This is a genomic window from Paenibacillus polymyxa (assembly GCF_015710975.1).
Classification (GTDB): Bacteria; Bacillota; Bacilli; order Paenibacillales; family Paenibacillaceae; genus Paenibacillus; species Paenibacillus polymyxa.
Genome location: NZ_CP049783.1, coordinates 5,395,344 through 5,856,716 on the forward strand (window position 1 = coordinate 5,395,344; position 461,373 = coordinate 5,856,716).

Annotated in this window: 442 protein-coding genes, 4 tRNA genes, 1 other RNA gene, 7 pseudogenes and 2 other annotated features (2 of these 456 running past the window's edge); of the genes and pseudogenes, 94 read left to right on the top strand and 360 right to left on the bottom strand. The window is 45.2% G+C overall.

The features are described from left to right. The 6 genes from G7035_RS24390 to zwf form a co-directional block, all read right to left on the bottom strand. A protein-coding gene (locus G7035_RS24390; RefSeq protein WP_019687052.1) for a lactonase family protein crosses the window boundary here: on the bottom strand, nt 1-937 show its 5' portion. 149 nt of this gene lie to the left of the window's left edge; only the first 937 of its 1,086 coding nucleotides appear in the window; it begins with the start codon at nt 935-937; its stop codon lies off the left edge, out of view. A gap of 69 nt (nt 938-1,006) precedes the next feature. Continuing rightward, entirely contained in the window at nt 1,007-1,453 is a 447-nt protein-coding gene (locus tag G7035_RS24395) for an OsmC family protein (protein WP_019687051.1), read from the bottom strand. 55 nt (nt 1,454-1,508) lie between these two features. Then, nucleotides 1,509-2,717, bottom strand: coding sequence for an MFS transporter (locus tag G7035_RS24400; protein ID WP_016821055.1), 1,209 nt, complete (start codon nt 2,715-2,717; stop codon nt 1,509-1,511). 383 nt (nt 2,718-3,100) lie between these two features. Then, nucleotides 3,101-3,775, bottom strand: coding sequence for an SOS response-associated peptidase (locus G7035_RS24405; protein ID WP_017428335.1), 675 nt, complete (start codon nt 3,773-3,775; stop codon nt 3,101-3,103). Nucleotides 3,776-3,932: 157 nt separating this feature from the next. Continuing rightward, on the bottom strand, nt 3,933-4,826 hold the full coding sequence (gene gnd / locus G7035_RS24410) for a phosphogluconate dehydrogenase (NAD(+)-dependent, decarboxylating) (protein WP_016821053.1): 894 nt from the start codon (nt 4,824-4,826) through the stop codon (nt 3,933-3,935). A gap of 57 nt (nt 4,827-4,883) precedes the next feature. Further along, the gene (gene zwf / locus G7035_RS24415; protein ID WP_016821052.1) at nt 4,884-6,386 is read right to left on the bottom strand and encodes a glucose-6-phosphate dehydrogenase; all 1,503 of its coding nucleotides are present in this window, start codon (nt 6,384-6,386) and stop codon (nt 4,884-4,886) included. A 291-nt stretch (nt 6,387-6,677) separates the two neighbouring features. On the opposite strand from zwf, the gene G7035_RS24420 reads away from it, so the two are divergent. Next, on the top strand, nt 6,678-6,998 hold the full coding sequence (locus tag G7035_RS24420) for a winged helix-turn-helix transcriptional regulator (RefSeq protein WP_014599691.1): 321 nt from the start codon (nt 6,678-6,680) through the stop codon (nt 6,996-6,998). 143 nt (nt 6,999-7,141) lie between these two features. Next, entirely contained in the window at nt 7,142-7,471 is a 330-nt protein-coding gene (locus tag G7035_RS24425; protein WP_019687050.1) for a hypothetical protein, read from the top strand. Nucleotides 7,472-7,481: 10 nt separating this feature from the next. Here G7035_RS24425 and G7035_RS24430 read toward each other — a convergent pair whose 3' ends face one another. The 7 genes from G7035_RS24430 to G7035_RS24460 form a co-directional block, all read right to left on the bottom strand. After that, complete coding sequence (locus tag G7035_RS24430; RefSeq protein WP_019687049.1) at nt 7,482-8,405, bottom strand: NAD(P)/FAD-dependent oxidoreductase; 924 nt, start codon at nt 8,403-8,405, stop codon at nt 7,482-7,484. Nucleotides 8,406-8,621: 216 nt separating this feature from the next. After that, nucleotides 8,622-9,224 carry a nitroreductase family protein gene (locus tag G7035_RS24435; RefSeq protein ID WP_016821049.1) on the bottom strand — a complete coding sequence of 201 codons (603 nt, stop codon included), beginning with the start codon at nt 9,222-9,224 and terminating at the stop codon, nt 8,622-8,624. Between the two features lie 106 nt (nt 9,225-9,330). Next, entirely contained in the window at nt 9,331-9,609 is a 279-nt protein-coding gene (locus G7035_RS24440; protein WP_016821048.1) for a hypothetical protein, read from the bottom strand. A gap of 129 nt (nt 9,610-9,738) precedes the next feature. Continuing rightward, entirely contained in the window at nt 9,739-10,065 is a 327-nt protein-coding gene (locus G7035_RS24445; RefSeq protein ID WP_019687048.1) for a (2Fe-2S) ferredoxin domain-containing protein, read from the bottom strand. A gap of 35 nt (nt 10,066-10,100) precedes the next feature. After that, nucleotides 10,101-10,601 carry a metallophosphoesterase family protein gene (locus G7035_RS24450; protein WP_019687047.1) on the bottom strand — a complete coding sequence of 167 codons (501 nt, stop codon included), beginning with the start codon at nt 10,599-10,601 and terminating at the stop codon, nt 10,101-10,103. Between the two features lie 24 nt (nt 10,602-10,625). After that, complete coding sequence (locus tag G7035_RS24455) at nt 10,626-11,060, bottom strand: Rrf2 family transcriptional regulator (protein ID WP_013310015.1); 435 nt, start codon at nt 11,058-11,060, stop codon at nt 10,626-10,628. Between the two features lie 97 nt (nt 11,061-11,157). After that, the gene (locus tag G7035_RS24460; protein ID WP_016821045.1) at nt 11,158-11,535 is read right to left on the bottom strand and encodes a DivIVA domain-containing protein; all 378 of its coding nucleotides are present in this window, start codon (nt 11,533-11,535) and stop codon (nt 11,158-11,160) included. A 142-nt stretch (nt 11,536-11,677) separates the two neighbouring features. Between G7035_RS24460 and G7035_RS24465 the strand changes: the two genes are divergently transcribed. Continuing rightward, complete coding sequence (locus tag G7035_RS24465) at nt 11,678-12,247, top strand: TraR/DksA C4-type zinc finger protein (protein WP_016821044.1); 570 nt, start codon at nt 11,678-11,680, stop codon at nt 12,245-12,247. A 115-nt stretch (nt 12,248-12,362) separates the two neighbouring features. Here the strand turns inward: G7035_RS24465 and G7035_RS24470 are convergent, their stop codons facing one another. The 5 genes from G7035_RS24470 to hrpB all read right to left on the bottom strand — a co-directional run bounded on the left by G7035_RS24470 (nt 12,363) and on the right by hrpB (nt 18,742). Further along, a complete protein-coding gene (locus G7035_RS24470) occupies nt 12,363-13,367 on the bottom strand; it encodes a Gfo/Idh/MocA family protein (RefSeq protein ID WP_017428326.1) in 1,005 nt (334 codons plus the stop codon). A 19-nt stretch (nt 13,368-13,386) separates the two neighbouring features. Continuing rightward, nucleotides 13,387-13,749 (bottom strand): replication termination protein, encoded by a 363-nt coding sequence (locus tag G7035_RS24475; protein ID WP_013310011.1) that lies wholly within the window; start codon nt 13,747-13,749, stop codon nt 13,387-13,389. A 318-nt stretch (nt 13,750-14,067) separates the two neighbouring features. After that, on the bottom strand, nt 14,068-15,240 hold the full coding sequence (locus tag G7035_RS24480) for an acyltransferase (RefSeq protein ID WP_019687046.1): 1,173 nt from the start codon (nt 15,238-15,240) through the stop codon (nt 14,068-14,070). 269 nt (nt 15,241-15,509) lie between these two features. Next, nucleotides 15,510-16,094 carry a general stress protein gene (locus G7035_RS24485; RefSeq protein WP_019687045.1) on the bottom strand — a complete coding sequence of 195 codons (585 nt, stop codon included), beginning with the start codon at nt 16,092-16,094 and terminating at the stop codon, nt 15,510-15,512. A 119-nt stretch (nt 16,095-16,213) separates the two neighbouring features. Continuing rightward, nucleotides 16,214-18,742 (bottom strand): ATP-dependent helicase HrpB, encoded by a 2,529-nt coding sequence (hrpB, locus tag G7035_RS24490; protein WP_019687044.1) that lies wholly within the window; start codon nt 18,740-18,742, stop codon nt 16,214-16,216. A 342-nt stretch (nt 18,743-19,084) separates the two neighbouring features. Here hrpB and gluQRS point away from each other — a divergent pair, with 342 nt between their 5' ends. Further along, nucleotides 19,085-20,080 carry a tRNA glutamyl-Q(34) synthetase GluQRS gene (gene gluQRS, locus G7035_RS24495; protein WP_080561154.1) on the top strand — a complete coding sequence of 332 codons (996 nt, stop codon included), beginning with the start codon at nt 19,085-19,087 and terminating at the stop codon, nt 20,078-20,080. Nucleotides 20,081-20,144: 64 nt separating this feature from the next. Here the strand turns inward: gluQRS and G7035_RS24500 are convergent, their stop codons facing one another. From G7035_RS24500 to G7035_RS24520, 5 genes and pseudogenes are all read right to left on the bottom strand, one after another. Beyond that, entirely contained in the window at nt 20,145-20,519 is a 375-nt protein-coding gene (locus tag G7035_RS24500; RefSeq protein ID WP_029515002.1) for a DnaJ family domain-containing protein, read from the bottom strand. 115 nt (nt 20,520-20,634) lie between these two features. Further along, the gene (locus tag G7035_RS24505; protein ID WP_019687041.1) at nt 20,635-20,829 is read right to left on the bottom strand and encodes a Rha family transcriptional regulator; all 195 of its coding nucleotides are present in this window, start codon (nt 20,827-20,829) and stop codon (nt 20,635-20,637) included. 85 nt (nt 20,830-20,914) lie between these two features. Further along, complete coding sequence (locus tag G7035_RS24510) at nt 20,915-21,082, bottom strand: aspartyl-phosphate phosphatase Spo0E family protein (RefSeq protein WP_019687040.1); 168 nt, start codon at nt 21,080-21,082, stop codon at nt 20,915-20,917. Between the two features lie 464 nt (nt 21,083-21,546). Further along, nucleotides 21,547-21,765 (bottom strand): hypothetical protein, encoded by a 219-nt coding sequence (locus tag G7035_RS24515; protein WP_019687039.1) that lies wholly within the window; start codon nt 21,763-21,765, stop codon nt 21,547-21,549. A gap of 492 nt (nt 21,766-22,257) precedes the next feature. Then, nucleotides 22,258-22,858 (bottom strand): annotated as a pseudogene (locus G7035_RS24520) (recombinase family protein). 630 nt (nt 22,859-23,488) lie between these two features. Between G7035_RS24520 and G7035_RS24525 the strand changes: the two are divergent. Beyond that, nucleotides 23,489-23,923, top strand: a complete 435-nt coding sequence (locus G7035_RS24525; protein ID WP_019687037.1) for a hypothetical protein — start codon at nt 23,489-23,491, stop codon at nt 23,921-23,923. Nucleotides 23,924-24,062: 139 nt separating this feature from the next. Continuing rightward, nucleotides 24,063-25,407 (top strand): annotated as a pseudogene (locus tag G7035_RS24530) (IS3 family transposase). Nucleotides 25,408-25,627: 220 nt separating this feature from the next. Here the strand turns inward: G7035_RS24530 and G7035_RS24535 are convergent. From G7035_RS24535 to G7035_RS24545, 3 genes are all read right to left on the bottom strand, one after another. Beyond that, nucleotides 25,628-26,026: a hypothetical protein gene (locus G7035_RS24535; RefSeq protein ID WP_019687035.1), complete on the bottom strand. Its 399-nt coding sequence runs from the start codon at nt 26,024-26,026 to the stop codon at nt 25,628-25,630. A 105-nt stretch (nt 26,027-26,131) separates the two neighbouring features. Beyond that, nucleotides 26,132-26,572 carry a hypothetical protein gene (locus tag G7035_RS24540; protein WP_146032338.1) on the bottom strand — a complete coding sequence of 147 codons (441 nt, stop codon included), beginning with the start codon at nt 26,570-26,572 and terminating at the stop codon, nt 26,132-26,134. Between the two features lie 141 nt (nt 26,573-26,713). Next, complete coding sequence (locus G7035_RS24545; protein ID WP_080561207.1) at nt 26,714-27,442, bottom strand: TolB-like translocation protein; 729 nt, start codon at nt 27,440-27,442, stop codon at nt 26,714-26,716. Between the two features lie 188 nt (nt 27,443-27,630). Between G7035_RS24545 and G7035_RS24550 the strand changes: the two genes are divergently transcribed. Further along, the gene (locus G7035_RS24550) at nt 27,631-28,791 is read left to right on the top strand and encodes a peptidase M56 (RefSeq protein WP_230877353.1); all 1,161 of its coding nucleotides are present in this window, start codon (nt 27,631-27,633) and stop codon (nt 28,789-28,791) included. A 506-nt stretch (nt 28,792-29,297) separates the two neighbouring features. On the opposite strand, the gene G7035_RS24555 is transcribed toward G7035_RS24550, so the two are convergent. The 9 genes from G7035_RS24555 to G7035_RS24595 form a co-directional block, all read right to left on the bottom strand. Further along, nucleotides 29,298-30,107, bottom strand: a complete 810-nt coding sequence (locus tag G7035_RS24555; RefSeq protein ID WP_019687031.1) for an SDR family oxidoreductase — start codon at nt 30,105-30,107, stop codon at nt 29,298-29,300. Nucleotides 30,108-30,372: 265 nt separating this feature from the next. Beyond that, entirely contained in the window at nt 30,373-31,209 is an 837-nt protein-coding gene (locus tag G7035_RS24560) for a hypothetical protein (RefSeq protein WP_019687030.1), read from the bottom strand. 12 nt (nt 31,210-31,221) lie between these two features. Beyond that, nucleotides 31,222-31,974, bottom strand: a complete 753-nt coding sequence (locus G7035_RS24565; RefSeq protein WP_013370788.1) for a vWA domain-containing protein — start codon at nt 31,972-31,974, stop codon at nt 31,222-31,224. 85 nt (nt 31,975-32,059) lie between these two features. After that, nucleotides 32,060-34,105, bottom strand: coding sequence for a serine/threonine-protein kinase (locus G7035_RS24570; protein ID WP_019687029.1), 2,046 nt, complete (start codon nt 34,103-34,105; stop codon nt 32,060-32,062). A 202-nt stretch (nt 34,106-34,307) separates the two neighbouring features. Next, on the bottom strand, nt 34,308-34,583 hold the full coding sequence (locus tag G7035_RS24575; protein ID WP_007430133.1) for a WXG100 family type VII secretion target: 276 nt from the start codon (nt 34,581-34,583) through the stop codon (nt 34,308-34,310). Nucleotides 34,584-34,840: 257 nt separating this feature from the next. Further along, nucleotides 34,841-35,377 (bottom strand): WXG100 family type VII secretion target, encoded by a 537-nt coding sequence (locus G7035_RS24580; protein ID WP_013370786.1) that lies wholly within the window; start codon nt 35,375-35,377, stop codon nt 34,841-34,843. A gap of 5 nt (nt 35,378-35,382) precedes the next feature. After that, nucleotides 35,383-36,225 (bottom strand): hypothetical protein, encoded by an 843-nt coding sequence (locus G7035_RS24585; RefSeq protein WP_016821030.1) that lies wholly within the window; start codon nt 36,223-36,225, stop codon nt 35,383-35,385. Nucleotides 36,226-36,241: 16 nt separating this feature from the next. After that, nucleotides 36,242-40,237: a type VII secretion protein EssC gene (gene essC, locus G7035_RS24590; RefSeq protein WP_019687028.1), complete on the bottom strand. Its 3,996-nt coding sequence runs from the start codon at nt 40,235-40,237 to the stop codon at nt 36,242-36,244. Nucleotides 40,238-40,304: 67 nt separating this feature from the next. Then, nucleotides 40,305-40,625: a hypothetical protein gene (locus G7035_RS24595; protein ID WP_013370783.1), complete on the bottom strand. Its 321-nt coding sequence runs from the start codon at nt 40,623-40,625 to the stop codon at nt 40,305-40,307. Between the two features lie 389 nt (nt 40,626-41,014). Here G7035_RS24595 and G7035_RS24600 point away from each other — a divergent pair, with 389 nt between their 5' ends. Further along, complete coding sequence (locus tag G7035_RS24600; RefSeq protein WP_013370782.1) at nt 41,015-41,254, top strand: hypothetical protein; 240 nt, start codon at nt 41,015-41,017, stop codon at nt 41,252-41,254. A gap of 128 nt (nt 41,255-41,382) precedes the next feature. On the opposite strand, the gene G7035_RS24605 is transcribed toward G7035_RS24600, so the two are convergent. Continuing rightward, the gene (locus tag G7035_RS24605) at nt 41,383-41,532 is read right to left on the bottom strand and encodes a hypothetical protein (RefSeq protein ID WP_016821028.1); all 150 of its coding nucleotides are present in this window, start codon (nt 41,530-41,532) and stop codon (nt 41,383-41,385) included. Nucleotides 41,533-41,852: 320 nt separating this feature from the next. Here G7035_RS24605 and G7035_RS24610 point away from each other — a divergent pair, with 320 nt between their 5' ends. Further along, nucleotides 41,853-42,770, top strand: coding sequence for a hypothetical protein (locus G7035_RS24610; RefSeq protein ID WP_019687027.1), 918 nt, complete (start codon nt 41,853-41,855; stop codon nt 42,768-42,770). Nucleotides 42,771-42,801: 31 nt separating this feature from the next. Here G7035_RS24610 and G7035_RS24615 read toward each other — a convergent pair whose 3' ends face one another. The 3 genes from G7035_RS24615 to G7035_RS24625 form a co-directional block, all read right to left on the bottom strand. Next, the gene (locus G7035_RS24615; RefSeq protein ID WP_019687026.1) at nt 42,802-43,140 is read right to left on the bottom strand and encodes a L,D-transpeptidase; all 339 of its coding nucleotides are present in this window, start codon (nt 43,138-43,140) and stop codon (nt 42,802-42,804) included. Between the two features lie 82 nt (nt 43,141-43,222). Next, on the bottom strand, nt 43,223-44,320 hold the full coding sequence (gene rsgA / locus G7035_RS24620) for a ribosome small subunit-dependent GTPase A (RefSeq protein ID WP_019687025.1): 1,098 nt from the start codon (nt 44,318-44,320) through the stop codon (nt 43,223-43,225). A gap of 472 nt (nt 44,321-44,792) precedes the next feature. Then, on the bottom strand, nt 44,793-45,389 hold the full coding sequence (locus tag G7035_RS24625) for a DUF2087 domain-containing protein (protein WP_013370777.1): 597 nt from the start codon (nt 45,387-45,389) through the stop codon (nt 44,793-44,795). A gap of 260 nt (nt 45,390-45,649) precedes the next feature. Between G7035_RS24625 and G7035_RS24630 the strand changes: the two genes are divergently transcribed. From G7035_RS24630 to G7035_RS24640, 3 genes are all read left to right on the top strand, one after another. Further along, nucleotides 45,650-46,621 carry a YpdA family putative bacillithiol disulfide reductase gene (locus G7035_RS24630; protein WP_019687024.1) on the top strand — a complete coding sequence of 324 codons (972 nt, stop codon included), beginning with the start codon at nt 45,650-45,652 and terminating at the stop codon, nt 46,619-46,621. A gap of 22 nt (nt 46,622-46,643) precedes the next feature. After that, entirely contained in the window at nt 46,644-47,087 is a 444-nt protein-coding gene (locus G7035_RS24635) for a DUF441 domain-containing protein (protein WP_013370775.1), read from the top strand. A gap of 139 nt (nt 47,088-47,226) precedes the next feature. Continuing rightward, on the top strand, nt 47,227-47,739 hold the full coding sequence (locus G7035_RS24640) for a hypothetical protein (RefSeq protein WP_013370774.1): 513 nt from the start codon (nt 47,227-47,229) through the stop codon (nt 47,737-47,739). Nucleotides 47,740-47,871: 132 nt separating this feature from the next. On the opposite strand, the gene G7035_RS24645 is transcribed toward G7035_RS24640, so the two are convergent. Beyond that, the gene (locus G7035_RS24645; RefSeq protein WP_016821022.1) at nt 47,872-48,174 is read right to left on the bottom strand and encodes a HesB/YadR/YfhF family protein; all 303 of its coding nucleotides are present in this window, start codon (nt 48,172-48,174) and stop codon (nt 47,872-47,874) included. Between the two features lie 335 nt (nt 48,175-48,509). Then, complete coding sequence (locus tag G7035_RS24650; RefSeq protein ID WP_230877356.1) at nt 48,510-48,710, bottom strand: hypothetical protein; 201 nt, start codon at nt 48,708-48,710, stop codon at nt 48,510-48,512. Nucleotides 48,711-48,760: 50 nt separating this feature from the next. Between G7035_RS24650 and G7035_RS24655 the strand changes: the two genes are divergently transcribed. After that, complete coding sequence (locus G7035_RS24655) at nt 48,761-50,518, top strand: ABC transporter ATP-binding protein (protein WP_019687023.1); 1,758 nt, start codon at nt 48,761-48,763, stop codon at nt 50,516-50,518. Next, the gene (locus G7035_RS24660) at nt 50,518-52,608 is read left to right on the top strand and encodes an ABC transporter ATP-binding protein (RefSeq protein ID WP_019687022.1); all 2,091 of its coding nucleotides are present in this window, start codon (nt 50,518-50,520) and stop codon (nt 52,606-52,608) included. Before G7035_RS24655 ends, G7035_RS24660 begins: the two co-directional genes overlap by 1 nt. A gap of 112 nt (nt 52,609-52,720) precedes the next feature. Here G7035_RS24660 and G7035_RS24665 read toward each other — a convergent pair whose 3' ends face one another. The 3 genes from G7035_RS24665 to G7035_RS24675 form a co-directional block, all read right to left on the bottom strand. Beyond that, nucleotides 52,721-53,689 carry an S-layer homology domain-containing protein gene (locus G7035_RS24665; protein ID WP_019687021.1) on the bottom strand — a complete coding sequence of 323 codons (969 nt, stop codon included), beginning with the start codon at nt 53,687-53,689 and terminating at the stop codon, nt 52,721-52,723. Between the two features lie 276 nt (nt 53,690-53,965). Then, complete coding sequence (gene argS / locus G7035_RS24670; RefSeq protein ID WP_019687020.1) at nt 53,966-55,690, bottom strand: arginine--tRNA ligase; 1,725 nt, start codon at nt 55,688-55,690, stop codon at nt 53,966-53,968. 59 nt (nt 55,691-55,749) lie between these two features. Then, nucleotides 55,750-56,008 (bottom strand) — a binding site (T-box leader). Nucleotides 56,009-56,085: 77 nt separating this feature from the next. Continuing rightward, nucleotides 56,086-56,415 carry a four-helix bundle copper-binding protein gene (locus tag G7035_RS24675; RefSeq protein WP_016821017.1) on the bottom strand — a complete coding sequence of 110 codons (330 nt, stop codon included), beginning with the start codon at nt 56,413-56,415 and terminating at the stop codon, nt 56,086-56,088. A 263-nt stretch (nt 56,416-56,678) separates the two neighbouring features. On the opposite strand from G7035_RS24675, the gene G7035_RS24680 reads away from it, so the two are divergent. Continuing rightward, complete coding sequence (locus G7035_RS24680) at nt 56,679-57,194, top strand: MogA/MoaB family molybdenum cofactor biosynthesis protein (protein WP_019687019.1); 516 nt, start codon at nt 56,679-56,681, stop codon at nt 57,192-57,194. Between the two features lie 66 nt (nt 57,195-57,260). Here G7035_RS24680 and G7035_RS24685 read toward each other — a convergent pair whose 3' ends face one another. The 103 genes from G7035_RS24685 to G7035_RS25195 form a co-directional block, all read right to left on the bottom strand. After that, on the bottom strand, nt 57,261-58,724 hold the full coding sequence (locus G7035_RS24685; RefSeq protein ID WP_019687018.1) for a nicotinate phosphoribosyltransferase: 1,464 nt from the start codon (nt 58,722-58,724) through the stop codon (nt 57,261-57,263). 126 nt (nt 58,725-58,850) lie between these two features. Then, a complete protein-coding gene (locus G7035_RS24690) occupies nt 58,851-59,417 on the bottom strand; it encodes a cysteine hydrolase family protein (protein WP_019687017.1) in 567 nt (188 codons plus the stop codon). 67 nt (nt 59,418-59,484) lie between these two features. Then, nucleotides 59,485-60,273: an NUDIX domain-containing protein gene (locus G7035_RS24695; RefSeq protein ID WP_013370763.1), complete on the bottom strand. Its 789-nt coding sequence runs from the start codon at nt 60,271-60,273 to the stop codon at nt 59,485-59,487. Between the two features lie 65 nt (nt 60,274-60,338). Then, the gene (locus tag G7035_RS24700; RefSeq protein WP_016821013.1) at nt 60,339-60,761 is read right to left on the bottom strand and encodes a PaaI family thioesterase; all 423 of its coding nucleotides are present in this window, start codon (nt 60,759-60,761) and stop codon (nt 60,339-60,341) included. Nucleotides 60,762-60,883: 122 nt separating this feature from the next. Further along, nucleotides 60,884-61,336, bottom strand: coding sequence for a YlbF/YmcA family competence regulator (locus G7035_RS24705; RefSeq protein ID WP_016821012.1), 453 nt, complete (start codon nt 61,334-61,336; stop codon nt 60,884-60,886). Between the two features lie 83 nt (nt 61,337-61,419). Then, the gene (miaB, locus tag G7035_RS24710; protein WP_019687016.1) at nt 61,420-62,973 is read right to left on the bottom strand and encodes a tRNA (N6-isopentenyl adenosine(37)-C2)-methylthiotransferase MiaB; all 1,554 of its coding nucleotides are present in this window, start codon (nt 62,971-62,973) and stop codon (nt 61,420-61,422) included. A gap of 298 nt (nt 62,974-63,271) precedes the next feature. Then, nucleotides 63,272-63,844, bottom strand: a complete 573-nt coding sequence (gene pduL, locus G7035_RS24715; RefSeq protein ID WP_016821010.1) for a phosphate propanoyltransferase — start codon at nt 63,842-63,844, stop codon at nt 63,272-63,274. Between the two features lie 144 nt (nt 63,845-63,988). Next, nucleotides 63,989-65,074 (bottom strand): low temperature requirement protein A, encoded by a 1,086-nt coding sequence (locus G7035_RS24720; RefSeq protein WP_019687015.1) that lies wholly within the window; start codon nt 65,072-65,074, stop codon nt 63,989-63,991. Between the two features lie 187 nt (nt 65,075-65,261). Beyond that, nucleotides 65,262-66,329 carry a dipeptidase gene (locus G7035_RS24725; protein WP_019687014.1) on the bottom strand — a complete coding sequence of 356 codons (1,068 nt, stop codon included), beginning with the start codon at nt 66,327-66,329 and terminating at the stop codon, nt 65,262-65,264. Nucleotides 66,330-66,447: 118 nt separating this feature from the next. Beyond that, nucleotides 66,448-66,708, bottom strand: a complete 261-nt coding sequence (locus G7035_RS24730) for a stage V sporulation protein S (protein ID WP_007430104.1) — start codon at nt 66,706-66,708, stop codon at nt 66,448-66,450. Nucleotides 66,709-66,837: 129 nt separating this feature from the next. Continuing rightward, complete coding sequence (locus G7035_RS24735) at nt 66,838-67,632, bottom strand: TIGR00282 family metallophosphoesterase (protein WP_025364670.1); 795 nt, start codon at nt 67,630-67,632, stop codon at nt 66,838-66,840. A 76-nt stretch (nt 67,633-67,708) separates the two neighbouring features. After that, nucleotides 67,709-69,253, bottom strand: coding sequence for a ribonuclease Y (gene rny, locus G7035_RS24740; protein WP_013309958.1), 1,545 nt, complete (start codon nt 69,251-69,253; stop codon nt 67,709-67,711). A 361-nt stretch (nt 69,254-69,614) separates the two neighbouring features. Continuing rightward, nucleotides 69,615-70,364, bottom strand: coding sequence for a regulatory protein RecX (locus tag G7035_RS24745; RefSeq protein WP_017427955.1), 750 nt, complete (start codon nt 70,362-70,364; stop codon nt 69,615-69,617). 208 nt (nt 70,365-70,572) lie between these two features. Beyond that, nucleotides 70,573-71,634, bottom strand: a complete 1,062-nt coding sequence (gene recA / locus G7035_RS24750; RefSeq protein WP_025364668.1) for a recombinase RecA — start codon at nt 71,632-71,634, stop codon at nt 70,573-70,575. 225 nt (nt 71,635-71,859) lie between these two features. Continuing rightward, on the bottom strand, nt 71,860-73,128 hold the full coding sequence (locus G7035_RS24755; RefSeq protein ID WP_016821004.1) for a competence/damage-inducible protein A: 1,269 nt from the start codon (nt 73,126-73,128) through the stop codon (nt 71,860-71,862). A 95-nt stretch (nt 73,129-73,223) separates the two neighbouring features. Beyond that, nucleotides 73,224-73,811: a CDP-diacylglycerol--glycerol-3-phosphate 3-phosphatidyltransferase gene (gene pgsA / locus G7035_RS24760; protein ID WP_016821003.1), complete on the bottom strand. Its 588-nt coding sequence runs from the start codon at nt 73,809-73,811 to the stop codon at nt 73,224-73,226. A gap of 209 nt (nt 73,812-74,020) precedes the next feature. Further along, nucleotides 74,021-74,512: a YajQ family cyclic di-GMP-binding protein gene (locus G7035_RS24765; RefSeq protein WP_013370750.1), complete on the bottom strand. Its 492-nt coding sequence runs from the start codon at nt 74,510-74,512 to the stop codon at nt 74,021-74,023. A 145-nt stretch (nt 74,513-74,657) separates the two neighbouring features. Beyond that, on the bottom strand, nt 74,658-74,822 hold the full coding sequence (locus tag G7035_RS24770; protein ID WP_013370749.1) for a hypothetical protein: 165 nt from the start codon (nt 74,820-74,822) through the stop codon (nt 74,658-74,660). An 84-nt stretch (nt 74,823-74,906) separates the two neighbouring features. Then, nucleotides 74,907-76,019: a helix-turn-helix domain-containing protein gene (locus G7035_RS24775; protein WP_019687013.1), complete on the bottom strand. Its 1,113-nt coding sequence runs from the start codon at nt 76,017-76,019 to the stop codon at nt 74,907-74,909. A 30-nt stretch (nt 76,020-76,049) separates the two neighbouring features. Continuing rightward, nucleotides 76,050-76,823, bottom strand: a complete 774-nt coding sequence (locus G7035_RS24780; protein ID WP_013370747.1) for a DUF3388 domain-containing protein — start codon at nt 76,821-76,823, stop codon at nt 76,050-76,052. Nucleotides 76,824-77,052: 229 nt separating this feature from the next. Continuing rightward, entirely contained in the window at nt 77,053-77,307 is a 255-nt protein-coding gene (locus G7035_RS24785) for a DUF3243 domain-containing protein (RefSeq protein ID WP_016821001.1), read from the bottom strand. A 102-nt stretch (nt 77,308-77,409) separates the two neighbouring features. Further along, a complete protein-coding gene (gene ymfI, locus G7035_RS24790) occupies nt 77,410-78,177 on the bottom strand; it encodes an elongation factor P 5-aminopentanone reductase (protein WP_019687012.1) in 768 nt (255 codons plus the stop codon). Between the two features lie 20 nt (nt 78,178-78,197). Continuing rightward, nucleotides 78,198-79,478 carry an EF-P 5-aminopentanol modification-associated protein YfmH gene (gene yfmH, locus G7035_RS24795; protein WP_019687011.1) on the bottom strand — a complete coding sequence of 427 codons (1,281 nt, stop codon included), beginning with the start codon at nt 79,476-79,478 and terminating at the stop codon, nt 78,198-78,200. Nucleotides 79,479-79,480: 2 nt separating this feature from the next. Then, the gene (gene yfmF / locus G7035_RS24800) at nt 79,481-80,761 is read right to left on the bottom strand and encodes an EF-P 5-aminopentanol modification-associated protein YfmF (protein ID WP_019687010.1); all 1,281 of its coding nucleotides are present in this window, start codon (nt 80,759-80,761) and stop codon (nt 79,481-79,483) included. A 160-nt stretch (nt 80,762-80,921) separates the two neighbouring features. Then, nucleotides 80,922-81,773 (bottom strand): spore cortex-lytic enzyme, encoded by an 852-nt coding sequence (gene sleB / locus G7035_RS24805; RefSeq protein ID WP_017427950.1) that lies wholly within the window; start codon nt 81,771-81,773, stop codon nt 80,922-80,924. Between the two features lie 225 nt (nt 81,774-81,998). Further along, entirely contained in the window at nt 81,999-84,680 is a 2,682-nt protein-coding gene (locus G7035_RS24810) for an FtsK/SpoIIIE family DNA translocase (RefSeq protein ID WP_019687009.1), read from the bottom strand. Nucleotides 84,681-84,783: 103 nt separating this feature from the next. Continuing rightward, nucleotides 84,784-84,996, bottom strand: coding sequence for a YlzJ-like family protein (locus G7035_RS24815; protein ID WP_019687008.1), 213 nt, complete (start codon nt 84,994-84,996; stop codon nt 84,784-84,786). Next, entirely contained in the window at nt 84,993-85,841 is an 849-nt protein-coding gene (locus G7035_RS24820) for a ClpP family protease (RefSeq protein ID WP_017427948.1), read from the bottom strand. Before G7035_RS24820 ends, G7035_RS24815 begins: the two co-directional genes overlap by 4 nt. 229 nt (nt 85,842-86,070) lie before the next feature. After that, entirely contained in the window at nt 86,071-87,750 is a 1,680-nt protein-coding gene (locus tag G7035_RS24825) for a ribonuclease J (protein ID WP_013370737.1), read from the bottom strand. A 345-nt stretch (nt 87,751-88,095) separates the two neighbouring features. Next, entirely contained in the window at nt 88,096-88,977 is an 882-nt protein-coding gene (gene dapA / locus G7035_RS24830; RefSeq protein ID WP_016820993.1) for a 4-hydroxy-tetrahydrodipicolinate synthase, read from the bottom strand. 41 nt (nt 88,978-89,018) lie between these two features. Continuing rightward, complete coding sequence (gene dapG / locus G7035_RS24835) at nt 89,019-90,236, bottom strand: aspartate kinase (protein WP_016820992.1); 1,218 nt, start codon at nt 90,234-90,236, stop codon at nt 89,019-89,021. Between the two features lie 36 nt (nt 90,237-90,272). Continuing rightward, nucleotides 90,273-91,310: an aspartate-semialdehyde dehydrogenase gene (locus G7035_RS24840; RefSeq protein ID WP_019687007.1), complete on the bottom strand. Its 1,038-nt coding sequence runs from the start codon at nt 91,308-91,310 to the stop codon at nt 90,273-90,275. 134 nt (nt 91,311-91,444) lie between these two features. Further along, nucleotides 91,445-92,038, bottom strand: coding sequence for a dipicolinate synthase subunit B (locus G7035_RS24845; RefSeq protein WP_016820990.1), 594 nt, complete (start codon nt 92,036-92,038; stop codon nt 91,445-91,447). Next, on the bottom strand, nt 92,035-92,934 hold the full coding sequence (gene dpsA / locus G7035_RS24850) for a dipicolinate synthase subunit DpsA (protein WP_016820989.1): 900 nt from the start codon (nt 92,932-92,934) through the stop codon (nt 92,035-92,037). The genes G7035_RS24845 and dpsA overlap by 4 nt, the downstream gene beginning before the upstream one ends. Before the next feature lie 192 nt (nt 92,935-93,126). Continuing rightward, complete coding sequence (gene dut / locus G7035_RS24855) at nt 93,127-93,573, bottom strand: dUTP diphosphatase (RefSeq protein ID WP_019687006.1); 447 nt, start codon at nt 93,571-93,573, stop codon at nt 93,127-93,129. Beyond that, a complete protein-coding gene (locus G7035_RS24860) occupies nt 93,557-94,816 on the bottom strand; it encodes a M16 family metallopeptidase (RefSeq protein WP_019687005.1) in 1,260 nt (419 codons plus the stop codon). The genes dut and G7035_RS24860 overlap by 17 nt, the downstream gene beginning before the upstream one ends. Nucleotides 94,817-94,882: 66 nt before the next feature. Further along, entirely contained in the window at nt 94,883-95,890 is a 1,008-nt protein-coding gene (locus G7035_RS24865; protein WP_019687004.1) for a polysaccharide deacetylase family protein, read from the bottom strand. Nucleotides 95,891-96,114: 224 nt separating this feature from the next. Further along, a complete protein-coding gene (gene pnp, locus G7035_RS24870) occupies nt 96,115-98,217 on the bottom strand; it encodes a polyribonucleotide nucleotidyltransferase (protein ID WP_019687003.1) in 2,103 nt (700 codons plus the stop codon). Between the two features lie 214 nt (nt 98,218-98,431). Then, nucleotides 98,432-98,701, bottom strand: a complete 270-nt coding sequence (rpsO, locus tag G7035_RS24875; protein WP_007430074.1) for a 30S ribosomal protein S15 — start codon at nt 98,699-98,701, stop codon at nt 98,432-98,434. A 132-nt stretch (nt 98,702-98,833) separates the two neighbouring features. Then, nucleotides 98,834-99,772 (bottom strand): bifunctional riboflavin kinase/FAD synthetase, encoded by a 939-nt coding sequence (locus G7035_RS24880; protein ID WP_016820984.1) that lies wholly within the window; start codon nt 99,770-99,772, stop codon nt 98,834-98,836. A 167-nt stretch (nt 99,773-99,939) separates the two neighbouring features. Next, nucleotides 99,940-100,878: a tRNA pseudouridine(55) synthase TruB gene (truB, locus tag G7035_RS24885; RefSeq protein ID WP_016820983.1), complete on the bottom strand. Its 939-nt coding sequence runs from the start codon at nt 100,876-100,878 to the stop codon at nt 99,940-99,942. Beyond that, a complete protein-coding gene (locus G7035_RS24890; protein ID WP_016820982.1) occupies nt 100,875-101,852 on the bottom strand; it encodes a DHH family phosphoesterase in 978 nt (325 codons plus the stop codon). Before G7035_RS24890 ends, truB begins: the two co-directional genes overlap by 4 nt. Before the next feature lie 50 nt (nt 101,853-101,902). After that, a complete protein-coding gene (gene rbfA / locus G7035_RS24895) occupies nt 101,903-102,253 on the bottom strand; it encodes a 30S ribosome-binding factor RbfA (protein WP_013370723.1) in 351 nt (116 codons plus the stop codon). A gap of 20 nt (nt 102,254-102,273) precedes the next feature. Beyond that, on the bottom strand, nt 102,274-104,802 hold the full coding sequence (gene infB / locus G7035_RS24900; RefSeq protein WP_016820981.1) for a translation initiation factor IF-2: 2,529 nt from the start codon (nt 104,800-104,802) through the stop codon (nt 102,274-102,276). Continuing rightward, on the bottom strand, nt 104,795-105,118 hold the full coding sequence (locus G7035_RS24905; RefSeq protein ID WP_007430068.1) for a L7Ae/L30e/S12e/Gadd45 family ribosomal protein: 324 nt from the start codon (nt 105,116-105,118) through the stop codon (nt 104,795-104,797). Before G7035_RS24905 ends, infB begins: the two co-directional genes overlap by 8 nt. After that, entirely contained in the window at nt 105,111-105,419 is a 309-nt protein-coding gene (gene rnpM / locus G7035_RS24910) for an RNase P modulator RnpM (RefSeq protein WP_007430067.1), read from the bottom strand. Before rnpM ends, G7035_RS24905 begins: the two co-directional genes overlap by 8 nt. A 23-nt stretch (nt 105,420-105,442) precedes the next feature. Further along, complete coding sequence (gene nusA / locus G7035_RS24915) at nt 105,443-106,540, bottom strand: transcription termination factor NusA (protein WP_016820980.1); 1,098 nt, start codon at nt 106,538-106,540, stop codon at nt 105,443-105,445. A 101-nt stretch (nt 106,541-106,641) separates the two neighbouring features. Further along, on the bottom strand, nt 106,642-107,103 hold the full coding sequence (gene rimP, locus G7035_RS24920) for a ribosome maturation factor RimP (protein WP_013370719.1): 462 nt from the start codon (nt 107,101-107,103) through the stop codon (nt 106,642-106,644). Nucleotides 107,104-107,417: 314 nt separating this feature from the next. Continuing rightward, nucleotides 107,418-111,734: a PolC-type DNA polymerase III gene (locus G7035_RS24925; protein WP_019687002.1), complete on the bottom strand. Its 4,317-nt coding sequence runs from the start codon at nt 111,732-111,734 to the stop codon at nt 107,418-107,420. A gap of 202 nt (nt 111,735-111,936) precedes the next feature. Continuing rightward, nucleotides 111,937-113,385 carry a proline--tRNA ligase gene (gene proS, locus G7035_RS24930; RefSeq protein ID WP_019687001.1) on the bottom strand — a complete coding sequence of 483 codons (1,449 nt, stop codon included), beginning with the start codon at nt 113,383-113,385 and terminating at the stop codon, nt 111,937-111,939. A 50-nt stretch (nt 113,386-113,435) separates the two neighbouring features. Beyond that, nucleotides 113,436-114,707, bottom strand: coding sequence for an RIP metalloprotease RseP (rseP, locus tag G7035_RS24935; RefSeq protein ID WP_017427940.1), 1,272 nt, complete (start codon nt 114,705-114,707; stop codon nt 113,436-113,438). Nucleotides 114,708-114,815: 108 nt separating this feature from the next. After that, nucleotides 114,816-115,955 carry a 1-deoxy-D-xylulose-5-phosphate reductoisomerase gene (locus G7035_RS24940; RefSeq protein WP_019687000.1) on the bottom strand — a complete coding sequence of 380 codons (1,140 nt, stop codon included), beginning with the start codon at nt 115,953-115,955 and terminating at the stop codon, nt 114,816-114,818. Nucleotides 115,956-116,100: 145 nt separating this feature from the next. Then, nucleotides 116,101-116,892, bottom strand: coding sequence for a phosphatidate cytidylyltransferase (locus tag G7035_RS24945; protein ID WP_019686999.1), 792 nt, complete (start codon nt 116,890-116,892; stop codon nt 116,101-116,103). A 17-nt stretch (nt 116,893-116,909) separates the two neighbouring features. Beyond that, nucleotides 116,910-117,677, bottom strand: a complete 768-nt coding sequence (locus tag G7035_RS24950) for an undecaprenyl pyrophosphate synthase (RefSeq protein WP_016820974.1) — start codon at nt 117,675-117,677, stop codon at nt 116,910-116,912. Between the two features lie 85 nt (nt 117,678-117,762). Further along, nucleotides 117,763-118,317, bottom strand: coding sequence for a ribosome recycling factor (frr, locus tag G7035_RS24955; RefSeq protein WP_014599669.1), 555 nt, complete (start codon nt 118,315-118,317; stop codon nt 117,763-117,765). After that, nucleotides 118,317-119,045: a UMP kinase gene (gene pyrH, locus G7035_RS24960; protein WP_013309918.1), complete on the bottom strand. Its 729-nt coding sequence runs from the start codon at nt 119,043-119,045 to the stop codon at nt 118,317-118,319. The genes frr and pyrH overlap by 1 nt, the downstream gene beginning before the upstream one ends. 120 nt (nt 119,046-119,165) lie before the next feature. Beyond that, a complete protein-coding gene (gene tsf, locus G7035_RS24965) occupies nt 119,166-119,816 on the bottom strand; it encodes a translation elongation factor Ts (RefSeq protein ID WP_013370709.1) in 651 nt (216 codons plus the stop codon). A gap of 132 nt (nt 119,817-119,948) precedes the next feature. Next, on the bottom strand, nt 119,949-120,647 hold the full coding sequence (gene rpsB, locus G7035_RS24970) for a 30S ribosomal protein S2 (RefSeq protein ID WP_013309916.1): 699 nt from the start codon (nt 120,645-120,647) through the stop codon (nt 119,949-119,951). Between the two features lie 1,179 nt (nt 120,648-121,826). Next, nucleotides 121,827-122,351 (bottom strand): endolytic transglycosylase MltG, encoded by a 525-nt coding sequence (locus G7035_RS24975; RefSeq protein WP_230877809.1) that lies wholly within the window; start codon nt 122,349-122,351, stop codon nt 121,827-121,829. 118 nt (nt 122,352-122,469) lie between these two features. Continuing rightward, on the bottom strand, nt 122,470-122,994 hold the full coding sequence (locus G7035_RS24980) for a DUF6115 domain-containing protein (RefSeq protein ID WP_019686997.1): 525 nt from the start codon (nt 122,992-122,994) through the stop codon (nt 122,470-122,472). Between the two features lie 41 nt (nt 122,995-123,035). Then, complete coding sequence (locus G7035_RS24985; protein ID WP_016820970.1) at nt 123,036-123,356, bottom strand: hypothetical protein; 321 nt, start codon at nt 123,354-123,356, stop codon at nt 123,036-123,038. 81 nt (nt 123,357-123,437) lie between these two features. Continuing rightward, entirely contained in the window at nt 123,438-124,847 is a 1,410-nt protein-coding gene (locus G7035_RS24990) for a flagellar assembly protein A (protein ID WP_016820969.1), read from the bottom strand. Nucleotides 124,848-124,891: 44 nt separating this feature from the next. Next, a complete protein-coding gene (locus G7035_RS24995) occupies nt 124,892-125,680 on the bottom strand; it encodes a FliA/WhiG family RNA polymerase sigma factor (RefSeq protein WP_016820968.1) in 789 nt (262 codons plus the stop codon). Between the two features lie 14 nt (nt 125,681-125,694). Further along, on the bottom strand, nt 125,695-126,108 hold the full coding sequence (locus G7035_RS25000) for a hypothetical protein (RefSeq protein ID WP_013370699.1): 414 nt from the start codon (nt 126,106-126,108) through the stop codon (nt 125,695-125,697). Between the two features lie 2 nt (nt 126,109-126,110). Continuing rightward, on the bottom strand, nt 126,111-126,608 hold the full coding sequence (locus tag G7035_RS25005) for a chemotaxis protein CheD (protein WP_010346358.1): 498 nt from the start codon (nt 126,606-126,608) through the stop codon (nt 126,111-126,113). Continuing rightward, on the bottom strand, nt 126,601-127,227 hold the full coding sequence (locus G7035_RS25010; RefSeq protein WP_019686996.1) for a chemotaxis protein CheC: 627 nt from the start codon (nt 127,225-127,227) through the stop codon (nt 126,601-126,603). The genes G7035_RS25005 and G7035_RS25010 overlap by 8 nt, the downstream gene beginning before the upstream one ends. Before the next feature lie 3 nt (nt 127,228-127,230). After that, entirely contained in the window at nt 127,231-127,692 is a 462-nt protein-coding gene (locus G7035_RS25015; RefSeq protein ID WP_013370696.1) for a chemotaxis protein CheW, read from the bottom strand. A 62-nt stretch (nt 127,693-127,754) separates the two neighbouring features. After that, on the bottom strand, nt 127,755-129,851 hold the full coding sequence (locus tag G7035_RS25020) for a chemotaxis protein CheA (RefSeq protein ID WP_019686995.1): 2,097 nt from the start codon (nt 129,849-129,851) through the stop codon (nt 127,755-127,757). Nucleotides 129,852-129,884: 33 nt separating this feature from the next. After that, nucleotides 129,885-131,429, bottom strand: coding sequence for a chemotaxis protein CheB (locus G7035_RS25025; protein WP_019686994.1), 1,545 nt, complete (start codon nt 131,427-131,429; stop codon nt 129,885-129,887). A gap of 31 nt (nt 131,430-131,460) precedes the next feature. Further along, the gene (locus tag G7035_RS25030) at nt 131,461-132,348 is read right to left on the bottom strand and encodes a MinD/ParA family protein (protein WP_017427933.1); all 888 of its coding nucleotides are present in this window, start codon (nt 132,346-132,348) and stop codon (nt 131,461-131,463) included. After that, entirely contained in the window at nt 132,345-133,790 is a 1,446-nt protein-coding gene (gene flhF / locus G7035_RS25035; RefSeq protein ID WP_019686993.1) for a flagellar biosynthesis GTPase FlhF, read from the bottom strand. Before flhF ends, G7035_RS25030 begins: the two co-directional genes overlap by 4 nt. Next, nucleotides 133,787-135,820: a flagellar biosynthesis protein FlhA gene (flhA, locus tag G7035_RS25040; protein ID WP_196478886.1), complete on the bottom strand. Its 2,034-nt coding sequence runs from the start codon at nt 135,818-135,820 to the stop codon at nt 133,787-133,789. Before flhA ends, flhF begins: the two co-directional genes overlap by 4 nt. Before the next feature lie 23 nt (nt 135,821-135,843). After that, nucleotides 135,844-136,956 carry a flagellar biosynthesis protein FlhB gene (gene flhB, locus G7035_RS25045; protein WP_019686992.1) on the bottom strand — a complete coding sequence of 371 codons (1,113 nt, stop codon included), beginning with the start codon at nt 136,954-136,956 and terminating at the stop codon, nt 135,844-135,846. Beyond that, nucleotides 136,956-137,741: a flagellar biosynthetic protein FliR gene (fliR, locus tag G7035_RS25050; protein ID WP_029514992.1), complete on the bottom strand. Its 786-nt coding sequence runs from the start codon at nt 137,739-137,741 to the stop codon at nt 136,956-136,958. Before fliR ends, flhB begins: the two co-directional genes overlap by 1 nt. A 10-nt stretch (nt 137,742-137,751) precedes the next feature. Beyond that, entirely contained in the window at nt 137,752-138,021 is a 270-nt protein-coding gene (gene fliQ, locus G7035_RS25055; RefSeq protein ID WP_007430038.1) for a flagellar biosynthesis protein FliQ, read from the bottom strand. A gap of 37 nt (nt 138,022-138,058) precedes the next feature. Further along, nucleotides 138,059-138,814, bottom strand: coding sequence for a flagellar type III secretion system pore protein FliP (gene fliP, locus G7035_RS25060; protein ID WP_013309901.1), 756 nt, complete (start codon nt 138,812-138,814; stop codon nt 138,059-138,061). Further along, entirely contained in the window at nt 138,811-139,347 is a 537-nt protein-coding gene (locus G7035_RS25065) for a flagellar biosynthetic protein FliO (protein ID WP_017427929.1), read from the bottom strand. Before G7035_RS25065 ends, fliP begins: the two co-directional genes overlap by 4 nt. Nucleotides 139,348-139,359: 12 nt before the next feature. Continuing rightward, nucleotides 139,360-139,725 carry a response regulator gene (locus G7035_RS25070; RefSeq protein ID WP_013370687.1) on the bottom strand — a complete coding sequence of 122 codons (366 nt, stop codon included), beginning with the start codon at nt 139,723-139,725 and terminating at the stop codon, nt 139,360-139,362. A gap of 29 nt (nt 139,726-139,754) precedes the next feature. Then, nucleotides 139,755-141,065 carry a flagellar motor switch phosphatase FliY gene (gene fliY / locus G7035_RS25075; protein WP_016820957.1) on the bottom strand — a complete coding sequence of 437 codons (1,311 nt, stop codon included), beginning with the start codon at nt 141,063-141,065 and terminating at the stop codon, nt 139,755-139,757. Further along, nucleotides 141,055-142,053 (bottom strand): flagellar motor switch protein FliM, encoded by a 999-nt coding sequence (gene fliM / locus G7035_RS25080; RefSeq protein WP_016820956.1) that lies wholly within the window; start codon nt 142,051-142,053, stop codon nt 141,055-141,057. Before fliM ends, fliY begins: the two co-directional genes overlap by 11 nt. A gap of 43 nt (nt 142,054-142,096) precedes the next feature. Continuing rightward, nucleotides 142,097-142,570: a flagellar basal body-associated FliL family protein gene (locus G7035_RS25085; protein WP_013370684.1), complete on the bottom strand. Its 474-nt coding sequence runs from the start codon at nt 142,568-142,570 to the stop codon at nt 142,097-142,099. Next, complete coding sequence (locus G7035_RS25090) at nt 142,567-142,791, bottom strand: flagellar FlbD family protein (protein ID WP_013370683.1); 225 nt, start codon at nt 142,789-142,791, stop codon at nt 142,567-142,569. Before G7035_RS25090 ends, G7035_RS25085 begins: the two co-directional genes overlap by 4 nt. Nucleotides 142,792-142,851: 60 nt before the next feature. Further along, nucleotides 142,852-143,661 (bottom strand): flagellar basal-body rod protein FlgF, encoded by an 810-nt coding sequence (gene flgF / locus G7035_RS25095; RefSeq protein WP_016820955.1) that lies wholly within the window; start codon nt 143,659-143,661, stop codon nt 142,852-142,854. A gap of 93 nt (nt 143,662-143,754) precedes the next feature. After that, nucleotides 143,755-144,135 carry a TIGR02530 family flagellar biosynthesis protein gene (locus G7035_RS25100; RefSeq protein WP_019686990.1) on the bottom strand — a complete coding sequence of 127 codons (381 nt, stop codon included), beginning with the start codon at nt 144,133-144,135 and terminating at the stop codon, nt 143,755-143,757. Further along, nucleotides 144,132-144,665, bottom strand: coding sequence for a flagellar hook capping FlgD N-terminal domain-containing protein (locus G7035_RS25105; protein ID WP_017427927.1), 534 nt, complete (start codon nt 144,663-144,665; stop codon nt 144,132-144,134). Before G7035_RS25105 ends, G7035_RS25100 begins: the two co-directional genes overlap by 4 nt. 19 nt (nt 144,666-144,684) lie before the next feature. Then, a complete protein-coding gene (locus tag G7035_RS25110) occupies nt 144,685-146,139 on the bottom strand; it encodes a flagellar hook-length control protein FliK (protein WP_019686989.1) in 1,455 nt (484 codons plus the stop codon). Nucleotides 146,140-146,167: 28 nt separating this feature from the next. Then, nucleotides 146,168-147,169: a magnesium transporter MgtE N-terminal domain-containing protein gene (locus G7035_RS25115; RefSeq protein ID WP_019686988.1), complete on the bottom strand. Its 1,002-nt coding sequence runs from the start codon at nt 147,167-147,169 to the stop codon at nt 146,168-146,170. Between the two features lie 47 nt (nt 147,170-147,216). Continuing rightward, the gene (gene fliJ / locus G7035_RS25120; RefSeq protein ID WP_013370677.1) at nt 147,217-147,660 is read right to left on the bottom strand and encodes a flagellar export protein FliJ; all 444 of its coding nucleotides are present in this window, start codon (nt 147,658-147,660) and stop codon (nt 147,217-147,219) included. Between the two features lie 10 nt (nt 147,661-147,670). Further along, the gene (gene fliI, locus G7035_RS25125; RefSeq protein ID WP_016820950.1) at nt 147,671-148,990 is read right to left on the bottom strand and encodes a flagellar protein export ATPase FliI; all 1,320 of its coding nucleotides are present in this window, start codon (nt 148,988-148,990) and stop codon (nt 147,671-147,673) included. Further along, nucleotides 148,977-149,813, bottom strand: a complete 837-nt coding sequence (locus tag G7035_RS25130) for a FliH/SctL family protein (protein ID WP_019686987.1) — start codon at nt 149,811-149,813, stop codon at nt 148,977-148,979. The genes fliI and G7035_RS25130 overlap by 14 nt, the downstream gene beginning before the upstream one ends. Next, nucleotides 149,806-150,759 carry a flagellar motor switch protein FliG gene (gene fliG / locus G7035_RS25135; protein ID WP_080683058.1) on the bottom strand — a complete coding sequence of 318 codons (954 nt, stop codon included), beginning with the start codon at nt 150,757-150,759 and terminating at the stop codon, nt 149,806-149,808. Before fliG ends, G7035_RS25130 begins: the two co-directional genes overlap by 8 nt. Before the next feature lie 74 nt (nt 150,760-150,833). Then, nucleotides 150,834-152,417, bottom strand: coding sequence for a flagellar basal-body MS-ring/collar protein FliF (gene fliF / locus G7035_RS25140; RefSeq protein ID WP_016820948.1), 1,584 nt, complete (start codon nt 152,415-152,417; stop codon nt 150,834-150,836). A 37-nt stretch (nt 152,418-152,454) separates the two neighbouring features. Then, entirely contained in the window at nt 152,455-152,769 is a 315-nt protein-coding gene (gene fliE, locus G7035_RS25145; RefSeq protein WP_007430020.1) for a flagellar hook-basal body complex protein FliE, read from the bottom strand. A 39-nt stretch (nt 152,770-152,808) separates the two neighbouring features. After that, entirely contained in the window at nt 152,809-153,261 is a 453-nt protein-coding gene (flgC, locus tag G7035_RS25150) for a flagellar basal body rod protein FlgC (protein ID WP_013370672.1), read from the bottom strand. 6 nt (nt 153,262-153,267) lie between these two features. Further along, nucleotides 153,268-153,675 (bottom strand): flagellar basal body rod protein FlgB, encoded by a 408-nt coding sequence (flgB, locus tag G7035_RS25155; protein ID WP_019686986.1) that lies wholly within the window; start codon nt 153,673-153,675, stop codon nt 153,268-153,270. A gap of 407 nt (nt 153,676-154,082) precedes the next feature. Next, nucleotides 154,083-155,483 carry an ATP-dependent protease ATPase subunit HslU gene (gene hslU, locus G7035_RS25160; protein WP_016820946.1) on the bottom strand — a complete coding sequence of 467 codons (1,401 nt, stop codon included), beginning with the start codon at nt 155,481-155,483 and terminating at the stop codon, nt 154,083-154,085. Between the two features lie 36 nt (nt 155,484-155,519). After that, nucleotides 155,520-156,062: an ATP-dependent protease subunit HslV gene (gene hslV / locus G7035_RS25165; RefSeq protein WP_013370669.1), complete on the bottom strand. Its 543-nt coding sequence runs from the start codon at nt 156,060-156,062 to the stop codon at nt 155,520-155,522. A gap of 26 nt (nt 156,063-156,088) precedes the next feature. Further along, nucleotides 156,089-157,429: an FADH(2)-oxidizing methylenetetrahydrofolate--tRNA-(uracil(54)-C(5))-methyltransferase TrmFO gene (trmFO, locus tag G7035_RS25170; RefSeq protein ID WP_016820945.1), complete on the bottom strand. Its 1,341-nt coding sequence runs from the start codon at nt 157,427-157,429 to the stop codon at nt 156,089-156,091. A gap of 27 nt (nt 157,430-157,456) precedes the next feature. Next, complete coding sequence (gene topA, locus G7035_RS25175; RefSeq protein ID WP_016820944.1) at nt 157,457-159,559, bottom strand: type I DNA topoisomerase; 2,103 nt, start codon at nt 159,557-159,559, stop codon at nt 157,457-157,459. Nucleotides 159,560-159,774: 215 nt separating this feature from the next. Further along, a complete protein-coding gene (gene dprA / locus G7035_RS25180) occupies nt 159,775-160,893 on the bottom strand; it encodes a DNA-processing protein DprA (RefSeq protein ID WP_025364647.1) in 1,119 nt (372 codons plus the stop codon). Between the two features lie 228 nt (nt 160,894-161,121). After that, nucleotides 161,122-162,051 (bottom strand): succinate--CoA ligase subunit alpha, encoded by a 930-nt coding sequence (gene sucD / locus G7035_RS25185; RefSeq protein WP_013370665.1) that lies wholly within the window; start codon nt 162,049-162,051, stop codon nt 161,122-161,124. Between the two features lie 49 nt (nt 162,052-162,100). Continuing rightward, a complete protein-coding gene (gene sucC / locus G7035_RS25190; protein ID WP_016820942.1) occupies nt 162,101-163,261 on the bottom strand; it encodes an ADP-forming succinate--CoA ligase subunit beta in 1,161 nt (386 codons plus the stop codon). A gap of 340 nt (nt 163,262-163,601) precedes the next feature. Next, nucleotides 163,602-164,072, bottom strand: a complete 471-nt coding sequence (locus G7035_RS25195; protein WP_016820941.1) for a MarR family winged helix-turn-helix transcriptional regulator — start codon at nt 164,070-164,072, stop codon at nt 163,602-163,604. Nucleotides 164,073-164,219: 147 nt separating this feature from the next. Between G7035_RS25195 and G7035_RS25200 the strand changes: the two genes are divergently transcribed. Further along, the gene (locus G7035_RS25200; protein ID WP_013309874.1) at nt 164,220-164,648 is read left to right on the top strand and encodes an organic hydroperoxide resistance protein; all 429 of its coding nucleotides are present in this window, start codon (nt 164,220-164,222) and stop codon (nt 164,646-164,648) included. A gap of 277 nt (nt 164,649-164,925) precedes the next feature. Here the strand turns inward: G7035_RS25200 and G7035_RS25205 are convergent, their stop codons facing one another. The 30 genes and pseudogenes from G7035_RS25205 to G7035_RS25350 form a co-directional block, all read right to left on the bottom strand. Continuing rightward, nucleotides 164,926-166,545 carry a YifB family Mg chelatase-like AAA ATPase gene (locus tag G7035_RS25205; RefSeq protein ID WP_019686984.1) on the bottom strand — a complete coding sequence of 540 codons (1,620 nt, stop codon included), beginning with the start codon at nt 166,543-166,545 and terminating at the stop codon, nt 164,926-164,928. Nucleotides 166,546-166,765: 220 nt separating this feature from the next. Further along, nucleotides 166,766-166,928: pseudogene (locus G7035_RS25210) on the bottom strand (EscU/YscU/HrcU family type III secretion system export apparatus switch protein); the annotation flags it as partial. 1,143 nt (nt 166,929-168,071) lie between these two features. Next, nucleotides 168,072-168,610 (bottom strand): annotated as a pseudogene (locus G7035_RS25215) (magnesium chelatase domain-containing protein); the annotation flags it as partial. Nucleotides 168,611-168,775: 165 nt separating this feature from the next. Then, nucleotides 168,776-169,327: a nitroreductase family protein gene (locus G7035_RS25220; RefSeq protein WP_017427918.1), complete on the bottom strand. Its 552-nt coding sequence runs from the start codon at nt 169,325-169,327 to the stop codon at nt 168,776-168,778. Nucleotides 169,328-169,480: 153 nt separating this feature from the next. Next, nucleotides 169,481-169,864, bottom strand: a complete 384-nt coding sequence (locus tag G7035_RS25225; RefSeq protein WP_017427917.1) for a YraN family protein — start codon at nt 169,862-169,864, stop codon at nt 169,481-169,483. Then, entirely contained in the window at nt 169,864-170,163 is a 300-nt protein-coding gene (locus G7035_RS25230) for an EscU/YscU/HrcU family type III secretion system export apparatus switch protein (protein ID WP_017427916.1), read from the bottom strand. Before G7035_RS25230 ends, G7035_RS25225 begins: the two co-directional genes overlap by 1 nt. Next, on the bottom strand, nt 170,160-172,283 hold the full coding sequence (locus G7035_RS25235; RefSeq protein WP_019686982.1) for a DNA ligase 1: 2,124 nt from the start codon (nt 172,281-172,283) through the stop codon (nt 170,160-170,162). The genes G7035_RS25230 and G7035_RS25235 overlap by 4 nt, the downstream gene beginning before the upstream one ends. Nucleotides 172,284-172,373: 90 nt before the next feature. Next, nucleotides 172,374-173,060: a ribonuclease HII gene (locus tag G7035_RS25240; protein ID WP_019686981.1), complete on the bottom strand. Its 687-nt coding sequence runs from the start codon at nt 173,058-173,060 to the stop codon at nt 172,374-172,376. 169 nt (nt 173,061-173,229) lie between these two features. Then, nucleotides 173,230-174,090, bottom strand: a complete 861-nt coding sequence (ylqF, locus tag G7035_RS25245) for a ribosome biogenesis GTPase YlqF (protein WP_026065473.1) — start codon at nt 174,088-174,090, stop codon at nt 173,230-173,232. Between the two features lie 87 nt (nt 174,091-174,177). After that, entirely contained in the window at nt 174,178-174,804 is a 627-nt protein-coding gene (gene lepB / locus G7035_RS25250) for a signal peptidase I (RefSeq protein ID WP_016819281.1), read from the bottom strand. 101 nt (nt 174,805-174,905) lie between these two features. After that, on the bottom strand, nt 174,906-175,250 hold the full coding sequence (rplS, locus tag G7035_RS25255) for a 50S ribosomal protein L19 (RefSeq protein WP_007429998.1): 345 nt from the start codon (nt 175,248-175,250) through the stop codon (nt 174,906-174,908). A gap of 227 nt (nt 175,251-175,477) precedes the next feature. Further along, nucleotides 175,478-176,293 (bottom strand): tRNA (guanosine(37)-N1)-methyltransferase TrmD, encoded by an 816-nt coding sequence (gene trmD, locus G7035_RS25260; protein WP_019686980.1) that lies wholly within the window; start codon nt 176,291-176,293, stop codon nt 175,478-175,480. Next, the gene (gene rimM, locus G7035_RS25265) at nt 176,293-176,808 is read right to left on the bottom strand and encodes a ribosome maturation factor RimM (RefSeq protein ID WP_019686979.1); all 516 of its coding nucleotides are present in this window, start codon (nt 176,806-176,808) and stop codon (nt 176,293-176,295) included. Before rimM ends, trmD begins: the two co-directional genes overlap by 1 nt. Before the next feature lie 97 nt (nt 176,809-176,905). Then, nucleotides 176,906-177,136, bottom strand: a complete 231-nt coding sequence (locus tag G7035_RS25270; RefSeq protein ID WP_013370648.1) for a KH domain-containing protein — start codon at nt 177,134-177,136, stop codon at nt 176,906-176,908. Nucleotides 177,137-177,159: 23 nt separating this feature from the next. Next, complete coding sequence (gene rpsP, locus G7035_RS25275) at nt 177,160-177,432, bottom strand: 30S ribosomal protein S16 (RefSeq protein WP_013370647.1); 273 nt, start codon at nt 177,430-177,432, stop codon at nt 177,160-177,162. Between the two features lie 69 nt (nt 177,433-177,501). Next, nucleotides 177,502-178,878: a signal recognition particle protein gene (ffh, locus tag G7035_RS25280; RefSeq protein ID WP_016819278.1), complete on the bottom strand. Its 1,377-nt coding sequence runs from the start codon at nt 178,876-178,878 to the stop codon at nt 177,502-177,504. A 51-nt stretch (nt 178,879-178,929) separates the two neighbouring features. Further along, entirely contained in the window at nt 178,930-179,298 is a 369-nt protein-coding gene (gene ylxM / locus G7035_RS25285) for a YlxM family DNA-binding protein (RefSeq protein WP_017427911.1), read from the bottom strand. Between the two features lie 166 nt (nt 179,299-179,464). Continuing rightward, nucleotides 179,465-180,115 carry a PAQR family membrane homeostasis protein TrhA gene (gene trhA / locus G7035_RS25290; RefSeq protein WP_017427910.1) on the bottom strand — a complete coding sequence of 217 codons (651 nt, stop codon included), beginning with the start codon at nt 180,113-180,115 and terminating at the stop codon, nt 179,465-179,467. A 153-nt stretch (nt 180,116-180,268) separates the two neighbouring features. Beyond that, nucleotides 180,269-181,285, bottom strand: a complete 1,017-nt coding sequence (gene ftsY, locus G7035_RS25295) for a signal recognition particle-docking protein FtsY (RefSeq protein WP_016819275.1) — start codon at nt 181,283-181,285, stop codon at nt 180,269-180,271. A 38-nt stretch (nt 181,286-181,323) separates the two neighbouring features. Beyond that, nucleotides 181,324-184,893 carry a chromosome segregation protein SMC gene (gene smc / locus G7035_RS25300; RefSeq protein WP_019686978.1) on the bottom strand — a complete coding sequence of 1,190 codons (3,570 nt, stop codon included), beginning with the start codon at nt 184,891-184,893 and terminating at the stop codon, nt 181,324-181,326. 256 nt (nt 184,894-185,149) lie between these two features. Then, entirely contained in the window at nt 185,150-185,848 is a 699-nt protein-coding gene (rnc, locus tag G7035_RS25305) for a ribonuclease III (RefSeq protein ID WP_013309856.1), read from the bottom strand. A gap of 12 nt (nt 185,849-185,860) precedes the next feature. Then, entirely contained in the window at nt 185,861-187,099 is a 1,239-nt protein-coding gene (gene fabF / locus G7035_RS25310; RefSeq protein ID WP_016819273.1) for a beta-ketoacyl-ACP synthase II, read from the bottom strand. A gap of 227 nt (nt 187,100-187,326) precedes the next feature. Then, nucleotides 187,327-187,560 (bottom strand): acyl carrier protein, encoded by a 234-nt coding sequence (locus tag G7035_RS25315; protein WP_007429985.1) that lies wholly within the window; start codon nt 187,558-187,560, stop codon nt 187,327-187,329. A gap of 109 nt (nt 187,561-187,669) precedes the next feature. After that, nucleotides 187,670-188,419, bottom strand: coding sequence for a 3-oxoacyl-[acyl-carrier-protein] reductase (fabG, locus tag G7035_RS25320; protein ID WP_016819272.1), 750 nt, complete (start codon nt 188,417-188,419; stop codon nt 187,670-187,672). Nucleotides 188,420-188,470: 51 nt separating this feature from the next. Further along, nucleotides 188,471-189,412 carry an ACP S-malonyltransferase gene (fabD, locus tag G7035_RS25325; protein WP_016819271.1) on the bottom strand — a complete coding sequence of 314 codons (942 nt, stop codon included), beginning with the start codon at nt 189,410-189,412 and terminating at the stop codon, nt 188,471-188,473. 81 nt (nt 189,413-189,493) lie between these two features. Further along, entirely contained in the window at nt 189,494-190,483 is a 990-nt protein-coding gene (locus tag G7035_RS25330) for a beta-ketoacyl-ACP synthase III (protein WP_016819270.1), read from the bottom strand. Nucleotides 190,484-190,491: 8 nt separating this feature from the next. Beyond that, nucleotides 190,492-191,484: a phosphate acyltransferase PlsX gene (gene plsX / locus G7035_RS25335; RefSeq protein WP_016819269.1), complete on the bottom strand. Its 993-nt coding sequence runs from the start codon at nt 191,482-191,484 to the stop codon at nt 190,492-190,494. Further along, nucleotides 191,468-192,064: a transcription factor FapR gene (gene fapR / locus G7035_RS25340; RefSeq protein WP_019686977.1), complete on the bottom strand. Its 597-nt coding sequence runs from the start codon at nt 192,062-192,064 to the stop codon at nt 191,468-191,470. The genes plsX and fapR overlap by 17 nt, the downstream gene beginning before the upstream one ends. A gap of 282 nt (nt 192,065-192,346) precedes the next feature. Further along, nucleotides 192,347-192,520, bottom strand: a complete 174-nt coding sequence (rpmF, locus tag G7035_RS25345) for a 50S ribosomal protein L32 (protein WP_013370634.1) — start codon at nt 192,518-192,520, stop codon at nt 192,347-192,349. Between the two features lie 190 nt (nt 192,521-192,710). Then, a complete protein-coding gene (locus G7035_RS25350; RefSeq protein ID WP_019686976.1) occupies nt 192,711-193,232 on the bottom strand; it encodes a YceD family protein in 522 nt (173 codons plus the stop codon). A 354-nt stretch (nt 193,233-193,586) separates the two neighbouring features. Here G7035_RS25350 and G7035_RS25355 point away from each other — a divergent pair, with 354 nt between their 5' ends. Beyond that, a complete protein-coding gene (locus tag G7035_RS25355; RefSeq protein ID WP_019686975.1) occupies nt 193,587-194,822 on the top strand; it encodes a nucleotidyltransferase in 1,236 nt (411 codons plus the stop codon). Here the strand turns inward: G7035_RS25355 and G7035_RS25360 are convergent. Then, nucleotides 194,812-195,843: a SepM family pheromone-processing serine protease gene (locus G7035_RS25360; RefSeq protein ID WP_019686974.1), complete on the bottom strand. Its 1,032-nt coding sequence runs from the start codon at nt 195,841-195,843 to the stop codon at nt 194,812-194,814. The two genes, G7035_RS25355 and G7035_RS25360, sit on opposite strands and share 11 nt — an antisense overlap. A gap of 196 nt (nt 195,844-196,039) precedes the next feature. Between G7035_RS25360 and G7035_RS25365 the strand changes: the two genes are divergently transcribed. Then, nucleotides 196,040-197,323: a nucleoside recognition domain-containing protein gene (locus G7035_RS25365; RefSeq protein ID WP_019686973.1), complete on the top strand. Its 1,284-nt coding sequence runs from the start codon at nt 196,040-196,042 to the stop codon at nt 197,321-197,323. On the opposite strand, the gene coaD is transcribed toward G7035_RS25365, so the two are convergent. The 8 genes from coaD to G7035_RS25405 all read right to left on the bottom strand — a co-directional run bounded on the left by coaD (nt 197,286) and on the right by G7035_RS25405 (nt 204,325). Further along, nucleotides 197,286-197,807 (bottom strand): pantetheine-phosphate adenylyltransferase, encoded by a 522-nt coding sequence (coaD, locus tag G7035_RS25370; RefSeq protein ID WP_016819264.1) that lies wholly within the window; start codon nt 197,805-197,807, stop codon nt 197,286-197,288. The two genes, G7035_RS25365 and coaD, sit on opposite strands and share 38 nt — an antisense overlap. Further along, nucleotides 197,800-198,438, bottom strand: coding sequence for a 16S rRNA (guanine(966)-N(2))-methyltransferase RsmD (rsmD, locus tag G7035_RS25375; RefSeq protein WP_019686972.1), 639 nt, complete (start codon nt 198,436-198,438; stop codon nt 197,800-197,802). The genes coaD and rsmD overlap by 8 nt, the downstream gene beginning before the upstream one ends. A 317-nt stretch (nt 198,439-198,755) precedes the next feature. Beyond that, entirely contained in the window at nt 198,756-198,878 is a 123-nt protein-coding gene (locus G7035_RS25380; protein ID WP_013370626.1) for a cyclic lactone autoinducer peptide, read from the bottom strand. Between the two features lie 5 nt (nt 198,879-198,883). Next, complete coding sequence (locus tag G7035_RS25385; RefSeq protein WP_016819262.1) at nt 198,884-199,399, bottom strand: accessory gene regulator ArgB-like protein; 516 nt, start codon at nt 199,397-199,399, stop codon at nt 198,884-198,886. Beyond that, entirely contained in the window at nt 199,392-200,024 is a 633-nt protein-coding gene (locus tag G7035_RS25390; RefSeq protein ID WP_019686971.1) for a hypothetical protein, read from the bottom strand. The genes G7035_RS25385 and G7035_RS25390 overlap by 8 nt, the downstream gene beginning before the upstream one ends. Before the next feature lie 170 nt (nt 200,025-200,194). Next, on the bottom strand, nt 200,195-201,313 hold the full coding sequence (locus G7035_RS25395) for an acyltransferase family protein (protein ID WP_019686970.1): 1,119 nt from the start codon (nt 201,311-201,313) through the stop codon (nt 200,195-200,197). Nucleotides 201,314-201,477: 164 nt separating this feature from the next. Next, entirely contained in the window at nt 201,478-203,295 is a 1,818-nt protein-coding gene (locus tag G7035_RS25400; RefSeq protein WP_013370622.1) for an APC family permease, read from the bottom strand. A 193-nt stretch (nt 203,296-203,488) separates the two neighbouring features. Then, the gene (locus G7035_RS25405) at nt 203,489-204,325 is read right to left on the bottom strand and encodes an AraC family transcriptional regulator (protein WP_019686969.1); all 837 of its coding nucleotides are present in this window, start codon (nt 204,323-204,325) and stop codon (nt 203,489-203,491) included. Nucleotides 204,326-204,462: 137 nt separating this feature from the next. Between G7035_RS25405 and G7035_RS25410 the strand changes: the two genes are divergently transcribed. From G7035_RS25410 to G7035_RS25420, 3 genes are all read left to right on the top strand, one after another. Beyond that, entirely contained in the window at nt 204,463-206,490 is a 2,028-nt protein-coding gene (locus G7035_RS25410) for a beta-galactosidase (RefSeq protein ID WP_019686968.1), read from the top strand. A gap of 68 nt (nt 206,491-206,558) precedes the next feature. Beyond that, nucleotides 206,559-207,785 carry an MFS transporter gene (locus G7035_RS25415; RefSeq protein WP_016819257.1) on the top strand — a complete coding sequence of 409 codons (1,227 nt, stop codon included), beginning with the start codon at nt 206,559-206,561 and terminating at the stop codon, nt 207,783-207,785. Between the two features lie 210 nt (nt 207,786-207,995). After that, the gene (locus G7035_RS25420) at nt 207,996-208,622 is read left to right on the top strand and encodes a BclA C-terminal domain-containing protein (RefSeq protein WP_019686967.1); all 627 of its coding nucleotides are present in this window, start codon (nt 207,996-207,998) and stop codon (nt 208,620-208,622) included. Between the two features lie 74 nt (nt 208,623-208,696). On the opposite strand, the gene G7035_RS25425 is transcribed toward G7035_RS25420, so the two are convergent. Then, nucleotides 208,697-209,527, bottom strand: coding sequence for a DegV family protein (locus tag G7035_RS25425; RefSeq protein WP_019686966.1), 831 nt, complete (start codon nt 209,525-209,527; stop codon nt 208,697-208,699). Between the two features lie 327 nt (nt 209,528-209,854). On the opposite strand from G7035_RS25425, the gene G7035_RS25430 reads away from it, so the two are divergent. Further along, nucleotides 209,855-210,376, top strand: coding sequence for a hypothetical protein (locus G7035_RS25430; protein WP_016819254.1), 522 nt, complete (start codon nt 209,855-209,857; stop codon nt 210,374-210,376). An 88-nt stretch (nt 210,377-210,464) separates the two neighbouring features. On the opposite strand, the gene G7035_RS25435 is transcribed toward G7035_RS25430, so the two are convergent. The 3 genes from G7035_RS25435 to G7035_RS25445 all read right to left on the bottom strand — a co-directional run bounded on the left by G7035_RS25435 (nt 210,465) and on the right by G7035_RS25445 (nt 212,885). Then, complete coding sequence (locus G7035_RS25435; RefSeq protein ID WP_017425763.1) at nt 210,465-211,046, bottom strand: NAD(P)H-dependent oxidoreductase; 582 nt, start codon at nt 211,044-211,046, stop codon at nt 210,465-210,467. A gap of 72 nt (nt 211,047-211,118) precedes the next feature. Further along, a complete protein-coding gene (locus G7035_RS25440; protein WP_016819252.1) occupies nt 211,119-211,541 on the bottom strand; it encodes a MarR family winged helix-turn-helix transcriptional regulator in 423 nt (140 codons plus the stop codon). Nucleotides 211,542-211,733: 192 nt separating this feature from the next. Beyond that, nucleotides 211,734-212,885, bottom strand: a complete 1,152-nt coding sequence (locus G7035_RS25445; RefSeq protein ID WP_017425764.1) for an iron-containing alcohol dehydrogenase — start codon at nt 212,883-212,885, stop codon at nt 211,734-211,736. A 246-nt stretch (nt 212,886-213,131) separates the two neighbouring features. On the opposite strand from G7035_RS25445, the gene G7035_RS25450 reads away from it, so the two are divergent. The 4 genes from G7035_RS25450 to G7035_RS25465 all read left to right on the top strand — a co-directional run bounded on the left by G7035_RS25450 (nt 213,132) and on the right by G7035_RS25465 (nt 216,326). Then, the gene (locus tag G7035_RS25450; RefSeq protein ID WP_017425765.1) at nt 213,132-214,166 is read left to right on the top strand and encodes a stalk domain-containing protein; all 1,035 of its coding nucleotides are present in this window, start codon (nt 213,132-213,134) and stop codon (nt 214,164-214,166) included. Between the two features lie 265 nt (nt 214,167-214,431). Next, complete coding sequence (locus G7035_RS25455; RefSeq protein WP_019686964.1) at nt 214,432-214,956, top strand: GNAT family N-acetyltransferase; 525 nt, start codon at nt 214,432-214,434, stop codon at nt 214,954-214,956. Between the two features lie 33 nt (nt 214,957-214,989). Beyond that, complete coding sequence (locus tag G7035_RS25460; RefSeq protein ID WP_016819247.1) at nt 214,990-215,361, top strand: iron chaperone; 372 nt, start codon at nt 214,990-214,992, stop codon at nt 215,359-215,361. Between the two features lie 287 nt (nt 215,362-215,648). After that, nucleotides 215,649-216,326, top strand: a complete 678-nt coding sequence (locus G7035_RS25465; RefSeq protein ID WP_017425767.1) for a tetratricopeptide repeat protein — start codon at nt 215,649-215,651, stop codon at nt 216,324-216,326. Between the two features lie 108 nt (nt 216,327-216,434). Here G7035_RS25465 and G7035_RS25470 read toward each other — a convergent pair whose 3' ends face one another. The 10 genes from G7035_RS25470 to G7035_RS25515 form a co-directional block, all read right to left on the bottom strand. Further along, nucleotides 216,435-217,073, bottom strand: coding sequence for a GDSL-type esterase/lipase family protein (locus tag G7035_RS25470; RefSeq protein WP_017425768.1), 639 nt, complete (start codon nt 217,071-217,073; stop codon nt 216,435-216,437). Nucleotides 217,074-217,142: 69 nt separating this feature from the next. After that, nucleotides 217,143-217,565 carry a GNAT family N-acetyltransferase gene (locus G7035_RS25475; RefSeq protein ID WP_017425769.1) on the bottom strand — a complete coding sequence of 141 codons (423 nt, stop codon included), beginning with the start codon at nt 217,563-217,565 and terminating at the stop codon, nt 217,143-217,145. Between the two features lie 41 nt (nt 217,566-217,606). Beyond that, on the bottom strand, nt 217,607-218,161 hold the full coding sequence (locus G7035_RS25480; RefSeq protein WP_017425770.1) for a nucleotidyltransferase family protein: 555 nt from the start codon (nt 218,159-218,161) through the stop codon (nt 217,607-217,609). Between the two features lie 21 nt (nt 218,162-218,182). Continuing rightward, nucleotides 218,183-219,436, bottom strand: a complete 1,254-nt coding sequence (locus G7035_RS25485; RefSeq protein WP_017425771.1) for an MDR family MFS transporter — start codon at nt 219,434-219,436, stop codon at nt 218,183-218,185. A gap of 34 nt (nt 219,437-219,470) precedes the next feature. Then, the gene (locus tag G7035_RS25490) at nt 219,471-221,204 is read right to left on the bottom strand and encodes an ATP-binding protein (protein ID WP_017425772.1); all 1,734 of its coding nucleotides are present in this window, start codon (nt 221,202-221,204) and stop codon (nt 219,471-219,473) included. 49 nt (nt 221,205-221,253) lie between these two features. After that, nucleotides 221,254-222,318, bottom strand: coding sequence for a cobalamin B12-binding domain-containing protein (locus tag G7035_RS25495; RefSeq protein ID WP_019686963.1), 1,065 nt, complete (start codon nt 222,316-222,318; stop codon nt 221,254-221,256). Between the two features lie 182 nt (nt 222,319-222,500). After that, complete coding sequence (locus G7035_RS25500) at nt 222,501-222,962, bottom strand: MarR family winged helix-turn-helix transcriptional regulator (protein WP_013309820.1); 462 nt, start codon at nt 222,960-222,962, stop codon at nt 222,501-222,503. A gap of 197 nt (nt 222,963-223,159) precedes the next feature. Continuing rightward, complete coding sequence (locus G7035_RS25505) at nt 223,160-223,609, bottom strand: VanZ family protein (protein WP_016819238.1); 450 nt, start codon at nt 223,607-223,609, stop codon at nt 223,160-223,162. Further along, on the bottom strand, nt 223,609-224,277 hold the full coding sequence (gene rpiA, locus G7035_RS25510) for a ribose-5-phosphate isomerase RpiA (RefSeq protein ID WP_016819237.1): 669 nt from the start codon (nt 224,275-224,277) through the stop codon (nt 223,609-223,611). Before rpiA ends, G7035_RS25505 begins: the two co-directional genes overlap by 1 nt. Before the next feature lie 60 nt (nt 224,278-224,337). Then, nucleotides 224,338-224,808 carry a GNAT family N-acetyltransferase gene (locus G7035_RS25515; protein WP_019686962.1) on the bottom strand — a complete coding sequence of 157 codons (471 nt, stop codon included), beginning with the start codon at nt 224,806-224,808 and terminating at the stop codon, nt 224,338-224,340. Nucleotides 224,809-225,275: 467 nt separating this feature from the next. Between G7035_RS25515 and G7035_RS25520 the strand changes: the two genes are divergently transcribed. The 3 genes from G7035_RS25520 (at nt 225,276) to G7035_RS25530 (ending at nt 232,003) form a co-directional block, all read left to right on the top strand. Beyond that, nucleotides 225,276-227,045, top strand: coding sequence for a methyl-accepting chemotaxis protein (locus G7035_RS25520; protein ID WP_016819213.1), 1,770 nt, complete (start codon nt 225,276-225,278; stop codon nt 227,043-227,045). Between the two features lie 145 nt (nt 227,046-227,190). After that, nucleotides 227,191-230,886 carry a non-ribosomal peptide synthetase family protein gene (locus tag G7035_RS25525; protein ID WP_019686961.1) on the top strand — a complete coding sequence of 1,232 codons (3,696 nt, stop codon included), beginning with the start codon at nt 227,191-227,193 and terminating at the stop codon, nt 230,884-230,886. A 118-nt stretch (nt 230,887-231,004) separates the two neighbouring features. Next, nucleotides 231,005-232,003, top strand: a complete 999-nt coding sequence (locus G7035_RS25530; RefSeq protein WP_016819211.1) for a polysaccharide deacetylase family protein — start codon at nt 231,005-231,007, stop codon at nt 232,001-232,003. Nucleotides 232,004-232,090: 87 nt separating this feature from the next. Here the strand turns inward: G7035_RS25530 and G7035_RS25535 are convergent, their stop codons facing one another. Both G7035_RS25535 and G7035_RS25540 read right to left on the bottom strand, forming a co-directional pair. Next, nucleotides 232,091-232,711, bottom strand: a complete 621-nt coding sequence (locus tag G7035_RS25535; RefSeq protein ID WP_016819210.1) for a TraX family protein — start codon at nt 232,709-232,711, stop codon at nt 232,091-232,093. 22 nt (nt 232,712-232,733) lie between these two features. Further along, on the bottom strand, nt 232,734-233,444 hold the full coding sequence (locus tag G7035_RS25540; protein WP_019686960.1) for a CBS domain-containing protein: 711 nt from the start codon (nt 233,442-233,444) through the stop codon (nt 232,734-232,736). A gap of 184 nt (nt 233,445-233,628) precedes the next feature. Here G7035_RS25540 and fsa point away from each other — a divergent pair, with 184 nt between their 5' ends. The 3 genes from fsa to G7035_RS25555 all read left to right on the top strand — a co-directional run bounded on the left by fsa (nt 233,629) and on the right by G7035_RS25555 (nt 236,166). Beyond that, on the top strand, nt 233,629-234,276 hold the full coding sequence (gene fsa, locus G7035_RS25545) for a fructose-6-phosphate aldolase (RefSeq protein WP_013370592.1): 648 nt from the start codon (nt 233,629-233,631) through the stop codon (nt 234,274-234,276). Between the two features lie 233 nt (nt 234,277-234,509). Continuing rightward, entirely contained in the window at nt 234,510-234,965 is a 456-nt protein-coding gene (locus tag G7035_RS25550; protein ID WP_016819208.1) for a MarR family winged helix-turn-helix transcriptional regulator, read from the top strand. 1 nt (nt 234,966) lies between these two features. Continuing rightward, nucleotides 234,967-236,166, top strand: coding sequence for an MFS transporter (locus tag G7035_RS25555; RefSeq protein ID WP_019686959.1), 1,200 nt, complete (start codon nt 234,967-234,969; stop codon nt 236,164-236,166). A gap of 118 nt (nt 236,167-236,284) precedes the next feature. Here the strand turns inward: G7035_RS25555 and G7035_RS25560 are convergent. Together G7035_RS25560 and G7035_RS25565 are read right to left on the bottom strand one after the other, a co-directional pair. After that, nucleotides 236,285-237,600: pseudogene (locus G7035_RS25560) on the bottom strand (MFS transporter). Nucleotides 237,601-237,690: 90 nt separating this feature from the next. Continuing rightward, entirely contained in the window at nt 237,691-239,409 is a 1,719-nt protein-coding gene (locus G7035_RS25565) for a methyl-accepting chemotaxis protein (RefSeq protein ID WP_019686958.1), read from the bottom strand. Between the two features lie 276 nt (nt 239,410-239,685). Between G7035_RS25565 and G7035_RS25570 the strand changes: the two genes are divergently transcribed. After that, nucleotides 239,686-240,639: a serine hydrolase domain-containing protein gene (locus G7035_RS25570; protein ID WP_019686957.1), complete on the top strand. Its 954-nt coding sequence runs from the start codon at nt 239,686-239,688 to the stop codon at nt 240,637-240,639. 144 nt (nt 240,640-240,783) lie between these two features. On the opposite strand, the gene yicI is transcribed toward G7035_RS25570, so the two are convergent. Beyond that, nucleotides 240,784-243,108, bottom strand: coding sequence for an alpha-xylosidase (gene yicI, locus G7035_RS25575; RefSeq protein WP_019686956.1), 2,325 nt, complete (start codon nt 243,106-243,108; stop codon nt 240,784-240,786). A gap of 181 nt (nt 243,109-243,289) precedes the next feature. Between yicI and G7035_RS25580 the strand changes: the two genes are divergently transcribed. Further along, the gene (locus G7035_RS25580; protein ID WP_016819202.1) at nt 243,290-244,219 is read left to right on the top strand and encodes a helix-turn-helix transcriptional regulator; all 930 of its coding nucleotides are present in this window, start codon (nt 243,290-243,292) and stop codon (nt 244,217-244,219) included. A gap of 118 nt (nt 244,220-244,337) precedes the next feature. On the opposite strand, the gene brnQ is transcribed toward G7035_RS25580, so the two are convergent. Then, nucleotides 244,338-245,690, bottom strand: a complete 1,353-nt coding sequence (gene brnQ / locus G7035_RS25585; protein ID WP_016819201.1) for a branched-chain amino acid transport system II carrier protein — start codon at nt 245,688-245,690, stop codon at nt 244,338-244,340. Nucleotides 245,691-246,248: 558 nt separating this feature from the next. Here brnQ and G7035_RS25590 point away from each other — a divergent pair. Then, entirely contained in the window at nt 246,249-247,523 is a 1,275-nt protein-coding gene (locus G7035_RS25590; protein WP_019686955.1) for an oligosaccharide MFS transporter, read from the top strand. A gap of 63 nt (nt 247,524-247,586) precedes the next feature. On the opposite strand, the gene G7035_RS25595 is transcribed toward G7035_RS25590, so the two are convergent. Beyond that, on the bottom strand, nt 247,587-249,290 hold the full coding sequence (locus G7035_RS25595) for a methyl-accepting chemotaxis protein (RefSeq protein WP_017425785.1): 1,704 nt from the start codon (nt 249,288-249,290) through the stop codon (nt 247,587-247,589). Nucleotides 249,291-249,321: 31 nt separating this feature from the next. Then, complete coding sequence (locus G7035_RS25600) at nt 249,322-250,599, bottom strand: ABC transporter substrate-binding protein (protein WP_019686953.1); 1,278 nt, start codon at nt 250,597-250,599, stop codon at nt 249,322-249,324. A 243-nt stretch (nt 250,600-250,842) separates the two neighbouring features. Here G7035_RS25600 and G7035_RS25605 point away from each other — a divergent pair, with 243 nt between their 5' ends. Then, nucleotides 250,843-251,691 (top strand): copper amine oxidase N-terminal domain-containing protein, encoded by an 849-nt coding sequence (locus G7035_RS25605; protein ID WP_019686952.1) that lies wholly within the window; start codon nt 250,843-250,845, stop codon nt 251,689-251,691. A 130-nt stretch (nt 251,692-251,821) separates the two neighbouring features. Here G7035_RS25605 and G7035_RS25610 read toward each other — a convergent pair whose 3' ends face one another. The 5 genes from G7035_RS25610 to G7035_RS25630 all read right to left on the bottom strand — a co-directional run bounded on the left by G7035_RS25610 (nt 251,822) and on the right by G7035_RS25630 (nt 258,655). Further along, nucleotides 251,822-252,163 (bottom strand): darcynin family protein, encoded by a 342-nt coding sequence (locus G7035_RS25610; RefSeq protein WP_019686951.1) that lies wholly within the window; start codon nt 252,161-252,163, stop codon nt 251,822-251,824. 82 nt (nt 252,164-252,245) lie between these two features. Further along, entirely contained in the window at nt 252,246-252,827 is a 582-nt protein-coding gene (locus G7035_RS25615) for a Crp/Fnr family transcriptional regulator (RefSeq protein WP_019686950.1), read from the bottom strand. Nucleotides 252,828-252,956: 129 nt separating this feature from the next. Further along, nucleotides 252,957-254,798, bottom strand: a complete 1,842-nt coding sequence (locus G7035_RS25620; protein ID WP_019686949.1) for an adenine deaminase — start codon at nt 254,796-254,798, stop codon at nt 252,957-252,959. Nucleotides 254,799-254,902: 104 nt separating this feature from the next. Then, nucleotides 254,903-257,263 carry an RNA polymerase recycling motor HelD gene (gene helD, locus G7035_RS25625; RefSeq protein ID WP_206703914.1) on the bottom strand — a complete coding sequence of 787 codons (2,361 nt, stop codon included), beginning with the start codon at nt 257,261-257,263 and terminating at the stop codon, nt 254,903-254,905. A gap of 360 nt (nt 257,264-257,623) precedes the next feature. Continuing rightward, nucleotides 257,624-258,655: an FUSC family protein gene (locus G7035_RS25630; RefSeq protein WP_031463284.1), complete on the bottom strand. Its 1,032-nt coding sequence runs from the start codon at nt 258,653-258,655 to the stop codon at nt 257,624-257,626. A 355-nt stretch (nt 258,656-259,010) separates the two neighbouring features. On the opposite strand from G7035_RS25630, the gene G7035_RS25635 reads away from it, so the two are divergent. Then, entirely contained in the window at nt 259,011-260,180 is a 1,170-nt protein-coding gene (locus G7035_RS25635; protein ID WP_016819191.1) for a glycosyltransferase family 4 protein, read from the top strand. Between the two features lie 33 nt (nt 260,181-260,213). On the opposite strand, the gene G7035_RS25640 is transcribed toward G7035_RS25635, so the two are convergent. The 5 genes from G7035_RS25640 to G7035_RS25660 all read right to left on the bottom strand — a co-directional run bounded on the left by G7035_RS25640 (nt 260,214) and on the right by G7035_RS25660 (nt 265,931). After that, nucleotides 260,214-260,846, bottom strand: coding sequence for a DUF2238 domain-containing protein (locus tag G7035_RS25640; RefSeq protein WP_019686947.1), 633 nt, complete (start codon nt 260,844-260,846; stop codon nt 260,214-260,216). Nucleotides 260,847-260,872: 26 nt separating this feature from the next. Next, a complete protein-coding gene (locus G7035_RS25645; protein WP_016819189.1) occupies nt 260,873-261,076 on the bottom strand; it encodes a YwbE family protein in 204 nt (67 codons plus the stop codon). A gap of 69 nt (nt 261,077-261,145) precedes the next feature. Beyond that, complete coding sequence (locus G7035_RS25650; RefSeq protein ID WP_019686946.1) at nt 261,146-261,886, bottom strand: DUF1361 domain-containing protein; 741 nt, start codon at nt 261,884-261,886, stop codon at nt 261,146-261,148. Between the two features lie 216 nt (nt 261,887-262,102). After that, nucleotides 262,103-264,655 carry a beta-mannosidase gene (locus G7035_RS25655; RefSeq protein WP_019686945.1) on the bottom strand — a complete coding sequence of 851 codons (2,553 nt, stop codon included), beginning with the start codon at nt 264,653-264,655 and terminating at the stop codon, nt 262,103-262,105. A 208-nt stretch (nt 264,656-264,863) separates the two neighbouring features. Next, complete coding sequence (locus G7035_RS25660) at nt 264,864-265,931, bottom strand: LacI family DNA-binding transcriptional regulator (protein WP_016819186.1); 1,068 nt, start codon at nt 265,929-265,931, stop codon at nt 264,864-264,866. Nucleotides 265,932-266,209: 278 nt separating this feature from the next. Here G7035_RS25660 and G7035_RS25665 point away from each other — a divergent pair, with 278 nt between their 5' ends. Beyond that, on the top strand, nt 266,210-267,901 hold the full coding sequence (locus tag G7035_RS25665) for an ABC transporter substrate-binding protein (protein ID WP_019686944.1): 1,692 nt from the start codon (nt 266,210-266,212) through the stop codon (nt 267,899-267,901). 63 nt (nt 267,902-267,964) lie between these two features. Here G7035_RS25665 and G7035_RS25670 read toward each other — a convergent pair whose 3' ends face one another. From G7035_RS25670 to G7035_RS25680, 3 genes are read right to left on the bottom strand one after another with little or no spacing between them, the layout of a single operon-like run. Continuing rightward, entirely contained in the window at nt 267,965-269,140 is a 1,176-nt protein-coding gene (locus G7035_RS25670; protein WP_206703926.1) for an MFS transporter, read from the bottom strand. A gap of 50 nt (nt 269,141-269,190) precedes the next feature. Next, entirely contained in the window at nt 269,191-269,751 is a 561-nt protein-coding gene (locus G7035_RS25675) for a GNAT family N-acetyltransferase (RefSeq protein WP_019686942.1), read from the bottom strand. A gap of 60 nt (nt 269,752-269,811) precedes the next feature. Beyond that, the gene (locus G7035_RS25680; protein WP_019686941.1) at nt 269,812-270,174 is read right to left on the bottom strand and encodes a DUF2500 domain-containing protein; all 363 of its coding nucleotides are present in this window, start codon (nt 270,172-270,174) and stop codon (nt 269,812-269,814) included. Between the two features lie 407 nt (nt 270,175-270,581). On the opposite strand from G7035_RS25680, the gene nrdI reads away from it, so the two are divergent. From nrdI to nrdF, 3 genes are all read left to right on the top strand, one after another. Further along, on the top strand, nt 270,582-270,941 hold the full coding sequence (nrdI, locus tag G7035_RS25685; RefSeq protein WP_016819181.1) for a class Ib ribonucleoside-diphosphate reductase assembly flavoprotein NrdI: 360 nt from the start codon (nt 270,582-270,584) through the stop codon (nt 270,939-270,941). Beyond that, nucleotides 270,928-273,012, top strand: coding sequence for a class 1b ribonucleoside-diphosphate reductase subunit alpha (gene nrdE / locus G7035_RS25690; protein ID WP_017425799.1), 2,085 nt, complete (start codon nt 270,928-270,930; stop codon nt 273,010-273,012). Before nrdI ends, nrdE begins: the two co-directional genes overlap by 14 nt. Before the next feature lie 217 nt (nt 273,013-273,229). Beyond that, nucleotides 273,230-274,195, top strand: a complete 966-nt coding sequence (nrdF, locus tag G7035_RS25695) for a class 1b ribonucleoside-diphosphate reductase subunit beta (RefSeq protein WP_013370558.1) — start codon at nt 273,230-273,232, stop codon at nt 274,193-274,195. Nucleotides 274,196-274,336: 141 nt separating this feature from the next. Here nrdF and G7035_RS25700 read toward each other — a convergent pair whose 3' ends face one another. The 11 genes from G7035_RS25700 to G7035_RS25750 form a co-directional block, all read right to left on the bottom strand. Then, nucleotides 274,337-275,572 (bottom strand): MFS transporter, encoded by a 1,236-nt coding sequence (locus G7035_RS25700; protein WP_019686940.1) that lies wholly within the window; start codon nt 275,570-275,572, stop codon nt 274,337-274,339. 154 nt (nt 275,573-275,726) lie between these two features. Beyond that, complete coding sequence (locus G7035_RS25705; RefSeq protein WP_017425801.1) at nt 275,727-276,200, bottom strand: MarR family transcriptional regulator; 474 nt, start codon at nt 276,198-276,200, stop codon at nt 275,727-275,729. 224 nt (nt 276,201-276,424) lie between these two features. After that, nucleotides 276,425-276,850: a VOC family protein gene (locus tag G7035_RS25710; protein WP_019686939.1), complete on the bottom strand. Its 426-nt coding sequence runs from the start codon at nt 276,848-276,850 to the stop codon at nt 276,425-276,427. A 92-nt stretch (nt 276,851-276,942) separates the two neighbouring features. Continuing rightward, nucleotides 276,943-277,596 (bottom strand): hypothetical protein, encoded by a 654-nt coding sequence (locus G7035_RS25715; protein WP_230877362.1) that lies wholly within the window; start codon nt 277,594-277,596, stop codon nt 276,943-276,945. Between the two features lie 30 nt (nt 277,597-277,626). Next, complete coding sequence (locus G7035_RS25720; RefSeq protein ID WP_016819175.1) at nt 277,627-278,157, bottom strand: GrpB family protein; 531 nt, start codon at nt 278,155-278,157, stop codon at nt 277,627-277,629. Between the two features lie 87 nt (nt 278,158-278,244). Further along, entirely contained in the window at nt 278,245-280,353 is a 2,109-nt protein-coding gene (locus tag G7035_RS25725) for a class I SAM-dependent methyltransferase (protein ID WP_019686938.1), read from the bottom strand. Between the two features lie 341 nt (nt 280,354-280,694). After that, complete coding sequence (locus G7035_RS25730) at nt 280,695-281,663, bottom strand: glycoside hydrolase family 43 protein (RefSeq protein WP_016819171.1); 969 nt, start codon at nt 281,661-281,663, stop codon at nt 280,695-280,697. Nucleotides 281,664-281,703: 40 nt separating this feature from the next. After that, the gene (locus tag G7035_RS25735; protein WP_019686937.1) at nt 281,704-283,089 is read right to left on the bottom strand and encodes an arabinan endo-1,5-alpha-L-arabinosidase; all 1,386 of its coding nucleotides are present in this window, start codon (nt 283,087-283,089) and stop codon (nt 281,704-281,706) included. A gap of 86 nt (nt 283,090-283,175) precedes the next feature. Beyond that, nucleotides 283,176-284,018 carry a carbohydrate ABC transporter permease gene (locus G7035_RS25740; RefSeq protein ID WP_019686936.1) on the bottom strand — a complete coding sequence of 281 codons (843 nt, stop codon included), beginning with the start codon at nt 284,016-284,018 and terminating at the stop codon, nt 283,176-283,178. A 27-nt stretch (nt 284,019-284,045) separates the two neighbouring features. Then, a complete protein-coding gene (locus tag G7035_RS25745) occupies nt 284,046-284,936 on the bottom strand; it encodes a carbohydrate ABC transporter permease (protein WP_016819168.1) in 891 nt (296 codons plus the stop codon). A gap of 92 nt (nt 284,937-285,028) precedes the next feature. Next, on the bottom strand, nt 285,029-286,372 hold the full coding sequence (locus G7035_RS25750) for an ABC transporter substrate-binding protein (protein WP_019686935.1): 1,344 nt from the start codon (nt 286,370-286,372) through the stop codon (nt 285,029-285,031). Nucleotides 286,373-286,882: 510 nt separating this feature from the next. Between G7035_RS25750 and G7035_RS25755 the strand changes: the two genes are divergently transcribed. Beyond that, nucleotides 286,883-287,812 carry an ArsR/SmtB family transcription factor gene (locus G7035_RS25755; RefSeq protein ID WP_019686934.1) on the top strand — a complete coding sequence of 310 codons (930 nt, stop codon included), beginning with the start codon at nt 286,883-286,885 and terminating at the stop codon, nt 287,810-287,812. Nucleotides 287,813-287,872: 60 nt separating this feature from the next. Here G7035_RS25755 and G7035_RS25760 read toward each other — a convergent pair whose 3' ends face one another. Together G7035_RS25760 and G7035_RS25765 are read right to left on the bottom strand one after the other, a co-directional pair. Continuing rightward, a complete protein-coding gene (locus G7035_RS25760; protein WP_016819165.1) occupies nt 287,873-288,574 on the bottom strand; it encodes a DUF1361 domain-containing protein in 702 nt (233 codons plus the stop codon). Nucleotides 288,575-288,665: 91 nt separating this feature from the next. Continuing rightward, a complete protein-coding gene (locus tag G7035_RS25765; protein WP_016819164.1) occupies nt 288,666-289,274 on the bottom strand; it encodes a DUF1349 domain-containing protein in 609 nt (202 codons plus the stop codon). A gap of 190 nt (nt 289,275-289,464) precedes the next feature. Then, nucleotides 289,465-289,703 (top strand) — a binding site (T-box leader). A 42-nt stretch (nt 289,704-289,745) separates the two neighbouring features. Between G7035_RS25765 and G7035_RS25770 the strand changes: the two genes are divergently transcribed. Next, nucleotides 289,746-290,930, top strand: coding sequence for an aminotransferase class I/II-fold pyridoxal phosphate-dependent enzyme (locus G7035_RS25770; protein WP_016819163.1), 1,185 nt, complete (start codon nt 289,746-289,748; stop codon nt 290,928-290,930). Nucleotides 290,931-290,977: 47 nt separating this feature from the next. On the opposite strand, the gene G7035_RS25775 is transcribed toward G7035_RS25770, so the two are convergent. The 4 genes from G7035_RS25775 to G7035_RS25790 all read right to left on the bottom strand — a co-directional run bounded on the left by G7035_RS25775 (nt 290,978) and on the right by G7035_RS25790 (nt 293,122). Continuing rightward, nucleotides 290,978-291,451 (bottom strand): NUDIX hydrolase, encoded by a 474-nt coding sequence (locus tag G7035_RS25775; RefSeq protein ID WP_016819162.1) that lies wholly within the window; start codon nt 291,449-291,451, stop codon nt 290,978-290,980. 84 nt (nt 291,452-291,535) lie between these two features. After that, the gene (locus tag G7035_RS25780; RefSeq protein ID WP_019686933.1) at nt 291,536-292,087 is read right to left on the bottom strand and encodes an O-acetyl-ADP-ribose deacetylase; all 552 of its coding nucleotides are present in this window, start codon (nt 292,085-292,087) and stop codon (nt 291,536-291,538) included. Between the two features lie 32 nt (nt 292,088-292,119). Continuing rightward, nucleotides 292,120-292,512: a hypothetical protein gene (locus tag G7035_RS25785; RefSeq protein ID WP_016819160.1), complete on the bottom strand. Its 393-nt coding sequence runs from the start codon at nt 292,510-292,512 to the stop codon at nt 292,120-292,122. Between the two features lie 22 nt (nt 292,513-292,534). Continuing rightward, entirely contained in the window at nt 292,535-293,122 is a 588-nt protein-coding gene (locus tag G7035_RS25790; protein WP_019686932.1) for a TetR/AcrR family transcriptional regulator, read from the bottom strand. Between the two features lie 195 nt (nt 293,123-293,317). Here G7035_RS25790 and G7035_RS25795 point away from each other — a divergent pair, with 195 nt between their 5' ends. Then, a complete protein-coding gene (locus G7035_RS25795; protein ID WP_019686931.1) occupies nt 293,318-294,553 on the top strand; it encodes an MFS transporter in 1,236 nt (411 codons plus the stop codon). Between the two features lie 85 nt (nt 294,554-294,638). On the opposite strand, the gene G7035_RS25800 is transcribed toward G7035_RS25795, so the two are convergent. From G7035_RS25800 to fabF (G7035_RS25815), 4 genes are all read right to left on the bottom strand, one after another. After that, complete coding sequence (locus G7035_RS25800; RefSeq protein ID WP_019686930.1) at nt 294,639-295,379, bottom strand: zinc ribbon domain-containing protein; 741 nt, start codon at nt 295,377-295,379, stop codon at nt 294,639-294,641. A gap of 106 nt (nt 295,380-295,485) precedes the next feature. Next, nucleotides 295,486-296,439 carry a helix-turn-helix transcriptional regulator gene (locus tag G7035_RS25805; RefSeq protein ID WP_172494061.1) on the bottom strand — a complete coding sequence of 318 codons (954 nt, stop codon included), beginning with the start codon at nt 296,437-296,439 and terminating at the stop codon, nt 295,486-295,488. Nucleotides 296,440-296,460: 21 nt separating this feature from the next. Continuing rightward, a complete protein-coding gene (locus G7035_RS25810; RefSeq protein WP_019686928.1) occupies nt 296,461-296,997 on the bottom strand; it encodes a GNAT family N-acetyltransferase in 537 nt (178 codons plus the stop codon). Between the two features lie 107 nt (nt 296,998-297,104). After that, nucleotides 297,105-298,343: a beta-ketoacyl-ACP synthase II gene (fabF, locus tag G7035_RS25815; protein ID WP_019686927.1), complete on the bottom strand. Its 1,239-nt coding sequence runs from the start codon at nt 298,341-298,343 to the stop codon at nt 297,105-297,107. A gap of 164 nt (nt 298,344-298,507) precedes the next feature. On the opposite strand from fabF (G7035_RS25815), the gene G7035_RS25820 reads away from it, so the two are divergent. The 4 genes from G7035_RS25820 to G7035_RS25835 all read left to right on the top strand — a co-directional run bounded on the left by G7035_RS25820 (nt 298,508) and on the right by G7035_RS25835 (nt 303,648). Continuing rightward, the gene (locus G7035_RS25820) at nt 298,508-299,347 is read left to right on the top strand and encodes a helix-turn-helix transcriptional regulator (RefSeq protein WP_182096000.1); all 840 of its coding nucleotides are present in this window, start codon (nt 298,508-298,510) and stop codon (nt 299,345-299,347) included. Nucleotides 299,348-299,482: 135 nt separating this feature from the next. Further along, nucleotides 299,483-301,375: a DEAD/DEAH box helicase gene (locus G7035_RS25825; RefSeq protein WP_016819152.1), complete on the top strand. Its 1,893-nt coding sequence runs from the start codon at nt 299,483-299,485 to the stop codon at nt 301,373-301,375. 2 nt (nt 301,376-301,377) lie between these two features. Then, entirely contained in the window at nt 301,378-302,328 is a 951-nt protein-coding gene (locus G7035_RS25830) for a YqhG family protein (protein ID WP_017425822.1), read from the top strand. A gap of 258 nt (nt 302,329-302,586) precedes the next feature. Then, nucleotides 302,587-303,648, top strand: a complete 1,062-nt coding sequence (locus G7035_RS25835; RefSeq protein WP_019686925.1) for a hypothetical protein — start codon at nt 302,587-302,589, stop codon at nt 303,646-303,648. Between the two features lie 102 nt (nt 303,649-303,750). Here G7035_RS25835 and G7035_RS25840 read toward each other — a convergent pair whose 3' ends face one another. Beyond that, nucleotides 303,751-303,942, bottom strand: a complete 192-nt coding sequence (locus tag G7035_RS25840) for a YqzE family protein (protein WP_016819149.1) — start codon at nt 303,940-303,942, stop codon at nt 303,751-303,753. Between the two features lie 286 nt (nt 303,943-304,228). On the opposite strand from G7035_RS25840, the gene G7035_RS25845 reads away from it, so the two are divergent. After that, nucleotides 304,229-304,984: an N-acetylmuramoyl-L-alanine amidase gene (locus G7035_RS25845; RefSeq protein WP_019686924.1), complete on the top strand. Its 756-nt coding sequence runs from the start codon at nt 304,229-304,231 to the stop codon at nt 304,982-304,984. On the opposite strand, the gene G7035_RS25850 is transcribed toward G7035_RS25845, so the two are convergent. The 3 genes from G7035_RS25850 to G7035_RS25860 form a co-directional block, all read right to left on the bottom strand. After that, on the bottom strand, nt 304,959-305,903 hold the full coding sequence (locus G7035_RS25850) for a divergent polysaccharide deacetylase family protein (protein WP_019686923.1): 945 nt from the start codon (nt 305,901-305,903) through the stop codon (nt 304,959-304,961). The genes G7035_RS25845 and G7035_RS25850 overlap by 26 nt on opposite strands. A 128-nt stretch (nt 305,904-306,031) precedes the next feature. Beyond that, a complete protein-coding gene (msrA, locus tag G7035_RS25855) occupies nt 306,032-306,544 on the bottom strand; it encodes a peptide-methionine (S)-S-oxide reductase MsrA (protein ID WP_019686922.1) in 513 nt (170 codons plus the stop codon). 210 nt (nt 306,545-306,754) lie between these two features. Beyond that, nucleotides 306,755-306,839 (bottom strand) — tRNA-Leu (locus tag G7035_RS25860). Between the two features lie 222 nt (nt 306,840-307,061). Between G7035_RS25860 and G7035_RS25865 the strand changes: the two genes are divergently transcribed. Beyond that, nucleotides 307,062-307,598: a YhjD family protein gene (locus tag G7035_RS25865; protein WP_019686921.1), complete on the top strand. Its 537-nt coding sequence runs from the start codon at nt 307,062-307,064 to the stop codon at nt 307,596-307,598. Between the two features lie 135 nt (nt 307,599-307,733). On the opposite strand, the gene G7035_RS25870 is transcribed toward G7035_RS25865, so the two are convergent. From G7035_RS25870 to G7035_RS25890, 5 genes and pseudogenes are all read right to left on the bottom strand, one after another. Continuing rightward, nucleotides 307,734-308,063, bottom strand: a complete 330-nt coding sequence (locus G7035_RS25870; RefSeq protein WP_016819756.1) for a carboxymuconolactone decarboxylase family protein — start codon at nt 308,061-308,063, stop codon at nt 307,734-307,736. A gap of 115 nt (nt 308,064-308,178) precedes the next feature. Continuing rightward, on the bottom strand, nt 308,179-308,400 hold the full coding sequence (locus tag G7035_RS25875) for a hypothetical protein (protein ID WP_016819755.1): 222 nt from the start codon (nt 308,398-308,400) through the stop codon (nt 308,179-308,181). A gap of 139 nt (nt 308,401-308,539) precedes the next feature. After that, nucleotides 308,540-308,884 carry a hypothetical protein gene (locus tag G7035_RS25880; protein WP_013370520.1) on the bottom strand — a complete coding sequence of 115 codons (345 nt, stop codon included), beginning with the start codon at nt 308,882-308,884 and terminating at the stop codon, nt 308,540-308,542. Between the two features lie 101 nt (nt 308,885-308,985). Continuing rightward, nucleotides 308,986-309,558, bottom strand: a pseudogene (locus G7035_RS25885) (xanthine phosphoribosyltransferase). An 85-nt stretch (nt 309,559-309,643) separates the two neighbouring features. Then, on the bottom strand, nt 309,644-310,249 hold the full coding sequence (locus G7035_RS25890) for a DedA family protein (protein ID WP_016819753.1): 606 nt from the start codon (nt 310,247-310,249) through the stop codon (nt 309,644-309,646). 141 nt (nt 310,250-310,390) lie between these two features. Here G7035_RS25890 and G7035_RS25895 point away from each other — a divergent pair, with 141 nt between their 5' ends. Then, complete coding sequence (locus G7035_RS25895; protein WP_019686920.1) at nt 310,391-311,497, top strand: YkvI family membrane protein; 1,107 nt, start codon at nt 310,391-310,393, stop codon at nt 311,495-311,497. Here G7035_RS25895 and G7035_RS25900 read toward each other — a convergent pair. Next, a complete protein-coding gene (locus G7035_RS25900) occupies nt 311,494-312,618 on the bottom strand; it encodes a glycosyltransferase family 4 protein (protein ID WP_019686919.1) in 1,125 nt (374 codons plus the stop codon). The two genes, G7035_RS25895 and G7035_RS25900, sit on opposite strands and share 4 nt — an antisense overlap. Before the next feature lie 205 nt (nt 312,619-312,823). On the opposite strand from G7035_RS25900, the gene G7035_RS25905 reads away from it, so the two are divergent. Then, complete coding sequence (locus G7035_RS25905) at nt 312,824-314,005, top strand: GGDEF domain-containing protein (RefSeq protein WP_019686918.1); 1,182 nt, start codon at nt 312,824-312,826, stop codon at nt 314,003-314,005. A gap of 125 nt (nt 314,006-314,130) precedes the next feature. Here G7035_RS25905 and G7035_RS25910 read toward each other — a convergent pair whose 3' ends face one another. Both G7035_RS25910 and G7035_RS25915 read right to left on the bottom strand, forming a co-directional pair. Beyond that, nucleotides 314,131-314,913 (bottom strand): pseudouridine synthase, encoded by a 783-nt coding sequence (locus G7035_RS25910; protein WP_019686917.1) that lies wholly within the window; start codon nt 314,911-314,913, stop codon nt 314,131-314,133. Further along, the gene (locus tag G7035_RS25915) at nt 314,910-316,577 is read right to left on the bottom strand and encodes an RsmB/NOP family class I SAM-dependent RNA methyltransferase (protein WP_019686916.1); all 1,668 of its coding nucleotides are present in this window, start codon (nt 316,575-316,577) and stop codon (nt 314,910-314,912) included. The genes G7035_RS25910 and G7035_RS25915 overlap by 4 nt, the downstream gene beginning before the upstream one ends. 163 nt (nt 316,578-316,740) lie before the next feature. On the opposite strand from G7035_RS25915, the gene G7035_RS25920 reads away from it, so the two are divergent. Continuing rightward, nucleotides 316,741-317,268: a thioredoxin family protein gene (locus tag G7035_RS25920; RefSeq protein ID WP_016819747.1), complete on the top strand. Its 528-nt coding sequence runs from the start codon at nt 316,741-316,743 to the stop codon at nt 317,266-317,268. Between the two features lie 84 nt (nt 317,269-317,352). On the opposite strand, the gene G7035_RS25925 is transcribed toward G7035_RS25920, so the two are convergent. From G7035_RS25925 to G7035_RS25935, 3 genes are read right to left on the bottom strand one after another with little or no spacing between them, the layout of a single operon-like run. After that, a complete protein-coding gene (locus G7035_RS25925; RefSeq protein WP_019686915.1) occupies nt 317,353-317,922 on the bottom strand; it encodes a DUF309 domain-containing protein in 570 nt (189 codons plus the stop codon). Continuing rightward, complete coding sequence (gene yjbM / locus G7035_RS25930; RefSeq protein WP_013370510.1) at nt 317,923-318,735, bottom strand: GTP diphosphokinase; 813 nt, start codon at nt 318,733-318,735, stop codon at nt 317,923-317,925. Between the two features lie 34 nt (nt 318,736-318,769). Further along, nucleotides 318,770-319,864: a quinone-dependent dihydroorotate dehydrogenase gene (locus G7035_RS25935; RefSeq protein WP_013370509.1), complete on the bottom strand. Its 1,095-nt coding sequence runs from the start codon at nt 319,862-319,864 to the stop codon at nt 318,770-318,772. A gap of 218 nt (nt 319,865-320,082) precedes the next feature. On the opposite strand from G7035_RS25935, the gene G7035_RS25940 reads away from it, so the two are divergent. Continuing rightward, the gene (locus G7035_RS25940) at nt 320,083-320,229 is read left to right on the top strand and encodes a hypothetical protein (RefSeq protein WP_013370508.1); all 147 of its coding nucleotides are present in this window, start codon (nt 320,083-320,085) and stop codon (nt 320,227-320,229) included. Nucleotides 320,230-320,256: 27 nt separating this feature from the next. Here the strand turns inward: G7035_RS25940 and G7035_RS25945 are convergent, their stop codons facing one another. The 3 genes from G7035_RS25945 to G7035_RS25955 all read right to left on the bottom strand — a co-directional run bounded on the left by G7035_RS25945 (nt 320,257) and on the right by G7035_RS25955 (nt 323,533). After that, on the bottom strand, nt 320,257-321,687 hold the full coding sequence (locus G7035_RS25945; RefSeq protein WP_019686914.1) for a L,D-transpeptidase: 1,431 nt from the start codon (nt 321,685-321,687) through the stop codon (nt 320,257-320,259). A gap of 161 nt (nt 321,688-321,848) precedes the next feature. Further along, on the bottom strand, nt 321,849-322,091 hold the full coding sequence (locus G7035_RS25950; RefSeq protein ID WP_013309730.1) for a ferredoxin: 243 nt from the start codon (nt 322,089-322,091) through the stop codon (nt 321,849-321,851). A gap of 161 nt (nt 322,092-322,252) precedes the next feature. Further along, nucleotides 322,253-323,533: a DNA polymerase IV gene (locus tag G7035_RS25955; RefSeq protein ID WP_019686913.1), complete on the bottom strand. Its 1,281-nt coding sequence runs from the start codon at nt 323,531-323,533 to the stop codon at nt 322,253-322,255. Nucleotides 323,534-323,826: 293 nt separating this feature from the next. Between G7035_RS25955 and cimA the strand changes: the two genes are divergently transcribed. Continuing rightward, nucleotides 323,827-325,443 carry a citramalate synthase gene (cimA, locus tag G7035_RS25960; RefSeq protein WP_013370504.1) on the top strand — a complete coding sequence of 539 codons (1,617 nt, stop codon included), beginning with the start codon at nt 323,827-323,829 and terminating at the stop codon, nt 325,441-325,443. A gap of 56 nt (nt 325,444-325,499) precedes the next feature. Here cimA and G7035_RS25965 read toward each other — a convergent pair whose 3' ends face one another. From G7035_RS25965 to G7035_RS25980, 4 genes are all read right to left on the bottom strand, one after another. Then, nucleotides 325,500-326,129: a TlpA family protein disulfide reductase gene (locus G7035_RS25965; protein ID WP_019686912.1), complete on the bottom strand. Its 630-nt coding sequence runs from the start codon at nt 326,127-326,129 to the stop codon at nt 325,500-325,502. 173 nt (nt 326,130-326,302) lie between these two features. Then, nucleotides 326,303-327,040: an exonuclease domain-containing protein gene (locus G7035_RS25970; RefSeq protein ID WP_019686911.1), complete on the bottom strand. Its 738-nt coding sequence runs from the start codon at nt 327,038-327,040 to the stop codon at nt 326,303-326,305. Then, entirely contained in the window at nt 327,037-328,119 is a 1,083-nt protein-coding gene (locus G7035_RS25975; protein WP_019686910.1) for a DUF294 nucleotidyltransferase-like domain-containing protein, read from the bottom strand. The genes G7035_RS25970 and G7035_RS25975 overlap by 4 nt, the downstream gene beginning before the upstream one ends. Nucleotides 328,120-328,167: 48 nt before the next feature. Next, nucleotides 328,168-329,571 carry an ammonium transporter gene (locus G7035_RS25980; RefSeq protein WP_013370500.1) on the bottom strand — a complete coding sequence of 468 codons (1,404 nt, stop codon included), beginning with the start codon at nt 329,569-329,571 and terminating at the stop codon, nt 328,168-328,170. A 293-nt stretch (nt 329,572-329,864) separates the two neighbouring features. Between G7035_RS25980 and G7035_RS25985 the strand changes: the two genes are divergently transcribed. Continuing rightward, the gene (locus tag G7035_RS25985) at nt 329,865-330,296 is read left to right on the top strand and encodes a MerR family transcriptional regulator (protein ID WP_023988024.1); all 432 of its coding nucleotides are present in this window, start codon (nt 329,865-329,867) and stop codon (nt 330,294-330,296) included. Nucleotides 330,297-330,338: 42 nt separating this feature from the next. After that, a complete protein-coding gene (locus G7035_RS25990; RefSeq protein WP_016819733.1) occupies nt 330,339-331,010 on the top strand; it encodes a zinc metallopeptidase in 672 nt (223 codons plus the stop codon). 95 nt (nt 331,011-331,105) lie between these two features. Here the strand turns inward: G7035_RS25990 and gltC are convergent, their stop codons facing one another. Together gltC and G7035_RS26000 are read right to left on the bottom strand one after the other, a co-directional pair. Continuing rightward, the gene (gene gltC, locus G7035_RS25995; RefSeq protein WP_029514983.1) at nt 331,106-332,035 is read right to left on the bottom strand and encodes a glutamate biosynthesis transcriptional regulator GltC; all 930 of its coding nucleotides are present in this window, start codon (nt 332,033-332,035) and stop codon (nt 331,106-331,108) included. A 98-nt stretch (nt 332,036-332,133) separates the two neighbouring features. Then, nucleotides 332,134-332,757, bottom strand: coding sequence for a rhomboid family intramembrane serine protease (locus G7035_RS26000; protein ID WP_016819731.1), 624 nt, complete (start codon nt 332,755-332,757; stop codon nt 332,134-332,136). Between the two features lie 121 nt (nt 332,758-332,878). Here G7035_RS26000 and tpx point away from each other — a divergent pair, with 121 nt between their 5' ends. Continuing rightward, the gene (tpx, locus tag G7035_RS26005) at nt 332,879-333,397 is read left to right on the top strand and encodes a thiol peroxidase (protein WP_013370495.1); all 519 of its coding nucleotides are present in this window, start codon (nt 332,879-332,881) and stop codon (nt 333,395-333,397) included. A 93-nt stretch (nt 333,398-333,490) separates the two neighbouring features. Here tpx and G7035_RS26010 read toward each other — a convergent pair whose 3' ends face one another. The 4 genes from G7035_RS26010 to cshA form a co-directional block, all read right to left on the bottom strand. Continuing rightward, nucleotides 333,491-333,883 carry a DUF1499 domain-containing protein gene (locus G7035_RS26010; protein WP_016819730.1) on the bottom strand — a complete coding sequence of 131 codons (393 nt, stop codon included), beginning with the start codon at nt 333,881-333,883 and terminating at the stop codon, nt 333,491-333,493. A gap of 215 nt (nt 333,884-334,098) precedes the next feature. Beyond that, nucleotides 334,099-334,293: non-coding RNA, 6S RNA (ssrS, locus tag G7035_RS26015), on the bottom strand. A gap of 58 nt (nt 334,294-334,351) precedes the next feature. Further along, nucleotides 334,352-335,113, bottom strand: a complete 762-nt coding sequence (locus G7035_RS26020; protein WP_016819729.1) for a YesL family protein — start codon at nt 335,111-335,113, stop codon at nt 334,352-334,354. Between the two features lie 217 nt (nt 335,114-335,330). Beyond that, nucleotides 335,331-336,908: a degradosome RNA helicase CshA gene (gene cshA / locus G7035_RS26025; protein WP_013370492.1), complete on the bottom strand. Its 1,578-nt coding sequence runs from the start codon at nt 336,906-336,908 to the stop codon at nt 335,331-335,333. 326 nt (nt 336,909-337,234) lie between these two features. Between cshA and G7035_RS26030 the strand changes: the two genes are divergently transcribed. The 4 genes from G7035_RS26030 to G7035_RS26045 all read left to right on the top strand — a co-directional run bounded on the left by G7035_RS26030 (nt 337,235) and on the right by G7035_RS26045 (nt 341,377). Further along, on the top strand, nt 337,235-338,056 hold the full coding sequence (locus G7035_RS26030) for a YitT family protein (RefSeq protein WP_016819728.1): 822 nt from the start codon (nt 337,235-337,237) through the stop codon (nt 338,054-338,056). 172 nt (nt 338,057-338,228) lie between these two features. Then, nucleotides 338,229-338,417, top strand: a complete 189-nt coding sequence (locus G7035_RS26035) for a hypothetical protein (protein WP_014599634.1) — start codon at nt 338,229-338,231, stop codon at nt 338,415-338,417. Nucleotides 338,418-338,634: 217 nt separating this feature from the next. Further along, nucleotides 338,635-339,813, top strand: a complete 1,179-nt coding sequence (locus G7035_RS26040; RefSeq protein ID WP_019686908.1) for a putative glycoside hydrolase — start codon at nt 338,635-338,637, stop codon at nt 339,811-339,813. A 193-nt stretch (nt 339,814-340,006) separates the two neighbouring features. Continuing rightward, nucleotides 340,007-341,377 (top strand): MATE family efflux transporter, encoded by a 1,371-nt coding sequence (locus G7035_RS26045; protein ID WP_019686907.1) that lies wholly within the window; start codon nt 340,007-340,009, stop codon nt 341,375-341,377. On the opposite strand, the gene G7035_RS26050 is transcribed toward G7035_RS26045, so the two are convergent. The 5 genes from G7035_RS26050 to G7035_RS26070 form a co-directional block, all read right to left on the bottom strand. Beyond that, on the bottom strand, nt 341,374-341,583 hold the full coding sequence (locus G7035_RS26050) for a DUF3906 family protein (RefSeq protein WP_017425844.1): 210 nt from the start codon (nt 341,581-341,583) through the stop codon (nt 341,374-341,376). The genes G7035_RS26045 and G7035_RS26050 overlap by 4 nt on opposite strands. Nucleotides 341,584-341,700: 117 nt before the next feature. Further along, complete coding sequence (gene pfkA / locus G7035_RS26055; RefSeq protein WP_016819724.1) at nt 341,701-342,672, bottom strand: 6-phosphofructokinase; 972 nt, start codon at nt 342,670-342,672, stop codon at nt 341,701-341,703. Nucleotides 342,673-342,695: 23 nt separating this feature from the next. Next, nucleotides 342,696-343,775: a tetraprenyl-beta-curcumene synthase family protein gene (locus tag G7035_RS26060; protein ID WP_019686906.1), complete on the bottom strand. Its 1,080-nt coding sequence runs from the start codon at nt 343,773-343,775 to the stop codon at nt 342,696-342,698. 237 nt (nt 343,776-344,012) lie between these two features. Beyond that, entirely contained in the window at nt 344,013-345,428 is a 1,416-nt protein-coding gene (locus G7035_RS26065; protein ID WP_019686905.1) for an MATE family efflux transporter, read from the bottom strand. Nucleotides 345,429-345,636: 208 nt separating this feature from the next. After that, a complete protein-coding gene (locus G7035_RS26070) occupies nt 345,637-345,834 on the bottom strand; it encodes a cold shock domain-containing protein (RefSeq protein WP_016819721.1) in 198 nt (65 codons plus the stop codon). 173 nt (nt 345,835-346,007) lie between these two features. Here G7035_RS26070 and G7035_RS26075 point away from each other — a divergent pair, with 173 nt between their 5' ends. From G7035_RS26075 to G7035_RS26095, 5 genes are all read left to right on the top strand, one after another. Next, nucleotides 346,008-346,241 carry a hypothetical protein gene (locus tag G7035_RS26075; protein ID WP_014599632.1) on the top strand — a complete coding sequence of 78 codons (234 nt, stop codon included), beginning with the start codon at nt 346,008-346,010 and terminating at the stop codon, nt 346,239-346,241. A gap of 7 nt (nt 346,242-346,248) precedes the next feature. Then, entirely contained in the window at nt 346,249-346,437 is a 189-nt protein-coding gene (locus G7035_RS26080) for a hypothetical protein (RefSeq protein WP_016819720.1), read from the top strand. 199 nt (nt 346,438-346,636) lie between these two features. Continuing rightward, complete coding sequence (pepF, locus tag G7035_RS26085) at nt 346,637-348,433, top strand: oligoendopeptidase F (protein WP_019686904.1); 1,797 nt, start codon at nt 346,637-346,639, stop codon at nt 348,431-348,433. 56 nt (nt 348,434-348,489) lie between these two features. Further along, a complete protein-coding gene (locus G7035_RS26090; RefSeq protein WP_016819718.1) occupies nt 348,490-348,912 on the top strand; it encodes a LapA family protein in 423 nt (140 codons plus the stop codon). A 13-nt stretch (nt 348,913-348,925) separates the two neighbouring features. Then, nucleotides 348,926-349,963: a M42 family metallopeptidase gene (locus tag G7035_RS26095; protein WP_019686903.1), complete on the top strand. Its 1,038-nt coding sequence runs from the start codon at nt 348,926-348,928 to the stop codon at nt 349,961-349,963. Between the two features lie 88 nt (nt 349,964-350,051). Here G7035_RS26095 and G7035_RS26100 read toward each other — a convergent pair whose 3' ends face one another. The 9 genes from G7035_RS26100 to hemE form a co-directional block, all read right to left on the bottom strand. Next, entirely contained in the window at nt 350,052-352,001 is a 1,950-nt protein-coding gene (locus tag G7035_RS26100; RefSeq protein ID WP_019686902.1) for an ABC-F family ATP-binding cassette domain-containing protein, read from the bottom strand. A gap of 121 nt (nt 352,002-352,122) precedes the next feature. Further along, nucleotides 352,123-352,701 (bottom strand): TetR/AcrR family transcriptional regulator, encoded by a 579-nt coding sequence (locus tag G7035_RS26105; RefSeq protein WP_017425849.1) that lies wholly within the window; start codon nt 352,699-352,701, stop codon nt 352,123-352,125. A gap of 65 nt (nt 352,702-352,766) precedes the next feature. Further along, the gene (locus G7035_RS26110) at nt 352,767-353,573 is read right to left on the bottom strand and encodes a DUF92 domain-containing protein (RefSeq protein WP_019686901.1); all 807 of its coding nucleotides are present in this window, start codon (nt 353,571-353,573) and stop codon (nt 352,767-352,769) included. 163 nt (nt 353,574-353,736) lie between these two features. After that, the gene (locus tag G7035_RS26115; RefSeq protein ID WP_019686900.1) at nt 353,737-354,360 is read right to left on the bottom strand and encodes a fumarylacetoacetate hydrolase family protein; all 624 of its coding nucleotides are present in this window, start codon (nt 354,358-354,360) and stop codon (nt 353,737-353,739) included. 39 nt (nt 354,361-354,399) lie between these two features. Continuing rightward, nucleotides 354,400-355,170, bottom strand: a complete 771-nt coding sequence (locus G7035_RS26120) for a glycerophosphodiester phosphodiesterase (protein WP_019686899.1) — start codon at nt 355,168-355,170, stop codon at nt 354,400-354,402. An 81-nt stretch (nt 355,171-355,251) separates the two neighbouring features. Beyond that, complete coding sequence (locus G7035_RS26125) at nt 355,252-356,622, bottom strand: CapA family protein (RefSeq protein WP_019686898.1); 1,371 nt, start codon at nt 356,620-356,622, stop codon at nt 355,252-355,254. A gap of 137 nt (nt 356,623-356,759) precedes the next feature. Then, the gene (hemG, locus tag G7035_RS26130; protein ID WP_019686897.1) at nt 356,760-358,205 is read right to left on the bottom strand and encodes a protoporphyrinogen oxidase; all 1,446 of its coding nucleotides are present in this window, start codon (nt 358,203-358,205) and stop codon (nt 356,760-356,762) included. 7 nt (nt 358,206-358,212) lie between these two features. Further along, a complete protein-coding gene (gene hemH / locus G7035_RS26135; RefSeq protein WP_016819709.1) occupies nt 358,213-359,154 on the bottom strand; it encodes a ferrochelatase in 942 nt (313 codons plus the stop codon). Between the two features lie 32 nt (nt 359,155-359,186). Continuing rightward, nucleotides 359,187-360,233 carry a uroporphyrinogen decarboxylase gene (gene hemE / locus G7035_RS26140; protein WP_019686896.1) on the bottom strand — a complete coding sequence of 349 codons (1,047 nt, stop codon included), beginning with the start codon at nt 360,231-360,233 and terminating at the stop codon, nt 359,187-359,189. A 231-nt stretch (nt 360,234-360,464) separates the two neighbouring features. Between hemE and G7035_RS26145 the strand changes: the two genes are divergently transcribed. Further along, nucleotides 360,465-361,685, top strand: a complete 1,221-nt coding sequence (locus G7035_RS26145; RefSeq protein WP_016819707.1) for an MFS transporter — start codon at nt 360,465-360,467, stop codon at nt 361,683-361,685. A gap of 106 nt (nt 361,686-361,791) precedes the next feature. Here the strand turns inward: G7035_RS26145 and G7035_RS26150 are convergent, their stop codons facing one another. Beyond that, a complete protein-coding gene (locus G7035_RS26150; protein WP_019686895.1) occupies nt 361,792-362,436 on the bottom strand; it encodes an O-methyltransferase in 645 nt (214 codons plus the stop codon). Between the two features lie 156 nt (nt 362,437-362,592). On the opposite strand from G7035_RS26150, the gene G7035_RS26155 reads away from it, so the two are divergent. Together G7035_RS26155 and G7035_RS26160 are read left to right on the top strand one after the other, a co-directional pair. Then, entirely contained in the window at nt 362,593-363,753 is a 1,161-nt protein-coding gene (locus G7035_RS26155) for a THUMP domain-containing class I SAM-dependent RNA methyltransferase (RefSeq protein WP_019686894.1), read from the top strand. 186 nt (nt 363,754-363,939) lie between these two features. Next, nucleotides 363,940-365,922, top strand: a complete 1,983-nt coding sequence (locus G7035_RS26160; protein ID WP_019686893.1) for an LTA synthase family protein — start codon at nt 363,940-363,942, stop codon at nt 365,920-365,922. Between the two features lie 92 nt (nt 365,923-366,014). Here the strand turns inward: G7035_RS26160 and G7035_RS26165 are convergent, their stop codons facing one another. From G7035_RS26165 to G7035_RS26230, 14 genes are all read right to left on the bottom strand, one after another. Beyond that, a complete protein-coding gene (locus G7035_RS26165; protein ID WP_017425860.1) occupies nt 366,015-366,284 on the bottom strand; it encodes a hypothetical protein in 270 nt (89 codons plus the stop codon). A gap of 93 nt (nt 366,285-366,377) precedes the next feature. Further along, the gene (locus tag G7035_RS26170) at nt 366,378-366,599 is read right to left on the bottom strand and encodes a YuzB family protein (RefSeq protein ID WP_013370463.1); all 222 of its coding nucleotides are present in this window, start codon (nt 366,597-366,599) and stop codon (nt 366,378-366,380) included. A 23-nt stretch (nt 366,600-366,622) separates the two neighbouring features. After that, the gene (locus G7035_RS26175; RefSeq protein WP_013370462.1) at nt 366,623-366,925 is read right to left on the bottom strand and encodes an iron-sulfur cluster assembly accessory protein; all 303 of its coding nucleotides are present in this window, start codon (nt 366,923-366,925) and stop codon (nt 366,623-366,625) included. A 207-nt stretch (nt 366,926-367,132) separates the two neighbouring features. Next, nucleotides 367,133-367,399 (bottom strand): hypothetical protein, encoded by a 267-nt coding sequence (locus G7035_RS26180; protein ID WP_017425861.1) that lies wholly within the window; start codon nt 367,397-367,399, stop codon nt 367,133-367,135. Between the two features lie 136 nt (nt 367,400-367,535). After that, the gene (locus G7035_RS26185; RefSeq protein WP_019686892.1) at nt 367,536-368,789 is read right to left on the bottom strand and encodes a M14 family metallopeptidase; all 1,254 of its coding nucleotides are present in this window, start codon (nt 368,787-368,789) and stop codon (nt 367,536-367,538) included. A 119-nt stretch (nt 368,790-368,908) separates the two neighbouring features. After that, on the bottom strand, nt 368,909-369,718 hold the full coding sequence (gene racE / locus G7035_RS26190) for a glutamate racemase (RefSeq protein WP_019686891.1): 810 nt from the start codon (nt 369,716-369,718) through the stop codon (nt 368,909-368,911). A gap of 210 nt (nt 369,719-369,928) precedes the next feature. Beyond that, nucleotides 369,929-370,252, bottom strand: coding sequence for a YtxH domain-containing protein (locus tag G7035_RS26195; protein WP_016819698.1), 324 nt, complete (start codon nt 370,250-370,252; stop codon nt 369,929-369,931). Between the two features lie 97 nt (nt 370,253-370,349). Then, nucleotides 370,350-370,997 (bottom strand): helix-turn-helix transcriptional regulator, encoded by a 648-nt coding sequence (locus G7035_RS26200; RefSeq protein ID WP_016819697.1) that lies wholly within the window; start codon nt 370,995-370,997, stop codon nt 370,350-370,352. An 8-nt stretch (nt 370,998-371,005) separates the two neighbouring features. Beyond that, on the bottom strand, nt 371,006-371,446 hold the full coding sequence (locus G7035_RS26205) for a DUF86 domain-containing protein (RefSeq protein ID WP_016819696.1): 441 nt from the start codon (nt 371,444-371,446) through the stop codon (nt 371,006-371,008). 24 nt (nt 371,447-371,470) lie between these two features. Beyond that, a complete protein-coding gene (locus tag G7035_RS26210; RefSeq protein WP_017425864.1) occupies nt 371,471-371,758 on the bottom strand; it encodes a Dabb family protein in 288 nt (95 codons plus the stop codon). Nucleotides 371,759-371,839: 81 nt separating this feature from the next. After that, a complete protein-coding gene (locus G7035_RS26215) occupies nt 371,840-372,265 on the bottom strand; it encodes a phage holin family protein (protein WP_016819695.1) in 426 nt (141 codons plus the stop codon). A gap of 330 nt (nt 372,266-372,595) precedes the next feature. Continuing rightward, nucleotides 372,596-373,732, bottom strand: a complete 1,137-nt coding sequence (locus G7035_RS26220) for a polysaccharide deacetylase family protein (RefSeq protein WP_019686890.1) — start codon at nt 373,730-373,732, stop codon at nt 372,596-372,598. A gap of 511 nt (nt 373,733-374,243) precedes the next feature. Then, entirely contained in the window at nt 374,244-374,765 is a 522-nt protein-coding gene (locus tag G7035_RS26225; RefSeq protein ID WP_226888848.1) for a hypothetical protein, read from the bottom strand. Between the two features lie 818 nt (nt 374,766-375,583). Next, entirely contained in the window at nt 375,584-375,895 is a 312-nt protein-coding gene (locus G7035_RS26230) for a hypothetical protein (RefSeq protein WP_017425868.1), read from the bottom strand. A 983-nt stretch (nt 375,896-376,878) separates the two neighbouring features. On the opposite strand from G7035_RS26230, the gene G7035_RS26235 reads away from it, so the two are divergent. After that, nucleotides 376,879-377,463, top strand: a complete 585-nt coding sequence (locus G7035_RS26235; protein ID WP_013370447.1) for a helix-turn-helix domain-containing protein — start codon at nt 376,879-376,881, stop codon at nt 377,461-377,463. A gap of 199 nt (nt 377,464-377,662) precedes the next feature. On the opposite strand, the gene G7035_RS26240 is transcribed toward G7035_RS26235, so the two are convergent. The 3 genes from G7035_RS26240 to G7035_RS26250 form a co-directional block, all read right to left on the bottom strand. Further along, nucleotides 377,663-377,806 (bottom strand): ribulokinase, encoded by a 144-nt coding sequence (locus G7035_RS26240; RefSeq protein WP_445648553.1) that lies wholly within the window; start codon nt 377,804-377,806, stop codon nt 377,663-377,665. Between the two features lie 296 nt (nt 377,807-378,102). After that, complete coding sequence (locus tag G7035_RS26245; RefSeq protein ID WP_019686887.1) at nt 378,103-379,188, bottom strand: GntR family transcriptional regulator; 1,086 nt, start codon at nt 379,186-379,188, stop codon at nt 378,103-378,105. Nucleotides 379,189-379,375: 187 nt separating this feature from the next. Beyond that, on the bottom strand, nt 379,376-380,527 hold the full coding sequence (locus G7035_RS26250; RefSeq protein ID WP_019686886.1) for a sn-glycerol-1-phosphate dehydrogenase: 1,152 nt from the start codon (nt 380,525-380,527) through the stop codon (nt 379,376-379,378). 167 nt (nt 380,528-380,694) lie between these two features. Between G7035_RS26250 and G7035_RS26255 the strand changes: the two genes are divergently transcribed. Further along, the gene (locus G7035_RS26255; protein ID WP_016819686.1) at nt 380,695-380,898 is read left to right on the top strand and encodes a hypothetical protein; all 204 of its coding nucleotides are present in this window, start codon (nt 380,695-380,697) and stop codon (nt 380,896-380,898) included. A 108-nt stretch (nt 380,899-381,006) separates the two neighbouring features. Here the strand turns inward: G7035_RS26255 and fabV are convergent, their stop codons facing one another. Both fabV and G7035_RS26265 read right to left on the bottom strand, forming a co-directional pair. Next, nucleotides 381,007-382,176, bottom strand: a complete 1,170-nt coding sequence (gene fabV / locus G7035_RS26260) for an enoyl-ACP reductase FabV (protein ID WP_019686885.1) — start codon at nt 382,174-382,176, stop codon at nt 381,007-381,009. Nucleotides 382,177-382,391: 215 nt separating this feature from the next. Then, nucleotides 382,392-382,748 carry a winged helix-turn-helix transcriptional regulator gene (locus tag G7035_RS26265; RefSeq protein WP_017425873.1) on the bottom strand — a complete coding sequence of 119 codons (357 nt, stop codon included), beginning with the start codon at nt 382,746-382,748 and terminating at the stop codon, nt 382,392-382,394. Nucleotides 382,749-382,945: 197 nt separating this feature from the next. Here G7035_RS26265 and G7035_RS26270 point away from each other — a divergent pair, with 197 nt between their 5' ends. Continuing rightward, nucleotides 382,946-383,476, top strand: a complete 531-nt coding sequence (locus G7035_RS26270) for an NAD(P)H-dependent oxidoreductase (RefSeq protein WP_017425874.1) — start codon at nt 382,946-382,948, stop codon at nt 383,474-383,476. Nucleotides 383,477-383,568: 92 nt separating this feature from the next. Here the strand turns inward: G7035_RS26270 and G7035_RS26275 are convergent. After that, nucleotides 383,569-383,652, bottom strand: a tRNA-Leu gene (locus G7035_RS26275). Between the two features lie 431 nt (nt 383,653-384,083). Here G7035_RS26275 and G7035_RS26280 point away from each other — a divergent pair. Both G7035_RS26280 and G7035_RS26285 read left to right on the top strand, forming a co-directional pair. Next, nucleotides 384,084-385,444 (top strand): IS1182 family transposase gene (locus G7035_RS26280; RefSeq protein WP_230877365.1). Its coding sequence is split into 2 segments (ribosomal slippage): nt 384,084-384,651 and nt 384,651-385,444, totalling 1,362 coding nucleotides; the frame shifts between segments, so codons are not numbered across the junction. Between the two features lie 166 nt (nt 385,445-385,610). Next, nucleotides 385,611-386,045 (top strand): N-acetyltransferase, encoded by a 435-nt coding sequence (locus G7035_RS26285; RefSeq protein ID WP_019686884.1) that lies wholly within the window; start codon nt 385,611-385,613, stop codon nt 386,043-386,045. 102 nt (nt 386,046-386,147) lie between these two features. Here the strand turns inward: G7035_RS26285 and G7035_RS26290 are convergent, their stop codons facing one another. Continuing rightward, on the bottom strand, nt 386,148-386,657 hold the full coding sequence (locus tag G7035_RS26290; protein WP_019686883.1) for a GNAT family N-acetyltransferase: 510 nt from the start codon (nt 386,655-386,657) through the stop codon (nt 386,148-386,150). A gap of 71 nt (nt 386,658-386,728) precedes the next feature. Beyond that, a complete protein-coding gene (locus G7035_RS26295) occupies nt 386,729-387,244 on the bottom strand; it encodes a hypothetical protein (protein ID WP_019686882.1) in 516 nt (171 codons plus the stop codon). Nucleotides 387,245-387,540: 296 nt separating this feature from the next. On the opposite strand from G7035_RS26295, the gene G7035_RS26300 reads away from it, so the two are divergent. Then, on the top strand, nt 387,541-388,035 hold the full coding sequence (locus tag G7035_RS26300) for a hypothetical protein (RefSeq protein ID WP_019686881.1): 495 nt from the start codon (nt 387,541-387,543) through the stop codon (nt 388,033-388,035). Nucleotides 388,036-388,366: 331 nt separating this feature from the next. Next, on the top strand, nt 388,367-388,867 hold the full coding sequence (locus G7035_RS26305; protein ID WP_016819678.1) for a hypothetical protein: 501 nt from the start codon (nt 388,367-388,369) through the stop codon (nt 388,865-388,867). Between the two features lie 202 nt (nt 388,868-389,069). Here G7035_RS26305 and nspC read toward each other — a convergent pair whose 3' ends face one another. The 7 genes from nspC to G7035_RS26340 all read right to left on the bottom strand — a co-directional run bounded on the left by nspC (nt 389,070) and on the right by G7035_RS26340 (nt 396,834). Continuing rightward, complete coding sequence (gene nspC, locus G7035_RS26310; protein WP_016819677.1) at nt 389,070-390,209, bottom strand: carboxynorspermidine decarboxylase; 1,140 nt, start codon at nt 390,207-390,209, stop codon at nt 389,070-389,072. Nucleotides 390,210-390,217: 8 nt separating this feature from the next. After that, nucleotides 390,218-391,417: a saccharopine dehydrogenase family protein gene (locus G7035_RS26315; RefSeq protein WP_016819676.1), complete on the bottom strand. Its 1,200-nt coding sequence runs from the start codon at nt 391,415-391,417 to the stop codon at nt 390,218-390,220. A 319-nt stretch (nt 391,418-391,736) separates the two neighbouring features. After that, the gene (locus tag G7035_RS26320) at nt 391,737-391,994 is read right to left on the bottom strand and encodes a bacteriocin immunity protein (RefSeq protein ID WP_019686880.1); all 258 of its coding nucleotides are present in this window, start codon (nt 391,992-391,994) and stop codon (nt 391,737-391,739) included. Nucleotides 391,995-392,149: 155 nt separating this feature from the next. Next, on the bottom strand, nt 392,150-394,030 hold the full coding sequence (gene htpG / locus G7035_RS26325; protein WP_019686879.1) for a molecular chaperone HtpG: 1,881 nt from the start codon (nt 394,028-394,030) through the stop codon (nt 392,150-392,152). A 181-nt stretch (nt 394,031-394,211) separates the two neighbouring features. Then, nucleotides 394,212-394,835 (bottom strand): SMI1/KNR4 family protein, encoded by a 624-nt coding sequence (locus G7035_RS26330; RefSeq protein WP_016819673.1) that lies wholly within the window; start codon nt 394,833-394,835, stop codon nt 394,212-394,214. 156 nt (nt 394,836-394,991) lie between these two features. Next, a complete protein-coding gene (locus G7035_RS26335) occupies nt 394,992-396,305 on the bottom strand; it encodes a PQQ-binding-like beta-propeller repeat protein (RefSeq protein WP_019686878.1) in 1,314 nt (437 codons plus the stop codon). A 55-nt stretch (nt 396,306-396,360) separates the two neighbouring features. Next, the gene (locus G7035_RS26340; RefSeq protein WP_019686877.1) at nt 396,361-396,834 is read right to left on the bottom strand and encodes a DUF7716 domain-containing protein; all 474 of its coding nucleotides are present in this window, start codon (nt 396,832-396,834) and stop codon (nt 396,361-396,363) included. 132 nt (nt 396,835-396,966) lie between these two features. Here G7035_RS26340 and G7035_RS26345 point away from each other — a divergent pair, with 132 nt between their 5' ends. After that, nucleotides 396,967-398,097: a phosphodiester glycosidase family protein gene (locus G7035_RS26345; RefSeq protein WP_019686876.1), complete on the top strand. Its 1,131-nt coding sequence runs from the start codon at nt 396,967-396,969 to the stop codon at nt 398,095-398,097. A 130-nt stretch (nt 398,098-398,227) separates the two neighbouring features. Here the strand turns inward: G7035_RS26345 and G7035_RS26350 are convergent, their stop codons facing one another. From G7035_RS26350 to G7035_RS26355, 3 genes are all read right to left on the bottom strand, one after another. Continuing rightward, a complete protein-coding gene (locus G7035_RS26350) occupies nt 398,228-398,677 on the bottom strand; it encodes a DUF6386 family protein (protein WP_019686875.1) in 450 nt (149 codons plus the stop codon). 223 nt (nt 398,678-398,900) lie between these two features. Continuing rightward, nucleotides 398,901-398,999, bottom strand: a complete 99-nt coding sequence (locus tag G7035_RS27605) for a hypothetical protein (protein ID WP_019686874.1) — start codon at nt 398,997-398,999, stop codon at nt 398,901-398,903. A 101-nt stretch (nt 399,000-399,100) separates the two neighbouring features. Continuing rightward, entirely contained in the window at nt 399,101-399,319 is a 219-nt protein-coding gene (locus G7035_RS26355; protein ID WP_019686873.1) for a hypothetical protein, read from the bottom strand. 277 nt (nt 399,320-399,596) lie between these two features. On the opposite strand from G7035_RS26355, the gene G7035_RS26360 reads away from it, so the two are divergent. The 5 genes from G7035_RS26360 to G7035_RS26380 are packed head-to-tail and all read left to right on the top strand — an operon-like array spanning nt 399,597 to nt 406,944. Beyond that, nucleotides 399,597-401,648, top strand: a complete 2,052-nt coding sequence (locus G7035_RS26360; RefSeq protein ID WP_019686872.1) for a sulfatase-like hydrolase/transferase — start codon at nt 399,597-399,599, stop codon at nt 401,646-401,648. A gap of 47 nt (nt 401,649-401,695) precedes the next feature. After that, on the top strand, nt 401,696-403,294 hold the full coding sequence (aepX, locus tag G7035_RS26365; RefSeq protein ID WP_019686871.1) for a phosphoenolpyruvate mutase: 1,599 nt from the start codon (nt 401,696-401,698) through the stop codon (nt 403,292-403,294). Nucleotides 403,295-403,320: 26 nt separating this feature from the next. Continuing rightward, nucleotides 403,321-404,433 (top strand): phosphonopyruvate decarboxylase, encoded by a 1,113-nt coding sequence (aepY, locus tag G7035_RS26370; RefSeq protein WP_172494060.1) that lies wholly within the window; start codon nt 403,321-403,323, stop codon nt 404,431-404,433. Continuing rightward, the gene (locus G7035_RS26375) at nt 404,426-405,118 is read left to right on the top strand and encodes a class I SAM-dependent methyltransferase (RefSeq protein WP_019686869.1); all 693 of its coding nucleotides are present in this window, start codon (nt 404,426-404,428) and stop codon (nt 405,116-405,118) included. The genes aepY and G7035_RS26375 overlap by 8 nt, the downstream gene beginning before the upstream one ends. After that, nucleotides 405,112-406,944: a 2-aminoethylphosphonate aminotransferase gene (locus tag G7035_RS26380; RefSeq protein WP_019686868.1), complete on the top strand. Its 1,833-nt coding sequence runs from the start codon at nt 405,112-405,114 to the stop codon at nt 406,942-406,944. Before G7035_RS26375 ends, G7035_RS26380 begins: the two co-directional genes overlap by 7 nt. Before the next feature lie 844 nt (nt 406,945-407,788). Here the strand turns inward: G7035_RS26380 and G7035_RS26385 are convergent. The 7 genes from G7035_RS26385 to G7035_RS26415 form a co-directional block, all read right to left on the bottom strand. Next, nucleotides 407,789-408,928 (bottom strand): 5-methyltetrahydropteroyltriglutamate--homocysteine S-methyltransferase, encoded by a 1,140-nt coding sequence (locus G7035_RS26385; protein ID WP_019686866.1) that lies wholly within the window; start codon nt 408,926-408,928, stop codon nt 407,789-407,791. Between the two features lie 124 nt (nt 408,929-409,052). Then, on the bottom strand, nt 409,053-409,955 hold the full coding sequence (locus tag G7035_RS26390; RefSeq protein WP_016819664.1) for a LysR family transcriptional regulator: 903 nt from the start codon (nt 409,953-409,955) through the stop codon (nt 409,053-409,055). A 136-nt stretch (nt 409,956-410,091) separates the two neighbouring features. After that, nucleotides 410,092-411,501: a glycoside hydrolase family 1 protein gene (locus G7035_RS26395; RefSeq protein ID WP_019686865.1), complete on the bottom strand. Its 1,410-nt coding sequence runs from the start codon at nt 411,499-411,501 to the stop codon at nt 410,092-410,094. A gap of 74 nt (nt 411,502-411,575) precedes the next feature. Then, nucleotides 411,576-413,456 carry a beta-glucoside-specific PTS transporter subunit IIABC gene (locus tag G7035_RS26400; protein WP_019686864.1) on the bottom strand — a complete coding sequence of 627 codons (1,881 nt, stop codon included), beginning with the start codon at nt 413,454-413,456 and terminating at the stop codon, nt 411,576-411,578. Between the two features lie 183 nt (nt 413,457-413,639). Further along, complete coding sequence (licT, locus tag G7035_RS26405) at nt 413,640-414,497, bottom strand: BglG family transcription antiterminator LicT (protein WP_019686863.1); 858 nt, start codon at nt 414,495-414,497, stop codon at nt 413,640-413,642. A gap of 242 nt (nt 414,498-414,739) precedes the next feature. Further along, a complete protein-coding gene (locus tag G7035_RS26410) occupies nt 414,740-415,075 on the bottom strand; it encodes a carboxymuconolactone decarboxylase family protein (RefSeq protein ID WP_019686862.1) in 336 nt (111 codons plus the stop codon). Further along, nucleotides 415,072-415,458, bottom strand: coding sequence for a tautomerase family protein (locus tag G7035_RS26415; protein WP_019686861.1), 387 nt, complete (start codon nt 415,456-415,458; stop codon nt 415,072-415,074). Before G7035_RS26415 ends, G7035_RS26410 begins: the two co-directional genes overlap by 4 nt. A gap of 112 nt (nt 415,459-415,570) precedes the next feature. Between G7035_RS26415 and G7035_RS26420 the strand changes: the two genes are divergently transcribed. Next, a complete protein-coding gene (locus G7035_RS26420; protein ID WP_019686860.1) occupies nt 415,571-416,461 on the top strand; it encodes a LysR family transcriptional regulator in 891 nt (296 codons plus the stop codon). A gap of 124 nt (nt 416,462-416,585) precedes the next feature. Here the strand turns inward: G7035_RS26420 and G7035_RS26425 are convergent. From G7035_RS26425 to G7035_RS26445, 5 genes and pseudogenes are all read right to left on the bottom strand, one after another. Continuing rightward, nucleotides 416,586-418,513, bottom strand: a pseudogene (locus tag G7035_RS26425) (PTS fructose transporter subunit IIABC). A 67-nt stretch (nt 418,514-418,580) separates the two neighbouring features. Beyond that, a complete protein-coding gene (gene pfkB / locus G7035_RS26430; protein ID WP_016819656.1) occupies nt 418,581-419,492 on the bottom strand; it encodes a 1-phosphofructokinase in 912 nt (303 codons plus the stop codon). A gap of 2 nt (nt 419,493-419,494) precedes the next feature. Next, nucleotides 419,495-420,241, bottom strand: coding sequence for a DeoR/GlpR family DNA-binding transcription regulator (locus G7035_RS26435; RefSeq protein WP_016819655.1), 747 nt, complete (start codon nt 420,239-420,241; stop codon nt 419,495-419,497). 233 nt (nt 420,242-420,474) lie between these two features. Beyond that, on the bottom strand, nt 420,475-420,675 hold the full coding sequence (locus G7035_RS26440) for a hypothetical protein (RefSeq protein ID WP_019686859.1): 201 nt from the start codon (nt 420,673-420,675) through the stop codon (nt 420,475-420,477). Then, on the bottom strand, nt 420,659-421,741 hold the full coding sequence (locus tag G7035_RS26445; protein ID WP_019686858.1) for an ankyrin repeat domain-containing protein: 1,083 nt from the start codon (nt 421,739-421,741) through the stop codon (nt 420,659-420,661). The genes G7035_RS26440 and G7035_RS26445 overlap by 17 nt, the downstream gene beginning before the upstream one ends. A 197-nt stretch (nt 421,742-421,938) precedes the next feature. On the opposite strand from G7035_RS26445, the gene G7035_RS26450 reads away from it, so the two are divergent. From G7035_RS26450 to G7035_RS26460, 3 genes are all read left to right on the top strand, one after another. Next, the gene (locus G7035_RS26450) at nt 421,939-422,613 is read left to right on the top strand and encodes a Crp/Fnr family transcriptional regulator (protein ID WP_019686857.1); all 675 of its coding nucleotides are present in this window, start codon (nt 421,939-421,941) and stop codon (nt 422,611-422,613) included. 75 nt (nt 422,614-422,688) lie between these two features. Next, entirely contained in the window at nt 422,689-423,501 is an 813-nt protein-coding gene (locus G7035_RS26455; RefSeq protein ID WP_019686856.1) for a DNA alkylation repair protein, read from the top strand. Nucleotides 423,502-423,590: 89 nt separating this feature from the next. Next, nucleotides 423,591-424,001: a DUF4183 domain-containing protein gene (locus tag G7035_RS26460; protein ID WP_019686855.1), complete on the top strand. Its 411-nt coding sequence runs from the start codon at nt 423,591-423,593 to the stop codon at nt 423,999-424,001. A gap of 99 nt (nt 424,002-424,100) precedes the next feature. Here the strand turns inward: G7035_RS26460 and G7035_RS26465 are convergent, their stop codons facing one another. From G7035_RS26465 to G7035_RS26475, 3 genes are all read right to left on the bottom strand, one after another. Then, the gene (locus G7035_RS26465; RefSeq protein WP_019686854.1) at nt 424,101-425,795 is read right to left on the bottom strand and encodes a methyl-accepting chemotaxis protein; all 1,695 of its coding nucleotides are present in this window, start codon (nt 425,793-425,795) and stop codon (nt 424,101-424,103) included. Between the two features lie 343 nt (nt 425,796-426,138). Beyond that, nucleotides 426,139-428,121, bottom strand: coding sequence for an AraC family transcriptional regulator (locus tag G7035_RS26470; RefSeq protein WP_019686853.1), 1,983 nt, complete (start codon nt 428,119-428,121; stop codon nt 426,139-426,141). A 101-nt stretch (nt 428,122-428,222) separates the two neighbouring features. Then, nucleotides 428,223-429,101: a radical SAM/SPASM domain-containing protein gene (locus G7035_RS26475; protein WP_016819646.1), complete on the bottom strand. Its 879-nt coding sequence runs from the start codon at nt 429,099-429,101 to the stop codon at nt 428,223-428,225. A gap of 169 nt (nt 429,102-429,270) precedes the next feature. Between G7035_RS26475 and G7035_RS26480 the strand changes: the two genes are divergently transcribed. The 3 genes from G7035_RS26480 to G7035_RS26490 are packed head-to-tail and all read left to right on the top strand — an operon-like array spanning nt 429,271 to nt 431,697. Next, entirely contained in the window at nt 429,271-430,050 is a 780-nt protein-coding gene (locus tag G7035_RS26480; protein ID WP_025364520.1) for a helix-turn-helix domain-containing protein, read from the top strand. Then, the gene (locus tag G7035_RS26485) at nt 430,047-430,709 is read left to right on the top strand and encodes a GNAT family N-acetyltransferase (RefSeq protein WP_019686852.1); all 663 of its coding nucleotides are present in this window, start codon (nt 430,047-430,049) and stop codon (nt 430,707-430,709) included. The genes G7035_RS26480 and G7035_RS26485 overlap by 4 nt, the downstream gene beginning before the upstream one ends. Then, the gene (locus G7035_RS26490; RefSeq protein WP_019686851.1) at nt 430,693-431,697 is read left to right on the top strand and encodes an alpha/beta hydrolase family protein; all 1,005 of its coding nucleotides are present in this window, start codon (nt 430,693-430,695) and stop codon (nt 431,695-431,697) included. Before G7035_RS26485 ends, G7035_RS26490 begins: the two co-directional genes overlap by 17 nt. Here G7035_RS26490 and G7035_RS26495 read toward each other — a convergent pair. The 5 genes from G7035_RS26495 to nrdR form a co-directional block, all read right to left on the bottom strand. Further along, nucleotides 431,694-432,620, bottom strand: coding sequence for a GNAT family N-acetyltransferase (locus G7035_RS26495; RefSeq protein WP_019686850.1), 927 nt, complete (start codon nt 432,618-432,620; stop codon nt 431,694-431,696). The two genes, G7035_RS26490 and G7035_RS26495, sit on opposite strands and share 4 nt — an antisense overlap. A 151-nt stretch (nt 432,621-432,771) precedes the next feature. Then, the gene (locus G7035_RS26500; RefSeq protein ID WP_019686849.1) at nt 432,772-433,038 is read right to left on the bottom strand and encodes a CD3324 family protein; all 267 of its coding nucleotides are present in this window, start codon (nt 433,036-433,038) and stop codon (nt 432,772-432,774) included. 420 nt (nt 433,039-433,458) lie between these two features. After that, nucleotides 433,459-433,531 (bottom strand) — tRNA-Lys (locus G7035_RS26505). Between the two features lie 11 nt (nt 433,532-433,542). Next, a tRNA-Ala gene (locus G7035_RS26510) sits at nt 433,543-433,618 on the bottom strand. 130 nt (nt 433,619-433,748) lie between these two features. Then, a complete protein-coding gene (nrdR, locus tag G7035_RS26515; protein WP_013370366.1) occupies nt 433,749-434,216 on the bottom strand; it encodes a transcriptional regulator NrdR in 468 nt (155 codons plus the stop codon). A 105-nt stretch (nt 434,217-434,321) separates the two neighbouring features. Between nrdR and G7035_RS26520 the strand changes: the two genes are divergently transcribed. Then, nucleotides 434,322-434,546: an alpha/beta-type small acid-soluble spore protein gene (locus G7035_RS26520; protein ID WP_013309613.1), complete on the top strand. Its 225-nt coding sequence runs from the start codon at nt 434,322-434,324 to the stop codon at nt 434,544-434,546. 119 nt (nt 434,547-434,665) lie between these two features. On the opposite strand, the gene G7035_RS26525 is transcribed toward G7035_RS26520, so the two are convergent. The 12 genes from G7035_RS26525 to G7035_RS26580 all read right to left on the bottom strand — a co-directional run bounded on the left by G7035_RS26525 (nt 434,666) and on the right by G7035_RS26580 (nt 447,630). After that, the gene (locus G7035_RS26525; protein ID WP_019686848.1) at nt 434,666-435,229 is read right to left on the bottom strand and encodes a lytic transglycosylase domain-containing protein; all 564 of its coding nucleotides are present in this window, start codon (nt 435,227-435,229) and stop codon (nt 434,666-434,668) included. After that, entirely contained in the window at nt 435,226-435,822 is a 597-nt protein-coding gene (coaE, locus tag G7035_RS26530; RefSeq protein ID WP_019686847.1) for a dephospho-CoA kinase, read from the bottom strand. The genes G7035_RS26525 and coaE overlap by 4 nt, the downstream gene beginning before the upstream one ends. 10 nt (nt 435,823-435,832) lie before the next feature. Further along, nucleotides 435,833-436,636, bottom strand: coding sequence for an MntP/YtaF family protein (locus G7035_RS26535; protein ID WP_016819639.1), 804 nt, complete (start codon nt 436,634-436,636; stop codon nt 435,833-435,835). A gap of 111 nt (nt 436,637-436,747) precedes the next feature. Further along, nucleotides 436,748-437,578: a DNA-formamidopyrimidine glycosylase gene (gene mutM / locus G7035_RS26540; protein ID WP_016819638.1), complete on the bottom strand. Its 831-nt coding sequence runs from the start codon at nt 437,576-437,578 to the stop codon at nt 436,748-436,750. A gap of 71 nt (nt 437,579-437,649) precedes the next feature. Continuing rightward, nucleotides 437,650-440,304, bottom strand: a complete 2,655-nt coding sequence (gene polA, locus G7035_RS26545) for a DNA polymerase I (RefSeq protein ID WP_016819637.1) — start codon at nt 440,302-440,304, stop codon at nt 437,650-437,652. A gap of 174 nt (nt 440,305-440,478) precedes the next feature. After that, complete coding sequence (phoU, locus tag G7035_RS26550) at nt 440,479-441,138, bottom strand: phosphate signaling complex protein PhoU (protein ID WP_019686846.1); 660 nt, start codon at nt 441,136-441,138, stop codon at nt 440,479-440,481. Nucleotides 441,139-441,177: 39 nt separating this feature from the next. Then, entirely contained in the window at nt 441,178-441,936 is a 759-nt protein-coding gene (pstB, locus tag G7035_RS26555; protein WP_019686845.1) for a phosphate ABC transporter ATP-binding protein PstB, read from the bottom strand. Between the two features lie 127 nt (nt 441,937-442,063). Beyond that, nucleotides 442,064-443,188: a methyl-accepting chemotaxis protein gene (locus G7035_RS26560; RefSeq protein ID WP_019686844.1), complete on the bottom strand. Its 1,125-nt coding sequence runs from the start codon at nt 443,186-443,188 to the stop codon at nt 442,064-442,066. A 157-nt stretch (nt 443,189-443,345) separates the two neighbouring features. Beyond that, nucleotides 443,346-444,077, bottom strand: a complete 732-nt coding sequence (locus G7035_RS26565; protein ID WP_019686843.1) for a response regulator transcription factor — start codon at nt 444,075-444,077, stop codon at nt 443,346-443,348. Between the two features lie 128 nt (nt 444,078-444,205). Further along, a complete protein-coding gene (gene pnpS, locus G7035_RS26570; RefSeq protein ID WP_019686842.1) occupies nt 444,206-446,008 on the bottom strand; it encodes a two-component system histidine kinase PnpS in 1,803 nt (600 codons plus the stop codon). 120 nt (nt 446,009-446,128) lie between these two features. Then, nucleotides 446,129-446,998 (bottom strand): SDR family oxidoreductase, encoded by an 870-nt coding sequence (locus G7035_RS26575; RefSeq protein WP_029514976.1) that lies wholly within the window; start codon nt 446,996-446,998, stop codon nt 446,129-446,131. Between the two features lie 215 nt (nt 446,999-447,213). After that, a complete protein-coding gene (locus G7035_RS26580) occupies nt 447,214-447,630 on the bottom strand; it encodes a hypothetical protein (RefSeq protein ID WP_017425909.1) in 417 nt (138 codons plus the stop codon). Nucleotides 447,631-447,757: 127 nt separating this feature from the next. On the opposite strand from G7035_RS26580, the gene G7035_RS27760 reads away from it, so the two are divergent. Then, nucleotides 447,758-447,883 carry a hypothetical protein gene (locus G7035_RS27760; protein WP_263560150.1) on the top strand — a complete coding sequence of 42 codons (126 nt, stop codon included), beginning with the start codon at nt 447,758-447,760 and terminating at the stop codon, nt 447,881-447,883. A 134-nt stretch (nt 447,884-448,017) separates the two neighbouring features. Here the strand turns inward: G7035_RS27760 and mdh are convergent, their stop codons facing one another. The 3 genes from mdh to citZ form a co-directional block, all read right to left on the bottom strand. Beyond that, on the bottom strand, nt 448,018-448,959 hold the full coding sequence (mdh, locus tag G7035_RS26585; protein WP_016819630.1) for a malate dehydrogenase: 942 nt from the start codon (nt 448,957-448,959) through the stop codon (nt 448,018-448,020). Nucleotides 448,960-448,975: 16 nt separating this feature from the next. After that, nucleotides 448,976-450,271 (bottom strand): NADP-dependent isocitrate dehydrogenase, encoded by a 1,296-nt coding sequence (gene icd / locus G7035_RS26590; protein WP_016819629.1) that lies wholly within the window; start codon nt 450,269-450,271, stop codon nt 448,976-448,978. A 147-nt stretch (nt 450,272-450,418) separates the two neighbouring features. Further along, a complete protein-coding gene (citZ, locus tag G7035_RS26595; protein ID WP_016819628.1) occupies nt 450,419-451,531 on the bottom strand; it encodes a citrate synthase in 1,113 nt (370 codons plus the stop codon). A gap of 344 nt (nt 451,532-451,875) precedes the next feature. Between citZ and ytvI the strand changes: the two genes are divergently transcribed. Then, on the top strand, nt 451,876-452,994 hold the full coding sequence (gene ytvI, locus G7035_RS26600) for a sporulation integral membrane protein YtvI (RefSeq protein ID WP_016819627.1): 1,119 nt from the start codon (nt 451,876-451,878) through the stop codon (nt 452,992-452,994). 29 nt (nt 452,995-453,023) lie between these two features. Here the strand turns inward: ytvI and G7035_RS26605 are convergent, their stop codons facing one another. From G7035_RS26605 to G7035_RS26635, 7 genes are all read right to left on the bottom strand, one after another. Next, the gene (locus tag G7035_RS26605) at nt 453,024-453,422 is read right to left on the bottom strand and encodes an FxsA family protein (RefSeq protein WP_013370347.1); all 399 of its coding nucleotides are present in this window, start codon (nt 453,420-453,422) and stop codon (nt 453,024-453,026) included. Continuing rightward, complete coding sequence (locus G7035_RS26610; RefSeq protein WP_017425912.1) at nt 453,419-453,937, bottom strand: acyl-CoA thioesterase; 519 nt, start codon at nt 453,935-453,937, stop codon at nt 453,419-453,421. Before G7035_RS26610 ends, G7035_RS26605 begins: the two co-directional genes overlap by 4 nt. Nucleotides 453,938-454,072: 135 nt before the next feature. Continuing rightward, entirely contained in the window at nt 454,073-455,281 is a 1,209-nt protein-coding gene (pelA, locus tag G7035_RS26615) for a pectate lyase (protein WP_019686841.1), read from the bottom strand. 206 nt (nt 455,282-455,487) lie between these two features. Beyond that, nucleotides 455,488-456,330 carry a phosphate ABC transporter ATP-binding protein PstB gene (gene pstB, locus G7035_RS26620; protein ID WP_016819624.1) on the bottom strand — a complete coding sequence of 281 codons (843 nt, stop codon included), beginning with the start codon at nt 456,328-456,330 and terminating at the stop codon, nt 455,488-455,490. A gap of 17 nt (nt 456,331-456,347) precedes the next feature. Beyond that, on the bottom strand, nt 456,348-457,244 hold the full coding sequence (gene pstA, locus G7035_RS26625; RefSeq protein WP_013309592.1) for a phosphate ABC transporter permease PstA: 897 nt from the start codon (nt 457,242-457,244) through the stop codon (nt 456,348-456,350). Then, nucleotides 457,244-458,176, bottom strand: a complete 933-nt coding sequence (pstC, locus tag G7035_RS26630) for a phosphate ABC transporter permease subunit PstC (RefSeq protein ID WP_196478887.1) — start codon at nt 458,174-458,176, stop codon at nt 457,244-457,246. The genes pstA and pstC overlap by 1 nt, the downstream gene beginning before the upstream one ends. A gap of 105 nt (nt 458,177-458,281) precedes the next feature. Next, nucleotides 458,282-459,205, bottom strand: a complete 924-nt coding sequence (locus G7035_RS26635; protein ID WP_016819622.1) for a phosphate ABC transporter substrate-binding protein — start codon at nt 459,203-459,205, stop codon at nt 458,282-458,284. A gap of 206 nt (nt 459,206-459,411) precedes the next feature. Here G7035_RS26635 and G7035_RS26640 point away from each other — a divergent pair, with 206 nt between their 5' ends. Beyond that, complete coding sequence (locus tag G7035_RS26640) at nt 459,412-460,299, top strand: LysR family transcriptional regulator (RefSeq protein ID WP_019686840.1); 888 nt, start codon at nt 459,412-459,414, stop codon at nt 460,297-460,299. 93 nt (nt 460,300-460,392) lie between these two features. On the opposite strand, the gene pyk is transcribed toward G7035_RS26640, so the two are convergent. Continuing rightward, nucleotides 460,393-461,373, bottom strand: partial view of a pyruvate kinase gene (gene pyk, locus G7035_RS26645; protein WP_016819620.1) — the 3' portion only. The gene runs 450 nt beyond the window's last position; 981 of the gene's 1,431 nt are visible here — the last part of the coding sequence; its start codon lies off the right edge, out of view; its stop codon occupies nt 460,393-460,395.

Sequence of the window (461,373 nt, forward strand, 5' to 3'; positions counted from 1 at the left end):
TAGGTGTCAAAGCAAAATGACGCGGATGCTCGCCTTCAGCAGATACATGCTCCACTAGACTCAGCTTGCCTGTTGCAGCGTCTACAGCGTACACTACGATGCTATCATGTCCACGGTTGGAACCGTAAAGATAAGCTCCATCCTGTGAGATCGCAATTTCTGCAGTTGTGTTTTCGCCAGTAAAGTCAGACGGCAATGTCGGTACACTCTCCAGCTCAGTAAGCTTACCAGCTTCTGCATCATATGCGAAAGAAGTAATGGAAGAATCCACTTCGTTAATAACAAAAGCAAATTTACTGTTCGGGTGGAACGTCAAGTGACGTGGACCTGCACCTGCATGGGTTTTTGTTTCACCGTGCAGCACCAGTTGCCCTTTGCTGTCATCAATGGTATAAATACGGATCAGATCCAGTCCAAGATCTTGTACGAACAGGAAGCGGCCGTCCGGGCTAAAGAAGCTGGAATGTGGATGTGGACGATCCTGACGCTCAGGATGCGCTCCTTTGCCCTCGTGCTGTTTAACATCCAGCAACTCACCGATACGTCCGTCCTCAGTCAGAGACACCAGCCCTACCATACCTCCGTGGTAGCTGACCACAATCAGGTAACGATCGGATGGATCACGCTGAATGTGGCAAGTTGTGGAGCCTATGTTTTCCGCACGATTTAGCAATGTAAATGTGCCTTTAACCGGGTCAATTTCAAAAGCAGAGGCTTCGCCTACCTTCGCTCCTGCAGCGGAAGTTGTCTCGCCAATGGAATACAGCTTCCGATTTTTAACGTCCACATTTAGGAATGTAGGATTTTTTAAGCCGGAGAACTCATCCTGTAGTGTCAGGGCTCCTGTCTGTTCATTAAAAGTATACGAATAAACTCCGTTACCTTCCAATTCGGCGTAAGAGCCTGCGAATACGAGCAATTTTTGTTGTGCTGTCATGGTTGTGTCCTCCTTGGATTAAAAAAATGATGGGCAATTGGAATGATTGCTCCTGTTACAGATATTGCTTTAAGAGGCGCGCTCCACCACAGGCTCTGTAGACAATGCTACATTTCCTGCTACGGCACGCGAGATCATGCATGAGGTTTCAGCCTGCTCTGCAAGGCGCAATGCTTGTTCGATTTGTGATTCTGCTGCATCGACGGACAATAGAACTCGTGGACGATGCACGATTCGGCGATATGTAAAAATGTTGTTCGTTACATCGACGATCCCTTCCGATTCCAGTGCCAGTGATACCACCGGGAGACTGGCACGCTCCATCATCGCCGCCAAAGTAATCAGATAGCAGGTAGCAGCTGCACCGAGCAGCATTTCATCCGGATTGGTGCCCACACCAGGGCCTCCCATCTCAGCTGGAATCGAAATCGCTGTTCGCAACTGTCCGGCCTCAATACGCCCGTCGCTGTTGCGCCCCCCGTTCCAGTCTGCCTTGAGCAGAAAGGTATGCTCCATTTCAGGTCACTCCTCTCTCTTGTATTATGAATCTTTACACAGGTGAATGTAAAGGTTAGTCAATCTCCTGATTTTTAGTTTCGGTACCCAGCAACCATACAGCAGCTGCTCCGATCAGGATCGCTACGAAGAAAATCGCAAAGATAGATGGTAACGCTATGCCTTGTCCTACGAGTATACCAACCACAAAAGGCCCGATTACGCCCCCAATACGGCCAAATGCAGCTGCCATACCCACACCGGTAGAACGGGCAGACGTTGGGTATAGCTCCGGGGTATAAGCATACATGGCGCCCCATGCACCGAGATTAAAGAAGGACAAGCAGATACCAGCAGCCAGCAACATCCCCGCCGTTTCCGAAGTTCCAAACCAAATAGCGGACACTGCTGTGAGCAACAAGTAGATAATTAGTACAAATTTGCGACCCAGCTTTTCAATCAGATAGGCAGCGGTAAAATAACCTGGTAATTGTGCAAGTGTCATGATTAGGACATACTCAAAGCTTTTAACCAGCTCAAACCCTTTCATAAACATTATGCTTGGCAGCCACAGGAACATGCCATAGTATGAAAATACAACTGTAAACCATAAAATCCACAGCATTAGCGTAGACTTGCGATGGGGTCCGGACCAAATCGCAGCCAAGCGTGCACGTAACGGAAGTTTGACGCTTTGCTGTTTGTATCGCGGTGAATCCTCAATAGCTCTGCGCAAATAAAGAGCGTACAGGGCAGGTACTGCGCCGAGAATAAAGGCAAGCTGCCAACCATATTTCGGAATAACAAAATAGGCAATAAGAGCCGAAAGTATCCAACCTGCCGCCCAGAAGCTTTCCAGCAGCACAACCGCTCTCCCTCGTTCTTTCACAGGCACTGATTCTGACACCAGTGTCGAAGCAACAGGCAATTCTCCACCTAAGCCTGCGCCAGCAATAAAACGCAGCACCAGCAGCATACCGAGACCTGTAGCCAAAGCAGACAAGCCACTGGCAATGGAAAAGATCAACAGGGTCCACACTAATATAGCGCGTCTGCCGTAACGATCTGCCAAAATCCCTGCCAAAGCAGCCCCAAATACCATTCCTATCGAATTCATTGCAGTCAGCAGACCAATCTGCTCTGATCCGAGATGCCACTCCTTAGCTAATGCTGCGACTATAAATGAGAGCAGCCCCACATCCATAGCATCAAACAGCCAGCTAAGTCCTGCGCTAAACAGCAATTTCCTTTTTTTGGCTGGTGGTAATGAAGTTAATTCACTCATGATCCGCTCTCCCTTAAAAATGCATCGTATGTAGACGTATATTCAGGTGTCTTGTCACCTGTAGCCCAGCATCTATTGTACCGCAAGCTTCCTGAATCTGCGAGCTTTATAATACAAAAAAAACGGAAGATTGCCTACGGCAATTCTCCCGCCTTCTGGAACCTGCCACTTACCGGTTTTGGACCAGACCGATGATCGTCACCATGAGCACCAGCAGCTGGATGAGTGTATCGTTACTCATTCCAATCGCCTCCATCCCATATGAGATACTCCTTCGGCAGTTTCCCCTCTCCCCGGATTATGACGCTTGTTCCCCACTACATACCTATGCAGGTGGCGGGAAGCTTATGATCAATATTAGACACAAATCTTCAAACATACATTTAAGGTTTAATCCAGGACCACTGCAAATCCATTTCCTGAATGCATTCACGACTATCATGTTCATCATTGGCCACCAGCGGGGTCACCGGATAGATGCTCATATCACCTTGCTCATACGTGCGCAATAAAGGCAGCAGCTCATCAATGTTCTGAAGCGACGGATCTAGCCATGAATCTATTTGGTCTACTTCCAAAATAGCGGGCATACGGCTGTCAAATTCACGTATATCCGTATTAGCTTGAACCGTCATCATCGTACAGGTGCGTAACGGTTCCTTTCGGCTATCCTGCCATATCTCATATAGCCCCGCGACCGCAAACATTTTCTGTTCCGGCAATACCACTCGGACGGCACACATGCGTTTTCCTAATTTTCGCCAATAATAAAATCCATTGCACGGAATAATACAGCGACGGGTTTCCGCCATCTTGCGATAACTGGGATTTACCCGAACGGTATTCAGGTCTGCATTGACACAATCCTTGCCCCAATAGGGAATAAATCCCCAGCGAAATTCATCAAGCACCCGTTCTCCATCCTGATGCAGCACGATTGGAACATGCTGGGTGGGACTCATGTTATAACGTGTTTTATAATAATACATGACACGTTGTATACCAAAATGATCCCTGACCTCATCCAAATCTGCCGATAACGAAAATCTTTTGCACATATGCAATTCATCCCTCCGCCTTTTTTTACCTATTGTGCGGATATACAAGGAAAAATATGCATAAGGAAGAATTTTACAAAAATCTGATACTCAAAAACATATAGCAATATCCCCGCAGTCATGAAGCTACGGGGATAGATACTAACTTATATCGTTATTACTTCTTCTCTACAGCGTGGCCGCCAAATTCATTGCGCAGTGCAGCAACTACTTTTCCGTTGAATGTATCGGCATCCAGCGAACGGTAGCGCATCAGCAAGGACAAGGCAATGACCGGAGTTGCTGCCTGAAGATCCAGTGCTTCCTCAACTGTCCATTTACCTTCGCCGGAAGAGTGCATAACCCCACGGATTTCGTCCAGGTTTGCATCTTTGGAAAATGCGCGTTCTGTCAAGCCCATCAGCCAAGAGCGGATAACGGAACCGTTGTTCCACACACGCGCTACTTGTTCGTAATCAAAGTCAAAGTTACTTTTCTCCAGCACTTCAAAGCCTTCACCGATGGATGCCATCATGCCGTATTCCACACCATTGTGAACCATTTTCAGAAAATGTCCGCTACCGGATTTACCTGCATACAGATATCCATTTTCCACCGCTGTATCGCGGAAAATAGGCTCAACAACTGCCCAAGCTTCTGGATCGCCACCGATCATATAACAAGCACCGTTGCGCGCGCCTTCCATACCGCCAGAAGTTCCTGCATCCATGAAGCTAATACCATATTCTTTCAGACGGGCATGGCGAGCAATGGACTCTTTGTAATGAGAGTTTCCGCCTTCGATAATGATATCTCCTTTGGACAACATCGGTTGAAGCTGATCCAGTACAGAATCAACAATTTGGTGAGGAACCATAATCCACAGCACTCTAGGGGATTGAGTTGCTTGCACAAGCTCTTCCAAAGTAGAAGCACCCTTAGCTCCATATTCCTTCATTTCTTGGATTGCAGCTGCGTTGACGTCATAAGCCACAACTTCATGCTTATGATCGATCAGGTTTTTTCCAAGATTCAAGCCCATTTTTCCCAAACCAATTAATCCTACTTGCATTATAAAGGCCTCCTGCCGTAGCAAATATATATTTTGTATACACTTTTTTATGTTGGGTTAAGCACGAACGACTGCTTTTTCAGAGCTTTCGGACTTTTCGTCCAACCACCATGTAAAGCCTTGCTCTTCCAACAATTGATCTGAAGCTTCTGGACCGTAAGAGCCTGCCGCATACGTGTGAAGCGGAACTTCACCACGAGCAAAGGCTTCAAGTACAGGTTGAACCCACACCCAAGACAGCTCCACTTCGTTCCAATGAGCAAAAAAGGTGGAATCGCCGCGCAGCGCATCATAGATGAGGCGTTCATAGGCTTCTGGAACATCCTTGGCCTCAGAATGATAATTCATCAGAACCGTCTCCAGCTGGCCATTGTTCAGCGGATCTCTACTGTTCAGACGTAGCGTTACCTTTTCATCCGGGTTAACATGGATGATCAGCAAGTTCGGGTCTGTAGGCTGCCCTTGAGCAGCATAAGGATCTGTGTTGTCCTTTTTAAATTCCACGACGATACGAGTGGATTTTTCTTTCATGCGTTTGCCAGTACGAATATAGAACGGCACACCCGACCATTGTTCATTATCAATCCAAAGACGAGCTGAAATGAACGTATCATTTTGCGAATCAGGTCCGATATCCGGCTCTTCTTTATAGGATGGAACTGCTTTTCCGTTGATTTCACCTTCGGTATATTGTCCTCTAACTACGTTGGATTTAATATCGGAAGGATCGAGGGCACGAAGCGCGTCCATCACCTTACTTTTCTCGTCCCGCACCTGGTCAGCTGTGATATGTCCCGGTTTGTCCATCGCCGTCATCATCAGCACCTGCAGCATGTGATTTTGTACCATATCACGAATAGCACCGGAGTGATCGTAGTATCCTGCTCGCTCCTCTACACCTACAGTCTCAGATGCGGTAATTTGCACATTGGCAATGTACTGGTTGTTCCATATCCCTTGAAGCAATGGATTAGCAAATTTCAAGGCTTCCAGGTTTTGAACCATGGGCTTACCTAAGTAATGGTCAATACGATAAATCTCATCCTCAGCAAAGGTTCTGCTCAGGCGATCATTCAGCTCACGTGCCGATTCCAAATCATGTCCAAATGGTTTTTCAATAATGAGTCGTTTCCAACCCTTTGTTTCAGCTAAACCACTTTCCCGAATATTGTGGGCAATCACATCAAAAAATTCCGGTGCCACCGATAAATAAAACATGCGGTTCCCCGGAATTCCCAAGTCATTTTCACGTTGCTCAGCAAGCTGTAGCAGCTTTTTATAATCTTCCGGGTGGTTAACGTTCAATGCGCTGTAACGGAAAGCACTTAAGAACTGATCCATCTGTGCACGGTCTTCATTCACATGTCTGGAAAAATCCTTAATGGATTGCTCTACATTACTTTGAAATTGCTCGTCTGCCACTTCACGACGCCCCATCCCAATTACAGAAAAGGAAGCCGGAATTTTACCTTCTACAAACAAATTATACAAGGCAGGGTAAATTTTGCGTTTGGCCAAATCCCCTGTCGCTCCAAATAAGACAAATGTCATTGAATCCATGAAATATTCCTTCTTCCCATTATAAAAGATGAGGTTATTAAAAGTTACCTGAGGAATTAACGTAACCCATAATACACCCAAAATAAGGGGCAAGTCAATCAAATTTTAGCGAAATCGTGAACATTCGATATATCCTGTAATGATAACGTTTTCTGTGGTATGATTGACGTTAGGAAAGAGAAAAAACTGTTAAAATTGTCACAGTTGATACAATGCATTATAGTTACTATTGGTATACAGAGTTACTTTTAGTATACTGTTTAAAACAACAATGAAATTGAGGGGATTCAGATGAGCGACGACAGGCAGCCTAAGCTTTTGTGCGGTAAGGTGGAACAGTCCTTTCAGATCATCAGCAAAAAATGGACCGCTCTCATCATTCATACTTTGATGGAACATCCCAAACGATTTAGTGAAATTCAAGTCTCCATACCTGATCTTAGCAAACGCATGCTCAACGAGCGCATCAAGGAACTAGAGCTTTCCGGCCTAATCCTTCGCAATGTCATCACAGAGCGGCCTGTGCGTACCGAATATTCGCTGACACGTAAGGGTAAAGAGCTAGGTGATGCATTGAATGGTGTGGAGAGCTGGGCCGAAAGATGGCTCTGACCGCTAACAGGAGATCGCCAAACACGCTCTCCTGTTATTGTGTTACTCCATGTGGATCATAATACAAGCAATAGGACGAAAATAATGGGACAACCACGCAATAGCTCATGATTTCAGTAATGAGCCAGGAAAGGATGAGACCGATGGCATTTGGCATCACCCGACAGGAACTACTGACCTGGAAAAGAGAGGTCAGCCGTGGCGAGATTGCTTTTCTAACGCATTATTGGCTGGATGACCGCTTTCCAAGCATTACAACTGTCACCAAGGTGGGGTGCTCTGACTTGGATAAGCTACGCTCATGGTGCAAGCTCAACGGATTGGACCCCCAGTATATACATCAGCGTCAGCCCTATCCTCATTTTGATCTCATCGGTAACAAACAGACGGAAATTTTACGCAAGTATGGCATGAGCGATCAACTAAGACGCTTCGAGTCTCATCTTCAACCAAGTACATGCCCATCGTTCTAGACCGCAGCTCTCAGAGTTGCGGTATTTTTGTTTTCATACCAGATAATACCTTGTGTATCCAGATCGCTGACATAGCTCCTTCTCCCATTGCAACCGTCGCTTGCTCGGCATGAGCCCCTAAGTCTCCGGCCACCCAAACATTTTCCACGTTTGTCATTTTGCTGCGGGGATGCGTCTCAATATGCTTGTTATGCAGCAGATGCACACCCAGTTGCTCCGCCAGCTCTGAATGAACATGGTTGCTTCCAAAGGCTAAGAAGCCCCGCTCTGCTCGAACCACTTGTCCATCAGCCAGCCGCACTCCTTCAAAACAGCCCGGTTGTCCCGTGATAATCTCAGAAATGGTTGCTTCCTTATATTCAATCCCTTTTTCCCGCAGCTTCACGAACAGCTCGTCCGGTACTTCTGAACGCTCATGATTGACATAGACAAGGTGATCGGTACGTGCCGACAAAATCAAGGCCATGGAAGCTCCCGCTTTGCCCGCCCCCATGACGACTGTACTGCGATCCTGGACCTCATACCCGTCACAGTCCGGGCACACATATACACTGTTGCCCAAGCAGGCTTGTAGCCCTTCCAGCTTTGGAAAACGGTCCGTCAGCCCTGTGGCCAATAACAGCGTTTTTGACGTATAAACTGACCCTGCCTCCACTTCAATATCAAAAAGCTCATCTCTCTTGGTCGCTTTTATCGCCTTACCATCAACAAATTCAGTGCCTAGCCTCGTGGCTTCACTACGTCCAAGCCGTCGTAGCTCTTCACCAGAAATCCCATCAGGAAAGCCCAAAATATTATGATACTGATGGCACAGCGTAGATCGACCATAGCCCGAATCGATCACCAGCACCCGATGACTGCTGTATCTACCCAATTGAATGGCTGCTTGCAATCCGGCAATTCCCCCACCGACAATAATGCAATCGTAGTTCATGTCCTAATTCCTCCTTCAAATACGCGCAAATGCTAAACATCTGCAAAAAAAGCAATCACACTTATGTAAACTTCTCATCCAATTTCAAACATAATATCACCCACTTACGGATGAATTAACCTATAAAAATTGAAATCACAAACAGCACTGCGGATTATCCACAGTGCTGTTTTCAGGTTTTCATGTCAAACCTGAATCATCATACTAATATGATCATTATTTAAATGTTTTTACGCGTTCCTCAATTGGTTGGAATTCCTTATCACCTGGTTGGAATGTCGGTTTACCAAATGGCATTTCAGCAATCAGTTTCCAATGCTCAGGAATGTTCCATTCATTTTTCACTTTTTCGTCGATCAAAGGATTATAGTGCTGAAGAGATGCGCCCAATCCTTCTTGCTCCAGAGCCGTCCATACAACCAGTTGCAGCATACCGTTAGATTGATTGGCCCAGATTGGGAAATTGTCCGCATACGCTTCAAATTGTTGTTGCAGACCAGCTACCACGTTGTTGTCTTCAAAGAACAAGACCGTTCCGTAACCGCTGCGGAAACCGTTCATTTTCTCAGCAGTAGATTTGAATTGTTCTTCATTGCCTACCACTTCCCGCAAAATATCTTCTGTAATATTCCACAGTTTGTCATGATGCTCTCCGAGCAACACTACAGCGCGTGAAGTTTGGGAATTGAAAGAGGTAGGTGTGTACTTCACAGCTTCCTCTACGATCTCTTGAATCCGTTGGTCAGAAATTACTTGTTCTTTGCTAATGCCATAATAGGAGCGTCTGTCTTTCAGAGCTGTGAAGAAGTCTTTAGTCATTTTGTTACCTCCTGAGAAAAATTAATTACTTTTCGTAACTTAATATACATCGCATATATCTTAAAGTCAAGAGATTTCTTTTTAAATATTACCAGTTAGTCGAAAATTATACGCCGCCATTATATTTTTTCTCACTAGAAGAGGTGTGCTTGGTTACATCCTTGTCTCTCTCCTCTTGTCTTTCCATCTTTAAATCCTCTACGGGAATGGCATCTACCGTCTGCTCGATTTCAAAACGGTCGAACAAGCTTTCCTGATCTGTCGGATACTGCTCTGCATGATCACGATTAATCGGCTGTTCCTGATGTTTAGATTCCGTTGTCTCTTTCCCCGTCCGGCTTTTTTGCTCATTCTCACCGTGTAGCTTATCTTCAAATGGGTTCATCTTTCTTCCCTCCCTATCGGATTGGTATCCACAGTATACTTTTACCTTTCAGGTTGGGGATTAAACGCAAAAAAGAGAAAATCTTCGAAAGATTTTCTCTACTCATGCTCTTATAGATCGTTGACTGGGTTATTCCGAGCTGGATTTACGTGTACACTCATGAAAAAGATGAGGTTCCAGCTTCTCTCCCGCTACGAGCTTCTGCACCAGCTTTGTACCTGAGGCGGGGGTCATTTGACCATACCAGTCCCCTTGCGGATATACGATCACAACCGCAGCATCATGACAGCGCCCATTACAACGAGTTCTGGTCGTGTGAATATAGGCTTCTGCATGCTGTTTACGAATTTCATCCCGAATTGCTTGTGTAACTTCTTCGCCTTCATGTCGCATACATGTGCCTCCATTGCAGATCAACACATGATGCTTCATCGGTTCTAAATCAAAAATAGCCATAGCTTCCCCTTTAATCAACAGTTGTTGGTTTTATATCAATGTTTATCTGGATAAAGAACAAGCCGTGCTTCCATCTGCCCGTCTTCAATCGTCAGCACGATAAATGAGTATTCGTCTTCACCGCGCTTGTCCGTCGGAGACCCCGGATTAAGGACAAGCAGATCATCTATCTTTTTGACCACAGGAATATGCGAATGTCCATAAATCAGGCAATCCAATGTTTCTCCCTTAAATGTATTCAGTGCGATATTCTCTGTCGAGCCGCGCCAGCCGTGACCATGAACCATGCCGATCCGCTTGCCTTGGACTTCAACGATTCGTTGATAGCCTAGACGCTCCACGATGTCGGTTCCATCATTGTTTCCGGCAATGCCCTTCACAGGCGCAAATTCAGCTAGACGTTCATAGACGAACCAATCCGTCCAGTCTCCGGCATGGAGAATGAGGTCACTGCCTTTTAACTCCTGCACAAGCCGACTAGGCAGCGTTTTGCTTCTGTGTGGCATATGAGTGTCTGAAAGTACGATGATTTTCATATCAATTTCTCCTTACCAGCGTCTTCACACGGATGAACTTTGTTGCCCAACCCGCTGCTGGAGCGCCTGCTCCAGATCTCGCAACGTAACGGTCTCGAAAAACGCCTGGATTTTCTGCTCTGCCACGGTGTATAAACCATCCAACAAAGCGTCTATGTTCCTGCCAACCTCGCAATTGTGATTGCTGTCGGTATGAATGGCAAACAACGGACCTTCATCCTTGGTCGCTTCATAGATCATTTTCAGATTAATGTTTGAACTCGACATGCTTAGACGAAAGCCGCGCGCTCCTGGTGACGAATCCACCAGACCCGCTTGCTTAAGTCGGCTCATAATTCTTCTTACAACTACCGGGTTGGTATTGATGCTGGAAGCAATAAGTGACGAAGTCATTCGCTCGGGTGCCCCTTCAGCCAGAAGAAGCAGACAATGGATACTAACGGAAAAATGGGTACTCATGTTAACCACCTTTATATGTGTGCCTCATTAAATGTTTGGTAAAATGCATGTTTCCATCATACCACAATAGAGGCAACGACACAGTGCTAACTATTCCTTACTCCGGAAAATAGTCATTTTCAGGGCGTACTCTCACTTTTAATTGGCGCACACTATATTCCAACTGTTTAATGATATCCTCCAGTTGACGTCGGTCAAGTGCATTAAAGTCGGTGGCAGGCTTGGGTGCACTTTTCAAATCACGTATGGTTGCCTGCTGCTCCTGCCACTTGTCCATCAGGTCGGCTATATTCGCATAAAAGCGTTCATAATCCTTGATTACTTCATCCAGAAAGGCATCTACCTCATCCGGATCATAGCCGCGCATTTTATTTTTGAACTGTTTCTCATGAATGGAGAGCGCGTCCAGCTGAATGCCCAGTTGTTTAAACAACTGCTTTTGCTTATCCAGACGACGCTTCATATGTTCATCCATCGGTTTTCCCTCCTTAACACACTATTCTTTTTATATCACATTCTAGGCTGGGAATAAAAGTCTCTGTGATTGCTAGGCTTTATGAACGGGTATAAAAGAGCATACACGCCACTCATACAGACCATGAAGGGGAGAGATGATCATGAACCATTTGAACGATTCGCAGCTTGCAGAGCTGAAACATATGTTATTGGAGCAGAAAAAGGATTTAGAAAAACATTTTAAACAAAATGGTCAGGAAAATACGAAATTGGGAGAAACACTGACAGATTCCACAGGGGAACTCTCATCCTATGATAACCACCCTGCTGATATAGGGACGGAAACCTTTGAACGATCCCGTGATCTGGCGATTAATGAGTCGCTGGAAAACGAGCTGGAGCAGGTTAATGCAGCCCTGCAACGGATGGAAGATGGGACGTATGGAATATGTGTGGAGAGCGGCGAAGAAATTCCTTTTGAACGGTTACAAGCCATTCCATATACAGCCTATACCGTCGAGCACACGCCAACACGGGAATTATCGAATGACCGTCCAATCGAGGAACAGGTTATGACTCCGCCGCCCAAAGGTGCAGGTGAGGTTCGCCAACGGAATGCTGGACGATTTGACGATGCGGGCGCATGGGACGCAGTAGAAAAATACGGCACATCGAATTCGCCTGCGACAGCCGCCAAGCGTGATGTTACAGATTATGATGAAAATATGTAATGCTCGAATGTGCAAAGACTCATTAAAAATACCTATGTATTGGTTCATCTAAAAAAGCAGCTTGTCCTTGGGACAGGCTGCCTTTTTATGCCTTCTGGGAATACGGTAATCCTGCTTATCCAATCTCTATCCGTTTACGACTGCGAGCTGATTCAATACAGGCGTCGATCACTTTCATATTACTAACCGCATCTTCTGGCTCATATGGCAAAGGAATACCGTCAAGCACGGCTTTGGCAAAAGCATCAGCTTGCAGTTCAAAAGAATTAAAACCCTTTAGACGTTCCTCACGCGTAACCGAACCAACGTGAACGAAAATTTGCGGTACGACAGACGTTCTTTCCCAACCGAACATTTTGGGCATCGCAATCGTACCCTTGCTGCCGAGAATTTCCATGTTGGAACGGTTGGCTGCCCACATGCCACAATCGAAAGTAAGGTTGACTCCACCCGGAAATTCCAGCAGACCGGAGGCCATCATATCAACGTTGTCATGCTCCGGGGAAAATAAAGCATGTACCGTCACTGCCTCCGGCTCCCGATCCAAATACATACGAGCGGCTGATATCGGATATACGCCCACATCATACAACGAGCCACCGCCCATGCTTTTATTAAAGCGCACATTATCTGCCTGATCGGTATTGTTAAATGTAAACGTGCAATGAATGCCGCGAATGTCACCAATTTCCCCACTATTGATGATTTCCTTAATTCTTCGATGTTTGGGATGATAGCGATACATAAAAGCTTCTGCAAAAGTCACTCCTGCACGGCGACATGCTTCAATCATACGGCTTGTCCCGGCCGAGCTAAGAGAAGATGGTTTTTCACACAAAACATGCTTGCCGGCCTCCGCTGCTTTTATGGTCCATTCTTCATGCAGATGGTTCGGCAACGGTATATACACTGCTCCGATTTCGGGATCGGCCAACAGCTCGTCATAGCTTCCATAACTTCTCGGAATATCGAACTCCCGGGCGGCCTCAGTGGCTTTATCCGCATTACGACTAGCAATTCCAAGTACTTCTCCGCGTTCGGATTGCTGAATCGCCGGAATTACAGCGATTTTGGCGATCTCCGCCGTGCCTAAAATTCCCCATTTCAGCTTTCTACCCATCATTCTCATCCTTTCGTCGTCAGGAATAGTTGTCTTGTTCCGCTTTATGCAGCATACCTAAGCAACGGTCCAGGTCGGCTTTGACCTGCTTTTTGTACAGCCGAGCTTTCTCCTCTCCATCGTCTGTGAAATGATAGAGCACAATCTCCTGGAAATCTACACGCGGGTCTGTTCCTTTTAATCGTTTGGTACGGTAAAAAACGCCTTCCTGAACCAGTTCATGCAGTGCCCGGTAGACCTCGCTTTGAGGCGGAACATATCCGAAACCACTAAACTCATCTTTCATCGATTCGAGCATCTGATATCCATATCCGCGATGCCTCTCTACCATTGTGATCAGATAAATTTTGATAAAAGCCCGCTGGGATATCATAAACGCCATTTCACAACCTCCTCTACACCTTATTCAAGTCTCTTATCTTCCATTATAAACCACTCTGCGTCCATAGACTATTTCCTTTCATAAATATGAGAGCTTACGAGAATTCTCCCTCCCTTGTGACTGGTGTTAAGATGACGAGAACTATGGAATGAAGCATTCTAGAGTAGTGTGAGTAGCGCTGAGGGGTGATTTTATGATTTTTTATTGTGAATTTTTCATGCATTGAAATATCATAATACCACTTAAAAAAGTATCCCTTGGCCTTCTTCTGAGGGCTTCGGGATACTTTTTGTGAAATAATGTAACTTGATCGCTAATTCAAGCTTGCTTTTGTATGGCTGGCGGACTTCCTCCCGGACGAGGACGAATCCGAAGCCCCACAATCCATTTACCCAAAGGCAAATGTGCCAGCACCCATGTTCCAGCAATGGAAAAGATCATACAAAGAACGAATGAAGCCAATGTACGAAGAACGTGACTCCAATCGGCAAACAACGCACTATCAAAATAGTAGGTTGCGCGCAACATAAAGGCATGCATCAGATACGCTCCATAGGACAATGTTCCGATGGCCGTTAGCACCCTCGCCGCACGCCCTCCCTTGTGAGCAATCCACGTTGCTATCCGATAAGCTACAAAAATAGACGTGATGCAATATACAGCCATGACCGGACGTAGCAGAGACAAGTAATTAAAGGAAAGAATCGTACCTCGCGGTGTCTGAAACTGACCAATCATCTCATACAGCAAGTACCCTGTAATCACGATAAACAACGGCCAGTATACCAACTGTGCCTTGATGACCCAAGCATTCCAACGCTTGATGTTCATCCCGGCTGCCGCTCCTAATATAAAATAAAAGAAAAAATAGATCACATTCCGGTCAGCATATATGGTAAACCAAGAAGAAATGACGGGAAGCTGGAGCTGATCCATCACTTGATATACGGGTCCAACCGCGAACATAAGCAAAATATAGAGTACGCCGAATCCAGCCAATGCGGTGGGTCGCCATGTTGAAGGCAGTAGCGCAGACAAACGACGTACAGCATAACGAAACACGGGAAATAGCACATAACATTGAATAATCATAACGATATACCACAGATGATAGCTGCTTTTCCCGTTAAACAGCTTCTGGACAAAATCTAACGGGTGAATTAACCCTCCACCTTGCGCAAGCTGATTCCCCAGCTCGTATAAAAGAGACCATATAATATAAGGAACAATGATGTCCATGAATCGTTTACGTAAAAACGTCCCATACTTTAAGGCTCCATCATAATTGTAAAATAGCACAATTCCAGTAATAAACACAAACACAGGCACTGCAAATTTGGCACACAGTAGTAATAGTGTCATCACAACTCCGTCCTGGATACGCGCCCCCTGCGCAACCGCATAGTGTGCGACGGAATGCTGAAGAACAACGGCTGCAAAAGACAGTCCTCTCAGCAAAGCAACTTCGGAAATTCTCTCTTTTTGACTCATGTCACTCTCCTGTTGCATCTAGCAATTTATAATCCAGGATTTTTGTAAAATCCCCAAATCTATTATAACGACAATTCTATAAAAATATATAGGAGGATAAACGTGCCAATGCAAGCCAAGCATCATCTGACTTAAGTGGTTTCAATAAGTAGGTAACACATAAAAGCAGCAGTCTTCCCTCTCGGGGAGACTGCTGCTGTAGAAATAATCTGTATACAAAGGAGATAGAAAAGCCTGTTAAATCACGTCTTCAAGTAGCCGTTCGGTGTTTACAGGTTCCTTCTAGTATCTGTGTACGAACCTGTCCGCGAATCCGCCACCGTATCATCATATGTTCTGTAACGATCCGCATTCAGAGAACGATTGGTGCGGAAAATATCATAAACATCCCTGTGATGATCAGCGGAATCCACCAGCACTAAAATCTTGCCCTGATCGACGTATGTCTCGTATTGACGAGCATCATCTTCTGGAATACCTAGTCCGACCAGCCCACCGACCAAGCCACCTGCTCCCGCTCCGACAGCTGCCCCGGTAAGGGTAGCCGCGATAGGTCCAGCCGCAAGAATAGGTCCGATACCTGGAATCGCCAAGGCACCAATGCCTGCCAGCAATCCAGCGACACCGCCTACAACACCACCAGTAGCCGCTCCTGTAGCCACACCCTCCGGTGCTTTGGTGCCTGTCTCTTCACTAATCGTCCTTAAGTCGTCACGGTCACGTGTGATCACAGAAATTTCACTGCTTGGGATTCCTTTGCTCTGCAATTGTCCAATTGCACGAGATGCTTCCTGCTCGGTATCAAAAACACCAACAATTTTCTTTTCATTATAATCGTTTAAGTTATTAGCCATGATAGTTACCTCCCAATATGTTGTTGTTGAGTGGTTCGTTTTTTTATTACCCCACTATCCTGACGTTTAAACGATTTTACAAAATTCGCGATGATGTCTATTCCAGGTTCGGCTGCCGATTATCGCTTGGGCTTTGCTCTGTTAGTCGCCACAGCTTCTAGTGGATCATCTGGCCAATAATGCTTGGGGTATCTTCCTTTTAGGTCCTTTTTGACTTCAAAATATGCCTCGCTCCAGAAGCTGGACAGGTCGGATGTCACTTGCACAGGTCGCTGGGCTGGTGACAGGAGGTGCAGCACAATCGGAACTCGTCCGCGTCCAATACGGGGCGTATCCTTCATGCCGAACAGTTCTTGTAGTCTCACGGCCAGTGAAGGTGCCTCCGGTTGCGAATAATCGACAGGAATACGAGAACCACTGGGTACACGTATATGCGTCGGTGCTTCCTGTTCGAGCTGCTGTCGCTGTTCCCAATTCAATCTGCCAAGCAGCAATTCACTACCGTCCAGTCGTTGCAGATCAGCTAAATTTTTGGCACCAACTGCAAATGGCAGCAGCCACGATTCCAGTGAATCCAGCAGCGCGGATTCCGAGCTGTCAGGCCAATCCTCGGGCGCAGAGAAGTGCATAAAAATCAGACGCGCCTGCAACTGAAGGGTTTGCCGATTCCAGGACAGCAGTTTGAGACCACGTTCCCGCACACCCTGTATTAAAGCAGTCGCGATTTCCTCAGCCGGAGGTCGCTCATAGGATGTTTCCTTTAAGATGAGCGAGCCCAGCCGAAGTACCTTGCGGGCTCTCACGGCTGAAGCGGAGCTATCCCAGTACACGTTGGCTTCTTCCATCAGCAAATCGCTGCAATGCTGGATCAGCTCTTGCAGTTCAATCGGTGCCGCCAACTGAATGGCGCCATCTGCTCCCTCGTCGTCCACTTCGGCGGCGACGAGATAGGACGAACGCGACATCCACTCCACTTGTCGGAGTCGTGCTCCCCGGCCGCCGCTAAGCAAAAAGCGGCCATCCCCTCGACCCTGCGCGATCCGATCCGGATACGCGAAGGCCAGCAGTAGCCCGCAGGCCGCGGAGCCGTCAGGCTCGTCCTGCAATGCGGCTGTGGTCGGCAGCGTGGCTAGCAGCTGCCGACTCTCCTGCACGATACGACGAATCACCGTATCGTCTGCCGCTCCCAGCAGGCTGTGCGTACTGCGGGCATGAGCCGCCTCGCGCAAGGCATCCAGCCGCGGGCGCAAATCCGTTCCGCCATGAGCACGGAACGGGTCCCGCTCTTGCAGCAGCGCCGCCAGACGGCTGGCGGTTGGGGCCAGGCCGAGAGCTGCTGCGCGCAGCAGCATGTGTCCTAAGCGCGGGTGCGTACCCAAGGCGGATACCTCGCGCCCATGCGCGGTGATGCCGCCTGCTGTACCATCGGCTGCGGCATCTAGGCATCCAAGCTGGCGCAACAGACCTGTGGCCTGGCGGTACGCCGCATCAGGCGGGGCATCCAGCCAGCCCAGCTCGGCGGGCTCGCGCACGCCCCAGGCCGCCAGCTCCAGCGCGAGCGGGGCCAGATCCGCCGCCGCGATTTCCGGGCGGCTGGCATCAGGGAGCGCGGCATGCTCCTGCGCGCTCCACAGCCGGTAGCACACGCCCGGCTGGAGACGGCCCGCCCGCCCGCGCCGCTGATCGGCGGAGGCCTTGGACACCTTAACGGTGGTCAAACGGCTCATGCCGGTTCGCGCGGAAAACACCGATTCGCGTGACAGTCCGCTATCGATCACCACCGTAATCCCCGCGATGGTCAAGCTGGACTCGGCAATCGAGGTGGCTAATACCACTTTACGGCTGTCCGGAGCCGACGGGCGTATTGCCTCATCTTGCTGCTCCAGCTTCATGCTGCCGTACAGCGGAATGATTTTGACGTAGTCTGGTAAATTTCTGGAAGTCAGCTCTCGTTCTGTTCTATGAATTTCTCTAGCCCCTGGTAAAAACACCAGCAGATCGCCTTCATGAGCATGAATCGCCTTCTCTACCGTCTCTGCTGCAAAGGACTCTAATGAGGTTGACGAAGGCTTGGACATATGCAAGGTTTCTACCGGAAATACGGTGCCTGGGCACTCCAGTAAGGGTGCATCCCCTAGCAGTCTGCATACAGGCTCTGCCTCTAGGGTGGCAGACATGATTAATATTTTCAAATCCGGTCGCAGCAGCGCCTGGCTTTGCAGGGCAAGTGCCAAGCCCAAGTCTGCATGCAAGCTGCGTTCGTGAAACTCATCAAAAATAATCAGCCCGACTCCCTCCAAAGCCTGATCATGTTGCAACATCCGGGTCAGTACGCCCTCCGTAACCACTTCAATCCGCGTGCTTGGTCCTACCTTTGTATCCATACGAACGCGGTAACCTACGGTCTTCCCAGTTGACTCGCCTAGCGCCCTTGCCATTTGCGCTGCTGCCGCACGTGCTGCCAAGCGTCGCGGCTCCAGCATAATTATCTTTTGCTCCGCCAGCCACGGCTCATGCAGCAGTTCTAATGGTGTTACTGTTGTTTTCCCCGCTCCCGGCTGTGCAATCAGGACCGCCGCTGAATGGGATAGCAAGGCATGCTTAAGCTCGGGGATGACTTGCGTAATAGGCAATTGTTTATCTGTCAATGAAATCTCTCCAATGATACGCTTGAGGCGTAGAATCTAAGTTTGAATTCTTTTGCTATTGTGAATTTTTCACTACCTGTAATTATTGAAAATCGAATAAAAAATGTTAAACTGGTCCACAGCAAAGGGATTTCATCTCATCTGTCGTGCATGATTCTTCTAAATCTATTATACAGATATTTAAATTTGCCGTCTGGTCCTCGCAGGTATGCACACTTTCCCGTGCCAGTTCCTATACTTGTCGGGATGCACTCGCGGCAAGATCGTTTTATAATATAGTTGATATGGATTGCTAAAGGACGGATTGTAGAAACACGGAATACAGAATCGAGGTAACTTCGTATGGAATTACAAACCCAACCCATTAGAGGACGATTCGCCCCAACACCATCGGGATGGATACACTTAGGAAACGCTCGCACCGCCTTATTATCCTGGCTGCATGTTCGTTCCCTAGGCGGAACCTATATTTTGCGCATAGAAGATATTGATATGACACGAGCTCGCAGCGCATTGGCGCAAGGAATTATGGAGGATTTGCGATGGATCGGGCTGGATTGGGACGAAGGACCCGACATTGGCGGTCCCTATGGTCCTTACAGTCAGAGCCAGCGACTGGAACGCTTCCAATCTGCATTGGAGAAACTCCAGGGGCAAGATTTACTGTATCCTTGTTTTTGCAGTCGGGCAGACATTATGGCTGCCGCCCATGCTCCGCACGGACTGTCGGGTGAAGGACCTGCATATTCAGGGGCATGTCGTAACCTTAGCTCTTCAGAAGCTCTAGCTAAAGCACAGCATAAACTCCCTTCACTTCGTTTTAAAGTACCGCAGCATTCAGATACTGTTATTTCTTTTCATGATCAGGTAGCTGGTCATGTATCCTTCCGTGCGTCGGAGGGGGGCGATTTTATCATCAAACGGGCAGACGGCATGTTTTCCTATCAGCTTGCCGTCGTCATCGATGATGCGGACATGCATATGACCGATGTGCTGCGCGGATATGATCTTCTCGATTCGACTCCCCGTCAGCTATTGTTATACCAAGCACTGGGCTTAGTGCCGCCACGTTTCGCACACGTCCCCCTTGTCCTGGGTCCGGATGGACGTAGACTGGCCAAACGACATGGTGGCGTAGCACTCCGAGCCATGCGTCGGCAAGGAATTACACCGGAAGCCGTCATTGGCTGGCTCGCCTACTTTTCCGGACTGCTGGATTCTCCTGAGCCTGTGAAGGCTATGGATTTAATCGATGGCTTTCATTTGGACAAGCTGCCTCGGGAGCCAGTCATCCTGACCAAGCAATGCCTCACGAAATTATCTGCACTGCAACGGTAATGAGATTAAACACAGAAAGCAAAGTGGATGGACAAGGGCATTCTGCCCTTTGCTCCTCTCGCTGTTATTCCTCCAGTCGCTGACGCACAGCAGACTCATATTCATAAAATACAGACGACATATTCAGCCCTCTTTCCTCCAGCAGCATACGAAGACGAAGTGATTTCTCAGTCAGCCTGCGACTGATGCGCTGTTGCTCTCCTGCCTCATGGCAAGCGTGAAGCAAATCATGTAGCTGAACACATTCCTTTTGCAGCTGTAGCTCTTCCGGTAAAATACCTGCATTTTTCAACAGCTTGTACGACATCCGCAGCTCTTCTGGAACATGTGACAAATCCTCAATCACCAGTGGCTTGCCCTCTCCCGGCAAATGATCAAACTCACCTTTGGCCATCGCCTCGGCAATCTTCCGCTCTGCCATTCTAGAGAACATTCTCATTCACTCCTTGTAATAAGCGTCCTATGTACAATCTATATTAAATAAACCGGGAGTCCTTTGCCACTGTAGCTTACATATAATGAGGTTGTCCTGTATTTCTGTCGGAGAGTGATGGTTATTCTTCGATTCTAAGCAACTGACATACTTGTTTTCTATATTTTTTGGCCTTGCGTGTTCCGTGAATGAGATTGGACAAGCGGCTAGCAGGAATATGATAGGTGTCACAAAAAGTTCTCTGATCCATTTGAATTTCAACTAGCTTTTGTTTGATTTTCCAGCCGAAAGGGGTTACAGGATTTCGTTTATTCAACAGCGTTACCACCTCTTCATAGTATAATTGGAGTTTGGAGATTGGAGTTCGTCTTCCTTTAAAGTGCATCATGCACACACATTAGCTAAGATTTCATTTTGCAGGTTTGGTATTGATTCAATAGTTCATCCAGTTTCATGGATTGTTCAATTACTTTAGGATGCGTTAAAAAGCCGTACTTTTTCTGCACTTGGTACAGTCTTTTTCTGGCCCGTTCGACACGAAGTAAAGTCACACCTGGATTCATCAGCATGATTCCCCCTCTGTGTCATATTCTAATGCAAAACGTAAATTATTGGATTTTTTAAAAATACGCTGCCATCTTTATTTTGACCGTCAGCTCTTACGCTCCGTGGGCAGCGTAAAACGAACGACAGGAACGTAGAGCGCCTTGTCCGGGGTGCTCTTGCCGGCGTAGACGCTCTTGTTATCGGCGTGAGTAGCGCCCAGCGGTGCGTACTGGCTCTTAGTTGGGCGTTCTTCCCTCCTTAGAGCCAGTAAGCATGAGCCTGCTTCCTCTGCTCTTGACCTGCTCGCTCCCTTACTTGCCGATCAGCGAGCCTATTTGCTACCGATACCCCGGCTGGTTAAAACCAGCCTTTAGGATTTCAAGCTCATAAAAAAAGACGCTTCCGGTTTCCCAGAAACGTCTTTAATAATCTTCAACCCACAACGATACGTATATAAATAATACGTAAGCTAAAAGGAAGAACCCAATCACACTAAGAAGGATAATCCAGATAAAACGTTTTTTAATGGAGATAGGATTTTTCCCCATCGTCTTTGGATTTTCTGACGAGTAGGCAATAACTCATATTCCAATTTCATTAAAACATGTTCTGCTTTTTCCTCATCTTTATTTAAAAGTTCACTCCAAATTTGTTCATATTGCACACGAATTGCTTCTTTAGTAGAACTATCTTTTAGCAAAACCATATGTAACCTCCATAGAAAACAAAGTAGCAAGAAGTCCTGAAGAACAAAGCTTCAGATATCCTTGCAGTTAGACGCTCTTCTTGGCTATAAGGGACTTTTTAAATAGTAAAGGAGACAAAATAAGCAAAATCCCTAACAACAAGAAAATGGCCCCGTACAAATATATTCTAGCACTTTCAATCATTTTATAGTAAATAACTATTAAGTGATCATATAATACTATTTTTGTTAAGTTTGAAATTCAGGAAAACTGTTATACATCGTTTAGGATCGTAGTTTATGTCCAGCATTGCTAAGAATAAATCTTAATAAGGGGGAAATTATATGGATTTTTTAATCTTGGTACCACAGTTCTTAATCCAGGTGTTTACCATAGTCGTCGCTTTAGTGATATATACGAAAGATTTTTCAAAAGAAGATAATCAATCAGCAACATAGTAAAATACATAAACACGTAAAAAAGAGCGATTTTTATCGCTCTGTAACATTCATTTACATGTATTCAGTTGCTTCGTATTCCTTTACACGGCGATAAAAGGTGGGTTTTGTTAATCCGGATTGCTGGATAGCCGCCGTTGCCGTTATCTGGCCAGCCTTCCATTCCTTATAAGCTTGAATAAACGTTTCATCAATTTTTTTCTTGGGCCTGCCGAATGTCACTCCAGCTGTTCGTGCAACTTCAATCCCTTCCGCCTGCCGCTGCATGTTCTTTTTCCGCTCCTGCTCAGCCACGTAAGCCAGCATACTCAAAAATTGGTTTTCAAGTAGTTTCCCTAAGTCACCCATCATTTTAAACTTCCTTGAATCAAACAAAGCTTCGTTGTCAAGACATACAATGTCTGCGTTTATTTCACGGGTGATATATTTCCACTCCGCGATAATCCCGGCCAAGCCGATCCAACGCATCCATATAAACAAGGTCGCCTTCACGAATCAGCAATCTAATAGCCTGATACTTAGGACGCTCAAAATCCTTGCCACTCATCTTATCGACAAATATATACCGTTCATCAACGCCCAGCTCTCGAAACTTTACGAGTTGCCGTTCTGGATTTTGATCTTTTGCAGAAACTCGGCCATATGCCAGCTTCAAATGTCCCACCTGGAATTTTAAGTTGCATAAAAATTATTTCCGTAAGAGTCGAGAAAGCATCCCTCCTACCCAACCTTCAGTAGAGGTTGAAACTTTTTAGGGTTTTGATTTAGGGGCTATAACCATTGCGAGCGGTTATAGCCCTTTTTACGTCTTGTCCAGCTCAGATTCAACCGTTTATGTAATTCTCATAGCATTCTGGACAGGGAAAACCGACCTTCGTAGTTTTGCCTTGTTTAGTCAATTCTACAGCTTTTTCATGAGCTTCTGCCTCTGTGAAAAACTCCAATATTTCTGTATCACATCCGACTAAAGGAATTCTAACCGTTGTGTTACTGTCTATGGCACTTGCTGAAGTGATCAGAGGACCTGCAGGATCAGTCAGAGCAGCGGCCAGTACGAATTTAGTTATTGTATTATCCTTATAGAAAGGTGAGCATAAAACAATTTTTCAATTTTTTATGCCCCTTTATCTCAGAAATTGTAATACAACTCCATCTTTCCTCTCTATTAACAAAAAAGTCAATAATATAGTATATAAAGCGTTTACAGGAATATTATTCTATGGTATCCTATTAATCATACATCTAAAGTTTGGATGTTAATCATATTATTGGAGGATGATATATCATGAATCTTAAGTCCGTTTTCAAAGGAGTAGTGTCATCTACTCTTGCAGTTGGTCTAATTACTGGAGTTGGTACTTTACCGACTTTTGCGCAGTCGACTGAAAGTTCGCCGGAAAATTATGTAAATGGAAGTAGAGTAATTACACCTTTTGACATGAATGTTTCAGATGGCTCTTATTCAGGAACAGGATTTTCGACTTCATACAAATTAACAAGTTCTAATGGGAAAAACGTAAATTTTTGGGTTCAAAATACTGGAAAAGTAAGCGTTAAAATTACAATTAATGGAGATCACGAAAAAACTCTCAAGAAAGGTGAGAGTGGCCACATTAGTGCTTCAGTTGGTTACTTCGCTAGCGAATATAAATTTAAAGCAGTAGCAACGCCTAATGGTGGTGATATTAGTATAGACTATAAGATTGCTCAAAGAGACTGAGGAAATCCCTTAAATAGAAGAGCCGATTTCCTGTAAGGTTGAACTGTGACCCGTAAGATGGACACTTTGAAAAAAGTGACCCACTTACGGGTCATTTGTGTTTTAATCAAACCATAAAGAGGATTGTGAGGTAAGATTCATGAGCAATAAGAGAGGTGCTTCCAAAATCTTTAGCGAACAAGAGATTAAACAGCTCGAGGCTAATCCAAATGTGCAAAAAGTGACGGACAAAACCATCACTTACGCCCCAGAGTTTAAGGTGGAAGCGGTAAAAGCTTATGAAGCCGGACAGACGCCGATGGATATTTTTCTTAGGGCGGGTTTTGACATCGACACCATTGGACACGAAAAGCCAAAGAAAAGCTTATATGTTGGCGAAATATCTATGCTGCCCATGGAGAGGCCTCTCTTTTAGAGGAGCAACGAGGGAAAGGAAGTGTGGGCAGACCGCAAACAAACAACTTGTCCACAGAAGAAAAACTGAAGCGTGCCGAAGCGCGCATCAAGTTGCTTGAAGCGGAGAATGACTTCCTAAAAAAGCTCGAAGCGCTCGAAAAGCAGAAGATGCAGAGGAAACGTTGACACCCTCCGAGCGCTATCAGATAATCAACCTCACGATCCGACAACATAGCCTAAAGCGCATGACACGCTACCTGTGCGAACTGTCTCACATCAGTGCAAGCGGCTATTACCGCTGGCTTCATGCCGAGGAGAGACGCCAGTTGCAAGCTCGCGCAGATGAACATGACTTAGCGCTCATCAAGATGCATTTTGATGCCCTACATGGCAAAGCAGGAGCATTGGTGATTAAAATGAGGCTTGAACGGGAAAATGGTGTTACTATGAACCACAAAAAGATCCGACGGATCATGCGAACGTACAAACTTGTCGCCACGATTCGGCAAGCTAATCCATACCGTAAAATGGCCAAGGCGACTCAGGAACACCAGACATGCCCCAACCTGCTAAAACGTCAGCTTGACCAAGGGGAACCAGAAAAAGTATTGCTCACAGATATCACCTATTTGCACTATGGTCACGGGCAGTGTGCCTACTTGTCTTGTGTGAAGGATGGGGCAACCAAGCAGATACTTGCTCACTATCTGTCATCTTCTCTGGAGCTCGTCTTGGTGGAGCGGACGCTGCAGTTGTTAATTGAACGGTTCGATGGCAATGTTCATCCTGAGGCCATCTTGCACTCTGACCAAGGCATGCACTATACCCACCCCAAAATTCGCCTTCTGGTCCGTAAAGCAGGCTTCAGGCAGTCTATGTCTCGGAAGGGAAATTGTTGGGACAATGCCTCTATGGAAACATTCTTCGGTCATATGAAGGATGATCTGGAATACAAATCGTGCGCAACCATTCAAGAATTACGGGCATGCATCGATAACTACATTGCTTACTACAACTCAGGCCGCTACCAATGGGCGTTAAAAAAGATGACTCCTGACGAATTCAGAAGCCATCTATTGGCTGCTTAAGCGGGCTTTATTCAAAGTGTCCTCAATTGGGGTCACAGTTCAGGTTAAGGGAAATCGGCTTTTATTATAGGTATTTATTTTCCCAGCTTTCATCCATTTTGCATAAGGTCCTCAAGTCTAGTACGGCTCTTTTTTTACTCTGTGTCTGCACTGAATTACCAAATTACCATCTCGGATTCAGGAGCCTTATAAAATACTAAAAATATCTTAAGCATCAAATTTAATCTCTTTGAGCAATACCATAGTCTATACTAATATCACCACCATTAGGCGTTGGTACTGCTTTAAATTTATATTCGCTACTTAAGGAACCAACTGGAGCACTAATATGGCCACTCTTACCTGGTGCGAGAGTTCTTTTCTGATCTCCATTAATTTTGATCATTACGCTTACATTCCCAGTATTTTTAATCCAGAAATTCACTTTTACCCCATTACTCTTTTTTAATGGGTATGCAGCCTGAAATTCAGTTCCTGAATAACTGCCACTTTTAACTGCATAATCTTTCGACGAACTTTCAGTCGACTGCGCAAAAGTCGGTAAAGTACCAACTCCAGCAATTAGACAAACTACCAGAGCAGATGATACTACTCCTTTGAATACGGACTTAAGATTCATGATCAAGCACTCCTTATTAAATTTTTTTGTAACTATTCCGCCTTTACTCGACAGTGAAAAGTTCCTGTCGAAAAAATAACCCACTCTAGCGATTTTATGGTCTCCTTAAGATTCCACTCTAGAAAGGATAGCATCGCTGAAAGGGTTACAAGAACCAGTATACCCGATTTCAAAGCGCTCGCCCAGACCTATGCTCCCATATATGAATACCCTTTTATCGGAATTTCGCTCCTGTTTCTCCCGACAAGCCACTTTGTTATTGTGGTCACCGGCCTTATGCTGCGCTCCGACACGCTGGGCGTGACTTCCATTGTTCGTGATCTGGCAATACATCCGCTCTACTATGAAACCCTGATCCACTTCTTTCGATCCTCGGCGTGGTCGTTGGAATCGTTGCGGCTGACCTGGCTTCAAATCATCCGGAAGATGGCTCAGCTCATGATGGCGGGTGACCGGGTCGTCCTCGTGGGGGATGGCATGAAGCAAGCGAAAAAGGCCGGCGCATGCCCGGCGTGAAGAAAATGCATCAGGAATCCGAAAACTCATCCCTGCGGTTGCATCAGACTTACTAACAGTGACCAAAGAGAGTTAATTAAAGTGCTTGAGGCAAACGGAAGCTCCGGTAAAATCACAATAAGCGAAAACTAAAAATTTAAAGGGCGGAATTTACCTCCGCCCTTTTTTGCATTAATTTGTTTTGTATTTATCAAGTTTGAACCATTTTTGAAATTCACTTTGACTAATTTTTTTAATGGTTTTTACTTTTTTGCTTTCCAAAGAGTATCTATATAGTTTTTTTTGGTCAGATGGATACTCACTTATATAGTCTAATGATTTTCCATTTTTATGCCATAAAATCAGACCTGTACTAATGTAATCCGTTTCTCTAGGTAAAAAAGTAAACTCACCTTTTTGGGGATTATATATAGCTATGGAGCTTGTGGAAGTATCCCCATATGAGAAAGCAATTTGGTCTGCTTTTGGTGACCAATTATAGGAATTTATCGTTTCAATATTTTTCTTGCCAGCAGCGCTTAACTGGTCATTTAATACTTGATGTTTTCCATTTTTCATATCGACAAGCAACACCGTCTCCCCTGCGCTACGTCGTGTTTGTATAGCTAGCCAATTACTTGAAGGGCATATTGAAACACTCGATATATCACGCAGCTTATCGTCAAATTTATCTGTATGAATTGTGTAAATCTTTTCTCCTTTTTTGATCGTTATTGATGTAATAAGATTTTTTTCAGTGCTTGGTGCATTTTTCAATTCCGTTTTTTTCGCTGTTAACGTAATATTCTTTTCTTTCCAAATCACTTGGCCTTGGCTCTCGTTCTTTTTAAATTTTGTTATAGACTGATTCCTTATTTTTAACGCTGAATGACTATCGTGGCTAGATTCCCCTTTCTTCACATCCAAATTTCCTTCATCCCTCAAAGAAGCTAATCTATTTTACCATAAATAACCTTTATATGGTATACTTTTCTATAATCATACTATAAAGCACAGAGCTAATTCCTTACTGGCAATTGAGATACTACTTCCTACCGGGGATCCTATCAAATTTTTCTATGGTAACAAAAATGAAAAGGAGACTTACATTGATCTTCAAAAACAAAAGACGCTTGTACAAGCTATTTGCCGTGGTATTTCTCTTGTTGCTCTTCTTGAGTGCTATCCTGCTCACCAATTTGACGCATACAGAAGAGATCGCCGATCCTGATATGAATGCTCGCACAGTCCTTAAAGCAGGAGACACTTCCTCGTTCAAAATTGACAGGCTGAACAGCTCGTTTCAATGGTTTCATAGTCTGGATCGGGCAATCCAATTTAAAAAATTTGATTTTAAAGTTCCTGATCATCTGCCCGAGGGTTATCAGCTTGAAATTGTAGATTTGAGTACGCTCTTTTCTGATGCCAACCAAGCTGATCTTCTTAATATCGTATCCATAATGTTCGTATCGAAATTTGGCAGCAAAAATGAGCAATTTATAGAGATGCTGGCTTCCAAAGGGAAAGAAAATATGTTGGAACATAATTTACTGTGGGGTGCCCCAAACTCACAAAAGTTAGCACAAACTCAGTTTTTCCAACAAAGTGAGGTTACACTGGGAAATGTAAAAGGCGTGTTATTCACGAAAAAGCTAGGCTCTCAGCATAATCGAAAAGCAGCCAACAGCTTTGTCTGGCAGGATAACGGTGTATCGTATGTAATCAATTGGGAGAAGCTCACGCAAAAAGAAATTGAAAAGGTTGTACAATCCTTCACTTTCCCACAGCAAGTCCAACGTGTTCGTTACGACGGAGAAGGGAATTCATTTCCTCTGTACGATGAGACGGATTTACTTGCAGCGAAGAATATTCTAGGCTTTAAAGTGAAATTTCCGGGCAGCTTGCTGAACACTCACCTTACGCTGAATGACTCGATCTTGTTGAGGGCGGAGGATCAGAATACTAGTTACTCGTTTAGACAAACTGCAGATGCTCTGTGGAACACCTATCGTGCACCGTACAATTCCACAATTTATGATGGCCGAATGACGAACTTTTGTTCTATCAAAGTAAAGTGCCGCTTTTTGAAACGACTAAGCTCTCGTTCATTCGTAAGCTGGAGATTAGTGGGGTTGAAATATCGGCTTACGCCGACAACAACCACGTCTACTTTGGACCCCTCTATTCCAGCAACGACAAATCAAAGCTCAAAAGTCAAACCTACTACTTTTGGAAGCAAAATAATGTTTATTATGCTACGGCCTTCCTAGGTCTGGATAAAAACCAGGAAGATAGTTTGAGGACTTTAGTTCTCACTCCTCTTCAATAGGATTGAAGTTGCATAATACGTTATCCTCCCCAGTTATGATTTTGGACTCTAGAGCTCTATAAAGAGCTTTATTGGGTCGAGTGTTGCTTTAATTAGGTGAAAAACTACCATCGTCTGATGACGCGACTACAAACTAGCTTTTTCTTACGTAAAGCAAGGATTCATTTTCTTCGGTTGTGCTATTTGCTTTATCTGTAAAAAATCAGGAATTTAGATGCTGAGCAATCTAACTATTTAGTGCTCATGCACTTAAGTCGTATTCAAAAAAATCCACTGTTCATTGTATATGTTTATTCTACTAACCCTTATTTTTCTATCAAATAAAATAAAGTAAATCCATTCCAGAGATTTATCCAGTATATATATAAGGCAACTGTGTAAATATAGCCCATTGATCAAAAAAATATCAATAGGCTGCAATATAAAAAAACACTATAAGGTTTTGTTCTAAAACAATAACGACTCTGCCCCGTCAATCACAATTTGTGCGCCAGTGATGTGACGTGAATGATCAGATGCCAAGAATGTCACCAAATCAGCAACTTGCTCGGGTTGCCCCGGTCCATCTGCCAACGGCTGATCTCCTTCAGGAAATTGCACAGGGATGGTAATCTGCTTTAACGCTTCTGATTTCTCCGTGGTTTCATCAATATTTGTCGAAATGGCCCCTGGATAAATGACATTGACACGAATACGGAACTTGGCCAGCTCTAGGGCTGCCATTTTTGCAAAACCGGTTTGACCTGCCTTCGATGTGCTATAGGCTGACATCCCAAAGCTGGTAAAGCGCTGATTTCCATTAATCGAGCTGGTAATGATAATGCTGCCGCCACCGTTCTTTTTCAAATGTGGTATTGTATACTTCACCGTCAGGAAGGTGCCATCCAGATTTGTTGACAAGGTTTGCCGCCAATCCTCAATACTCAGCTCCTCGATTGGTCCGACGACCCCGTTAATCCCCGCATTGGCAAAAATGATATGCAGCCCGCCAAACAATTCAACCGCTTCCAACACTGCTTTTTCAACACGCACCGGATCGGCAATGTCCACGTCAAAAGCCCGGGCTGACCCTTCACGTATGGCATTAATTTCTCTTTCCGTCTCCAAAATGCGATCATTACTTACGTCAAAAAGAGCGACATTTGCTCCTTCTCTAGCCATTTGAATGGCCGTTGCCTTGCCAATACCAGAACCTGCACCCGTAATTAGAGCAGTTTTGCCTTCAAAGCGCGCGCCTCCTGCATATGTATAGCTCATACGTATCGCTCCCTTTCAATAATCTGTATAATCACAAGATTACCCAAAAGGGTATACTTTATAATCACCATTTTTGCGCATTTTTTGCTGTTCCTTTACGATATTCAGGAAAAGATCGAATATTTCGTGCATTAGTGCATCTTTTCTTCTTCTCTCTCGTTACATTCCGTAAATATCTTGCCTATTCTCAGTTTTCTATGTATCCATCAAAAAAGGACGTTCTACAACCATCGATATGGATGCATACGTCCTTTGGATTATTCGTTTACCACTGCAGCTCAATAAATGCCGCATCATCATCAAGTCCCCCGGTATGAGACGCATCAAGTAATACCTGTATCTGCTCATCAGGGACAGGCTCGCGAATAGGATCTAAATCGGACAAACCGTCCGTGTATACCTGTAATCTCATTGGCATATCTGCGGGTATGCTTCTTTCGTACCAATGCGGCTTCCCTCCAATCGGTCCACGGCTTGTAGACCAGCGTTCCGCAGTAGAGAAGGTATGATCAAATAGTTCGCTGATTTCTTCCGTACCCTTCCACAATCGCAAACGTGAATCCCCTTGCCAGGCAAGTCGGAGACGACCACGGGTACCTCGTTTCGGCAGTTCGATTTTACCGCAAATATACATGGACTGGCTTCCCTGTCGACGTTTATCTTCCAATACTGAACGCATTAAGCCTGATTCGTGATCCAGAGGCTGCCGATCCAGTTCCTCAGTAGCTGCACCTGCCAGACGCTCAAGATACTCCCTTAATTGATTAGCAGACAGATCCTGTCTCTGTTCCATCCAATCCAGTAAAGAAGAACCCAGATAGCGAGCTGCAAAATCTCCTCGGTAACTGAGCCCGACACCATCACACAAGACAAAACAACAGACAGATTTATGAATACGTACTGCGGCAAAATCCTGTCCGCTTTCTCCCATACTGGCAGATTCAGCAGACCTTCCATAGCCATAACGACACATAAAACGACTGTGATGAGATGATAAAGGCTGATCGCCTGTCTGAGAGCTTATGTAAGCAAATTGCTGAGTCAGCCTTGCATTCAATCCCTTTTTTTTGCTCGTGGGGAGCAGGGACAGCAGTGGATTCATGCTTTTACCTCCTTACCGTACAGGCGTTGCAGCTGACATTTGAAAACCAATGGACACCAGTTCCGCACAGGTTCCAGGCAGCATCATTATGGCTCCTTCACCTAACTGATAATCTGCCTCAAACAGCATTTCCCGATAGCTTTCAGGAAGCACAGAAGACATATTACGTAATTTCACAGCATGTTCATCCTGCAAAGGCGTATTATGCGTCAGACCTTTCCAGCGACGGGGGTCCTGAATAGGCGTTTCCAGCAACCTGTCGGATAAAAATATATTTTCCACCAGTACATTGCCATCTGGTACACTCATGTTCATAATGCGCTTCGCAATCGGTTCCGGATCATCGCCTGTGGAAACACCATCTGTCATATGGCAGACCAAAGGTGCAGGACAATCCTGCATCCCTGGTAATTCCGCCTGCAAAATACGTTCAGCTTGCAAGAAGGCCTTTGCTGAATCTGAGAATCGTTTGGGTGTCAAATCAGGCAACGAACCAATAGCCGCGATTTCATCAATTCCCTTGACACCATTCAGCAGGTCATATACGTCGTCACTATAAGCCAAAATTGCAATCCGATAGCGCGCAGTCAACCGATTTCCCTTGGTCGATCGGAAAACCATCTGTCGGATCGCCAGTGATATAGCTTCGTATACAACGTCAATACGCCGCCGCCCTTCCATCAGCATATTCATCGATGCGCTGATGTCAATCAGGTAAATGATCAGGGCGGGAGTACGTTGTGAAGCCTGTATTGTATAATTCATGGTTTGTACATGCTCCCCTCAGTTACCTTCGATCTGTATCTGTTTCCTAATCTATCATTCCGCCATTATATAAACATATGAAACATCAAATTTTAGGCAGTCTAAAATTCGTATCTCCTAAAAAGTTATAAATAGAGGAAGCCCGATAGCCCACTTCACCTACTGAACGATAATAAGAAGGATTGCTATCATATAATGCTCTAAAACGTTTGGCAAAGCTCTTGGCCTTCGCGGTGCTTCCACCTTCCTGAGAAGCATACGCCTTGTTATAGAGGGAAATAAGCTGGAGAACATTCTCCTTGTTACGTGCCTGTACAGCATCTTTTCGCTTTTGTTCCGACTCAGCTGCTGCTTTACGAGCTGCTTCTTCCTTGGCGGCACGAGCTTCCTGCTCCTTTTTCAAGGCCAGGTATTTTTCATATTTTTCCTGTTGATCATATGCTTTTTGCTTCGCCAACTTGGCAGCAGCCTGCTTGTTTTGTTCCTTTTGGGCCAGATAAGCTTCATATTTAACCTGTTGAGCGATCAGGGCTTGTTGTTTCTTCTGCTCTTCCTGTTGCTTTTGAGCAGCAAGAGCCTGTTGTTTGGCCTGCTGTTCAGCTTCCTGCCGTTGTTTCTCCGTTAGCGATTTTTGAGCGGCCTCCTGCTCAGCAGCCAACTTTTCCTCGGCTGCTTTTGCAGCCTTCAATGCCTCTTCTTGCTTTGCAGCCTCGATTTGTCGCTGATTAGACTGATCCGCAAGAATACTTACAGTTGGGATTCCCGCTGCCAAAAGAACGACTGCGGCCGATGCTGTCACGATAAACATTTTGGAGCGATACCAGGCTTTCGATTTCTCAGGTTGCTCTGGCATCTTGGGGTTCAGCTGCTCCTCCAGTCCTGTGATCGCAGCCGACACTTCTACATGCAGAGGACTGCCATCTTCTACAAAGTGATACAACGAACGATATACTTCCAGCGCTGCAGCAGGTTTGTTCTGCTGCTCTAGTTCACGCGCCTGTCGAAACAGCTTATCCGTTACTCCACGCTCTCCCTGCTCTAGGGCAGCCTGATTTAACATTTCAGCCTGTTCAGCCTTGAGCGGAGCAGGTGTTGCCAACGAGGGTACCGCTTCACTGGAAGTGCCGCTCATAGCAGCCAGATCTCCTGTATCTGTCCCAGCTGGCTCCGTTTCTGTATCCTCCACCAGAATTTCCTGCTCAGTAACGGCATTAAGTACAACCAGCCATTCGCCAAAGGTAGGACAACTGCTTAGATCCTGACTATCCCAAGCACGGCTGAATAGTTCTACCACCTTGCTGCCCCAGCGGGCTTCAAGCGATTTCCGCAAAATAAAATAACGTTCGCAAGGCGTCTGCATTTCATGTTGATCAAAATAACTTTCGCCCCAAGCTTTATCGACCACCACACGGTCAGACCAGCCTAACATTTCTCCAATAATGATAGCCCCTGCAAAACGGTCGGCATACGCGCTCCATAATCCGCTGTGAACAGTACGATGTGCAGCATACCCCGGCGATCCTGCCAATAGTGCATCTGGACGATCCATTTTGGTGCTATACATTTGCTCCACGTCTACCAATTCCACAGCTGACGTGCCTTCAGGCAGTTCCACTTCAGAAAAAAACGGAAGCATAACATTGGGCGCTGATAAATCACAATGCGCCAATCCTTTTTGCTCCATCGCTGAACCGATCCCTGCCAGTGCTCTGGCTAAAGCCAGACTATCGGAAGCCTCAAGCTGACGCTGATCTGTGAGACAATCGAACCATGTCATACCATGAACCCATGGCATCAGCACCGCATACAGCAAATCAGGCTGCTCAGCGATCAGACTTCCGTTTCTTTCTGGAGTGAGCACATCACGCTTGCATACCTGCAAACCGGGAATATCCCCGTATGTTTCCATATGCTCAGATTGATAAACCATAGCCGGGATGCGGAACTTCGGAAAAAACACTTTGAGGGCTTTCGCCTCATGCGGTGCTCCGTTTTTGGCAATCAGCTGGTATACAATTCCCTGCCTCCCTGCTTGTGCATAGGCTAAACCGGGTGCAGCGGGATGTCGTCCAACCACATAAGCTGTGCCGTTTATGATCAATTCGTCTCCCGGATTCGGTTGAAAAGACATGAAACATCCCTCTCCTTATATCATTCAGTATGCTAGTTTTCCTCACCTTATTATATACGTCTATGGATGGCAAGAAAACCGGGTATCCGAAGATCGCCCGGTTTTTCCTATACAATCTGTGCCAAACCGTGAGGAATAGGTTCACATATTGCTTCATTATAGAGTGATATATGATAAGTTAATGCCGATCAGGCACGACAACTTATTTCGCTTGGTCAACCGTACGGAATTTGTTAGCGATAGCTGTCAATTCTTGGCTGATGCTATTCAAAGTCGTTACGAAAGCTTGCATTTGTTTGCTTGCTTCTTGGAACTCTTGGAAAAAGCGTTGCTTAGTCATACCTTCCCATTGACCTTCCATACCGGAGATGGACTGAGTCAAGCTGGAAACGATCTGCTGGCTTTGCTCACCACTTTGTTTAAATTGGTTAGCTACCTGATCAACCTGTTCTGGGGTAATTAAAATGCGTCCTGCCATTTTTTGCGTCCTCCTTGATGATAAAAAATGTTTTTGTTTAGCTGGTTTAAATTGTACTATGGCTATTTAATTCCCTACAAAAGGCAAAGGACCTAATTGCAACAATCCCACTTTTTAACTATAAAACAGCATATAACAGTACAATCTTAATAAAGCAACCACCTAATAAGTCCCATATTAGTCCTATAAAACCGGGAATGGTATAACAAATTCATATGGATTACAGGCCGATCCAGATCATCCCGGAACGATCCGAACTAAGCGACAGGCTGATCTCTTGCTATAGACGGATCAGTAAAATACCAATCCTGCGGACTGCTAGAAGACGCCTGCTTCAGAATATCCTGATGCAAGGTGCCCACATCCGAAGGCTGTACACCTGCAATAGCATGTACGACAGACTGCGGGTTGGAAATTAGACTGCTTCCTTCCGAAGCTTGCCCAGGCAGAATAGACGGTGATTGTTGATTCGACCAATCGAGCATCGTGACGGGTCGTCCCAATGGTTGGCTGGCAAATGGCAGAATCGTTTGATAGTTGTGGTCAACAGACTGAAACTGCTCTGCCTTTCGGTTCAGTTGTGTACCTGATGTATGGAGATAAGCATGAATCTGTTCTGACATCCGCTTGGCTTGCATCCACTGATTCAAGATCGCCTCACGCGCAGATACATCCCAATCCAGCGATTGTAACGCCTGCTCCAAACCTGCTGTTAACTGTTGAATTTGCTCCGCCGCATGCTGTAGCTGCCCGCTAAGCCCCCGAAGCACATCCGGTTCAACTCGAATGCGCATATCCATCACCCTTCTTCTGTCACTTCTTCAGTCACTGCCGACTGTTTCAACCAATTCAATAATAAGTCCACAAACTGATCTCTCGAAGCCATAGCTGCAATTAACCAGTCTCCGTTACCCGCAGAGCTCATCCGAAATATCCAGTTCATTGCAGGACAAAGGACAAAAGCTGCCCGTTGTGACTCCCACTCTCTGCCGTTCCAGACCAGCAATTGCAATTCTCCCTCAGCTACACGGGAACTCAAAGACTGAGCCAGTCTCATTGCTCCCTCTTCATCTCCGCTAGCCTCAGTTAGCTTACTGCTGATTTGAGACAAACTTTCTCCTGCAGATTGCTCGTAAATTTTATTAAAGGCCTGCTTGGAAAACATAAGCGCGGGAGATTCAGGTACAAGCCGATCAACCCAGCCCATTTTATCAATCAATGTTTCGCAAGCCTTTTCCACATTACCCAGATCGTACAAACGATATTCATCGGGTTCGTCAACAGATTTCACAAGCTCCACCACACGCTCATTCGTGCAATGAAGATAGCCTTCAAACTGCTTACCTCCCCTTACATAGCGTATACGGCAAGCCCTGTTGGATAATCCCGCGATAGCAACTCTTGAAAAAACGGTAGGAGGCATAGCCAGCTCTTTACCCTTATCGGCCTGCTTCAGATAACCTTTTTCCAGAAGAGCAGCTTTGACCTGCTCCCACTCTTCCGCCAACTCCTCTGCTAGATAGCCCTTAAACGGATCTTCCACCCCAAGCAGTCTGTCAGAACCCAATACGCCTGCCAGAAAAAACAGTTCCTTTGCCTTGAGGGTTATTAACTTCTGCTTGGAAGCTTGAAACGTTAACATTATGAGCCACCTCCCTTCAAACTACAACATGCCATCGGTCACGAATTTTCGTTATCCAATCCTCACAGCTCATTTGCTCTGAGAAGGGAATCGCCGCTTTTATCCTGGTAAATTTGCGTCGTACGTAGTATCCCTGCCCAGGAGGCAGGACTTTTAGGCCACCAGCAGCGGCATTCGCTTCTGAATAAGGGATACGAAAGAACGATAAATCATTCGAATCCAGTGTTCCAAAAAGCACACCGCTTTGGCTTGCTTTGACATCATTAAACCAGTCCACACCAAAGGTAGGAAAATCAGCTGGCACACCCGATAGCACGACATGCACATTGCGATCACGTCCCAACCGTACAATGGCGGAAAGCTGATCCTTTATCATAAAATCGTTCAGTTGCTTGCTTAACATATCCGCATCATCAATGACCAGGAGCAGTTCGGGATCATTCCCATCCTTGCTCCGTTGTTGAACGATATCATGCACCTGTTGTACCAGAGGTCCCATTTCTTCCTCGCTTTCGGCAGCAGCCTTGACATGAGGAAGATGCCGTAATCGGGATAGTCCCCCACCTCCATAGCGTGTATCGATCGTATAGACTTGCATTTGATCCGGCGAGGTGTAATAAGCGAGCGATATAATCCAACTCATCAGGAAGGAGGTTTTTCCACCCTCCATTGGACTACCTACGATAAAATTAGGCCCTTCTTTTAAATTTAGGAGAAAAGGCTCAAGATCGTCACTCTGTAGGCCTACAGGTACTTCGTAAGGAAGCGCACCTGATGGTCCACTCGTCCGATCCCACTGCTGAAGCAGTTCCAGCAACGGAATCCGCTCAGGCAATGGGAGAATGGCCGGTGCGTGCTTACCCTTCCATCCCTGCGCAATACCAGCGATATTGCGACGTAGTTGTGCTGATCGTTCCGCTTCATCTTCTCCTGGTGAAGGCAGTGCCGTCTGGAACTCCAGCGGAGGAACATGCCCTTTAACCAGAGCCCGGCCCGGAATTAAAGGTCCTGGTGTTTTGGCCGGTCGTCCTACCGCATAATAGTAGTCACTAGGATCAGCCAATTCGAAAGAAACAGCATTAGGTATGTTACTGCGGAACTTCTCAAACACATCGGTAATCCGGTTCGCTGTAATGATGAAGGTGATGCCTAGACTGCCTCCTTCACGCAAGAGTGATTCCAGCAGTTCATTTTCATCCGGATACGCATTACGAAAATTAAGATATCCATCAATAACTACGACAATTTGCGGCACATCTTCAACAGCAGAACGTCGAAAAGAACTTATTGTTTTGACGCCAGCCTCAGAAAGCATTTCCTTGCGTAGGGCCACCATCTTGAACAAATAGCGGAACAACCGTTTAATCCGGTCATCCTCCTCTGCCATCATAACAGCACCGATTTGTGGAAGCTCTCCAAAGTCGCGCATGGTTCGACCCATGTCAATGATATAACCGTTCCAATGATTCACAGCGTAACGCTGTGCCGTGGACATCAGCAACGTATGCAAAAAGGTCGTTTTTCCCATGCCCGGCATGCCATACACAGCCCAATGACCATGATCCAGCGACGCATACATCGGCTCCTGCCGTTGATTCGGCAAATCATCGACCAGCCCAATAAGAGACTTCAGCTCCAACGATGATGATGTACTATCTATTTCGGTACATTGCGGTAGATTAGTTAAATCCAACATTTCTGGCAGCGGCGGAAGCCACGGTCCCTGAAGACGTTCGATTCCTGCCTTAGCTGCTTCTTTTGCAATATAATCAATAAATACTTGAAGCTGTTTAGGAGCTTCTTCTCCTTTTAAGCCTGAGCTTGCCCGTTCTCCGCCCGTCAATAGCGCTTCACGTTTGCCGTTCAGTCTCACTTCATGAACAGGTAAGGCAGAAGAAATGTCTCTGTTGCCTATATACGGCGCACCGCTCCAAGCAAATTGCATTTCTTCAAACACTTCGTCGCTACCCACTTGAAAATATCCTCGTCCCGGCTTCGTTATCCACGCGGCATTCGGTATTTTCAACATATCACGGCTATCACCTTCGCTTTGCACCCGCAAGCAGATGCGGAACCTGGAGTTACTCCAAATCTTATCATCGACAACACCTGCCGGCTTTTGAGTCGCCAAAATCAGATGGACACCTAATGTCCGCCCAATCGCGGCAATGCTGATTAGCTCGTCCATAAACTCTGGCTGATCCCGCTTTAACTGTGCAAATTCATCAATAATAATAACCAGATGAGGCAGCGGTTGTTCCTGCCGCTGCCGGAGTAGTCTGTAATATTCATCAATATGCTGTAAATTGCCTGCATCGTTCAATATCTTTTGTCGACGAACCAGTTCTGCTTTAAGAGATATTTTAGCACGTTCAATCAAATTATTGTCCAGGTTCGTGATTGTACCCACAACATGCGGCAAGTTAACGAACGTGTTGGACATGCCTCCACCCTTGTAATCGATCAGCATAAAAGCAAGATCATGTGGGTGAAACTCAGCAGCGAGCGAGGCTACGATAGACTGGATAACCTCACTTTTCCCTGAACCTGTCGTACCAGCGATCAAGCCATGGGGCCCATGCCCTTGACGCTCTATTTTATCATGCAAGTTAATCATAATCTTTTTGCCGCCTGCCCGCACGCCCATCGGCACAGGTAATGTATCAGGATGGCGGTTACGTCGCCACCGGTCTGCCACATCCAGTTCTTCCACACTTGCTACACTCATCATATCAAAAAGAGGCAGAACAGCGGGAATATCAGAAGCCGAAGAACGCTTCAAGCGAATAGGCGCCATGTACCGCGCCAGTGCATCGGCTTCCTCTTTGGACAAATGATCCGGTTTAAAACTTTGCTGTTCAACCTCCGCCGATTCTGATTTAAGGGCGTATACACCCTGTTCCTTGGAAGCTTCCACGATCAGCTGACACTGCATTGGCAAAGCTTCTTTACGAGAAGCCAGCACAATTGTACACGCATCTATGGCTCGGCCGTCCTCCAGCAACAACGGCAACAAAGGTTCTTCCTCAATCAGTTGGGTGTCAGATAAAACAATCACATAACACGGGGCTTCCATCCCTTTGCCCTGACGTTCATTGCGATTATTTTTTCGACGGTTCAATCTAGCAAACAGAAAGTCAGCTAATTGATGGGCGCTACTACTGCGGTCTGACATCATTCTCTGGATTCGGTCATCATCCCATACATGTGGGAGCCAGCGCATCCAAGTCCATTCACTTTCTTCTCGCTCATCATAGAAGGAGGCGATTTTCACTTCATCTGGCGAATGACGAACCGTTACTTGTGCCAAGATGACTCTTAACGCAGCCAGAGTATGCTCCCGCTCGCCGACCAATCCGATCACTTTGGATTGAAACAGTGGCAATGTAATGGAAGCAGCGTCCACCAAACGAAATTCTTCTTCCAGTTCATCTGCAGCTCCCAACAAAGGATCTCGGTCATAACCGTCAGGTCGTGGGATTTGCAGTTTAATATGAAAGGGAACTTGTCCAGTCCCGATACGTACCTGCAAGAAATCTTCATCCTCCGGTGATCTTTCCCAAAGAGAACTGTTGCGGTTTTTTACGATTTGAGTGCATATTTGCGGGTCACCGTGAATTTCATATAGCGTGCGAACTTGTTCTTCGCGTTTCATTTTGAGTTCTTCACGATGCTTTTGGAGCTGCTCCCGGTACATGCGGTCCCGTTCCTCCAACTTGAGCTTATATTCCTTCTTATTATTTAAATAGACGAAAAAAGGAATCGTATAAGATGTAAGCATCATGACCACCGTGACCATCTGGAACATCAAATAGTTACTGTTGCCCATCTTGCCTGTTCTGCTCATATATACATAAAAGCCTATAGTCACCAACGTCATCATTAACGGAATAAGTATAGATATAATAGAAAAAGACGGCTTGCTCGGCTCAGCCGGAGGCCGTAAAATCTCTAGCTTCTCCTCTCGGAGGGCCGGTCTTAATCTCGGGGATCGCTGGTATAATACATTCAAGACAAAAGTCCCCCTTTTCGCTTACTATTTCATTTTACCAAGGTTTCATATTATTTCATGTGTGTATTTACCCATTTTTTTCAGTTTGAAACAAAGAACGCCTTCCATATACAGGCGCCTCGTCCTGAGTTGTCGAAAAAGCTCGCTGAATGCGCACGGTGCAGCCTTCCCGTAAGCCTGCTCCTGTGAGTAGCTGGTTATCCTCCACTCTGAACCAAAGCCCTTCCGGGAACTTTGCTTCCATAATATATTGCATGCCTTCAGCCGGAGGCTCACCAAAAATACGCACACCCAGCATCAATTTTAAATGTTCTACCGAGTATTCATCTGCCACCTCAATATCAAACCACTCTGTTTCCTGTCGTCCTGAAAGCACGGTCAGGATCATCTGTCATCCCTCCCGATCCTTAATTTATACAGCAATACTCACGCAAAAAGCCTATTTCTACGGAAATATGGCTATCGTAACTGTAGCATCCGCCTATTAGACTGTCAATTTGTTACAAAATGCCCACACTCAAAACAAAACGGTGACTATAGTCATGCTTAAAATTAATAGTAGAGTCATATGAATCAAAAATAGAGATTTACAAATTTCATTTGCGTGCTTACGTCATTTTGTCGATTAGGTAGAACTAAATTCGATTGTTACCCAAATTGTTGTGAACACTTTGTAAATTTTTCAGACCTTTATGTTTTTATAAGGTGTTTTTAAGGTAATTTTAAGAAACGGGCACTACAATAAAGCCATGAAATAACTCAGGTGAGGTGATTTTTGTGAGAACATTAATTACATTTCAAAACAAACGTATTCCCGTATACTTCAATCAAGAAAATAAGCAACCGGTACAAAAAACCTTAAAACTTCTAAGTAATACTTTGGAGAACAAAATCTCCAGTGGCAAGCGTGCCCTTCAAAAATGTCTTAACTCTTTGATCAGTATAGAGATTGTCGGTTGTGAAGCCATCCTGCATAGCGTTAGTGAAAATGATTCATTGGCATTGTCCCTCTATTAAGAGGGACTTTTTTTTGTTTGCATTAGACACAAAAAAGAGAGGGGCATTTCAGCACCCTCTCCATATCAGCGGTTATGAAACATGCTACATGTGACTTACCGCAGCCTATGCATTTGATCAGACTCTATTTATAGTATTCTGCGATAACCTTTTTTACCGCCTCGTTCCTTTTTCTGCGCCTTCTCAATTCGTATTCTAAACAGTTCTAGTAAATTAGCGCGTGTATGTTCTTCCCGGCAGTTGTCCAGCTTTTTTAAGATAAAACGGTCAATGGACATATGACTCAGGCTCCTTTACAGCAAGCTGCCCCTGCTTTTCAAGGGGATGATCCGGCTATCCATTTTTAACCATTCCACCTGTTGTTTAAACACGTACGATTTGATTAGGATAAAGCAGGCGGGATTACATACCCTTTAAATAGGGTAAATACATAAAGTTTCGAAAGTTTTATCAGTTTAGCCTGGAAGCTACGGACAAGGAGCGAGCAAAAACCATGAGTAAGCACATAATGACCAAAATAAGCTGGAACCTTTTATGTATGTTCTTCATCCTAACTATGCTGGCTGCATGCAGCAGGGAGAAAGCCTCAACTCGAAGTATGGCCCAACACGAAGCTGAAGCACGTGCCTATACCGTGACAGGTAATCCGAACCAAGCTGCATCATCCCTTGATGAACGAGCTGCCAACGATGCACCTGTCCACCAGCAAGGCAGCAGCTATGTCGAAATATCAGGTGACGTAAGTATAAATAAAAATACAGTGAAGGTTACAGGGCATTCCAATCTGCCGGCTGGAGCACGGATCAAAGGGAATCTTGCAGTCAAAAACTCTCTGTTAACCGGATATACGGACGAGACAACTATTCAAAAGGACGGAAGTTTTGTACTCCAAGTGCACCGACCTGGTATACAGGGCAGTATGGATCTGACTGTTCTGTTCCGTCCAGATGACCAAGACAAAGAAATACGAAATCTGTATGGTAGTGGTGGCAACAAATTAGAAGGCCCTTATGTATATCAATACGAAGAAAACGAACAACTTTTGCAAGAAATTCGGATAGGTGCTGAGTTTGATCCTGAACAAGACCGCCATGTCCCTCTAATTAAGCCTGTCTGGAACAAACCAAAGGACTACGGTAATCCTCAAGTGTGGATTAAGCCCGATGTGAGGCAAAAAGGAAATTATTATCACGTATATGCGCGCAGCAATTTGCTCGAGGGTTCGGACGTCAAGCTCACAATTGATTTTCCGGGACGATGGCAGTTTGGCTACGATGATCAAACCAAGGTCATGCCTGATGGTTCCTTCAGCATGAGGGTCAAAAAGCCGAGCCTTGCCAACCGCTACACCCTGGTCATAAGTTTCGAGCCGAACGAAGATATGTGGATCAACGCCAAACAGGCTTACGGTACAAAAGGAGAGCGTCTTGCGGGATCATTAGTTAAATCCGCAGACGACAAAAAGGGCTCCAAACGGATTGAAGCCCGTGTCCAAATTCAACCCAAATCGTACTAGGCAGCCAAAGGAATCCTATATCATCTAGCTGTTATGGCTGTATCGTGACCGGCGTCCCTATACTTACCTTCTCTTGAAGCTCCAGTACATCCTTATTATGCATTCGAATGCAGCCATGTGACACCAACTTGCCAATGGACCATGGCTCATTGGTGCCGTGAATGCCATAATGCGGCTTGGACAGCCCCATCCAGAACGCTCCGAAAGGACCGCCCGGATTGGGCTGTTTGTTAATAATCGTAAATTGCCCATGCGGTGTTTGTGTAGCCACCTTCCCAATACCGACTGGATAACTAAGAACGATCTGACTTCCATCTTTTAAATATAGACGACGATCCGATAAATCCACCACAATACTGTAGTTCGGCATATGTTCACCCCTCTACACCATATGCCGACTACCACATAGATTTTCTTAAATTTCTACAAATGATGTTTCATGACAGCTCGCCTTACCACTCCACATCACGTCGCCAACCACCTCGCTGATCCCTGCGGCCCGGAGTTGTACTTGGACGGCTATCTTTTCTACGTCGGTCTGCTTCCTTGCGTGCCTGATATTCCAGTTCCCGCTGCATCTTGCGATAATTGTTCACTCTGGATTCAGATAATTCCCCTCTTTGGATAGCTTCCTCCACCGCACATCCAGCTTCTCCCTTATGCTTGCAATCGGCAAAACGGCATTGCTGAGCTGTTTCCATAATATCAGCAAAGGTATGAGCTACACCCGTGGAATCATCCCATAGATTAAGCTCGCGCATACCGGGTGTATCGAGTAGAACGGCTTGCTTTGCAATGGGAAAAAGCTGTCGGTGTGTGGTTGTATGCCTGCCTCGGCTGTCTTCCTCCCTCACATCCTGTGTCAATTGAACTTCAGCCCCGGATAGCCAGTTCACTATTGTGGATTTGCCACTACCGGAAGAGCCAGTTAAAGCAACCGTACACCCAGGCTCAAGGAACGCCTCCAGCTGCTCTCTGCCTTCGTTCTGCAAAGCAGAAATCACGATAACGGGTACTCCAGGAGCAACTCCTTCCGCTTCTGCAACCCGCTGTTCGACATCTTCACAAAGGTCACTCTTACTCAACACGACAACCGGGTTTACTCCGCTATTCCAGGCCATGATTAAGTACCGTTCTAATCTGCGCATATTAAAATCATGATTCAGCGCATTAACAAGGAAAAGCGTATCTACATTGGTCGCGATCAGTTGCTCCTTCGTCTCAAAGCCTGCGGCCTGTCTAGATATTTGGCTTTTGCGTGGCAAGACAGCATGGATTACTGCATCCGATACTTCGTCCGACGTGGTGATGGCCACCCAATCCCCTACAGCCGGCATTTCCGCCGGGTCAACAATAGCATGTCTTAGCTTACCTGAAGCGGCTCCCCAGCGTTCCCCATCCATCGTAATAAGCTTCACCTTTTGTCCATAATCGGCAATCAAGCGGGCAGGACGTATCTGCGTGCTTCCTGCTCGTTCCTCATAGCTTTGCTTCCATTGGTCCCACAAACCGTTCCAGTAATCAGACCAACTGTATTCATGTATACTCATTATTTTCCTCCTGAGATCATGTTTAATTTTTTTTGGTGTTACTCAATAGGTGTACATTTTTCTCTCCGCAAGCAAACAACGCAAAAAATCCGCAGGGAAACCCCTGCGGAAGGTATACAGCTCAAGCGATGTGATCCGTTCGTTCACTTATGCAAGCAGTCTTACACGGACTACTTTCGAAACCAACAACCGGATAACAAAACACTTGACCATAAAAAAATCCGCAGGGAATCACTCCCTGCGGATTTCGTTGGTTCTACTGTCCAACCAACTGCTGAGCTAAGACTATAGATCTAACAGTCTTTAGCCGTGCATCGTCCGTGCGGGAGACAAGTCATTCTGCTGCTGAACCCATTCACTCATGTTCGTACGCATATAACATCGCCTCCTCCTAAAATTTCCTTTATCATACAAGTCCATCAATTGTCTGTCAAGGCTGATTCTAAACATTTTAAACTATTTCAAGTTTTGTTTAACGTACCTGATCCCATCGTGTCCACATTTCACGCGGGTTCAATTCGTACATTTCTCGCTCCCTGTACATAAACTGATGCATGATCAGTTCACGCCGAATCGTCGCAAAATCCTCATGGTATTGCTTGATCCACTCGTTTAGTTCACGTTCAGGATAGATGCGCCCTGGCTCCAGTTTTTCGGCGAGCATCTGTAGTACGATCAATTTTTTCTTATACTGGGCAGGAATTTGACGCAACTTGCCGTCCTTGGCAAAAAAATTGCGTAAAACCGTTGCTTCCAGCGTTTCATTCAATTCGGACATATCTTCCTCTTCCTCTCCTTTTTCAAAAATAAAACGCACTGTCGCCTCGGCATGCTGCCGAATCAGCTCTGGGTTCAGTGTAAAATACACTGTGTTTTTATCACGGCGTTCCTTAATCAACCCGACCTCTCGGAGTTTGGAAGCATGATGCGTAACCGTAGGCTGTGACAGATTTAGCTTTTTCGCCAAAGCTTGACCATGCATCTCACCACGGGATAAAAGGAGTAATATTCGCATACGCGTTGGGTCCGCAAGTGCTTTATGATAATTGACCATTTTATCTAGTTGCACCGTAACTGCACCTCTTTTCACTACTACAGATTTGCTATGCAAGCAAATTCGCTTAACCTAAATAGATAATTATCTAATTATATGTTTGTCAAATGTTTCTGTCAATTCTCTCTTCCATCATCTCTTTCTGAAAACGGCTGGATATTGTGCACACATTACGGTAGGATTATTATTTGAAAACTTCTCACACACTGAGCTATTTGCATCAATTCTGAGATCCGTTTGACGAAATAAACTAATACAACTGGAGGTTCATCCAAATGCACGACGTAATCATTATCGGTGGCGGACCTTGCGGACTATCCGCTGCAATCGAATGCAGCCGCAGAGGTTTGCGTACGATCATTATTGAAAAAAGCAACATCGTTCACTCCATTTTTCTGTATCCAACAAATATGCAGTTTTTTAGCACCGCTGAACTATTGGAAATCGGTGATGTTCCGTTCAGCACTCCCAATGACAAGCCTTTTCGTCATGAAGCACTTGCGTACTATCGCAAAGTAGCCTCACATTATAACCTGGACATTCAGCATTATGAGGAGGCTCAATCCATTCAGCGGCAGGAAGACGGTACATTTACCGTACATACTCTAAGCAAACGGGAAATAACCAAGAGCTATTCTTCACGCTATGTCGTCGTGGCTACGGGATATTTTGATCATCCGAACTATCTGGGCATTCCCGGGGAACAATTGGATAAAGTCACTCACTATTTCAGCGAAGCCCACCCCTATACAGGAACCCGGGTCGCAGTCATCGGCGGTAGTAACTCTGCGGTAGATGCTGCAATGGAATTGGTGCGGGTCGGGGCTACGATTGATATGGTTTATCGTCGTAATGAGTTGTCTCCATATATCAAACCGTGGGTTCGTCCATTGTTCGACAGTATGGTACAAAAAGGGAAGATCACACTGCACTTAGGCGCACGCATTACTGAAATTCATCCAGACCATGTTATCGTCACTCCGATGAACACAGAAGCATTCCAGCTCGAAAATGATTTTGTACTGGCACTGACTGGATTTCACCCAGAACGAAAACTACTGGAGTCTGTCGGAGTCCACATGGCTGAAGATCTGGACAAACCCGAATTTAATCCTGCCACGATGGAAACTAACATCCCAGGTATATATGTCTCCGGAGTTATCGCTTCAGGCAGCAATGCCAATGAAGTGTTTATCGAAACAGGTCGCTGGCACGGGCGTCAAATCGCCGAACATATCCAAAGTTAAACAATCGAAGGAGAACAACTGAATGGATTACAGCTCACTTATCCTACTGGTACTGGCTGGCCTTGGAATTATCAGTGGCAACTCAACCGTGACGATTGCTATGGTAGTACTACTACTGCTGCGGGTAACCAGCTTTCATACTGCTTTCCCCTGGCTTGAAAAGTATGGCTTGACGATCGGAATTATTATTTTGACGATTGGGGTCATGACCCCGCTAGCCAGCGGTAAAATCAGCATCAATCAGGTGACAGAGTCCTTCCTGCACTGGAAGTCCCTGCTCGCGATTGGTATCGGAATTCTGGTAGCCTACCTTGGCGGCCGCGGAGTAACTTTGATGTCCGGACAGCCTATTATTGTGACAGGTCTACTGATCGGGACCGTCATTGGCGTTGCCTTCTTTAAAGGGGTTCCTGTTGGACCTCTGATTGCTGCCGGGCTGCTCTCCTTATTAATCGGTCGCTCCTAAATTTCTAGACACAGGATTGAAAAGAGCCGTTCAACAAATATACAAATGAATGATGGCAATCTGCATATCTGGCTGAATTCAGTCCCGCTTTGTGTTATACTCAAATCGCATAATTTGGTAAATGCAGGAGGCTTGACCGATGTCTCGACAATTTGTAACGGAAGCTGTAATGGTGGCTATATACGGCCAGCTGCTTACATCTCCCGCCCCTGTGGAATATATAGTGCCTTACACATCACTTCTAGAGCTGTACGAATTCCAGGACAGTACAGAGCCTCTCATGGATAACCCTATGGATGATCAACATGTGAAGCGAAAAGTAAGTGAGCTGATCAGTTATTTTGAAGAACCGTTGAATCAGAAAAAAATTCGGCGTGCCCTTCAGATGCCTTGGGCGAAAAGCTTGCCAATCCTATTCGATGCCAATACATCACTCATTGTCATTAATGCTGTTGATACGGCGCATTACGGAGAATATTTTGATCCGATTGAAACCGAACTGGTGTTGACAGCTCAGCGTGAAGCATTACCCATCCTGACTGATCAACTGGACTGGATCCACCGCATTATCGAAGCTTCCGTACCTGTACATGTGTACGATATTGATGATTTTGATTTTGCAGTCGATGGTCCGATGTTTAACAACCCTTAACATACAACATCCTGCCCTAACCACAATAAAGCGGCGGAGTATCATGTGCAGGTTCATCTCCTGCCACACGATACTCCGCCGCTTTTCATGTCCATAAACCATTACTGGCACGCTATTTTTAACGTGGAGGCATTAAGCTTGTTCATCTTTTTCATAGGTGTAAATAATGTCGTCATGTTCCTCCAAATACTTCACTTCCAGATGATGGCCTTTCAGATACCAGTAATCCTGATCCTCCATATAAAACGTAATGCCAGCCGCTTCATGCTGTAATGCGGGGTGCTGCGGAGGCTCTACGGCAATTCCCAGAGAAAAGCCTGGATGCAACCCACCGCCGGAACTATAGCGAACAAAAAAACGGATGGAATCTCCACGATTCAAACCAAGCTCCTTAATGTACCACTGTGCCGCAGGTTCAGTTACCTGTATGCTCATGCGTTATGCTCATCTCCTTGTACAAATGACGTCTTGCCAACTATATCATAGCATCTTTTGGAATAACGACCAACCGTCTCTCCCCATGCGTCTTCCTGGACAAGTCATATACATTTTTTTGAAAAAGGTTTGACAATTCGCAAAAGAGGGTGTTAAGATTCAACCATACGAGATCCATTTTGAAATTTATTACCAATTTGAACGATAACTCATGTAAGAATGAACCCATTTTGAGGAAGAAAGGAGTGTTTCCGGTGCTAAAATTTATGATTGTATTTCACCCACATCTACAAACACAACAACTTCATACCGGAGCATCTCCCCTGTCGCATCCTTCAGAATTGGGCCATTCCTGTTGTATGGTTTAATACGAGTGGCTGCCTGCGTTTAAGCAGTTTTTCAGTGGCGAGTATGCTGAGAATACCTGCGCGCCATATGATATTGAGATTTAAGGCATATCGTCTGCGGACGGTATGCCTTTTTTGCGCCTGTTGCCGAATCATACTTGTGGCAGCAAGCCGCTGTTGTTTCTTCAAAATGGTACACAACTCTCGAATGAACTTGACATGAAAGGATGGGATTCCTCTTGTTTTCAGTACTCAAAAATTTAGGCTGGTTTTTTAAAAGAGAACGAAGCCGATACTCCATTGGATTGTTTTTGCTGATTGCGGTTGGCGTTTTGGAGCTCGCTCCACCTCGGCTGCTAGGCAGCGCCATTGATGAGATTGTACGTGGTTCGATTTCCTGGTCCTCGCTTTGGCGTTATATTTTGTACATCATAGGGATTCTTGCCGTCATCTACTACATTACGTACATATGGATGCACAAGCTGTTTGGTGGTGCTAATCTGGTGGAGCGCCTATTGCGTACACGTTTTATGAATCATTTGCTGCGGATGACCCCTCCATTTTTTGAACGCAATCGTACAGGTGATCTGATGGCTCGTGCCACGAACGATCTTCGCTCTGTAGCAAGTACAGCAGGCTTCGGTATGTTGACATTAACAGACTCCACTGTCTACCTTACCGTTGTATTGGTTGCCATGGGCACCCTGATTAGCTGGAAGCTAACACTGGCGGCCATTCTGCCCCTTCCTTTTATTGCGCTGGCCATGAGTATTTACGGTAAAGCCGTACATGAGCGTTACACACTGGCACAGGATGCATTTGGCGATATGAACGACCAGGTGCTGGAGTCGGTGGCAGGTATCCGTGTCATTCGAGCTTATGTGCAAGAACGAATGGACGAAAAACGTTTTGCCGATATTACTGAGGATGTGTTTCGTAAAAACTTGGCAGTTGCCCGGATGGATGCTCTCTTTGAACCGACGATCCGTTTATGTGTAGGACTTAGTTACGTTATCGGACTCGGGTATGGTATTTATCTGGTATTTCATAACGATATCACGCTAGGCGAACTGGTATCTTTTAACATGTATCTAGGAATGATGATTTGGCCGATGTTTGCCATTGGCGAACTGATTAACATTATGCAGCGCGGTAGCGCTTCCCTGGACCGGGTCAATGAAACTCTCGATGTCCAGCCAGACGTTCAGGATGTAGCCCAACCTGTTCCAGTGGATCATCCCGAATCCATCACTATGAAAGACGTGACTTTTCGTTATCCTACCTCCACGGTTGACAATCTGTCACATGTGAATCTGGAGCTCAAACGTGGAGAAACACTAGGTGTCGTCGGTCGAACAGGCAGTGGAAAATCCACTTTGCTCAAACAGCTATTGCATGAATATCCGACTGGCAGTGGTGATATTTTAATCTCCGGCACTCGGCTGGAGGACATTGCAGCGGAACAATTACACAGCTGGATTGGCTACGTGCCGCAAGAACAAATTTTGTTCTCCAAATCGGTGCGCGAGAACATTCAGTTCGGAAAGCCTGGTGCCGATGATGTTTACATCATGGAAGCGATTCGTACGGCCGCCTTTGATCAGGATCTGGGAACTCTGTCCGATGGACTGGATACATTGGTCGGAGAAAAAGGCATCGCCCTGTCCGGCGGTCAGAAGCAGCGTGTTTCGCTTGCGCGCGCCTTTATTGGTGATCCGGATATTCTAGTACTCGACGATGCACTATCAGCAGTAGATGCCCGCACGGAAGCACGTATTATTGACAATATCCGTCATAAACGCTCGGGTAAAACAACCTTGATCTCCACCCACCGTCTATCGGCTGTAGAGCATGCAGATCGGATCGTCGTGCTGGAGCAAGGACGTATTATTGAGGAAGGAACCCACAATGAGCTGCTTCAAGCTGACGGATGGTACCGACAACAATATGAACGGCAACAAGTGGAATCTGATCTGACCTCAGGGGAGGTATCCTAATGAAACCCAATATCGGCAAAAGGCTGTTCCAGTATGCACTGACGAGCAAAGCGGGTTTTATTGCCGCTCTCATCGCCCTGGCTATTGGAGTAGCCGCTGAGCTGGCTGGTCCCTTCATCGCCAAAACGATGATTGACGACCACATGCTCGCTATTGAAAAACCATTTTATGAAACGACTAGTGTGGACGGCACTGTAAGTTATGCTGGAACCCATTTTAAACGTGAAGATCGCTTTGAGGCCGGGGAGACCAAAGGGCGCGAAGCGAGGATTTTACAAGTCGGCAGATCTTTTGTATTTGTCGATGGTTCCGTCCAGGTAGCGGATGGTAACCGATCCTTTACGAACGGTACGCTGACCGTGACACGCGGCTCCGACACCTTTCATTATAAAGCTAAGGCTCTAACGGCTGATGAGCTGTATAGCTTTTACAAACCGGAAATGCCCGGCATTTTTCAGCTGATTGGGTGGTATTGCTTCTTTTTAGTCGTTTCGATTTTTGCCGAGTTCGGCAAAACATACTGGCTGCAATCCTCGGCGAACAAAGTCATTCAGAAGCTTCGGCTTGATCTCTATGCACACATTCAGCGCTTGCCAGTTTACTTTTTTGATAACTTACCCGCAGGCAAGGTCGTATCCCGTGTTACGAATGACACGGAGGCAGTCAAAGATTTGTTTGTGGCTGTACTCTCAAACTTCACTTCAGGGATTGTAACGATGGCAGGGGTATATGTGGCACTCTTTCTACTGGATTTCAGACTGGGTCTTATCTCTCTATTTATTGTACCGTTGCTGATCTTATGGATTGTATTGTACCGCAAGGTTGCAACCCGCTATAACACGATCATCCGATCCAGGCTCAGCGAGATTAATGCGATTATTAATGAATCCATTCAGGGGATGTCCATTATTCGTGTATTCAGGCATCAGAAACAAACACAGCAAGAGTTTGAAGAGTTAAATGATGACTATATGAAGCATCAGAATAAAATGCTGAATTTGAACGCTTTTACTTCGCACAATTTGGTCAACGTGTTGAGAAACCTCGCCTTCGCTGTCGTGTTGTGGTATTTTGGATCTGCGGCGCTTGGTACTACAGGTAGTGCGATATCACTAGGGGTATTGTATGCCTTCGTCGATGTGCTGGGTCGATTGTTCCAACCTATAACGGGGATGGTCAACCAGCTCGCCGTACTGGATACTTCCATCGTATCCTCAGGACGCGTATTTGAATTGATGGACGAAACTGGAGAGCCGGTGACAGATGGTACGATGCCGCGTTACAAAGGCCAGGTAGAATTTAATGATGTTTCCTTTGCCTACAAAAAGGATGATGTGCTTAAGCATATTTCCTTTACAGCACAGCCCGGCCAAACGGTTGCTCTTGTCGGGCATACCGGATCAGGTAAGAGCTCGATTATCAACCTGCTATTCCGGTTCTATGATCCGCAAAAAGGAACGATCACCATTGACGGAACGCCTGTCAAAAGTATTCCTAAGCAATGGCTTCGCCATCATATGGGTATTGTTCTTCAAGATCCATATTTGTTCACAGGTACGGTAGCCTCTAATGTCAGTCTCGGAGATAGTAGAATCACGAGAGAGCAGGTGAATAAAGCGCTGCATGACGTTGGCGCCGACAAACTGCTAGCCCATTTGCCCCAAGGATTTGATGAGCCTGTTGTTGAAAAAGGCAGCACCTTATCCGCCGGGCAACGTCAGCTTATTTCTTTCGCTCGCGCGTTAGCCTTTGATCCGGCCATTTTAATTCTGGATGAAGCTACCGCCAATATTGATACCGAAACGGAAGCGCTCATCCAATCTGCTCTTGAAGTGCTCAAAAAGGGACGTACGACCTTTATCATTGCCCACCGTTTGTCCACCATTCGTAGTGCAGACCAAATTTTAGTGCTGCATCGGGGTGAAATTGTTGAACGGGGTAGCCATGACGAGCTTATGGCCCAAGGTGGACGTTACTTCCAAATGTATCAACTTCAGTCAGGAACGGTTGCAGCAGAATCTGCGTCTTCCTCAGCTACACCTTCTGCGCAAAATGACTTGCTTACAGGTAAAGTCGCATTTAAAGCTTAAATAATACTAGAGCCTGGGGCTAACAATTAATATTTAGCATGAAAAAGCCAGCGGTCTCCATTCATATTGGGGACTCGCTGGCTTTATTTTATATATGACATATCTTGTCGTTTTATTTAGCTACAGACGTGCCTGTACCTGTGGGAGGAAGCATTGTTCCATCGGCTGCTTTGAGCGTAACCTTATACTTACTATCTATCAATGTACTGGTGTGGGTATCTGTAATGACTTGAATGTTCATTTCCCCTGGTTTTGGACTCGTCAGCTTGTAGTAAATGACCGCATTCGTATCATCTACGTAGTCGATGTGATCCACTTCAATACCGTAACCTGGATTAGGTGCCTGAAGACGAGTGATGGTTACTTTGTTCTGCTGGTCATTCGCCTTCTCTATGCTCATGCTAATATTGGTTTGTTGATCTGAATCTACAGGCTCAGCTGGATTTTCCGGAGTGGCTTGCACCGGTTTATGATTTTGTACAAACTCGGATGCATGATAGACCATTTCTGCTGCCTCCATCCGCGTTACTTTACGATCCGGGTTAAAGTTATTCTTTTCATCCAATGTTGCAATTTTGGTCAACAAAAGAAATTGAACTGCTTCGTTCGACTCTTGGTCTAATTTTTTGCCATCTGCTACGTTAATAAGCATACGGACCGTTGGATATTCCCCCGTTGCACTCACTGCTTTATACAGAATATTCGCGAATTGCTCCCTAGTCATGCGGGTGCTTGGATCAATATCCGGTGATAGAGGGATTTGGTGCTGGACTGCAATCCGATAGGAATCGGCATACCATGCGGAAGCCGGAATGTTTGCAAAGGAGCCCGTTGTAAAATCAGGCATAACCTGAAGATCCATCGCCCGAACAACCAAGTGTACTCCTTGTGCATACGTGAGCGTTTGATCCGGTGCAAACTTATCCTTGGTTATCCCTTGAATAATTCCTTTGTTCTGAAGTGAACTTACGATCTTCTCCTGCTCAGCTCCCTTTATATCACGAAAGGCAGAAGCCGACGTAGCCACAGCCAATGAACAGACGACAAGCAGCGCAGCTGCCACGCTTTTATTTTTGATCATGAGATACACCTCCATGTTTACTTTGCTTCTATACTTACGGACGCAATAAAACCATCAAATGTTTCAAATATGCACAAATTGGTTGCAAAACAATGGAATACCCTGCGATTAGTGTAACCCGTCTTGCTCTTTTCTGCTCACCATCTCCATGCAAACCCAAAAGTGTCTATGATAGTTTTCCTTTTGCAGCGCCTTTTAGAGAAAAGAGCTGATTCGCAGTAATTTTAGCTAGCAAAAGCAGCAGTGTACCTAACAAAAATACCCACTTGTGGTAGCTTACATCCGGTTAGGGGCTTTCAGTCCAAGAAGTCGCAGTGTACTTGCCAGCATATCTGCAGTCTGTTCCGCCAACTGAATGCGCCACTGTCCACCATCGACAATCCTTTCCTTAGCGTAAAAACGGTTGAACGCCTGTGCTGTATCCAATGCAAATCTAGCAATAACCGAAGGTTCCAGTTGCTGAGCAGCACGTATCAGCTGCCCGTGATAACGATCCAACTGCTTAAGCAAGGCCCAACCTGCGTCACCCAGCATTTCATCCGAAACGATATTCAAATCAGGAGAATGCCCTTCTTGACCAAGGACGTTGTCACTGGAATTAGAATCAACATCAGCGCGTGCGCGAGCTTTCTCCAGAAGGCTGCGTATACGCGCATGGGTATACTGCACATAAGGGCCAGTCTCACCTTCGAAGGTCAATGCCTCCTCCAACGAAAAATCCACTTCATTCAGACGGTTATTTTTTAAATCGCCAAAAATAACCGCGCCGATGCCGACGTCTTCAGCTATTGCCTCTTGTTCCAGCAAATTGGGATTCTTCTCCGTAATAATGGCTTGAGCACGCGCTACAGCTTCATCCAGCACTTCCTCCAGTTTCACCACCTTGCCACGTCTTGTGGACATTTTTTTGCCTGCAAACCGCATTAAACCAAACGGTACATGCTCACATTGCTCTGCCCATGCCTCCCCTGCATGCTTGAGCACCGCAAATACCTGTTGGAAATGTAACTTCTGTTCCCCGCCAACGACATACAACAGCCGATCAGCCTTCATCACTTCATGACGATAAATCGCTGTGGCCAGATCACGGGTGGGATAAATGGTAGTCCCATCCTTCTTCAAAATAAGACACGGCGGTAGCTGCTCGTCTTCCAGACGAACCACAAGTGCTCCATCACTTTCCTCCAGCAATCCTTTTGCTCTTAATTGGGCAACAACTGCCTGCATTTTATCATTGTAAAAGCTTTCCCCCAACACATGGTCAAACGAAATGTTAAGACGTTGGTACATACGATCAAATTCACCCAGACTGACTTCAACAAAAAACTCCCATAGTTGTTGAGCCTCAGTATCCCCGTGCTCCAAACGTCGGAACCACTCGCGGCCTTCATCCTCCAAAGACGGGTCATGCTCAGCCTCCTGATGAAAACGGACATATAACTTCAATGATTCCCCGATCGGATCCTGTTGTAGCTGCTCTTCATTGCCCCATCTTTTATAGGCCGCAATTTGCTTGCCAAATTGTGTCCCCCAATCCCCTAGATGATTCACACTAATCGGTACATATCCGGTTTCACTAAGTATGCGATACAAGGCGGCACCGATAACAGTAGAGCGAAGATGACCGATACCAAATGGTTTGGCAATATTGGGCGAGGACATATCAATTACTACTCGCTGTCCATGCCCAATATTGGGCTTGAGAAACTCAGTCTTGCTCAATTCAGCTAGCATCGGTGGAATATGAACAGATCGATCCAATGTAATATTTACATAGGCACCCGATGCTGTAGCGGTTAGACCCGCTTCATGGCTTACTAGCTCTGCCAATTCCATTGCAATATGCTGTGGAGACTTTCGAAATTTCTTAGCCAGCACAAAACAGGGAAACGCCACATCTCCCCATTCAGGCTGCGGAGGCACCTCGAATAAAGATAAAACTTCTTTCTCCTCCAAGCCCGTATGAGCTAAAATAGCTTGGGTAGCAATCATCAACAACATGTTCCTCTCTCCTTCTTTTTATAGGATCTAACAAAAAAAGCCCTCGTCTCTTGATATAATCAAGAGACGAGAACTTCGATATCCCCGCGGTACCACTCTTCGTAAATCGGTTGTGTAGATAAAGCTAGCTTACACAAATCGCGATTTCACTCCATTGACAAATAACGGTGTCAGCCGGGTTGATCTACTAGAAGTTCTTATCGTTGGATCAACCGTCTCCCGGGTGCGCTTCACATCGGATTTCATACCGGCTTCCACCTCTTCCGGCTCGCTGTAATGATACGGTTCCGTTGCTACTCTCCCGTTCCTTGACGTTAATTCCCACCATTATACAAACCTATTTAGTAGAAAGCAACCTTTTATTCCCTCTTTAGGGACTAGTTCTGTATATGTAATTACACTGCCACCAATTGGCGACAAGCCTCAACACAATGACGGCAGGCCTCTGCACAATGTTTGCAATGATTATGGGAATGCTTGCTACATTCAGCAGCACATACCTCACAGGCTTTGGCGCATAGCTCACAGATTTCCTCGGCAAAATCCGTTCCGCGCTGCAACATTTGAGCAGCAAACCCACATATCTCTGCGCATTCCCTACTCACTCGAATACATTCACGCAGCATAGCTAAATCATATTCCTTCAAACTTGCTACATAGCATACATTGCAAGCGTTCATACATTCCAGGCAAGCATCCACGCATTTTTGGTATGAATGATTCATAATACATTACCTCCCAGTTGTTGATCCTGCTGTACTATTACCCGCTGAGCCTTGAAATTAATCAATTGATGTTCGCGCTTTCAACAAAATAAACCCAGAAAATCCCGACTTATGTAAGGAAGTGTACTATATTCCAAGGTGCAAGCGCAAGGATATTAATCACATAACTTTTTATCCCTCGTTTCTGACTTGCATCCAGTCGGTCATTCCTCTATTGTAAAAAAAGAATATGCTTAACCATGAATCAAGGAGTGAAGATTGTAATGAACATAACATCTGTAGAGGAGCACCGACGGGAGTCTCCGCAGCAGGTTAACTGCATGGTCGTGACCGTCTCTGATACACGAACCATGGAAACCGATACTGGGGGACGACTGCTCAAGGAACTACTAGAAACGAATGGGTATAGGGTTGTTCGATATGTTATCGTCAAAGACGACTATGAGGGTATCCGACAGTTGGTAACCGAAGCTGCAGCACATGAGGACATCGAGGCTGTACTTTTAACAGGTGGTACTGGCATTTCTCCGCGTGATACTACATATGAAGCCATCTCCTCTTTACTGGATAAGGAACTACCTGGCTTTGGTGAAATCTTCCGTTACTTAAGCTTTGCTGAGGACATTGGATCAGCAGCTATATTAAGCCGGGCTGTAGCGGGTACTGTGGGCCAGACAGCTGTGTTTTCTATGCCTGGCTCCCGCGGAGCCGTTCGTTTGGCAATGGAACGCATTATTGTCCCTGAACTGCGACATGTGATGAGAGAAATTTATAAATAAGCTCTTATTCCACACATGCGCCGACACAAAAAGGCACCCCATATATGAATGAGGTGCCTTTTCACATTATTCTTTTTCTTCAACTTCAGGCTGCATGTAGCTATCAATCAGCTTTTGCTTTAGCTCCCACACCTTCTCGCTAAGATTTACGCGATAAATTTCAGGATTTAGCTTCCGCAAATATTCTGGCCAAAACAGTTTCAACTGTGAAGCATGATAGGCACGAATTTCATCCAGTTCGGGAAGCTCGTATACCTTCTGTCCATTTATAAAAATAGGTTCAAGCATCGGTACAGCTTCGTAATTTTCAACATACTTCTTCATATATGGATGCAAAGGGTTAAACAGCTTCAGGCGCTTACCATTGCGCGGACGTTCTTCATCCGGGAAAGAAATGTAATCAGCTACAGCTCTCCCTTTCTTCTTGTCTACAATGCGGTATACATCCTTTTTACCTGGTGTAGATACTTTTTCCGGGTTACCCGAGATCTTAATTGTCGGCAGCATTTCACCGTCTACTTCCCGCTCAACCAGCTTGTACACTCCGCCTAATGAAGGTTGATCTGAAGCCGTAATCAGCTGTGTTCCTACACCCCATACATCAATACGTGCACCTTGGGCTTTTAGATTAAAAATCGTATTTTCATCCAAATCGTTGGAAGCAACAATTTGTACGTAATCCAAACCTTCGGCATCCAGCATTTCCCGGGCCTGAATAGATAGATAAGCCAAATCACCGCTATCCAAACGGATGGCATTCATACGCTTGCCTTGACTCTCCAGCATCTTTGCTGTCCGAATCGCATGAGGAACACCGCTCTCCAGCGTGTCAAAGGTATCTACCAGCAATGTAACCTGATCTGGCAAAACCTTCGCATACACGTCAAACGCCTCTTGCTCCGTCATAAAGGTTTGTACCCATGAATGGGCATGTGTTCCTTTTGTCGGAATCCCAAAATGTTCGCCTGCGAGCATATTAGAAGTCGCATCGAAACCTGCAACATAAGCAGCACGCGCTCCCCAAATGGCTGCATCTGCCTCCTGCGCACGCCGTGTGCCAAATTCGAGCAGTGTATCGTCACTGGCCACCTGCTTGATACGCGATGCTTTTGTCGCAATGAGTGTCTGGTAATTCATAAAATTCAACAACGCCGTCTCGACAAGCTGCGTTTCCATAATTGTTCCTTCAACACGGACCAGAGGCTCATTTGGAAAAACAAGCGCCCCTTCTTTCATCGAATGGACCGTTCCGCCAAACTTAAACTGGCGCAATGCCTCCATGAACATGGGATCGTACTTTTCCTCCTGCTCTGACAGATAGCGAATGTCCTCTTCTGTAAACCGCAAATTTGAGATGTAATTCACAATGCGTTCCAGACCAGCGAACACGGCATATCCATTACCGAAAGGGAGCTTACGAAAATACGCCTCGAACACAGCTTTACGTTGGTGACTTCCGTTCACCCAATGGGCGTACATCATATTAATCTGATATTTATCTGTATGTAATGCGAGGCTCGTTGATTTCATCGTATCATCCTCTCTGACTGTCCCTGGTCCCTGGCTTGGTGACGGCATACCGTCTTATCTGCCCAGATTCAGCAATATCCGACTCCATTTTGTTATCGGACATTGGTGCACAATCATTCAGTTATTTTACTTCTTCTGGCCCAAAAACGTATCTTCAGCCGACCACACCGTGGCTCCAAGACTTCCCTCAAAATGGCCCAAAGCCCAGTCATGTCCCGCCTGATTAAAGCTCGCCACAGCGTCCTTATATACGGTAATAGCAAAACCTTTGTTATAAGCATCCACAGCCGTATGCAGCACACAAATATCTGTACACACACCAATCAGATGTACTTCCAGAATCCCGCGTTCGCGCAACCTGAGTTCCAGATCTGTACCAGCAAAAGCACTGTACCGTGTTTTATCCAACCAGTAGATACGATCACTTTGTTGCTCATATAGGCGATGAAGCTTACCATACAATTGTCGTCCATCGGTTCCACGTATATTATGTGGAGGAAACAGCTTACTCTCCGGGTGATAAGGGTCATTCTCCTCATGTAAATCAACAGCCATGACAACAAAGTCCCCTTGCTCTACATAGGCCTGCGTGATGGCTGTGATCCGTTCATCCAGCTCAATCGCAGGTTGTCCCACAGGCAGACTACCGTCCACAAAATCCTTCGTGTAATCAATAACAATCAGTGCTTTCATCGTACAGTCAGCCCCTTATCATCAAAGTGAGATTGCACGCTCTATGCGTAATCTATACCATTAAACGTTACGTATAGATAGATAAACGTGGTACTCTATCACTAAAGCGATACAACTGGGCCGGTCTTTGTGAATATTGATTGGAACTCAGCGGTTTACCGTTCTCATCCCGAACCTCTTCCAGTATTCCCTGTCTGCTACGAGTCGATGTTATTTTGCGAATAAAATTCGGCTCTTCGAAATCCGGTACGACGCTCTGAATCACCTGATACAATTCACCCAGTGTAAAATGTGGCGGTAAAAACTGCTTGGCTATCGTTGTCTGAAGCATCTGCAACTGAATCTTGCGATAAGCATCGACTATGATATCCCGGTGATCGAACGCCAGCTCCAACTCCTCCAACGCTTCTCTGATCGTAAATAACCCGACCTCAGAAGCATCATCAGCCGCCTGCCGCTGCTCTAGCATCCATTCCTCTACCAACGCAAAAAATGCATGCGATATGATCCACCCGCGCGGATCACGGCCTGGTCCACTATATACGCCCAAATACTCCAGATGCCCGCCGTCTACACCGGTTTCCTCTAACAGTTCCCGCTTGGCCGCTCCATATATGGATTCATCTTCTTGACAAAACCCTCCAGGCAACGCCCAGCGTCCCGCAAACGGCCAACTCCGGCGCTTGATGAGCATCACTTTCAGCTCACGAATCGGCAATGTCTTTGTTACCGTCTTGCGCTCACGCTTCGTTAAAGTAAACATTACGATATCCGCCGGAGCACCATCCGGGGTACGGTATTTCTTAATGTTATAAGACGCCTTCTGCGCCTCTTCGTTTATACGATTGCTATCCATTGGCATCACCATATTATATCGTTTTGATAAATTCATTATGACATAATAAAAATTTTTGTCAAGCGTTAGGCCTTGCCTGAGTCACTTGCTTGTTGACGCAACACTCGGAACGTTGCTGTAGCTGTACAACCGAGTGTACCTTCGCTATCCCTTACTTCTGCCTCGGTGGTTATAGTGCGGCCTCCCTGATGAATAATCCGTGCTTTAACCTCCAGTCGTCCTTGTCCCATGGCTGACAAGAAATGAACATTCAGGTTCGTTGTTACACATGGATCCATATTTCTTGAAGCCATACTGACCATCCCCATCGCCTGATCCATCAATGAAGTGAGCACCCCCCCATGTACAATCCCCATCACATTGGTATGATGTTGTTTGGCCTCCAAAGCGATATGTGCCTCGTTAGCGTCAGCTGTGATCAGCTCACATCCTAAATACTCCCAAAAGGTATTATCTTCACCCTCTAGCATCTTACGCAACTTATCCATTCCCTCTCTTCCATCCCTTCTATGCTGTCGCAATTCTCTTGATGTCCCATGAACATATACGATGACTAATTGCTTCCGAAAAAAAGGCGTGGAAGCTAAGCCTCCACACCACAAATCTTATTCTAGTCACTGCAATTAGAGGAGGAAGTGACCTTCCCCTCTTCTACGTTCACCTTTTCAGCAACCGTATCACGGATGGCCGTGATCACCATTTGCAGTAGCTCATTAATTTCCACCTGGCTCTGCTGAAACTCTGTTACAATTGGAATACCGTCAAGCTCTTCCTGTAGCTCCTGAAGTTCAGCCTCTATTTTAGCAATCATTTTTTGATTCTTTAAAGATTCAAATGCTACAATTTCCTTTTGCTTCTTCTTCATCGTTGCAATCAGTTGCTGGATGCGCTCATGGTCCTGAATCTTTTCTTCTGCTTTCCGGAACACCTGTACTTCCTCACTGCTGCCCAGAATACCCGCCAACTCTTTGGCCTTTGCCAATATCATATCGCGATTGACCAAATGATCATGCTGGCGCGCCGCCGATTGAAGTTCTGTTTGTTGCAACCGCTCCTCTGTCATTGTCCATCGCTCCTTTTCTCACTTAGATGGTCTTGCACGCAGCCTTTTATTCAAACCGCATGCAGCCCGCTAGACTATTCTTTTTATCCGTTAACCGCTACTGGCGTTTGAACCAAGTCACCTTTAATGTAGAAGGTCATAGGTTCTGTAATTTTAACTTGGACAAAGGAACCAATCAGGTCCTTCGATCCTTCAAAATGAACAAGCTTATTGGAACGAGTCCGACCAGCAAGCACGTTGCTGTCATTTTTGCTCTCGCCTTCCACCAGCACTTCCACCACTTCGCCACGCAATCGACTATTAAAGCGAAGGCTGTTTTGATTCACAGCAATGTTCAGACGCCGGAGACGCTCTTTTTTTACCGACATAGGCACATTATCTTCCATCGAAGCCGCTGGTGTGCCTTCACGTGGTGAATAAATAAATGTGTAGGCAAAGTCATAGCCCACTTCACGCACCAAAGATAGAGTATCTTCGAACTGTTCGTCTGTTTCACCCGGGAAACCGACGATAATATCCGTTGTCAGAGAAGCATGCGGAACAGCTGCTTTTATCTTCGCGGCCAGTTCCAGAACACGCTCACGAGTATATTTTCGGTTCATTTTCTTCAATATATCCGTATTACCGGATTGTACAGGCAAATGAATATGCTCCACCAGATTGCCACCCTTACCAAGCACTTCAACCAAATGGTCGTCAAAGTCACGCGGATGAGAGGTCGTAAAACGTACACGCGGAATATTGATTTTGCGCATATCATCCATCAGATCTCCGAATCTGTAATTCATATCCTTCAAATCCTTGCCATAGGCATTGACATTCTGACCCAACAAGGTAATCTCTTTAAATCCTTGACGGGCCAAATCCCGTACCTCAGCAATAACATCCTCTGGTCGGCGACTTCTTTCCTTACCACGTGTGAAGGGAACGATACAATAGGTGCAAAACTTATCACAGCCGTACATGATGTTTACCCAAGCCCGCATACCCTCGCGCTTCTTCGGCAGGTTTTCGATAATGTCGCCCTCCTTGGACCACACTTCGACTACCATTTCTTTGCTAAAGAGTGCTTCCTTAACGAGCTGAGGCAAACGGTGAATATTATGGGTACCAAAGATCATATCGACAAAACCGTGTTTTTGCATAATGCGGTTCACGACATTCTCTTCCTGCGACATGCAGCCACACACACCAAGCAAAAGTCCTGGCTTTTCTGTTTTGAGATGCTTGAGGTGACCCAGCTCACCAAACACTTTATCTTCCGCATTTTCACGGATAGCGCATGTGTTCAGTAAAATGATGTCTGCTTCCTTCCGATCCTCGGTTGCCTGGTAGCCCATTTGCTCCAGCAAACCTTTGATTGTTTCGGAATCATGCTCATTCATCTGGCAACCGAATGTATATACGATATAATGCTTGCCCTCACCGATATGCTTTAGCTCATCCGGGACTGCGTTATCATACAATACCTGTACGTCCTCTTTACCACGCTGCTTTTCTTTTCTATGGTTCGGCTCCGCCATAATGTTGATTTCACGTCCGCGAATACGAATCTTTTTGCTATGCTCATCTTCAGAAATAATCTTCGCATCCGAGAAATCAAAATATTTGGAGTAATCTTTTGTTTCCTTAGCCATTCGCTGGTCACTCCTTACACCATCTATTTCACGAGCTAATTTGTGATTTACTGTATCTTTAGGCAGTTGGTTATTTTATTTTATGCTCCAAAAAAACCTTTGAAAAAGGCATTACACTAAATTATAGCATGATTTATAGGTCATAGCCATAGATCATCCCCGGATACGAATCAGATGCAGTGTGATGCACAAAGTTTTTTATGTATATAGGTGAGCATTGGTGTATTTATAGTATATAAAAAAAGCCCGACTCTTTTGCAAGAATCGGACTTTACAACTTGTGTATTCAATACGTGTATTAGTCTACGATTTCAGCAGTGTCACCGTTTTTCACACCGGCTCCGTTCGCTTCATCCGTGTCAATATGCATATCCAAAGCAAAAGAATCGGACACACGTGCAAGAACATTTTCAAATACAAGGCCACGTTCGCCGCCAACACGTACTTTCAGCAACTGCTTGTCCTTAATGTCCCATTTAGCTGCATCGGATGTATGGAAATGGATATGGCGGGCTGCTACGATAACGCCTTCTTGCAGTTCCACTTCTCCGGCTGGTCCTTTCACTGTAATTCCTGGTGTACCATCAATGCTACCGGATTCGCGTACAGGTGCCTTTACACCAATAGCAAAGGAATCTGTGCGAGAGATTTCCAGTTGGGAAGCTGGACGAGCTGGTCCCAAAATGCGAACCTTATCAAATTGGCCTTTAGGACCAATTACAGCTACCGTTTCATTTGCGGCAAATTGTCCTGGTTGGGACAAAGGTTTAAATTCAGTCAATTGATAGCCTGCTCCGAACAAGATTTCAATATGCTCTTGAGTCAGGTGAATATGACGGGCGGAAACGCCGACAGGTACGATTTTAGTCATCGTGTGGTCACTCCTTTTTCTCTATACAATACTTTACACATCTATGCTATTATACTCCTATTTCGACAAGAAAGAAAAGGATAGCGCATAAAGTTCCCTTTTTCGCCCTAACCAGCCATACATATCGTCCATATAAAACTGGGATCAAACCGTCATTTTTGCAAACAGAAGAAAGAAAAGCATGATCTCAGCTACGATGAGATGAGGAACTACAATAAATATATTCAGAATAAACAGCGCACAGAGGATTCCAGTTAAGAAAAGAATGACTCTGAGACGAGGTTTAAGATGACTCAATCTGTACTGATGGAATACCAGCAAAACTGACAAAAAATAAATAAAAACAGAAGCAAAAGTAAAGCAAAGCACAAAAGTATAGGCTGCTTGCCCTAAAAACAAGAGCTGTATGGAAGCCGCAAGCATGCTAAGAGAAAGATAAATAAACAAATGACCATAGATAATAGTCTGTCCTGCTGTTTGTTTGGATTTGTCTACGCGCTTCTCTATATTCTCAAAATATTGCCACCAGATTGCGATGACCAATACAAATGTCAAAGCAGCAAATACAATGGAAGAGATCGTGAAATGATCGGATTGTAAAACAGAAAGTATACTTATCACTGATTCTCCAAGCAGGATTAAGGTGAACTGTGCAAAACGCTCCAAAAGATGCTCTGTATGGATAGGTGTGATCACCAATTTTTTACGACCGATTAATGGAACGAGGATATCAACCGCAATGCCAATATACAAAATTAAATATCGAACCCACGAGTCGAAGAAAAGGGAGAAGCTAGAGATAACGATCCCAACCCAAAGATAGGTTCCAAAAAAACGAGCTGTTTCCTGTTTATGAGCCGTTTCCTTGGGGGCCAAAAGCAAATATTGAACGACAGTCAAACCTCTTAAGCCAATATAGCCAACAAAAAAAGATACATAATACGCATCAAAATCTATATTAAGACTAGCAGTCATGATTAACACAAAAAATAATTGCAAAATCATAAAAATTCGATGCATTATACTGTCTTGACCAAAACGATTGTTATAGACTGTTTGCCCCACCCATGCCCACCAGATCGGAATAAAAATCAAAATAAACTTCTCTAAATTATGCCAACCAACACTACCATGCTCAACATGTAGTAAAACATGAGTCGCCTTGGAGACAGCTGCTACAAACAATAAATCATAAAAGAGTTCAAGCCAGGTAACCTTTTTTATCAGCATTATGTAACGGAGCTCCCCTCTAGTATGGCGGTATAGCATGGTGCTTTCAGGCTCGCTTCTACGTATGCCCAATTTCGGAAAGCGTTATTTTAGCACCATGCAATCCTCGGATGCTCCAATTATTTCGTAATCGTTCTCGCTTTGTCAAGAAAATGCTCAGCCGAAAACAACTGCGATATTAAGCTATTTAGGACAACATTTTAGATGGCAGATTTGTTATTAAATAGTCCAGTGCATGTTCTCCAAGCCATCCCTTGACCAGCTCCTCAGAGTAATGTTTCAGCAGTAGTTCTGCAAAAGCCGGATATTTCCCCGCGTGCTCCAGTCCTCGCACATGGGCCTCGATACCGTCAAAATCAGAGCCGAACATCAAATGTCTTTCGCCACCCAATGAACAAATGTGCTCAATGTGCGGTAACAGATCCTCAGCGTGTACTGTACCCTGCTCTTTCAGAAACATCGTGACAAAGGTCAACCCAATTCGTCCGTTGCGGGCGATCAGCGCCCGAATCTGTTCGTCCCGCAAGTTACGGGGATGAGCACATCTCGCAAAGGCGTTCGAATGCGAAGCGATGGGCGGTAAGGCCGCCTCCTCCATCACTTCCCAAAAGCCTTGTAAGGACAAATGCGATACATCTAGCAGTAGTCCCAGACTATTACAGCGATTGACCAAATCACGTCCCTTGCGGGTTAGACCCCCACCTCTAAGCTCCATAATACCATCAGCTGCCCAATTTGCATAATTCCACGTCAGCCCGATCAACCGTATTCCCAATGCATAGCACACATCCGCATAAAACGGATTTCCTTCCAGCGCATCTACCCCTTCGAGTGAGAGTAACGCCCAAGGTGACTCTGTATGATTCGTCCCATTACCATCCCAATTCGTTATCTCTCCTGCTTGCTTCTCTATGTCTGTCTGCTTTGCTTGCTCCACTTGACGTATAGCGGACGTATTTTTAAATGCTGCCAAGTCTTCTTTCCACAGCAAAGGTTTTAACCCACCTGAGGTAGAAGTTACATGCTGCCTGAACAGCTCAATTTGACGAACCACATGCTCAAATTTCGGTGTACCCAATACCTGTGAAATATATATAGCGAATGTTTGCAATCTTACATTGCCTTCTAGCAAACGCTCTTTTGTGACATCAAGCGATGAATGACTGAAATCTACCTGCGAATCGAGTTGCATCTTACATAACACGTCGCAGTGAAGGTCAACAACTGGCCAATTCGCTTCAAACTTATCATTCATGCACTATACCCCCATTGGATTAAAGCCCACAAATTTATTTTGAAAACCATAGTAATTAAACCACAAAGCAAAAAAGCCCGTTTACAAAACGTAAACAGGCTCAGGCAACTTCCATTTATTATCTTGGCTCTACAATCAATTTGATCGCAGTCCGATCTTCTCCATCAATAACAATGTCTGTAAAAGCAGGAATACAAATCAAATCCACTCCGCTTGGTGCGACAAATCCCCGGGCAATGGCTACCGCTTTAATGGCTTGGTTTAGTGCACCCGCTCCAATCGCCTGTAATTCTGCATTTCCGCGTTCACGCAGTACTCCTGCGAGTGCGCCTGCAACTGAATTGGGATTGGATTTTGCTGATACTTTTAATACATCCATAGTAAGTACCTCCCCTGGGAATGATGATGGTTTGATTCCACTATTAGATGTTATTCGAGGGTCAGCAAAAAATTCCTGCTTTTTGGTGACAGTTTTCCTTATTCTTTCCTTAAGTAGCTCACAACAAAGTTAATCCATCCGCCATTCGTCTTCTTTAAGCCTGATTTTCTGAATTTTACGGGCTTTCCCATCGTCATCATTGAGCTCTACGCTGATGGCATGAAAGTGCCATTTGCCCATGTCCACTTGAAAGCGTACCGGAAGCTGGGTCTGAAATTTCTGTAATACAGCCTCTTTCTGCATACCAAGCACGCCCTCATAAGGACCTACCATTCCCGCATCTGTCTGATACGCAGTTCCTTGTGGCAAAATCGTATCGTCATTACTTTGTACGTGTGTATGTGTTCCTACCACGATTGATGCACGTCCATCCAGATGCCAGCCCATGGCAATTTTTTCGGAAGTGGCTTCAGCGTGAAAATCTACTAGAATATGTTTATGTTTTTTGCGCAGCTCGTCTACAATTTCATCTGCTGCCCGAAATGGACAGTCAATAGCTGGCAAAAAGGTTCTACCTTGCAGGTTAACAATGGCTAGTTCCTTACCTCCACCTTTTACAACAGTGTAACCCCGACCTGGTGTCCCTGGCGGAAAGTTAGCCGGACGGATGATCCGCGGCTCATCATCTATAAAATCAAATATTTCCTTATTGTCCCATGTATGATTGCCCATCGTAATCCCATGAACGCCCCAATCAAAAAACTCTCTGGCGATGGCTTGAGTAATTCCTCTTCCCGAAGCTGCATTTTCTCCGTTCACAATAATAACATGCGGGTTGTATTTTGATTTTAGCGAAGGGAGATTCTCCCTCAGTGCCTTTCTGCCTACACTGCCGACGATGTCTCCAATAAATAATACGTTGATAGAAAACCCTCCCTAGTCTGCCTTACATAATGAAAAGTGGCCCTACAAGCAGCGGCCACTTTTCATTGAAATGCTTTTATTTTGCGTATTCTACCGCACGGGTCTCGCGAATAACGGTAACCTTAATATGCCCTGGATAATCCAGTTCATTCTCAATCGTTTTCGTAATATCGCGGGCCAATCGGAATGCTTCCGCATCATCAATTTTCTCTGGCTGTACCATGACACGAACTTCGCGTCCGGCTTGAATTGCGTATGATTTCTCAACGCCTTCAAAAGATTCGGAGATGCGTTCGAGCTTCTCTAGACGACGGATGTACGTCTCTAGCGTTTCACGCCGCGCTCCCGGTCTTGCTGCTGACAGAGCATCTGCCGCTCCAACCAGCATGGCGATCACTGAAGTCGCTTCGCAGTCGCCGTGATGTGAAGCAATGCTGTTGATAACGACCGGGTGTTCCTTGTACTTCTTCGCCAGTTCCACGCCAATTTCAACGTGTGATCCTTCCACTTCGTGATCCAGCGCCTTCCCGATGTCATGCAGCAAGCCTGCCCGTCTTGCCAGTACAACGTCCTCGCCCAGTTCCCCGGCCATTAGACCTGTCAAGTATGCAACTTCCATCGAGTGCTTCAATACGTTCTGTCCGTAACTCGTACGGAACTTGAGACGTCCCAAGATCTTGATCAAATCCGGATGCAAGCTATGCACACCCACTTCAAAGGTGGCCTGTTCACCATACTCACGGATTCGTTCGTCCACCTCTTTACGGGATTTTTCCACCATCTCTTCAATACGAGCCGGATGTATCCGTCCGTCCGCTACGAGCTTCTCAAGAGCAGTACGCGCAATCTCTCTACGAATCGGATCAAATCCGGACAATATAACAGCTTCCGGCGTATCATCAATAATGAGGTCGATTCCAGTAAGGGTTTCAAGTGCACGAATGTTACGGCCTTCGCGTCCGATAATCCGGCCTTTCATTTCTTCGTTCGGCAATGTCACAACAGAAACCGTCGTTTCTGCTACATGATCTGCCGCACAGCGTTGGATGGCCAGTGTGATGATTTCACGGGACTTTTTGTCCGCTTCTTCTTTGGCCTGCTGTTCAATTTCCTTAATCATCTGAGCTGTTTCATGACGAACTTCCTGCTCTACGTTGGTCAGAATAATACTTCTTGCATCCTCCATCGTAAGATTAGAAATACGCTCCAACTCAGTTACCTGGCTCTTGTAAATCAAATCAATTTGCTGCTGGGTTTCATCGATTCGTTTCTCTTTGTTGGCCACTTGTTCTTCTTTGCGTTCCAGCGATTCCAATTTTTTATCCAGCGATTCTTCTTTTTGCAGCAATCTTCGTTCCTGTCGTTGAATTTCATTGCGACGTTCACGAGTTTCTTTTTCAGCTTCGGCACGGATGCGATGAATTTCATCTTTCGCTTCCAATACCGTTTCCTTCTTCAGCGCTTCTGCCTCTTTTTTCGCGTTCTCCACGATTTGCGCGGCAGCTTCTTCCGCACTGGAGATCTTAGCTTCTGCAATAGATTTGCGAATAAAATAACCAATCCCGAACCCAAAGAATAACGCGGCTACAGCAACGAGAACGAACCAGATCGCAGTCATCATACTGTTCACCTCCCCGTTGGTTCCTCCAAGGCATTCCTTGGGACTTTTTGAAATTGTCACATTTACTTTGATCGTCAAACTAAGATAACGACTCAAGGTCGCTTCATTTCATATGCACATGCTTTCACACGTACAATTCCGCCTGGCATAGCGGCATCACTTGTTATTTGGCGATGAGAACTTTACCGTGGATTCCGCTTTTTTGGAAGGAAAAAGGGCACTCCACAAATATCGTTTCATATATATTTTATTATTTGACAAATGGCATTGTCAAGGGAATGCAAACATTAGTAGACTACCGTGCAGCTGTCCATATCATAATCAGCTCATCTAGCCAGAAGTTCAGCTACCGTTTTGCAACTTATTCCTCCCAATGCAGTAATTCCTCGTCATCGAAAGCTCCGTCTTGCTCAGCCGCACTGAGATGATTGACCACGCGGCGTGTCATATCCCCCGAATATCCGCGTCTCATAAGAAACGGAAATGTTTTCCTTTTTTTATCCATTATATCACCACGTACCTGATTCCATTTTTTACGTCCAATCGACAATGCACTCTCCCACTCCTCATTGTCAGTGATCTCACCTAATGCTTCCCCGATAGAGGCTTTAGAGATGCCCTTCTGACGAAGTTCTTGTCTGATCCACATCTTACCCTTACGTTGGCTTGTTATACGCTGTCTTGCCCACTGACGGGCGTATAAATCATCATCTACAAGCTTCTCCCGTTGCAATCGCACCAATATCTCATCAATAACAGTCTGATCCACTTCCTTTTGCGCTAAACGCTGGGCAATTTCCTGACGTGTACGAGGCTTTTGCCCCAAATAGCGCAGCGCATGTACATAAGCCTGTTGTTTTTCATCTGCCAGAACGATATCTTCTAGTTCTTTTTTGACGAATGACGTTCCTTTGAACATGTTGTACTTGATCATTACATCTTCCAATACAGACAGTGAATATGGACCAAAATGAATGATGTATCTTCCACGGTTGCGTCTCTGCCCCTGCTCCACTCTAGTAATCATCAATTCCACATGATCTGGAAAAAGAGAAATCCCTTGCTGTTTATCTTCTTCCGAAGTGTATTCATCTTTATCGTCCAACTGCACTAGTTTCCCTCACTTTGAAATTCACGAAAGCAGCCTATGATCACCTGCTACGCAAAAGTTAGATTCTGCTGACAAAGCAGACTTTATTTGATGCAAAAATGCCCTGCACACCTGTGCAGGGCATCAGAATTATGCTATTCAAACGGACTGTACCATAATCCCTGGCTACAGTTCACATGACAGATCAAAAGCGAAGTCTCAGGCAAGCTTATTCAAGCTCCAGCAATTCCTGTTCTTCCTTGGCCTCCTGCGCCAACTCTTCTTCTGTCGGTGGAGCAATTGTTGTAATCAAATTACTGGCCACCCGGATTTTTTGCTCAATCGTACTAGCAATGTTCGGATTTTCCTTCAAAAATTGCTTTGCATTCTCACGTCCCTGACCAAGGCGCTCGCCTTCGTAGGAATACCAAGCTCCGCTCTTGTCGACAATGTCATGCTCCGTACCGATGTCAATCAAGCTTCCTTCTTTGGAAATACCCTCACCGTACATAATATCCACTTCGGCCTGACGGAAAGGAGGCGCAACTTTGTTCTTCACGACTTTAATACGTGTGCGGTTACCCACGATGTCGTTACCCATTTTCAAGCTTTCGATACGACGAACATCCAAACGTACCGTAGAGTAAAACTTCAAAGCACGTCCACCTGGTGTAGTTTCAGGGTTACCGAACATAACACCTACTTTTTCACGGAGCTGGTTGATAAAGATAGCAATGGTTTTCGATTTATTAATGGCTCCAGACAGCTTACGTAATGCCTGTGACATCAAACGCGCTTGAAGACCGACATGGGAATCTCCCATTTCGCCTTCAATCTCTGCCTTCGGTACAAGTGCCGCTACAGAGTCTATGACGATAATATCCACTGCCCCACTACGCACAAGAGCTTCGGCAATCTCCAATGCCTGCTCACCTGTATCTGGTTGCGATAGTAACAACTCATCAATATTGACACCCAGCTTGCTCGCATACGACGGATCAAGCGCATGCTCGGCATCGATAAAGGCGGCTTGTCCGCCTGTTTTTTGCACCTCTGCGATAGCATGAAGAGCTACTGTCGTTTTACCGGATGATTCCGGTCCATATACTTCAATAATCCGGCCTCTTGGAAAGCCGCCCGTTCCTAACGCAATATCCAAAGCAATCGAACCACTGGGGATTGTTTCCACTTGCATGTGAGTAGACTCACCCAACTTCATAATGGAACCTTTACCAAATTGCTTTTCTATTTGACGGAGCGCCATATCCAGCGCAGCACGACGATCTGACAATAAACTCACATCCTTCATTGTTTGTACTTTAATAATACCTTGTTTTGACACGCTTGCCAAGCATTTTTTCGAACATACATTCGTTTTTTTATTTCCCACAACTCTCTTCTATAATTAAACCTTTCTCATAAAACGAAAAAAGAACCGCTGGCAAAAAGCTTTGCAACGGTTCTTCCGATAAGAAGATTATATCATGAATATCTATCTAAAACAACTCATCGATAATTAAGAGAGTTTCTCGTTCTCTACCAATCGACGCCACAATCTGTACAAGATAGCTTTGACGGATCGCAAACGGATGGTCTCACGGTTACCGCTTAAATTTAGCTCATATACCTCCGTTTCCTTGTCACGCTGAGCAATACCAATATACACCAGACCAACTGGCTTCCGCTCGGAATATCCGGGCCCAGCTACACCAGTAACGGAAAGTCCGAAATCACTGTCCATAATCATTCTTGCCTGCTCTGCAAGCACAAGGGCTACTTCCTTACTCACTGCGCCTGGCGCATGGTCGCCTTCCAAATAATCATAGGGCACATTGAGCAATTTCATCTTCATTTCATTGGAATAACACACGATTCCACCTTGAAACATAACAGCACTGCCAGGTATAGAAGTGATGTGTTCCATCAGCATACCGCCTGTACAGCTTTCCGCCGCACTCACAGTGAGTCCGCGTTTGGCCATTAAATCTACAATCACCTTCTCCAGCGTAACATCTTCACTTGCATACATATATTCGGAAAGACGTTGCTGAATTTGTACTTCCGTGGCAGTCAGCTTAATTAAAGCTTCACTCTCACTGGCCGCCTTGGTGGATATACGGATCGTAACTTCCCCTTCCTTGGCATAAGGAGCAATCGTGGGGTCCGTCTGGGATTGGATCAGATCTAGCAAGCGAGTTTCAAGAGCTGACTCACCGATCCCTGCGAATTTTAGCATTTTCGAATAAATCGGCATCTCCTCACCGCTCAATGCCTGCTGAAGCAACCAAGGTTTGGCATGATTTGCAAACATAGGTTTAAGTTCCTTAGGCGGTCCGGGCAAAACAACATAAAATTTACCGTCCTGTGCAATCGCATCCCCTATAGCTAAACCTGTCTCATTTTCAAGCGGAGTGGCTCCTTCAATAGAAAGCGCCTGCCGGCGGTTATTCTCGGTCATTTCGACCCCGCGGTTCCGGAAAAACTGATCAAGCTTGTCCATGGCAAGACGATCTATCTGCAATTTCCGCCCCAATACAGCCGCTATCGCATCTTTTGTCAAATCGTCCTGAGTTGGTCCCAGCCCACCAGAAAACAAAATAATATCCGCACGCTTCTGAGCAAGTCGTACCGCTTCCTGAAGTCGATCCATGTTATCGCCAACTACAGTCTGAAAATATACATCAATGCCGATTGTAGCTAGCTCTTGTGATAAATATTGGGCATTTGTATTTACTATTTGTCCAAGTAATAACTCTGTTCCTACTGCAATAATTTCAGCTTTCATCAATTCGTCCTCCTATGATGCGTATATTGTGGGAATTATGTAAAGAAACAGCAATAAGTTAAGTCCCTATTGCTGTTTCCATAAGATTTATCCTGTTACACTTTAGAGGAGCTCAGCAAATGGATATTCTTTACAAAGTAATCAATACCCGAATAAATGGTGATTAACACAGCTGCCCATATCGCTATTAAATCAAACGGAATACCCAGAAAAACAAACGGGAAATTATTAATGAGCAGTGCTACAATAGCAACGATCTGGATGATCGTCTTTAATTTCCCCCAATTGCTTGCAGCAACCACAGAGCCATCCAATAAAGCGATCTGTCTTAGACCCGTAACCGCAAACTCACGACTGACAATCACAACGACAACCCATGAATCAATTTTTCCCATTTCTACCAAAGAAACCAAAATAGCAGTTACCAACAGCTTATCAGCAAGGGGGTCCAACAGCTTGCCCAAATTGGTGACCATATTATTTTTACGAGCCAAATATCCGTCAAGGCCGTCTGTGCTGGCTGCTACAAGGAAAATAATAGCCGCAATCAGCTGATTATACGGCAGCTTGAAAGCACCGATCTCAATCGGTGGCGGATAAAAATCAAAATCCACCAGCAAAGCCAGCATCATCACCGGGATAAGGCAAATCCGCGTTATTGTAATTCTGTTGGGTAAATTCACAACACACTCTCCCCTGATTATCGTACTTGATTACAAATGGCAGCTTTCGGATTGAAATCAATCCTATGTAAAATCGCTTTCGACGAGCGTTATACACCTTAATGTCTGCATTTTCGTTACAAGTATAATATGGCGCAAAACGCATGTCAAAATAACCTGCTGCACATCAAGCAACGTTTAGTCCTACAAAATCTATGAGAGAAAACGGCTTATTTCATGTTTGTAAATTGAAGCTCCAACGGCAGATCAGCTTTCCGCAGCAATTGAATAATGGCCTGTAGGTCATCCCTATTTTTTCCAGTTACTCGAATTTGATCACCTTGAATCTGACTTTTCACTTTTAGCTTGGAATCCCGAATAAGGATATTAATTTTTTTTGCGTTATCCTGATCAATTCCCTGCTTAAGAGAAAGACGCTGACGCACTGAACCTAAAGAGGCTGGTTCCAATTTTCCAAATTCCACATTTTTAAGGGATAGACCTCGTTTGACCATTTTAGATTGCAAAATATCAATCACCGCATTCAGCTTGTATTCATCTTCCGATGCAATCGTAAGAGCATCTTTCTCAAGCTTGAGGCTACTTTTGCTCCCCTTGAAATCAAATCTCGTTTCAATTTCACGCTCCGTCTGATGAACCGCATTTGTTAACTCCTGCATATCCATTTTGGAGACGATATCAAATGAATTTTCTGAAGCCATCGTTTCACTTTCCTTTCCACAACAAAGTTCAATATCTAATTATAGGCTAGTCATTTACAAAAATCCAATAATCCGTTCACTAAAAAGGCGTTCTTGCCAGTTCCCCGACAAAAACGCCTTTATTTACAATTGCAGTTTAACATTTCTAATAGTGACTTCGTGTTGGATTTCTAAACATATCCAAAATTCCAAGCACAATGTGAGCAAGACCAAAGCCTAATATGCCATAGCCCCATGCATTCGGTGTTAGATAATAGCCCAGTAAACTGACAATAATCCCGAGCCCAGTCACAATCCAGCTGACGGTCATAACGTATACACCTCACTTTGCGGAAAATGAAATGACTGACTTTCCAAGAATTACAGTCATTAGTATTTCCCCGCAACAAGGCGTTTATTCACCATCAGTAGTTGTACTAGAATCTGTCCCACTTTGTGTAGTATCCGTACTACCATTTGTCGTCGTATCCGTTGAACCCGTCACCCCAGTACTCGCTCCAGTGGAAGAAGCTTCCCCTTGCTGTATCAACACCCGGGTCGTCGATTTATTATCGGTTATCGGTTGGCCGGCGACGGAAATATCCGTGGCAGAAGACCGTCCTGATTTGATATATAAGCCTTCAGGACCGATATCGAAAGACATGGCATCTCCACTTTTAGTCATACCATAGCTCAGCTTTTCTCCACGGGAATTTTGTCCCTTGTACACCTCAAGCCAGCTTTCGCCCGTTGCTTTAATATCAACCTTGACCGTGGCCCCCGTTGCACTGGAGACTTTGAAGATCGTCGTCTTGCCTTGCTTACCATCCTGAGCCACAGTTACTCCCTGCGCTGGCGTAGTCGTATCCGGCTGCTGACCAGGATTTGGAGTAGTCGCATCTGTAGTTCCCGTACCACCTGGCTGGGTTTCCCCGGTTTTTCCCGTATCAGGGGTCTGCCCGCCAGCACCATTTGGTGCCGTTGTCTGACCATTATTCGGTGTCGTAGTTGTATTTGGAGTAGACGTGTTTGGTGTCGTACTTGGCGTTGTGTTAGGTGTTGTACTTGGTGTACTTGGTGTACTTGGTGTACTTGGTGTTGTAATCGGCGTTGTATTTTCTGCTGTTTTTGGAGTGGAATGGTTGTTACTCACCCAATAAGCATAAATAACCCCAACAATGAGAACTAGAAAAAGCCACATTAACGCTGTAGGCAACCATTTAAGATTGCCAATCGTCGCGGGACGGCTGGAGCGTTTTTGTGTAACAGGCTCCATGACTGCTTCCGGTTCAGGTTCAGGCACATTGCTTTGGTGCCCTTCCAGAAGCTCATCGGGATTCAACCCAACCGTTTCGGCGTATGTTTTAATAAAAGCTCTGACATAAAAGCTTCCCGGCAGCACTTTGTAATCGCCCGTCTCAATGGCTTCCAGATAACGTTTGCGTATCTTCGTCATTTCCTGAACATCGTCAAGGCTCAATCCTTTTTGCAGCCGGGCCTCCTTTAATTGCTGACCCAGTTCTGACATGTCATCATCTCCTTGTGTAATTACACTTATTTAAAGATCTTCTGTATAACTGGCTGTAAAGGTATCATAAATAATTTCCTCAGCCGGATTATTGCGAAGTTCAATAATGATATTGAAATCGTCAAAGCTGTATCCCGATTCACGCACAAATACATCAGGATGCTCAATCACTTTGGTACTTGGCATGCTCATAATTTCCTGAAGCAGGTGATAATGTCTTTCATTGGATCGAATGGTACTCACAATGCCGTCAATAATAAACACATTGTTGGGATTCATTTCTTCCTCAGAAAGCTGACTGCGTACCGTCTGTCGTAATAACGTCGACGACACAAAAGTCCAACGCTTCATTGCACATACACTACTGGCAATAATGGATTCCGTTTTACCAACACGCGGCATTCCGCGAAGACCGATTACCTGATTGCCATCCCTCTTTAATACTTCACCCAAAAAATCGACCAGCAACCCAAGCTCATCACGTGTAAAACGGAAAGTTTTACGATCATCCGAATCCCGATCGATGTAACGGCCGTGTCTTACTGCCAATATATCGACCAGTCTCGGAGCACGTAAGGCCGTGACTGTAATGTTGCTGGCTTTTTTCAACGTATCTCCGAGAATGCGTATTTTCTCGTCATCGTCTGTTTCGAGAAGCATCCCCCGTCTTTCGCCTTCAACACCGTTAATCGTCAGTATATTAACCCCCAGAATACCAAGCATGGAAGCAATGTCCCCCAGCAGTCCGGGTCGATTTTTATGTATCTTGTATTCCATGTACCACTGTTTTGTCTCTTCCGTCACGTTAGCACCTCATTCACATTCAAACCGTCAACAATGCCAAATCAAAGCCTTATTGTATCATAAGATAGCATCATTCGACAAAACCCAATTATTGAAATTCGATAGGCTACAGTGTGTTGTAAGCCTCAATCACGTTTATGATATATAAATTACAATGGAATTACAAGAACAGCTCTGTAACCATTACAGAAAAGCCCCCCAAAAGGGAGCTTTTCATGTTGGTTCCTACTTATGCGTTGCTCTTAGCTAATTTAACCATTAGCCGGGCGATGGTGTGACGTTCGTCCTCATCGGCAACTCCCCACAGTTCTTTCAGTGCGCGGTTGGAATGGTTAGCTGGATCGACCTTCTCATCCAGAAAATCACCGATTTCGTAAGCAAGCTCCGCAATGGTATCTTGACTGATTCCCAGCTTCTCTGCTTGCTCTACACGCTGACCAAGGAACTTTTTCCAAACATCAAAATTCTGAACAACTGTTGACATACTTAAATCCTCCTTAGATGATTCAGATTTAAAATCAACAGTTGTAATATGCTCTTCACAGACGCTTACTATACTGGTGGATTCCTCCAAGCGCTGTTTTCCTTACGTCACCCATCCTCCGTTAGGACTTATGACCTGGCCATTAATATAACCTGACTCAGGAAGCGCAAGAAAATAAACCAGGGACGATATTTCATCAGGCCGTGCCAATCGTCCAGCAGGGATTTCTTCTTCCAAACTGTTAATTTCGCCTGCATCCAAATGATCCAACATCGACGTGTCTACCGCCCCTGGAGCCACAGCATTCACGGTTACGCCAGAAGGCGCAACCTCTTGAGCCAGTGCTTTAGTGAAAGCGTTAATGCCTCCCTTGGTAGTGGAGTACAATACCTCGCACGAAGCTCCACATATGCCCCACACAGACGAAACATTCACAATACGGCCATAGCGTTGGGAAATCATATGCGGCATAAAAACCTGCGTACACAAAAAAGTTCCCTTAACATTCACGGCCATCACTTCGTCCCATTCCTCTTCCGATACATCTGAAAGCAGCCCATAATGAGATAATCCAGCATTATTCACTAGAATATCTGGCTTCAATCCGTGATTATCCAGCTTTTCCCGCATACGTTCAATCTGCTCCTTACTCCGCAGATCGGCTGAAACAGTCATTACCTTGCCTGAATAAGTCATGCAACGACGAGCAACTTCATTTGCTTTTTCATGGGACTTCATGTAGTGAATGACCACATTCATCCCTACTGCTGCAAAACGCTCGGCAATAGCCGCACCAATTCCACCACTTGCTCCTGTAATCAGCACAGTCGTATCGCCAATAGCCTTTAACTCTCCGCCCTCGGTGGTCATCGGTTCCCTCTCCCTGGACATTACGGACTCACCACCAGCGATATTGCCATTTGATCCCACTTTATATGATCTTTCAGACGACGGTTTACATCCTCAAGCGTGATACTTTCATAAACCGGAAGCAATTGAAAAAAATCACTGCCCCGGAAGCGATGTCTTGTAAACTCATGCGCAATATTTTCGGGAGAATTGAGAGTGCGTAGATAACCGCCGATCTTCTTTTTGCGCGCTCGTTCAAAATGTTCTGCTGCAAACCCCTGCTTCTGAATAGACTCTACCTCTTCTCGTATCCTAGCCAACAGCCGATCAGGGTCTTTGGTATCCCCGCCGATCGCAGAAAATGCATACTGTTGCGTACTATTGTACTCATGGCCAAAACTGTCCGAAATCAGGTCCTCATCGTAGAGCTTCTGATATAGCTGTGTACTGGAACCAAACAAGAGATCAAGCATCAGCTTGGTTTCCAGATCATGACGTAGCAAAGCTTCTCCCGTTAGACCTACTTCAGCCTCCTTGAATCCAAACAGCAACTTTGGCAAAGAAACAGCCAGCTTTACCTCATGACGCGGCTCTGCAACCGTTGTGGGTTCATCATCGAAAATCCGCTCGATCTCCCCCTGCGGCTTATAGTCTTTTTTCGCCTGATTATTACGTACCAATTCGATTACTTCGGCTGGATCCACTCCACCTACTACAAAAAGAATCATATTACTTGGATGGTAAAAAGCTTCATAGCAACTGTACAATGTTTCCTTCGTAATCGTACTGATGGATTGAATAGTACCTGCTATATCAATATGCACCGGATGGACCTTGTACAATGCCTCAATCAGACCAAAGTAACTCCGCCAGTCGGGGTTATCTTCATACATATTGATTTCCTGGCCTATAATGCCTTTTTCCTTCTCCACATTTTCATCTGTAAAGTAAGGATGCTGAACAAAGTTGACTAGTGTGGTCAAATTCTCTTGAATGCGTTCGGTTGCCGAAAACAGATATACGGTCTGATCAAAGCTCGTAAATGCGTTCGCCGATGCTCCATTAGAGGAAAAGGTAGCAAAAATATCGCCTTCGGGCTCTTCAAACATTTTATGCTCCAAAAAATGAGCTATGCCATCCGGCACCTTGACGGACTGTTGACCTTCTACCCGGAAATGATTATCAACCGAGCCATATTTAGTTGCAAATGTGGCATACGTCTTCTGAAAGCCCGGTTTGGGCAACACATAAACGTGCAAGCCATTATCCATTACTTCATAGTACAGCGTCTCCTGCAAGTGCTCATACGATATATGCTCCAACGCTATTCCCCCTTCTGGTCTCTCAAGAAATAAATAGTGTCCAGTCGGAACGTCCGGGCGGCATCCTGAACATCCTGCACCTTGACTGCCTCCACCTGGCTCAGCAGCTCCTCGACCGTCCGCTCTTTGCCGGAAAGCTGTCTGTTAAAATCATAGGCAATCATCTCAAAAGCGGAGTCCTGCATTTCCTTTAGCAAGTTGCGTATCATTGCCTGCGTTTGGGTCATTTCCAGCTCGGTAATTGCTCCATTTTGTGTATCTTCCAGTTGCTTGCGGATAATAGTAACCGCTTTTTCATAATTAGGAATTTCGATACCGGATTGTATTGTGCCAATGCCTTTATGCCCGTCATAGCGTGACGAAGCATAGTACGCCAAACTCTCCTTCTCCCTCACATTGACAAACAGCTTTGAATGCGGATACCCACCCAGAACGCCATTGTACATTAATGCAGAAGCATAACGTTTATCGCCATACGTAATAGGGGTTCGTAGCCCCATGTTGAGCTTGCCTTGGTTTACATCAAGACGCTCTACTATAGTTTGAACATCACGTTCTACCGATTTGGGCTGTTCAGGTACATATCCCGTTTCCGTCGAGCGGTTTAATTGAAAATAGCGATCCACAAACTTTTCAACTTCTTCCAGCGTGGTATCTCCCACGACGTATAAATCCATGCTGGCATTATTCAGCCAGTCTCCATAAGCCTCATACAAATTTTGTGCATTTATGCTGTCCAGATCTGATCGTTGACCAAGAGGATGCAGACGATAAGGCTCATCTTTGCACATCTCCTCCATACAGCGCTCCCCAGCATAACGTATTTTATCGTTAACTATAGATTCCAGCTTCTTACGAACATTTTCTCGTTCCTGCTGTACATATCCCGTTTGAAATGCACCGTTTTCCAATGCAGGCTTCGTCAGAACCTCTCCAAGGAAAGAAAACGAACGATCCAGCAAACTATCCGGACTGCTTACAAAGTTGTCATTAATTGTATCCATGCGAAATTGCACGATCTGATAATCTCCACGTTTATATACATCGAATCCAAAACCCGCACCATACAATTGTTCTAACTGCTCTCTAAATTGTGTAGTCTGCGGATACGATTCTGTACCCCGTCGCAGAACGAAAGGTACCAGCCCCACACGAGTTACAGTTTCCTCACGTAGCGGAGTACCTACATACAACGATATGGCGAACGTCTTAAAGCGCTTGGTGGGCAGTACATGAATCCTTAGTTGTCTGCGTGTGCCACGCTCGAAACCTGTTTTGTTCAAGTCCAAAACTCCTTTGTGACGTCAATTTGCGTCTAGCCTTTGATTAGCAATAGCTACTGTACATCTTTTTCCTGTAAAGAGGTAAAGTGTACCAATCTTTATTCTAACCATGCAAAAGCCAAGAAGCAACCGGAGACAAGCTCCCGGCTGCTTCGGCTTTTTACATGCAGAAAATATGTTCCCCGATGGTTTTCACCTGCGGACGGCTCCAAATCCATTTGGAGGTAGCTGTTTTAGGGTTAAAATAATATAGACATCCTCCGCTTGGGTCCCAGCCGTTCAGGGCTTGACGTACCGCCTTTTGTGCAGTCTCATTCGGCGTGAGCCAGATTTGGCCGTCTGCTACAGCAGTGAAAGCCCCCGGCTGAAAGATTACCCCAGACGGTGTATTCGGAAAACTTGGCGACTTGACCCTGTTCAAAATAACAGCCGCCACGGCAACTTGTCCTTCAAACGGCTCACCGCGGGATTCACCATAGACCGCATTGGCCATGATTTTAAGATCGTTTTCAGACAGTCCCATGGTGTTGGCTGATCCCATCGTTTCCTCATTTTGATCAGATTTATCGTTTTTGTTCGCTGCCTGTCCCTGATCAGAACCTTGATTATTACGATGCATAGGCGTTTCCGTCGGCTTCCAGTGTGGAGTAGCATTCACCAGCTTTAATTTGGTTTTCGCACCAACCACTCCATCGGGTCTGATACCAAACTCCTTTTGAAAACCCTTTACAGCCTTTAGTGTACTGCTGCCAAAATGGCTGTCCACTTTTCCGCCAAAAAAACCCAGCAGCTTCAATCGTGATTGCAGTTCATATACATCCTGGCCATAAGAGCCAAAATCAACCGCTTCTGAACTGAATGTCGGCTGAACAGGCTGCGCCGCTGTTACTTTCTGCTGCGTGCTTGGCGACTCTACTCGCTGCTGTACAGAGTCGTTTTTAAAAAGTCCTGTGTACGTAATAGCCGAGGCTGCGAGGATACCCGTGCAAATCCAGACCATTGTTTTTTTCATATGCTGCGCTCTACCTTTCTTTTGTGGGATTAACAGGATGGCTACGTTTATTATGACAAGCTCCGCTAGAAGCTATTCACCCTTTTAATCTTCTTTGAGCAGGCAGTTCCACACCTCAAAAAAACATCACAAAAAAACGCTATTTGCGTGCATGGAGTTGTCATATTTAACAACTCATCATGCGTACAAACAGCGTTTAAATGGAATGCTGATAAAAGATAATGCTCAGGAGCTAACTTTATTTTGCTGATATTGTTCCATTGAGATAAGTACCTCACGGGGCTTACTTCCCTCGTAAGGACCGATGACACCGCGGGCTTCCATGGAGTCAATCAGTCGGGCAGCACGTGTATAACCGATCCGCATACGGCGCTGAAGGAGCGAAACGGAAGCTTGTTTAGCCTCCAAAATGATGTTGACAGCCTGATCATACAGCTCATCCAGCATTTCATCCGCATCAGTGGATACCTCTTCCACCTCAGGCACAAGCGTTTCATCATACTGAGCTTCACCCTGTTCACGCACATAGTTAACAATGTTTTCCACTTCCTGATCACTCATAAACGCTCCCTGAACGCGGACTGGTTTGGAAGCCCCCATCGGCATGAACAGCATGTCACCACGTCCGAGCAGTTTCTCAGCACCGCCCATATCCAGTATGGTGCGGGAATCCACCTGCGAAGAAACGCCGAAGGCAATACGTGAAGGAATATTGGCTTTAATAACCCCTGTAATTACATCAACCGAAGGTCTTTGTGTTGCAATAATCAGATGGATGCCTGCTGCACGCGCCATTTGGGCAAGACGCGCAATCGCATCCTCCACATCTCCTGCAGCAACCATCATTAAATCTGCCAGCTCGTCCACAATAACGACAATGTAAGGCAGAAATGCATCCGGGTTATCCTTCATCAAATTGTTGTAGCCCTCAATATTACGGGTGCCTGATTTGGAAAACAACTCATACCTTTTTTCCATTTCAACTACGATTTTCTTCAATGCCAGTGAGGCACGCTTGGGATCAGTCACGACCGGAGCCAATAAATGGGGGATTCCGTTGTACACGTTCAACTCCACCATCTTGGGATCAACCATCAGAAATTTTACCTCATCTGGCTTCGCTTTGTACAAAATACTCGTGATAATCCCATTGATACACACCGATTTACCCGAACCCGTAGCTCCAGCTACAAGCAGATGGGGCATCTTAGCTAAATTACCAACAATCGTTTGTCCTGCAATATCACGGCCAAATGCAATCGACAAATTGGAAACTGATTCCTGGAAAACTGTCGTTTCCATTACCTCACGCATGGTTACGATAGAAACTTCATTATTCGGAACTTCTATTCCTATGGCGGACTTGCCGGGAATAGGTGCCTCCATACGGATATCCTTTGCAGCAAGCGCAAGTGCAATGTCATCCGTCAGACTTACAATCCGGCTAACCTTCACGCCAATGTCCGGTTGGATTTCATAGCGTGTGACGGCTGGGCCACGTACAACCTCCAGCACTTTCGCCCGAACACCGAAGCTTTCCAGCGTGGCCTCCAGCTTGCGTGCTGTTTGCATGTAATCCTTTTGTCCCATACCTTTGCCTGCATTTTGCGGTTTGGCAAGCAAACGGAACGATGGAAGCTTGTACGGCTTAGGCGGTGGTGGAGCTGGAATAGCTACATTGTTCCCTTCAGCTTCTTCGCCTGTCAATCCATTAGCAATCGTCTGAGCCAGTTTCTGGGCTTCTTCTGATGTCCCATGGATCGTTGCCGAATCATTTATATTTATATTCGTATTCGCATCGGCATCCATAAAATTACTATCCAGAGGTTCATCAATGGAATCGTTCCGCACTCCACCTGTCAGGGAGTCTTCAAGTTCAGCCTCTGATCTTTTTTCCTCATTTTTCACTTGTTCGAAGAAGTCCCTAATGATTGGCGATCTTTTTACCGGAATTGAGGCTTCCTGCTCAGCGTGTTCGATTACGTCAGACAGCTCTTCTCCCTGATTGCCATTTCTCCACTGAGGCTGCACGTCACCAGCCTCATATAGAAGATCATGTTCATCTTCATCCGCATGTGCAGTTTGCTCTTCCTTGTCCGCCTTATCTGTATTTTTAAGGCCAAACAACTGAAAGAAAATTGGCTGCTTGCGTGCTGGAGGCTGCATTTCATCAAAATCATCATCCATATCCTCTTCATAGGCAGGAATAGGCTCAGATTTGGGTTTTCTATTTCCACTGCCTTTGCTAGATGCAGAAAGCGGAGTGGCTTTACCAGTCCATTTTTTCCGCACGCTTCCCCCGGCTGTCAGTAGCTTGGTCTTTACAATCCGCACTAAATCCACATAAGACAGCTGGGTCATCAGCATAAAACAAATGACGAACATGACAATCATGATCAGCTTAGCTCCTGTGAGACCAAACAGCCACAACAGAACGGTAAGCTGTAATGCGCCAACGTAGCCCCCGCTAATATCCTTATTCAGCATCGAGGTATGGCCTTGCTGATCAGGCGACAGCAACTGCTCACGCATATCTATATGTATCTGGCTCATCACTCCGCCCGGCTGAAGCGCGTTAATCGGTCCCAAACGCTGCTCCATAGATGAAATAGAACTCATAAGTGTAAAGGCAAATACCAACAACAGCAAACCCGTCTTCCGTGAGTTCCACTGGTTCGGCCACTTGCGGTGAATCATCACCATCAGACCATAATAAATGCCAATCAGGGGAATCACAAAATAAAATTTCCCCAGTACAAGCCCAAACATCTTGGATAGCGACCGACCAACTGCCGCTTCACCCGATAACGCAATGACCGCCAATGTAATCAGCACAATGCCGTAAATTTCATATTTTAAAACTCCGCCAAATATGGCTTTCTTTTTTCTTTTTCTTCTTCTGGACATACAAGGTCACCCCCCAGAAGAATATTATACCACGTCACTCGCTATCCGCACATATGTTCTTTTTCAGCAGCAAATGACCTATTTCTGTACTATTCGACAGCTTCTATGACCACTCAATGATCTGACCTGGTCCATAACGAGGATTGAGGTAGGCATCCAATGGACAGTCCAAGAGCCTTACTATGATCCCCCGACGACTTTCAAGCGGCTGTACCTGCATAAGCAGACCATCTACCCGGACCTCTACAAGCTCCTCTGCCTCCTTCCACATACCTTCCCACACCAATTCCATTGGCATTACAGTATATAGTGTCATTGGGGCAGCTCCTTGCTGTGCTCACTTGAAAGGGTTCCTGTAGGGGTGCCTGTGGCATTGGGCGAAAAAGGTGCATAAGGGGGCTGCTGTGGAGTCCCTGTCATGCCGTTCTGCTGACGGCGTGTCTCAATGATGGTATTCAACTGTTTCAGCGCCTCTCCTATACCACCAACCGCATCCATCAAACCGTATTTTACTGCATCAATTCCTCCGACCGCTGTACCAATGTCGCGGTTTAATTCACCAGTTTTGAACATCAGTTCCTTAAACCGCTCTTCTGTAATGCGAGAATGAGAAACGACGAAGCGGACGACACGCTCCTGCATTTTTTCCATATATTCAAAAGTCTGTGGGACTCCGATGACCAGACCGCTCATACGAATTGGATGAATGGTCATCGTCGCACTCTCGGCAATATAAGAATACGTAGAAGATACAGCAATCGGCACACCGATGCTATGTCCACCTCCTATAACAATGGTCACTGTTGGTTTACTCATCGATGCGATCATTTCTGCAATAGCCAGTCCTGCCTCTACATCACCACCAACTGTATTCAGCAAAATCATTAATCCTTCGATACGTGGGTTTTGCTCTGCCGCTACCAACTGCGGAATAATATGCTCATATTTTGTTGTTTTGTTTTGAGGCGGTAAGATGAGGTGTCCTTCAATCTGACCGATAATCGTCATACAAAAAATATTGGACTCGCTTCCGGGCATGGAGGTTTGACCCAGCTGCTGTAAAGCCTCCATAGCAGGTAAAACGGGTCTTTGTCCAACCTCTGGTTGTTCTGGCGCTTCCGTTTCCTCGTTGCCAGAAGATAAATTGCTGTAATGTTCCATATGGGTGATCTTCCTTTCGCTATACGGATCTATGTGCCCCGTCTTCACCCTATAGTATGGGATGGAAATGGAATATTTTATACCCACCTCCATGCCTTTCCTCGACCCTAAAATCAAAAAAAGCCTCTCTTCCCGCGGAAACCGTCCAATATTTCCTGCGGGAAGAGAGGCGACTGTGTGCCTGTGACTTAAGTTTTTAATTCAAGTTTTTGAACATATTTCAATCGAATCACACTTCCATTATAATTGGCAGAATCATCGGTCTGCGACGAGTTTGCTCATACAAGAAGCGACCCAGTGCATCCTTGACATTTGTCTTCAGGGAAGCCCATTCATTTACATTTTCACTCATGAGCTTATGCAGTGTACTTGAAACAATACGATTTGCTTCATCTAGCAAACCTTCTGATTCACGAACATACACGAAACCACGGGAAATGATATCTGGGCCTGACTTAATCGTGCCATCTTGCTTGCTCAGTGTGACAACCACTACCAAAATACCGTCCTGTGACAACAATTTGCGGTCGCGCAACACGATATTTCCTACATCTCCTACACCTAGTCCATCGATCAGTACGTTACCTGCTGTAACTTTACCCGCTCTGCGTGCTCCGCCATTCTGAATTTCAATGACTTCACCGATATCCGTGATAAAGATATTTTCAGGCTCGATACCTACTCCTTCGGCAAGAAGAGCGTGACGACGTTGCATTCTGAACTCACCGTGAATTGGCAAGAAGAATTTTGGCTTCATCAGATTCAGCATCAGCTTGAGTTCTTCCTGGCTGCCGTGTCCAGAAACGTGGATACCAGGATTAGCTGCGCTGTAGTATACATTGGCACCCAGACGGAACAGCTCATCAATAGTGCGTCCAACATATTTTTCATTACCTGGTACCGGAGTAGCTGCGATGATCACTGAGTCCCCTGGAAGAATATCTACCTTACGATGCGTAGAACGAGCCATTCTTGTCAAAGCGGACATCGGTTCACCTTGACTACCTGTGCAGAGAATAACTACGCGATCCGCTGACATTTTGCCCACTTCTTCAGGCTCAATCAGCATTCCATCTGGAATTTCCAAGTAGCCCAAATCAGAAGCAATACCTACGACATTAACCATGCTGCGACCAATCACCGTTACTTTGCGTCCGGTTGCCTCAGCAGCATTAATGACCTGCTGAATGCGATGTACGTTCGAAGCAAAAGTGGCTACGACCACACGCTGTCTCGACTTGCGGAAAATATCTTCCAACACAATGCCAACGCTCTTTTCCGAAGGTGTAAAGCCCGGTTTTTCGGCATTGGTACTGTCTGACAATAAAGCCAATACGCCACGTGTGCCAATCTCAGCCATACGCTGCAAATCTGCATATTGTCCGTTCACCGGAGTATGATCAAATTTGAAGTCTCCTGTATGAACAACAGCGCCTTCAGGAGTATCAATGCAAACACCTACTGAATCAGGAATACTATGGTTGGTTTTGAAGAATGTTACTTTCAATGTGGAGCCCAGTTTGATTTCGGAATCAGCATTGATCAAAATACGTTTGGTTTCACCAAGCAGATTCGCTTCCTTCAGCTTGTTTTCCACCAGTCCCAGCGTCAATTTGGTACCATATACAGGTACATTCAAATGTTTCAGCACGTAAGGCAAACCGCCAATATGGTCCTCGTGACCATGAGTCAGCACAATGCCTCTTACTTTGTCGCGGTTCTCTGTAAGGTAGGAAATATCAGGAATAACGATATCGATGCCAAGCATGTCCTCTTCCGGAAATTTCAGACCGGAATCCACCACGACAATGTCATTGCCGTATTGAACGACATACATATTTTTCCCGATTTCACCGACGCCGCCCAAAGCGAAAATCATCAATTTATCGTTGTTTGTTTTTTTAGACAAATGAATCTAAACCTCCTATGGTAGTTGGACGTCGTACCTTGATTTGTTATTTAATTTTCAAAAAAATACCGCACCCAGTCACTTGACCCCATTATACATGATTAAAATACGAAAAAACAAGTCATCCTGTTCGTTACGCTAGGTTTCCCATTGCCTTCCCAAACCATAAGTAAGTGTCATTTTATCTACATACCTGATTAACAGCATAGCAAAAAGGACGTTCTATAAGAACGCCCTTCATGCCAGAGGACCTTGTCAGACAATAACCGAGTCGGTGTTGCACCTACCGACTGCCCTTAACAAGGGTACTCCTTATATTTGTAAACATCTTACAGCTATTTCTTTTTAGCGGGTAAATAAATTCTTAATAAACTTCGCTTCATCTTCGGTAGGAGGAATAAGCGGCAACCGAACTGAACCTACCTTAATCCCTCGTAATTCTAATGCATACTTTACAGCCACCGGATTAGGTAGAGGATGAGGACAGCCGAACATGCCCTTAAAAATTGGGAACAACTGCTGATGCAGTTTGGCTGCCTCCTGCGCGCGTCCCCCTACAAATGAATCCAACATCCGCTTCATTTCTGCACCTACCACGTGGCTCGCTACGCTGATAATGCCATAAGCACCTACAGCCATGGCTGGCAGTCCGGATGCATCATCCCCGGAATAAACCAGAAAGCCTTCTGGTGCTGACGCTGCAATCTGTGTGACCTGTGCAAGTGATGCACATTCTTTGGTTCCTACAATGTTCGGAATTTGTGCAAGTCGCAGTGTCGTTTCAGCTGTTAGGCTGGCTCCGGTACGGCTTGGAACATTATACAGTATAGCTGGAAGGGATGTGGAGTTTGCAATACTTTTGAAATGCTGATACATCCCTTCCTGATTCGGTTTATTATAATATGGCACTACCAGCAGCACACCGTCTGCTCCCGCCTGCTCCGCAGCACGGGTGAGATGGATGGAATGACGTGTATTATTGCTTCCCGTCCCGGCAATAATTTTACATCGCCCAGCTGCTTTTTCTACAACAAATGCAAACAACTTAATTTTTTCATCATCGCTCAGGGTAGGAGACTCCCCTGTTGTTCCAGATACAACAAGTGACTCTGAATGCTGTTCTTCTATTAAGTAATCAATCAACGAGGACAATGCAGTCCAGTCAATCTCTCCTTGCTGATCAAAAGGTGTCACCATTGCGGTAATCAATCTGCCGAAGTTCACCATGCTGCCTCCTTTTTTTGCAAGTCCGAGCACGGACAATGCGCCTATTGATGGAGTTCAAATTTATTATGCAATGCGCGTACAGCCTGCACCATATCTTCCTTTTTAACAAGTACCCAGATCGTGGTGTTGGAATCTGCCGATTGAAGGATCTGTACGTCTGATTCTGTCAATGCCTCCACAATTGTCGCCATAATACCTGGTACCCCGTTGATACCACCGCCTATGACCGAAACTTTAGCACATCCGGCCAGTATCTTAGGCTCTAGTCCTAAACCGTTAAGTACTTCAACCGCTTTGCTTCCATCATTATCAAATACGGTATAAACCGCCCCTGATGGAGTTACGTTAATAAAATCAACGCTGATTCCATGTTCAGCCATAGATTTGAACACTTGTAATTGCAAGTGCTCCAAACCTGACTTTAATTCAACAGTAATTTGAGTAACATTGCCGACATACGCAATACCGGTCACGAAACGGTCTACGATATCTGCCTGCACGTCTTTAAAGCCTTCTGGGTGGGTAACCAACGTCCCCTCTCCTTCGGAGAAGGTTGAGCGAACCCGTACCGGAATATTCGCCTGCATGGCGATTTCAACAGCACGAGGATGGATCACCTTGGCTCCCTGATGAGCCATATTACAAATTTCTGTATAGCTAACATGTGCAAGCGGCTTCGCATTTTCCACAATACGCGGATCAGCGGTTAATATACCATTCACATCTGTATAAATATCCACCATATCTGCATGTAGAGCAGCCCCCAGCGCCGTAGCTGACGTATCGCTGCCTCCCCGACCAAGGGTAGTCATATCACCATCAGCAGTTTGTCCCTGAAAACCTGTCACAATGACAACTCTGCCTTGGTTCAGCTCTTCCACAATCCGGTCTGGCTTGATATCCAAAATGCGAGCATTGCCATATTGATCATCCGTAATAAAGCCTGCCTGTGCTCCAGTTAGCACCGTAGCAGGAATACCTTCCTTCTCCATCAGGCTGCATAACGTAGCGGCAGAAATGATTTCACCACAGCACAGCAGTAAATCCCGCTCGCGCTTAGGAAGACTGTCACCGTTAGAAGCCGCCCAATCCAGCAGCGTGTCCGTTGCATAGGGCTCTCCTTTTCTCCCCATGGCCGACACAACAACAACCAATCGAAGATTTTGCTCCAGCTCCCGCTTCACATGTGCCAGCACAAGTTGACGCGCTTCAGGTGTGGACAGCGAGGTTCCCCCAAATTTTTGCACCAAAATACCCATTATTTTTCCCCCATATTACTCCCTGCTTTAGGAACGTTACTCCGCCTTTGCAGCAATAATTTCCGCGATTTGCACCGCGTTCCATGCCGCTCCCTTGAGCAGATTGTCGGATACGACCCACAAATTCAATCCACGGCTATTGCCCAAATCACGACGTACACGCCCTACGAATACGTCAGGTTTTCCTGCAGCTTCGGATGCCAACGGATAAAGCTGGGCAGTAGGATCGTCTACCAGCGACACTCCAGGTGCGGAAGCCAGCAGATTACGAACTTCTTCTAGATCATAATCATTTTTAAGCTCTACATAGACAGATTCCGAGTGACCATATACAACAGGAATACGAACGCACGTTGCCGTTACGTCTACAGAATCGTCACCTAGTATTTTTTTCGTTTCGCGTACCATTTTCATTTCTTCCAGTGTATAACCATTATCCTGGAATTTATCAATTTGCGGAATAGCATTGAAAGCAATCTGATGCTTTACTGGCAACGAACCTACCGGCAGCAGATCTGGCTGAACTTCATCACCGTTAAGAATGGCTGCGCTTTGACGATTCAATTCATCAATAGCACGGCTTCCAGCGCCGGAAACGGCCTGGTACGTGGATACTATGATACGAGAAATGCCATACTGATCATATAATGGTTTCAAAGCAGCTACCATCTGAATGGTGGAGCAGTTCGGGTTCGCGATAATTCCCTGATGCTCGGCAATTTTGTCGCTGTTCACCTCAGGTACTACAAGAGGAGCTGTCGGTTCCATTCGGAATGCGTTGGTGTTGTCAATGCAAACTGCCCCATGACGAACAGCATGCGGCGCCAGTTCCTTACTCACGTCTCCGCCTGCACTAAACAAAGCAATGTCGATTCCTTCAAAGCTGTCGGGGGTAGCAATCTCTACTGGAATCTGCTGACCTTTAAAGCTAATTAACGTGCCGGCAGAACGAGGCGAAGAAAGAAATTTGATTTTGTCCACAGGAAAATCGCGTTTTTCCAGCAGATTTACGATCTGTTCCCCTACAGCGCCTGTCGCTCCAACGACAGCTACATTAAACTTTCTATTGCTCATCTGGTGTATCTCCCCTTCTCGACTAAAAAACCATTTTTTATTCTGAAAGCATCCACCGCCAACAAGAAATTAGACCCGATGGATTATCGAATCATCTTCTAGGCGAGGGATGCTCAGCAGTTAATTATAGTACTTCATGGGGTCTTGCGTTCCACAATCATCGGCTGAATCTGCCTGCCCTGCAATGCTTCATAGGCAGCCTCCGGAATCAATTCCATATTGGCTACAAGCGAGTTCGGCTTTTTAACTGGATTATCCTGTCCGAACGGCACAAAAAAGATGTTCTTGGCTACTAGTAACTTGGCGATATTGGCAGCATTTAGACCAAGTCCATCATTAGTAGATATGGCTAAAAGAAGTGGACGGCCGTTGCGTAATTGCGCCTTGGCAGCCATCAAAACCGGACTGTCCGTCATCGCATTTGCTAACTTGCTCATCGAATTCCCCGTCAAAGGTGCAATCACCAGCACATCGAGCATTTGGGAGGGTCCCAGTGGCTCAGCCTCCACAATTGTAGAAATGATATCATTCCCTGTTATATCTTTCAACTGTTTTTGCCAACTTTGCGAAGTACCGAAGCGAGTATCCGTTGTTAGTACGGTATTGGATATAATGGGAACGACCTTCGCACCCTCATCAACAAAGCGCTGTATAACAGGCATTACCTCTTCAAATGTGCAATGTGAGCCTGTAATAGCATAACCTACCGTTTTCCCTTGCCAACTCATTGTGCATCCCCCCGATCAGGATTATCTTCCATTAACAACTGCACCAGCGTATTCGCTATAATGGTACCAGCAGTTTTGGGAGCAACAATACCGGGAAGACCGGGGGCAAGCATAGCCGTAATTCCACGCTTTTCCGCATACCGGAAATCACAACCGCCTGGGGCGGAAGCAAGATCTATAATCACGGTACTCAGTGGCAATTTAGACAGAATTTGCGCTGTGATAATCATAGAGGGTATCGTATTAAAAATCAAGTCAACTCCCTTTGTCTCATTCGCTAAATCCCTTGTCATAAAAGGCTTCCAACCCATCTCCACGGCTCTCGCTGCATCCTCCGCCCGCCGTACTCCAACTTTCACTTTGGCTCCCAACCCCTGTAGTGCCCTTGCCATGGTAAATCCAGTCCGTCCCATGCCTAGAACCATACAATCTGCACCATGGATCGTAAAATCAGTATGCTGAATTGCCATCATCAGTGCGCCTTCAGCCGTAGGTATAGAATTGTATATGGCCACATCATCTCTCTCCAGCAGCTCAACCAGCTTCAATTCATGCCTGGTACAAATTTCTTTTAAGTACGCTCGCGCCATCCCTGTATATACAACGCAATGCGGTGGAAGAGCAGCAGCATGCTCATTCAGAAACTGGAGCTTTTGTGCTCCGAAAAGTGCATTCACGTTGCCTTCCTCATCGCATCCCACCACTGGCAGAATCAGTGCATCTGACGATTCCAGCAGCTTGACAGACAATGGCTCTAATGTGACTCCTTTGAGTGGTACTTCGAGCTTGTCAAAGCCGACCACAGTGACAGTAGCATCCATGTCGACACATTTGCGGATTACCTCAAGCTGCCTCGCATCGCCACCCAAAACAACGATGCGCATTCCTGTTAGCATCCGGATCACTCCTTTCCGAGACACGATATGCTTTTATTCTATGCAGATGCCCGGGAAGGGGTGAAAAAACACAAAAAAAGCCGCCCCTCTACGGAACGACTTTTATGTGTATGCTTACTCTTAAGCGAGTAATATTGAAGCTTCCTACAAAATGGACAATTGTATTACACTGCATGCAAGTGAACCGTAGACTCAGCGTCCTGTATGACCAAAGCCTCCAGCACCGCGTACAGTTTCAGACAAATGGTCTACTTGTTTTAACTTCACCTCAGGCACAACCTGAAATACCATTTGTGCAATTCGCTCATTGCGCGTAATGGTGAACGGTTCCTCGCCTAAATTGATAAGAAGCACCTTAATCTCTCCACGATAATCTGCATCAATCGTTCCAGGCGTGTTAAGACAAGTAATACCATGCTTGAGAGCCAGTCCACTACGCGGACGGATTTGTGCCTCTAATCCTGCTGGCATAGCTATTGCAAATCCAGTTGGAATGAGACAACGTTTGCCAGGTTCCAGAACCAAATCCTCCTGTACTGCTGCATACAAGTCAAATCCCGATGCAAGCTCTGACATTTTGCGGGGGAGCTCAATATCTTCATTGCCCCCGAGTCTGTTAATTTCAACGTAAGTTAACAAAATAGTCCCTCCTCATATCCTTAACCGCTGAATCGCTCGCTCCGACCATTGACAGAGCAAACGGCTCCGAAAACATCCGATCCAGCACTTTGTTCACATCATCAGCCGTCACTTGTTCGATGTGTTCGATCATTTGATCCAGCGTATAATGCTGACCCAACATTAACTCATTTTTTCCAAGACGGTTCATCCGGCTACCCGTACTCTCAAGGCTTAAGATCAGACTTCCTTTTAGCTGCTCCTTGCCTTTACGAAGCTCATTATCGTCCAAACTATAGATAGCCACATCTCGTAACAGCTCCAGCGTCAAATCGAGCACATCCTTTGTTTGCTTAGGAGCGGTACCTGCATAGATTGTGAACATTCCACTATCGGCATGGGAGCTATGATAGGAATAGACCGAATAAGCCAGTCCGCGTTTTTCACGAATTTCCTGAAATAAACGTGAGCTCATGCCCCCGCCGATAGCGTTATTCAGCAAAACCATAGCATACTGGAGATCGTCGCCTATTGCAAATCCAGGCAGAGATAGACAAATATGATTCTGCTCCGTTGCTTTCTCATGGTACAAGAGCTGACCGTTAAACGCAGGTACTGTCAGTGGCGAAACGGTTCCGTGATTATCGAAATGCCCAAAATGTTGCTCCAGCAATTCTACAAGACGATCGTCAACATTACCAGCTACACTGATAACTGTAGTGTCGATTGTATAGTGCTCCTTCATATAATGGCTGAGATGTGAGCTATCCATAGCTAGCAGGTGATCTTCGGTTCCGAGAATCGGATAAGCCAGTGGGTGTTCGCCATAGGCCGCCCGAGATACAAGATCGTGCACCATATCATCCGGTGTGTCCTCGTACATGGAGATTTCCTCCAAAATCACATTTTTCTCTCTTGCGAGCTCTTCCTGATCCAATTTGGAATTAAAGAACATATCAGACAGTACATCGACTGCGATCGGTAGATGCTCATCTAGCACTTTCGCATAATAGCACGTATATTCCTTCGAAGTGAAAGCATTAACATTTCCTCCGATGGCATCGAATTGCTCAGCGATTTCCTTAGCACTAAAACGCTCTGTTCCTTTGAAAAGCATGTGTTCAATAAAATGAGAAATACCGCTATTGTCCGGTGTTTCGTTCCGGGAACCGGTTTTAACCCAGATGCCGAAAGAAACAGAACGCACGGTTGGAATTTTTTCGATGACCACTCTTAGGCCGTTTTTGAGTTGAATTCTTTCCACGCTTGGCCCTCCTAAACTGAATTGCATACTTTGCCATAATGTTCAATCCTAACAGAAAAAAGACGTTCACTCAACCGGAGCTGGTAGCTGCCGATCAGGGGAAAGCGTCTGACTGACAGTTCCAAGCACAAGTCCTTTACTACGAATGGCATGAATCATACCTTTGAGAGCAGCAGCCGAAGAATCTGTTGGGTGCATCAATATCAGGGAGCCTGACTCAACCTTGCTGTTGATTTTATGAACCACCGATTCCGGTGACGGATGTTTCCAATCTACGGTGTCCAATGTCCACAACACAGTTTTGAGTCCATGCTCTGCGGCTATATCCACTGTTTGTTGATTAAAATCCCCCGATGGAGGGGCAAACCAATTATTTTTGACACCCAGAGTTTCTTGAAGAAGCATTTCCGTCTTTTCGATTTCTTGTACGGCTCTGGCTCGGCTCAAACGACTCATATTGGGATGAGAATAAGCATGATTCGAAAGCTCATGCCCTCTTCTTTGAATTTCCTTGGCAAGTTCAGGATTTTTCTTCAGCCAACTTCCATCAAGAAAAAATGTAGCCTTAACCTTCTCCTGATCCAATGTATTCAGTATAGGCACGATAAACTCATTCCCCCATGCTACATTGATCATGAAGGATACCATCGGTTTTTCAGAATTGCCCCTGTAAATTGGGACATTCCCCAGTTGATTTAAATGTATTTTGGGTGCCAATTGGCGATATACATATTGAATAGGCCGATCTGGAGCTGCAATGGCTTTGCGATAGGTAGCATCCAAATCGACCTCCAGTCCGTTATAACCTGGAATAGCCTTCCATACCCTGTCGACCTTGGCATCAACTGGTTCTCTCCGCTGACGTGCTGCTTCTGTCCTTAGTCGCTGCATAAGCGCATTATCAGGCAAAGCTGCCACCGCCATCGTGGGTGTAGCTTCAAGCTCTTCGGCTCCTGTAGCGTTTCCATTGCGTAATTGACTAGCGTAGTCACGAACCCCGCTAAACTGCCCGATTACCAGTGTGACGGCTAAAGTGGCTACCACCCACACCGCTCGTTTCACCCTACTCATCATTCCTTCATCCTCCCGCTCGTTTGTCCACATTGTATGCGGGGAGGACAAGAACTATGACGTAGTAAGCTATAGAAGCCCACTTGGGTGCAGCTTGTGCATATGTATGAAAAAAGAGCCAGAAACGTAGCTCTGCCTCTTTCCAAAAGCTTAATTTATGCTATTCAAATCCCTTATTCTGTACAAACGTATAGACTCCCTATTACAGTAGTTCGCGGTCTCACAACCTAGGGCTTAGCAGGAGCTTCAGCCGTCAGTACTGCCTTACGGGACAAATTGACGCGACCTTGCTGATCGATTTCAGTTACTTTCACCGTAATCGTATCACCAATAGCAATGACATCTTCAACTTTGGCTACACGCTCAGTAGACAGTTGAGAAATATGAACCAGACCATCTTTACCCGGTAAAATTTCAACAAATGCGCCGAATTTTTCAATTCGTTTGACTGTACCGATGTAAATCTCGCCGACCACGACTTCTTTTACGATACCTTCAATAATGGAACGCGCCTTCTCATTCATCTCTTGATTTGTAGAAGCGATGAACACACGACCATCTTGTTCAATATCGATTTTCACGCCGGTTTCTTCGATGATCTTGTTGATGATTTTACCACCAGCTCCAATAACATCACGGATTTTGTCCGGGTTAATGTGCATTGTCATAATTTTTGGAGCGTACGGAGACAATTGCTCACGTGGCTTCTGGATCGCTTCCATCATTTTGCCAAGAATGAACAAACGTCCTTCTCTGGCTTGCTTGAGCGCATCCTGTAAAATATTGCGGTCAATACCGTCAATTTTAATATCCATTTGAATGGCAGTTACGCCTTCCGCTGTACCAGCAACTTTAAAGTCCATATCGCCCAGATGATCTTCCATACCTTGGATATCTGTCAGTACGGAAACATGATCTCCATCCTTAATCAATCCCATGGCCACACCTGCAACTGGAGCTTTAATCGGTACACCTGCATCCATCATAGCCAGTGTGCTTGCACAAATACTAGCTTGTGAGGTCGATCCATTCGATTCCAGTACTTCGGAAACCAGACGGATCGTGTACGGAAATTCAGTTTCGGAAGGAATTACTTTGGAAAGCGCACGCTCACCAAGAGCACCATGTCCGATTTCACGACGACCTGGCGCGCGCAAAGGACGAGCCTCACCTACGCTGAATGGAGGGAAATTGTAATGATGCATGAAGCGTTTGGTTTCTTCCAGATCAATACCGTCTAGAATTTGTACATCCCCTAGAGCACCAAGAGTACAAACGCTAAGCGCCTGCGTTTGCCCGCGTGTAAATAAGCCTGAACCGTGCGTACGCGGCAAAATGCTAGTGTCACTTTCAATTGGACGAATTTCGTCAAGCTTACGACCATCAGGACGCACTTTATCATGCGTAATCAGACGACGGACTTCTTCCTTAACGATATCATAGAGAACTTCGCTCACATCACTCAAAAGCTCAGGTGTCTCTATGTATTGTGCTTCAAAATGGGCAACGGTCTCTTCATTAACGGCATCAATCGCCTCTTGACGGGCATGTTTTTCTGCAATTTTAACAGCTTCCACCAAACGATCAGCTGCATAAGCACGTACTTCACTGTTCACTTTTTCATCAACAGCATGCAGCTTAACCTGCATTTTCTCTTTACCTGCTACTTGCACCAATTGTTCAATAACTGCCACAATGTTCTTAATTTCATCATGTCCGAACATAATAGCTTCGAGCATAACTTCCTCTGGAATCTCATCGCCTTCTGCTTCTACCATCATAATGGCATCTTTTGTTCCAGCTACAACGAGATACAGATCGCTCGCGTTCTGCTGTGCAATATCTGGATTAATTACAAATTGTCCGTTTACACGACCTACAGCAACCCCGCCAATTGGACCGTTAAAAGGAACATCCGAAATACTGAGTGCTGCCGAGGTTCCAATCATGGCTGCAATTTCAGGTTCACAATCCTGATCAACACTCATGACTAGGTTTAACACCTGCACATCATTACGGAAACCTTCAGGGAACAATGGGCGAATTGGACGGTCTGTCAAACGACTGGATAAAATCGCCTTTTGACTCGGGCGTCCTTCACGCTTAATAAATCCGCCAGGAATTTTCCCCACAGCATACAATCTTTCCTCATAGTTCACGGTCAGCGGAAAAAAGTCCAAATCTTTCGGTTCACGGGAAGCGGTCACAGTACACAGCACAACTGTTTCTCCGTAACTCACCTTAACTGCCGCATTGGCTTGTTTTGCAAGACGTCCTGTTTCAAGCACCAGCTTTCTTCCGCCGAGTTGCATTTCTACGCGTTGCTCCATGGTATCCCTCCATTTCATTTCATTGTAAAAGTTCTATACACATCCAGTATTTCCTGCGCAGGTCTTATTCATAAGAAGCTCACAGACAAAATAGGATATGTAATTCAAAAAAAGATTCCTCATTTCAAAAAAGAACCCGGCTGCTGTCCGCCGTCGCCTTAGCAGGGACAAGCGGTGAACAACCAGGCTTCTTTTCTCATTACATGTCTGAAAATTAACGACGCAGTCCGAGACGCTCGATCAACGCACTGTAACGTTTAACATCAGTCTTCTTCAGGTAAGCCAAAAGTTTACGACGCTGACCGACCATTTTCAACAACCCGCGGCGGGAGTGATGGTCTTTCTTGTGCGAACGAAAGTGACTTTGCAAGTTGACGATGTTTTCAGTAAGGATAGCGATTTGTACCTCAGGTGATCCTGTATCGGATTCATGAGTTTTGTACTCCTCGATCAATTGCTGTTTACGCTCTTGAGTCAATGCCATCCTGTTCACCTCCTTCATTATAATCGCCATTAGCCTCGTAACCGCCGGTGAAAGCGGACAACCAAGCTAAGGTTCATCGTTGTTTACACAACATAAGTCAGTATAACACAGCGCCTGTCTTATGTAAATAAATTAGCCCAACAGCTTTTTAGCCGTTTGTGCGTCATTGCCAATTTGGCTGATCAGCTCATCCACTGAAGAGAATTTGCGTTCAGGACGGATGTAATGGTGAAGCTCAACAAGCACAGGCTCCCCATAAATTTGTTGATTAAAATCAAAAAGATGTACCTCAAACGACGGATTCAGCACACCTTCATGAAACGTAGGCTTAACTCCTACATTCATTACACCATTTATCCAATGATCGCCCACGAGCGCCCGTACAGCGTACACACCCTTAACTGGAATGACATATGAATCATCCAGCTTGAGATTAGCTGTCGGAAAACCAATTGTGCGTCCGCGCTTCTCTCCATCCATCACAGTACCCTGGATACGATAAGGGCGTCCCAACCAGCGCGACGCATGTGCTAAATCCCCCGTCTGTAAAGCACGGCGAATGCCGGAGCTGCTTACCTTATCCCCATCCAGTTCGAACGGTGGTACAGTGTAAACAGACATCAGCTCCCCTCCCAGCTTCCGAAGCGTATCCTCATGCCCGGCTCCCCGGTGGCCAAACCTAAAATCAAAACCTACTACCGCCGTTCGAATTTGTAATGGAAGCAGCACGTCTGTTATAAAAGCCTCCGGGCTAACCTTGGAAAACTCTTCGTTAAAACTTAAAATATAAAGTACATCCACACCCATATCGGACAGAATAGTCTGCTTATCCGCAAGCGGTGTTAAATAACCTTCATAATCGCCTTTTTTCATGACTTCCTTCGGATGAGGGTGAAATGTCATGACAGATACTGGCACATTCTGTTCATGAGCGAGCGCGACAGCCTTACGTATTACGCTTGCATGTCCCAGATGAAGGCCGTCGAACTGGCCGATCGCCGTGACTTGTGGACGTCCCCATTGCTGCAATAACTCATCACTCAAAGGATAAGATAACGATACGGTAATCATATTCATTCACCTGCATTTCACATCATTTGACTAACTTCGTCAAAAATTATAGCACAATTCAAGGTGAAAAACGTCTATCAGCATAATTTCACGGAAGCCAGGCCGTGCCTTGGGAAAAATTTCTGGCGTTTATAGAATGGTTCAGCTCCACTGTAATTTTATAAATTCTATAAACTTAAAAAAACTTTAATTGGGGCGATTGCACCTGATTCATCCCGTCCATATATGCCTAAAAACGTTTTATCCTCTTTATATAATCGGAAAGGTTGGTTGTCTGTCACTGGTGGTGTAATCATACTCAGCGACAGGCGTTGGCCTTGCAGAGCTGCAGCTGCCTTAGCTTCAGCCACTGTATGCTCAGGCATATAGTCAATCGCTTTATCGGTTGCGATAAGCCGCTCACCCAGGCTACCATCGGCTACATAGCGCTCAATTTCTTCGAATGTTAAACAATGTTCCGCAGAAATTCCCGCAGACATCGTTCGCTCCAGCTTAACCATTGTTGAAGGATATCCCAATTCACGGCCAATATCAACACATAGTGTACGGATATAAGTACCTTTGGAGCACAAAGCACGAAAAGAAATATCCACATGCGGCCCCATCTTCGCAAATCCTGTCATTTCCAGCTCATAAATGCTCACTTCACGGCTTTTACGCTCCACAGTTTTGCCTTCTCGAGCCAGCTCGTATAGACGTTTTCCATCTATTTTGAGAGCAGAGTACATGGGTGGGACTTGGGAGATCGTACCAACGAAACGTTCCAGAACCGCTTTGGCTTCCATTTCGGTAACCTCAACCGGACGTTCGCTCTCTTCTGTAATTGTCCCAGTCAGGTCTTCGGTATCAGTGGCAATGCCTAAGCGCAGTGTAGCCCGGTATTCCTTGGGCCGCTCTTGCATATACTCCACCACTCGGGTGGCGCGTCCCAGACACAAGGGCAGAACACCAGTTACCTGCGGATCTAGCGTCCCAGTATGTCCGATTCGCTTCATCCCCAATAAACGGCGAGCCTTGGCCACGACATCGTGAGAGGTAAATCCAGCAGGTTTATAGACAGGTAGAACACCTTCCCAAGTTGCCTGTCCCTTCTTTATTGGGTTCATAGCTCAGACTTCACCCGCCCTACAACGGTCTCAATGATATCTTCCAGCTTACCCTCTAGCCGACAGCCAGCCGCACGTACATGACCACCGCCCCCGAACGATTGAGCGAGCGCAGCTACATCAACGTTCCCTGCCGATCTCAAACTTGCCTTGGTCGCTTGATCATTAATAACTTTAAAGAAAATGCCTACTTCAACCCCACGAATATTTCTTGGATAATTCACGATACCTTCCAAGTCCTCATTTACAGCACCGCATTCCGTCATATCATCAGGTGTTACAACGACCCAAGCAACTTTACCATCCTCTGACATCGTGAGCGTTTGCAATGCTTTGGTCAGCACTTTCATTTGGGGAAATGTCATTTCCTCGAGCAATTTCTCGGACAAAAATGGGCCATCAACACCATAAGCAAGTAGTTGCGATACCGTAGACATCACTTTCGGTGAAGTGTTGGAGTAGCGGAAGCCTCCCGTATCCGTTAACAACCCTGTATATACAGCTGTTGCTACTTCTACATCCCAAGTTACTGCAAACTTTTCCAATAAATCAAAAAGAATTTCCGCTGTTGCCGCAGCATCTGACTTAATCACATTAATTGCACCATAAGCGTCGTTCGTTGGATGATGATCAATATTCAGAATAATGGCATCTTCCGTAAAAAACTGCTCTGTCAAACCAACACGACGGTAATCCGCACAATCTACACAAATGATTCGGTTGTATTTCCGTTCTGGCGGTTGTTGACTCATATCCATAATCTCATCGGCATGCCATAAAAAATCCATGCGTTTAGGAATAGGTCCCTCATTCAGCATGGTAAATTTCTTCCCCAGACATGAGAGAAGCCAGCCCACCGTTACGGTGGAGCTGACTGCGTCTCCGTCCGGCTGTACATGCGATACGATCAGGTAATCATCATGCTCCAGAATAAATTCCTTCGCTTGTTGAAGCGCCTGTTCATAGGTATGCATTGCCGTCTCCTTTACATTCAGTTCATGGTTCTTCAGACTAACAAAAATCCCTATTTCTCATCCTTGTCGATATCACTCAACAGCTTTTCAATTCGGCTGCCATAAGCAATAGATTCGTCAATTTTGAAAATCAGCTCAGGAATATGGCGAAGCCGTATCCGTTTGCCAAGTTCAGAACGAAGATAACCGTTCGCTTTGTCCAGCGCCTTTAGAGAAGAAGTTTTTTGTTCTTCATCTCCAAGTACGCTCAAGTATACTTTCGCTTGGGACAAATCGTTTGTGACATCGACACCAGTCACCGTAATAAAACCGATACGTGGGTCTTTTAATTCGGTCTGTATGAGTAGGCTTAGTTCTTTCTTAATCTGTTCGCCAACTCGACCTGTACGTATTTTAGCCATGGGTGCTCACCTCTCTGCCGTTAGCGCTCCACTGTTTCCATGACGAACGCTTCAATAATGTCGGATTCCTTAACATCATTATAACCATCAAGGGTGATACCACATTCGTAACCTTGGGCAACTTCTTTTGCGTCGTCCTTAAAGCGTTTCAGTGAGTCGATTTTACCTTCAAAAATAACGATACCGTCACGGATCAGACGTGCTTCTGCTGAACGAGTAATTTTACCAGACGTTACCATACAACCAGCAATCGTACCGACTTTAGTAACTTTAAACACGTTACGAACTTCAGCGTGACCAATCACATTTTCTTTATATTCAGGGTCCAGCATGCCTTTCATAGCCTGCTCGATTTCTTCAATGACATTGTAAATGACGCGATGTAGACGAATGTCCACTTTTTCAGCTTCTGCTGTAGACTTCGCCTGATTATCAGGACGAACGTTAAAGCCAATAACAATGGCATTGGATGCCGCAGCCAAAATAATATCGGATTCGGTGATTGCACCTGCACCACTGTGAAGGATTTTGACGCGTACACCTTCAACTTCAATCTTGTTCAAGGAGCCTTTCAGCGCTTCGACAGAACCTTGTACGTCACCCTTAATAATGACATTCAGATCCTTCATCTCGCCATCCTTGATGTGTTGGAACAGGTCATCCAGCGTTACGCGGGTATTACTGCCTAGATCGGATTGACGTTGTGTAATCGCACGTTTATCAGCGATAGCACGAGCTTTACGCTCATCCTCGAACACCATGAACGGATCACCTGCAAGTGGAACTTCAGTCAAACCAGTAATTTCAACTGGTGTGGAAGGACCTGCTTCCTTAAGACGACGGCCTTTATCGTTGACCATGGCACGTACACGTCCGAAGCAGTTACCTGCTACGAATGCGTCGCCGACTTTCAGTGTACCGTTTTGAACGAGAATACGGGCTACAGAACCGCGACCTTTATCCAGCTCAGCCTCAATAATAGTACCACGTGCCCGTTTATCAGGGTTCGCTTTGTACTCATTCACTTCAGCTACGAGCAGGATCATTTCGAGCAAGTCTTCCAGACCCATTCTTTGTTTAGCGGAAACGTTGACGAAAATTGTATCGCCGCCCCACTCTTCGGGCACCAATTCATATTCTGTAAGTTCCTGCTTTACTTTGTCCGGGTTGGCATCCGGTTTGTCGATCTTGTTTACAGCAACGATTATTGGTAGACCTGCTGCTTTTGCATGGCTAATGGCTTCAACCGTTTGTGGCATAACACCGTCATCAGCTGCAACCACAATAATCGTCATATCTGTTACTTGAGCACCACGTGCACGCATAGCGGTAAAGGCTTCATGACCCGGTGTATCTAAGAAAGTGATTTTTTTGCTGTTAATTTCAACTTGGTATGCACCAATGTGCTGTGTAATACCACCAGCTTCGCCACCTGTTACATTTGTGGAGCGAATGGCATCCAGCAAAGTTGTTTTACCATGATCGACGTGACCCATAATGGTTACAACCGGTGGACGTGTTCTCAAATCCGCTGGATCATCATTTTCTTCCACAGTTTCAAAACGATCTTCTTCCACTGGGATTTTCACTTCTACCTCGACGCCAAAGTCACCAGCAAGCAAGAGAATGGTATCCATATCCAGTTCTTGGTTGATGGTCGCCATTGTTCCGAGCATAATCAGCTTCTTGATGACTTCTGACGCATCCTTATGAAGAAGCTTGGCTGTTTCACCTACAGTCATCTCACCACGCACAATAATTTTCTTAGGCGTGTTGTCGATTTTCTCGCGACGCTCCTGTTGTTGACCTTTACCACGGTTGTTGAATTTGCCGCCACGATTGTTTCCACCGCGGTTGTTTCCTCCACGGCCACCGTTACCACCCCGTCCTCCGCCTTGACGGTTATCGTCAAAACGTCCTTGACCGAAACGGTTACCGCTGTTGTTGGAGTTACCACCTGTACGGTTGCCACCACTGCGGTTGGAATTGTTGCTTCCTGCGGAAGAAGAAGTTCTTACTGCCGCACCACCCTGGCTGCTTCCCTGAGGACGCGAACCTGTGTTATTGCTACCGGTACGCTGTTGTCCTCCCTGCTGTTGACCATTACTGCGGTTCTGAGTGCCTTGCTGGCCGCTTGGTCTACTAGAACCTTGTTGACTGCGGTTTTGACCGCCCTGCTGACTGCTTTGCGCTTTTGGAGCGCTACTTCGGTTACTGTTTTGGTTGTTGTTTGTCCTATTCATACTTACCTGCTTTTCCTGTTGATTTTTGGTTTGCTCCGTTGAATGATTACTATTCTGGCTTGAACCGGTCTGATTCGAGCTTACTTGCGCCGTGCCTGCTTCGCCTTGCTTGACCGCAGCATTGGATTTAATATTCTTAAAAAAGTTTTCCACTTTACCTACGGCATCATGTTCCATGACGCTCATATGGTTGTTTACGGGAATATCCAGCCGTTTAAGAATGGTGATAATTTCTTTGCTGCTCATGTTCAACGATTTGGCGTATTCGTATACCCGCACTTTGTCTTTGCTTTCTTGTTTACTCAATATACTCCACCTCCGACATTATCCCCGCATGTTTCATGATCAATTTCGCGAATCCTTGATCCGTCACAGCCAGCACGACCCGTTCAGGTTTGCCGATGCTGCTTCCCAAGCTTTCCCGGTCAAATCCTATCAATAAGGGGATTTTGTACGTCCCGCATTTGTCGCGGAATTTCTTTTGAGTATTCATTGAAGCATCTTTCGCAAGAATGACCAGCTTGGCTTCTGAAGACCTGATCGCTTTATAAACGATCTCATCACCTGTTAGCAGCTTGCCAGCTCTCATGGCAAGCCCCAATCCAGACAGCGCCTTATTCATCCTGCACGCTGCCTTGTGCCGCCAGGAATTCTTCCTCGACGGCAGCAAAATCACGACTTAGCTGCTCATAAATATCAGGATGGACCGAGTGCTTCAATGCTCGATCCAGTGCCTTGCTCTTTTGAGCCAGCTTGAAGCAGGCGGCTTTGCCGCACAAGTAAGCGCCGCGTCCCGACTTTTTGCCAGTCAAGTCAATCAACACTTCGTCTTCAGGGGTTTTGACGACACGGATTAACTGTTTCTTTGGCATCATTTCATGACAGGCGACACATTTGCGCAAAGGTATCTTTCTCTGTTTCATGCATTACCCCCCCTACACTCCGCTTAATCTACAGAAACGGAATCCTGATGCATTTCATCGGTGGATGTTCTCGGTCTGCCGAGCTCTTCCTCCGCCTGTGTTTCACTCTTAATATCAATTTTCCAGCCAGTAAGCTTAGCAGCAAGGCGAGCATTTTGCCCTTTGATACCAATAGCTAGAGAAAGTTGATAATCAGGTACTATAACGCGAGCCATTTTCTCTTCTTCAAATACCTGTACTTCAAGCACCTTGGACGGACTCAAAGCATTAGCCACGTATTCATCAACATTATCAGAATAGCGTACAATGTCGATTTTTTCGCCACGCAGCTCGTTTACAATGGTCTGCACCCGCGTTCCTCTTGGTCCCACACAAGAACCTACCGGATCAACCTCGGCGTTACGAGAATGAACTGCGATCTTAGAACGGAAGCCTGCTTCACGCGCTACGGAACGAATCTCTACAACACCGTCAAAAATTTCAGGTACTTCGAGTTCGAACAAACGCTTAAGCAGACCCGGATGTGATCGGGACAGCATAATTTGCGGTCCTTTGGTTGTGTTCTCCACCTTGGTAATATAAGCCTTAATCCGATCCAAATGGTTAAATTTCTCATTAGGCATCAGTTCGCTCAACGGAAGAACTGCTTCCACCTTGCCAAGATCAATATAAATATTACGTGGGTCTTGGCGCTGTACAGTTCCTGTTACAATATCCTCTTCCTTGTCCACAAACTTGTTGTAGATCAATCCCCGTTCCGCTTCGCGAATGCGCTGAGTCACAACCTGCTTCGCTGTTTGTGCAGCAATCCGTCCAAAATCACGTGGTGTGACTTCAATTTCAGCGATATCCTCCAACTGAAAATGTGGGTTGATCTCACGGGCTGCTGGCAACGAAATCTCGGTGCGAGGGTCCAATACCTCCTCAACAATTAGCTTGCGGGCATATACCTTAATGACTCCCGAGTTGCGGTTCATATCAACACGCACGTTTTGTGCGGTATTGAAATTCCGTTTGTAGCTGGAAATCAGGGCTGCTTCAATGGCCTCAAACAGCACGTCCTTACTGATCCCCTTTTCTCTTTCCAACTCGTTCATTGCTTCAATAAAATCCATACTCATGGATTACTGCTCCCCCTTTCAAATGATGGCACCTGCGTACTGGTCGGCACACGAGGCAAAAAACATGTAGTACATGTCAAACAGCAACAATCAAATCTGAATTAAAATATGATCGCGAGCCTTGCACCAGCTACCTTGTCATAAGGTATGGTATGCTTCTTTTGTCCGCTTTGGACGGTAAGTTCCCCATCTTCAAAAGAAAGCAAACGGCCTTCGAATTCCTTCAGACCGTTAATCGGCTCGTATGTAGTAACGAATACGTTTTTGCCTACCGCTTTAGTGACATCCTCCGCTTTTTTCAGCGGTCTTTCGGCGCCTGGTGAAGACACTTCCAGAAAATATGCTGTAGAAACAGGGTCATTTTCATCCAGCTTTTGACCCAAATATTCACTGATCATACTACAGTCGTCCAGATCAATTCCTCCGTCTTTATCTACAAAAACGCGAAGAAACCAATTGCTACCCTCTTTGACATACTCGACATCGACCAGTTCAAAACCATGCTCATCGAGGTAAGGTTGGGCCATTTCTTCTACTACTGATTTGATCTTTGGTGTGCTCAAAGATTATAACCTCCAAAAGTGAACTTTCCTGTGGTGAAAAAGAGATACCCTCTTACTGTGGGCAATGCTTCTCCATCACCGGCATTTTCATTTTCATTTGATGTAATGTTCATTTTGGGCTCACTGCAAATAAACCGGCGTACCGGTTGCCTGCCCAAAAATAACCTTTTTTCACGTTGTACCTGTATATCAAACAGTAAAGAGTGGGTTTCCCCACTCTTTTAGCAACGGTTTTATCTCCATGATTACCAAAAAAATTATAACATAACCGTAGTTATGTGACAAGTGCCAGAGCTTGACTACTGTGGTTCAGATTAAAACAGAGACAGCTGATTACTCTCTGGCAGACCTCGAAAGCAACCCATTTGGGACAGCATTTCGACAATGGTTTTACTAGCCTTCGATTTCTGTTGAAAATCCTCAACGGACAGAAATTCACCCTGTTCACGGGCCGCTGCGATGTTACGTGCTGCATTATCTCCAATCCCCTGAAGAGCTCCGAACGGAGGAATGAGCGAGTCCCCGTCCACTTTGAAACGAGTAGCTTCGGAACGGTACAAATCAATAGATTTAAAACTAAACCCGCGAGCCGTCATTTCCAAAGCCATCTCCAGAATTGGAAGCATCCCTTTTTCTTTAGGTGGAGCCTGAAAACCAAGCTGCTCAATTTCGACAATCTTCCGTGCAATCGCATCATACCCTTGACAGCACAGGTCAATATCAAAATCGGCTGCACGTACTGAGAAGTAAGTTGCATAATACTCGATCGGATGATACAGCTTGAAATACGCTGTACGCACTGCTGAAATAACATAGGCTGCAGCATGCGCCTTCGGAAACATGTACTGGATTTTAAGACAGGAATCAATGTACCACTGCGGCACCTTGCATTTTTTCATTTCTTCAATCCATTCGGCACTAAGCCCTTTACCTTTACGTACGCTCTCCGTAATTTTAAAGGCCAGACCTGCATCCATCCCCGCCTTGTAAATCAAAAACAGCATAATATCATCCCGACAACCAATTACGGTCTTGATGTTACATGTATTATTTTTAATCAACTCTTGTGCGTTCCCCAGCCATACACCCGTACCGTGAGACAAACCGGATATTTGCAGTAAATCGGCAAAAGAACTCGGCTGCGACTCTACCAGCATCTGGCGTACAAATTTGGTCCCCATCTCTGGTACACCATAGGTGGCAACAGGCGTGCGGATTTGCTGCGGTGTTACACCGAGTGCCTCCGTGGAGTTGAACATGCTCATCACCTTGGGGTCATTCATTGGAATGGTCGTAGGGTCAACCCCGGTCAAATCCTGAAGCATTCTCATCATGGTCGGATCATCATGGCCCAGAATATCGAGCTTGAGTAAGTTCGCATCAAAAGCGTGATAATCAAAATGCGTCGTTTTCCATTCCGAGCTCGTATCATCAGCCGGATACTGCACCGGTGTAATGTCCTCGACCTCAATATAATCGGGAACAACAACGATCCCGCCCGGATGCTGTCCGGTACTACGTTTTACACCCGTACAACCAGAAGCCAGCCTGTTCAGCTCGGCTCCACGCCATTTTTTATGATGTGCCTCTTCATATTTTTTGGCAAAACCAAACGCCGTTTTCTCAGCAACTGTACCAATGGTTCCTGCACGGAAAACGCTTTTTTCACCAAACAATACTTTCGTATAATTATGGGCAACAGGTTGATATTCACCAGAGAAGTTCAAGTCAATATCGGGAACTTTATCTCCTTTAAAACCGAGGAACGTTTCAAAAGGTATATCTTGCCCCTCACCCTTGAGCTTGCCACCGCAATTTGGACAGTTTTTATCTGGCAAGTCAAAACCGCTTGGAACACTTCCATCCAAAAACCATTCGCTGTGTTTACAGTCAGAATTACCGCAAATGTAATGGGCGGGCAGCGGATTTACCTCAGAAATACCGAGAAAAGTAGCAACTACAGAAGAACCAACAGACCCCCGTGAACCTACCAAGTATCCATCCTGGTTAGATTTTTTAACCAGACGTTCAGAAATGAGATAGTTAGCGGAGAAACCGTATTTAATAATAGGTTCCAATTCTTTTTCAAGGCGAGCTACAACAACCTCAGGTAAGGATTCACCATAAATGGATCGAGCCGTCTCATAGCATGTATTGCGAATTTCCTCATCTGCTCCGTCCAGTAAGGGCGTAAAAAGCTTGTCAGGGAACAGTTCCAGTTCTTCAAAACGCTCTGCCAGCTCGCTAGTATTTGTCACAACAACTTCATACGCTTTTTCCTCGCCCAAAAACTCGAACTCTGCCAGCATTTCATCCGTTGTTCGTAAATGAGCATCTGGCTTTCGGATATCCTTTAGCGGGCTAAATCCAGTAATGCCGTGAATGGTAATATCACGGTACAGCTTATCGCGAGTTTCCAAATAGTGAACATTGCCTGTAGCAATCACGGGCTTATCAAGACGTTTTCCTATTTCGCATACTTTACGTATGGCCGTTTTTAGTGCATCAGGCCCGCTTACCAGTTGCTTTTCCACCAGATGCATATACATCGTCAAAGGTTGAATCTCCAACACATCATAAAACTGTGCAATCTCCTCGGCTTCTTCCTCGGACTTGTTCAACACGGCCTCGAAGAATTCTCCTTTTTCGCAGCCAGAAATAATAAGCAATCCGTCTCTCATCTCAGACAATTTCGATTTAGGAATACAAGGCACACGCTTGAAATATTCGGTATGAGACATAGAAACCAGCTTGTACAGATTTTTTTTACCAACCGGATTGAGAGCATAAATGCAGCAGTGGAAAGGACGAACAGTCGATAGGTCCTTTCCCACATAATCATTCAAGCGGTCGAGCATTCTAAAACCCTTAATTTGCTCTGCATCGTTTAGTAGTCCGTTTAACACTTCTGCCAACGCAACTGTATCATCAATAGCCCGGTGATGGCTTTCCAACGCGACTTTATATTTAGTAGTCAGTGTGTTCAGACGGTGATTTTTCAACGTAGGAAACAGCAAACGGGCCAGTTCCAGCGTATCCAGCACCGGATTGGTCATTTCGGGCAAACCCATCTTTCGAAGAGTGGCCTGGATAAAGCCGACATCAAACCGCGCATTATGAGCAACCAATACAGCATCACCAGCAAAAGCTACGAACTCCTTCATAACAGGTTCGACATCCGGCGCATCCTTGACCATTTCATCGTTAATGTTGGTCAGTTGCTGAATGTTGTAGGGTATACGTTCATGCGGATTGACAAAGGTTGCATAACGATCAATTTCCTTGCCCTCATGCATTTTAACAGCAGCAATCTCAATGATTTTATTTTGTGTAACTGACAAACCGGTGGTTTCAATATCAAAAACGACATAAGTCGCTGTTTTCAAATTTAAAGGCTGTGCCTGCATTACAACCTCGACAGCATCATTAACTACATTGGCCTCAATGCCGTAGATCATTTTAATGCCGTTCTTCTTTGCAGCCTTAGCAGCATCAGGGTAGCATTGCACACCGCCATGATCTGTGACCGCAATCGCTTTGTGCCCCCATTTGGCGGCTGTTTTGACATATTGATCAATCGAGGCGACAGCATCCATGGCGCTCATCTTTGTGTGTAGATGAAACTCAACCCGTTTTTCCGCTGCATTATCCTTACGTCCGGGTGGGGCCTGTACTTCAACTAGATCGGAAGGAATCATAACCAACTCAGGAATTTGCATAAAACGGTCATATTCAACTCGTCCCCGCACTTTGACCCATTTACCGTTAGCCAACAGACTGAGAATTTTTAGATCTTCTTTAGTTTTAGCAAACATTTTCATTTGCAAGGAATCACTAAAGTCTGTCAAATAATACGTAAACAACGTACTGCCATTGCGCAATTCTTTACTGTCCAAACCGAAGATTGTTCCTTGTAGGGTGACTTTCTTCTCTTCGTCCTGAATCTCTTGCATCGGAATAGCCGGTTCTTTGATGTCATAACCAAATTGAAGCCGCACGTCCCCTTCTTCTTCTTCCAAAGGTGGCATTTCAGCTTCCATACTTTCCATCATCTGCTGAATAACTTCGCGTTCTTCCTGCATTTTCTTTTCCTGAAATTCCTGTAATGCCTCCTGGTTACTTTCACCCACCTGAACTTTAATACGCAAAGAGAGCCCGAAATATTTATCGTAAAACTTAATAATAGCTTGATCTATCTGCTTTTTGCGCGCTAGTTCCAATGACATACTATCGCTCATTGTTAGTAATAATAGACCGTCTTCCCACTCATGCACAGCCCGGTTCATCCAACCGTTAACAGATGGAATTTCACGGTGCACCCACTCTAAAAAAAGCTTCCAGTATTCACCGATAATATCACCAGGTTGAACCTGCTCACTGTACTGAAAGCGGAATGTGATTTTAGCGATATGACTCATTTTTTCCTGTACTTGAATACAGAACGTACGATACACCTGAGCGGGGACCAGTGTCTCCTTGGCAATAGTGATATTCCAATCCTTGTTGGTACGGCTAATCTCAACCTGATCGATCCAACCGTCCAAAAAATAAGGATCCACCACTCCCGCCGGCATTACAACCTGCTTCATTAGCAGCTCCAGCCGCTTTCTCTTTTCTTCAGCTCCGCCCATGGCTCTCCCCCCGATTTCCAATCTACCTTTCTGAAAACATGAAAAGCTTCTGCGTCTAAAACATCTCCGACCGCAAAAGCTTTTCGTAGCCTTCTTCAACCCTCATCACAATAATATAGATAGTAGTCCGGAATATTAATCCGTAACAGCTATTCCTGTTGGCGAAGAGAATGAAGTGAGTATAGGGTATTGCTCTTCTTTATTAGTACGCCCGTGCGAACACTACTGTATGCTTGGCTGGTTTGCCACAGCACAAACATGTTGTCTTTTGCTCGGTTGTTTTAAACGGTATGTTACGGCTTGTAGCGCCTGTCACTTCTTTAACTTTGTCTTCACATTCTTCAGATCCGCACCAACCAGCCAAAGTAAAGCCACGTTTCTCTTCCATGAGAGTCCTCATCTCATCCAATGTATCGACGGAATAGAAGTTTTCTTCCATGAAGTTCTTTGCACGGTCAAACATCTCTTGTTGTACCTGTGCGAGCATCGCGTGTACTTCTTCAAGCAGATTGTCCTGTTGGACAATCTTTTTCTCGCCGCTGATACGGGATACGAGCACACAGACACCGTTTTCCATATCACGAGGGCCGATTTCCAGACGAACCGGTACACCGCGCATTTCATATTCATTAAACTTCCAGCCTGGACTTACATCGCTGCGGTCGTCCATTTTAACACGGACACCCGCTTGTTTCAACTCGGCAAACAATTCATCTGCACGAGCGATAACTGCATCACGTTTCTTAGGTGGTCCAATAGGAACCATAATAACCTGCGTAGGTGCCACCTTAGGAGGCAGTGCAAGACCACGGTCATCTCCATGGACCATAATCAATGCACCGATCAAACGTGTACTTGTTCCCCATGAAGTCGTATGCGCGAATTCCAGGTTGTTTTCGCGACTCAAATATTTAATGTCAAACGCAACGGCAAAGTTAGTTCCCATGTAGTGGGACGTTCCAGCTTGTACCGCTCGTCCATCTTTCATCATCGCTTCCAGTGAAAATGTATCCTTCGCACCTGCAAACTTTTCAGAAGGTGTTTTCTGTCCAGTAATAACCGGAATAGCTAGAACTTCCTCGATGACCTCACGATAAACTTCCAGCATTTTCATCGTTTCTTCACGTGCTTCTTCTTCTGTTTCATGTGCTGTGTGACCTTCTTGCCACAAAAATTCACTTGTGCGCAAGAAAGGCAACGTACGTTTTTCCCAACGCACCACATTAGCCCATTGGTTAATTAGCACAGGCAGGTCACGATAGGATTGAATCCATTTCGAGTACATATGACCGATCATGGTTTCCGAAGTTGGACGGATTGCAAGACGCTCTTCCAGCTTTTCCCCACCAGCCTCAGTCACCCATGGCAATTCAGGATTAAATCCTTCCACATGCTCTTTTTCTTTTTGGAAAAAGCTTTCTGGGATAAACATTGGAAAATAAGCATTGCGATGTCCCGTTTCTCTGAAACGCACATCCATAGCTTCCTTAATGTGCTCCCAAATCTCAAAACCATCGGGACGGAATACAATACACCCGCGAACTGGCGAGTAATCCATCAGTTCTGCTTTTTTAATAACATCAATATACCATCGGGAAAAATCTTCGCTCTGCGGCGTGATTTCCTCGACAAACTGTTTATCGTTCGACATAGAAATGCATGTCCTCCCATACAGACCATTTTTATAATGACCGTCTCTAATTAACCATTAATTAAGCGTAAAATATCGTTATACGTGACCGCAATCATTAGCAGGAATAGCATAGCAAAACCAACGAAATGGACCATTCCCTCCCTGCTCGGATCAACAGGACGTCCTCTTACCGCCTCAACACCAAGGAAAACAAGTCTACTTCCATCCAACGCCGGAATAGGTAGTAGATTGAATATCCCCAGATAAAGACTCATGATCGCAGTCCAATATGTCAACTGCTCAATGCCTTGCTTAGCTATTTGTCCCGTCACTTCAAAAGTACGTACGGGGCCTCCCAGGTCATTGATAGAAAAGCGTTGGATAAGCTGGCTAAATCCTTGAAAAATAATATCTGTCGTTCTGACCATAGATTGTCCCGCAAATTTGAATGTTTCCCCTACACCAGCTTGGCGTTTTGGAAGTTCAGGCACAATGCCCACCTTGCCACCCTTTTGTCCTTCCATTGCACGAGGTGTTATCGTAAGATCAAAGGTTTTATCATCACGGCGAACTGTCCACTTCATCGGCTTGTCTTGAGAATCCGCAATCAGTTTGATCATGTTTTCAACATTCGCACCAATTGCAACTCCGTTCACCGATTCGATGATATCTCCCTTATGCAAATCAGCTTCAGCAGCTGGCATACCTGCTGTAATTTCACTAATTTGGACATACGTCGGGTTGTCCACTTGTATGCCGACCATCTGGATGTGCAAACCAAACAGAATAAAGGCAAGAATAAAATTCATCAGGGGTCCAGCAAATATAGCCATCGCACGCTGTCCTACTGTTTTACTCCCATACTGTCGATCCTTCGGTGCAATTTGAATGGATTGTCCTTTGGTTACCATCATCGCTTGTGGGTGTACAGTGTATTGCTGATCTTCGCCATCCACATCCAATTTTACAGTTAACGCTTGTTCCAGATCAATCTCCAACACTTCACCGCGCACTACATTCTTGCGGTTATCCAGTTGGTCCAAATAGATGGTCTTAACGACGCCATCTGTCACGCGCACAGCAATCGTTTGTCCGGTTTCAATTTCATTGACCTCCGGATCTTCTCCCGCCATACGTGCAAAACCACCGAACGGCAGCAACCGTAGCGTAAATCGTGTCTCGTTTCTTTTATAAGAGAACAGTTTCGGACCGAAACCGATCGCAAACTCCCGTACCAGAATCCCGGCGCGTTTGGCAAAATAATAATGCCCCCATTCATGCACCGTCACTATGACGAAAAACATGAGCACCGTCATCAACACTATTTGAATCGTTTCCAATCGTTTCCGTTCCCCTTTCAATGAGATCGAGTTTGTCTTCCTAGATTATCATTATTCTCCGAACCCGCACAAGAGAATCACAATTCGTTTCTTGACCCCAACATTAACCTACAACTTCGAAGCTATACTACGAGTCTCGCGGTCACAAGTTTCAATCGCAGACAAATCAGGATCAGCCATATTGACATGCTGTTCTAGCACCTGTTCAATAATCGCTTCAATATGCAGAAAAGAAATTTCTCCACGTAAGAAACGAGCAACAGCAATCTCATTAGCAGCATTAAAAGCGGTCGGTGCTGTACCACCCATTTTACCACATTCGAAGGCAAGCCTTAAACAAGGAAAACGATTTAAATCCATTTCCTTAAAGTGGAGTTTGCCCACTTCAGCCAATGACAGAGGCTTTGCCGGAGACTTCATCCGCTCAGGATAAGTTAATGCATATTGAATGGGTACTCTCATGTCAGGGTTCCCAAGTTGAGCAACAATGCTTGTATCTTGAAACTCGACGTAGGAGTGAATAATGCTTTCCGGATGAAGCAGCACATGGATCTGCTCATAGCTAAGCCCGAACAACCAATGTGCCTCGATGACTTCCAGCCCTTTGTTTACCATCGTTGCTGAATCAATTGTAATTTTGGCCCCCATTGACCAATTAGGATGCTTAAGTGCATCTTCCACGGTAACTTCACGCAGCTGTTCTCTTGTCAAATCTCGAAAAGAACCGCCTGATGCTGTGAGGGTAATATGTGCCACATCTTTCATACGCTCACCATTCAAGCATTGGAAAATAGCTGAATGCTCACTGTCAATCGGCAGCAACGGCACTCCTTTCGCCCGAGCCCGCGCTGTGACCAGATGACCAGCCGTAACCAGTGTTTCCTTATTGGCCAAACCGATCTGTTTTCCAGCCTCAATCGCGGCCAGCGTGGAGTGCAATCCGACACTGCCCATTACAGCTGTCACAACCATATCCGCCTCTGTGTTCGCGGCCAGCTCAACGAGTCCTTCATTTCCCCAGTGTAGTTCGATTCCAGAAGGCAGTAAAGGACGAATTTCATCCGCTAACTGCTGAGTACCGACAGACACTTTTTTGGGATGATAGAGACGCGCTTGCTCAGCAAGCAACTTTATATTGGAGCCACCTGCTAAAGCCTCAACAGTGAACTGATCTGGGTGCATGGACACCACATCCAACGTTTGAGTTCCAATAGATCCGGTTGAACCAAGTACCGTAATTCTTTTCATGATGCACCTTCCTATCCTGAAAATCACTTTTATCAGGAGCTCATTGTTTGTTATCCAGGCAACTATGGAGCTGATTCTATCCTTCTAATAGCGCAAGGCTAACAGTATAAAGGTTGATCCTCAGCATAAGTTGTAATCACCAGGCTTATGGAAGCAGCATCAGCATATGTACAAATGGAAAAACGACAATCCAGCTGTCGCAGCGGTCTAGTATACCACCGTGCCCTGGCAGCAGATTACCAGAATCTTTGATGCCGTACACTCGTTTGTATGCAGATTGTACCAAATCGCCCAGTTGTCCCACAACAGCACATGACAAACCGATGCCGAAGGCTTTACCCCAGGGTAACAGTCCACCTGACAAACCAGCGAATACCAGAGCTATAACCAGCGCTAAAACAACTCCGCCAATGGACCCTTCGACCGTTTTATTTGGACTAATCGCAGGCCATAGCTTCGTCTTCCCTGCCATTTTGCCTACAAAATATGCCCCTGCATCACTTGCCCAAATACAAGACAACAACAAAAAAGTCCATAACAGTCCATGTTCCATATGACGTGATTCCGCAATATACGAAAATCCAAATCCTATATATACAGTACCAAGAAATAGTATAGCTACCGTTTGAATCGGGATTTTATTTTTCGTTCCTACTGTGATCATCATAAACACTACCATTACCAACCAGAGCAAACTGGCAAAGGGTAGCGGTGAATGCAAACCCAAAGGTTGATATGGGAATACAAATGCTAATATGCTTACGTAGCCAAGTATTGCTGTACCTCCAAAAGGAGATACCTGCGTCATTCGAGCGAACTCATAAAATCCGATTAGGGCCATCACCAATATAAGCAAATGGTAGGCCAAGCCGCCCCACAGGACCATTGCCAAAAAGAATATGCCTGCCAGAATACCGGTAATTAATCTCTGTCTCAACGGCTTTCATCCTCCATTTACTTCAGTCCGCCATACCGTCGTGATCTTTTTTGATATTCGATCACTGCTTCGTATAAGTGCTCTTTCTTAAACTCGGGCCAATAAATATCAGTAAACCACAGTTCACTATAAGCAAGCTGCCAAAGCATAAAATTACTGAGTCTAAGCTCCCCGCTTGTTCGAATCAATAAATCAGGATCTGGCATACCCGTAGAAAGCAACGTGTTGCCAATTAGCTCAGATGTTATATCTTCCGGCTTCAGCTTTCCATCCTCAATTTGACGGCCCAATGCTTGCATGCATTCTGTGATCTCCAACCGACTGCCATAATTTAATGCAAAATTAAGTACAAGTCCGGTATTATTTTCGGTACGTCGAGTCGCTTCAGTCAGCGCTTCAACGGTATGAGAAGGTAAATGCTCCTTGTTTCCCATCATACGCACTTGCACATTTTTTTCAACTAGCTCATCCAGCTCAATTGCCAAAAATTCTTGAGGCAGTTTCATTAGAAAATCAACTTCGTCCTTTGGACGCGTCCAATTCTCAGTTGAAAAAGCAAATAAAGTTAAATACTTAATACCCAGTTCATCCGCTGCAATTGCTGTGCGTTTCACTGCCTTCATTCCATTTTGATGCCCTACAATCCGCGGCATTCCAATCCGTTTGGCCCATCTGCCGTTCCCATCCATGATGACAGCAACATGCTGCGGAATATTGTCTTTTGAAATGGCCGGTGTTTGCTGTTTTTGTTCCCCGTTCCACCAAGACCGAACCCGTTTGATCATTCCAGTTCCTCCAGCATTCTCTGAAAATGTGCCTCAGGCTTGAAAAGAGACAAACCCCACCGTAAGGGAGGGGCTGCCAATCTTTTTAAACTTCCATAATTTCTTTTTCTTTTGCAGCTAAAACTTTATCTACTTCAGCGATAAACTTGTCAGTCGTCTTCTGGATATCTTCCTGATGCTTACGAGATTCGTCCTCGGAAATATCACTTTTCTCCATTTTTTTGATATCATCATTTGCATCACGACGAATGTTACGAATAGCGATTTTTGCTTCTTCACCGCTCTTTTTCGTCAGCTTCACCAAATCAGTTCTGCGCTCCTCCGTTAAAGCAGGAATACTCAGACGAATGGTGTTACCATCATTCGAAGGCGTCAAACCTAAATCGGATTTTTGGATAGCACGCTCGATATCAGCCAAAGAAGATTTGTCCCAAGGCTGAATCATCAAGGTCCGACTGTCAGGTGTATTGATATTCGCCAGCTGATTGACTGGAGTCATTGCGCCGTAATATTCAACCTGCACACGGTCCAGTAATGCTGGTGTTGCCCGTCCTGCACGCAAAGATGCAAGATCACGTTGCAATGCCTGGATTGCTTTTTGCATGCGCTCTTCAGCGCTCTTTTTCACAGATTGTGGCATTAATTTACACTCCCTTTGACGATCGTACCAATTTTTTCACCCAGTACGACACGTTTAATGTTACCTTGCTCTGTAATAGCAAAGACAATCAACGGAATATTGTTATCCATGCACAGCGAGGAAGCTGTAGAATCCATGACACCGAGATTTTTGTTAAGCACATCCAAATACGTAAGCTGCTCATATTTTTCAGCTGTGCTATCTTTAAACGGATCGGCGGAGTACACACCATCTACTTTATTTTTAGCCATCAGAATCACTTCTGCTTCGATCTCAGCGGCACGTAGAGCAGCTGTAGTATCAGTCGAGAAGAACGGATTACCCGTACCTGCAGCAAAAATTACGACCCGACCTTTTTCCAGATGACGGATAGCTCTACGGCGGATGTAAGGTTCTGCAATCTGTTGCATCGCTATGGATGTTTGTACACGCGTAGGCACTTCAATTTGTTCCAAAGCATCCTGTAAAGCCAGTGAGTTCATCACGGTTGCGAGCATACCCATGTAATCTGCCGTTGCCCGGTCAATCCCATTGGCACTTCCAGCAATACCACGCCAGATATTACCGCCTCCGCACACAATAGCAACTTCTACTCCTAGTTCCACCACGTCCTTGACTTGCTCAGCAATCGACGCAATAGTATCCGCATCAATACCGTAACCGTTAGGACCTGACAGCGACTCCCCACTAACTTTCAGAACAACACGTTTAAACACAGGTTTTTCCAAATGATCACCCTCCAATTTCATATATTCTTTATGTAACAGGATAGGTGTCCTGTTGCAAGAAAAGGAACACTGATGTGTTCCATTTCTGTTTATTCATATGCAATTACCGATCGTTGGTAATTATTGTTTCACTTGAGACATAACTTCTTCGTAGAAGTTGTCTTCTTTTTTCTCCAGACCTTCACCCAGTTCGAAACGAACAAAGCGACGTACGGAGATGTTTTCACCAATCGTGCTGATTTTCTCGTTGATCAGTGTGGAGATTGTTTTGTCTGGATCTTTAATGAAAGATTGCTCCAGCAAGCAGAACTCTTCGTAGAATTTACCGATGCGGCCTTCAACCATTTTTTCAACGATTTTTTCTGGTTTTCCTTCGTTCAAAGCTTGTGCTTTCAGGATTTCTTTTTCTTTTTCAATCTCTTCCTGTGGCACTTCTTCGCGACGAACATAACGAGGGTTCGATGCAGCAATATGCATTGCAATGTCACGAACAAAATCTTTGAACTGGTCAGTTTTCGCCACGAAGTCTGTTTCGCAGTTTACTTCTACCAGTACGCCGATACGGCCGCCAGCATGGATGTAGGATTCAACAACGCCTTCAGTAGCAATACGGCCTGCTTTGTTGGCTGCAGCTGCAAGTCCTTTTTCACGTAGAACTTCAACCGCTTTTGTCAAATCACCATTTGCTTCTTCAAGCGCTTTTTTACAATCCAGCATTCCTGCGCCTGTTTTTTCACGAAGCTCTTTTACTGCGCTAGCATTAACTGCCATATTATTTCCCTCCAAATTTGATTTTCAGTGGTATATGCGAGCTTTATTCCTTAAAAAAAGGGTAGTGAGAGGTTTTCCACCTACCAACCACCCTTTTCATTTAATTCGTATAGGTATTTCCGATTGGAAATATTATGCTGTAGTTTCTTCGCCTTGGTTAGCTTCCATAACTGCATCAGCCATTTTACCTGTCAGCAATTTAACAGCGCGGATCGCGTCGTCATTACCTGGGATAACATAGTCGATTTCGTCTGGATCGCAGTTTGTATCAACGATACCCACGATTGGGATACCCAATTTGCGAGCTTCAGCAACCGCGATACGTTCTTTGCGCGGATCAATGATGAACAGAGCACTTGGAAGGCCCTTCATGTTCTTGATACCGCCCAAGAATTTTTCAAGACGATCTTTTTCTTTGCGAAGAATGATAACTTCTTTTTTAGGAAGAACAGCAAATGTACCATCTTCTTCCCAAGCTTCCAATTGTTTCAAACGATCAATACGTTTTTGAATGGTTTGGAAGTTAGTCAGTGTACCACCCAACCAACGTTGGTTGATGTAGAATTGACCAGCGCGTGCTGCTTCTTCTTTAACAGAATCTTGCGCTTGTTTCTTCGTGCCTACGAACAGAATTGTACCATTCTCAGCTGCAATGCTTTTTACGAAGTTGTAAGCTTCCTCAACCTTTTTCACTGTCTTTTGCAAGTCAATGATGTAAATACCGTTTCTTTCAGTGAAGATATAACGATCCATTTTCGGGTTCCAGCGACGTGTTTGGTGACCAAAGTGAACCCCAGCTTCCAAAAGCTGTTTCATGGAGATTACTGCCATCTTCACGCACCTCCTAAGTTTGGTTTTTTTGTGTGTCCTCCGCCGACATCATTTTTTATAAAGACTTCCTATTGGAAGCACCCTTTATAAAATTAACCGACGTGCGTTTTTAACACCGTCAATTAATATACCATAACACTTGCAGCGTTGCAACCAGCTTTTCGACAATAATTGAAACGGTGTAAAAAGCAACCCGCACACTTCCATCTGCCTGGCTTCTTAGAAAAATGTTTGTGAAAATAAAGTGTTAGACTCTCGCACTACATTGAACGGACAGATCGTTCCAATATGTGCCCTGTTAGCCGCATCTGTTCAAGTCTTTCTTATATAGATGGCGCCATGCTGGGCGTACATTAAAAAGCCATGACTGACTAACGGCCAAGGCTTTTTATACACGATCGAAATCGGTACCAATTCCCGATTAGTGCCCCATCATCGCTGGGTCCTAGCTGTCCCCGCCGACGGTACCTTCTTCTTCCTGCTGCTGCGGTTTACGCAGAAGGAGCGACAGAGCAGGCACGCGGACAGGAAGAACGTATCGCCGTAACCCGCGACGACAGCATTCAACGGATTCGCGTCCGCTCCCGCATTTGCGGTGTGGGAAGCGATTTGCGACGTCAGATAACCCGTCAGGCCTGCGACCGCGAACGAGAGGACAACTTGCTGAGCCGCTGTTGTCAATGGTGTGACTCGGCTCACCAGGCGGCGAGGCGCAGAGTTCAGAACATGCGTGTTGAGCGGCATCATGGAGAAACCCATTCCGAGACCCATGGTGCTGATGCATAGGATAATAACCCAGAACGGAGAATCCACCGATATACGGGACAAGATGAATAGAGAAAATTAGGAATAGAATTGTTTTATTGTTTTTTTATTCATCAATGCCGCTATCGATTATTTCATAGCGTTAATTTGTGTTCAATTTATTTTATATCTCTCTCCGATATATCTGAATATTGATCCAAATTGAGGATAGTTTTAACAATACACCGTGGTGTAATCCGCTAGGAGATGACCTTTGAATCCTTCAGGGGTCTTTTTATGTCCAACTAGCTCTGAATTGCAATAGGCTATGCTGTAAGCTATTGTGGGCGCTTCATACCCACTTTGAACTAAACAATAAAAAATCACTTTTGTTCGCATCGAAAAAAATAAAAAGCCGTCCTCTTCCCGATTAGGTCAGTTGGACGGCTTTTTCGTTATTTTAGTAATAATAGAACTGAAATCCTCACCTTTAGCAAACTGATAGGTGCCTGTACGAATTTTGGTATTGATTTTTTGAGCCTTAGCTGCTGCCTCAAATGCACTAGCATCCGATACGACTCCTGCCCGTTCCAATCCAGATGCCACACTTCTTAAATTGCTCCCTGATGCAATGCTATATTGCACTTGTGGAGTGGCAGGCTGCTTGGGAATATTGGGAGTGGCTGTAGTGCCAGTTCTTTGAGTTTCCGGCTTGTTCGGACTTTGTGGTACCGACGTGCTGGTCGAAGGCTTAGAAGCAGCCGAGGATGTGCTGTTTGCAGGTACCTTAGGTGTTGAAGGCGTTTGAGCTGGTTTAGCCTTTTGAGGTGCAACTGGAGTCTTGTTGCCTTCCTTGATCAGCTTATTCCGCCATTCCTCTTCTGTCATTTTCGGATCAGAACTGTCACTGATCTGAAGATTTAACTCGGCTGCTGCCTCTTCTAGTTGTTCTCGCGTCATGTTTTTCGGGTCTGCCGAAGATTGCTGCGACTGCCCCTGACCAATTATTGCCAGCTGCAGCAGCAATGCCCCATGATAAGACCAGTACCCATGCCTAACATAAATGAGCGGTTTTTGATCATATCACATCCTCCCGTTCCGCGAGTTGTAATATGAGCTGTACTTCGCCCCGCTGGATGCCTGATTGCTTAGCTATATAATCCACCGACTTGCCTTGCTCATGCATCGCGAATAACTCTTGATAACGATCTCGGATGGACTCTTGTTCCTGCTCAGTTTGAGGCTCTTGCAATGCCGTTTGCTCCTCTAAAGTTACAAAAGAAGCTTCTGAATCTGAGATTGGCATAGAGACGGTAGCAAGCATTGCCTGACGCTCAAGCTCCACAATACGATTCCGAAGCTCAGCTACTTGCTCCTGTAATGCTGCCTGCTTAACCGCATGCTCCTGCTTCATACCAGATACGAGTTCAATCAGCTCGTCATTATCGTTTTCAATATCGGCCAGATATTGCTCCAATGTAGCCTCAACCTTTTGAACGACGGCCTCTTCAGTTCCCCGGCTTGGCTGGCGCTTTGGCAGAAGCCAGGCGTAGACAACAGCTGCGGCTCCCAGCAGAACAATATAAATCCATGGTTGATCCACTGCCCATCGTCTCCTTTTATAACGCTTCTCCACCCATTGGATCAGAGCGAAAAATCAATATGATGTCCCTTATACGGATGCTCTGCCGGATGCTCCTTAGGTAGCTCAGTCTCATCTGAGCGAGAGCGGCTCTGCTGGGAAGAATCTCTGCTCTGCTCACCTGTTTGCCTCTCACCGACGAATGTTTCCGCAGACTGATCTATGGCACTGCTTCGCTGACGCATGTTCTCCGTCTCCAGCGCAGTCTTTTGTCCAAGTAATGCCTGGTCATTCATTGGCCGCTGCTGGGACTCACTATGGTATTTGCCTGCTTCACTGGTGCGAGGTACAGCAATTTGCAATTCAACAGCCTTCAAGCTCATGGGACCACACCCTTTCCGATTGGGCATCCGTATCAGACTACCGAGAAATATAATAAATTGAATTATTATCAGTGTAATGAATTACATGTAGGAGGACATGCTGATATCTCCCTCATGATAATAAAACGCCATTCTTTCCACAGAATCTTTAATAAATTTTGTATATCTGCCGATAACTATCTTAGAGCCACCGTAAATCACATTTTTCACTTCTACCCGGGCGCGGCTCGTATCTTCTAATGTTCGTTCTATTTCAAGCATTCTGGACTTAGTTTCCAAAAGTTCCTGTTCATTAGATTTTTTAGTAGATGTCAGCTTGATTCGCATAGCCATTCTGTCAGGTGCAAGCTGTCCAGCAGCCGCTAGCTGATCCAATATTGTGAGAGCTTTGTTCGTTTTATCCTGGCTGTCTGTCTGCTGCTTCAACCGTGCGCGAAGTTCTGTCAGTTCATCACGCAGTTCAGGAAGCACACCCACTTCAATATTAGTAGCTGTGGACATCGTATTACCGACGGTACGAGCCACTACCTTTTTACCAGCTTGTACACTGCCACCTACGATAAGCCCTTTTGTGCCTTCGCAGATTACATTATTACTCGCTTTGATCTGGGAATGCATGATGCTCTGGGATACAAGCACATCGGCTCCCGCGATCACGTTACCATCTTGTATAAACGAGCATTTCACATTTTGTGCAGCTTTCACAAATCCTTTATGGTATCCGATAATACCGCCGCTGATTTCCACTGAACCATCTGCCTCAATTTCAGCGCCTTCCACACCGCCAATGACACGAATGTCACCAGCCGCCCGAACGCGAAAACCGGTCAAGACATTCCCGCGAATGACGACGGTTCCAACAAAATCAATGTTACCGACGCTATAATCGACATCCCCATTCACTTCATACACAGGGAACACATTAAGCTTGCCCTTTTCAGTTGTAGTCACTAAACCATCAATAGCCGCATACATCGCAACGCCTTCCGGATGGATCACTACATTTTTTCCAACTTTAAAGCGTGCCTCTTTACCTGGAAGAAAAGGGATTTCCTCTCCGGTTACAGCAATCCCTGGTACACCTGGCAGAGGATCCACTCGTTCGGCAATCAGTTGTCCACGTTTTACATTTCTTAGACGAGTTAATTCTTTATAATCTACCCGTCCATCCACAGTTTCAAGTGGCTTATGTGCATCTTCACCGGTCACAATATCGGCCAGATTAATTTTTCCGTCTGTACCGTGGATCGGCTGCTTTCCCTGAGCAATCAGTAATTTCCCGAAGAAATGATCTTCCGGATTTGCCGCAAATGTGCGGATTGCATCGGTAATTACACCGTAGGATATTTTTTGGTTGCTTAGAAAACGTTCTAATTCTTCCACAGAACAGGCAAAGCCTTCTTCACGTTTGGCAAACTCCAAGTAGGCGGATTGTTTGTCAGGTGAGACAACCACTTTTAAAAACTGATCCAAAGCATACTGCTTCTCCACATGGGTGCTCCTTCCGTCTAACTGTTACTGTAACCTCCCGTACGTTAATCTTTACGCATTAGCAAATCCCGTTGTTTGTCCAGTGTCGCTCTCAGACGTAATATTGCTTTGGAATGCAACTGAGAAATTCGCGAAGGAGAAAGTGACATGACCTCAGCAATTTCGCTGAGTGACAAATCCTCGTAATACAATAAAGAAACAACGATACGCTCTTTTTCAGTTAATTTATCAATGCCTTGTGCCAAGGCATCACGCAGTGTGAATTCATTGACCTTATGATCTGGATTTTTCGCCTTTTCATCTACCAACAGGGAAAGCCGTGTTTCCGACTCTTCTTCGCGGATTGGGTCCTCCAGTGAGACAATCGACATTACAGCGACCTCTTGGATCATACTTTGAAACTCTTTCTCGGAGACGTCCAAATAATGACTCATCTCTTCGTCGCTTACTGTGCGTAAATACCTTTGTTCTAAATGCTGGTAGGCGTCTTCGATTTTTTTCGCTTTTTCCCTAACTGAACGAGGAACCCAATCTCCTTGACGAAGACCATCCAAAATTGCTCCGCGAACACGCCAAGAAGCATAAGTCTCAAACTGCAAACCACGCTCATAATCAAATTTCTCTAAAGCATCAATCAAACCCATAACACCGTTGCTCGCCAGATCATCCTTGGATACATTTTTAGGTAAGCCTACTGCAAGACGACCCGACACATATTCCACAATATGGAGATACTTTTCAATTAACTGCTTTTTTGCTTCCTTGTCACCGTGTTCTTTCCATTGTTCCCACAGCTCGGAATGGTTCAAATGAGCGGCTTTTCGCTCGTTCATCGGCTTCACCCTCCTTATTTGTCTGTCAGGTGACGAACGGCCTTGGCCAATTCTTCAGGGTCCTTGTTGGAAACCAGCTTGGGTGGGTTTAAAGGTGCAAAACCATTATTCCCCTCGTCCGTCTGCTCTGGTTTCGGTTTCAGCAATTCATTCAGGTTTTCATTTTCGTCTGGTGTCGTCAGGTCCAGATTTCCCCCTACGCCATCTACCTGAGAGCTTGCCCGGTCTTGGGCATTACCCAGATCTGGCCGCGCTACCACACCCAGTGTCCAGCGCAGCACAAATGCAAGTAGGAACCAAAAAACGAAGGCGATTAAGCCACGAATTAAGCTCGTGGTCAGCAGATTGCTGCCAACGGACAACACAAAAGTCAGAATAAATCCGACTACTCCAGACCAAAGATTAATGCGTAAGCTACCAAATAACATGTTTATAATTCCTTTACACCTTTTTGTACGCTTCGAATATTCAAAACGCCAGTTTCAGAGTCCAACTCAATCGTTCGTCCATAATTGCCACCCGTATCTTCCGCAATTAAAGGAATGCCCAGATCTACAAGCATTTCCTTGCACGATTCTACATTGCGCGGGCCAATCCGCATGGTGTCTCCACTACCTGCAAAGGCAAACATCTGCGCTCCTCCTGCCATTTTGGCAATCAGTCTGCGCCGTTCAGCACCCAGTTTCAACATTCGTTCAAATAACTCTGGCAGTGCTGTATCCGCATATTTGGCAATATTCAACTGCCCTTCACGCGCAATATCCGAGGACGGTAACATCACATGTGCCATGCCTGCCAGTTTCAAATGAGGATCATAGAGGGTCAATCCGACGCAGGAGCCAAGCCCTGTCGTGCGAATCGAGTTCGGGTTGCTGGTAACATTTAAATCTGCCATGCCGACTTTAATGATGCTTTTATCCTCAATCATCGTTCATCGGGACTCCTAACGACCTAAAGATTTTCCCGAACGATTCTGGATCAGGAATCAGGAAAAATTGACCCTCAATCTGATTCTGCCCTTCCAGAAACGATGTGTCAATCAATAAAGCAGCATCCCCCATCTGCCCAAACTGCAGCAGTCCGTAGCTGAGAATAGCTCCTGCCATATCCAGTGCCAGCGCAGGGACTGTTGGATACATGGATAAACGTGTGAAATCCGCCAACGAAGAAAGGTAGGAGCCTGCTAAAATGTTACCGATCTCCGACAGAGCTGAATGCTCCATTTCGTTAAAGCAATCCTCGTCATCCGAAGGAATATTCGCCAAACGGGAAAGTAAGCTTTTCGCCGCCTGAGGTTGCAATATGAAGAATAGATTACCAGGGGCTTCCCCTTCGACTCTAAAAAATATTGCAACAACAAGTTGTTCATTTCCGCCGACTTTGTCCGCAATTTCCTCAAAGGGCAGCATTTGCACTTTGGGCACACCCATATCGACTGGTTTATTGAGAAGCCGGGAGAGCGCTGTAGCAGCGTTCCCCGAGCCAATGTTGCCGACTTCTTTCAATACATCCAACTTGAAGTCTTCGAGATTTCCCAGATTCTCCATATATTAATCCTCTAAACCTTCCAGTTGGTTCATTTCGCTACGGTTCAAAACTTCGGACAAGTTCAGCATAATCAACAGACGCTCTTCACCAATTTTAGCAACTCCGCGAAGATATTTAGCCTTAACACCGCCAACCACTTCCGGTGGTGTCTCAATGTTGTCAGTATTCAGGTCAATAACATCATTCGCTGAATCCACGATAAAGCCGACTTGCATCTCGCCCACAGCAACGATAATAATACGTGTTTGATCGGTATATTCAGCTTCTGGTAATCCAAAACGGCCACGAAGATCAATAACCGGAATAACCACGCCTCTCATGTTGAATACACCTTTAACAAAATCGTAAGTTCTCGGAACCCGTGTAATCGGCACCATGCGTTCAATAGATTGGACTTTTTCTACTTCAACACCGTATTCCTCTTCACCAAGCTTAAATACGATAACTTTAATTTCTTCTCCCATGTTTAAAAACCCTCCTTATTGATGTCCGCAATCTCATATTTCTTTCATTTTTAATGAAGACATTATTTAATGAAAACATTCGGGTCAATGATCAAAGCAACCTGACCGTCACCCAGAATCGTGGCACCTGAAATTCCTTGGATGTTTGGAAGATACTTGCCCAGATTTTTAAGGACGATTTCACTTTGTCCCAAAAAGTCCTGTACGGAAAGAGCTGCCAGACGGTCTCCCTTACGGATGACCACGACCTCTGTCTCTTCTTCTTCATCTTCGTTGAAGTCCGGTACCTCAAACAGCTGACTCAAGGAGATAAGCGGGATATGAGAATCGCGGAAAGCAATCATCTTATTGCCATGCACAGAACGGATTTGCTTACGCTTGACGATCGCAGTTTCCACAATGGAAGACAAAGGAATCGCATATTTTTCAGAACCGATCTGTATCATCATGGCTGCAATAATGGATAGAGTCAACGGTAATTGTACAGAGAAATTAGTGCCCTGGCCCAATGTGGAGTGAACCGTAACATTACCACCCAAAGCGGTAATTTTAGATTTAACAACATCCAGACCGACACCGCGTCCTGATACGTCTGAAATGACTGCAGCTGTACTAAAGCCCGGAGCAAACAATACTTGATAAGCTTCCTCGTCGGTCATGGAAGCTGCTTGTTCTGCTGTCAAAATCCCTTTGGAAATAGCACTGTTTAGTACCTTTTCACGGTTAATCCCGTTCCCATCATCCTCAATCTCGATAAATACGTTATTACCGCTATGAAAAGCACGCAGTTGAACGGTTCCAGTTTCTGGTTTACCAGCTGCAATCCGGTCGGCTACCGACTCGATGCCATGATCCACGGAGTTACGTAGCAAATGCACCAGAGGATCACCAATCTCGTCGATAACCGTCCGATCCATTTCAGTCTCTGCTCCAGTAATAACCAATTCCAGTTTTTTATCCAGCGACTTGGCCAGATCGCGAACCATACGCGGGAAACGGTTGAAAACAGTATCTACAGGTACCATCCGCAATTTGAGAACAACATTTTGCAAATCACTGCTCACACGACTCATATGCTCAACCGTTTCCGTCAGTGCTGGATTGGAAGCCTCACTGGCTAACTGTTCTAAGCGCACACGGTCAATGAGCAACTCGCTGAATAAATTCATAAGTACATCCAGACGTTCAATATCTACGCGAATCGTACGGTTGTGCGTAGGAGCAGCCGCCTTGGCTGCTGGCGCTTTACCTGCAGCTGGCTTGGCAACAGAGGCCGCAGCTGGAGACTGCGGCTGAGATGGAGCGGGTGGCTGCACGGCAACAGCTGCTTCCTGTACCGCCGCTGTCTCAGCGAGTCCAGCAGTAACTTCGCTCATTTGTTTAAGCGATTCCTGATCCAGTTGTACCACTGAAACCGTGTCAATTTCAGAGATACCCGTGATTTCCTTTTCCAGCTCCCCAGCTTCTTTCTGCGTTATGTAATATAACGAGAAGCTTTGTTCGAATTTTTCCTGCTCGATATCCTGTACGGACGGATAGGCCTTGACGATTTCACCAGAGTTTTCCAGTGTGTTGAATACCATAAAGGCACGTGCCGCCTTCAGCTGGCTCTCTGAACTGATTGTTACCTGTATATAGTGAACACGATGCCCTTCAGAAATCGATTGCTCCAGTACAGAATACTGGAATTGGTCCAAAACCAATCCAGCACTATCGTTAGTGCCTGCTTTTGTAGAAGGAGACTCTTCAGTGGCAGCATTTGAGCCGGACTTTAGGAAATCCCCGCTCACGATAGATTGCAATGAAGATACAATAGAGGAGACATCCGCTTTTCCATCGCCTCCCTCTGTAATGTGCTGCACCATGGATTCCAGGGCATCCAAACCTTTAAATAAGGTATCGAATATAAATTCATGCATCGCCAGCTTGTTGTTACGTACCAGATCAAGAACGTTTTCCATTTGGTGAGTGAGCGATGCCAGGTCTTCAAACCCCATCGTAGCAGCCATTCCTTTGAGGGTATGGGCAGAACGGAAAATCACCTGAACGATGCCTAGATCGGTTGGGTTGCTTTCCAGTTGAAGCATATTTTCGTTAAGAGATTGCAGATGATCATTCGACTCATCAATAAACATGTTTAAATATTGGTTCATGTCCATTGTGAGACACCTCCTCCATGAGTTACACTCCGATTATTTCACAACTTGTACAAGCTTGGGGGCGATCTCCTGCATTGGCAGAAGGTGGCGCACACATTTTAATTCAACTGCTGAGCGGGGCATTCCGTACACTACACAAGTCTCCTCATTTTCAGCAAATGTGGATTGAACCCCAGCGTCATAAAGCTTTTTCATCATTTTAGCCCCGTCGCTACCCATTCCAGTAAGCAATACTAGATGTCTTTCCAGCGCGGTTAAAGAGAGCAGCGATTCGAACATCGTATCTACAGAAGGACGGTGACCATTGCGAGCCTCCTCCATCTTCAGTGACACCGTGTATTTACCACCGGCTCCAGGCACAATTCTTAGCTGATATCCCCCTGGTGCGATGTAGGCTGTTCCCGTCTCCAGCGTCATCCCCTGCTCAGCCTCCACAACGCGTAGTGGACTCAACGTGTTCAAACGTTGTGCTAGCGAACGAGTAAAGTTTGGTGGCATATGCTGAACGATAACGATTGGAGCTGGAAAATCCCCAGGAATGCGCTCCAACAGGGTCTTAAGAGCCCGTGGTCCGCCAGTAGAACATCCGACCGCCACCAGTTTTCGAAAGCTGGACGTATGCACACCTTTTTTAAGTGACAATCCCTGTGGTGCAGCTGGAGCTGTAGGTGCTGTTACTGGAGGCGTTGCAGCCGCAGGAGCGGAAGAAGCTGATGAAGTTACCGTCTTCCGTGACTCCGGCTTGACAAGCCCTGCTTTATCCTTACTCTGTACTGATTTTCCAGCGGCCGGATCAGAGCTCTTCAGCTGTCCCGACGTTATTCCCATACTCATGGACAAGTCTTCTTTTTTCTGCACATGAGGTGCTTGCACTGGTTTCCTTGGCTGAACAGCTGGCTTGTCTATGCGGCCACCTGTAGCAGATGTTCCAGACAGCTGCTTTTTAGTTTCCTGCTTGGCAGCTGTTGGGACGGACTTCCCAGCATCTTTCTTGGGTTGAGCCGATGCAGCAGGTGGAGGAGCAAGCGGAACAACAGGAGGCTTGTCTGCCGAAGCTTGACTTCCAGCTCGTTTCTCAGCCGCAGCCTGTCCAGGTGGCTTTTCCATTGGCGTTTTTTTCGCTTGTTCCATTGCAGCTTTGCGCTCATTCGCTTCCTTGCGCTCCAAGCGGCTGCGTACTGCTTGCATAGCAGTATGCATCTGTTCGAGCAACGCCTTGCTCACCTGCTCAATATCTTGCGCATGAGCAATGGAAGGCTTTCTTATAAAATCGAAAGCTCCTGCCTCCAGAGCCATGATGGTCTCCTTCATGCCTTGTTCATTAATGCCTGACAACATAATGACAGGTAACGGATGGGCTGCCATAATCAGTGGCAACGCTTCAAGACCATTCATTTCAGGCATTTCGACATCCATGGTGACCAAATCAGGCTGCAATTCTTTCACTTTCTCTACAGCCTCTCTGCCATTGGCGGCTGTACCTACGATGTTGAACGACTCATCCCTTACAATAAGATCTGTAATAATTTTGCGCATAAAGGCCGAATCATCTACAACCAGCACCCGGTAAGCACACATGTTAAACACCCCTGTTTCCTCTCATCAAAAATCAATGCATAGAACGCCGCAACCATTTTTGCATAAATCCTTTGATTCCACTCAATGCACCTGGTTGTGGAACCTGTGGCATTGCTGCAAAACGGTGTGCCAGATTCAGTACATCTTTTGAAGCCGCGCATCCCGGAAAAGCAACCATAAAAGGTACTTGTCTTTTGACTGCCTGCATGACATGAGTATCATCACTGATATGTCCAAGCAGCGGGATTTCGATCTCCAAAAAGCGTTTCGCAACAAGTGCGATCTTATCGGCAACTTGACGGGCCTCATTATCGTTATCGGCACGATTGACTATAATTTTGAATACCGTATCTTTCTGCAACCCGTTGACGACTTTAATTAGTGCATACGCATCTGTTAAAGACGTCGGTTCTGGGGTGGTTACTACCATACATTCGTCAGCTGAAGTGATGAATTTAAGATTTTCTTTGGATAAACCTGCACCTGTATCAAAAAGAATATAATCCATGTCTGCTGCCATTTTTTCTACTTCTTCGGCAAAATAATTCAGATTCTCATCTGATAACGCAAACAGTTCGCTTAAGCCTGAGCCTCCAGCAATATAAGGCAAACCACCTATACCCGTTTGAATAATCTCATCAATTGATCTTTCACGTTTTAACAAGTGAAGAAGATTGTATTGTGAATGGGCCCCCATCAACACATCAATATTAGCCATACCGATGTCAGCATCAAACACAAGTACCTTTCGACCAAGAGATTGCAGGGCCAATGCAAAGTTCAGCGTAAAATTGGATTTGCCCACCCCGCCTTTACCACTGGTGATCGTTATAATTTTTGCGTGACGATTACGTGGGGGTAATCGATACCTATCCAAAGATGAAGCCATTTGTCTAAGTGATTGGGCTTGATCACTCATATGGAATCTCCGTTAACTCCTGACGATACTTTGGCTCCAAGCAGCATATTTGTCACCATTTCTGCATCGGGATGAAGCAGGTCGTCAGGAACATTTTGTCCATTCGTAATATAGGCCAACTGCATCGGAAACTGGTGCAAAAGATTGAACATTCCGCCACAACTGCCCGTCTCATCCATCTTGGTAAATACAACCTTCCCAAGACCAAACTTACTGAAATGTCCAGTTATATTGAGCATATCCCTGCTTTTGGATGTCAGGCTGAGTACCAGATACGTCTCACTTTCATTAATAGGCGAAAGCAGACTTTGCAGTTCTGATACAAGCAGTTCATTACGATAATTTCGCCCTGCAGTATCCATGAGGATCAAGTCACAATGCTCCAGACGTTGAATAGCCCTTTGGACGTCACCGGGAGATTGCACAACTTCAAGCGGTACATTCAAAATCGTAGCGTATGTACGCAGTTGCTCGACGGCTGAAATCCGGTACGTGTCAGAAGTAATAAATCCAACTTTGCGATGATGTTTGAACAACTGTTCCGCTGCCAACTTTGCAATGGTTGTCGTTTTTCCTACTCCGGTAGGTCCTGCAACATACACAATTTTGGTATCTTGGGAGATCCCTTTATCCAGTCTTGTCTGTATAAAACTGGTCACTTCCTCACGAAAGGCTTGTTCCCAATCAAAAGTTTCAGGCGCAAAAGGATGCTCACTTCGACGCACATGTACCTGTTCGATCCAATATTCCAGTAAATCACGTGCCACTTCCTGTTCCAACACATGCTCACAAATCTCTTGTAGCGCCTCAGGCCAAGTACTTTCCATTGAAGAGTTTCTGGAGAACCGAGTCATCATCGCTTTCATTTCCCGCAATTCATTAAGCAATGCCTGATTTTCCTCAGCTCCACTCTTGTCTGGAACACTTGCTTCGATTGGCCGTTTATGCAGCTCACTGGATGATTTCAGGTTCGAAAGCAATACTTCTTGATCAAATGCCTGAGATAGAGTCTCCAGGTTATTAGCAGACCTTGGCGACAAATGCTCCGTTGCTGATGCAACTTGTTCTGTATTAACCGTTAATTCAGCTTGTTCTTCTTTGGAACTACCGGTTATCTGTTGTGAAACCCGTCGATAAGCTTCTGGAGCTGCTTGTCTGGGGACTACAGGTACTGATGGTTTTTCCAGCTTCTCAGGGGTGTTCATTAGAGGCGAAGCAGCCCGGGCAAGCTGGTGTGACGAGCGTTCAGTCCGCCGAGGCTTTTGAGGTTGCTGCTCCTCAACTGCAGCAACCACTTCAATTTTCTTTTTACTGAACATCCCCATAAAACCGCCGACCTTCACTTCCTTGGTACTTAAAATGACGGCATCTGTTCCTAAGTCACCCCTGATTTGCAGCATGGCTTCTGGCATGGTATCCACTAGATATCGTTTCACTCTCATAAGTTCACCACCCCGACACTTTGAATTTCAACGTTCGGCTCCAGCTCACTGTACGACAGCACCGGGACATCTTGCATCGTCCGCTCCATCACTTGCCGCAAATACATACGTATTGTCGGTGACGTTAACACAATAGGCTGCTGTCCCGATTGAATAAGACGGTTGATTTGCTCCATCATCCTTTGATACACCGTTTGCGTTGACACCGGATCAAGAGCCAAATAGCTACCTTGCTCCGACTGCTGCACGCTCTCAGCAATTTTCTTCTCCAATCCTGGTCCCACGGTAATAACACGCAACGTTTCTCCTTGCTGTGCAAATTGCTGCGTAATCTGACGTGATAACGCTTGACGAACATATTCAGTCAGCACGTCTGGATCTTTTGTATAAGTACCATAGTCAGCCAGCGTCTCGAATATAGTCACCATATCGCGAATAGAGATTTTTTCTTTCAACAGCTTGGCCAGCACTTTTTGTACGTCCCCAATCGCAAGCACAGAAGGAATAAGATCGTCCACCAGCACTGGATAATTCTCCTTGAGATTGTCAACCAACGAACGTGTTTCCTGTCTGCCAAGCAACTCATGGGCATGTTTCTTGATCGTTTCTGTTAGATGAGTAGCTACAACTGAAGGTGGATCAACCACCGTATAACCTGACAGTTCAGCAACATCCTTCGTGTTCTCGTCAATCCAGAGCGCAGGCAGTCCGAAGGCCGGTTCTGTCGTTTCAATCCCTGTAATGGAGTCGTCGTCGTATCCCGGACTCATAGCCAGATAATGATTCAACAACAGTTCTCCACCGCCTACCGTATTGCCTTTAATTTTAATTACATATTCGTTAGGCTTGAGCTGAATGTTATCCCGAATACGAATAACCGGCACAACCAACCCCAGCTCCAAGGCGCATTGACGGCGAATCATAATAATCCGATCCAGTAGATCACCGCCTTGCTGTGTATCCGCCAACGGAATCAACCCGTACCCAAACTCAAATTCAATCGGATCTACTTGAAGCAAATTAATGACACTTTCCGGACTACGCACCTCTTCGATTTGTTGCTCCTCCTCCAGCTGTTCATCAGCAATTTGCTTGCGTTCCATATTGCCCTGCATTCTTCGGGCTGCAAAAAACAATAGAATCGCAAGTGGAAGAGTTGTAATAATATGAATAGGTGTGAAAAGGCCCAATAATGCAATGGTGGCAGCCACTATGTAGATCAATTTTGGATATGAAAAGAGCTGTCCGGTTAAATCTTCTGCCAAGTTGCCATCCGACGTAGCCCGCGTAACAATCAAGCCTGAAGCCGTGGATATGAGCAGCGCGGGAATCTGGCTGACCAATCCATCACCGATCGTGAGAACAGAATACGTTGACAGCGCTTCTTGAAATCCTTTTCCCTGAACGGCCATACCGATAATAAAGCCGCCCACCAGGTTAATGATCAAAATGATAATACTGGCGATCGCATCGCCTTTAACGAATTTACTCGCACCATCCATAACTCCGTAAAAATCCGCTTCCCGTTCGATTTTACTGCGTCGTTCACGGGCTTGCTGCTCATTAATTAGACCTGCATTCAAATCAGCATCAATACTCATTTGTTTACCTGGCATCGCATCCAATGTAAACCGGGCGCCCACCTCTGCTACCCGCTCCGATCCTTTGGTAATAACAATGAACTGTACGACCACAAGAATGAGGAAGACAACAAAGCCGACGGCAATTTGGCCACCTGCAATCCAGCTACCAAACGTAGCAACTACTTCGCCGGCATGACCCTCACCTAAAATAAGTTTGGTCGTAGAAATGTTGAGCGCCAAACGAAACAACGTTGTAATGAGCAGCAATGAAGGAAAGATAGAGAACTGTAAAGCTTCCTTCGTGTTCATTGAAACAAGTAGAATCATCAAAGCAATAGAAATATTAATGACGAGCAGAATATCCAGCAGCCATGAAGGGATCGGGAGAATCATCATAAGAACGATACCGATGACGCCTGCAAGGACGGTTATTTCTTTTATTTTCACGGGTCTCTTGGCCTCCGATCCCTTTATTTCACTTTACCTTTTAATTTATATACATACGCCAGCACTTCAGCAACGGCCTGAAAAAGATCAGCTGGTATCGCATCCCCGATTTCGGCTCTTTGAAACAGCGCCCGCGCCAGCGGCTTGTTTTCCATCGTTATAACGCCGTTTTGCTTGGCAATTTCCTTAATTCGGAGCGCGACATAATCTTGTCCTTTCGCAATAATCTGCGGCGCCTCCATCTCCGAACCGTCATATTTCAAAGCCACAGCAAAGTGCGTAGGGTTGGTGATGATGACATCTGCATTAGGAACCTCCTGCATCATGCGCTGCATAGCCATACGGCGCTGCCGCTCGCGAATTTTCCCTTTGATCAGCGGGTCACCCTCCATTTTCTTGTACTCATCTTTGATGTCCTGTTTGGACATTTTCAGATTTTTCTCATGCTCATAACGTTGATACATATAATCCAATATTGCTAAAATGAACAGCACCACACCAATTTTGAGTCCCAGTTCCATTGTTAATGAAGCGGTAAAACTCAACATCTGGTCGCCGGACATCTCAGCCAGTTTGGGTAGGTCAGCCTTTGTTTTCCAAAGTACGCTGTACACCAGATAACCAATTACGGTCATTTTTAAAACAGATTTCAGGAATTCAACTAATGACCTCATGGAAAAAATATTTTTGAATCCTTTAATCGGGTCAATCTTGCTAAACTTGGGTGTAATGCCCTCTCCGGTTAATAAAAAACCGATCTGCATGTAATTCGCTGCGATCCCGATGACAATGGCACCCACAAAAATAGGAGCCAGCATAATCAAGATTTGCACACCATACTCACCCATCATCAGTAGCGTTGTATTCGGTGTTACTTCCATAGACAGCCGATTCACAAAAATATCCCGAAACAAGCGGACCGCATGATCCTTAAAATACCCGCCGAAAATCATGAGGCAAAAAAACGTAACTAGCAGGACACCAGCAGCGGGCAACTCCATGCTCTTGGCAACCTGCCCTTTTTGTCTTGCATCCTGTTTCTTCTTGGGTGTAGCTTTTTCCGTTTTTTCCCCTGAGAACAACTGCAGGTTCATAGCATATTTAAATGACAAACTACGTTCCTCCAGACCAGACATTAAGGACGATTACCCATAACATCCAACAAGTTGCGCATGGATTCGAACATCACAGAAAACAATCTTTCGAATATAAAAGCAAAACCTGGCATAAGAAGCAGTAACATGAACAATCCCACAATTATTTTTAGCGGCACGCCAATGACAAAAATATTAAATTGCGGTGCTGTTTTAGCTAAAAAACCGAGTCCCACATCCGTTAAAAAGGTAGCTACTACAATGGGAGCAGCAATTTGAAAGGCCAGCATAAACGATTCCGCAAAAGAACGTACCAGGAATTCAGTTACACTGCCACCATACAGCTTTATAAAAAAATCATTTGTCAGCGGTACCCAATCATAACTGTATAAAATAGCGTTTAGCAGATGATGGTGCCCGTTTATGCTCAAAAAGAACAATACAGCTATGGCGAACTTGAAATTACCCGTAAGAGGCGTTGAAGCCCCTGTCATGGGATCAAATACACTGGCCATTCCGAATCCCACCTGTAGGTCTATAAATGAACCTGCGGTTTGGATCGCTGTCATGAACAAATATGCAGTAAATCCCAGCAACAACCCAATCAGCACCTCACGCCCTACTAACAGCACATATGCTACATCGGTCGGCACCTGTTGATGCGTACCATATGTAAGATACACGACCAAAGCTAGAAATCCTGAAATTCCGACCTTAAAGATATTAGGTACCCCTCGGGTTGAAAAAATAGGCGCTACTACAAAAAACGAGGTAATCCGACAAAAAATCAGCAAAAAAACAGGAAAACTCTGCAACAATATGTTCATCACTTTCAGCCTAACCTATATATTTGTACAGATTGTCCAGAATGTTATACGTAAAGTCCACTAATGTGGTCAATATCCAGGGCCCGAACAAAAGCAATGCCAGCAATACGGCGACAATCTTCGGAACAAAGGCCAGTGTCTGCTCCTGAATTTGAGTTGTCGCTTGAAAAATACTGATGATCAAACCCACGACTAGCCCCAAAATCAGCATCGGAGCACTCACCTTGAGTACAATGTACACCGCTTGCCCAGCCAGGGAAATAATAAACTCCGAAGTCATTGCCGTCCTCCTTGATTGCTGTCCTTGCAGAAAGTATTCATGTATTAAAACTCAGAAGTAATGATTTGACGACCAAATACCAACCATCTACAAGTACGAAGAGCAGTATTTTAAAAGGAAGCGAGATCATTACTGGTGGTAGCATCATCATCCCCATAGCCATGAGTGTACTGGACACTACAATATCTATAACTAAAAAGGGTATGAAAATCATAAAGCCCATCTGAAATGCCGTTTTCAACTCACTGATTGCATAAGCCGGAACCATCACCGTTAGTGGAATATCTTGATAATTCTTTGGTTTTTCCATCTTGGTGTATTTCATAAAGAGCAGTAGATCCTTCTCACGTGTATGAGAGAACATAAAGGTCTTAATGGGTACCGATGCCTTATCCAGTGCCTGAGACTGTGTTATATCCCCCTTGAGATACGGCTGAAGCGCAGTTTCGTTCATAGCGGAGAAGGTCGGTGCCATAATAAATAAGGTGAGAAACAAGGCCAGTCCAACAAGCACCTGATTGGGCGGCATCTGCTGAGTTCCCAGTGAAGTTCGCACAAAGCCAAGTACAATCACGATACGCGTAAAACTTGTCATAAGTACAAGCAACGCGGGCGCTACACTAATGACAGTAATAAGTAAAATAATAGACAGCGAGGTGGCACCGGGCTGTCCTTTGTCCGAATTGCCGACTTGAATATCAATGTTCGGAATCGGTTCCGCAGAGGCCGCCGTCACCGAAATGAAGCTGAATAAGACAAGTAGCAAACATGCTAGTATAATCTTTTTTCTCATGAATCTCCCGACCGATCTGTAGTATTCTCCTCATTGCGCAGCTTTTCAAGTTTATCCTTGCGATTCGGCATCTGCCGGAGCTTGGATTCAAACATCTCATGAAAAGACGTCTCCTCTTCAGACTGCTGCTGCTGTGCCGCGTTGTTCCGGCGAAGCTTATCCGCAATTTTAGCGAATAGCGGGGCAATCGGGCCGCGCTGCAGAGAAGCTTCCTGCTCCAGTGCGGCCAAAATTTGCTCCACTTCTTCAGGATCGGATACTTTGTCAACAAGCCGGATATCTTCTCCCACACCAATGAGGTACACACTGCTACCAACTTCAACAAGCTGAAGGGATTTATTGGGGCCAAGCCCCACGCCTCCCAGTATGCGAACGGAGCGGTTGCTGAACCAGCTCTGATTTCTTTTACTCAAAAACCGTATCAAGTACACGATCAGTACGATGATAAAGATTAGCACGAAAAGGACCCAAGCAATGTTTCCTATATTGCTGGATGTACTCAAAGCGTCAGAGGCACCCTGTTGTGTATCCATACTGGATGCGCCTTACACACCCAGTGTTTTGTTGATGGCTTCGATAACCCGATCCGATTGGAATGGCTTAACGATAAAATCTTTTGCACCAGCTTGAATGGCATCAATTACCATAGCTTGCTGCCCCATCGCGGAACACATGATAACCTTTGCATTCGGGTCAATTTGTTTGATTTCCTTCAGAGCGGCAATGCCGTCCATCTCAGGCATCGTGATATCCATCGTAATCAGGTCCGGACGAAGCTCCTTGAATTTTTCAATGGCCTGTGATCCATCCTGGGCCTCTCCTACTACTTCAAATCCATTTTTGGACAGGATGTCCCGAATCATCATTCTCATAAATGCAGCATCGTCCACGATCAAAATACGGTTTGCCATCTGAAATAAATCCTCCCTAAATTATGCTTTTATTGTAATTTTTGAATTCGGTCCCATTGGCTTACAATATCCGTTACACGCACGCCAAAGTTCTCGTCGATTACGACAACCTCGCCCTTGGCAATCAGTTTGTTGTTAACCATAATGTCCACCGGCTCCCCGGCAAGCTTGTCCAGTTCAATAATTGAACCTTGTGAGAGCTCCAGAATATCTTTAATTTGCTTTTGGGTCCTTCCTAATTCTACGGTGACTCTAAGGGGAATGTCCATCAATAAATTTAAATTGTTTTCATCCACTTGCGGAAATCCACCGGACTGCAAGTTAGAAAATTGTACAGGCTGCACATTTACATTGCGCCCTGGCGGTACGGCCCCGTAATGATGAGGCGTTCCATAAGGCACTTGCGGCGGTACACCTGCTGGCATTCCATAACCCGGCGTTCCATACCCTGGAGCGCCCTGCTGCCCATATCCCGGGTCTTGCGGATACATCGGCGGTTGTTGCCCATAGCCTACATCTTGCGGCACCTGCGCGGCTGCAGGCGGCTGTTGGTAGGCTGGTGACGGCGGCTGCGGAGTACTAGCTTGTGTCGGCGCTTCGGGAGCAGCTGTTGCAGCTGCCTGCTGTACGGATGCTTGCGGTTGCTCGTCATCCTCTCCGCCATTCATTAAGATGCTCACCATCTTCTTGGCGAAATTAACAGGTAACAGTTGCATCAGCGTAGAGTCAATCAGATCTCCAATCAATAACCGGAAGGATACTGTAATCAACGTCTCTTCATCTGGCAGGCTGGATACTCCATCACCGTGCAGAGGATCCAAAATATCAATCCCTGGTGGAGAGATATTAACAAAACGATTAAACATGGTAGACATAGAGGTCGCAGACGATCCCATCATCTGGTTCATCGCTTCCTGCACAGCACTGATGTGAATTTCATTCAATTCTTCATCTGCCGGATTTCCTCCACCACCAAGCATTAAATCCGCTATAACCTGCGCATCACGCTTTTTAATTACGAGCGAGTTAATGCCTTCAAATCCATCGACATAATTTACATGTACGGCTACGTGCGGCTTTGGAAATGCAGTTTCAAATTCAGAACGTGTAATAATTGAAACTTTAGGTGTCGTAATATCCACCTTTTGACCGAGCAGTGTGGAAAGAGCCGTAGCTGCGCTGCCGAACGTTATATTACCGATTTCCCCGAGAGCATCTTGCTCCAGGGAAGTCAGAAAATCGTCAACGGTCTTGCCTGCGGGAGTAGAATCCGTCCCCGCTTCAGACTGTTTCAGCAAGGCATCAATTTCCTCCTGGGACAAATAGTCTTTACTCGTCAATTTCTTCAACTCCTTCGTTGACAATTTCATCAATTTGTACGGCAACACGATCTCTTACCATGCCGGGACTTCCCATAAACTTCAATCTCTCGCCTACCCGGATGGATAGTCCTTCTTTGACTGGCTTGTTCAATGAAATGACATCCCCTACCGAAAGGCCTAAAAACTCAGCTACATTTATCCGGGATTCACCCAACTCCGCAATAATAGGAAGCTCTGCTTTGGTGACCCGTAATCTCAAGGCGTCTATCTCTTCAGGCGCCCTTGATTTCTTTTCGGATGTAAACCACTGGTGCGTGGACAGTCTGGCCATAATAGGTTCCAATACCACGTGCGGGATACAGAGGTTAATCATCCCTGTGGTATCACCAATTTTGGTGCTAAGCGAAATCAGAGCAATCGTCTCATTCGGCGAAACAATCTGCATGAACTGCGGATTTGTTTCCATAGCCTCTAGACGTGGTTCAATGTCCAGTACCGTTTTCCAAGCCTCTTGCAGGCTATCAAAGGTACGGCTGAAAATTCGCTCCATGATCGTCGTCTCGATTTCGGTCAATGCGGTAACCTTAGTTGGTGCCGAACCTGTTCCTCCGAGAAGCCTGTCCAGCATGGCATAAGCTACGTTCGGGTGAACCTCAAGCACCATTCGGCCTTCCAGTGGTTCAGCTTCAAAAATGTTTAGAATGGTCATTTTCGGAATGGAGCGAATGAATTCATCATATGGAAGCTGCTCCACCTGAACGACATTAATCTGGACAAAAGTACGAAGCTGTGCTGAAAAATAAGTGGTCAGATACCGTGCAAAGTTCTCGTGTATCCGCGTCAGACTTCGTATGTGGTCCTTGGAAAACCTAAGCGCTCTCTTGAAATCATAAGCGCGAACTTTCTTTTGGGTTTCTTCCTTTTTGAGTTCTTCCGCATCCATTTCACCGGACGAGAGAGCTGCTAAAAGGGCATCAATTTCCCCTTGTGACAGTACATCCACCAATGTTATTCACCCCCTTACGTGTTCCTGACAAGATCACCTGGAATCAAATGGCTGCCAGCAAAAAGTCTGTAATTTTGGCGTTCCCCAGGTGACCTTCAGGGAGCGACTTGTTGATGAGATCCGTCAGTTTGTCACTGAACTGATCCCGGCCTTTAGCCGTTCTGAGCTCATCAGGTTTGGTGTCTGCAAGTAATTGAATAACGATGGGCTTAATACTGATGTCCTTAATTTTTTCAAAAGCTTCTTTTGCTTTGGCATCATTCAATTGAAAAGCAAGATTCATCTGTACAATGTAATCTGCGTCTGCCAAATTCGTTTTGATACCGGTAATTTCAGAGCTTACTTCCACCAATTCATCCGCTGACAATCTTGGAAGTTGTTCTGCTTGAGCGGCTTGCGCATTCGGTATGACTTCCGACTTCTTCCCGCTAAGCGCTGGTATAAGTACAAAGGCCGCGCCTGCAATCAAAGTAATCGCGAGTAAAATTGTAATGAGCCATGGCAGCATCTTCTTCATTCGTCTTCCTCCATTTGTTGCACTTTTATCGTGGCGGCATGCATGCCGATTTCACGGCTGTAACTCTTGATCAAGGAGACGACATCTGCCGCTTTTTCCAATACAATCAACCGTTTCCCCGTCACCAAAGTGACGTATGTATCCGGTGTTTCCTCCACAGTCTCAATGAGCAGCGCATTAAGCCACATAGGCGAGCCGTTCAGCCGCGTTAACGGGATCATCGTAACACCAACCTCCTGATAGGTGCGGAGGAGCCTCTACTCCTCCGCGTTTAAATGAGATTATCGTTTCAAGTTTACAACTTCCTGAAGCACTTCATCCGAAGTCGTAATGATACGTGAGTTCGCTTGGAATCCACGCTGAGCTACGATCATTTCGGTAAATTCGCCTGTCAGGTCAACGTTGGACATTTCCAGCTGACCCGCGATGATAGCTCCACGCCCCTCTGAGTTGGCTGCTCCAGGCTCAAGTTCATCAATGTTGGAGTTGACCGTTGTACGATACAGGCTGCCTCCAATTTTCTCCAAACCTTCCGGGTTAGTAACTCTGGCTATACCAATTTGCGTGCCATTATTCACTGTACCATCATCTAATTGCTGTACAATCGTGCCATCCTGTGAGATAGAGACTGCCGTAACATTGTCTTCAAGTGTGATTGGATCTCCATCCAAATTTCCCACAAAAAATCCATCGGAAGTCACCAGATTCCGGTTTGCATCTATGTGGAAATCACCCGCACGAGTCAGATAGGGAACTTCCTGTGCATCATTCATTTTGACCAGGAAAAATCCGTCACCATTAATCCGCAAATCCGTTGGGTTATTTGTGGTCATCGCACTACCTGGAAGATGCAGTGTATCAATTGAGCTAACCGAGACCCCCAAACCTACCTGCTTGGCATTTTGACCTGCAGTTGTCGTAGCATCAGGTGCACTTGCGCCCGAGCTGGTTTGGCTCAAAATATCCTTGAACATCACTCGGCTGGACTTGAAGCCTGTAGTATTTACGTTTGCAATGTTGTTACCGATAACGTCCAGCTTTGTTTGAAAGCCCTTCATGCCCGATACACCTGAATACATTGATCTCAACATTGAGTATAAATCCTCCTCTGATTGGTTGCTTAGTTGGCCGCATCAGTCGATCCGCGGCTTTTTCATGGCTTTCCTATTCGGGCCAGCCACTTTTTATGAAATAATTACAGCACTATCTATCTGCGTAAATACGTTATCCTCCATGGACTGCTTGTCCATCGCAGTAACAACTGTTCGATTAGGCACACTAACAATCAAAGCCATATCTTGCATTAAAATCAAAGATTCTTTAGCGCCCTTGGCAGCAGCCTTATCCACAGCAGAGTTAATTTTCGCCATTTGGTCACTTCTCAACTCTATTCCTCGCTGCTCCAGTCGCTTGGCTGCATGGTTGCTGAGCTTGAGCACCTGTTCCTGCAACACCTGACCAAACGGCTTGGTGTCCTTAATTACCGAATTTACTCGGTTTTGAGAAATCGCTGCCGGAGGAACGTTGGTAGGAAAAAGGCGTCCGACCGTTATCCTGTCATTCATGAGTTCTCACCGCTTCCAGTAGAGGAAGAAGATGTAGTATCTGACGTATCAGTAACAGGAGCCGTTGTGTTAGCCTGGCTTACTGATGTTACATCTTTTAATGCCACCTCAGCCGCTCCCATTTTGGCATACTGCACACCGTCGCGAATAACGATGGAATCTACGATTCCACTTTTCACTGTACCTGCGCCTGCTTCACCTGTAATGGAATCCTTTTTACCCGGCTCAATCCAGCTAACTTCTTTTCCTATCAAACCAGAAGCTGTACCCAAAGACTGTCCCAATGCAGTCAACTGCGTAGATATGTTCATCAGTTGTTCCACCGAGGAAAACTGTGCCATTTGAGCGACAAATTCTTTATCCTCCAAAGGCTGCATTGGATCCTGATTTTGTAGCTGAGTGATCAATATCTTTAAAAATTGATCTTTACCCATCGTCTTAGTATCCTTGGCGCTTGCTGTTTTGACATTATTCACATTGTAATTCGGCCAGACGTTACTGGTGGATACATTGTTGTCTGTAGTCGTCATTGTGTTCTCACCTCCATCATTACGCTTGTGCTGTAAAGGAGCCTGTCCGATTCATGTCATCTGCGCGTTGTTCTGCTGTCCAGTTACGAAGCTCTTCTGTCATTTCAGCTACCTTCAAAGCATCCTCGCTCTCTTCTCTACCTCGAGCTTTAGAACGTTGGTTAGATTGCTGCTGCTGATTAGCTCCAGAACCGCGTCCATCCTGATACATATGGGAGGATAGCGACTCATTGTGCGTTACTTCTACTTTATCCACTTGAATACCTTGACTCTGAAGACTCGTACGCAACTGAGACATTTGCTGTTCCAGCAGATCCTTCGCCCCGCTATGCTCAGTCATAAACTGGGCAACCAGATGGCCGTTTTGCATCGTCAGCTTAACCTCCAGCTGGCCCAGATGATCTGGACGAAGCATGATGGTCGCTTCTGTCAAACCAGTGTGCTTTACAATATCAAGTTTCTGCACTACAAACTCAGTCATCTCCTTGGCAAATTGTCGTACATGTACGACTGGTTGAACCGGAGCCGAAGGTGTTGTTCCCTGCGTTTGTACCGAAAGCTGCCCCGCAGTCGTGATCACCGGAGTCTGATTATCAGTTGCCGACGGATCCGCTTGCTCAGCTGCATCTACGAATGTACCCGCTTCATCCGTTACAGTCGTTTTAACTGCGGACTGAACGAGAAGATTCGTTGATGAACGTTGTCCTTCTGAGCCTTGCTGGCTAGTTTCACCCTGACTTGCTTGCTGCTGAGGAGTAACCTGTTTGTTTGTAGATGCTGCAGTTAATGTCTGAGCACCGTTTGCCCGTTGTGCAGAAGGCTGAACCACTTGTGAATCTCCACTATCAGCAAGTTCCACAGCTTTCAATACTCCATTCCACTGTTCATCGGAAATAGCTCCAGTCCCAGCTGTTGCGCTTTGAAGCGATTGTAGTAACTGTGTCACCTTAGCCTTTTGGTCGCCCGAAGCCTGCTCTGCTACATTGGCAAGTTGTGACAAAGCGTCCTGTAATGCAAACCGAAGAGTTGCCGGATTAGCTGCCAAGGCTGTTAAGCCTGTAGCCTCTGCCGTTTCCCCGCCGTCTGCCTTTTGATTGGTTCCATTGCCTTGCAAAAACTGTTGTACTTGCTGAATCCATGATTGTAAAGCTGCAAGCAGCGCAGGATCGGCAACTACCTGATCATCCAACTTTTCGAGATTTTGCAGCAAAGGAGCCAATGTTTCAACAAGCGGCTCGGTTGGAGCTTCCGCAGATTCTCCGTTTGCAATAAGCGGTAGTACCATAACTAATGGAGAACCATTCGCATCTGTTCCAGCCGAGCCTGTTTGCCCGCCTGTCATCATTTGCGTTAGTGTTTGATTAAAGGCACCCGTGGTTGCTCCAGCAGCCGTGGTTGTACTTGTTGCTGACGCTGTCGTACTGCTAGCTGTTGGGCTAGAGCTAAGAGATACACTTTGAGAAATAAGGGTCATATATTTTTCACCTCCCTTCAATTTTAAATTACTTACTGCCCATCAGTTTATTCAAAATTTTCGCGGTCTGACCTGCATCCTTCGCAGACATATTTTGCAGTAAAGAAGCACGTGTCGAATCATCTACTGTATTTAATATGTTTAATGCCTTATCTGGACTGATTTTGTAAGTTTGTAAAATAAGTTCGGCACCACTTTTCTTGTCCATGGAAGCAAATGTGCTGCTGATTTGAGTACTTTGCAGACTTTTACTCGTCGTTCCAGCTGTACTACCCTGATCCTTTTCCAAACGGGACTGCAACGCCGCTACCGATAAATCCGTAGATGGCGTTACGTTTTTCAGAGCCATTGTAATATCCGCTGCTTTTTTAGCGTCCATCTTTTGCAAAATCTTCGCACTATTGGCAGGGTCCATATAACTTAACAGCTGCACGGTCTCTTCCGTAGTCAAATTCTCCATAATCGGTGCAGCTTTACTTGCCGTCATTCCTTCATACATGCTGGCAAGTTCTCTGGTCTGTTTTACATAAGGATCTTCATTTGTTGTTCCATCTGTAGTTTGCGTACCTGCTTGTCCCTGCTGCCCGACCTGTCCCTGTTGACCCGTCTGCGACTGTTGTTCCTGTTGCGTTTGCAGTGTATTGACCTGATTCTGAAGTTCAGTAACCTTTTTATCTTGTGTCGTCTTAGCAGCCGTAGCCTTTTTGAGTTCTTCCGTCTGCTTGGCTAAATCCGCTTTTAACTGCTGAATGGTTGCTTCAGAGCTTTCAGACTGTGCCTTCTGATCTGCCTCTTTTGTCTGGGTTGCCTTATCCTTCGGTTCAGGAATCCAATTTTTAACAATTGGTATTTTATTCCCCAATGAGATCATTTCGCTTCTGAAGTCCATGTTGAACAGTGTGAGCAAGACCCCGACCAGAACAATTGTGAAAACAATCGGAATCAGGAAAAACATAAACCGTTCAAATCCCCCGCCTGATTCTTTCCCTAAATCCATATCCAGTTCATTTTCTGCTAACTTCTGTGCCATCGTCTTCCTCCTCAGGCAGCTGATATGCGTATCCTATGACGTTCCGCTTACCGGGCTTTCATGGCAAATCGCACGGAAGCCATTTCATCCAGCTCATTCTGCTCGCGCAGGAGCATTTCCTGTTGGAATTTCACGTTGGCCTTCTCTCTCGCTTTCAGCCAAACTTGTTCATCCAGCATTTTATCGGTCAAAACGGTTTGTTTGCTTTGCACATTTTGCTGCGCATATTGAACATCCCTATGCTTGCGTGTAATACATTGATCCAGATGATTGACATAAGCTTGTAATTCCTGAATGCTAGAGAGTGGCGCGCAATCTTCGGCAGCCTTTTGAATAGCTGATATGACCCGATTCCTTTCGCCTATAAGCTGTGTTAATGTCTGCTCCTCAACCTGCAATTGTCCAACAGCACTGGAAAGCAGCCATTCGGCCTGTGACTTTTCGTTCGTTTTCAAGTCTACAACTTTTTGAAAGGAATACTGAAATCTCATCGTTCAACCTTCATCTCCTCGTAAATTCAGAAATCAAACGTTCTCGTACTTCGTCCAGCTCAGCCTTTTCATCCGTTCTTTGTCTTGTAAAATCCCATATATCCCGTATGCGCTCCATAGATTCGTCAATTTCTGCATTCGAACCCTGTTGATAAGCCCCAATGTTAATCAGGTCCTCTGAATCTTTGTAAATGGCCATCAAGCGCTTAATGTTTTCGGCAGCATCTATCTGATCTCGTGGTGCAATGTCCTTCATGACCCGGCTAATACTTGCTAACACATCAATTGCAGGAAAATGTCCTTTGTTCGCAATCCCGCGATTCAAGACAATGTGTCCATCCAATATCCCACGCACCGCATCCGCGATGGGCTCGTTCATGTCGTCACCATCAACCAACACCGTATAAAAGGCGGTTATAGAGCCAGTAGGTCCTGTCCCTGCGCGTTCCAGCAGCTTAGGCAGACTAGCGAACACAGATGGAGTGTATCCTCTCATTGCTGGTGGTTCCCCTACTGCTAGACCGACTTCACGCTGAGCCATCGCATACCGGGTAACTGAATCCATCATTAGCATGACATTCAACCCGCGATCCCGAAAATACTCCGCTATCGTCGTTGCAATAAGTGCACCCTTAATGCGGATCAACGCAGGTTGGTCGGAAGTTGCCACAATGACTACAGAGCGTTCTAGTCCCTCTGGGCCCAAATCCCGTTCAATAAAGTCCAGCACCTCGCGTCCACGTTCTCCGATCAGGGCAATTACGTTCACATCTGCTTCCGTATTACGGGCAATCATCCCCATCAAAGTACTCTTACCTACACCCGAACCCGCAAAAATACCAACCCGTTGTCCTTTACCAATCGTAAGCAACCCGTCAATTGCACGTACTCCGATACTAATGGGTTCCTGCACACGCGGACGATTCAGCGGATTGGACGGTATATTGAAGGTTGAATATCTCGCCATTCGCGAGGGAATCAGTGATCCGTCCAAAGGCTGGCCCAAACCATCCAGCACCTTGCCTAAGAGCTCCGATCCAACCTGCACGTTCAGCGGCTTCCCTGTTCCTACGACATCACAACCAGGACCAATGGATTGTAGTTCTCCAAGTGGCATCAGAAGCACTTTATTGTCTCTGAAGCCAACAACCTCTGCCTGCAATGGCTTTGCCGCTTTGCCCGGATAAATATAACAAACATCCCCGATACTAGCGTCTGGACCTTCCGATTCAACCATCAAGCCGATAACCTGTGTAACCTTGCCATTCACCCGAACTGGGTCCAACTGTCGCAAATGATCCATGTAGCGCTGCGCATTAAGCCCCTTCATGTCTTCGCTCCTCATTTTCATGTGCCAGACGCAGAAGTTCCTTTTTAATCTCAGCTAATTGCGTATCGATCCGAGCGTCCACACTTCCAAAGGAAGAGCGAATGACGCAACCGCGATCCTTTACAGTACCATCAGGAATAATTTGCAGTTCTGCCTGCGAATCGACAGTTAATGACAATTCTTCCCGTGCACCTTGCACAAATGCGAAATGCTGAGGCGACACACACAATGTAATGATTCCTTTTTCTCGCTTACGAGCCAAATTTTTGCGAATTAACTCAATCGTATATTCCGGTTCAAGACTAAGCTGTTTTTCAATCACCTTCTCGGCAATCGCACTACTCAGTTCAACCAGAAAAGGCTCGGCTTCCTGAATCAGTTGTTCCTTAATCTCATAGGCCTGACGCAGAATATCTTGTGCTTCTTCCATCATCTGCTCCGATTTCGTCTGAAGCTCAGCCTCGGCCAGCTTCTGGCCTTCTTCATATCCTTGCTGAAATCCATCTGCTTTTATCGACTGAATCAACTGATCGTCATGCTCGCGTCGTTCCTGCCACCAATCTTCAATCTGCTGCTGTGCTTCCTGAAGCATTCGTTCCGCTTCTTCAGCCGCCTCGCGCACCTGACGTTCGGCAAAGTCCTTAGCATCATTCAGCATTTCATCTCGGAGCCGTTCTGCCTCATAATCTCGCTGAGGCTCCGGCTCCGTATATTCGGTTGTGATTTCTTCATCCGTCGTTTCTGACACGTACGTATGTGCCACATCAATCGTTTTCAAAGCCTCTACAGGCACATATTGGAAAGATTTAATCAAGTTAGACAATGATGTCATCTCCTCCGCCGCGTGCGATTATAATCTCACCGGCCTCTTCCAATCTGCGGATCGTTGATACGATACGTGTTTGTGCTTCTTCCACATCACGCAGCCGCACCGGTCCCATGTACTCCATTTCCTCTTTGAAGGTTTCTGCCATACGTTTCGACATATTTCGGAAAATCACATCGCGTACTTCTTCACTGGACACTTTAAGCGCCAATTGCAAGTCTGCATTGTCGATATCGCGGATAATACGTTGAATGGACCGGTTGTCCACATTGACGATATCCTCGAAAACAAACATTCTTTTCTTGATTTCCTCAGCCAGTTCAGGGTCTTGAATTTCAAGGGAGTCGAGAATTGTACGCTCAGTTCCGCGGTCTACGCCATTCAAAATCTGAACGATAGACTCGATACCGCCTGCATTCGTGTAATCCTGCGTCGCAGTTGCCGAGAGCTTTTGCTCCAATACTCTCTCCACTTGAGAAATGACTTCCGGAGATGTACTGTCCATGACAGCAACACGCCGGGCCACATCTGCCTGCTTTTCCTGTGGCAGGGATGATAGAATTGCCGCCGCTTGCTCGAACTGCAAGTATGAAAGCACAAGAGCAATGGTTTGCGGATTCTCATTTTGTATAAAATTCAATATCTGGTTCGGATCCGCCTTACGAGCAAAATCGAAAGGTCTCACCTGTAATGTCGCTGTCAAACGGTTAATGACCTCAACTGCTTTTTGCGATCCGAGCGCTTTTTCCAATATTTCTTTGGCGTAATTAATACCGCCTTGTGAAATGTACTCCTGAGCCAGGCAAATTTGATGAAACTCGGCCATAATGGAGTCCTTTTCAATGGCATCGACCTTCCGTACATTGGCAATTTCCAATGTAAGTTGCTCGATCTCTTCATCACGCAAATGCTTGAATATTTGAGCAGATACTTCTGGCCCCATTGTGATCAAAAGAATAGCTGCTTTCTGTCTTCCCGTTAAACCTTGACTGCTTGCCTTTGCCAATGAACTCACCTCTATTCGTCAGCCAGCCATGTACGAAGCAGATTGACGAATTCGTCGGGTTTCTTTTTCGCCAGACTTTCAAGCTGTTTACGCACTTGACTTTCATTTGTCACACTTTCCATAGTAATGGACGGGAATTCCGTCGGCGTTGGCATAAGTTGCAATTCTTCATCCAACTCTTCTTCCTGATTACGACGACTGCGTACGATGAAGAAGATTACACCCGCCAACAGTGCCAGAACTGCAGCTCCGATGCCCCACATCCACGGGTTGGAAGCTGAGAAGAATGTATTGGTACTCGTAGGCGCCGGAGCAGCTTGCGAGAACACTGAAACCTTTTTAGCCAAATCAGCGTCTGTAAAAGTAGTACCGGAATTCGCTAGCGATGCTCTTACAATATTAACCAAAATGTTTTGAATTGCTGTCTGAGTTGCAGTATCCAACGTTTGCTGACCTGTTGGTGGTTCAACTGCTACATTAATGGTTAAATCTTTTACAGTGTACGGACTTTGGATAATATCCCTTGCAATTCGGTTAACTTCGTAGTTAATCGTACTTGAGCTCTTATCCGAACTGGTATTGCCGGAATTGGCTCCTCCAGGGTAACCCGGGACATCCTGCGTTCCTGTCCCTGCAACTCCTCCAGTCTGTCCACTACTGCCCGTATAACTTTCCTGAATTTGTTGGGCACTGATTTCAATACCCTTCATTTTCGTTTGGTCAACAGGTGTGACCATTTGTTCCTTTGATGTTACTTTGTCGAAATTTAGCTGTGACATAACCAGCACGTTTACCTTGTCGTCTCCAACAATTTTCGACAAAAATTGTTGGACATTATTCCTTACATCGCTCTCAAACTTCTTCTGTAGAGCCATGTTTTCCTGAACACCACTCGTGAGTCCGCCTTGGCCGCCCTTGGCCGTTGGAATTAACTCATATTCCTTATTGGTGATCGTAATGTTTTCTACTGGCAAATTCGGTACAGCCGTTTTTACCAGGTTAAAATATCCGTCGATCGCTTGTTGATTGGGAGTAAAACCAGGTTCGAATTCCATTTGAACCGAAGCAGAGGCTTTGTCCTTTTCTTCAAGTCCGGCAAAGATGTTTTCCTTTGGCATATTAATGACAGCTTTGGAGCTTTGGACACCGTCCATCCGTTCCAACAGTTGCTGTACTTCGCCGTTCAATGCGTTATTGTACTTCACATTGAACTCGTTCTCCGTCATGCCAATGGCCGAGGAGGACTGGTCAAAGGCGCTCATGCCGATTGACCCCTTTTGTATCAGCCCTTGGGACCCAACATCTACCTTCGCCTTATCTGCACTAGCGGTTGGGACTGAAATTTGTGTCCCACCAGCATTAAGCTGATACGGTATACCCGCAGAATCGAGATATTTAATGACCCCAGCGGCATCATTTGCATTTAAATCCCGGAAGGCCACTTCATATTCGGTTTTGGTAAACTGCATCGTTAGCACTACAATGGCGATAATGATGAATGCTAGTGTCGAAACAAGTAATATCTTCTGTTTTTTGCTGAAATTATTCCAATACCCGGAAATCCTATCCCGGTATTGGGCGATTCTCTCGTTCACTCCGTCACCCCATCCGAAACTTTGCTAAACCCTCACTTTACATCTGTGTACGCATGATCTCCTGATAGGCTTCGATCGCTTTGTTTCGGACCTGTGTAGTAAGCTGCAGGGAAAGCAGCGCTTGTTGTGAAGTGATCATGACTTGATCTACATCAACTTTGCCTGCCATGAATTGGTCGGACATCTGGTGTGTAGCGGCTTCCTGCTGCCCTACTTCATTGAGAGCATCCTTTAGGAAGGACCCAAAATCCTTCAAGGATTCGGAAGGCGTCGCTTTCGTCAACTCATTGTTAGGCGATTGAATCTGCTGTATTACCGGTGTCTGTACGTTAAACATGGCGTTCTGAATCATGTTTTACTCTCCCTATTAAGTAGTTAGTAGTCCTGGAACTTAGCGGCCGATTTCAAGCGCTTTGGAAACCATCGCCTTTGAAGCATTCAGAGCTGTTACATTGGCTTCGTATGAGCGTGTTGCGGAAATCATGTCGACCATTTCTTTCATTATGTCTACATTAGGCATATATACATAGCCATCTTTATCAGCGTCCGGATGACCCGGATTGTACACTGGCTTCAAAGGTGACTGATCTTCCTGAATTTGCGAAACCTTAACGCCAGCGGCGCTTGTACTACTTCCTTCCATTTGAGCCTTCAAAACATCGGCAAAGCCAGATTGGTTCGGCTCCAAAACAACCGTTTTTCTCCGATATGGAATTGCTTGTCCATTCTCTACCTTCGCCCGAGTCGTCTCTGCGTTGGCAATGTTGCTCGATATAACGTCCATCCGCAACCGCTGGGCCGTAAGAGCAGATGCACTAATATCAAAGCCGTTGTTAATCTTCACCTCGTCCTATCTCCCTTCTACCGCTGTTCTCATCATTTTGATGCGCTCATTAATTTCTTGGATGTAGGTATTATATCTTAGTTGATTTTCAGCCATAAGACTCATTTCTCTGTCTATATCTACGTTGTTCATGTTGTTATTCATGACTGAGTACCCATCTTTGGTGACCGTGGCATCAGGAATGGAGTTCACAGGTCCTATTTGGAAATGTCTTGAATTGGTTACTTTTCCACGCAATGGCGTGACATCACCGTCCATTTGCTGCTGAAGCAGTTCTTCAAATGAAACCTCCGAACGCTTAAAATACGGGGTATCCGCATTGGAAATATTATCGGCCATCACACGTTGTCTCGTATTGGCCGCCTGTACACCTGCCTGAAGCTTTTGAAAGCTTACATCACCCAGCAGATTCATTTAGCTCCTCCCTCCAGCGTCTACTCCAAAGTAAGATTCAATAAAACAAGATTTTTCACTTTTTTTCGACAATAAAATTTCATAATTATACATTTCTTTTAGGTCTTAAGTAGAAAATCTTAACTTTCTGTCATATATTCTAAGTTTCGTAGAGTTGGGACCTAATTACAATAAGAAAAAAGCCCTATCTTTTTTAAAAAAGAGGGCTTTAGATGCATAAAATGTTAAATTTTTCAGGTTTTTTTCAAGAAAATGAATGTTTTCTTAGCACTTTACACCTGTAAAAGATTATACGTCCTACTTTTGGAATAGACAGAAAAATCATCAACTTAACCTGTGTCTAGGACTAAACGACGGTGCAAGATAGTGTTATTCTGGACCACACACCCTATTTTTAGACACTCAGTTCACAAAATATACTGACTAAGGTCCCTGTTTTGGGCAATATCTCCCAGCTTCTCACGGACATATTCCGGGGTGATAATCATACGATCCAATGTAAGCTCTGGTGCTTCAAATGACAGATCCTCCAGCAGCTTCTCTAGGATGGTATGCAAACGCCGTGCGCCGATATTTTCGGTGTTGCGATTAACGGACTCGGCAATACTAGCGATCTCACGGATCGCTTCCGTAGAAAATTCGACTTCTATTTCCTCGGTGCGGAGCAGTTCAGTGTATTGCTTGGTCAGCGCATTTTTAGGCTCCGTCAATATCGACACAAACTCATCCAAGGTCAGGCTACTTAGCTCCACCCGGATGGGGAAACGACCTTGAAGCTCTGGGATCAGGTCTGATGGTTTAGCCACATGAAAAGCCCCTGCAGCAATAAACAGAATGTAATCTGTTCTTACCGGGCCGTATTTGGTCATAATGGTAGAGCCCTCGACAATAGGTAAAATATCGCGCTGGACTCCTTCTCTCGACACATCTGGGCCACTTCCCTTGCCTTGGCTGGCAATCTTATCTATTTCATCAATAAAAATAATACCCGATTGCTCAGCACGCTTCACAGACTCCTGAATCACATCATCCATATCGATCAGCTTGGCTGCTTCATCTTGAATCAGTACCTTGCGGGCTTCCTTGATTGGTAGCTTGCGCTTCTTCGTCCGCTTAGGCAGGAAACTCCCGAACATCTCCTGCATATTCATACCCATTTGTTCATTCCCTTGCCCAGCAAACATATCGAGCATATTGGGTGCGGTATCCTCCACATCAATCTCTATGACATCATCCTCAAGCTTACCGGACAACAGATCAAATTTAACCTTACGTCGCTTCTCTGCTAAGGTTCCGTCCTGTTGTGGCGGTTCTTCTTCTACCGAAGTCCCTGTGTTATTGCCAAACAGCATTTCAAAAGGGTTTCGTTGTGATTTATTTGACTTTTCTGCAGGTACAAGGATATTGACAATCCGTTCATTTGCCATGTCCTCTGCTTTGTCTTTCACATTCTCTGTTCGTTCCGACTTGACGATACGGATAGATGTTTCCATCAGATCCCGCACCATGGATTCCACATCACGACCGACGTAACCCACTTCCGTAAATTTGGTCGCCTCTACCTTGACAAAAGGAGCCCCCACTAGCCGCGCAAGTCTACGTGCAATTTCAGTTTTACCCACACCTGTCGGTCCGATCATCAAAATATTTTTGGGCACAATTTCATCCCGAATATCATCCGGCAGTTTACTACGCCGATAACGGTTGCGCAAGGCAACAGCAACAGATTTTTTAGCTTCCTTTTGTCCGACAATATACTTATCCAGCTCGGATACCACTTGTCTGGGCGTCAACGATTGATTATTCATTTTGCATTCCTCCACCCTTGAATACTCAGAGCCGATTTACAATTCTTCCACGATAATCTGACTGTTCGTATACACGCATATTTCCGAAGCAACCTCTAACGCTTCCCGTGCCATGTCCTTTGCTTCCATACCAGAGCCATGACGTTTGAAAGCACGGGCAGCTGCCAATGCAAAATTACCACCTGAGCCAATGGCCAACACATCATCGTCAGGTTCAATAATTTCTCCGCCTCCAGAGATGAGCAGCATCCCGGACGAGTCCATCACAATCATTAACGCTTCCAGCTTGCGTAGTACACGATCCTGCCGCCAGTCCTTAGCCAGTTCTACAGCAGCCCTTTGAAGATTGCCGTGATGTTCCTCCAGCTTATTTTCAAACTTTTCAAACAATGTGATAGCATCGGCCACCGAACCCGCAAATCCCGCAACGACCTGACCACGATACAATCTACGTACTTTTTTAGCCGTCTGCTTCATCACAACACTGTTGCCGAACGTTACCTGCCCATCACCCGCAATAGCTCCTTTGCCATTATGGCGTACAGCACAGATGGTGGTAGCATGAAAGGACATATCCATAACGCGCTCCTCCTTTTCCTTCATTCTTATGCCTGTACTTCTGTTGACATAACTCCCGTTTGGTTGATATAACCGCGCAAACTTTCCAACGCGCGATTTGCGAGAGCTTCATTCTTTTCCTTTTTGTTACGAATGCGTGTCTCCAGCTTTGGAAGAAGACCAAAGTTTGCATTCATCGGTTGGAAATGTTTGAAGTCAGCAGTTGTAATATATCGTGCCATACTGCCTAGTGTCGTTTCCGCAGGAAATACGAACATTTCCTGTCCACGTGCTGCTCGTGCTGCATTTATACCAGCCAGCAAACCTGAGGCCGCCGACTCCACATAACCCTCTACACCTGTCATTTGTCCGGCAAAGAACAGATTACTTCTTCCCTTGAACTGATAAGTTGGGTGAAGCTGTTGTGGAGAATTAATAAAGGTATTGCGATGCATCACACCGTAACGTACAAACTCTGCCTCTTCGAGTCCCGGAATCATTGAAAACACACGCTTTTGCTCCCCCCATTTGAGGTGAGTCTGGAAACCAACCAGATTATATAGCGTACCTGCAGCGTTGTCTTGTCGAAGCTGAACAACTGCATAGGGTAGTTCCCCTGTATGTGGATTTACAAGACCTACAGGTTTCATCGGTCCGAACAATGCCGTTTGTTTCCCGCGCTGCATCATCACTTCGATAGGCATACAGCCTTCGAAGTAGATTTCTTTTTCGAACTCCTTGACTTGTGCCACCTCAGCAGTAATTAAAGCCTCATAGAAAGCATCAAATTCCGCTTCGTTCATCGGACAATTTAAGTAAGCTGCTTCTCCTTTATCATAACGGGAAGCCAGATAGACCTTGCTCATATCGATGGAGTCCTTCTCTACAATCGGAGCTGCCGCATCGTAGAAATAAAAATACTCCTCTCCCATCAGCGTTTTGATCTGTTCTGACAAAGCTGGAGAAGTTAATGGTCCCGTGGCAACGACCACAATACCGTCCTCTGGGAGTTCCTGAAGTTCTTCATTAACGACTTCGATCAAAGGATGTTGATGAAGCGTATCTGTAATATGACCGGAAAATCCATCACGATCCACTGCCAATGCCCCACCAGCTGGAACAGCATGGAGATCTGCCGCACTCAGAACCAAAGAGTTTAGTATTCTCATTTCTTCCTTCAATACGCCTACTGCATTCGTCAGACCGTTCGCGCGCAAGGAATTACTACATACAAGTTCGGCAAATTTATCTGTATGATGTGCGGGCGTTTTTACAACCGGTCTCATTTCATATAATTTAACTGGCACTCCACGGCTTGCAATTTGCCAGGCAGCTTCGCTGCCCGCCAAACCTGCTCCGATGACCGTTACCTTTTGTAGTTCACTCACTTTTAAATCCCCCTGCTATCTTTGTTCTTAAGAAGTCTCTACACTCTCATCGCTCTCTTCCAGCATTTCGCTGTGATCGCAGACGGTGCAGTTGAGCTTCGTCCCCTGTTTAGTACGTTTTTCGACCATTAGGCCACTGCAACTTGGACAAGGCTTAATGGACGGTTTATCCCAGGATACAAAATCACATTCTGGATAGCGGTCACATCCGTAAAAGACACGTCCTTTTTTACTTCGTCGTTCGACGACATGTCCCTCACCGCATGTAGGACAATTCATCCCGATATCCTTGACAATTGGCTTGGTGTTACGGCAATCCGGGAAGGCAGAGCAAGCCAGGAATTTACCAAAACGACCCAGCTTATATACCATTTGACTGCCACACTTGTCACAGATGACGTCGGATACTTCATCCTTGATTTCAATTTCTTTCATTTCTTCTTCAGCCACTTCCAGACGCTTTTCGAATGACTCATAAAAGTCACTCAACACCTTGACCCAATCACCTTCGCCCTCTTCGACGTGGTCAAGATCACCTTCCATATTCGCAGTAAATTCTACATTCAGAATCTCTGGAAAAAATTCTTCCATCTGCTCAATGACCAACTCTCCCAGCTCGGTTGGGAAGAACTTCTTTTCCTCAATAGCGACGTAACCGCGCTTCTGAATGGTTTCCAGGGTCGGTGCATACGTACTCGGGCGTCCTATACCCAATTCCTCCAGTGTCTTCACCAGTCGTGCTTCCGTATAACGAGGAGGCGGTTGTGTAAAATGCTGCTTCGGTTCAACCGATTCCTTTTTCAGCTTATCGCCCGGCTGAAGTGGCGGCAACAGCTTATCTTCTTCGGTTTTACCGTCGTCATTCCCCTCCACATACACTTTCATGAAGCCTGGAAAGCGAACCTTCGAACCGGCTGCCCGGAATATCGTCTCGCCTGCTTCAATATCAACGGACAAAGTATCCATAATAGCGGAAGCCATCTGACTCGCCATAAAACGTTCCCATATCAGTTTGTACAATCGGAACTGGTCTCTACTCATAAAAGGCTTAACGGTTTCCGGATCACGCAAGGCGGAGGTTGGACGAATCGCTTCATGCGCATCCTGAGCATTAGCCGATTTTTTTGAATACTGACGAGGACTTTCAGGCACAAAATCTTCGCCATATTTTTGAATAATGACCTCTTTCGCTTCCTCTTGAGCCGAAGTAGCGATCCGTGTGGAATCCGTACGCATATACGTAATCAGACCCACAGTCCCTTCTTTACCTAAATCCACACCTTCATACAGCTGCTGCGCTACAGACATGGTTTTAGATGCCCGGAAGTTGAGCTTTCGAGCCGCCTCTTGCTGCAAGGAACTTGTTGTGAATGGAGGAGACGGATTGCGTAAACGCTCCTTCTCTTTCACATCGCGCACCTTGTAAGACGATTTTCCGATAGCTTCTAACACTTCTTGTACATCCGCTTCGCTAGAGAGCTCTTTCTTTTCGCCGCGTAGCTTATGGAATTTCGCTTCAAAAGTGCTGTCCTTAATAGCTAGTTTAGCTGTTATCGTCCAGTATTCTTCCGGTACAAACTCATTGATCTCGTTTTCCCGGTCCAAAATAATTTTCACTGCAACCGACTGTACACGCCCAGCTGACAGACCCTTTTTTACCTTTTTCCAGAGCAATGGACTAATTTTGTAGCCGACAAGTCGATCCAATATCCGTCGTGCCTGCTGCGCATTGACCAAATCCATATTGATCTTGCGTGGGGTTTTAAAAGCATCTTTGACGGCCTGCTTCGTAATTTCATTAAACACCACACGACAATCCGCCGTATCGTCCAGTTCCAGCGCATGCGCCAGATGCCAAGCAATAGCCTCACCTTCGCGATCCGGGTCAGCCGCCAGATATACTTTTTTTACTTTTTTTCGGGCATCCTTTAACTCTTTTAGAATGGAGCCTTTACCTCGAATGGTAATATATTTGGGATTAAAATCATTTTCGACCTCTACGCCGATCTGGCTCTTAGGTAAATCCCTGATATGACCCATGGAAGCCTTGACGATATATTTGCTGCCTAAGTATTTGCCGATCGTCTTCGCCTTGGAAGGCGATTCCACGATGACGAGTGAATCCGCCATAGGCTCTTCCTCCTCTCAATTACTCACATGAATATGATAGACTTCCTGAAATGTGGTGAGTATAGTTCGTTAGTACGAGCTATAAATTCAACACATTTCAGGAAGTGGGGAAGGAGTAGGTATCCGCGATGCGGATAAACGCCATGTTTCCCTCCACCTATGTTTAAAATTGAATTTTGCGCATTTACTAACTAAGGATTTGACAAAAACAACTACTAAATAAGCTTGTATTTTGTGCCCGCTAGTTGAGCGATCCTTTTTTTTATGATTAACGATAACAGAACTGCGTGTAAAAGTCCAAAATCCCATGCCGTAGCATCAAGCAGTTCATCCAGTGTCATGGTTCCTTGTTCCAGCAGCACCACCACACGATTTTCCTCAGAAGTCTCACTTTCTGATGCTTTGGAGACCTTCTTAAGATTAAGACTCTGTTCTCTATTGTATGAAGAAACCTGCCTTGTACGCAAATCTGCTTCATACTCCTCAATAATATCCGAAGCCTCAGTGACCGTTTTGGCTCCTTGCTTAATCAAGTTCAGCGTGCCTCTACTCTTCGGTGACGTAATGGGCCCAGGAACAGCAAACACATCTCGATTTGCCTCCAGCGCAGCATCCGCTGTAATCAAGGAACCGCTCCTAGCGTCTGCTTCGACAACGAGTGTCCCCTTCGTTAAACCGGCAATAATGCGATTACGTTGTGGAAACATCCCGGGATGCGACCTCGTACCTGGAGGATACTCCGATACGATCAGACCTTTACTAACCATCTCTGCAAACAAAGAGGCATTTTGGGGAGGATAAATTTGATCAATCGCTGTTCCAAGCACACCAATCGTGTTGCCTCCCCGGCGTAGGGCTGTTTCATGGCAAATGCTGTCAATTCCTCTCGCTAATCCACTCACTACTGTAATCCCTGCATTACATAATTCCTCTGTTAGTATCTCCGCTGCTCTTCGACCATACGCAGTAGGAACGCGAGTTCCTACCATGGCTACAGAACATGTGTGCAAAAGTGATTTATCCCCTTTTGTATACATTACCCAAGGTGGGTCAACTGTTTCCTTCATTAATAGGGGGTAATCTTCGTCCACATAAGTTACCATACCAATATCACTCGATTGAATTCGCTGATATCGTTCATGTACCCATTCTTCATCGTAACACTGTGCCGCAATGCGTGCCTGGTTGGGACTTAAGCCTATCTCAATCCACTTTTGTTCGCTAAAATGCAGTAGCTCATGCAATCGATAATCACTCGACCAAATACGCTGAATTGTTCTTCTTCCGATTCCTTCTAACTCATGTAGACCTAATAAAAGCCATCTTTCTTCCAAACTGTGGTTCCCCCATTCATGGAAGAGTGAACCCTTCCTTATTTTGTGGCACAATGAATCATTTTGCAAGCGTTTCCCTGACAAGCCTGTCTTAACGCAAAAAAAAGCAACCTTTTCATCCCCTGTTTCAGAAGATAAAAAGGTTGCTTACCTTTCTTTCATTATACACTAGCCAGCAGCAAATTTCGATGCTGATTTACAGGCTGTATATTAATGAAGAAACACGATTTAATGTGTCGTACACAGATTCAAAATACCACGCGCTTCCAACACACTTACCAGTGTCGAGCCCATTTCGGAAGGAGTCGGCGCCACCTTGATCCCGCAGGCTTCAAGCGTAGCAATCTTCTCTTTTGCCGTTCCCTTTCCGCCAGAAATAATGGCGCCTGCATGCCCCATCCGTTTGCCTGGAGGCGCAGTCACCCCACCGATAAAGCCAACCACCGGCTTCGTCATATTGTCCCTGATCCACTCGGCAGCCTCTTCTTCGGCTGTACCACCGATTTCTCCGATCATAATGACAGCATGAGTGTTGGGGTCCTCATTAAAGCGATGTAAAATATCAATAAATTCTGAACCTTTAACTGGGTCACCACCAATACCAACCGCGGAAGATTGACCTATACCTCTAGTGGTTAACTGATGCACTGCCTCATAGGTCAAAGTACCACTACGTGACACAACGCCTACATGACCTGGCAGATGAATGTAACCTGGCATGATACCAATCTTACACTCTCCTGGCGTAATAACACCCGGACAGTTAGGGCCAATCAGAACGGTCTTTTTGCCTTCCATAAAACGTTTGACCTTGATCATATCAAGCACCGGAATCCCCTCTGTGATACAAATCACGAGGTCCAGTTCCGCATCCACAGCCTCCAAAATGGAATCCGCTGCGAAAGCCGGCGGCACGTAAATGACGCTAGCAGTTGCGCCTGTAGCTTCCTTGGCTTCGCTTACTGTATTAAACACTGGCAGTTTGACCTGTTGCCCGTTTTCCAGTGTAATTTCTACCTCGGTGCCTCCCTTACCTGGAGAGGTGCCACCTACCATTTGTGTACCGTAATCAAGTGCACCTTTGGCATGGAACAACGCCGTTTTTCCCGTAATCCCCTGTGTAATCACCTTTGTATGCTTATCGACCAAAATACTCACGATCTTCACATCCCCTATCGTTTATTCGGCATATCGGAATGCAAACAGGCTATTGAACAAGTTCAACGATTTTTTGGGCACCATCCGCCATGGAATCAGCTGCCACAATATTCAAACCGGATTCCGCTAAAATCTGTTTGCCGAGCTCAACATTCGTTCCTTCAAGACGGACAACAAGCGGTCGAGTCAGCCCCAACTGCTTGGCAGCCTCCACGACGCCGTTCGCAATGATGTCACACTGCATAATCCCGCCGAAAATGTTGACGAAAATACCTTCTACCTTCGGATCGGACAAAATGATTTTGAACGCTTCGGTTACCTTTTCCGTTGTTGCACCGCCTCCAACGTCCAGGAAATTGGCCGGATCGCCACCGTAATATTTGATAATATCCATCGTGGCCATCGCCAAACCTGCACCATTGACCATACAGCCAATATTGCCGTCCAGAGCGATATAGCTTAGATCATATTTAGATGCCTCAATTTCCTTCTCGTCCTCTTCATCCAAATCACGCAATTCCAGAATATCCTTATGACGGAACAATGCATTGGAATCAAAATTCAATTTGGCATCCAGCGCCATTACATTCCCATCACCCGTAACGACTAGGGGATTAATTTCTGCAATCGAACAGTCCTTGTCCACAAATGCTTCGTAAAGCGCCAGCATAAACTTGACCGCTTTATTTACCAGCTCATTGGGAATATTAATCTCATACGCCAGCTTACGAGCTTGATACACCTGAAGCCCAATTGCTGGATCAACAACTGCTTTAAAAATCTTCTCCGGAGTAGCCGCAGCCACCTCTTCGATTTCCGTACCGCCTTCTTCGGAGGCCATCAATACGATGCGTCCAGTCGCGCGATCCACGACAACGCCTACGTAATATTCTTTGCGAATATCACAGCCTTCCTCAATCAAAAGGCGTTTGACTTCTTTACCTTCAGGTCCGGTCTGATGTGTCACAAGCACCTTACCCAAAATTTCAGAAGCAAAAGTACGCACCTCATCCAAACCTTTGGCAACTTTTACTCCACCCGCTTTACCGCGTCCACCAGCATGAATTTGTGCTTTTACGACCGTAACAGCGCTTCCAAGCGTTTCTGCCGCAGCAACGGCTTCTTCCACCGTGTAGGCAACCTTGCCGTTCGGTACAGCCACTCCGTATTGCTTTAATACTTCTTTACCCTGATATTCATGGATATTCATTCTGGAATCCTCCTATCAACATGACTGCAACAAGGGCGGTTCACAAGGAAATCTATACTAAACCTACATCATTGTAACATGTTTTTAAAACGCTTTCCTTATAATTTAACCTCATGAATTACAGTATTTTGATATCATTATCATTCCCAAAATCGAATGTTTGGATATTATTGGATTTTATTTTTTAATACAAATTCACACAAAAAAAGCACCTCCGCAAAATGGGATTACCTAATCCGCAATGAGAGGTACTTTATTTCATTAGAATTCAAGGGCATTTTTCTTTCAGTTTAGAACAACTCATGTCGTAAGAATTCGCAAGAGCAACTGAAAGTACCTGTTATGATTTTTCAATTTGTACATTCGCTTGATGAACACGATCAAGCAGATCATTAAACTGAAGCAGAAGCGACCCAAATTGATCATGAGTCATACTTGTTTTTTCCTGTATACATCCTGGTACAGACAGGGCTTTATCCCGCAACGCTCTTCCCTCTGTCGTCAAAGAAATCAGCACCTTACGCTCATCTTGAGTGGAACGCTTTCGATCGATCAACCCGGCATTCTGTAACCTCTTTAATAGTGGTGTTAGTGTGCCAGAATCCAAATATAACGCCTCACCCAATTCCTTCACTGTACACTCTTCACGCTCCCAAAGCACGATGAGCACCAAATATTGCGAGTACGTTACACCAAGCTTTTCCAGATAAGGCTGGTACAGCTTTGTAATCTCTCTGGAGCATGCATATATGGCAAAGCATAACTGATTATCAAGTTTCAACGCTGCATCTTTATTAAAATTGTTTTCCATGCTGTCTAGTCACCTGCTTTCGTCATTATTTTAGCACATTATATAACAAAATACATTCTAATTGCCTAAAATACTTTACAAACAATAATTATTTTGATAAATTAAATTGTGTAAAATATAAATTGAGCGAGAGGCAGTGATTGGATTATGATGACCATTCAACAAAAAATGTATGAAACAACAGTAAAAGCAGTTGGTGGGCGTAACGGTTATATCGAGTCTTCTTCCCCTGAACTTCGTTTAGATATTGATACTCCAAAAGAAATGGGTGGCGCTGGTGGCGCAGGTACAAATCCAGAGCAGCTGTTCGCCGCAGGCTATTCTGCTTGCTTTGACAGTGCTTTAAATATGGTGGCTCGCATGCAGCGTGTTAAACATGAAGGTACCGAAGTCACAGCTACGGTCCATTTTGGCAAAGTCGAAGACGGCGGCTTCGGAATCGGAGTAAACCTCGACGTTCTGGTCAAAGGCGTAGATCATGAAACTGCGGTAAAACTGGTGGAAGGCGCACATGAACAATGCCCATACTCCCGCGCTACCCGCGGTAATATTGAAGTGAAACTGAACGTTTTGTAACTTAGAGTTAGAATGAAATTCACAACAAGCCCTCAACCGTATTGGTCAAGGGGCTTGTTGTTTTTCCATCAAGTAACATGGGAGATGATGCATAATCGTATATACGAAATTGATATACTCATAGTATAATCACTATTGTCATAATCTTTTTTTCTTCTCCAGGTCTTTTTGCCTGGAGCTTTTTTTGTCCTTTTTTCCGTTTTCTCTCGTACACATATCCTTTGGAAAACTTTTCCGTAAAAATGATCGTACTGTATCTGCTAATTTTATCGCCTTTTTACATTTCGGATAAATTGGCGCTTGCTTTATCCATATGGCGGTATTGAATAGCTTCAGCCACATGTGAAGTCGTAATTTTCTCTGACTCATGTAAGTCTGCAATGGTGCGGGACAGCTTGAGAATTCGATCATACGCACGCATGCTTAAACCAAGTGCATCCATCGTCTGATTAAGCAGCTCCGCTGCATTTTGATCTAATACTGCATATTTACGCAGCATCTGACCGGACAGCTCACTATTCCATGAAAAAGGAAGCTTACTGTATCTGCGGATTTGTATTGCTCGAGCAACCAACACCTGCTTTCTCATGTCAGCAGACGACAGGGATTCTTTTTCCTCCCGCCAGTCCTTTGGTTGTGATACCTCAAGCTGAAGATCAATTCGATCCAGCAATGGACCGGAAATACGTGAACGGTATCGAGCTACTGCTGTAGGTGAACAGGTACAGCGCTGATGTTCCGTGTTATTGCCGAAAAAGCCACAGTGACACGGATTCAAAGAAGCTGCAAGTAAAAAATGCGCCGGATACTTAAATACAGCACGTGAACGACTGATTGTCACATGGTGGTCTTCCAGGGGCTGCCGCAGCACTTCTAGCACATGGCGGCTAAACTCTGGCAACTCATCTAGAAATAAAATCCCTCGGTGTGCAAGACTGATTTCTCCTGGTTTGGGTATGCCTCCTCCGCCCACCAATCCAGCAGCAGAGATTGTATGATGAGGCGCACGGAAGGGACGAACATGCATGAGATGAGGCGAGGACTCCTTCCATTTTCCTGCTGCGCTGTATACCTTGGTCACTTCTAGCGACTCCTTTTCAGTCAAAGGCGGTAGGATAGAGGGCAACCTGCGGATGAGCATCGTTTTTCCAGCACCCGGTGGTCCCATAAGAAGAATATTGTGCATTCCTGCTGCAGCGATAACTAATGCACGTTTGGCGTGTAGCTGACCCAGCACATCGCTGTAATCCTCCATATTACTGGCTAGTTCTTCTTGCTCGCACAACGGTATATGCTCTGCTTGAGGTAAATGGTCATAGGAATGGATTATAACTTGCTTACTGGCAGTACAATTTTGATCGGTCACTTGGCCGTCTGGGATGCCTTGTGCATGATCATTAACTGGGATAAGATCCGCCAGATGGTGTATAGCGTAAATACGTATATCCGTAATTAGACGTGCCTCGCTTGCGTTTTCCTGAGGAAGCAGCACGGAATCGAATCCCTCTCGCTTGGCCAGATCAACCATGGACAACACCCCATTTACAGAACGAATGCTGCCATCCAGCGCCAGTTCGCCAATAAACAGCGTTCGTTCCCCCACTGGCAAAACAATCTGTTCACTGGTTGTCAGCAAGCCTAAAGCGATGGCAAGATCAAAAGATGAGCCTTCCTTACGCAAATCAGCAGGAGCTAAGTTAATCGTGATACGCTGGGATGGATATTTGAATCCGCAGTTTTTGATTGCTGCTCTCACACGCTCTACTGCCTCTCGAATGGCTGAATCCGGCAATCCGATTATCGCAGTTTGAGGCAAGCCATTGGACAAATCAGTCTCAACTTCGATCAGAACGCCATCTATCCCATATAGACACGCTCCATGTAATTTTCCATACATATCAAAAAAGCACCTCTCCTCATATTGAAATGTCCCTCTCGGGAATCATTGCCTATATGAAAAAAGGTGCTTCCAAATTTTCATTCATTGCAAATATAATGTTTTAAATTTAGCTCTCAATCCTAATTTCAAACCCTCAACTAAGCTTATCTGACGACAGATTATTTGTCAATCAAGGTTAGCTTATCGGCTGCTGGAGTACGTGGTCTTGATTCCGGGGTTCGTCCAAATCAAGTTTGGACAGCACTTCAACCAGCGCAGCATCCTCCTGAACAGGAACCATGTTCTTTGGCTTTTTCTAAAATGCTATCCGCAATGCGACCGCTCCCCTTGGCAACGACAATCGGCGCTTCGCTCTCACCGGGCGTATATTTAAGGGCGACCTGCGGATGAGCATCGTTTTTCTAGCACCCGGCCGTCCCATAAGAAGGATATTATGATACATTTTCACGCATTGAAAAACCAAGTAATATCAAGGGTTTGACGATACTAAGCGGTTTTCCTTTCGGTGGGAGATCGCTTTTTTCTTTTAGGCTCTATTAAACACATTTGTGATTTTCTTATAATTTCATAAATACTATTAATTTAAAATTTATCAGGAATGATGTATTGTCGAGTTTACTTTCCACGATGATGTAACTCTAAAAAGAAGACAAGTAAGCCGTCTCCCTTTCGGTCGGCGCGAAGAGGAGAAGCCGAAGGCTTGACGAGCGTTTCCTATTGCCGTACGCGAGAGTGCGATTTCCATTCTTTATTGATTTTCTTTACCCTAACTAAAGGATGGATCATCATGGATAACTGCGTTCTCCGATAGATAAGTCTGATGAGAAATTGAAGGAACAAAAAAACCTGAGAGGTCAGGACTTTTTGCTCTGTGCGCTGCCGCGAATTCGACATTTTATTTCCACGTAGTGGCGGGAGTTTTCAGTTTTCACCCGTGAGAAGTGCGTTCAGCAGGTCTAACGATTAGAAAACCACGACTGAAAGTCGTATATTGAGGGGACTACCCCAGCCAGTATTCCCACGTACAATTACTATACCGTCGTCATGCGGAACGACGTTATGGATCGTCATGGTAGCAGCTCCTTGAAACGGCTTAACTTGACCGCCAAAAATACCAATTTCCGTGATCGAGACAAGTACCCTACTTGAGGAATTAACAAACCCAGCCAGGTTCAAGCGACTTTGGAACAAATTCGGACCTACATTGTTGATACTAAAAATGAATGCGGTACCTGCTTTAGTTCTTAGGCGACGCGTAGGTTTCAGAATTTTTCTAGAAGAATTTACTTTTCCCATTCGAATCAACTTCCCTTCTTTTGTAATAATATAGAATATGCTAGTTTTTATAGAATCGAAACAGACAAACAGATTGGAAAAGATGACCATCTTTATCAGTAGGCAATAAAAAAAAACCGCGATGTCAGGGCTATGCTCGTAAACTTGATTGAAGTGAGCGAACGAAAAACGACGGAGAGCTGCTCAAGCGGATTGCCACGCTACAAATGAAGATCAAGGAACTCCATCACGTGGCCGTCCGGAGTGCCTTGTGCATGATCATTAACCGGAATAAGATGCACTAGATGGCGTATGACGTATAGCGTAAATACGTATATCCGTAATTAGACGTGCCTCGCTTGCGTTTTCTTGAGGAAGCAGCACGGAATCGAATCCCTCTCACTTGGCCAGATCAACCATGGACAACACCCCATCACAGGACGCATGCTGCCATCCAGCGCCAGCTCGCCAATAAACAGCGTTCGTTCCCCCACCGGTAAAACACCTGCTCACTGGTTGTCAGCAAGCCTAAAGCGATGGCAAGATCAAAAGATGAACCTTCCTTACGCAAATCAGCAGGAGCTAAGTTAATCGTGACACGCTGGGATGGATATTTGAATCCGCAGTTTTTGATTGCTGCTCTCACACGCTCTACTGCCTCTCGAATCGCTGAATCCGGCAATCCGATAATCGCGGTTTGAGGCAAGCCATTGGACAAATCAGTCTCAACTTCGATCAGAACGCCATCTATCCCATATAGACACGCTCCATGTAATTTTCCATACATATCAAAAAGCACCTCTTCCTCATATTGAAATGTTCCTCTCGGGAATCATTGCCTATATGAAAAAAGGTGCTTCCAAATTTTCATTCATTGCAAAAAAATATAATGTTCTAAATTTAGCTCTCAACCCTAATTTCAGATCCTCAACTAAGCTTATCTGACGACAGATTATTTGTCAATCAAGGTTAACTTATCGGCTACTGGAGTACGGGATCTTGATTCCGGGATAACATCAGGATAGCCTGCATATATCATTCCAATTACCTTCTCACCTGGTTGAATTCCCAAGCATTTACGGAATTTAGGCGAATACAAAAATGGTTTTGTTACCCAAAACGTTCCGATTCCTTTGCTCCATGCAGCAAGCATAAAGTTCTGTACAAGCGCGCTGACCGCTGCAAAATCTTCATCCCAAACTGCTTGACGCGGGTCTTCTTCCATCACTACTAAAAGCTGAATCGGGTTGTGTAAAATCCCACTTTCAAACTTGTTATCCTTACCGATATCGGCGGCAATTGCCTCTGCAAGCTTTCTCCGTCCCTCACCAGCAAACAACAGAAAGCGCCACGGTTCACGCATTTTATGATTAGGAGCCCATACCGCGACGTCCAGTAGTTCTTTAATCGTATCTACCGGGATAGAGTCAGATTTGAATCGTTTAATCGTCCGGCGTTCCTGAATTACATCTATGACATGTTCACTAAAGGTATGCTTTGTCACGTAAATCCTCCTTCACAGGTACAACGACTAGATATTCATTATAGAATGAAAATGATAACTATTCTCAATAAAATATACCTGCAGCTTTCCTTTCTGTCAACCTGTACATATGAATTCAGTCCTGCGCTCCAACCTTCGTAAGTTCTTACTCTTTTAAAATGCATCTATAAAATGGTCCGTAACCACAGCCGTTTCATCAGATAATCGTACAGAAATCATATCAAAACGAATTGGAGCATCTCCAATTCCGTTCATATGCAAGTATACTGCGGCTGTTTGACGAACCTGGGTGATTTTACGCGGAGTAACTGATTCTGCTGGTGTTCCATATTTGGAGCTACTTCGGCTACGTACTTCAATAAACACGAGTATATGCTCCTGCCTGGCAATCAGATCTATTTCCCCGCTGCGGCATCGCCAATTGCGGTCTAGGATACGATAACCCAGGGTTTCTAAAAACAAAGCTGCAGCCTCTTCTCCCATTGCTCCTTTGGCTTTCCGTTGATCCTTACCTCTCGTCTTCATGTCATACCCCATCACCAGTCATCTCTTGGAGCAAGCCGATCCATTTGATAAATATAGGTTAGCACCTCTGCTACCAACTGATAGAGTTCAGCTGGGATTTGCTCGTCCAAATCAAGTTTGGACAGTACTTCAACCAGCGCAGCATCCTCCTGAACAGGCACACCATGCTCTTTGGCTTTTTCTAAAATACTGTCCGCAATGCGGCCGCTTCCCTTGGCAACAACAATCGGCGCTTCGCTCTCACCGGGCGTATATTTTAGGGCGACCGCCTTCTTCATGGAAGGAGAGGGAGGGTCCAAGGGCTCTTTCATATTTTAAGATCGACTCCTTTATATGGCTGAGGTACATAGCTTTGTACCTCTGAAGAGACGGAACTGCTCTGTTCAGTCCTTATGGGCATTGGCTCGGTTCGCAGTGTTAGAAGTTGGTAGCCTAGCGACTCCAGCGCGGTGCGAATGGACTCACGTCCACTGGTTAACAGCGAAGCCGCCCATTCCTGATCATTATGAAGCTTGAGGCTTACTATCCGATCTACAACCTGTACATCCACTAACGTCGGACCAAGCCCTTTCATGTCCAAATCAAACCAAAGTCGACAGTTGGAGGCATCCAGTTCTCCGCGTTTGCCGCGGCGGGACTGAATCTGGATTGTAGCTGTTTCACGACCGTCCGGCCCAATAAACGGTATAAACATATGCACTTGTGCAAAAGGTGCCGTTCGGTCTGTATTGAGCAGCAGCTGCTGGCCTGTCAGGTGCTGTACAACCTGCTGTGCCGCCTCTTTCAAAGCAGGCGGCAGGTCGTCACTGCTCATTAGCTGGAGTAGTGCCCCTTTTACGGTGTCTGCGGCCGCTGACACGGAGTCGTCTGCCGTAGCCGCTAATCCCGGCAGCGTCTGCGGCACTCCCTCGGGCGGCTCTGTACGTGCCGCCGTCCCTTGCGCGAGCTGTGCAGTCGAGCGGTGTACCTGCTGCTCGTGCTCAGCACCGAGTAGCTTCAGCACGCGGCCTACCCACGGATCCTCCATAGGGCTGATCTTCGTGCTCGTCGCCGTAGGCTGTGAAGCGGCAGCATCTGCCGTACGCGAAGCGCCAGCCGCTGGCTGCGCTACCTCTCCCTTGGACTGATCTGGCGCAGCCGTGCTCAGTTCGGGTGGCACTGCTGCACGCAGCTCTTGCAGAAGGAGACGCAGCCGCTGGATCGGAGCCTCTAGCGTAGCAGCGTTGCCCTCCGCGGAGGGCGGCGCAGAGCCAGCTGCTGACTGTGCAGAAGGACGGTCTGCCATGACTACGTTTAAGGCAGACTTCGCCCCCGCAGGCTCTGCCGTGGCCGGAGATGGAGCACCATCGGCATCCTTAAACTGCATACCTGCCGCAGTAGCTTGCTGTGGTTGCTCCACTTTAGTACGGGAGCCGTTTAATGCGTCAGCAGCATCCGATTCAGGCGCATTTGCACCAGCGTCCAATACCACTGTCGCTCCTCGTCCGTTAACTGCTTCCGGCTCTTTTGAGGCAGTCCCGTTGGCTGCATATGCAGTAGATCCCGCCGGAGTATCCGAATCGGTAGCCAAAACACTCGCTTCGCTCACTGTAGCAGCAAGATTGGCTGCCTGAGTCCCTTTTAACAATTCCTTGCCACCTGTGGCTTGTTGTCCCGTTTCTGCCTGTTTTGCAGCGGCAGAGCCAGAGGGCTCCTTGGACAATGTAAGAGTTTGGCCTTCCTGTCCATCTGCAATCATCACAGAAGAAGTGCCTGTTGGACTAGCTGATGTTCGGTCAGCGCTTTTTATTGTTGCTTCCCCAACTGAACGGTCAGTGGGCGTTCCCTGCCCTTGCTGCTTTAACACCGCTTCAAGTTCTTGCTCCAACGATGACAACAGATCATTTAAAGGAGGCCCAAACATCGTTTGGCGCAATCCATTTATGCTTTCGGCTGTTAATGGGAGTCCCCGCTGAAAGGCAACTGCCGCTGCCTGTACAAATGTGCCCAATTGCACATTTCCGCTTTGCTTCGACAAGGCTTCTTGTAAAGAAGCCGCATTTTCAGATGTCAACGGCACACCATTCTTTTGCATTGCCTGTATAAGCTCTCTGTTCTGAGCTGTATCCGGCAGTCCCACCGATTCCAATACATCTGTCAGCGCTACGGTTTGCTGTGGCATATTGGCAGCATCATTCAGAGGCTTAAGCACAGTCATTCCACTGGAAGAAGCCGGCTGTACCTGAAACGTTGCAGTCTGTCCAGGTTGAAGAGGGGTCTCCAGCTTTGCCCTAACCTGAGAACCCTGTATTTGCAACACTGCCTCGTCGCCGTCCTCAGACACCTTTAATACGACTCCTCTTACGACCTGGCCTGGCTGCATATCAAGTTTTTTCGCCTCTCCCGCCTTCACATCTCCAAGTAATCCACGGAATACAGATCCGATGTTCATATCGCCCCTCCCCTCGCTCTTCCCCTATCAAAAGGGCCTGTAATATTAGATATATTTTATATCGGTATTGTCCTGATTCATAATAAGTACCTACAGATCAAACAACGTCGGTTGCTCGGTTAACAAATTGCCCAGAAAGCTGCGTCTATGCATTTCTGTAGGCCCTAGCGCCAAAATTTGTTCTCTATGCAACTTGGTAGCATAACCTTTATGTATACCAATCCCATATTCCGGATATTTCGCATCCCATTCACCTTTGCATAGCCGATCACGGGTCACCTTGGCAATGATAGAAGCTGCTGCAATAGACTGACTGTTCGCATCCCCCTTAATGATGGATAGCTGAGGAATAGGCACATCTACCTTTTCTGCATCCACAAGTAAATAATCGGGAGACACATGCAAAGCCTCAATAGCCTTTTTCATAGCTAAACGAGCCGCTTGTTTAATATTGATATCATCAATCATCCGCGCGTCTACATGACCAATTCCTACTGCGATTGCCTTCTCCATAATCAGTTCGTAGTAGGCTTCTCTTTTCTTGTCCGTCAATTTTTTGGAATCGTCTACACCCTCCAATAACTCACCTACTGGCAGAATAACTGCTGCCGCCACAACATCTCCAAACAGACATCCACGCCCCACCTCGTCAATACCTGCAATCCGCTCACAAGATTGCTCCCAGCATTTTTTTTCATAGTGTAGCATGTCCTTTACTGCATTCTCTTTAGCTTCCACATTCAATACCTGCCCATCTTTACGTAGTTTAAGCTTCACTCATGCCGTAGCTCTAGCGATTGAATTCAGCTTACCACAGACCTCTACCGTTCAAAACCCTTTTCTATCTACCTTTACATACCAAAAAACCTTCCTCCTCTCCGGAGAGATGAGGAAGGTTCTTCCTTGCCACAAAATGCAATCTTCTGTATCGGGTGTACTAGGATTATCAGTATGGTGCTTCTAAACTGAATCGTCCCAGCTTGCCTGCACGCAGCTCACGCAAAATAATTTTTGACGCCTTTTCGAGATCTACACGCCCGCCACTCACAATACAGCCACGTTTACGTCCGATAGCCTCCATAACGCTCACAACATCATCTGGATTTTCTGTATCCTCAGGACGTTCGGTAAGCTCAAAACGCTCTGCCATGGTATCCCAATAATATTGGACAAAATATTTTGTCGCGAAAAAGGCAATGTCCTCTACATTTAGAATTTCTTCCTTGATCGCGCCTGTAACTGCCAGACGATAGCCGACGTTCTGATCCTCAAATTTAGGCCACAAAATACCTGGTGTATCCAGCAACTCAATTTCTCCGGTTTTGATCCACTGTTGTGCCTTCGTTACTCCTGGGCGATCGCCTGTAGCTGCAATATTACGTCCTGCCATTCGGTTGATCAATGTCGATTTGCCGACATTTGGAATTCCGACAATCAAAGCACGTATAGGACGCGGATTCATTCCCTTCGAAATCTGCCGGTCTATTTTTTCCTTAAGCAACAGCTTCGCCTGAACCGGAATTTCTTTGAGTCCCGTCCCTGTCGAGGCATCCACAGGAAAGGCTACATGCCCCTGCTCCTTAAAGTAGGCAATCCATTGCTGTGATACTACAGGGTCCGCCAAATCTGCCTTGTTCAAAATAATCATTCGCGGCTTGCCTTGCAAAATATCATCAATCATCGGATTTCGGCTGGAAAGCGGCAACCGAGCATCAATCAGCTCAATAACCAAATCAATCAGCTTTAATTTTGCTTCAATTTGGCGGCGCGCTCTGGTCATGTGACCAGGAAACCATTGAATCGTCACCGTCATCACCCCATTGAGCGTAACCCCTACATTTACCCTTAGGCTCCTAGTTAGGGTTACGGCAGCTATGCTGCTTATTAGTTATTTCTAGTGGTTAATCCACTGCATATCTTTCACCGGCCAAAAAATGACATCAGCCCGGCCAACGACTTCCTTCAAATCAATGTATCCAATCATCCGGCTATCTGTACTATTGGAACGGTTATCGCCCATAACAAAAATATGCCCTTCTGGCACTTTTCCATCCTTAAATTTCTCATTTGGAAAATTGGTAAACTTGTTGTAAAGCTCGCCATTTTGATGTGCTTCTTCCAAAGAAGTCTTGAGATAAGGTTCTTGAATCGGCTTACCATTTACTGTAATCGTGTCACCTTCTACTTTGACCGTATCACCCGCAACGGCGATGACGCGCTTGATGAAGTCTCTCTTTTCTTCCGGGACATGGAACACAATTACTTCACCCGGTTTAGGAGCACGAAAATCATACAAAATCTCATTTACAATGACGCGTTCTCCGGTATGAAAGTTAGGCTGCATCGACGGGCCATCCACAATAAAAGGCTTAAAGAGAAGCCAGCGGATTAAAAAGACAAGCACTAACGCAATAATGATGGCCTTGAGCCACTCAAAAATCTCATTTTTTGGTTTACGCTTGGGCGTACCATCCTGATCAGTTGGCTGCTGTACAGCTCCTTGTCCTACTTCTTGTTCCATAGCTCACTGTCCTCTCTTTACGGTCAATAATCCACAGTTCCCTATGTACGTAGAAAAAACGAAAGGAGCTTGTAACCAAGCCCCTTTCGTTATTCGTTGTATTAACGACGAATTTCTTTAATTCTCGCTGCTTTACCGCGCAGTTCACGAAGATAATAAAGCTTCGCACGACGCACTTTACCACGGCGAGCCACTTCGATTTTATCGATTTTTGGGGAATGAAGCGGGAAAGTTCTTTCCACACCTACACCGTAAGAAATTTTACGAACTGTAAAAGTCTCACTGATTCCACCACCACGGCGTTTAATTACTACACCTTCAAACAACTGGATACGCTCACGAGTTCCCTCGATAACTTTCACGTGCACTTTCAAAGTGTCACCAGGACGAAAGTTAGGCAAATCTTTACGCAGTTGTTCTTCAGTAATCGCTTGGACGATATTCATCTATGACTCCCTCCTTCCGTACAGGTGTTCATGTTTCTTCTGGAAACTCTTCCGTTTCCTTCATCATCCACAGAGGACCACCGTATTACACACAACAGATGTATTGTATCATGGAGGTTACCGCATTGCAACAACAAAAAGGGATTTGACCAAACATTATTTAATTGACTTCATTATAAAACAGGTCACCGCCTGCTTTCAAATCCACTCATGTTAATAGTGCTTTATCACTTGCCCCCCGAACGGTCCGATTGGTGCTGCTCCTCAATCCACGCGCGCTCCTTGCTTGTCAGTTCAGCCTGTTCCAGCAAGTCCGGTCGACGTTCCATCGTCCGACGTAACGCCTCTTGTCGTCTCCAAGAGTCAATATTGACATGATGCCCTGATAAGAGTACATCTGGCACTTTCCAGCCCCGAAACTCAGCAGGCCGAGTATAATGGGGGTATTCCAACAGCCCTGTACTAAACGAATCTGTTACAGCACTCGTTTCATTACCTAGCACTCCTGGTAACAACCGTGTCACACTATCGATGACGACCATGGCTGGCAACTCGCCACCAGTCAATACATAATCTCCGATCGAAAGCTCATCCGTCACCAAATGCTCTCGAATACGCTCATCATAACCCTCATAATGTCCACATATAAAAATAAGATGCTCCTCTTTGGCCAGCTCTTCCGCTTTTTTTTGCGTAAAAGTCTCTCCTTGTGGACACATCAAAATAATACGCGGAGTTTTTATGTCTGCGTTACGTTCGGCATCTTCATGTAGAATACCTTCAACGGCAGTTTCAAATGCTGGTTGCTCTGATTTATCCAACAGCGCCTCCACGGCAGCAAAAATAGGGTCAGGCTTCAAAACCATGCCGCCCCCACCACCATAGGGCGTATCATCCACTTGCCCATGCTTGTTACCAGCATACTGGCGAAAATTAACCGCTTGCAGTGATACAATCCCCTTATCCCTTGCTTTTCCCAGAATGCTTGCATTAAAAACTCCATCAAACATCTCTGGAAACAGGGTCAGTACATCCATCCGCATTACAGCAGACCTTCCATTAACCGTACTGTAACCCGTTTTTCACGCACGTTTACATCCAAAATAACATCCTCTATATACGGCAATAGCAGTTCCTTACCTTTAGGCATTTGGACTACCCATACATCATTGGCTCCCGGTGTCAAAATTTCTTTTATCACACCGAGCTCAGCTCCGTCTTCCGTTACTACTTCCATACCAACTACTTCATGAAAATAGAACTCGTTTTCTTCCAATTCCCCTAGCCGCTCAGCAGAGACCTTTAACAAAGTACCTTTATATTTTTCAACATCATTGATGTTGTGATATTCCTTAAATTTCACGATAACCATATTTTTTTGAAAACGCGCTGTTTCTACAGTTACGGGAATCGGTGCTTTGTCATCTGCTGGAAAGATCATTAGCTCGCTGCCTTTGGCAAAACGATCCTCAAGAAAATCAGTTGTCGTTAATATTTTTAGCTCACCGCGAATTCCATGTGTATTCACAATTTTCCCGACATTAAACATTTGCTGCATCGTGTTCCTCCTGCATGTGATCGGTTCCGCTCCATATCATCTTCATCATGTACGAAAAAGGGTTAGGACATACATCCTAACCCACTTTCGTATATCTTTAAGATATGATGTCTACGGTAACCCGTTTATCCATCTTAACGGCTGCTGATGCAACCACAGTGCGAAGCGCCTTGGCGATACGTCCCTGCTTGCCAATGATCTTGCCCACATCCTCAGGATGTACACTAAGCTCATACACTACAAGTCGATCCTTCTCCAAGGTCTTCACGGTCACATCATCCGGATGATCGACTAAAGCCTTAGCAATGATTATCACTAATTCTTCCATGGTTGACCCTCCGTATCAGCACCTTATTTCTGTGTTTTAAGCTCATGAAACTTTTTCAACACGCCCGCTTTGCTAAGCAAGTTGCGAACAGTGTCGGATGCTTGTGCACCATCTTGCAACCATTTCAGCGCTTTATCTTCATCAATTTTTACAACCGCTGGTACTGTAATAGGGTTGTAGTAACCGATTTCTTCGATAAAACGACCGTCACGCGGGGAACGAGAATCAGATACCACGACGCGATAGAAAGGAGCTTTATGTGCACCCATACGTTTCAGACGAATACGAACTGCCACGAAAATTCACCTCCTTCAAAAAGTAGACTGTATATTGCTATCCCATAAATCCAAAGGCCTATCGACCTTTTAACGGAAAGGAAACTTCATACCTTTGCCCATACTCTTCAGCTGCTTCAGAGCCTTGTTTTTGCCACCCTTAGGTCCCATCATATCTGAGAACTGCTTCATCATACGGCGCATTTCGTCAAATTGCTTAATGAGACGATTTACCTCAGCCAGCGATGTTCCACTGCCTACAGCAATCCGCTTGCGACGGCTATGATTAATCATGTCCGGGTTTTGCTTTTCCTGTGTAGTCATCGAATGAACGATAGCCTCAATCCGGCCCATCTGTTTGTCATCCACTTTGATGTCTTTCATTTGCTTCATGTTGCCCATACCAGGAATCATATCGAGAATCTGGTCGATCGGGCCAAGCTTCTTAACCTGATCCATTTGCTCCAGAAAATCCTCGAAAGTAAACTCGGCATTGCGCATTTTCCGTTCCATTTCCTTCGCCTTATCAGCGTCGATGTTGGACTGCGCTTTTTCAATCAGGGACAACATGTCACCCATGCCTAAAATCCGTGAAGCCATTCGCTCAGGGTGAAACGGCTCCATCGCATCCAGCTTTTCACCCAATGTAGCAAACTTGATCGGGCATCCCGTCACAGCTTTAACCGACAAGGCCGCGCCACCACGAGTGTCGCCATCCAGCTTTGTCAGTACAACTCCCGTTAACTCAAGGCTATTGTTAAAGTGCTCCGCAACGTTAACTGCGTCCTGTCCTGTCATGCTATCTACAACCAGCAGAACTTCATCCGGTTTGACATTAGTATGGATCTGGCGCAACTCTTCCATGAGTTCTTCATCAACATGAAGACGACCGGCAGTATCTATAATAACGTAGTCATTACCATTATCCTTAGCATGCTGCATACCCTGTCTTGCGATTTCCACCGGGCTTGTCTGGTCTCCCAATGTAAATACAGGTGCATTAATCTGCTCACCGAGAATCTGAAGCTGCTTGATCGCGGCAGGTCTATAAATATCACCAGCTACAAGCAATGGACGATGGTTTTGCTTTTGCAGCAACTTCGCCAGCTTACCTGACGTCGTCGTCTTACCTGCGCCCTGGAGACCCACCATCATGATGACTGTAGGCGGTTTGTTTGCTTTGGCAAGCTTGGCCTGACTTCCACCCATCAACTCGGTCAATTCCTTGTTTACGATGTCGATAATGACCATACCTGGCGTAAAGCTGTCCATCACTTCCTTACCAACGGATTTCTCCTTTACCTTGGCAATAAAGTCCTTTACAACCTTGAAGTTAACGTCCGCTTCAAGCAAAGCCAATCGCACTTCACGCATTGCCTGAGCCACATCATCCTCAGACACCTTTCCTTTGCCGCGCAATTTACTGAATACATTTTGCAAGCGAGTCGATAATCCTTCAAATGCCATACTTTCGCACCTCCTTGTCTACCAGGGTTGTTAGTTCTTCATTTATATATCCTACAATTCCTGCAGGCGATTTACAATTTGTTGGACATGTTGCAATGTCCCCTCATCAGGCTTACCAACTTTACTGAATGCATCATATAGCGTCACATTCAGCTCCTCTAAATCTTGGAGTCTACGTTCATGCTTACTTAGCAATCCAAGCTTTTCCTCATACATTTCTAATACCTGTTCAGCACGTTTAATATGTTCATAGACTGCCTGACGGCTAATTTGGAATTCCGATGCAATTTCCCCTAAAGAAAAATCATCATGGAAGTAATATTTTAAAAACATCTGTTGCTTCTCTGTAAGTAGAGGTTCATAGAAGTCAAACAGTCGGTTAATCCGGTTTGTCTTTTCCAGCCGATTCTCCTGACTCATCGTGTATACCTCCATCGTCAAGGAAAAACACTTTACAGTTCTTTTCAACGTTCCTTATCATACATAAAAGAAAAGAAGATGTCAAGCGTTATCCCTTGTCATATAAAAAAAAGCCGATCCGCTACCCTTAAACGGGAAAACAGATCGACTTTTTTGTCCCTCTCACTCACACTCTTACCGGAGTAAGATACAGCAGAATAGCCAGAAAATGAAGTATGCTGCCTGCTAAAACAAACAGATGCCAGATCGCATGGTGATATGGAAATGCTCGCCACACATAAAAAATCGTGCCCAGCGTATACATAAGACCACCTACGAACAGTAGCGTCATCCCTCCGGCGGGAACAATGGCCATCAGGGGATTCCAGGCAATGGTAATAAGCCAGCCCATTATAATGTAAAACACAGTAGACATAAACAGGAAGCGTTTGGTGAAGAACGCCTTGAACAGTACACCAAACAAAGCGATCCCCCAAATCACTCCAAACAGCGTCCATCCCAGAGTACCTCGCAATGCAACGAGCATAAAAGGGGTGTAGCTACCTGCAATGAACAGGTAAATACAAGAATGATCGAATATTTCGAACAAATCCTTCAATTTTCCTTCACGCAGGCTATGAAGCAACGTGGAATTGGTATACAGCAACAGCATTGTAAATCCGTAAATTGTAAAGCTTACGACATGCCAAGCAGTTCCTTTCATGCTAGCAAAAACAATGAGCAGCACAAGCGCCGCCACACTTAAAACGGCTCCAATACCATGTGTAATCGCGTTAGCTACTTCTTCCCGTCGGGAATAAGTATAGGTGTTTGCCATCGTTTTTTCACCCGGCTTCCTGAGTAATATTTTTTTACAAGAATTTATCCGGCATCGCCAAACCTTTTGCTTTCATTATACAGTTGGGCGGGCTTATGCAGCAACAGGAGCACTGCTTAGTCCCAGACTTATAAGCAAGCCTAATCAAACGGATTAGTTCTGCTCTTCCTCGCCAGTAGCAGTTGCTTCGACAGCCTCTTCTTGGATCAAACCGGCGAACAAGGCATGAACGAATTGTTCTGAATCAAACGGTTGTAGATCATTCACTTTTTCACCTAAGCCTACCAGCTTAACAGGCAAATTCAATTCCTGACGGATGGCCACAACAATCCCACCCTTTGCTGTACCATCCAATTTTGTCAGTACCAGACCGGTTACGCCGCTCTTCTCACCAAATAGCTTGGCTTGGTTAAGTGCATTTTGTCCAGTCGTCGCATCAAGTACCAACAAAACTTCATGAGGTGCGTCTGGAATTTCACGCTGGATAACGCGGAATATTTTGTTCAATTCCTCCATCAGATTGCTTTTATTCTGAAGACGTCCTGCTGTATCGCACAACAAAACATCTACTTGACGCTGCTTGGCAGCCTGTACGGCATCAAACATAACCGCAGCTGGATCAGAACCAGATTGTTGTTTGATAACCTCTACTCCTGCCCGCTGACCCCAAACCTCCAACTGTTCAATCGCGCCCGCTCGGAACGTATCTCCAGCGGCTAACAATACTTTTTTGCCCTCTTGTTTAAAACGGTGAGCCAACTTGCCAATGGTCGTTGTTTTGCCGACTCCATTAACGCCTACGAATAGAATGACTGTAATCCCGTCTGGATTCATTTTGAGCTGACTATTGTCATTGCCCCGCAGCAACTCAGACAGCTTTTCCGACAGTACAGGCTGTAACTCGGATGCATCCTCGATTTTGCGTTTTTTCACTTCTCCCCGCAAGTCTTCAATGAGGTTCATAACCGTATTGACGCCTACGTCCGCTCCGATCAGAATTTCTTCCAGTTCCTCATAAAATTCCTCATCAATTTTTTTACGGCGAATCATAAGGTCCGTTACTTTTTCAACAAAACCTTTACGTGTCTTTTCCAAGCCATCTTTGAACTGCTTTGTGACCGATTCCGTTTTGCTTGCGATGCTTTCCTTCAATTTTCTAAAGAAACTCATGGATTCCCTCCGTTGATCTGAAAGTATGTTATTTGATGTCAGGCAATCTCAGCTTCATCGTTGTCCAGCTTGACAGATACGAGTTTAGAAACCCCGCCTTCTTCCATTGTCACCCCGTACAGCACATCGGATTCTTCCATGGTGCCCTTACGGTGTGTAACTACGATAAACTGTGTCTGCTCTGAGAATTCCCGTAAATACTGAGCAAAACGCACCACATTTGCTTCGTCTAATGCTGCCTCTACTTCATCAAGTACACAGAATGGAACAGGTTTAACGTGTAAAATGGCAAATAATAAAGCCATTGCTGTTAGAGCCCGTTCACCGCCTGACAACAACTGCAGGTTTTGAAGTTTTTTGCCTGGAGGCTGAGCTACAATGTCAATACCCGTCTCCAGCAATCGTTCTGGATCAAGCAACACAAGGTCTGCACGTCCGCCTCCGAACAGCTTGGAAAAAACCGTTCCAAATTCGCGACGAATCGCATCGAACGTGGTCTTGAAGCGTTTGGACATTTCATCATCCATTTCACGAATAACCTGGTAGAGCGTTGTCTTGGCCTCTACCAAATCAGACTTTTGCTCATCCAGAAACGTATAACGCTCGTGTACACGCTGGTATTCCTCAATAGCACCCAGATTAACCTCACCCAGCGCAGAGATCCCGCGTTTGAGCCTTTCCACCTCACTCTGCGTACCTTCAATATCTTCCGGTATAGGGTAACGCTGCTTGGCCAGCTCATAGCTGAGTTCATAATCATCACTTAATTTTTTCAAAACATTTTCCAGTTCCACGTCAAGTCGGTTTACTCCAATTTCTGTTTGGCGAAGCAGTTCCTCCACCGACTTAAGCTGAATTCGCTGTTCTTTTGTATCATTCTCAGCAGCTTCCAGTTTTTGGGATAAGCTGCTACGTGCAGCCCGTTTGAACTCCAATTGCTCTGCAGCTTCTTCCTTTTTCAAACGGTATTGATTGAGATTTTCAATCTGTTTTACGGTCTCCTGCTCATTGGTGAGCAAATCGGCTTCAATGGAAGCAAGCAAGGTCTTGTTTTGTCTTGAATCCTTACCAAGGGTATCATAATCCCCACGCAATCTACGAATCTGCTCTTCCAATGAAAAACGCTCTTGGTCCAGCTTGCCTTCTCTTACCTTGAGATTCGTAAGCTCTCCCTGCAGCTGCTCTTTGGCTGATTCATTCGCTTTACGCGCAAATTCGGCAGCGTGAATGGCCTGATGCGTTTTCTTCTCTTCTTCCTCCAGCGCAGCCAACTTTACCAGTGCTTCTGCACGGGAAGCTTCCAGCTCCTTGATTTCCTGGTCAAAGCCCTTTTTCTCCTGACCAGACGCTGCTACCTGCTCCAGTACATGACGAAGTTCATGCTCGAGTTGTTTGAGCTCCATTGCCATCTGCTGCTCTTCGGTCCGCTTCACATCGCCACCCTGGCGCAGTTCGTCCAGACGGGTCTGTGTCTCCTCCAACTGCCGTTTGGTATCTATTGCACTCTGACGCAATCTTGCAATTTGCTGTTCCGTATCTAGAATGTCTTGATCTAACTGATCCAGCTGACGTTTACGGCCTAGCAGATTAGCATTTTTCTTGAACTGGCTCCCCCCAGTCATGGAACCACCTGCATTGACAACATCGCCCTCCAGCGTGACAACACGATATCTATATTGGCAACGGGCCGCAATGCGATTGGCATCTTCCAACGTACGAGCAATGACCACATTTCCCAAGAGACTGCCTACGATTCCGGCATATCGATCATCGTACTGAATAAGATCTGCACCGATCCCGACAAAGCCTTCTGCGCTTTCCACAATCTGGCGTTCCCCCGCACCGATCTGACGCGGACGAATAACATCCATAGGCAAGAATGTCGCTCTTCCCAATTGACGTTGCTTCAGAAAACTGATCGCCTGTCTGGATACCGATTCATTTTCCATCACAATATGCTGAACTGAAGCACCCAAAGCAGTTTCCATTGCCTGCTCTAAATGCTCAGGTACTCGAATCAGCTCCGCTACCGCTCCATGCACACCGTGCAAAGTTCCCTTGCGTGAAGCCTTTAACACCTCTTTAACTCCGAGCATGAAGCCGTCAAAGTCATCCTGCATTTCTTTCATTGTATCTCGTCGTGAAATTTTGGCCTCTCGTTTTTGTTCCCATTTACGAACTGTGCCCTGGTTTTCTTCCAGTAGTTTTTGCAAGGCCTGATATTGTTCACTTCCCTGAATATAGCCACTGCGCAAACTGCTAATTTCCTGTCCCAGCTTCTGAATCGCTGCTTCCAATCCTTTTTTTCGCTGTTCAAGCTCAGTTTTCTGGGCTTCCCATTTGCCGGATTCATCACTCACGCGATTCACTCGGCGTTCCAACGATTCCCTCTGTTGGTCGGTATAACGAATTTCGTTACGCGCCTGCGCCATCTGATTCATCAGCTCCAGCAGACCACCCTTAAGGCTCTCCTCTTGCTCCTGGCTGATTCCACCTGTGACGCCAATCAGTTTGGCTTCTTCGTCAGACAGTCGCGCACGCAACTCGTCCAACTCTACATTCAGCGCTGACAGCTTTTCATTTAGTTGATCCAGTTCGCTTTTGCGTTCGGAATGCCGTGATTCGCTTGTGCTGAGGGATAAGATCAATTGTTCCCGATTGGCCTCCAAATTGCGTGTGCGCTCTTTGAGCAATTCACCGTAGCCTTCACTTTTTTCCGTAGCTTCACTGTATTGCAGCAGATCCTTTTGCAGACGTTCTACTTGCTCTTCCAGTTGCCGTAATTCATTGCGGTCGTTTTCCAGCATTGCATCGTGGCGGGACACCACTGTAGACAATTGAAGTTGTTCCTGCTTCAACAAAGCTAGTTTGGAAGTTGCTTCGCTCCATGAAGAGTGAATTTGTTCGATTTGATGGACATACATCGAAATCTCTTTTGATTTTAATTCACTGCGCAGCTCTTTATAATGAATCGCCTTTTCAGACTGTTCCTTAAGAGGTCCAATCTGATCCTCCAGTTCACTGACCAAATCGTGAATACGCAGCAAATTTTGCTCTGTTTCATCCAGCTTGCGAACCGCATCTTTTTTACGTGATTTATATTTTACAATACCCGAGGCTTCCTCAAAAATCCCCCGTCGATCCTCAGATCGGGTACTCAGAATTTCTTCAATACGTCCTTGCCCAATAATCGAATAAGCTTCTTTACCAATCCCTGTATCCATAAACAGCTCTGTAATATCTCGAAGTCTGCATGATTGACGATTAATGAAATATTCACTATCCCCACTCCGATGCACACGTCGCGTTACCGTCACTTCACCAAAATCCAGAGGCAACGCCTGATCTTCATTATCCAGCGTAAGCGATACTTCACCGTAATTAACAGCCTTACGAGCGTCACTACCTGCAAAGATAATGTCCTCCATCTTGCCGCCACGCAGTGATTTGGCACTCTGTTCGCCCAGCACCCAACGAATTCCGTCGGAAATATTACTTTTCCCGCTCCCATTGGGTCCGACGACTGCCGTAATGCCGCGGACAAATTCCATTTCCGTTTTATCTGCAAACGATTTGAAGCCCGCCAGCTCAATGCGCTTTAAAAACATCCTCAATCTCACCTCTAACATTCAAATATGCTTGTACAACACCATTGACCTGATTGATATGAATTATCCCTATTGTAGCATAAGACTAATGTGGAAAAAGCACAGTATCGACGCTCACGTTATAGCAGTAAAGCCACGAAAAAAGAGCAAAACGCAGTCCATTCGCCATTACGGGCCGGGACTCCCCGCGGACTGCCCTTTGCTCTTACTTTGTGTCCTCTGCTTGCGTCCCCCGTTCGGGTCGCTCAGGTACCGATTACGATTCCGCCAGCTTCAAACGGTTTAAAGCAACTGCCGCCGCTTGCTGCTCAGCTTCTTTTTTAGAGCGTCCTGTACCTGCTCCCAACCGTTCACTGTCCATATATACCTCGGCTACAAACTCGCGCTCATGGGCAGGTCCGCGTTCCTCGACAATTTTGTATTCAAGCATCCCCATGTTATGATGCTGTGTCAGTTCCTGAAGCTCTGTTTTGAAATCACTCATCTGAAGCTTACCATTTAATACAATTTGAGGAAAAATATAACGTTCTAGAAACGACCGGACGGCTTCCAGACCCTGATCCAAATAAAGCGCGCCTACGAACGCCTCGAACACATCAGCCAACAGAGCAGGACGAGTACGTCCGCCTGTCAGCTCTTCACCTTTTCCAAGCAGTACATACTGCCCGAACTCAAGCCCGACAGCAAACTTCACCAAAGAAGGCTCACAGACAATAGCTGCACGCAACTTGGTTAGTTCGCCTTCGGGCCGGTTAGGGTACTGATTGTACAATTGCTCGGACACCGTCAGCTCCAGTACAGCGTCACCCAGAAATTCCAGACGCTCATTATCTGCATGCTGACTGAACCGATGTTCGTTTACGTAGGAAGCGTGCGTAAAGGCCTGCTTCAGAAGCTGCCGATTGTTGAATTGAATATGAAGTTTCTGCTGTAATTGCTTCAAGTCTCCACTCAACGAACTGACCCCTTACGCTTCATATTTTTTTAGAATAACCGTAGCATTGTGACCGCCAAAACCAAAGGAATTGGACATAACCACATTCAGTTCCGCTTTTCTTGGCTCATTAGGCACATAATCAAGATCACAAGCCGGGTCTTGATTATCCAAATTAATTGTTGGCGGAATCGTCTGATGTTGAAGCGCAAGACCACAGATTACAGCTTCAACACCTCCCGCTGCACCCAGTAGATGCCCTGTCATCGACTTGGTTGAGCTGATCGCTACCTTATAGGCATGCTCTCCAAGCGTTTTCTTGACTGCTTCTGTTTCCGACTTGTCACCAACCGGTGTAGATGTACCGTGCGCATTGATATAATCGATATCTTCAGGATTCAACCCAGCATCACGGATCGCCATTCTAATGCAGCGTGCTGCTCCCTCTGGATCCGGCTCTGTCATATGATGGGCATCACCAGAAAGACCGTAGCCAATCACTTCGCCGTAAATATGTGCACCACGCTTCAAGGCATGATCCAACGATTCCAGAATCAGAACACCAGAGCCTTCGCCCATAACAAACCCGTCTCTTTCGGTGTCAAATGGACGACTTGCCTTTTCCGGCTCATCGTTACGTGTGGACATCGCTCTCATGGAGCAAAATCCAGCAATACCAATCGGGCGAATCGTCGCTTCGGCACCGCCGCAAATCATAGCGTCAGCGTCACCACGCTGAATCATGCGGAAGGAATCACCAATGGCATGACTACCTGTGGCACAAGCCGTAACTGGCGATGTATTGGGGCCCTTAGCACCGAGTGAAATCGAAACTTGACCGGAACCCATATTAGCAATCATCATCGGGATGAAGAAAGGGCTTACGCGTTTAGGTCCCTTTTCGATCAATGCATTATGCTGATCTTCCCAAGTACCCAATCCGCCAATACCAGAACCGACAGATACACCAACTCGCTCGGCATCCACATTTTCTCCGATTACGAGCTTACTGTCCTCAAGTGCCAATTTACTAGCAGCAACCGCGAACTGCACAAATCGGTCCATTTTGCGCGCATCCTTACGATCGATATAATCCTCTGGATTAAAATCTTTAATGGAAGCGGCTATTTTCGTAGTGTACTCACTTGTATCGAAAGCTTCGATTTTACTGATACCAGATTTACCAGCCATCAGATTATCCCATAGTGTGTTCAAATCCTGTCCCAGCGAAGTGATTACACCCATTCCTGTTATGACAACACGTTGTTTCAAAGATAATCACCTCTATGTCTACTGCAAATTGTATTTTTAGATCGCACACGCTTGTGTACAAAAATAATATAGAATCAACTAAAGTTAGTAATGCCGCATTATACTCAGCCGTTGACGAAGTGAAGCTAAGCAAATTCAAAAACACACGACAATTCCGTCTTTAGTTCAATCTGTATAATTAGGAGAAAGTCCCGCCTGTAACAGAACGGGACTTTTGATGACATGAATTAGGTATGAGATTGTATGTACTTCACAACTTCACCTACAGTTGTAATTTTCTCTGCATCTTCATCAGAGATTTCCATATCAAACTCATCTTCCAATTCCATAACCAATTCAACTACATCGAGAGAATCAGCGCCTAAATCATCTTTAAAAGATGCTTCAAGTGTAACTTCGGCTTCGTCGGCTCCCAAACGGTCAACGACAATGCGTTTTACGCGCTCCAATACATCGGACATCCGGCTCACCTCCTCCTTATGGTATTATACGAAAATTACAATTAAAATGCCATAGAAGAGAGTTTTCATTAACTACTCTCCATCGGGGCATGCGGATTGGCAACATGAACTACATATACATGCCGCCATCCACATGCAAAGTCTGGCCCGTCATATATGAGGAAGCATCCGAGGCCAAGAATAGCACCACATCTGCAATTTCCTCAGGCCGTCCAAGACGGGCCAGCGGAATACCGCTAAGCATATTGTCACGCAAATCATCAGCCAGCACCTGCGTCATTTCAGTATCAATGAATCCAGGAGCCACGCAGTTGACTGTAATTCCTCTTGAGGCAAGCTCTCTAGCAGAGGATTTAGTAAGACCAATCACTCCCGCTTTAGCAGCAACATAGTTGGCTTGTCCTGCGTTACCAAGCACACCAACAACGGAAGAGATATTGATAATTCGGCCGGAACGCTGCTTCATCATTGGACGTGTCGCCGCTTTGAGACAATTAAACACACCCTTGAGATTCGTTTCGATCACCTGATCGAATTCCTCTTCTTTCATCCGCATGATTAAATTATCTCTTGTTATGCCAGCATTATTCACCAGGATATCAATCTTGTCCCAAGCGCCGACCACATCCTTGATCAACTGATCAGCTTCTTCAGCACGTCCCACATTAGCCTGAACTGTAATAGCTTCCACACCTTTGGCACGAATCAGCTCTGCTACCTCAGTCGCAGCCGCTTCACTACCAGCATAGTTTACTGCAACATTAGCGCCTGCTTCAGCCAGCGCCAGTGCGATGCTACGGCCAATTCCGCGCGATGCTCCCGTAACCAGCGCTGTTTTTCCACTTAATGGCTTAGACATCATTATCCTCCCTTGCAAGTATTTAACCCGTAAAGGTAATCATTAATACTTTTAACGGGCCTCTAGGGCTTCTGTTATAGAAGCAAACGACTCCAGGCTACTCATGTTATACAGCTTAACCGTTTTGTCAATCTTTTTAACCAGTCCGGTCAAAACACTTCCCGGTCCGAACTCAACAAAGGTGTCCACCCCTTGTTCCAGCAGCCATGCTACGCTGTCTTCCCATAGTACCGGGGAATAGACCTGTTCCACCAACAGTTGGCGAATTTCACTTCCCTCACGTACAGGTTTTGCTGTCACATTGGTCACAACCGGAATCTGGGCTTCAGCAAATTTCACAGTCTCCAATTTATCGGAGAGCTTGTCTGCCGCTTCCTTCATCAATGACGAGTGAAAAGGTCCGCTGACCTCCAAAGTAATAGCACGCTTGCCGCCTGCTTCCTTCACACGTTCAGCGACAGCAGCTACGCCCGCCTGTGTACCGGATACAACAATCTGTCCGGGACAGTTGATGTTGGCCAGTTCAACCAGTTGACCAGATTCCGTAATATCACGGCACAATGCTGCCAATGCTTCACGATCAGCGCCCAGCACAGCAGCCATCCCGCCTTGTCCATCAGGAATGGCCTGCTCCATAAACTGACCACGTGCACGAACAGTCTCAACTGCATCCTCAAATGTGAGAACACCGGAAGCCACTAGAGCACTGTACTCTCCTAGACTGTGCCCAGCCACATAATCAGGGCGGATGCCCTTTTCCTTGAACGCTTCATACAACGCAATGCTCGCCGTTAACAGCGCAGGCTGCGTATTGGATGTTTGCTTCAAGGCTGTGTCAGGCCCTTCAAAGATCAGTGTGCTTAGCGCGAAACCCAAACGTTCGTCCGCTTTACGGAATACTTCTGTTGCAGCCGGAACTGCTTCATAAGCATCTTTAGCCATACCTACAGCTTGTGAACCCTGACCGGGAAATATAAATGCCGTTTTGCCCATCGTGCATGCACCTCTCTGTATCCAATGCTTCTTCTGTAAAACACCAGACAAATTCAATATTATATCAAATCTTCCACTTAATTACCAGATAAGAACCGACGCACCCCAAGTCAAACCGCCACCAAAGCCCACCATTAGTATACGGTCGCCTTCCTTCATGCGGCCTTCCTCAGCTGCTTCCACAAGAGCAAGAGGAATGGATGCTGCGGATGTATTCGCATATTTATTAACATTAATAACTACCTTTTCCTCTGGCAAATCCAAACGTTGCATTGCTGATTGGATAATTCGGATATTGGCTTGATGCGGAACGAACAGATCGATGTCGTCTTTGGACAATCCTGCTTTTTCCAACACATCAACCGTTGCTGTTCCCATAACGCGAACCGCGAACTTGAACACTTCGCGTCCATTCATGTAAATATAGTGCTGTTTATTTGCCAGTGTGTCCGCACTCGCAGGCAAACGTGAGCCTCCAGCTTCCAACTTGAGCAAGGTGCCTCCAGCGCCTTCAGCCCCCAGATCAAAGGATTGGAATCCTCTACCTTCGGGTACTTCACCAATCACTACAGCTCCTGCTCCATCTCCGAAAAGAACGCAGGTGTTGCGGTCAGTATAATCTGTAATCCGGGAAAGGCAGTCTGCACCAATGATTAATGCATTGTTATAAATACCTGTCTTAATGAAACTCGTTGCCGTAGCCAGCCCGTACACAAAACCCGAGCATGCAGCAGACAAATCGAAAGCCGCTGCGCCTTTGGCCCCCAACTTGTCCTGAAGAATGCAAGCAGTTGACGGAAACGCCATATCTGGTGTAACCGTAGCTACTATAATCAGGTCCAGATCTTGTGCCGTCATACCCGCAGACTCCAACGCCTTAACTGCTGCTTCATAAGCCAAATCAGATGTAGCCTGCTCAGGAGCAGCAATATGGCGCTCCTGAATCCCTGTACGGCTAACAATCCACTCATCACTTGTTTCAACGATTTCTTCCAAATCTTTATTGGTCAGAATTTTCTCAGGTACGTATTTCCCTGTTCCGATAACACCAACCGGCCGTAATTTATTCATATCGTCACTCACTTCCTGCTGATTTCCTTGGATATACTTTCCACCAACCGGTTTTGCAAGGCCGTACGAGCCTGCCTTACCGCATTTTTGACGGCAATGCCATCAGACGAACCGTGACTTTTTAAGACGAGTCCGCTCAACCCCAACAAAGGAGCCCCGCCGTGCTCTTTATAATCGAGTTTCCCTTTCAGCCCCCGAAGTTCAGGCATAATCAAGGCTGCCGCAAGCTTGGTCTTTAAGGATTTGGTGAACTGCTCTTTAAGGAGAGAAAATATCGCTCCGGCTGTTCCCTCTAGCGATTTTAGCATAATGTTTCCGGCGAATCCGTCGCACACCAGTACATCACAATTTCCGGTTAACACATCTCTGGATTCAACATTCCCCACAAAATTGACAGGTAACTGCTCAATAAGAGGATACGCCAGCTTTGTTAGTTCATTGCCTTTTCCTGCTTCAGTCCCAACATTCAGCAGACCTACCCTTGGAGAAGCCACTCCGTGAACTTTCTGACGGTACAAGCTCCCCATCAGTGCGTACTGGGCAAGATGTTCAGGCTTAGCATCCATATTGGCCCCCAAGTCCAGCGCCAGAATACCTTGATCATCAATCGTCGGTATCATCGGCGCAAGAGCCGGACGCTCAATGCCCTCCATTCTTCCAACCACTAGTAATCCTGTAGTCATTAGAGCGCCTGTATTACCTGCGGAAATCATGGCATCCGCTTCGCCTTCTCTAACCATTCGACCCGCTACGACCATGGAGGCATCCTTTTTACGCCGCACTGCCTTTACAGGTTCGTCTTGTGCATCTATCGTTTCGGACGCATGGCGAATGGTGAGGTTCGTCGGCAGCGCCCTCCCGTTCAAAACCGCTTCAATCCGTTCCCGGTCACCAACCAGCGTAATGTCTGTATCCTTCCATTCCGCCGCCGCAGATAACGCGCCCTCTACTGTCGCCTCAGGAGCATTATCTCCTCCCATGGCATCAATGGCGATCCGCATGCTGACTTCCTCCTTCGCTATACTCTTCCTCCGTGGAGCGATAAATGACAAAGTTGCCTTGGAATACCATTTCTTCTCCTACGTAAGCAAACACTTCCACTTTGGCCTTCCCTTTTTGTTCTGGATTTGAGCGTACATATGCCTTGGCAATACATTTTTCACCCAAATGAACCGGACGAACAAAGCGAATATCCGCTGAAGCGGTCAATGCTATCTCATCGTTAATTACGGCAACGGCCAATGAATTGGCCTGTGCAAACACATAATGTCCTCGCGCAATGCCTGTACGTGAAAAAGTATGTTCCTCTTTGATTTCAAAAATCGAAATACCACTTTGATCCAACTGGAGATCAACGATGTCCCCAATTACTTCATGTAAAGGCAAGGAACGAACCTGATCGTAGGAGCGTTCAGCCATCAGCTTTAGCCGCTCCCGTAATTCTGGGATTCCCAGTTCCATCCGGTCCAGCCGAATGGTCTGAATGCTTACCTTCAACTGTCTTGTCAATTCCTGATCCGTCACGAACGGATTATCATCAATTAATTGAGTCAGCCGTTGCTGTCTCTGTCTCTTCGGCAAACGTTCGATATCAGTGACGCCTCCTTTCCTTTCCCTACAGTAAACTGCCGTTCAACCGACAGTTCAAGGTTACTTCACGTTCTAACGGCTAAATTTCAAGCCGGTTTGTCTTCTTGTATGTATAAAGGAACCCTTTAGGCCCTTCTTTCTTAGAACCTGGTACTAAAACAGTATATAGCATGCTGACGCAAAAAGAAAGCATGCTGATAAAAAAAGTAGCGCCTCACTGTAGTGAAGCGCTACTTTCTCTGCGAATATTCCAAAGAATCCGCTTATCGGACATTATTGAGAGATGATCTCTCTAGCTTTGTACGTTCCGCAAACTTTGCACACATGGTGAGCAAGTTTCAATTCGCCGCATTCGGAGCATTTCACCATACCTGGTACTTCCAGTTTAAAGTGAGTACGACGTTTGTCGCGACGAGTTTTGGATGTTCTCCGTTGAGGTACTGCCATTATTCCCACCTCCTTAAACAGATCAACCCCGCATGACGGGTATGACTTCTTATCTCATTCAAGACCGAAAGAAAATGCCAGAAGACAATGATCTTACAGCCGGTGAATCAAGCCTGCAACATCCACGTATCGGTTTAATAACTTCCCGGCACAAGCGGATGATGATTTTTTTCAGAATTGAACTCAATTCTCATTTAAAAAAATCCTTAAGCCCTGCCAGACGCGGATCAATCTTTTCCGTATCACTATCGTTACTGTCGTCAGAGCCAAGGCTCCAGTCTTGTCCGGCCGCTGGCGCGATCCCCTGACAATCCTCACTGCATATAGGCGCAAACGGCACATGCAGTACAAACAGTTCTTCACAATACGGTGCAATGTCGAAGGAATCCTCCGGCACTGCGATAAAATCGCCATCTTCATCCTCCTCTTCAACATTTGAAGATGAGGTTTGCTTAAACCGTTCACGAAATTCAATATTCAAATCCTCGTGCATCGGGCTCAAACAGCGGGAGCAAAGCATGTCCAGACCTGCGGTCAACGTGCCTTCCACACTCATCGAGCCTTGACCCAGACTAACGGCGACCAAGTCGGTCTCCAGCGGGGAAACGGCTGTAACATCAGCACGATCATCCACCAATTCACTCACATTAAGAGATTCACAGATAGGAAAGGGACCGTCACTTGTTGCTACTTTGCGAAAAAATAGTTGCATCACTATCACTCCAAACAAACAAAAATTATTATACCGACTGATCGAGTCGTTTGTCAACACCTTTCACTTTACACCACTTACAAATCCATCGATTTTCCAATGGTTCGGCAAGATCTATGCGGATGCAAAAATGTGTTGTATTTATCATGTACCTGTGAGTATTCGTACCCCCGCCACTCTTCGTGTACAATAATGCGAGTATAAAGCTTTTTGCTCCAGGTCTCAATGGTCTTGTTCAAGTGCATGATGAAATATCAGATAGCTGCCCTGAAAACATGCATTCGCTAGTAGTAAACCACTCATTCAAAATAGTTATCAAATAAGTTACTTCAAGAAAGGAGCCGACATACAGTCTTGAAAACACTCGGTATCATTGTAGAGTATAATCCCCTGCATAACGGACATGTCCATCACTGGAAGGAGTCTCTTCGTATCACTGGTGCACAGCGAACGGTGGCTGTGATGAGCGGTCCCTTCCTTCAACGAGGCGAACCCGCGATTACAGACAAATGGTCACGCACCGAAATGGCACTTGCTATGGGCGTAGACCTGGTTCTGGAGCTGCCTGTGGCCTATGCTGTCCAGCCCGCAGAATGGTTTGCCCGCGGCGCGGTGACCCTGCTCTGCGCGACGGGCATCGTCGACGCGCTCTGCTTCGGCAGCGAGAGCGGAGACATCGCCCAGCTGCACACGCTGGCCCGCGTGCTGGCGGCAGAGCCGGCCGAACTCAAGGCCGGCATCGCCCAGCGCCTGAGCAAGGGCGCAAGTTATCCTGCCGCCTACGCAGGAGCCGCAGCCGCGCTGGCGGCCGAAGGAGCGGACGGTGCTGCGCTCGCCGCTCTCATGCAGCAGCCCAACAATACGCTCGGGCTGCATTACTTGATTGCGCTGGAACGGCTGGGCAGCACAATCAAGCCCTTTACGGTGGCCCGCACGGGATCGGGCTACCATGAGACGGTGGCGCCTGCGGACGGAGTCATCGCCAGCGCCACAGCCATCCGCCGTCTGCTGCTGGACGGCGGGCCGAAGGCCGCGTCGCCGTACGTACCTGCGGCGACCCTGGAGATTTTGCAGCGCGAGTGGCAAGAAGAACGTGCCCCGCTGCATTGGGAAGCGTTCTGCCAGCCGTTGCTGAACGCCCTGATCACGCGTAGCCCGCAGCAGCTGGCGGAGCTGCACGAGGTCACCGAAGGGCTGGAGCATCGCCTACAGCAATCGCTGTACACGCTGCCTCATCCCTCTATGGAGGCCCTGTTTGCCGCTGTCAAGACAAAGCGCTATACTCGTACAAAGCTTCAGCGGATGTGTACACATATTTTGCTGAATCATGCCAAAGCTGATATGACTCCCACTGAGCTGGCGAAAGGTCCCGGCTATATCCGCGTACTCGGCTTTAATAGGGCTGGACGCGACCTGCTGGCGCGAATGAAAGACACCGCCACCCTGCCAGTATGGGTCAAGCCGTCTGCCGGATCACATGCCCATCTGGACTGGGATACTGCCGCAGCCGCCATACATGCAGTCGGGATGCCGCGTCCCGCCATACGTGACATGTATGCTGATTACTTGCGACCGCCCCTTATGGTTTAATAGGCAGCTTTTCCATATAATTCAGCGCATCGCCAAGCTTGCGAACCGGGACAAGCTTCATCTGGGTTCCGATTTGCTCTGCTTTGGCTTTGGCCTCTTTATAATTATCCGCCGGGACGAAAAACAATTCCGCACCCTGACGGTCAGCAGCGACGATTTTATACTTGGCGCCACCAATCGCTCCAACCTGACCGTCCTTATCAATAGTACCCGTACCGGCTACACGATATCCCTTACTTAAGTCACCTGGCGTCAACTGGTTATAGATTTCCATAGTAAACATCAAACCTGCCGAAGGTCCGCCGACATCCGTGGATGTAAAATGAATCGTTTTACGTCCATCCTTTGGCTCTACGTTCTGTACTGTAGCAATACTGACACCAAACCCGGAACGTTGTTTTCTCGTCTCACTGTCCGTGATGGTTGTTAATGGAGCTTGCACTGCCAGCAACTTTCCATCGCGCTTTAGTTTCACTTTAGCCAGCGTTCCGGGTTTCTCATCCTCCAATGCCTTCCGAATGGAATGATTATCAGTTACCCTCGTACCGTTTAACTCTAATATTTCATCTCCGGGCTCAAACACGCTGTTCGGTCCCGGAACCTTAAATACATACACATAATTCGGCACAATGCGATAGGAAACATGGGCACGGGTATAGGCAGCCTCCATCGCGGAAGATTGGGAATCCCCCATATACCATACCTGCTCTGCTGCATATTCATCTTCACTTCTGCCATGCAGACGATCCTCTTTGCGCTGAATCTCCGAGTTGCTGTCCAGTTTGGACATAGCTAGCATGATGACATTGGCATATCGCGCCGATACCGTCGTCATCATAAAGCTCCCCCGTTCGTTGCTATCACCTTCCTGTACTTTAACCATCGGTTTGATCTCGTTTGCCCCACCTGGTCCATAGATCAGATAAGGGGTTGGCATATAAACCAGCACATAGACCATTGCAGCCAGCATTAAGACATAACCGGTTGTAAAAAAGGCTCTTTTCCGGTTAATTCGCATCATTGCTTCTCCCCCTTGCAGCCTAACTTCTCTTATCTTACCCAAGTGCCTCTGCACCACCTGTTCTCAAGCCTTTCAAAAAAGCATACATTGTTTACGACAACATGTACGAGCAACCTATATCCAGACAATGAAGGTGAATAACGCTGGAGACAGCATCCGACTCTCCTTAGTATATTTATGAGAGGTGAAATCTTTGATGCAAAAGGAAGCCCGCCCTGCTCCTTACTGGACAACCTTGCTGCTTGGCCTCGGAGCCATTTTGCTTGTAATGGCTATTGTTGCCTCACCAGAAGAAGTATTTCAAGCCTCTACCCAGGGACTTAAATTATGGTGGAGCATTATTTTCCCGGCCATGCTGCCTTTTTTGATGCTATCTGAAATGCTCATCGCCTTTGGTCTGGTACATGGTCTAGGTGTTCTGCTGGAGCCGTTCATGCGATCCTGGTTTCGGCTGCCGGGACGAAGCGGCTGGGTATTGGCCCTCGGTCTAACTGCGGGATTCCCGGCTGCTGCGGAAGCGGTACGCCAATGGGCACAACAGGAGGATATGACCGCGCTTCAGCTTCGACGTCTGACCGCTATCGCTCATTTCTGCAATCCGATTACGATCCTGCTCGTCATTGGCACAGGACTGCTGCACAATGCTGCTGTAGGTGGGCTGTTACTTGCCGTTCACTGGATTTCCGGGCTGCTGGCAGGCTGGATCACAGCCAGAATACCTGATTCGTCCAAAAAATCGAAAAAACGGGAAACGCCAGCTGCCATCCGGCGCGCTTCTGTTTCCCGCACTACCACCTCCCTGATCCGATCCGCATGGGAAGCTACCCGCTCTGCCAGAGAACGGGATGGCCGCAGCTTTGGAAAACTGTTAGGCGAAACCGTATCCCATGCTGTACAGATGCTGATGGTGACAGGTGGATTCATTATTTTCTTTTCCGTACTGATTCGGCTGCTGACCTTATACTCAGGTCAAGGAACGCTTTCTATGGTGTGGCCTGCCTGGATGGAAATCCATCTGGGTTCCTATGAAATCAGCCGCCTGCCCTACGATCTCCGTACACAAGCAGCGCTGATCAGTGCTGTGTTGGGCTGGGGCGGCTTGTGCGGCTGGCTTCAAATTACCGCCGTCACCAAACCTTCCGACAAGGGCATCACCTTCACCTTATCACGAGTGCTACATGGGATCATTGCTTTTGGACTAACCTTGGCGGCATGGACTCCGCTTAGCCACATTGTCAGTAATACAATTCCTGCTTACGTCAGCCGCAGTTCTGTATCTTCTTTTGCCGAAAGTGTAAATGATTCCGGATCGCAATCTGTCATGGCCGGAGCCAGCAGCTTATTAACACAAATAGTAGGAACATCCATGTACCCCTGGCAACTAACCGTACTGTCCGTTGTACTTCTGAGTACGATTATACTTGCTCTGCTCGCCGTTTCCTTTATGACTTCATGGTGGAGCCACCGCGATTCGCGCTAACCTTGGCACGCAGTGCGTCTTCCACCTCTGGTGACACCAGATCTACGACCTTGCCATCAAAATGCGCAATTTCCTTCACCATACTGGAACTCAGATATGAATAAGCCGGGTTGGTCATCATAAAGATCGTTTCCGCATCCGGGTTCAACTTATGATTTGTAGAGGCTAATTGGAGTTCATATTCAAAATCGGTCACTGACCGAATTCCTCTGACAATAACCTGAGCCCCTTTTTGGCGTACATAATTGGCTGTCAGATCACGGAAGCTGTCCACTTCAACGTTTGGAATATCGCGAGTTACCGTACGTAGCAGCTCCATTCGCTCCTCAAGTGAAAACAGCGGATTTTTACTAATATTGTTAAGAACCGCGACGATCAGTAAATCAAACTGTCGGGCCGCTCTTTGAATAATATCCTGATGCCCCATCGTCACGGGATCAAAGGTTCCCGGATATACGGCAATACGTGGTTTGTGCTCAATCATGATGGTCCTCCCCGTCTGATTCGGTGATGCCGAATTTGACCCCTTCGTCTTCTGTATGTTCTTCGGCGTCTGACAAAGCATCATCAAAGTGATAAATGGATAACGCTGTTTCACCATAGACCGCTTTTCTAACCTGTTCAAACGGTCCGAAACTTATCGGATACTCATGTCCCGATTCATACTCCAGCACGATGATTGCACCTGAACGAAGCAAGTCCAACTCGGCCATGCGGCTCATCAATTCATCCCCGTGCTTGAGACGATAAGGCGGGTCCAGAAAAACAGCATCAAAAAGAGCTCCACGTTTTGCCAGCGCCTTAAGCGCTCGTCCGGCATCATTGCGGAACACTTCTGCCTTTCCTTCCAATCCAGTTTTTCGCAAATTTTCTTTAATGACATCAATGCTTTTGGATTCCATATCAATAAAAACTGCCTTGTCCATTCCCCGACTAAGCGCCTCTATACCCAGGCCGCCACTGCCAGCAAACAAATCAAGCGCGACTCCTCCATCAAAATAAGGACCTATCATGCTAAATAGCGCTTCCTTGACCTTATCCGTGGTCGGTCGCGTCCCGGTGCCGGGAACTGCCTTTAACGGCCTTCCTTTGGCACTACCCGATACCACTCTCACGCTGAAACTCACCTATTTTCTATATGTGTTCATAACCATATAAAGATTATGACGTTATCGTACCACATGCATCGCCGTTTGAAAAACTTAGTGATGAAGCAGGTATAAAAAACCATCTCCTGGGCATCCTTAGGATATCGGCATTCAACCAATGTCGTAGACAACCGCGGAGAAGAACTTACGTTTCCCCATAAGCTCTTCGTCCGGTTTCTCCTCTCCCATTCGGGCGCTCTTTCGTAGAGCGCCTGTTTTTTTTGCATAAAAAGAAGCTGCTTCATAGCAGCTCTATGTATTATTTTTTCTATTCTGCATTTTGCTTATTTCAGCAGTTCCTCGGGTGTATCTCCTTGATAAACATACACATAACTTGCCACTGATACAGCAAAAGTCGCGAACATAGACAACGATGTGGCTAACCCGTATACTACTTTTTTCATCATTCCACTCACCTCCTTCCCCGGATTAATGTTAGGCTTTGAACCAAAAAAGCAACAGCCACTACAGAAGAACCTATTACAAAGTTAGTACATACAAGCAAGGAAGATAACAATCGCAAGAGGGGATAAAATCGCACTGGAATGCGCGACTGCTTTTCAATTCTGGACGGGGCAAAGCATAAAACAAGAATGAGAGCGATTCCGGTAAACAGGTTTGTCAACCCATTATTTAAGGAAATGCAAGATATGTATGTAAAAGCTACAGAGGTCACCAGCACACATGCCATACCCGTTTTCAAGTGAATACCACCAGATACTTGGCGCAGCAAGGCAAAAGCGACGAGAATCGTTACAGCTTCGACCATCCGCCCCGTGAAGAATGAGGCGAATAGTGTCAACACGATGATCATAGACGCATTCAGAATGAGAGCAAGTGCGTATTTAAGTACTGGGACGGAGGCCGGATGATCAGGCACAGTACGTTTAATCTGGTTAGCAAGTTTGAAAGCCATCGTTTCAATCATCTCGGTATTCCTTTCCGACTGCATAGTAGATAAAAAATCCCGATACCAGTGCAAAAAATATCATACTCAACCATACCTCACTATAGTAAAGCACAATAGAGGTTGAAACGAGAGACAGAATGATCAGTGTGATGACAATGCCATATTCCTCTTTGAACTTAAGCTTTTTGAAATTTGGGGAAAAGCCGATCTCTTTTCGATACAATATAAATGAAATAAGTAGTCCTGTCGCTGTGCTAACCACTTGTAACAGATAGCCCTTCAAGGAACCGTTCTGCAGCTCAGCAACCGGTAGGTTACCGAACATAGCTTTCAGGAGTACCGACTGAATAACGGCATATGCAAAATAACCAGTAACTGTCATAATACCTGACCAAACAATCGGAATCTTCACCACCGTAGCAAGTAAAAAAATAAAAAGCAGCATATTAATGACAGGTACTAAATAGGAGAGTGAAAATTCCTCTCGGAGCAAATAGCTTTGCAGGTTCATAATCAGATTCACAAAAATAGCCTGCCATAGATAGGGAGTCATTCTAACTTTAAAGATACTGAGAATCAGCGCAAAAACAGCTACTCCTTCCAGTGTAGAGAAAAGTAAAAAGCCAAGTGGCTCCAAAAGCATACGTGCATCTCCTTTACAATTCCAACAAACCTCATCGGTGTATTCAAAAACTTGGATGTACATCGAATATAAAGGGCTGGGAGCTACTTTTCAAGAGGTCTTTTCAATAATTTCGTAGATTTATTCAAGCACTTCAACCAAATGTTATCTGATGCTGCTTCAAGTTGCAACTAGGCAACACTTTCTTTGACCGAATCTTCCTGCTCGCGTACAGATTTTATACGTGATATAAGCTTTTTCCCCAATCGGATGCCGGGCTGTTCTATCCACGTGTAGGTAAACCAGGAAAGTCCGACGGTGAATAGCAACGTCATGATGAACAGAAGTGAGAGGCTGACTAAGGGAGCAAACGGTAATTTAATCTGTACGATTAGTCCCAGGACCAGCATATGCGTCAAATACATGCTGTAGCTGAGGCGGCCGATCCATGACCACACGCGATTAAGTAGCCATTTCGGCTGCCAATGATACAAAGCATACGCCCCTAACAGCAAGCCAACACCTATGAGATAATCCGTCATACCTCCAAAAAACGCAAACAGCACAGTAACAAGCAGAAGCCCCCCACTGAGCGGGTCTACACTTTTCCAATGACGCTCGTCTTTCCAAATGAAAAACAACAATATCCCCAGCCCAAAGACAGGCAACTGATTCGGAAACCATAAATACAAATAATGCCCCCATAAAGATTGATCACTAATCAATGGATATTGAGCAAACACCGTATTTAACCCGAAGCTTGCCACAAGCACCATCACGACAAACCAAGTCGCATGGCGAACCGATTGAATCAACTTAAATAAGAGGGGGATAAATAGATAAAACATACATTCCACCGCAATGGACCATTCCACACCGATAATGCTGTTGATCCAATACGGATTGAGACCATTCAAAAACAGAGCATGGGCTGCAATATTAGTGACAGTAATTCCCTCCTGATCTCCAAGCCAAAATCGCGGACCTGTCCCATTTACAACTAAATAGATTCCTAACATTATGTAATACAAGGGTGCAATCCGAAAAAAACGACGCAACAGGTAGGCCACCATTCCTTCTCTCTTGTCACTCGAACGCCTGCTCAGAGATAGAAACAGCGTAAAAGCGCTAGCCATATAAAATAAAGCGACTCCTTTGGCTCCTATGCTCAAGCCTTTTTGCAACCAACCGTTTAATCCGTCCACATACTGACTGACATGCACAAGTAACACTCCGATAATCGCCAGCGCCCTTAGCGTATCTACAAATTGCAACTTATCTTGTTCCATCTTCCCCTTGTCTTCGGGCATCGTATCCCTCCATAACAATTCTTAATGATACGTTTTGTATCCATAATACACAAAATGTATCACCCAAGTAAATATCCCCATTATGTAAAAAAACACCCTCCGACCGCACCAAGATGCGGTCAAAAAGTGTTGATTTTATCATACTAATGAGTATTAATATGGCTTTATTTGTTTAAATGAAAAGGTACGGTCGTTACGATGACGTCTTTGTAATTGATTAAATAAGCTCTCATCAGCAAACTGGTCTGATTGTGCAGTATATTTTCCCACCAGTGTTTAGTGATAAATTGTGGAATGAGAACTGTGATATGGTCCTCGTCTGCCTTTTTCCACTCTACTGTATCGATGAACTTGCGGAGCGGATTAATGATGCTGCGATAACGGGATCTCAGCACTACTAAACGTATACCTACATCCCACTCTTCCCACTTCTGTTCCATTTTTTGAATCGCTTCATCATCCACACCCACATATACAGCAACCACATTGTCCGACAAGGTTTTGGCATAGCTGATGGTATTCATAACGACTCGTGTAATGCCTGCCACCGGAATAATAATCGTATTGCCTTTGACCATAGGTTTGTCCTTCGTGATATCAATGCGCAGTTGTTCAGCCGTATTTTTGTAATGTTTGTTGATCTTCATAAAGAAATACAGTACCAAAGGCAGGAAGATAAAGACTACCCACACCTGGCTAAACTTAGTGAAGATAAAGATGAGCGTAATCGACAGCGTGGTTAGCATCCCAACCGTATTAATAGCCAGCTTGACGACCCAGCCAGCAGGTTTGAGCCGAATCCATCGAATCATCATACCAAGCTGCGACAGGGTAAACGGGATAAATACCCCTACAGCATAAAGCGGAATGAGATTTTCGGTATTGCCACCAAAAACGATGACCAGCAATGCCGAGAAGATACTCAAAAACAGGATACCGTTAGAATAACCGAGTCGATCTCCACGAACCATAAACATATGCGGCATATATTTGTCCTTAGCGAGCATAAAAGCGAGCAACGGAAAGGCTGAATAGGCTGTGTTGGCCGCCAAAAACAAGATAAGCGCCGTCACACCTTGAATGATGTAGTACATCACACCGCGCCCAAAAGTGGCATTCGCAATTTGCGAAATGACTGTTTCTTGCGGATTAGGACGAACACCGTACCAATAAGCCAGCAAACTAATTCCGATAAACATACAGCCGAGAATCAAGCCCATCATCATCAATGTAGTTGCCGCATTTTTGGCAGCAGGCTTGCGGAAGTTCGGAATGGCATTGGAGACAGCTTCTACACCGGTTAGCGCCGAACAGCCCGAGCTGAATGCTTTCAGTAAGAGAAACAAACTGACATTGGATACCGTAGCTCCAAATTGCGGCGCCGCCGCATGGGCTCCTCCTGCCAGATAGTGAATGATACCACTAATAATCAAAACAAAAATGGCAACAACAAATAAGTAAATCGGTATCGCCAGCACCGAGGCAGATTCCGTCACCCCGCGCAAATTCATAATAGTCAAAAAGATAATCATCACCAAAGCAATTGCGATCCGATGATCATGTAACGATGGGAACGCCGATGTAATGGCATCTGTACCTGCCGATGAGCTAACAGCTACCGTTAGAATATAATCGACCAGCAGAGAGCCGCCTGCAATCAGACTTGGACTCTTTCCCAAATTGTCCTGTGCGACAATGTAGGCTCCCCCACCACCAGGGTAGGAAAAAATGGTCTGTCTATACGACAGGATCAGGATGATAAGCAAACCCAACACCGCAATGGATATAGGGATGGAATACCATAGGGCAGCGAAGCCCGCTGTAATTAAAACCAGCAGAATTTGCTCCGTGCCGTAAGCTACAGAGGACAATGCATCTGAGGACAGAATGGCCAGTGCCTTGAGCTTATTCAGTTTCTCATCTTCAAGGGCCGTCGACTTTCGCGGACGACCGATTAATAACCTTTTGACTTTACTCAGCATTTCGTTGACTCCTTCTTTGGATGAGGGTTTTGCAAAAGAACTATGAATCGTATATTTATTATGTCACCTGCACATCAGATTGATGAAACAAATGAACTATTATTTTATACTCCCTCATCCAGAAAAAAACAATAAGGAATGCTCCCTAAAAAGAGCATTCCCGAGTAAGAAAGAGTATTTTGATAAAATACCCTTATGTATACAGTATTTTGAACCTTTCAGGCGTAATTCCTTCCGCTCGGCGGAATGTTGCCACAAAATGACTGACATCTCGGAAGCCTACGCGCTCCGAAATCTCCTTCACCGTTAATTGCGGATACTCCGTCATCATTTCCTTCGCCTTCCGCAACCGAATTACAATCAGATAAGCATACGAAGTCACACCGAACGCTTGCTTAAACAATGTATTTAAATGACGAGCGCTGACATTCATCATCACGGCCATATCCCTTAAACCCACATCTGGGCTGGCATAATTTTGCTCCATAAAGGTCAGTACAGGAGTTAAACGTTCCACATTATGAGAAAGGGAAGGCATCGAGCTATGTTGTCCATGTTTACGCAGCAGAGTCAGAAAACGGTACATATTGGCCGAAGCATCTAATCCAGACAAATCACGTTCACTAACCATGGAGTGTAGCATGTTTTCCCCAAAGCTGTGCAGCTCGCTATCCGGGTCCCAATGATACCCTCGCGTATGCTTCAATCCGAGTGCAGTCAATACAGCAGCGGCGATGGGTCCGTCAAATGTGATGTATAACGTTCGCCATACCTTGGTCGCCCGTCTGTATGCATGGGCTTCGCCTGGCAGCAGCAGGACCCCGGACTGCTCGCCCAAACGGAAGGTCCCCCCTTTATATGTAAACATCCCCTCACCAGACACCGTCTGAATCCAGTGAAAACATGGATAGCCCTCTGGACGGGACACATCCTCCTGTCTGCTATTAAATCCGATACTTTCAATAAAAAGAGGTAAAGAGTGTTCACGAGTAGTCAGGAAAAATCGCAAATGATGGGGAGTCAAAATCATAAAAAGCACCTCCGGCGTATGCGGTATTTGTGTCTCATGTAGATCCATATTGTTATATACATGTTCATTTTATTATATTTAAAAGCATTAATTTGTATTATAAGATAGGATTATTCTTATATACAGAGGTGATTGGCATGATAAGCAGCAAACTTCCTAAAGTATTTTACGGTGGGGATTACAATCCTGAGCAATGGGATGAGGCCACGCATCAGGAGGATTTACGGATGTTCAGGCAGGCCGGTATTGATATCGCCACACTCAACGTTTTCTCATGGGCTAAAATTCAGTCTGATGAAATCACATATCATTTTGAGTGGCTAGATCAGCTAATTGATAATCTTTATGAAAGCGATATCTTCGTTTGTCTAGCTACTAGTACGGCAGCGCACCCTGCTTGGATGGCTACCCGTTATCCCGACATTCTTCGGGTCGATGCTGACGGGCGTAAGCGAAAATTCGGTGGACGCCATAACTCTTGTCCGAACAGCCCAACCTATCGGAAATACGCGGAGCAGATGGCTGACCGACTTGCAGAGCGATACAAAGACCATCCCGCGATCCTGGTGTGGCATGTTTCTAATGAGTATGGCGGGGATTGCTATTGTGACAATTGTGCCGCAGCGTTCCGAGTGTGGCTCAAACAAAAATACGGATCACTGGAAGAGCTAAACCGGGTGTGGAATACTTCCTTCTGGGGTCACACCTTCTATGATTGGGATGAAATTGTACCTCCAAATAATCTAAGCGAACATTGGGGAGAAAATCACTCCACATTCCAGGGTATATCCCTCGATTATGCGCGCTTTAATTCAGACAGTATTCTGGATTGCTACCTGCTGGAATATAACGCGATTAAAAAACATATTCCCGATGCCGTGGTAACAACCAATCTGATGGGCTTTTTTAAGCAACTGGATTATTTTAAATGGGCTAAGCACATGGATATAGTATCTTGGGACAGTTATCCCGGAGCTAATACCCCGATAAGCTATACGGCGATGGCGCATGATCTGATGCGCGGCTTGAAGGATGGGCAGCCCTTTATGCTGATGGAGCAAACACCGAGCCAGCAGAATTGGCAGGCGTATAATTCACTTAAACGGCCTGGTGTTATGCGTTTATGGAGTTATCAGGCTGTAGCACATGGCGCGGATACGGTCATGTTTTTCCAGCTTCGCCGCTCGATCGGTGCTTGTGAGAAATTCCACGGGGCTGTAATTGAGCATGCCGGACATGAGAACACACGTGTATTTCGCGAGGTGGCACAGCTTGGCAGCGAGCTTGGTGCTTTAGGCAACACGCTGCTTGACGCAACTGTTCATGCCAAAGTAGCTATTTTGTTTGATTGGGATAATTGGTGGGCTTTGGAAAAATCAAGCGGCCCTTCTGTCGCCTTGAAATACTTAGATCAGGTGCATAAGTATTATGCTACCTTCTTCCGGCGCAACGTACAGGTAGACATGATTTCTGTGGATACAGATTTCCAAAAATATGATCTCATTATCGCGCCTGTACTCTACATGGTCAAGCCGGGTACTGCTGAGAAGCTGGAACAATTCACAGAGCGTGGCGGTACCTTCCTAACAACCTTTTTCAGCGGCATTGTAAATGAAAACGATCTGGTCACAACCGGAGGATATCCTGGTAAGCTGCGTAATCTGCTCGGGATCTGGGTGGAGGAAATTGATGCGCTTCTGCCTGAATCACACAATCGCATTATATTGAAAGAAAAAGTGGGCGTATTAGAAGGTGAATATAAATGTGAGTTGCTCTGCGACTTACTGCATAGCGAAGGAGCCGAGGTGCTGGCGGAATACGGCGATGATTTCTATCAGGGCATGCCAGTGCTGACACGCAATCGTTTTGGTCAAGGGGAGGCTTGGTACGTCGCTTCCGACCCTGAGCAACCTTTCCTTGATGGTCTGCTGGGCTACATTTGTGAGCAAAAAGGGATTTCATCCCTGCTGCGTGCTCCTGCGGGCATTGAAGCCACTAAAAGATCCAAAGATGGAAAGTCTTATCTATTTGTTCTGAACCATAATGCCCAGACCCAGCAATATCATCTGGATGACCAAAAAGGAAAAGAGCTAATCAGTGGAAAATTCCTGGAAGGAGATATTTCTATTGAAGGCTATGGCTTTCAAGTACTGGAGCTATCCTAATGATTCAAATCTGACTTATACCATTCGTTTTTACTGCATGAAGGTAATTAGTACCAAAGGAGTTAATCATGAAACGACTGCTATGGATCGGCAGCTTGTCTTATTTTTTAATTGGTCTAGCCCATGTGGTTGTAGGCTCCCTACTGCCCGTGTTGCTAGAGCATTACGGTAGAAACTATACGGATGGCGGAAGCCTGATATTCGCTCAATTTTCCGGCTTTCTGGCTGGAGTCCTACTGTCACCGTGGCTTGCCCGGACTTTTGGCAAACGCCGAAGCCTGATATTTGCCCTACTCCTGCTATGTGCGGCTGAAGTGCTATATTCACTACTGCCGCCTTGGGGCTGGCTATATGCCGTCGGGGCAGTAGCCGGATTTGGCTTCGGCATGGTAGAAGCAGTCATAGGTACTATTGTTATTGGGGGTATTACCCAAGGAACGGGCGCGGCTATGAGCCGTCTGGAAGTCTTTTTCGGGATCGGCGCCTTAGCAATGCCGGCTATCGCCAGCCAATTCATTGCTCTAGGTTGGTGGCGACTGGCATTCCCCATCATCTCCTTGTTTGCAGCCGTAGCCACTATAGCCTGGCTACGCGGGTCCTTTGGCACAATGGACGCTCTATTGGACGAACAAGAACACCGAGGTGACTACCATAAGCGTGCCACTAATTCACTGGAGTCACCTACCGTAAAGGCTTCTAAAAGCAGCCCTATAGGCAATTGGAGGCTCCTTGCATTATTTATCGTTTTTTTCTTTATCTACGTAGGAACAGAGATGAGTCTGGCCAATTTCCTGCCTTCCATGTTCATCGAGCGACTCGGTCTCACACAAGCCGAAGCAGCACTCAGCGTCACCTGCTTTTGGTTGGCAATGGCCTTTGGACGGTTGTTCACAGGCTACATTGCCGATCGATACGGCTACGGTGTCTTTGTCGCTCTGAGCTCACTGGCAGCGACTCTGCTGCTGTGTGTGTTCCCGTTGATCCAAGGCACTGCTGGTGCCTTTGTCCTTATCGTACTGCTGGGACTCGGCATGTCAGGCATCTTTTCCATCGCTCTTGTTTTTGCCAGCAAAATGATGCCAGGTACAGAAGAATCGACGACCAGCCTGCTTATCGGTGCAGGTGGAGTCGGAGGGGCCCTGCTGCCCCTATGGCTTGGAAACAGTATGGATCGTGGAGGGGCAGTTGCTTCAGCTTGGTTACTGGCAGTATTTGCTTGTATCCTGTGCCTGCTTGGCGGTATTCTGTACGCCCTATATGTGCGCAAAAAGCGGCTTCAAACCGCTTCATCATGATATAAGCCTACTACTGGCACCCCAAAAGTATCCTTAGTTGACAACCAAGGATACTTTTGGAGGTGCTTTTTACATACTAGACGAATGTACCTTGTACAGAAGCCTGTTTTTAGTCAAAGTAGATCGTTTCCTATGAAACACAGGACAGATATCTATGCCTCCTCTAGATGAATGGAGTACTATACAACAAACCATATGGAGGTGTTTGTATTGGGTCGTCCTAAATTGAACCAAAAAAAAGGCCGTAAAAAAGATGTTTTTGTTCGTGCCTGGTTTGATAAGCTAGAAAAAAAGTTTGAGGAAATGCCCCCCAAAAAAAGAAGCCGCTCGAAACGGAAATCGTTTGGTAAAGACATCATTGTCAAAAAGCAAGTTGTACGTGTGAACATTAATCATGATGCTGAAGGGGATTCCAGAACCACAGGTGATATAGCGCAGTTCGGTTACATTTATAATGTGAGGCCCCAACTCGTTTCGATTGAAGGGGAGGTCATGTTCGATACGAACGGCATACTTACACCTGGGATTGCTCACCTTCCAGGGACTACACAAATTGCTGTAGCCGATGCAGGAAAGTATGAAGTCCGCTTTTCGGTGTCGGGTGTAGAACCTAACCAATTCGCCATCTTTATTAATGGCGTACTGGCTGAGGGAACCGTGTACGGCTCAGGAGCGGGAACACAACAGAACACCGGGCAAGCCATCCTCGCCCTGGCATGCGGTGATGTCCTTACTCTGCGTAACCATAGCTCTACTGCTGCTGTTGCCCTGCAAACACAGGCCGGAGGAACTCAAGCCAGCATAAACGCCTCTGTTCTCATTAGAAAATTGGGATAGGCTTAGACTCATGCAAAGCCCCAATATACTAAAAAGGGTTTATCCATCGCACGAGGATAAACCCTGAATACTTTTTAAAAGGCGATAATGATCCCTTTGTCATTGGCATACATTGAACTAATTCCCCTGGTGGGCACAATATGAATATCTTTAAATTGATAGCGGTTCTTCAAGGTATTCATTAACTTTTGCGCCAGTCCGGGATTATTGCAATGAGTAATAACGATGCTTTCTCCTTCGGTACTTCGACCACTTTTTTCAATGGTATCTGCCAACTTTTCAATGATTTGATTTTGACCACGGGCTTGAGTAAATAATGCGATGTTTCCGTCACCATCTGAACCTAAAATGGGTCTGATATGCAAGAATGAGAGTATCTTTCCAGTAATTTTATTCATTCGTCCGTTCTTGACCAAATTATCCAAATTCTCTAAAACAAAATAGGTTTTCATCTTGCTGATAAAGCTCTCTAGGGAAGAGATAATTTCGCTTTTATGATATCCTTCGTCAATCAGCTTGCGTAGTTTTAAAGCTAACAAGATTTGCCCAGCCGATGCGCTTTTCGAATCGAATACATGAACATCCGCTCCCTCTTCTTCCGCCATATCCTTTGCTACCAATGCACTGGAATACGAGCTGGACAGGTTGCTGGATAATGTAATGGCAAAAGAAGTATGCGCGCCTTGAAAGGCTTCCTTATACAGCATAGGTGATGGTGATGCGGAACCAATCTTGGTTGTACAGGCTTTCATTTCTTCCATAAACTGAGGCAAGTCCAATGTGTCATCATCTATGAAGCATTTTTCACCCAATGTCATGTTTAATGGAATCGTAGTTACTTGCATCTCTTCTTTAAGCTCTGTCGTTAAGTCGCAGCAACTATCTGCTATGATTTTATATCTCACCCAGTACACCCTCACATTATGTTATTTTTCCCGTAATTCTTGTTCTGAATACATGCAGATGATCACTAAGTAAGGAAAATTAATTTCATTATCTCGACGTTAAACTAAATATGGATACTATGTACTATAAAGAATTGCCAACGATAATAACAATGAAATATTTGTGAATTATTATACTTTCCCCCTACACCTTCAGAGGTCTCTTAGCCCAAAACAAAAAAATTCTTTAATCTCATTCATCGACTCGTTACAATTAAATAGTATACTCCAATATTTGCGATAAAATAAACCATGCTAACCTCTGTGATAGTAAGGAGTCTTCAAACTATGCTTAAGCTAATCTCCAAAAAAAGCTTCATTATATGTATTGTTATCCTGATCGCTTTAACGGCATATTTCACAAAAGATCTATGGACGGAGATGTCGGTAAAATCAACGGATCTATCGGAATTGACAATAAACCATATTCCACTAAGCAAGAATATTGCGGAGATTGATTTGACTGCTTATAGAAAGAATCCGGATTTTAACGATAAACACACGAAAGATGCCGATCACAGATATTTTGAAAATTTCTTGATTGTCTATAGCTCTAGTGGAGAGATTATGAAATTGCAAACCTTGTCCGAGAGTGAATTTTCCAGCATCGATGGTCACAAGCTTCAGAAACTTGATGATGTAAAAAATAAATTGGGTAACCATTTCGTGGATCAAAGCTACGACTCCGCCCAAAGCCTAAACGCCTTAGTATATTATGACAAAACAAATCATACAAAGGCTAGTTTTGTATATCCCCATAATAACAAGCAGGATCAGATCGTTGTCTGGACTATATTAGAAAAGTATTAACATTTATAAGAAAAGGCCAACCCTCAAATGCTGGTTGACCTTGTCGTTTAAAGAATGTCCTACGCTTCTGAACGAATATGAACTAACTTTACAGCACTGTTTTAACCGTGTCTTGTACTTGTTTCAACAATCCTTTATAACCGTCTTCATCAAGGTAGCCGATACTTCCAAGCAGCAAGTGGCCAACCGATTCAATTCCAACGAAATCAAAAATTCCTGTATCTGATGTGAGCTTCAATCCTGTGGTCATACCGATTTCATCGTAGATTGCGTTGGGAGTACCATGTGTATTCACGATAAACCCTTTTTTACCTGTAAGCAGCTTATTAATCCCTTCTGTACCAGCCGTATAGGCAAAGCCGTATGCAAATACACGATCAACATAACCTTTCAAGATCGCAGGAAGTCCTGTCCACCAAATGGGCGAAATAAACGTAATCGTATCGGACTGCGTGATATACTCCTGCTCTACTTTGATATCAGCCGGTGTTTGTCCAGCTCTCATCGCAGCAGTATCCTCAGGCTTTAATACCGGTTGAAAATTAAGAGCGTATAGATCGCGTACAACGACTTCGTCACCTTTTTCCTTCAAGGTGGTTACAACCGTTTCCAGTATCGCGTGATTAAAGCTTTCAGCGTTAGAGTGAGCATAGATGATAAGATGTTTCATTTTCATGACCTCCAGATGTTTTATTGTTATTTTGGCATTTGTATAGATATCTATACATTTGTTTAAAAAAATTTAAAACCTGTTTTTTACATGCTCCAGCAGATATTCCAGTTGTTTTTGTTCCTCGTCTTTGAGACCCCCATAGATGGTTTCTTTTAATTTATAGGAGATCGTCTCAAATATAGGCTCCAGCTCTTTTCCCTTTTCGGTAAGATAGATCAGAGTAAGCCGGCTATCCTCCCTTTCTTTTTTCCTTTCCACATACCCCAATTTTACTAGCTTGTCGATCAGAACAGTGACTGTGGGCTGCTGACGAGCAATTTTTTGCGTCAATTCCTTAATCGAAAGTCCATCCGTTTGATACAGAAACATCAGTATTCCACCATGGGTAGGTACAATTCCTTCAACTCCATAGGATTCGAGCTCAGATACAATTAATTTATTGATCGAGTCCCTAATGGTTCCTACAAGTGCAGCTGCATTATTTTTTAACATACAAGCATTATTGCATAGATATCTATATAAATCAAGTATTCAGTCAGTCTGATCGGATTTTCACGTATGAACTGCTTCAATGAATAAGATTTAAGTCTGTTATAATGAGAATGCAAAGGGCCGTCCCTGGTGTTCTTAATCAGTTCCTGGGACAGCCCTTAAAGTATATAACAAAAATAATAGCAGTATGATTTATAGAATTTTCTTAAACATTTCGATAACTTGTTCTTTGCTAGGTATGAACGGATTGCCCGGAGCACAAGCATCCTTCATGGAGTTTTCGGCAAGCAAATCTAAATCCACCTCATTTACACCTAGTTCAGAAAGTTTGGCAGGAATCCCTACTTCCTTCGACAGGTCTTTGATTCTTTGAATTACATAGTCCGCGCATTCTTTATCCGTTTTCCCCTTATCTTCAAAACCGATTACCTTAGCGATGGCACGAAACTTCTCTGGTACATGCTTGGCATTCTCCTCCTCCACAATCGGCAGCAGCATGGCATTGCAAACCCCATGAGGCAAATCGTATACGCCGCCTAGCTGATGGGCCATAGCATGGACGTAACCCAACCCGGCATTATTAAATGCAAGTCCTCCCAAGAAAATAGCGTAAACCATTTGTTCACGTGCTTCTATATCATGACCGTCGCTCACTGTACGGGCCAAGTTGTTAAAAATAAGTTCTACTGCTGCCAACGCGGTCGCATTTGTAACAGGATAGGAACCCGGAGTAACCAAAGCTTCAATGGCATGAGTCAAAGCATCTAGTCCTGTAGCTGCCGTTAATGCGGCGGGTTTGTCTACCATCAGTTCAGGGTCGTTGACTGAAATCGTAGCTACGCTATTCTTGTCAACCATAACCATTTTGACTTTGCGCTCTTCGTCCGTAATGACATAATTGATTGTAATTTCTGCGGATGTTCCTGCCGTTGTATTAATGGCGACAATGGGCAGCGATTTATGCTTAGATTGATGAACGCCCTCATACTCCGTTATATGTCCCCCGTTGGTAGCAATAATGCCAATTCCCTTGGCCGTATCCTGTGGGGATCCTCCACCAATAGAAATTAAAAAGTCGCAGCCGTTGTCCTGTAGAAATTGAACGCCATCATGTACGTTTTTACAGGTTGGATTGGGCTTGACCTCATCGTATACTACATAGTTCAAGCCAATATCATTCAGCAAGGATGTGACCTTGCCTGCAATTCCACTCTTCATCAGAAACTTATCGGTCACGACCAGTGCTTTGCTTAAATGTAGTTCTTTTATATAGGGTCCAACTTCATGCAAACAGCCTTTTCCCATCAGATTGATAGATGGTACAAAAAATACATGTGCGCTCATAAAAATCTGCCTCCTAAGGATTCACTTTTGATCCCTCGCTAAATACAGAACTACTATAAAGTGAAACATTTCACATTTGTAATTCTATCTTTATTTAATTTTGATGTCAATATAAAAACACAGATATAACTTTGTTTTATTTTTGTTTATTTTGGTTTTTGAGTTAATCCAATAATTGGTACACAACTAATCGGAGGCAGTCTCGTACAACTTAGATGAACAACTTAACAACGAGGTGATGACAGCATGACAATCAACAAGAAAGTAGGGCTGGCTCTGCTGGCCGTATCACTGCTGCAAGCAACCCCATCTTACGCCAAGTCGGCGCCGCTAACTCCAGTAACAACCGTTTATGTGGATGACCGCCCGCTTGAGCTTACTGCCCAACCGCTACTGCTAGACGGGACAACGCTCGTCCCTATGCGTCAGTTGTTTGAGGCGCAAGGAGCTGTGCTTTCCTGGAACGGAGCCAGCAAAACCGTAACAGCAACCAAAAACGACACGACGCTGACCTATCGTATTGGAGAAGTTGCTGCCACCCTCAATGACAAAACGCTGTCCCTGAACGTTCCCGGACAGATTATTAAGGGCAACACAATGATTCCACTGCGTTTTGTGAGCGAAGCACTCGGGAGCACAGTGAAATGGGACGCTCTAACCCGGACGATCCGAATTGCCTCTAAAGAAGACTTTTTCACAACGATTCTTTCTGGAGTCAACTTGCGCAGCAAACCAGATTCATCAGAAGCTTCCCCTTCCCTGCGGCTTATTCCAACCGGTGAAAAGGTTCATGTCATCCGCGAGGTTAATGCTCTCTGGCTGGAAGTGCGCACTAAAAACAACCTGACCGGATACATATCGGCTAAACCAAAATACAGTGATTACACCAGCACTTCTCTAGCAGAACGGCAGGGTGATGAACTGATCGCCTACGGGCAAAAATTCCTTGGTACCCCTTATGAATTCGGCGCAGCAACCGGACAGACAGCGACCTTTGATTGTTCCTCATTTGTAGGGGAAGTGTTCCGACATACGCTCTCTATCGACCTCCCCCGTGTCTCTTACGATCAGGCAAAAGAAGGCCGGGAGGTGGGGCTGAACGAACTGCGCAAAGGTGACCTGCTGTTCTTCAGTGCGCGTGGGCTGGAGATCGGCCATGTGGCGATCTATGCAGGGAACAACAAATTGCTGCATACTTTCTCCAAAGAGCGCGGCGTTCATTTTGATACGTTTGACGATAAATGGAAGAAACGTTTCGTAACAGCCCGTAGACTGTTTTAAGACGGACTGGATAGCCAATAACAGCAGCTAATCCAGTACCACACTCAATTTTTTCTGTTTGCCTTTTGCCGGACGCCTCCCTTGCGGTTTGCGTTCAGGCGGCAAAAGGATTGATTCGTTCCCCTTGTTCAACACGTAATTCGATCCTCTTCTTTAACACTTTCTCTCAAAATCTTGAATATTCCATCAGATCTGCTTAAATAGGTTTAATAGCTTGTGCAGAAAACACGAATATGTATGCTAATGATGGACAGGAGGAATCGTTATGCAATTTGAAACAGATCGGCTCATCATTCGTGATATTTGCAGATCCGATTGGGGAAGTATACATACCTACACGTCATTGCCCCAAGTTACTAGGCACACAGCATGGGGACCCAATACAGAAGAAGATACAAAGGCATATATAGAACAAGTTCTAGTCTCACAGCAGGAAAAGCCACGACAAGACTACGAACTAGCTATATGTCTGAAAAACACTGGAATTCTGATCGGCGGTGTTGGTATTCATGTCAAAGATACTAATGCAGAAGTGGGTTATATTTTAAACCCAGATTATCAAGGAAAGGGTTATGCAGCAGAAGCAGCACGAACCCTGCTAGGATTTGGATTTAGTACACTTGATGTCCATCGTATTTATGCAACATGTCGTCCAGAAAATAAAGCTTCTGAGAAGGTTATGCAACAGATCGGAATGCAACGTGAAGGTATAATGCGAGAACACTGGTACTACAAAGGCGAGTTTCATGATTCATATTTGTACTCTATTCTTGTTGAGGAATTCCTCTGAACGATACAATTTTGATTTTAGGAGGGAACTTACATGGAAGCTTTTGCAGAATATTTAGCGCATATTGATAACCCGCAACATCAAGCCCGAACGGAAGAGGTTTTAGCTTGGGTAATCAAGAAGTTTCCAAATTTAAGGCCAAAAATTGCGTGGAAACAGCCTATGTTTACGGATCACGGCACATTTATTATTGGCTTTAGCGTAGCCAAACATCATCTAGCCGTTGCCCCTGAAAAGGCAGGGATTCATCATTTTTCTGAGTTAATTGTGCAGGCTGGCTATAATCACACCAAGCAGTTGGTACGTATCCAGTGGGATAGTCCAGTTGATTTCGCATTACTTGAGAAAATGATCGAGTTTAATATTTTGGATAAGGCCGACTGTTCAACCTTTTGGCGGGAATAAAAAAAATAGGATGGGCCAATGCAACTAACTCATCTGCATATTCCCAAGTTGTCTTCAGTGACTCAATGTAATACTGATATTTCTCATGCTCCTCCATACAAGGAGGAGTTTTTGTACATACGAATTTTCACAAGCATCAATCTAAACGATGTATACTCTACCATTCCCCCACCCACATAGAAAGCTATCATTCTTCGAAATCTCATCATGCTAATGCCCCTTAAAGCGCACCTATGCTATAATATGGAAAGTATGGATAGCTACATATACAGGAGGATTGGAGCAGAATGATTGGGAAATTTTTGATTTTCTCTCTACTGTGGAGTTTGCTCGGTAACCCGTTTTTGGCAATGCTCGTACTCTTAATCTTGATCTATATATTGGATCGCAACTTTGTCGGTGTATTGCCCAGCATCAGCAAACCGTGGAAAAGAAGACGCAATGCAGCACGATTGCGTCAACAGATTGCGTTAAACACTAACAATGTGGCTGCCAAGTTTGATTTGGCTCGAATTTGGCTCGAAAGCAAGAAATACTCGCAGGCTTTGGAGCTACTATTGGAAATTCAATCCCGATATGAAGATTCAGCAGACTATTGGAACGCGCGGGGTACGGCTGAGGTACACACAACCCATCTGGAGGATGGAGAACAGCATTTACTCAAGGCACTGGACATTAACCCGCGAGTGCAATACGGTGAACCCTATTTGCATTTAGCCGCTGCTTTCAAGGAACGTGACGTAAATAAGTCACTACACTATCTACAGCAATTTCAGGAGATCCAATCTTCTTCTAGTGAGGGCTATTATCTGACAGGCCTAATGTACCGTATGCTGGGACGCAAGGATGAAGCCAGCGCTGCATTTAACCAATCCATTGCTGTCTATCGTTCTCTGCCCAAATACCGCAAACGAAGTGAGCGCAAGTGGGCTGCTCGTAGCTTATTCCGTAAATTAATCGGCTAAACCGCACACTGAAACGCAAAAAAAGAGGCTTATGATGGTCAGTTCCTACTGCCATCATAAGCCTCTTTCTTTCATATACTTTGTCCGATCCGAAGCATCCGCTCACACTCATCGTAACGGCGCATAACCAAGTCGACTCAGTTCTTCCGCAATCACACGATAACCACGGCTATTCGGATGTATCCGGTCCAGCGAAAGCAATGCCCGTTCATTGCCTTCGAACGCGGGATAAATGTTCGCTACCCGGTAATTGGGTCCACCCAATGTATAGAGAAACGAGTTGAATTGGCGTACATATACTCCCGCCTCTCTTATCCCTGGAAAAGGATTATATAATCCCACCATTCGGATGATAAATGGCTCACGCTGACCGGACTTTATTTGATACAGGGCATGTACAATTTGGCGTACATGTTCTTTGGTATGATTCAGTGCTTGTGGAATGGAAGAACCTGAAGAGCCTGGGCCTCCAGCAAGTGTACTGATATATGGACGTAGATCATTGCCGCCGATCGTCACCGTTATGAGTTCAGCCCGATTGATTGCTGACCGAAAAAGCGGATTGTTGCGAACCATAGACAGCAGCTCCTGCGATGTCAGTCCGTTGATTCCCAGATTCTCGTAACTGACTGGTGTACGGAGATATCTTTCTGCCATTTGCCGATAGACAGGTACAAAGCCGCCACCTAGCAACGTCCCTGCACCTGTCGTTAAAGAATCTCCAATCGCTGTGTAGTGATACGCCAATGAACCCCACCTCCCTCCGACATAACATATATTATGTAGAAAAAAAGGAAGCGGGACCCGGAGATTCGCTTATTCTTCGTCTATTTCATATACACAATGAAATTGCCCACCATCTGGCAAATCCTCTGATCCATATACAGCAAACCCCACGTTGCGGAAGAAATCTGCCCCCTCCGCATCTGTATCCACCATAAGTCGCTTCGGGCTACGCTCCTTAATAAGTGTAAGCAACATCCCTCTGCCGTAGCCTCTATGACGATTTTCAGGCAATACAGCCAGATGATGGAGCACAATCGTTCCATCCTCCCGCTCCTCAAAACCGACAACACCTACAATAAGTCCTTCATCTTCCACACCGAACAACTTCCATTCATCCGAGGCTTGATAAGCACGCAAAGCTGCCTCTCCGCGTTCAGGATGATCTAGCACGGCGTAGGTAAGCAGCTCCAGCACCTCCTCACGAGCTGAATCTGGTTTTATATTTTTAAACATCGTTAGTCGTCTCTCCTTACAATCTGAAATGAGATTACACTTTAATTTTCCACAATAAGCAACGGCCAGTTATCTAGCCACTGTTTTTCAAATACACGCTGACGAAAAGCCGTAGTGTGACGGAACAATGGGCTTTGACGTACCCGCATATCCAGCAGATCTTCCAGCCCATGCGGACAAATGACCTCCATTTGATCCTTGGCATTCAATCGAATGGCTACAGCAGTTGCCGTCTCTGGCCAGCGACTCATCGCATCCTCTATCGAGGAATACGGAGCCTCCCCATTGCGAATATGCATCCGAGCTTGATTTTTGACAGACCAGTTGCGTCCCGCCTGTTTACGATTCAAGGACTGCTCCAGAAATTCATCTCGTTCCTCTAGCGTATTTTTGGGGTCAAAATAAATAACATCGATATCGTTTAGTGGTGTAGCTGTTGTATAACCATGTAGCTTGTCCCACACACGGTTGCGTACATAGCCCGCGGCTATACAACCTTGCGGAAGCTTCAGCTCTCGCACATAGCGCAAGTCTTCCAAGACCTGTGGATCATTCATATATTGTATGATTCGTAGCACATTTTCTTCCGACTTCATCCTGTACTCAGCCCCCTTTTTTTATGATGACAGTTGCTGCACAGACTCTGCTCCTTGAGCCGCGAATCGGGCTGTACGCTGCGCCAAACGGCGGCGTGCGACCAGCAGGAAGGGAATACCGATCACAACCGACAGTGCAACCGGAACAAACACGGCAAGCGGTGCCGTTTGACCATAGACATCCAGCAACCAGCCACCAAATAAAGGAGCCAGTACACTACCCAAATTATTAAAGCCGATCGTACCGAAGTAGGTCCCTTTATATTGAGCATCAGCAATTTGATCAATCAGTACGTCCAGCATCGTGAACAATAATACTTCGCCTATTGTAAACAGCACCATATCCAGTATAAACATCCAGCCTGAGTTTAGCATACCGCACAGCAGCAAGCTGACCGCAATACATATATTCCCTGCTATTAAGGAATTCACTGGAGAAAAGCGGCTTGCCAGCCGCACCAGTGGATACTGAAAAGCCAATACGCAAACCGCGTTGACCGTTAGCATGTATGTAAACCACCGGGTACCTTCCTCGAAGGACAACGATAAAAATTGAGGCATTGTCGAATTGGAATGGGCATAGCCCATTACGCAGAATACAGTTCCCAACAGAATCGGCATAAATATGGGATCCCTACTGGCTGTTCGGAACGCCTCGCCTATCCGCAGCGGAGCCTCTCCCGCTGTTGTGCCTACATGCAGATCCGATGCATACCGAGTAAACTGGATCAACAGCAGTACCCCGTACAGAGCATACACACCAGCGGCTACCATGAACGGCGTACCTGTAGATGCCGATCCCAACATCAAACCAAGCAGCGGTCCTGCCACCACACCAACATTAATCGCCGCATATCTCATGTTATAGACAAGCAATCTCTTCTCCTTGGGGGTTACATCGGATAATAGCGCCCGCGAAGTTGGCTCGAACAAGGATCTGCACAGTCCATTCAGAGCATTAATGACAAAAAAGGCCCAAGCCGCTTCTGCCAACGCAAAAGCGACAAATACAAGCGCCCAACTCGCAATGGATACCAGCATGACCTTACGTCGTCCGATCCGATCTGAAATATATCCACCGTAAAAGCTGGCAAAAATGCCAACCAGCGAGCTGACCGATACGATCACCCCCGTATGAAAGGGGGTGACCCCCAGACGGGTGGTCAGATAAATAGACAAAAATGGGATGCTCATAGAGGTCGCCATCCGACCAAAAATCGTACCCGCTATAATTGTCCAGGCCAGCGGGTGAATGGAACGCAGCTGTTCTTTCATATATATATTTTAGGTCCTCCTTCTAGGTACAAGTCTAACAAGGGGGAGACAGTCTCGACTGGTGAATATAACGTTCCAGTTCTAAACACGTTGTCTGATAGACAGACTGGAGCGCAGACAACTTCCCTTGTACATTCTCAAGTCGGTTCTCCCGTGCAAGCTGTTCAATATCAGACAGCAATTTGGACAAACGCCCGACACCCAGACTCACGCTGCCTGATTTCAACTCATGAGCAGCCTCTACTACTTTTGTGGCTTCGCCCGCAGCAACCAGTTCTTTTAACTTGTTGATTTTGGCAGGTGTATCACTGGTATACATTTCGACCAATGACTCAAGTAATCCCGTGCTACCATCCTCGTCCAGCAGCATGATCTCACGAATAACATCCTCATCCAAAATAGGCTCAGATTCCGGAATGGGTAGCCATTTGGCCAGCTTTTCTGAGAGATTTTCAATCGTCACTGGCTTCATCAAGTAATCGTTCACACCAATCACCCGCCCACGAGCCTGGTCTTCCTCGGACACATTTCCGGTCAAAGAAATGATCGGCACAGGCGGCTGTTGGTTTTCTGCTTCCCACTGGCGGATCGCTTTCGCCGCATCATGACCATTTAGCAAAGGCATATGATGATCCATTAGAATGCAGGCGTAGGATCGTTCGGAGGCCGCTCTTACTGCAGCTTGTCCATCCTCGACAAAGTCAATATGCTGAAATCCCAGGTGGTTAAGCTGTAATTGCACTACTTGACGATTCACCCGATTATCCTCTGCTACCAAAATAGCTTGAGAATGACTATGCTCACGAAGCAACTCGCTACGTACCGTCAATTCACCATTTTCATGTTCTTCTATTTCAACTGCCTGTCCTGATACCTTCCTGAAGGGAATTTCAAACCAGAACGTGGAGCCTTGGCCTTCTTCGCTAACGACCCCAATCTCTCCCTGCATAAGTTTCACAAATGAGCTGCATATCCACAGCCCCAGTCCCGTTCCTCCATATTGGGAGGCGCTGCCTTCACCAGCTTGCACATAAGGCTGAAACAGCTTGTCCTGATCCTCCGCTGAAATCCCGATGCCCGAATCCTGCACCTCAAAACGAACACGTTGGGAATCTTTAGTTTCCTCAACCAATTTTGTCCGAACAACAAGGTTCCCTTCGCTTGTAAATTTATTTGCATTGTTCAACAGATTAAGCAAGATCTGCATAATCCTTGCCGAATCTCCTTCGAGATGCTCTGCCACGGCTCGATCAGTCTCTATACTCAACTGGTTGCCCATCTGATAAATTTGCGGCTCCAACAACTGGGCAACATGGCTCATAATCGCCTGAACTCTGACATTTCCGATCTCTAACTCCATCTGTCCTGCTTCTACTTTGGATATATCGAGCAGATTATTAATCATGTTTAGTAGCAGAGAGGCCGACTCACGTATCACACCGATGGCCTGCCGCTGATCTGGAGATAGTTTGGATGAAGCTAACATTTCGATCATCCCCAAAATTCCGTTCATTGGCGTTCTAAATTCATGACTAACCACGGCGAGAAAAGTGCTCTTCAGGTCATTAGCCCTTATCGCTTCTTCCTTTGTCCGCTTTAATTCCGCATTGCTTTTGGCAAGCTGACGCTGCAGATTGACCAGTTCGTTGTTCATTGCTGAAAATTCATTCAGCAGCTTTTCTTCCTCAGCCTTGCTTTTCAGAACCTCATCCGTTAATTGTTCGACCGTTCTCCGCAGGACAGCCATTTCTGCTGTCGGTTCCTTCATATTAAAAGGCCCCCTTTACAAAATGACTTACGGGTTGCCAACACTAACATTATCTCTTGAGCGAAAGTATGTCCTCTGCTACCTCCAGCGCTTCCTCCGCACCTGGTGCATATCCATCGGCTCCCACTTCCTGCCATAAGTGTGAATCAAGATTAAAGGGCAATCCACCGACCATAATTTTCACATGACTTGTAGTTGTATTTTGGCGGATCACAGTAATCAGCTTTTTCACCAGATGGACATGGTAAGCCATGGTAGCTGAGATAGCCACCACATCTGCGTTGTAGCTCACAATGGCCTGAAGCAGACTCCGATCAGGTACATTGGCACCTAAATAGTACGTATCCCAGCCATCCATCTCGAAGATATCAGCCAGCATACGCAGACCTATTTCATGCTGCTCGCTGCCTACACATGCTGCTACGAGGCTACGTCCCTTATTTCCAGCACCTATCCATCTGGGATACAGGCTGGAAATAATAAACTGAGTCGCGGCAGTACAAAAATGTTCTTGACCAACCGTAATTTTGCCTTCATGCCACAGACGACCTATTTCATATTGCGAAATTTGAAAAATATATTTATAAGTATGTTGAATAGACATACCTTCATCTAGCAAATGGACGATCCAATCCAAAGCCTGTCTGCGATTACCAAACAGTAAATATTCCAAATATTGAGTCACATCGGCAGCATAGGGATTATCATCTGTAATAAAAGAGGCGTACTCCTCTTTCTTCCCAATTTGCTGTATCCCCAATTCCAAATGCTCCAGCACCACCGTTTTTTCCCTGTGATGAAAGTGCTCTACCAATGTCTCCCGAATTAATTGAAAATTGATGATCAAATCTTCTTGGGTTATGCCGAAACCTTCTAAAAGTCTCTTTAACCAGGAAACATAATACGTAAATAAAATAGGACTGCTCACGATTACACTTTCAGCTAAATAGTTCAAACTATATAAAGAGTCCTGTTTTGTCTTTATTTTACCGTTGTCCCCAAAGCGCTCCAAAAGATCTGGCTGTAATTCGTATTGTTTGTGGGTAACTAGCTCAGCCAAATCTCCTGCTTGCATCAATAGCGACTCACCTGCGGTATATTGCTGTATACTCATGTACAGCTCCTTCCCCGACAAGGTATTTGTATATGAAACAGGTTCTAGGGATGACCTCAGATCGAGACTATTAGACAATTATACCTGATTTGCGTCCCCACTGCCCAAAATTAGACAAAAAAATAAAATACCGAAAAGTCGGTATTTTATCTTAAAGCTGATTTAACCAGAAAATGCAACACTTATGATCCGTTACTCTTCTGTCCCTCAGCTGTTAGTCCAAGCTTTTTTAGCAGATGAATAGCCTGCTCCTTCTCTTCCACGGATAAGCCATCCACAGTCTCCATAATAACACGATGATGCTGCGGGAATATTTGCTCAAAAAAATGACGTCCATCATCAGTTAATTCTGCATAAATTACACGCCGATCATCTTGTGACGCACGGCGGGTAAGCAGGTTTTTTTTCTGGAGTTTATCCACCACATACGTAATATTCCCGCTGGAGATCAGTACCTTTTCTCCAATCTTCTGCAAAGGCTGCGGTCCGCGATAATACAAAAGGTCAAGCACACCAAATTCAGTTGTATTTAATCCATGACTATGAATGTCCCGATTCGTGCGAGACGTGACCGAATTATAGGCACGAGCCAGAACAACGAACAAATTAAGCGCTAAGTCCTGATCATCTGGTTTTACAGACATATTAACAGCCTCCGTTACTCATATCTTTATTCCAAGATATCTTAATTGCGTACTTTTGTCAAGTTTAAGCGCTTCCCTTCCTGCTTTTACGGTCTGTATTGAAGGAATTACCATCTATTATGCGGAAGTTGTCGTTCATTATGTAAAAAAGCCTGCCCTCGACCAGTCATTAAATACTGATATCGAGAGCAGGGCGATTATGATTCAATTCTTAATTTCTTACGTAAAAATACGTAGGCAACACGTCCGCATAATACTCCCAGTACATTCAGTATGATGTCATCCACATCCATCGTACCTGCGCCCAGCAGCATTTGGGTTACTTCGAGAATGACCAATGCGGCCACCACCACTAACAGCAGCCTGCCTACCCTTCGCATAGATACCCAAATGATCGGCACAAGAATACCGAAGGGGATGAACACACCAATATTCCCGAGCAAATTAACACCCCATACCCGAAAAGGGGAAGAATGCATGGCCCGCCAGTATCGCCCGATCGTATCCAAGGGAACAACATTATATGAATAGGGAGGTCCTGGCCGCAGCGTGCGACCAAAACCGAGAAACATCCAATATAATAGAAGCCCTGTATATAATATCAATAACACGAATGCTACATTATAAAACAGACGGTTACCAGACATTATTTATTCCGTACGTCAATTTGTCCATTAGCTCGTGCGATAATAACTTGATCCGCCATGTTAATGAACAGTCCATTATCGACTACACCCGGAATCTGATTCAAGCGAATTTCCAGTTCCTGTGGGTTTTCGATCGTACCATAGCGGCAATCGGCAATATAATTTCCGTTATCCGTAAGGAAGCGCTCGCCGTCTTTCATACGCCATTCCGCTTTACAGCCTGTCTGCCGCAGAGCCTCTAACGTCCATTCACTGGCAAAAGGTACCACCTCGACCGGCAAAGGGAATGCGCCCAGCACCTTCACATCCTTGGACTCATCCACAATAATGATTAATCGATCGGTATTGCTTTCCACAATTTTCTCTCTCAGCAGAGCACCACCTCCACCTTTTACCAATACCAGTTGCTCATTCACCTCATCTGCACCGTCAATGGTAACGTCAAGCCTCCCAATCTGATCAAACGGAATGATGGGAATTCCCAGCTCCCTGGCCTGATCCTCCGAGGCTTGGGATGTAGCTACAGCCTGTATATGTAATCCTTGTGCCACACGCTCTCCGATTTTTTGAATAGCCCAATAGGCTGTCGAGCCTGTACCAAGTCCAACTTTCATACCTTCCTGAATCGCCTCAACTGCTTTTTCGGCCGCTTTTTGCTTCAAATTCATTATCATCTCTCCCGCTATATAGGCTAGTGTTGATCAACATCTATTTTATATGAGAACGCTTTATAAAGACAGAGACAGCTTTTTACCATAACATAGACTATTTTCATCGTGTTCATACTCCCCAAATCGTTCAATAGGTTCGTATCCCTGCTTGGTATAGAAGGCAATTGCTTCAGGTTGAGCTGCTCCAGTCTCTAGATTAATCCTTACTACTCCCCGCTTTCTGGCTTCCTCTTCCAGAAAAGATAATAGGCTAACTGCAATTCCTTGTCTGCGATAAGAGGAATCGACATAAAATCTTTTAAGCTCCATCTCTTCCGCATCTATAGGCCTAAGCCCTCCGCAAGCAACTGGTTTTCCATCCATATACACAACAGCGAAAATCATATTTTTAACTTTCGGGTTGGAAAAATCCACCAAGTAAATTTGATCGGCAGGATACCTTTCCAACAAGTCTTCATCCAGCCTACGAATCAAATCATGCAGATCCGCATGGTCGCTCTCAACCTTTAAAATCGTAAACCTCGACACTTTTCTCATCCCTCTCCTCTATGCATAGATACATGGACTCATTTCGCGAACAAATCACGAAAACCGCGATAAATCAAGCATTCGCGGCTTCAAATATGAAAAATGTCCCAAATTGATAAGTGCATTTGACTCTATTATAAAGTATGATGGTTTCTGTTGAATAGTTGCTTATGGACTGAAATGAACTCGAATTTCAAGCAGGAGTATAAATTGGAAAATACTGAAATACACACAACCTTTACCTATTAAAAATTAATTTTTTATTGCGTTAGGTATTCATTTCATGAGCTTTTTGTACGACATATATATAGGGATATCATACTTGTCTGAAAAAGACTTAAGACCTATTTTGAAAAAATCAAGGGTCAATTATCTCTATTTATTGTGTTTGTAAGGGGGACTTGATTATCTCATTCGATAAGCGGTTCAACACCATATACAAAAATACTACCAGGGAGTGGAACATTTTGAAAAAGTGGAGTAGCTTATCATTCTTCACCAAAAACTTATTATTATCCTTCTTCAATATCGTATTGATCGGGCTAGTCCTTATTGTGTCTAGCTATTTGATCCAACGTACGATTTTGATTGACCAATTGCATGGGCAAGTGGAAAAAATCACATTGAAGTGGGCGCAGGGCATTAATTCCGATGAAGTATCCCAAGCGGTTCAAGAAAAAAATTATGATGGACCCATTCAAACCAAACTTCGTACCTATCTAGATAACATCATGGCAACGAACCCGAATATCTCTCACGCCTATATTTTCGGAACAGAGCTGGAAAATGGCAATCAGACATCCATTGTCGCCATGCCAACAGATCTGAGAGAATCATTTGAAAAAGATAAAATGGGTGTCGGCGCTATGTACGAGCAACCCAATGTCGTAGCTGTAGGCGTAACTAGCATGCTGGACTCCGGCAAACCTACATTCACCAGTTTTTACGATGACTCTTTTGGTACATGGACGACTTTGATGACGCCGATTAAAGATCCTAGTGGCAAAATCTTTGCCTATTTTGCTGTCGATGCTGATGCCGGTGCTGTACCTGCCGGATTGACCAAGCTGCTCATTAGCGGCGCCACCATTTTGGTGATATTCCTACTGATCTGCCTGGCGCTTCAATATTGGGTAGTAAAACGCACACTATCTCCGATTAAGCAACTGATGTACGGTATCAGTGAAGTAAGCAGAGGAAATCTGGATGTTCAAATTCATGCTGGCCAAGATGACTTGGGGCTCGTGAATCAGAACTTCAACGATATGGTAAGCCATATTAACAGCATTATGACCAAAGTGAAGCAGACTACTGATGAAGTCAATGAGTCTGCGAAGGAATTACTCGCAATCTGTGAGCAAAACGGAATCAATTCCAACATCATCAACCAAAATATCAATGAAATTACGGATAATATCCGTTCACAGGAAAAAGCGACAGGCGATAGTGCACGAGCTATGGCTGAAATGGCATCAGTCATTCAAAATATTGCTACAAGTTCTTCCAATGTGGCGGAAGAAGCCAATTCGGTAGAGAAGCGTTCGAATGAAGGTAACGAGATTGTAGATAAGGTATCATCCCAAATGCATTTGATTACCGATTCAGTAACGAATACTTCCCGTATCATCAAGTTGCTGGACAGCCGTTCACAGGAAATTGGCAATATCATTAGCACCATTTCAGGAATTTCTAGCCAAACGAACCTGCTCGCCCTGAACGCTTCTATTGAAGCTGCGCGTGTCGGTGAAGAAGGTAAAGGCTTTGCCGTTGTGGCCAATGAAGTACGTAAGCTGGCAGAACAATCTGCGGAGGCAACTAAACAAATTACGTCTCTGATTGAAGAAATTCAAAGTGAAATCGGACAAGCTGTGAATTCGATGGAGCAAGGGAACGTTGAAGTTCAAAACGGTATCGTCGTTGCTGGACAAGCAGGCGAGTTGTTCAATGACATTCTTCAAGCAACTAAAAATCTAGCATGGCAAATCCAAGAAGTATCCAGTGCTACTGAGCAAATATCTGCGGGGACACAGGAAATGACCGCGACAGCAGACGATCTTTCCTCCACCGTAACCAAAACAGCCAATAACAGTGTTCACATTATGCAAACGGTAGAGGAACAAAAAGCCTCTTTGGATTCTATCATTGAGTCATCCCATAAGCTGACGTCCATGTCCGAAGAGCTTCAAGAAATTACATCTTATTTCAAAATTGCAGACACAAACCGTACCAAATCATAAATATCCATTTATCGATTTCAATGCATATTTCATAAGTAAGTCGTTCGGTGATGCCTCCCTCCTGTTCATCCATTTGAAGGGATCGGAGGCATTTATTAGCTTCATCACTTATATTGAAACATCAAACATTCAGGAGGTTAGCGTAATGGCTTCATTACAACAAAACAGCACACAGACAGCTCCATCCCCATTCCTAGTTCCCTTGGATTTTGCACGTATACAGCGCAAGTATACATCCTCTACTTATCAAGTAGAGTTAGAGACATCCATCTCGGAACAACTGAATCAACAAAACACTCCGGAAGACAAACAAGCAGTGCTCTTATCAGCGTATACTGCATGGTTATATCGTCTATCCGCAGAGGAAGAAGTTTCTTTCTCTACTTTTGTGCCTCAATCCGGTCTGCTTACAGCATCGTTGACAGTTGAAAAGGAAACGACTTTTCATGAACTGGCAAGCTTATTTCAGGAGATGCTCCGTGAGCCTAATGCATTCCTGGCAGAACCGCAAGCTGATACTTCATTTTCAACAACACTTCCTACAGACAGCGGTGTAGAATCCCGTATTATGGACTGGGCTGTTCGTGATAACAATGGCACTTATCAATTACAGATTCGGTATGATCAATCACTCTTGCTGGAAACAACGGTGGTTCGCTACGCAGAATACTTTGCAACCCTTCTGCGAGGCGCGCTCAACAACAGCCATGCACTTGTAAATTCCATTGACATATTATCGGACGCAGATCGAGCTGCTCACGAAGCTTTAAATGATACCGTCGTAAAATATCCTGAGCATCAGACGATTCACGGAATGTTTGAAGAAGCGGCTTCCCAGTACCCTGATCGTCCAGCTATTGCTTCCCATACGGGGGAGTATACGTACCGTGAATTGAACGAGCGTGCTAACCAAGTCGCACGTGTTTTGTTATCCAAAGGTCTCACCAAAGGTGAATTCGTGACCATCTTCATGGAACGAAGCTTGGAGACCGTTATTTCCCTGCTCGGCATCCTAAAAGCCGGAGGCGTGTACGTTCCTGTTGATCCCGCTCACCCTGCTGACCGGAGTAGCTACATTGTCGAGGACACGCGTTCTCCTTTTGTCTTAACAACTTCCGCACTCACCCAACAAGCGGCTGAACTATGCGGGTCCATTGAAACCGTAAAAGAAATATTAGCTATTGACGGACCACTGGCAGGTTATGCAGCAAGCAATCCAAACGTTGAAGTAAGTCCAGATGATCTAGCTTATGTCATCTACACCTCCGGTTCTACAGGCAAACCAAAAGGTGCCCTGATCGCTCACCGCGGTGTCGTTAACCTAGGAGCTGTCGTACAACGCGATTGTGACATTACGCCTCAGGATGTATTGACCCAATTCGCCACCTATAGCTTCGATGCTTCTGTATGGGATACGATTGGAGCCTTGTTTTACGGTGCAAAATTGTACTTGCTGTCTTCCGAAGAGCGCGTATCTGTGGAAGAATTCGCTGAAGCCATCGAACGTACGGGCACGACGATTATTACCATTTTGCCAACTGTATTCTTTAATCAGCTATCGACGTACTTGTCAGACGAAGGTTATCGCAAGCTCGCAAATGTTCGGATTGTTACCGTGGCAGGCGAAGCGCTGTATGGCTCACAAGTTCGGGCGTTCCAAAGCAAATTCGGTACAGACACAGACATCGTCAACGTATACGGACCAACCGAATGCACCGTAGCGACGACGACCCATCGGGTCCGCGGTGCCGTCCCTGAACATGTCGTTAATATCCCGATCGGCAAGCCGATTTACAATTACAAAGTGTACATCGTTAACGACGATAACAAGCTTTGCCCAGTCAATATTCCGGGTGAAGTATGTATTGCTACGCCTGCGTTGGCCCACGGCTATCTCCATCAGCCGGAGCGTACAGCCCAATCGTTCGTGGACAATCCTTTTGTCCCAGGTGAAAAAATGTACCGTTCAGGTGATATTGCCAAGCTGCTGCCAGACGGTACGATTGAATACGTAAGCCGGAAGGACTCGCAGCTCAAAATTCGGGGGAACCGGATTGAAATAGGAGAAATTGAAGACCATTTCTCCAAACATCCAGGTGTTCAGGACGTAGCTGTTGTCGCCGTCAAGGATCACACAGATCAGAACATGTTAGTGGGCTATTTCACCACTTCGGACGGACAGTCCATTCCACAGGACGTTATACAGTCTTATATTGGAGGCAAGCTGCCTTCCTATTTTGTACCAACCCATGTCATTCACCTGGAAGCTATGCCTATTTCACCAACTGGCAAGATCGATCGTAAAAAGTTGGCTCTGCGCCCACTTCCTGAAGTGTCTGATCTTACGTCCGGCGGAGAACCTCTCCGTGAAGGAACTGAAACACTCATTGCCGAAGCATGGACACAAGTGCTTGGTAAACATAACATTGGCGCGACTGACGATTTCTTCCTGATCGGAGGCGATTCGCTTCGTGTCATTCATGTGCTGGCTATTCTGAAGCCGCGTTATGGCGCGCTGCGTATTGGAGACTTCTTCCGCTACAAAACTGTTCGTGAGCTTGCTGAATACGTGGAGCAATTAGGTACAGAACAAGCGCCGCAGCGCAAGTCACTCGCGATTTCTCAGGAAAAAACAGATTTGAATGAACATCCTATTGAGTTGCCTGGCGCTTCAGATTTAGCTGAAATCCGCGACTTGCGCGTGATTTTATTGACCGGAGCCACAGGATATCTGGGTTCACACATTCTGTATGACCTGCTCCACCGGACAGAAGCCAAAGTATACGCAATGGTACGCCCTTCTCAGGACGGTCCATCTGGCTTTGAGCGTATTCAATCCGTATTGACAGGATATTTTGGTCAAGATATCTCCAGCTTGATGGAAGGACGGGTGAAGGCTGTCTATGGGGATCTAGAGCAAGCGGATCTGGGTCTCTCTTCTGTCGACCGCCATATGCTAGAGCACCAGATCGACGGTATCATTCACAGCGCTGCTGACGTTCGCCATTTTGGTGATTCGGCAACCTTCGATCGCACGAATGTGACCGGAACATTGGAACTGCTAAAAATCGCTCAAGCTAAGCCAGAAGTCTCCTTCCATCATGTTTCCACTATGGGAATACCGGAGGATCTTGCAAACGAAGGAAAATGGGAATCGACATTAGAGTTCTCTGCCTTCCCAGATGAACTGAACGTGGACAACCTGTACACGAACAGTAAACTTGCGGCAGAGAAGTTATTGTTCCAAGCAGCTCAAGCAGGTACACCTGTCTCGATCTACCGTGCGGGTAATTTGACAGCCCATTCGGCCAACGGACGCTTCCAACGTAATATCGATAGCAATGCTTATTATCGTATGATGAAGGCGATGCTGCTGCTGGGCAAAGCTCCACAAGCCGATTGGCATACAGACTTTACACCAATTGATTACGCCAGCCGTGCTATCGTAGAACTGTCCGTCAAACAAAAAAGTGCGAACCGCATTTTCCATATCTGTAATCCGAACCCACTGCCATATGATGAACTGATCGCTATGGTAAACCAGCTTGGTTACGCAGTAGAAACGCTGCCTTTTGACGATTACAGCGCTTGGCTGCTGAATCCGTCTTCTGGCATTCAGGAAGATGCACTTCACCTTGCTATGGGACAACTCGAAGGTGATGGTGCCAAGGACTCAGCTTACCGTTACGGCTGCTCTGTAACCACAGCTCTGCTGGAACAAGCTGGCGTACAGTGTCCGGTAACCAACCTGGAGTTTATTCGCAATATGATCCAGCATGCGGTCGAGATCGGTTACTTCCCGGCCTCATCTTCGGTATCTGTACAAGCAACACAGAGGTAACAAAGTTGTGATATTTCCCCCGCATGTTTTCGGTATGATAGACTAGATTTTGCTAGTTTCATATTTAGTATAAACCTCTATACTTTCAGAATTTTTTGCATGCGGGGGATGTCATTCAATGAAACACACTTTTTTAAAAAGAACATTGCTCATCATAAGCTTGGTAGCTATTCTCGGGATTTTGGTGCATGAAGCACGTAACATTTATCACACACCTGTAGTCAAAGGAACTCATCGTACACGCACTGCTAATGCAGATCGACTGGTACGCCATTTATTTTCACTGACGCCTACGCCAGATAAGGTATATTACCAAAACAAAGTAATTGTCCTGATGTATCATGAAGTAACCAAGACTCCACCTGATCCCGGTGCTCTCAAGCTTAGTAATTTAACGAAACAATTGGACGAAATGAAAGCAAATGGCTTCCATTGGATCACCATGAAAGAGTATACGGATTTTATTTTACATAAAGGCAAGGTTCCCGCTAATGCGGTCCTTATGACATTTGACGATGGTTATGAATCCTTCTATACGGACACTTTTCCCGTGTTGAAGAAGTATCATGTTCCGGCTACCAATTTTCTCATTACATCCACAATCAGCAATCCTAAACATATTGGTATACCAAAGCTGACATGGGATCAAATTCATCAGATGCATGCAGAGGGCATTGATTTTTACAATCATACCAATGACCAGCATGCTTACGGATACTCCAACACAAAGCGCACCAAACAAAAACCACTTCTGATGGGCCCGGTGTATTCGAAAAAGCTGGGGCGAATGGAAACCGAGGACGAGTTCAAACAGCGGGTTTATACCGATTTGGACCTGGCTGACAAGAAGCTGTTTAAACATTTACACAATGATCAGAATGTACTGGCCTTCCCTTATGGTGGGTATACCAAGGAGACGTTGGAAATTTGCCGCTCCTTGGGAATTGACGTTACGTTTACGGTGAAACGAGGAATTAACTCACCAGGGCAAACGAACGGCTATCGCGTCAATGCAGGAGGAATACACAATATTCCCGAAGTATTGGTGCAATATATGAAAGAAGGGGCTCCACTTCGCCCACTTCCTTTTGCCCAAGGTCCCAACAAAGTATCCTGAACAGCATAGTATATTTAGGATAAAAAGAACCTTTACAACCACTATAAGTCGTGGTTGTAAAGGTTCTTTTGTTGTATGGATTCGAGTTCAGGGCCAGATACGAATTAGCGCAATAACAGCCAGATGTACGGGATAAAAGCTGCGCCACAACCAACGCGGTACCCGACGATAAAATCCGCTCTCCCCTGTGGCAAAACATACAATCAGAATACTGGACAGCAGACTAAAGTGCTGAATATTCGCATGGTGTACCATATCATACACAACATTCAAAACAAAATGGGCAGCAATCATCATATATGAACGGGTGTATCGATAGATGAGAACAAGCAGCAGACCATAGGCTCCGTAATCCATCTGGCTGAGCTCCATGAACAGGGCTGTGAGGACGTACAGACCCGATACAGCCACCCAATGCTTCATGCGAGATGCAGCAGCCAGCGCGAGTAACGACGCCAGTAGCGTCCAGATCACATTGGGTCTATACACATCAAACGCCAGCATATAGGGCACCTGGGAGATCAAGGCCAGCCCTAGCAGGCGAAGCATGTAGCTCCGCATATTTCGGGTACGGGTATAGCCCATATAGAGGGCGTATGCGTAGATTGGAAAAGCAAGCCTGCCGGCAATTCTCCAAGCCGGATCTGTCGGAAAAAACACAAGTCCGACATGGTCAATCAGCATCGTCAGCATGGCCAACCAGTACATATAAGGCCCCCTTATTCATGTTTTAGGTCTTTTCTTCCGTCAAATTCAGAATGGCGTTCATAATATCCGTTTTCGTAACCCGCCCTACTAGCCCCTGAATTGGAGCCGAGGAGGTACATGGCTCGTCCAAAACAGGAAGACAATTAATCTGATGCCGGATCAGTCTCGATATTGCTTCCAGTAAAGAATCTCCTGGAGCAAGCGTCGTCATTTGGGCCCGGCGAGTCATAGCCATGGTCACCGGGACAGTGTGAAGATCAGTATGTCCCAGCATGACCTTCAGCAAATCCTTGCGGGTAACAATACCAATGAGCTTCTGCTCCTCCCCCGTGACCATCAGCGTGCCTGTATTTTGCTGAAATAGCATTAACACCGCATCATAGGCGGTAGCATCACCTGATATCAAAATCGGGTCACTCAGTATATCTGCCACAGTCAGCTTTTTGAGCATACTGCCGATATGGCTATCATAGTTTGGATAACGCCCTGGCAAGTAGCCTACCTTTGGTTTGGCATCTACTAGCCCGAGCATAACGAGCAAAGCAAGGTCAGAACGCAAAGTCGGCCGCGATAGTCCCAGCTCTTCAGCAATTTTATCCCCTGTAACAGGCGCCAGACGCTGGACAATATCTACAATTTCCCGCTGTCTTTCTGACAGTTGAATAATGATTACCTCCTTATGGAATGGGGTAGTATACATTATAAATGAGCATAGGTCGGCCAATTTCAGCATGTTTCGACAATTCATCAAATTTTAATCAAAGACCGCTTGTTTTCAAATTTAAAATGTGTCACAATTAAAAATGTAATACATACTAATTATAAGTTTAACGTGTGCAATATGCTACATTTAAATGAGCTAATGTACGCCATATGATATGTATTATGTACTATATAACCCTGAGGAGGAAAATCAAATGAAATTTTTCTTGGATACTGGTAACATTGAAGAAATCAAACGTATTGAACGTTTGGGTCTGGTTGATGGTGTAACAACGAACCCTTCCCTGATCGCTAAGGAAGGTCGAGTGTTCAAGGAAGTCATTCAGGAGATTTGCAGTATCGTTGAGGGTCCCGTAAGTGCTGAGGTAATTGGCCTGAAAGCTGAAGATATGCTCGCAGAAGCTTATGACATCGCAAAGTGGGCACCTAACGTGGTGATCAAGCTTCCTATGACCGAAGACGGTTTGTACGCTTGTAACGAGCTGACCAAGAACGGAATCAAAACGAATGTAACATTGATTTTCTCCGCAGCTCAAGGTTTGATGGCAGCCAAAGCTGGTGCTACTTTTATCAGCCCGTTTGTGGGACGTCTGGATGATATCGCCGTTGACGGCATGAAGCTGATCCGTGATCTGAGACAAATTTTGGACATTCATGGTTTGAAATCCGAAATCATCGCTGCTTCCATCCGTAACATTAAGCATGTAGAAGATGCAGCTCTGTCTGGTGCACATATCGCCACTATTCCAGGTTCCTTGCTTCCTTCTTTGTGGAAACATCCGCTGACAGACAGTGGTATCGAACGCTTCCTTAAGGATTGGGAAACCGTACCTAAAGCTTAATTCGCCAGTCATGGCAAACTATATTGTACTAAAACCCGAACAGCCCGTTTTTTACGGGCTGTTTTTTTGCTCTTTTTCCCGCATAGACAAGTAAAAGTAAAGTGGAAAAGGAATGTATGTTTACAAAACGCTGCACAACTTCTTTTGACAAAACAACTTGTTGTCCATATAATTGTTATAACAACTAATTAATTTCAAAGTATCCTGTGCGGAAAATTAGAAAGGAGTGTCATATGAACAATTTGCCTCCCGATTGCTCTATTGGGATGTTACTTGGAATCACCCATCGCAAAATGAGTCAACAGCTCTCGCATCGGCTTAAACCTTATGATATTTCCCCAGAGCAATGGTCGGTTTTGTACCAAATCTATCAGGCCGAGGGTTTAAATCAGAAAGAAATTGCAGCTAAGGCTGTAAAGGACCAGCCCACCACGACTCGTATTATTGATTTGTTGGACAAGAAGGGCTGGGTACAGCGTGTGAACAGCCCACAGGATCGCCGGGCTTATTTGCTTCATTTGACTGAAGCAGGCCGACAGCTTGTGAAGGAGACTCTCCCCGTCGAACGAGATGCCAACCACGATTTTGTAAAAGGAATTTCCTCTGCAGATCTGAAGCAATTCCGCCAAACGCTTTTACAAATTCATACCAACATGACTGAATCAGAAAAACAAGGAGAGAACGATTAATATGCAACAAGGCAAGCAACCTCTTTGGACCAAGGAATTTATCGTTCTTACGGTTTCCAATTTATTTTTGTTTCTGGAACTACAGATGATTGTATCTTCCATTCCTTCCTATGTGAAAAATGCATTCCATGCTACCTCCGTGCAGGTCAGTCTTGTTACGACTTTGTTCGCATTAAGTGCAATTGTCGCAAGACTTTTTTCTGCCCGTATGCTGGAAAAAGGACATCGCAGCGCCCTGATCTTCGTTGGACTGCTGTTTGCATTAGCAGGAACGCTGGGATACAGTGTTTCACCGACAATTGCGGTACTCCTGCTCATGCGTATGCTGTTTGGGATTGGCTTTGGTATGAGCAGCACTGCCTTTCCAACAATGGTCACTGACGTCATCCCTCCCAAACGTCTCGGTGAAGGAATGGGATTTTTTAGTCTGTCCACTAGTTTAGCCATGTCTATTGGGCCAACCATCGGTATTTCGATGCTGCAATACGGCAGTTTTAACCTGCTTGCCTATTCGACATCTGCTGTCATCGTTGTCATTTTCCCTCTAGCCTACTGGCTCATTCGCACACTGCCTAAGGGGCATGTCGAACCACCTATGGTCCCTTTGGAGGAAGGGCGCAAACCGGCATTTAACCGTAAATTGTGGATTCCCGCCTTGTTGAACATGTTGATGTCTATCACATATGGCGGGTTGCTCGGTTTTATGGCGCTCTATGGAGATGAAGCTAATTTGGCGCACCCGGCTTACTTTTTCCTGTTTAATGCGGTATCTGTACTGATCGTGCGCCCCTTCTCGGGCCGTATATATGACAAAAAAGGGGCAAAGGCACTGCTCATCCCTGGTTCCCTGTTTCTCATTGGTGGTCTGATTCTGCTTTCTTACGCAAACAGTGACGCCTTTATGTATCTGTCTGCTCTTTGCTACGGTATCGGGTTTGGTGTTATGCAGCCAACCTTGCAAACCTGGATGATTCAGGTCGTGTCACCTAAACAGAGGGGCATGGCAAACGGTATGTTTCTCAATTCCCTCGATTTTGGAGTCGCAGCCGGAGCACTTATACTTGGCGTTATCGCCAAAGCCAGTGATTATGCATGGATGTATCGTCTTTCGTCACTGTTTGTTGTGCTGTTCTTGCTGATTTACGTCATTCAGATTATCGCAAGCCGCAAGCCTAAAACAAATGTCCCTTTGGAGGGGTAAGACTATTCTTTAAAATGAGTATCCATCTATATTTGCTCAAATATCAAAAGCACTCGTTACCATGGCTTTACATGGAAAACGGGTGCTTTTTTTATTTCAAAGCTTTTTCAATTGCAATTTATTTATATTTCGCAGGAGTTTTGTGTCTTAGCTTAGAAGAAAGAGGCTTTTCTCGAGACACGTATGTCATTCCCTCAGTCTTATGGCTACGATCACTAGATTTGCCCCCTGCGGGTTCATCCTGCTCTGGCTTGACCGCAAATAGCATAAGCAGAGCCGCAATCCCCCCCACTGCGGCCATGACGCCAAAAAGCAGACCATGCCCACTGCTGCCGATCAGCAAGGATACAACCGGAGGGCCTAAAGATACTCCGACAAAGCGCATACTGCTGTACAAGGAAGTGATGGTTCCGCGCTCTTCTTTTTCAATTCCCTTAGTAATCAGTGCATCCAAACAAGGGAGTGCGAGCCCAATACCCCCCCCCCTAGCGTAAACAGGCCAATCACAGCATAAATATGTTGAAAAAATCCGAGAATAGCAAAGCTGATCGTCAATATGGCCAAACCACCGAAACCGATCCATTTCATACGCTTTTTGTGCTTGCCAATAACCTTGCCACCTAAATAAGAGCACAGACAGAGGGAAATAAGCGGTATGGCCAGCACAAAGCCCTTCCAGACGCCATGGAGGTTGTAACGACTTTCCAGTATGTCGGATAAGTAGAACAAGACGCCAAAAATGACGAACATACAAATACCGCCCATAGCAAAAATAGCATAGAGCCAGCGTCCTTTTTCGGCAAGCACCTGCTTCACATTCCCCACAAATTCTCGAAACCTAATCGGTTGGTTTTTACGCTTGGGTACATGGATCAGCCAAATGACCAAAATAAGCGAAATCAGACAGAGGCCCGGAATCACTGCCAATGGCAAAAACCATAGTACAGCTCCCAGCGCAGCACCGAGAATCGGACTTAATACTTTACCGAATGTGTTGTAGGTCTCGACTACCCCCAGGTTCTTGCTGGCTTCATCCTCGTTCTCATACAGATCGCCCACAAGTGGAATGACTATAGGAAAAGCCCCCGCCGCTCCCGCGCCCTGAAGTAGACGACCTGCAATAATGGTCCAGTAAGCTGCCAGGTCATGTAGCAGCCATGCTCCCACCGCAGAAATGCCCCCTCCAATCACAGTCAGAATCAGACAGGGAACAATCACCGCTTTACGGCCAAAACGGTCGGATAGATAGCCAGCAATCGGTATCAGTAAAATGGCCACCACCGCATACACTGTAATCAACATGCTAATCCGAAAGGAGCTTACATGTAACTTACGTCCGATTTCCGGTAAAACCGGAATCAGCATGGAATTACCCAGCGTCATCATCAGCGGGATGGAACCTAATGCAACCAGATTCCCTTTATTTTGTTGCATCCCGTTACCACCTTTGCAAAAGTAATAACACAGCTGTCCAAATTCGTTCAACAGATGTTATTGTGTTTACATTGGTGGGAATTTATACGACTATACTTTAAAACCACCGACCCTTGCGTTCAGCAATTGCGACATATCCGCCAGAGTGTGAATGGACGATGCAATTTCCTCCATGGAAGCCAGTTGCTCTTCAGCCGCCGCACTGACGCTTTGGGTTCCTCCTGCCGTCTGCTCCGCTACTTCACGTATGCGTTCCGCCGCCTTCACCATTCGCTCTGATCCACCGGACATTTGTTCTACAGACCGATTAACACTGTGAATTTGCTCGCTGACCTGTTGAATGGAACTTCCAATCTGGCGAAATGCAGTTTCAGCGGATTGCATGACCTTTACGCCAGATTGCACTTCAACTGTTCCAGACTGCATGGTGGAAGCGACATGCCCAACATGCTCCTGAATGTTTTGCACAAACTGTGTGATTTCTGCTGCTGAAACCGATACCTGCTCGGACAATCTTTTTACCTCAGAGGCCACAACAGCAAATCCTTTGCCCTGTTCTCCCGCTCTTGCCGCTTCAATGGATGCGTTAAGCGCCAGCATTCCAGTCTGTTTGGCAAATCCGGTAATAACAGATCCGATCATGCCAATCTGCTCCGCCTGTTCACTAAGTGAACGTACAGCACGTGCAGAGCTGTCTACACTTTCGCTTACCTTCTCCATCTGACGCATAGCCTGGCCAATCGATTGTTCCCCTGCTTCTGCATCTTTAGCGGCGGTATCAGACAATTCATATACCTGCTCGCTTGTGGCAGCAATCTGTTCCAGCTCGTAGGCAAGTTCTTTCATGGTATCTGTAGTTTGTGTAATATCATCGACCTGATGCTCCATGCCCGTCGCAAGCTCTTCCATTACACCGGAGGTATGACGATTGGCCTGATTCATTTCCTCAGTACTGACGTTAACACGCTCTGCGGTTACCGTTAATGTACGAGCCGTATCCTGAGCATCCACAATGATACTGCGGAACCCTTCAATAAGCTTGTTGTAGGAGCTCGCAATCATACCGATTTCGTCTTTGGACGTAATACCCAGTCGACTTCGCAAATCTCCTCCACCTTGAGACATTTGCAACAACTGCTCATTCATATGGTGTAATGGACGAATCGAACGAATCAAAACGATAGATTGAGCAATGCTGTAAATAATGACCAAAAACCCTACAATGCTCGTAATCAAAGTTGTATTCGTCATCGTTTGGTGCGCCTGCTGTATTTTCACCGTTACCATATCTTCCTGCGCCTTGACAAATGCTACCACCTTGGTATCAAGTTGCTTGCGCAAAACCCGTTCGTTTTCAAAATCATCGAGCAATTCAGAAAATGGAGGGAAAGCATCATCTCTTGTACTCTTATACCCCGCTGTAGTCAGTAGACTATGAACCTGATTCATATAGGTATTAATCCCTGTTTTGAGCTCAGTCATCTTCTTCTTTGTATCCTCATTACCTGTATTGAGTAGAGCTTCTGTCTCCTGTAGCAACTTTGCAACTTCACTCTGCTTGTTTCCGATCTCGTTCCCATACTGTTCGTCACGAGTCAGCAAATATGCCCGCTCATCATTGGATATCCCGTTTAACAAAAATTGAAGAGACTTGGAGTTATACGCAATCGTCTCTTCACGATTCATAATATCTTTGTACTCGTTCTCACTATGTATACTTAAAATGTAATTGGTCAGCAGCATGGCAGCAATCACACTTGGGATCAGTATCGCGCTGAGAATCATTTTGGCCTTAATTGTTAAGTTCATGAATTGGTCCCCCAGTTGTTTCAAAATAAAATGTTCAACTTACTATATATCGTTTTATTGGTGTGTTTTTTTAAATGAAAGCGGAAAAGTGTATAGATTTTTAAATATATTTGTGTCTATTAAGTGAACATATATATGTTTTTTAATATCAAAAAACAAAAAAATTCAAATTAGGGAAAAAGATAAGAACTATTATCCGTTTGTACTTGTCGGATTCGGATGGTTAAAAATGATATACTATGTAATAGTATGCTATAAGCCTCAAGGAGGATTTGCATGAAAATTCTGGAGCTCAAACCACTTATTCACGTGCTTAACAAGTTGGAAACCCGTAGCTGTCTTATTGAGCAGCAGGGAAACATGATCATGGATTACTACCGTGAACCTCAAATTGCCAACGAACTCTATAAAATAAATTCCTGTACCAAAAGTGTGATTTCCGCATTAGTTAGTATGGCTATGGATCAACAACTGGTACCCAAACCAGAGACACCGATCCTCGAATTTTTCCCCCAGCTGGCCAAAGATAGTGACCCTCGAAAGCGTGATATTACGATTGAACACCTGCTGACGATGTCTGCTGGCTTTAACTGGACGGAATTTGGGGGACAAAATTCTTTTCCTACCATGAGCAAAACGTCCGATTGGGTGCAATTTGTGCTTTCACAGCCATTATCGGATATACCAGGTACGCGAATGGAGTACAGCTCTGGCTGTTCTCAACTTTTGGCCACCTTGCTACGTTCTGCCTTTGGACAAGCCGTTGCTGAATTTGCCGAGGAGCAATTATTCCAGCCACTCGGTATCGATAACTATCATTGGGAAACCGATCCGCAAGGCACTCACACCGGAGGCTTCGGGCTACATCTCAGACCGCTGGACATGCTCAAATTCGGGCGGCTTTATCTGAACGAAGGAAGCTGGGAAGGACGGCAGATCATCCAGACAGAGACCGTCCGATATTCGACTCGTCCATTTCTTCCAGCCTCCAAACCACAAAAAGCATATTACGGCTGTCACTGGTGGGCTTCTTCCTTTTCGGATAAGAGAGAAACAGGAACCGAAATAGACTATTTTTACGCACTCGGCTTTGGTGGGCAATATATTATTGTGGTCCCGTCCTATGACTTGGTAGTTGTCCTCACGGCTGATACATTTAAAAAGAAGCGGACTCCTGTGGATATTTTCCGGCAGTACCTTGTACCACTCCTACTTCAACAGAATGCATAGGGAATGATATCTAAGCTAAATTTGAAGATATTCTCTTTCAGAATGCCACATTAAAAAGGGGTTGCCTGTTTGTATCAGGCAACCCCTTTTTTTCGCAATATAATCGCTATATTATAATCTATCCATCTACAGATGAACTCCTGACTAGCCCAAGTGAATAGTGAGCTCTTGTTGTCCGCTGGTGGCTGGTGTAATGATTACCCCCTGTTCTCCTGCCAGACTGCTGCCTTCCTCCACTTGAACATCCTTATGGATACCGCGCAGTACTAACGACCACGGTTTAACGGCACCTTCTGCCTTCACCGTAATGACAGAATCCTTACGGCTGGCAGTAACCGTGAGCTCTTCTTCGCCTGATGTATTCACGATAACCGAACGAGCCTGTTGCCCTTCGCCGAGCTCAAACAAATGAAGCGTCACTTGATCTGCATAATCATAATCCGGACGACGATCCTCATGACCGATGGCCAACAATGTGTTTGGCTTCACGAGCACAGGTAAGGTTGTAAAATCATGATGCTCGTTGACCCAACGACCACCAGACACGATTTCATTCGTTAACAAATTCGTCCATTGTCCCTCGGGTACATAATAGGTTACATTGCCTTCTTTATTAAAGATCGGGGCTACCAAAATGGAATCCCCCAGCATGTATTGTAGATCCAGCGTTGCACAGGTAGGGTCCTGCGGGAATTCCAATACCATAGCCCGCATCATCGGCAGTCCCCTCACCGAGGATTCCACAGCAGAAGCATACAGGTGTGGCATCAGTGAGCATTTGAGTTTGGTAAAGCTGCGCACCACGTCGACTGACTCTTCGTCAAACAGCCAAGGAACACGGTATGACACATTTCCGTGTAGACGGCTATGGGAGGATAACAATCCAAACTGTACCCACCGTTTGTATAAGTCCGGCGCAGCCGTTAGTTCAAAGCCGCTAATATCATGGCTCCAAAAGCCAAAGCCACTCAAACCAAGCGATAATCCGCCCCGCAAGGACTCTGCCATCGACTCATACGTGGACGAGCAGTCTCCGCCCCAGTGAACTGGGAACTGTTGTCCCCCGGCTGTGGCAGAACGTGCAAATAATGCGGCTTCATTTTTGCCCAGCTTTTCCTCCAGCACATCAAACACAGCTTTGTTGTACAAATGCGTATAGTAATTGTGCATTTTCATTGGATCAGAGCCATCATAATAAATTACATCTGTTGGAATACGCTCACCAAAGTCGGTTTTGAAGCAATCTACGCCTTGATCGATCAGCACCTTCAGCTTATCCTGATACCAGGCAACTGCAGCCGGGTTCGTGAAGTCAACCAGCCCCATCCCCGCCTGCCACATGTCCCATTGCCACACGCTGCCATCAGCTGTTTTGACCAAATAGCCATTCTCCATACCTTCATCGAACAAAATGGACTTTTCTGCAATATACGGATTGATCCATGCGCAAATTTTGAGTCCCTTAGCCTTCAATCTCTGCAACATACCTTCTGGGTCTGGGAACATATCTTGATCCCACTGAAAATCGCACCATTGGTATTCTTTCATCCAGAAGCAGTCAAAATGGAATACCGAGAGTGGCAGATCCCGTTCAGCCATCCCGTCGACAAAATGGTTTACTGTCGCTTCATCATAATCAGTCGTAAACGAAGTGGTCAGCCACAAACCAAAGGTCCAGGCCGGTGGCAATGCAGGTTTGCCTGTCAGCTTGGTATAATTGTCCAGTACCTCCTTAGGATTAGCTCCACCAATAATAAAATACTCTAACGATTCGCCAGCAACGCTAAACTGTACCTTCGAAACATTTTCCGATGCAATCTCGTAAGATACCTTTTCCGGATGATTGACGAATACACCGTACCCTTTATTAGATAAATAAAATGGAATGTTTTTGTATGCTTGTTCACTGCTGGTCCCGCCATCTTCATTCCAAATATCAACGACCTGACCATTTTTCACAAATGGAGTGAAACGCTCTCCAAGGCCGTATACGTACTCCCCCATACCCAGCTCCAGCTGCTCCCGGAAAAATGGCTGGTCCTGCGGGTCTGTAATATAGCCGGGTCCCCGATGCCCACTGCCCGTGACTTTACGATCCTTGACATAAAAGCCTACGTCCCAGCTCTTTCCACGACCGACTCGCACACTCAGATCGCCGCTTTTCAGCACTGCTACGTCCTCACCCACCGTAATATCCACCTCTGTCGGTAAGGTGTGAATTTCAAAGTCTGGTCCATGATGTACCCGTCCCTTATGGTGGTTCAGACGCACCCGAATAACATTCGGCATGGGAGAGCTGTAGGTCGCTTTCAGTAACGCTCCATTTAGCGTATCCCCTTTGTGCTCGATCCGGTGGGTTGCTGCATATACCGTCATGGAAGCATCGTCCGTCACGATATCACGGATGTCAGCAGGATTTTGTATTTCATAGCCCTTGCGAACCAACCAATAGCCATCAGTAAATTTCATCTGTCTCTTCCTCCATCTCGACTTTTATATTCCTTGTTCCCAAATCGCTGATTGGATTTTTTCGAAATCCTTACTATAATAATATTGATTTATGTAAGGGTTTACTTCTTTTATTTTGACGTTTAGTATCAATATTTTGATGTTTTCTATATAAATCAGTGTGCCGAAAGGAATCAGTAAAATGCAAAGGGAAATGTTAAGAGAAAACCGTATTCACGGCAATCCCATGTATCCAGTCAGCGTATATCCGAGCGTAGAGCAATTGAACGGAAATAGTATATTGGAGTCCCATTGGCATGAGGAAATGGAGTTTATCGTAGTAGAACAGGGGAGCGCTATATTTCAGACGGATATGGTCTATACGGAGGTTAGCGAAGGTGAAGCCCTTTTTGTACACAGTGGCGAGCTTCACGCTGGTTATTTACAAAAAAGTCCTCGATGTGTATTTTCTGCGGTGGTGTTTCACCCGGATATGCTGCACAGCCGCACGCAAGATACAGTTCAGACGCAGTTTATTGAACCATTTATCAATAAAAAACTCGTCCCTCCCCCTCACATTCGCGGTGTGCAGCCTTGGGAGCAGGAGCTATTGACCGCGTTGAAACGTATTATCACTAGCCATGAACAGAATGCGCCTGCCCGTGAACTGGCGACCAAGGCGCAGCTCTATAGCATAATTGCCTGCCTGTTCCCGCACATGACTCCGGCTAGCGGAGAGGACGTGGTTATGGCGAGTCAACGCAACAAGGTCGAACGGATCAAAAAAGCACTGGCGTACATCAACAGCCATGCGCATGAGCCCATTCGTTTGCGAGAGATCTCAGATGAGGTTGGGATGAGTGAGGGACATTTCTGTCGTTTCTTCAAGCAGATGGTGCAGAAAAGTCCGGTTGAATATATCAACTATCAGCGGATTCAGAAGGCTTGCAGGTTGCTAGAGCAAAGTGACCGCAAAGTAGTTGATATTGCGCTGGATGTGGGATTTGAAAATCTAAGCTATTTTATTGCAACCTTTAAAAAATGGAACGGTCTGACTCCTTCGCTATACCGCAAGCAGCACGAAGCAGATCAGGCGCTTGCTGTCCTTTCTATAACAGACGGAAATTTATGATTTTGTTTTGAATAGCTGCGCGTAAAGTTACAAAAAGAAAGAACGAACAGAAGATCAAGTTCTCCGTTCGTTCTTTCTTTTGGTTATACATGTCCAATTCACCGAATAAGCAAATCATTTATTTTTTGGGCTTCATAAGTATAAGGACAATTTTTCTTCGTTTAATATAGTAGAATATATACCCCCCTACTCCTCCTAAAACAGAGGGAATTAACCAGCCTAATCCTACATCATATAACGGAAGAATTTGAGTAAAAAAGTCATTAATTACTTTAATTTTTATTCCAGCAGCATTCAAGCCGTCAAATAGACTAACAATGAAGGTTAATATTAAACTGCCTTGATATACTTCTGATTTTCCTTTAAACACGGAATGTAAAAATGTTAAAAATATTAGAGAAATCGCAATAGGATATATTGCAATTAACACTGGCGTTGAAACCTTAATGAGCTGTGTTAAACCTATATTGGCTACAATGGTACTAAATATGGATAACATGAGAGCAATTCTTTTATAAGAAACTTTCGGAAACAAGGTATGAAAAAAGGAAGAACAGGACGTAATAAGCCCTACGCTTGTCGTTAAACACGCTACTGTAATCATTAAGCCTAATAAAATGGAGCCGTAAGATCCAAAATAATAGGATGAAACCTTGGCTAACACCTCAGCACCATTTTCTAAAACACCCAGTTTTTCAACGCTAGAAGCTCCCATGTAGGCAAGAGACGTATAGATAAATGCTAAGAGGACAACCGCAATGGTTATCGATTTGGCACAAATGATCATCAGCTCTTTTTTGGCAGTAACTCCTCTTTCCTTAATTGCATTCACAATAATAATTCCAAAAATAAAGGCTACAAGAGCATCCAATGTTAAATAACCTTCTTGAAAGCCTTTGAAAAAGACGTGCGAAGTATAGCCTTCGGCAGGTGCTTGGAAGGCTCCTATGGGGTGAATAAGGGCTACGACCACCAGAATCCCAATGAATGTCAATTTAATGGGTGTTAAAAACTTTCCGATCACATCAATAATTTTTGTAGGGTTAAGTGATAACAAGCATGCAACCCCAAAAAAAAGAATGGTAAATACAAAAAGTGCGACAGGATGATCTGTATGGTTTGAAAAAAAAGGCTTGACTCCAATTTCAAACGACACACTACCGGTTCTTGGAATTGCATATAACGGGCCAATGGCTAGATAAAGAATCGTTGTAAAGACAATCCCGAATACAGGATGTACACGACTCGCTAAAGTTTGTAAATTGCTTTTGCCTGAAAAAACAAAGGCAGTGATGGCTAGTAACGGTAAGCCAACTCCGGTAACCAAGAAACCCGCATTGGCTATCCACACATTCTTTCCAGCCATTTGACCAAGCATAGGTGGGAAGATTAGATTCCCTGCACCAAAAAATAAGGCAAATAGCATCGATCCTATAATAATAATAAAGGACGAAGAAACACTTTTTGACATAATAAATCCTCCAACCATGAAATCACAACAGTTTGTTATCATTCATTTTCTTTTTATTTTGTGTAGTACATGCTCATAGGGTTATAGCAGCACCAAGTAGGGATAGCCATCCGCTAACCCTTCCCGACCGGTGTGAAACGTTATTCAAGATGTGGGGTTCGATAACTCATCATTACACAATACTCTATATACGTTCACGGTATCAAGTAACTTTGTACTTGCGAAAGAACCACTTCATCCCCTTGCTTTAGCAATTTATTGTGCTATCAGTATGACCATGTCAGCCAGACCTTAGAACAATTCTACTTCTTGCCGTGTTTCTCCTCCTACCAAATGAGCTCAATGAACTATAAAGAATTTTACACGTAGGACTTATTTCTTACAAGATGAGAAAAGTTATGTACAACCCAACCTGGCAATTGATTGCAATAAGCACAGGAAATCTTGGGAAAATGCCCTATGGATTCAATTCAATCCTCCTTACAATTAATAGTACAGACAATGCTTAATGACGTTGTCAACACATTGAGCAGCTACAATTTGAAGGGGTGCTTATACATGAGGAATTTGGCAAAACGCAACTATTGGTCTTTGAGCGTTTTTAACTTCGCTTATCTGTTTACATGGTCTGCCGCCATGTCTTTTTTTGTCATTTGGCTAGGACAAAGCCTGGGGATTTCAGAAACCTACACAGGGTTTTTATACGCGGCTAACTCTATCGTTGCCTTGATCATGCAACCCCTGTTTGGGTACTTATCCGACAAGCTGGGCTTGAGAAAACATCTGCTGTACATACTTTTTACGATTCTTTTGCTCGTCGGACCCTTTTTTATCTATGTGTACGGTCCATTGCTTCAAACGCAGTTCGTCATTGGTGCTATTGTCGGCGCCCTATTTATCGGCCTGGTGTTTAATGCAGGTAATGGTGTCGTCGATTCCTATATGGACAAAGTGTCACGCAAATACGGGTTTGAATACGGACGAGTTCGTATGTGGGGCTCACTCGGGTGGGCAGCTGCTACCTTTGTTGCGGGACGGGTCATCAATATCAATGTGAATCTGACCTTCTGGATTGCCTCCGTATCTGCCGTTGTTGCTATGATCTGCATCTTCCTGACCAAAGTCGAAATTTCTGGACAGGAGCAGCAGAAAACTGAATCGTTGAAGCTCACTGACGTACTGCATCTCGTACGCACCACAAAGTTCTGGTTTCTAATGCTATTCATGGTTGGTGTGACCCAAATTTATGAGGTATATGACCAGCAATTTGCCACCTATTTCGTATCTCAGTTCAGTTCTAAAGCAGAAGGAAATCAATTCCTTGGTGATTTAAGTGCTGTGCAAGTATTCCTGGAATTTGTGTTCCTGTTTGTTACCCCATGGTTTGTCAACAAAACGACTGCTAAGTGGGCATTGATTATTGCCGGAGCGATCATGTCATTGCGTATTATCGGTTCTTCGCTGCCGTTCGGTTCCATATGGGTGGCTGCGATGAAGATGATTCACTCCCTGGAAAAACCGCTGATTCTGGTCGCCATCTTCAAGTACATTACCGTCAACTTTGACCAGCGCTTATCGTCCACCATGTACCTGCTGTATTTGTTTATGGGCTCCCTGGTGGTATCTGTTTTCTCACCTATTGTCGGACATATGTATGAAGTTCTGAATTTCCCGATCACTTATGTTATTTTGGGTTCCATTGCCGGTCTGTTCACCATCATTTCCTGCTTTACGCTGACAGCTGACAAGAAAAATGGAGAACGGTATCTAGAGGAACGCCGTAAACAGGATCTGAAAAGATCTGCTAAAAAAGCTGAAGCCGTTCACTCGTAATCTAATGGTAACAGCGGTAGTCTAGGACTTGTTTTTCTCGTCCAAGGCTACCGCCAACTTACTTTAAATTTTGAATACAGACACCGTTTGATTCATCTCTTCCGCCCGCTTGGCAAGCATGTTAGCACCTGCAGACACTTCCTGCATGGAAGCAGTAGTTTCCTCGACTACGCTTGCGACTGTTTGAGTAGAATCGGCTGCACGTTCGGAGATTTCGGCAATTTTCTTCATAGATTCCACCATAGAAACGGTTCCTTCATTTACGGATCTTGCTTCTACAGCCGCAGTGTCTACCTCACCGCTCACTTCTTCAACGGCACCGACAATTTCAGAAAAGACGTTACCGACACCTTCGACAAGCATCATACCTTCATTTAGTGATTGAACACCTTCATTCATCGAGATGACAACTTCGTCTGTTCTTAATGCGATTTCGTTGACCAGAGAGGAAATCTTGCCGGTTGCTTCACTTGCTTGTGCCGACAAATTGCGTACTTCATAAGCGACAACAGCAAATCCTTTTCCCTGCTCTCCCGCTCTTGCAGCTTCTATACTCGCATTGAGTGAAAGCAAGTTGGTTCGGGCTGCTATATCACTGATCATAGCTGTGATCTGTCTAATCTCCGCTGACTTTTCTCCTAGAATATTTACTACTTCAGCGGATTGAGTTACCTTGGTATGCACATCTCTTATTTGAGAGACAGTGGAAGACATTTGGGTTTTCCCGTTGTTTGCTTTTTCTTGTGCTTGGATTGTGAGATTAGCTACATTCACAAAGCGATTGGTTATGTTCTCTACACTTTTAGAAACACCTACCGTGTAATTCAGTGTTTCAGCAATATCTGCAAGCTGTGTCTGAGATCCCTCTGCGACTTGAGTGGCACTTATAGCTATCTGCTCGGTAGCAATGCTTGTCTGTTCTGCACTGGCTGTTAACTGTTCAGCCGTAGAAGCAACCAGTAAGGAATTATCCACAACTTCCTTTAAAAGGTTGCGCAGTGAATCGCACATTTCATTAAAATCGGATGCCAATTCCCCGACCTCATCTTTGGATCGGACCCTAAGAGGTTCCACTTGCAGGTTCCCCCTCGTTACCAGCTTTATCTGTTCCGCTATCCTTAATATGGGCTTAGTGAACGATTGAGCCAGTAAAAAAGAACCGATAATTCCCAGGATCGTACATATGATAGTCAAAGAAATCATCAAAAGTCTACCTGAATGGTAAGATTGACTCGATTGATTAGCTGCCTCAGTGGCATACTGCTCATTAAGCACCTTCAGTTTATTTACATCGTCTAATGCCGCCTTATAAATAGAAGAATTTCCATGAACGATCATGTAGGCCATCACTTTGTCGTTTTCTTCCATGGCAGCGGAAACCACCTTTAGATGGCGAAGATACATTGCCCACTGACCATAAAAGTTGGTGAACAGTTCTTTTTCCTCCGCTGTAGAGGCTAAACTTTGATATTTATTTACACTCTTATCCATTGAAGCTGTAGCTTTGGTTAGTTCTTCTTGATAAGTGGTGCGAATAGCCTCATCCTCTTCGAGTATCAATCGAACAGTTAGTCTATCGATTTCTGTAATCTGCTTATCCATACCCTGAAGAAGAATAACCGCAGGTAAAGACCTGTTATTTACCTTATCAGAAGCCTCTCCCATTTCCGACATCTTAATGACTCCTATAACACTTGAAAGGGACAGTACGACAACCAGTATGAGAGCTGCACTAATTATTTTTTTCTTTAACGTTAATTTAAACATCCTTATCTTCCTTCCCGTGACTGGTCTCATATCATCCCCGCTGAGCTTTCCAGTATATGCGTATTTGGCGCAACAGCTCAGTCTTATCTATCTTTCCACTAATGTAGCTTTGGATAGATGCTCCTGTGATGGCCCTATGATCAGGTGGAAGTGTTGCCATAAACGGCAGCGTCTTTCCGCTCGACAAATATGACTTGATCGATTTACTCAAGGGATCGGTAGGCACCAAGTCAATACTCTTGAAGGCCGGTATAACATTGGCCTTGTTGACCAAAAGTTCCTGTCCGGACTTTTCGTATACCAGCCAGTTTAAAAATTTCTTGGCTTCCTCTTGCTGCTGAGGCGTGGTAGCTGTGGAGTCGATGAATACATACTTTGTCACACCAACTGTGATCTTTGAATTGTTTGGATCATTCGTATTATCATTTAACGGAAGAGGCAAAAAACCGTATTCCTCATTTGCCGTATCATTGCTCTTTATTCCATTCCAAGCCCAGTTACCCATAAACCAAAGCCCTACCTTGCCCTCTCCCAAAGCTTTGGCTCCATCGTCATACGTACTGTCCAAAGGCGAGTGCTTATTGATGCTGTTATCCTTGAGCAGGTCTAAAGTTTGTACCCATCCAGACATTACACTGTTTTGGGACAAATCGATGGAGTTGATCTGCATACCTTTAACAAACTCTGGAAAACCTTCGGGTTGAACAGAATAAGACAGAGCTAAAAGATGAGAGCCGAGAGACCAGTCCATTGGTGAAAGCATGACCGGTGCTACTCCCGACTGCTGAATCTTAGCCATTAATGAGTTAAGGCTGCTTCTACTTTGCACCGAAAAAGGATCAAAAGAACCCCCTGTTGCCTTGTCCAATACTTTTTTGTTATAGATTAATCCATAGCCTTCCACTGCAAATGGAAATCCCAGCACAGCATCGTTTTTCTTAACGGCGTCAAGTCCATTTTCTATCGTATCGGCTACCCACTTCTCTTTACTTAAATCAACGGCTTTATCCAGGAATGTCTGCGTGTCTCCCGGGTCAAGCATCGACATCGTTGCTGGACTTCCTGAGCCGTACATCGACATCAGCTTTTGATATGCAGACGTTCCCTCTGGAGCAGTAATAATTTCTAAAGATACTTCCGGATGCTCTTGATTGTATTGTTTTGCCACTTCTTCCAATTGGGTTTTTATTTCAGATTTGGAATTCAAAAATGTAATCTTAGTCGTCTGCTCTGATACTGGTGATGCTGAACAACCTATAAACATCAATAAACATGCTAGAGAAATCGCAACTTTTAGCTGTTTTCTCATTAACTTTCCCCCTAAAGATTTACTTTGTAAATTTTATGAACAATATTCAATGTTATCGACATAATTCCCCAGGGAGATTAGGAGTTTTTAGTTGGTAAATATCGGAAATCAGATTGAATAGTACAAACTGGTTGTTACGTTCAGTTAATGAATAGGAAAGCGCAACTAATTTTATCCAGTCGCGTCTGAATAGGGTGAAAAGTTGCTACGCAACAAATTTATTTAAAAAAGGAGAAGTCATTTATGAACAAAGCATTCTTTGTTTTTTTTCTTGCTATCTTTTTATGTATTTCATCGTCCACTACATATGCAGCACAAAATCAAATCAAAATTGACGGTGTGGCTATTGCAACCGATGCGAAGCCAGAAATGAAGAACAAACGTACAATGGTACCTTTACGTGTTATTAGCGAAAGTTTGGGGGCTAGCGTCGAGTGGTCCGATTCCGGGGTTATTCTCGCTAAGAGCGATATGAAAGTAAAATTAGCAATAAACAGAAGCATAGCGGAGAAAAACGGTAAAAAGATACTGCTTGATGTAAAACCATACGTGAAAAATAATCGCATATATGTTCCACTTCGTTTTATTGCAGAGGCGTTCGGATGTAAAGTCAATTACAGCAACCTTATAGTGACTATTACTACTGAACCATTGTTCATAAACGGTGTACAAGTAAAGGCAGTTCAACAGGAGTACCATATGATCATGGGCGGCGTAGTTCAGCAAATTCACGGCAATGCATATAACAAAACCATTTATAATATGTTTGCAAAAAACAAAGGTGAAAAGGTTGAAGCACCTGAAAACTATTCTTGGAGCTTCACTATTGACACTCTTGGGTCTTATTATAAAAATGCACAATACGATTTCTTAGACCAAAAGGGGAAAAGCTTAGCTCGTTTTGACGTGTATTCTTTAATCCAGTCCTTTCCATCCGAAGTTTTAGTCGGGTATCCCAAGTTTTTGATTCATGACGTATCCAAAGATGAGTGGTACTTGTTTAGCGATAGCGCAGCAAAATCTATTAATCAGTTAATTAATAATGCAACAAATAATGGATTTCTGAAGGTTATAAGTGATACCGTTGTATAATGCGATTTTGTCTTATTAGCGTCTTTAATAGAAAAAGGCGAATTCCCAGCTAATAGAAAAGCCTGGGAACTCGCCTTGTATAAATCCTATACAAGCTGAACTTTTTTACATAGTAAGGGAGTATGATGGGTTATTTGTCCATCTGTAGCATTTCGGACTCATAGGACTGAAATGCATTTTCCATCCCCATCAAAACATCTTTAATCTTCATGTACCCTTTAGTATACGGCTCCGAATCACGAATTTCTTCCCACATATAGTGATATTGCTTCATATCCTCTGTTTCGCATACGACGAAATCTGTATAGTCCTTTCCGGGCAGCGCTTCTGCATCAAAAAAACGAACCTGAACATGTTCGCTGTACTTCTGAATATGAGCCTGCAAGGTTCCCGCATGTTTGCGACGTTCTTCCCGAGGAAGAGCCAACCAGGAAGGGTAGAATTCCAATAATACAATCATCATATAACGCATATGCCTATCTCCTTTTTTGTGAAGTTTGAATGGATTTATCGTTATTGTACGCTGCTTGTCTGCCAAGCCGCATTAACATAGGTTAATGCGGCTCGCTGCGCAGCAAACGACTAAGTGAGACGGGGGATACACCTATGTACGAAGCTATATGGTATTGTGCAACTCGTTTGTCCAACCCGGGATACTTGAGAAGAAAGGCATCATAACGTTCCCTAGCAGAAAGATACAACAATTCGCGTTCTCGTTCCTCCTTGCGAATGTATAGTCTTTCCACGCTATTACGCACGAATCTTTCCCACCTATGGCTTGTATCCATAAGCTCCTTCAGGACATGATATGGAATTTCAATAACAACCGAATCTTCCATGGCCTCAATCGTAAAAGTGGATGGTTTACCTTGAACCATAGCGCCATAAGAGGTTACATAATCATTTTCTGGTGAAAAACCAACATTATATTCTCTACCATCTGCCAAAGTATAAAACAACCGGAATAATCCCTCCGAACAAAAATAAGCATGTTTCACAGGTTCCCCTGTTTCAATAAGATATGTACCCTGCTGAACATGCCTCACACGGGTTTGCTCTACAAACCTGTTCCAATCCTGATCTATAATTGAGGCTTGATGAGCCATTTTTTCTAATGAACGATAATATAATTGCATCTGCTCACCACCCCACAAAACGTTGATTAAGGAATTAAATTAAAGATACCTTTCGGACTATATAAGAAAACAGGGGCTATCCCTCAGGTCTGGGTAGACCTGCAGGACAACCCCCAGCGACGTATTCTATCAGGCTTCCGTAGCATCCTCTTCCACGAAAAGAGACACCTTGCGTATACCGTCGGCTCCGATCACGACAAGTCCCTGATCCGACAGGCGGATTTCAGGGATTACGACCAGTGCGAGCAACGACAGTGTCATCAGCGCGTTGTTCAGCATGCAGCCGGATTGCTGAAGTGCCCGGCTGATACTTTCGGACTGCGCAGCCACCTCTGCAAACGGAGCTGGGGACATCAGCCCAGCGATCGGGAGCGGGAAGCGCGTCTCACCCGAGGCGGATACAACCACCACGCCGCCACGCAGGGCAACGGCCTGCTTCGCCGCCTGGGTCATGAGCTCGTCATCATTACCAATGACGAGCAGGTTGTGGCTGTCATGCGCTACGGTCATGGCAATTGCAGCCGGCTCGGTGAAGCCGACGCCTGTCACAAGCGCCACCGCGTGGCTGCCACTGGCATGATGCCGCTCGAAAACGGCGATTTTGCACAAATCCTGCGCAGGATCTGATGCAACTTCACCATCACGCACCGGAACGGTCATCCGCACTTCCTTCGTATCCACATGATTTTCCGTGACACGAATTACCCGTACAGGTACATTCCCTTCCTGTACTGGAGCCGCAATACGAAAATCTGCAGCACTCAGCTCTCGACCCAAATGGACCGTGTCCATCACTTCCGCAGGATAAACAAAGCCTTCCCAGTCGGCGACCATTTGTCCGTACTCAGCCACCAGTTGGCCCGCTGCGATGGTAGCCGTCACATTCACTTCGGCTAAGCGGCCATCAAGCAGGATAATATCGGCAATCGCACCGGGAATAATCGAGCCAATGTCCCGTGCTACGCCGAAGCGCTCTGCCGTATTCAGCGTTGCCATTTGAAAGGCAGTCACGGGTTTAACGCCCTGCGCAATCGCATGACGCACCACGAAGTCCATCTGCCCTTCATGGAGCAGGGATTCCGCACTGCGATCATCCGTCACCAGCATCATGCGGCGCGTGTCGAGACCCATTTCCGTGCTGGCACGGATCGTCTCGGCCACATCATGCCATGCGGAGCCTTGCCGCATCTTGGCATACATGCCGAGCCGGATGCGCTCGGCTACATCCTCGGGCGTGACACATTCGTGATCGCCCGTAATTCCTGCGGCTGCGTAGACCGGCAGCCGCCAATCATCGGAGGCCCATGTAAAATGGCCGTCCGCCACCTTGCCGGCGCGCAGCGTGGCCTGAATTTCCCCAATCATCATGTCATCACCATAGACGACGCCAGGGAAATTCATTACTTCGCCCAGTCCAATCATATCTGGGCCCCAGCTTAGAGCCTCTGCGACTTCCGCCGGACCGAAAGAGGCACCGGTCGTTTCCAGCTCTGGGCCTGTGGAAGGCACGCAGGAAGCTACCTGCATGTAAGCAGCCAGCGGTGTCGTGCGGGCTTCGTCCAGCATTAGACGAAGCCCTTTTAGACCGAGCACATTGGAAATTTCATGTGGGTCAAAAAAACCGCCCGTCACGCCCAGCGGCAGTACAGCCAAAGCAAATTCAGTTACGGTGAGCTGCGTACTTTCGATATGACAATGTCCGTCCAGTAAACCCGGTGCCATATAGCGGCCTTCCGCTTCAATGATTACGGTGTCCTCTCCAATCGTATGGCTAACGTCTCTACCGACGTAGGCGATACGAGAGCCTTGCACAGCAATAGACATGCCCGGTAACAATTCGCCCGATACCACATTGACCAGCGTTCCTCCGCGGATCACCAGCGATGCCTTGCGCTCCCCTCTAGCTGTAGCTACCAACTCGGGCACACAGTCCGCCAGCGGTGGGCGTTGAAATACTCTTTTCATGTCCATTACGTTTGTAACCTCCGTTTATGCTTCTTACCTGTTTGGCTTATTTGCTTATGTTACTGGAATACGCTCAATATTGCCAGCCGCCCCTAAAGAACCTGGTCACTTTATTCCACTTTACGGATATACGTCTCCGATTCCTGCGAACTCACGAATGGCGTAATCTCCCCTATGCTATAGATATGCAGCAAATGCATCGCTCGCGTACAGGCCGTGTAGAACAATTTACGCTCACTCTCACGCTGGTATACTTGGGCCGATCCGTCATAAATGAGAACGGCATCAAACTCCACGCCTTTCGCCAGATAGGCCGGAATAATATGAATCCCCTTTTCAAAAGCGGGAGTTGTTTTCTTAATTAATTTTGGCTTTACTGGCAGTTGTCCTTCTAGTGCTTCGTAGGCTGCCGCGCTTTCATCAGCATTTTTACAGATCACCGCGATGGATTCATAGCCTTCTGCCAGCAATTTTGTAACATTCTCAGTTATCAGTTGATGCAGTTTTTCACGCGAGTTCACCTCGGTTACCAGGGGCTTCTCACCCTTACGGTTAAACGGAACAATATGCTCCCCTCCTGCTACCATCCCCCGGGTAAACTCTACAATCTCCTGTGTGGAACGATAGCTGCGTGTCAGGGAAATCATCTCGGTCTGTTCTGCTCCATACAGGTCATACAATGGTTCTGCATCCTGGAGCACCGAAGCATGGGCATAGATAGCCTGATTAAAATCGCCCAGTGCTGTCATTTTAGCCTGTGGAAATAATCGTTTGAAGAACGCCAGCTGGAATGGTGAATAGTCCTGTGCCTCATCAATAAACACATGACGGATGTTGCTATTGGAGCGGAAGCCCAGCATCAGCTCACGCAAATATAAAAAGGGCGTCACATCCTCATACGCTAGTTCTCCAGCCTGAATGCGTTTCAGAGTTTGCCGACTAATTTCACTCCAGTTGACGGGCAGCTCTGCATGATTCGACAGTTCGCTTAATAACGTCTCGTTCATAAACAGCTCGCTGTATAGACGGGTTGTATCCACGAAGCGAAGTGCCTTAATCCACTTGCGCAGGGGCTTTAAGCGATCACTGACCACCATACGCGCCAATATTTCTCTTTCACGCGTAAAGTCGTCGAAGGTATCGCCTTTATTCTTGGATTTCCGGCGCATGCGGTTATATGCACGCTGATAATCCTCCGGCTCCATCAGATCCATCTGCTGGTCCACCCAAGGAGCGGAGCATTCTTCCTTACCAAAGCGAGCCAGTTCTTTGAGCATCCAATCACGCAGCAGCTCCAATCTGTTCGCCAGCCGCACAGCCGAGTCAAATCCATAAAACTTGCTTGCCAATTGCTCTACTGAAATCACCTCACGTCCCTGAAAACGAACCGGTTTAAAACGCATTCCCTTTTGTTCCAGGTGCGCTTTGTAGCCTGTAATCACATGTAAGAACGTCTTGGATGACTTAAAGCGGATACCTTCCATCCTAGCCTCATACCCAGGCTGTGACGACGCTGATAGCACATATTCCAGCTGCTCAAAAGGATCTTCTAGCTGAAACTCCCGGCCCAAACGCCGTTCCAAATATTCCTGAAATGTGGCCTGAAGCATATTTTCCTCACCCAATTCAGGCAATACTGTCGAAACATAACTGTTGAACATGGGGTTTGGCGAGAATAACACGACCTGATCTGCTCGCAAGTGATCCCGATACTTGTATAGCAAATATGCTACTCTCTGAAGCGCAGCGGAGGTTTTACCGCTTCCTGCCGCTCCCTGAACTATCAGCATCCGGCTTCGATCATCACGAATGATGCGATTCTGCTCCGTTTGAATGGTGGCGACAATGCTTTTCATTTGAGCATCCGAGCTCCGGCTTAATACGGCTTGAAGGAGTTCGTCTCCAATGGTGACGCCGGTATCGAACATAAAGCGGATCTGTCCGTCACGGATCGAGAATTGGCGTTTGAGCGTCAGTTCTCCTTCCATCTCTCCTGCTGGGGTCTTATAAGAAGCGGGACCTGGCATGTTATCGTAATAAAGATTCGAAATAGGTGCGCGCCAGTCGTAGATCAGAAATTCCTCATCCTGGTTATCCAGCAGGGAGGCAATCCCCAGATAAATACGCTCCGCAGTCTGCCCTTCCTCAGCAAAATCAATACGTGCAAAATAAGGTGAGTCAAGCAACTTTTTCAAACGACCTAACGCCTCAGTGGAATGCTTGTGTCTTCGTTCCCGCTCAGACAAAATCTCAGACTGCTGACGCAAACTGGTGGACGTCTCTCCCACATCATCCGCCTCACTGAAATTGATCGTTACCTCATCCCAGAAGTCTTTACGCATATCGACGACATCGCCTCGCACAGAACCAACCTCTGTCTCCAGCTTCCGAATACGCCCGCTAATGACTGCGGTCACATCTTCTACTCTTCGTTGTTCCTCATTCCATTGCTGCTCAGTAGTCACTGACATCGCTCCTGTTCCGTTTCCTCCTGCTCCGCGCAGGGCTCCCTTGCGTACAAACTATGCTCTATTATGGACCCGGGCATACTCATCGCATCCCCCTGATCCGGGAAAATTGACTATTCCTTTGAAGCATGCTATAATGTAACAAGTAGTGTGTTAACAACTTATGCAATACGGTTTTACTATGTAAAACATAGCATCCTCTATTGTAGCAAGTTCAGTCCCTGTTCGCAACCAGTGGGCTTTTTTTGTGCTTTCTGGCAACCTTCCATTAGGCTGTTCCTACTTTATTAAATTCATTACATAAAAAAGCGACCGTCCATCTGATTGATGAATACGGTCGCCTTTTCTTTTTTCCGAAATCGCCTATCGGCTCTCTTCCACAGGATGAATATGGTCGGCCAGTCTGCTCAATCGCTCCAGTTGATGACCATAGTCGTACATCGTCGCAGCTACGATGGAAAGCCGTAGCATTCCCTCCTGACAATGGTCAAAACGTGTAATTGCATGCTTCATAAAATCACCGTTAGCCTGCTGGAACAATTCACTTTCATCCTCATTTGGTTTCAGTTTATTTTCGAATTTCAGCAGAGCGTGCTCGTGGAAACGAATCAGCCGCTCCAGATGGTCGTCAAAAAACGCATCTGTTCCCTCTGGACGTAAAGATTGGAAGTAGTGCCTTTCCACCGCATCCAAGACCTCGTAACCTTTGTGCAAACTTTCGAGCATTTGTTTGTATACGACCATTTGTCTCGTCTGACTGAACTTGGTGCGCTTGAGCTTTTTCTGCTCCTCTTCGAACAAATGATATTTATCCGAGAGTGATTTAATAGCTCCCTCCAAATTTCCTTTTTCCTCTCTAAAGACAGACTCCTTAATCTCATCGGAAATGGCAGTTCGCAGCAGCAAGGACATGCTGTTAAATACATTTTGAATCTGATTGATAAACTGCCTTTTCGGTTTGGGAGGAAAAACGGTAATGTTGATGACAAAAGCAGACACAATCCCGATCAGAGTCAGCGCAAAGCGGGTTACTGCAAATTTCCAGTCCCCTGAAGCTTCCATGACAGAAACAACGGTCACAAGTGTCAATCCAACCGTATCAGCCATGTTTATTTTCAGACATATCATAAGTACCAATACACATACCAGTCCGACCGCAATCGGCTCATTCGAAAATACCATTCCGCCCAGCAACGCCATGATTGCACCTAATGTGCTTGTTTGGAGTTGATCCAGAAAATAACGCCACGACCTATATATCGACGGTTGCATGGCAAAAATAGCGGCTATCGCTGCCCCCACAGGCGAATGGGTGTTCAAAAGCGTGCTCAGAAAAAGGGCGAGCGTCACTGCGATTCCCGTTTTTAACACCCGTGCTCCAAAAGCCACAGCCATCCCTCCTGCTTACCCTTCAAATTTATTCATACCGAATTACTATAATGAAATTTCAAGACAAAGTCCATGTTTTATTATTACCCAAAACCATCGGAGATCAGGAATATTTATGAAATGTACAGCTCCTACTAGGATACATATCAACAGAATTAACCGATATGCATCAACCTCACAAGAGGAACTTATCGTGTCATGGATTAGTAAAATCTGAGAAGAGCGCCTGTCCGCAGGCCAACTTTTACAAAACCCAGCAAGCCCGTAAACAAAATCATGACACAATAAAAGCCGGAGCCTCCAAGCGGACTCCCCTGGAACGTCATAGAATAAATGAGAATGGCGGAGGAGGAATGAAGGCATGCTTCGAGTCGCATTATTTACTGACACGTATACGCCTGACGTCAATGGCGCTGCTCTGACACTGGAACGATGGATTGGCTATTTGGAGACACATGGGGTATCTACGCTTGTCTTCGCACCGGAGGCAGATCATCATCTGTCCTCGGGGCCGGGCGTGGAGCGATTCCGAAGTATTCCCTTTTTATTGTACCGGGAATGCAGACTTGCCATCCCTAACGCCAAACAAATCAACGAGCGCCTGTCAGCCTTTTCCCCGCATCTAATTCATGTCGCTACTCCGTTTAACCTTGGCTTGTATGGAACAAGCTACGCTGCCAAACACCATATTCCACTCGTCGCCTCCTATCACACCCACTTTGATAAATACCTCGAATATTATAAGCTTCGCTGGCTTGAACCTGCATTATGGAAATACATGCTCTGGTTTCACAGACATTGTGAAAGGGTATATGTCCCCTCTCGGTCAACCATGGAATTGTTACGCAATAAAGGAATGGGACAGCTCGAAATCTGGGGTAGAGGAATTGATACCGACCGCTTCCAGCCCACAGTGAATCGCGAAGCGATATGGGAAAAATGGGGCGTTCATGCAGACGCATTTGTGATTTTATATGTGGGCAGACTTGCACCGGAAAAGGGGATAGACACGTTACTGGATTCCTATCTCCAGTTACCCGACGACGTCCGCGCAGCCTCAGTACTGGTCATTGCAGGAGATGGCCCATTGTTTAAGTACAAAACTGCAGCAGATATCGGGGTGCCAGAGCACACAGTTCACTGGCTTGGTTTTGTAAAAGGAGCGGAATTAGCTGAACTCTACGCTGCAGCCGATGTATTCCTCTTTCCCTCCACTACAGAAACCTTCGGTAACGTCGTGTTGGAGGCTATGGCCAGTGGCACACCCGTGATTGGCGCGAATGAAGGCGGGGTCAAAGACAATATAATCGATGGGGAAACAGGGCTACTGTGTCCAGCAGGGGACGCGGCTGCCTTTGCCAAAGCTGTACTCCTGTTGTACGAGGATGCCCCACTTCGCGACTTTCTGTCCAGAACCGGTAGAGCATACAGTCTGGAGCAGACATGGGACCGTATTTTTGAGCGGCTGCTGGACAGCTACATGGATGCAGCGACCCTACATCTCGACAGTTACCCTGTGACGCGAATATAACCCTCAAAAATATTGGACTTTCAAGAAACCCTGCTACACCTTTAGCTGCTTAAGCAGCTTGTTATGTACCCCGCTTAACAAAATCACCGCTGTCAGGGCACCGATGAACGCAAGAAGCATATCCCATTGAGTATCCCATATATCTCCCTGTGTTCCCAAAAAGGCCTCTGCCGCTGTACCGGTTGCCTTGGCAACGGCAAACTCAATCAGTTCGTACACAGCACTGATCGCAAGACATACACTAACCGTTAGAAAAGTGAGCCAGCTCCCGCTTCCCAAAGCCGTCTTACGTAGCAGCACTTCCCTTACAATGAGTGCAGGCACAAAACCTTGCGCAAAATGCCCAAGTCGATCATAATAATTGCGCTCCAGCCCAAACGTATCCCGAATCCAGTTGAATAGCGGCATTTCAGCATAGGTATAGTGCCCGCCGACAATCAGGATCAATGCATGTAGCCAGATGAGGGTGTATACCAGATTGGTAAAACGAAATCGACGGTAAATAGCCGCCAGCAGTACAGCTCCCAAAACGGCTGGGAGAATTTCCAGTACCCATGTAAAATAATCCGCCGGACGAACCAAGGACCAAATGAGAGCAAGCACCAGCAGTACAAGTAAAACAAGCGGGTAACGATCATTTTTAGACCATGCCGTTGCCTGATTCATACATCATCCCTCCTAAGCCTACAGCTCTATCCTTCTTTCATTACAATATGTTTGACACGTCCAACCTGCCCGTCTGCCAAACGTACTTTGATTCCATGCGGATGACGCGGGGAATTGGTCAAAATATCCTTCACCGTTCCTCGCGTCAGCTTACCCGTGGGCTGATCCTTTTTAAGCACAATATCCACCTGAAGACCAGCGCGGATATCAGATCGGTTCTGTCCGTTCATTGTAGCTATTCCTCCTTTGCCTTTACATTTTATCTTATGATGATAATTAGCCACTCAGCCCCATCGTAATCACCAGCGATGCCATTCGTCCCGGCGGCTGTTCCCCATCCAGACCACGCACATCATGGATACATAGCTAACGAGCATAATCACGAATACCATCCCGCTAAACTCCACGAAATGCGTGCGTTGCAAAGAGTCTGCCCATATGGAAGATATTTGTGTGTACAACTGGGACGGCGCAGACACAATATCCCATGTGTTTCCTCGAAAGAAACGACCAATATAAATCCCCAGGCTACTTAGCAGGAGTACCGCCAGCATAAACAACCAGCTGACAAGCCCGCCTCGAGCACGCTGCACCAACTGTCGTACGGATTCAAGCGATACAACCCCCATGGTGAGGCCAAGCACAGCTACCAGCAGCATCCCTAATACATGATTCCAAAAGTACGGATTGCCCCAAAAACGCTGCTCCCCGAGAAATGGATATCTGGCGAATACATGCAGCAAATCTGTAATCAAATAGGGTATATTGGGATAAAAGAAAAGCCAGCCAGCCCCTATGATCCAGAGCATAAATGTCCTCGTTCCCCGTCTCCACGAGCAATGGATGACATCTAGCAAAAGCGTCAGCAGCATAGGAATCCAGGCCAGCATCATATTCCACCAAATAAAAAAATAAGGGCGGCCCCCTGAGGGCAATCGCACGTTAATGATCCACAATGTACTGATTACGGAGCATAAGGCCAGTGCGATAAAAATATAAAGTTTGACTGGATAATTTAACGATCTTAAACGGTCATACATATGTTACTTTCCCTCCTTGTAACCGTCCATCCTTCCTGACGTTCCAATTTACACCTGTTCTGGACAGTGTACACCACAATGGCTTCAAGCTCAATGGAAGCGCTCCACTCTGCATAAAATGAAGATAAAAAAAACATCTGTTCTCCCGAAGTTGACCTCATGTCCCCGGGAGACAGATGCTTACTGTATTCAAGGCGGATAAGCTTTTACCGTCCTCTACCCTTGTATCCAATTGACCAATGATTGTACCGTCAATGCACCTGGCGCAGCTGCCTCAAATGCGGAGGCACCGCTACGTAAGGTCAGAAATTCCACCGTTTTGGGAATACCAGGCGCCAGATCCAGGTGGTTGTCACTGAAAATCCCCTCCTGTTCTGCGGTCAACCACACATGTCTAGCAAGTGTATTCGAACAGAGCATGAACCTACTGCCCCCACTTCCCTGTATCTCTGTCACTTCAATTTTCGCCAGAGGTAAATCCATCTCTTTCGTGCCTGCAAAATAAATTTCGCTGGAGGCCACCTGTTCACCGTTTTGTATCAGACGTGCGACCAGCATATGCTCCGTACGATCCAGGCCATTCAGCCATTGGTCGGTAGGCAGTATATGTACGATCCCTGCGCCGCCCGCCGGCTGTTCTACCTTAACGTTCTCATCACGAATAGCCTGACTGCCACGGATATGCAAAAGCGTCAGCCGCAGCGTACCTGCTATCGGCTCTAGCGTATCGTTAACCAGATGCAGTTCTTTACTCCCCTGTTCCGTATCTACTGCACTCAAGAGCACATCGGCAAAGCTGCGTTTAGCTGTATATTGAAGCGCCTTCCAACGACCAAAATAGTCCATACTCGACCAAGAGGCAACGGGCCAGCAGTCATTCATCTGCCAGTATAATGTCCCCATGCAATAGGGCTTGTGACGACGATGGGCCTCTATAGCCATTTTCATCGCCTCTGCCTGTAAAACTTGGCTCATGAGAAGAAAACATGTAAAATCCTTGGGCTGCCGCATGTACCGTCCCATGTATTCTTGAATCAACCGATTGCCTGAACCGTTTTTTTGATGTGCCAGCATCACCGCAGATTCCAGTTCCAAATCCTTCTCTTCCGCATACGTGCGAACAGACTTGTATTCAGGAAAGGACTGAAAACCATACTCACTCATAAAACGGCCCACATGTATGTGATAATTCTCAAACGGCTCAGACGCATGCCATACTCCCCAATAATGAATGTCTCCTGCTGTTGAGGACGGATGAGCATGCTGGTTTCGATCTCCGGTCAGGTCAATTAGCGGTGAGGAGGGCCAATATGCCGTCTGCGGAGCCCAGGTATTTACCGCCTCCGGTAAAATCCGGTGAAAGAGCGTCTCATAATCATCCCATAGGCGTTCCCGTTGCTCAGGCGTGTAGGCCTTTTTCCAGCCCCAGCCCGCATTTTCTTCATAATGGGCCCACGCAGAATCAATCTCATTATTGCCGCACCATAACGCAATGCAAGGATGATGGCGCAATCGCTTGATGTTATCTTCGGCTTCCTGCGTCACATTGTCCAAAAAAGCCTGATCCCCCGGATACATGCTGCATGCGAACATAAAATCTTGCCACACGAGCAAGCCGTGTTCATCACACAAGTCATAAAATACGTCTTGTTCATAAATACCGCCACCCCACACCCGCAACATATTCATATTGGAGGCGGCTGCACTGGCAATTTCATGCCGATATCGTTCCAACGTAACTTCGGCAGCAAAGCTGTCATTCGGAATATGGTTGGCTCCTTTAGTAAACACGGGGATTCCATTCAGTTCAAAATAGAAGCTTTCGCCTGCCGTATCCCGCTCACGTACAAGACGAATCGATCGCAGTCCCGTTTTCACTGATTTTTCCGCAATCACCGCTTCCTGTGCCTGCTCCTTCAATTCGGCTACAAACGTATACTGATGCGGCTCTCCCAGTCCACGACACCACCACAGCTTCGGCTCCTTTATCACCAGCCCCAGCTCCACTGTTTGCTTTCCCTTCCGCAGGCGAACCGGTTTGGACCATACCCCGCCGTCAACAGAAATACACAACTCGACATCTCTAATCTCATCTGCATTTTCAATCTCTACTACTGCCGCGAGTTCAGCCCTCTCCGTACTCACTTCGTCCTGTCGAATAAACAGGTCTCTCATAGTCAGACCAGACCAAGCTTCAAGCCGAACCTCTCTCCAGATCCCGCTCGTCACCAGCCTTGGTCCCCAATCCCAGCCATAGTGATAGGGAGCCTTACGAGCGAAAACGCTTACTTTTTTATCGGACAAGCCACCTATCTCGGACTGATCATTCGGTGCGGGAAGTCCATAGCCCAACCTTTCCAGCTTAGGCACATCTTCCGTAATCGGAGAGCGAAAATGGATTTCAAGCCGATTTTTCCCTTGCTGAACAAATGCCTTCACATCCTGTCTCCATACCCGAAACATATTATTGGCCGATAAGACAGCTTGACCATTTACTCTTACATCTGCGTATGTGTCCAGGCCTTCCAACACCAGCTCTACACATTGACATTGAAGCTGATTTGCATCTATCTCAAAATAGGCTTCGTATATCCAATCCTGCTTATCAACCCACTGTACCTCTATCTCGTTCATACCGATAAAAGGGTCAGGAATTTTACCATGTTGCAAAAGATCGGTATGCACACAACCCGGCACTTTCGCACTGAGCCACTCATCAGTTTGTGCTTCCCTAAACCTCCAGCCATCCAATCCTATTACATTAATCATCGTCGCAAGCCTCCCTATAAGGATGATTGGGAACATCTGGATCACTCATTAACATAACAAAAATAACATTAAGCTAACAAGTTAGTCAATTGTTTTTTTGGAACAACCGGTAAAACACAAAATAAAAGTCGCCCTCTACCCCTAAACAGGCTAAAAGCGACTTCCCTCGTCTTCACTGCGGATCGAATTCATCCCACATATCCGCACATCAACTATATTTAATTGTGCTAAAGGAACGATCACGATCATCATTTTCCCGGCTGATCCGTGGCGCGTGAACTTCCCGTATGAGTAGATCAGCGTGCAGCAGCTTTTTTTCCACAGGCGAGCTTGGATTCATGATGCGCCATAATAACTGGTCCACCGCTCGCATCCCCAACAGTTCCTTATCCACTCTCACCGTGGCATAGATCGGCATTTGATCATTCGTATCGTCAAACCCAGTCACCCCGCACCGCCTCGGAACGTCAATCCCCTTTCCTTTCAGCACTTCCACGACTTGCGAAGCAGTCACGTCATTAGCGCAAACAAAAACCTCTGGCAGCTCATCCTCGGGCAACTTGTCCATTTCCTCGGCAAGTGCCTGCGCTCCCCCATAAATAAGGGCTTTGTTCTGCCGTAATTCTACTCCGCTCATTTCCAGTGCGGACCGAAAAGCTTCCCAACGTTCATAGAAACTGTGAGCGTCGTCAATATGACCCACAAACTGAAAGTGGGCATAACCCCTACACAGCAAATCCTTCATTAATTCATTCATGCATGTGCGATTATCCGTAAACACCGCATCACTTAAAAATGCAGAGTCCCAATGATCCACCATGACGACTGGAATACCCATTCGATAAATGTTCAGCAACAACGTAGTTGAAATTGTTCCTACTGTGATAATCCCTTTAATGGCCTCCGGGTTCAGCAAAGAAAACATATCATCAGTTGAAGGCTCCGTTAACGTGATCATATCCAATCCCTTGCGGTTCAGACGCTCGGAAATCCCTTCAAATACAGGTCCCCAGTACCTGGACTCCCGATTCTGGTGTCGAATATTCGGAAATAACACCAGCACGGTACCCGACCATTCTCTGGCATCTGTGTCCCGAGGCTCTACCCCGGTCATTTTGGGATGACTGCGAAAATAACCCATCTGGGCAGCAAGCTTAACCAGCAGCGCCCTCGTCTCTTCACTTACACCGGGTTTGCCTGACAGTGCACGTGAAACAGCGAACTTTGAAACACCCGCCGCATCCGCAATTTCCTGCAATGTTACTTTTCCACGCATCTCCTCACCCAACCCTATTCGAAATCTTTTTCTACCTTAGTCTTCTAAATATACAGGTATGCCTATAAACTGGTACCATCGTAGCATACTTTGTTTTAGATCATCAAACGATGGATTTGCACAAATCCACACCTTTCATTAAATATGTTTGCTTAATAAAAAACAAAACACATAACAAATAAACATAAATAACTTGACGTAAGGTTCTTTATTTCCTACAATTTACTAATGAAAGCACTTACATTATGTAAATCATACTTATTAAGGGGGATTTGCAGATGCTCACGAACAGGTCGGTACAACAATGCTCCATCCTGCTTCTGGCTTTGCTGCTGCTCGTTACAACGGGCTGCGCGAATAGCAAAGGCAGTACGGCAGAAAAGGAAGACCCCGATGACACCAGTCCCATTACATTAACGTTCTTTGGCGGTGACTCAAGCTCCAACTGGAATAACATGAAGGACGCTGTCGGGCAGGAAATTATCAAGAAAACGGGTGTTACACTAAATGCCGAACATGCTGTTAACGGTCGAGGTGAGGAAAAGTTTGCCTTAATGGCTGCTAGCGGAGAGTACCCTGATCTCGTGTACCCCAAAGGAGACATTGGAAAGCTGGTCGATGCCGGAGCACTCATTGACTTAACCGACCTGATTGATAAATACGGTCCTAACATTAAGAAAGTGTATGGAGATTATTTTAATCGTATTAAATACAGTAGTGAAGATCCCGCCATTTACACCATCCCAACCAATTTGGGCGTAGATCACATCGCGTTTGATGCACAAGCAGGCTTCGAAATCCAGCATCAAGCCCTTAAGAAACTCGGATACCCCAAAATTCGCACCGTTCAAGATTTTGAAAAAGCACTTAAAGACTATGTCGCCAAATACCCTACTACCAATGGCCAGCCTACCATCCCCTTATCACTCGATGCCGAGGACTGGAAAATGCAGATTACTGTGACAAACCCGGCAGTTACAGCTACAGGTGGACCAGACGATGGAGAATATTATATTGATCCTAAAACACACAAAGCCATTCTTCACTACAAACGCCCGGAGGAGCGAGAGTATTTTCGTTGGTTAAACCATATGTACAATGAAGGTCTGTTGGATAGGGATACTTTTGTACAAAAAAGTGATCAATACAAATCCAAAATCGCCGCAGGTCGTGTCATCGGACTGATTGATCAGGAATGGAACTACCAGGATGCCGAAAATGCGCTCAAGGCAGCAGGTAAGGATGAATACACCTATTCCCACTTTCCGGTTACTTTAAATGAGCAATACGAGGATCATTCCCTCCAGCCCATTGGTTTCGATACTGCGTCTGGGATTGGCATTACAACTTCATGCAAAAATCCGGTGCGAGCGATCAAGTTTCTGGACTTCCTGGCCTCCGATGAAGGGCAAATTTTACGTAATTGGGGAATCGAAGGCCAGCATTACAATGTAGAGAACGGCAAACGAGTCATTCCTGCAGCTGTGCAAGAACGCAAAAACAAAGATAACGCTTCTTTTAGCAGAGAATCAGGTATCGGTTTGTATTGGATATGGGGACCACATTACGGCGATAGCGTGAAGGACCCTACTGGCAACTATTACACAACCAATTATCCGGAGATGATTACCGAAAATTATAGCCAAGCGGAAAAAGAATCCCTTCAGGCATATAAAGCTCGGACATGGAAAGACCTGTTCCCGAACGAAAAGGATTTTCCGGTAAAAGAGTGGGGTGCTGCCTACAACATGCCTGTTCCGACCAATACAAATTACAATGTTATTTATCAGAAGTCGCAGGACATTGTACGCAAACGGATTCCTGAGGCCGTACTCGCCAAGCCAGATCAATTCGATGCCGTCTATGACCGCATGCTCCAAGAGCTGGATCAGGCGGGTGTACCAAAGGCTGAAGAAATCTTCACTGGCCTGATTCAAAATCGTCTGAAGCTATGGTATGGGAAGAAGTAGAGATTGATTGCTACTAAAAGTATATAAGGGCTGACAGTCAAGACCTGTCAGCCCCTTTTTACACTAAACATTCTGTTTTGTTACTTTTTCTTTCCAGCTATTATTTTTCCTGGACACCCAGTGGACATAAAGCAACAAAAAGATTGGAATCAATGCAATCCCGCCACACAGCACCCAAGATATCTGAATAGGTGTTTGATCTGAAGCAAGATTGGTAAAATTACGGCTTACGACTCCTGTCACGATTAAACCTATACACATACCTAGTTGGGAAATGGCAGAATCCAGAGATAGCAATGTTGAACGATACTCATTAGAGATTCTTTTGTTCAGAAAAATTTGTTTGGCAACCGGGTACATCCCTCGCCCAATTTCATAGATTAAAAAGGTAAGCAGTACAGGATAAAACGTGTTGAAAGCACCGGCTAAAATGAGCCATATCCCACTCATCCCGCAAGCATACATGAGTATATGTACATCACTATAACGTGCGCCTAGCTTTCGAACCAAATAGCTTCCCAAAGTCATACATAGTGAATAACCCGCCTTGATCAATCCCATAATCCAAATTCCTTGTTCAGAAAGACCGACCAGACGTGGCTGTTGAAATGTATTCCCCGCCGAATTCGAAAAGCTAATAAATAAACCAATAACAAACACAATCCAGATCGACTTATTTTCAAAACCGATACGGACACTTTCCCCGATAATCGTTGTAATGCGAGTAGCAGATGTTTCTCGATGGGTAATATTCTTCTCTTTCATATAAAAGCAGCATAGAATAATACATAAGATAATAGAGACAATGCTGGCTGCCCAGGGAAGTGAATAGTTAAATGTTGCGAGGAAGGCCCCCAACAGACCACAAATAAATCCCGAAATGTACTGTATACTGTTTGAGGTTGTAAAAAGAACTTCCATGGGCTTATCACTGTTTTCCACAACCCAGGATTCCAACGAGCCTGATTGCAAGCATACTGCCAGACCCCCAAAGACTTGTGCAAACACAAGCAGCCCGATATGATCTGTCCAAACGAACACCACACTGTAAACTAGAAAACAACAAAGCCCCAAGACAACAGAAATTTTTCTTCCATACTTGTCCGCAATAGCTCCTGTTGGTATTTCAAACAGAAAAATACTTACAAAGAATACAACCAGCAAGAAGTTTGCACTTTGCAGAGAAAGTCCTTTAGCTAACAGAAATAAGATGAGCGTAGTTCCCGTGATTTCACTCATAAAAAATTGAAGAAAGCTGACGGAGTAAAATAGCTTATGTGGCCTCACTTTCAGGGCTCCTTCGCTTGCTCTACAGCCTCATATTCACTTCGCAACATCCCCATCTGAATGATGTCATAGTACTGTCCTTCCCTGAATAGCTTTTCTCGTAGTCGGCCTTCCTCCTTAAAGCCACATGCCAGATAGCAACGATATGCACGTTCATTGAACGCATAGACCTCCAGCTCCAGCCGATGCAGATTCAGTGAATGAAATGCAAATTTTTGTATCAATCGTATCGCTTCCCGCCCATATCCTTTGCCCAGATCACCGTCGCGCCCGATTACAATACCAAGGGTGGCGTGCCGATTTACCCAGTTGATTTTGAATAAATCGAGTTGTCCAATATAGTCCAGTGTATCTTTATGAGCAATGACAAAGCCCTTGATCTCAGAGTTGCCGTCAATCATCATCTGTACAAAAGATTCACTATTAGCCTGTGAATGCGGATAGATAAATACGTCGCTTAATCCATGTGTGATTGCCGGGTCATTAACCCATTGTCGGATATCAGGTATATCCTCCTGACGGTACTCTCTTAATACAATTCGTGCTCCAATGATATGTGGCATCGTCAGCTTCCTCCCTATTATGTATTGGTACTGGTAATACTCTATCACCCTGTTCCCCTTTTACGCTCCCATTAATCTCACAAACTCCAGGAAACGTGTACCTTTATAATGAACCTCCCCGCGATCCCCGATTACAATCATTCCGAAGTCCGTATCCTTCACCTCCAGCTCCTTACGCTCCCCCCTGTCAAATTCAAAGGTGATATAGTAATCGGTCGAAGCTGAAAAATTGCCTGATCCCCCACGCACTCTCGTTCGCTTATCCACAACCTTGCAAGAACGTTGGACCTGTTCGGCTACTTGATTGGAAAGACCTGCACTTATCGATTTGACAATTCCCATAATAATTACAAAAGCAATGAGTCCAAACACGACAAAAAAGATAATACTAAACGGTTGAAATGCCATAAAACCACTTCCCATTTGCTTCATCCTTTCTACAGTAAAATGTAAATTTTCCATTCAATTGCCCATTGACAAATCGTACATCCTCAGCTTAAAAAACTCCAATACTTTTTTAACATACTTACGAAAAAAAAGTTCTTTCGCTCTTTTCCGCACCCTGCTTGGACTTACACCCGATCTGGGTCCTCTGAGCCTCTCTAGACCGATTGACAAAACTATATATAGATATAAAATAGAGAATGTACTCTAAATATAGTGTAAAAAACGTATTTATGCCCGATATCTTGAAGATAAAGGTATGAAAATACATGTAAATATAGAGTCAAAAATCTTAAATGGCGCAGCCAGCAAGGGATTACAGCTATGATGGTCTCTTGGCAATGCCGTTTTCTTTTTTTCGTTAATTGTTAAGGAGGTTGCACACCATGCTGATTGCTTATGATTCCAAGACCGGCAATGTAAAAAGATTTATAAACAAGCTCAAGCTTCCGGCGGTTCAGATTGAGGAGCAAATGACTATAGAAGAACCTTACGTACTCATTACATATACAACCGGGTTTGGGCAGATACCTGAGAGGGTATCTTCATTTTTGAAAAAAAATGCACAAAACCTTGTTGGTGTAGCTGCAAGCGGCAACCGTAACTGGGGTGAGAAATTTGCCAAAAGTGCGGATTTGATTGCCGACCATTATAATGTCCCCGTGATTAGCAAATTTGAATTATCTGGAACGTTCGGAGATGTGGAGCGTTTTAAACAGGAGGTGAGCCGAGTTGCGGCATATTGAATTGAACAACATGTTGATGAAACGCGATACAGACGGCTTTTTCCAATTGGAAAAGGACCAAGAGGCTGTAGCAGAATTTATGAAGGAAGTTCAAGAACGGAGTTTGAAGTTTGCTGACACAGCTGCTCAAGTGCTGTATATGATTGAGAATGATTATTACGAAAATTTCTATAACAGCTATACAGCTGATGAAATTAATGATATTTTCCATATCACTCATAGCTATAATTTTAAATTCCCTTCCTATATGGCAGCATCCAAGTTTTATACTGATTATGCAATGAAGAGTAACGACCGTAAAGTCTATCTGGAACACTACCCTGACCGGGTGGCTGCTGTCGCCCTGCATTTGGGACGCGGTAACGCCGATACGGCGCGCCTGTTGTCCCGCTCGATGATGGAGCAACGTCTTCAGCCAGCTACACCAACCTTCCTGAACGCTGGCAAAAGCCGCCGTGGGGAATTGGTGTCCTGCTTCTTGCTCGAAATGGATGACTCTCTGAACTCAATCAACTATGTATTGAACACTTGCATGCAATTGTCCAAAATTGGCGGCGGTGTTGCAGTTAACCTGTCGAAACTGCGGTCACGCGGCGAGGCGATTAAAGGTGTTGAAGGCGCAGCAAAAGGCATTATGCCTGTGCTGAAGCTGATGGAAGATGGTTTCTCCTACGCAGATCAAATGGGTCAACGTAAAGGCTCTGGCGCTGCCTATTACAACATTTTCGGATGGGACGTACTGGAGTTCCTGGATAGTAAAAAAATCAATGCTGATGAAAGAGTACGTCTCAAGACACTTTCGATCGGATTGCTGGTGCCAAACCGCTTTTACAAGCTGGCACAGGATAATGAACCGCTGCATGTATTTGCACCTTATAGTGTGTTCAAGGCTTATGGAACACATTTGGACGACATGGATCTTGATGAAATGTACGATACGCTGCTCGCTGACGATCGAGTGAAGAAAAAAATAGCGATGAGCGCACGTGATATGCTGACGAAAATTGCCATGATTCAGTTGGAGTCTGGCTATCCATATATTATGAACAAAAGTAACGCAAATCAGGCGCATGCTCTTAAAAACGTGGGCCAAGTCAAGATGTCGAACCTATGTACGGAAATCTTCCAGTTGCAGGAGACTTCCGAGATTACAGATTATGGACAACAGGATATCATTCGCCGGGATGTAAGCTGTAACCTGGCTTCCCTGAACATTGTAAATGTGATGGAACACGGCAAAATCCGTGAGTCCGTTCATGAGGGTATGATTGCTCTTACCTCGGTCAGCGATATGACCCAAGTAGCTAATGCCCCAGGTGTTGCAAAAGCGAACCGTGAAATGCATTCCGTTGGTCTGGGTGTAATGAATCTGCACGGCTACCTTGCCAAGAATAAAATTGCATATGAAAGCAATGAAGCGAAGGATTTTGTCCGTACCTTCTTCATGACGATGAACTATCATTCTATTGAAAAGAGTATGGAAATCGCAAAAGCAGCCGGACAAAGCTTCTATGGATTTGAGGAGTCCGATTATGCGACAGGTCTATATTTTGACCGATATCTGAACACGGATTATCGTCCAACAACGGCACGTGTGCAAGAATTGTTCAAGGACATTTATATTCCAACTCAAGCGGATTGGGACAAACTAAAAGCAGACGTCAAGAAGAACGGTCTGTATCACGCTTATCGTATGGCGATTGCTCCTACTGCCAGCATTTCGTACATTCAAAATGCAACGTCCAGCGTTATGCCAATTGTTGAGCAAATCGAGACTCGTACCTATGCGAATTCGACGACTTACTATCCGATGCCGTATTTGCAAAAGGATAATGTATTCTTTTACAAATCCGCTTATCAAATGGACCAATTCAAAGTGCTTGATCTGATTGCCGAAATCCAGCCTCACGTGGACCAAGGAATTTCGACTGTACTTCACGTGAACAGTGACGTGACTACGCGTCAGTTAGCACGTTGCTATCTGTATGCCGCACATAAAGGACTTAAATCGTTATACTACACACGTACCAAAAAACTGTCTGTGGAAGAGTGCCTCACTTGCTCCATCTAATGCATATATGGTAACAAGCTATAAAATTAAATTAGATTTTGAATAGATATGAATGCTTGGCATTAGAAGCTGTATCCAGCGCGTGGTTCAGACCTTTACAGGATTGGACAAAGCCCTCACGGATACAGCTTCCGTATGTCAAGCATACGATGACTCTCCGATAACATCTCACGTGTGTTTCTAGGGAATCTCGCAAGCTGAAGGGAGAATGCTAACAATGACAGGTATACAAGCCGTAAACTGGAACCGCTCGGACGATGATTTCACACTGATGTTCTGGAATCAGAATATTATGCAATTTTGGACGGATGATGAAATTCCGCTGTCTGACGATAAAATGTCCTGGGTAACCCTCAGTGATATCGAAAAAGAAGCCTACATGAAGGTGCTGGGCGGCTTGACTCTGCTAGACACCATTCAAGGCGGTGTGGGGATGCCGCAAATTATGGAGCATGTAGACGGACTGCAACGCAAAGCGGTATTAAGCTTTATGGCGATGATGGAGCAAATTCATGCCAAGTCGTACAGCAGCATCTTTACCACCCTGGCTTCCACGGAAGAAATTGACGGTGTATTCCGCTGGGTGGAAGAAAATCCGCATCTTCAGACCAAAGCAGAAACCATTCGTCAGTATTATATGAACATCCATACACCGAAAGACCTGTATCTCGCGATGGCTGCGTCGGTACTGTTAGAAAGCTATTTGTTTTATAGCGGCTTCTTCTACCCTCTCTATCTGGCAGGTCAAGGCAAGCTGACATGCAGCGGGGAAATTATCGACCTGATCCTGCGTGACGAAAGTATTCACGGTGTCTATGTAGGTGTACTGGCACAGGAGATTTATGCAGAACTGGACGAGGAAGAACAACGTGACCTCTACCAGACGCTGGTAGGCTTGCTGCGCTACTTGCACAATAACGAAGAACAATATACCGAGCAAATTTATGCCCCTATTGGACTTGTAGACGATGTTAAAGTCTTCTTGCGCTACAACGCCAACAAGGCCATGATGAACCTGGGCTTTGACCCACTTTTTGAAGAAGAAGAAGTCAATCCCATTGTATTCAACGGCATCAGCACCCACACCAAGCAGCACGATTTCTTTTCTAAAAAGGGAAACGGCTATGTACGGGCAATGAATGTAGAGCCGCTGACAGATGATGATTTTAACTTTGGCGTTTAAGTACACATACGTAAAATTAATTTAGCAAGGCGTTACTGTAAAATAATAGGGTTTCAGAACTTGTTCCTAAGTTCTGAAACCCTATTATTTTCTTAAAACTACCTGCTATGCAGGTGATTACGGAAAGCTTCGAGCGGTAGTTTACATATTCACATCCGTTCTCTTATATAAAACGGGTATTGCCACTGCTATAAGAATCATCCCCATAAAAGCGGGTGTGGCATGACCAAGTGATACATAGATTTGACCTCCAATGATAGGCCCAATCATTCTTGCCAAAGCCTGAATAGATTGACTACCGCCTTGAATCCTTCCTTGTTCACTAGAATCGACAGACTTAGAGAGCATCCCATTAAATGAGGGCCCAAAGATCGAATCACCAAAACCAAATATAAACATTCCGGCGATAATAAGAGGATAGAATGAGAACAAAGCAGATAGCGCAATAAGACTGTAGCCTATAATCTCGGAGAACATTCCAAGAATGGCTATCTGTTTATCACTAAGTTTTTTTAAAAGCTTTGGCATGATGAAACCTTGTGAAATGATGTCTTGGAAACCCATAATTGAAAACATAAGTCCGATTAGTGCAGGCTTCCAACTGAAGGTATCCATTGTAAATTGAGAGAAAACTGCCTGTAAAGATCCGTTGGGTATCCAAAGTAAGAACGCTGAGACAAGTAGCCTTTTCACGTTTTTCATGGAAAGTACGTTTGCAAGCTGTGTAAATGGATTCAGTCTTACAAAGGTAATCTCTTTCAGTCTATGTTTCTTGTCAAGGCTCTCAGGCATAAAAAAGAATCCATAAACAACATTCAATAAAGTGATTATTGCTCCAAAATACATAGGTACAGAATAACCAAACTTGGAAAGTAATCCACCTAGAGTTGGACCAATGACAGTGCCGACACCTACAACTGCACTCAACCATCCAAAGTATTTAGTTCTCTGTTCTGGAGGAATGATGTCTGCAAAATAGGCGAAGATCGTGCTTATGCTCCCACCTGTTATACCTTCTATGATACGCCCAGCAAATAGTACCCATACAGCTCCTCCTATACCAAAAACTAAGTACCCGATTGCGGAACCCAAAAGGCAGACTAAGAGTAAGGGTCGACGGCCATATTTGTCGCTCAAAGCTCCAAGTACGGGAACCGCAAAAAACACGCAGAATGCATAAACAGAGGTCAGCAGCGTAACAACTATAGCTTGTTCTCCCGGATTGCTTGTATAAGGCTGCACTAAGAATGGGACGACAGGTATTATAATACTGAAGCTTATTCCGCAAAGAAACACAGAGATAAGGCCGAATATTAAAGCGTGTTTATCTACGGTTTGTTCTGTGGTCTGTTTATGGTGTGATCTAAATTTGAACACTTAAATTCTCCCCTCAAAAGTTGCGATTTTACTTCCTAGGAAACAAAATTATCGTATCACATTTTTTCTTCCCTGGAAACAAAATAATAATAAAAAAGGCAGCCCGTTCTCAATAGAGCCCGGCTACCTGTGGTTTGATTTTCATTATTCAAATTTATTTCGACTTGATATCTATATCCTTTTTCTTTATTTCTGCATCCAAATGCCTGCTATACTTTTCCAAGAAGCTAAGCATACTGTCAAATTGCTCCTCGGTTACCTGCTCAAATACGGCTTTATCCCGCTCTTGAAACTCCTTGTGCAGTTCCTCATGGATTTTATAGACTACTTTCCCTTGCTCAGTAAGCCTAAAATAAATTTCTTTCTTGTTATCCGGCTTCTGGTAGCTTTCGATAAGGCCTTTTTTTATGAGCTTCTTAGTTATTTTACTTATGGCACCGCTAGTCATATAAAGGGACTCCGCAAGTGTTGTCACGTTGGAATCTACATTTTTTTCAATGTATTCCATGCAATGTACTTCAGAAGGCTTATAACCCTTAAGACTGTCTTCCATCTTGTCCTTATTAAGCCAAACCATCTTGTTATATAAGTCCCTGAAACCCATTATGACCTGTTCTTTTTTGTTCATGGACTGTCCTCCCACCCGTTGGTGCATTAACAATTTAATATAATATATTTTGGTTTCCATTTCAACAATATTAAAACAATTATTTTAGGAATTGAGCGATACATAAAAAAGAGATCCGAACACTCCCCATGTTTTATGTATGTATATTTATTTTTCAGACGAGGACATGCACGCAAAAAAACGGCCAGATCGCTAAAGTAGCGGACCGAGCCGTTTTCCATTTCTTAAGACCGAGCCTCTGTGAACATTTGAAAGGTGACACCAAACTTGTCTGTTACATTCCCATAAGCTGGACTAAAATGGGTTGCCTGCAAAGGCATTCCCACCTGCCCTCCTTGCTGTAAAGCATCAAACATTTTTTGAGCTTGCTCCACACTATCGGTTGTAATACAGATACTCACCTGATTCCCGCTGCTAAACGGCGATCCGGGAAAGGTATCCGAAAACATGAGCTCTGTCTCGCCCACTTTAAGGGTGGCATGTCCCACACGTTCCTTGACCTCTGCGGGAATGGGAAAATCGGGGTTTTCCGGCATTTCCCCAAAAGTTTGAATAAAAAGCAGTTGAGCATCCAATGCCTTTTCATAAAATTCGATTGCTTCTTTTGCATTTCCATCCATCGTGATGTAAGGAATCAAACGTTTGGACATCTTCAACACAGCTCCTTTAATTCGAGGTAATTAGCCCAGCCATTTCTCCTGTATTATATACAAAACTTGTCAAGAAAAACAAATCTGTATTCTTAGCTTTCATGCACCTGAATGCCAAGCTGTTTTAGCTCCTTTATCGCTTCCCTAACGTTACGCTGTGGATGAAGCGCAGAGATCATCTGTGCAGTGATCGGAACGCCGTTGAAAATCTGGCTTACCACCCCTAGAGAAATCGACAGCTCATAGTAACTTTCAGCCCAATCCTGATATTCCTCCGGTGTAACTATAATTTTCCCCAGCAAAAAGGATGAGCCATCGTCATATTCCTCAGGAATGTTCACGTTGCCCGTACGCCACTCCTTATCTCCCGCTTCCCTCCACATACAAAAGGTAACGTCCTCCTTCTCCAGCGCTTCATCTTCTAAAAGCCCCATCATATCATCAGGTACACCGTCGTACATGCCCGGCCAGATCTCATATTCGTCTCTTGCATGAGGACTTACAGGGGATTCGTGGTCAAAACCTTTTAATAGCACACCTCCACGCGTCCATAGCATATGAATCGTATCTCCAGCGCCGTTGTTCACCTCAACTAGGCACACATCACCAGACCATTCAGACTGCATACGATACGTGCGCAACCAATCTTCTGGAGACAATATAATATCCAGTGCTGACAGCAGCAGCATTCTGTCTTTTAAACCATTCGGTGTTACCTGTGCATCAAGCATCCTATTCTTCATCATTCCTCCACCTTGTCCACGCGTACTAAAATTTCATTTGTCTCTACTTTGTCTTTCAAGCTTCGCTTGCTCAACCACCTGCCGAATGAAAGGTCCCTTGGCTTCGGTATACGCTGCACGGTCATGATTGAATTGGTGAGCCAAATCTTTTTTTAAAGTCTCATACGCTCCCAGGCTCTCAGGATGCGCTTTCAAGTAATCTCTGAATAATAGATGATTTTCCCAATGCTCTCCTTTATACTTGTAAATATGCAAATGATGGGTCCCAGCTCCCCATTCTCCACGGCGAAAGAAAGCTCGCTCTGGAAAATCAGGCTTATGTACATATTCATATTGAATACCTAGCAAACGCTCTCGCTGTTCGGATTGAATCATCGCCAAATCTTCTACTCCAACCATAATGTCGATAATAGCCTTGGCTCCCAAACCAGGAACGGATGTACTACCGATATGCTCTACGCCGACACACACGTCTCCGAGAGCCTCTATCAATTTGGCTCGTTCCTGTATGTACTCTGCTACCCACTGCGGATTATATTCGGATATCACTACCTGCGCGGACATGAAGGCACCTCCATTCGTTTTCCAAAAAAATGCCTTCCCAGTGCGCTTGGCACAACTCAGAAGGCATTCTCTTGTTTAAATTAAAAATCATTTAGTTGCTTCATCCCTGTTATTTGGCTTCTCAATTACGATCAGACAGGTACTGTCTGGCAAAGGAACCGGCTGACCTTGCTCATCCATGAACTCAACACGACTGGACAGCGCTTCGGCATAGCCCTCCTGCAAATAGTGGCGGCTCAACCGGATAATCGCCTGTGGTCCAAGTGTGTTACGAATACACTCTTCATACTGTGACGGAGTAAAATAACCAAACTGCTCCTGTACCTCATGCACATAGGCTTCCGCCCCCCATGTATAGGTATACAAGAATTCCATTGCATCATTTACCGGCAAAACAGCCTCATGCTCACCTATGCGCTCTATTTCAATGGGGCGACCCGCAAAATCCTGCGCATACCGCAGCAGCCATTCCATTCCGTCCGGCTCCAAAAATCGAATGCGTCTGCGCTGCTCTACTGGTTCGGTCATAATACCGTCACGAATGATAATGCGCCCGCCGGGTGCAAGTACACGGTAGGCGCTCTGCAAAGCAGCCTCCACTGTTTGTGAATTGAACCTTTTTCCATCTCGTTCAATGTAGGAATACAGCTCGTGAAGAATCGAAGAAAAAATAACCGTATCCATGCTCTCCGTTTCCACATACTCTTCTAATTGAAGCGCATCACCTTTGATGACATCCCAACGACGGTGCTCCAATTGCTTTTTGCGTTTAAGAGCCTCAATAACATTCACAGAAATATCAAGACCCAACGGCTTCGAGTCCGGTCTTTCTTGCTCGATCAGGTCCAGCAGTACGCCCCCGCCAGGTCCGATATCCAGTATACGGGTTCCAGTTACATAATCCAGAATGACCCTTTTGAAATCTGCGGTCTGGTTCATATCTGTAAGGTACGTCTCCTCATTGTGAAAGCGATCATAAGCATCGCGCCGTAATCCGAACAGATCAAACAGCAGCAGGACTGCTTTGTCATACAGAGGCGTCTTTTCTGCCTCAATACAAAAGTCGATCAATTTTTCTGCAGCTGATGAAAATACAAAATTAAAAAATACGGTACTTGGCAACTCCTCCTTATGCTCTACGACTACACTCAAATGAGGATTATGCTCCCGTTTCCCTTTTGTGATATCCTGCCAGGACAATGCGCTTAAATATTTTTCTATCATTCTTTTTTTGTATACGTTAATTTTCTTAACACCACGATAGTCATAATACATCGTATTCATAAGTGATTCAAAACTGATATGCCGTACCGTTGGAGGCTGTTCCTGCCCTGTGCCATCCCTCAACGTGAGCAAAAATACCTTAACTAGTTCTTGAAGTGAAAAATCCTGCAAAGCTGATTCTACATACCAAAGTGTCCGATTCTCCAGCGGAGCCAGCGCCTTCTCTACATTCAGCTCCCGCTCCAGCTCGGCGTAAGCCTGCTCAAACGGCTCCCCTTCATGAATCGAAACCGACCGCAATCTCTCCAGTCGCTCCTTTACACTCCAGACTACAGGGGCGTTATCCCAGGCAATCCAGCCGATTAACTGCTCCACTTCACCGCGTACTTGCTCCCATAATGCAGGATCTACACCGGCGATAATGCATTCGTTCAGTGCTCGTAACACAAGCTCCAATTCCTCCGAGCTCAGCCAGCCCTTACGAGTAATTTCAAGCAGCAGTCGATTTTCCGCAAAAGGTATTTCTCCCCGTATATACTGTCCGATCAATCCATGCGTCTCAATCAGAATCCGGGTCATGCTGTTACGCGGGTATGCAGGGGACTCTGCTTGGGCCTGTCTGACATACAGCTGGGAGGAGCCAATATTATGTACAAATAAATTAATGCCCTCATGCTGCCAGCGTAGCCGTTCGCGGACTGTGCCTCCTTTGGCGGTCTCAGACCATACCAATACATCCTCCAGTAGCTCTTTAACCCAGAATGACAATGGAAGTCCGTCCAAAATAAGCAGTGTGCGCTCCACATAATCCAGTACAGGATTAGCATCCTTTAACTCACCTATGGATCGAATGCGCTCCAAATTTACAATACGCTCCTCAGCCGAAACAAGTAGCTTTAGCCAGGTCGGTGTATCCCAGGCCAGATCACTTTCTTTCCTGTAATTAGCAATGGCTTTTAACGATTGTAACATTTTTCTCACCTCGTGTGATTCGATTCGGTATGCACAGGAGACTTTTGAAAATATCTTGTATACCCTACACTTTACCATACATTTGTAGCTTCCATCTCGTGGAAAATATTAAACATTTGTATCAATTATTCGCTTGACATGTTCTGTGTATCGCATCCCATGATTTAAAGTACCCGTAACTTCGCTCCGTCTCCCAAAAGCAAAAAGATACCTTCCAACCCTAAGGTCGAAGGTATCTTATCACCATTGTTATACGCAGCAAAATTATTTTCCTACGTTGTTTATAAAATTATAGTGTCGCTGTGTGAAACGTCAATCATCTAGCATATATTTCGACTGGATTAACCAACAGAAACGCCATCTGGTACCGGGATACCAAAGTCAGGTGTTCCATCCTCATTCCAGTTCAAACGCTGAACACGTGTATGACGATTCGGATCATACAGCGGGTCACCTGTAATTTCCTTGTAATTACGAGCGTGATATACGATAACGTCACTACCATCCTCAGCAACAGTAAAGCTGTTGTGACCAGGCCCGAATTGACCTGTCTCCTCATTCGTGCAGAATACTGGCGCAGGAGACTTTGCCCACGATTTCGGGTCAAGTAAGTTGGCATTCTCGTCTGCCGTTAGCAGGCCCATGCAATAATTGTGATCTGTAGCACTAGCTGAATAGCTGATAAAAATCCTTCCGTTCCGTTTCAGAACGGCTGCTCCTTCATTTACCTTAAAACCGATAACTTCCCAGTCATATTCTGGTGTTGAGATCATGACCTGCTCACCACGCAGCGTCCACGGATTGCTCATTTCTGATATATACAAATTGGAATTACCTACGATGTCCGGATCTTTCTGAGCCCATACATAATATAGAACGCCATTATGCTGGAAGGTTGTCGCATCGAGAGCAAACGTCTCCCAGCGAGTTTTGATCTGTCCCTTTTCCACCCATTCACCTTCCAGCGGATTAGCTGAAGCATTTTCCAGCACAAACATCCGATGGTCGAACAGACCTTCCTTCGTTTCTGTAGTACGAGCTGCTGCAAAATAAATGTACCATTTGTCGTTAATATAATGAATTTCCGGTGCCCAAATGTTCGCGCTTAACGGACCCGTTTCATATTTATGCCACACTGCCACTGGTTCTGCTGTATTCAAGCCTTGAATAGTACGTGCCCGCCGAACCTCAATGCGGTCATACTCTGGCACAGATCCAGTAAAATAATAATACCCATCACTATGCTTGTAAATCCAAGGGTCTGCACGTTGCTCAATGACCGGATTATTAAAAGATACAGGTTGATTCATGGTTTTTCTCTCCTCTATGTGTAATATGTAGTTCATATGATTAATCGGTGATACGTTTTCCCCAGATGGAAATTCCTTTTTCATTCATACCCGTGAAAATTAGAGTATGACGACCGAGCTCCCAGTCCCATGAAGGAAGCAATAGCAATTCCTCCCTTGACCCTTCGGACGCATTGTTCCAATTCATTGTTAGCGTACGTCTACCATCAAAACTCCAATGACCTTCCAGAGAACCACTGGTTGCCCGCCCTCCAGCTTCTAGACGAAGCGGTTCAGCTTCCACCTGACCGTCTACTTCTTGCCTTATCACGATGCGCTCCCAGTTGCCGGATAATAACCTTTTGGGTATATCCTGCTCCTTTTCGCCCGCATACCGCTCCGGCGATACGACAGGCCAACCATCAGCCGTCCATAATATTTTGCGCACATGCAAGTAAGGCCAGCTCTTATCCGTTTCTCCCCGCGCATGATGAACAATGTAGTAATCGTCTCCGTCCTTCAGCACGGAATTATGACCTGGCGCAACCCAGCCTTCTCCTTCGCTGAAACGATAACCACCCAGCACCTTGTTCCCAATCTCATATTGAGGCAAATAACTGGTATCCGCCATATCATGTCCATTTATATCCACGTACGGACCTGTGATAGAATCCGAGCGGGCTACGCGAACATTGTAGTCCTCGAATAAAGAATCATACGAGACGAACAAGTAGTATTTACGGAACACAGGATTGTACACAATGTACGGTCCTTCCACAGCTCCGTCCTCGGTTGCCCGATCTCTGGCAGCGATATTTTTACCATAGCCTGGCTCTTTGAGCTTTCCAGTCTGCGGATCGAGCGGTGTAATATGAATCCCGCCAAAAAATGATCCGTATACCATCCATAGATTTCCTTCGGCATCCAATACCGGATTAGCATCAATTGCGTTCAGCTTGTCATGCTCATCCGTTTTAATAACCAGCCCCTCATCCTTCCAAGGACCTTCCGGGGAGTTGGATGTCTGCAACCCAATAGCTGATCGTGTGCTGCCAAATGTGGAAGCAGAATAATACATTCGATAGGTATCGCCCATCTTTATAATGTCCGGGGCCCACAGATTCGTTGCTGATGACCATGCCCCCGCTTCCTTTGGAATACCGGGTAAAGCATATTGAACCCAGCTCCAGTGAATCAGGTCGGTCGATTTGCGCACCATAACACCCGGCCTCAATTCTCCACCTGTCTTTACATCCGTCGAATAGACATAATATCCCTGATCAGTTTTGATAATCGCTGGGTCATGAGCATTGTTAATAGTCCAGCGCTGTTCATCGTCTATCGTACTTTGATCATACAAGTGATCAGGAGGCGGAGCCTGCGGATATACAGGGTCCGGAGTGTTATCCCCACAGCCGGATAGTCCCAGCATTAGCAGCATAACCATAACTGTTATTCTCCTCCTTCCTTTACTCAGTACATAGGGTGACTGCGTTACATCATTCATCCGAATCGTCCAAGTGCAAGTGTCAATTAACCCTTGACACCAGAAATGGCAACCGACTCAATAATTTGTTTCTGGAAGATTAGGAATATAATCAACACAGGTAACAAGGCTATAATGGAAGCCGCCATAATAAGTGGATAGTCCGTCTGAATGGCGTAAGTCGCATTAAAATTCGCGATAACCAGCTGCAATGTCTGCGTTTCTGGTGAGTTCAAGTAAATAATCGGTGCCAAGTAATCGTTCCAAATTCCCATAAACCATAAAATTAGCTGTGCCGCAACTGCCGGCTTAATGAGCGGAAACGTAATCGATGAATAAAGTCGGAAATAAGAGCTTCCGTCAATTTTAGCAGCTTCGATAATAGCATCCGGTACACTGAGCAAATACTGCCGCAAGAAAAAGATCATGACTACATTACCGAACAAGCCGGGAACGATCAGAGGCAACAGCGTATCTACCCAGCCAAGTTTGGAGAACATCATAAATTGTGGAATCATAACTGTTGGGTAAGGAATCATCATGGATGCGATGAGTGCCAAAAACAGCTTGTTTTTATGAGGGAATCTCAGCTTTGCGAATGCAAAAGCGGCCACACTAGAGGTGAAAGTACCCACAACCGTGACACTTACAGCCACAATCACGCTGTTCTTGATCCCGCTTAACAGGGGACCTGCCTCCCAAATTTCCTTGTACTTACCAAACTGAAACACCTCTGGTATCCATACTGGTGGAAGTGCAAAGACATCCTGCTTTTCTTTTACCGAAGTGGACAACATCCAAAGCAACGGCGCGATCATCGCAATCGCTCCAATCGCCAGTACAATAAAGATAATGATATTGGTAACTTTCGTTTTTTGACTATGGGACATAACCAGCTTCACTCCTTTCCGCGAAAATCAATCCCCATCAAAGGATGATTTTTCATTCATTTTAAATTGAATCAAAGTTACGATAAAAATGAAGATGCCGAGAATCATAGCCATCGCGGAGGCATATCCCATTTGCAGGTTTTTGAATGCCTTATCCCAAATATAGAAGACAATTGAGGCCGATGAATATTCTGGACCCCCTGTAGGTGTCATAATGTTCATTTCAGTAAAGATTTGCGAACCACCAATAATGTTGGTAACGACCAGGAAGAAGGTTACTGGTTTTACCATTGGCCATGTAATATTGCGGAACATTTGGAATCCGCTAGCTCCGTCCAGCTCTGCTGCTTCATAATAAGAGCGAGATACACTTTGCAGTGCGGCCAGATACAGCAACATTGTATATCCGAGACCTTTCCATACGGTCATGAGAATCAGGGCCGGTTTGACTGTATCCTTATCCATCAGCCAGTTAGGTCCTTTAATACCGAACAATTCAAGGAATTGGTTCACCAAACCATAATCTCCGTTGTAGGCCCAGTTCCACATAATAGAAACGGCAGCCAACGAAGAAATGACCGGAATATAATAGATCACACGAAATGTTGTCGTACCTGGAATCTTGCGATTCAGTCCCAGTGCCAGCAGTAAAGCTAGTACAAGACCGATTGGAATACCCAACATTAAGAAAAGAGTATTGTACATCGATTTGTAAAAGAGTTCGTCGCTAAATAAATCCTTAAAATTATCCAACCCAATAAAGTTCATTTGTCCTAATCCGTCCCAGTCTGTAAAAGAGCCGTATAACGAATAGACAAACGGGAACAACGTAAAGATTAGCAGACCGAGAATAGGTGGAAGAATAAATAAGTATCCATATATCTTCTCTTTGCGGTAGAGATTAGATTTGGTTATCACAGGGCTCACCTCTGTTTCTGATTTGGAATGAAGATGATGTTAGCAGCATGATATTCAGCCACTAACATCATCCTTTTCCCTCTATTTACGCATTATTTCTGTGATTTTTTCTCTTGCTCCACCGCTTTATCCAGCAGTTTCTGCATCTTCGGTTGTTCTTGCTTCACATAATCTGCTGCCGTAATTTTGCCATCCAGCACAGGTTGGATATCTGTGAAGAAAATATCGTACCATTCTGCGTTATACGTATAGTTACCTGGTAATGCACGTCCATAGTCTTTTACGATATCAATAAATTCTTGTTTGTTGTTAGGCTTTGTTTTTGTATCTTTGACCCACTCATCAGCCATATCCAGCAGATTCGGAATCTGTACCTTGGCATCTACGAGCTGCTTCATGCCTTCTTTGGAAGTAGTCAGATAGTTAACCAATTCTACAGCTTCATCCGGATATTTTGTTTTAGAGGAAACACCGATACCCAGAGAACCAATCCATGTTGCCGGTTTGCCAGTCGATCCAGTTGGGAAAGGCAACAAATCATATTCGAATGGCAGTTTTTCAAATGTACTCATATCCCAAGGCCCTACTGGGAAGAACGCCATTTCGCCTTTCATCCAGCGTTGATATGTGTCCAATGTTTGTGATTGTTCAATGCCAGGTGTAATTTTATATTTGTTTTGCATATCAGCAAAGAACTGAAGCGCTTCCGCAAATTTCGGATCATCAATCGTTACTTTAGTTTTGCTCTCATCCAGCCAATCAGCGCCATTACTCCATACAAAGGCTTGCAATGCCCACTGAACGTTAAAACCTGTTCCGTATTGATCTGGTTTGCCGTCACCGTTAGTATCTTTGGTCAGCTCTTGGTTAACCTTAATGAACTCATCCCATGTGTACGGTTTGTCTTTGTCAGGCAATGGAACACCTGCTTTTTCAAACATGGTTTTGTTATAACCCAAAGCGAATGGACCCAAGTCCTTCGGCATACCGTAAATATTTCCTTGACCGGCCATTTTACCGTCATAGCGATACAAATCCACACCGTATTTCCAGATGTTATCCAGATTTATATCCTTGCTCTTCTCAATATAAGGTGTCAGATCCTTCAACACCCCACTGTTAACATAAGCTTTCAAATCCCCAGGGGCAAAATAAAAGATATCTGGAAGATTGTTACCTGTAATTGCAGCTCTAAGCTTTGTAGCATATTGGTCTGCTGCCGTCACGACCATTTTAACCTTTACACCAGGATGTTCTTCTTCAAATTTCTTGATAACATCCTTATAAGCCTTCTGCTCATCCGTTCCTCCACGGAACATGAAAGTTAATTCCTTGCTTCCATCGCTACTGGAACTTCCTCCACTACAGCCTGCCAGTGCAGCAACCATCAACAACAGAACAACCATTGTTAGTGCAAAACCTTTTTTCTTTGTCAACGCGACCCCTCCTAAAATTAAAATGAAACCGCATACATTAAGTGTTAAAATAACTTCATACCACTCGGCCTAATCTTTAACTGTGCGGTACACAACCCGTTGTTGATTGCCGCTGTGATTATCATCCCTCTCATGTACCATATAATTAACATTTACCTTTATCAATAATGAATTCGTTTACAAATAAAATATAGCACGCCATTCTACGGTTCGTCAATGCATTTTTCAATCTTTTTAAATAATTATAAAACATAGATTGGAGTAACTTAAAAAGCAAAATTAAATCGTTTTTAAGTATATTTTCGCAATGAATACTAAATAAAATACTTAAATACGATGTATTTTATAAAAAAGGATTTATTTTAGAACACCATTTCCTCTCTTCTTCTTTTAGTAAAAAAAATTTACAGAAAAGCAGTTTACTTCTTTTTGATTTTATTTTAACATAAATCAAAGTAAAAATATAAGCGCTTACATTACATTTTTTATAGATAAGGATGGGCTATAGCTATGATTTATATTAAGGACTTAATGTCGGGGTTAGATATTTTCAAAGCACTGGGCTCGGAAATTCGCATTCAAATTCTTGAGTTACTTGCTGTTCAAGGACAAAGTATGAATGATATTGCGAGCAAGCTAAATTTGAGCAACGGCACCATTACGATGCATATTCGCAAACTGGAAGAATGCGGGCTTGTGGAAATCAATACGGTAAGCGGTAAACACGGGACCCGAAAAATGTGCTATTTAAATAAGGAAAAGCTAATGGTAGATCTGCGCAGCAGAGAACAAAAAAATGTGTATGAGGTAGAAATTCGTATCGGTCATTATAGTAACTACCAGGCGGTTCCTACTTGTGGATTAGTGACCAAAGACAGCATTATCGGCGATTTTGATGATCCACGCTATTTTGCAGATCCCGCGCGACTGGACTCTGAAATGATCTGGATGGCAGAGGGCTTTCTGGAATACCGCATTCCTAACTACTTAAAAGCGAATCAATCCTTTACCGAAATTCAATTTTCCGCAGAGCTGGGATCAGAAGCACCGTGTTATTGTGAGGACTATCCGTCTGATATTTGTTTTCATATAAATGATATTGCTATCGGTCACTGGACGAGCCCAGGCGATTTTGGAGCTGTTCCCGGGGTCCTCAATCCTGATTGGTGGCCCCCACACTTGAATCAATACGGCATGCTGAAGTTAATTCGCATCAACCAGCATGGAAGCTTCATTGACGGGTGCCGTATATCAGAAGTCACCATAGACGATATTGGACTTGATTACAAAAGCGATATTACACTGCGTTTATCCGTATCTGATCAATCGCAAAACAAAGGAGGACTCACTATTTTTGGTAAAAGATTCGGAAATTTCGGCCAAGATTTGCTTGTGCGCGTGCTTTACGATGTACACGAAGAAGATAACTCCAACTCCTAATTCGCCACAGATAAAAGGCCGAAGTCTGTATTCATTGAATACATGTCCTCGGCCTAAATCCTAATCTTCACTTAAAGAGATATAAATAAATAGATAAAAGATGATTGCCATCCCAAACACCAGCCAGCTAAAGGACAGCAAATGAAGCTTCTCCCCTGCATGTACTGCCCATCTCCAAAGATCCGCAAAAAGCACCAGCGGTTGCAGCAACACATCCCAGCTATTCCAGCGGGCAAATCTGCCTATATACACACCTATGCTGGCCAGCCATAACATCACAAAAACTACAGCCCATGCAAGCCAACCTGAACAAATCTTCCTCAACATACGATGGATCATCAATACACAAAGGGATGTAAGAAAAAGACCAATTCCAGCGGCCGAAAAGGACGTAAATAAGATTAGCCAAAATTGAGTATTCAACCAAAAACGCGTACCAGGAATCACATCGTACAAACGGAATGCATGCAGTAGTTCGGTCACTAAATAAAGAGCATTCGGCAGAAAAAACAACCATACCCATGCGGCGAAAAATAAAAGAATATTTCTTACTTTTGCATTTCGCAATCTGTATAACGCCACCATGAACAATGAAATAAACACCGGAACCCATGCCAGGAATATATCCCAGTACAGAAATTGATATATTCTCGTCCCGCTTGTGGACTGTAGATACATAATGAGTCCGAAACAGCCCAACGTAGCTACAAGCATCACCCCCAACAAACCGGGCAGCTTGTAACCCTTCCTTCTTAACAGCAAACTTCCATCTACCTCCTGCCTAATAACGGCGTATTTACGTCTCTTCAGTTCTCTCTTATAGCGCTTTCACATTTAGAAAGAGGGCTTTTATTTATTCCACGTTTCGTATATCCTCGAACACATGATCTGTTATCGTCAAAGTATCAAAGGTAACATTACACCCCTCCCCTACCGGAGACTGTGCGACAACCCCAACTTTTAGCTGGCTGGGAACATTCATGCCAAAATATCTGGCCAGTTTCCAATGTTGACCATCCGAGGAATAATGAAAGGCAAAGCAATTTCCAGCTCGTGTTACTCGCAAATATGGATTAGAAGCATCCATCGCCCCCGATATACAATCATCGGATGTATCCCGTGTGACCACACTAAGGATCGAGGGGGTATTCTCAAAGTATTCAAAGCATACCTTAGCCCAATGAGTATCATCCGCCATCACCATCAAGCATCCTGAATCATAGGGCTGCTTCATATCGACACGAACCCTCGTCCAGATTGTAAAATCTCCATGTAGGGTGGTATGCAAAAAAGGAGCGGACGATTTGATAACTCCGCCGGACGGATCTCTAAAAAAATCTGCCTGTGAAGGTGCAGAGACTTGTAAAGCCTTGGATTCATCGAAGCTCCATACAGTTGGTTCGTTGATCCACCTCCATCCTTGAGGCAAAACCTTTTCGTTAAAGCCTTCAAATACATTCATATGGACACCATCCCTCTCTAGCCAATATAGTCTTAACACAGTGAAATTTTGGGGCAGAATTCCCCATGATACCACTATATACGTAATCTTCCAGTCGTCAATGATGATGCTTCTGTCTTCCAGAATTATAAAAAAAGACTTGCTATTCTGAAATGTTGTGCTTATAATTACACCTAAATTGATACGGTAACAAATTTCAATGACGAGAACGAGTAAGCTATACAGCGGATTTGCAGAGAGTTGGGGCAGGTGAAAGCCAACATTCCGAGGGTAGCTGAACGCCATCTCTGAGAAGCGGGTTGAACCTGAAGTAAGCTCTGCCGCCTTTCCAGCGTTAACCGGAACACGTATTGATGGATACGTGAACAGAGTGTCATTTCCTATGGAATGAAACTAGGGTGGTAACACGGGTATAAACTCGTCCCTTTTACAGGGGCGGGTTTTTTTGTTTTTCAATAAGGAGGAATCAACATGACAAATGTATCGACAGCAGTATCTATAACTGATTTTTTGACTCCGGCTGTACGGGAAATGCCGCCTTCAGGTATCCGTCGGTTTTTTGAATATAGTGCAGGCAGAAAAGATATCGTATCGCTTGGTGTCGGTGAACCGGATTTTATAACCCCTCAACATGTGAGAAAGGCCTGTATCACAGCACTGGAAAATGGTAAAACCTCATACACACCCAATGCAGGTCTCCCTGAGCTTCGCGAGGAAATTGCCGGATATCTGGAGAGCAGCTTCAGTACATCCTATAACCCGGCAGATGAAATCATGGTCACTGTTGGCAGCAGTGAAGCATTGGATTTGGCGCTACGCGCCCTCATCACAACACACGATGAAATACTCATACCAGCACCCTGTTATATTTCGTATTCGCCTATCACATTTTTGAACGGAGGACATACCGTAACGGTTGAAACGTCTGCCGACCAGCAGTTTAAGCTGACAGCTGAGGCGCTCAAATCCAAGCTGACTCCACGATCCAAAGTGCTTATTCTCTGTTATCCGAACAACCCGACAGGCGGGGTGATGACCTATGAGGATTGGCTACCCATTGCCCGTCTGGTTGAGGAGCATAATCTTATTGTCATATCGGACGAAATTTATGCTGAATTGACCTATGGACAGCAGCATGTAAGTTTCGCTTCTCTGCCAGGAATGAAAGAACGCACCCTGCTCATCAGCGGCTTTTCCAAAGCATTTGCCATGACAGGCTGGAGGGTAGGCTATGTATGCGGTCCGAAAGAATTGATTTCAGCCATGCTGAAAATCCATCAGTATACAGCCATGTGCGCTCCTATTATCGGGCAAATTGCCGCGATTGAATCCCTGCGCAACGGGCTAGAGGAGAAAGATCGTATGATGGAGTCCTATAATCAACGTCGAAAATGGTTCGTTGCCGGCCTATGTCAGACAGGACTTCCATGTCATGAACCAAACGGTACCTTCTATGCTTTTCCTTCCATTGTGCACACAGGGTTAAGCTCAGAACAGTTTGCCAAGCGACTGTTGGAAGAAGAAGGAGTTATTACGGTTCCCGGTTCTGCATTCGGCCCAGGCGGCGAAGGTTTTATCCGCTGCTCGTATGCGTCATCGCGTGAACAGTTGGAAATGGCTCTGGAACGCATCAGCGTATTCCTGAAACGCCTGTAAACCCGATTTTCCATAACATGGACTGAACATGAGCATGGGGTGAACATTTACTTCAGCAACTTCTGAATAAGCTTTTTCTGGTGTGTTGGCAAACCTTCCGGCCATTCCCCTACGCGGCAATAACAAATGTCGGAGATTTCAGCGCTTGGTCGAAAGGTACCCGGGATCACCCGGCCTGTAAAAATAAGATCCACACGGTTCGGCAACTGGCCAAACTGGGCTTGCGCCAATGAGGTGATCTCTACCTCCAGCCCGGTTTCTTCCCGGACTTCGCGCCGCAGGGCAATTTCCGGCTGCTCTAGCTCCATCCAGCCGCCGGGAATCCCCCACGGCTGCTTCCGGTATACGTGCTTTAATAGCAGCACTTCCCCGGCCTCATTCGTGAAAATGCCCAGCACAGCAATTAAAAATTTATGTTGTGCCCGGTACACCAAAGCATTTTTCAATCGAGTAAACGGCGTATGCTTATACATGAATACAAGCCAATCCCGCGGGATCTTATTTACCAGCTTAGCCAGCATAACACACCTCCAGTTGAGCACTCTTACATCAACTCATTCGTTGGATTAAGGTAAATGAGGAGCTTAAGTATGTATACTAAAAAATTAATCTTTAGGTGACTGTAGCTTACGGCTATATAACTGAGCATTTTCCGCATCAAAACAAACAAAAATAATCTCATTCAACCCAGCATGTTCCTGTACAAAACATGTCACTTCCTGTATAGCAATCTCGGCCGCCTTTTCTTTTGGGAATCGGTAGATGCCTGTGCTGATATTGGGAAAAGCAATGCTGCTTGCATTCAATTCTAGAGCCAATTGCAGTGTATGACGGTAGCATGTCGCCAATAGTTCTTCTTCCTGATGGTCGCCACCATTCCAGACTGGGCCGACCGTATGAACAACATATTGGGCATCCAGCTTGCCAGCCGTCGTATAAACCGCGCCTCCTACCGGACATCCCCCTTGTTTGTTTCTGATACGGACACAATCCTCCAATATAGCCGGACCACCAGCTCTATGAATCGCACCATCTACACCACCGCCACCCAGCAAGCTTGTATTTGCTGCATTGACGATAATATCCGCCTTACAACGGGTAATATCCCCTTGCACCACACGTATGATCACGTTAAATCGTTCAATTTGGGTATCCATTGATCCTCCTTCTCTTCTAAAAACCAGCTTTGTTATATAGTCATCTTATAGTCTCTACAAGCGATTTCTAATATATCGTCATAGGTTTTCAACAGAAAGTGTCTTAGATTTTTCCCCCGTGCACTAGCTATTGTCGCTAATATTGGCGTATCTGTAAGCTCGTCAAAACTGCTACCTTGCGCATACTTCTGCTCAGACATGTCTAGAGCCACATCCAGTTCAATCATATTAAAGTAATAGACTCCTGTAAATATGAGCTCATAGGGTACAAAATCGTCTACTGCTTCCGGCGCTAAACTCCCATTAATCTCTCCCTTCAAAACCAGCTCTTTTTTTACATAATTCATATGAACCTGATCCAAATAGACCGCATCCCGTCCATGCAATTCACCAAGCGGTGTTTGAATAGCTTTTATGTGTGGCATCCAAGTGTTCTCCTGTCCTAAGTTATTTTCCATCCAGCAACATAAGTGCGGTCGTAATCGCATGATCCACAAAAGAACGCTCTGGGCGTGACTTCATCATTACAGTTATCCCGATTAACAAAGAGACTAAAGTATGTGCCAAAGCTCGTGCATCCATAGTCACCTCAAGCTCCCCAGATTGAATACCACGTTCGAGGGTCGCCTGAAAGACAGCAGAAAGATACATCTGATGTTCTCTAGTTAAAATTTCAAACCTCTCATCATGAGGGGCTAACTCTACCATTGTATTGATGCAAAAACATCCCTTGTTAGACTCCTTCTCGTACTCTTCCGCCACCACTCCCCCAAAAAAATTGTAAAATGCTTCTTTTACAGATGAACTATTTTGCAGTTTAGCCCTTACACAAGCTGCATGAGATTGCGTATATTTACGCAGCGCAGCTTCGAATAATTGCTTTTTATCCCCAAAGGCAGCATATATGCTGGGGCGTTGTATTCCCATACGGGAGGTCAAATCACTTAAAGACGTGGCCTCGAATCCCTTTTCCCAAAAAACTTGCATCGCTGCATCCAACGCTTGATCTTCATCAAATTCTCGTGGTCGAACCATATTTAACCCCTTCTTTTTGTATCGTTCAGTATATTAAGATTGTATGATCTTCAGAAGCGGCTGTCAAATATGTACGGGTTAAACCCTTGACAATTCTTATTGACGAGAGTTATATTGACCTAAAATTATTACATACCGATCAGTATATTATACTGATTGATATGTAAATCACAGAAAGCGACGTGGAATGTGAAAATGAAAACGTCAGAAGAAAAAGCGATACTACTCCCCCATCAAACGGTAGCCAGCACTGCCGAAATAGCTCCCGTTCCGGTCCTGTCCCGGTCTGTGGCGCTCTTGTTTGCCATAGCCTGCGGGCTGGCTGTCGCTAACATTTACTATGCACAGCCATTACTGGATGCGCTGGCGCACGAGTTTGGCATTACACACTCATCGGTCGGTATCGTTATTACCGTCACGCAAATTTGTTATGCGTTAGGACTGCTGCTACTCGTCCCGCTTGGCGATCTCTTGAACAGGCGGCGCTTGATTACAGGACAGATGCTGCTATCTGTGCTGGCATTAATCCTTGTTAGCTTTGCCCCTACCCGTACAATACTGCTTATGGGCATGGCAATGGTTGGGCTGCTGGCTGTAGTGACTCAAACACTCGTGGCATTCGCCTCGACCTTGGCTCATCCGACTGAACGCGGGCAGGTCGTAGGACTGGTAACCAGCGGAGTCGTTATCGGCATTTTACTCGCACGAACCATTGCTGGTGTATTAACTGATCTGGCAGGCTGGCGTTCAGTTTACCTTATTTCTGCTATACTTACGCTGTTTATGGCTGTGGCTCTATTGCGAGTACTCCCAAAGAACGAACCCACAAGCGCTACACTTTCCTATGGGCAGTTGCTTCGCTCGGTTATCGCACTGTTCGTCCAAGAACGAATTCTGCGTATTCGTGCTGTCCTTGCGCTGCTTATTTTCACAGCGTTCAGCATATTGTGGACTTCGCTTGTATTACCTCTTAGTGCTCCCCCATTGTCTCTTTCACACACTGCAATTGGGGCCTTCGGCCTGGCTGGAGTCGCCGGAGCATTAGCAGCAGCCCAAGCAGGGCGACTTGCTGATCAAGGCTTGGGACAACGAACGACAGGTATCGCACTAGTTGTATTACTGCTGTCCTGGCTACCTATACGCTACACCGAGCATTCTCTATTCGCTTTAACTCTTGGTGTCATTCTTTTGGATTTGGCCGTACAGGCTGTACATGTCACTAACCAGAGCTTGATTTTCAACGTTCGCCCTGAAGCACGGAGCCGACTTACCGCAGGCTACATGATCTTTTATTCCATCGGTAGCGCCACTGGAGCCATTACCTCCACTCACATGTATACCTATGCTGGGTGGAACGGAGTTTGCCTATTGGGGGCGGGTGTCAGTGCTCTGGCTCTCATTTTTTGGGCGATGACTCGACGTTCAACTTGATGGTAAATCCATATGGATTGAACAAACAAAAACCGCCCGGGCCTCAACAACGGCCTAGACGGTTCTCTTCTATCACTGTAAATCATCACTTGATTGCAATATAAATCAAAACAGGTTCATCTGGATTGCCATACACTTCAAAATCACCTGTGTAGGTCCGCTCCCCTTGTCCCGTGGCGGCCCATGCCCAAATTGTCTGCCATACACGGAAGACAGAAGAAGGTTCATGGGTTGCCTGAAAAATAGCGTAGCGTGCAGCCGGAATCACAAGTTCTTCAAGATCGTCAGGAGCTTGGAAATCCTCAGCCGCTTCCTTTCCGATAAAAAATGTATACTCGCCCAAAGCTCCATTTTCATAGTCAGTATAGCAACCATAGACGGAAGCAAGTCCTTGAGGACCTCTGATCCGGCCTGCCACATCCTCACCTACAAAACGTTCCCACATGTTTGGAATGATCCCGTGGGACGTTTGTTCCTTCTGATTATTTGTACGTGCTTTTAGTCCAATTAAATGGATTTCACCTCGGTACTCCTCCCGAATGGGGCCATCAAATTGAAGCTCTGTATCCTCCACAGACCGCCATCTTTTCAAATTTGGTAGGTAATTACGCAGCATCGAAGTCGCTTCTTCTGCCTGCATTCCCTCTTCTACCAGGATCGGCACACACTGCTGGATCATTCCCTCCATTGTCAAGTCAGGCTGTACAAATGCACCTTCCTTGTAACAATACTTGCAATACTCATCTGTATTATGATGTTGTGCATCCGTCCCATATTGACCCTCATGCTCCAGTGGCATCCCGCAACTTTGACAAGCTTTATCCATCTCGTAAATCCCCTTTCGCCAATTCGTATCTGGTATGCCACCAGTATAACGAAACAAACCTGACAACTATGGGTCAGGTTCGTTTTACTTTAGTCTAATAATTATTTTATAATTTCTGTTCTTCTTCATAATTAGACGCAATACGCAACGCCATCTTATAAATCTTATCTCGCAAATGGGCTGGTTCTTTGACAATCACATCCGGTCCGAGGCTTAAAATAAATCCGTACACCCACGCATCCTCAGGAAACGGGACTGAAACCGTGTAAATCCCTTCCTCCTGCTCGTTCAATGCTTCCACACCAAACCAATCCTCCGCCAGATGTCTTGAGGTGCGGTTAAATTGTAGCGTAAATGGTTGTACAGCGCTGGATGCCGTCATCCGCCCTTCATTCCACGGCAGCACTTCATTAGAAAGATCCCTGCGAGTGAAAGCCGTCTCTGTAACCACAGGCTCATTCATACGGGAAAGCTTGAACAACCGAAACTGCCCCCTGTCGGGACAATACGCATACACAAACCATTGTTGCCCTTTCAGCACAAGCGTATGCGGTTCCACATCCCGTTCTGTTCGGGCTCCTTCCGCATTTCGATAGGTAAAAGCAACCGTACGGGCTTGACTCATTGCCTCTTTTATCTTGATTAATTTAGCTTCCTGGACAGACTGATTTCCCCATCCCGAATGATCGACGATAAACTGTGTGGTACGGACACTAAATTGCTCTTTTTCAGACTCTGGTATAATACTTTCAAATTTATGAAGTAACCGGGATACGTTGGGACCGCCCAACGACGAGGACAAACTCTGCAAGCCCATCACAATGTCCTTGATATCATGATCCGTCAGCATACTTCGATCCAGGCGATATCCTTCCATCAGGCCGATTCCTCCACCTGCTCCCTGAAAAGTTACTACTGGGATACCAGCCAGACTAATCGCTTCAATATCTCTATAAATCGTCCGAATCGAAACCTCATACAAATCAGCGAGTTCCTTTGCTTGTATTCTATTTCTTTTCAGCAGCAAAATGACGATAGAAAGCAATCGATCAATTTTCATGTTTTTCAAAACCTTTCACCCTTAATAAAAATAAACCATGAGTTCCTCATCATATCCCTGACCTTGATATTCCAAAGCGTTCTTTTCAATACCATAGGTTTTAAACTCCAATTTCCTATAAAGCTCGACAGCTGCTTGATTGGCAGCCACCACACTTAGATTGATTTGTTTTAATCCTTCCACTTTTCTACCTCGACTGATAACTTCCAATAAAAGTTTCTTAGCGATCCCCTGGCCTCGGTAAATCGGTGGTACATACACTCCCCAAATCGTTCCTTTATGCCGTGTCTTAATTTTGTGTTCTCTTCTAAACCCGGTCATGCCAGCCAGCTGATGATCCTTTGTAAATGCACCAAGTATGTAATGATCTCTCTTATTTTGTATTTGCTTCACTATATCAAATAACGAAACTTGTACAGCTTCCTCATAAGAGGTTCCAAAAGCTTCGGGATTCATTTTTAGGGCTTCCAGTCTTAAATTCCAATACGCTTCAGCGTCTGCTAGCTCTATGTTCCTGATGATAATCATGGCTTCATCCCTCCAAATGTTTTCCTCCATCTTACTCTATCTCTTATTTAAATTGAATCTATCATGCCTAGATTAAAATAACCTCAGATGCTAGATCCAGTCGGATAGAGCACCTGAGGTTCAAAACTCATTACGTATTATGACTCATAGCGTTTCAGCACAATGACCGCATTATGACCCCCAAAGCCGAAAGAATTAGATAACCCAATATTTAGTGGAGCCTTGCGTGCTTCGTTAGGTACATAATCCAGATCGCAATCAGGGTCGGGATTATCCAGATGCATCGTTGGCGGAATGATACCTTCCCGAAGACTTTGAACAAGCGCAATTGCTTCGATACCGCCTGCGGCTCCTAGCATATGACCAAGCATGGACTTATTCGCGGTAACCGGAATCTGATAAGCATATTCACCAAATAGCTTGTGGATCGCCAAAGTCTCAGCAATATCCCCTACAGCCGTACTCGTTGCATGGGCACTGATCACATCCACTTCTTCAGGGGCGATGCGAGCCGAATGAAGGGCCGCTTTCATTGCTAGGTAAGCTCCGGTTCCTTCAGGATGCGGTGCAACCATATGATAGGCATCCGAACTCGCTCCATAACCGATGACCTCACCATAGATTTCCGCCCCACGCCGGGTAGCGTGCTCCAGCGACTCCAGTACCAGGATACCCGCTCCTTCACTCATGACAAAGCCGTCACGATCCTTGTCGAACGGTCGGCTTGCTGTCGAAGGCTCCTCGTTACGTGTTGACAAGGCAGTTGCATTAGCGAAGCTTGCCAAGGCCAATCGGGACACTGCGGCTTCAGCTCCGCCGGCAAAAATGACATCCGCATCTCCTGTACGAATGGTCCGAAACGCCTCTCCAATTGCAGTGTTCCCAATAGAACAAGCCGTTACAGGTGAAAGCGTAGGACCCATCGCTCCGAACGCGATACTTATTTGTGCAGCAGCCATATTCGAGATCATCATAGGTACCAGCGTTGGGCTAACTCTACCCGGACCACGATGTAACAGCACGTCCACATTATCTACCAACGAATCCAAACCGCCGACTCCTGACCCCACATAGACACCTACACGCTCCAGATCAGTGTGATCCAGTTCCAGACCAGAATCCTTGAGCGCTTGCTCTGCCGCATATAATGCAAACTGAGTAAATCGATCCATTCGTCTGGCATCCTTACGGCCCCACTGCTTTTCTGCATCAAAATCCTGTACCAGTCCAGCAATTCGTGCTTTTAAATCGGACACATCAAATGAATCTATTTTACGTATACCTGAATTGCCTTCCAGCAAATTGTTCCACAGCGTGCCTACTTCATTGCCCAATGGCGAAACGACACCCATACCTGTTATCACTACTCTTTGCATAAGCTATTCATTCCTCCTGCTTGATGGCTTACTTATAATCCTCATTTTACCCTCGTCTTATCCTATTACAAGTGTTTGTTTATCCTGGTATAATGAACACTACTATAGTAAGCGCCTGATTTAATTACTTCAGATACACTCATCGAATGGAGAGAAAATATCTAATGAAAACGGAAGCACGTCTGGAAGCACTATCTATTTTTCTGAAAACAAAAAGGGCCCGCCTACATCCGCATATGGTTGGTCTTCCTCCAGGGTCACGTCGCAGAACACCAGGTTTACGCAGAGAAGAAGTCGCTCAGCTGGCAGGTGTCAGTACAACCTGGTATACCTGGCTGGAGCAGGGACGGGATATTAAGGTATCCGCCTCCGTATTGGATGCTATTGCTGCTGCCTTGCAGCTGAACACGGATGAGCGTAAATATTTGTACGATTTAGCGCTGGAAGCCGGGTCTCATAACCTTCCTACTCCTGAAGAACAAGCGATCATTTCTCCATCTTTGCAAAAGATCGTACAAGAGTTGCACTACTGTCCTGCTATTATTTCAGATCGGCGCTGCCATATTGTCGGCTGGAATGAAGCTGCTGCTCATGTTTTTATGGATTTTGCCGAACTACCACATGAGCAGCGCAATATGATCGAACTGCTATTTACCAAAAAGGAGTTTAAAAGTCTGGCTGTGAATTGGGAACACTTTGTAAAGGGGTTTCTCGCTATATTCCGCGCTTATTACGGGCAATACGTGACAGACCCCTGGTATGCTCAATTTATACAAAACATGAGTCAGGCCTACCCAGAGTTTAACGAGCTTTGGAATCAGAGTGAGGTAAGCTCCGCTCCAGAAGTGCTCATTGAATTTCGTCATGCTAAGTCTGGCAAAATGTTATTTGACCTGACTTCCCTTCAGGTACAAGGCAGTGTCGATCTCCGTTGCAGCATATACACCCCCAATGCGCAAACTTCTACGGAAAGTAAACTCCAAAAGTTAATGGAAGGCAGCTAAAGGATTTTATCCCTCCTGTTATGAAGATATCTTTTTCCGTCCATACTACATCTACGATCTGTGCAAAATAGATGTCATATATGTGACAGAGCCAAGAGCTTCAACGGTGCTACTACTAGGAGGGAGGGAATCATCATGAAAGCCAAACCGACAAGTTCCCAGCACGCACAAAGCCAAGCACCATTGCCTGTTCCGATACAATTTGACCGCAGCTGGCAGGACGAGCTGGACCAACGCCTGCACAAGGGAGGTCCTTGGGGAGATTGGGATCTGTATCAGCTGGCAATCGAGGCGGAAAAGGCCAAGCTGGTGCCGAGCTTTGATGAGCTTCAATGTCTTCAGCATTTGCAAGACCTCACTCCACTGCCCCATCAACTCGATACCGCTCGAAAGGTACTGTTTGAGATGTCTGGACGTGCCATTCTTGCCGATGAGGTCGGTTTAGGCAAAACGATTGAAGCCGGAATGATCCTTAAGGAATATCTGGTTCGTGGGCTGGCTTCTAAAGTGCTTATTCTTGTACCCGCTTCTCTGGTTCTGCAATGGGTGCGTGAGCTGAATAGCAAATTCGGCATTCCCGCAGTCGCCCAGAAAAAAGCGTATTCCTGGTCTTCCGAGGTTGTCGTAGCCTCTATGGATACGGCCAAACGGGAGCCACATAGTAACATCCTGCTAGATACCGATTATGACCTGCTCATTATTGACGAGGCTCATAAGCTGAAGAATAAAAAAACATCCAACTACCAGTTCATTATGAAGTTGCGTAAAAAATATTGTTTGCTCCTGACAGCAACACCTGTACAAAACGATCTATCTGAGCTGTTTAATCTGATCACGTTACTCAAGCCCGGTCAATTGGGAAGACAAGGCGATTTTTCAGCCAACTTTGTTGTAGATAAACGTCTGCCCAAAAATGAAGATCAGCTCAAGGATGAGCTGTCTAAAGTCATGATCCGCAATCGTCGTGGAGAAGGTCCGGTTCAATTCACTAAACGAAATGTTTCCAACATTCACTTGGAACTCTCGCCAGAAGAGCAAGCGCTGTACGATGGGGTGACCTCTTTTGTCAAAGAACAATATCAGGCGAATGGCGGAAATTTAAGCAGCATGCTGTCTCTCGTTACCCTTCAACGGGAGGTGTGCAGTAGCCGGGACGCTGTGTTTGTCACGCTGGTCAATTTGTCCAAAAAGATGGCTCCTGACTCTCCCCTACGTGATCGTGTTTGGGACTTGGTCGCACACATTAAAGCGATCAAGGCCAATTCCAAAGCAGAAAAAGCACTGGAGCTCATCCGGAAGATGAACGAAAAAGTGATTATTTTTACAGAATATCGGGCCACACAGGAGTATTTACTAAACTATTTCCGGGATCGCGGACTGTCTGCCGTTCCTTACCGAGGCGGTATGAACCGGGGCCGCAAAGATTGGATGATGGATCTGTTCCGTGGTCGCATTCAGGTCATGATTGCTACAGAAGCAGGCGGTGAAGGCATTAATCTGCAATTTTGTCACCACATGATTAACTTCGATTTGCCGTGGAATCCCATGCGCGTGGAACAGCGGATTGGACGGGTGCATCGACTTGGACAGAAGCATGACGTAAATATCTTCAACCTATCCACTACCGGAACGATTGAAGAGCATATCCTGCACCTTCTGCATGAAAAGATTAATATGTTTGAGATGGTCATTGGCGGATTGGACGTTATTCTGGAAAAGTTTGAGAAAAAAGAATCCATTGAAAAGAGTTTATATAAAATCATGCTTGAGTCCAGTAGTGATGATGAAATTCGTAGAAAAATGCAAAAGTTGGGCCACTCGCTGGATTCCATCAAACAAGAAATAGCACAAATACGCACAGACCCGTCAGTCTCTCCAAATGTAGCAACCGATAAGTCACCTGGAACAAAACAGCTTAAAGGACGGCTAACAGGAGTAAGCTCAAGTGTTACCGAGGATTTGTTAGGCTTAGCAGGTGATGCAGTTCCTCCAACCAAAGCTCGACGCAGTGTGAAAGGGGGTCGCTAGCCTTGACTATGAATGCACAGCAAGTCCAGCGTTTTGTCCACACTTATCTGGAATCTACTGGATGCAGCATCATTGAGAGGTCTCCCCACCATGTAACTGTCAAGCTGTCTCCAGAGGCAGATAAAGCCTTGACAAATCGCCCCTACTATTGGGGATACGTAGAGCGTACTGGCGTTCCAGCGCAAACCATGTCCTTCACATTCATCTTTGATGGGGAAGCCTATCGGACAGAACAGGAACGTTTAGCGGATCAGACGCCACCAGCTCCTGTAGCTGGCAACGCAGCACAAGATCAGGTCATGGGGCGTTACTTCGGTCATGTACCGACGTTACCGCAATTAGGGCCTGGTCGCATTATGCAGGAGGAACTCCGATACGGAAGCCGTCGGCTGCATCAAATTTTTGAAGCTGCTCGGGATGGAGGAAAATATGTTTATTTGTTCGAGCAGCCGGATGCCCGTCAGTTGTCTGCCCGTTCTCCTGTAGTCTACGAAGCTTGGCTCAGCGTCTGCTACAAGATTGAGTTTGCCTGCGATTTGAAGCGCGAGGAACTTCAGTGGCTAGGTATTTCACTCAAAAGTGGCACTATTGTAGCCAATTTTGGCGCTATGCTCGAAACCCGGCAGCTCAGCCCGCTGCTGGCAGGCAATATGCATGTACAGCCAGCGCAGCTATCTGTCCCTGAGGCTTCCACCTCGCTTGAAAGCTATCTCACCGAACAGCTCCGACAGCAAGATTATGATTGGGCTGAGCAGGCGAAGGAACGACTGCGCGAGGAGCTAGAGGTTATTGACCACTACTACGAAGATCTAATCAAGGAACAGAAAGAGGAAGAGGATAAAAAAGAATCCGTATTAGAGCAGCATCAAGCCCGTCGTAAAGAAATGGTATGGCAATATGAGCCAAAGGTACTCGTATCCGCCATTAACTGCGGCATATTTCATCTGCGGTAACTGATATCTCACGCTCCTTCGCAGGTTAGTAGCAGACATGTCGTCAAGTTGTAACATCTTGCTTCAGCCTACATCAGTTTCCGCTGCTGGAACCACAAGCGTGGTCAAGCTTGTCCCCTATGTATCGACAGCAAAAAGCGAACCTGGATACGACATTTGCGCCGACAGAGTGCAGCAGTCTTTTCATCGGACAAGCTGTATGCTAGTTAAAAAAGAATGCCTCCGTCGGCAAGCCATCCGACAGAAAGGTGGATTCCATTGAAAAAAAATCATTCCGGGCATTATAGCGTAGGTATGATCGCAGCTGTGCTGATCGGCCTGTCCGCAGTCTGTCCGTTCGCTTCCATTCATGCGGCTCCCTCAGCCGTTCAAGAAAGCAATGTAAGCTCAGCATCCAACTACAACGAAAGCTCCCAGGTTCCTACAATGGAATCCAGGAGCCCTACTACTTCTTCCACATCCCCGGGTGACGTTTCATCAAAGCCTCCTACTCAGCAGCAAGGGGTGCCTGAGGACGTGAAACGGACAGCGAGCGATACCGTCCAATCTCTATCGTCGCAACCCCCTTTTGCTTCGTGGAAAGACGCCGAACTCAGCTACCATCCGCTCGGACCTGGAACCCATAGCTGGCTTGTTCAAGTGAACCATGCAGGAGAATACATTGGCTACCTGATTATCGGATCAAACTCAAACGGCGCTTATCAACTCAACGAATACGGGAATGGGCCAGGCGGACCTTATAGTATGGATATACTTCGCCAATCCCTGAAGTCGCTCACAGAAACCGAATTTTCTTCTATCGACAAGCTACAAATTACACCTATGTATGAGGAACCTCTATTAGCCTACTGGCAGGTACGTTCCTCTACGGGTAGCCAAATATGTATTGATGCTGTTACTGGCGATCCGCTACCTGCAGAAGTAACAGATGGGAGCTGGAAATATAAGCTTCAGAACAACGCGATTTCTTCATCTATACCCTTTTTGAAAACTCAGGCCCAAGCAGTTACTGTCTCGTCTGATCCTTTCGATCCCTATGAGGATCTGGGCTGGCTTCAACCTAAGCAAAAACTTTCCATTCATGACACAGACCAATTTATGGACGCGCTAAGTAATTCACCACGTATGATTTTTTCAGCCACAAGCATCAATTTTGCCTTTGGGGGACCCTTATCCATTAGCGGGTTTCAAGCTTGGGTATCTACAGATCATCCGTCCGAACCCATTTTATATGCATTAACCTACCACGATGGTCTTTCCCGATTTGTGCCACTAAAACAGTTGTTGCCTCATGGTCAATTTTACCGTTTGGAATCTTAGTAGTTTTAGGACCATTAAAAATAATTCGAAATTATCCCTAAACAACATAAAAAGAGACCTCAAATGGCATACCCCATGCCTCTTGTGGTCTCTTTGGCGTGTTTAACGTTGCTCTCTTCGCTCTCTGCGTGTGGATTTTATCCACATTTTCAGAGCGAGAGGCAACATTCCAAACCATTTGCTTACCCACGGCTCCTTGGCTTGTTTTTGGCTGCGTCGAACATCGCGCGGCGTTTCCATATAACGCACAATCCGCTCTGTAATGTACGTCACCAGTTCGTCACTCTTCGCCATCCTCCATAACCTCCTTCATCTGACCTAACATTTCCGATCACCGTATCTTGGAAATACCAAATTACACGTTAGGTTCAGATACCACTAGCTTGCACAGTTTTCAGCAACTCTAACCCTTGCGGGATAACTATGCATGGTTTCCCTTAAATGGAACATACTATCTTCAATATAACAGTTTCCTCAAGGCTTATTGTTATATTTGAAGACAGCTACGCTACTTTAGGTTTGACGCCTGTTATGCATGGTTTTCAGTAAACAATCAATTCGTCCATTGGAGGAATAGAACGTGTTGAATAAAAAGTTAAAGAAGATATGCCTGGCCGGGCTGGGGTTAAGTTTTTGCCTCCTTTGTAGTGCTGTATTTACCCCGTTTGCTTATGCAACTACTCAGCCTGAAGAGAAAAGCACCGAAATAAACAAGCATACAGAACCCCCGTTCAACCGGTCCTATCACGCTTTTGCCAAACCCGTGGTCCTGATAGATGTAGGTCATGGTGGTGTGGATGGTGGAACAAGTCACAAAGGACTTCTGGAAAAAGATATCAATCTTGCTATTGCTCAAAAACTATACTTGATCTTACGTTCCCAGGGTTACCCTGCTGTCCTGAATCGGGACAAGGACTACGCACTGAGTGATGATAACCGTTGGTTGCAGTCCAAATCGCGGCATCTTAAAGATCTCGCCCAACGTAAAAGCCTGACAGAGCAACTGCCTACTTCTTTGGTTGTCAGTCTGCATGTCAATTGGACCAAACGTGCCGAAAAACGCGGACCCATTGTGCTGTATCAGGATGAAGGCAGCAGCTATCTGTTAGCTGAACGGATTCAGCATTCATTAAACCGCTTATTTTGCATGAATAGACAAACCATATATGGAAAACCCTTTTATCTTCTGAATAAAATCCAACATCCCGCTGTAATAGTGGAAACCGGATTTATCAGCAACGAGCAGGACAGAGCCATGCTTTCCGGGGATCACGGTCAAAAAAGGATTGCTGAAGCTATTGCCGAAGGCATTATTGCGCATCTGACGGCATGGTAGTATTCGTGGCTGGGTCTCCTGTCCATCCCCATACATCACGCACCAGATCGCTAATACCGACAAATTGTGCATGCTCCTTTAATTTAGGGACCGATGAATGAAGCCCTGAGGAGGTATACATGCCGGACACGCCGACATGTCCAATCGTTACACAGGTGTCGTGCTCTGCCAACCATTCGACCACTTTACTAAGTTGCCGATTCACATGAGCGAGTGTATGAACATCATCCAAAAAAACATCATTTCGCACCGGTGGCATTCCCTTTTTAGCGGCAAGTTCAGGCACCACTGACCAATAATTAGTACGGCTATCAACAAAAAATAGTCCATATTCCTTACAAACATCAAGAACGACGGACATAATGCGCTTGTCTGAGGTGACCTTGGAGCCCATATGGTTGTTCATTCCTACGGCATAAGGAACATCCTTAATTGCTGCTGTCACCTTGGCGCGTACTTCTTCATCCGTCATATTAGCCTTGATTGCTCCCGGTCCAAGCCACTCAGGCTTGCCCTGCTTGGGCTCCATTGGAAGATGGACGATAACATCATGACCACGCTTATGCGCTTCCATAGCGTCCTGTTTGGTTGTTGGCAGGAAGGGCATGACAGCAACGGTGATTTTGACGGGTAAATTTAGAATCTCCTCGGTACCTTTCATATTGTTCCCTAAATCATCAATAATGACAGCAACCCTTTTTTGCTGCTGGTTCTGCTGGTTCTGCTGGTCTATTGCTTCGGCAACAGCAGTTTTACAGATCATAAATAACATACAGACTGAAATACAAAGCACTACAATTATTTGCATTCTAGATCTTGCATGGTGTGCAAGCGCATAAGACGAATCCTTCCGGCTGCGTGATGCTTTTAAAGCCTTTTTTATGATATTTCTCATGTGCAGCTTCCGTCGTGTACTCATTTGCGGGTCAGCCTCCTTCTCTGTCCCTTCATTGTGTGAGTAAAACCGTTTAAATATGTACAAGGCAGATCTGAGATATAATCTCTGATCTGCCTTGAAGTGCGCATAATAACGTATATTAAAGCTGATTACCAGTTTTTGTCGATAAATTCATCACGACCGGATTGGGCTCGATCTTCCTTATAATGTTTCACATTCTTCTTGTGATAATCCTGATGATAATCCTCTGCCGGATAAAAAATCGAAGCCGGAAGAATCTCCGTTACAATTGGCTTATCAAAGCGTCCGCTTTGTACCAACTGTTCCTTGGATTGCTGTGCAAGCTCAAGTTGCTGCTCCGTATGATAAAAAATGGCAGGTTTATATTGTGTGCCTCGGTCCTGAAATTGACCTTCTCCGTCGGTAGGATCTGTTTGCGGCCAATACAATTCAAGTAGCTTTTCATAAGGAAACAGCTCAGGATCAAACGTAATCTGCACCACCTCATAGTGCCCTGTTGTTCCTGTTTTAACCTGTTCGTAGGTCGGATCGGAAATCACCCCTCCAGTATAGCCTGAGACAATACTATGAATCCCCGGCTGCTCCTCAAACGGAGTCACCATACACCAGAAGCACCCACCTGCAAAAGTTGCTTTCTCCATCTTCCATCCAACCTTTCAATAGCTTCATCATAAAACGTGTTACTTTCTATCATATCTTAAAAATTGAACTTATAAAAGAATTGCTCAAGGACTTGAATAAAATTCAAATCCTTATATTGTCCTTCCTGGGAAATCTGCAATAACTCCGAAACATAGAAAAGGTTTATAAAACTGCTACGAGAGCAATTCTATAAACCTTTTCTAAATGGATGCGGTCGAGAGGACTCGAACCTCCACGGGGGGTTAGCCCACACGGACCTGAACCGTGCGCGTCTGCCAATTCCGCCACGACCGCATATATATTTGTCGTCTATTTCAAAAGAATCAATCTTTCTTAGCGACAAGATAGATCATACCATGCTCAAATAAAGTTGTCAAACCTTTTATTTTTCTTTATTTATTCTTGATAAAAAAGGAATAATACGATAATATAAGAACATAGGTTCCTATTAACTTATGTTCTTTCACTTCGATGACTATGAATTATCATCACATTTCCCTAAGGCGGTGAATGGTAATGATCTCTTCGGATACTACTCAGCATCCATGCTCTCTTGTGAAAAGTTATCTGCTCCTTACCTTTATTCAAAAAGTATTTGAGCGTGACAGCCTAATTCTTGAGGAAAGCGGCGTGCTGAAAACCCCTGATCTTTATGTCGAAATGGTTAACGCAGGAATAGATCGTACCGGAATCCTGCTATCTGAAATCAAACATGAATTTAAGAAGTATCACATTCGTGTTCTAGACATCCAACAAAACCACTCCGGCGTTCACGCCACCTATATATATAAAGGCGTCAAAGAACAGTTCCGTATGCCTATGTCCGCATTCCGCAAAGAAATGTATGAACGAATGCGAGCTTATTTGGGACTCCCTACCTCTTTGCCTCATACGGCAGCTCTACCTTTACCAGAGAAATATCGCCCCGAATTACCCAATAACTCAACCCCCAAACCCCTACGCGTTGTTGGGCGAAGTTGGGTTGCATCCTCTTCTGCCTACAAGCATAAATCCCCTCGCCCTGCTGCTTTTGCTGCAAGTAAAAGAGCATAATCCCCGCACTACACGCAAAAAGAAGCTTCCGCAGGCACTAACTGTGCTCGGAAGCTTCTTTTCATAACCATCATTTGTTGAGATCAATCTATGTCCGCTATTACGATTATAAATTATCTGTATGAATGATTCGCTTTAATGTAACGCCTTCTGTACACGGGTAACCCCTTGACTTAGAGCATGTCCTCCACCAACTGCAGCAGCTACAGCAACGGTCTCCATAATCTCCTGATCACTGGCTCCTTTGGAGCGCGCCTCATTCACATGATAAAACGTACACACCTCATTGTTCGCAAATAAGCCAATACCTAGCGCAATCAGTTGCTTGGTTTTTTCATCTAAACTGCCGGCTTGAAAGCATTCTCCGGTAAAGCGATGATAGGCATGAACTACCTCGGGCAACTTATCTTCCAAATGGCTGATTTGATCCTTGTATGCATGTACTTTTTCGTCCATAACCGTCATTGACACAGCACGCCCTCTCTGTTGAGTTTTCCTTTATTACTGTGTCCGATTTAGAGTTTCTGTATGCCTAATGAAACACCCGTTTTTTAGCCAATCCCCATTGGGAACTCGTTTCTTAATCCAGATCTATCGGATTGTGTCGCGGCTCGCTGAACGGCTGATATGTATAGCTGCGATCCAACTTGACCACACGTCGATTCTGGCGGCGAATAAGCACCTGTTCATCATCCCATGCCAGTACAATGCCAACCACATCGTTGGACTCCAATCCATCGCGTACGACGCGTACCTTTTCACCAGAAAGTCGATAAGCATCCAATTCTTCGTCCATTATCATTCATGTCCCCTCCTTATCCATTTTTTTCAACACAACGGCCATAATTTTATAGCATGAAAAAGTTTAAAAAGAGACCTAAACGAATCATTTAGGTCTCTTTCCGCTTACTACTTATATGGATTGCCAACAGAGCAACAAATTATCCCGACTGATTTACACTGTGATCATGTTCTTTTGTATCGTTCTTCTCGTACCAGAAGTCCAGCACTTGTGCAGACAACACTCGCTGTTCTACATACTCCACTTGGTGAGCAGTAAATTCTTCTTTCCAAGAGAAAGACAATTCTTCGCATAGGTTAACCAATGTCAGCAACTCAGACCAGGCCACATAGCGTTTATACCAAAAAAACTGAGGATGTTCAATCATATAGGGATACAAATCGTCGAATTCCGTATGCTTACAATCCAAGGCGCGTTCAAAATGCACTTTAGCCGCTGCCAGTTTTTCCAGAAAAAACTGTTCGGTCAATTGTTCATTCCCCATGTTGCTGCCTCCTCTCCCAAACCTTATATATATTATAAGCGAAATTGATGCTCATGCAAAGGTTATTATTAGAAATAAGGATCCGAAGCTTCGAATTGTTACTATTCAGCAAACTCTATCTTACCGTCAGCCAATGACGAAATTTTAACCAATGATTCTACACGAATGCCCTGCTCACGAATGGTTCTCGCTCCGGCCTGAAACATTTATTCAACCGCAACCCCGAATCCAACCAACTCCGCTCCGGAGCGTTGAATAATTTTAACCATGCCTCGTGCCGCATCGCCATTAGCGATAATATCATCAATGAACAAGACACGATCATGCTCATGAATAAATTGACGAGACAACATAATATCTGTGACAATCCCTTTTGTAAACGAAGGTACACGCTCACACAGCGCATCTGGATCAGCTAATAAAGTCTTTTTACGACGAGCAAATACCAACGGTACACCCAACTCCAACGCTGTCGCAAACCCGATGGCAATGCCTGAGGATTCCACGGTCACTACTCTGGTGATCTTCTCTTCCCGAAAACGGGCTGCGAACTCTCGTCCCATTTCCATTGTCAGCTCTGGATCAACCTGGTGATTGAGCAATCCATCCAGCTTTAGTACCTGATCTGACGCAATCACACCTTCATTTAAAATTCGTTTCTTTAATACTTCCATTCCATGACCTCCCACGGCATTCCTATGCGGTAAAAGTACCATACTTCACCCGTCGCTTTCAAGCTATAGCCTGCTTTCCATGCATTCATGTGATATTTTTTTTACGCTTGTTCCAGAACCATGCGGTGATTCCTCCCAAAACGATTAAAAGAATAACGATCAGGCCCACCCGATGAGTCACCTTCTCCATCAGCTTAGCCACCTGTTCCCAGTGCATGCCCACCGCATGCCCGATCCCCAAAAATGTACCACACCACAGCAACGCTCCTGCTGACGCATAGCCGATATAGCGAAAAACACCTAGACGGGTTGTACCTGCCAGATAGGATGACACATGTCTCAAGCCGGGGACAAAATATCCGAACAAAATTCCCCAGGTACCATAGCGTCCGAACCAATTTTCGGAAGAAGCAATCCTGGAGGGCGTAAGCCTCACCCATTTACCGTATCGGTGCAATAGTGGTTTGCCCAGCAGACGACCTAATGTGTAGCTAAGCATCATGCCTGTCATACTACCGAAAAATGTGACTGCCAGCGCAGCAATAAAGTTGTAGTGTCCTTGAGACACGAGCCCGCCAAAGGCGATCATTAGCACTTCGTCGGGTATCGGCATACCAGCTACTCCAAGGGCAAGCAAGCCGAACATTGCCAAATATCCGTATTCCAGTATCCATGCAAGGATTTGACCCATAAATTACGCTCCCGTCAAGCTATTCATTAAATGCAGTATAATTATTTTCAGTCTCATCCAGTCATGTCCTATTTCAGTTGAACATAGTTTGTATTATATGCTCGCTGCAGCGTTATTCAAGCAGGCAAGGGGGGACTGGGAATGAAACGTAATATTCATGTTTTTCAGATTGCTTTTACATACATTGGTACAATCGTCGGTGCCGGCTTCGCTACCGGACAAGAAATATTGCAATTCTTTACGCAATATGGACGTTGGGCTACAATCACGATTATGCTGTCCACACTCATATTTGTATGGTTGGGTACGAAAATGATGCTGATCGCTCATGATATTTCAGCCCGCTCCTACGAGGATCTGAACAAGCACCTTTTTGGTGCCAATGCCGGAAAATGGATCAGCATATTCACACTTCTTGTGCTGATTGGCGTGAACAGCGTCATGCTGGCAGGAGCCGGCTCTGTTTTTGTGGAGCACCTTCACCTGCACTACCAGACTGGACTGCTCATTACACTAATCGGAACTTACTTGCTGCTGAATAAAGGTATTAAAGCGATTTTGCATATGAATACCATTGTTGTCCCGCTGATGATCACTATATCTCTTTTGCTCGTTCACAGTACCCTTTCCATGCCCAATCCGCAAAGCTTTATTACGAATACGACAGACCACAGTGTGCTACGCACATGGATATCTCCGCTCCTGTACACGTCCTTCAATCTGGCTATGGCTCAGGCCGTGCTTGTCCCTCTAGGCAGCCAAACTTTCTCCCGTAAAACGATCCGCTGGGGCGGTGTTTTGGGCGGAATTGGTGTTGGCTTTATGCTGATGGCTGCACATTTTGTCATGTCAGCGCAAATGCCAGGCATTCAGCAATTTGAAATCCCTATGGGAAGCATTGCTTACCGTCTAGGCGCCCTTGTTGAAATCATATACATTCTACTCATTTTCATGGAGATCTTCAGTACCTTTGTGGCCGACATTTATGGAGTCAGTCTACAAATTCGTCAGCATGTCCAAATTTCGCCCAAGCTCATTACATTATTCATTATGCTCACCTGTTTTTTAATCAGTCAGTTCGGCTTCAGCTCACTGTTATCTGTGCTTTATCCTATTTTTGGAATGCTCAGTCTGATGTGGGTCAGTAAACTGATCTTAGCAGGACGCGGAAGACCTTTCCGCTCCTCACGTCCTCGCTCCAGCTTTCGGCATTCTGATTCCAAACCAGGTGATACCCGTCATGGTTAGTGCGGAAATTTCAAATACATTTTCTTCAGTTCGTTAACAGCACGACTTAATGAATAGCTTGATTTAGCCTTGTCGCAGGCGGATCTAGCCAGTTCATAACGATAGGCAGGGTCAGCGATGACCTTTTCTAATGCGTCTGCCAGTGCCTTCGGATTATCGGGTGGCACGAGCAGACCATTTACCCCATTTTCAATCTGCTCCGGTATTCCCCCTACTTCTGTACCTACCAATGCCAGACAGCTCAATGCCGCTTCTGCAAATACGGAGCCAAAGGCCTCCGCCCGCGAAGGCAATACAAATACATCAAAGAAAGGCATAAACTCTTCCGGGTGAAGAGTATATCCATAAAAAATCGTCTCATGGTATATATCTAGCTGTCGCGCCATCTCTTCCATCTCAGGCCGAATCGGACCATCACCAATGATATGAAGTACAAATTCCTGATTTCTTTTTTTCAGCTCAGCGCAAGCCTGTAATAGAATATCAAGTCCTTTGGCGGGAACAAGTCGGCAAACGGTCATAAGCTGTGTCACTTCATTTTCGTGAGGAATGGGCTTAAATCGCTTCTCATCATATCCATTTGGAATAACCACAACATCTTGCGGATGCTGTACATAAGGTGTTAAGTAATGCTGAAAAGATTGCGATACTGCTATCAGGCGATCCGCCTTCTGCTCCATTTCTCGGTACAGTGACACTAAGAATTGGTGTTCAGGCCCGTTCTCCTCTATTTTCCCGTTCAGAATTAACTCCTTCTCATAGGAAGAGTGAATCGTCTGTACGAGCGGGGTATCTGGAAATACGTTTTTCATAGCTAGCCCGGCAATCGGATGATGAGCATGAATAAGGTCAAAGGGCTTCTGAATACGAAGCCGAGTCCACCACAAATAATCACGGTACGTCTGAATATATTTTTGAACGATAGGATATTGCTCATATCTCGTCCAGTCGAAGGTATCAAAGATTACTTCGTCCCTACCCTTGTTACGAATCCGTTTAGGGATTGAAAATAACTCCATTTCCCAACGGGGGGACGTAAATCGCTCTTGCAAATATGGAATCATGGATGAAACGCCTCCCGGTTGCTCGGGTGGGAAAAAGAGAGCCTGTAGCAATTTCATGAGTGCTTCCCCTTTCAAGCATTAAACTGCCCGGAACACAGGATATATGTATAGGTTTCCGGATTTTCTGAAAGATGATATATTGAGAATAAATGTTAGGCACAAAAGAAAATTATAACATTTTAACTGGAATAAATCCTGTCTATTGTATCGGAACGATATCGTCCGTTCAATAGATAGATTAATTTTACAAATGGAGTCGGTGATGTTGACGTTGTTGTCCTTATTGGGAACCTTGGGCTCCCCATCTCTGGCCGGGGCCATAAGTGCAGCCTGCGGTTTGTATATTATACTCATGATGGCGCTAATGTGCGTGATCATATATAGCAGACAACGAAAAAAAGCCTATATCCTTTTTTCGGTTGCCGCTATTTTTATTATGACATATGAAGCGATGAATCTCTATTCGGCAGGCGGCGGCCAAATGCAACTGCAGGGAATCGTGTGGAAAAATGCTTTGGAGGCGTTTGCCTTCGTGCTCATCAATGCCGCTGTATTTCAGCTTTACCGAAAGCTAAAGCTTATGGAAAAATGGGTCTTGCTGTTGCTGGCTGCGTTATTAATACTGCCGGTAATGGCTTGGACTTTAGGTTTGCTGCCTACTTGGATTAGCCCAGTGAAGTTGGTTGGATTCACTTTGTTTTATCGAGTGTTAGTGCTTATATTAAGCCTTCTGTTCATCACCCCGCGAATCGGACAGCCAAAGAAATTTATGGCAGGCCTATTCACTTATCTGCTCTGGCTTGGTTTTCTCTGGCTGCGAAATGACATCCCTGAAGAAGCAGACGGATCAAACACAATCCTGTGGATGTCATTTTTACCATTGCTGTACTACACTACGTTATTTATCATCCTGTTTGAACGGATTGTGGAGCTACTCCAAAGGATTTATCGTTCTTCCATTACCGATGGCCTGACAGGACTGTATAACCGTAAATATTTTTCGGGGCGACTTCGACGATATATGGACCAGGGAATCCGCGTGTCGGTCATTTTTTGCGATATTGACAATTTCAAAAAGCTGAATGATACGCAGGGCCATGCTCGTGCGGATGAAGTTCTCAAGCAGGTGGCACAGATTATGGAGGACGAACTGGATGAAATCGGGCTGACCGGACGATACGGTGGCGAGGAACTGGTCGCAATGGTTGTGGATCGTCGGGCCAAGGTGGCGCTGGTCGCAGAACGAATCCGCGAACGTGTTGCTGAGGAAAGCATCGTCACTATCAGTGTCGGACACAGTACTGTGAAGAAGGAAATGAACCCGGATGAACTCGTCAAACAGGCCGATCAAGCCATGTACATATCCAAAACGACAGGTAAAAACAAGGTTACAGCTTATAAGGCAGCGGAAGTGAAACAAAATCGGGCAGCACGCGCACAATAATTCGCAAATTACGATTTGTTATCGAAGACTGCCTATGAATACTGCTCTGTCTAATTGTCTATATCATAAAATGACGCACAGGAATCTCGTACGAGTCTGTGCGTCATTTATATTTAATATTACCATCAAGCTTCTGATGTTGCGGAAACTATATCACGGCCGATCAATGCCAGTTCTTCGCTAGTCAGCTCTCGATAGCTGCCCAGTGGAAGCTGATCATCCAGCTTCAATGGCCCCATGGCTGTTCTTTTCAAGTAGGTCACCTTTTTACCAACCGCCTCGAACATGCGCTTCACTTGGTGAAACTTACCTTCATGGATTACAAGCGAAATATAGGAAATGACTTCCCCATCTGCCTGATGCGGCTGTTCATGCCGAAGAATCGTCAACTGCGCGGGAAGGGTGACATACCCATCGTCCAGTTCCACTCCTGCTGTAAATTGAAGAATATCCTCCTCCGTGACAAGTCCCAACACCGTAGCTTCATACGTTTTGGGGACATGACGCCTCGGAGATAGTAGTTCGTGCGCCAGCTTGCCATCGTTGGTCAATAACAATAGGCCTTCTGTATCTTTATCTAGCCGCCCTACTGGAAAAGGCTCGAAATGTCGTTCCTCCGCACTCAGCAAATCCAGCACCGTTCGTTCCCTCGTATCTTCGGTTGCAGATATAACACCTGGGGGCTTGTGCAGCATGATGTAAATATACTCTCTAAAAACAACAAGTTCGCCGTTCACTTCAATTTGATCTTGATATGGATGAACCTGTAAGCCGCTATCCTTGATGATCCGTCCGTTTACTGTGATCATACCTTGCTTTACCTGTCTCTTGATATCACTACGGGAACCATAGCCCATATGGGTTAAAATTTTGTCCAAACGCTGAGTTTGTCTTCCTTTTCCACTCATACCGATGTCCACCTCCAGCCTGTAGGATATTCATTTTTAAGCATGCCGTCCTGCCATTTGCCCCACCCGGCCGAATAACCATCAATACACACGAGAGTATAGCCCTTTGGTTGGACTTCATTCCGAAGCTCCATTCTCTCAACAGGGATGGACAAGGTTTCACCTTTTAAATATCGGATGGCTTCAGCATCCGAGCTGGAAAGGTTGATGCTTCTAACCGCCTCAAAAGAGCGCAAAGCCACCGCCAGTGGATGTGAAGGTACAAAACGACCATTCTTATCGGTTCCCATAAACCAGCCCGGACGTACCACCTTAAGCCCGTCCAAACGATGTGATGCCAGCGGCGACTGATAAATTCGATCTCCGTAGACCACCGTGTAGCCTGCAAATGAAACCTCCAACTGCTCCTGAACAAATTGATGATAAGATTCCAACACATCATGCGGGGAGCGTACAGCAGATTTTGCATTTTCTTTGCCCATACGTGACTTGTTACCATCAAAGCCGCGCGTGGTCTTTCCTTTGCCTGACTTTCCGCCCATTCCTTTTCCGGTTCGTTTAGGCTCATCAGTCGTGCGCCTTCCTTGGACACTTGGGAGCAGCGCTTCCTTGACGGGCAAATGTTGCTTCTTGTGCGAATATGCTGCTTCTATTTTTAATATTCTTTCATTCTTGTTCGTATATGGAGCCAGTTCTCCTGACTCAGTGTGATCTGCTGTCGAAGTGACACGACCACCACCCTGATGCTGCAATATGGCGATAAAATGCCCTTCACCCTCTACAAGATGCGGCCATAGGCGTGCTGTACCTCGCAGTTCCGGATGTGCAGATGCAATCTCTTCATTCATCCATTCCGGGTGGCCTGGTGCAAAACCTGCTTCCGAAGGAACAGGGACTACGTTAAAATCAGGATGAGCCTCCAGAAATTCCGCAATCATTCCTTCATTTTCTTCCGGGGCAAAGGTGCAGGTCGAATAGACAATTCTTCCCCCATCGCTCAGCATCGAGGCCGCTACACGCAAAATGTCCCGTTGCATGACCACACATTTTTCTACCGAGTGTGTCTCCCATTGTTTGGCCATATCTTCATCCTTACGGAACATACCTTCTCCCGAACAAGGTGCGTCAATTAAAATTTTGTTGAAGAAATGAGGAAAAGCATCTGCGATACGATCCGGGCTTTCATTCAATACCACGGCATTGCGCACACCGTACAGTTCCACATTTTTAGCCAGCGCCTTGGTTCGATCGGCGCTAATATCATTGGTCACCAGTACGCCACTTCCTTGCAGTTTGGCTGCGATTTGGGTTGATTTCCCCCCCGGTGCAGCGCACAAGTCCAAAACAGCTTCACCCTGAGCTATATTGAGCAGTTCAACCGGAGACATCGCACTTGGTTCCTGTACATAGTACAACCCAGCATGATAGTAAGGGTGAAGTCCAGGCTTAGTGCCGTGCGGAATGTAAAAACCTGTGGGGCACCACGGAATCGGCCGCAGTTCGAACGGAGAACGTTCCTTAAAGTCCTCTACTGGAATTTTTAATGTATTGACGCGAATCCCGGCATGGGGCGTGTGGTCATAGGCAGCCATAAAAGCCTCAAATTCATCACCGAGCAGTTGTTCCATGCGCTTTACAAATGCTGTGGGGAGCTGTACACCCATAATCGTAATCATCCTGTCCTGTTAAAATAAATTTTATTGTACCATAATCAACCTGTTATCCGGCAATATCTGTGTGATTTACAAACTTTCACTACAAGCTGTAATGTTGTATAATAATGAGATTCATAGTTACATATTTTAGATTTTGATAGGAGAGATTCCATTGAACGCACAAAAATCCAACAAAAAAAAGCTTATCCCTGTCATTGGCTTTTTTGTTGTGCTTGTCATTTTGCTTGGAGTGCTGCTCGCTTTAAACTCGGGCACTAAAAACAAGCTGTACGGCGTTTCCACAGCCTCGTTAAATCCTGCTACCCAGGAACTGCTAAATGATCCGAACTATCAGCAAATTATTAAGCCAGAAGATTTACAAAGTAAAATTGACAAAAAGGAAAGCTTTTTCGTCTATCATTTCGCTTCCGACTGTGTTCACTGCCGTGCCACTACTCCCAAGCTCATGCCTTTGAGCAAGCAGGAGAATATCACGATGCACGAATTTAACCTGCGTGAGTATGAGGCTGGCTGGGACAAGTACAAGATTGAGTATACTCCCACGCTTGTTTATTACGAAAAAGGCGTGGAAAAGGAACGTATGGTTGGTGGATTGAAGGAAAGTCCTTCAGACAACGGCTACACACTCGACGATTTCAAAGCCTTTTTTGAGAAATATAAAAAGAACGTAACCTCTTAGACAAATGTCTCACACCCGACAATGATAAAGCAGCCCGATCCCTATAAAACGGATCGGGCTGCTCGTTTATTATGCGCTACAACATCAAGGCGCATCCTTCGTTTCCACCGTAGCTGAGCGTAAGCTGCCAGCAGCCTGTCTTCGCCTAATCGAAGCTTCCAGCGCCTGCTGACGCTGCTCATGCTTTTCGCCACGCCGAGGACCTCTCTGCTGAGGGACGTTGACCGGAACGGACAACGCTGCCTTCTCCACGGCCCGACGCAGCCCAGGTTCGATGATTTCAATCTTCAAGTCCCGATAAATCGGCGGTTGACGATGAAGCTCTTCCGAACCTTCCATAACAGCTTCAGCAAGCTGCCGGGCGCAAGCGCGCGCCTCGTCTACCAGCTTCGCCATATTAATACCCAGCGCCTGCGAAGAAGCATGTTCCAACCTGTGTACCGCACTGTCCAGCATCATGTATCCACCACGATAGTTACCATTGCGAAAATGATACAGTCCTACAGCAACTTGCAGCAAACCTTTATATACAGGGTCTCGGTCCAGCTTAAGCCACAACTCTTCCAGTACCTCATGACATTCAAAGTAATCCCGATCCCGATTGAAGTATACCAAATAAGTTACGTACAACGGTTCATAGGAAGGGTTCACCATTTAAAACTCATCCCTGTCTTCTTCCTTAGTTGAAGCTTCCAGCATCTCCTTGACCTCATCATGCAGCTGCTTGATTCCTTCCATGTCGTGCCGCTCCCACAGTTCATTAAATCTGCGCTGCGCCTCAATCGTTTCACTAATTTTATGGTAGAAATAAAGACGGTGCATGCCTGTTAGGACTTTGGATACGATATTGGCTTCATCCTCGAACTTCTTCTGCGCTTCCAATATTTCAAGACGGATGGAAGACATTTCATTATCCAACACAAAGGCTGCCTCAGCCGCCTTTTTCAACCGGGCCCGCATATCATCCGGCAAGCTCTCACGATACTTATAGCTAAGAGAATGCTCTATGGTTGCCCAAAAATTCATAGCCAACGTACGGATTTGAATTTCGGCCAGCACAATTTTTAACCCCACTGCTGTCTGAACCGGGTACTCCACAATCATATGAAAGCTGCGATAGCCGCTATCTTTATAATTGGTGATATAGTCCTTTTCATACAATACCGTCAAATCCTTACGTCTTCGAATATATTCGGCTACCCGCCGAATATCCTCTACGAATTGACACATGATGCGAATGCCGGCAATATCCTCGATCCCCGTCTCCAGCTGATCAGGTGAAACCTGCAATCTCTTCGCCTTATCGAGGATGCTGGATATTTTTTTAACCCGTCCAGTTACGAATTCGATAGGAGCGTATTCCTCGCGCTTTTTCAGCTCCGCACGCATTGTTTTGAACTTGACCTTAAGTTCCTCCACCGCCTGATCGTATGGCAGCAAAAATGTTCCCCAGTCTCTTCCGTCCATCCCCGTACCTCCTGTCTCTTCCGACAACACTTTTTTATCTATGAGCTGCACCAACAGCCTCGGTAATGTGTCTAAAGCCGTCCTTTCGAAGCAGCTCACGCAGACCGGCATGTATAGCCCGGTTTACTTCCGGACCTTCGTAAATCAATGCTGTATAAATTTCAATCAGGCTAGCGCCTGCTTTAATTTTGTCATAGGCATCACGACTGGTAAAAATACCGCCTGATCCAATAATAGGCAGCTTCCCTTCCGTCTGGCGGTATACCCGTCCAATGACCTCTGTGGAACGGTCACGTAGCGGCTTACCACTCAATCCTCCGGTTTCACTTGCATTTCGATGCGTCAGACCCGTCCTGGATATCGTCGTGTTCGTCGCAATAATGCCATCCACTCCGCTGGCCGCAATCGCATCCGTCATATATTCCAATTCCTCGTCCGATACATCCGGTGCAATTTTGACCAGTACAGACTTGGCTTTACCATACTTTGTCGCCTGAACTCCCATCTCTGCCCGAACCGCTTCCAGTAACGACTTCAGTTCACTGCCATGCTGGAGTTTTCGTAAATCCGGGGTATTGGGCGAACTAATGTTTACTACAAAGAAGTCCGCATACGGATACAGTGCGGAAATACATTTCTCATAGTCCTTATGGGCATCCTCATTTGGCGTTACTTTATTTTTACCGATATTAACAGCAATCGGCACAGGTCGATGTTTAAGGGTAGCCAAACGCTGGGCCATGCTCTCAGCACCCAGATTGTTAAAGCCCATCCGATTGACTAATGCCTCATCGGGAGGCAGTCGAAACAACCGGGGCTGATCATTGCCGGGCTGTCCGACAGGTGTCACCGTGCCTACTTCCATAAAACCAAAACCGATGGAAGAAAAACCGACAACCGCTTCAGCATTTTTATCCAGTCCCGCAGCCAGTCCAATCGGGTTGGGAAAATGAATACCAAACAGATCAACGGCAAGATCTTCCGTTTCCTTGACTCCATACATCCCTCGCAACGTCGCTGCTCCACCGGGAAGTGAGCCCGCATGCTTTAAGCCGTCAATGACTACATGATGGGCCCTCTCTGGACTCATTTTGAAAAAAACAGGTTTCGCAATCCTTCGATACAACACGATTCATCCACTCCGTTCTATGCCCTTGCACAATCCTAAAAAAACATCTCTACAAAATAGTTTAGCTTTTTCCATACCAAAAAGAAAGTAATTTGCGAGGTCCAATATCAGAACAATTCAGTTGTCATGGAGATGTCATTGAAAATGTATAATCAAACCATTTACAATGGACATAGTAAGACAGGATCTTAGCCCGCAAGAAAAGAGGGATTGCTGATATGAAGACCAAGCGCAAACCGCCCAGTCTGCAAAAGAAAAAGGATGAGGTGAACAAGAAAGCGATTGTTTGGACCGCCGTCAGCTTTGTTCTACTCATCATTGTGATTGTTCTGGTCATTGTTTTAGCACAAGCAGGAACTCGTTAAACAACAAGTAGCAGTGGCATCAAAATGTTAATTTAGCCAGTGATAGGTTTTGTGGGGATTTGTCTGGTCGTGCTGCGGCTCACTCGTAAATCGGGAACTAGGTACAAGCACTTGATCAGGCAGTCCCCCGTTACCAATAACCACCTCCGTACCTGAAGGTACGAGTGCAAACAATTCCTCCACGTCTTCCTTCCCCATGCGGACACAACCCAGCGACTCATTTTTGCCGATACTTTCTGGCTCGTTCGTACCATGGATAGCATAATTTGTTGCAGACAGTTGCATACCACGGCTGCCAAACTCACCGTTGGATTTGCCGTTCGGATTTACGACTTTATCGGTAATCACAAATTTCCCTTCCGGTGTTCTTTCTCCGCCCAAACCGATGGGATAATTGCGAATAAGTATATTGCCGCTCACCAATGCTAGCCTGTGTTTGGATTTGTCTACCACAATTCGTAGCGGTTGCCCCAGAAAAGGCCGTCCGTGCAATGACGATGCCAGCAGTAGACTGCTTTCAGCCGCTGAGCCAGCGTTCTGATCTCCTGCCTTCCCTGTTCCCTGTGCTGGAGAAGCAAGTAAATTGCGCATAGGTGTAAAAGCCTTCGTCATCCCGTCTGTCGTACCGTACATCGTGTTATTGGGAAAATCTCGGGTCAGTTCCTCAAGACTCTGGGGAAGACGTTGATGCTGCGAGCGATAAGCACGCATGGCGCTATTCAGCACAGCCAGCTCTTCCTGTCCGGCAGCCCATTTTAGACCTGTTATGCGGAGTTTCTCACTGTCCGACGGCTTGCAAGCACATGCAGCGGCATCGTAAGACTGAATAGCTAATCCGCCGTTTCCCTTGTTCTGTACACTAAGTAACGGCTTCATGCCTTCTCTCCAGATCAGCCACGCCCCACTCTGCTCCATGCCCAGCACTGTGGTCTTGGACGGCATTCGACTCGTCTTTGCCAACATATCCGTAAGCGCTGTTCCAGCCCCACTTCCTTGCCTGGCTTGAGCTGTAAACACATCACCAGCATAAGGCTCACCGTTTTGTGCCCTCTTCTTTGGATCTGCAGTAGCCACTTTCGCAACTTCGACATGATCAATTGCTGCATGCTCAGTTCCGGATGGAACGGATGCGCTCTCAGGTGAAGTGCTCGGTGAATTGGCTGAAGGGACCCAGATGAGCAGAAGTACCATTAAGGCAGTTAAAAGATGACGTGTTCGAGCGATTCTCCGCTCCTTCTCCTTGGACATCTGAACCAGTTTATCCTGATATTCCATCCATACGTCTGCCGGAATCTGTTTATGCTCAAAGGCTTCGAACACTTCTCCTGCACGATTGAAGCAATAATTTGCTTTACCTTCCTGACCGTTGCTTTCATACTCCTTACCGAGTAAATACCAGGCCATTTTATTATCAGGGTGCTTTTTGACATACGATTTAAGATGAGGCGAATGGTCCATCGGATCCTCCTGATCGTGTAATCTTGCATGCTTACTATTATGTATATCGGTCACAATGGGCCTGATGGACAGCATATAAAAAAAACAGCACCGTCAGCATGCTTTCACCGTTATACGGTGAAGGGTACTGTCGGTGCTATGCCTGTCCAAAAAACTTACACTTAACCTTCTTTATTGAACGGTTCGTCTGCAACTTTGATGGAATCTGTAGGGCAACCGTCACAAGCATCCTGCATATCATCAAACAGGTCTTCTGAGATCGCCTTGATGCCTTGGTTTGCATCCCCTTCAAAGATCACTTCAGCCAAACCTTCATCATCATAATCATAGATGTCTGGTGCTGTAGCGCCGCAGGCTCCGCAAGCAATGCATGTATCTTTTTCTACCCAAGTGTATTTAGCCATAACTTTTCTCTTCCTCCTATACAATCGAACAAACCAGCTTTTGCATTCTATTCACATATTAATACAAACCCAAAATTATTACAAATTATTTTCCTTTATCCTTCATGCAAAAAACGCTTATAACGTGTGTTACTGATACTGACCATCATTCTCCCCTAAGTTCACTCTGGAGTAGGTAGATTGTCTTTTTGCAGCGAAGTTCCGCGCAGCTTGGAATTACGAAGAAGTACTGAAGGATCATCTCCCAGCATCCCCGCAGTCAAAATTGCATTTTCACCAAACTTATCGCGTAGCGCATCCATCGTTTTCAGTAAACTTTCTTTTTTAGGCTGGTCCTGGTATTCAAATAGATCTAATTGAACTGCCGCCTCCTCCTTTGGAATGAGCTGTTGCAGCGTAATCCCCAACAAACGCACTGGCTTATCCTCTCCCCAATGGCGACGATACAATGCACAAGCTTCCTTATATATGTCTTCTGCACTTTCCGTAGGCGTACTCCTGACTTGAGAACGCGTAAAGGTCTTCATATCCGGGGTCCGAATCGTCAGTTGGATACCTCCTGCCAGCATCCCTTGTCGTCGAAGCCGCCGAGCTACCTGATCACTAATGTTAAGCAGTACCCTTTGGGCTTCTTCCAACTTTACTACATCCATAGGCAGAGTGGTTGTGTGACCGATGGATTTGTTCGGCTCCCGTTCAGTACTGACTTGAGAATGGTTAATTCCGTTTGCCGCCAATTTTAACCAAGAACCAGTTACCCCAAATATGCTAACCAGCATGTGTTCATCTGCCTTAGCCAGTTGACCAATGGTGCGAATGTTCATTTGTAGAAGCTTATCTGCTGTTTTGCGGCCCACACCAAACAATTGCCCACATGGAAGATTCCACAAAATGTTGGGTACATCACGCAAACGTAGAACAGATATCCCGCGTGGCTTTTTCAGATCAGAGGCCATTTTGGCTAGCAGTTTGTTGGGTGCTACCCCAATTGAGCAAGGCAAGCCTAGCTCTTCTTCTACTCTACGCTGAATCTCCTCGGCAATATCCAAAGGTGTTCCAAACTGCTTGGAACCGGAAATATCTAGATAACACTCATCAATTGAAGTTGCTTCCAGCATAGGCGTATACGAGTAAGCAATACTCATAAATGCTTTGGAATAACGACGGTATAAATGAAAATCAGGCTGTATTACGATGAGCTGCGGACAAATTCGTCGAGCCTGCTGAACAACCATCCCTGTTGAAATGCCCAATCGTCGTGCTTCATAAGAGCAAGTTACAATTACACCTTTGCGCAGCTCACTGCTGCCTGCCACTGCGGTAGGCAATCCTTTATATTTTTCCGGCTCCTCCGCTGCATGAACGGAACAATAAAATGCGTTCATATCCACATGCAGAATAACTCGTCCACCAACCGGATAATAAGCACTGACATCTTTCATGCTCAACCCTTCTTTTTAACTGTAAATTCACTTGTTAGCCCAAGAATATGTCCTTTGATTTTATACTTAAAGTACCCTTGCATACTATTTCTATTTTACATAAAAAATATAGGTTTTGCGCTCAAAAATGATAATTATATATTACATTTGAAGTCATTAGTTGTTATAATCGACTATCATACGAACACGACAAACTAACGCTTTCCTGTTTTTAAGCGTTAAACAACTAAATTAATGTGCTTAAAAAAGCAGAGCATTACCAATCTGAGCAATCCGCGAAGGAGGAGTCCCTCATGTCCACCGCTATTTCTATCTTTGACACAACGCTGCGAGATGGCACTCAAGGAGAAGGAATTAGCTTATCTGCTGATGACAAATTGAAAATCGCCAAAAAACTCGATGATCTCGGTGTTCACTATATTGAAGGCGGGATTCCCGGGAGCAACAGCAAGGATATTGAATTTTTCAAACGGGTACAAGAACTAGGCCTTCAGGCAAAGATTGTCGCCTTCGGCAGCACGCGCCGCAAAGATAGCATCGCAGCGCAGGATGTCAATCTGCAACGGATTCTGGAATCCGGCGCTCAGGCCGCTACTCTGGTTGGTAAATCATGGGATTTTCATGTGCACACTGCTTTACAGACAACACTGGAGGAAAATCTGTCTATGATTTACGACTCCATCGCCTTTTTAAAGCAAGGGGGCATGGAAGTTATTTTTGATGCCGAGCATTTTTTTGACGGATATAAAAACAACCCCGAGTATGCACTCGCCGTTATGAAAAAAGCTGAGGAAGCAGGCGCGGATTGGCTCGTGATGTGTGATACCAACGGCGGTACCCTTCCGCATGAAATACATGAAATTGTCACTACACTGCAAAGCCAGCTAACGAAGTCACAGTTGGGCATTCATACACACAATGATTGCGAATTAGCAGTAGCCAACTCACTCAGTGCAATTCAAGCAGGCGCAAGACAGGTCCAAGGTACCATCAACGGCTATGGTGAACGGTGCGGTAATGCCAACCTATGCTCCGTCATTCCGAACTTGCAGCTTAAACTGGGCTACGACTGTCTAGATCCCGAGAAGCTAAAACAACTCCACAATACAGCTCGCTTTGTGAGTGAAGTCGCCAACGTCAATCTGCCTGTCAACCAGCCTTATGTTGGCAATGCTGCTTTTGCCCATAAGGGGGGCATTCACGTGTCAGCTATTCTGCGCGACTCACGAACATATGAGCACATCGCTCCTGAACTTGTGGGGAACAAGCAGCGGGTCTTGGTCTCCGAACTGGCCGGACAAAGCAACGTTGTATCCAAGGCGCAAGAACTGGGCATCACCCTTGATCCGTCCAGTGATGAGGCACGTGGCGTCATTAGTCGTATCAAGGAACTTGAGCATCAGGGCTATCAGTTTGAAGGCGCGGATGCTTCGCTGGAATTACTTATTCGTGAAGCCGGCGGTGAAGTGAAGGAAATGTTCTCATTTGAATCCTTTAAGGTGCTGGTGGAAAAAACAGCGGGGCGATCGGTCGTCTCCGAGGCATTCTTAAAGCTGAATGTTGCAGGGACAAGTGTCTATACCGCAGCTGAAGGAAATGGTCCTGTGAACGCGCTTGATAATGCTCTCCGCAAGGCTCTTTCTCAGTATTTCCCAGCCTTGCGAGACATGCATTTGGCTGACTACAAGGTGCGTGTGCTCGACGAAAAAGACGCCACTGCCGCCAAGGTACGCGTGCTCATTGAGTCCAAAAACTACGAGGACGTCTGGAGTAACGTAGGCGTATCCGAAAATGTTATTGAAGCTAGCTGGGAAGCTCTCTTGGACAGCTTCCGTTACGCATTGCTGGAAGCGCCAACTCCAAAAAATGAACAAACAGAGCTTACTCATCACGGATTAGTTAACCACTAATCAAGTACAAGCATGAGCTAATAAGGTGGCTTTGGCGGTCTACTTGGCCCCCAAAGTCACTTTATTTTTTGAAGAGCTTCTATTTTACCCTCCAATTCCCGTTCACTGAGCATGCCGATTATGATTTCTCGCACCCGTCCATAATGGTCAATCGTTACATGAGTTGGAAAAGCCACTCCTCCAAATTGTTCAAAAAATGCTCCTTGTTCATCCAGTAATATGGGGAATTTGAGGTTCAAAGAACGGGAAAACTTCTGCACATCCTCCAACCGATCATAGCGAGTTACATTGATGCCATACACATCTACATCATGTTTGTATTTACTATACAATTCATTCAGCATGGGGGCTTCTAATCGGCACGGATCGCACCATGAAGCCCAAAAACTAATGATCATCGCTTTATTCCGCGGAGCCCCTACTTCGTAGGACTTGCCGTTTAACCCCTTTAAAATCATAGAAGGAAGCTGTTGCCCAGGTTTGATTCTTTTTATTACCTCTGCTGCAACTGATTCAGTCCCTACATTCTTCTCAACATCAAGCTCTTTCTCACCTTTATATTTTTCTTCCAGTGTTGCATTTTCCACAGGCAGGCTTGCTGAATAGACTGTGTTTGCAATAATCCCCCATGTAGCCCCAACCATAACCAGCACAATTATCGCTCTAATGAAAAGAAATCTTTTCACAGTCTTATCACCTGTCTTTCATCTAAATGACCTTCATCCTCCCCATAGGATGCCCATACGATTCCCACCTCTAACCTTCTAAATCTGAACAGGACACAAAAAAAACAGCAAACCCACGAAAATCGCGAACTTGCCGTTATAATGTGGTGTCAGATACTATACCTTGTACTGAATCAGGCATGACTCAAATGCGCGTAGACATCTGCCAAATTGGTTACATTACGCTTCAGCATTTCCTGAACATACGCCACCCAAAGCTTAGCCGTCATCTTCGCATCCTCTAACGCATGATGCCGCCCTTCAATCGGAATGGATTGATAGGCCAGCAATTCATCCAAACTATAGGTTTGGTGTTGCTGTGGCTCCAGCCATTTGGCGAGCATCATTGTGTCTAGTACACGGTGAGTTAACTGAACTTTAGATGTTTTCCATAACGCAGCATTTAAAAAGGCCTTATCATGAGCGCTAGCATGCGCTACAAGCACCCGCCCACCTACAAAGGACATAAAGTCATGCAGTCCATTCATAAGCGGCGGAGCTCCATCCGTCATTTCCCGGGTAATCCCAGTAAGCCGAGTAATCTGTTCAGGAATCTCGGTCCGCGGATTGACAAGCGTATAAAACTGCTCTTTTTCCATAATCACATCCCCGACTACTCGAATCGCTCCGAACGATAAAATCTCATCTCCATGCTGTGCCGAAAATCCCGTTGTCTCCAGATCAAAAACTACCGTCTCCAAACGCTCCAGTGGGGTACGCAATACTTCAGAACGCCGTTGTTCCCGCGTTAAGGACCGAATAAACGCCATCTGCTGAGCCGTAGGAGCCCCCATTACAGATGCGATTGCCGACGGCACTCCTCCTCTGCGGAGGGCACTCCAGAAGCCACCTCCCTGCGCTGGTTCTTTCATGACCTTCTCCCTTCCATAAATCGCAGCTGCCTTTGCAACGCACGATGCAGCCGTCGTACTGTTGAAAGAGCCTCGCGCAGCTCATGCCAGCCTTTACCTTGCTTCAACGGCTTGACAGCCAGATAGCCATTACTGATCAGCAACCCGTCCTTCTCCCTCGCTGGAGTAGCCATTCGAAGCTGAAGTGCGATCCGAAAGGCTCGCTCGCAAGCATCGAGTAAAGGCAACGGTGCCGCTTCAAGTGATGCGAGACGCCTGAGTCTTTTCAGGGTGGAAGTTTCCTCTACACCATGTTGCAATGCCAAAAAACGGACGGCGTTCACCAACGGAATGTATAACCCGTATTTCACATCAAAATCGCCTGCATGCTCACCGAACCGCTCGGTAACGATCTGACCTAAAATATTAAGTGTCGCTTTATGCCTTACCGTGTTCCTAAGTACCGCTGAAGGTAGGTCGGGTTGTTTACGGAACAACTTATAAAAGCTTTGCTTCCATTCCACAGACAATTGCTCGTCGCCTGCGATATGTCTCATGTCAGACGAGATAATGAGATATCGAATCGGCTCCCAGGCAAAATCTTCCGACCATTTTGATAGCTGTTCTTGCCATCCAGTCAATGTATGGCGCCACAATGGCTCCGAGCACATCACTTTCCCCTCGCATTTGGGATATCCCAAATGCTCTAGCATCGCAGAGACTCTGCGACCAAACTCGCTAAAATACAATTCTTTATCAGCAGACACAAGGTCACTGATAATCATACCGTTATCCTGGTCACTCCATAGCGTCGATTCCGAGCGCCCCATGCTACCGAAGGCTATAAATGCGTAAGGGACGGGAGGAGGGCCAAAGCCATCCTCAACCATCCCTTTTTCGCACATTTGCACAGCTCTGGCCGCGATGCGGTCATGCATTTCATTCGCCGTTCGTAACCAGTCTGATAACGGAGCGGAGGCTTGAGAAGCCAGCAGCCATTTCTGGGAATCGACCCTGGCCTGCCTTAAAGACTCAGGTGTGTCTGCATGATCAATCGCTTCGGCGGAACTCACCCAAGGGGCCATATTTTGCAGTTCCATACTTCCATCTCCTCCGCTCATCCATACTGGCTCTTTATATTTTACCTATTAGCTGACAATTCCAGAACGCTTTTCAGCTTCGGTAACTAACTTCATTTGCTCTGGATAGCCGTACGTACCGTGTTCACTGATATCGAGTCCCATCGTTTCTTCCTCTTCCGTAACGCGAATACCCATAATTGCTTTCATCGCACCCAGAATAATGAAGGAAATGACGAATACGAATGCCAAAGTACCAATCAGTCCAAGCAGCTGTACTCCCAATTGTGTAAAACCACCACCATAGAACAGACCCGCTTGACCTACACCTGTTATTTTTGCAAGCTCAGGAGTAGCGAAAAACCCTGTGGATACCGCGCCCCACATCCCCGCAACACCATGTACGGAGAAAGCATATACTGGATCATCTACTCTCGCACGCTCAAACCATTGCGCTGTGAAGAAAGTGACGATCCCTGCAACTGCGCCAATAACCAATGCCGCCCAAGGTGCTACAAAGGCACAAGAACCCGTAATGGCAACCAAGGCTGCCAGCACACCGTTTAGCATAGCAGGAATATCTGCTTTTCCGTATACCATCCAAGATACGAGCAAAGCGAAAACTCCGCCTGCCGCAGCAGCAATATTTGTAGTCAGGGCTACATATCCAAAGAATCCGTCATTCATCGCAGAAACAGCACTACCTGGGTTAAATCCAAACCAGCCAAACCAGAGAATAATAACACCCAAGATAGAGTACACCTGATTATGACCAGGGATAATGTTCGGCTTGCCATCTTTATTAAACTTGCCCAGACGCGGTTTGAGCAGCAGCGTAGCGACGAGTGCTGCCGTAGCACCTGTCAGATGGACTACTGTTGAACCAGCGTAATCCTGCATTCCCAACTTGCCAAGCCAGCCACCGCCCCATACCCAGTGAGCTACAACTGGATAGATCACGATGGAGAACAAAATACCGAAAATAATGTATACACTTAATTTTGCACGCTCTGCCATCCCCCCGCATGCGATCGAAAGAGATACCGCAGCAAAAGCAAAGTGAAACAAAAACATAATCGTAATTGGAACATCCAAACCTGAAAGAGTATCAAACGATGCAGCAGCATCTGTCCCGCTCATGAAGAAACCCGTCAGCCCCATAAATCCGTTACCACCATCATTGCCGAAGCCGAAGCCAAATCCGAGAGCCCAGAAGGACAAAGCCGCAACACCCGTCGTGAGAATCGTTTTACCAGCGACATGACCCGCGTTCTTCATTCGTGTCGAGCCTGCCTCCAGTAATGCAAATCCCGCTTGCATGAAAAATACAAGTATAAATGCCAAGAACGTAAAGGCCGTGTTTAGTCCAGCTTGAAGTTGGATATTTGTGGGCCCGTCAGCAGCGAACGCACCTACAGGAAAAGCCAGAACCGTCAGCATGGCCAATAATACAACTAACCACTTTTTTCTCATGAAGACCACTCCCTCGAATGTTAGGTTTCTTTACATTTCGTGAAATTCTTATTGTCATTATAAGCAGAATACATGAAAGTTGACAAGATTTTTTTTATTATGTTAAAAAAATAAGCCTTTAAATCTTTCATGTCATATTTTCTGACTATATAAATAGCTCGTTTGTGTTCATCAAAAGCATAACGTTTGACTGTATGGTTGAGGATCATGTAAAATATCCTTTATAAACTCTCGGTTTAAGATGTTATTATTGAAGATTGAACGAAGAGCGCGAGGTGAAGACAGATGGGGATATGAAGCTATATCGAATTGGCGAACTAGCCAAAGCGGCTGGTGTCAGCGAACGAACGATTGATTATTACACTAAACTCGGTTTGATCACGCCTGAAGAACGATCATTGAAAAATTATCGGCTTTATAATGATGAAACCTTAAACAGGCTTGAACGTATTAACCAAATGAAACAAGAGAAGTATAGCCTCGAGGAAATCAGACAGACACTGATTAAATGGAACTCCGTTGCAGGAGAAGAGCACGTTACTGACAAACTAACGAGTCTAGAAATGCACATGCAGCGTCTAGAGCGTGAAGTCAATGAACTACAACCTCTTCTCGGACAGCTCAAGCCCGTCCAAGCTCGCAAGCTGCTTACTGGTCTGTTGCCACAAAGCGCTGCTTGTATTGAGGCTTTGAAGTATCTGTTGGAGCATAGTTCTATGATGTAGATACCCGAGCTAGTAGTATGAATAATAATGGAGGGTTGCTTTATGATGGGTATGTATATATTGATTATTCTTGCGTTCGGATTATCCTTATGGGCGCAATTTCGTGTAAAAGGTACGTTTAACAAATGGTCTGATGTTCCAAACGAAAATGGACTGACTGGTTATGATGCAGCTCGGCACATGCTGGATCGTAATGGCTTGCACGATGTGCCTATTGAGCCAGTACCTGGCGCGCTATCTGACCATTATGATCCGATACAACGAGTGGTGCGCTTGTCTGAGCCCGTTTATTACGAAAAATCCATTTCTGCGGTTGCTGTGGCTTGCCATGAAGTTGGTCATGCCATCCAGCATAAAGAGCATTATCCTATGCTGGCACTTCGCCACCGGATTTTTCCGATTGTAAACTTTGCTTCCGGGATTGCACCATTTCTGCTGATTGCCGGTTTCTTATTTAGCTTTACGAACCTGATCGGTCTGGGTATTATCTTCTTCTCGGCTACTGTTGCTTTTCAATTAATTACATTGCCTGTTGAGTTTAATGCTTCTAATCGCGCACGGGAAATCATGGTTTCTGAAGGATTTATCCGTAGTGATGAAGAACGTGGTATAGCTAAAGTTTTAAATGCTGCTGCATTGACCTATGTGGCTGCAGCTCTCGTTTCCTTGCTGGAACTGATCCGCCTAATCGGTATCTTTAATAGCCGGGATTAATCTTGTATTGCAAAAAAGGTTGTTCCTCCACCAATGACGGTAGAGAAACAACCTTTTTTTCTTGATCTTAAGCCAATAAACTATACTTAGTAGCCTCAATCTGCTTTTGCCGTTTTGTTCGAAGTAGCAGCATTACCATGAAGGCCAAAATATTGCAATAGAAAAGTTCGGAACGATTTAGCAACTAATGGAAGCTTGTCATCTCTGCGATGAATCAAGCCAATCGTTCTTGTCACCTCTGGATCAACAATCGACACCCTTGCAGGTTGCAACGGGTTAGTCTGAAACAGCGCCATTTCAGGCAGAAGACTAACCCCCATACCTGCAGCTACTAATCCGCGAATCGTATCAGTCTCTTCGCCTTCAAAAGCAATATCCGGTGTAAATCCAGCCTCCAGACAGGCCTGCCAGACAATCGGGCGTAACGAATATCCATCTCTGAACAAGATGAATTTTTCTCCCTTAAGCTGGCTCAATGTGATGTGTTTGGCTGAAGCCAAAGGATGATTGGGCGGCAAAACTGCAAATAACTCCTCGGTTAACACCACATCCCCCTCGACATGGTCATGTCGATCTGGAAAAGGAGATACAAAAGCCAAATCCACCTCACCCGCTAACACATCACGAATTAAACTCGGGTACATTCCTTGTTTAAATCTGAATTTAACATTGGGATACCGCTTACGGAATTCAGCCACCACTGTAGGAATAAGATGAATCCCCAAACTGTGCGGAAAACCGATACGGATTTCGCCCCCCTCAGGGTCTAAAAACTCATGCACTTCCAAAACAGCCCGCTCCAGGTCTTTCATGATCGTTTCCACCCGTTTGCAAAACAGCTGTCCCACTGGCGTAAGCTGCAGATTACGACCCTTTTGCATAAAAAGATTAACTCCCAGCTCTTCTTCAAGCTGATGAATTTGCCGACTTACCGCAGATTGCGCCACATGTAGCTCCTCGGCTGCCTGAGTGACATGTTCTTTTTGCGCTACTTTCATGAAGTATTGCAACTGTCGTAATTCCACTCCGATATTCGCTCCAATCTGTTTTTCAACATCCGAAAGAAGATGTCCATCGAACATCATCCTCTTTCTTACCCTGATAAATTTCGATAAAGCTGTCTTTAGTGACGTTTGCGCTGGCCAGTTAATCTAATCAATAATCCATAAAAGAAAAACCCACTGAGCAATCCCCCAAAGTGAGCGGTCCAGTTAATGTTCGCTACAGCAAAAGAAAACAGAATACCAAACCCAAGCAGCGTGTACAGCGTTTTGCGCGAAGCATCATCCATCAAGGAACGTTGGAATAAGGCAACGTACAGAAACGCCCCATAGATGCCATAAATCGCTCCTGAGGCTCCTACAGAGACTGTCGTTTCCGCCAGCATGTTGTAATGTGCAATGGACAGTATATTCCCTACAATGCCCGTGACTAGATACAATAACACATATCGTAAGGACCCGAGCAAACGCTCCAGTGGAGGAGCGAATACAAGTATTGCAAAGGAATTAAACAGAAGATGATCAAAGCCTGCATGTAAAAACATGGCTGACACATACCGCCACAGCTGGTCAGTGAATGGCGCCTCATTAATCAAAGCCCCATACCGGATCAGCGTCAAACTATTTTCCGATCCACCTTGCACGGTCAGTACAATAAACATCACAATATTGATAAGCAAAATCAGACAGGTTACCGGGTAAAACCGTAAATAACTTTTCCAGTTCTCATAACGTAAAAAAATCAAGGCAATCCTTCCTTCATGGGGTGTCTCCACCTTATTCAAATTGGACAATGTCTTTTATAAAAGATTATAATAGATTTCGGCAACGATAACCAATGCCAAAAACCAAAGGAGGCTATTACATATGGCACAAGAACGTACAGGAGTTGCTACTTTTAAAGGCAATCCTTTGACTCTCATAGGTCCTGAACTGAAAATTGGAGATCAGGCGCCTGATTTCAAATTACAGAAAGACTTATTGGAAGCAGCTACGCTTCAAGACTTTGCAGGCAAAGTCAAACTGATTAGCGTTGTCCCTTCTCTAGATACAGGCGTGTGTGACGCACAGACGCGACGTTTCAACCAGGAAGCAGACTCCCTGGGGGACCAAGTTGTGGTACTAACGGTCAGCGTGGATTTGCCTTTCGCTCAAGCTCGTTGGTGCGGTGCGGCTGGTATTGATCGCGTATTGACACTGTCCGACTACAAAGATCATTCCTTTGGTGAAGCTTATGGTGTATTCATTAAGGAATTCCATTTGGATCATAGAGCTATTTTTGTCATTGACCAAAATGACAAAATCGCTTACGTAGAATACTTGAGCGAAATGGCCGAGCATCCTGACTATGATCAAGCGATTGCAGCCGTAAAAAAACTGGTCTAAATCAGGACCGAATATTAAAAAAGCGAGTGAAGGATTGCCTTCCTCGCTTTTTTCGATGTTTGTCTACCACATCACTACTCCCACAACCTGCTACTACTGTACGACCTTATAAGCAGACAGCTTCTTGTCGATCATAGCGAACAGTTGCAAAATAATGCGGTAATTCGCACCCAAGTCCCCTAACGATCCGCGTGAAGCAGAATAAATATCCACCGCACTTCGAACTGGCGAGACAGATAAAATAGAAACGGTAATGTCGACGGTTCTGCCGAAAGCCGTTCGCTTCTCCAACGTAATCTCACCTACAGATGCTACCTCATGGAGCACCTTGTAGCCAGGAATCTTTTTCAAGATAGATGATACTTCTTCCCAAGCCTTGTCTCTCGATAAGTTATAATAGCGTGTCTTCATTTGGGGGTCCTTGACCCGGTCGCTTGTACCTTCTTGGCTGCGCACAATCCCTACCAGAGTCCTCTTCAACGACAAGACATTTCCTCCTTCACGATAATCGCTACCTATCATACGACACATCGGCTTCCTCTGCTGCAAGCGCTTTATAAAACACGATAAACAACCGAAATTGAGTCCGATCATGCCTGTGGTATGCGACCTTAGTACCTCATGTCTTAGTTTAACATTGTTGCATACAAAAAACACCCTGTTTCTGCATAAGCAGTACCAGAGTGTGTTCATTACATTATGGAGTACCCGCCGATGCCGTCCGACCATAGCGTCTTCTGAACCTGCTTTAGCAGGTGGGTGACCGCAGAATAAACTTTTGAAGTCCCCTTGTCAGCAATTGACAGGGCTTTTCAGCTATTCATTCGTATAGATCTCCCTAGACATTGTCATTGGTTCAAAACAACAAATGACCGTAACGTGCATCGCAGGATGTGACCTTATTATAGCGCTTCTCACTCAGAAAGTAAATGCTAGGAGAAATATGTTTTATTTTTAGAGGTTATCACTTTTCTTGTCTTCAATGGTTGCCTTTTCTTCGTCTTTCTGTTTCATTTTCTCCATTTGATCCTGCATTTTGAGGAAGGTTCCGTAAAAATTAAAAAAAGCGAACCAGGCAACTACACTGCCGATGAAGAATAAGAAAAGCACGGGATATTTAACTCCAATGTATATAACAACGGCGCTGCCGAGCATGGTGGAAAATACACGGAATGGTCGAATCAGCGTCAATAAAACCGCATTTTTAATAATTTGTCCGGTAGACATATGATAATGAGCTACCATCGAAAAGAAGTTAAACATAGACACAAGCAAAATAATGATGAGGATCAGCATGATAACACCCACGATTTGCAAGTTGCTGAGCTGTGTCATATATACAGTGTAATCCACATACATGACGACAAACAGTAACGTGTAAAAGATACCCCCAATCAGACTCTGCTTATAGTTCTCTTTATATCCTTTAAAGAAGGTACGAAACACGCCTGTATCGGTATCGCCCATCACCCATTTGCGAACCACTGAGAACAAAGCCGATGTTGCTGGAAATAAAGTAAGCGGTGCCAAAATAGCCATCGCCCAGTTCATTTGTAACGATTCATTCGCCAAATTCTGATTCATAACCAGTAATTTCAGTATGAGGCAGAATACAAAAGGCGATGAACATAACACCCACAACAAATTGCTAGCCGCCAGCCGGGTAATCCACTCGGTTAGGCGGTAAATCCCCCCCATAGCTCCTTTAAATTCCAATGTTAGTCTCTCCCTCCGCAAGCCTTGGCAGTTCCAAGACTTATGTTGCTATGCCTGTTAATTCCGGCTCTTGACTATATCATACCGTATTTCATCCCTAAAGCGCTAGTGAAATCCATACGTGGTCCATTAAAGTAAATCCCATAAAATTCATACTTACCGATCAAAAAAAGCCGAAGCTAGCATTAGCTTCGACTTTTTAATCATTTATTTCTTATTATTCAGAAGAGGAATCTTCACGTCTTGCAGGACGGCGAGTTTCGCCATTGCTGCTTGGGCGTGGTTTGCGATCTCCACTATAGCGGCTTCCGGAATCACGGTTGTAGCCACCGCCTTCTTTGCCACGGTTGTAACCGCCGTATCCACCTTTACTGCCGCTACCGCCACGGTTGGAATTGTAGCCACCGTTGCTGCGTCCACTATAGTTGGAAGGCTTGCGTCCGCCAGAACGCACGTCTGGTTTACGACGTTTTGCACGGATCGGATCTTCCGGAGTCAACTCAATAGATGCCTCTCTCTTCTCACCAGTCATCAGCTTCAGAGCTGCAGAGAGTAGTTGTACAGAATCATATTGCTCCAGCATTTGAATAGCCAAACCTTTGTACTCGTTCAGCTCGCCTTTTTCTACAACCTCTAGAAGGCGTTCTGCGATGATACGTTGTTTGCCTTCCAGAGCTTCTGCCAACGTTGGAAGAGGCTTACGTGGAATGCGGTGACGGGTTACACGCTCAATGAAATGCAAATGGTCAATTTCACGAGGCGTTACGAATGACCAAGCTTCCCCTTCTTTACCTGCACGTCCCGTACGTCCGATACGGTGAACATAGCTCTCTGGATCTTGCGGAAGGTCAAAGTTCACAACGTGAGTTACGCCAGAAACGTCCAAACCACGGGCAGCAACGTCAGTCGCTACGAGTACGTCAATACTTCCGTCACGGAATTTACGCATAACAGCATCACGCTGGTTTTGAGACAAGTCACCATGCAAACCGTCTGCGGAATAACCACGTTTTTGCAGAGCTTCAGCCAGCTCGTCTACCCGGCGCTTAGTGCGACCGAATACGATAGCAAGTTCTGGGGATTCCATGTCGATCAAACGGCTTAATGCTTCGAATTTTTGACGCTCAGGAACTTCAATATAGGCCTGATCAATCAGCGGAGCACTAACTTGTTTAGGAATAACGGATACATGCTCAGGATCTTTAAGGAATTGCTCAGCCAATCTTTTAATGTTAGGAGGCATTGTAGCAGAGAACAGCATCGTTTGACGCTCGTCTGGAACCTGCTTCAGAATGGACTGAATATCTTCCATGAAGCCCATGTCCAGCATTTCATCTGCTTCATCCAAAACAACGGTGTTTACGTCTTCTAGCTTAATGGTTTTACGATTAATATGATCAAGCAAACGTCCTGGTGTACCGATAATAATTTGAGGTTTCTTTTTCAAAGCGCGAATCTGGCGTACGATATCTTGTCCACCATAGATCGGCAAAGTGCGAAGACCTTTAAAGCGGGAGAGTTTTTCGATTTCTTCAGCCACCTGAATAGCAAGCTCACGTGTTGGAGCCATAATCAGGGCTCTGATTTTTTCATCGTTTTTAGAAATTTTATTGATCATCGGAATACCAAACGCAGCGGTTTTACCCGTACCTGTTTGGGCTTGACCAATCATGTCTTTCCCTTGCAATGCAATCGGGATGGATTTGGATTGAATAGGTGTTGCTTCTTCAAACCCCAGCTCCGTAATCGCCTGAATTACCTTCGGTTCAAGATCAAATTCTGCAAATGTCGTCAAATTTATTCAAACTCCTTCATAATGGTGGATGTGGTGGACAATCCACAATGTTGTCTGTATTCTTAAGTAGCGATATTATTGTATAAGTTTTCCCCAATACAGTGACAGTTTATTTAACTCTATAACTGCATCTTTCTGTAATGAATTCGGGGAACCCTATCCGATACATCTTAAACGAATTTATCCTTTTTAAAACAGTTTAAATTTTAAGTGTTTCTCTGGACATAGGTCCCTACTCAAGAATATCCACATCGCATTATAGCACAGAACAATTCATGAATACCAGTAAGTTGCTTTCTGTATAATTAAAATGAGGTGAAAAAAAGTTGTTGAAAATAGTGTTAAACTGCTTAACTGTTATTCTTGGAGCCGCTGCCATAGCATGCGGTTTTAATCTGTTTCTCGTCCCACATCACTTACTGAGCGGGGGAGTAGCCGGACTTTCCATGCTAATTGGCTATTTCACAAAATTCGATATCAGCACCATGTATTTTATCATCAATATCCCAATGCTTATTGCAGGCTGGTTTATTTTAGGCAAGCGTTTTATTAGTCTGAGCATTCTATCGGTTATCGTTACCACGTGGATTTTGGCCTGGGTTCCCGTACAATCTGTTGTGTCTGATCCCCTGCTGGCTTCTGTCTTTGGTGGGGTAATGGTCGGCGTTGGGGCGGGTATTTCCTTTCGGGTAGGAGGGTCTACGGGCGGTTTTGACATTATCGGCTCCATCGTTACCACATATCGTGACTTCCCCGTCGGAACTGTACTTGTGGGCATGAATGGACTGGTCATTCTCGCAGCAGGATATTTGAACGATGATTGGAATATTGCACTGGCTTCTATGTTATCCATTTTTGTGACTGGTAAAGTGTTGGATCAAATCTATGTAAGCCATACGAAGATCACCGTCTACATCATTACAGAGCACACTGACCAGCTACTCAGCCGAATGTTGACCACGCCACGAGGTGTCAGCAAAATAAAAATTGAAGGTGCATTTTCACATACCGAAAAGGACATGCTGATGACTGTTACGACACGCTACGAGCTTGTTGAATTAAAACGCATCATTAAGGAAGTAGACCCTTCTGCTTTTGTCAATATTGTGGAAACGGTTGGAGTAATGGGTTCATTCCGCCGAAGATAAGCACAAACCCAAGTGTCAAAATACTGTTTTTGTGGTACACTATATGTGCGCTGTTCCCATAGTATATAAAGACCAGCTTTACCTGCTATTTCACAGGCACTTTGCTTTTCCGAATCGTATTGAATGATTCTTTTGGAATGATTCCGAGCAGGAAAGGGTGATTTTTGTGGAAATGGAAACGGTAAAACTGTCCGACATTGTCTTAAGATGGTACCCGGAAATGCTCCCTTCTCTCAAAAAGAATGAGCTAAACTCGATGATTGTGCTTCGAGACGGGTTGTCCATACTCAAGCCAACGGATGCGCTTGAAATTATTCAGTACAGTATTTGTGAGCACCAAGACAATAACTATCTTCAATAAATTTTTTTGCCAAGTGCCGCTTCTTCCGGTTGCATCCACAACCGTGAAGAGAGCGGCATTATTTATGCCTATTTACGGATTCATCGAGCGATAGTTAGGTTAATCATGTAAGACTATGCCTGATGATACCAGTATTGGTTACAAGCGTGTTGTTTTTTCGATCCATAACTTTACGTATAATCAGGTAAGCGCCATACATAAGGGAGAGAGTTAGGAAATGAATATGATTTGGGCAATTATGCTATTGGCAATGGGAATAGGCGGAAACGGGGGCCAGTCAGCCAACGCTCCAAATGTAAAAGATACGGTGGCAACGACAATCAGCAGTGCCATGATCCAGGCACAACACAGTAATACAAAGGTAGATGCCTCCAATCCGCCGGTTAAAATTGACCCACAGCCGACCACGCCAGCTATTAAAGGTATCTATGTCACAGCCTATAGCGCAGGCGGTTCACGTATGACTCAGCTACTCGAATTACTGGACAAGACAGAGCTCAATTCTATGGTTATCGATATTAAGGACGATGCAGGTTACATCACTTATCCAACGACCAACCCCGAGCTTCTGAAATTGGGCAAGCCGCAAAAATTCATTAAAGATATTTCCGGTTTGATGGACCGTTTGAAAAAACATAATGTCTATCCGATTGCTCGTATTGTTGTATTTAAGGATACGGTATTGGCCAACAAAAATCCTGAGATGTCCTTCCGCAATGCTGACGGCTCTGTTTGGAAAAACGGCAAGGGAGATGGGTTCGTCAATCCCTATAATAAAGAAGTATGGGATTATAATATCGCCATTGCCAAGGAAGCAGCAAAACTCGGTTTTAAGGAAGTCCAATTTGACTATGTACGTTTCCCTGAAGGTTTTGAAAAAAGAGCAGACAAACTAAAATATACCAAATCCGATCAATCCCGCTCGGATACGGTCGCTGAATTCGTACAATATGCCCGTAAAGAGCTTGCTCCACTAGGTGTGAGGGTATCGGTAGATATTTTCGGATATGCCGCATCCGTTCCTGCTGCCGAGGGTATCGGACAGGATTTCACTAAAATTTCTGAAAATGTGGATGTCATTTCACCGATGGTTTATCCAAGTCACTATACAACAGGCTGGTTTGGTGTAAAGGACCCAGATAAAAACCCCTACCAGACAATCAAAGGATCCATGGCCGATACACACAAAAAACTCGATCCTACAGGCAAGCTAAAGCCAATTATTCGTCCGTGGATTCAGGATTTTACCGCAAGTTGGTTAGGAAGCGGACATTATGCCAAATATGGGAAAACACAAGTCGAGGACCAAATTCGCGCGCTTAAGGACATGAAGGTGGACGAATATTTACTCTGGAATGCCACTAACCGCTATACAAGCGGAGTAACCTACAAATAACTATCCTTCTGACTCCTCTTTTTTTATACGAATTTTAGAACTTATATCTTTATTATCGAAGACTGCCCCGTTGTTTGACGAACGGATGCAGTCTTTTTTATGGCTGTTCAATTGTTGCAGTATCCCTTACAATAAAATTTACATGTTATGATATGTACAAATAATCAAACCCTAGTAAATGAGGATAACAAAAATGCAATTGACTCTAACCATGGGACAGAAATGGAAGCAGCTTTTTTACATTTTGCTCCCTATTCTGATTACCCAGCTTGCACTATCTGCCATGACTTTTTTCGACACTAATATGTCGGGACACTTTTCCCCTGCCGATCTAGCTGGAGTAGCTATCGGAGTAAGCCTATGGGTCCCTGTACAAACAGGCCTTAATGGCATACTTATGGCTATTACCCCCATTGTATCGCAATTGGTGGGTGCACAACGCAAAGATAAAGTCTCCTACTATGTCATTCAGGCTCTTTGGCTGTCTCTCGTCCTATCCATCGTCGTTTTAATTGCTGGCATCATTTTGGTAAAGCCTATATTAAACGGTATGAATCTGGAATTGAGAGTTCATAATGTGGCTCTGTACTATCTTTGTGCGATGGCCTTTGGTGTTGTCCCTCTATTTGCCTACACTGTGCTCCGAAGCTTTATGGATGCATTAGGACAAACCCGTTTTACGATGTTAATCACGCTCATGTCATTGCCCATCAATGTTTTATTGAACTATCTACTTATTTATGGTAACTGGGGTTTTCCCCGTTTGGGGGGTGTAGGCTCCGGGGTAGCAACGGCTACCACCTACTGGATTATTATGCTGGTCGCTGGTATTACTGCGCATCGGGGAAAAATATTTGCCGAATACCGAATCTTTAGCAAAATATACGGGATTGCGGCCAGTGCTTTAAAAGAGCTTATCAAAATCGGGGTACCTATTGGATTTGCTATATTTTTTGAGACTGCCGTCTTTTCAGCTGTCACGCTCTTCATGAGCAGCTATAACACAGCTACCATAGCCGCTCATCAGGCAGCCATGAACTTTGCATCTACGCTGTATATGATTCCACTCAGTATTTGCATGGCACTTACGATTTTGGTCGGATTTGAAACAGGAGCTTCCCGTCCACGAGATGCCAAAACGTATAGCGTAATGGGCATTAGCAGCGCAGTAGGCCTATCATTGATTACAGCTATTATACTGCTTATCTGGGGTGAACAGGTCGCTCGACTTTACTCTACTGACCTGCAGGTCATTCAATTGGCCCAGCACTTTTTAATCTATGCGATTTTCTTTCAGATCTCTGATGCTGTCGCTACACCAACACAAGGAGCGCTACGCGGGTATAAAGATGTCAATCCGGCCTTTTTACTCACATTCCTGTCCTATTGGGTAATTGGGCTTCCTGTAGGGTATATACTCGCACGCTGGACCACGTGGGGACCTTACGGCTACTGGATTGGCTTGATTACAGGTCTGGCCGTAGGCGCCATTTTACTTCTCTGGCGTTTGGTAAGAGTGCAACATCGTTTTGCCGAACAAAAACAACACGCAAAGGCTACTTAGTCTTTGCGTGTTTCGATTACATATGCTACACCAGCAGTAATTCGTTTCTTCTCTACGATAGCCACTTCCTTTAGCTCGGGGGGATATAAAAAGTGTCTCTCCACATGTTGGTCCATTTCCTCAAATGCCTGTTCCTCATTCTCAGCAGCAAGAATGACGGTCAGTGCTCCTTCCGAGCTGTCCACTTCCATTTTGAATAAATACATGCATGATTACCTCCTGACCCCTATTCAAAGCTAAAAAAATAGCGGATGACTCAGGTCATCCGCATAATTTTAATTTTCCCCATATCAGAGCCCATCTACTAAACGTAAAGGTTCTTATTATTGGGACAAACGCAGAGCCAACTCATAAAGCTCCATGTTGAAATCTTTTTTGGTGCTTACAACCTTGCCAATATCTGTAGCTACCAGCTTACCGTCGATCGTTCCGCAAGCTTTGTCAGATACACCCTCAATCAATTGACGAACAGCAAAGTCACCCAAACGGCTTGCCAGGTTGCGGTCAAACGCGGTTGGTGTACCTCCACGTTGAATGTGTCCAAGCACTGTAACACGAGGCTCATAATCCGGACAGTTTTCTTGGATTACTTTGGCTACTGTTTCGCCTTTGCCTACACCCTCAGCAACGATAATGATACTGTGGCGTTTGCCATGTTTGAAGTTTTGTTTCATCCGATCGGATACTTCATTCAGGTCAAATTCTACCTCAGGTACCAAGATCGTTTCTGCACCGGAAGCCAGACCCGCATGGAGAGCAATATCTCCACAATGGCGTCCCATAACTTCCACGATGGAAGAACGTTCATGGGAAGACATCGTATCACGCAGCTTGTTGATTGCGTCCACTACAATACTTACCGCCGTATCAAAACCAATGGTGTAGTCTGTGAAGGAAATATCATTGTCAATTGTTCCTGGAAGACACATGGTTTTAATGCCTTGCTTGGTCAGCTTGTTAGCCCCTTGATAAGAACCGTCGCCACCGATGACGACTACGCCGTCAATTCCACGATTACGCAAAATTTCAGCGCCACGCTTCTGACCTTCTTCAGTCGTAAATTCCAGACATCTTGCAGATTGAAGTACAGTACCCCCACGTTGGATAATATCTCCGACGCTTCTCAGGTCCATTGGAAAAATATCATCGTTCAAAAGGCCTTGATATCCACGTTGAATCCCGAATACTTCCAGTCCAAAATACAATCCGCTACGCACGACGGCGCGAACTGCCGCGTTCATCCCTTGTGAATCTCCACCACTTGTTAATACTGCAATTTTCTTAACTGCTGTCATGATTTATGACCTCCTCAAAATAATCATATAAGCCTTCTTATCCATCGACTGTTTAATAGGAAAAACAAACGCATGAGCGGACTATTTTTCATTAAACGTCTCGAAACAGCGCGAACATCCTGCTGCTCACTAACTTTAGGGTCGGATAAATATAAAGCCAGCAATCCCTCGATAATCATCCGGTGAAAGGAGCTGGCAGGGACATCTGCAATATCAGCCCGCGCCCGATTCACAACGTAGGCGATCCGGTCCAGCATCATGTCGGTATCTTCATAATAATTGCAAAAGTTAAGATCTCCGCCCTTCCGGTCTTCGTCTTGATCGATTAGATAATCCAGCAAAATATGAAGACTGCACACATGTGGAAAATACGATGCATGTATTGAGGCAGCCCCCGCATCTGTGAGATGCCGGTCGCTGGCAGCAAGAAACAGCATAAAGACCCCCAGGGTTGAGCCAGTAGCCGCAGCAAACTCGTTCCAGCGCAGCTCGGGTGTACGGTCTTTATGAATCGACCACCAGTCCAAAAGCGCTTGTTCCCGCAGCTCGGGTTTAATATGCTTGTATACTTGCAAATCCGTGTATAATCGCGCCAAATCCTGAACGTAAGGCATTGCCGCCTCATAGCCCGGAAGCCTGCTTACACAAGACTGACAGGTTGTCACCAGCCCGGTCAAATAACCGCCATCCTCCTGCTCACGACGCAACTCATAATAATTCACTGGCCTAGCCGCCGGATTAACCGCATCCAGCATCGACTGATGCAGCAACCTAAAATCATCCGGGTCCATCGACGTACTACGATCACACAGGTTGTCCAGATAATCGCTAATCGTCTGGTACGCCACAATCAACGGAATTAGCGTCTGCCGGTCAGACATATTGGCTGCAGCATAAACCGCTCCCCCCACGCAGTGAAACGTCTTCTCTGCTATGCTCGCAAGCGCCTGGCTTCTCAGCTCAGGGTCCGGAATCTGTTCGGCCTTGCTCTTCCAGTTACTCAATTCTTGTTTCGTTTCAGGGAGAATGTGCTTGTACATTCGGCTCATTAGACCTATGGGGCCTCTCGGTACTTGATAACGTCCTTGCTCAACATAACTCAAATGACGGTGCCTCCACATTGTTGTCTACGTAATTATACCTATCCAAACCATATTCATTATAATATGATCGACCTTTTAGCACAAATGAACAACCTCACTTTTTTCTTTACTATTCAAGAAAAATGAGCTCTTCTCACAAAAACGCTTTGTAGCCGTGCCACTGAATTAGCCAAAAATAACAGTCAAACTAGATCCACCCTTATAAAACTTTAATCGCAAATAGTAGAATTGTCCTATCTATCCCTTGTCCTCGGCCAGCTTCATGCCTTGGTTTCCCTCTCCCATGCTAGCCTGCTTCCATTTTCCGAAAACGTAATAGAAAATAACTGCTACGGCGGAGATCGTAAAACCAATAGGAAAGCTCCACCATACAGCATCCAGCCCATACTCATCGACAAATGCATAGGCCAAAGGTATACGAATGCCCCATAATGAAATAATGGTAATGAACAGCGGCACCATTACAGAACCCGTAGATCGAACAACGCCTGTAATGACATTGGTAATACCGAATATAACAAAAGACCACAAGGTGATCAGATTAATCTGCATACCCAGTTCCAATGCCCCTCCCGTAGAAGGAAGAAACATCAGTAAGGCTTGACGGTTAAATACGTAAATGAATATTACAGCCCCACCAGTCAATACAAAATTATACACAATCCCAATCCAGGTTGTCCTGCGCACTCGATCCCAGCGTCCGGCTCCGATATTTTGAGCGGCGAAGGAAGATACGGCTGCACCTAATGCCATGGCCGGCATCTGCACATAGCTGGACAAATTGTTAGCTGCTGTATAGGCTGCCGCTGCGACTGTCCCGTAGCCGTTGATCAGGTTCATTAAAGCAATCGCACTGGTGGAGACAGCAATCATCTGCAGTCCCATCGGGACTCCTTTACGAATAAGGGTCCAAATAATCTTCCAATCAAATTGAAGTAAGTGAAGCTCTGAAGATGTAATGCGCAGAAAGTATTTTACACGATATAGGTAAATGAGAATCAATACAAAGCTGATCCCTTGAGCAATCAGGGTAGCTGTGGCGGAGCCTCCGATGCCCATAGCAGGGATCGGCCCCCATCCGAATATGAGTAGTGGGTTGAGTAAAACATCCAGTACGACGGAAACGAGCAGAAAATAAAATGGTGTTTTGGAATCTCCAGCCCCTCTCATTACGGTCATGATGTAGTTATATCCGTACAAAAAGGGCATACCCGCGAAAATAATGCGCGTATAGGTGATCGCCATATCGACTGATTCGGCAGGCGTATTGAGTACATGAAGAATCCAAGGTGAGCCCAAAAACCCAATAATACCTATAGCAAAAGCAAGCACCAGGAAAAAGACAGCGCTTGTACCTACTACACGCTTCGTTTCTGCTATGTCACCCGCTCCGATATGTTGTCCAATCAGAATAGTGGCCGCCATGGTGACTCCAAAAATCGAGCTGATCAGAAAGAACATTATAATATTTCCATTCGAAGCGGCAGTCAATGCGGCTTCTCCCAGAAACTTCCCAACCCAGATTGAATTAATCGTTCCATTCAAGGATTGCAAAATGTTTCCGAACAGCATCGGCAAAGAGAACATAAACAGTGTTTTGGCAATAGGGCCTTCAATCAGGGAAGGATTACGATTAGCCTCTGCTGCACTCATTTTCTCAGCTCCCTCAACTTAAGATAACTCACGCTTAGTTTTATTACGTATAATACCCTATTCCGGCCCAACCTTCTCATATCATAAACGTTTTTACGCAAAAAAGCGCAGCTCCTTAAATGTAAGGAACTGCGCTCTCAATTCATCGTTTAACCGTAATATATAAGACATCCGTAAAAACGGAACATTTCTTACAATTCAGTTACACTTACAGTTTGATTACGTTAGCTGCTTGTGGTCCACGGTTGCCTTCAGTAATTTCGAATTCAACATCTTGACCTTCTTCCAAAGTTTTAAAACCGTCGCCTTGGATTGCGGAGAAATGTACAAATACATCCTCGCCACCATCCACTTGGATGAAGCCATAACCTTTTTCTGCGTTAAACCATTTAACTGTACCTTTCAAGTGAACAACCTCCTAAAAATACCGCCATCTATGGCGAATATCCATATTATACTTCATGCTTTTTCACATTGCAATTGGTGTTTTTCCGGGTTTTACGGTCTGGAATGATTTGCTTTTGCGGCAGAAACTGCGGTATCATGAACCAAAACATCTATAAAATCGGAGACATGCATATGATGAAAAAACACGAAATATACAAAAAAGACAAGTGGAATATGATGACTGTCGAGGTGCAGGGCCGTTACATCGTTCTGCGGGAAATATCTGATGATTGGGGCGAGGAAGCTCACACGTTTTTGAGCCGTCCGGCGCTGATGCATTGGGCTGAAAATCGTTTCCCCAAGCAGTCCTTTCAAGATAATGAGGAAGAGTGGCAGCGGATCATGAACGCTTTCAAACAGGTGTAGCCTATTCATGGTGTCCAACAGCTATCTCATCTTCATTATTCTGGCCTTCACGCTGGGCGGAGTGCTGATCATGAAGCGTGAAACGATACCGACTCCTCTCAAAAAGTGGATGGCCCTCACTGCCGTAATCATGATTTGCCTTGCCTTTTATCTTATTGTATACAGCTTATTAAATATAGGTTCCAACCCACAGTAAGAAAAATTATACTTTCAGGGGCAAAAGGTCATACTATGGCATAACAAGCCATGGTATAAGGAGGATATGCCGTTACATGCATCCTGTAAAACCTCTTGCCCTGCTGCTTACGGTAAGCGTGGCGGTTTCTTCGTTTTGGCATCCGTCCCTTACCGCCGCAGCCCTATCCCACATTACGTTCGATCAGAGGAGGCTCTCCATGAGTGAAATTGTAAAACGCGCTGATGCGCCAGTGGAAAATACATGGAAACTGGAAGACCTGTTCCCCAACCGCAAGGCATGGGATCAAGAATACGAAGAAGTCAAACAATTGGCCAAAAAGGCTGCTCAATTCCAAGGCAAGCTCAATTCAGCCGAAGCGATTGGCAACTGCTTCAAACTCGAAGATGAGCTGTCACTTAAAACCGAGCGTGTATATGTGTATGCCCATCTTCACCATGATGAAGATACGGCTGAACCTACATATCAGGGTCTTTCGCAAAAAGCTAAAAAACTAGGCGTGGAAGTCAGCGAGTCTCTTTCATTCGTGACACCTGAAATTTTGGCGCTGCCAGATTCTCAGCTTGATGCCTTCATTGAAGATCCGAAGCTTTCGGATTATAAGTTTACACTTCAAGAAATGAAACGGGAAAAAGCTCATATTTTGGGCAAAACAGAAGAAGCACTGCTCGCTCAGGTTGGCAATCTGGCTCAAGCCCCGCAAACAATTTTCGGGATGCTTAACAACGCGGATCTGAAGTTTCCGAAAATCAAGGATGAGCATGGCAAAGAGGTCGAGCTGACTCATGGTAGCTACATCCAATTTCTCGAAAGTCCACACCGCGAAGTACGTGAACGTGCTTTTAAAGCGGTATATGACACATATGCCAAAAATAAAAATACGATTGCCTCTACATTGAGTGCTAATGTGAACAAAAATATTTTTTATTCACGTGTTCGCAAATACCCTTCCGTACTGGAAATGTCATTATACGGTGATAATATTCCGAAAGAAGTGTATACGAATCTTATTGATACGATTCATGAAAGCTTGCCCCTGCTTCACCGTTATATCAAGCTGCGTAAGAAGCTGTTAGGTGTGGATGAGCTTCATATGTATGATTTATTCGCTCCGCTTGTGGACGAATACAAGATGGACATTACGTATGAAGACGCCAAAAAGCAAACCAAAGAAGGCCTTAAGCCTCTGGGCGAGGACTATCTGGCTTCATTGCAAAAAGGCTACGATGAGCGCTGGATTGACGTATACGAAAATGAAAATAAGCGTACAGGCGCCTATAGCTGGGGAGCTTATGGCACCCACCCTTATGTGCTCCTGAACCATAAAGATAACCTGAACAGCATGTTCACGCTTGCGCATGAAATGGGGCATGCGTTGCATTCGTACTATTCAGACAACGCATTGAAGTACCGAGATGCACAGTATACCATTTTCCTGGCTGAAGTGGCTTCCACTACTAATGAAGCCTTGCTGATGGATTATTTGCTGAACAAGTCTACCGATCCAAAAGAGAAAATGTACCTTCTCACCTACTATGCGGACCAATTCCGTACAACAGTATTCCGTCAAACGATGTTTGCGGAATTTGAGAAGATTGTACATGAGCGTGCTGAACAGGGAGAATCCCTTACACCGCAGCTTTTGTCGGAGATTTACTATGATTTGAATGTGAAATATCACGGACCTGGCATGAAGGTAGACAAAGACATAGAAATGGAATGGGCACGAATCCCTCATTTCTATAACAGCTTCTATGTCTACAAATATGCTACTGGCTTCTCGGCAGCAACCAGTTTTTCGAAACAGATTCTGGAAGAAGGCCAGCCAGCCGTTGACCGTTACTTAGGCTTCCTAAAGAGCGGTGGCAGTGATTATTCAATCAATATTTTGAAGAAAGCTGGCGTTGACATGTCCTCTCCGCAGCCGATTCGCGAAGCCATGAGCGTATTTGAAGAAGTCATTACGGAAATGGAAAAGCTAACTGAAGGAAAGTAAAACCGTGCACACTTCGAATCCCGCATTAAAAAGATGCACGGATAAATCCCTTGTCCATGGAGGACAAGGGATTTTATAATGTAACGGGAGGAGGTGGCATTTTGAAAACACAATGGTCTTTGATTGCAGCACTTGTTATAGCTTTGTTAACAGCTGTTTTTGCTGTTATTAATGTCAATTCGGTTCAAGTGAACCTTCTGTTTAGCAGGGTCAGCATTCCTTTGATTCTGCTTATTCTCGGTTGCACTCTTTTAGGTGGACTTATTGTCGGTTCTTTCGGAATCTTCCGTCAATATAGGCTTCAGAGAGAGATCAAGCGTCTGACTAATCAGCTTCATACACTACAAGAAGAGCACACATCGGCAGTGGAAGCATACGCGAATGTGTCCAATGACACGACTGGTTCTTCCAGCACGGTGTCTACATCCGACCCAGGTATAGAGCAACCGTCCTCTAACCCTGATCGGTTGTCCAAATGAGGAGGAGCAACAAATGACAATTCAATTCAATGAAAACTATATCATGAGCTTTTTAAATCAGCTTTTGAACACGCCCAGTCCTAGCGGATATACACATCATGTGATGGAGCTGATTCGTAAGGAAGCCGAAAAGCTAGGGGTACCCATCGAATGGAATGCAAAAGGTGGTGCTATCCTGACTCTGAAAGGTGAAGAAACGGACCATACAGTGGCGCTTAGCGCGCATGTGGATACATTGGGGGCGATGGTTCGTTCGATTACAGCGCAAGGTACCCTACGCCTGACATCTGTGGGTGGCTTCATGATGAACAGCATTGAGAACGAATACTGCCTTATTCATACCAGAAGCGGACAAACGTATACGGGCACTATTCTATCCAGCCACCCATCCGTGCACGTCTATGATGATGCACGAAGCTTTGAGCGCAAGGAGAGCCATATGGAGGTACGGATTGACGAGCTTGTCGAGTCGAAAGAAGACGTGCTTCAGCTCGGTATTTCGGTGGGCGATTTTATTTCGTTCGAAGCGCGCCCAGTCGTAACGCCCAGTGGCTTTATCAAGTCGCGGCACTTGGATGATAAAGCCAGCGTAGCGGCACTGTTTGGTTTATTAGAATCATCTGTACATGGAGGCTGGAAGCCTCGACATACTGTTAAATTGCTCATTTCCAACTATGAGGAAGTGGGGCACGGAGCGGCCTACATACCTGAAGGAATCAGTGAGATGATTGCTGTCGACATGGGCTGCATAGGTGAAGATCTGAGCTGCAAGGAAACGGACGTTTCCATCTGTGCCAAAGACTCCTCAGGCCCTTACGACTATAACATGACGACCCGTCTGATTGAGCTGGCCAAGGAGCTGAATATTCCGTATGCGGTAGATATTTATCCGCACTATGGTTCAGACGCTTCGGCTGCGCTTAAAGCAGGCAATAACATTCGTGCCGCACTGATCGGACCTGGCGTACACGCCTCTCACGCAATGGAGCGCACGCATAAGCAGGCCGTATTAAACACTGCCCGTCTGCTTGCGGCTTATGTAACAGCCTAACCATTTATGCTGCATGGAAAACAGGTGCACATACTTTTACTTCTACAAAAAAGCAAGCCTCCATCTAAATGGAGACTTGCTTTTATTTTTAAGATTTACTTTGTTCAATTTGCTCGGCTAGCTCATTCAAATAGGTCCAACGTTCCATTTGGTACTCTAGATGCTGTTCAGCCTTCGCTTGCTCAGCCAACAGCTCCTGCAACCGTGCCGAATCGCTGAAAGATTCCTCCATCTGTCGCTGAATGTCGGCTAATTTCTGTTCGGCTTGTTCAATCAGCTCATCAATCTGCTCATATTCCCGCTGTTCCTTAAAGGTAAATTTAAGCTTGGGTTTATTTGCCCCATTGACTGATTCGGAAGGACCCGCAGACTTAGGTGCAGAAGACCGATTCGAGGAAGCTGTACCCGGCGAGACAGACGTATTCGCAGAAAGCTGTGCATTTTTACTGATCCATTCTGCATACTCGCTATAGTCGCCTACATGTACACGTACCTGTCCATTCCCTTCGAATGCCAGTATTTTGTCCACGGTCCGATCCAGGAAATAACGATCATGGGAAACGATAAAAACTACGCCTGGGAATTCATCCAGATAGTCTTCCAAAACGGAAAGAGTCTGAATATCGAGATCATTTGTCGGTTCATCCAGCAATAGTACATTTGGTGCGGACATAAGGACACGCAGCAGATACAAGCGACGTTTTTCGCCCCCGGACAAACGAGAAATAACCGTCCATTGCGCGCTTGGTGCAAACAGAAAACGCTCCAGCATCTGCGCAGCTGTAATCGTCGAACCATCTGCCGTACGAATCACTTCCGCTTCTTCCTTAATATATTCAATGACACGCAAGGATTCGTCCATTTCCTGATGCTCTTGAGTAAAATAACCGAGCTTCACAGTTGGTCCCAATACAACACTGCCGGAATCTGGTTCTACACGCTGGGCAATCATTTGGAGCAGAGTGGATTTTCCACTACCGTTAGGTCCTAGGATGCCCACACGATCACCAGGAACCGCAATGTAACTCAAATCCTGAATCAGCTTACGGGAATCTACCGATTTGGACAAATGCTCGATCTCCAATATCTTTTTACCCAGACGTGTGGAGGCTACGGACATATCTACAGATCCAGAACGAGCTTCCGGTTGCTGATCCCTAAGCTGCTCATATCGGTCAATACGCGCTTTCTGCTTGGTCGAACGTGCCTTTGCTCCTCGACGAATCCAGGCCAGCTCATTACGCAGCAGGTTCTTCCTTTTTTGTTCCGAAGATGCTTCCCGCTCCTCGCGTTCTGCCTTCAGCTCCAGAAAACGGGTATAGTTAGCCTCATAACGGAAAAGGCGACCATGATCCAGCTCTAACATGACATTAGCAACTCTATCCAGAAAATAGCGATCATGCGTGATCATTAACAACGCACCACGTCTCTTTTGCAAATATTGCTCCAACCACGCAACGGAATCATTATCAATATGGTTGGTAGGCTCGTCCAAAATGAGCAGCTCACAAGGTTGGATCAAAGCCGCAGCCAAAGCAACCCGTTTACGCTGACCACCAGAGAGAACGCCCATACGAGACTCAAACTGAGTGATTCCCAGTCGGGTAAGTATATTTTTGGCCTCGCTCTCCAGCTGCCATGCTTGGAACGTATCCATTTGCTGACTTGCTCGCAGCAGGCGGTTTTGGAGCTCCTCGCTACCCGGATTCAATTCCAGTAATTCCATCGTTTCTGTATATTCACGCACTGCTTTCATTTCAGGCTGGTTGCCATGAAAAATATGCTGGAGTACCTTCATTTCAGGATCAAACTCCGGATTTTGTGCCAGATACTGAATTCGCACATCGTTGTTCACTGCAATATTACCGTCATCTGGCGGCTCTAGGCCGGAAATTACACGTAAAAACGTTGATTTTCCAGTACCATTTACACCAACAACCCCTATTTTGTCGCGCTCATCCATACCAAAGGAAACATCCTCGAACAACATTTTCTCGCCGTAGCTTTTGGTTATATGTTCAACGGTCATAATATTCATTACAGATTCCCTACTCTTCCCCAATTTTGTGATGCATCTTGTTTATTTTAACACAGACACAGCCAATGATTAAAAAAACCGTTAGCTGAACAAAGCCAGTACGGTTTTAAAAGACCACATGTCAGAATTTTTGTACTCCGGCCTCACAGCCATGCATAAATAAATTAGCTGCCAATGCAGCCGTCTGATCCACGTCACATGCACGGAAATCTTGATTCAACAAAATATCCATTTTTAGGCGTTCCATCATACCAATGAATGCCTTGGCATGAAATTCGGGCTGCGGCACACCCTCTGACGCCAGTTTATTTTTGACCAGATCGGTATAGTCCTGAATAAATCCCCGCATAAACTCCATAAGATCAGGGTCACTATTCGGAGTCATAAAAAATAATTTAGTATGCTGCTTGCGTTTGTAATAATAGTGGAGATGCAAATTCGCCATCCGCAGCAGTCCCTCTCCCAAAGTACGATTGACCAATGCACCTTGCATTTCGGATAGATATTGTTCGCAATCTCTACGTGTGACTGCTGTAAATAACTGCTCTTTACTTTTAAAGTACAAGTATACCGTGCCTTTAGCAACACCCGCTTGTTCTGCAATTTCGGAAATTTTGCTTTCATAAAAGCCTTTGGTGCCGAAGACAGTGTAAGCGGCGTCCAAAATAGCTTCATATTTATCTCCGTGCATATCCCCCATCTTTGCACCTCCTGAAACAATGATTGAAGCACGCAGTTATTCTCTAGAACGATCTCCAGCCTGGCTCATAGCATAAAGAAGATACCTGCAAGAGCGACCAATCCTCCGAAAATAGAGCTGATGCTATTCACCCGATCATTGCTCATCCAATGCCAGCCTCGTAGATAGACTGTCGTTTGCCCACAATGCGAGTCTACCTCTACTTCCCGTTTGCAAACTGGGCAGAAACGCATCAACTGCACTGTAGCACCAAGATAGGAATCAGCGAAGGCTCCAGCACTGCCAGATAACCCTCCGATCAGTGCCCACAGCCATATTGGCAATTCCGGCATACCAACGACGTGTCCAAAACCCCATGCGCCTATACCGATCAGTATGCCACCGGCCAAGGCCGCAGCCGTTCCCAATACAGATACTCCTCCCGAGGTTCCGGGTGCCAGCACCTTCCCGGTAAGCACCGAACGAGGCGGCTTACGACTCAGGCTTCCAAATTCCGTTGCCCACGTATCAGCTGTGACTGTAGCCATAACACCGACAAATGCCAGTTGCCAAGCAACATGAGGCCATATCGCATGACCTAGACATAGCAGCATGCCTAATCCCCCATTGGCCCACACTTGTCCTGCATCCCGGTTACCGGTTTTGGCATATGACTTTTCGAGCTCAGCCTTGCGCTCCTTTTTGAACTTCGACAATAGAGTGGACGTGATAAAAAATAAGAGCAATGTGCCGAACCAAAACAGGTTGCCCGCCCCATAATACACAGTTCCCATCAGTACAGCCGCAGCAAAGCCGGATAAGGTTAAGGATTTTTTATAAAATGCAGCCCCCGCCACTACAGCAGCGGAAAGTAATCCGATGATCCAGTCCATGATATACCCCCGCATTTGAGATGAATCTCTGTTTTTCGCTTTTAGTTCTGTATATCATTGTACAATGCTATACGCTTATATAAAAGCCGTGCCCCATGCTTTCGCACAGGACACGGCCTTCACAAGGCTTTTTAAATCATCTTCATTAATGCCGTCTGTAGATTTAGCCGATGATGAAGCTTCCCTGACGGTCACTCCCCCAATAAAGCTCAAAGCGGTCCCCGCTCGCTGTAGGCCCTACACCCGCCGGAGTGCCTGTAAAAATAATGTCACCCTCACCCAGTCCATATTGAGTCGCTATATATTCAACGATGTGCTGGATGGAAAAGATCATGTCCTTGATATGCCCACGCTGCACCTCTTGTCCATTTTTAAGCAAGGAAAAATCCTTCTGCTCCAGCATGTCCAAGCTCTCTAAAGGCAAGAACGGTGTCACAGGTGCAGACGATTTAAAGCCTTTGGCAGCAGTCCATGGATGACCTTTTTTCTTGAGCGTACTTTGTACATCACGCAGGGTAAAATCAATGCCAAACGCAAAAGCGTTCAGACACGCATCTGCGGTCATGCCTGGTTCGTAGTTACGTCCTACAGCCACCACCAGTTCAGTTTCAAAATGAATATCTCCCTTACCCTGAGGAAGCTCCAGCTTAGCACCATCCAATGGCACAACCGCATGAGATGGTTTCAAGAAAATCATCGGTTCTGAGGGAACATCATTCCCCAGTTCCTCCGCATGCAACTTATAATTGCGTCCGACACAATAAACATTACGAATTTCCACATTCATTACGATCCGTCACCCTTTCTGCGTATGTAGTCCAATTGATTAACGAATAAGTTTACGTATATAGTGCCACAACCGGGACTTGGAAAGCAAAAAAACCTGCTCCCAGCGATCCGGCCAGTTGGTACAGATCATCAATTCAGGATGCAATGAGGACAATCTCCGCATGATACGCCGGTCATCCACCGTCCACGCCATGACCGTAATCCCCCGCCCGATCAAATCTTTCAAGAGCTTTCGGTCCAACCGTGGATAACCCATAGATAAAAATGTACATTGTAAATTTTCTAATTGCTTTGCCAAATCGTCTGGACGCGCATCAATAATCAGCCCGGTACGGATTTCGGGTGCCAGTTCTTTTGCTCGGCGCAAGGCCGCACGCTCAAAAGAGGTTAAAACCACCTCACCCTCCATCCCCCTCATTATAATTTCACGAAGGACGGCTTTCTCTAGTCCCGGATACATATCACCAGCAGTTTTGAGCTCAATATTGAGCGATACACGTCCCTGGCACAAATCAAGCACTTGGGCGAGGGACGGAATAGGTTCCCCGTGATATTGTGCATTTTTCCAGCTACCTGCATCGAGTCGTTGTAAGTCTTTCCAGTCTGCATCCTTTACTCTTCCCGTACCGTTCGTCGTTCGCTCCAGCGTAAAATCATGAATGACGACCGGAACACCGTCCTTTGACAGCTGTACATCCAGTTCAATCCAGTGCACAAAAGGCTGTTCCAGCGCAAGCTTAAAGGCTGCCATCGTGTTCTCGGGAGCAATCCCCGAGAAACCGCGGTGAGCCACACACATATGATTCATCCCGTTATGACCTCCATTCACAAAGGAGTCGCTCATACGATCGTTCCGTCCATGTCCATATTAACAATTTCTTTCTTACTGCTACTGAACGCTTACCGTACCATCCACACCTATCGAGACATTGCTTGGTGACAGTGCCGCTACTTTCTGCAAAATTTTGCTGGCCTCCGCATCCTTCAATGGAATCGGTTGACCCAGGTCCGCTCGGTAAGGGGTCAGCTTCATCTTACAGTCCCCGTTCCGGGTACAGGTGGCCTGAAATATCGCTGTATCCCAGGTGGCTGGCACCGTTGATTTAGAAAAAATAAAATTGCCTGTGCTGTATGCAATCCATTTGCCTTTATATTGCTCAATCCCTTGTAGCACATGAGGATGACCGCCAACGACAAGATCAGCCCCAGCGTCAATAAAAGCGTGAGATAACTCAGTTTGATGGGGCTCAAGTGCAGTGGCTCGCTCCTTGCCCCAATGGGCAACCACAATCACCAAATCAGCCTGATTTCGTGCCTCACGAATGGACTTTACGATAGCGGTCGAATCATAAGCCCCCGCTACACCGGGCTGCTGGGCACCTGCATTCCAGTTGGCTTCAGGCATGACACGTGTAGCCCCCAACAACGCAATTTTAATCCCGTTACGTTCAAAATAATGCGGTGCATACGCTTCTTTGGCATTGCGTCCAGCTCCAGCATGGGCTATACCCTTTTCATCCAAATAGTTCAGTGTATCCAGTAATCCGCTTGTCCCCTGATCCAAAATATGATTGTTGGCCAAATTTACAGCATCGATCCCTGCCGCTGCCATTGCAGTTAGCGCCTTGGGCGAAGATTTATACACATACGTTTTATTTAACGCACCAACGCCATTAGTGGTCACCGGTGTTTCCAAATTGGCAATCGTTAGATCGTCTTTATGGAACAAGCTCCCGAGATATTGGTATGGAAAATCAAACCCATTCTGCTCCAACCTCTGCTCAACTTTACCAGAGAACTGCACATCCCCTATGAAGTGAAGTGTAACGGCTGGAGAATTGCCATCATCGTTGTTTGCATCCTTCTTTGGCGAATTCTCCTGAGCTTGCCTTTCTTTCTCCGAAGATGATTTTGCTCCTGAAGAGCTGCCTTCGGAGGCATTGGTGTCGGGCGTTGTCACGGGAGAACTGCTTGTGTCTGGAACGGTAGATTCCTTCGTTTCATTAACTTCTTCACTTCCTGAGGGAGTAGGGTACTCATCATCATTAGCAGACCCCGTTTGAATGTTCTTTTCAGTTTGCGAATACTGGGCGTTTTCCGCAAGAGAATCACTACTATCGCGTTCAAATATGTAATAATAACCGAAAAGACCTACGATCATTAGCAGCAAGACTAGATTCGTAATGATCCAAGCCTTGCCTATTTTTGGTTTTTTTGCTCTCTTTCGACCTTCATTTCTCTGTGACCTGGGAGGGTACATTCTTCACTCCTTCTATGCTACTACATATGCATGAATTCCTTATTAGCTGGCGAATTTTACACCTTCTCCATTATATATCAAATTTCTATATAAATAGAACCCCTCGCCTGGATCGCGAAGGGTTCATTATCGAACATTTATACCTGTACCTTAACGGCTTCCTGCTGTGCCGCTTGAACAGCATGGGAAGCCCATTCCTTGGCCTGACGGATACAGTCCGGCAAACCGATCGCATCATAGCCAGCGCCTAAAACGTACACCCCTGGCATCGCACTGCGCAGCTCTTCCCGCAGATCAGCTATAGCCTGTGGGTGCCCCACCGGATATTGCGGCATGGAATGACGAAGTCGCGTAATTTCTGTGAATAGCGGAGTTGCTGTAACTCCCATCATCTCTTTCAAATCCTTGCGGACCACCGCAATCAGCTCATTATCCGGTAATTCTACTGTTTCTTCAGCACCTGCTCGCCCTACATAACAACGCAACAGTACCTTATCGTCCGGGCTGGTATGTAGCCATTTGGCGGACGTCCACGTACATGCAGTCACGCTACGTCCTTCCTTGCGAGGAACCAGAAAACCGGAGCCGTCAAAGACGTTTTCAATATCTGTTTTATCAAAGGCCATGACTACGTTCGCTACGGATACATATTTTACAGCTTCCAGTGCAGTCACATTTACATGATCTCGCAGTAGCGGCGCAGCAGCGAAGTTAGGAGTCGTTACAAAAATATCGTCTGTCTCCAGCGTCTCTCCATTGTCCAACATAACGCAATAGGAACTTCCTTCATTTTCAGTCTTCTTTGTGAATTCGGTAACAGCAATTCCGGTGCGTAAATCACAGTCATACAAATCATTCAGCAATGCATGCACCAAACTTTGCAAGCCTTGACGGAAGGTCAAAAAAGCGCTTTTCTTGGTACCTGTATGCGTTTCAGCAGGTTTTCGACCTGTCATCATTCCGTGAATGAGGCTTCCATATTGCTGCTCCACCTCAGCAAACTGTGGAAAAGTAGCCTGCAGACTTAGCGTCTTCATGTTGGCAGCATAGATTCCCGCCAGCAGTGGCTCGGTTACATTCTCCAGCACTTCTTTGCCCAGTCGGCGTTCAATAAAATCACCCAGCGCCTCATCTCCCGGTTCACGACGAGGCGGAATGACAAAATCCATCATAGCCCGCATTTTTCCACCTAAAGAGATCAAGCCGCTGCGTAAAAAGGGTTTCAGCTCTGTTGGAATGCCCAGCACCAGCCCAGGAGGCATCGGATGAAGCCGACCTTCATGCAAAATATATGTCTTTTTAGCCTCAGGATTCGTGCTTACAAGCTCATGATCCAGCTCCAACTCTTTTGCCAGATCTATCATAGCCGTTTTCCGGGCCAAAAAGGAATCTGGCCCCTTTTCAATGACAAAACCATCTTTATGCAATGTTTCAATTTTTCCGCCCAGCACAGAAGCTTTCTCCACCAGCGTAATTCGAGGTGTGTAGCCAGCTTCTTTGTACATTTTCCGTGTATAAAAAGCAGTGCTAAGCCCGGTCAAGCCTCCGCCTACAATTACAATATTACGTACCTTTTGCTCCATTATGTCCTCATCCCTTTTTCCATTGGTCTATGATGACATCACTAAGCGTCTCCATATACAGTGGGTCACTGTTGAGTGAATCAATACGCTGAAAACGCATATCCAGTTCCTTTGCCAAAGCCTGTGCTTCAATATCCAGGTCGTATAACACCTCTAAGTGATCAGAAACAAAGCCGACTGGAGCAGCCAGCACATACTCCACTTGCTCTTCCTTCAGACTGTGCATGGTATCCAAAATATCTGGTCCTAGCCATGGTTCTGCTGTACGGCCTGCACTTTGCCACGTAAACTGCCAGTTGGTAATTCCCGCCTTATCCGCAACAGCCTGCGAAGTAGCCATTAATTGCTCCACATAAGGATCACCCATAGCCAAAATCCGCTCAGGCAAGCTGTGCGCACTGAACAGAACTCGAACTTCGTCCCGCTTGGCTCCCGCTTCTTCAAAAAGCGCCAGTTTCGCATTCACACGCTCAGTCAGCGTCTTGATCAGCTTTGGATGAAGATAATAGCTCTCCACAAAGGATATGGCCAGATCCAGTTCCTGTGCCTTAGCCTGTGCACGCTTGATGTAAGAGCCTACACTCATAACGGAATAATGCGGAGCCAGCACGACACCCACCGCCGTACGAATGCCATCTTGCACCATCGCTTCGACACCGTCCTCAATAAACGGCTTGGCGTGTTTGAGCCCCTGATAACAGACAAATTCTATGTCCGGGTTGCGATTTTCCTGATTTAAGGTTTCCTGCAGGTTGTGAACCTGTCGATCTGTGTTCTGACGCAACGGAAACACGCCGCCCACAATGGCTTCGTAGCGATCTTTTAATTCTTTTAACTGCTCCGGTGAGGGAGCATGACCACGGCGAATATGTGTATAATACGCTTCAACCTGGTCCAGACTCTCCGGCGTCCCGTAGGACATGACCAGTACACCCACTTTGGTTTTCATTGGCAGATCCCTCTTATCTTTTCTAGTTGTATTTAGTTCTTTGACAAAACAGAGCGAGAATACTCATGTACATAATCGGTAAGCTCTCTTAGCTTATCTAGCGAGGCTTCAGGAAATAAGCCGTGACCAAGATTAAAAATGTAGCCCGGCTCCAGAATGCCTTCATCTACAATGGTTTTTGCATACTGCTTGATCACATTCATCGGCGCAGTAAGTACATAAGGGTCCAAATTCCCCTGTACTCCAAAACTGTTACCCAAGCGACGACGGCCTTCAGGTATACTTACCCGCCAGTCCAGTCCAATCACATCGGCTTTTACCCCGCTCAAATACGGAAGCAATTCACCGGAGCTTACGCCCGGAAAATAAATTTTAGGCACATTCAGATCAGATAACTCATGGAAAATACGTACAATGGTCGGCAACACAAAAGTTTGAAAATCATAAGGCGAGAGTGCACCTACCCAGCTATCAAACAATTGAAAAGCCTTACCACCGTTAGCGATATGGGCCCGCACGTATGTAATAACCATATCCCCTAGCTTATCCATCAAACGACGCCACAGTTCAGGCTCTCCATACATCATCGCTTTGGTGCGAATATATCCCTTGGAGGGTCTTCCTTCTATTAAATAGCTTGCAATAGTAAAAGGCGCTCCAGCAAACGTGATCAATGGCACGTTCAACTCACGGTCTAAAATACGGATGGTTTCCAAAATATGACCCAAATCGCGTTCTACATCAATCGGACGCAAGTTGTCTACGTCTGCAGCTGACCGGATCGGATTATCAATAACCGGGCCAATATTTTTGACAATATCAAAATCAACCCCTAGCGAGGCTACCGGATTCATAATATCAGAATATAAAATTGCAGCGTCCACCCCAAGCTTGCGGACGGGCATCAACGTCACTTCTGCGGCCAACTCGGGCTGGCGACAAATTTCAAGCAGCGTATATTTTTCCTTAATTTTGCGATACTCAGGGTCATACCTTCCGGCCTGCCGCATGTACCATACGGGAATATGATCCACAGCTTGCTTGCGGCAAGCGCGGATAAAAGTATCATTGTAGGTCATGACTTCAGCCTCCAGTTCGAATCATAAATACTATATTTTATTATGCCCTTTTTCAAGAGTCGTAACAACCGCCGCTCTCAAACAAACCATGACAAACCCATGACATTTGGATAAAGTTTCAATGAAGTGTGCTATACTAGAGAAATGGCTTTTTTAAAGCTCCGGGTAAGTTATACATGAATAAGTACCTTTACAACAGGATGAGAATGGCAGAAAGGAAGTGAAAGCACATTGAAAACGTGGGAGACGTGGAAAATCAATCTCATTGTGCTTTGGTTCGGTCAGTTTCTGGTCAATGCGGGAATTACAATGATTACTCCGTTCCTTGCCCTGTATTTGGCTCAAGACCTCCATGTGAAGGGCGAGCACGATATAGGACTGTGGGCAGGAGTTATTTTTGCAGCTAACTTTTTGACCTCGTTTATATTTCAGCCATTATGGGGCAAGCTGGCCGACCGATATGGACGTAAAGTCATGCTGCTTCGCTCAGGCTTTGGCATGGCTCTGGTCATCGGGTGTATGGGTTTGGTCACCCACCCATGGCAACTGCTGGCGCTTCGCCTGCTAAACGGTACAATTTCGGGTTTCAACCCGGCTTCTATTTCCCTAGTGTCGGGTACCACTCCCAAAGAGCGAACCGGATTTGCTATGGGAATTATGCAATCCGGTCAAATGGCTGGCACGATTCTCGGCCCTTTGCTAGGTGGATTTTTGGCTGACTGGGTGGGATTCAGACCGATCTTTTACATTACAGGAGCTCTTATTTTCCTTGCCTCTCTAATGGCAATGTTTTTGGTTAAAGAAAATTTCAGCAAAGCGGAAGCCGCACGAATTCCACAAATTTCGGTTCTTGCCGGATTAAAGGAGCTAAGCCATACGCCCCAGCTTCCGGCTTTGTTCACCGTAACGTTCTTACTCCAGTTTGCTATGATCAGTACCGTTTCTCTGCTACCTTTGTATGTGCAAAAGCTATATGGCTCGGCAGAAGGAATTGCACTGGTTGCCGGATTCGTTACCGCTATTACAGGCGTATCCAATATGGTAGCCGCACCGCTCCTTGGACGATTAAGTGACAAAATAGGAGCACACAAGATCTTGACAATCGCACTGCTTGGAACGGCAGTTATGCTCATTCCGCAAGCTTTTGTTAATGAAGTATGGCAGCTTGTCATTATCCGTTTTTTCATGGGTGTGTTTATGGGCGGTCTGCTACCAAGCGTAAATGCGCTGATTCGCACCTATACACCTGAAGGAATGGAAAGCCGCTCTTTCGGATTCAATACCAGTTCGCTGGCGCTCGGGAATATGCTGGGTGCGGTCATTGGCGGAGTGCTTTCCGGATTTATCGGCATCGAAGGACTGTTCATTATGTCTGGTGTGCTGCTGATCGTCAATATCATCTGGGTACGTATGAAGCTTTTTGATCGTAAGGCTACGCCTCATTTCAGGTAAGACAACCTTCAGGTAGGACAGCCTGCCTTAACAGACAAGAACCTCCGCTCCACGCTGCTGTGGATAAGGAGGTTCTTTTTGGTATAGCTACATTTAGGGACGCCCGTTACTTCACTCGTGCCAATGCCAATCCATCATAAGCTGGCAAAAGTGTACTGACTAGCCGTGGGTCCGTTGCTATCGTTTCGTTAAAACGTCTCACGGCCTGTACGGCAGGTCCGTTCTTGTCTGTGTTCAGTGTCCGTCCCCGAAGAAAACAGTTATCTCCAGCAATTATAGCGCCTGGATTGGCCAGTGCAATCGCATACTCTAGATACACTGGGTAATTTTCCTTATCCGCATCAATGAAGAAAAAATCAAAAGTCTTTCCTTCTTCCTGAAGCTTCTTCAAGCTGTCCACTGCGGGTCCAATACGATACTCGACACGATCACCGTAGCCATTGTTTTTCATATGTTGATGAGCCAGCGCAGCGTACGCTTCTTTCAGCTCCAGGGACACGATGCGACCTTTCTCTCCCAGCCCACGGGCCAGGCATAATCCACTGTATCCTCCTAATGCTCCGATCTCCAGTACCTGCTGTGCACCAGAGACTTCAATGAGAAAGGTCAACAGCTTTCCATAGGGATGAGCAACCGATACCTCCGGCATCCCTTCTTTAACAATAGCCTCCCTAATGCTGCGCAGCGCCTCATCCTCCTGTACCAGCTGGTCTACATATTGTTCAGGTGTCATATTAGGTGTAATTTCCACGTTTCATCTCTCCTTCTTGCTTTATCATAACGCAGGTTGGACGCGGTGTCCTTCGTAAATTATTTGCCTTAACGATTTGTCTCTTCGAGTACAATGACCTATACTATAGGGATTGAACCAAGCTTACATGATTATGAGACGGAGTGAATACGTTTAATGACTCAACTGCAACTAATTGCAACTGCGCCGATGGGACTGGAAGCCGTTGTGGCCCGAGAACTCAGAGAACTGGGGTACACGGATCTGACCGTCGAGAATGGCCGCGTCGTTTTTTCCGGAGATTATAAGGATATATGCCGATGCAACCTGTGGCTTCGCACATCTGACCGCGTTCTTATTAAAATGGGCGAATTTGCTGCTACTACCTTCGACGAGCTGTTCGAGGGTACTAAGGCATTGCCTTGGCAGGATTGGATTCCTGTAGATGGTGAATTTCCCGTAGAGGGACGTTCACACAAATCACAGCTTAGTAGCGTACCAGCCAGTCAAGGAATCGTCAAGAAGGCGATTGTAGAAAAGCTCAAGGAAACCTACCATACAGACTGGTTTGCTGAAGATGGTCCTCGTTACGTCATTGAGGTCATCCTATTGAACGACCGTGCGCTGATAACGCTGGACACAACTGGTCCAGGACTTCACAAACGAGGCTACCGCAAGCTTGTTACAGAGGCGCCTCTGAAAGAAACAATGGCTTCCGCTCTTATTCAGCTTAGTCGGTGGAGCCCGGAGCGACCCTTCTATGACCCATGCTGCGGTTCCGGTACTTTATTGGTCGAAGCTGCTATGCAAGCCTGGAACATTGCTCCAGGCCTGAGACGTACCTTTAACTCGGAAGACTGGCCTGTCATTGGCAGAGAATTATGGAATCAGGCTCGCGACGAGGCGATGGATCTGACTCGTGATGACATTCCTTTTGAGATTGCAGGTAGCGATATCGACCCTAGCGCTATACAAGTTGCTGAAGCAGCTGTAAAGGCAGCAGGCTTTGCTAAAGACATCTCACTAAAGGTGCTGCCTGCCAGCAAGGTTAGGCTTGAGGGCCAGTATGGTGTGATGATTACAAATCCACCTTACGGCGAAAGACTGAGCGAGCAAGCCGAGGTGGAAAAGCTGATCCGTACACTTGCACGCACGGCAGCCGAAATGAAGACTTGGTCCTTCTTTGCCATCAGCTCCACCAAGCAATTTGAGCATTATTGGGGCCGCAAAGCCGACAAGCGCCGTAAGCTGTTTAACGGCCGAATTGAATGCCAATACTATCAGTATCTGGGTCCTCTGCCTCCGCGCCGCAAAGATACTTCGCCGTTGCAGTCCTAAATGTTCGAGATATAGGCCAGGAAACGAACCCTTTGTTCGTTGTCCTGGCCTCATTTGTGCCGTGTTTCTTTACTTAATCATTGAAATGCGCAGGATGAGCGCTATAATAATTAAAGGCATTTCGGTTTTAACATTACGTTAATGTGTAGTTTATACTAGCCGAACATTTCTGCCGGAGGGGGTAAAGTGTTGGTTATTCGCACGACCAGTGCAAGACGCACTGGTAACATGTTCAGCAGACTGCTGCTGTCTCAATATTTCGGTTTAGTTCTGTTTTTTGTACTTATGATTGGCAAGCTTGTACTGATTCACTATAACCTGCATGCCCAAAATATCGACATGAATCCGCTGGATTATGTCATTGCTATTGGGTCGCTGTTGCTTGTAAGCTTCTGGACCTTGTGGCTGCCACGTCGCGGACGTTTGATTGCTCTTGTGGTGCTCGATATATTGCTCACCGCGCTCATTTATTCCGACATGGTTTATTATCGGTATTTCCAGGATTTCATTACGATTCCCGTTTTGCTTCAAGCTGGACAAGTTGATTCTCTGGGTGGAAGCATCGCATCCCTTATGTACTGGTGGGATATTTTCTTTTTTGCAGACTGGATTTTATTCATTCCGTATGTCATATTCGTGGCTTCGTTACGGCGTCGGTTTACAACGAATGATCATTACTTGGAAGCATCACGAAGCTCTTTCACAAAAAAATTTCTGTTTCGCTTCTCCAAGGGGGCATTGGCTTTCCTGATTGGCTATGTTTTGACATTTGGACCGATCAAAATATATACCTCCACTTGGGCAACCGGCATATTTGTCGGCAACTGGTGGTCAATGGCCTTGTACAACGTAACCGGATTGATCGGATTTCATGGATATGATATCTACCGCTACGGTCAGGACCATCTTGGGCCACAGCCTACATTGGCTCAGGTGGAATCCGATAAAGATAAAGAATGGTTCAATCAACACCAGAAATTACTTCAGGTAAAAAATGATCTCTACGGCAAGTATAAGGGCAAAAATGTGATGGTCATCCAAGCTGAAGCGTTCATGAACTTTTTTATCGGCAAACAGATCAACGGTCAAGCAATTACGCCTAACTTTGACAAACTGACGAAAGAAAGTATGTATTTCAATAATTATTTCCATCAAACTGCACAGGGTCGTACATCGGACGCAGACTTCTCTACCCACGCTTCGCTGCATCCGCTCCCTACGGGTTCTGTATTTATCCGTTATGCGGACCATAAATTCGATACGTTGCCTTCCATCTTGAAGGATACAGGTTATAGTCCTAATGCGTTTCACGTGTACGACAGCAGCTTCTGGAACCGTTACACAATGTATAAGGCGATGAACTATGACAAGTTCTACAGTAAAAAGGATTTTAAAATAGATGAGCCCCTCGGCTGGTCCCTGGGAGACAAATCCTTTTTTAGACAAACGCTCAACGATCTCACAACCGAAGTGAAGCAGCCGTTCTACGCCTATATGGTCGGTATTTCCAGCCATCATCCGTACAACCTGTCACCTGACGCTGTAGATTTGGATGTTGGTGAATTTGAAGGTACGATGTTCGGAGACTATCTGAAATCCGTCCATTACGTGGATGAGGCTTTGGGTGAATTGGTAGATCAGATGAAGAAAGACGGATTGTGGGATAATACGATTCTAATGTTCTATGGGGATCACGACAATTCCATTAAAGACAAAGCACTGTATGAAAAGTTTTTGGGCAAGCCACTTACAGATTTGGACATGCAGAAAATCATGAATCAAGTGCCATTACTTGTGCATCTTCCTGACGGAAGCCAGGCAGGCACGTATACAGAACCGGCAGGACAGCTGGATCTGACGCCTTCCGTAATGCATCTACTTGGGATTTCTACAAAACCATATCATTTTATGGGTAACGATCTGTTTAGCGGAAAACCTCGTATGGTTGTGCTGCGTACTGGCGCTTTCACGGATGGACGAGTGTACTACATTCCATCTGAGGACGGTACATTCTCCAAGGGAACCTGTTACAATCTGAGTACAGGTCAACCTACAGATGTGAATGCCTGCGGGCCGGGCTATACTGAGGCTCTCAATCGATTGAACATATCCGATCAGGTCATCACATATGATCTTATTCGCGAATGGGAGACTGAAGCCAAGAAATAACAAAAATCCCGATCCATCAGCTTGTTAGGGCTGTGGATCGGGATTTTTGTATTGACAGTCATTGGACTGCGCTTGTTACCATTAACAAATACTCAGGAACGCAACGTTTTTTTAGCCTGATCAAGACGTTGTACCTCTTCACCAAGCATTTCCTCAGCAACTTCTACTGCATCGTCACCAAGGCTATCCTTTGCCTGCTGTATAGCTTGCTCCGCATGAGTGCGAGATTGCTCCGCTTGCTCAATCAGCTGTTCAGCCGGATGTGACAATGCCTGAGACACGGCATTATGGAGCTTGTCCACCGAGTTTTGTGTTTGAGCTTCGACACTGTGATTGTCGAGATTGGAATCATATTGGGCCATGAGTCACTCCTCCTTCTGGGCATGGTCTACATTCATTAGCATGGATCAGAAGGAGGGGAACTATTCAAAAGGTGCCAACGATGCGCACTCGAACTATTTTATAAAGCGTGCAGCCTTCTCTAATACTTCATCCTCTGTGGCCGCACTCACATAACGTCCGTTCACATACACAAACGCCCGTTTTCCACAAGGACCGCAATACGACTTGCAACCGATTTTGATCTCCGCATCGGGTGCCATCTTTTTCAACTTAGGCAAGATCGTTTTTAAGCGGATATGATTGCACTCATCACATACGCGAATATCATTGGCCATCTGTCATCCCTCCGAGCTCCGGCTTAGTGGTCGCCGTGATTACCTTGGGAAGGGTTAGTAATAACAAATCCTTCTTCGGGGAAGTACAAGTAATCAATTTTCACACCATCCAGCAACGGCTGACCGCTTTCCAAAATTACATCAATACCTTTATCTGTAGATACAACAGTATCTGTTTCCTTAGGCGTGTCCAAATCTAGCCCGTAATGAGCATGATCTCCATGAGCATGAGTAATAACAACGCGCAGGCTCTTCCCTTGGTTCTCTTCCTTATCCAATTCAAGCTTCAATACTTTAGCTGCATTACGAGTAATTTTGCAGTTCATTAAACTTCATCTCCTTCATATTCATTAAATGAAATGTGGTTCGATGGAAATATATCCACACCACACAACCTAGCGGATAAAATCAACAATTCCAAAAATTAGCCCCTCTCCTTGATGAAAAGAAGTTGTGCAGCATAGCACAAGGCAATATTCCTATTGTAAAGAAAATCGCAAAAAATCGCAATCACGAAAATCATAAGTTTACATCTATCGAACACGTACGTGCTGTTTTTCAATCACATCAGGATATTTTCGTTCAGCACGGGTGACGAACCAATTCATAAGCAATAACGTCACACCAATGTCGTCGATGGGCATAAATGGCATGACATCAGGCAGTATCCAATAAAGCAATACAGGCACCGCAAAAAGTAATTTTTCACCCAAAGGAATCCTCGAAGAGGTAATCAATCGGGGGATACGACGAAATACATGTGACCACTGACGGAGAGATAGTAGTTTTTTCCACTTCATAGGTTGTTCACTCCATTTCCAATGCTCCTAAGTATATATACCCTATGGAAGGGACAAGTAAAGAGGAACACGTGTAAAAAACGTGCTCCTCCTAATACGTGTAAATGATGCAATACGTTTCAGCAGGTCCAATCTGTTACCATGACAGCACCGTCGCCATTAACATGCCAACTTCTGCTGCAATATCCTCATAATCACGCATAGGCAGCGGATTTACGCCCAGACCAACTTCAACGGTAAATCCCGGTTTACCAAACCGTTGTATAAACCAATCCTTATACCCTGCATCGCTTCCCCCCAGCTTTACCGCCCGATACCCTGTTGCGGCAGCCAGCTGCAATGCCCAATCTCGGCTCTCCTTAGGCTCTAGATCCCGATAATTCCAATAGATTTCCTGTCCCTGGCTGTGTATGGATAATACCATGTCGAACTGTTCGCGCTCCGTTAGATCGGCAAGGGCCTTGGACTCTGGCTCAGACAAAGGTGCAGGTCCTGCATAGTCTCGTCGAGACGGACCTGTTTTACCGCGTCTGCGCACCTCCTCCTCCCAATACGCCGGAAACTGATCGTTGAGGTCAACACCGCGAATATTGGCCTTCCAGCCACGAAAATCAGCACGTCCTTCATTCCATTTTCTGAGTTCATGATACAGCGGATGAGTTGGGAGTACACCCTGTTGCACCAGCTCCACTCCATCTGGATTGACCATTGGTACCCCCCACAAGGATGTATGCTCCATTAAATCCTGCGGAGAGCCTCCATACACCCATGGATTTCCTGTCGGTTTCCTCCATTCATCGTGAAGTTGCCCAGCATCCCGTTCTCCAGCACCATCAATCCCTCGTGCATATTGTTCTATAAAACGCAGCAAACAAGGTGTCGTCAACCATTCGTTAGCATGTACAGAAGCGTTGGCATGAATTTTCCTCGTTCCCTGCCCAATCCGTATATAAGGGATATCCTTCCCCATGACACTGGTGCCAATGCTGCCAACTTCAATAAACGGAAATCTGTGGACCAATGCCTTCAGGTCTTCCATTAAATCTTCATAGCTATACTCTCCACGTAACCGTACAATCTGATCCCGATGGTCTTCAGGAATGATAATTATCTTTCCTTCCACGAAGTTATGCTCCGCAAGTCCCGAATTAGCGAGCCGCAGCTCATCAAGCTCTACACCGAACTGTTTGGCAATCTGTCTTGCATTCTCCCCAGACTGAATAACGTATTTACGATCCGTAGACGGACGAATATATAGCAATTGACCACAAATCAGATAGGGTTGCGTGGCGGCCCACGGATTATCTGCGATCAAAGTATCCGCCGATAGTTTAAAAGCCGAGGCGACCCGGTGCAATGTATCTCCTTTTTGAACGATATATTCCCTCATCTTACTACGCCCCTTCCATCTGCCTTACTGCATGTTATGCAGACGCTGCGTGTCTTGATGTAGCGAAAAGCAAAACAACCAACTTCTTTTGTCCAATGACAAAAAAGTTGGTTGTCTCGTTAATCCAGATGAGTGACTTGCCAGACAACAGGCGTTTGCCGAATCTGCTCCCCAAGCCACTGTGCGGCAATGCGCTGGAACAACTCTGGATCGCCGGAACAAAAAAGCTGATGCACTGGCGTTTCGTCCCCGGCCTCCAATTTGCCCTTGTTATACAAAATGGTACTTGTCTCTCGCGCTGTTTCATCTGCCGAGCTAATGAGCTTCACCGCAGGACCCATGACTTCCTGAATCGTTTCCTTCAAAAAAGGATAATGCGTACAACCAAGAATCAGACAATCAATCGTATACGTTTGAATAGGTCTCAATGATTCCTCCACAACCTGCGATGTCGTTTTGGAGCGGAACAACCCTTGTTCTACCAAAGGCACAAGCGCAGGGCAAGCGTGGCTCACCACGTCTACATAGGGAGACAACTGCTTGAGCGCAGCTGTATATGCTCCGCTTCGAATCGTACCGACAGTTCCAATCACCCCGACATACCCAGTAGCGGTCGCGCTGATCGCAGCACGAGCCCCAGGGTGGATAACTCCGATCACCGGAATGGATACCTTTTGGCTTATATACTCCAATGCCGCAGCCGTTGCTGTGTTACAAGCAATAATAATGACTTTCGGATTAAACTGAATCAGAAAATCAACCATTTGCTCTGTAAATTTTTTAACCTCTTCCGATGGTCGGGGACCATACGGGGTGCGCGCAGTGTCTCCAAAATAAATGATTTTTTCCCGCGGAAGCTGACGCATGACTTCTTTAACAACCGTCAGACCTCCTACACCGGAATCCAATATTGCAATCGCTTGCTGCACGTACACACCGCTTCCTTTTTTTGTTTAAATATGAGTTATTTCATCTCAGAAATCTATCCGTTGCTACATACTTTATGTCGTATTGGCGTAAAAGGTACCCCCAAAGATTACCCTAAAACGAGGAAGCGATCAACAAAAAGGCTTCATCCCAACGGGAGAAGCCACAAACTCAAGTTATAGTCAGTTGTTTCGCCTACGATATACGGACAGTTACAAAGCATCCTCTTCCTTATTCTCTTGATCAGGCACGGATGAAATGCTAACCTCTGGAACAATATTACTCTTTTTACGCCATTGACCTATTTCGTGAATGACGGCTGAGGCTGTTTCCTTAATTTTGTCAGTATACTCCATGGAGGTGTCTGAAATTTTCCCTGCAAGCTCCTGCCCCTTGTCACTCACGTGACGCGCCTGGTCTGTAATATCCTGACGCAGCTCGCGACCTGACTTAGGAGCAAATAACAACGCAGCAACCGAACCAGCAATACTGCCTGCCAACGCGCCACGGATAAAGCTTTTGTAGTTCTCCTTCATATTCATCTCTCCCTTGTGCCCGGGCGAATGCCCATCTGTTAATGCATTATAAGCATGGAGAGCCTGTCATGATACAGAGAACAAGCCAGAAAAATTTCTACTTATTTTTGGAGCGGATACGATACAAGCAGCAACGGCCTCCATCCGCCAAACAATCCTCACGGACAACCTCGGCATCAAGCAGCTCCTCAAACATTTGCTGTTCGCACTCACAAGCCTTGCGGTAACGATTGGCAATCTGAGAGATAGGACAATTGTACTCCATAATAGAGTAACTTCCATCCTCTTCCTCACGCCACTCTGCCATATAACCTGAAGCGTTCTGGATGCCCGAAAGCTTTTCTACACGTGAAGCTAGTGTAGACTCACTCTCGATGTGAGGGGCGTAGCGCTTCATCATTTTACGTTTTCTACCATCAAACAACGAGTGAACAGCTTCCATTCCCTGCTCTTCATCCAGCTCCTCTAACAGTTCCAGTAACAGATGATCATAATTACGAGGAAACTGCTCGCTTCCCTGATCGCTCAGGCTGTACAAAAACGTCGGACGTCCCATCGCCTGTCTCAGGATCGTAGCCACAATCAGACCATCCTGCTCCATCAATTTGAGATGCCTGCGCACCCCCATTTCGGTAATGCCCAATTGAGCTGCCAAGCTTCCGACGCCCACAGGTCCCTGGGTTTTCAATAGTGTTAAAATCATGCGCCTAGTGGGCATTTCGGGTACGATATACTTATCCGTCACTTTTGCCTTTACACTCCCTCGGGCTGAGGACCCAATTCCTTATTTAAATAATCGTGCACGCTAGATACAAAAAGCTCCAGCAACCCAGGCAGCTTAGGTGTGAGTGGGTGAAGGCTTGTCCGGTCCCAATAAAAATACTCCTGTACTAAGGGTTTGCGCAAGGCTACCAGCTCTAATAGTGAATGAAATACGGTATCATCCAATACACCTTCCTCATGAATGATACCGATAATGTCCTCATAGCTACTGGCGTCACGCATAATAAAACCGTCGATGATATAGCTCCCTACGTCCGTTACCGTCTCAATGGCCAGATGAAGACACCGCTCCTGCACTAGCCCCTGCAACAGATCGCCTTTCCAGGCGGCGGATGTCTGGCGAAGGCCGTCGACAATGTCGGGAACAGCCCCTAGTCGAAGCTCAATTTGTTCCCGGTTGACATAATACAAAGTTCTGCACCTCCAGTAACCGCTTTAGATTTCATAATCAACTGCGATAGATACATCCTTCACTTCATTCATGTGTACAATAATTTCCTGATGCACAGGGTGTACCTGATACGTTTGCAAGTCTTCCAATGTTTCTACCACAGCGGTAAGGGAAATATCATAAGAACGTTCCGAACGAATCACATCCGTACCTACTTCAAGTGACAGCAGCTCCTTGATCTTGCCAGTCATGCTGCGCAAAATAGATGCCGTATGTTCAATGCTTTCAGGGGAGCGGTCTTTCAATTTGAACAAAACAATATGTTTAATCATGCGTATAGGCTCCTTATCTTAAAAATGTTCTCTTGAAAATTTTATCATAACGCCCCACATACGGAAAGAAACTTTGTAATCTTAGCGATCTTTTCCACCATTTTTACCATCAGACTCCTTGTCCTTTAATAGGGCAAAAAAATTCTTAAGCTTCGGTGGTAGCGGCAGACCCATTCGTGAACAGTTCTCAGTAATCGAGATCAATTCGTTGGATAAATAAAAATACGTTGCCGCCCCCTTCATGATTTCCGTACCCATCAGAAGATCCATATGATGCGCCAAAGAAATCACCATGAGCATTAAAGCCTTTCTCGCCAACCCCCAAAAGCCAGCTTTACTGCTTAACCCTTGTCCAGTCTTCACGGCAGCAGCGACTCCAGTTACATAATCAACAGCCATGGCAACCGTGAATAGCACCATAAGCTGATTCCAGCCGCCAAAGGCAAACGTAATAATGGCTCCTGCGGTGGCACAAATCATACTAAACATACTCGGATTAATATTCATACCTGCTCCTCCTCTCGGGGCGGTTATTGTAATATATGCAGCGACGTCGTCACCCGTAAAGTCATATGACCTGTGCATAGATATCAATTCATAGATTCATATAAAACAAGCTGTGAAATTCACCATTTCCGAGCAAATACAATAAAAGCACCTTCAAAGCCCCTATAAAGGAGCGATAAAGGTGCCTTACTTATTTTTTGAGGGAATATAACAATTGTGCATCTACTTTATCCATAACGCTTTGTTTCTGCTTATCGTTATATAAAAAACAGGCTACCCCTCTCAAAAAATTGAAGTAGGGCAGCCTGCTTTCCTTTCAAATTTATTCAATTAACGGTGATCATTCCAAAAATTAAGCGGAGTCAGGTTATCATTTAACGGCTCGAACGAATATCCTTCTTTCTGCAAAGCCGCCATGATTTGTGGAAGCACCTTGATCGTAGATGGCTTATCATGCATAAGAACGACTGGTGTTCTGCCTTGCTTTTTCAATCTCTTAATATCACTGAGGACCGTCTGTACAAAATGCTCTGGATTTTTAGTATAACGCCAATCATTCGAATCTATGTTCCAGTCCCAAATATGATAGCCTGCACCCGTCAGTTGATCGCGGTATGCTTTCTTCAAATAGGGTTTGCTGCCATAAGGTGTACGAATCAAAGAAGTGCGTTTCCCTGTGGCCTTAAATAAAATCTCATTATCCTGATTCATCTCTGCCAATGCCGCTGCCGGGGATGCATAGATCTTTTTCACCTGGTGTGTCATCCCATGCAGGCCCAAGCCATGCCCCGCGTCTACCATTCTCTTCATTACTGCGCTATGTTGACGAATTTCAGGTCCCAACATGAAGAACGTAGCCTTGGCATTATATTTGTCCAGAATATCCAGCAGCTGCGACGTGTGCGCCGTTGGACCATCATCAAAGCTCAAATAGATTGTACGGCTGGAAGGCTTGGCATTTTCCGTGCTGCCTGTATTGCTAGTTTTGCCTGGCTTAACAGCTGCATACTGTTTAATTTCTGCCGCAAATGTATTCAAGAACTGAGCATCAGACAAACTAGCGTTTGCATTCTGAATTCGATACACATTACTCGTAGGAATCGTAATAGTGAAGCCAAACGCATCGGTCAAAGTGCGGATTGGCACCATCGTACATCCTCCACGCTCAAACACATCACCCTTGTTCAAATCCAGCGTAAAGCTGCGATTATGCCCAGTCAGCACCAATGTATTTCCATTGGCCGAAGTAGTAATGCCCATCTTTTGCCCCAGTGTCACGATAGGAACATACAACTTATCATTTTCCATTACGGGCTTAATTGTATTCGAATCTAGCAACACATCATTGACCCCAAGTAAAGGAGCCTTCGCTTGTGCACTCGCTGTATTCGTATGTATACCCAGCAACCCCAAACAACAGATTGCCATCAAGCATACAGCCATCCATTTTACTTTTAAAAGCTTCATCATTACACCATCCTGTGCTGTATTTTATAATGTGCGGGAGCTATCTCTAGCTTGTCTATGAAGTTATACAGACATGACGATATAGACATGGCAATATAGACATTCACTCAACATATAGAACATAAACGCATCTCAACCGACTGAACCGGACGTCTTTTGGCCCCCTATACATATTAATAGATTACCAGACTATAGTAGGTAAATATAGTAAAACAATTTGAAAACAATCTCGCAATCCATCTTACCAAATAAGTTACAAAGTTGTGAATAAATCGACTGAGTTAAAAAGAATACAAGTGAGTAGTATATCCTTTTAATGGAATTAGGGGCCTATCGGATGAAAATGAAGGTAAAGTGCTTGGAGCAAAATAGCAGTGGTATCTGAAGGTATTGTATATCTAATAGAATATGGAGTGTCGTAGAGGAGTATCATTTAACCCGTTTACTTGGTACTAGGTATTGATATAAAGAATACCTTGAGGATTGTCGTCCTCAAGGTCTCTCCAGTTGCCTATTCTATTAATGATACTTCAAATCTCTTTTTAACTTCATCCAGATAATTGTCAAGAAATAAATTCTTATTTGTAAAGCCTAAATAATATTCATAGTCTCCCTCATCAATAGATGAATAATATTCCTGATGAAATAAAACATTGAAATGTTGTTTAAAATCTGAACCTTTTTTAATGACAATACATCTAAATAAATGATCAATGTCAATTGCTTTAATAATATCTTCCTTTTGCATTGCCGAAAACCACATTATTTTCGGCGGTGTCTGATTCGGCTCATCCCAATGAGGTATAGATTCCTTCCATGGCAACACCCACTCGGAATTCACAAAAACACATCTCTCTGAGATAAAATTCTGTGTATTCACATCAAATAAATTCATGTTCCTTTCGTAAAAGGAAAATAATACAATTGAATCCTTTTCAATGAATAACCTTATCAAGTCAGCAATATTCTCCGTTGACATATTATGCTTAATCACACCATAAGGCCGTTTAAGATTTATTTCCAAATTCATCATCCTATTCATCCGAAATAATAGTGATCCGATGTATTTTTACCTGTCCTAGGGTCAATATATTGAAATTGCATTGGAATATTTGGTCAGGATCATAGATTTGTTATCAGTCAAGAAGTAATAATAAAAAAGATCATAACACGAAACTATCTGGTGTACAGGCGTATTAGGGAAAAATTATACGAACACAAATAAAAGCACCTGAAATCACCATAAGGAATTTCAAGTGCTTTATAATTTTGTTTTAAGTTACTCGTATAGTCGTCCTTTGCAGCTTTGATAATGACATCATATACACGCGTTTTTCCTTATTATTTGGCATCAGGAAAATTATCCTTGATTGGTGGGGTAGAGTCCCAACTTATCAGTTTAATATGCTACTTAGCAAGTAATTCATTTGTATTGGAAAATTGAGTGTTAATAGTCCTTCCATCATTTTCAAAAACCCTTCCATCTTTTTTAATAATAAAGCCTTCTTGTTCAATAAATATAAAGTCAGCAGATCCATTTTTTCATTACATTTGAGAATTAATTAGCAGCTTCTTTACCGAATGTATTCTGAAGACCAATACAGGTATCTCTTATAATCCATGCTTGCACACAGTTAGTGTTATGGACCCAAATATTAGAGGTTAGTGATGTGATAAAGAGATATAATTATCAACCTCATACATGTGGTAGAGGCATATAAGAGGATCTTCATGCGGATCTTTCGTAGTATACCGCCCGATTCATTGGGCATTTGGTGGGGGTAAAAGTAAAGACCTTGAGAATGGTATATTTTCAAAGTCTTTCTCTTGCCCAAACTTTTTTAAATGCTGTTACTTACCATTCATATTCATTAGCCTTCTCTTCTCATCTAGCCATTCTTCTTCTCTTCTCACCCATTCTTCAGGGCTTAATTTTTCGTCCGTCCAGAACGTAGAAGAGTCTACAGCATTACCATCTTTATCGATTGCAATAACAGATGTCCTACTTTTACCAAAAACCAGATTGGGACAAATTTGGTGACCATCTTGGTTGTAAGTTAAACAATGAACACCTATATTTCCCTTACAACATTTTGAATCATGATTCTCTTCATTATCTTCATAGAAACAATTTGCCTCTAGAATAATATGTTTCCATCCCATAAGACTCCTCTTTAAACTTAATAAGCAGCATTTAATTCCCTAAGGTCGATCTTGTAGTCGTGTTGATCATTCCAATTCACTCAATTATACCGTTCTCAAATTACCATAAGCCCGGTAAGAACCATAAACTCAGGCAGACACATACTTTCTACCATTTGGGACACCATCTAGATACTCGAAATTCAGATTTGGATGGTCCGGATTCTCCTTGAAATTGCTTAAAAGCTGTATCCGCTTTTTCTTGTATATTTTTTTAGAATTTTATTATATGTTTGTTGAATTACCACTATTAATATTCCACACGCACCTATACTGTGCACCAAATACTAAGGTCGCTTACGAGGTGCGTTTGGAACTATCGACTGTCATGTTGTAAACCGTTGCCTGCTTGTGTAATAATTTAATACTGTCTTTCTTAAGTGCATTCCCGTCACTCTGAATAAGCAAGTCTCAACCTTGAAATTTTTAACAAACGTCCATCCCTTGTCCTATCCCCCCAAAACAGATGGCTATCGGTAGATTCAATCATCTGACCGCTCAAATGAATTTTGTAAATCTAATCCGCTTCGTAATTGAGCGTAGCCATAACCTCTTTATAAGCTATCTTGCCAGTCGTTTCATCCTTAGAGAGAACCTTAACTCCGATCTTAATTACATTTACCATACCATTTCCTTTTCACAAATCATCTAGCTGTATAACCTCCCTTTTTCTCGTCAAAAAATTGCATGTTGGGCTGTAAAAACCCACTGTTCTCTCTGTACAACCTTACAATCATAAGAGAAGAACATATTACCTCCATTTCCATAAAAAATGTCACATTTTAATATATCGACACCTTAAACTTCCATTTTTATAGGCCAAATGGACCTTATTTTCCATAAACCGGTTAAGCCCATGGGATTAAAAGAAAATCAGGAGAAGAGTCACTTGCAAAGCCCCCTTCGGGTATAGTAGTATGTGTTTAAAAAAAATCGGAGGGTATATGCCTAAACAACAAGACAAACATTCCATTCAGGCGTGGTCTCTGATCAATCGCAAATATTTGGGAAAAGGCGTGCGTGTCAAACGTTTTCGCAAACCAACACGCTGTCAAGTACGCAATCGCGTTCTGCTTGCCGTTTTGATGGCTAATGACATTAAACTGTCCCAACTTGCCGAGGAGCTTTCCATCTCCTCTCGCAGCGTCAGCGCGTGGGTATATGAAGGCCGTATTCCCGGCAACACTAATCTGGAAAAGACGTGTAACACACTTGGTTATCCACACCATATTCTATTTAATGAAGAGGTTGTCCGGCGTTCACCGCTTATTTGTCAACCATCGCCGTCCCGTTTTATGAAACGGACTGTAACTCGTTCTCCGGTTAAAAACCGGATTTTGGCGGGTTTGTGCATGGTACATGATATTTCGGTGACCGATGTCAGTCATTGGATTGGCGTTCACCCGGGTACATTTCGGAAATGGTTGCATCAGGGTACCGTTCCTTCACAAACCTTCCAGGATCAGGCGGAACAGTTTTTCCGTATTCCAAAATCCATTTTGTTTGCTGATGCCATGCTGAAAAAGTAACAATGTCCTTTAAAACGAAACGATTGAAACTTTCATGAAAGTCTTTGAAAGGAACGCATTACCATCTTTCATGCATAAGGCTTTCACATCATGTGATTTACAGAATATAAAAGCAAAAAAGCACAGTCTGCCGATTCTGGCGTACTGTGCTTTTTAGATAGCAAAATTTAAATGCTTCTTGCTTATAATTTGTAACTTCTTAGGATTGAGTGCTTGCCGCTTCAGTTGAATGTCCAGCTTTTGCCTTGATGGCCTTCAGCCTTTTCATAACTGGGTTACCCCCACATCCAAAGTAGTCGTGAAGACGGCTGTATTCCTCATAGAGCTTATTATAGATGTCCACGTTCTCAGGGATTGGCTTGAAGCCCCCATAGCCATGGCTGCCAGTTAACCTCCCAAACGTCCTTATTTAATGTTTCTAACATACATAGGTCACTCTTCTTACTTTCATTTCTGGCACCACTCTCACCGCACACTTGTACGTACAACTAAATCAACCTTTTTTATATATCTTTTTGATAGATTTATGTACACATTTTCAAAATGTATAGAAAAACAGCCCCTTTTCTGCAATCCAGAAAACAGGCTGCTTCGTGTATCCAGTAACATACCATCAACTTAAAATTCACTAAACATTTCCTAAGCTGGCCCCGTGGATTCGCGTACAATTAACTCTGGAGGTATAATCCACTGACGCTCTTCTTCACAATACCCCTTTTCTTCAATCATCGATAGCATGGTATCGGCGGCACGTAACCCCAATTCTTCCTTGGGGTGCCGAATGGTTGTAAGTTTGACTTCCGTGGCTGTCGCCAAAAATGAATCATCAAACCCAACCAGTGACAGATCCTGGGGAATACTGAGGCCCGCCGAACGTACAATATCCAGCAGCCGCACCGCCAATTCATCATTATAGGTCACCCATCCGGTCGGACGTTCCCCTGTCTCCATCGCCAACAGCTGTGATGCGCGTTGTAACGGAAGCTCATTTTTTTCTTCAGTCCGGTACGTCGTTACTGCGTTTGGATGTAACGTCACTCCATATTTACGGTGAGCGGCTACAAATCCCTTCATCCGCAGAATTCCTTGCATATCATCGGTTTTGAAAAATCCGGCCAATCGCCGGTGCCCCAGCTTGATCAAATGCTCTGCCGCCAAAAAACCACCCTTTTCATCGTCCAAACGCAAACAAGGTGCATCCATCTCCTCATAACGCGCATTGATCATTAAATAAGGGATTTGGCGATTCTCCACGGTTAAATAATAGTTCAAATTGGGATTACGTTCCCCGCTTTTGGTCGGCTCAATAATAATTCCGCTCAGTGGTTGACTCAGCAGCATTTTCAGGCATTGACGCTCTTGCTCAGGATCATTGCCTGTACTTGATAATAGCAGTTTGTAGCCTTGGCGGCTTAGCTTGGACTCAATTCCCTGTACAATGGATGGAAAAATATAATCCGATATATAAGTTGTCACAACTCCAATCGTCCGTGGATCTTCGGGCTGCTTCAGATCCCGTGTTGCGACAAAGGTTCCCTTACCCTGTATGCGAAACAGCCAACCTTCCTGTACCAGTTCACCCAGCGCCTGACGCACCGTTTGCCGACTAACTGCAAATTGTTCAGACATTTCATGTTCAGAAGGAAGCTGGCTTTGCGGCTCCAGTTTGGATGAATGAATCCATGATAAAATTTCCTGTTTAACCTGTATATATTTGGGCGCCATCATTTCCTCCGTACTTTCCATATCATGTATCTACTCGTATTCCACAATTATAGCATAGCATTCATTTGTACATACAAGTGTTACAGGAGCATAATATCGTTGTATAGCTGCCGGAGGCGTAAACCCATTCACCAATCCCTTTCTCATGCTTAGACTGAATGTATAAAGAACTCTGGTGTAACACACATTATGAACGAAGCAACTGATGTTCATTCATATACTTGAGTCCGGTATAGCGATCACGCAAAGTATGTGCCGTGCGCAAAGCACGAGCAAGTTGTTCCTGTGTAACCCCCAGCTCGGCAATGGTAGACGGACCTCCCACCTGAGCTAGCCATGCACGCATCTGTTCCGATGTAGGCAGAGTCCGATATACTTTAAAAGCCTCCACATCCTGATTGGCAGCCAATTCCCTATACATGTCAGACAGCAAAGCGGAGGCAACGCCCACCTTGGCACCATGCAAAACTTGCTTGCGCCCCTCTGCAATAAAATCCATTTCAATTCGGTGAGAAATATGATGCTCTCCCCCTGAGGCAGGACGGGAATGATCAATCATCAACATCGAAATACCGGATGCAATCAGCGCATTCATCAACACCTCAACTCCTGCCTTACTGCCTGCCGCGATCTCATCGACATGCTCTACACAAGCACGTAAAGCCTCCTCGGTAATTCGATTAGCTACAGGTGAATACGGCTCGTTTCCCAAATCTCTGGACACATGCCAGTCCGCTAATGAGGTAAACTTACCGAGCATATCGCCAAAACCCGCGGCAGTCATCACTTGAGGGGCACTTGCCAGTACGGACAAGTCAGCGAAGATCGCCTCCGGCGGAACGGCTTGGAACGTCTGCTTGCTGCCATCCACAATTAATGGGGCCCCAGCTGAGGTAAAACCATCTACAGATGCAGCCGTTGGGACTGACAAGAACGGACGATTCATTTTATAGCACACAAAGCGAACCAGATCATGAATCGTACCTGACCCTACAGCAAGCACAGCCTGACTTTGATCCGCCACACCTAGCAGAACCTTCATGATATAAGTTTCATCAGCAATAACATCCCCTACCGCATTCGGAGGCAGCCGAACTACATCAACTGTCAAACCTGCTTCACGGATTAATTCAGCTACTTTTTTCCCTGCTGCCGCTGAAGTATGCTCATCCTCTACTAGAGTAACATGCTGATAATTCTGTTGATTCAAATAAGAAGCAATGGATTCAAGTGCTCCATCCCGTACCTCGATAAACAATTCAACCTTTCGGTGAGGATGATCAGCGTTACTAGCCTGCGCCTCTTCGTTCCACAGCTTGATCTGCTCATTCATATTCATTTCATCAGCCTCCTGAAAAGGAATAATTTGTACAAGAATGATCCATACTAATAAATAGATTCCGTTTGAAAACGATTACTATTTAATTGTACGCACAAATGTAGGTACAAGTCCAGAAAAAACGTACAAGTTACGATTCAATTCAACCATTCGAAAGGAACAATATTATGAAATTTGGAACAGATATTGCCTGTGCACTCGGGTTACTGGCAGGTACAACGTTTGGTAGTGGGGTTGCTTTTTTGTTCGGCTGGCAAGCTTATCGTGCACTGACTTCAGTCACGGTTTTTGGCATTGCAGGGATTATCATTACCATTGCTGTTTTTCGCTTGCTGCACCGGAAGTCGCTTTCTACGTCCAATTCTCAATGAATTCTGTTGAAAGCCAGACCATTTAATTTTAACTGCATACATAAAAAAACGGGTCTCACAAGCCATTTGCAGCTTGAGAGTACCCGTTTTTGATGTGGAACTACTTACTTAAACTTTTGGATCAACGTCCAGTTCATAATCAATTTCATCAAAACCGAATCCAAACAATTGAAGGAAATCCAGACGGTATTGTTCAAGATCACCCAGTTCGGATACGTTTTCGGTAGTGATCTCAGACCAAGCCGCTTTAACAGCTTGCTGCACATCCTCTCTCATTTCCCAGTTATCCAGACGAATGCGCCCTTCTTCGTCCGTTTCCACTGTGGACCCATTGTATAACGTCTCGAACAGACGTTGCGCCTGCTCAATACATCCCTCGTGTAGTCCTTTTTCTTTCATGACCTTAAACAGTAAGGAAATATACAGAGGCACAACCGGGATAGCGGAACTGGATTGTGTAACCAAAGCTTTATTCACTGAAACGTAGGCCTTCCCATGATAAGGCTCCAGTTGCTTTGTTAACGTATGTGCTGTGGCTTCCAAATCATTTTTAGCTTGGCCAATGGTTCCTTTACGATAAATAGCCTCCGTAATCTCAGGACCAATATACGAGTAAGCCAGTGTGGTTACCCCTTCAGCCAGCAGGTCGGCTTCTTCCAACGCTTTTAACCACAGGGACCAATCTTCGCCACCCATGACCGTGATGGTGTTATCAATCTCCTCCTGCGTTGCTGGTTCAAGCGTAATTTCCGACACGACACCTGTGTTCGTATTCACCGTTTTATTCGTAAACGGCTGTCCGATGGGCTTGAGAACGGAATTGAAGGTCTCTCCCGTATCAGGATGTGTCCGTCGCGGTGAGGCGACACTATATACAATCAGGTCTACCTTGCCCAGCTTTTCTTTGACCAGCTTCAACGTCTCCTGCTTAATTTCATGGGAAAAAGCATCTCCATTAATGCTCTCCGCTATGTAGCCAGCCGCTCTGGCTGCTCTTTCAAAGGCCACTGTATTGTACCAGCCTGCCGAAGCCGTGCGCCCCTCTGAAGCAGGACGTTCAAAGGATACTCCTACGGTGTCAGCTCCCATACCGAAGCTCGCAGCAATGCGGGAAGCCAGTCCATAACCTGTGGATGCTCCGATCACAAGTACCTTTTTAGCTCCTTGTAATCCCGTGCTGTCTTTGATGTAGTCGATTTGACGATTAACGTGAGCCGCACATCCTGCAGGATGCGCAGTCGTACATATGAAACCACGAATTTTCGGTTTAATAATCATTGCAAGGGTCCCCCTACTTTGGCATTCATTTAATATTGATGGAATGGTTGTCCAGTCATAACTATATTACAAATCAGCTTGCGGCTCAACATATAACATGGTCTTGAAGGTAAACGATCAAATACTATGACACAGATATCCCCGAACTGCGACTCTACGCCAAAAAGAAAATCGCCGTAAACATCATAGTCTACAGCGCTCTTTAACTCCAATATTCATTTGGACTTATTTTCTAGCAATATCACATCTTCTCCTTTCTCTTGTCTTATTTTGATATTAGTCCTTCCCCAGGTACACATTAAATCAATAATTTCATTTGCTGTAATTCCATATTCCGTTATATAATACTCCACTTTTGGAGGCATTTGATTATACACATGTCTGCCTATGATCCCATCCTTCTCAAGTTCACGAAGTTGCTGTATAAGAACCTTTTGAGAAATGCCTGCAATACTACGCTGTAATTCACTGGTCCTCTTTCTACCAGACATTAATAAGCATATGATTAAGGATTTCCACTTACCTCCGATGATCTCCAGTGTTGCTTCTATGCCTAAATTATATTGTTTCATACGACCACCTCTTCAAGACTAAAATAACTAAGTTTATCGAATTCATTTTATAATCACATATCTTCACTCTAAGTACCACGCACACTTTCAAGTAACTATATTACTTTATTGTGTGTATTTACATTTTTTATAGCCTACAGAATAATAATACGTATCCACAAAAAGCAAATGATGCGATGTAAGAAAGGTGATTGATGATGAAGACTCTCGTAATTTTAGCACACCCGAATATTGAAAATTCCAGAGTAAATCAAAGATGGAAACAAGAATTGCTTCGATATTCCAATGAAATTACAATTCATGAAATTTATAAAGAGTATCCCAACTGGAATATTGATGTTTTGAAAGAACAAAAGTTACTTGAAGCACACAGCAATATCATATTTCAGTTCCCTTTATACTGGTATAGTTACCCTCCTCTATTAAAAAAGTGGTTTGATGATGTTTTTGCCCATGGATGGGCTTATGGTTCAAAAGGTGATAAGTTAAAAGGAAAGAAGCTAGGGATCGCCATGTCGATTGGCGATAAAAAAGAAAACTACTTATCTACGGGTTCCGTTACATTTACGGTAGATGAAGTTATAGCCCCTTTTAAAGCAAGCGCAGTACATGTGGGCGCCGTAACATTACCCTATTTCGCTGTCTTCGGAGCCTCGTTTCAAGCAAGTGATGAAGACATTAACCAGAGTGCAAAAGATTATATTAAATATATATTCCAGCATAAATAAAATGGCTGTTTAATAGCACGCATCTTAACCATATAAAAATAGGCTCTTGGAGGCATTCAGCCAATCCAAGAACCTGTAATTGTTAGGTATAATGCGGTCGAGAGGACTCGAACCTCCACGGGGGTTAGCCCACACGGACCTGAACCGTGCGCGTCTGCCAATTCCGCCACGACCGCATACTATGTATTGATGGCGATACTTTAATCGCCGTAATTAAAATTATATCTTGAATAGAGCTTAAAAGCAAGCCGATTTATATTATATTTTCTATGAATAATGCTAGTAAATATAAGAAAATCACTGGATATCACCAACCAGATATGGTAAGATGAACGCATCAGGAAAGGAGGTGCGTCAACATCAATAATCATATGTTGAGCGTATCCCTTACCCGGTCCGTTATTCTCTAATTTGCAGAGTTGACGGAGGCGCGGGATACGGATCAAGGCTTTAATTAAGCGCCACGGGTAAAAAGACCGTCTACGGACGGTCTCAGGCTGTCGAGAAAGTTTCGACAGCCTATTTTTATGTTAAATTTGTTTAAGACGACACCGCGTTAATGTTATATAATATAGGTAACTATTGTATAGAAACGGACGGTGTTGGTATGCTGCGATCTCATCGAGACAAACAACAATCCTTTGAATTGGTTTCCTTGGAAGAACTGGTGCCCCAAGATCATTTGCTTCGCAAAGTGGATACCTATATCGACTTCTCCTTTATTCATGAGAAGGTAAGCCCGCTGTATTGTGCAGACAACGGGCGTCCTGCCATTGATCCTACGGTATTGTTTAAAATGATCTTTCTCGGTTATTTCTATGGCATTCGCTCAGAACGGCAACTCGAGCGTGAAATTCAAACGAACTTGGCTTATCGTTGGTTTCTGGGGCTGGGCTTAACGGATAAAGTTCCGGACCATTCGACGATTAGTTGGAATCGTCGTACTCGCTTTAAAGACACTACGATCTTTCAAGATATCTTCGATGAAATTGTGCTGCAGGCGATCTCTCACCGAATGGTGGGCGGGCGTGTTCTCATCACCGATTCTACACACGTCAAGGCCAATGCCAACAAACATCAGTACACTAAAGAGCAAGTATTACAGAATACCAAAGACTATATGGACGAGCTGAATGAAGTGGTGAAGGAGGACCGGAAAAACCACGGAAAAAAGCCCTAAAATCTCGAGAGGAAGTGAACGAAGAAAAAGAAATTAAAGTGAGCAAAACAGATCCGGACAGCGGCTATATGATCCGTGATGGCAAGCCCGAAGGCTTCTTCTATCTGGACCACCGGACAGTGGATATGAAGTACAATGTGATTACGGATGTGCACGTGACGCCGGGGAATGTACATGATTCCGTCCCCTATTTGTCCCGTTTGGACCGCCAAAGAGAACGTTTTGCTTTTCAAGTAGAAGCTGTTACGCTAGATTCAGGTTATTTAACAACGCCGATTTGTCGAGGTTTGCAAAGCCGAAAGATTTTTGCCGTGATTGCTCACCGAAGATTTCATCCCAAACAAGGCCTGTTTCCGAAATGGAAGTTTGAATACGATGCCAAGAACAATGTGTATATTTGCCCAGCAGGACAAGAATTAGCCTACCGAACGACAGACCGAAAGGGATACCGGCAGTATGCATCTGATCCGGCTCAGTGCGAGCGTTGCCCGTTGCTGAGCCAGTGTACTCAGTCTAAAAACCACCGCAAAGTGGTGACTCGGCATGTCTGGGAAGACAGCAAAGAGTGGGTACGGAGCAACCGGCTAAGCCCATCCGGGAAACAGCTGTACCGCAAACGAAAAGAGACGATTGAGCGAAGCTTCGCGGATGCCAAAGAGCTCCATGGGTTTCGCTATTGCCGTTTGCGCGGACTTCCGAACGTCAGGGAACAAGCCCTCATGACGGCAGCCGTGCAGAACATGAAGAAGATGGCGATCCACCTGGATCGCCTGGAAAAACAGGGGTGAACCTTGTTTTTCCAGAGACCAGAGATCTCTCATGTAAAGAAAAAAAAACCACGTCTCAAAAAGACGGGGTTTCTCGACAATCTGAGACCGTCTACGGACGGTCTTTTTTATTTCAGTATCATACTTAATATAGATAAGATTACATAATGTGAAAAGAGGCGTTACAATGTCAATTAGACCTGCGAAAGTAGAAGAGTTGAAAGAACTGGTAGCCATTTGGCTGGACGCTTCCGTAGAAGCCCACCATTTTATTGCTCGGGAGTATTGGACATTTCAAGCTGCCGAGATGGAGAACAAGTACCTTCCCCTCGCTCAGAACTACGTTATCATACAAGATGACCATACGATTGGCGGCTTCATTTCCATGATGGACGGATACTTGGCTGCTCTGTTTATACGGGTTGATTCTCAAAGAAAAGGCTATGGCAAGTTACTATTAGATGGGGTTAAGCAACAGCATGAGAAAATTCAATTAAAGGTGTATCAGTCAAACACCAAAGCATTTAACTTTTATACTAAAAATGGATTTACCATTCAAGCAGAGTCAGTGGATGCCGAGACTGGTGAGAAGGAATTTGTGATGATATGGACAAAACATTAATGATAATGAAGCACCTCTAGCTTTTTAGAGCAAAGGCCCCGCTCCCGTACCCATACGGTATAAGCAGAGCCTTTTACTTTTATCTACTAGCTGTCTAGTCTCTTATTTAAGCCCATAAACCTCGGTATATAAAATCTCTTTAAACGGAGTAAATTCCTGTTCAGACAGCGCACCTGGATAGCTCATGATTTGAAGCCGCAGATCCGTCTGTCCTTCTCTTAGAGGGGGCTGTACATATTCAAAATGGTTCAGATGGAATCCCATTCGTTCGTAAAAACCAATTCTTCTCCGTGACCATTCATCCACTGGAGGCTCAACCTCCAGCACTACCGGTTGGTCAGACTGTGAGATAAATCTACCCATAAGCTTTTGGCCTAATCCGCCACCTCGTATACGGGAATCTACCGCGATATGCTCTACAAACCGAAAATGTTCAAATTCCCAGCCCGCCAAAAAAGCGACTATATTCCCCTGCTCATTTTTTTCAGTGATAATACGATAGCTAGGATGCTTCAATAAAGCCTTTTGAGCCTCAAACGTCCTGCATTCTGATGCTGGAAAAGAAGATTCCATAATCGCATATATTTCAGAAAAATCGTGTTCATTTATCATATATCCCTAGCTCCTTTACCCCTACATCCCCCAACGACAACAGCCTGTCTTTCATTAAGAGAAAGAGGGGGTTAGACCTTGTTTAATTCCATAAGCGTCAGCAACACGTGTTCCAACAACTCTGAAATATCCTCCATCTGATCTTCGTTGATTTGCCTGGAAAATCGGAGTTCAATCCTGTTTTGGTATGTAGACGTCTTCTCTCCGTAAATCTGACTTAACGTTTGTACTGGTCGAAGTTCGGGCTTCCAAATGTCGGTCAGTATATTTTCAATCTGGCTGCATTGTGTCTCCATCTCTCGAATCTTCATATCAAAATACAGCAACAAGCTACATCCCGGAGTTTGGTCTTCCATTTCCAAAATTTCTGCAGCCAGGTTGTTTAAATCCATCTTTAGTTGAAGCTCTGCCGTCACACCCGACTGTTCTCTCAGGCTGAACTGTACGCCAAATTCACGCGACATTACCGACATCTCCAACCTATCAGTCCGCTGCGTAATGTTAATACGTGAATCCAAATTATCCAGATCGTAAACCGCATTTTCCATAGCCACTTTTAAATTATCAAAAACGGTCGGGTCGAACATTTTTCTCACCTCCAATTATTGAGTATAACATAGCTTTTGTTCCCCCTAAAATAGAATGCCCCTTTTCATGAAAGCATATTAAGATGAGCTTTATAGTATACAGCAAGTTGGCTAATTCCTAATTGAAGTTTAGTGAATAAATTTGTAAAAACACATAATTGTGACAAAAAAATATATATTTTTGTTTATTGTTCCATTTTTATTCCAATTTATTGGAATACACTATATAATAATGGATGGGATTAGCAATATATATCTTATAAATCTCAAAACAAAAGAAGGGAAGAGATTATTAAATGAAAAAGGCAATTATTTCCACACTAGGTCTTGCACTTCTATTAACTACATCTACCGCCGTTGCATCTGCTCAAGAAGCTCAAGAAGGATCACCCGCATTACAAAAGGAATCTATCCAGCTCTTTGGAAATGGGACTGACAGAGAGCCTAATAACTGGTTCGATGAGGCTAGTGAAATACTGGTGGGAGTTGACATCTATGGGGAAATAGGCAAACACATTGATGGAGGTTATGACAATAGCGATTATTATAAGTTTAAAGCCTTTCAGTCTGGTTGGTATCAATTTAATATTCAAGGGGACATATATCCTAATACATGGCTGAGACTTGGTTTGGCTGACAGTAACGGACACTTCATTAGATATGCAAATGATCGTGAATACTCTTTAGGTAAAAATCTTGAAGCTGGCAAATGGTACTACCTGGTCGTAGAAACACCCGGTGCTGAGTTAGGACAATTATTCGACTATAAAGTTACTTCTACGATCAAGTAGATTAAAGGATAAATTGAAGTTAACAAAAAAACGTGTCCTTCTTTGACAAGGACTATGTTTTACATTTAGGGGCACCTATTATCTTACGACAAACGCAGCTATATCGTCGTGGAAGCACTGACGATTTACGTTAATATCTTCTTTGTTTATGGATCGTTTGTACCTCTGCATGCTGGAAACTATCACTTTGTAAAAAATTTTTTATATACACTTATATTACTTATTGCATGTACATCCTATATCTATTGAAGAATATATATAATCCAGAAATCATTACTAATATATTCATATAAATGAATATAAATTTCAAAAAAAGAGAGGTATTTTGTTCATGAAAAAAACGTTGTTAGCTTCATTAGGTCTTACACTTATGCTGAGTACTACTGCCAGTGTCGCCTTAGCTGCAGAAGCAGATTCTGTACCAGTTGCAAAGGAATCAACTATTGCCCCTTTACTTGAATATGATGAACAGGAGCCAAATGATACTTTTGAACAAGCTAACTATTATTTTATAGGTGATGGGGTTATTGGAACCCTCGGTGAAGAGAAGCATGGGATGTGGGAAAACTACGATGTATATAAAATAATGGCAGAAAATAACTCAAGAGAAGTTCACTTCACAATTGAGGGACACAGATATCCCGATTCTTGGTTGGAACTAACCCTCTTCAATAGTAATGGTCAAAGCATCAAAAGTTCAAAAAATGGTCAATATTTTTTAAATGCAACTCTTGAACAAGGTAAAGATTACTACTTAACCGTCAATGCGTACGGACTTCAACCTGGAGGAAAAATGTTTGACTATAAAGTCTCTTCTGAAGTTGTAAGGTAGGCTAATTAAATTTATGTAACTTTTCAAGTTGTGTATCGTTCTTTAATGCCTGTTGTCGTATTGGATACATGCAACAGACACATATAAAGACTAAAAAATCCTAACTACGCCAAAAAGCCTCACCCCTTTCTTAAAGGGGCGAGGCTTTTGTAGTTCAGTCATTCCATTCGGTGCATTCAGTTCTTTTACCCTTGTGTAAGTCTTACGACAAACGCGAGCTAAAGTCCTCGTAGGAGAACTGACGGATTACCTTGATGCCTTCTTCGTCGTTGTAGCTGGCGATGGCTGGCAGGTTGACTCCGTTGAACATGTGGTTTTTGACCATCGTGTAATGGGCCATGTCGCAGAATACAAGCTTGTCTCCCGGCTTCAATGGCTCTTTAAAGGAATAGTCACCAATGACATCTCCAGCCAAGCAAGTAAGTCCACCAAGTCTGTAAGTATGTGCATACTCACCAGGCTTACCTGCGCCAATGATATTCGGGCGGTAAGGCATAGCTAGCACATCAGGCATATGACATTCAGCCGAAGTATCCAGAATGGCAATATCCATTCCATTCTTCATTGTATCCAATACAGTCGCAACCAGATATCCGGTGTTCAAGGCGATGGCTTCGCCTGGCTCAAGATAAACTTGCACACCGTATTTATCCTGAAAATATTGGATACAGCGTACCAGTGTGTCCAGATCATAGTCTTCTCTGGTAATATGGTGACCGCCGCCGAAATTGAGCCATTTCATTTGCTTAATGTATGGCCCAAATTTCTCATCCACGACTTTAATGGTACGCTCCAGCGTATCTGAATTCTGTTCACACATCGTATGAAAATGAATACCGTCCACGCCATCCAGATCCTCAGGTCTAAAGTTAGCCAGAGTCACACCCATTCTGGAGTTGTTGTAGCAAGGATCATACAGCGGCGTTTCGATTTCCGAATATTCTGGATTTACTCGAATGCCGATGTCGATTTTTTTGGAAGTTACGCCTTGCACTCTGCTTTTGAAGCGTTTCAGTTGATCAAAGGAGTTGAAAACAATATGGTCAACATACTCCAACAGCTCATCAAATTCACTGTCAACATAAGCTGGTGCGTATACGTGAACCTCCTTGTCCATTTTTTCGCGACCGAGTCTTGCCTCGAACAACGAACTGGAGGTTACGCCTTTTAAGTATTTGCCAACCAGAGGAAAGGTCGAAAACATCGAAAATCCCTTAAGAGCGAGCAGAATACTGCAACCTGTCCGCTCTTGTACAGAATTCAAAACCTCAAGGTTTTTGACAAGAAGTCTTTCGTCAACAAGATAACAAGGTGATGGGAGTCCGGTAATATCAATATTCATCGCAGACCTCAATCAAGCAACGTTGGCGTAAAGTTCTCTTGCCATGGCAATCCGTGTTTATTTAGTGCTTCCATGAATGGATCTGGATCGAATTCCTCAACGTTGTAAACGCCTGGTTTTTTCCAGAGGCCTTTGATAATAAGCATTGCACCGATCATAGCCGGAACACCTGTTGTGTAAGAAATGGCTTGGGAGCCAACCTCTGCATAACATTCTTCATGATCACAAACGTTGTAAACATAATAGGTTTTTGGCTTTCCATCTTTCACGCCTTGGATGATGCAGCCAATGTTTGTTTTGCCTTTTGTTCTTGGTCCCAGAGAAGCCGGGTCCGGCAAAATAGCTTTCAGGAATTGCAGTGGAATGATTTGTTGCCCTTCATAATCAATAGGCTCGATCGAAGTCATGCCTACGTTTTGAAGTACGTTCAAATGATTCAGATAATTGTCCGAGAACGTCATCCAGAAACGGATTTTTTTCACGCCTTTAATATTCACTGCAAGAGATTCCAGTTCTTCATGGTACAAAAGATATATATTTTTCGGTCCAATTTCAGGCAGGTCGTATACCTTTTTCTCAGAAAGTGGCTCAGTTTCAATCCATTCTCCGTTTTCAAAGTAACGGCCTTTCGCTGTAATTTCACGAATATTGATTTCCGGATTAAAATTAGTTGCAAAAGGATATCCGTGGTCCCCTGCATTCGCATCCACAATATCAATCGTATGAATTTCATCAAAATAGTGCTTTTGAGCATAAGCCGTAAATACTCCAGTCACGCCTGGATCAAAACCGCTGCCCAGCAGAGCTGTAATTCCTGCTTTTTCGAATCTTTCTTTGTAGGCCCATTGCCAGCTGTATTCAAACTTCGGCGTATCCGGCGGTTCATAGTTCGCCGTATCAACGTAATGAACACCTGTCTCAAGGCAAGCATCCATTATCGTCAAATCCTGATAAGGGAGAGCCACATTGATAACTACATCCGGTTGAAAGCTTCGAATCAAGTCAATGACCATGTCGGTGTTGTCAGCATCAAGCTGAGCCGTTTGGATCTTCGTACGACCTCCACCCAGCTTCTCTTTAAGCGCATCGCATTTCTCAACAGTTCTGCTTGCGATACAAATTTCTTCAAATACATCTGGGTTTTGGCAACATTTATGCACCACAACGCTGGCCACGCCACCGGCGCCAATAATCAATGCTTTTCCCAAAATAAATAACCTCCTTATTCCATACGCTAATCGCTATTCATTCTTGCAAACAAAATGATTATAAAGACATCCCACCAAATAATCAAGAAAAACGACAATTTGCTGTGTCAAAATTCACAGGAGCATGTCACAAAAATTTTACAAACCCCAAAATTAGGCATAAATTCTCCGTAAAGCGAGCAAAAAGCAAACATTTCTCCATACATTACAGGGAAGCCAGCACACCTTTAACGGAAGTTTTCTTGAATATGATGCTCATAACCTTTAAAAAAATTATATTATCTTATTTTTTAATAAAAGACTACCCCTCCGCGTCCTATTAAGAAGATTGATGAGGCGGTAGAAAAATGGGCTGGTAGCGTAATGCTTCATCTACAATCTCTGCCGCACTCAAATCACGGTCATCCCAGTAGATCAAATTACTAATCCCCGGATGAGGTGTATTTTGCATGACTACGGTCAGCATGCTGTCGAGTTCCTCCTCTGTTCCCTCGCCTCTGATGATTTTTTCCACCAACTGTATAAGCTCACTTCGGCTTAAACTTTGGGGGTTCAATGGATCTCGATCCAGACTCATACAATCGCCCTCCTAGGTATTGAATAGTTGGCACAGTGCAAGGCCTTATGCTTCTACTGTAAGCGTTATATGGCCTATTATGGAGCTTTAAGAAGTGTCATAATAAATAAAGCCGCCCCCGGTGTGGGAACGGCTCTATATCATAATAAAGCATATTAAACCATGATTTTGCAAATATCGTTCGTGAATTCAACCGGATCTTGCAGCGGCAAGCCCTCGATCAGCAAAGCCTGATTATACAGCAATGCCGTGTAGAGGTTCACTTTCTCCTTATCCTCGGCAAAGGCTTCTTTCAAAGAGTTGAACACCGCATGGTTCACGTTGATTTCCAGCACTTTATTCGCTTTGACATCGGCGTTATTCGGCATGGCGTTCAAAATTTTCTCCATCTCAATGGTCACTTCGCCGTCAGCGGACAGACATACGGGATGTGTCTTCAAGCGCTTGGAGGCTTTAACACTGGATACTTTGCCTTCCAGCAAGCCCTTCATGTACTCGAACAACTCCTTGTTGTCGTTTTGTTCCGCTTCAGTTTCTTTCTCATTTTCGTCAGACTCAATGCCCAGATCGCCACTCGATACGGATTTGAATTCTTTCTCTTTATAGCTTAAGAGCATTTTAATAGCGAACTCATCAATATCATCAGTGAAGTACAAAATTTCGTAGCCTTTATCGGCCACCAATTCGGTCTGCGGTAGCTTTTCAATACGCTCGTTGGACTCCCCGGAAGCATAATAAATATACTTTTGATCCTCTGGCATACGAGATACATATTCGTCCAAAGTAACCTGCTTTTTCTCTGTAGAAGAGTAGAACATAAGCAGATCCTGAAGGGTTTCTTTATGTCTGCCGTAATCGTTGTAGACACCAAATTTCAATTGTCTTCCAAATGATTTGTAGAATTGATCATATTTCTCCCGATCATTTTTGAGCAGAGTCAACAGTTGGCCTTTAATTTTGCTTTCAATATTTTTGGCAATCAGCTTCAACTGACGATCATGCTGCAGCATTTCTCTCGAAATGTTGAGTGACAGGCTTTCGGAGTCAACCATACCTTTTACAAAGCTAAAATAATCCGGCAGCAGGTCAGGAGATTTTTCCATGATTAGCACACCGTTAGCATACAACTCCAGCCCTTTTTCATATTCCTTAGAGTAAAAATCAAACGGAATATTCTCAGGAATAAACAAAATCGCTTGGTACACTACCGCGCCGTCCGCGCTGACATGGATATGCTGGAGCGGCTTGTCGTAGCCATAGCGTTTTTCCGCGTAGAAATTTTGATAATCCTCGTCGGTTAGCTCGCTTTTATTTTTTCTCCAGATGGGCACCATGCTGTTAATACGCTGTTCTTCTTTGTAATCCTCAAACTCGTTATCGCTTCCTTCTTTCAGACGCTTGCCTGTAACATCCATTTTAATCGGGTAGCGGATAAAGTCGGAGTATTTTTTAATAAGCGCTTTTAAACGGTACTCGTCCAAATATTCGTCGTAGGACTCATCCTCGGTGTTTTCCTTGATTTTCAGAACAATCTCGGTTCCGACCTCGTCCTTCTCAGCCACCTCAATGGTATAACCGTCAGCACCTGTAGATTCCCATTTATAAGCAGTATCGCTTCCCAAAGCCTTGGTCGTTACGGTAACTACATCTGCTACCATGAAAGCTGAATAGAAGCCGACACCGAATTGACCGATAATGTCATAACCATCCTTGGACTCATTTTCATTTTTGAATGCCAGTGAGCCACTTTTAGCAATAACGCCCAGGTTATTTTCCAGTTCTTCCTTGGTCATCCCAATCCCGGTATCACGCAGAGTTAGCGTTCTATGATCCTTATCGGCAATTACTTTAATATAATAATTCTCTTTGTCAAAGACTAATTGATCGTCTGTCAGTGCTTTGTAATAGATTTTGTCAATCGCATCACTTGCGTTGGAGATCAGCTCTCTTAGGAAAATTTCCTTTTGAGTGTAAATCGAGTTAATCATCATTTCGAGCAGACGCTTGGACTCAGCCTGAAACTGTTTTTTCTCCATTCGAATATCTCCTTTCAAATATAAACCTATGTAAGGCCAGCGGATAAGAGCTATGCAAACGATTCAGCTTTGTTAGCACTCCCATCATTCGAGTGCTAGCCTACCTTTTTTATAACATTCCTCATTTTTTATGTCAATATCTTGGTTAATCTGCATAGTAAAATTCCATTTCAGGGAATCGTTAGTGCCCGATTTGCTTAAACATAACGTTAAACATTTCGACAGTGGATGGAAATAGCCCCTGCACATGGGGAAGCAGGTTACTCCTAATCTGTAGCTCATCCTCATCCAAATGCCGGAGATCCTCGTGAAAGAACCAGACAATAGGATAATCGCCGTCCTTATGTCTGCTGCCTACATTTAAACATACAGGGCCCTGATCGTCTTCTGCAATTGCAAATGGAATATAGCCTGCTGACAACAAAGGTGACCATTGATCGATCAAATCATAAAATGCCTTTAAGCCTTGACCTGCTGGCAGACGTGGAAACTCTACAAACGTACAATCGCTCCAGTATACTCCCGGAATAGATTCATTATCGAATTGTAAAGATACATAATGGTAGGACATGATAAAATTCCTCAGCAGAAGCGGCAGCTCAAAATGGTATTTTTCTTCCATTTCCCGAACTTCCTGTTCTGTAATCTGTGAAGGAAGGGGCTTCCACTTGATCCATCCCTCCTCATCGACGTTCCCATCACGCATTTCGAACGGTACATTTTCTTCCACATCCATAAAAAAGGCTTCATCCATCTGTGCAAATAACTCCTTCATGGATGTGCGAATATCCGCTTTCTTGTCCATGTCCTCACACCTCTTTCCTTTTTACTCGCATTTTGCATCATAGATGTATGCCTCATGCGTCTCTATATGAAAATAGCATTACAATCATATGCCACTGCTCTTTTTATGTTCAGCTTATCAGAACTTGCTTTTTTCACCATTTGCGGAATATTAGTATTACCAGCGCAATGGCTCATAGTTACGCCAGAGCAACCAACGCTCTGTCTCGTGAATTGGAGCAGTGCCAGTGGTATATTCATCCTTTGCCCCATTCAGCATATCAATCAAATGAAGCATACCGCCATACGTTCCAACCGCCAACATGCCTTCATCAGATGTAACTGCCAGTCCAGATATCGTACTTCCGACAAAATAGCGCCAAAGTTCACGTCCCTCTCTATCCATAAGACGGAGATATCCGTAGGCATCACCTACAATAGCTCCTTGCGTAAGCGCTACTGCAGCATATACTCGCATTTCTTCATTTATTATCGGCCATTCTTCCGTATTCAGAGCAAGTCCCTGCTCCACTTCGGCAATCGGCACCTGAATGGTGGCACCGTTGTAGAAATGACAGGCATTGTACCAGACATCCAGATCATCTTTGGAAAATAGAGCATAATGCGGATAGCTGGAGCCTGGCTCCCATGTATGCACCGTCTTATCCGTTAAGTCCATGAGCAAATGCTCACTCATCTGGCTTCCATAAGCGATCCAGCGTCCATCCTTCGACACAGCTCCATGCGCCATATCCACAATCGTGTCTTCCAGCCCCAATTCTCTTCGTTCAGACGCCTTGGGATGGATCAAATCCACCTGATCACCAGCCAGCAAATAAACACCGTAACCGCAAACCAGCAACAGGCGCTGCCCATCGCTAAACGGAATCACTTCATCTAATATATCCTCAGGGTGTTCCTCATCCGCCAAGCATTCCAAGTCAGGAATAGATGCTTTTAAGCGGACACGTATATCCGTCCATTGAAAATGCGCTGTCTCTTCGCCTTCCAGGTTCTGGTCCGGGTGACGAATAATCCGAATCCCTTGTCCGTCCACCAGCGCAAAATAACTCCCGTCCGGCGAACAACCTACACGATGCAGTCCAGGGATTTGCCTGATTCCATCTTTCCCCGTCACATAGATCTTTCCGCGTTCCCGAGGACTGCCTGCATGCAGAATAACCTCATTGCTTCCATTCATAAATGCCATCGGTCTAACGGCTTGCAAGGCCTCTTCAAACGCTGGTGTAAGCGGCCAGGATGCAGCCGGAATTTCCCGACGTAACTGCTCTGTTTCCCCTGCCTGATTCGCTTCCTGAATCATACGAAAAATATCTTTGGCCAGCTTAGAGCGTTCGTCCTGCTTTGGCTCTGGTTGCTCCTGCTGCCACTGGCTTTCCATACCGATTCTGACAAATTCGTTCACATCTGCGGCATACCTTTTGCCTTCCTGTCGCCACTGTGCTGCCAATTCATGATTCAACCAGCTCATTCTGCTCCCCCATCCCAGTCGTCTATGTATCCCCGGTTTGTTCTACAGGCTTTATTCATTCTGTTAGGTGGTTTCTCACCTTCGTCAACACAGACCACAGGTCTGTCACTGCTTTTACCTCCTCATAATCCAGGTAGGCATCGTGCTGTTCGTAATATTTGACCGCCACAATCACCATCTGAATCGTCACTGGCTGTCTAGCAGCCTTAAGAACTTCTACAATACTTTCAAAGGTGGCCAGTTCAAACCAAGTTTGAACCTGACGATCTGATATCCATAGGGGAATATACTCGTCCTGTTCGTTGGTTGCGGCTGTACCGTCCTCTGCACATTCCTCCAGCCAATGCTCATCCAAATAATAAATCGGTGTTTGAACAGGGTCCTGATCCCATTGATCCACATTCACATATAACCAGTTATTATGAAGTTGCCCCACGCTGCACACCAATTCCTGCAATCCTTCAAATACACAATAAGAAGGGCGCTCCCTGCGACGGTAATCCTCAAGTCTTGTCTCATACCTGCTCATCTCCAGCCACCCCGTTTTTGTATCATCCAAACACTCAAAATTCGCGTAACATACATTTATAACTCATAAAACCCGATATAAGTACAAGCACCTTGTCAATAGTTAAGACTACATAAGGAGATTGATCTATTCATGAAAAGAATCACCGCACTTATTATTCTGTCTATGCTCTTACTTGTAACCCCGATCTACGCTGCTGCACCAGCACCTATGCTGGTTTATGTGGATCAGAGTAACCACTCCTTCATCCCGCTTCGCCTCCTAAACAGCTATGAAGGGATCACACTCAACCTGAACCCAGCAGACAAAAAAATAGAAATTGCGCAAGGCAATACCCGGCTTACATTATTTACGGGACAAGCTGCTGCTAAAGTAAATGACCAAACAGTTCGTATGCAAAATGCACCTTTTACCGATAACGGCACTACCTATGTACCCTTACAGTTCATCAGCCAACATCTAAACCTGCAAGTCTTATGGCAAAAAGAAACCTCAGCTGTGCGTATTACGCAAGGTACAACGTCTGTTACGCTTCCGGTACTTACCGGCAAACTACCCGGAAATACTCCCCCGATCACGACAGCCCATAAGGGCTTCAAGGTTGGATCTCGTACCTTCTCTGCTAAGGTGGTCACCATCTCCATGCTCCATCCCAAGGTGAGTTTGGACGTAGCACTGGCGGGCAATACCCTTGGTAAAGTGGAGGACTTAAGCAGTCTCGCCAAACGCAATCAAGCAGTTGTAGCCATTAATGGCGCATTCTTTGACGCCTACACTAAAAGCTCCTACAAAACGCCTTACGGCTATCTGGTCAGTCATGGCAAGATGTTGAAAAAAAGCTCCGGCGATCAACGTACTGTCTTCACCTACGATGCTAACCACTTAGCCGAGCTCATGTCGGGCTCTGCCTTTGAACAACGGTTAGCCCAAGGTCGCGTCGAAGGCGCCCTTCAAGCTGGACCTCGTCTGGTCACGAACGGTCAGGTTTCCCTGAATGTCAAAGCCGAAGGCTTCAAGGACCCTAAAATATTAACAGGCGGCGGCGCCCGCAGCGCACTTGGAATTACGAGGGACCATAAGCTGATCCTTCTGACCACAAGCGGAGCGACTATTCCGCAGCTCGCCCAGATGATGAAGCAGGCTGGTGCTTATCAGGCCATGAATCTGGATGGCGGTGCTTCCAGCGGACTGTATTACAACGGCTCGTATCTCACCACACCTGGCCGTCAAATCAGCAACGCCATTATTGTAAAATATCAATAGACAGGTAAAGGGCTGTTCTCACGGATATGCAAGCCGTGGGGATAGCCTTTTTCATTTTCCCAGTCACGGTTATTATAGATTCCCTGTGTTCGAGCGGTTTGCCTGATCCGTTACAGTTTGATCCTACAATCTACAATCGAATCAGGCTGGTAAAGCTGTTGCTGCCTTCGCTCCCTTTTTTAAAAGAAAGGTAAATACGGTTATTTTCTCTGCTGGCCAAGCATTCATAAAGTCCAGGTTGCACAGACAGGAATGACCCTCCCCATACACAATCAGGTTCCAACTCACCACCTGTGGCTTCCTCTCCTGCGCCAATAAATATGTTCCCTGAGGGAACCTTCAAAAACAGTCGCACCGTGGGCTGCTCAATATGATCTGTTATCACAACCTCATACGTCCCGTCCGCTCCCAGATTCAAAAAAGCAGCATTTCCCGCATTCAACTCCCCCAGCTCGTCCGCTTCAATGGACCACCAATCCGGCTCATCGTTCAAGCGATGCTTCAAAGCTTGCGTATCAAATAGGCAGAGAGTCGCCGTATCTGTCGTAAATTGAAATGGACTGCTTGTCATGTTCGTCATGCGATCCTCCCGATCATGGTCAGCGAATCTCCGTATTCTCACGTCTCCCGCTATCCGTAATTACTATAGATTTGAGGTAAATTATCCCTGTATGTAAAGTATAACAATGCTTGTAGAGCTAGACAACATACTAGAGCCACCATCCATTCTGCATTAAAAAGCCCTCCCTCACGCTGTCGTGAAAGAGGGCCGCTTTACGAATTTGAGCGATGCTAACCTGCTGTTAGATCAGAAAGGATTTGGTGATAATCACCAGCAAAATGAACAATACCAAAATCGCACCTGTGGATGTCCATGCTCCACCGTAACCTACTTGACCCATGTCTAAATCCCTCCTTGCGTTAAAGCTTACTCTTATTGTATGTAGAAAAGCGGATAACGACAGGGCGAATCGGCAAGTTTCTTTGCTCATGGAGGGACCTCTTAGAAAATGGACTGATACGTTTCGGATGGATTGGTCATGACTCGGGATGACAACTGGCGAAGAATGTCGTCGGTTCTGCGCAGCAGCCTGCTCACATCCTTCTGCTTCATCTTTTGAAGGAGCGGGGTTTCTAGCTGGGATGAAAGAAATTGAGTGGTGCCTATAAATACAATAACATCCAATCCCGGGTTGGTGTCAGTATGTAATAAGTGCAGCAAATCTCTTCCTCATGAGCTAACCAATCTATGTATTTTGGGCAAATCTTTATTACCACATCTTGCTGAACAATGGAAAATTACCCATTGGGAAATAACCCATTCAGGCATTTGTATGTTATTCTTAGGTTTAAACAAGCCATCTTACAGGGGTTGCTTCGCCATGATTTTCATATCGGCAAGCATTCCACTCTGGTGAGTACCGGTCTGACGTTAAATCAATGACTTCTTACACTTTAGAACTTTTAACATCACAGACAGAACTATAGGGGGATTTTAAATGAGAAGAAAGCCGATTCAGCAACGCATAGAGCAATTAAATAATTTATATCATAGTATCAAAGTTTCTTTTGAAAGTAATAATATTCCATTATTGGAGGAATATATCAACAAATATAATGACATTACTGAGGATGCAAATCTAATCTCAATTAAGAGTAACTACTTTTTCCAAATAGGCGATTATGAGCAAGCTGCAAAAGTTTTAGAAGAAGGAATTAAGCTATATCCATTTAATTTTGATATCAACCTAAATCTTGGTATTGTTTATGAAATGAAGAGTTTTTTTACTGGCAGTTTTCATAGATATGTTAGTGCACTAAAATATGCTAGTACCGGAGAAAAACAGGAATTAGCTAAAACGTATATTACTCAGATAAATCTTGTATTAAGGGAAATTTATCAAAGTGACCAGAATAAATTGTTACAACTTATTGAGGAAGGCAATAGATTTCTAGGAGAAATAGACTATCGTTTATTTCCATTGGACCATAATAAGCAAAGCTCCATTCGTCAGTCGCAGGCAGTAGGAACTTCAGATGAATATATGACCAATTTATATAGATCGTATAATAATACTGATATTGATGAAAATACTAGTCCCTATCATATGACAGAAACTTTAAAGGGGCGTATACACAAGTCTGAAAAACAAATATCTTTAACAGGCAGTCAAACATTACTACCAGTATCTACACTTGAGAATGAGACGGTACTTAACTTTAACTTGAACGGGAGAAATTACTCATTTTCAAATGAAGATCTTCCATATAATCAATATCATTATTTGCGTTTTAATGAAAAAGGCTTGTTAAATATAACAATGAATAAACCGATATTTATAGGAACACCTATCCCGCTGCAAGAAATATCCAAGAAAAAGCGACTAATATTCAATATTTTTGTTGACGGGCTTTCATTTGATTTTATACAAAAGCATGATTTTAAATCAATTATGCCCAATACACATGCTTTTTTTCAAAAAGGCTTTACTTCTACAAATTGCTATGCAACAAGTGAATGGACCTTTCCGAGTGTTGCTAGCATGTTTACAGGGAAATATACAACCAATCATGGCTTATTCCACCCTGATTTTAATTATGCATTTGCCGAAAATAATAAAATGATGCAGGAGCATTTTAAAGAGGCTGAATATTTTACTGCACAAATCGGAGGAGATTGGAGGGTAACACCTGCACACGGATATCATAAAGGTTTTGATCGTATTCTGTATCAAAATTTTATGGGCGGGATGGATTGCAAACAGGTGATTACAGAATCAATAGAACATTTGGAGACGTTTAAGGAAAGAAATAACTTTATGTGGATATCTTTAGCGGATGTACATCACGTTCCAGACGAGATAGATTGCAATCTCATGACACAAGCACAAATTGATATCAGTAAACGCGTTAGGATAAATAAAAAGGGTAGCACTACCGTTCTGACTCCCTATGATATTAACAAACATGAAAAGTATATTTTAGAAATTAAACGAATCGATTTTTACTTGAACATTCTTTATACCTATTTTGATCAGCATTATCAGAATGAAGAGATCCTAGTTCTGTTTCATTCTGATCATGGTCAATCTTTCTTAGAAGATGAACCGTTTCTCCTTCATGAGAGTAGACGCAAAGTTCCGTTTATGATTAGGGGGGGGGATGTCCCAGTAGGAGAATCAGACGAACTTATGGAACTAATTGATATGCTGCCAACGCTACTTCACTACAGTGACCTGTCTGCTCCTAAAGATATTGATGGTCACCTTCCTGCATGTTTAGGAGGGAAGGAATCTCGTAAGTTTGCTTTCACGGAGGCTATACATCCGAATCAAACTTATAAAGCTGCAATCACGGATGAAACTCATATTTTCAGGTTTGAAAATGGACACCCTCTTCAGAATGATGGTCTGGTAGATTTAAATGATTATAAGATTCAATTGATCAATAAAGAAACTGGTAGCGATGAGACTGATGTGTTCCCGGATAAAGCTGATCATTATGAGGAAGTCGTATGGGAACATATTCGTAAACATATAATATTTAATTAACAGATTTATATACTAACTTATAATAAGTAAAAGGACGAAAGTTAATAATGAAAAAAACACAGTTGCTTAAACAGATGATTACAAGTTCCACACTTGATTTTATTATGGAGGCTCATAACGGTATATCAGCGAAAATTGTGGAGGAAGCAGGGTTTAAAGGAATTTGGGGAAGTGGACTGACGATTTCAGCTTCTTTAGGTGTTCGTGATAATAACGAAGCATCTTGGACACAAGTCCTTGATGTTATGGAATTTATGAACGATGCGACGAGTCTGCCTATACTGCTAGATGGCGATACGGGTTACGGTAACTTCAACAATATGAGAAGATTGGTCAGAAAGCTTGAACAACGTGGTGTGGCTGGTGTATGTATTGAGGATAAATTGTTTCCTAAGACAAATTCTTTCATCTCTGGAGAAACACAACCCCTTGCGGATATGGATGAATTTTGCGGTAAGATACAAGCAGCTAAAGAAACGCAAAGTGACGATGATTTCTGCGTAGTAGCGCGTTTGGAATCCTTTATTGCCGGGTGGGGACTGGATGAGGCTTTACGCCGAGCGGAAGCATACAGATTGGCGGGAGCGGACGCCATCCTGGTTCATAGTAAAAAAGCTGACAGTTCTGATATCGAAGCTTTCATGCGAGAGTGGGGGAATCGCCATCCAGTTGTGATTGTGCCTACTAAATATTATTCTACACCTTCCGATCGGTTCAGGGAACTTGGAATCAATATGGTTATTTGGGCGAATCATACCTTACGATCAGCTATACATTCTATGCAACAGACAGTGCGACAGATCTACAAAGATCAATCTTTGATCAATGTAGAAGGTAAAATTACAACAGTATCTGAAATTTTTAAGTTACAGGGTGCGGATGAGCTGAAAGAAGCAGAGAAAAAGTACCTACCTACATCTGGAAAAAAGGTGAATGCGCTCATTCTTGCGGCGAGTCAAGGAAACTTGGGAGAACTCACAAGAGAAATCCCTAAAACACTGTTGAAAGTTAGCGGGAAGCCGATCCTGAGCATGCAAGTGGATGATCTGAACAAGGTTGGTATAAAGGATATTTCAGTCGTACGCGGATTTGCGAAAGAGAACGTGAAGCTGAATAATATTTCGACTATTGACAATGACCAATTTGCTTCAACTCAAGAACTGTACTCTCTTTATCTGGCCAAAGATAAGATTGGTAATGATACTACGGTAATTAGCTATGGAGATATTATTTATAAAAATTACATACTTAATGATCTTCTTAACGATACAAACGATATTACAATTGTGGTCGATGCGGATGCTGAAGTTTCTGAAAACAATCAAGATCTTGTTGTGACTGAAAAGCCTTATTCCAAAAATCTGTACTCTAGCGCCGTTAAGCTAGTAAGTGTAAGTAAATCCAGTGTTAAACAACAATTTAATGGTGAGTTTATCGGGCTGTGGAAGGTATCCGCACATGGAGCAGATATAGTAAAAACAGTGCTGAAACGCTTATCCAAAGAAAACAAATTTCATACTCTTACTCTAACTGATCTATTTAATGAACTAGTTAAGATACATTCTGTTGCAGTGAAATTTATTAAAGGAGATTGGTTAGATGTGGACACAATTGTCGATCTTCAAAAAGCAGGTGAAATGCTGTGATAGATACAAAGTTGTTTGGGAAAGAGATGAAATCATTGGGGTACGACTTTTTTACCGGTGTACCGTGCTCTTTTTTGAAGGATCTGATTAACTATTCAATTAATGAGTGTGATTATGTAGGGGCTGCTAATGAAGGAGATGCAGTAGCAATAGCTAGTGGAGCCTATGTGGGGGGGCGTAAGTCTGTTGTTTTGATGCAGAATTCGGGTCTTACAAATGCCGTTTCACCACTAACCTCCTTAAATTATACTTTCAAGTTGCCAGTTTTAGGATTTGTCAGTTTGCGCGGTGAAGTAGGTGTTGCTGACGAACCTCAGCATGAACTTATGGGACAGATAACTACACAGCTTTTAGATTTGATGCAGGTGAAGTGGAGCTATCTTTCGAAGGATTTTGAAGAAGCTAGCAAACAATTGCTTGAAGCTGATCGTTGGATATCAAAAAATCAGCCCTTCTTTTTCGTAGTTAGGAAGGGAACCTTCAGTAAAGAGATTCTTCAAGTATCTGATGTAGCAACGTTCCGACACAATGATTTGGTGGTGCAGGGAAGCATTAAAAATCACCCTGAAAAGCGGGCATCCAGATATCAAGCGTTAGAAGCCTTGAAAAGCTGTAATGATCCCAAAACAGTATATCTGGCCACCACTGGATATACTGGAAGGGAATTGTACGAAGTTGAAGACTCCAAGCAAAATCTGTATATGGTCGGTTCCATGGGGTGTGTAAGTTCGTTGGGGCTTGGACTTGCCTTGAGCAGATCTGATTTGAACGTAATTGCTATTGATGGTGATGGTGCTTTAATCATGAGAATGGGCAATCTAGCTACTAACGGGCGTTATGGTCCAGGTAATCTTCTCCATTTGCTTCTGGACAACCAGTGTCATGATTCGACTGGTGGACAAGAGACCGTTTCAGCAAATATCGATTTTCCAGCTTTAGCAGCGGGTTGTGGTTATAAAAAAGTGAAGTGTGTAGAGGATACGGATCAACTTATTGAATTTGTAGAAGCATGGAAGTCACAACCCGAACTCACTTTTTTGTATATGCCGATCTTAGGAGGAGCGAAAGATGATCTTAGCCGTCCCAATGTTAAACCTCATGAAGTCAAAGAGAGATTGGTGAAGTTCATCAATGGATAATTGGAAAGATATTTGGTCACGTACTCGGCATCTTCCGAATGAAGATCCCGACTTGCAGTTTTTAATTGATACTGACGGTTTTAATTCCGGAGCAGGAAAGATCAGCGAGGAAGCTTGGTCTACTTATGTGAGGCATGCGGCTAGCCTTATGAATATACAGCCAGATGAATCATTATTTGAAGTAGGCTGCGGTAGCGGTGCCTTTTTGTATCCATTCTATAAGAATGGACACCAAGTAAGTGGGATTGATTATTCTCCTTCCCTCATTGAAATTGCAAGTTTTGTTATGCCGGAGATGGATTTTAGTATACTGGAAGCTACTCAAGTAGACCCTACACGTCGATTTGATATTGTATTGGCTAATAGCGTTTTTCAATATTTCCCATCTTTAGAATATGCGGAAGAAGTACTTCGGCTCATGTGGGAGAAAACAAATAGATTGCTAGTTCTACTTGATTTGAATGATATCCAGTTCGCAGAGGAAGCGTTAAGAATTCGAAAAGGATCGCTATCATTGGGTGAATATGAGAAGAAATATGCCGGTTTGGAACATCTATTTTATGATCGAAACTTTGCCGAGAAAGCACTTAAAGGCAAAAGGTTTACAATCAATATTTCAAATCAGCAAATCAAAAGTTATGGCAACAACAAATTCAGGTATAATGTGGTGATTGAAAAATGGTAAATACGGCAGTTATCCTGGCAGCCGGATTGGGTAGCCGATTAAAAGAACATACGGCACACAAGCCAAAAGGTTTTCTAGAGATCGATGCTTTGCCCATTATAGAGCGCTCTATCCTTCAATTGAGAAAGAGTGGTATTGAGCATATTTGGATCGGAACGGGTTATTTAGCGCAGGAGTATGAACGATTAGCAGGGAAGTATCCTGAAGTGCATTGTGTGTATAACGATCGCTATAGAGACAGTGGAAGTATGTACACTTTGTATAATATACGGAATTTTGTACATGGGGACTTTCTACTATTAGAATCTGATCTGCTCTACGACATAGCAGGTTTGAAAAATCTGCTGGCGGACATGCGCAGTGATGTAATTCTATCAAGCGGTGCTACTCACTCCAATGATGAAGTGTATATAGAGATAGATGAAGAAGGTCACCTCATTGCGATGTCTAAGCAGATTGAACTTTTAGGGCGAGTGGATGCTGAACTGGTAGGGATATCCAAGCTGTCTTTGGATACATATCAGCGAATGTGTCGACTGGTAGAGGCTGAACTTCATAATCACTTGAAATGGGATTATGAACAAACGTTAGTTGAAGTAGGTAAGGAAAAGCCCCTTGCCGTCAAAAAAATCGAAAAGTTTATTTGGTGTGAAATTGATACAGAAGAACATTTACAGCATGCTAAAGAAGTGATCTATCCGAAACTGAAGCAGCCAGCAGCACATTTATCGTTGCCCATCAAAAGAAACATTCTACTCAATCCCGGGCCTGCAACAACAACAGATACTGTAAAGCTGGCGCAAATTGTGCCGGATATTTGTCCGAGAGAACAGGAATTTGGAGACCTGATGGAATGGATAGCTGGACAGCTTACTGTATTTGTCGCACCAAAGAGTGAGTATGATACTGTTCTATTTTCAGGGTCGGGCACGGCTGCAGTAGAGTCGGTTATTAGCTCAGTGATCGGGGAAGGCAAATTGCTAATTCTCAGTAATGGGGCTTATGGAGAGCGAATGGCTGAAATTGCAGAAGTTTATCATGTTGATCACGAAGTTTTGGAGAGTTCGGCTGTGCTACCGTTATCCCTGGATGCTATTGAAACAGCGATTATAAGGAATAAAAATAAGCTTACTCATGTAGCGGTGGTTCACAATGAAACGACTAGCGGTATTTTAAACGATATTGATGCTATTGGAAAGTTGTGTGCTCTGCATGAAGTAGATCTGATTGTCGACGCGATGAGTTCGTATGGGGCTATACCGATTAATATGAAAGCAAGTAAGGTTTCTTTTCTTATATCCAGTTCAAATAAAAACCTGCAGGGGATGGCGGGGGTTAGCTTTGTTATTGCACATAAAGAGAAAATCCAGGAAATTAAAGAGTATAGTCCAAAATCGTATTATCTGGATTTGTATAAGCAGCATGAGTATTTTCAGCGTACCCGTCAACTGCGTTTTACCCCGCCAGTTCAAACGTTTTATGCGTTAGAACAGGCAATTATTGAGACGCAAAATGAGGGTATTGAACAGCGTTATAAACGCTATACAGAGTCGTGGCAGGCCCTGATTAAAGGTCTGGATCGCCTTCAGCTTCAGTATTTGGTACCAATAGAGCATCATTCTAGAATTATTACCTCTATTAAGGAGCCGACGTCTAGAAAATACGAATTTGGTGCTATGCACGACTATTTATACGACAATGGTTTTACAATTTATCCTGGCAAAATCGGTCAAACTGCTTCTTTCAGGGTGGCTAATATAGGGGCAATTACCTATCAGGATATCGAACGTTTTCTGGAGTATATGGAAGAATATCTATCTATGTAATTGACGGATTAACGTATAAAGTGCGACATATGCTGAGAATCAATAAAGAAATGAGTTTCACTCATCTTAGCATCATCGAACGCACCGAGCTAGAAATACGGATTAATTACTCAAGAATTCATTCACAAAAGCTTTAGACCGAAATCAAATAATTCATGATTGGCATGAAACCTATAATGTTCCTGCACTCCACCCTAAAGGCTTTTTGAATGCAGGAATATATTCAAGTTGCTCATAAATTCTCGTATATCAATGCTTTCTCATCTCGATATATTATTACCACGCACTCCCGGAGAAACGGATGTAATGACGTTACCCAAAAATCATATTTTCAGGGATTACTTTCACTATGAGCCATACTTAAAATCTTTGAATTTTCCTATCATCTCTGCCTCTCCTGTTCCTGCATACTTAGTAAAGAAATGTTTTCCTTTTTTTTCAACAGTTCTTTAAATGTCCCTTGCTCAACAATAGTTCCATTGTCAAACATTTAGATGAGCTCATACTGTTCCAATGTTTGTTTTGACACCATACGTTTTAAAATTACTTATATTTACTTTTTTATCTTTTTTAATATCATAGGGTTAGCTTATGGTTTTTTAGTCAGTACCTCGTCGTGCTTAGAACTTGAATGAGTCCAATCTGCACATTCTTATTTTTTGATTGCTGCTCAATCTCCAACAATAGTTCTAACACCTCTATACTGATGGTGATTAAGATGTTTGCAATGTTGATGAATAGTACGTATTTAAAGAGCAGTTATTAGATTTATAATACAAAAACACGCCCTCAAGTGGCGTGTTTTTGTATTTACGATTCTTTCCAATTCAATTCCCCTAACTCCTTACTTCCAAATCTCATCCGCAATCTCTTTAATGAAAGCAAGCTTTTTCCACTGTTGCTCTTCGGTCAGAATATTACCTTCTTCTGTCGAAGCAAAGCCGCATTGTGGGCTGAGGCAGATGTGGTTGATGTCCACGAATTGAGTCGCTTCCTTAATGCGGTTAATAACCGTCTGCTTGTCTTCCAGCTCACCTGTTTTGGAGGAAACGAGGCCCAATACGACCTGTTTTTCATCTTTCAGATGCTTAAGCGGGGTGAAATCACCTGCACGGTCGGTATCGAATTCGAGGTAGTAGCCGTCGATGTTGTCGATGCCAAACAGAGTTTCGGCTACAGGCTCATAGCCGCCAGAAGATGCCCAGGTGGAGTGGTAGTTACCACGGCATACGTGGGTTGTAACGACCAAATCGGCTGGAAGCCCCTTCACGGTTTCCTGATTCACGCGAGCGAATAGCTTTTTGGTATCTTCCACATTTTCACCCGCATGCTGTCTAGCTTGCCAATAGTTTTTATCACAGAGCATGCCCCATGTGCAATCATCCAGTTGCAGGCTGCGGCAGCCTTCATTATACAGCGCTTGGATCACAGATTTGTAGGCTTTGGCAATGTCTGTCACCAGTTCATCTAGATTGCTGTAATACGTATCGGTTGTTTCTTTATTTTCTCCGCGCAGCAGCTCAGCCAGGAACTGCGCAGGTGCCGGAATCGTTTGACGAGCAATGGCATCCTCTCCTGCCACTTGTTTCAGGAATTTGAAATCTTCAATGAAAGGATGATGAGAATGTCCGATTTTACCGGACAAGCGTGCGGTTTCCGCTCTTGTTTCCACACCTTGGAATTGGTAGCCGTTTGCAAGCTGTACCTTTTCCACGCCGTTCAGTCCCCACATAAAATCAAGATGCCACCAGGACCGTCTGAATTCACCATCCGTCACAGCTTGAAGTCCTACGGATTTTTGCTTTTCGACCAGCTTGATAATTTCTTCATCTTCAATCTTTCTCAGCTCGTCCGCAGAGATTTCATTATTTTGAAATTGAGTTCTGGCGTCTTTGATCGCTTGCGGGCGCAAAAAGCTTCCGACCATGTCATGTCTGAAAGGGGTCACTTTACGTTGGGATGCATTGTCAAGGATGCTGCTCATTAGGGTTATCTCCTTTTTCGCTTCAGTAGTGAAGTTGTTGTAAGAAAGATAACATACATTTTCAGCTATAAGGTAACTCCAATAAACTATAGCTAGTTATAGCCTAAGGCTATATCAAACTTTTTTATTCCCCTATCGCCTCATGCAACGCTTCTACATAGACAGTAGCCAGCTTGGAGAGCGCGACGTTTTTATGGCAAATCCATCCTACATTAATAGACTCATCACACTCCAGAGGGACGGAAATTATCTCGTTACCGTTCAGATCCGCACTAATTACCCCAGTAGAAATGGTATAGCCGTTCAAGCCAATAAGCAGATTAAAAAGGGTCGCCCGGTCATTAACATGAATGCTTTTGGGATGCGACAACGTACTCAGAATTTCCTCGGAGAAGTGAAAGGAATTGTACTCCCCTTGCTCAAAGGACAGGTATGGATAAGGATGAAGCTGGTCAATGGTCACGCTAGACTGCCGGGATAGCGGATTATTGGCACTGATAAAGATGTGCGGCTTGGCCGTAAACAGGCTGTTGAATTGCAGATTTGCATCTTTTAGCAGCTTGTTGATGACCTTGGCGTTAAATTCGTTCAGATACAGGATTCCGATCTCACTGCGCAGGCTTTTGACATCCTGTATGATTTCATGGGTTTTGGTCTCCCGCAAAGCCAGTTCATATTCATCCTGTCCATATTGATTCACCAGATTTACGAATGCATTTACTGCAAAAGCATAATGCTGCGTGGACACAGCAAAATGCTGTGGTGAAGGCTTGGCATCCAGATAGCGATTTTCCAGCAACTCCGCCTGCTCAACAACCTGACGTGCATAACCGAGGAATTCCACGCCTTCTTTGGACAAAGAAATGCCTTTATTGGTACGTTCAAAAATGGTGATATGAATTTCTTCCTCCAGATCGCGAATCGCGTTCGACAGACTGGGCTGGGAAATGAACAACCGCTTCGCCGCCTCATTCATGGAGCCACGATTGGTAACCTCGATGACATATTTTAATTGTTGTAAGGTCAATGCATGATGTCCTTTCCGTTTGTGTTTCTTCTATTATATAATACATAATCACGCTTCTGGGCAAAGGGATAATAGAAACACCTCCTCAAAATGGTAACATCCATTTCAAGGAGGTGCTTTTGCACGGTTGTATTAATTAACGGACTTCACCGTTTGTAGCGATCAGCTTTTGATACCAATAGAAGCTTTGTTTACGAATGCGGCGCAGATCTTTGAGATCAAATTCCTCACGATCCACATAGATGAATCCGTAACGCTTACTGGAGCCCTGGTGGGTACTCACAAGATCAATCGCAGACCACGGACAGAAGCCGAATACGTCTACGCCGTCTGTAATAGCCAATTGAATCTGCTCGATATGCTTGTTGAAGAAGTCAATACGATAAGGATCGTTTACTACATCCCCTTCTTCCAGCTTGTCAAAAGCGCCCAAGCCGTTCTCTGTCACGATTAAGGGCAAGTGGTAGCGAGAATATATTTGACGTAATGTACTTCTAAAACCGACCGGATCAATCTCCCAGCCAAACTCTGTCTTTTGCAGGTTGGGGTTCACAGAGCCCCGGTATGCTCCGGGTTCACCCACAATTTCATGCTGATCGCCTGTATGTGAAAAATCATTTCCATCATCCAAACTTTCCCCTACGGTTTGAGAGGTATAGTAGTTAAAGGCGATAAAATCTGGATTTCCTTTCGCTAATATATCCATATCCCCTTCTTCAATAACAGGCTCATAGCCCTTCTCGACCAAATAGCTCCAGGCAATGTGGTTGTAGCGGCCAAATACAGCCATATCCAGGTAGAGCCAGTTGCGAATAGCTGCATAGTTGTCAGCTGCCAGCGTATCTTCCGGTTTGGAACTAGCTGGATAAATGACCCCAATATTCGGTGCTGGTCCAATTTTCGCATTAGGTAGCATGTCATGGCACAATACCATTGCCTTCGCCTGCGCAACTAACATATGATGATTTTGTTGATACAGTACCTTTTGTGGATTTTCCAGACTTGTATCCAATGTACCAATAGAACCAGGATGGAGAATCAGCATGTTTTGTTCGTTAATGGTTAGCCAGTATTTGACTCTGTCCCCAAAGTTCTCAAACAACGTTTTGGCATACTGCTCGAAGGCATCAATCGTTTCCCTTTTGGACCATCCGCCTTGTTGTTCAAGCGCATAGGGCAGATCAAAATGATACATAGTAACAATGGGTTCAATACCATATTTAATTAATTCGTCAATCAATGAGCTGTAAAATGCAATTCCCTTCGGATTGACTTCACCCGCGCCTTGTGGATAGATGCGTGTCCAAGCGATCGAGAAGCGATACGCCTTAAAGCCCATTTCAGCCATCAGAGCTACGTCCTCTTTGAACATATGGTAATGATCACTGGTTACCTTAAAATCAGTGACTCCTTCGACGTGGTTAGCCATGTCAATGACAGAGGGTCCTTTTCCATCTTCGTCCCATGCACCCTCTACTTGATAGGCGGAAGTAGAACCTCCCCAGAAGAAGTTTTCAGGAAATGCCTTCAATTGATTATGTTTCATGCTATAGTCCCTCCAGTTATCGTTATATCCTTCTGATTTCGCAATTCATGTACGTGAGGATGAGCTTTCCTGTATTACACCACCAAAGTTAGCAATACTTCATTTTTCTGAATCTGCTCCTGATTGGTCTCAAATACGTCCACTTTATGTTTCGTCAGTGTGACGATGACAGGCGTTACGATTTCGTACCCTGCTTCTATAATCTGCTCTCTGTCAAATTGGATTAACAAGTCCCCTTGTTTTACGATATCTCCCTCTTGAACGACCGGATTAAAATGCTTTCCTTTCAGCGCGACGGTGTTAATTCCGATATGAATTAATATCTCCGTACCCGCCTTGGAAGTCAAGCCGATGGCATGTCCTGTAGGGAACAGCGAGGTTACAACTCCATCAATAGGCGCTACGACCTCACCGACAGATGGTTCAATGGCTAAGCCTTTTCCCATTGCCCCTGTAGAAAATGCCGAATCATTCACTTGGCTCAGTGGTGTAGTCTTGCCTGTGATCGGGCTGTATATCGTTTCTTTCTTGATGTCAACAGCCTTAGTTGCTGTAACAGCTAGTAGAGGTTCTTCCGTCTTAGTGGTCTCAACGGTTGCTGCCGTCTCCCCCTTCACTTTGCTTTCATACCCAAAAATAAGAGTCAGCACCGTGGCTACCGCGAACGAGCATGCAATGGCAATCACGTAAACCAAGGTCGGCGTATAGACTGGAATCGCAAAAATGTTGTGAAACACATAAGCCGTCATTTTCACTCCAAAATGTCCATTGATGGCACCGCCTATAGCCCCTGCGATAATGACAATTGGAATGACTCGTTTAAAGCGAAGCACCAGACCATACACAATCGGCTCTGTTACACCCGCCAGCAAACCTGTAATACTCGTGGAACCCGCAAGGGTTCTAAGTGTTTTATCTTTTTTCGCCTTCAGGAAGATACCGAATGCGACACCAATTTGAGCAAATACAGCCGCAGCCGCCATAGCCTCAATCGGATCACCGCCAACACCAATATTTTGAATCGTGATCGGGGTAAAGCCCCAGTGAAGTCCGAAGACGACCATAAAGGTCATAAAACCGCCAAGCACAATCCCTGACAAAATGCCGCTTACACCGATTAACCATGTCACACCCGAAGAAATCCAATCTCCTACTGTTGTACCAAACGGTCCGAATGCTATTGCAGATAAAGGAACCATAATCATTAAAGCCAACATCGGAACTAAAAACAGCTGCAAATCTTTAAGAATGATCTTCTTCAAAAACTTGTCTACCAACGCATAGATGCTGATAGATATGAATATCGGAAAAACACTCGCTGAGTAGTTCATCATGACCACCGGTATTCCCAAAAACGATACATCTGAGCCTTTGTCCATCAGTCCCGTAAAGTTGGGTTCTAGTAGAGCTGCACCGATCACACCAGCTACATAAGGATTCGCTTTCAGCTTTATACCGAGCGTAATTCCCAGTAAAATCGGCAAGAAGTAAAATACAGCATTCCCGGCAGCAGACAGGATCAGATAGGTATCACTTGTTGCAGACATCCAGCCCAGCAAGGTCAAAACCGTCAAGAGAGCTTTCAGCATCCCCGAGCCTGCCATCGCCGGAATCAACGGGGAGAAGCTGCCGGAAATGACTTCAAAGATTGTGGATATGACCGATGTCTTCTTTCCGCCGGATTCGTTAGTCGCTGAGCTGTCTGATCCAAAATCTCTGTTTTTCATAATCTCTGTATATACATAGGCAACATGGCTGCCAATCACGACTTGAAATTGTCCTCCGCTTTCAACAACAGTAATGACTCCCTCGTGCTTCTCAAGCGCTTCTCTCTCGGCTTTTCGTGAATCCTTCAGGTCAAATCGGAGCCGTGTAGCACAATGGACTAGCCCATTGATATTTTCTTCTCCACCAACGAGACGTACGATATCCTCGCCCATTTTCTTATGGTCCATGTTCATTCTCCTCTTGGGCAGATTGCCTGAAAACAAAAAAATACCTAAACGAAAGGCCTGCATGATCATAGAAAATGATCACTGCCATTCATTTAGGTATCGCCTGCTTATCAGTAACAATCCTTAAATTTAAGTTGTGAGCCTACTATAAAACACTCCGAAATCGTTTGCAAGCTTTTTTTTCTAAGCATCAGCCAAATCATTTCTGGAGGTTACACGCTGTATATGAATCGTCAAATACACTTTCTCGTCAATCGACATCGCACTTTCATGCTTCAATTCCAAGTATTGATTAATTAATTGGGTGCATTGAAAAGCCCTCTCGTATTTCTCTTTGACTTGGTCATACAAGAAGTTATCCCCTGATGCTAATTGCTCTTGTTCATTGCTCAGCAAGCGTTGGGCAAAGTACTGCAAATGTGTAATAAATCGCGAATAATTAAATGAGGTTTCATCTAGGGTAATCTGATAGTAATCGGTTACAATATTGAAAATATCATCAATGACCTCTGTAATCTCAACTGTTTGTTTCATTCCCTGTCCGTCTTGTCTTGCATTAACAAAATGCATGGCAATAAAGCTTGCTTCATGCTCATCCATTTGAATGCCAAATTGAGCATGAATGATGTCCAATGCATTCATACCGATCATAAATTCTTTTTTGTAAAATTTTTTGATTTGCCATAACAGTGAATTTTTAAGTCCCACGGATTTTCTATATCGAGAGATGGCAAATTGGATATGGTCAATCAACGAAATATAGATATTATCACTAAAAATATCTCCCATTTCTTTTTTGGCGCTGCCTACAATTTCATCCGCCACCTTTAAATACTCTACAGAGGTTTCCCCAATGAGATCAATTAATTTTTGCGGAATTTTATCGGACTTTAATACAAAAGTTTTTTCTATCTTTTCTTCATCGACCCTTTGTCCATTTTTCTTTTTAAAACCCAGACCGTTCCCTATGACAACAAACTCATGACCTACCTGATTTTCGGCCCGAATGACATTGTTGTTAAATATTTGCCGGATGATCATCTATCTGCTCACCTCATTGATGTAATAACAAAGTTGGAATAACAAAAAAACCAAATAACGACTAAGTCCATTAGTCATTATTTGGGTATCGCCTGCTTACCAGTAACAATCCCGAAGGGCACAATGCCCCTCATTCAATTACTCTTACTATACCGCTTTCAAAGCAGAATAACAATACAATCATGCCAAAAAACCGCCAAACACTCGAAATCCTTGTGCTTAGCGGTAATTTAAGTTCATGCTTAACGTTCTTTTTCTTTGCAAAATACATCTTTGGCTACCTGAACAGCTGAGGCTGCTCGCGGCCATCCTACGTAAAAGGCTAGTTGTGTAATAACCTCAATCAATTCTTCCTCCGAAATTCCGTTCTCTTTGGCCAGGTTCAGATGATAAGGAAGTTGATTCACATGCTCACCCGCTACCAGAGTAGCAACTGTAATGAGACTCCGTTCCCTAAGAGATAGCTCACTTCTTCTCCATACATCTCCAAAAAGAACTTCCTCCGTATAGCTTACAAAAGCGGGTGCCAAATCACCAATCGTTTCCCGAACACTCGATCTGATTAATTTATGCTTCATAAAATCATCTGGGCAAGTCCGTTGCCAAAGGACCAATCCTCTAATTCGGTCTCTACCAGTGTCACAAATACATCTTCTGGTCTAGTCTTACATTCAATAGATATGAGTGCGGCTAACCTTTGGTAAAAACTCTTTTTTTGTTCCGTAGTTCTACCCGATCCCATCGTAATTTGGATATAAAGCAGCTTGTCTGTTCTGGGTACATTCAAATAATCGGAACTATAATAAAATTCGCTTTGCTTATGAGCATGAAAAACCTGAAAATAATCCTTGGGCGGGACCTGAAAATGTTCAATCAAAGCATTCATGATGCAGCGGCTAATGCCAGACAGGTCCTGCTCTGTGTATTGTTGCTCCATATAGCCTACTCGTACAAAGGGCATATGCATTCTCTCCTATCCGTTGGGATAAGATGATTGTACTCTTCTTATCTTCATCTGTATAATTGAAAATAATCATAAATATATTCAACTTTATCGATGGAGATGAGTTTGTATGGATCTGAAAGAGTTAACTACGTTTCGTACTATTATTGAAGAAGGAACCTTCTCGAAAGCTGCCGCCAAATTAAACTACGCACAATCTACAGTCACGAACCAAATCCAAAGGCTAGAGAAAGAGCTGGGATTTCAGCTTTTTAAAAGAGGCTGGGATGCGGAATTAACCGCCTCTGGAAAAATGTATGCCGAAGAGGTTGACGGACTTATACGGCATTGGAATTTTGTAACGGACCAGGCGAAATCGCTGAAAAAAGAAGAGATTGGTACGCTCCATATCGGTGTAATTGAAACGGTAGCTACTATCGCACTGCCTTTGATTCTACGACAGTTTCGTGAGCATAAACCGAAAATCACATGCCATTTTACAGTGGGAAACACAGATGCACTCTCCAAAGCTTTGTTGGACGGTACATTGGATTTTGCAATCTCCGGCGAACCTCACTCCATTCCTTCCCTACATTTCGAACCTCTGTATCAAGAACAAATTGCTTTTATCGTGTCCCGCAGTCATCCCTTCGCGGCAAGAAATGAGCTTCAGCTCGAAGATCTGTATGAGTATCCGCTTATCGTCGGAGGTAAGAACTGCTTGTACCATATACGACTGGAGAAGGAGCTTTCCCGCTTCCCGTCGATGCCTTTTTTTTATACCGTCAGTCAAATTTCGTCTATACCCTCATTTGTACATACGTTTCCTTCGGTTGGAGTGGTTCTGTCATCAATGCCTTTGCAGAAGGACCTGGTCACCATTCCTCTCCAGCTAACAGATCCGAATATCCCCATCGGACTATTACAAAACAATCAGCACCCACAATACCTGACTTCGGCCCAAAGGCTGTTTATGCAGCTGGTTAAAAAAACAGTGGGGAATGACACCCGTTGGAGCTGAAAATATTATGAGCCCATAAAAAAACCGCTAAACACCTCGATATACGAGTGTTTAGCGGTTTTCCTATGATAAGACCAAGAGGAGTTCGGCTCCTCTTTTAATTTCTATACTCTTGTGATACTCGTTATTTCGTTTCAACTGGTTTTTTCCACAGTCCCAGAATGAGCGCGGAAATCACGGAGCCGATCGCCACTGCAAGCAAGAATAGCAACGCATGGTTGGCAAGAGCTGCTACAAAAATTCCGCCATGCGGAGCTGGAAGATTGATTTGCCAGAATTGCGTCAGACCGCCAGCGATCGCCGAGCCTACAATACAAGAGGTCAGGACTCGCAGAGGGTCAGCAGCCGCGAATGGAATGGCACCTTCCGTAATGAAGGACAATCCGAGTACATAGTTTGTCAAGCCAGACTTGCGTTCTTGCTCGGTAAATTTATTTTTGAAGAACGTCGAAGCTAGTGCGATCGCCAGTGGAGGCACCATACCGCCTGCCATAACAGCTGCCATCATAGCCCCGTTTGTGTTACCGCTAGAAGTAAAGACACCGATCGAAAATGCGTATGCTGCTTTGTTGAAAGGTCCGCCCATGTCGATCGACATCATTCCGCCCAGAATCAGACCCAAAATAACCGCATTACCAGTTCCCAAATTGTTCAGAACATTGACAAGCCACGTATTAATACCACCAAAAATTGGATCGAACAGGTAGAACATAATCGCGCCTGAAATTAGGAGTCCAAATACAGGGTATAACAAGATTGGTTTTAAACCGTCCAGAGCTTTCGGCAGACCTGCAAAAGCTTTACGCAGGAAGATAACTACATAACCGGCCATGAAACCAGCTGCCAGACCGCCAAGGAACCCTGCATTGGAGTTTACAGCCATCAAACCACCGACCATACCTGGCATCAGTGCCGGGCGGTCTCCAATGCTCATTGCGATAAATCCGGCCAGTATCGGAATCAGGAAGTGAAACGCACCTGTTCCTCCGCCAATCGTTTGCAGCAGTTGGAATAGTACATTATCTTCTCCAGCCACTTGTTCGATCAAGAAGGAAATCGCTAACAAAATCCCCCGCCGACAACGAATGGCAACATATGAGAAATCCCGTTCATTAAATCCTTGTAAATTTTACTGCCTACGCTGGTCTTCTCGGCTTTTGACTCTTCAGCGTTGCCTTTACCTTCACTACGGTAAATTGGCGCTTCGCCGTTCAGCGCTTTGCGAATCAGTTCTTCAGATTTACGGATACCGTCACTTACCGGTCTTTGCAATACAGGTTTACCGTCAAATCTGGCCATTTCAACCTTCTTGTCAGCTGCAACAATGACGCCTTTGGCACGACGGATTTCATCTGCTGTCAGTACGTTTTGTGCGCCTTCCGAGCCGTTCGTTTCTACCCGGATATTGACACCCATTTCTTTCGCTTTCTTAATGAGAGCGTCTTCAGCCATAAACGTGTGCGCAATGCCTGTAGGACAAGCGGTCACCGCAACTACAAACTCGTCAGAATCCGGGTTGCCAACGATAACGTCCGGCGTTTGCTGTGCTTTGGCTGCCTCTTTCTTGGCCTCTTTTGCTTTCTTGGCAGCTTCTTCTTCCGCCTGCTTAGTATCAAATAGCTCTGTTACTTCATCCGGTGTTTGTGTATTCATCAGCTTGTCGATGAAATCAGTATCAATGAGCAACCGAGAAAGGGCAGCCAGTGTGCGAAGATGTGTGTTTGCTGCTCCCTCTGGAGCTGCAATCATAAAGAATACCTTCGCGGGTTCACCGTCCAGCGATTCGAACTCTACGCCTTTACTGCTTTTGGCAAAAACGACGGTCGCTTCATTCACGGCTTTCGTCTTGGCATGCGGCATCGCAATACCACCGCCGATTCCAGTGCTGGATTCAGCTTCGCGTTTGTATATCATTTCTTTGAACAAGGCCCGGTCATTAATACGTCCACTTGCTTCGAGACTGGTGATGAGTTCCTCAATCGCCCCATCCTTTGTCGTCGCCTGCAGGTCCATGATCATCGTTTCTTTAATCATCAGGTCTGTTATTCTCATTTTTCACACTCTCCTAAGTTCGATCAGCGTGTAGACACACGCATAATAAGCTCATGCTGTAGCCAGATTACCGTTTTGAAATCGTGACTTGCGGCCGTAATTGTTCAATTTTCTCTCTCGTAGCCAGATCATCGGAGAACGCGGTTGCGCTTCCGGATGCCACTCCTGCACGGAAGGCTTCGATCGGATCGCCATGTAGAGCCAGCGTACCCACGAATCCAGCAATCATAGAATCACCTGCGCCTACAGAATTTTTCACCGTTCCTGCCGGTACATTTGCGTGATACACTTCATCTGCCGTAATGAACAAAGCCCCTTCTCCTGCCATGGAAATGAGTACATTTTTTGCACCTGCTTCCAGTAGTTTACGACCGTAAGTGACGATCTCCTCCTCAGAATGAATAGTTACGCCAAACAACTCAGCCAGCTCATGATGATTCGGCTTGATGAGCAGCGGTTTATGAACCAAGGCCTTCATCAGCGCCTCACCTGTGGTGTCGATAACGAATTCAGCCCCGGTTTGCTGACATACGCGAATCAGTCGCTCGTAGAAGTCCCCTCCAAGGGATGGCGGGATGCTTCCCGACAAGACGACAATGTCATTTTTCTGGAGACTCGCCAGCTTTTGCACCAATGCATCGGCTTCTTGCTCACGAATCGCAGGCCCCAAACCGTTAATTTCCGTTTCATCACCATGCTTGAGCTTAATATTGATCCGTGTGTCATCTTCGATCATTACAAAATCAGTTTTAATGGATTCTTCCCGCAATGTATCGTCGATAAACCTGCCTGTGAACCCTCCGAGAAAACCAATCGCCGTGCTGTCTGCCCCCAACTGGTTTAGTACACGTGATACATTAATTCCCTTGCCACCTGGCAGTTTTAAATCACGTTTCATCCGGTTCAAATCACCAAGCTTCAAATCGTCAACTTCCACGATATAATCAATGGAAGGGTTCAGCGTTACTGTATATATCATCGTTATCCCTCGATTATCTTAGTTTTCTGTGCGATGGATCGGCGTGAACGTTCCGGCACCGATTCAGTAATAAGGATAGCTTCCTTGAGTTCGAACAGTTTGGCGAAGGTTACTTCTCCAATTTTGCTGGAATCGGCCAACACATATGTTTTGCCGGACAGCTGGTGGGCACGCCGCTTGATCAGCGCCTCTTCAGGATCAGGAGTGGTATACCCCATCTCCACGTCTACCCCGTTCGTTCCCAGAAAGCACTTGTCGAATCGAAAATTGTCCAAATTCTGTAGGGCAATACTCCCGATTACGGCTTTGGTATGAATTTTCATCATCCCTCCCAGTAGATAGCTTCTAATTCGTTTGCTTACCAGTGCTTCTACGTGGGAGAGACCATTCGTCACGACCGTCACGTCTTTAGCTTCAATGTAAGGAATCATCGCCATCGTTGTTGTTCCCGCATCCAGATAGATACATTCACCATCCAAAATTTCTTTGGCTGCCATACGAGCGACTGCGTTTTTTTGTTGAACGTTTTTGAATGTTTTTTCTTCCATGCCAGGTTCCTGACTTTTCTGATTCAGCAAGGTTGCCCCGCCATGAATCCGCTTTAACAACTGACGGCCTTCAAGATCTATCAAATCACGCCGAATCGTTGACTCAGAAGCTCCCAAGAGATCAGCCAATTCCTGCAATTTTACAACACCACGCTCTTGTAAGCGCTGTATTATTAACTTGTATCTTTCTTCCGTCAGCATCTTCATTCCCCCAACTGTTCTTATCGTACCACAAACCTAGCAAAAAACAATCATTTTTCTCCAAAAAGATTCAAAAAAATTCATTCCAACTTCATTTTTTTACAAAATGGTGAATTCCTGCTCCAATCAGCATGATTACGTTTACATTTTAAAGAAAATTCAGCTACTTTTATGTGAATTCATTCTTCTTACATAGGAATTCAGCAGTAAACGTTCAAAAACGTTCTGACACTTTAATATGCCCCATCATATCCCTTGCTCCCTACGGTCTGGATTGCTGTAGCTGTAATTCTCGATTCTTCAGCCAGCAAATCATAAAACTTTCTTATGGCCTGGACGCGAGGGTCAGTGCTGCAAGCTTGGATTAACTCAACAAGAGCCATGACTGCGTGCATACCGCATTCATGGCTCACCTCATTAGGATAAATATTCACCCTCAATCATCTTCTCTAGATAATCTTCCGGCTGCGCAAGAAACTCAGCAAAGCTGCATACATCCGCATATTCTTGATGCTCCTCGTCATAATAACCAAGACACTTGTGCTTCGGATTCCACACCAAAAGGATATCCGAATAGTTATCTACGTTTAGAGACAATCGCAACAGCTTTTGCCGTCCCACCTTCATCTCAACCGTATCTATGAAAGAGAAGAACTCAACAAATTGGATACCTAAATCATTTTCTGGAAGATCCACACGGAGCTGATCTCCCATCAGAAAGGCTACAAGATCCTTAGGAAGCTTGTAGCTTTTTAAGGTATGTCGTTTATTCTCCAGATTATGAAACGCTGGTGGTTCCACAGACTTTAGATATTCGGCCATTTCCACGTTCTTATTGCTAACAGCAATCGTATATGCCCGATCTCCATCCTTTTCTGCCAGTGTCACATCAGCTCCATACTCTACCAGGTACTTAACCATCGCAAAATCATTATTTCGTGCTGCCACAGTTAAAGGAGTCGCTTTATAGGGATATACCATATTAGGGGCATTGTAATTAATATCCGCACCATGCTCCAACAGTAGTGCCACGGTGTTCAGATCATGGTTACTAACTGCGTTGCGCAGCGTTGCCCCACCGTGCTGCTTTATATCGAGGCCAAGTTCGTGAATCAGCAAGATATTCTTTTTATTGCCATAATAGGCTTGCTCATAGGCACCGGCTTTGACCTGATTTTTTCCGTCCAGCTTGGCACCATGGGCCACCACATAGCGGACAATTTCTTCTGAGCAGTAGCGAACAGCTGTTAAAAATGCGGGGCGATCTTTTGCATTGAGCTGAGCTCCCTGCTCCACCAACAGCTTCAACACATCCAATCGCTCGCAAATAAGCGCAAGGTCTAATGGACTTAACGTCGAATATTTGCTGAGTTTAATTTCTTGTTCTATATCCCAGCCTTCGGTCAGCGCTTGGCGTAATGCCGATATATTGCCTTCTACAATATGCATTGCGATTTCTGGAAGAACGTCAAATTTGCCGATATCTTTTAATTGGATCATCGTATACCCTCACTCTTTATGTATCTGCTATTCATGTACATCTATTTTATACCAATCTTCCGTTTACTTAAATCCGCCTGACTCCCCAGTTTATTGCTCACTCTAATGCAAACAATTGAGAGTATAGGTGAATATGCCTTATAGAAGCTATAATTGTAGTTGATTCTTTATACTCGATGTAACGAAAAGGAGAACATATGAATAGCATTCAATACTTATCCCAATTCAATTTGCTGCATAGTCTCTCACGAGAAGATTTGATTGAAATGGATCAAATGACCTCCATTACGACTCTACCAAAAAATACATTTATTCAAACCCCAGATACCTTTTCCGAAGGGCTTTATTTTGTGAAGAAGGGAAAAGTACGTCTATATAAGCTAAATGCTGACGGGAAGCAATTTACTTTGGATATCCTCAATGAGGGGAATGTATTTGGTGAAATGGATATGATTTCATTAGGGACAAGGGATATGTATATAGAAACGATAGAAGAATGCGATATCTGCCGGATGGACAAAGACCGGTTTGAGCATTTTTTAATACAACATCCCCGGTTTATGATGAACATGATCAAGGTGCTAAGTGACCGAATCTCAGGAATGAGCAGTCTGGCCCAGCATTTAGCCTTGGGAAATTTACAGGATAAAATTTTATATGTTCTTTTAAAATTATGCGATCAATTTGCCCTTCAAAGTCATGATGAGTATTACAAAATTGATTTCCCGCTTTCTCACCAGGAAATAGCACATTTGGTTGGAGCCACCCGTGAGGCTGTAACAACCGCTCTACAGGAGCTCGTCAAAGAAAGGGTCATTAAGACCGGCTTTAAGACAATTTACATCCATCGCCAAAAGCTAGCCAAGTTGTAAGCTACATTACATCTTTCCTCCTGACAAAAGAATTATCGTATACCTACCAGCAAATATACGATATGGAGTGATGAAATGCTACACCGCAAAGGGGCTCGCAAAAGAACAGATATCCCTACTGATGTACTTCAATTGCTACAACAGGGACAACTTGAGACTGTGAATCTTACCGAATGGCTGGCTGTAGATCATATTGTACTTCTGCGGAACGCTCTTGATGAGTTTGGATTGCAGCGATCATTCAATGTCTTCTTGACTGAATTGGATCATCTGAAGGAAAAAAAGATCATGAAAATAATACCCGCAATAGCACAAGCATGGCTTCATGTGTTTGAGCAACAAACGTTAGAAGAGCGTACTCGTATCTTTGACGCGATGGCCTCTCATCTTTCAGATAGCATTCGCTGCTGGGCTGCCTACATCATCGGGGTAGATTCCCGTTTAAGTCTAGAAGAAAAATTAGCTGGTATTCGACCATTTGCAGCAGATTCCCATTTCGGAGTACGTGAAATTGCCTGGATGGCAATGAGAGAACCTATATCCTTGCAACTGGATGAGGCGCTTGTGCTGTTAAACAGCTGGATGCGAAACAAGGATGCTAACATACGTCGTTTTGCTATAGAATTAACCCGGCCACAAGGCGTTTGGGCCAAACACATCCCTGAACTAAAAGAACATCCCGAGTTAGCCCTTCCACTTTTGGAAGTGGTTCAATCTGACCCTGTCAAATATGTTCAAGACTCGGTGGGCAATTGGCTGAATGATGCCAGCAAAACTAACCCGGAATGGGTAATTCAGGTATGTGATACATGGCTGTTGGCTTCAGATACAAAGGAAACGAAGCGAATAGTAACTCGGGCACAAAGAAGCTTGAACAAAATGAAATAATCTGGAGACTCCTCCCCATCCAATCCATAGCTAGAATATTTACATAAACTATGAGATACATCTGGAATATTAGGAATGGAGGAATTCCTATGTCTATTATCCGAATCTATCTGGAAGCAGACAGTGTTGTATCTGGGAACATTGCGATCACCACGAATATAAATGTCACTCCAATTGTCAATCGGTACACAGCCGTTGTTGTGCTCGGCAACATCCTAGGGGGAGTGACCACCATCCCGGCACAAAATTTTACGAATGATAGTGGGACTTCAGTTGCGGCAAACAGTCTGCTGGTTCCGACCAGTAACGGTTACTACAATGTATTTGTGAATGGAACGTTGCAGCGAGGCGGATTAACGACACTTTCTCCTACTAATCTAATCATAAATACTGGCTTGTTAGTTGGCGCTACCGTAGTTATTGAGGTGATCAATTTCAACACCAGCGCTTCCTCAACATCTGTCAACAACGTCACCGTAACGACCACAATAAGCGACTGAAGGAAAACTATCGCAAATTCCACTTAAAAAAACGCCAAACACAGGGCTTCTCCTTGATGAATACAGATGGTTTTTCCCGTTACACAATTAAAAAAAATTTTAAATCTTGAAGTTCTCTACAAGTACCTGAAGCTTCTCGGCCAGTGATGAGAGGAGCTCTGCGGAGGATTCCACTTCTTGCATAGCAACAAGCTGTTGCTCTGAAGAAGCCGATAGAGATTCTGCCCCTTTAGCTGTATGGTTAGAGACGAGCACGGTATTCTGAATGGCTTGAACGAGCCCTTCAGAGATCAGTGCCAGATCCCGAACTGTAGCTGATATTTGCTCGCTTTGGGAAGAGACATCAGAAACGGAGGCTTCAATCTCGGAGAAGGAACGTCCGGCCGATATAATCAACGCTTTCCCTTGCAGCATTTCGTCCGTGGAACGCTTCACAGTTTGTCCCGCCTTGTCCATTTGGGCGATAATCAAACTGATCAGCTCACTAACTTGTGTGGCGGATGTGGCTGAACGTTCGGCCAACTTGCGGACAGAGTCAGCGACAACGACAAAGCCCCTGCCTTCTTCTCCAGCGCGGGCAGCTTCTATCGCTGCATTTAGAGATAGTAAGTTAGTCTCCTCGGCAATACTGGCGATGGTGCCGACAATGTTCTCAATCTCCTTGGAGTGGCTGCCAAGCGTATTAATAATGCTTGAGAGATCGCCGATACTTTCACTCACAACTCCCATTTGGGAGGTGGTGGAATCCATCGATTCCCGACCAAGATGCGCTTTCTGGACATTATCGACTGCCTTGTTCCTTGCGATGTCTGCATTGCCCGCAATATCGCTGATGAAGCGAGATATATCCTGAACCGCTTTGTAGCTTTCTTCTAGATTCTGTAATTGGGTATGCGCCCCATCTGTTAGCTCAATCGTAACATTCACGCTGTGCTCCCCAGCACGGTTCGTTGCCTGTGCGCTGGCTGACAACTCCTGAGAGGAAGAAGCGACCAGTATAGAGGTGTCATTGACCTGAGTGATCAGGTTGCGTAAATTCATTGTCATATCGTTGAAGTCGCGGGCCAGAGTCCCGATTTCATCCTTGCTTTTGAAAAGAAGTGGTTCATGGGTAAGATCGCCCTTGGTAATGGTATTCACAGAGGCTGACAGCTTGGTAAGCGGACTTACCATATGGCGAATCAACAGGTAAGCAACAAGGATAGCCACGATAAAAATAGAACCGCCAATAATAAAGGGATGAACAATAATATCCAACGTCCGTTCCTGAATTAATGAGCCGTCAAAATTGATGGCCATCAGTGCAACAATGGGCTTGGTGGGATCATGATCCTGGTAAATGGGACCATAACCAGTTTTAAGCGAGGTTCCTTCATATGTATAAACCTTGGAATATGCTGAATGCTTCATCGTAGTTATCATTTCTTTGTCTTCATCCGTGAAATAGAAGGAATCGCCAGCTTGGTAGCCTCTTTGCTTGAGGTTGGCGTCGGCGGCCAGAATTTTTCCATCTAAAGACATGATGAAAGCCTCTTTAAAAATAGGCTTATGTGCTACGATCCAGCCAATTCGCTTTTCAATGGCAGTAAGTTTGCTCTTATCTCCACTGGCCAGACCCGATATATCCGCGGGATCTATAAGACCTGTCGTAATATTGGCGCAGCCCACCAGCTCGATCCCTGCAGCTTCATCCACTTGATGGTAAGCGGTACGATATCCGAAGTATCCAATGGAGGAGCCTACGAGGAGGAACATGATGAGCATCATCCAGGTTAATTTTGTTGCGAGCTTCATTATTTGAACCACCAATCCTGACTCTAATAAATTTTTATGACAATCAGTTTTCACTGCTACGATTATAGCCTATCAACACTTACTAATAATATGGCATTCCAGTGTCGGAATATGTCGTTTTATGTGAGATTTGTCGCTGTTTTTTGTAAACGGGAACGTTGCAGCGCAGTCGTTCATGACACCATGATAACTACCAATAAGGGACTGATGTAAAAGCCTACATAAAATACGATAAAAAACCGCTAAACACAGAGGTTTACCCTTGTCTTTAGCGGTCTATTTTTCTATCAATCAAGTTATTCCATCAGGAAAATGCACCGATTTGTTTAAGCTACATCCAGTTTTATTTTTTGTGGGCTAATAAGAGATTAACTATAGTGTCCAGTTGAAGCTCCAGCGAATAGGGATCTTCCATCACAAACTCATCCCCTTTATCGCTGAATGAACCGTACATGTACACCTGTCCTTTTTTTACAGCCGGAAGACCCTTCCATAGCTCACTATGTAGAATCTGATTGGCCCCTTCATCTTCTGAGCCATATACAAAGATGTGATCTCCCATATACTCGGGTAAAACCTCAAGCGAAATATTTTCAAATCCTTCTTTCATATTCAATGCTTTCTTAGTGGGTGGCAGCTGTAGCATTTGATATATGGTTGGACTTCCGTAGTTACCGCCTTTCGCCGCTAAAACATAGATTGATTTATTGGCGACTTGTACGATCGAAACCGTCTCTCCATCTTTAATAATACCGTCAATTTTAGTTCTAGCCTCTGCAACTTTCTTCTCATATTCAGTAATCCACTGCTCGGCTTCTTTCTGCTTACCAAATATTTCACTGATTCTGCGGAATTTATCCAGTGGTCCCGCTGTAGATTCACCCTCCCAATACGGCAGGAACACAGTCGTTCCTACTTTCTGGTAGCTGTCGATGTTCTTTTCAATTGAGCCGATAATTAAATCCGGTTGCAGTACGGTCAGCTCCTCCAAATCCATAGGAAAATCCCCAAGATCTTTGATTCCGGCTAACTTCTCTTTGGGATATCCCGATTGATCAATCCAAGCCTCATTCAACATAAAGCTTCTGACCCCTACAGGTATAATCCCCAGTTTTAAAAGATGACCCATATACTGATCCGATGCTACTCGTTTCGGGTTAGCAGGTACTTCCACATCGCCTTTTAGTGTCTTAACCGTTCTGGTCTGTGCTTGTACTGCCGCTTGTCCATCGCTGTTGGATGATGTCGCTGTATGATTGGCTTTCGTTTGCGAGCTTCCATTTGTATTCGTCGGAGCTGAGCAGGCTCCCAGCATCAATGATAAGCACAACATGATCATCATTGCTGTAATTTTGCCTCTTCCGTGCATGAATAAATCCCCTTTCGCATGATACCGATATTGATAATCAATATCAGTATAACGGGTGAAAGCTGTCCGCTGAAGGGCATATTTAAACTTCGTTTGGGGCATATCCTGATCTTGCGCCTGAATATGCTGCTGCCGTTCTTTTTTGAATCGTACAGGAGATAGTCCCTTATATTTCTTGAAGCTGCGACTTAATGAATGAGCATCTGGATATCCCACACGCTCTGCGATCTCCTGCAAAGTGGCATCCGTCTGCATTAGCAGCTCTGCCGCTCGATTTGCCCGTATCTGGCCCAAGTAATGAATTGGACTGGTATGCATTTTACTTTTGAACAGCCTTGATAAATGTCCGCTACTGCACTCTAGCTCCTCCGCAATGGACTCTAGTGTTATAGACCGACTAAAATGCTCACAAATATAAGTTACAGCTTGCGCTACCAAGTCAGGCTTAAGGGACTGAATGCCTTGTCGATCCAATTGATGTAACAATTCGAAGACAAAATGATGAAATAAAGCTTTGACGTGCAGTTTACCAAGTCCCGATCCCTTATGCCATTCTTGCTCCAACAGCTTCACTTTATCATACAGGGGCAGCGGGTAATGAGGTGCGAAAGCATACTGATTCTGAAAAGGATTTCCCTTTTCCAGCAATTGTGCGATCTCCTTCCGACCAGGTAGGGCCAAAGTTGCCTTGTACAGAATGATGTAATATTCAAGCACATCCTCCGTCATGACGCTCAGGCACATTCCTTTTCCCCCATGCAGGACATGAAAACGATCCACCCTATGAACACTGCCATCTAACCATACCCGCGCACTTCCGCGTACAGTATATAAAAACGCACTGACCGGAAGTCTGTAGTTTCGCATTTCTTCCCCTTTATCCATTTTCTTATGGCGAACATCCATCACTTGTATAAACACATGATTCCACAATAAAATGTGATCGTTCAACTTCATTACTACCGCTCACCCCCTATCCAAATATAAGAAAAAGCCCTGTAAAGGGCTATCTTTTTTTGTAAACCATTCAATTGTCGCTTGGCTTTCCACCGATATGATTAGGTTCCAAATCGTTTGCGATAACCACACTTTCGGCACAACTCTTCCACTGCTTCTCTCTTGGAGAATCCAAAGTACAGACGGTTTGCACGCTCACCTTCCACGATCTCGGAAAAAGTTTGCTCATGCACATTTCCTAAATTAATGACGCCTTCTCCATCAAGACAGCAAGGGACCACTGTTCCATCCACCAAAACCGCCGCTTGACTGCGAAGCGCATGACAAAAGCCTTTTCCGTCATCTTCTGGTGCACTCAGGCTAGGCCATTCAAATTCGTAGTCTTGATTCAAATATACATTGGGGGCGATTTTGACCCCACTGCCCGGCATTACTTTTTCTTCAATCCGATAGTCCAGCCCAAACTCTTGCTCCAATTGCTCCAGTGTCTCGCGGTTGCGCTGACGTTGCACATTAGTCAAATTATCTTGAGTCAGGTTCCAGAGACGGAATGAAATAATGACATTGTGCTTCACAGCTTCTCTGACAAACGTGAAAATATGACCCAAATAACCTTCTCGATCCACAGAACCTTCATGCCCGTCAAAACTATGAAGAGAAAAGTTCATCTGCCGTAATGCCGGCTGACCAAGCAGCTTATGTCCGGTCTTCGGCAGCAAGGTACCATTGGTGGTAATGTTGACCTTTAAGCCTTTCTCATGCGCACTCTCCAGCAAAAGATCAATTTTGGGATGGAGCAAAGGCTCTCCTTTGACATGCAGATAAATGTAATCCGTATGCGGCTTGACCTGATCAAGCACATTCCGAAAGACTTCCGGATCAATAAATTTTTTGACACGTTGTGTCTGAGGGCAAAAACTGCATGCAAGATTGCAAATGCTTGTTATCTCAATGTATACCTTCTTAAATGTCTTCAACATAATTTCCCCATTCTAACCTTCATCCTGAACATTTGGTTTATGCTCACTAATCTTATGATTATAACGGGTTATGAACGAGAGGTAAACTCTGCGGTTATTTTCTATTGACCTTAGGTCTGACCTAAGGTTTATAGTGAAGTTATTCAATTATCAAGAAGGAGACCTGTCATTGAAAAAACACATTACGATTAGTCAGCTTGCTCAGCTCATGAATGTATCTGTACATCAGCTGCGGTATTTTGAAGAAAAGGGTATCCTTTATCCGTTATACACAGATGAAAATCAATATCGAATGTACGGACTTCATGAAATTTATCAACTTTCACATATTTTAATGCTACGTAAATTAAATATCCCTGTCGGCCAAATTGAAGAATGCATGACTTCCTACACTGCCGATGATTACAACCAGCTTTTAGAACATTCGTTACAGAAGGTACAGGATGAAATCGCTAACTTAAAGCTGCTCGAACAGTTTATTCATAAAGTGCTAAAAGAACATCATAACCTTACCCGGCAAAACAATGAGTATCGAATCAAGCTTTTGGATACTCGACATTTAAAGCTGTGGTTTGCATTGGAGAGTGATCAAGAACTCACGGCCAGGAATCTATTTGAGCAGCGGCCTTCACCACCACAATTATTTGAAAATGATCTACATTATCTATCTGATTCTGGACAGGTGAAACTATATTATGAAACAACATCAGGAGCAGCTGACTATATTCTGGAAGAAGGCAGCTATCTTTATAAGCACTTCTCTGCCACTGAAGACGCTGAGATCGAACACCAAGTCCAACAACTGGAGCATTATGCGACCCAGCACCAATATGAATGCCTAAGCAAGGTCATTGTGGTGGAAAAATCCTATCTATCCATATTCGACAGCAACGAGCTGCAATATGAGATTCAAGTAAAAATTTCCGATGTGCAGGAGGACGTTACATGAGTCCACAATCCTATGACATTGTTGCTTATCAAGAGCAAGACCATGAAGCCGTATGTAAGCTCTTAGTGGAATCGTTTAAGGCAAAATTTCAAGCTCTTGTTACTTTGGAGGATCAAGATATACAGCGTTTATTAATGCAGGTTTGGGTTCAACATCCTGATTCTATATCTGGGAAGCAACTTGTGGTTAAAGAGAACGAAGATGTTATTGGTGTCCTTTCGCTCAAATGGAAGACTCCCTCCTCTTCACTTCCTAAAACAAATCTCACTTCTTTGGCTTCGCTTATAAAACAGTTTGGCTGCTTCAATGTATTTAAATTTTTGACAGGCATGTATGCGCTGGACTATAAACCTGCCATAGATGAGTGTTACATTGATCATTTGGCGATTCGCTCAAGTCATCGCAATCAAGGGATCGGGCGACGTTTTCTAGCTTTCGCACAGCAGTTTACGGTTGAATCCGGTTTCCATGCGTTGACACTTCATGTAGCACATCAGAACCGGCAAGCTATCCGCTTGTACCACAATCTAGCATTTGAAATTGAGCAGTCTCAATATAATTATTGGCGACATTTTTGGTTCAAGGAGCCTGTATGGCATCTGAGCTGGAAAGAACGAAACTGCATTCGAGGAGAGAACAGCATTGAAAAAAACATATAAGCTAACCCTTGGTATTGCGGCAGGTCTGGCTGTTGCCTTGATATTGATTGTTTTATATCAAAATTCCTACAAGATGACGGAAGAAAAAATACAAATTGCGACTCCCAAAGGAGTATTAACAGGTACACTAGCTTTGCCTGAGAACTACTCGGGAAAGATTGGACTGGTTGTTTTTGTCCATGGAGATGGTCCAATCAATGACACGTATGATGATGGATACAAACCACTGTGGGAAAGGTTTGCTTCTAAGGGGTATGCTTCCTTATCCCTGAATAAGCCCGGTATTAACCGCGCTCCAGGCGATTGGCTGGAGCAAAGTATGGAGGACCGGGCACAGGAGATTCGATATGCAGTTGACTGGGCCAAAACCTTACCGATGATTGATAAGCACAAAATCGGCCTTTGGGGAGCCAGTCAAGCAGGCTGGGTCATTCCGAAGATCGTTAAAGAGAAGCATGATATTGGATTCAGCATCCTTGTATCGCCGGCTGTGAATTGGATTACACAAGGGCAATTTAACACAAAAAAAGAGTTGGAACAAGCAGGAGCTAGCCCGCAGCAAATTAAAAAGAGACTGGACTACGACCATAAGGTTCTACAATTACTGAAAAATCATGCATCCTATGAAGAATACCTAAGCATAGCCAGTCCTAACGATATCATTTCCAAAGAAAGATGGAGCTTTATAGGCAAAAATTTTCGTTCTGATTCTACGGAAGAATTAAGCTACTTTAAATCTCCTGTACTCTTGGTTCTGGCTGGGAAAGATATGAACGTAGATGTAAAAGACACCGAGCGAGTATATCGCCAAAAGATATCTCCAGAGCTGCTGTCTGTCATTCATTTGCCAGAAGTTGACCATTCCATGATGAATGAACAAATTGCGCATTCCAAGTCCCTAACCTTCTTAACCGCCGTATTTGCCCCCAGACAATTGGTAAATGATGATTATCTACAAATTCTCGCCGATTATGTTAGTCAGCGTTAAGCAGTGATGTTCTTTTTTTGCCATATTTCTTTAGAATATGCTAATGAAAAACCCATTGAAAGATAAAAAGGCTGGTCAGAACCCACAAAGATTCTTTCTGCATCTTTGTCCTTGACTCTTTTTATGGCTTCATAAATAACGGCTTTTCCAAGCCCCATTTTTCTATACTTAGGTATCGTTCCTACAGGCTCCAGTATTCCTATTTTATTAAGCTCGTCGTACCAGAGAGTAGTGAAAGAAGCAACCTCATTGTTGGAGTCCAGGATGACTACATCGAATTCTGGTATATAATCAGGGGCATTTCTCAATGATATATAACATCGCTCAGCGACATCATTATCTGGATAATCGCCCTTGTAGTACCCGAATGCTTTTCCATGAGCAAATCCTTTTTCGAAATCCCCAACTTCATTCGCATCCGAAATTCTAAACCCGCTGGGTAAGTCCAGCTTTACATCATGCGGTACATCCATACAGGACGTCGTTTCTTTCCCATCCTGCAAGGTGTACCCTCTTTTTTTCAAAAGCTCCTTAAGTTGCTCTCCATCCTCGTTTACGATTATATCTAAAGTTGACTCTCTCTCTCCATGTAAAGCTAATTTCTTTTCAGCATAATCTATTAATTCATTTAGAAATTCATTTGAAAAATCACGATCTGCAAGCTGAAAATAAGCTTCACCTATGTTATCTTCTCCTTCCGGGTGAACAACAGCAACAATTTCTTGATGTTCATCCTCCCAAATCCCAACCGTCTCAGGCCACTTTTCAAATGTATTGTGCATGATTTGTCCCCAATATCTACAGAAATTCCAGCGATCTATGAACCAATTTTTGAGGTCAGGGTTGCTTTTCAGCGACTGTTTCAAAAAATCTCTAATCTTTAAAAAGTCATATGCTTCGAATTTTTTCTGAGTATACTTCATTATTTACCTCCTGCTCTTCTGTAATGATCCTATTGTAATGATTCTGCAAGGTCTGATATATGCCAAGTTCTTTTATCAAATGTTTGTAACGTTATACTTATAAAAGAGGATAACAAAAAACCCACAGATCTTCTCTGTGGGCACCTATTTTTTATTTTTTTGAATATACGATTTTTTTAATGCGATCTGTAGACAGTCCGTATTGTTCTGAGAGCTCGTCAATGGACACTCCCGCATTAAATCTTGCACGTACCTCTTCGTTCCGATTGAGATAATATTGGGCTGCTCCAGAGCTTTCCCCCCATCTCCTGCGCTCACTCGGACGATTGGGGATATAAATCAGTTCTCCTTGTATATACCGCTGAACTTCCTTAAGTAAATCATCAGGAAGCAAATCAGTTGCCTTCAAATAATTCATTTCGGGCTAGCTCCTTAAAATAAAATAAATTGGTATTTTAAGGGCAAAGTCTGCGTCTGCAAACAACTAATCCTTCAGGCGAAATGTATTCGCTCCATACTAAGCTTCGCCTTATTTATTCCGCAGGCTTTGCATGGAGCAGATTGAGTACGAAACCAATGATAGGATACATCGTTCCCCTCCTCTCAAATCTCATCTTGCTTTTCACTAAGTCCAGTTCAATGCTTAGGAACTCAACTCATGTTATTGTAAAATATGAACTAAGTTGAAACAACGATCAAAGTTACACTCACTAACAATGGGTTGCTATTCAGAGTCAAACTCGATAAGCGCTCATTCAACCCTTTCTATCCTCGGTTAGACCGGGAATAGATATATAAACAGCAAAAAAAACGGCATTTCTGCCGTTTTTTTAAAGGATGGACTCTCAGGGACTCGAACCCTGGACCAATTGATTAAGAGTCAACTGCTCTACCAACTGAGCTAAGAGTCCATATAAAATTATGGTGGAGCCTAGGGGGATCGAACCCCTGACCTCATCGCTGCCAGCGATGCGCTCTCCCAGCTGAGCTAAGGCCCCGTCTCATGTAAGTTAATTAACGTTTCAAGCGACTTCTATATCATATAAAATATTCGACCCTGTGTCAATACTTTTATAAAAAAAATATTAACATCTTCCCGCCACGGCCCTAAAAAGATACAGTCAGCGATCAGTCGCTGTCTGTATCTTTGGATAACAGTGTTTTCAGTTCCTTCATAAACATATTGATGTCTTTGAACTGCCGATAGACGGACGCAAAGCGTACGTAGGCCACTTCATCCACAGGATAGAGCTGTTCCATGACCAGCTCACCAATCTGCTGGCTATCCACCTCTGTGGCTGCCGTGTTGCGAATGGCGTTCTCCACCTGAGATACAATCAGATCGAGCTGCTCGACTGATACTGGACGCTTCTCACAGGCTCGAATGAGACCGCGCAGCATTTTATCACGGCTAAACTCTTCACGGCTGCCATCTTTTTTGATGACCATCAGTGGGGTCTCTTCCACCATTTCAAAGGTGGTAAAACGCCTGGCACACTGTTCGCATTCGCGGCGGCGTCGGATGGACTTATTATCATTCGCTGGTCGCGAATCCAACACTTTCGTGCCGTTGTAAGCGCAATACGGGCACTTCATAATCTCATCACTTCCCTTTTCCAATAAATTCCCGAAGCTTTTTAGTAATAATTTTGTCGAAACGGATCATAATATGTTTACCACGTCGCGAGGAGGTGAACAACAATGGCACAAGGAAACAATGGCAACTCCAACAACCTGGTAGTCAGCAGATCCTCCGGTGCTCTGGAGCAAATGAAATATGAAATCGCTCAAGAGCTGGGTATCAGCATTCCTCAAGATGGATACCAAGGTAACATGACTTCCTATGAGAACGGTTCGATCGGGGGCTACATCACAAAACGCCTCGTAACGATCGCCGAACAACAATTGGCAGGACAATACCAATAATCTCGGTAATAATGAAGAAGTAATACGAAAAAGTGTAGGGATAGGCTGCTAAAAACAGCCTGTCCTGCGCTTTTTTTCATTTTAAAGCGAAAAGGCTCATGTTGTCATTAACCTGTCACTTAAAACACATCATAAATTTTTGTATATTGCCTGTAGTAGTAGATGACTCGCTGTACATAATGCCGTGTCTCACCAAAAGGGATTTGCTTAATGGACTCTTCTTTGCCATCCCACACCCCCTGATCCAGCCATTCCTGAACTTTACCTGGACCAGCATTGTAAGCAGCTACGATGACCACAGGATTATCCTGAAACTTCATAGACAGGTTATGCAGATACCAGGTCCCCAGCTCAATATTGGTGCCGGGCTCGTGCTTGACACTATCCAGCGGGACCTTCTGAATCTGGGCACTCTCCATAATCCAATTGGCTGTGTTCGGCATAATCTGCATAAGCCCCAGCGCCCCCTTGTGTGACTGCTTGCTGGTTTTAAAATTTGTTTCCACACGGATAATAGACGCCACCAAAAATGGGTCCACTTCATAGGTCTGTGAATACTGCCGAATCTCATCCTTATATTGAATCGGGTAAAACCAGGACATCCAATTCGAGTTGAGGAACAGAATCAGGACAAATCCGACAAACAAAATGAGCAGGACTCTTTTCTTACGTAAAATGTTCATGCAAGTCCCTTTCGCTGCCAAAACTGATCAATTTGCATCTGCGTCTCAGACTGTGTTCCGCTATTATCAATAACAATATCAGCTAAATTTTTTTTCTGCTCGATATCCATTTGTGCGGACAAACGAAGCTCGGCTTGCTCTTCTGTCAGACCGTCTCTGAGCATCAGACGTCGGAGCTGAACATCACGTGGTACATATACAACCATAATTTCCTCGTACAGGCTCTCCAGCCCAGACTCATACATTAACGGGATATCTGCCAAAACAAGCTTGTCCGGCTGCTCCCGTTCATAAGCTTCCATGCGCAGACGCATTTCCTCACGAATAGCAGGATGCGTAATATCGTTAAGTGCCTGTCGCTGTACAGGATCTCTGAATACAATCTCTCCCAGTCTTTTGCGGTGCAGGGTTCCGTCACTGTTCACTATAGCTTGTCCAAAATGCTGTATGACCGCCGCCAGCACCGGATGCCCCGGAAGCATAACTTCCCGGGCAATGGCATCTGCGTCGATCAGCAGCGCACCCTTGGCGACCAAAAGAGCCGACACGGTGCTTTTTCCGGTAGCGATCCCTCCGGTTAATCCGATATTCATGCTCTTCACCTCATAACAGCTTCAATATACCCATCATAATCAGTAATAATGCCGGCAATACGCCGAGCGCCTTCATAAATCGAAATGCTGACAGGAAGAACCCTGCCTTCATACCAGCAATCAAAAATACACCACTGAATAACGTAATAGCCAGCGCAGTAGACAGGGGCTGAAAACCAAGCATGGCTGCACCTAAGCCCGCTCCGAACGCATCGACCGATAATGCAATACCTAACCAAACCGCTTCGGTAGCAGATATACTGCCGGAACGGTCCATATCCGCAGCAGACGGGCTTCGAAGAATCCGAATAACAAGCCCCCATTTGCGGAACTCCAGCGAAAATAACGTTCGCTCCTCCTGCTGTAGCTCCAAAGAAGTCTCTGTCGATAGATCTCTTCCTGAGCTGGTTAGAGACTCTGTATTGGCATTCTCAGCACTTTTTTTCTCCGCAAGAGCTGATATATGCCCTGAATCTGAATCAACCTGTTCCGTAAGGTGCAGATCCCGAGGGACTTCCGCTGTTTCTTCCGTCAAATCTTCCTTGCGTTGCAGAGCCTGAATCAAAGAGTAACAGCCGATACAGATCAGAATGACAGCACCGAAAACCGTCGTATATACAGGAGACAGGACACGGGATAGTAATGCGCCGAGCTGCATGGATATGCCGATCACCAAACCTGAACATACGGAGATGATAGCAATCGACAACAATGGAATTTTCATTTTGCGCAGACCATATGTAACACCGACTCCGAAACTGTCCAAACTTAGCGCAAATGCCAGTAACAGCAGGGCTCCCCAATGATTAGCCACTCCAATTCCCTCCCATTGCGAAGGCTGGGCCTTACAGCAACCGACTCCCTTCGCAGTATTGGTACTTGGAACAATATATGAGAGGGATGGGCTTGGGGTGACTGTGCCTGTTTAGCGCAAAGGCTGGCAGACCGGGCAATGATGTGTGCCACGTCCAGCTACGACGGATTTTTCGATCAATGTACCACAGTTAATACAAGGCTTCGCGTTGCGTCCATAGATTTGCAACTGATGCTGGAAATCGCCCGTTTTGCCCTGTCCGTTAACGAAAGATTTGATGGACGAGCCACCAACCTGAATCGACGCGCCCAGCGTGGAGACAATAGCTTCATGCAGTACTCGAAATTGGCTATCCGTTAGGCTTTTGGCTGGCTGTGCCGGATGAATCCCTGCCTTAAATAACGATTCATCTACATAAATATTCCCGATGCCTACCACATATGACTGGTTTAACAGCGCTGCCTTGATCGAAGTCGAACGAGTTCCAACAGCGGCACGCAGCATTTCAGGTGTAAAAGCCTCGTCCATCGGTTCCAGACCGAGTTTATTCAGCGGCTTTTCCAGCAAATCCTGTCCTGCCGGAAATAAGTGCATTGTACCAAATTGGCGCACATCCTGATAACGCAGCTCTGTACCATCTTTAAAATGAAAGATGACATGGGTATGCTTTTCCACAGGATCATCTTGTGAATACAATCCATAGCGTCCTTCCATTCGAAGATGGGAGACAAGCACTAGCCCGTCCAGCAAAATCCGCAGAAACTTACCGCGTCTTTCCACCCCAATAATCCGGTGGTCAGCCAATTCCATCGCAAATGCGTGAATATCATCGGGACGTTGGATAATACGCGGCAAATTTACGGTTACATGATCTATATGTTTATCGACTATAAGCTCGTTTAGTGTTCGTTTAATGGTTTCTACTTCCGGTAATTCCGGCATGATGTCTTCACCTCACCCTATATTATAACGGAAGCAACGTCAAATTGGGACTATCTACTCATTGAAATATCTTACTTGGCCTCATACCAATTGCTGCCATAGCTTACTTCCGCTTTAAGCGGCACAGCCAGCTTTAATGCAGCTTCCATGGTAGCGGGAACAAGCTCTTTCATCGTTTCCATTTCCTCAGGCGGAACCTCGAATACAAGCTCATCATGTACTTGTAACAGCATACGGCTGCGAAGATTGCGCTCACGCAGCGCTGCGTCCATCTGCACCATCGCCAGCTTGATAATATCGGCTGCGGTACCTTGAATCGGCGTATTCATCGCTGTACGCTCGGCGAACGAACGCTGGTTGAAATTGCTGGCGTTTATCTCTGGCAAATATCGTCTGCGTTCCAACAACGTTTTTACGTATCCATCCCTCTTCGCATCCTTCACAATATCATCCATGTAACGGCGAACACCCTGGAACACGTCAAAATACTGGTCGATAAAGCGAGCCGCTTCCTTCCGCGTAATATTCAAATTTTGCGACAGACCATAGTCACTAATCCCGTAAACAATCCCAAAGTTGACCGCCTTTGCAGAACGGCGCATATCGGAGTCTACAGCCTCTGCCGGTACACCGAACACATCGGATGCGGTCTTGGTATGGATGTCCATATCGTGAACAAAAGCCTCTTTCAAACGCTCATCATCCGAAATATCAGCCAGCACCCGCAGCTCGATTTGTGAATAGTCTGCCGCCAAAATCGACCAGCCCGGCTCCGATGGAACAAATACTTTGCGGATTTTGCGTCCTTCTTCGAGACGGATCGGAATGTTTTGCAAATTCGGAAATTGACTGCTCAAGCGTCCAGTTGCTGCAACCGTCTGCCGGAAATACGTATGCACTTTACCTGTCTTCTCCGAAATTTCTTTAAGCAATCCTTCGACATACGTCGATTGAAGTTTGGCAATGGTGCGATATTGCAATATGTTTTGCACAATATCATGATATGGCGCAAGCTTTTCCAGCACCTCTGCATCGGTCGAGTACCCGGTTTTTGTCTTTTTAATAACGGGCAGACCCAGCTTATCAAACAAAATCTCACCCAACTGCTTAGGCGAATTAAGATTGAACTCTACCCCTGCAATACTGTAGATCTCACCCACCAACGTTGTAATCTGGGCTTCAAATTCTTTTCCCAAAGCGCGCAGTTCCTCTACATTCACCAAAATACCCTGCTTCTCCATATCCGCCAGAATGCGGGATAACGGCATCTCAAGCTCATGGAACAGCTTGTGCATTTCCGTTTTTTCCAGCTCCGCCTGCTGCACAGGTACCAACGCTTCGATCACCGCTGCCTTACGCGCCACATGATCGGATAGTACATCTACGTCAGGAACTTTATATTTAGCTCCTTTACCAAACACTTCGTCGTCTGGACGAATCGATGACAAGCCATACTTGGCTGCCAGCCCACTCAATGTCTGATTGGCGTCTGTCGGATCTAGCAAGTATCCGGCCAGCTGCACATCAAACTCAGCTCCAGCAAACTCAATTCCATGCCAGTGTAAAGCCAAGTCCGTACGATGCAGGTCATGACCGCGTTTTTTGCGTTCAGGGTCGGCAAGCCACTCCCGAATAGGGGTAGCTGCATCACTTTGTAGAACTTCCAGTGTCATAAAAAACTGACGCCCTGTTGCGGCAAATATCAAGCCTACAATCTCAGCATGATGCGGATTATCACCATGCGTCTCAACATGCAGCACATCTACGTTATTCAGCACTTCTACCAATTCGCTGATCCGCTGTTCATCCAGCACAGTCACGTCTGCTACGGCTTCCTCTACGCCGACTCCAGCACTGCCGACCTCGCCCGAAAAGGATAAACGCTCCAGCAGGGACTTGAACTCCAGCTTCGCCAAAGCTGGTCCAGCCGTCTCTGCCTGTAGCCCGCTGAAAACCACATCTTCCAGTTGCTTGTCCAACGTTACATCCCGATAAATGGTCGCCAAATCCTTGCTCATTCGCGCATCGTCAGCATGAGTCTCCACGCGTTCTTTCATTTTACCCTTCAGCTCATCCGTGTGCGCCAGCACCTCTTCAACTGAACCATATTGATGCAGCAGCTTGAGCGCTGTTTTCTCACCCACGCCCGGAATACCAGGAATGTTATCCGACGTATCGCCCATCAGGCCCTTAAGGTCTATGATTTGCAGCGGCTTCAAGCCGTAACGTTCCTGAATCTGCTCAGGTCCATACGTTTCCACCTCGGTAACCCCTTTGCGGGTCAAGCCGACTGTGACATGGTCTGAAGCCAATTGAAGCATATCCTTGTCGCCGGTCACAACCAGCACATTAAAACCCGCTTCGTCCGCTGTTTTGGACAGGGTGCCTATAATATCATCTGCCTCATAACCATCCAGTTCAAATTGGGCAATACCGAAGGCGGTCAATAGCTCTTTCAGCAGCGGAAATTGCTGGGACAGCTCCGGCGGCGTTTTCTCCCGTCCACCTTTGTAATCCTCGTACCCTTTATGGCGAAACGTAATTTTACCAGCATCAAACGCAACCAAAATATGTGTTGGTTTGTGCTCCTCCAAAAGCCGCAATAACATTGTCGTAAATCCGTACACCGCATTCGTCTGCTGTCCGCTTGAATTCGTCAACGGCGGCATAGCAAAAAACGCCCGGTATATGATACTGTTACCATCTATAAGCATGAGTTTATCCATTTCGCACCTCGCAAGTTCATCAATGCATTCGTAACGTTCTTACGTATTACGCATTCCTCTTCCTATCTTAACATACAAGACTCTTTTTCAGAAAAAAACGGCTGTTTCCTAGCCAAATTTGCCTTTTGTTCAAGACAAATCTGGATTAGAAACAACCGCTATATACTAAAAGCCTTACTGGTTCAAATCTGGTCGCTCTCCTGTCACGAGATATACAGTGCTTTCACCGATATTCGTAGCATGGTCGCCAATGCGTTCAATGTAACGTCCTACGAGCAGTTGCAGCATGGCTTGTGAAGCCTCTGCTGGCTTTTCTACCATAAAAGCGTATAGATCGCTGATCATGTGGCTGTACAAGGAATCCACCCGATCATCCTCTTTAGCCATTTTGTAGGCCAGATCTGTATTTTCATCCAAATAGGATTTGATCGCATCGTCGATCATTTCTTTAACAATGGAAGCCATGTGTGGAATATCCACTAACGGCTTCATCGCCTGCTGCCCTTCCAAGCGAAGTGTGACCTTGGCAATATCAAGTGCCAAATCACCCATCCGTTCCAAATCACTGGAAATTTTAAATGCAACAATGATCCGGCGTAAATCCTTCGCTACTGGCTGCTGGGTAATAATGAGCTTGGAGCCCATATCTAGAATATTTTCTTCCATTGTATTGAGGGATGCATCATTTTTGACTACCTGCTGGGCCATTTCTGTATTTTTGGTCTGCAAACATTCAATAGCCTGATCGAGCGCCTTCGAAACGTGTGCACCCATTTCGCGCAGTACGGCTCTCAGTTCTTCTAATCCTTCATCAAAACCTTTTCTACGTATCATTTCGAAGTCACCCCTTCTCGCATAATCATCAATTTGGCTTTAGCCAAAACGCCCGGAAATATAATCTTCCGTACGTGAATCCTGTGGCGTGGAAAACATCGTCTCTGTATCCGCTGCCTCTACTACAAACCCATTCAAAAAGAACGCAGTTCGACCAGACACCCGCGCTGCCTGATGCATGTTATGCGTCACCATGACGATGGTATACGTGTCCCTTAATTCTTGAACCAGTTCTTCAATTTTCATCGTTGAGATCGGGTCCAGCGCAGATGTCGCCTCGTCCATAAGTAAAATGTCTGGCTGTACAGCAAGCGCCCGGGCAATACATAGCCGTTGTTGCTGTCCGCCGGACAAGCTCAGAGCAGAACGCTTGAGAAAATTTTTAACCTCTTCCCAAAGTGCTGCCTGCCGTAGGCTTTGCTCTACCAGTTCATCTAACTTGTCCTTTTGCCGGATTCCATGCAACCGCGGACCATAGGCCACGTTATCATAAATGGATTTGGGAAACGGGTTAGGCTGTTGAAAAACCATTCCCACCTGTTTACGCAGCGTTTCTACTTCCATAGTATCACCGTATATATCCTGACCGGCAATGCTCACGGTGCCTTCAATACGCGTTCCCGGTATCATGTCATTCATCCGGTTTAGCGTACGCAGCAAGGTTGATTTTCCACAGCCGGATGGGCCGATGAAGGCTGTTACCGTTTTTTCAGGAATATCCAGGTTTATATGTTTCAGCGCGTGGAATTTTTCATAATACAAGTTCAGCTTATCAATCCGGATTACGGAATCATTCATGGATTTATGATCTCCTTCGTGTTGCAGTTATGGTCCTCAAGCATTGCACCTGATTTGCACAATATGAAGATTATATAAGCTGTGTGTAAATTCAGTGTGGTGGATTTGTTAACGGTATGTAAAATGATCAAGAACTCAGCATGAGCTCAAGCTCCTGTGCTATTCCAGCTGCATTCAAGGCAGCTTCTTCTGCGGAACGGGACATTTCACTATTTTTAGCCTCTATTTCATCGACTGCCTGCAATAATTTGGAAAACGTTTGGGTTCCGGCAGATATAAATTTAGAGCCTGTATGAATCTGCTGCATACTCGTATCCGTCAGTTCAGCAGTGTCACGCAGCATTTGCTCAATATGAGCGAGTAAGCCGGTAATCTGTACAGAAAAAGCTTTGGTCTGGAGTGACATATTCCGAACCTCTTGAGACACAATCTGAAAGCCACGCCCGTGTTCGCCAGCATGGGCCGCTTCAATAGACGCATTGATCGCCAGCAATCCGCTGTGATCTGCCAATGCACGAATGGATGAGGCCATGCCCGCAATATCATTCAGCGATTGGGTTAAGGCTGTCATCTGCTCATGCTGGCGCTTCATTTGTTCCGTTACTGCATGATAAGAAAGCAGAACATCCTCCAGTTCCACTTTACCACGGCGGGATAATTCACTCATTGAGCGAGTTAGCTGCACACTGTCATCCGCCTCTTTCGCTGCATCCAAAACAGTCATCCGAATACGCTGGACTCCGTCATAGCTATGTCGAATCACATCGCCCCGATCTTCGTCTGCTTCTCTTTGCATTCGTTGAACGACAGACAGGATATCACGAATTGTGAGTACACCGAGTAATCTTGTCCCTTCCTTTATCAATAAACAATCGTAAAAACGCTGATCTTCACGCATCATCGCCTGTTCTACAATTTCCGCTGCCGGACTTTTCAAATCCACAATTAATGTATTCGGATCGGCAAATAGGGAAGCCGGTTTATCATAGAACAACGCCGCAGCGAACCTGCCCGTAAAATGACGATTGTATGCATCTCTCATGATAATGCCCAATGGAAGGTCATATTTATCCACGACGATGACACAGGGGATATCTTCCTGTGCTTTCATGAGTGCTAACAGTTCTTTGCAAGACATATCCGTGCCAATGATCGGAACCTCCCGGCATGGCACATAGGTAGTAATCGGCTTGAACGTTTCACGTTCAATCACGGCAGTGGAACTCGGCTGGGTCTTTGGTTCCGTTATCATCGTTCTGAAGTCCCCTTTTTTTAACTACTTGGAGTGACGGGAACATCATATCGGTCATTTGTTGATTTTAATGGCTAGTTTTGTCAACGAAATGTAAAATCACAAAATGGACATAAAAGTTGCTGCTACGGCCTGGAAAGAGAAAAACGCTCCTCATTTATAACAAATGAGAAGCGCTTCTTTTTTTATTTACAACCAGCTTATACCCCACTCCGCGGATCGAATCAATATGAACCGAGTCGGGATCAAGCTCCAGCTTTTTACGTAAGGAGCTGACGTGTACATCCACCGTCCGTTGACCACCGATGTAGTCAAAGCCCCACACGGCATTCATTAGATCATCTCGAGTCAGGACGACACCCGGCTTGCGGGACAAATAGAGAAGTACCTCAAATTCCTTGGGTCTTAAGCTGATGGATTGACCTCCAAGAATGACTTCATATTTTTCAGGGTAGATTTCCAGCTCGCCCAGTTGAATTTTGGAGCCATCCTTCTGTTCAGACAGCACTCCCTCATCCCCTCCGGATGTTCTTCGCAGCACAGCCGTTACGCGGGCCAACAGCTCAGAAACGCCAAAGGGCTTTGTGATGTAGTCATCAGCACCCGACTTCAGTCCTTGGACAACCTCAGCCTCCCCGTTTTTAGCGGTGAGAATAATGATAGGTGTCGTCAGCCCCTGATGGCGAAGTCTGCTCAGAATGTCCAGTCCATTCATTCCCGGCAGCATCAAGTCCAGCAGGATCAAATCGTAGGATTCTCTGGACGCTCTTTCAAACCCAGCACTGCCATGATCCTCCGTGTCCACTTCGAAACCTTCTTGTATCAAATTGTAGGATAGCAATCTGGAAAGCGTTGGTTCATCCTCAATAACCAGCAAACGTTGTCCCATTAATAACTTCATCTCCTGTTTACCTGTTAAAGGCGCATTAGTCAAAATCCTGAAATCTTTTCCATGCTCATGCGACACCCGTTTATTTTATCACGGCATTGTTAACACAATGTAAAAAATGTTATAGTTCATTCTTCCTGCTGCAATAACGGTAATTCAACGGTAAACGTCGTACCCAAACCAAGCTCGCTTTCGACCGAAAGTGTACCATGATGCAGATCAACCAGGTGCTTGACGATAGATAATCCCAACCCCGTTCCGCCCGAGTTGCGTGAGCGACCTTTGTCCACCCGATAAAAGCGCTCAAAGATACGTGGCAGGTCCTTTTTCGGTATCCCAATACCCGTATCACTGACTGTAAATACGACCTTTTCCGTGTCATGGTCTCGCTGTAGCGTTATAACCTTGATTTTTACCTTGCCGCCATCAAGTGTATAGTTAATGCCATTAGACAAAAGGTTCAGGAAAATCTGCTGAAGCTTATCTTCATCTGCCTCCATAAACAATTCATCCGGGATATCCATGTGCAGTGTAATCCTTTTCTTCGCTGCTACATTGTTCAGTTTCTCCAGCAATGATTCTATGAAAGAAGAGATATGAATTGGAGAGCAATCCAGCGGAGAGCGCTTGGACTCGATTTTGGAAAGCTCCAGAATATCGCCGATCAGTCGATTCAGTCGTTCGCTTTCGTCATATATAATTTGTAAAAAGGAACGGGCTGTTTCCTCATCTTTGACCCCGCCACCAAGCAATGTCTCGGCAAAACCCTTGACTGCGGCAATCGGTGTTTTTAGCTCATGAGAGACGTTTGCCACAAATTCGCTTCGCATATTTTCCAACCTTCGAATAGCTGTAATATCCTGCAAAAGGAACAGCATCCCCCGGTATCCCCCTTCATCCTCATACATAGGGACACCATCTAGCAAAACGAGTCGTTCTTCGGGATTGTACAAATGCACCTCACCATGTAGCCTTTCTCGGCTTTGTATACTGCCCTCAATTAGCTTTGTGAGCTCATAGTGCTTCTTCAGTTCATGATACGGCTTGTCTGTCACCCGCTTACCCGCGACACCGAGCATACGCTCAGACTCACGGTTGACAAGCGCAATGCGTTCATTAGCATCGATCATCAGAATCCCGCCTGTCATATTACTCATGACGCTTTGCAGCAGATCCTCATTGTCACGAATCGTTTTCATTTGGTTTTGGAGGCTGTCAGCCATACGATTAATGGCTTCACCCAGTTGTCCTACCTCATCCCGGCGCTGTACGCCGACCCTTGCGTCATAATCCAGTCCTGAAATACGGTTGGCTACCCCTGTAATATGTTCAATGGGCGAGGTGAGGCTGCGAGCAATACGATAGCTCATCAGTCCAGCAGCAATAAACAGCAACACAAGACCAATCCCGATGGCCGTCCAGCCGCGCTGCATTCCCTCTTCCACCGCTTTCAGACTCATGGACAAACGGATATATCCGTCAAAGCCCTTGTCCGATACAACAGGCTCAGCGACGTATAGCATGTTTCGTTGCAAAGTTTCACTGTAGCGTATCGTCCGTCCGATTCCCTCCGACGTAGCTTGTCGTATTTCTTCACGGGATGCATGGTTTTCCATCTTGCGTGGATCGCTTAACGAATCACCCACCACCGTCCCGTCCTTACGAATGAAGGTCACTCGCGAATCGGTCAGATGGGCAATTTCCTTCGCCTTCTCAGAATAATAGGAGACATAATCCGTACTGGATAGGGCATCAGCATTAACAAATGGGAAGGTTGCGCGAAGCAAGTCAATCTCGCGGCCCATGTTCTCCTCTAGCACCTTCATATTCGAATTTTTGAAAATTTGTCCCATAGTGATTCCAGCAGCAAGGACAGATACGCCAATCAAAATCAGCATGATCAGGGTAAGCCTGAAACGAAACGATTTCATAGAAATTTGCCCATCCTTTTATGTAAGTTAATCTCATTCTACAGGCTACCTGCATTATGTTCCACTGTGAAAAGAAAAAAGGCCGGAGCAAAAGACTGCCCCAACCTTTTCTTTATCCTCTTACCCGTTTACAACTTCACCGCCATTGATATGAATAACCTGCCCGCTTACATAAGACGAATCGTCTGAAGCAAGGTACACATAAGCTGGCGCCAGTTCTTCCGGCTGACCCGGTCGCTTCATGGGCTGTGCTCCTCCAAATTCGCTGACCGTCTTGGCATCAAAGGTAGACGGGATTAACGGTGTCCAGATCGGCCCTGGGGCTACAGCGTTCACTCGAATACCTTGATCCACCAAATTGAGTGATAGGGAACGAGTGAATGATGTGATTGCCCCTTTGGTGGAGGAATAATCAATGAGCGTCTTATTCCCAGCGTATGCGGTAATCGACGTTGTGTTGACGATCGCGCTCCCTTTCTTCAAATGCGGCAATGCCGCTTGTGTCAGGAAGAACATACCGAAGATATTCGTACGGAACGTGCGCTCCAGCTGTTCCTTGGTGATATCCTCCAGCTTTTGCTGTGGATGCTGCTCGGCCGCATTGTTCACGACGATATCAAGCTTGCCCAATTCGTTCACCGTCTGTTGCACCGCTTTTTTGGCAAATTGGTCATCTCCGATATCGCCAGGAATCAACACGCATTTGCGTCCTTCCTGTTCGACCTGACGTTTGGTTTCTTCCGCATCCTTATGCTCATTCAAGTAGACGATAGCTACATCCGCACCTTCTTTGGCATACGTGACAGCTACAGCCCGCCCAATTCCACTGTCTCCACCAGTAATCAGTGCAACTTTGCCTGTTAGCTTGCCAGCCGCTTTGTAAGTTGGTTTTTCAAATTGCGGTGCAGGCGTCATTTTGGACTCAATCCCCGGTTGCTGTTCCTGGTGCTGCGGGGGCAAGGTTTGCTGAGGTTGGTTGCTTTTAGCCATTGTACATTCTCCCTTCAAATCAGATATTTTTTAGGATGCAACATTTGCATCCACTCTACTCCTGATTTACCACACAAACTTATCCGTTAAACGAAAAAAGAAAAATCCAGCTATGTGAGCACACAAAAAAACGACCTATGCTTATTCTGCACAGACCGTTTTTTCAACGTTAGCCGTTGTCATTTTTCAATTCCAACCGCTCATAAAATGATTCATTAAATAATATGGCTGTATACCATTAAAAACGTAATTAAGATCATGAAAACGGCCAACAGCGTACTGAACATTCGCACTTTACCAGCGTATTGAGTAATTGGCTGTTGGTTGCGAACCGCTTCCAGTGACAATCGTAATGGCTTACCCATAGCACCTGCGATACCAGAAATAGCAAGAAACAACAACAACACGACCACGATCCATGCTACCGAATAAGACTTCCAAGCAAAAATCATATAGATGCCGCTAATAAGCACAAGGATTAGTGCAAATTGCGCCAAACGGTTCAATAGCTGCACAGCCGATATCGTTCCCTCCTGCGCACTTGGAGCCAATTTGTCGATTTTGCCCACGACGAAGGGAAGCAATAAATAAAAGCCCATTGCCAGTGATCCAATAATGTGAATAAAAAACATTCTTTATAACCTCCAATTCTTTGTTTTCTTACAAACTGATTTTTCCATAGAACGATCATATTCCAACGAATGACTAGCATCTTTGCAATGTTTTGGGACATGCTTTTCTATGTAACTATTAATGCATATGAACTCTATTATACCGGGGAAGTGGGTCAAAGCAAAGGAATATGAGGGGGAAAGTTTCAACTCGGGTGGATACTTGTCCGCAATCATTCCGTTCGCTCCGCTGGTGCCAGCAAATCCAAACTGAAACTTTCAATATTAAAAGAAAAGGAAGAAAACAATAGACTATTTAAAAATAAAAGAGGTGACCGACAGCCATAACTATGACTTGTGGACACCTCTTTAAGTAAAAAAGTATACCGTTTTAGTAGCAAATCGTATTTATACGTTGACTATTTTAGTCACATTACGAACCGCTTCGGCAGATTGATCGAGCGCTGCTTTTTCTGCAGCTGTCAATTCCAACTCGAACACTTTTTCGATGCCGTTCCCGCCAAGAAGTGTAGGTACACCGAGGAACAGGTCCTGATAGCCATACTCTCCTTCCAGGTAAGCAATGACTGGTATAATCCGCTTTTTATCTTTTACAATCGCTTCTGTCATTTGCGCAAGCGAAGCTGCTGGAGCATAATATGCGCTGCCATTACCCAATAGGTTAACGATTTCTCCGCCACCCACTCGTGTACGTTGTACAATCGCTTCGATACGTTCCTGAGAAATCAGGTTATCGATAGGTATACCTCCTACGCTGGAATAGCGTACGAGCGGTACCATATCATCACCATGCCCTCCCATAACGAAACCGCGCACGTCTTCAACCGAAACATTCAGTTCCTGTGCAATAAAGGTACAATACCGAGCCGTATCCAACACACCTGATTGGCCAATAACCCGATTTTTCGGGAAGCCAAGCGTTTGGTACGCCGTATAGGTCATAGCATCGACCGGATTACTCAGAATAATGACGATAGCATTGGGCGCGTACTTCTTCACATTCTCACATACGGATTTTATAATTCCTGCGTTCGTATTGACCAAATCATCACGGCTCATCCCCGGCTTGCGCGCGATCCCGGCTGTAATAATGACGATATCCGAGTTGGCTGCATCCTCATAATTAGAAGTGCCCATGATCTGGGTGTCAAATCCCTGCACTGGACCAGCTTCCAAAATATCAAGCGCTTTGCCTTTAGTCGGATTCTCTAGTTGCGGAATATCAATGAGTACGATATCACCTAACTCCTTTTGAGCCAGCAGCAATGCGGTAGTGGCACCGGTAAAACCGGCGCCAACAATGGATATTTTTTTGCGTTGAATGGTCAAGTAGTATTCCCCTTCCTTACAGGTTACTAATAATAGTGTCCGCGAACTCGGAGCATTTCACCTGTGTAGCACCGTCCATCAGACGGGCAAAGTCATAAGTTACGATCTTTTTATTAATGGACGTCTCCAGCCCCTTGTAAATCAGGTCAGCTGCTTCTTTCCAGCCCAAATGTTCAAGCAGCATAACGCCGGACAGAATTACGGAACCAGGGTTCACTACGTCTTTGTCTGCATATTTTGGAGCTGTACCATGCGTAGCTTCAAAGATAGCATGCCCGGTTACATAGTTAATGTTTGCACCTGGCGCGATCCCAATTCCACCAACTTGAGCAGCCAAAGCATCGGACAGATAGTCCCCGTTCAGGTTCAGCGTAGCAATGACATCAAATTCAGAAGGACGAGTCAGCACTTGTTGAAGTGCAATATCAGCAATCGCATCCTTAATAATGATTTTGCCTGCATCTTCAGCTGCTTTTTGAGCTGCATTTGCCGCATCCTCACCTTCTTTTTCCTTGATGACATCATACTGAGCCCAAGTAAATACTTTATCTGCAAACTCTTGCTCAGCTACTTCATAACCCCAGTTTTTGAAGGCACCTTCGGTAAATTTCATAATGTTACCTTTGTGTACGAGCGTTACACTCTTGCGCCCATGGTCAACGGCATACTGAATAGCTGCCCGTACCAGACGCTTTGAACCTTCGGAGGAAACTGGCTTAATCCCAATTCCTGAGGTTTCAGGGAAACGGATTTTATTCACGCCCAGCTCTTGCTGAAGGAACTGAATTACCTTTTTCACGTCTTCAGACCCTTCGGCATATTCGATCCCTGCGTAAATATCTTCTGTATTCTCACGGAAAATGACCATGTCTACCAACTCAGGACGTTTTACTGGAGATGGGACACCGTTAAAGTAGCGAACAGGACGCAGGCATACGTATAAGTCCAGTTCTTGGCGCAATGCCACATTCAATGAACGGATACCACCGCCAATAGGTGTCGTAAGTGGACCTTTAATGGCTACAATATACTCACGGATGGCTTCCAAAGTATCGTTAGGGAGCCACTCGCCGTATGTATTGAAAGCTTTCTCACCAGCGAATACTTCATACCAGGCAATCTTTTTCGTACCGTTATATGCTTTTTCTACAGCCGCGTCCAGTACGCGCTTGGAAGCTTTCCAGATGTCGCGACCTGTGCCGTCACCCTCGATAAACGGAATTACCGGATGATTTGGAACCTGCAGTTGACCGTTATCAATTGTAATTTTTTCGCCTTCAGTTGGGAGCTCAAACTTTTCAAATTTCGCCATAAGTTCCTTTTCCTCCTCAGATATGAATGGGTACAGGACGAAAGACATGATCTTTATCACAGACAAAAACGTATATCTCTCGCCGACCCTTCTATTGTACCTTATTTTTTAAATTCAGGGTATACAACCTCAATCTTCCTCCAAAGGTTAGCGCAACTCTGGTGACACATATTTTTGATCCATCGGACCTGTGTATTCCGCACGCGGACGAATCAAGCGGTTATTTTCATACTGCTCCAAAATGTGTGCAGTCCACCCCGATACACGGCTTACAGCAAAGATAGGAGTAAACAGGTCCCTCTTGATACCCAACTGGGTATATACGGAGGCAGAATAAAAATCCACATTCGGCTTCAAGCCTTTTTGCCCTGTTACAATACTCTCAATTCGAACTGACATATCAAACAACGTAGTGTCGCCGTTCATTTCTCCCAGCTCGCGGGACATTTTGTGCAAATGTTTGGCACGCGGATCACCGTTTTTATAGACACGATGCCCAAAGCCCATAATTTTTTCGCGGTTATCCAGTTTGGCCTGAATATAGGAGTCCACCTGATCCAATCCGCCAATCTCCTCCAGTGTTTTAGCAACAGCCTCATTGGCCCCACCATGTAACGGTCCTTTTAAGGCCCCAATGGCAGACGTGATCCCGGAATAAATATCTGATAAAGTGGCTACCGTTACGCGCGCAGCAAAGGTCGAAGCATTCAATTCATGATCGGCATGCAGCACGAGAGCCTGATTGAACGCCTTAATAGCCGTCTCCTCCGGGTCCTTGCCAGTCAGCTGATACAAAAAGTTTTCAGCAATGGAAACACCTTTTTTAGGCGCAATTGGTTCCAAGCCTTCGCGTATACGCGCTATGGCTGCCACAATTGTGGGCAATTGCGCCTGAAGCTTGACGGTTTTGGTCACATTGGACTCTCTTGACATATCATCCGCCTCTGGGTCATACAAAGCAAGAGACGATACAGCTGACCTCAAGGCAGCCATCGTACTCAATTCTTTCGGGTATAACTTTAATTGAGTAATAATTTCATCCGGAATAGCAGCATATTCGCTTAACTGGCTGCGAAGCTCTTGCAATTGCTCTTGGTCAGGTAATTTTCCAAACCACAACAAATAAGCTACCTCTTCAAAATCGGCGTTAACAGCCAAATCATCAATGTTATAACCCCGGTACGTGAGAACGCCATCTACGATAGAGCTTATGGAGGAAGTGGTCGCTACGATCCCTTCCAGACCTTTAGTCGCTGTCATCGTTACATCTCTCCTTTGTAAAAACATTGTGAACGGACTTGCAATGTAAACATTTTCAAAAGTAAGATATGTCTTTTATTTAGCTGAGTAATGTTAACGCCATATGTCAATATTTAAACCTTCTTTCACTATACTGGATTTTGTCGTTTATGTGAACATTGAGGGCTATTCCAACACATTCAAATGTTTTATCGCATCTATAAAGAAATTTTTGAAACCCCTTACAAAATATATGCGTCCATTTGCACTTTTTTACATAGGTCTTGTCTTACCCTCCTCCCGCATAAGTATAGTAGAGCACTTCCTTTAAGGAGTGCCATCGAAAAGAAAGGAGTCGTGAGAGCTTGAGTCGGTTAATCTTGAATCGCATATTTCGTGCTCTATGGGTCGTAATCGTGATTGTAGCTCTGTTGCTGGGCATATATATGCTGTTCCCTCTCGTTTATCCTTTCCTATTCGCCTGGCTTGTGGCCTATGCTATGAACCCATTGGTCGTTTTTTTGCGTAACAAGGCTCGTATGCCACGTTGGGCGGCTGTCACGGTCTCCTTATTTGTATATTTAGGCGGAATCGCAATCATCCTGTCTGCTGCAATCACCCGAATGGTTCGAGAAATGATTAAGCTGGCCATGACTTTTGACGGGCATATCGAGCGTTTTAAAAGCCTGTTTATTGATTGGACGCAAAGCGATTTAATCCAAAATATAATTATTGAAATCAACCATTTTATTCGGGATAATCCCGATTACCAACACACCATTAACAGCAATATTGATAAAACGACTCAAACCGTCAGTTCTGCTGTTACTACGCTAGTCGGTCAATTTTTTAATGGGGTTTTAAATTTGCTAACCTCTCTGCCTAATATGGGAGCTGTGCTAATGGTTATTGTATTAGCAGCCTTTTTTATTAGTAAGGATTGGGATCGACATAGTCGAATACTTTCGAATACGGTTCCTGATACGATCCGCAAACCATTGTCAGATATTTGGCACGATCTGCGTAAAGCATTGTACGGCTATTTGCGTGCACAGTTTATTATCATTTCCATTACCGCATTAACGGTTATCATTGGGCTGTTCATCTTGCGTGTGGAATCGGCCTTTACCATCGGTTTGATGATCGGGCTGGTGGATTTGTTACCTTATTTAGGGGTTGGCATTGTGATGATTCCGTGGACACTGTATGCGTATATGTCAGGGAATTTGGCACTAGGGGTTGGATTGTCGATCCTCTATGCCATCCTGTTGATTGGACGGCAGATCGTGGAGCCTAAGGTGCTGGCCAGCAGCGTGGGATTGAACCCGCTTCCCACCCTCATCGGTATGTTCATCGGGCTCAAGCTGTTTGGCGTTTTAGGACTCATTATCGGACCTGTATCACTCATCGTTCTTGATGCACTGAATCGTGCAAATGTCATTCAGGACTTGCGCAACTACATTCTTGCTGGAAGAGTCCGCTAGGTTATAGAGAGGGGACAACGGCAGCTCAGTCAAAACCGCCGAAACGTAATACTGCCGTTTTTCATTTTTTTCTCCAGCCACTTTAATAAAAAACGTCGGTACAATACTCGTGTTAAAGGAAACACCAACGTAAAACCAATAATATCCGTTATAAATCCAGGGATAAGCAGCAAGCTCCCGCCGAAAAACACACATAATCCATCCAGCATTTTACGGCCAGGCATTTGGCCACGGTTCATTTCATTTTTGGCATCGGCAATCACCTTTCGACCTTCAAATTGCATCATGGCAGCGCCAATCAAGGTCGTCAGAATAATGAGCAGAATAGTTTTCCCCGCTCCAATCCAGTGACTTACCCATATAAACCCGTACAGCTCCGCCAAAGGAATGAGCAGCAGCAACAGCCACAGACGTTTACGCATCATCATGACTTCTGTCCCTCCCCGCCTGTAAAAGCAGACCTTAACGCAGTGTACAACTCAGGCAGTGCCTGATCGAGCCGAACGGGCTTCCAGTCGGTATTCAACCACACATGTCGTGTCGATCCTGTGACCAGCAGTTCTCCCGGCAGCGTGTCAGCCTCTGTCCATACCTTTCCCACATTGTTTTGGTGCTCCTCATCCGTTACCCGTCGAACCTCATAAGTATAGTTCAGACGTAGTCTGGAGAAGTCCGTAATAGCGGTATAGATAGTAACTAAATCATCATATCGAGCAGGGCTCGCATATTTCGCATTGATTTCAATAACCGGCAGCAAAACTCCTCGATCTTCCATGCTCCGGTAGTTAAAGCCTGCCTGCCGAATCATTTCCGTACGCCCGATCTCAAACCAGTTTAAATAATTCGCATGATACACGACCCCCATCTGGTCGCTTTCCTGATAACGGACACGTAGAGGTGCGCCATACCATCGTAGTTGCGTTTGTTTCTCCTCTTGAGTCATACAAGCTCTCCTATCTTTGTGCATCTTTATCTCTATTTTGCCCTCTCTCCATTAAACCATATTTACCGCCTGGGAACAAAAAGAGGGCCGAACCATACGGCTCTCCCTCTCAAAGCATTTACAACAATGGCTTTATTATTGTGGCAACGGCTTGGACAGTTTATAATATCCACTTTCCGAAGCCAGTTTCAATAAGCTCTTCGCCTGACTTCCCGCCCAGGCGTAACCAAGTCGTCTTTCTTCACTAATTTTCATGATGTCCGTATACTTTTTGCCATCTCGGTCTGAGAAGAAATACTTATTGTCCTCCACATTGTAGAAACGATACCACATCACGCTTGAAGCATCCTTTTGGAAAAACTCCGGACCTTGACGATTGTATTTCATACCGTCGATCCGATTCGTGTCAAACCATTTCAAGGCACTCTGAGCTGCTTTTTTCACCTCAGCCGTCTGCGGTTGAGACATCAAGAATGCCGTAATGCCTACCGATTCCGTCGTTGTTTTGGAAGCAAGCTCGAAGGCTCGCGCGGGTACAGATTCATAAGTAATCGGATCATGCTGTGCTCCCCAGATCGTTGGTGTGCCATTGTTTACAATTTGAGCTTTAAGGGTGTACTGTACGCCTCTATTCAGAGCCTGCTGAAGTCTGGAGCGATATGTATTGTCAAGAATATCGCTATCAAACGGCTGTCTTTTGTTTACAATGTCATCTGCCAGTACCATCACTCTAACCATAGCATCATCGTTGTAGGTTGCGGCATCAGAATAATTACCACGTTTAGGGTATACCTGCGGCCAAGCGCCAGAGGAATATTGAGAGGTTAGTACGAAATCAACTGCTTTTTGTACACTGTTTTTAATGTCTTTGTTTTTAGTTTTTTTGTATACATCCGCTAAAAAGCGGATCTCGGTTGTCGTGGCCTCGTTATCAAACGTTCCGAGTTCAACACCATCCTTGCTCTTCCATGTAGAACGTGCTGCCTTGCCATCCCATTTGGATTTATAATTCTTTTCCATCGCTTTGAAGAATCCACCATGCGGCAATTGCCACGATACAATATTCAAAGCAAGCGTAGTGTCCTTGGATGTATTTCCTGTAGAAAATTTACTAAAATCACGATACTTATCCAGCAAACTACTCACATTCACACTAGCCAGTGGAACAACAGCATTTTTGTAAACGTTTGCATTATTGTATACGGCTTGGGTAACACTCGCACCTGCATCAGTCACATTCTGCTCAGCTGCTGCCCATGAAGGGCTAACAAGTCCAGTTGTTAGGGTAATAGCCATTCCAGAAAAAGCAATCCATTTGACAGATTTTTTAACGTTAAACTTCATTGCAAACCTCTCCTTTAATTGGATTGTGGTATTTCAAGAACTATTAAACACATGTATTATATGAAAATATAACCAAATAATCAATATATTTTATTATATACAAATGTAAGAGTTTACTAAACTAATAAAAAAACATCTTACCAATACTAGATTAGTAAGATGTTTATCATGTTTTATATCTATAACAAGTCGTCAATCTGGACGGCTTATCCAAAGCGACCCATGATATACTCTTGAGTCAACTCGTTTTCAGGATTGGTGAATATATCGTTTGTTTTCCCATGTTCCACCAAACTTCCAACATAAAAATAGGCAGTATAATCGGAAATTCGTGCAGCCTGCTGCATATTGTGCGTCACAATAACGATGCGCAGTTCTTTTTTCAATTCGGTAATAAGCTCTTCCACCTTGCCTGTAGACACAGGGTCCAGCGCGGAAGCTGGCTCGTCAAGCAACAGAATTTTCGGTTGAACGGAAAGTGCACGTGCAATACAAAGCCGCTGCTGTTGCCCGCCAGACAGAGCAAGAGCCGAATCGTGAAGACGATCCTTGACCTCATCCCATAATGCCGCCTTACGCAGGCTGCTTTCGACGATTTCATCGAGCTGCTTCTTTTTGCGCACTCCCCGGTATTTAGGACCGAACGCAATGTTATTATAAATCGATTTGTAAAAAGGGTTAGGCCGTTGCCACACCATGCCTATTTGCTGACGCAGCTTGATCACGTCCGTCTCAGGTGCCGTTAAATCCTGTCCGTCCATCCAAATATGTCCCGTTGTCGATGAAGACGCAATCTCATCATTCATTCGGTTAAGGGAACGCAAAAAAGTCGATTTACCACAGCCGGAAGGCCCAATCAGGGCGGTCACGGTCTGCTCTGGAAAAGCTAAGTTTACTTTTTTCACGGCCTCAAAGCTTCCGTAATAAATACTCAAATCCTCAGTACTGAACGGATGTGGCGCTTGCCCCGCAAGTTGTTCTGAACGCGTAGACTGAACGGATGTTGCTGGTGTGGCGGTTTTTGCCGTTCGTGTAATCACATGTTCCATTGTTCTCCATCCCCTTTCTAATCCATTCGTTTGGCAGCTGTCAACCGACGGTAAACGACTCTTCCGAACCATCTTGCACTCAAGTTGAAGACCAGAACGAGCAGCACCAATACCGCAGAAGCGCCTGCAGCGATATCTTTGGAGTCAGGAGCAATGCCTTCACTGTTGACCTTCCAAATATGAACAGCCAATGTTTCGGCAGGTCGCATCGGATTAATAGGCGATCTGGCATGCAATGGATTCCAATCGGTAAAATCAAGCGGCGGTGTACTCATCCCTGCTGTAAACAGCAATGCCGCGGCTTCCCCAAAAATACGGCCTGCGGCCAAGATGGTACCCGTAATCAAGCTTGGCAGCGCTGCTGGCAACAAAATGGAGGTAATGATTTTCCACTTGGACAATCCAAGCGCAAGTCCGGCTTCCTTTTGCTCCTTCGGTACAGCGCGGAAAGCCTGCTCCGTTGTGCGAACCATCAGTGGCAGATTGAATACGGCTAAAGCCAGGGCCCCTGACAAGAGGGAAAAGCCAAAATCAAACGTATTTACGATGAGTAATAGTCCAAACAATCCAATGACAATTGACGGGAACGAGGACAATACTTCGACGACAAGTCGTATGAAGTCCGTAATTTTCCCCGGCTTTGCATATTGCGCCATGTAAATGCCGGCGCCCCAGCCAATTGGAATGGTAATAATCAAAGTTAAGATTAGCAAAAATACAGAATTAAACAGTTGCGGACCAATGCCGCCACCTGCACGTAACGTTTGCGGAGCACTGGTTAGAAAATCAAAAGAAATATGGCTAACTCCGCGGGCCAAAATGAAGCCCAGTAATCCCACCAAAAGTGCAACAATGAACAAGGCGAAGAAACAGATTACAAATGTAGCGATCTTGTCGGTCGTTTTAGCTTTCATCAAACCCGGTTTCTCCTTTCAAGCAGCCTTACCAGCAGCACGAAAATAAATGTCATGAGCAGAAGAACAAGCGCCATACTCCAGAGTGCATTGTTATGAACGGAGCCCATCGCTGTGTTGCCCATGCTAAGAGTAATGACGCTGGTCAAGGTCGAAGCGGATTCCAGCAAGGAATGCGGTATGTGCGGAGCATTCCCGATGACCATCTGTACAGCCAACGCTTCTCCGAAGGCACGAGCCATCCCGAGAATAATTCCTGTTAAAAGAGCAGGCAGCAGCGTCGGGATAATAACACGGGCAATTGTCTGCCAGCGGGTAGCCCCCAATGCATAAGAGGATTCTCGCAGCCCCCCCGGCAGGGAAGACAACGCATCCGCCATAATACTCGTAATCGTCGGTAAAATCATAACCGACAACACAAGGCAACCTGCGAGAATACCGATGCCTTGTCCCCCGAACACGTTTCGCAGCAATGGGACGATTACGGTCAAGCCGACAAAGCCATAGACAACCGACGGAATGCCGGATAACAATTCAATGGCAGGCTGAAGGATACGTTTACCCGATTTCGGCACGATTTCCGTCATAAACAAAGCTGCGCACAAGCTAAGCGGACTGGCAATTAAGGCCGCTAGTATGGTTACGGCAAAAGAACCCGTAATGAACGGAAGCGCGCCGAAGGACTTGGGCTCGCCATCCGGGCTCCATTTGGTTCCAAAGAAAAACTCTCGCAGACTGACTCCATTCACCGCAAATGTAGCTACACCTTTGGAGGCAACAAAATATACGATGGAGACAATGACTGCAACTAAAAAAACGACACAAACCGACGTATAGATGAGGCCGGTCCATTCTTCCCAGTAATGTCTTTCTTTCATAACTCGGGATCGTTTATTCTGTTCCATGTATGCCTTCCCTTCAATTGGTTCCATACTGTGACTCCTTTAAGCGAAGAATAGAGGCCGGACGTTAGTCCGCCTCTTCTTCGTGAATATACTCGCGTTAGCTGCGTTCATCCGAACAGGAGATCGCTCTCCTTATTTCGTGATGTTACCGTCAGCATCACGTTTCACTTGCATACCTGATACCGGGATGTATCCCAGGTCTACAACGTCTGCTTTTTGGATTTCATCAGACAGAATGTAGTCCAGGAATGCTTTTACATGTTCTTTTGGCTCACCTTTAGTGTACATATGCTCATATGCCCACACTGGATATTTACCTTGTTCTACATTTTCAACGTTAGCTTCCACACCGTCGTACTTCAAAGCAGTAACTGTGTTGTCGATGTAGGACAGAGCCAGGTAACCAATCGCACCAGGTGTTTCAGCAATCAGCTTTTTCACAGTACCAGAGGAATCTTCCTGAATGGAGCCTGGCAGATCTTCTGTTTTTTGTCCCAGCGCGTATTTTTCAAAGGTTGCACGAGTACCGGAGCTACTTGGACGGTTCACGATCACGATTTTTTGATCTGCACCGCCAACTTCTTTCCAGTTCGTAATTTTACCTGTGAAGATTTGTACCAGTTGATCTTTTTTCAGGTCTGTTACGCCTACTTTAGGATTCGCTACCGCTGACATAGCTACAACAGCTACTTGGTGATCGACCAGCTCTTCTGCGCCGCTCTCCAGTTTTTCCTTTGCAAATACGTCAGAGTTACCGATATCCGCTTGTCCACCGGAAACTTGAGTCAAGCCAGTACCGCTACCGCCACCCTGCACTTGTACCGCAATGCCTTTATATTTATCGACAGCCATAAATTTTTGTCCCGCTTGCTCTACCAATGGTTGAAGTGCAGTGGAGCCAACAGCCAGAATGTTACCTGTCAGTTCAGCAGCTGCTTTATTGTCTGTTCCTGCAGCAGCGTCTCCTTGTGGTGCAGCATTGTTACCTGATCCGCAAGCTGCAAGTGCAAATACCATGGTGAGAGTCATCAGAATGAACGGCCATTTTTTCAACATTTTTTATTGTCCTCCCCTTAGTTAAGTGACGGTTTTTTATTTATGACCATCAACACTTTTACATTGTAGGCCTGGAATGTTAGACGAACGACTAGGTTTTGTAAAACAAATATAAAATATTAATAGATAAATTGTTTTTCAGTATATAATTAATCTATAGTGTGAATTCACGCATAAATATCAAGTAAGGAGAATTGTTCGATTCCATGAATATTTTAAAATTGCGCATCTTAGTGCTGATCGACAAATTCCATAAAGCAACGGAGGTTGCCGAAACTTTGCAAATCAAACAGCCCACCGTCAGCTTTCATATGAAAAGTCTGGAAAAGGAAATGGGTGCGACCCTGTTCTCTCTCCAACAAGGCAGAATTATGCTAACTGAGGCTGGTAAAAAAATGTTGCCTTACGCAAAGCAGATTCTCTCTCTTGAGCAAGAAGCCAGACAAGCTGTAGATGAACTGACAGAACAATCACAGGGCCTCTTACATCTGGGCGCAGAGTCGATTTCAGGCATGTATCTTCTCCCAACTATCATGGCTGATTTTGCTCAACAATATCCAGAATGTCGTATTCAGTTAGAAATTCAATCTCCGGATGTAATCAAGCAGCTACTGAAAGACGGAGAAGTTGATTTTGCTTTTCTCGACGATGGAGAATCTCTTCTGGAGAATACTGTGGCAGAACCAGTGGCTTCAGATCAGGTGGGAATTATCCGCTCTGCATCGGCAGAGACATCCAAGTCACTGGACATCAATGGGGCCGATACGCTGGATAAACACATATGGGTAAAATATAGCGGGGCATCTGTTGTAGATTCCTATTCCTCGCTAGTTAAATCCCATCTGGAAATCAACTCTTGGGAAGCAGTAAAGCAAGTGGTTAGTGGCGGAGAAGCGCTTGCCTTCTTTCCTGCCTGCGGAGTTCGTAGCGAGGATCATACTATCCCCTCGGTGGAATGGCTTCCTTATCCCGAAACTGACAGCACAAAGAGCCATTATCAAATAAACATCGTGTATCAACAAGATACACATAAGAACATGATACAACAGGCATTCCTTGATTTTATACGACGAGAAGGAATAAGAACTAGTTAACAAAAAAAGCATTCAGGTCTTATGGACCTGAATGCTCTTTTACTTATTGTAACGAGTAAATGCCATCCCTATATTACTTTGCGGGGACTACAATTACGCTTGTGCTGGTACGCAGCTAATTTTGATCAGGTTCGTGGAACCGGAATCACCAAGAGGTACGCCCGCTGTAATCACAACCAAATCGCCCTCTTTAACGAGGCCAGATTTGCGACCACCTTCCAGCGCATTGTCAAACAGACTATCTGTTGTGTCAACGATGGGTCTGCCTTGTACTGCGTGTACGCCCCAGATCAGAGCCAAACGGCGAACTGTTCTTTCCTGTGTTGTCACAGCGACAATCGGAGCTTCAGGACGGTATTTAGAGATCATACGCGCCGTTGTTCCGCTTTGCGTGGACGTCAGGATTGCTTTGGCATGCAGGTCAAGTGCAGAAATAGAAACGGATTGGCTGATTGCTTCTGTAATACTAATTTCTTGAGCCGTTCTTTGTTTTTTGAACAAATCGCGGTAGTTCAGAGAAGACTCAGCTTTTTCGGCAATACGTGACATGGTCAATACAGATTCTACCGGATATTTACCCGCAGCTGTTTCGCCGGACAGCATAATTGCATCTGTTCCGTCAAAAATAGCATTGGCTACGTCACTTGCTTCCGCACGAGTCGGACGCGGGTTACGTTGCATGGAATCCAGCATTTGTGTTGCTGTAATAACAGGCTTGCCAGCTACATTACATTTGTTAATCATCAATTTTTGCGCCAGAGGCACTTCTTCAGCAGGAATTTCCACACCGAGGTCACCACGGGCAACCATCAGACCATCCGAAGCTTCCAAAATTTCATCCAGGTTGTCAACACCTTGCTGATTTTCTATTTTGGAGATGATTTGAATGTGGCTTGCGTTGTGCTTCGCCAGCAATTCACGAATTTCCTGTACATCACTTGCTTTACGAACAAAAGAAGCCGCGATGAAATCAATGTCCTGCTCAATACCGAAAATGATATCATTCGCATCTTTCTCCGTAATACCAGGCAATGAAATAGCAACGCCTGGAACGTTAACGCCCTTCTTGCTTTT

Bases quoted from the DNA above. Each gene is read 5' to 3' on its own strand.
- G7035_RS24395 (WP_019687051.1), bottom strand. From the start codon at position 1,453: ATGGAGCATACCTTTCTGCTCAAGGCAGACTGGAACGGGGGGCGCAAC.
- G7035_RS24400 (WP_016821055.1), bottom strand. From the start codon at position 2,717: ATGAGTGAATTAACTTCATTACCACCAGCCAAAAAAAGGAAATTGCTG.
- G7035_RS24405 (WP_017428335.1), bottom strand. From the start codon at position 3,775: ATGTGCAAAAGATTTTCGTTATCGGCAGATTTGGATGAGGTCAGGGAT.
- gnd (WP_016821053.1), bottom strand. From the start codon at position 4,826: ATGCAAGTAGGATTAATTGGTTTGGGAAAAATGGGCTTGAATCTTGGA.
- zwf (WP_016821052.1), bottom strand. From the start codon at position 6,386: ATGGATTCAATGACATTTGTCTTATTTGGAGCGACAGGGGATTTGGCC.
- G7035_RS24420 (WP_014599691.1), top strand. From the start codon at position 6,678: ATGAGCGACGACAGGCAGCCTAAGCTTTTGTGCGGTAAGGTGGAACAG.
- G7035_RS24425 (WP_019687050.1), top strand. From the start codon at position 7,142: ATGGCATTTGGCATCACCCGACAGGAACTACTGACCTGGAAAAGAGAG.
- G7035_RS24430 (WP_019687049.1), bottom strand. From the start codon at position 8,405: ATGAACTACGATTGCATTATTGTCGGTGGGGGAATTGCCGGATTGCAA.
- G7035_RS24435 (WP_016821049.1), bottom strand. From the start codon at position 9,224: ATGACTAAAGACTTCTTCACAGCTCTGAAAGACAGACGCTCCTATTAT.
- G7035_RS24440 (WP_016821048.1), bottom strand. From the start codon at position 9,609: ATGAACCCATTTGAAGATAAGCTACACGGTGAGAATGAGCAAAAAAGC.
- G7035_RS24445 (WP_019687048.1), bottom strand. From the start codon at position 10,065: ATGGCTATTTTTGATTTAGAACCGATGAAGCATCATGTGTTGATCTGC.
- G7035_RS24450 (WP_019687047.1), bottom strand. From the start codon at position 10,601: ATGAAAATCATCGTACTTTCAGACACTCATATGCCACACAGAAGCAAA.
- G7035_RS24455 (WP_013310015.1), bottom strand. From the start codon at position 11,060: ATGAGTACCCATTTTTCCGTTAGTATCCATTGTCTGCTTCTTCTGGCT.
- G7035_RS24460 (WP_016821045.1), bottom strand. From the start codon at position 11,535: ATGGATGAACATATGAAGCGTCGTCTGGATAAGCAAAAGCAGTTGTTT.
- G7035_RS24465 (WP_016821044.1), top strand. From the start codon at position 11,678: ATGAACCATTTGAACGATTCGCAGCTTGCAGAGCTGAAACATATGTTA.
- G7035_RS24470 (WP_017428326.1), bottom strand. From the start codon at position 13,367: ATGGGTAGAAAGCTGAAATGGGGAATTTTAGGCACGGCGGAGATCGCC.
- G7035_RS24475 (WP_013310011.1), bottom strand. From the start codon at position 13,749: ATGGCGTTTATGATATCCCAGCGGGCTTTTATCAAAATTTATCTGATC.
- G7035_RS24480 (WP_019687046.1), bottom strand. From the start codon at position 15,240: ATGAGTCAAAAAGAGAGAATTTCCGAAGTTGCTTTGCTGAGAGGACTG.
- G7035_RS24485 (WP_019687045.1), bottom strand. From the start codon at position 16,094: ATGGCTAATAACTTAAACGATTATAATGAAAAGAAAATTGTTGGTGTT.
- gluQRS (WP_080561154.1), top strand. From the start codon at position 19,085: ATGGAATTACAAACCCAACCCATTAGAGGACGATTCGCCCCAACACCA.
- G7035_RS24500 (WP_029515002.1), bottom strand. From the start codon at position 20,519: ATGAGAATGTTCTCTAGAATGGCAGAGCGGAAGATTGCCGAGGCGATG.
- G7035_RS24510 (WP_019687040.1), bottom strand. From the start codon at position 21,082: ATGCTGATGAATCCAGGTGTGACTTTACTTCGTGTCGAACGGGCCAGA.
- G7035_RS24515 (WP_019687039.1), bottom strand. From the start codon at position 21,765: ATGGTTTTGCTAAAAGATAGTTCTACTAAAGAAGCAATTCGTGTGCAA.
- G7035_RS24525 (WP_019687037.1), top strand. From the start codon at position 23,489: ATGAATCTTAAGTCCGTTTTCAAAGGAGTAGTGTCATCTACTCTTGCA.
- G7035_RS24535 (WP_019687035.1), bottom strand. From the start codon at position 26,026: ATGAATCTTAAGTCCGTATTCAAAGGAGTAGTATCATCTGCTCTGGTA.
- G7035_RS24540 (WP_146032338.1), bottom strand. From the start codon at position 26,572: ATGAGTTTTCGGATTCCTGATGCATTTTCTTCACGCCGGGCATGCGCC.
- G7035_RS24555 (WP_019687031.1), bottom strand. From the start codon at position 30,107: ATGAGCTATACATATGCAGGAGGCGCGCGCTTTGAAGGCAAAACTGCT.
- G7035_RS24560 (WP_019687030.1), bottom strand. From the start codon at position 31,209: ATGAATCCACTGCTGTCCCTGCTCCCCACGAGCAAAAAAAAGGGATTG.
- G7035_RS24565 (WP_013370788.1), bottom strand. From the start codon at position 31,974: ATGAATTATACAATACAGGCTTCACAACGTACTCCCGCCCTGATCATT.
- G7035_RS24570 (WP_019687029.1), bottom strand. From the start codon at position 34,105: ATGTCTTTTCAACCGAATCCGGGAGACGAATTGATCATAAACGGCACA.
- G7035_RS24575 (WP_007430133.1), bottom strand. From the start codon at position 34,583: ATGGCAGGACGCATTTTAATTACCCCAGAACAGGTTGATCAGGTAGCT.
- G7035_RS24580 (WP_013370786.1), bottom strand. From the start codon at position 35,377: ATGCGCATTCGAGTTGAACCGGATGTGCTTCGGGGGCTTAGCGGGCAG.
- G7035_RS24585 (WP_016821030.1), bottom strand. From the start codon at position 36,225: ATGTTAACGTTTCAAGCTTCCAAGCAGAAGTTAATAACCCTCAAGGCA.
- G7035_RS24595 (WP_013370783.1), bottom strand. From the start codon at position 40,625: ATGATCCTGACCGTGCTTTCAGGACGACAGGAAACAGAGTGGTTTGAT.
- G7035_RS24605 (WP_016821028.1), bottom strand. From the start codon at position 41,532: ATGTCCATTGACCGTTTTATCTTAAAAAAGCTGGACAACTGCCGGGAA.
- G7035_RS24610 (WP_019687027.1), top strand. From the start codon at position 41,853: ATGGCCCAACACGAAGCTGAAGCACGTGCCTATACCGTGACAGGTAAT.
- G7035_RS24615 (WP_019687026.1), bottom strand. From the start codon at position 43,140: ATGCCGAACTACAGTATTGTGGTGGATTTATCGGATCGTCGTCTATAT.
- rsgA (WP_019687025.1), bottom strand. From the start codon at position 44,320: ATGAGTATACATGAATACAGTTGGTCTGATTACTGGAACGGTTTGTGG.
- G7035_RS24630 (WP_019687024.1), top strand. From the start codon at position 45,650: ATGCACGACGTAATCATTATCGGTGGCGGACCTTGCGGACTATCCGCT.
- G7035_RS24635 (WP_013370775.1), top strand. From the start codon at position 46,644: ATGGATTACAGCTCACTTATCCTACTGGTACTGGCTGGCCTTGGAATT.
- G7035_RS24640 (WP_013370774.1), top strand. From the start codon at position 47,227: ATGTCTCGACAATTTGTAACGGAAGCTGTAATGGTGGCTATATACGGC.
- G7035_RS24645 (WP_016821022.1), bottom strand. From the start codon at position 48,174: ATGAGCATACAGGTAACTGAACCTGCGGCACAGTGGTACATTAAGGAG.
- G7035_RS24660 (WP_019687022.1), top strand. From the start codon at position 50,518: ATGAAACCCAATATCGGCAAAAGGCTGTTCCAGTATGCACTGACGAGC.
- G7035_RS24665 (WP_019687021.1), bottom strand. From the start codon at position 53,689: ATGATCAAAAATAAAAGCGTGGCAGCTGCGCTGCTTGTCGTCTGTTCA.
- argS (WP_019687020.1), bottom strand. From the start codon at position 55,690: ATGTTGTTGATGATTGCTACCCAAGCTATTTTAGCTCATACGGGCTTG.
- G7035_RS24675 (WP_016821017.1), bottom strand. From the start codon at position 56,415: ATGAATCATTCATACCAAAAATGCGTGGATGCTTGCCTGGAATGTATG.
- G7035_RS24680 (WP_019687019.1), top strand. From the start codon at position 56,679: ATGAACATAACATCTGTAGAGGAGCACCGACGGGAGTCTCCGCAGCAG.
- G7035_RS24685 (WP_019687018.1), bottom strand. From the start codon at position 58,724: ATGAAATCAACGAGCCTCGCATTACATACAGATAAATATCAGATTAAT.
- G7035_RS24690 (WP_019687017.1), bottom strand. From the start codon at position 59,417: ATGAAAGCACTGATTGTTATTGATTACACGAAGGATTTTGTGGACGGT.
- G7035_RS24695 (WP_013370763.1), bottom strand. From the start codon at position 60,273: ATGGATAGCAATCGTATAAACGAAGAGGCGCAGAAGGCGTCTTATAAC.
- G7035_RS24700 (WP_016821013.1), bottom strand. From the start codon at position 60,761: ATGGATAAGTTGCGTAAGATGCTAGAGGGTGAAGATAATACCTTTTGG.
- G7035_RS24705 (WP_016821012.1), bottom strand. From the start codon at position 61,336: ATGACAGAGGAGCGGTTGCAACAAACAGAACTTCAATCGGCGGCGCGC.
- miaB (WP_019687016.1), bottom strand. From the start codon at position 62,973: ATGGCTAAGGAAACAAAAGATTACTCCAAATATTTTGATTTCTCGGAT.
- pduL (WP_016821010.1), bottom strand. From the start codon at position 63,844: ATGACTAAAATCGTACCTGTCGGCGTTTCCGCCCGTCATATTCACCTG.
- G7035_RS24720 (WP_019687015.1), bottom strand. From the start codon at position 65,074: ATGCTGATAAAAAAGGTTACCTGGCTTGAACTCTTTTATGATTTATTG.
- G7035_RS24725 (WP_019687014.1), bottom strand. From the start codon at position 66,329: ATGAATGATAAGTTTGAAGCGAATTGGCCAGTTGTTGACCTTCACTGC.
- G7035_RS24730 (WP_007430104.1), bottom strand. From the start codon at position 66,708: ATGGATGTATTAAAAGTATCAGCAAAATCCAATCCCAATTCAGTTGCA.
- rny (WP_013309958.1), bottom strand. From the start codon at position 69,253: ATGATGACTGCGATCTGGTTCGTTCTCGTTGCTGTAGCCGCGTTATTC.
- G7035_RS24755 (WP_016821004.1), bottom strand. From the start codon at position 73,128: ATGAAAGCTGAAATTATTGCAGTAGGAACAGAGTTATTACTTGGACAA.
- G7035_RS24765 (WP_013370750.1), bottom strand. From the start codon at position 74,512: ATGGCTTCAGAAAATTCATTTGATATCGTCTCCAAAATGGATATGCAG.
- G7035_RS24770 (WP_013370749.1), bottom strand. From the start codon at position 74,822: ATGACCGTCAGCTGGATTGTGACTGGGCTCGGGATTATTGTCAGTTTA.
- G7035_RS24775 (WP_019687013.1), bottom strand. From the start codon at position 76,019: ATGTCAGAACTGGGTCAGCAATTAAAGGAGGCCCGGCTGCAAAAAGGA.
- G7035_RS24785 (WP_016821001.1), bottom strand. From the start codon at position 77,307: ATGTCAACAGTTGTTCAGAATTTTGATGTTTGGAAAAAGTTCCTTGGT.
- ymfI (WP_019687012.1), bottom strand. From the start codon at position 78,177: ATGACCACCGAGGGCGGAGAGTTAAAGGCTATTGGCGATACGACTGTG.
- sleB (WP_017427950.1), bottom strand. From the start codon at position 81,773: ATGAAAAAAACAATGGTCTGGATTTGCACGGGTATCCTCGCAGCCTCG.
- G7035_RS24810 (WP_019687009.1), bottom strand. From the start codon at position 84,680: ATGTCCAGAAGAAGAAAAAGAAAAAAGAAAGCCATATTTGGCGGAGTT.
- G7035_RS24815 (WP_019687008.1), bottom strand. From the start codon at position 84,996: ATGACACTATATACTGTAATGCCAATGGAATTGGTGTGGGAAGGTATG.
- G7035_RS24820 (WP_017427948.1), bottom strand. From the start codon at position 85,841: ATGGAACATTACAGCAATTTATCTTCTGGCAACGAGGAAACGGAAGCG.
- dapA (WP_016820993.1), bottom strand. From the start codon at position 88,977: ATGGTGAACTTCGGCAGATTGATTACCGCAATGGTGACACCTTTTGAT.
- dapG (WP_016820992.1), bottom strand. From the start codon at position 90,236: ATGGGTATTTTGGTGCAAAAATTTGGGGGAACCTCGCTGTCCACACCT.
- G7035_RS24840 (WP_019687007.1), bottom strand. From the start codon at position 91,310: ATGAGCAATAGAAAGTTTAATGTAGCTGTCGTTGGAGCGACAGGCGCT.
- G7035_RS24845 (WP_016820990.1), bottom strand. From the start codon at position 92,038: ATGAGTTGGCAAGGGAAAACGGTAGGTTATGCTATTACAGGCTCACAT.
- dpsA (WP_016820989.1), bottom strand. From the start codon at position 92,934: ATGCTAACAGGAATGCGCATCGTTGTTTTGGGTGGCGATGCGAGGCAG.
- G7035_RS24865 (WP_019687004.1), bottom strand. From the start codon at position 95,890: ATGATGAGTAGGGTGAAACGAGCGGTGTGGGTGGTAGCCACTTTAGCC.
- pnp (WP_019687003.1), bottom strand. From the start codon at position 98,217: ATGGAGCAACGCGTAGAAATGCAACTCGGCGGAAGAAAGCTGGTGCTT.
- rpsO (WP_007430074.1), bottom strand. From the start codon at position 98,701: ATGGCATTGACTCAAGAGCGTAAACAGCAATTGATCGAGGAGTACAAA.
- G7035_RS24880 (WP_016820984.1), bottom strand. From the start codon at position 99,772: ATGATTACCGTATCGTTATCTTATCCTTTGAGTGATGAGTTATTGCAG.
- truB (WP_016820983.1), bottom strand. From the start codon at position 100,878: ATGAACCCAATAAAGAAGGGACAGGCAACTTGGGAAGGTGTTCTACCT.
- G7035_RS24890 (WP_016820982.1), bottom strand. From the start codon at position 101,852: ATGCATACCTATGAACAGGCGCTTCAACAAGCGAAGGAATTTATTCTG.
- rbfA (WP_013370723.1), bottom strand. From the start codon at position 102,253: ATGGCTAAAATACGTACAGGTCGAGTTGGCGAACAGATTAAGAAAGAA.
- G7035_RS24905 (WP_007430068.1), bottom strand. From the start codon at position 105,118: ATGAATAAGGCGCTGTCTGGATTGGGGCTTGCCATGAGAGCTGGCAAG.
- rnpM (WP_007430067.1), bottom strand. From the start codon at position 105,419: ATGAAACAGAGAAAGATACCTTTGCGCAAATGTGTCGCCTGTCATGAA.
- nusA (WP_016820980.1), bottom strand. From the start codon at position 106,540: ATGAGTATGGATTTTATTGAAGCAATGAACGAGTTGGAAAGAGAAAAG.
- G7035_RS24925 (WP_019687002.1), bottom strand. From the start codon at position 111,734: ATGGGCGGAGCTGAAGAAAAGAGAAAGCGGCTGGAGCTGCTAATGAAG.
- proS (WP_019687001.1), bottom strand. From the start codon at position 113,385: ATGTCGAACGATAAACAGTTTGTCGAGGAAATCACGCCGCAGAGCGAA.
- G7035_RS24940 (WP_019687000.1), bottom strand. From the start codon at position 115,955: ATGAAAAGAATTACGGTACTTGGTTCAACCGGATCTATTGGAACTCAA.
- G7035_RS24950 (WP_016820974.1), bottom strand. From the start codon at position 117,677: ATGATCAAACGGGTTCGGTCTTGGTGGAACGGGGAACAAAAACAGCAA.
- frr (WP_014599669.1), bottom strand. From the start codon at position 118,317: ATGCCACAATCTGTGAAAAAGAGCGCTGAAGAGCGCATGCAAAAAGCA.
- tsf (WP_013370709.1), bottom strand. From the start codon at position 119,816: ATGGCAGTTAATGCTAGCGCAGTAAAAGAGCTTCGTGAAAAAACAGGC.
- rpsB (WP_013309916.1), bottom strand. From the start codon at position 120,647: ATGGCAGTAATCTCCATGAAACAGCTTTTGGAAGCTGGGGTTCACTTT.
- G7035_RS24975 (WP_230877809.1), bottom strand. From the start codon at position 122,351: ATGACGCGAGAACAACTAGAAGAGGCAGCAGCCGAGTTAAATCTTCAG.
- G7035_RS24985 (WP_016820970.1), bottom strand. From the start codon at position 123,356: ATGAGCTTGAAGGCTGTTGAATTGCAAATTGCTGTACCTCGCACCAGT.
- G7035_RS24995 (WP_016820968.1), bottom strand. From the start codon at position 125,680: ATGAACGAGCGAAAAGCCGCTCATTTGAACCATTCCGAGCTGTGGGAA.
- G7035_RS25000 (WP_013370699.1), bottom strand. From the start codon at position 126,108: ATGTTATTTGGTAGCTTACGCATTAATCTTTGGTCTGGAGTAGTCGGA.
- G7035_RS25005 (WP_010346358.1), bottom strand. From the start codon at position 126,608: ATGATTGAGGATAAAAGCATCATTAAAGTCGGCATGGCAGATTTAAAT.
- G7035_RS25010 (WP_019686996.1), bottom strand. From the start codon at position 127,227: ATGGAGAATCTGGGAAATCTCGAAGACTTCAAGTTGGATGTATTGAAA.
- G7035_RS25015 (WP_013370696.1), bottom strand. From the start codon at position 127,692: ATGGGAGAAGAAATTAAAGTTATCGTATTTAAGCTTGGTGAAGAGGAA.
- G7035_RS25020 (WP_019686995.1), bottom strand. From the start codon at position 129,851: ATGGACATGAACCAATATTTAAACATGTTTATTGATGAGTCGAATGAT.
- G7035_RS25025 (WP_019686994.1), bottom strand. From the start codon at position 131,429: ATGTGTGCTTACCGGGTGCTGGTTGTAGATGATTCGGCCTTTATGCGC.
- G7035_RS25030 (WP_017427933.1), bottom strand. From the start codon at position 132,348: ATGAGTGATCAAGCCCAATCACTTAGACAAATGGCTTCATCTTTGGAT.
- flhF (WP_019686993.1), bottom strand. From the start codon at position 133,790: ATGAGAGTGAAACGATATCTAGTGGATACCATGCCAGAAGCCATGCTG.
- flhB (WP_019686992.1), bottom strand. From the start codon at position 136,956: ATGTCTGGTCTGGAGGAACGTAGTTTGTCATTTAAATATGCTATGAAC.
- fliR (WP_029514992.1), bottom strand. From the start codon at position 137,741: ATGAACATATTGTTGCAGAGTTTTCCTGTTTTTTTGCTGATTTTTTGT.
- fliQ (WP_007430038.1), bottom strand. From the start codon at position 138,021: ATGACTTCGGAGTTTATTATTTCCCTGGCTGGGCAAGCGGTGTACATT.
- fliP (WP_013309901.1), bottom strand. From the start codon at position 138,814: ATGAGAAAAAAGATTATACTAGCATGTTTGCTACTTGTCTTATTCAGC.
- G7035_RS25065 (WP_017427929.1), bottom strand. From the start codon at position 139,347: ATGGATACACAACAGGGTGCCTCTGACGCTTTGAGTACATCCAGCAAT.
- G7035_RS25070 (WP_013370687.1), bottom strand. From the start codon at position 139,725: ATGGCAAACCGTATTTTGATCGTGGACGATGCTGCATTTATGAGAATG.
- G7035_RS25085 (WP_013370684.1), bottom strand. From the start codon at position 142,570: ATGAAGAAGATGCTGCCATGGCTCATTACAATTTTACTCGCGATTACT.
- G7035_RS25090 (WP_013370683.1), bottom strand. From the start codon at position 142,791: ATGATCCCGTTAACGCGGCTGAACGGCTCGCCTATGTGGCTTAATGCG.
- flgF (WP_016820955.1), bottom strand. From the start codon at position 143,661: ATGTTGAGATCAATGTATTCAGGTGTATCGGGCATGAAGGGCTTTCAA.
- G7035_RS25100 (WP_019686990.1), bottom strand. From the start codon at position 144,135: ATGAATGACAGGATAACGGTCGGACGCCTTTTTCCTACCAACGTTCCT.
- G7035_RS25105 (WP_017427927.1), bottom strand. From the start codon at position 144,665: ATGACGACTACAGACAACAATGTATCCACCAGTAACGTCTGGCCGAAT.
- G7035_RS25110 (WP_019686989.1), bottom strand. From the start codon at position 146,139: ATGACCCTTATTTCTCAAAGTGTATCTCTTAGCTCTAGCCCAACAGCT.
- G7035_RS25115 (WP_019686988.1), bottom strand. From the start codon at position 147,169: ATGGCACAGAAGTTAGCAGAAAATGAACTGGATATGGATTTAGGGAAA.
- fliJ (WP_013370677.1), bottom strand. From the start codon at position 147,660: ATGAGATTTCAGTATTCCTTTCAAAAAGTTGTAGACTTGAAAACGAAC.
- fliI (WP_016820950.1), bottom strand. From the start codon at position 148,990: ATGAAGGGGCTTAATGCGCAGCGCTACATGGATCATTTGCGACAGTTG.
- fliG (WP_080683058.1), bottom strand. From the start codon at position 150,759: ATGGGGCCAGAAGTATCTGCTCAAATATTCAAGCATTTGCGTGATGAA.
- fliE (WP_007430020.1), bottom strand. From the start codon at position 152,769: ATGATTCAGAACGCCATGTTTAACGTACAGACACCGGTAATACAGCAG.
- flgB (WP_019686986.1), bottom strand. From the start codon at position 153,675: ATGAATCTGCTGGGTGATGTAAGCTTTCAAAAGCTTCAGGCAGGTGTA.
- hslU (WP_016820946.1), bottom strand. From the start codon at position 155,483: ATGAATAATCAATCGTTGACGCCCAGACAAGTGGTATCCGAGCTGGAT.
- hslV (WP_013370669.1), bottom strand. From the start codon at position 156,062: ATGGATATGTCCTTTCATGCTACCACCATCTGTGCTGTACGCCATAAT.
- topA (WP_016820944.1), bottom strand. From the start codon at position 159,559: ATGGCGGATTCACTCGTCATCGTGGAATCGCCTTCCAAGGCGAAGACG.
- sucC (WP_016820942.1), bottom strand. From the start codon at position 163,261: ATGAATATCCATGAATATCAGGGTAAAGAAGTATTAAAGCAATACGGA.
- G7035_RS25195 (WP_016820941.1), bottom strand. From the start codon at position 164,072: ATGGAAAACAATTTTAATAAAGATGCAGCGTTGAAACTTGATAATCAG.
- G7035_RS25200 (WP_013309874.1), top strand. From the start codon at position 164,220: ATGATGACCATTCAACAAAAAATGTATGAAACAACAGTAAAAGCAGTT.
- G7035_RS25205 (WP_019686984.1), bottom strand. From the start codon at position 166,545: ATGTATGGAAAATTACATGGAGCGTGTCTATATGGGATAGATGGCGTT.
- G7035_RS25225 (WP_017427917.1), bottom strand. From the start codon at position 169,864: ATGGGGTATGACATGAAGACGAGAGGTAAGGATCAACGGAAAGCCAAA.
- G7035_RS25230 (WP_017427916.1), bottom strand. From the start codon at position 170,163: ATGAAAGAGCCCTTGGACCCTCCCTCTCCTTCCATGAAGAAGGCGGTC.
- G7035_RS25235 (WP_019686982.1), bottom strand. From the start codon at position 172,283: ATGAACATCGGATCTGTATTCCGTGGATTACTTGGAGATGTGAAGGCG.
- lepB (WP_016819281.1), bottom strand. From the start codon at position 174,804: ATGGAACAAGAAGTAGGACAAGGAGCTGTACAGCAGCCAACTGATCAG.
- rplS (WP_007429998.1), bottom strand. From the start codon at position 175,250: ATGAATATCGTCCAAGCGATTACTGAAGAACAACTGCGTAAAGATTTG.
- trmD (WP_019686980.1), bottom strand. From the start codon at position 176,293: ATGCGGATGGATGTACTGACCCTGTTTCCAGAGATGTTTGATGGAGTT.
- rimM (WP_019686979.1), bottom strand. From the start codon at position 176,808: ATGCAGCAAATGTTTAATGTCGGGAAAATTGTGAATACACATGGAATT.
- G7035_RS25270 (WP_013370648.1), bottom strand. From the start codon at position 177,136: ATGGAAGAATTAGTGATAATCATTGCTAAGGCTTTAGTCGATCATCCG.
- ffh (WP_016819278.1), bottom strand. From the start codon at position 178,878: ATGGCATTTGAAGGATTATCGACTCGCTTGCAAAATGTATTCAGTAAA.
- ylxM (WP_017427911.1), bottom strand. From the start codon at position 179,298: ATGAGTCAGGAGAATCGGCTGGAAAAGACAAACCGGATTAACCGACTG.
- trhA (WP_017427910.1), bottom strand. From the start codon at position 180,115: ATGGCAAACACCTATACTTATTCCCGACGGGAAGAAGTAGCTAACGCG.
- ftsY (WP_016819275.1), bottom strand. From the start codon at position 181,285: ATGAGTTTCTTTAGAAAATTGAAGGAAAGCATCGCAAGCAAAACGGAA.
- smc (WP_019686978.1), bottom strand. From the start codon at position 184,893: ATGTTTTTAAAGCGCATTGAGCTGGCGGGCTTCAAATCGTTTGCAGAT.
- G7035_RS25315 (WP_007429985.1), bottom strand. From the start codon at position 187,560: ATGTCCGATGTATTGGAGCGCGTAAAACGCATTGTCGTTGACCGTTTG.
- fabG (WP_016819272.1), bottom strand. From the start codon at position 188,419: ATGTCTAAGCCATTAAGTGGAAAAACAGCGCTGGTTACGGGAGCATCG.
- fabD (WP_016819271.1), bottom strand. From the start codon at position 189,412: ATGGGCAAAACGGCATTTATATTTCCCGGTCAGGGTTCACAAGCTGTA.
- G7035_RS25330 (WP_016819270.1), bottom strand. From the start codon at position 190,483: ATGAATAAATTACGGCCGGTTGGTGTTATCGGAACAGGGAAATACGTA.
- plsX (WP_016819269.1), bottom strand. From the start codon at position 191,484: ATGCGGATCGCCATTGATGCCATGGGAGGAGATAATGCTCCTGAGGCG.
- rpmF (WP_013370634.1), bottom strand. From the start codon at position 192,520: ATGGCAGTACCTCAACGGAGAACATCCAAAACTCGTCGCGACAAACGT.
- G7035_RS25350 (WP_019686976.1), bottom strand. From the start codon at position 193,232: ATGCAACTATTTTTTCGCAAAGTAGCAACAAGTGACGGTCCCTTTCCT.
- G7035_RS25360 (WP_019686974.1), bottom strand. From the start codon at position 195,843: ATGATGCGAATTAACCGGAAAAGAGCCTTTTTTACAACCGGTTATGTC.
- G7035_RS25365 (WP_019686973.1), top strand. From the start codon at position 196,040: ATGCAAAAGGAAGCCCGCCCTGCTCCTTACTGGACAACCTTGCTGCTT.
- coaD (WP_016819264.1), bottom strand. From the start codon at position 197,807: ATGATTGAGCACAAACCACGTATTGCCGTATATCCGGGAACCTTTGAT.
- G7035_RS25380 (WP_013370626.1), bottom strand. From the start codon at position 198,878: ATGATGAAAAAAGTAGTATACGGGTTAGCCACATCGTTGTCTATGTTC.
- G7035_RS25385 (WP_016819262.1), bottom strand. From the start codon at position 199,399: ATGATTGAAACGATGGCTTTCAAACTTGCTAACCAGATTAAACGTACT.
- G7035_RS25390 (WP_019686971.1), bottom strand. From the start codon at position 200,024: ATGCTTTTGGAGCCACTTGGCTTTTTACTTTTCTCTACACTGGAAGGA.
- G7035_RS25395 (WP_019686970.1), bottom strand. From the start codon at position 201,313: ATGCCCGAAGACAAGGGGAAGATGGAACAAGATAAGTTGCAATTTGTA.
- G7035_RS25400 (WP_013370622.1), bottom strand. From the start codon at position 203,295: ATGCTGAGTAAAGTCAAAAGGTTATTAATCGGTCGTCCGCGAAAGTCG.
- G7035_RS25405 (WP_019686969.1), bottom strand. From the start codon at position 204,325: ATGATTTTGACTCCCCATCATTTGCGATTTTTCCTGACTACTCGTGAA.
- G7035_RS25410 (WP_019686968.1), top strand. From the start codon at position 204,463: ATGATAAGCAGCAAACTTCCTAAAGTATTTTACGGTGGGGATTACAAT.
- G7035_RS25415 (WP_016819257.1), top strand. From the start codon at position 206,559: ATGAAACGACTGCTATGGATCGGCAGCTTGTCTTATTTTTTAATTGGT.
- G7035_RS25430 (WP_016819254.1), top strand. From the start codon at position 209,855: ATGCTTAAGCTAATCTCCAAAAAAAGCTTCATTATATGTATTGTTATC.
- G7035_RS25435 (WP_017425763.1), bottom strand. From the start codon at position 211,046: ATGAAACATCTTATCATCTATGCTCACTCTAACGCTGAAAGCTTTAAT.
- G7035_RS25440 (WP_016819252.1), bottom strand. From the start codon at position 211,541: ATGTTAAAAAATAATGCAGCTGCACTTGTAGGAACCATTAGGGACTCG.
- G7035_RS25445 (WP_017425764.1), bottom strand. From the start codon at position 212,885: ATGAGCGCACATGTATTTTTTGTACCATCTATCAATCTGATGGGAAAA.
- G7035_RS25450 (WP_017425765.1), top strand. From the start codon at position 213,132: ATGACAATCAACAAGAAAGTAGGGCTGGCTCTGCTGGCCGTATCACTG.
- G7035_RS25455 (WP_019686964.1), top strand. From the start codon at position 214,432: ATGCAATTTGAAACAGATCGGCTCATCATTCGTGATATTTGCAGATCC.
- G7035_RS25460 (WP_016819247.1), top strand. From the start codon at position 214,990: ATGGAAGCTTTTGCAGAATATTTAGCGCATATTGATAACCCGCAACAT.
- G7035_RS25465 (WP_017425767.1), top strand. From the start codon at position 215,649: ATGATTGGGAAATTTTTGATTTTCTCTCTACTGTGGAGTTTGCTCGGT.
- G7035_RS25475 (WP_017425769.1), bottom strand. From the start codon at position 217,565: ATGTTTAAAAATATAAAACCAGATTCAGCTCGTGAGGAGGTGCTGGAG.
- G7035_RS25480 (WP_017425770.1), bottom strand. From the start codon at position 218,161: ATGAAGTCGGAAGAAAATGTGCTACGAATCATACAATATATGAATGAT.
- G7035_RS25485 (WP_017425771.1), bottom strand. From the start codon at position 219,436: ATGAAAGAACAGCTGCGTTCCATTCACCCGCTGGCCTGGACAATTATA.
- G7035_RS25490 (WP_017425772.1), bottom strand. From the start codon at position 221,204: ATGAAGGAACCGACAGCAGAAATGGCTGTCCTGCGGAGAACGGTCGAA.
- G7035_RS25495 (WP_019686963.1), bottom strand. From the start codon at position 222,318: ATGAGTATACAGCAATATACCGCAGGTGAGTCGCTATTGATGCAAGCA.
- G7035_RS25500 (WP_013309820.1), bottom strand. From the start codon at position 222,962: ATGTCTGTAAAACCAGATGATCAGGACTTAGCGCTTAATTTGTTCGTT.
- G7035_RS25505 (WP_016819238.1), bottom strand. From the start codon at position 223,609: ATGTCTGGTAACCGTCTGTTTTATAATGTAGCATTCGTGTTATTGATA.
- rpiA (WP_016819237.1), bottom strand. From the start codon at position 224,277: ATGAATTTGAAGCAAAAAGCGGCCGAAAAAGCAGTTGAGGCGATTCAG.
- G7035_RS25525 (WP_019686961.1), top strand. From the start codon at position 227,191: ATGGCTTCATTACAACAAAACAGCACACAGACAGCTCCATCCCCATTC.
- G7035_RS25530 (WP_016819211.1), top strand. From the start codon at position 231,005: ATGAAACACACTTTTTTAAAAAGAACATTGCTCATCATAAGCTTGGTA.
- G7035_RS25535 (WP_016819210.1), bottom strand. From the start codon at position 232,711: ATGTACTGGTTGGCCATGCTGACGATGCTGATTGACCATGTCGGACTT.
- G7035_RS25540 (WP_019686960.1), bottom strand. From the start codon at position 233,444: ATGCTGAAATTGGCCGACCTATGCTCATTTATAATGTATACTACCCCA.
- fsa (WP_013370592.1), top strand. From the start codon at position 233,629: ATGAAATTTTTCTTGGATACTGGTAACATTGAAGAAATCAAACGTATT.
- G7035_RS25550 (WP_016819208.1), top strand. From the start codon at position 234,510: ATGAACAATTTGCCTCCCGATTGCTCTATTGGGATGTTACTTGGAATC.
- G7035_RS25555 (WP_019686959.1), top strand. From the start codon at position 234,967: ATGCAACAAGGCAAGCAACCTCTTTGGACCAAGGAATTTATCGTTCTT.
- G7035_RS25565 (WP_019686958.1), bottom strand. From the start codon at position 239,409: ATGAACTTAACAATTAAGGCCAAAATGATTCTCAGCGCGATACTGATC.
- G7035_RS25570 (WP_019686957.1), top strand. From the start codon at position 239,686: ATGAAAATTCTGGAGCTCAAACCACTTATTCACGTGCTTAACAAGTTG.
- yicI (WP_019686956.1), bottom strand. From the start codon at position 243,108: ATGAAATTTACTGATGGCTATTGGTTGGTTCGCAAGGGCTATGAAATA.
- G7035_RS25580 (WP_016819202.1), top strand. From the start codon at position 243,290: ATGCAAAGGGAAATGTTAAGAGAAAACCGTATTCACGGCAATCCCATG.
- brnQ (WP_016819201.1), bottom strand. From the start codon at position 245,690: ATGTCAAAAAGTGTTTCTTCGTCCTTTATTATTATTATAGGATCGATG.
- G7035_RS25590 (WP_019686955.1), top strand. From the start codon at position 246,249: ATGAGGAATTTGGCAAAACGCAACTATTGGTCTTTGAGCGTTTTTAAC.
- G7035_RS25595 (WP_017425785.1), bottom strand. From the start codon at position 249,290: ATGTTTAAATTAACGTTAAAGAAAAAAATAATTAGTGCAGCTCTCATA.
- G7035_RS25600 (WP_019686953.1), bottom strand. From the start codon at position 250,599: ATGAGAAAACAGCTAAAAGTTGCGATTTCTCTAGCATGTTTATTGATG.
- G7035_RS25605 (WP_019686952.1), top strand. From the start codon at position 250,843: ATGAACAAAGCATTCTTTGTTTTTTTTCTTGCTATCTTTTTATGTATT.
- G7035_RS25610 (WP_019686951.1), bottom strand. From the start codon at position 252,163: ATGCGTTATATGATGATTGTATTATTGGAATTCTACCCTTCCTGGTTG.
- G7035_RS25615 (WP_019686950.1), bottom strand. From the start codon at position 252,827: ATGCAATTATATTATCGTTCATTAGAAAAAATGGCTCATCAAGCCTCA.
- G7035_RS25620 (WP_019686949.1), bottom strand. From the start codon at position 254,798: ATGGACATGAAAAGAGTATTTCAACGCCCACCGCTGGCGGACTGTGTG.
- helD (WP_206703914.1), bottom strand. From the start codon at position 257,263: ATGTCAGTGACTACTGAGCAGCAATGGAATGAGGAACAACGAAGAGTA.
- G7035_RS25630 (WP_031463284.1), bottom strand. From the start codon at position 258,655: ATGGCTGTGGCTTTTGGAGCACGGGTGTTAAAAACGGGAATCGCAGTG.
- G7035_RS25635 (WP_016819191.1), top strand. From the start codon at position 259,011: ATGCTTCGAGTCGCATTATTTACTGACACGTATACGCCTGACGTCAAT.
- G7035_RS25640 (WP_019686947.1), bottom strand. From the start codon at position 260,846: ATGAATCAGGCAACGGCATGGTCTAAAAATGATCGTTACCCGCTTGTT.
- G7035_RS25645 (WP_016819189.1), bottom strand. From the start codon at position 261,076: ATGAACGGACAGAACCGATCTGATATCCGCGCTGGTCTTCAGGTGGAT.
- G7035_RS25650 (WP_019686946.1), bottom strand. From the start codon at position 261,886: ATGTATGACCGTTTAAGATCGTTAAATTATCCAGTCAAACTTTATATT.
- G7035_RS25655 (WP_019686945.1), bottom strand. From the start codon at position 264,655: ATGATTAATGTAATAGGATTGGATGGCTGGAGGTTTAGGGAAGCACAA.
- G7035_RS25660 (WP_016819186.1), bottom strand. From the start codon at position 265,931: ATGCGTGGAAAAGTAACATTGCAGGAAATTGCGGATGCGGCGGGTGTT.
- G7035_RS25665 (WP_019686944.1), top strand. From the start codon at position 266,210: ATGCTCACGAACAGGTCGGTACAACAATGCTCCATCCTGCTTCTGGCT.
- G7035_RS25670 (WP_206703926.1), bottom strand. From the start codon at position 269,140: ATGAGTGAAATCACGGGAACTACGCTCATCTTATTTCTGTTAGCTAAA.
- G7035_RS25675 (WP_019686942.1), bottom strand. From the start codon at position 269,751: ATGCCACATATCATTGGAGCACGAATTGTATTAAGAGAGTACCGTCAG.
- G7035_RS25680 (WP_019686941.1), bottom strand. From the start codon at position 270,174: ATGGGAAGTGGTTTTATGGCATTTCAACCGTTTAGTATTATCTTTTTT.
- nrdI (WP_016819181.1), top strand. From the start codon at position 270,582: ATGCTGATTGCTTATGATTCCAAGACCGGCAATGTAAAAAGATTTATA.
- nrdF (WP_013370558.1), top strand. From the start codon at position 273,230: ATGACAGGTATACAAGCCGTAAACTGGAACCGCTCGGACGATGATTTC.
- G7035_RS25705 (WP_017425801.1), bottom strand. From the start codon at position 276,200: ATGAACAAAAAAGAACAGGTCATAATGGGTTTCAGGGACTTATATAAC.
- G7035_RS25710 (WP_019686939.1), bottom strand. From the start codon at position 276,850: ATGTCCAAACGTTTGATTCCTTACATCACGATGGATGGAAATGCAAAA.
- G7035_RS25715 (WP_230877362.1), bottom strand. From the start codon at position 277,596: ATGATGAAGAATAGGATGCTTGATGCACAGGTAACACCGAATGGTTTA.
- G7035_RS25720 (WP_016819175.1), bottom strand. From the start codon at position 278,157: ATGTCCGCGCAGGTAGTGATATCCGAATATAATCCGCAGTGGGTAGCA.
- G7035_RS25725 (WP_019686938.1), bottom strand. From the start codon at position 280,353: ATGTTACAATCGTTAAAAGCCATTGCTAATTACAGGAAAGAAAGTGAT.
- G7035_RS25730 (WP_016819171.1), bottom strand. From the start codon at position 281,663: ATGAATCAACCTGTATCTTTTAATAATCCGGTCATTGAGCAACGTGCA.
- G7035_RS25735 (WP_019686937.1), bottom strand. From the start codon at position 283,089: ATGGTTATGCTGCTAATGCTGGGACTATCCGGCTGTGGGGATAACACT.
- G7035_RS25740 (WP_019686936.1), bottom strand. From the start codon at position 284,018: ATGTCCCATAGTCAAAAAACGAAAGTTACCAATATCATTATCTTTATT.
- G7035_RS25755 (WP_019686934.1), top strand. From the start codon at position 286,883: ATGATTTATATTAAGGACTTAATGTCGGGGTTAGATATTTTCAAAGCA.
- G7035_RS25765 (WP_016819164.1), bottom strand. From the start codon at position 289,274: ATGAATGTATTTGAAGGCTTTAACGAAAAGGTTTTGCCTCAAGGATGG.
- G7035_RS25770 (WP_016819163.1), top strand. From the start codon at position 289,746: ATGACAAATGTATCGACAGCAGTATCTATAACTGATTTTTTGACTCCG.
- G7035_RS25775 (WP_016819162.1), bottom strand. From the start codon at position 291,451: ATGCTGGCTAAGCTGGTAAATAAGATCCCGCGGGATTGGCTTGTATTC.
- G7035_RS25780 (WP_019686933.1), bottom strand. From the start codon at position 292,087: ATGGATACCCAAATTGAACGATTTAACGTGATCATACGTGTGGTGCAA.
- G7035_RS25785 (WP_016819160.1), bottom strand. From the start codon at position 292,512: ATGCCACACATAAAAGCTATTCAAACACCGCTTGGTGAATTGCATGGA.
- G7035_RS25790 (WP_019686932.1), bottom strand. From the start codon at position 293,122: ATGGTTCGACCACGAGAATTTGATGAAGATCAAGCGTTGGATGCAGCG.
- G7035_RS25795 (WP_019686931.1), top strand. From the start codon at position 293,318: ATGAAAACGTCAGAAGAAAAAGCGATACTACTCCCCCATCAAACGGTA.
- G7035_RS25800 (WP_019686930.1), bottom strand. From the start codon at position 295,379: ATGGATAAAGCTTGTCAAAGTTGCGGGATGCCACTGGAGCATGAGGGT.
- G7035_RS25805 (WP_172494061.1), bottom strand. From the start codon at position 296,439: ATGAAAATTGATCGATTGCTTTCTATCGTCATTTTGCTGCTGAAAAGA.
- G7035_RS25810 (WP_019686928.1), bottom strand. From the start codon at position 296,997: ATGGAGGAAAACATTTGGAGGGATGAAGCCATGATTATCATCAGGAAC.
- fabF (WP_019686927.1), bottom strand. From the start codon at position 298,343: ATGCAAAGAGTAGTGATAACAGGTATGGGTGTCGTTTCGCCATTGGGC.
- G7035_RS25820 (WP_182096000.1), top strand. From the start codon at position 298,508: ATGAAAACGGAAGCACGTCTGGAAGCACTATCTATTTTTCTGAAAACA.
- G7035_RS25825 (WP_016819152.1), top strand. From the start codon at position 299,483: ATGAAAGCCAAACCGACAAGTTCCCAGCACGCACAAAGCCAAGCACCA.
- G7035_RS25840 (WP_016819149.1), bottom strand. From the start codon at position 303,942: ATGGCGAAGAGTGACGAACTGGTGACGTACATTACAGAGCGGATTGTG.
- G7035_RS25850 (WP_019686923.1), bottom strand. From the start codon at position 305,903: ATGAGTACACGACGGAAGCTGCACATGAGAAATATCATAAAAAAGGCT.
- msrA (WP_019686922.1), bottom strand. From the start codon at position 306,544: ATGGAGAAAGCAACTTTTGCAGGTGGGTGCTTCTGGTGTATGGTGACT.
- G7035_RS25865 (WP_019686921.1), top strand. From the start codon at position 307,062: ATGATCTCTTCGGATACTACTCAGCATCCATGCTCTCTTGTGAAAAGT.
- G7035_RS25870 (WP_016819756.1), bottom strand. From the start codon at position 308,063: ATGACGGTTATGGACGAAAAAGTACATGCATACAAGGATCAAATCAGC.
- G7035_RS25875 (WP_016819755.1), bottom strand. From the start codon at position 308,400: ATGATAATGGACGAAGAATTGGATGCTTATCGACTTTCTGGTGAAAAG.
- G7035_RS25880 (WP_013370520.1), bottom strand. From the start codon at position 308,884: ATGGGGAATGAACAATTGACCGAACAGTTTTTTCTGGAAAAACTGGCA.
- G7035_RS25890 (WP_016819753.1), bottom strand. From the start codon at position 310,249: ATGGGTCAAATCCTTGCATGGATACTGGAATACGGATATTTGGCAATG.
- G7035_RS25895 (WP_019686920.1), top strand. From the start codon at position 310,391: ATGAAACGTAATATTCATGTTTTTCAGATTGCTTTTACATACATTGGT.
- G7035_RS25900 (WP_019686919.1), bottom strand. From the start codon at position 312,618: ATGAAATTGCTACAGGCTCTCTTTTTCCCACCCGAGCAACCGGGAGGC.
- G7035_RS25905 (WP_019686918.1), top strand. From the start codon at position 312,824: ATGTTGACGTTGTTGTCCTTATTGGGAACCTTGGGCTCCCCATCTCTG.
- G7035_RS25910 (WP_019686917.1), bottom strand. From the start codon at position 314,913: ATGAGTGGAAAAGGAAGACAAACTCAGCGTTTGGACAAAATTTTAACC.
- G7035_RS25915 (WP_019686916.1), bottom strand. From the start codon at position 316,577: ATGGGTGTACAGCTCCCCACAGCATTTGTAAAGCGCATGGAACAACTG.
- G7035_RS25925 (WP_019686915.1), bottom strand. From the start codon at position 317,922: ATGGTGAACCCTTCCTATGAACCGTTGTACGTAACTTATTTGGTATAC.
- yjbM (WP_013370510.1), bottom strand. From the start codon at position 318,735: ATGGACGGAAGAGACTGGGGAACATTTTTGCTGCCATACGATCAGGCG.
- G7035_RS25940 (WP_013370508.1), top strand. From the start codon at position 320,083: ATGAAGACCAAGCGCAAACCGCCCAGTCTGCAAAAGAAAAAGGATGAG.
- G7035_RS25945 (WP_019686914.1), bottom strand. From the start codon at position 321,687: ATGGACCATTCGCCTCATCTTAAATCGTATGTCAAAAAGCACCCTGAT.
- G7035_RS25950 (WP_013309730.1), bottom strand. From the start codon at position 322,091: ATGGCTAAATACACTTGGGTAGAAAAAGATACATGCATTGCTTGCGGA.
- G7035_RS25955 (WP_019686913.1), bottom strand. From the start codon at position 323,533: ATGAAAGATGTCAGTGCTTATTATCCGGTTGGTGGACGAGTTATTCTG.
- cimA (WP_013370504.1), top strand. From the start codon at position 323,827: ATGTCCACCGCTATTTCTATCTTTGACACAACGCTGCGAGATGGCACT.
- G7035_RS25970 (WP_019686911.1), bottom strand. From the start codon at position 327,040: ATGAAAGAACCAGCGCAGGGAGGTGGCTTCTGGAGTGCCCTCCGCAGA.
- G7035_RS25975 (WP_019686910.1), bottom strand. From the start codon at position 328,119: ATGGAACTGCAAAATATGGCCCCTTGGGTGAGTTCCGCCGAAGCGATT.
- G7035_RS25980 (WP_013370500.1), bottom strand. From the start codon at position 329,571: ATGAGAAAAAAGTGGTTAGTTGTATTATTGGCCATGCTGACGGTTCTG.
- G7035_RS25985 (WP_023988024.1), top strand. From the start codon at position 329,865: ATGAAGCTATATCGAATTGGCGAACTAGCCAAAGCGGCTGGTGTCAGC.
- G7035_RS25990 (WP_016819733.1), top strand. From the start codon at position 330,339: ATGATGGGTATGTATATATTGATTATTCTTGCGTTCGGATTATCCTTA.
- tpx (WP_013370495.1), top strand. From the start codon at position 332,879: ATGGCACAAGAACGTACAGGAGTTGCTACTTTTAAAGGCAATCCTTTG.
- G7035_RS26035 (WP_014599634.1), top strand. From the start codon at position 338,229: ATGGAAACGGTAAAACTGTCCGACATTGTCTTAAGATGGTACCCGGAA.
- G7035_RS26040 (WP_019686908.1), top strand. From the start codon at position 338,635: ATGAATATGATTTGGGCAATTATGCTATTGGCAATGGGAATAGGCGGA.
- G7035_RS26045 (WP_019686907.1), top strand. From the start codon at position 340,007: ATGCAATTGACTCTAACCATGGGACAGAAATGGAAGCAGCTTTTTTAC.
- G7035_RS26050 (WP_017425844.1), bottom strand. From the start codon at position 341,583: ATGTATTTATTCAAAATGGAAGTGGACAGCTCGGAAGGAGCACTGACC.
- pfkA (WP_016819724.1), bottom strand. From the start codon at position 342,672: ATGACAGCAGTTAAGAAAATTGCAGTATTAACAAGTGGTGGAGATTCA.
- G7035_RS26065 (WP_019686905.1), bottom strand. From the start codon at position 345,428: ATGAGTGCAGCAGAGGCTAATCGTAATCCTTCCCTGATTGAAGGCCCT.
- G7035_RS26075 (WP_014599632.1), top strand. From the start codon at position 346,008: ATGATGAAAAAACACGAAATATACAAAAAAGACAAGTGGAATATGATG.
- G7035_RS26080 (WP_016819720.1), top strand. From the start codon at position 346,249: ATGGTGTCCAACAGCTATCTCATCTTCATTATTCTGGCCTTCACGCTG.
- pepF (WP_019686904.1), top strand. From the start codon at position 346,637: ATGAGTGAAATTGTAAAACGCGCTGATGCGCCAGTGGAAAATACATGG.
- G7035_RS26090 (WP_016819718.1), top strand. From the start codon at position 348,490: ATGGAGGACAAGGGATTTTATAATGTAACGGGAGGAGGTGGCATTTTG.
- G7035_RS26095 (WP_019686903.1), top strand. From the start codon at position 348,926: ATGACAATTCAATTCAATGAAAACTATATCATGAGCTTTTTAAATCAG.
- G7035_RS26100 (WP_019686902.1), bottom strand. From the start codon at position 352,001: ATGAATATTATGACCGTTGAACATATAACCAAAAGCTACGGCGAGAAA.
- G7035_RS26105 (WP_017425849.1), bottom strand. From the start codon at position 352,701: ATGGGGGATATGCACGGAGATAAATATGAAGCTATTTTGGACGCCGCT.
- G7035_RS26110 (WP_019686901.1), bottom strand. From the start codon at position 353,573: ATGGACTGGATCATCGGATTACTTTCCGCTGCTGTAGTGGCGGGGGCT.
- G7035_RS26115 (WP_019686900.1), bottom strand. From the start codon at position 354,360: ATGAATGTGGAAATTCGTAATGTTTATTGTGTCGGACGCAATTATAAG.
- G7035_RS26120 (WP_019686899.1), bottom strand. From the start codon at position 355,170: ATGAATCATATGTGTGTGGCTCACCGCGGTTTCTCGGGGATTGCTCCC.
- G7035_RS26125 (WP_019686898.1), bottom strand. From the start codon at position 356,622: ATGTACCCTCCCAGGTCACAGAGAAATGAAGGTCGAAAGAGAGCAAAA.
- hemG (WP_019686897.1), bottom strand. From the start codon at position 358,205: ATGGAGCAAAAGGTACGTAATATTGTAATTGTAGGCGGAGGCTTGACC.
- hemH (WP_016819709.1), bottom strand. From the start codon at position 359,154: ATGAAAACCAAAGTGGGTGTACTGGTCATGTCCTACGGGACGCCGGAG.
- hemE (WP_019686896.1), bottom strand. From the start codon at position 360,233: ATGACCTACAATGATACTTTTATCCGCGCTTGCCGCAAGCAAGCTGTG.
- G7035_RS26155 (WP_019686894.1), top strand. From the start codon at position 362,593: ATGACTCAACTGCAACTAATTGCAACTGCGCCGATGGGACTGGAAGCC.
- G7035_RS26165 (WP_017425860.1), bottom strand. From the start codon at position 366,284: ATGGCCCAATATGATTCCAATCTCGACAATCACAGTGTCGAAGCTCAA.
- G7035_RS26170 (WP_013370463.1), bottom strand. From the start codon at position 366,599: ATGGCCAATGATATTCGCGTATGTGATGAGTGCAATCATATCCGCTTA.
- G7035_RS26175 (WP_013370462.1), bottom strand. From the start codon at position 366,925: ATGAACTGCAAAATTACTCGTAATGCAGCTAAAGTATTGAAGCTTGAA.
- G7035_RS26180 (WP_017425861.1), bottom strand. From the start codon at position 367,399: ATGAAGTGGAAAAAACTACTATCTCTCCGTCAGTGGTCACATGTATTT.
- G7035_RS26185 (WP_019686892.1), bottom strand. From the start codon at position 368,789: ATGAGGGAATATATCGTTCAAAAAGGAGATACATTGCACCGGGTCGCC.
- G7035_RS26195 (WP_016819698.1), bottom strand. From the start codon at position 370,252: ATGAAGGAGAACTACAAAAGCTTTATCCGTGGCGCGTTGGCAGGCAGT.
- G7035_RS26210 (WP_017425864.1), bottom strand. From the start codon at position 371,758: ATGATTAAACATATTGTTTTGTTCAAATTGAAAGACCGCTCCCCTGAA.
- G7035_RS26215 (WP_016819695.1), bottom strand. From the start codon at position 372,265: ATGAATATTAATCCGAGTATGTTTAGTATGATTTGTGCCACCGCAGGA.
- G7035_RS26220 (WP_019686890.1), bottom strand. From the start codon at position 373,732: ATGAAGCTTTTAAAAGTAAAATGGATGGCTGTATGCTTGATGGCAATC.
- G7035_RS26225 (WP_226888848.1), bottom strand. From the start codon at position 374,765: ATGATGAATTTGGAAATAAATCTTAAACGGCCTTATGGTGTGATTAAG.
- G7035_RS26230 (WP_017425868.1), bottom strand. From the start codon at position 375,895: ATGGGATGGAAACATATTATTCTAGAGGCAAATTGTTTCTATGAAGAT.
- G7035_RS26235 (WP_013370447.1), top strand. From the start codon at position 376,879: ATGCCTAAACAACAAGACAAACATTCCATTCAGGCGTGGTCTCTGATC.
- G7035_RS26245 (WP_019686887.1), bottom strand. From the start codon at position 379,188: ATGGCGCCCAAATATATACAGGTTAAACAGGAAATTTTATCATGGATT.
- G7035_RS26250 (WP_019686886.1), bottom strand. From the start codon at position 380,527: ATGAATATGAATGAGCAGATCAAGCTGTGGAACGAAGAGGCGCAGGCT.
- G7035_RS26255 (WP_016819686.1), top strand. From the start codon at position 380,695: ATGAAATTTGGAACAGATATTGCCTGTGCACTCGGGTTACTGGCAGGT.
- fabV (WP_019686885.1), bottom strand. From the start codon at position 382,176: ATGATTATTAAACCGAAAATTCGTGGTTTCATATGTACGACTGCGCAT.
- G7035_RS26265 (WP_017425873.1), bottom strand. From the start codon at position 382,748: ATGAAACAATATAATTTAGGCATAGAAGCAACACTGGAGATCATCGGA.
- G7035_RS26270 (WP_017425874.1), top strand. From the start codon at position 382,946: ATGAAGACTCTCGTAATTTTAGCACACCCGAATATTGAAAATTCCAGA.
- G7035_RS26285 (WP_019686884.1), top strand. From the start codon at position 385,611: ATGTCAATTAGACCTGCGAAAGTAGAAGAGTTGAAAGAACTGGTAGCC.
- G7035_RS26290 (WP_019686883.1), bottom strand. From the start codon at position 386,657: ATGATAAATGAACACGATTTTTCTGAAATATATGCGATTATGGAATCT.
- G7035_RS26295 (WP_019686882.1), bottom strand. From the start codon at position 387,244: ATGTTCGACCCGACCGTTTTTGATAATTTAAAAGTGGCTATGGAAAAT.
- G7035_RS26300 (WP_019686881.1), top strand. From the start codon at position 387,541: ATGAAAAAGGCAATTATTTCCACACTAGGTCTTGCACTTCTATTAACT.
- G7035_RS26305 (WP_016819678.1), top strand. From the start codon at position 388,367: ATGAAAAAAACGTTGTTAGCTTCATTAGGTCTTACACTTATGCTGAGT.
- nspC (WP_016819677.1), bottom strand. From the start codon at position 390,209: ATGAATATTGATATTACCGGACTCCCATCACCTTGTTATCTTGTTGAC.
- G7035_RS26320 (WP_019686880.1), bottom strand. From the start codon at position 391,994: ATGAGTCTGGATCGAGATCCATTGAACCCCCAAAGTTTAAGCCGAAGT.
- htpG (WP_019686879.1), bottom strand. From the start codon at position 394,030: ATGGAGAAAAAACAGTTTCAGGCTGAGTCCAAGCGTCTGCTCGAAATG.
- G7035_RS26330 (WP_016819673.1), bottom strand. From the start codon at position 394,835: ATGGACAAGAAAGCGGATATTCGCACATCCATGAAGGAGTTATTTGCA.
- G7035_RS26335 (WP_019686878.1), bottom strand. From the start codon at position 396,305: ATGAGCTGGTTGAATCATGAATTGGCAGCACAGTGGCGACAGGAAGGC.
- G7035_RS26340 (WP_019686877.1), bottom strand. From the start codon at position 396,834: ATGAGCAGGTATGAGACAAGACTTGAGGATTACCGTCGCAGGGAGCGC.
- G7035_RS26345 (WP_019686876.1), top strand. From the start codon at position 396,967: ATGAAAAGAATCACCGCACTTATTATTCTGTCTATGCTCTTACTTGTA.
- G7035_RS26350 (WP_019686875.1), bottom strand. From the start codon at position 398,677: ATGACGAACATGACAAGCAGTCCATTTCAATTTACGACAGATACGGCG.
- G7035_RS27605 (WP_019686874.1), bottom strand. From the start codon at position 398,999: ATGGGTCAAGTAGGTTACGGTGGAGCATGGACATCCACAGGTGCGATT.
- G7035_RS26360 (WP_019686872.1), top strand. From the start codon at position 399,597: ATGAGAAGAAAGCCGATTCAGCAACGCATAGAGCAATTAAATAATTTA.
- aepX (WP_019686871.1), top strand. From the start codon at position 401,696: ATGAAAAAAACACAGTTGCTTAAACAGATGATTACAAGTTCCACACTT.
- aepY (WP_172494060.1), top strand. From the start codon at position 403,321: ATGAAATCATTGGGGTACGACTTTTTTACCGGTGTACCGTGCTCTTTT.
- G7035_RS26375 (WP_019686869.1), top strand. From the start codon at position 404,426: ATGGATAATTGGAAAGATATTTGGTCACGTACTCGGCATCTTCCGAAT.
- G7035_RS26380 (WP_019686868.1), top strand. From the start codon at position 405,112: ATGGTAAATACGGCAGTTATCCTGGCAGCCGGATTGGGTAGCCGATTA.
- G7035_RS26385 (WP_019686866.1), bottom strand. From the start codon at position 408,928: ATGAGCAGCATCCTTGACAATGCATCCCAACGTAAAGTGACCCCTTTC.
- G7035_RS26395 (WP_019686865.1), bottom strand. From the start codon at position 411,501: ATGAAACATAATCAATTGAAGGCATTTCCTGAAAACTTCTTCTGGGGA.
- G7035_RS26400 (WP_019686864.1), bottom strand. From the start codon at position 413,456: ATGGACCATAAGAAAATGGGCGAGGATATCGTACGTCTCGTTGGTGGA.
- licT (WP_019686863.1), bottom strand. From the start codon at position 414,497: ATGATCATCCGGCAAATATTTAACAACAATGTCATTCGGGCCGAAAAT.
- G7035_RS26410 (WP_019686862.1), bottom strand. From the start codon at position 415,075: ATGAAGCATAAATTAATCAGATCGAGTGTTCGGGAAACGATTGGTGAT.
- G7035_RS26415 (WP_019686861.1), bottom strand. From the start codon at position 415,458: ATGCCCTTTGTACGAGTAGGCTATATGGAGCAACAATACACAGAGCAG.
- G7035_RS26420 (WP_019686860.1), top strand. From the start codon at position 415,571: ATGGATCTGAAAGAGTTAACTACGTTTCGTACTATTATTGAAGAAGGA.
- pfkB (WP_016819656.1), bottom strand. From the start codon at position 419,492: ATGATATATACAGTAACGCTGAACCCTTCCATTGATTATATCGTGGAA.
- G7035_RS26435 (WP_016819655.1), bottom strand. From the start codon at position 420,241: ATGCTGACGGAAGAAAGATACAAGTTAATAATACAGCGCTTACAAGAG.
- G7035_RS26445 (WP_019686858.1), bottom strand. From the start codon at position 421,741: ATGATCCAATTAAAAGATATCGGCAAATTTGACGTTCTTCCAGAAATC.
- G7035_RS26450 (WP_019686857.1), top strand. From the start codon at position 421,939: ATGAATAGCATTCAATACTTATCCCAATTCAATTTGCTGCATAGTCTC.
- G7035_RS26455 (WP_019686856.1), top strand. From the start codon at position 422,689: ATGCTACACCGCAAAGGGGCTCGCAAAAGAACAGATATCCCTACTGAT.
- G7035_RS26460 (WP_019686855.1), top strand. From the start codon at position 423,591: ATGTCTATTATCCGAATCTATCTGGAAGCAGACAGTGTTGTATCTGGG.
- G7035_RS26465 (WP_019686854.1), bottom strand. From the start codon at position 425,795: ATGAAGCTCGCAACAAAATTAACCTGGATGATGCTCATCATGTTCCTC.
- G7035_RS26470 (WP_019686853.1), bottom strand. From the start codon at position 428,121: ATGAAGTTGAACGATCACATTTTATTGTGGAATCATGTGTTTATACAA.
- G7035_RS26475 (WP_016819646.1), bottom strand. From the start codon at position 429,101: ATGTTGAAGACATTTAAGAAGGTATACATTGAGATAACAAGCATTTGC.
- G7035_RS26485 (WP_019686852.1), top strand. From the start codon at position 430,047: ATGAGTCCACAATCCTATGACATTGTTGCTTATCAAGAGCAAGACCAT.
- G7035_RS26495 (WP_019686850.1), bottom strand. From the start codon at position 432,620: ATGAAGTATACTCAGAAAAAATTCGAAGCATATGACTTTTTAAAGATT.
- G7035_RS26500 (WP_019686849.1), bottom strand. From the start codon at position 433,038: ATGAATTATTTGAAGGCAACTGATTTGCTTCCTGATGATTTACTTAAG.
- nrdR (WP_013370366.1), bottom strand. From the start codon at position 434,216: ATGAAGTGCCCGTATTGCGCTTACAACGGCACGAAAGTGTTGGATTCG.
- G7035_RS26520 (WP_013309613.1), top strand. From the start codon at position 434,322: ATGGCACAAGGAAACAATGGCAACTCCAACAACCTGGTAGTCAGCAGA.
- G7035_RS26525 (WP_019686848.1), bottom strand. From the start codon at position 435,229: ATGAACATTTTACGTAAGAAAAGAGTCCTGCTCATTTTGTTTGTCGGA.
- coaE (WP_019686847.1), bottom strand. From the start codon at position 435,822: ATGAATATCGGATTAACCGGAGGGATCGCTACCGGAAAAAGCACCGTG.
- mutM (WP_016819638.1), bottom strand. From the start codon at position 437,578: ATGCCGGAATTACCGGAAGTAGAAACCATTAAACGAACACTAAACGAG.
- polA (WP_016819637.1), bottom strand. From the start codon at position 440,304: ATGGATAAACTCATGCTTATAGATGGTAACAGTATCATATACCGGGCG.
- phoU (WP_019686846.1), bottom strand. From the start codon at position 441,138: ATGATACGTAGAAAAGGTTTTGATGAAGGATTAGAAGAACTGAGAGCC.
- pstB (WP_019686845.1), bottom strand. From the start codon at position 441,936: ATGAATGATTCCGTAATCCGGATTGATAAGCTGAACTTGTATTATGAA.
- G7035_RS26560 (WP_019686844.1), bottom strand. From the start codon at position 443,188: ATGATAACGGAACCAAAGACCCAGCCGAGTTCCACTGCCGTGATTGAA.
- G7035_RS26565 (WP_019686843.1), bottom strand. From the start codon at position 444,077: ATGGGACAACGTTTGCTGGTTATTGAGGATGAACCAACGCTTTCCAGA.
- pnpS (WP_019686842.1), bottom strand. From the start codon at position 446,008: ATGAAATCGTTTCGTTTCAGGCTTACCCTGATCATGCTGATTTTGATT.
- G7035_RS26575 (WP_029514976.1), bottom strand. From the start codon at position 446,998: ATGGCTAAAAGCAACCAACCTCAGCAAACCTTGCCCCCGCAGCACCAG.
- G7035_RS26580 (WP_017425909.1), bottom strand. From the start codon at position 447,630: ATGTTTTTTATTCACATTATTGGATCACTGGCAATGGGCTTTTATTTA.
- G7035_RS27760 (WP_263560150.1), top strand. From the start codon at position 447,758: ATGAACTCTATTATACCGGGGAAGTGGGTCAAAGCAAAGGAATATGAG.
- icd (WP_016819629.1), bottom strand. From the start codon at position 450,271: ATGGCGAAATTTGAAAAGTTTGAGCTCCCAACTGAAGGCGAAAAAATT.
- citZ (WP_016819628.1), bottom strand. From the start codon at position 451,531: ATGACAGCGACTAAAGGTCTGGAAGGGATCGTAGCGACCACTTCCTCC.
- G7035_RS26605 (WP_013370347.1), bottom strand. From the start codon at position 453,422: ATGATGATGCGTAAACGTCTGTGGCTGTTGCTGCTGCTCATTCCTTTG.
- G7035_RS26610 (WP_017425912.1), bottom strand. From the start codon at position 453,937: ATGACTCAAGAGGAGAAACAAACGCAACTACGATGGTATGGCGCACCT.
- pelA (WP_019686841.1), bottom strand. From the start codon at position 455,281: ATGAAGTTTAACGTTAAAAAATCTGTCAAATGGATTGCTTTTTCTGGA.
- pstB (WP_016819624.1), bottom strand. From the start codon at position 456,330: ATGGAACATGTGATTACACGAACGGCAAAAACCGCCACACCAGCAACA.
- pstA (WP_013309592.1), bottom strand. From the start codon at position 457,244: ATGAAAGCTAAAACGACCGACAAGATCGCTACATTTGTAATCTGTTTC.
- pstC (WP_196478887.1), bottom strand. From the start codon at position 458,176: ATGGAACCAATTGAAGGGAAGGCATACATGGAACAGAATAAACGATCC.
- G7035_RS26635 (WP_016819622.1), bottom strand. From the start codon at position 459,205: ATGTTGAAAAAATGGCCGTTCATTCTGATGACTCTCACCATGGTATTT.
- G7035_RS26640 (WP_019686840.1), top strand. From the start codon at position 459,412: ATGAATATTTTAAAATTGCGCATCTTAGTGCTGATCGACAAATTCCAT.